Source organism: Sagittula marina, from assembly GCF_014196795.1.
GTDB lineage: Bacteria > Pseudomonadota > Alphaproteobacteria > Rhodobacterales > Rhodobacteraceae > Sagittula > Sagittula marina.
This window is the reverse complement of sequence record NZ_JACIEJ010000005.1, coordinates 1-382,749: the sequence shown is the minus strand read 5'-3', so window position 1 is coordinate 382,749 and position 382,749 is coordinate 1. Positions and strand designations below refer to the sequence as shown.

At 61.7% G+C, this 382,749-nt stretch carries 392 protein-coding genes, 1 tRNA gene and 5 pseudogenes; 169 read left to right on the top strand and 229 right to left on the bottom strand.

What is annotated here, in order from left to right:
* Positions 1-769 precede the first annotated feature (769 nt).
* From GGQ68_RS12440 to ectA, 4 genes are read right to left on the bottom strand one after another with little or no spacing between them, the layout of a single operon-like run.
* Positions 770-2,188: an aspartate kinase gene (locus GGQ68_RS12440; RefSeq protein ID WP_183966422.1), complete on the bottom strand. Its 1,419-nt coding sequence runs from the start codon at positions 2,186-2,188 to the stop codon at positions 770-772.
* Positions 2,189-2,191: 3 nt separating this feature from the next.
* Positions 2,192-2,593 (bottom strand): ectoine synthase, encoded by a 402-nt coding sequence (locus GGQ68_RS12435; RefSeq protein ID WP_183966420.1) that lies wholly within the window; start codon positions 2,591-2,593, stop codon positions 2,192-2,194.
* A gap of 5 nt (positions 2,594-2,598) precedes the next feature.
* Complete coding sequence (gene ectB / locus GGQ68_RS12430) at positions 2,599-3,888, bottom strand: diaminobutyrate--2-oxoglutarate transaminase (protein WP_183966419.1); 1,290 nt, start codon at positions 3,886-3,888, stop codon at positions 2,599-2,601.
* A 57-nt stretch (positions 3,889-3,945) separates the two neighbouring features.
* On the bottom strand, positions 3,946-4,479 hold the full coding sequence (ectA, locus tag GGQ68_RS12425) for a diaminobutyrate acetyltransferase (RefSeq protein WP_183966418.1): 534 nt from the start codon (positions 4,477-4,479) through the stop codon (positions 3,946-3,948).
* Positions 4,480-4,700: 221 nt separating this feature from the next.
* On the opposite strand from ectA, the gene GGQ68_RS12420 reads away from it, so the two are divergent.
* From GGQ68_RS12420 to GGQ68_RS12405, 4 genes are all read left to right on the top strand, one after another.
* Positions 4,701-5,171, top strand: a complete 471-nt coding sequence (locus GGQ68_RS12420) for a MarR family winged helix-turn-helix transcriptional regulator (protein WP_183966417.1) — start codon at positions 4,701-4,703, stop codon at positions 5,169-5,171.
* Positions 5,172-5,444: 273 nt separating this feature from the next.
* Positions 5,445-5,858 carry a universal stress protein gene (locus GGQ68_RS12415; RefSeq protein WP_183966416.1) on the top strand — a complete coding sequence of 138 codons (414 nt, stop codon included), beginning with the start codon at positions 5,445-5,447 and terminating at the stop codon, positions 5,856-5,858.
* A gap of 74 nt (positions 5,859-5,932) precedes the next feature.
* Entirely contained in the window at positions 5,933-7,585 is a 1,653-nt protein-coding gene (locus tag GGQ68_RS12410) for a BCCT family transporter (protein WP_183966415.1), read from the top strand.
* Positions 7,586-8,068: 483 nt separating this feature from the next.
* Positions 8,069-8,374 (top strand): DUF2218 domain-containing protein, encoded by a 306-nt coding sequence (locus tag GGQ68_RS12405; RefSeq protein WP_183966414.1) that lies wholly within the window; start codon positions 8,069-8,071, stop codon positions 8,372-8,374.
* Between the two features lie 382 nt (positions 8,375-8,756).
* Here GGQ68_RS12405 and GGQ68_RS12400 read toward each other — a convergent pair whose 3' ends face one another.
* Positions 8,757-9,308: a YaeQ family protein gene (locus GGQ68_RS12400; RefSeq protein WP_183966412.1), complete on the bottom strand. Its 552-nt coding sequence runs from the start codon at positions 9,306-9,308 to the stop codon at positions 8,757-8,759.
* An 81-nt stretch (positions 9,309-9,389) separates the two neighbouring features.
* Positions 9,390-10,679 (bottom strand): PQQ-dependent sugar dehydrogenase, encoded by a 1,290-nt coding sequence (locus GGQ68_RS12395; protein WP_183966410.1) that lies wholly within the window; start codon positions 10,677-10,679, stop codon positions 9,390-9,392.
* 152 nt (positions 10,680-10,831) lie between these two features.
* Between GGQ68_RS12395 and GGQ68_RS12390 the strand changes: the two genes are divergently transcribed.
* Together GGQ68_RS12390 and doeA are read left to right on the top strand one after the other, a co-directional pair.
* Positions 10,832-11,305 carry a hypothetical protein gene (locus GGQ68_RS12390; RefSeq protein ID WP_183966408.1) on the top strand — a complete coding sequence of 158 codons (474 nt, stop codon included), beginning with the start codon at positions 10,832-10,834 and terminating at the stop codon, positions 11,303-11,305.
* Positions 11,306-11,469: 164 nt separating this feature from the next.
* A complete protein-coding gene (gene doeA / locus GGQ68_RS12385; protein WP_183966406.1) occupies positions 11,470-12,666 on the top strand; it encodes an ectoine hydrolase DoeA in 1,197 nt (398 codons plus the stop codon).
* 99 nt (positions 12,667-12,765) lie between these two features.
* Here the strand turns inward: doeA and acuI are convergent, their stop codons facing one another.
* The 3 genes from acuI to GGQ68_RS12370 are packed head-to-tail and all read right to left on the bottom strand — an operon-like array spanning position 12,766 to position 15,065.
* Positions 12,766-13,758, bottom strand: coding sequence for an acrylyl-CoA reductase (NADPH) (acuI, locus tag GGQ68_RS12380; RefSeq protein WP_183966404.1), 993 nt, complete (start codon positions 13,756-13,758; stop codon positions 12,766-12,768).
* Between the two features lie 18 nt (positions 13,759-13,776).
* A complete protein-coding gene (acuR, locus tag GGQ68_RS12375) occupies positions 13,777-14,409 on the bottom strand; it encodes an acrylate utilization transcriptional regulator AcuR (protein WP_183966402.1) in 633 nt (210 codons plus the stop codon).
* Between the two features lie 32 nt (positions 14,410-14,441).
* Positions 14,442-15,065, bottom strand: a complete 624-nt coding sequence (locus tag GGQ68_RS12370) for an alpha/beta family hydrolase (protein ID WP_183966400.1) — start codon at positions 15,063-15,065, stop codon at positions 14,442-14,444.
* Positions 15,066-15,550: 485 nt separating this feature from the next.
* Here GGQ68_RS12370 and GGQ68_RS12365 point away from each other — a divergent pair, with 485 nt between their 5' ends.
* From GGQ68_RS12365 to ggpS, 8 genes are all read left to right on the top strand, one after another.
* Positions 15,551-16,564, top strand: a complete 1,014-nt coding sequence (locus GGQ68_RS12365; protein WP_183966398.1) for an amino acid ABC transporter substrate-binding protein — start codon at positions 15,551-15,553, stop codon at positions 16,562-16,564.
* A gap of 83 nt (positions 16,565-16,647) precedes the next feature.
* Positions 16,648-17,910, top strand: coding sequence for an amino acid ABC transporter permease (locus GGQ68_RS12360; protein ID WP_183966396.1), 1,263 nt, complete (start codon positions 16,648-16,650; stop codon positions 17,908-17,910).
* A gap of 9 nt (positions 17,911-17,919) precedes the next feature.
* Positions 17,920-19,329 carry an amino acid ABC transporter permease gene (locus tag GGQ68_RS12355; RefSeq protein WP_183966394.1) on the top strand — a complete coding sequence of 470 codons (1,410 nt, stop codon included), beginning with the start codon at positions 17,920-17,922 and terminating at the stop codon, positions 19,327-19,329.
* A gap of 15 nt (positions 19,330-19,344) precedes the next feature.
* Positions 19,345-20,127, top strand: a complete 783-nt coding sequence (locus GGQ68_RS12350; RefSeq protein WP_183966392.1) for an amino acid ABC transporter ATP-binding protein — start codon at positions 19,345-19,347, stop codon at positions 20,125-20,127.
* A 144-nt stretch (positions 20,128-20,271) separates the two neighbouring features.
* Positions 20,272-21,009 (top strand): hypothetical protein, encoded by a 738-nt coding sequence (locus GGQ68_RS12345; RefSeq protein WP_183966390.1) that lies wholly within the window; start codon positions 20,272-20,274, stop codon positions 21,007-21,009.
* 219 nt (positions 21,010-21,228) lie between these two features.
* On the top strand, positions 21,229-22,398 hold the full coding sequence (locus GGQ68_RS12340) for an NAD(P)H-dependent glycerol-3-phosphate dehydrogenase (protein WP_183966388.1): 1,170 nt from the start codon (positions 21,229-21,231) through the stop codon (positions 22,396-22,398).
* Positions 22,395-23,171, top strand: a complete 777-nt coding sequence (locus GGQ68_RS12335; protein ID WP_183966386.1) for an HAD-IIB family hydrolase — start codon at positions 22,395-22,397, stop codon at positions 23,169-23,171. Before GGQ68_RS12340 ends, GGQ68_RS12335 begins: the two co-directional genes overlap by 4 nt.
* A 3-nt stretch (positions 23,172-23,174) precedes the next feature.
* Positions 23,175-24,698, top strand: a complete 1,524-nt coding sequence (gene ggpS / locus GGQ68_RS12330; RefSeq protein WP_183966384.1) for a glucosylglycerol-phosphate synthase — start codon at positions 23,175-23,177, stop codon at positions 24,696-24,698.
* A gap of 238 nt (positions 24,699-24,936) precedes the next feature.
* On the opposite strand, the gene GGQ68_RS12325 is transcribed toward ggpS, so the two are convergent.
* The 7 genes and pseudogenes from GGQ68_RS12325 to GGQ68_RS12295 form a co-directional block, all read right to left on the bottom strand.
* Positions 24,937-26,172, bottom strand: coding sequence for a Tm-1-like ATP-binding domain-containing protein (locus GGQ68_RS12325; RefSeq protein ID WP_183966382.1), 1,236 nt, complete (start codon positions 26,170-26,172; stop codon positions 24,937-24,939).
* 257 nt (positions 26,173-26,429) lie between these two features.
* Positions 26,430-26,585, bottom strand: a pseudogene (locus GGQ68_RS12320) (IS5/IS1182 family transposase); the annotation flags it as partial.
* A 109-nt stretch (positions 26,586-26,694) separates the two neighbouring features.
* Positions 26,695-26,904, bottom strand: coding sequence for a hypothetical protein (locus GGQ68_RS12315; protein WP_183966380.1), 210 nt, complete (start codon positions 26,902-26,904; stop codon positions 26,695-26,697).
* Positions 26,905-28,267: 1,363 nt separating this feature from the next.
* Positions 28,268-28,603, bottom strand: a complete 336-nt coding sequence (locus tag GGQ68_RS12310; RefSeq protein WP_183966378.1) for a hypothetical protein — start codon at positions 28,601-28,603, stop codon at positions 28,268-28,270.
* A gap of 13 nt (positions 28,604-28,616) precedes the next feature.
* The gene (locus tag GGQ68_RS12305; protein WP_183966376.1) at positions 28,617-28,787 is read right to left on the bottom strand and encodes a hypothetical protein; all 171 of its coding nucleotides are present in this window, start codon (positions 28,785-28,787) and stop codon (positions 28,617-28,619) included.
* A 15-nt stretch (positions 28,788-28,802) separates the two neighbouring features.
* Positions 28,803-29,018 (bottom strand): hypothetical protein, encoded by a 216-nt coding sequence (locus GGQ68_RS12300; protein WP_183966374.1) that lies wholly within the window; start codon positions 29,016-29,018, stop codon positions 28,803-28,805.
* A gap of 342 nt (positions 29,019-29,360) precedes the next feature.
* A complete protein-coding gene (locus GGQ68_RS12295; RefSeq protein ID WP_183966373.1) occupies positions 29,361-29,840 on the bottom strand; it encodes a hypothetical protein in 480 nt (159 codons plus the stop codon).
* A gap of 107 nt (positions 29,841-29,947) precedes the next feature.
* On the opposite strand from GGQ68_RS12295, the gene GGQ68_RS12290 reads away from it, so the two are divergent.
* Genes GGQ68_RS12290 through GGQ68_RS12255 form a run of 8 tightly spaced genes read left to right on the top strand, consistent with a single transcriptional unit; the run spans position 29,948 to position 32,657 of the window.
* Positions 29,948-30,112 (top strand): hypothetical protein, encoded by a 165-nt coding sequence (locus GGQ68_RS12290; protein WP_183966372.1) that lies wholly within the window; start codon positions 29,948-29,950, stop codon positions 30,110-30,112.
* Positions 30,113-30,125: 13 nt separating this feature from the next.
* Positions 30,126-30,575 carry a DUF7694 domain-containing protein gene (locus GGQ68_RS12285; RefSeq protein ID WP_183966371.1) on the top strand — a complete coding sequence of 150 codons (450 nt, stop codon included), beginning with the start codon at positions 30,126-30,128 and terminating at the stop codon, positions 30,573-30,575.
* A 14-nt stretch (positions 30,576-30,589) separates the two neighbouring features.
* The gene (locus GGQ68_RS12280; protein WP_183966367.1) at positions 30,590-30,928 is read left to right on the top strand and encodes a DUF3307 domain-containing protein; all 339 of its coding nucleotides are present in this window, start codon (positions 30,590-30,592) and stop codon (positions 30,926-30,928) included.
* 15 nt (positions 30,929-30,943) lie between these two features.
* A complete protein-coding gene (locus GGQ68_RS12275; RefSeq protein WP_183966365.1) occupies positions 30,944-31,708 on the top strand; it encodes a DUF5131 family protein in 765 nt (254 codons plus the stop codon).
* A 14-nt stretch (positions 31,709-31,722) separates the two neighbouring features.
* Complete coding sequence (locus tag GGQ68_RS12270; protein ID WP_183966363.1) at positions 31,723-31,926, top strand: hypothetical protein; 204 nt, start codon at positions 31,723-31,725, stop codon at positions 31,924-31,926.
* Positions 31,916-32,176: a hypothetical protein gene (locus GGQ68_RS12265; protein ID WP_183966361.1), complete on the top strand. Its 261-nt coding sequence runs from the start codon at positions 31,916-31,918 to the stop codon at positions 32,174-32,176. Before GGQ68_RS12270 ends, GGQ68_RS12265 begins: the two co-directional genes overlap by 11 nt.
* Positions 32,177-32,189: 13 nt before the next feature.
* On the top strand, positions 32,190-32,333 hold the full coding sequence (locus tag GGQ68_RS12260; protein ID WP_183966359.1) for a hypothetical protein: 144 nt from the start codon (positions 32,190-32,192) through the stop codon (positions 32,331-32,333).
* A gap of 21 nt (positions 32,334-32,354) precedes the next feature.
* The gene (locus tag GGQ68_RS12255) at positions 32,355-32,657 is read left to right on the top strand and encodes a BrxR family helix-turn-helix transcriptional regulator (RefSeq protein WP_183966357.1); all 303 of its coding nucleotides are present in this window, start codon (positions 32,355-32,357) and stop codon (positions 32,655-32,657) included.
* A gap of 28 nt (positions 32,658-32,685) precedes the next feature.
* Here GGQ68_RS12255 and GGQ68_RS12250 read toward each other — a convergent pair whose 3' ends face one another.
* From GGQ68_RS12250 to GGQ68_RS12175, 16 genes are all read right to left on the bottom strand, one after another.
* Complete coding sequence (locus GGQ68_RS12250; protein WP_246429348.1) at positions 32,686-32,904, bottom strand: hypothetical protein; 219 nt, start codon at positions 32,902-32,904, stop codon at positions 32,686-32,688.
* Positions 32,837-33,052, bottom strand: coding sequence for a hypothetical protein (locus GGQ68_RS12245; RefSeq protein ID WP_183966355.1), 216 nt, complete (start codon positions 33,050-33,052; stop codon positions 32,837-32,839). Before GGQ68_RS12245 ends, GGQ68_RS12250 begins: the two co-directional genes overlap by 68 nt.
* The gene (locus GGQ68_RS12240) at positions 33,049-33,942 is read right to left on the bottom strand and encodes a lysozyme family protein (RefSeq protein ID WP_183966353.1); all 894 of its coding nucleotides are present in this window, start codon (positions 33,940-33,942) and stop codon (positions 33,049-33,051) included. Before GGQ68_RS12240 ends, GGQ68_RS12245 begins: the two co-directional genes overlap by 4 nt.
* A 426-nt stretch (positions 33,943-34,368) precedes the next feature.
* Complete coding sequence (locus GGQ68_RS12235; protein ID WP_183966351.1) at positions 34,369-34,794, bottom strand: hypothetical protein; 426 nt, start codon at positions 34,792-34,794, stop codon at positions 34,369-34,371.
* On the bottom strand, positions 34,781-34,927 hold the full coding sequence (locus GGQ68_RS12230; protein WP_183966349.1) for a hypothetical protein: 147 nt from the start codon (positions 34,925-34,927) through the stop codon (positions 34,781-34,783). Before GGQ68_RS12230 ends, GGQ68_RS12235 begins: the two co-directional genes overlap by 14 nt.
* Positions 34,927-35,118 carry a hypothetical protein gene (locus GGQ68_RS12225; RefSeq protein ID WP_183966347.1) on the bottom strand — a complete coding sequence of 64 codons (192 nt, stop codon included), beginning with the start codon at positions 35,116-35,118 and terminating at the stop codon, positions 34,927-34,929. The genes GGQ68_RS12230 and GGQ68_RS12225 overlap by 1 nt, the downstream gene beginning before the upstream one ends.
* Positions 35,119-35,199: 81 nt before the next feature.
* Entirely contained in the window at positions 35,200-37,218 is a 2,019-nt protein-coding gene (locus tag GGQ68_RS12220) for a GDSL-type esterase/lipase family protein (protein WP_183966346.1), read from the bottom strand.
* A gap of 106 nt (positions 37,219-37,324) precedes the next feature.
* Complete coding sequence (gpJ, locus tag GGQ68_RS12215) at positions 37,325-40,579, bottom strand: TipJ family phage tail tip protein (protein ID WP_183966344.1); 3,255 nt, start codon at positions 40,577-40,579, stop codon at positions 37,325-37,327.
* Positions 40,576-40,974, bottom strand: coding sequence for a C40 family peptidase (locus tag GGQ68_RS12210; protein WP_183966343.1), 399 nt, complete (start codon positions 40,972-40,974; stop codon positions 40,576-40,578). The genes gpJ and GGQ68_RS12210 overlap by 4 nt, the downstream gene beginning before the upstream one ends.
* Positions 40,974-41,489, bottom strand: coding sequence for a hypothetical protein (locus GGQ68_RS12205; protein WP_183966342.1), 516 nt, complete (start codon positions 41,487-41,489; stop codon positions 40,974-40,976). The genes GGQ68_RS12210 and GGQ68_RS12205 overlap by 1 nt, the downstream gene beginning before the upstream one ends.
* Entirely contained in the window at positions 41,486-41,857 is a 372-nt protein-coding gene (locus tag GGQ68_RS12200; RefSeq protein ID WP_221235574.1) for a hypothetical protein, read from the bottom strand. The genes GGQ68_RS12205 and GGQ68_RS12200 overlap by 4 nt, the downstream gene beginning before the upstream one ends.
* Positions 41,858-41,913: 56 nt before the next feature.
* Positions 41,914-43,962 carry a hypothetical protein gene (locus GGQ68_RS12195; protein WP_183966340.1) on the bottom strand — a complete coding sequence of 683 codons (2,049 nt, stop codon included), beginning with the start codon at positions 43,960-43,962 and terminating at the stop codon, positions 41,914-41,916.
* The gene (locus GGQ68_RS12190) at positions 43,962-44,120 is read right to left on the bottom strand and encodes a hypothetical protein (protein WP_183966339.1); all 159 of its coding nucleotides are present in this window, start codon (positions 44,118-44,120) and stop codon (positions 43,962-43,964) included. Before GGQ68_RS12190 ends, GGQ68_RS12195 begins: the two co-directional genes overlap by 1 nt.
* Positions 44,117-44,506 (bottom strand): gene transfer agent family protein, encoded by a 390-nt coding sequence (locus GGQ68_RS24860; RefSeq protein WP_183966337.1) that lies wholly within the window; start codon positions 44,504-44,506, stop codon positions 44,117-44,119. Before GGQ68_RS24860 ends, GGQ68_RS12190 begins: the two co-directional genes overlap by 4 nt.
* Positions 44,506-44,973: a phage tail tube protein gene (locus GGQ68_RS12180; RefSeq protein WP_183966335.1), complete on the bottom strand. Its 468-nt coding sequence runs from the start codon at positions 44,971-44,973 to the stop codon at positions 44,506-44,508. The genes GGQ68_RS24860 and GGQ68_RS12180 overlap by 1 nt, the downstream gene beginning before the upstream one ends.
* 12 nt (positions 44,974-44,985) lie before the next feature.
* Entirely contained in the window at positions 44,986-45,444 is a 459-nt protein-coding gene (locus GGQ68_RS12175; protein ID WP_183966333.1) for a hypothetical protein, read from the bottom strand.
* 12 nt (positions 45,445-45,456) lie between these two features.
* Between GGQ68_RS12175 and GGQ68_RS12170 the strand changes: the two genes are divergently transcribed.
* Positions 45,457-45,750: a hypothetical protein gene (locus tag GGQ68_RS12170; protein ID WP_183966331.1), complete on the top strand. Its 294-nt coding sequence runs from the start codon at positions 45,457-45,459 to the stop codon at positions 45,748-45,750.
* Here the strand turns inward: GGQ68_RS12170 and GGQ68_RS12165 are convergent.
* From GGQ68_RS12165 to GGQ68_RS12080, 18 genes are all read right to left on the bottom strand, one after another.
* The gene (locus tag GGQ68_RS12165; RefSeq protein ID WP_183966329.1) at positions 45,740-46,144 is read right to left on the bottom strand and encodes a DUF3168 domain-containing protein; all 405 of its coding nucleotides are present in this window, start codon (positions 46,142-46,144) and stop codon (positions 45,740-45,742) included. The genes GGQ68_RS12170 and GGQ68_RS12165 overlap by 11 nt on opposite strands.
* Entirely contained in the window at positions 46,141-46,518 is a 378-nt protein-coding gene (locus GGQ68_RS24855) for a head-tail adaptor protein (RefSeq protein WP_183966327.1), read from the bottom strand. The genes GGQ68_RS12165 and GGQ68_RS24855 overlap by 4 nt, the downstream gene beginning before the upstream one ends.
* Positions 46,515-47,099 carry a head-tail connector protein gene (locus GGQ68_RS12155; RefSeq protein WP_183966325.1) on the bottom strand — a complete coding sequence of 195 codons (585 nt, stop codon included), beginning with the start codon at positions 47,097-47,099 and terminating at the stop codon, positions 46,515-46,517. Before GGQ68_RS12155 ends, GGQ68_RS24855 begins: the two co-directional genes overlap by 4 nt.
* Positions 47,096-47,440, bottom strand: coding sequence for a hypothetical protein (locus GGQ68_RS12150; RefSeq protein ID WP_183966323.1), 345 nt, complete (start codon positions 47,438-47,440; stop codon positions 47,096-47,098). Before GGQ68_RS12150 ends, GGQ68_RS12155 begins: the two co-directional genes overlap by 4 nt.
* Positions 47,437-47,895 (bottom strand): hypothetical protein, encoded by a 459-nt coding sequence (locus GGQ68_RS12145; RefSeq protein WP_183966321.1) that lies wholly within the window; start codon positions 47,893-47,895, stop codon positions 47,437-47,439. Before GGQ68_RS12145 ends, GGQ68_RS12150 begins: the two co-directional genes overlap by 4 nt.
* Positions 47,896-47,965: 70 nt before the next feature.
* Positions 47,966-49,291 (bottom strand): phage major capsid protein, encoded by a 1,326-nt coding sequence (locus GGQ68_RS12140; protein ID WP_183966319.1) that lies wholly within the window; start codon positions 49,289-49,291, stop codon positions 47,966-47,968.
* Positions 49,292-49,293: 2 nt separating this feature from the next.
* Complete coding sequence (locus GGQ68_RS12135) at positions 49,294-50,259, bottom strand: S49 family peptidase (RefSeq protein ID WP_183966317.1); 966 nt, start codon at positions 50,257-50,259, stop codon at positions 49,294-49,296.
* The gene (locus tag GGQ68_RS12130) at positions 50,246-51,517 is read right to left on the bottom strand and encodes a phage portal protein (protein WP_183966463.1); all 1,272 of its coding nucleotides are present in this window, start codon (positions 51,515-51,517) and stop codon (positions 50,246-50,248) included. The genes GGQ68_RS12135 and GGQ68_RS12130 overlap by 14 nt, the downstream gene beginning before the upstream one ends.
* Before the next feature lie 11 nt (positions 51,518-51,528).
* On the bottom strand, positions 51,529-53,226 hold the full coding sequence (locus GGQ68_RS12125) for a terminase large subunit domain-containing protein (protein WP_246429347.1): 1,698 nt from the start codon (positions 53,224-53,226) through the stop codon (positions 51,529-51,531).
* Entirely contained in the window at positions 53,213-53,692 is a 480-nt protein-coding gene (locus GGQ68_RS12120) for a hypothetical protein (protein WP_183966315.1), read from the bottom strand. The genes GGQ68_RS12125 and GGQ68_RS12120 overlap by 14 nt, the downstream gene beginning before the upstream one ends.
* A 139-nt stretch (positions 53,693-53,831) precedes the next feature.
* Positions 53,832-54,191, bottom strand: coding sequence for an HNH endonuclease (locus GGQ68_RS12115; protein WP_246429346.1), 360 nt, complete (start codon positions 54,189-54,191; stop codon positions 53,832-53,834).
* A gap of 96 nt (positions 54,192-54,287) precedes the next feature.
* Complete coding sequence (locus tag GGQ68_RS12110) at positions 54,288-55,175, bottom strand: hypothetical protein (RefSeq protein WP_183966313.1); 888 nt, start codon at positions 55,173-55,175, stop codon at positions 54,288-54,290.
* The gene (locus GGQ68_RS12105) at positions 55,172-55,777 is read right to left on the bottom strand and encodes a hypothetical protein (protein WP_246429345.1); all 606 of its coding nucleotides are present in this window, start codon (positions 55,775-55,777) and stop codon (positions 55,172-55,174) included. The genes GGQ68_RS12110 and GGQ68_RS12105 overlap by 4 nt, the downstream gene beginning before the upstream one ends.
* A 158-nt stretch (positions 55,778-55,935) precedes the next feature.
* The gene (locus GGQ68_RS12100) at positions 55,936-56,556 is read right to left on the bottom strand and encodes a hypothetical protein (protein ID WP_183966311.1); all 621 of its coding nucleotides are present in this window, start codon (positions 56,554-56,556) and stop codon (positions 55,936-55,938) included.
* Positions 56,553-57,104 (bottom strand): hypothetical protein, encoded by a 552-nt coding sequence (locus tag GGQ68_RS12095; RefSeq protein WP_183966309.1) that lies wholly within the window; start codon positions 57,102-57,104, stop codon positions 56,553-56,555. Before GGQ68_RS12095 ends, GGQ68_RS12100 begins: the two co-directional genes overlap by 4 nt.
* Positions 57,101-57,463 (bottom strand): helix-turn-helix domain-containing protein, encoded by a 363-nt coding sequence (locus GGQ68_RS12090; protein WP_183966307.1) that lies wholly within the window; start codon positions 57,461-57,463, stop codon positions 57,101-57,103. Before GGQ68_RS12090 ends, GGQ68_RS12095 begins: the two co-directional genes overlap by 4 nt.
* Positions 57,464-57,495: 32 nt before the next feature.
* Positions 57,496-58,236, bottom strand: coding sequence for a hypothetical protein (locus GGQ68_RS12085; RefSeq protein ID WP_183966306.1), 741 nt, complete (start codon positions 58,234-58,236; stop codon positions 57,496-57,498).
* 165 nt (positions 58,237-58,401) lie between these two features.
* On the bottom strand, positions 58,402-58,698 hold the full coding sequence (locus GGQ68_RS12080; protein ID WP_183966305.1) for a hypothetical protein: 297 nt from the start codon (positions 58,696-58,698) through the stop codon (positions 58,402-58,404).
* Between the two features lie 88 nt (positions 58,699-58,786).
* Here GGQ68_RS12080 and GGQ68_RS24850 point away from each other — a divergent pair, with 88 nt between their 5' ends.
* The 15 genes and pseudogenes from GGQ68_RS24850 to GGQ68_RS12010 all read left to right on the top strand — a co-directional run bounded on the left by GGQ68_RS24850 (position 58,787) and on the right by GGQ68_RS12010 (position 66,323).
* On the top strand, positions 58,787-59,089 hold the full coding sequence (locus GGQ68_RS24850) for a helix-turn-helix domain-containing protein (protein ID WP_425502974.1): 303 nt from the start codon (positions 58,787-58,789) through the stop codon (positions 59,087-59,089).
* A 215-nt stretch (positions 59,090-59,304) separates the two neighbouring features.
* Positions 59,305-59,991 (top strand): hypothetical protein, encoded by a 687-nt coding sequence (locus GGQ68_RS12075; RefSeq protein ID WP_183966304.1) that lies wholly within the window; start codon positions 59,305-59,307, stop codon positions 59,989-59,991.
* Positions 59,992-60,773: 782 nt separating this feature from the next.
* Positions 60,774-61,094: a hypothetical protein gene (locus GGQ68_RS12070; protein WP_183966303.1), complete on the top strand. Its 321-nt coding sequence runs from the start codon at positions 60,774-60,776 to the stop codon at positions 61,092-61,094.
* Entirely contained in the window at positions 61,091-61,423 is a 333-nt protein-coding gene (locus GGQ68_RS12065; RefSeq protein WP_183966302.1) for a hypothetical protein, read from the top strand. Before GGQ68_RS12070 ends, GGQ68_RS12065 begins: the two co-directional genes overlap by 4 nt.
* Entirely contained in the window at positions 61,420-61,641 is a 222-nt protein-coding gene (locus GGQ68_RS12060) for a hypothetical protein (protein WP_183966301.1), read from the top strand. Before GGQ68_RS12065 ends, GGQ68_RS12060 begins: the two co-directional genes overlap by 4 nt.
* Positions 61,638-61,844, top strand: a complete 207-nt coding sequence (locus GGQ68_RS12055) for a hypothetical protein (RefSeq protein ID WP_183966299.1) — start codon at positions 61,638-61,640, stop codon at positions 61,842-61,844. The genes GGQ68_RS12060 and GGQ68_RS12055 overlap by 4 nt, the downstream gene beginning before the upstream one ends.
* Positions 61,845-61,861: 17 nt before the next feature.
* A complete protein-coding gene (locus tag GGQ68_RS12050; RefSeq protein ID WP_183966297.1) occupies positions 61,862-62,125 on the top strand; it encodes a hypothetical protein in 264 nt (87 codons plus the stop codon).
* A gap of 12 nt (positions 62,126-62,137) precedes the next feature.
* Complete coding sequence (locus tag GGQ68_RS12045) at positions 62,138-62,500, top strand: hypothetical protein (RefSeq protein ID WP_183966295.1); 363 nt, start codon at positions 62,138-62,140, stop codon at positions 62,498-62,500.
* A gap of 33 nt (positions 62,501-62,533) precedes the next feature.
* Positions 62,534-62,722 carry a hypothetical protein gene (locus GGQ68_RS12040; protein WP_183966294.1) on the top strand — a complete coding sequence of 63 codons (189 nt, stop codon included), beginning with the start codon at positions 62,534-62,536 and terminating at the stop codon, positions 62,720-62,722.
* Positions 62,723-62,734: 12 nt separating this feature from the next.
* Positions 62,735-63,508 (top strand): annotated as a pseudogene (locus GGQ68_RS12035) (DUF2303 family protein); the annotation flags it as partial.
* 67 nt (positions 63,509-63,575) lie between these two features.
* On the top strand, positions 63,576-63,758 hold the full coding sequence (locus GGQ68_RS12030) for a hypothetical protein (RefSeq protein ID WP_183966293.1): 183 nt from the start codon (positions 63,576-63,578) through the stop codon (positions 63,756-63,758).
* 227 nt (positions 63,759-63,985) lie between these two features.
* Positions 63,986-64,447, top strand: a complete 462-nt coding sequence (locus tag GGQ68_RS12025; protein WP_425502973.1) for a hypothetical protein — start codon at positions 63,986-63,988, stop codon at positions 64,445-64,447.
* Complete coding sequence (locus GGQ68_RS12020; protein ID WP_221235573.1) at positions 64,444-65,001, top strand: class I SAM-dependent methyltransferase; 558 nt, start codon at positions 64,444-64,446, stop codon at positions 64,999-65,001. The genes GGQ68_RS12025 and GGQ68_RS12020 overlap by 4 nt, the downstream gene beginning before the upstream one ends.
* A gap of 48 nt (positions 65,002-65,049) precedes the next feature.
* Positions 65,050-65,238 (top strand): hypothetical protein, encoded by a 189-nt coding sequence (locus GGQ68_RS12015; RefSeq protein ID WP_183966291.1) that lies wholly within the window; start codon positions 65,050-65,052, stop codon positions 65,236-65,238.
* Entirely contained in the window at positions 65,235-66,323 is a 1,089-nt protein-coding gene (locus GGQ68_RS12010) for a tyrosine-type recombinase/integrase (protein WP_183966290.1), read from the top strand. Before GGQ68_RS12015 ends, GGQ68_RS12010 begins: the two co-directional genes overlap by 4 nt.
* Before the next feature lie 77 nt (positions 66,324-66,400).
* Here GGQ68_RS12010 and GGQ68_RS12005 read toward each other — a convergent pair.
* Together GGQ68_RS12005 and GGQ68_RS12000 are read right to left on the bottom strand one after the other, a co-directional pair.
* A tRNA-Thr gene (locus GGQ68_RS12005) sits at positions 66,401-66,476 on the bottom strand.
* Between the two features lie 47 nt (positions 66,477-66,523).
* Positions 66,524-68,170 (bottom strand): ABC transporter permease, encoded by a 1,647-nt coding sequence (locus GGQ68_RS12000; RefSeq protein ID WP_183966288.1) that lies wholly within the window; start codon positions 68,168-68,170, stop codon positions 66,524-66,526.
* Positions 68,171-68,257: 87 nt separating this feature from the next.
* Between GGQ68_RS12000 and GGQ68_RS11995 the strand changes: the two genes are divergently transcribed.
* A complete protein-coding gene (locus tag GGQ68_RS11995; RefSeq protein ID WP_183966286.1) occupies positions 68,258-69,139 on the top strand; it encodes a hypothetical protein in 882 nt (293 codons plus the stop codon).
* A gap of 235 nt (positions 69,140-69,374) precedes the next feature.
* Entirely contained in the window at positions 69,375-70,265 is an 891-nt protein-coding gene (locus GGQ68_RS11990) for a cation diffusion facilitator family transporter (RefSeq protein WP_281374794.1), read from the top strand.
* A 56-nt stretch (positions 70,266-70,321) separates the two neighbouring features.
* On the opposite strand, the gene GGQ68_RS11985 is transcribed toward GGQ68_RS11990, so the two are convergent.
* The 5 genes from GGQ68_RS11985 to GGQ68_RS11965 form a co-directional block, all read right to left on the bottom strand.
* The gene (locus tag GGQ68_RS11985; RefSeq protein WP_183966282.1) at positions 70,322-71,059 is read right to left on the bottom strand and encodes a proteasome-type protease; all 738 of its coding nucleotides are present in this window, start codon (positions 71,057-71,059) and stop codon (positions 70,322-70,324) included.
* A 152-nt stretch (positions 71,060-71,211) separates the two neighbouring features.
* Positions 71,212-72,033: a transglutaminase family protein gene (locus GGQ68_RS11980; protein ID WP_183966280.1), complete on the bottom strand. Its 822-nt coding sequence runs from the start codon at positions 72,031-72,033 to the stop codon at positions 71,212-71,214.
* A 4-nt stretch (positions 72,034-72,037) separates the two neighbouring features.
* A complete protein-coding gene (locus GGQ68_RS11975; RefSeq protein WP_183966278.1) occupies positions 72,038-72,979 on the bottom strand; it encodes an alpha-E domain-containing protein in 942 nt (313 codons plus the stop codon).
* A complete protein-coding gene (locus GGQ68_RS11970; RefSeq protein ID WP_183966276.1) occupies positions 72,979-74,403 on the bottom strand; it encodes a circularly permuted type 2 ATP-grasp protein in 1,425 nt (474 codons plus the stop codon). The genes GGQ68_RS11975 and GGQ68_RS11970 overlap by 1 nt, the downstream gene beginning before the upstream one ends.
* 224 nt (positions 74,404-74,627) lie before the next feature.
* Positions 74,628-74,885 (bottom strand): DUF2312 domain-containing protein, encoded by a 258-nt coding sequence (locus GGQ68_RS11965; protein ID WP_183966274.1) that lies wholly within the window; start codon positions 74,883-74,885, stop codon positions 74,628-74,630.
* Between the two features lie 129 nt (positions 74,886-75,014).
* On the opposite strand from GGQ68_RS11965, the gene GGQ68_RS11960 reads away from it, so the two are divergent.
* Positions 75,015-75,230 (top strand): hypothetical protein, encoded by a 216-nt coding sequence (locus tag GGQ68_RS11960; RefSeq protein ID WP_183966272.1) that lies wholly within the window; start codon positions 75,015-75,017, stop codon positions 75,228-75,230.
* A gap of 26 nt (positions 75,231-75,256) precedes the next feature.
* Here GGQ68_RS11960 and GGQ68_RS11955 read toward each other — a convergent pair whose 3' ends face one another.
* Entirely contained in the window at positions 75,257-77,230 is a 1,974-nt protein-coding gene (locus tag GGQ68_RS11955; protein ID WP_183966270.1) for an enoyl-CoA hydratase-related protein, read from the bottom strand.
* 163 nt (positions 77,231-77,393) lie between these two features.
* On the bottom strand, positions 77,394-77,606 hold the full coding sequence (locus GGQ68_RS11950; RefSeq protein ID WP_183966268.1) for a hypothetical protein: 213 nt from the start codon (positions 77,604-77,606) through the stop codon (positions 77,394-77,396).
* Between the two features lie 375 nt (positions 77,607-77,981).
* Here GGQ68_RS11950 and GGQ68_RS11945 point away from each other — a divergent pair, with 375 nt between their 5' ends.
* The 4 genes from GGQ68_RS11945 to GGQ68_RS11930 all read left to right on the top strand — a co-directional run bounded on the left by GGQ68_RS11945 (position 77,982) and on the right by GGQ68_RS11930 (position 80,227).
* Positions 77,982-78,845: an MBL fold metallo-hydrolase gene (locus tag GGQ68_RS11945; protein ID WP_183966266.1), complete on the top strand. Its 864-nt coding sequence runs from the start codon at positions 77,982-77,984 to the stop codon at positions 78,843-78,845.
* 82 nt (positions 78,846-78,927) lie between these two features.
* Positions 78,928-79,353 (top strand): YeeE/YedE family protein, encoded by a 426-nt coding sequence (locus GGQ68_RS11940; RefSeq protein WP_183966264.1) that lies wholly within the window; start codon positions 78,928-78,930, stop codon positions 79,351-79,353.
* Position 79,354: 1 nt separating this feature from the next.
* On the top strand, positions 79,355-79,792 hold the full coding sequence (locus tag GGQ68_RS11935; RefSeq protein ID WP_183966262.1) for a DUF6691 family protein: 438 nt from the start codon (positions 79,355-79,357) through the stop codon (positions 79,790-79,792).
* Positions 79,793-79,801: 9 nt separating this feature from the next.
* Positions 79,802-80,227: a protein tyrosine phosphatase family protein gene (locus GGQ68_RS11930; protein WP_183966260.1), complete on the top strand. Its 426-nt coding sequence runs from the start codon at positions 79,802-79,804 to the stop codon at positions 80,225-80,227.
* A gap of 57 nt (positions 80,228-80,284) precedes the next feature.
* Here the strand turns inward: GGQ68_RS11930 and GGQ68_RS11925 are convergent, their stop codons facing one another.
* The 5 genes from GGQ68_RS11925 to GGQ68_RS11905 all read right to left on the bottom strand — a co-directional run bounded on the left by GGQ68_RS11925 (position 80,285) and on the right by GGQ68_RS11905 (position 86,376).
* A complete protein-coding gene (locus tag GGQ68_RS11925) occupies positions 80,285-81,436 on the bottom strand; it encodes a FliM/FliN family flagellar motor C-terminal domain-containing protein (protein ID WP_246429344.1) in 1,152 nt (383 codons plus the stop codon).
* A gap of 146 nt (positions 81,437-81,582) precedes the next feature.
* Positions 81,583-84,261 (bottom strand): ATP-binding protein, encoded by a 2,679-nt coding sequence (locus GGQ68_RS11920; RefSeq protein WP_183966258.1) that lies wholly within the window; start codon positions 84,259-84,261, stop codon positions 81,583-81,585.
* Positions 84,258-84,548 carry a hypothetical protein gene (locus GGQ68_RS11915; protein ID WP_183966256.1) on the bottom strand — a complete coding sequence of 97 codons (291 nt, stop codon included), beginning with the start codon at positions 84,546-84,548 and terminating at the stop codon, positions 84,258-84,260. Before GGQ68_RS11915 ends, GGQ68_RS11920 begins: the two co-directional genes overlap by 4 nt.
* Entirely contained in the window at positions 84,545-84,913 is a 369-nt protein-coding gene (locus GGQ68_RS11910; RefSeq protein ID WP_183966253.1) for a response regulator transcription factor, read from the bottom strand. The genes GGQ68_RS11915 and GGQ68_RS11910 overlap by 4 nt, the downstream gene beginning before the upstream one ends.
* Positions 84,914-85,074: 161 nt before the next feature.
* A complete protein-coding gene (locus GGQ68_RS11905; protein ID WP_183966252.1) occupies positions 85,075-86,376 on the bottom strand; it encodes a helix-turn-helix domain-containing protein in 1,302 nt (433 codons plus the stop codon).
* Positions 86,377-86,601: 225 nt separating this feature from the next.
* On the opposite strand from GGQ68_RS11905, the gene GGQ68_RS11900 reads away from it, so the two are divergent.
* From GGQ68_RS11900 to GGQ68_RS11870, 7 genes are all read left to right on the top strand, one after another.
* Positions 86,602-87,948, top strand: a complete 1,347-nt coding sequence (locus GGQ68_RS11900) for a substrate-binding protein (protein WP_183966250.1) — start codon at positions 86,602-86,604, stop codon at positions 87,946-87,948.
* Between the two features lie 141 nt (positions 87,949-88,089).
* The gene (locus GGQ68_RS11895; RefSeq protein ID WP_183966248.1) at positions 88,090-89,097 is read left to right on the top strand and encodes a branched-chain amino acid ABC transporter permease; all 1,008 of its coding nucleotides are present in this window, start codon (positions 88,090-88,092) and stop codon (positions 89,095-89,097) included.
* Positions 89,098-89,103: 6 nt separating this feature from the next.
* Positions 89,104-90,303, top strand: a complete 1,200-nt coding sequence (locus GGQ68_RS11890) for a branched-chain amino acid ABC transporter permease (RefSeq protein WP_183966246.1) — start codon at positions 89,104-89,106, stop codon at positions 90,301-90,303.
* A 12-nt stretch (positions 90,304-90,315) separates the two neighbouring features.
* Positions 90,316-91,077 (top strand): ABC transporter ATP-binding protein, encoded by a 762-nt coding sequence (locus GGQ68_RS11885; RefSeq protein ID WP_183966244.1) that lies wholly within the window; start codon positions 90,316-90,318, stop codon positions 91,075-91,077.
* Positions 91,078-91,154: 77 nt separating this feature from the next.
* Positions 91,155-91,910, top strand: a complete 756-nt coding sequence (locus GGQ68_RS11880; protein WP_183966242.1) for an ABC transporter ATP-binding protein — start codon at positions 91,155-91,157, stop codon at positions 91,908-91,910.
* Positions 91,911-91,992: 82 nt separating this feature from the next.
* Complete coding sequence (acs, locus tag GGQ68_RS11875) at positions 91,993-93,942, top strand: acetate--CoA ligase (protein WP_183966240.1); 1,950 nt, start codon at positions 91,993-91,995, stop codon at positions 93,940-93,942.
* Between the two features lie 646 nt (positions 93,943-94,588).
* Positions 94,589-95,338, top strand: coding sequence for a hypothetical protein (locus GGQ68_RS11870; RefSeq protein ID WP_183966238.1), 750 nt, complete (start codon positions 94,589-94,591; stop codon positions 95,336-95,338).
* 37 nt (positions 95,339-95,375) lie between these two features.
* On the opposite strand, the gene GGQ68_RS11865 is transcribed toward GGQ68_RS11870, so the two are convergent.
* Entirely contained in the window at positions 95,376-95,672 is a 297-nt protein-coding gene (locus tag GGQ68_RS11865; protein ID WP_246429357.1) for an AMP-binding enzyme, read from the bottom strand.
* Between the two features lie 455 nt (positions 95,673-96,127).
* On the opposite strand from GGQ68_RS11865, the gene accB reads away from it, so the two are divergent.
* From accB to aat, 4 genes are all read left to right on the top strand, one after another.
* Complete coding sequence (gene accB / locus GGQ68_RS11860) at positions 96,128-96,619, top strand: acetyl-CoA carboxylase biotin carboxyl carrier protein (RefSeq protein ID WP_183966237.1); 492 nt, start codon at positions 96,128-96,130, stop codon at positions 96,617-96,619.
* 10 nt (positions 96,620-96,629) lie between these two features.
* The gene (gene accC / locus GGQ68_RS11855) at positions 96,630-97,979 is read left to right on the top strand and encodes an acetyl-CoA carboxylase biotin carboxylase subunit (RefSeq protein WP_183966236.1); all 1,350 of its coding nucleotides are present in this window, start codon (positions 96,630-96,632) and stop codon (positions 97,977-97,979) included.
* A gap of 278 nt (positions 97,980-98,257) precedes the next feature.
* Complete coding sequence (locus GGQ68_RS11850; RefSeq protein ID WP_183966235.1) at positions 98,258-98,455, top strand: hypothetical protein; 198 nt, start codon at positions 98,258-98,260, stop codon at positions 98,453-98,455.
* Between the two features lie 161 nt (positions 98,456-98,616).
* Positions 98,617-99,258, top strand: coding sequence for a leucyl/phenylalanyl-tRNA--protein transferase (aat, locus tag GGQ68_RS11845; RefSeq protein ID WP_183966234.1), 642 nt, complete (start codon positions 98,617-98,619; stop codon positions 99,256-99,258).
* Positions 99,259-99,265: 7 nt separating this feature from the next.
* Here the strand turns inward: aat and GGQ68_RS11840 are convergent, their stop codons facing one another.
* Genes GGQ68_RS11840 through GGQ68_RS11830 form a run of 3 tightly spaced genes read right to left on the bottom strand, consistent with a single transcriptional unit; the run spans position 99,266 to position 100,442 of the window.
* Complete coding sequence (locus tag GGQ68_RS11840; RefSeq protein WP_183966233.1) at positions 99,266-99,622, bottom strand: DUF2155 domain-containing protein; 357 nt, start codon at positions 99,620-99,622, stop codon at positions 99,266-99,268.
* Complete coding sequence (mlaD, locus tag GGQ68_RS11835; protein ID WP_183966232.1) at positions 99,619-100,065, bottom strand: outer membrane lipid asymmetry maintenance protein MlaD; 447 nt, start codon at positions 100,063-100,065, stop codon at positions 99,619-99,621. Before mlaD ends, GGQ68_RS11840 begins: the two co-directional genes overlap by 4 nt.
* Positions 100,062-100,442, bottom strand: a complete 381-nt coding sequence (locus GGQ68_RS11830; protein ID WP_183966231.1) for an NADH:ubiquinone oxidoreductase subunit NDUFA12 — start codon at positions 100,440-100,442, stop codon at positions 100,062-100,064. Before GGQ68_RS11830 ends, mlaD begins: the two co-directional genes overlap by 4 nt.
* 336 nt (positions 100,443-100,778) lie before the next feature.
* Between GGQ68_RS11830 and GGQ68_RS11825 the strand changes: the two genes are divergently transcribed.
* Positions 100,779-102,575, top strand: a complete 1,797-nt coding sequence (locus tag GGQ68_RS11825; RefSeq protein ID WP_246429343.1) for an FkbM family methyltransferase — start codon at positions 100,779-100,781, stop codon at positions 102,573-102,575.
* A 2-nt stretch (positions 102,576-102,577) separates the two neighbouring features.
* Here GGQ68_RS11825 and GGQ68_RS11820 read toward each other — a convergent pair whose 3' ends face one another.
* From GGQ68_RS11820 to GGQ68_RS11810, 3 genes are all read right to left on the bottom strand, one after another.
* Positions 102,578-102,934 carry a RidA family protein gene (locus GGQ68_RS11820; RefSeq protein WP_183966229.1) on the bottom strand — a complete coding sequence of 119 codons (357 nt, stop codon included), beginning with the start codon at positions 102,932-102,934 and terminating at the stop codon, positions 102,578-102,580.
* Positions 102,935-103,024: 90 nt separating this feature from the next.
* Positions 103,025-104,287 (bottom strand): ATP-dependent Clp protease ATP-binding subunit ClpX, encoded by a 1,263-nt coding sequence (gene clpX / locus GGQ68_RS11815; protein ID WP_183966228.1) that lies wholly within the window; start codon positions 104,285-104,287, stop codon positions 103,025-103,027.
* A gap of 175 nt (positions 104,288-104,462) precedes the next feature.
* Positions 104,463-105,092, bottom strand: a complete 630-nt coding sequence (locus tag GGQ68_RS11810) for an ATP-dependent Clp protease proteolytic subunit (protein WP_183966226.1) — start codon at positions 105,090-105,092, stop codon at positions 104,463-104,465.
* A gap of 159 nt (positions 105,093-105,251) precedes the next feature.
* On the opposite strand from GGQ68_RS11810, the gene GGQ68_RS11805 reads away from it, so the two are divergent.
* Positions 105,252-106,457 (top strand): FAD-binding domain-containing protein, encoded by a 1,206-nt coding sequence (locus GGQ68_RS11805; RefSeq protein WP_183966224.1) that lies wholly within the window; start codon positions 105,252-105,254, stop codon positions 106,455-106,457.
* Here GGQ68_RS11805 and GGQ68_RS11800 read toward each other — a convergent pair.
* The 10 genes from GGQ68_RS11800 to GGQ68_RS11755 all read right to left on the bottom strand — a co-directional run bounded on the left by GGQ68_RS11800 (position 106,454) and on the right by GGQ68_RS11755 (position 116,102).
* A complete protein-coding gene (locus GGQ68_RS11800; protein WP_183966222.1) occupies positions 106,454-107,368 on the bottom strand; it encodes a cation diffusion facilitator family transporter in 915 nt (304 codons plus the stop codon). The two genes, GGQ68_RS11805 and GGQ68_RS11800, sit on opposite strands and share 4 nt — an antisense overlap.
* 329 nt (positions 107,369-107,697) lie before the next feature.
* Entirely contained in the window at positions 107,698-108,945 is a 1,248-nt protein-coding gene (locus GGQ68_RS11795; RefSeq protein ID WP_183966220.1) for a c-type cytochrome, read from the bottom strand.
* Positions 108,929-110,221 carry a sulfite dehydrogenase gene (soxC, locus tag GGQ68_RS11790; RefSeq protein WP_183966218.1) on the bottom strand — a complete coding sequence of 431 codons (1,293 nt, stop codon included), beginning with the start codon at positions 110,219-110,221 and terminating at the stop codon, positions 108,929-108,931. Before soxC ends, GGQ68_RS11795 begins: the two co-directional genes overlap by 17 nt.
* A 95-nt stretch (positions 110,222-110,316) precedes the next feature.
* Positions 110,317-112,017: a thiosulfohydrolase SoxB gene (soxB, locus tag GGQ68_RS11785; protein WP_183966216.1), complete on the bottom strand. Its 1,701-nt coding sequence runs from the start codon at positions 112,015-112,017 to the stop codon at positions 110,317-110,319.
* Positions 112,018-112,113: 96 nt separating this feature from the next.
* A complete protein-coding gene (soxA, locus tag GGQ68_RS11780; protein ID WP_183966214.1) occupies positions 112,114-112,965 on the bottom strand; it encodes a sulfur oxidation c-type cytochrome SoxA in 852 nt (283 codons plus the stop codon).
* 62 nt (positions 112,966-113,027) lie between these two features.
* Complete coding sequence (gene soxZ, locus GGQ68_RS11775) at positions 113,028-113,357, bottom strand: thiosulfate oxidation carrier complex protein SoxZ (protein WP_183966212.1); 330 nt, start codon at positions 113,355-113,357, stop codon at positions 113,028-113,030.
* A 23-nt stretch (positions 113,358-113,380) separates the two neighbouring features.
* Entirely contained in the window at positions 113,381-113,800 is a 420-nt protein-coding gene (gene soxY / locus GGQ68_RS11770; protein ID WP_183966210.1) for a thiosulfate oxidation carrier protein SoxY, read from the bottom strand.
* A 63-nt stretch (positions 113,801-113,863) separates the two neighbouring features.
* On the bottom strand, positions 113,864-114,352 hold the full coding sequence (gene soxX, locus GGQ68_RS11765; protein WP_183966208.1) for a sulfur oxidation c-type cytochrome SoxX: 489 nt from the start codon (positions 114,350-114,352) through the stop codon (positions 113,864-113,866).
* Positions 114,353-114,761: 409 nt separating this feature from the next.
* Positions 114,762-115,346 (bottom strand): thioredoxin family protein, encoded by a 585-nt coding sequence (locus GGQ68_RS11760; RefSeq protein ID WP_183966206.1) that lies wholly within the window; start codon positions 115,344-115,346, stop codon positions 114,762-114,764.
* A gap of 21 nt (positions 115,347-115,367) precedes the next feature.
* Positions 115,368-116,102, bottom strand: a complete 735-nt coding sequence (locus GGQ68_RS11755) for a cytochrome c biogenesis protein CcdA (RefSeq protein ID WP_183966204.1) — start codon at positions 116,100-116,102, stop codon at positions 115,368-115,370.
* A 126-nt stretch (positions 116,103-116,228) separates the two neighbouring features.
* Between GGQ68_RS11755 and GGQ68_RS11750 the strand changes: the two genes are divergently transcribed.
* The 3 genes from GGQ68_RS11750 (at position 116,229) to GGQ68_RS11740 (ending at position 118,100) form a co-directional block, all read left to right on the top strand.
* Entirely contained in the window at positions 116,229-116,564 is a 336-nt protein-coding gene (locus tag GGQ68_RS11750) for a thioredoxin fold domain-containing protein (protein WP_183966202.1), read from the top strand.
* 15 nt (positions 116,565-116,579) lie between these two features.
* Complete coding sequence (locus GGQ68_RS11745; RefSeq protein ID WP_183966200.1) at positions 116,580-116,924, top strand: ArsR/SmtB family transcription factor; 345 nt, start codon at positions 116,580-116,582, stop codon at positions 116,922-116,924.
* Positions 116,925-117,035: 111 nt separating this feature from the next.
* Positions 117,036-118,100: a YeeE/YedE family protein gene (locus tag GGQ68_RS11740; protein ID WP_183966198.1), complete on the top strand. Its 1,065-nt coding sequence runs from the start codon at positions 117,036-117,038 to the stop codon at positions 118,098-118,100.
* Here GGQ68_RS11740 and GGQ68_RS11735 read toward each other — a convergent pair.
* Positions 118,097-118,684, bottom strand: a complete 588-nt coding sequence (locus GGQ68_RS11735; RefSeq protein ID WP_183966196.1) for a riboflavin synthase — start codon at positions 118,682-118,684, stop codon at positions 118,097-118,099. The genes GGQ68_RS11740 and GGQ68_RS11735 overlap by 4 nt on opposite strands.
* Positions 118,685-118,853: 169 nt before the next feature.
* On the opposite strand from GGQ68_RS11735, the gene GGQ68_RS11730 reads away from it, so the two are divergent.
* The 3 genes from GGQ68_RS11730 to GGQ68_RS11720 all read left to right on the top strand — a co-directional run bounded on the left by GGQ68_RS11730 (position 118,854) and on the right by GGQ68_RS11720 (position 123,427).
* Positions 118,854-120,146 carry a capsule biosynthesis protein gene (locus GGQ68_RS11730; protein WP_183966194.1) on the top strand — a complete coding sequence of 431 codons (1,293 nt, stop codon included), beginning with the start codon at positions 118,854-118,856 and terminating at the stop codon, positions 120,144-120,146.
* A 144-nt stretch (positions 120,147-120,290) separates the two neighbouring features.
* Positions 120,291-121,388, top strand: coding sequence for a polysaccharide biosynthesis/export family protein (locus tag GGQ68_RS11725; RefSeq protein ID WP_183966445.1), 1,098 nt, complete (start codon positions 120,291-120,293; stop codon positions 121,386-121,388).
* A gap of 5 nt (positions 121,389-121,393) precedes the next feature.
* Positions 121,394-123,427 (top strand): capsular polysaccharide biosynthesis protein, encoded by a 2,034-nt coding sequence (locus tag GGQ68_RS11720; protein WP_246429342.1) that lies wholly within the window; start codon positions 121,394-121,396, stop codon positions 123,425-123,427.
* 118 nt (positions 123,428-123,545) lie between these two features.
* Here GGQ68_RS11720 and ribD read toward each other — a convergent pair whose 3' ends face one another.
* The 4 genes from ribD to GGQ68_RS11700 all read right to left on the bottom strand — a co-directional run bounded on the left by ribD (position 123,546) and on the right by GGQ68_RS11700 (position 125,988).
* On the bottom strand, positions 123,546-124,646 hold the full coding sequence (gene ribD / locus GGQ68_RS11715) for a bifunctional diaminohydroxyphosphoribosylaminopyrimidine deaminase/5-amino-6-(5-phosphoribosylamino)uracil reductase RibD (protein WP_343055932.1): 1,101 nt from the start codon (positions 124,644-124,646) through the stop codon (positions 123,546-123,548).
* Positions 124,643-125,113: a transcriptional regulator NrdR gene (gene nrdR, locus GGQ68_RS11710; RefSeq protein WP_183966192.1), complete on the bottom strand. Its 471-nt coding sequence runs from the start codon at positions 125,111-125,113 to the stop codon at positions 124,643-124,645. Before nrdR ends, ribD begins: the two co-directional genes overlap by 4 nt.
* A 141-nt stretch (positions 125,114-125,254) precedes the next feature.
* Positions 125,255-125,668: a secondary thiamine-phosphate synthase enzyme YjbQ gene (locus GGQ68_RS11705; protein WP_183966190.1), complete on the bottom strand. Its 414-nt coding sequence runs from the start codon at positions 125,666-125,668 to the stop codon at positions 125,255-125,257.
* Between the two features lie 68 nt (positions 125,669-125,736).
* Positions 125,737-125,988, bottom strand: coding sequence for a hypothetical protein (locus GGQ68_RS11700; RefSeq protein ID WP_183966188.1), 252 nt, complete (start codon positions 125,986-125,988; stop codon positions 125,737-125,739).
* A gap of 195 nt (positions 125,989-126,183) precedes the next feature.
* On the opposite strand from GGQ68_RS11700, the gene GGQ68_RS11695 reads away from it, so the two are divergent.
* From GGQ68_RS11695 to GGQ68_RS11680, 4 genes are all read left to right on the top strand, one after another.
* Positions 126,184-126,387 carry a hypothetical protein gene (locus GGQ68_RS11695; RefSeq protein WP_183966186.1) on the top strand — a complete coding sequence of 68 codons (204 nt, stop codon included), beginning with the start codon at positions 126,184-126,186 and terminating at the stop codon, positions 126,385-126,387.
* A gap of 40 nt (positions 126,388-126,427) precedes the next feature.
* Positions 126,428-127,429 (top strand): DUF6976 family protein, encoded by a 1,002-nt coding sequence (locus GGQ68_RS11690; RefSeq protein ID WP_183966184.1) that lies wholly within the window; start codon positions 126,428-126,430, stop codon positions 127,427-127,429.
* Between the two features lie 173 nt (positions 127,430-127,602).
* Positions 127,603-128,361, top strand: coding sequence for a meso-2,3-butanediol dehydrogenase (gene budC, locus GGQ68_RS11685; protein WP_183966183.1), 759 nt, complete (start codon positions 127,603-127,605; stop codon positions 128,359-128,361).
* 22 nt (positions 128,362-128,383) lie between these two features.
* Positions 128,384-129,055 carry an SDR family oxidoreductase gene (locus GGQ68_RS11680; RefSeq protein WP_183966180.1) on the top strand — a complete coding sequence of 224 codons (672 nt, stop codon included), beginning with the start codon at positions 128,384-128,386 and terminating at the stop codon, positions 129,053-129,055.
* A 76-nt stretch (positions 129,056-129,131) separates the two neighbouring features.
* On the opposite strand, the gene GGQ68_RS11675 is transcribed toward GGQ68_RS11680, so the two are convergent.
* From GGQ68_RS11675 to GGQ68_RS11645, 7 genes are all read right to left on the bottom strand, one after another.
* Complete coding sequence (locus tag GGQ68_RS11675; protein ID WP_183966178.1) at positions 129,132-129,413, bottom strand: HlyU family transcriptional regulator; 282 nt, start codon at positions 129,411-129,413, stop codon at positions 129,132-129,134.
* Positions 129,413-131,413, bottom strand: a complete 2,001-nt coding sequence (rpoD, locus tag GGQ68_RS11670; protein WP_183966176.1) for an RNA polymerase sigma factor RpoD — start codon at positions 131,411-131,413, stop codon at positions 129,413-129,415. Before rpoD ends, GGQ68_RS11675 begins: the two co-directional genes overlap by 1 nt.
* Positions 131,414-131,534: 121 nt before the next feature.
* Complete coding sequence (dnaG, locus tag GGQ68_RS11665; protein WP_183966174.1) at positions 131,535-133,754, bottom strand: DNA primase; 2,220 nt, start codon at positions 133,752-133,754, stop codon at positions 131,535-131,537.
* A 100-nt stretch (positions 133,755-133,854) separates the two neighbouring features.
* Complete coding sequence (locus GGQ68_RS11660; protein WP_183966172.1) at positions 133,855-134,136, bottom strand: hypothetical protein; 282 nt, start codon at positions 134,134-134,136, stop codon at positions 133,855-133,857.
* 244 nt (positions 134,137-134,380) lie between these two features.
* Positions 134,381-134,998 carry a TadE/TadG family type IV pilus assembly protein gene (locus GGQ68_RS11655; protein ID WP_183966170.1) on the bottom strand — a complete coding sequence of 206 codons (618 nt, stop codon included), beginning with the start codon at positions 134,996-134,998 and terminating at the stop codon, positions 134,381-134,383.
* Between the two features lie 5 nt (positions 134,999-135,003).
* On the bottom strand, positions 135,004-135,543 hold the full coding sequence (locus GGQ68_RS11650) for a TadE/TadG family type IV pilus assembly protein (protein ID WP_183966168.1): 540 nt from the start codon (positions 135,541-135,543) through the stop codon (positions 135,004-135,006).
* The gene (locus GGQ68_RS11645) at positions 135,540-137,420 is read right to left on the bottom strand and encodes a Tad domain-containing protein (protein WP_183966166.1); all 1,881 of its coding nucleotides are present in this window, start codon (positions 137,418-137,420) and stop codon (positions 135,540-135,542) included. The genes GGQ68_RS11650 and GGQ68_RS11645 overlap by 4 nt, the downstream gene beginning before the upstream one ends.
* 636 nt (positions 137,421-138,056) lie before the next feature.
* Between GGQ68_RS11645 and GGQ68_RS11640 the strand changes: the two genes are divergently transcribed.
* The 3 genes from GGQ68_RS11640 (at position 138,057) to GGQ68_RS11630 (ending at position 141,223) form a co-directional block, all read left to right on the top strand.
* A complete protein-coding gene (locus GGQ68_RS11640) occupies positions 138,057-139,883 on the top strand; it encodes a VWA domain-containing protein (protein ID WP_183966164.1) in 1,827 nt (608 codons plus the stop codon).
* Positions 139,884-139,984: 101 nt separating this feature from the next.
* Complete coding sequence (locus tag GGQ68_RS11635; RefSeq protein ID WP_246429341.1) at positions 139,985-140,521, top strand: TadE/TadG family type IV pilus assembly protein; 537 nt, start codon at positions 139,985-139,987, stop codon at positions 140,519-140,521.
* A 12-nt stretch (positions 140,522-140,533) separates the two neighbouring features.
* Complete coding sequence (locus GGQ68_RS11630) at positions 140,534-141,223, top strand: TadE/TadG family type IV pilus assembly protein (protein WP_183966162.1); 690 nt, start codon at positions 140,534-140,536, stop codon at positions 141,221-141,223.
* Positions 141,224-141,256: 33 nt separating this feature from the next.
* Here the strand turns inward: GGQ68_RS11630 and GGQ68_RS11625 are convergent, their stop codons facing one another.
* Positions 141,257-141,730 carry a hypothetical protein gene (locus tag GGQ68_RS11625; protein ID WP_183966160.1) on the bottom strand — a complete coding sequence of 158 codons (474 nt, stop codon included), beginning with the start codon at positions 141,728-141,730 and terminating at the stop codon, positions 141,257-141,259.
* Between the two features lie 114 nt (positions 141,731-141,844).
* Here GGQ68_RS11625 and GGQ68_RS11620 point away from each other — a divergent pair, with 114 nt between their 5' ends.
* The gene (locus tag GGQ68_RS11620; RefSeq protein ID WP_183966158.1) at positions 141,845-142,315 is read left to right on the top strand and encodes a methylated-DNA--[protein]-cysteine S-methyltransferase; all 471 of its coding nucleotides are present in this window, start codon (positions 141,845-141,847) and stop codon (positions 142,313-142,315) included.
* 74 nt (positions 142,316-142,389) lie between these two features.
* On the opposite strand, the gene GGQ68_RS11615 is transcribed toward GGQ68_RS11620, so the two are convergent.
* Positions 142,390-143,223: a prephenate dehydratase gene (locus GGQ68_RS11615; RefSeq protein ID WP_183966156.1), complete on the bottom strand. Its 834-nt coding sequence runs from the start codon at positions 143,221-143,223 to the stop codon at positions 142,390-142,392.
* Positions 143,224-143,358: 135 nt separating this feature from the next.
* Here GGQ68_RS11615 and GGQ68_RS11610 point away from each other — a divergent pair, with 135 nt between their 5' ends.
* From GGQ68_RS11610 to GGQ68_RS11590, 5 genes are all read left to right on the top strand, one after another.
* A complete protein-coding gene (locus GGQ68_RS11610; protein WP_183966154.1) occupies positions 143,359-143,871 on the top strand; it encodes a c-type cytochrome in 513 nt (170 codons plus the stop codon).
* Positions 143,872-144,107: 236 nt separating this feature from the next.
* Positions 144,108-146,033, top strand: coding sequence for an extracellular solute-binding protein (locus tag GGQ68_RS11605; protein WP_183966152.1), 1,926 nt, complete (start codon positions 144,108-144,110; stop codon positions 146,031-146,033).
* Between the two features lie 53 nt (positions 146,034-146,086).
* Positions 146,087-147,172 carry a microcin C ABC transporter permease YejB gene (locus GGQ68_RS11600; protein WP_183966150.1) on the top strand — a complete coding sequence of 362 codons (1,086 nt, stop codon included), beginning with the start codon at positions 146,087-146,089 and terminating at the stop codon, positions 147,170-147,172.
* 3 nt (positions 147,173-147,175) lie between these two features.
* Entirely contained in the window at positions 147,176-148,390 is a 1,215-nt protein-coding gene (locus GGQ68_RS11595) for an ABC transporter permease (protein ID WP_183966148.1), read from the top strand.
* Positions 148,387-149,976: an ABC transporter ATP-binding protein gene (locus GGQ68_RS11590; RefSeq protein WP_183966146.1), complete on the top strand. Its 1,590-nt coding sequence runs from the start codon at positions 148,387-148,389 to the stop codon at positions 149,974-149,976. The genes GGQ68_RS11595 and GGQ68_RS11590 overlap by 4 nt, the downstream gene beginning before the upstream one ends.
* Positions 149,977-150,012: 36 nt before the next feature.
* Here the strand turns inward: GGQ68_RS11590 and hemN are convergent, their stop codons facing one another.
* On the bottom strand, positions 150,013-151,368 hold the full coding sequence (gene hemN, locus GGQ68_RS11585; protein ID WP_183966144.1) for an oxygen-independent coproporphyrinogen III oxidase: 1,356 nt from the start codon (positions 151,366-151,368) through the stop codon (positions 150,013-150,015).
* Between the two features lie 82 nt (positions 151,369-151,450).
* Here hemN and fnrL point away from each other — a divergent pair, with 82 nt between their 5' ends.
* Together fnrL and GGQ68_RS11575 are read left to right on the top strand one after the other, a co-directional pair.
* Entirely contained in the window at positions 151,451-152,206 is a 756-nt protein-coding gene (gene fnrL / locus GGQ68_RS11580) for a transcriptional regulator FnrL (RefSeq protein ID WP_183966142.1), read from the top strand.
* Entirely contained in the window at positions 152,190-153,122 is a 933-nt protein-coding gene (locus GGQ68_RS11575; protein WP_343055934.1) for a PhzF family phenazine biosynthesis protein, read from the top strand. The genes fnrL and GGQ68_RS11575 overlap by 17 nt, the downstream gene beginning before the upstream one ends.
* Before the next feature lie 102 nt (positions 153,123-153,224).
* Here the strand turns inward: GGQ68_RS11575 and GGQ68_RS11570 are convergent, their stop codons facing one another.
* Positions 153,225-154,067: a universal stress protein gene (locus GGQ68_RS11570; protein WP_183966138.1), complete on the bottom strand. Its 843-nt coding sequence runs from the start codon at positions 154,065-154,067 to the stop codon at positions 153,225-153,227.
* Between the two features lie 211 nt (positions 154,068-154,278).
* Here GGQ68_RS11570 and ccoN point away from each other — a divergent pair, with 211 nt between their 5' ends.
* From ccoN to GGQ68_RS11545, 5 genes are all read left to right on the top strand, one after another.
* Positions 154,279-155,892: a cytochrome-c oxidase, cbb3-type subunit I gene (gene ccoN / locus GGQ68_RS11565; protein WP_183966136.1), complete on the top strand. Its 1,614-nt coding sequence runs from the start codon at positions 154,279-154,281 to the stop codon at positions 155,890-155,892.
* Between the two features lie 12 nt (positions 155,893-155,904).
* On the top strand, positions 155,905-156,684 hold the full coding sequence (gene ccoO / locus GGQ68_RS11560; protein ID WP_183966134.1) for a cytochrome-c oxidase, cbb3-type subunit II: 780 nt from the start codon (positions 155,905-155,907) through the stop codon (positions 156,682-156,684).
* A gap of 10 nt (positions 156,685-156,694) precedes the next feature.
* A complete protein-coding gene (locus GGQ68_RS11555; protein WP_183966132.1) occupies positions 156,695-156,907 on the top strand; it encodes a cbb3-type cytochrome c oxidase subunit 3 in 213 nt (70 codons plus the stop codon).
* A 13-nt stretch (positions 156,908-156,920) separates the two neighbouring features.
* A complete protein-coding gene (gene ccoP, locus GGQ68_RS11550) occupies positions 156,921-157,820 on the top strand; it encodes a cytochrome-c oxidase, cbb3-type subunit III (RefSeq protein ID WP_183966130.1) in 900 nt (299 codons plus the stop codon).
* 143 nt (positions 157,821-157,963) lie between these two features.
* Positions 157,964-159,430 (top strand): sensor domain-containing diguanylate cyclase, encoded by a 1,467-nt coding sequence (locus GGQ68_RS11545; protein ID WP_183966128.1) that lies wholly within the window; start codon positions 157,964-157,966, stop codon positions 159,428-159,430.
* Between the two features lie 252 nt (positions 159,431-159,682).
* On the opposite strand, the gene GGQ68_RS11540 is transcribed toward GGQ68_RS11545, so the two are convergent.
* Positions 159,683-159,850, bottom strand: a complete 168-nt coding sequence (locus GGQ68_RS11540; RefSeq protein WP_183966126.1) for a hypothetical protein — start codon at positions 159,848-159,850, stop codon at positions 159,683-159,685.
* Positions 159,851-159,961: 111 nt separating this feature from the next.
* Here GGQ68_RS11540 and GGQ68_RS11535 point away from each other — a divergent pair, with 111 nt between their 5' ends.
* From GGQ68_RS11535 to ccoS, 5 genes are all read left to right on the top strand, one after another.
* Positions 159,962-160,837: a LysR substrate-binding domain-containing protein gene (locus tag GGQ68_RS11535; protein WP_183966124.1), complete on the top strand. Its 876-nt coding sequence runs from the start codon at positions 159,962-159,964 to the stop codon at positions 160,835-160,837.
* A 95-nt stretch (positions 160,838-160,932) separates the two neighbouring features.
* A complete protein-coding gene (ccoG, locus tag GGQ68_RS11530; protein WP_183966123.1) occupies positions 160,933-162,357 on the top strand; it encodes a cytochrome c oxidase accessory protein CcoG in 1,425 nt (474 codons plus the stop codon).
* A complete protein-coding gene (locus GGQ68_RS11525; RefSeq protein ID WP_246429339.1) occupies positions 162,357-162,836 on the top strand; it encodes a FixH family protein in 480 nt (159 codons plus the stop codon). The genes ccoG and GGQ68_RS11525 overlap by 1 nt, the downstream gene beginning before the upstream one ends.
* A gap of 59 nt (positions 162,837-162,895) precedes the next feature.
* Positions 162,896-165,076: a heavy metal translocating P-type ATPase gene (locus GGQ68_RS11520; RefSeq protein ID WP_183966121.1), complete on the top strand. Its 2,181-nt coding sequence runs from the start codon at positions 162,896-162,898 to the stop codon at positions 165,074-165,076.
* 11 nt (positions 165,077-165,087) lie between these two features.
* Positions 165,088-165,255 (top strand): cbb3-type cytochrome oxidase assembly protein CcoS, encoded by a 168-nt coding sequence (gene ccoS, locus GGQ68_RS11515; RefSeq protein ID WP_183966119.1) that lies wholly within the window; start codon positions 165,088-165,090, stop codon positions 165,253-165,255.
* Between the two features lie 93 nt (positions 165,256-165,348).
* On the opposite strand, the gene ald is transcribed toward ccoS, so the two are convergent.
* Positions 165,349-166,470 (bottom strand): alanine dehydrogenase, encoded by a 1,122-nt coding sequence (gene ald / locus GGQ68_RS11510; RefSeq protein ID WP_183966117.1) that lies wholly within the window; start codon positions 166,468-166,470, stop codon positions 165,349-165,351.
* Between the two features lie 165 nt (positions 166,471-166,635).
* Between ald and GGQ68_RS11505 the strand changes: the two genes are divergently transcribed.
* Complete coding sequence (locus GGQ68_RS11505) at positions 166,636-167,094, top strand: Lrp/AsnC family transcriptional regulator (protein WP_183966115.1); 459 nt, start codon at positions 166,636-166,638, stop codon at positions 167,092-167,094.
* Positions 167,095-167,181: 87 nt separating this feature from the next.
* Here the strand turns inward: GGQ68_RS11505 and mscL are convergent, their stop codons facing one another.
* From mscL to GGQ68_RS11485, 4 genes are all read right to left on the bottom strand, one after another.
* Positions 167,182-167,604: a large conductance mechanosensitive channel protein MscL gene (gene mscL / locus GGQ68_RS11500; protein ID WP_183966113.1), complete on the bottom strand. Its 423-nt coding sequence runs from the start codon at positions 167,602-167,604 to the stop codon at positions 167,182-167,184.
* A 126-nt stretch (positions 167,605-167,730) separates the two neighbouring features.
* Positions 167,731-168,180, bottom strand: a complete 450-nt coding sequence (locus GGQ68_RS11495; protein WP_183966111.1) for a YtoQ family protein — start codon at positions 168,178-168,180, stop codon at positions 167,731-167,733.
* 72 nt (positions 168,181-168,252) lie between these two features.
* The gene (locus GGQ68_RS11490) at positions 168,253-169,038 is read right to left on the bottom strand and encodes a hypothetical protein (protein WP_183966109.1); all 786 of its coding nucleotides are present in this window, start codon (positions 169,036-169,038) and stop codon (positions 168,253-168,255) included.
* Between the two features lie 8 nt (positions 169,039-169,046).
* Positions 169,047-171,554 (bottom strand): GcvT family protein, encoded by a 2,508-nt coding sequence (locus tag GGQ68_RS11485; protein ID WP_183966107.1) that lies wholly within the window; start codon positions 171,552-171,554, stop codon positions 169,047-169,049.
* Positions 171,555-171,974: 420 nt separating this feature from the next.
* Between GGQ68_RS11485 and GGQ68_RS11480 the strand changes: the two genes are divergently transcribed.
* From GGQ68_RS11480 to gph, 8 genes are all read left to right on the top strand, one after another.
* Positions 171,975-173,021 (top strand): rod shape-determining protein, encoded by a 1,047-nt coding sequence (locus GGQ68_RS11480; RefSeq protein ID WP_183966105.1) that lies wholly within the window; start codon positions 171,975-171,977, stop codon positions 173,019-173,021.
* Positions 173,022-173,104: 83 nt separating this feature from the next.
* Entirely contained in the window at positions 173,105-174,025 is a 921-nt protein-coding gene (gene mreC / locus GGQ68_RS11475; RefSeq protein ID WP_183966103.1) for a rod shape-determining protein MreC, read from the top strand.
* Positions 174,018-174,557 carry a rod shape-determining protein MreD gene (locus GGQ68_RS11470; RefSeq protein WP_183966101.1) on the top strand — a complete coding sequence of 180 codons (540 nt, stop codon included), beginning with the start codon at positions 174,018-174,020 and terminating at the stop codon, positions 174,555-174,557. The genes mreC and GGQ68_RS11470 overlap by 8 nt, the downstream gene beginning before the upstream one ends.
* 24 nt (positions 174,558-174,581) lie before the next feature.
* Positions 174,582-176,498, top strand: coding sequence for a penicillin-binding protein 2 (gene mrdA, locus GGQ68_RS11465; protein WP_183966099.1), 1,917 nt, complete (start codon positions 174,582-174,584; stop codon positions 176,496-176,498).
* Positions 176,499-176,700: 202 nt separating this feature from the next.
* Positions 176,701-177,840, top strand: coding sequence for a rod shape-determining protein RodA (gene rodA, locus GGQ68_RS11460; RefSeq protein ID WP_183966097.1), 1,140 nt, complete (start codon positions 176,701-176,703; stop codon positions 177,838-177,840).
* A 115-nt stretch (positions 177,841-177,955) separates the two neighbouring features.
* Positions 177,956-178,882 carry an NAD(P)-dependent oxidoreductase gene (locus tag GGQ68_RS11455; RefSeq protein ID WP_183966095.1) on the top strand — a complete coding sequence of 309 codons (927 nt, stop codon included), beginning with the start codon at positions 177,956-177,958 and terminating at the stop codon, positions 178,880-178,882.
* A 30-nt stretch (positions 178,883-178,912) separates the two neighbouring features.
* Entirely contained in the window at positions 178,913-179,590 is a 678-nt protein-coding gene (gene rpe, locus GGQ68_RS11450; protein ID WP_183966093.1) for a ribulose-phosphate 3-epimerase, read from the top strand.
* Positions 179,587-180,240: a phosphoglycolate phosphatase gene (gene gph / locus GGQ68_RS11445; protein WP_183966091.1), complete on the top strand. Its 654-nt coding sequence runs from the start codon at positions 179,587-179,589 to the stop codon at positions 180,238-180,240. The genes rpe and gph overlap by 4 nt, the downstream gene beginning before the upstream one ends.
* Positions 180,241-180,319: 79 nt before the next feature.
* Here the strand turns inward: gph and GGQ68_RS11440 are convergent, their stop codons facing one another.
* From GGQ68_RS11440 to chvE, 8 genes are all read right to left on the bottom strand, one after another.
* A complete protein-coding gene (locus GGQ68_RS11440; RefSeq protein WP_183966089.1) occupies positions 180,320-181,834 on the bottom strand; it encodes an aldehyde dehydrogenase (NADP(+)) in 1,515 nt (504 codons plus the stop codon).
* Between the two features lie 11 nt (positions 181,835-181,845).
* Positions 181,846-182,763 carry a dihydrodipicolinate synthase family protein gene (locus GGQ68_RS11435; protein ID WP_183966087.1) on the bottom strand — a complete coding sequence of 306 codons (918 nt, stop codon included), beginning with the start codon at positions 182,761-182,763 and terminating at the stop codon, positions 181,846-181,848.
* Positions 182,760-183,734, bottom strand: coding sequence for an aldose epimerase family protein (locus GGQ68_RS11430; RefSeq protein ID WP_183966085.1), 975 nt, complete (start codon positions 183,732-183,734; stop codon positions 182,760-182,762). Before GGQ68_RS11430 ends, GGQ68_RS11435 begins: the two co-directional genes overlap by 4 nt.
* Positions 183,734-184,663, bottom strand: a complete 930-nt coding sequence (locus GGQ68_RS11425; protein WP_183966083.1) for a Gfo/Idh/MocA family protein — start codon at positions 184,661-184,663, stop codon at positions 183,734-183,736. Before GGQ68_RS11425 ends, GGQ68_RS11430 begins: the two co-directional genes overlap by 1 nt.
* Positions 184,663-186,405 carry an L-arabinonate dehydratase gene (gene araD / locus GGQ68_RS11420; RefSeq protein ID WP_183966081.1) on the bottom strand — a complete coding sequence of 581 codons (1,743 nt, stop codon included), beginning with the start codon at positions 186,403-186,405 and terminating at the stop codon, positions 184,663-184,665. The genes GGQ68_RS11425 and araD overlap by 1 nt, the downstream gene beginning before the upstream one ends.
* A gap of 4 nt (positions 186,406-186,409) precedes the next feature.
* On the bottom strand, positions 186,410-187,627 hold the full coding sequence (gene mmsB, locus GGQ68_RS11415; protein WP_183966079.1) for a multiple monosaccharide ABC transporter permease: 1,218 nt from the start codon (positions 187,625-187,627) through the stop codon (positions 186,410-186,412).
* 17 nt (positions 187,628-187,644) lie between these two features.
* On the bottom strand, positions 187,645-189,198 hold the full coding sequence (mmsA, locus tag GGQ68_RS11410) for a multiple monosaccharide ABC transporter ATP-binding protein (RefSeq protein ID WP_281374790.1): 1,554 nt from the start codon (positions 189,196-189,198) through the stop codon (positions 187,645-187,647).
* Between the two features lie 75 nt (positions 189,199-189,273).
* Positions 189,274-190,329, bottom strand: coding sequence for a multiple monosaccharide ABC transporter substrate-binding protein (gene chvE, locus GGQ68_RS11405; protein ID WP_183966078.1), 1,056 nt, complete (start codon positions 190,327-190,329; stop codon positions 189,274-189,276).
* A gap of 128 nt (positions 190,330-190,457) precedes the next feature.
* On the opposite strand from chvE, the gene GGQ68_RS11400 reads away from it, so the two are divergent.
* Positions 190,458-191,372, top strand: a complete 915-nt coding sequence (locus GGQ68_RS11400) for a LysR family transcriptional regulator (RefSeq protein WP_183966076.1) — start codon at positions 190,458-190,460, stop codon at positions 191,370-191,372.
* A 3-nt stretch (positions 191,373-191,375) separates the two neighbouring features.
* Here GGQ68_RS11400 and GGQ68_RS11395 read toward each other — a convergent pair whose 3' ends face one another.
* The 11 genes from GGQ68_RS11395 to GGQ68_RS11345 all read right to left on the bottom strand — a co-directional run bounded on the left by GGQ68_RS11395 (position 191,376) and on the right by GGQ68_RS11345 (position 203,227).
* Positions 191,376-192,203 carry a carbohydrate ABC transporter permease gene (locus GGQ68_RS11395; protein WP_183966074.1) on the bottom strand — a complete coding sequence of 276 codons (828 nt, stop codon included), beginning with the start codon at positions 192,201-192,203 and terminating at the stop codon, positions 191,376-191,378.
* Positions 192,200-193,084, bottom strand: a complete 885-nt coding sequence (locus GGQ68_RS11390; protein WP_183966071.1) for a carbohydrate ABC transporter permease — start codon at positions 193,082-193,084, stop codon at positions 192,200-192,202. The genes GGQ68_RS11395 and GGQ68_RS11390 overlap by 4 nt, the downstream gene beginning before the upstream one ends.
* A 70-nt stretch (positions 193,085-193,154) precedes the next feature.
* A complete protein-coding gene (locus tag GGQ68_RS11385; protein WP_183966069.1) occupies positions 193,155-194,429 on the bottom strand; it encodes an extracellular solute-binding protein in 1,275 nt (424 codons plus the stop codon).
* Positions 194,430-194,470: 41 nt separating this feature from the next.
* Positions 194,471-195,556 carry an ABC transporter ATP-binding protein gene (locus GGQ68_RS11380; RefSeq protein ID WP_183966068.1) on the bottom strand — a complete coding sequence of 362 codons (1,086 nt, stop codon included), beginning with the start codon at positions 195,554-195,556 and terminating at the stop codon, positions 194,471-194,473.
* A gap of 47 nt (positions 195,557-195,603) precedes the next feature.
* The gene (arfA, locus tag GGQ68_RS11375) at positions 195,604-197,121 is read right to left on the bottom strand and encodes an arabinosylfuranosidase ArfA (protein ID WP_183966066.1); all 1,518 of its coding nucleotides are present in this window, start codon (positions 197,119-197,121) and stop codon (positions 195,604-195,606) included.
* A 66-nt stretch (positions 197,122-197,187) separates the two neighbouring features.
* On the bottom strand, positions 197,188-198,153 hold the full coding sequence (locus GGQ68_RS11370; protein WP_183966064.1) for a LysR substrate-binding domain-containing protein: 966 nt from the start codon (positions 198,151-198,153) through the stop codon (positions 197,188-197,190).
* A gap of 303 nt (positions 198,154-198,456) precedes the next feature.
* Entirely contained in the window at positions 198,457-198,858 is a 402-nt protein-coding gene (locus GGQ68_RS11365; protein WP_183966062.1) for a PaaI family thioesterase, read from the bottom strand.
* The gene (locus GGQ68_RS11360) at positions 198,851-199,873 is read right to left on the bottom strand and encodes a phosphotransferase family protein (protein WP_183966060.1); all 1,023 of its coding nucleotides are present in this window, start codon (positions 199,871-199,873) and stop codon (positions 198,851-198,853) included. Before GGQ68_RS11360 ends, GGQ68_RS11365 begins: the two co-directional genes overlap by 8 nt.
* A complete protein-coding gene (locus GGQ68_RS11355) occupies positions 199,866-201,092 on the bottom strand; it encodes an acyl-CoA dehydrogenase family protein (protein WP_183966058.1) in 1,227 nt (408 codons plus the stop codon). The genes GGQ68_RS11360 and GGQ68_RS11355 overlap by 8 nt, the downstream gene beginning before the upstream one ends.
* Positions 201,093-201,159: 67 nt before the next feature.
* Positions 201,160-201,612, bottom strand: coding sequence for a MaoC/PaaZ C-terminal domain-containing protein (locus GGQ68_RS11350; protein WP_183966056.1), 453 nt, complete (start codon positions 201,610-201,612; stop codon positions 201,160-201,162).
* Positions 201,602-203,227: a long-chain-fatty-acid--CoA ligase gene (locus GGQ68_RS11345; RefSeq protein ID WP_183966054.1), complete on the bottom strand. Its 1,626-nt coding sequence runs from the start codon at positions 203,225-203,227 to the stop codon at positions 201,602-201,604. Before GGQ68_RS11345 ends, GGQ68_RS11350 begins: the two co-directional genes overlap by 11 nt.
* Positions 203,228-203,338: 111 nt before the next feature.
* Between GGQ68_RS11345 and GGQ68_RS11340 the strand changes: the two genes are divergently transcribed.
* Positions 203,339-204,358, top strand: coding sequence for an NADP-dependent oxidoreductase (locus tag GGQ68_RS11340; protein WP_183966052.1), 1,020 nt, complete (start codon positions 203,339-203,341; stop codon positions 204,356-204,358).
* A gap of 25 nt (positions 204,359-204,383) precedes the next feature.
* Here the strand turns inward: GGQ68_RS11340 and GGQ68_RS11335 are convergent, their stop codons facing one another.
* The 5 genes from GGQ68_RS11335 to ccrA form a co-directional block, all read right to left on the bottom strand.
* Complete coding sequence (locus GGQ68_RS11335; protein WP_183966050.1) at positions 204,384-205,919, bottom strand: ATP-dependent DNA helicase; 1,536 nt, start codon at positions 205,917-205,919, stop codon at positions 204,384-204,386.
* 94 nt (positions 205,920-206,013) lie between these two features.
* The gene (locus GGQ68_RS11330) at positions 206,014-206,652 is read right to left on the bottom strand and encodes an acyl-homoserine-lactone synthase (RefSeq protein WP_183966048.1); all 639 of its coding nucleotides are present in this window, start codon (positions 206,650-206,652) and stop codon (positions 206,014-206,016) included.
* A 139-nt stretch (positions 206,653-206,791) separates the two neighbouring features.
* Positions 206,792-207,511 (bottom strand): helix-turn-helix transcriptional regulator, encoded by a 720-nt coding sequence (locus GGQ68_RS11325; RefSeq protein WP_425502976.1) that lies wholly within the window; start codon positions 207,509-207,511, stop codon positions 206,792-206,794.
* Complete coding sequence (locus GGQ68_RS11320; protein ID WP_183966046.1) at positions 207,459-207,665, bottom strand: hypothetical protein; 207 nt, start codon at positions 207,663-207,665, stop codon at positions 207,459-207,461. The genes GGQ68_RS11325 and GGQ68_RS11320 overlap by 53 nt, the downstream gene beginning before the upstream one ends.
* A gap of 239 nt (positions 207,666-207,904) precedes the next feature.
* Positions 207,905-209,191: a crotonyl-CoA carboxylase/reductase gene (gene ccrA / locus GGQ68_RS11315; protein ID WP_183966044.1), complete on the bottom strand. Its 1,287-nt coding sequence runs from the start codon at positions 209,189-209,191 to the stop codon at positions 207,905-207,907.
* A 569-nt stretch (positions 209,192-209,760) separates the two neighbouring features.
* Here ccrA and GGQ68_RS11310 point away from each other — a divergent pair.
* From GGQ68_RS11310 to deoD, 3 genes are all read left to right on the top strand, one after another.
* Entirely contained in the window at positions 209,761-211,725 is a 1,965-nt protein-coding gene (locus tag GGQ68_RS11310) for a protein meaA (protein WP_183966042.1), read from the top strand.
* Between the two features lie 325 nt (positions 211,726-212,050).
* A complete protein-coding gene (locus GGQ68_RS11305; protein ID WP_183966041.1) occupies positions 212,051-212,359 on the top strand; it encodes an H-NS histone family protein in 309 nt (102 codons plus the stop codon).
* A gap of 4 nt (positions 212,360-212,363) precedes the next feature.
* Positions 212,364-213,068: a purine-nucleoside phosphorylase gene (gene deoD, locus GGQ68_RS11300; RefSeq protein WP_183966040.1), complete on the top strand. Its 705-nt coding sequence runs from the start codon at positions 212,364-212,366 to the stop codon at positions 213,066-213,068.
* Positions 213,069-213,070: 2 nt separating this feature from the next.
* On the opposite strand, the gene GGQ68_RS11295 is transcribed toward deoD, so the two are convergent.
* The 6 genes from GGQ68_RS11295 to sdhC form a co-directional block, all read right to left on the bottom strand.
* Positions 213,071-213,913 carry an urea carboxylase-associated family protein gene (locus GGQ68_RS11295; RefSeq protein WP_183966039.1) on the bottom strand — a complete coding sequence of 281 codons (843 nt, stop codon included), beginning with the start codon at positions 213,911-213,913 and terminating at the stop codon, positions 213,071-213,073.
* A gap of 632 nt (positions 213,914-214,545) precedes the next feature.
* Positions 214,546-215,325, bottom strand: a complete 780-nt coding sequence (locus GGQ68_RS11290; RefSeq protein WP_183966038.1) for a succinate dehydrogenase iron-sulfur subunit — start codon at positions 215,323-215,325, stop codon at positions 214,546-214,548.
* 318 nt (positions 215,326-215,643) lie between these two features.
* Positions 215,644-215,949, bottom strand: a complete 306-nt coding sequence (locus GGQ68_RS11285; protein ID WP_183966037.1) for a hypothetical protein — start codon at positions 215,947-215,949, stop codon at positions 215,644-215,646.
* Positions 215,949-217,751 (bottom strand): succinate dehydrogenase flavoprotein subunit, encoded by a 1,803-nt coding sequence (sdhA, locus tag GGQ68_RS11280; RefSeq protein WP_183966036.1) that lies wholly within the window; start codon positions 217,749-217,751, stop codon positions 215,949-215,951. The genes GGQ68_RS11285 and sdhA overlap by 1 nt, the downstream gene beginning before the upstream one ends.
* Positions 217,752-217,814: 63 nt before the next feature.
* Complete coding sequence (locus tag GGQ68_RS11275; RefSeq protein ID WP_183966035.1) at positions 217,815-218,186, bottom strand: succinate dehydrogenase, hydrophobic membrane anchor protein; 372 nt, start codon at positions 218,184-218,186, stop codon at positions 217,815-217,817.
* Positions 218,187-218,200: 14 nt separating this feature from the next.
* Positions 218,201-218,590: a succinate dehydrogenase, cytochrome b556 subunit gene (gene sdhC, locus GGQ68_RS11270; RefSeq protein WP_183966033.1), complete on the bottom strand. Its 390-nt coding sequence runs from the start codon at positions 218,588-218,590 to the stop codon at positions 218,201-218,203.
* Between the two features lie 152 nt (positions 218,591-218,742).
* Here sdhC and GGQ68_RS11265 point away from each other — a divergent pair, with 152 nt between their 5' ends.
* A complete protein-coding gene (locus tag GGQ68_RS11265) occupies positions 218,743-218,976 on the top strand; it encodes a hypothetical protein (protein ID WP_183966031.1) in 234 nt (77 codons plus the stop codon).
* A gap of 277 nt (positions 218,977-219,253) precedes the next feature.
* Here GGQ68_RS11265 and GGQ68_RS11260 read toward each other — a convergent pair whose 3' ends face one another.
* The 4 genes from GGQ68_RS11260 to GGQ68_RS11245 all read right to left on the bottom strand — a co-directional run bounded on the left by GGQ68_RS11260 (position 219,254) and on the right by GGQ68_RS11245 (position 221,978).
* Positions 219,254-220,282, bottom strand: coding sequence for a MaoC family dehydratase (locus tag GGQ68_RS11260; protein WP_183966029.1), 1,029 nt, complete (start codon positions 220,280-220,282; stop codon positions 219,254-219,256).
* Positions 220,282-220,485 carry a DUF1737 domain-containing protein gene (locus GGQ68_RS11255; protein WP_183966027.1) on the bottom strand — a complete coding sequence of 68 codons (204 nt, stop codon included), beginning with the start codon at positions 220,483-220,485 and terminating at the stop codon, positions 220,282-220,284. Before GGQ68_RS11255 ends, GGQ68_RS11260 begins: the two co-directional genes overlap by 1 nt.
* A 4-nt stretch (positions 220,486-220,489) precedes the next feature.
* Positions 220,490-221,035 (bottom strand): NnrU family protein, encoded by a 546-nt coding sequence (locus tag GGQ68_RS11250; protein WP_183966025.1) that lies wholly within the window; start codon positions 221,033-221,035, stop codon positions 220,490-220,492.
* A gap of 94 nt (positions 221,036-221,129) precedes the next feature.
* The gene (locus GGQ68_RS11245; protein ID WP_183966023.1) at positions 221,130-221,978 is read right to left on the bottom strand and encodes an HpcH/HpaI aldolase/citrate lyase family protein; all 849 of its coding nucleotides are present in this window, start codon (positions 221,976-221,978) and stop codon (positions 221,130-221,132) included.
* 325 nt (positions 221,979-222,303) lie between these two features.
* Here GGQ68_RS11245 and GGQ68_RS11240 point away from each other — a divergent pair, with 325 nt between their 5' ends.
* A complete protein-coding gene (locus GGQ68_RS11240) occupies positions 222,304-222,621 on the top strand; it encodes a hypothetical protein (protein WP_344716383.1) in 318 nt (105 codons plus the stop codon).
* A 54-nt stretch (positions 222,622-222,675) separates the two neighbouring features.
* On the opposite strand, the gene GGQ68_RS11235 is transcribed toward GGQ68_RS11240, so the two are convergent.
* On the bottom strand, positions 222,676-223,428 hold the full coding sequence (locus tag GGQ68_RS11235) for a sulfite exporter TauE/SafE family protein (RefSeq protein ID WP_183966021.1): 753 nt from the start codon (positions 223,426-223,428) through the stop codon (positions 222,676-222,678).
* Between the two features lie 157 nt (positions 223,429-223,585).
* Here GGQ68_RS11235 and mdh point away from each other — a divergent pair, with 157 nt between their 5' ends.
* The 12 genes from mdh (at position 223,586) to lpdA (ending at position 236,535) form a co-directional block, all read left to right on the top strand.
* Positions 223,586-224,548: a malate dehydrogenase gene (mdh, locus tag GGQ68_RS11230; RefSeq protein WP_183966019.1), complete on the top strand. Its 963-nt coding sequence runs from the start codon at positions 223,586-223,588 to the stop codon at positions 224,546-224,548.
* Positions 224,549-225,274: 726 nt separating this feature from the next.
* Positions 225,275-226,468 (top strand): ADP-forming succinate--CoA ligase subunit beta, encoded by a 1,194-nt coding sequence (gene sucC / locus GGQ68_RS11225; protein WP_183966017.1) that lies wholly within the window; start codon positions 225,275-225,277, stop codon positions 226,466-226,468.
* 151 nt (positions 226,469-226,619) lie between these two features.
* Positions 226,620-226,973, top strand: a complete 354-nt coding sequence (locus tag GGQ68_RS11220; protein WP_425502972.1) for a hypothetical protein — start codon at positions 226,620-226,622, stop codon at positions 226,971-226,973.
* Positions 226,974-227,117: 144 nt separating this feature from the next.
* The gene (gene sucD / locus GGQ68_RS11215) at positions 227,118-227,999 is read left to right on the top strand and encodes a succinate--CoA ligase subunit alpha (protein ID WP_183966012.1); all 882 of its coding nucleotides are present in this window, start codon (positions 227,118-227,120) and stop codon (positions 227,997-227,999) included.
* Between the two features lie 195 nt (positions 228,000-228,194).
* Positions 228,195-231,164, top strand: a complete 2,970-nt coding sequence (locus GGQ68_RS11210) for a 2-oxoglutarate dehydrogenase E1 component (RefSeq protein WP_183966010.1) — start codon at positions 228,195-228,197, stop codon at positions 231,162-231,164.
* Positions 231,165-231,170: 6 nt separating this feature from the next.
* The gene (gene odhB / locus GGQ68_RS11205; protein ID WP_183966008.1) at positions 231,171-232,706 is read left to right on the top strand and encodes a 2-oxoglutarate dehydrogenase complex dihydrolipoyllysine-residue succinyltransferase; all 1,536 of its coding nucleotides are present in this window, start codon (positions 231,171-231,173) and stop codon (positions 232,704-232,706) included.
* An 86-nt stretch (positions 232,707-232,792) separates the two neighbouring features.
* A complete protein-coding gene (locus GGQ68_RS11200; protein ID WP_183966006.1) occupies positions 232,793-233,281 on the top strand; it encodes a hypothetical protein in 489 nt (162 codons plus the stop codon).
* A 188-nt stretch (positions 233,282-233,469) separates the two neighbouring features.
* Positions 233,470-234,027, top strand: a complete 558-nt coding sequence (locus tag GGQ68_RS11195) for a hypothetical protein (protein ID WP_183966004.1) — start codon at positions 233,470-233,472, stop codon at positions 234,025-234,027.
* Entirely contained in the window at positions 234,024-234,254 is a 231-nt protein-coding gene (locus GGQ68_RS11190; RefSeq protein WP_183966002.1) for a hypothetical protein, read from the top strand. Before GGQ68_RS11195 ends, GGQ68_RS11190 begins: the two co-directional genes overlap by 4 nt.
* Positions 234,254-234,646 carry an MAPEG family protein gene (locus GGQ68_RS11185; RefSeq protein WP_183966000.1) on the top strand — a complete coding sequence of 131 codons (393 nt, stop codon included), beginning with the start codon at positions 234,254-234,256 and terminating at the stop codon, positions 234,644-234,646. The genes GGQ68_RS11190 and GGQ68_RS11185 overlap by 1 nt, the downstream gene beginning before the upstream one ends.
* Entirely contained in the window at positions 234,643-235,032 is a 390-nt protein-coding gene (locus GGQ68_RS11180; RefSeq protein ID WP_183965998.1) for an MAPEG family protein, read from the top strand. Before GGQ68_RS11185 ends, GGQ68_RS11180 begins: the two co-directional genes overlap by 4 nt.
* Before the next feature lie 102 nt (positions 235,033-235,134).
* The gene (gene lpdA, locus GGQ68_RS11175; RefSeq protein WP_183965996.1) at positions 235,135-236,535 is read left to right on the top strand and encodes a dihydrolipoyl dehydrogenase; all 1,401 of its coding nucleotides are present in this window, start codon (positions 235,135-235,137) and stop codon (positions 236,533-236,535) included.
* Between the two features lie 78 nt (positions 236,536-236,613).
* On the opposite strand, the gene GGQ68_RS11170 is transcribed toward lpdA, so the two are convergent.
* From GGQ68_RS11170 to GGQ68_RS11150, 5 genes are all read right to left on the bottom strand, one after another.
* Entirely contained in the window at positions 236,614-237,285 is a 672-nt protein-coding gene (locus GGQ68_RS11170; protein WP_183965994.1) for an intradiol ring-cleavage dioxygenase, read from the bottom strand.
* Positions 237,286-237,423: 138 nt separating this feature from the next.
* Positions 237,424-238,023, bottom strand: a complete 600-nt coding sequence (locus tag GGQ68_RS11165; protein WP_183965992.1) for an MSMEG_1061 family FMN-dependent PPOX-type flavoprotein — start codon at positions 238,021-238,023, stop codon at positions 237,424-237,426.
* On the bottom strand, positions 237,992-238,768 hold the full coding sequence (locus tag GGQ68_RS11160; protein WP_246429336.1) for a lysophospholipid acyltransferase family protein: 777 nt from the start codon (positions 238,766-238,768) through the stop codon (positions 237,992-237,994). Before GGQ68_RS11160 ends, GGQ68_RS11165 begins: the two co-directional genes overlap by 32 nt.
* Positions 238,765-239,670 carry an FtsX-like permease family protein gene (locus tag GGQ68_RS11155; RefSeq protein ID WP_183965990.1) on the bottom strand — a complete coding sequence of 302 codons (906 nt, stop codon included), beginning with the start codon at positions 239,668-239,670 and terminating at the stop codon, positions 238,765-238,767. Before GGQ68_RS11155 ends, GGQ68_RS11160 begins: the two co-directional genes overlap by 4 nt.
* Positions 239,667-240,344 carry an ATP-binding cassette domain-containing protein gene (locus GGQ68_RS11150; protein ID WP_183965988.1) on the bottom strand — a complete coding sequence of 226 codons (678 nt, stop codon included), beginning with the start codon at positions 240,342-240,344 and terminating at the stop codon, positions 239,667-239,669. Before GGQ68_RS11150 ends, GGQ68_RS11155 begins: the two co-directional genes overlap by 4 nt.
* A gap of 162 nt (positions 240,345-240,506) precedes the next feature.
* Between GGQ68_RS11150 and GGQ68_RS11145 the strand changes: the two genes are divergently transcribed.
* Positions 240,507-241,607 carry a zinc-ribbon domain-containing protein gene (locus tag GGQ68_RS11145; RefSeq protein ID WP_183965986.1) on the top strand — a complete coding sequence of 367 codons (1,101 nt, stop codon included), beginning with the start codon at positions 240,507-240,509 and terminating at the stop codon, positions 241,605-241,607.
* Positions 241,608-241,649: 42 nt separating this feature from the next.
* Here GGQ68_RS11145 and GGQ68_RS11140 read toward each other — a convergent pair whose 3' ends face one another.
* The 3 genes and pseudogenes from GGQ68_RS11140 to GGQ68_RS11130 all read right to left on the bottom strand — a co-directional run.
* Complete coding sequence (locus GGQ68_RS11140) at positions 241,650-243,200, bottom strand: alkaline phosphatase D family protein (protein WP_183965984.1); 1,551 nt, start codon at positions 243,198-243,200, stop codon at positions 241,650-241,652.
* 219 nt (positions 243,201-243,419) lie between these two features.
* Positions 243,420-243,551: pseudogene (locus GGQ68_RS24845) on the bottom strand (ABC transporter ATP-binding protein); the annotation flags it as partial.
* A pseudogene (locus GGQ68_RS11130) lies at positions 243,547-244,506 on the bottom strand (taurine ABC transporter substrate-binding protein); the annotation flags it as partial. The pseudogenes GGQ68_RS24845 and GGQ68_RS11130, both read right to left, overlap by 5 nt.
* A gap of 291 nt (positions 244,507-244,797) precedes the next feature.
* On the opposite strand from GGQ68_RS11130, the gene GGQ68_RS11125 reads away from it, so the two are divergent.
* The 3 genes from GGQ68_RS11125 (at position 244,798) to GGQ68_RS11115 (ending at position 247,636) form a co-directional block, all read left to right on the top strand.
* Positions 244,798-246,189, top strand: a complete 1,392-nt coding sequence (locus tag GGQ68_RS11125) for an aminotransferase family protein (RefSeq protein WP_183965982.1) — start codon at positions 244,798-244,800, stop codon at positions 246,187-246,189.
* A 23-nt stretch (positions 246,190-246,212) separates the two neighbouring features.
* Positions 246,213-246,905: a GNAT family N-acetyltransferase gene (locus GGQ68_RS11120; RefSeq protein ID WP_183965980.1), complete on the top strand. Its 693-nt coding sequence runs from the start codon at positions 246,213-246,215 to the stop codon at positions 246,903-246,905.
* A 140-nt stretch (positions 246,906-247,045) separates the two neighbouring features.
* Positions 247,046-247,636 carry an ImmA/IrrE family metallo-endopeptidase gene (locus GGQ68_RS11115; protein ID WP_183965978.1) on the top strand — a complete coding sequence of 197 codons (591 nt, stop codon included), beginning with the start codon at positions 247,046-247,048 and terminating at the stop codon, positions 247,634-247,636.
* 92 nt (positions 247,637-247,728) lie between these two features.
* On the opposite strand, the gene GGQ68_RS11110 is transcribed toward GGQ68_RS11115, so the two are convergent.
* Entirely contained in the window at positions 247,729-248,016 is a 288-nt protein-coding gene (locus tag GGQ68_RS11110; RefSeq protein WP_183965976.1) for an HU family DNA-binding protein, read from the bottom strand.
* 165 nt (positions 248,017-248,181) lie between these two features.
* Positions 248,182-249,666: an AMP nucleosidase gene (locus GGQ68_RS11105; protein ID WP_183965974.1), complete on the bottom strand. Its 1,485-nt coding sequence runs from the start codon at positions 249,664-249,666 to the stop codon at positions 248,182-248,184.
* Positions 249,667-249,808: 142 nt separating this feature from the next.
* Here GGQ68_RS11105 and GGQ68_RS11100 point away from each other — a divergent pair, with 142 nt between their 5' ends.
* Both GGQ68_RS11100 and GGQ68_RS11095 read left to right on the top strand, forming a co-directional pair.
* Entirely contained in the window at positions 249,809-250,765 is a 957-nt protein-coding gene (locus tag GGQ68_RS11100; RefSeq protein ID WP_183965972.1) for a DNA topoisomerase IB, read from the top strand.
* A 48-nt stretch (positions 250,766-250,813) separates the two neighbouring features.
* Entirely contained in the window at positions 250,814-251,569 is a 756-nt protein-coding gene (locus tag GGQ68_RS11095) for a class II aldolase and adducin N-terminal domain-containing protein (protein WP_183965970.1), read from the top strand.
* A 102-nt stretch (positions 251,570-251,671) separates the two neighbouring features.
* Here the strand turns inward: GGQ68_RS11095 and GGQ68_RS11090 are convergent, their stop codons facing one another.
* On the bottom strand, positions 251,672-252,136 hold the full coding sequence (locus GGQ68_RS11090) for a transglycosylase SLT domain-containing protein (RefSeq protein WP_183965968.1): 465 nt from the start codon (positions 252,134-252,136) through the stop codon (positions 251,672-251,674).
* Positions 252,137-252,319: 183 nt separating this feature from the next.
* On the opposite strand from GGQ68_RS11090, the gene GGQ68_RS11085 reads away from it, so the two are divergent.
* Both GGQ68_RS11085 and GGQ68_RS11080 read left to right on the top strand, forming a co-directional pair.
* On the top strand, positions 252,320-253,177 hold the full coding sequence (locus GGQ68_RS11085) for an SDR family oxidoreductase (RefSeq protein ID WP_183965966.1): 858 nt from the start codon (positions 252,320-252,322) through the stop codon (positions 253,175-253,177).
* Between the two features lie 3 nt (positions 253,178-253,180).
* Positions 253,181-253,792 carry an exopolysaccharide biosynthesis protein gene (locus tag GGQ68_RS11080; RefSeq protein WP_183965964.1) on the top strand — a complete coding sequence of 204 codons (612 nt, stop codon included), beginning with the start codon at positions 253,181-253,183 and terminating at the stop codon, positions 253,790-253,792.
* Between the two features lie 39 nt (positions 253,793-253,831).
* Here the strand turns inward: GGQ68_RS11080 and dxs are convergent, their stop codons facing one another.
* From dxs to GGQ68_RS11050, 6 genes are all read right to left on the bottom strand, one after another.
* Positions 253,832-255,757 (bottom strand): 1-deoxy-D-xylulose-5-phosphate synthase, encoded by a 1,926-nt coding sequence (dxs, locus tag GGQ68_RS11075; RefSeq protein WP_183965962.1) that lies wholly within the window; start codon positions 255,755-255,757, stop codon positions 253,832-253,834.
* Positions 255,758-255,838: 81 nt separating this feature from the next.
* Complete coding sequence (locus GGQ68_RS11070; protein ID WP_183965960.1) at positions 255,839-256,744, bottom strand: polyprenyl synthetase family protein; 906 nt, start codon at positions 256,742-256,744, stop codon at positions 255,839-255,841.
* Positions 256,745-256,749: 5 nt separating this feature from the next.
* Entirely contained in the window at positions 256,750-256,998 is a 249-nt protein-coding gene (locus GGQ68_RS11065) for an exodeoxyribonuclease VII small subunit (RefSeq protein WP_183965958.1), read from the bottom strand.
* The gene (locus GGQ68_RS11060; protein ID WP_183965956.1) at positions 256,995-257,924 is read right to left on the bottom strand and encodes a histone deacetylase family protein; all 930 of its coding nucleotides are present in this window, start codon (positions 257,922-257,924) and stop codon (positions 256,995-256,997) included. The genes GGQ68_RS11065 and GGQ68_RS11060 overlap by 4 nt, the downstream gene beginning before the upstream one ends.
* A 54-nt stretch (positions 257,925-257,978) precedes the next feature.
* Positions 257,979-258,680: a response regulator gene (locus GGQ68_RS11055; RefSeq protein WP_183965954.1), complete on the bottom strand. Its 702-nt coding sequence runs from the start codon at positions 258,678-258,680 to the stop codon at positions 257,979-257,981.
* The gene (locus tag GGQ68_RS11050) at positions 258,677-259,180 is read right to left on the bottom strand and encodes a MarR family winged helix-turn-helix transcriptional regulator (protein ID WP_183965952.1); all 504 of its coding nucleotides are present in this window, start codon (positions 259,178-259,180) and stop codon (positions 258,677-258,679) included. Before GGQ68_RS11050 ends, GGQ68_RS11055 begins: the two co-directional genes overlap by 4 nt.
* Before the next feature lie 159 nt (positions 259,181-259,339).
* Here GGQ68_RS11050 and GGQ68_RS11045 point away from each other — a divergent pair, with 159 nt between their 5' ends.
* The 8 genes from GGQ68_RS11045 (at position 259,340) to GGQ68_RS11010 (ending at position 268,686) form a co-directional block, all read left to right on the top strand.
* Positions 259,340-260,212, top strand: coding sequence for a branched-chain amino acid aminotransferase (locus GGQ68_RS11045; RefSeq protein WP_183965950.1), 873 nt, complete (start codon positions 259,340-259,342; stop codon positions 260,210-260,212).
* 429 nt (positions 260,213-260,641) lie between these two features.
* Positions 260,642-261,769 carry an MHYT domain-containing protein gene (locus GGQ68_RS11040; RefSeq protein WP_246429334.1) on the top strand — a complete coding sequence of 376 codons (1,128 nt, stop codon included), beginning with the start codon at positions 260,642-260,644 and terminating at the stop codon, positions 261,767-261,769.
* 243 nt (positions 261,770-262,012) lie between these two features.
* Positions 262,013-262,849 (top strand): FAD binding domain-containing protein, encoded by an 837-nt coding sequence (locus GGQ68_RS11035; protein WP_183965948.1) that lies wholly within the window; start codon positions 262,013-262,015, stop codon positions 262,847-262,849.
* Between the two features lie 4 nt (positions 262,850-262,853).
* Positions 262,854-263,348 carry a (2Fe-2S)-binding protein gene (locus tag GGQ68_RS11030; RefSeq protein WP_183965946.1) on the top strand — a complete coding sequence of 165 codons (495 nt, stop codon included), beginning with the start codon at positions 262,854-262,856 and terminating at the stop codon, positions 263,346-263,348.
* Positions 263,345-265,765, top strand: coding sequence for an aerobic carbon-monoxide dehydrogenase large subunit (locus GGQ68_RS11025; protein WP_183965944.1), 2,421 nt, complete (start codon positions 263,345-263,347; stop codon positions 265,763-265,765). Before GGQ68_RS11030 ends, GGQ68_RS11025 begins: the two co-directional genes overlap by 4 nt.
* 97 nt (positions 265,766-265,862) lie before the next feature.
* Positions 265,863-266,717, top strand: coding sequence for an AAA family ATPase (locus GGQ68_RS11020; RefSeq protein ID WP_183965942.1), 855 nt, complete (start codon positions 265,863-265,865; stop codon positions 266,715-266,717).
* Positions 266,717-267,886, top strand: a complete 1,170-nt coding sequence (locus tag GGQ68_RS11015; protein ID WP_183965940.1) for a vWA domain-containing protein — start codon at positions 266,717-266,719, stop codon at positions 267,884-267,886. The genes GGQ68_RS11020 and GGQ68_RS11015 overlap by 1 nt, the downstream gene beginning before the upstream one ends.
* A gap of 11 nt (positions 267,887-267,897) precedes the next feature.
* The gene (locus tag GGQ68_RS11010) at positions 267,898-268,686 is read left to right on the top strand and encodes an XdhC family protein (protein WP_183965938.1); all 789 of its coding nucleotides are present in this window, start codon (positions 267,898-267,900) and stop codon (positions 268,684-268,686) included.
* Positions 268,687-269,428: 742 nt separating this feature from the next.
* Here the strand turns inward: GGQ68_RS11010 and GGQ68_RS24295 are convergent.
* The 3 genes from GGQ68_RS24295 to GGQ68_RS10995 all read right to left on the bottom strand — a co-directional run bounded on the left by GGQ68_RS24295 (position 269,429) and on the right by GGQ68_RS10995 (position 271,238).
* Positions 269,429-269,623, bottom strand: a complete 195-nt coding sequence (locus tag GGQ68_RS24295; RefSeq protein WP_246429333.1) for a hypothetical protein — start codon at positions 269,621-269,623, stop codon at positions 269,429-269,431.
* Between the two features lie 536 nt (positions 269,624-270,159).
* On the bottom strand, positions 270,160-270,879 hold the full coding sequence (gene cobA, locus GGQ68_RS11000) for a uroporphyrinogen-III C-methyltransferase (RefSeq protein ID WP_183965936.1): 720 nt from the start codon (positions 270,877-270,879) through the stop codon (positions 270,160-270,162).
* Entirely contained in the window at positions 270,876-271,238 is a 363-nt protein-coding gene (locus tag GGQ68_RS10995; protein ID WP_183965934.1) for a cobalamin biosynthesis protein, read from the bottom strand. Before GGQ68_RS10995 ends, cobA begins: the two co-directional genes overlap by 4 nt.
* Before the next feature lie 267 nt (positions 271,239-271,505).
* Between GGQ68_RS10995 and cobO the strand changes: the two genes are divergently transcribed.
* Positions 271,506-272,123, top strand: coding sequence for a cob(I)yrinic acid a,c-diamide adenosyltransferase (cobO, locus tag GGQ68_RS10990; protein ID WP_183965932.1), 618 nt, complete (start codon positions 271,506-271,508; stop codon positions 272,121-272,123).
* A 66-nt stretch (positions 272,124-272,189) separates the two neighbouring features.
* Here cobO and katG read toward each other — a convergent pair whose 3' ends face one another.
* Positions 272,190-274,385: a catalase/peroxidase HPI gene (katG, locus tag GGQ68_RS10985; protein ID WP_183965930.1), complete on the bottom strand. Its 2,196-nt coding sequence runs from the start codon at positions 274,383-274,385 to the stop codon at positions 272,190-272,192.
* Between the two features lie 228 nt (positions 274,386-274,613).
* Here katG and GGQ68_RS10980 point away from each other — a divergent pair, with 228 nt between their 5' ends.
* The gene (locus tag GGQ68_RS10980; RefSeq protein ID WP_183965928.1) at positions 274,614-275,507 is read left to right on the top strand and encodes a hydrogen peroxide-inducible genes activator; all 894 of its coding nucleotides are present in this window, start codon (positions 274,614-274,616) and stop codon (positions 275,505-275,507) included.
* 216 nt (positions 275,508-275,723) lie between these two features.
* On the opposite strand, the gene GGQ68_RS10975 is transcribed toward GGQ68_RS10980, so the two are convergent.
* From GGQ68_RS10975 to GGQ68_RS10950, 6 genes are all read right to left on the bottom strand, one after another.
* Entirely contained in the window at positions 275,724-276,959 is a 1,236-nt protein-coding gene (locus GGQ68_RS10975) for a CoA transferase (RefSeq protein WP_183965925.1), read from the bottom strand.
* Positions 276,956-277,855: an HTD2 family dehydratase gene (locus tag GGQ68_RS10970; RefSeq protein WP_246429332.1), complete on the bottom strand. Its 900-nt coding sequence runs from the start codon at positions 277,853-277,855 to the stop codon at positions 276,956-276,958. The genes GGQ68_RS10975 and GGQ68_RS10970 overlap by 4 nt, the downstream gene beginning before the upstream one ends.
* The gene (gene sucD, locus GGQ68_RS10965) at positions 277,852-278,748 is read right to left on the bottom strand and encodes a succinate--CoA ligase subunit alpha (protein WP_183965923.1); all 897 of its coding nucleotides are present in this window, start codon (positions 278,746-278,748) and stop codon (positions 277,852-277,854) included. The genes GGQ68_RS10970 and sucD (GGQ68_RS10965) overlap by 4 nt, the downstream gene beginning before the upstream one ends.
* 12 nt (positions 278,749-278,760) lie before the next feature.
* On the bottom strand, positions 278,761-279,942 hold the full coding sequence (locus GGQ68_RS10960; RefSeq protein ID WP_183965921.1) for a malate--CoA ligase subunit beta: 1,182 nt from the start codon (positions 279,940-279,942) through the stop codon (positions 278,761-278,763).
* Between the two features lie 114 nt (positions 279,943-280,056).
* A complete protein-coding gene (locus GGQ68_RS10955) occupies positions 280,057-281,016 on the bottom strand; it encodes an HpcH/HpaI aldolase/citrate lyase family protein (RefSeq protein ID WP_183965919.1) in 960 nt (319 codons plus the stop codon).
* Between the two features lie 96 nt (positions 281,017-281,112).
* Entirely contained in the window at positions 281,113-282,315 is a 1,203-nt protein-coding gene (locus GGQ68_RS10950) for a pyridoxal-phosphate-dependent aminotransferase family protein (RefSeq protein WP_183965917.1), read from the bottom strand.
* A 141-nt stretch (positions 282,316-282,456) separates the two neighbouring features.
* On the opposite strand from GGQ68_RS10950, the gene GGQ68_RS10945 reads away from it, so the two are divergent.
* From GGQ68_RS10945 to GGQ68_RS10910, 8 genes are all read left to right on the top strand, one after another.
* Complete coding sequence (locus tag GGQ68_RS10945) at positions 282,457-283,860, top strand: helix-turn-helix domain-containing protein (protein WP_183965915.1); 1,404 nt, start codon at positions 282,457-282,459, stop codon at positions 283,858-283,860.
* 105 nt (positions 283,861-283,965) lie between these two features.
* Positions 283,966-284,307 (top strand): Lin0512 family protein, encoded by a 342-nt coding sequence (locus GGQ68_RS10940; protein ID WP_183965913.1) that lies wholly within the window; start codon positions 283,966-283,968, stop codon positions 284,305-284,307.
* The gene (locus GGQ68_RS10935) at positions 284,307-284,645 is read left to right on the top strand and encodes a Lin0512 family protein (RefSeq protein WP_183965911.1); all 339 of its coding nucleotides are present in this window, start codon (positions 284,307-284,309) and stop codon (positions 284,643-284,645) included. Before GGQ68_RS10940 ends, GGQ68_RS10935 begins: the two co-directional genes overlap by 1 nt.
* Complete coding sequence (locus GGQ68_RS10930) at positions 284,642-285,259, top strand: HAD family hydrolase (protein WP_183965909.1); 618 nt, start codon at positions 284,642-284,644, stop codon at positions 285,257-285,259. The genes GGQ68_RS10935 and GGQ68_RS10930 overlap by 4 nt, the downstream gene beginning before the upstream one ends.
* A 2-nt stretch (positions 285,260-285,261) precedes the next feature.
* On the top strand, positions 285,262-285,531 hold the full coding sequence (locus GGQ68_RS10925; protein WP_183965907.1) for a YrhK family protein: 270 nt from the start codon (positions 285,262-285,264) through the stop codon (positions 285,529-285,531).
* A 58-nt stretch (positions 285,532-285,589) separates the two neighbouring features.
* Complete coding sequence (locus GGQ68_RS10920) at positions 285,590-287,035, top strand: cobyric acid synthase (protein ID WP_183965905.1); 1,446 nt, start codon at positions 285,590-285,592, stop codon at positions 287,033-287,035.
* Between the two features lie 96 nt (positions 287,036-287,131).
* Positions 287,132-288,223 (top strand): carboxynorspermidine decarboxylase, encoded by a 1,092-nt coding sequence (locus GGQ68_RS10915; protein WP_183965903.1) that lies wholly within the window; start codon positions 287,132-287,134, stop codon positions 288,221-288,223.
* A gap of 43 nt (positions 288,224-288,266) precedes the next feature.
* The gene (locus GGQ68_RS10910) at positions 288,267-289,520 is read left to right on the top strand and encodes a saccharopine dehydrogenase family protein (protein WP_183965901.1); all 1,254 of its coding nucleotides are present in this window, start codon (positions 288,267-288,269) and stop codon (positions 289,518-289,520) included.
* A 200-nt stretch (positions 289,521-289,720) separates the two neighbouring features.
* Here the strand turns inward: GGQ68_RS10910 and cobD are convergent, their stop codons facing one another.
* The 4 genes from cobD to GGQ68_RS10890 are packed head-to-tail and all read right to left on the bottom strand — an operon-like array spanning position 289,721 to position 292,961.
* Positions 289,721-290,686 carry a threonine-phosphate decarboxylase CobD gene (gene cobD, locus GGQ68_RS10905; protein ID WP_183965899.1) on the bottom strand — a complete coding sequence of 322 codons (966 nt, stop codon included), beginning with the start codon at positions 290,684-290,686 and terminating at the stop codon, positions 289,721-289,723.
* A gap of 9 nt (positions 290,687-290,695) precedes the next feature.
* Entirely contained in the window at positions 290,696-291,622 is a 927-nt protein-coding gene (gene cbiB / locus GGQ68_RS10900; protein ID WP_183965897.1) for an adenosylcobinamide-phosphate synthase CbiB, read from the bottom strand.
* The gene (locus GGQ68_RS10895) at positions 291,619-292,383 is read right to left on the bottom strand and encodes a hypothetical protein (protein WP_183965895.1); all 765 of its coding nucleotides are present in this window, start codon (positions 292,381-292,383) and stop codon (positions 291,619-291,621) included. The genes cbiB and GGQ68_RS10895 overlap by 4 nt, the downstream gene beginning before the upstream one ends.
* Positions 292,380-292,961, bottom strand: a complete 582-nt coding sequence (locus GGQ68_RS10890) for a histidine phosphatase family protein (protein ID WP_183965893.1) — start codon at positions 292,959-292,961, stop codon at positions 292,380-292,382. Before GGQ68_RS10890 ends, GGQ68_RS10895 begins: the two co-directional genes overlap by 4 nt.
* Positions 292,962-293,034: 73 nt before the next feature.
* Here GGQ68_RS10890 and cobU point away from each other — a divergent pair, with 73 nt between their 5' ends.
* Genes cobU through cobS form a run of 3 tightly spaced genes read left to right on the top strand, consistent with a single transcriptional unit; the run spans position 293,035 to position 295,283 of the window.
* A complete protein-coding gene (cobU, locus tag GGQ68_RS10885; RefSeq protein ID WP_183966431.1) occupies positions 293,035-293,559 on the top strand; it encodes a bifunctional adenosylcobinamide kinase/adenosylcobinamide-phosphate guanylyltransferase in 525 nt (174 codons plus the stop codon).
* Positions 293,543-294,559 carry a nicotinate-nucleotide--dimethylbenzimidazole phosphoribosyltransferase gene (gene cobT / locus GGQ68_RS10880; protein WP_183965891.1) on the top strand — a complete coding sequence of 339 codons (1,017 nt, stop codon included), beginning with the start codon at positions 293,543-293,545 and terminating at the stop codon, positions 294,557-294,559. The genes cobU and cobT overlap by 17 nt, the downstream gene beginning before the upstream one ends.
* Positions 294,552-295,283, top strand: a complete 732-nt coding sequence (cobS, locus tag GGQ68_RS10875; protein WP_343055928.1) for an adenosylcobinamide-GDP ribazoletransferase — start codon at positions 294,552-294,554, stop codon at positions 295,281-295,283. The genes cobT and cobS overlap by 8 nt, the downstream gene beginning before the upstream one ends.
* Before the next feature lie 89 nt (positions 295,284-295,372).
* Here cobS and GGQ68_RS10870 read toward each other — a convergent pair whose 3' ends face one another.
* The gene (locus GGQ68_RS10870; RefSeq protein ID WP_183965887.1) at positions 295,373-296,251 is read right to left on the bottom strand and encodes an amidohydrolase family protein; all 879 of its coding nucleotides are present in this window, start codon (positions 296,249-296,251) and stop codon (positions 295,373-295,375) included.
* Positions 296,252-296,436: 185 nt separating this feature from the next.
* Here GGQ68_RS10870 and GGQ68_RS10865 point away from each other — a divergent pair, with 185 nt between their 5' ends.
* Together GGQ68_RS10865 and GGQ68_RS10860 are read left to right on the top strand one after the other, a co-directional pair.
* Positions 296,437-298,272: a feruloyl-CoA synthase gene (locus GGQ68_RS10865; protein WP_183965885.1), complete on the top strand. Its 1,836-nt coding sequence runs from the start codon at positions 296,437-296,439 to the stop codon at positions 298,270-298,272.
* Positions 298,269-299,831, top strand: a complete 1,563-nt coding sequence (locus GGQ68_RS10860) for an acyl-CoA dehydrogenase family protein (RefSeq protein ID WP_183965883.1) — start codon at positions 298,269-298,271, stop codon at positions 299,829-299,831. Before GGQ68_RS10865 ends, GGQ68_RS10860 begins: the two co-directional genes overlap by 4 nt.
* 68 nt (positions 299,832-299,899) lie before the next feature.
* Here the strand turns inward: GGQ68_RS10860 and GGQ68_RS10855 are convergent, their stop codons facing one another.
* The 8 genes from GGQ68_RS10855 to GGQ68_RS10820 all read right to left on the bottom strand — a co-directional run bounded on the left by GGQ68_RS10855 (position 299,900) and on the right by GGQ68_RS10820 (position 312,027).
* Positions 299,900-300,895, bottom strand: a complete 996-nt coding sequence (locus GGQ68_RS10855; RefSeq protein WP_183965881.1) for an aldo/keto reductase — start codon at positions 300,893-300,895, stop codon at positions 299,900-299,902.
* 174 nt (positions 300,896-301,069) lie between these two features.
* On the bottom strand, positions 301,070-305,752 hold the full coding sequence (locus GGQ68_RS10850; protein ID WP_183965879.1) for an ExeM/NucH family extracellular endonuclease: 4,683 nt from the start codon (positions 305,750-305,752) through the stop codon (positions 301,070-301,072).
* A 514-nt stretch (positions 305,753-306,266) separates the two neighbouring features.
* The gene (locus GGQ68_RS10845; protein WP_183965877.1) at positions 306,267-306,725 is read right to left on the bottom strand and encodes a MarR family winged helix-turn-helix transcriptional regulator; all 459 of its coding nucleotides are present in this window, start codon (positions 306,723-306,725) and stop codon (positions 306,267-306,269) included.
* Positions 306,718-307,503: a crotonase/enoyl-CoA hydratase family protein gene (locus tag GGQ68_RS10840; RefSeq protein WP_183965875.1), complete on the bottom strand. Its 786-nt coding sequence runs from the start codon at positions 307,501-307,503 to the stop codon at positions 306,718-306,720. The genes GGQ68_RS10845 and GGQ68_RS10840 overlap by 8 nt, the downstream gene beginning before the upstream one ends.
* Positions 307,504-307,744: 241 nt before the next feature.
* Complete coding sequence (locus GGQ68_RS10835; RefSeq protein ID WP_183965873.1) at positions 307,745-308,506, bottom strand: ABC transporter permease; 762 nt, start codon at positions 308,504-308,506, stop codon at positions 307,745-307,747.
* Positions 308,507-308,585: 79 nt separating this feature from the next.
* A complete protein-coding gene (locus GGQ68_RS10830) occupies positions 308,586-309,368 on the bottom strand; it encodes an ABC transporter ATP-binding protein (RefSeq protein ID WP_183965871.1) in 783 nt (260 codons plus the stop codon).
* Between the two features lie 68 nt (positions 309,369-309,436).
* Positions 309,437-310,438 (bottom strand): ABC transporter substrate-binding protein, encoded by a 1,002-nt coding sequence (locus tag GGQ68_RS10825; protein ID WP_183965869.1) that lies wholly within the window; start codon positions 310,436-310,438, stop codon positions 309,437-309,439.
* Positions 310,439-311,343: 905 nt separating this feature from the next.
* Positions 311,344-312,027 (bottom strand): response regulator, encoded by a 684-nt coding sequence (locus GGQ68_RS10820; protein ID WP_183965867.1) that lies wholly within the window; start codon positions 312,025-312,027, stop codon positions 311,344-311,346.
* A 188-nt stretch (positions 312,028-312,215) separates the two neighbouring features.
* On the opposite strand from GGQ68_RS10820, the gene GGQ68_RS10815 reads away from it, so the two are divergent.
* Together GGQ68_RS10815 and GGQ68_RS10810 are read left to right on the top strand one after the other, a co-directional pair.
* Complete coding sequence (locus tag GGQ68_RS10815; protein WP_183965865.1) at positions 312,216-312,917, top strand: sensor histidine kinase; 702 nt, start codon at positions 312,216-312,218, stop codon at positions 312,915-312,917.
* A gap of 54 nt (positions 312,918-312,971) precedes the next feature.
* Positions 312,972-313,982 (top strand): Ldh family oxidoreductase, encoded by a 1,011-nt coding sequence (locus GGQ68_RS10810; RefSeq protein ID WP_183965863.1) that lies wholly within the window; start codon positions 312,972-312,974, stop codon positions 313,980-313,982.
* 108 nt (positions 313,983-314,090) lie between these two features.
* On the opposite strand, the gene glpK is transcribed toward GGQ68_RS10810, so the two are convergent.
* From glpK to glpD, 8 genes are all read right to left on the bottom strand, one after another.
* On the bottom strand, positions 314,091-315,593 hold the full coding sequence (gene glpK / locus GGQ68_RS10805; protein WP_183965861.1) for a glycerol kinase GlpK: 1,503 nt from the start codon (positions 315,591-315,593) through the stop codon (positions 314,091-314,093).
* Positions 315,594-315,724: 131 nt separating this feature from the next.
* Complete coding sequence (locus GGQ68_RS10800; protein ID WP_183965859.1) at positions 315,725-317,446, bottom strand: ABC transporter substrate-binding protein; 1,722 nt, start codon at positions 317,444-317,446, stop codon at positions 315,725-315,727.
* A gap of 73 nt (positions 317,447-317,519) precedes the next feature.
* Positions 317,520-317,795, bottom strand: a complete 276-nt coding sequence (locus GGQ68_RS10795; RefSeq protein WP_183965857.1) for a DUF2160 domain-containing protein — start codon at positions 317,793-317,795, stop codon at positions 317,520-317,522.
* A 102-nt stretch (positions 317,796-317,897) separates the two neighbouring features.
* The gene (locus GGQ68_RS10790; protein WP_183965855.1) at positions 317,898-318,761 is read right to left on the bottom strand and encodes a carbohydrate ABC transporter permease; all 864 of its coding nucleotides are present in this window, start codon (positions 318,759-318,761) and stop codon (positions 317,898-317,900) included.
* On the bottom strand, positions 318,761-319,633 hold the full coding sequence (locus GGQ68_RS10785) for a carbohydrate ABC transporter permease (protein WP_183965853.1): 873 nt from the start codon (positions 319,631-319,633) through the stop codon (positions 318,761-318,763). The genes GGQ68_RS10790 and GGQ68_RS10785 overlap by 1 nt, the downstream gene beginning before the upstream one ends.
* Positions 319,634-319,724: 91 nt before the next feature.
* Complete coding sequence (locus GGQ68_RS10780) at positions 319,725-320,822, bottom strand: ABC transporter ATP-binding protein (protein ID WP_183965851.1); 1,098 nt, start codon at positions 320,820-320,822, stop codon at positions 319,725-319,727.
* A 12-nt stretch (positions 320,823-320,834) separates the two neighbouring features.
* Positions 320,835-321,923: an ATP-binding cassette domain-containing protein gene (locus GGQ68_RS10775; protein ID WP_183965849.1), complete on the bottom strand. Its 1,089-nt coding sequence runs from the start codon at positions 321,921-321,923 to the stop codon at positions 320,835-320,837.
* A 47-nt stretch (positions 321,924-321,970) separates the two neighbouring features.
* Positions 321,971-323,560: a glycerol-3-phosphate dehydrogenase gene (gene glpD / locus GGQ68_RS10770; RefSeq protein WP_183965847.1), complete on the bottom strand. Its 1,590-nt coding sequence runs from the start codon at positions 323,558-323,560 to the stop codon at positions 321,971-321,973.
* 235 nt (positions 323,561-323,795) lie between these two features.
* Between glpD and GGQ68_RS10765 the strand changes: the two genes are divergently transcribed.
* On the top strand, positions 323,796-324,560 hold the full coding sequence (locus tag GGQ68_RS10765; RefSeq protein ID WP_183965845.1) for a DeoR/GlpR family DNA-binding transcription regulator: 765 nt from the start codon (positions 323,796-323,798) through the stop codon (positions 324,558-324,560).
* A 375-nt stretch (positions 324,561-324,935) separates the two neighbouring features.
* Here the strand turns inward: GGQ68_RS10765 and GGQ68_RS10760 are convergent, their stop codons facing one another.
* The 3 genes from GGQ68_RS10760 to GGQ68_RS10750 all read right to left on the bottom strand — a co-directional run bounded on the left by GGQ68_RS10760 (position 324,936) and on the right by GGQ68_RS10750 (position 327,982).
* Positions 324,936-325,589 (bottom strand): cupin domain-containing protein, encoded by a 654-nt coding sequence (locus tag GGQ68_RS10760; protein ID WP_183965843.1) that lies wholly within the window; start codon positions 325,587-325,589, stop codon positions 324,936-324,938.
* A gap of 355 nt (positions 325,590-325,944) precedes the next feature.
* Positions 325,945-327,318, bottom strand: a complete 1,374-nt coding sequence (locus GGQ68_RS10755; RefSeq protein WP_183965841.1) for a HAMP domain-containing sensor histidine kinase — start codon at positions 327,316-327,318, stop codon at positions 325,945-325,947.
* Positions 327,305-327,982: a response regulator gene (locus tag GGQ68_RS10750; protein ID WP_183965840.1), complete on the bottom strand. Its 678-nt coding sequence runs from the start codon at positions 327,980-327,982 to the stop codon at positions 327,305-327,307. The genes GGQ68_RS10755 and GGQ68_RS10750 overlap by 14 nt, the downstream gene beginning before the upstream one ends.
* A 163-nt stretch (positions 327,983-328,145) precedes the next feature.
* Here GGQ68_RS10750 and GGQ68_RS10745 point away from each other — a divergent pair, with 163 nt between their 5' ends.
* From GGQ68_RS10745 to cyoD, 9 genes are read left to right on the top strand one after another with little or no spacing between them, the layout of a single operon-like run.
* On the top strand, positions 328,146-328,715 hold the full coding sequence (locus GGQ68_RS10745) for a DUF308 domain-containing protein (RefSeq protein WP_183965839.1): 570 nt from the start codon (positions 328,146-328,148) through the stop codon (positions 328,713-328,715).
* 1 nt (position 328,716) lies between these two features.
* Complete coding sequence (locus tag GGQ68_RS10740; protein ID WP_183965838.1) at positions 328,717-329,433, top strand: DUF1003 domain-containing protein; 717 nt, start codon at positions 328,717-328,719, stop codon at positions 329,431-329,433.
* Positions 329,420-332,008 (top strand): bifunctional lysylphosphatidylglycerol flippase/synthetase MprF, encoded by a 2,589-nt coding sequence (mprF, locus tag GGQ68_RS10735; RefSeq protein ID WP_183965837.1) that lies wholly within the window; start codon positions 329,420-329,422, stop codon positions 332,006-332,008. Before GGQ68_RS10740 ends, mprF begins: the two co-directional genes overlap by 14 nt.
* A 9-nt stretch (positions 332,009-332,017) precedes the next feature.
* Positions 332,018-332,341, top strand: a complete 324-nt coding sequence (locus tag GGQ68_RS10730; RefSeq protein WP_183965836.1) for a YidH family protein — start codon at positions 332,018-332,020, stop codon at positions 332,339-332,341.
* Positions 332,328-333,053: a rhomboid-like protein gene (locus GGQ68_RS10725; RefSeq protein ID WP_183965835.1), complete on the top strand. Its 726-nt coding sequence runs from the start codon at positions 332,328-332,330 to the stop codon at positions 333,051-333,053. The genes GGQ68_RS10730 and GGQ68_RS10725 overlap by 14 nt, the downstream gene beginning before the upstream one ends.
* The gene (locus tag GGQ68_RS10720; RefSeq protein WP_183965834.1) at positions 333,050-334,009 is read left to right on the top strand and encodes a cytochrome ubiquinol oxidase subunit II; all 960 of its coding nucleotides are present in this window, start codon (positions 333,050-333,052) and stop codon (positions 334,007-334,009) included. Before GGQ68_RS10725 ends, GGQ68_RS10720 begins: the two co-directional genes overlap by 4 nt.
* Positions 334,006-336,099 (top strand): cbb3-type cytochrome c oxidase subunit I, encoded by a 2,094-nt coding sequence (locus tag GGQ68_RS10715; RefSeq protein ID WP_183965832.1) that lies wholly within the window; start codon positions 334,006-334,008, stop codon positions 336,097-336,099. The genes GGQ68_RS10720 and GGQ68_RS10715 overlap by 4 nt, the downstream gene beginning before the upstream one ends.
* A complete protein-coding gene (locus tag GGQ68_RS10710; protein ID WP_183965830.1) occupies positions 336,096-336,725 on the top strand; it encodes a cytochrome c oxidase subunit 3 in 630 nt (209 codons plus the stop codon). Before GGQ68_RS10715 ends, GGQ68_RS10710 begins: the two co-directional genes overlap by 4 nt.
* On the top strand, positions 336,722-337,027 hold the full coding sequence (gene cyoD / locus GGQ68_RS10705; RefSeq protein WP_183965828.1) for a cytochrome o ubiquinol oxidase subunit IV: 306 nt from the start codon (positions 336,722-336,724) through the stop codon (positions 337,025-337,027). The genes GGQ68_RS10710 and cyoD overlap by 4 nt, the downstream gene beginning before the upstream one ends.
* Before the next feature lie 4 nt (positions 337,028-337,031).
* On the opposite strand, the gene GGQ68_RS10700 is transcribed toward cyoD, so the two are convergent.
* From GGQ68_RS10700 to GGQ68_RS10630, 15 genes are all read right to left on the bottom strand, one after another.
* Complete coding sequence (locus GGQ68_RS10700; protein WP_183965826.1) at positions 337,032-338,573, bottom strand: DHA2 family efflux MFS transporter permease subunit; 1,542 nt, start codon at positions 338,571-338,573, stop codon at positions 337,032-337,034.
* On the bottom strand, positions 338,570-339,574 hold the full coding sequence (locus GGQ68_RS10695; RefSeq protein ID WP_183965824.1) for an HlyD family secretion protein: 1,005 nt from the start codon (positions 339,572-339,574) through the stop codon (positions 338,570-338,572). The genes GGQ68_RS10700 and GGQ68_RS10695 overlap by 4 nt, the downstream gene beginning before the upstream one ends.
* Before the next feature lie 63 nt (positions 339,575-339,637).
* Entirely contained in the window at positions 339,638-339,787 is a 150-nt protein-coding gene (locus GGQ68_RS10690) for a DUF3096 domain-containing protein (RefSeq protein ID WP_183965822.1), read from the bottom strand.
* Positions 339,784-340,308: a DUF1269 domain-containing protein gene (locus GGQ68_RS10685; protein WP_183965821.1), complete on the bottom strand. Its 525-nt coding sequence runs from the start codon at positions 340,306-340,308 to the stop codon at positions 339,784-339,786. The genes GGQ68_RS10690 and GGQ68_RS10685 overlap by 4 nt, the downstream gene beginning before the upstream one ends.
* A gap of 31 nt (positions 340,309-340,339) precedes the next feature.
* Positions 340,340-340,609, bottom strand: a complete 270-nt coding sequence (locus tag GGQ68_RS10680; RefSeq protein WP_183965820.1) for a 3-ketoacyl-ACP reductase — start codon at positions 340,607-340,609, stop codon at positions 340,340-340,342.
* Between the two features lie 25 nt (positions 340,610-340,634).
* Positions 340,635-341,417, bottom strand: a complete 783-nt coding sequence (locus tag GGQ68_RS10675) for a 3-hydroxybutyrate dehydrogenase (RefSeq protein ID WP_183965819.1) — start codon at positions 341,415-341,417, stop codon at positions 340,635-340,637.
* Positions 341,414-342,052 carry a cytochrome b/b6 domain-containing protein gene (locus tag GGQ68_RS10670; RefSeq protein ID WP_183965818.1) on the bottom strand — a complete coding sequence of 213 codons (639 nt, stop codon included), beginning with the start codon at positions 342,050-342,052 and terminating at the stop codon, positions 341,414-341,416. Before GGQ68_RS10670 ends, GGQ68_RS10675 begins: the two co-directional genes overlap by 4 nt.
* A gap of 6 nt (positions 342,053-342,058) precedes the next feature.
* Positions 342,059-342,805 (bottom strand): acetoacetate decarboxylase, encoded by a 747-nt coding sequence (locus GGQ68_RS10665; protein WP_183965817.1) that lies wholly within the window; start codon positions 342,803-342,805, stop codon positions 342,059-342,061.
* Entirely contained in the window at positions 342,792-343,925 is a 1,134-nt protein-coding gene (locus GGQ68_RS10660; RefSeq protein WP_183965815.1) for a DUF3734 domain-containing protein, read from the bottom strand. The genes GGQ68_RS10665 and GGQ68_RS10660 overlap by 14 nt, the downstream gene beginning before the upstream one ends.
* A 176-nt stretch (positions 343,926-344,101) precedes the next feature.
* A complete protein-coding gene (locus tag GGQ68_RS10655) occupies positions 344,102-344,509 on the bottom strand; it encodes a hypothetical protein (RefSeq protein WP_183965813.1) in 408 nt (135 codons plus the stop codon).
* 402 nt (positions 344,510-344,911) lie between these two features.
* Positions 344,912-345,796: a mechanosensitive ion channel family protein gene (locus tag GGQ68_RS10650; RefSeq protein ID WP_183965811.1), complete on the bottom strand. Its 885-nt coding sequence runs from the start codon at positions 345,794-345,796 to the stop codon at positions 344,912-344,914.
* A gap of 110 nt (positions 345,797-345,906) precedes the next feature.
* A complete protein-coding gene (locus GGQ68_RS10645; RefSeq protein ID WP_183965809.1) occupies positions 345,907-346,290 on the bottom strand; it encodes a nuclear transport factor 2 family protein in 384 nt (127 codons plus the stop codon).
* A gap of 395 nt (positions 346,291-346,685) precedes the next feature.
* The gene (gene ilvD / locus GGQ68_RS10640; protein WP_183965807.1) at positions 346,686-348,536 is read right to left on the bottom strand and encodes a dihydroxy-acid dehydratase; all 1,851 of its coding nucleotides are present in this window, start codon (positions 348,534-348,536) and stop codon (positions 346,686-346,688) included.
* A 272-nt stretch (positions 348,537-348,808) separates the two neighbouring features.
* Positions 348,809-349,873, bottom strand: coding sequence for an FAD-binding oxidoreductase (locus GGQ68_RS10635; protein WP_183965804.1), 1,065 nt, complete (start codon positions 349,871-349,873; stop codon positions 348,809-348,811).
* 4 nt (positions 349,874-349,877) lie between these two features.
* Positions 349,878-351,110: an aromatic ring-hydroxylating oxygenase subunit alpha gene (locus GGQ68_RS10630; protein ID WP_183965802.1), complete on the bottom strand. Its 1,233-nt coding sequence runs from the start codon at positions 351,108-351,110 to the stop codon at positions 349,878-349,880.
* Positions 351,111-351,255: 145 nt separating this feature from the next.
* Between GGQ68_RS10630 and GGQ68_RS10625 the strand changes: the two genes are divergently transcribed.
* Complete coding sequence (locus GGQ68_RS10625; RefSeq protein ID WP_183965801.1) at positions 351,256-352,137, top strand: LysR family transcriptional regulator; 882 nt, start codon at positions 351,256-351,258, stop codon at positions 352,135-352,137.
* A gap of 8 nt (positions 352,138-352,145) precedes the next feature.
* Here the strand turns inward: GGQ68_RS10625 and GGQ68_RS10620 are convergent, their stop codons facing one another.
* Positions 352,146-352,769, bottom strand: coding sequence for a TetR/AcrR family transcriptional regulator (locus GGQ68_RS10620; RefSeq protein ID WP_183965799.1), 624 nt, complete (start codon positions 352,767-352,769; stop codon positions 352,146-352,148).
* 116 nt (positions 352,770-352,885) lie between these two features.
* Here GGQ68_RS10620 and GGQ68_RS10615 point away from each other — a divergent pair, with 116 nt between their 5' ends.
* Positions 352,886-354,922, top strand: coding sequence for an NADH:flavin oxidoreductase (locus GGQ68_RS10615; protein WP_183965797.1), 2,037 nt, complete (start codon positions 352,886-352,888; stop codon positions 354,920-354,922).
* A gap of 12 nt (positions 354,923-354,934) precedes the next feature.
* On the opposite strand, the gene GGQ68_RS10610 is transcribed toward GGQ68_RS10615, so the two are convergent.
* The 7 genes from GGQ68_RS10610 to GGQ68_RS10580 form a co-directional block, all read right to left on the bottom strand.
* On the bottom strand, positions 354,935-356,170 hold the full coding sequence (locus tag GGQ68_RS10610; RefSeq protein ID WP_183965795.1) for a cytosine deaminase: 1,236 nt from the start codon (positions 356,168-356,170) through the stop codon (positions 354,935-354,937).
* A gap of 578 nt (positions 356,171-356,748) precedes the next feature.
* Positions 356,749-358,074 (bottom strand): amidase, encoded by a 1,326-nt coding sequence (locus GGQ68_RS10605; protein WP_183965793.1) that lies wholly within the window; start codon positions 358,072-358,074, stop codon positions 356,749-356,751.
* On the bottom strand, positions 358,071-359,372 hold the full coding sequence (locus tag GGQ68_RS10600) for a TRAP transporter large permease (protein ID WP_183965790.1): 1,302 nt from the start codon (positions 359,370-359,372) through the stop codon (positions 358,071-358,073). The genes GGQ68_RS10605 and GGQ68_RS10600 overlap by 4 nt, the downstream gene beginning before the upstream one ends.
* Before the next feature lie 12 nt (positions 359,373-359,384).
* Positions 359,385-359,939 (bottom strand): TRAP transporter small permease subunit, encoded by a 555-nt coding sequence (locus GGQ68_RS10595; RefSeq protein ID WP_183965789.1) that lies wholly within the window; start codon positions 359,937-359,939, stop codon positions 359,385-359,387.
* 86 nt (positions 359,940-360,025) lie between these two features.
* Positions 360,026-361,048 carry a TRAP transporter substrate-binding protein gene (locus GGQ68_RS10590; protein ID WP_183965787.1) on the bottom strand — a complete coding sequence of 341 codons (1,023 nt, stop codon included), beginning with the start codon at positions 361,046-361,048 and terminating at the stop codon, positions 360,026-360,028.
* A 35-nt stretch (positions 361,049-361,083) separates the two neighbouring features.
* Complete coding sequence (locus GGQ68_RS10585) at positions 361,084-361,836, bottom strand: maleate cis-trans isomerase family protein (RefSeq protein WP_183965785.1); 753 nt, start codon at positions 361,834-361,836, stop codon at positions 361,084-361,086.
* Complete coding sequence (locus tag GGQ68_RS10580) at positions 361,833-362,012, bottom strand: hypothetical protein (protein WP_183965783.1); 180 nt, start codon at positions 362,010-362,012, stop codon at positions 361,833-361,835. Before GGQ68_RS10580 ends, GGQ68_RS10585 begins: the two co-directional genes overlap by 4 nt.
* 126 nt (positions 362,013-362,138) lie before the next feature.
* Between GGQ68_RS10580 and GGQ68_RS10575 the strand changes: the two genes are divergently transcribed.
* Entirely contained in the window at positions 362,139-363,068 is a 930-nt protein-coding gene (locus GGQ68_RS10575; RefSeq protein ID WP_183965781.1) for a LysR family transcriptional regulator, read from the top strand.
* Here the strand turns inward: GGQ68_RS10575 and GGQ68_RS10570 are convergent.
* Positions 363,059-363,787, bottom strand: coding sequence for a hydratase (locus GGQ68_RS10570; RefSeq protein WP_183965779.1), 729 nt, complete (start codon positions 363,785-363,787; stop codon positions 363,059-363,061). The two genes, GGQ68_RS10575 and GGQ68_RS10570, sit on opposite strands and share 10 nt — an antisense overlap.
* 231 nt (positions 363,788-364,018) lie before the next feature.
* Between GGQ68_RS10570 and GGQ68_RS10565 the strand changes: the two genes are divergently transcribed.
* The gene (locus GGQ68_RS10565) at positions 364,019-364,495 is read left to right on the top strand and encodes a MarR family winged helix-turn-helix transcriptional regulator (protein WP_183965778.1); all 477 of its coding nucleotides are present in this window, start codon (positions 364,019-364,021) and stop codon (positions 364,493-364,495) included.
* Between the two features lie 33 nt (positions 364,496-364,528).
* On the opposite strand, the gene GGQ68_RS10560 is transcribed toward GGQ68_RS10565, so the two are convergent.
* From GGQ68_RS10560 to GGQ68_RS10495, 14 genes are all read right to left on the bottom strand, one after another.
* Complete coding sequence (locus tag GGQ68_RS10560; protein ID WP_221235571.1) at positions 364,529-365,293, bottom strand: class II aldolase/adducin family protein; 765 nt, start codon at positions 365,291-365,293, stop codon at positions 364,529-364,531.
* The gene (locus GGQ68_RS10555; RefSeq protein WP_183965776.1) at positions 365,290-366,297 is read right to left on the bottom strand and encodes a ketopantoate reductase family protein; all 1,008 of its coding nucleotides are present in this window, start codon (positions 366,295-366,297) and stop codon (positions 365,290-365,292) included. Before GGQ68_RS10555 ends, GGQ68_RS10560 begins: the two co-directional genes overlap by 4 nt.
* A gap of 10 nt (positions 366,298-366,307) precedes the next feature.
* Positions 366,308-367,597, bottom strand: coding sequence for a TRAP transporter large permease (locus GGQ68_RS10550; protein WP_183965774.1), 1,290 nt, complete (start codon positions 367,595-367,597; stop codon positions 366,308-366,310).
* A gap of 4 nt (positions 367,598-367,601) precedes the next feature.
* Positions 367,602-368,105: a TRAP transporter small permease gene (locus GGQ68_RS10545; protein ID WP_183965772.1), complete on the bottom strand. Its 504-nt coding sequence runs from the start codon at positions 368,103-368,105 to the stop codon at positions 367,602-367,604.
* 32 nt (positions 368,106-368,137) lie between these two features.
* A complete protein-coding gene (locus GGQ68_RS10540; RefSeq protein WP_183965771.1) occupies positions 368,138-369,157 on the bottom strand; it encodes a TRAP transporter substrate-binding protein in 1,020 nt (339 codons plus the stop codon).
* A gap of 78 nt (positions 369,158-369,235) precedes the next feature.
* Entirely contained in the window at positions 369,236-369,721 is a 486-nt protein-coding gene (locus GGQ68_RS10535; protein ID WP_183965770.1) for a flavin reductase, read from the bottom strand.
* 11 nt (positions 369,722-369,732) lie between these two features.
* A complete protein-coding gene (locus tag GGQ68_RS10530; protein ID WP_183965769.1) occupies positions 369,733-370,695 on the bottom strand; it encodes a PDR/VanB family oxidoreductase in 963 nt (320 codons plus the stop codon).
* Positions 370,696-370,697: 2 nt separating this feature from the next.
* Positions 370,698-371,444 (bottom strand): SDR family NAD(P)-dependent oxidoreductase, encoded by a 747-nt coding sequence (locus tag GGQ68_RS10525; RefSeq protein ID WP_246429331.1) that lies wholly within the window; start codon positions 371,442-371,444, stop codon positions 370,698-370,700.
* A gap of 11 nt (positions 371,445-371,455) precedes the next feature.
* The gene (locus GGQ68_RS10520) at positions 371,456-371,947 is read right to left on the bottom strand and encodes an aromatic-ring-hydroxylating dioxygenase subunit beta (protein WP_183965767.1); all 492 of its coding nucleotides are present in this window, start codon (positions 371,945-371,947) and stop codon (positions 371,456-371,458) included.
* Positions 371,944-373,218: an aromatic ring-hydroxylating oxygenase subunit alpha gene (locus tag GGQ68_RS10515; protein WP_183965766.1), complete on the bottom strand. Its 1,275-nt coding sequence runs from the start codon at positions 373,216-373,218 to the stop codon at positions 371,944-371,946. The genes GGQ68_RS10520 and GGQ68_RS10515 overlap by 4 nt, the downstream gene beginning before the upstream one ends.
* A gap of 12 nt (positions 373,219-373,230) precedes the next feature.
* Positions 373,231-373,749, bottom strand: coding sequence for a nuclear transport factor 2 family protein (locus GGQ68_RS10510; RefSeq protein WP_183965764.1), 519 nt, complete (start codon positions 373,747-373,749; stop codon positions 373,231-373,233).
* On the bottom strand, positions 373,746-374,105 hold the full coding sequence (locus GGQ68_RS10505; protein ID WP_183965762.1) for a hypothetical protein: 360 nt from the start codon (positions 374,103-374,105) through the stop codon (positions 373,746-373,748). The genes GGQ68_RS10510 and GGQ68_RS10505 overlap by 4 nt, the downstream gene beginning before the upstream one ends.
* A gap of 45 nt (positions 374,106-374,150) precedes the next feature.
* A complete protein-coding gene (locus tag GGQ68_RS10500) occupies positions 374,151-375,293 on the bottom strand; it encodes an acyl-CoA dehydrogenase family protein (protein ID WP_183965760.1) in 1,143 nt (380 codons plus the stop codon).
* Entirely contained in the window at positions 375,290-376,453 is a 1,164-nt protein-coding gene (locus tag GGQ68_RS10495) for an amidase (RefSeq protein WP_343055923.1), read from the bottom strand. The genes GGQ68_RS10500 and GGQ68_RS10495 overlap by 4 nt, the downstream gene beginning before the upstream one ends.
* 31 nt (positions 376,454-376,484) lie before the next feature.
* Here GGQ68_RS10495 and GGQ68_RS10490 point away from each other — a divergent pair, with 31 nt between their 5' ends.
* The 5 genes from GGQ68_RS10490 to GGQ68_RS10470 all read left to right on the top strand — a co-directional run bounded on the left by GGQ68_RS10490 (position 376,485) and on the right by GGQ68_RS10470 (position 382,134).
* A complete protein-coding gene (locus GGQ68_RS10490) occupies positions 376,485-376,790 on the top strand; it encodes a hypothetical protein (RefSeq protein WP_183965759.1) in 306 nt (101 codons plus the stop codon).
* A 1,436-nt stretch (positions 376,791-378,226) separates the two neighbouring features.
* Positions 378,227-378,481 carry a hypothetical protein gene (locus GGQ68_RS10485; RefSeq protein WP_183965758.1) on the top strand — a complete coding sequence of 85 codons (255 nt, stop codon included), beginning with the start codon at positions 378,227-378,229 and terminating at the stop codon, positions 378,479-378,481.
* 5 nt (positions 378,482-378,486) lie between these two features.
* Positions 378,487-379,344 carry a CheR family methyltransferase gene (locus tag GGQ68_RS10480; protein WP_183966424.1) on the top strand — a complete coding sequence of 286 codons (858 nt, stop codon included), beginning with the start codon at positions 378,487-378,489 and terminating at the stop codon, positions 379,342-379,344.
* Positions 379,345-379,348: 4 nt separating this feature from the next.
* Positions 379,349-380,455, top strand: coding sequence for a protein-glutamate methylesterase/protein-glutamine glutaminase (locus tag GGQ68_RS10475; protein WP_183965757.1), 1,107 nt, complete (start codon positions 379,349-379,351; stop codon positions 380,453-380,455).
* Positions 380,452-382,134: a methyl-accepting chemotaxis protein gene (locus tag GGQ68_RS10470; protein ID WP_183965756.1), complete on the top strand. Its 1,683-nt coding sequence runs from the start codon at positions 380,452-380,454 to the stop codon at positions 382,132-382,134. The genes GGQ68_RS10475 and GGQ68_RS10470 overlap by 4 nt, the downstream gene beginning before the upstream one ends.
* A 173-nt stretch (positions 382,135-382,307) precedes the next feature.
* Here GGQ68_RS10470 and GGQ68_RS24290 read toward each other — a convergent pair.
* A pseudogene (locus GGQ68_RS24290) lies at positions 382,308-382,430 on the bottom strand (transposase); the annotation flags it as partial.
* 164 nt (positions 382,431-382,594) lie between these two features.
* A partial coding sequence (locus GGQ68_RS10460; RefSeq protein WP_183965754.1) for a transposase occupies positions 382,595-382,749 on the bottom strand: 155 nt, incomplete at its 5' end.

Here is a 382,749-nt window from a genome sequence, read left to right as displayed (position 1 = left end):
ACTCTCAAGTTGAAATGCGTTACCGCATATCCTTGACGTTCGAACCTCTGCACATCTCCAATACTCAGGACCACCTCGGGGGCAGATCCCTATGTCCACCCGGCTAAGGATTGAACACGCATTGGAAGTCATCTGTTTGATAACGTGCTTCTGGTTTTCATCAGAAAACCGAAAGCCGCTCCAAACAGTGAAGCTGACACTTCATCATCGGACCGAAGCCCTAGAAGCGTTGATATGAGAGGGTTGATCCATCGATCGGACCAGGGCCGCCCACATATCTCTTCAGATATTAGCGATTTCAAATAACGTTGAGGGCAAAAACCAGACCGCCGCGCTAATCTCTCAGCGCGCCCGCCTGACAATATCCTCGGTATGCTTCAACCTCGCTTCGCTTCGGTGTCGCCTCTCAGCGCCTCGTCCGCTCCGTCCGGTCCGTCCCGCAGCGCCTCAGCGCCGCCGGTGAAGGGGCTTTTACGGTTACACCAAACGACTCGCAACCCCTTTTTTCAACTTTCTCACCAAAAATCCAAATTCACACGGAACCAAACCGCAGTTTGAAAAATGCGCCCCTCGATAAAAGCGACCTTTGCAGCCAAATCCCCAACAAAACAGGGCCAAACACCTCGCACACAACCCACGCCCAGTTTCGCAGCACTTCTGCGAAAAGCCTACAAAGCCCCCTCCCCTGCCCCAAAACAAAAGCGGCGCGACCCGAAGGCAGCGCCGCTTCAACCGATCAGTAAAAGTAAGGTCACGGCCATCCGGCCTTTCAGGCGGCGAGCGGAAAGGCTTGCCCGTCTTGAGTGACCAACTTGTCGTGCAGTGCCTTGATCGCCGCGCCCATGTCGCCACGAGGCATGATATACTGGACATCCACGTTGCGCGGTCCTTGGGACGCCCCCAGCGAGGCTAAGCCAGCTTCGTCGAGTGCCAGCAAACCGCGGGTCAGGACAGAGAGACCCAGCAAGTCGCGACCAACAGCAGACACGATAGACACTTCACGGATGCTGATTTCCGACTGCGGATAGATGCGCATCAGGTCTTTTTCGACACGGCGCACATCCGGCATGGAAGCATCCACATAGTGCGTGATCGTATTTGCATTCGACACCTTGGACACGATGCGCACACCATGGCGCGTCAGTGCATCGAGGATCGCGGCATCATAGCCTTTCACCCCAACCATATCCTGTTCAAACACTTCCAGCGCAAGAACCTCCAGACCGGTCACAATCTCTACCGCCGCGGTGTCCGCAGGTTGGTCGTCGATCAATGTACCCGGATCTTCCGGCTCGAAGGCGTTGGCCACACGCAACGGCACGCCAGCCTGGCGAAGGGTTTTCGCCGCCGAGGGGTGGATGGCCTCCATCCCAAGGTTCGCCATCTGGTCGGCAACGTCGTAGTTTGTCCGGCCAAGCTTGCGCACCTTGTCGGCACCAACCAGTTTCGGGTCGGCGGACGACAGGTGGAATTCCTTGTGGATGACCGCCTCGCGTGCGCCCGTCAAAGCTGCCAGCTTGGAAAACGTCACTTCGGAGTAGCCGCGGTCGAATTCACGCATCAGCCCCTCAGAGCATTGCGCATACCCTGTCACGATGGCCAGCTCGTTGGACATGTCCACATCTTCAAGAGCGGACATGATCCGCTGCTCCAGGGTGACTTCGTCTTCGTCACGCCAGCCGGTCAGGTCAACAAGACGGGCGCTGACCCCAGCCCGCCGCAACAGCAGCACGGTCACCAGCGCCGAGTGCGCCTCGCCCAAACCGGACAGCAACTCACGGATTTGCAGCAGATGGGTGTTCAGCCTGAAATGCCCGTAGGAGCACAGACGCTGCAAGTCGACCAGGCAATTGCGGGCGCCTTCAATTCTCTCGTTCACGAAATCTGTCGCATCGGCGACGTCCTGGGCATCCTCAAGTATCTCGCTGTGCGCCTCGATCATCGTGGCGCGTGTCTGGTCCAGCGCATCGTTCCAGCTGTCCTCGCCATTGCCGTCGGCAAAGTTGGCGTAGATACCGGGTTTGCCCGTCTTCTTGTGTTCGAGCAGCGCGTTGGTAATGCCGGCAAAGGCTGACACAACAAAAACACGCCCATACTGCGGCTCACCATCCTTGATGAAAAGCGTGTCACGCAGTTCGTTCAGGCGGGACATGGATGTCCCGCCGATTTTCTCGACCGTATGGGTCATGGCTTACGCATCCTCCAGGTCGGGAGCGGCGTAGGAGCCGTCGGCCTGGTGCACTTCTTTGCCAGTCACAGGTGGGTTGAAGCAGCAGGCCATCACCAGCTCTTCATCTGCGCGCAGGATGTGCTTGTCATGCTCATTCAAAGCATACATCACACCCGGCTTGATCTCATGCGTTTCATTGGTGGCAAGATCCGTGATCGAGCCGCTGCCCTGCATGCAGTAAACGCTCTCGAAGTGGTTCTTGTAATGGAACGTGTGCTCCGACCCGGCCTCAAGGAAGGTGATGTGGAAGGAGAAGCCCATCTTGTCATCGGCCAGCAACATGCGGACAGATGTCCACTTGGCGTCCGAGACGACACGGGTGGGTTCGGATTTGGCAATTTCGTTAAAGTCACGAACAATCATGGGGATTACTCCGCTGCAATTTTGGTTGTTTCAAGGGTTTCGGCGGCTGCGGACGTCAGGATGTCGATGCCCTTTTGCAGCACATCGTCAGGTGTCGTCAGCGGGGCCAAGATCTTGACGACCTCGTCCTCTGCGCCGGAGGTCTCGATGATAAGACCTTTTTCGAAAGCGCGCGCACAGATCGCACCGGCCACATCGCCCGACCCCACATCCACGCCGCGCATCATGCCGCGACCCTTCAGCGTGGCGCCTGGCACCATGTCGGCGATCTGTTGCAGACCGGCTTTCACAATCTCACCACGGCGAGCGATGTCTTTCTGGAATTGATCGTCTGACCAGAATTTTTCGATGGCAACGCGCGCCGTAACAAAGGCGTGGTTGTTGCCACGGAAGGTGCCATTGTGCTCCGCAGGCTTCCAGATGTCGTACTGCGGACGGATCAGCAGCGCGGCGAAGGGCAGCCCCATTCCGGACAGCGACTTGGCCAGCGGGATAAGATCAGGCTGAACGTCCATTTCCTCGAATGAGAAGAACGTGCCGCAGCGACCGATGCCAGCTTGGATATCGTCCAGAATCAGCAGCGCACCGTGCTTCTTTGCCAGACGACCAATGCCCTCGAGCCACTCCTTGGACGCGGCGTTCAGACCGCCCTCGCCCTGCACAGGCTCCAGAAGGAAAGCAGCAGGCGCATCGACACCGGAACTCGGATTGTCGAGCATCTGCTCGATCAAGGACAGCGTGTCGATGTTGTCACCGAACGCGCCTTCGAATGGCATCCGGGTCACGCCATGCAAATCCATGCCAGCGCCGCCACGTTTGCCCGCATTACCGGTCGCTGCCAACGCGCCCATGGTCATACCGTGGAAGCCGTTGGTGAAGGCGATCACATTTGACCGTCCGGTCACTTTGCGCGCGAGCTTCATTGCGGCCTCAACCGCATTTGTACCGGTCGGGCCTACCATCATGACCTTGTGGTCCATGCCGCGCGGCTTGAGGATCTTTTCCTCAAAAGTTTCGAGGAACGCCGCCTTGGTATCGGTGTACATGTCCAGGCCATGCGCAATGCCGTCGTTCGATATATGCTCGATCAACGCCGTCTTCATGTCAGGGTCGTTGTGACCGTAGTTCAACGACGAACAGCCTGCCAGAAAATCGATATAGGTTTTGCCAGTGCTGTCAGTCATTTCCGACCCGGAGGCCGAGGTGAATGTCGTGTCAAAGCTGCGGCAGTAGCTGCGCGCCTCGGATTCACGGCGTTCAAAAACAGGATGCACAGAAGAATTGGAAGCAGTCATGGACAGCTCCTTTCTATGAATAAATAAGGATTGAGACAGAAGAAAGCGGGGCGCCAATCAGGCGGCGCGCTCCATTTTTTCTTCGTCGAATTCGATGGTCACCATGTTCTCGGTGCTAGCCTGACCGTCGAAGTGCTCTGCCTTCTTGAAGTGCGGCTTGTAGCTCAGATCACCGCCCATGGTGCGGGCGAACTTTCGGAACAGACCCCATGACGCAGCATTATCGCTGGTGATGGTTGTCTGGAGAGTATCGACGCCATCGCAGACGTCACGTCCAAGGATCTCACGCATCATAAGGACGCCAAGGCCAAGGCCCCGCGCCTTTTCACTGACAGCCACCTGCCAGACAAAAAGCGTGTGCGGTTCGCTCGGCTTTACATAGCCGGAAACCCAGCCCACCACTTCGCCATCCAATTCAGCAACGACACATGTGTCGGCGAAGTGGTCGCATTGCAGCAGGTTACAGTAGATCGAGTTCTCGTCCAGCGGCTTGCAGGCGCTGACAAGATCCCAGATGGCAGTCCCATCCTCTGCGTTCGGGATGCGCAGTGTCGGGATTTTGGCTCGCGCCAGATCGCGTGGATGTTGCATGAGGCTCTCTCGTATTGTTTCCTTCGATAGACAAAGTATCTGATCGGACGGTTATTTCAAGTGTCTAAGTAAAAAAATGGACTTTTGCGTAAAAACACCCATATTTGTTTAGATAAATCAATCGAAACGGGAGATAGCCCACTTTGTCACTCAAAGTAAAACCACCTTGCAGCCAGCTTGAGGCCCCGGTAGTGCTTCACCATCGTGTTAAAGAGGTCACTATGGATCGGGTCGACAACAGCCTCATTGCCCTACGCCGCATCATCCGTGCGACTGAGCTTTACGGTCGCGACCTGAAACAGATCGCCGGTATCACGGCCGTACAGTTCCGCGCCCTGCAGATCATCGGCGAAAAAGGATATGCCACGGCCAAGGAAGTCAGCACACGGATGCGGGTCAGCCAGGCGACCGTGACTTCGCTGGTCGACAAGCTGGTGCGCGAAAACATGGTCACGCGCGAAAAATCGGAGACGGATCGCCGTCAGACCGACATTTGCATAACCGAACAAGGACGCGACACGCTCGAAAATGCGCCGGATCCTTTGCAACAGCGCTTCGTACGCAAGTTCGCTGCGATGGAAGATTGGGAACAGACAATGCTGCAGGCCATGCTCGAACGTGTGGCCAGCATGATGGACGCCGAGGATCTTGACGCCTCCCCAGTGCTGGACACAGGGGACATCAAACATTAGCTGCACCTTGCCGCGATGCTCGCGGAGTAGCGGATGTGTGACGCGCACGACATGCGGCGCTGTCCATCCGCTGTTAACCTTGCTTAACAAGGTTTAAAGGTTCACGTTGCCCCGAAAGGGTCGATCACGTCAGATCGCCGCCCCGAAAGGGGCGAGACTGACCCCCAAAGCGGCGCTTGCGTACAAGCGAGCATGGATCCGACCCTACGTAATAGCCATGCAGGGGTGGGGAAGCCTCCTTGCGTCAACGAACAACTTACAACAGGAGGGAATATGTTCCAAAAGATCGTCGTACCCGTCGACCTGACCCACGCGGACAAACTCAACAATACGCTGCAGATCGTCGCTGATCTGGCGATGAGCCACGGGGCCGAAGTCTGCTACGTCGGGGTGACCGCCACAACGCCGACCGCGGCCGCCCACAGCCCCGAAGAATACGCAGCCAAGCTGACCGAATTCGCCACGGCGCAGGGACAAAAAGGCTTTGCCACGTCGGCGAAAGCTCTGACCGCACCGGATCCCGCCGTGGATACGGACAAAAAACTGCTCACAGCGCTGAAGGACATCGGCGCCGACCTTGTGGTCATGCAGACACATGCGCCCAATGCTGCCGACTACATCTGGTCGGGCCACGGCGCATCGATTGCGGCTCATGCAGACGCATCCGTCTTCCTCGTGCGCGACTGAGGAGCACGGACCGGGGCGCACCGCCCCGCAACAGAAATCCTGCGAACAGGACAATAAAAGGAAAGAGAGGACATATGACGGACGAGAACTCCGAGATAGCCGACGGGATACCGACCCCGGACGGCGCGTCTCATATCATCGACACGGAATACGAAATCGGTCAGGACAACTTCGAAGGGTCTGTAGGCCCGTTCGGCTTTGACATTCACAACCCGGTCTTTGGCATCTCCGGCCTGGCGATCGTGGCCTTTGTGTTCTACACGCTGGCTTTGCCGGAACAGGCTGGCTCGGTCTTCACCTGGCTGTTCAGCTCGGTAACGCAGGGCTTTGACTGGTTCTTTATCGGTGCGGCAAACATCTTTGTTTTGTTTTGCCTAGCACTGATCGTGACGCCGTTGGGCAACGTCCGGCTCGGCGGTACATCTGCCACCCCGGACTACACCTACGTCGGTTGGTTTGCGATGTTGTTCGCAGCTGGCATGGGCATCGGCTTGATGTTCTACGGCGTTTCGGAACCCATGAGCCACTTTTCCTCGTCATTGGGCGGTGTCACCATGGGCGAAGATGGCGTGCGCACCGACTGGGCTCCGCTTGGCGGGGCCGCCGGAAATGAAGCAGAGGCCGCGCGCCTTGGTATGGCGGCAACAATCTTCCACTGGGGCCTGCACCCTTGGGCGATCTATGCTGTGGTTGCGCTGTCGCTGTCGCTGTTTTCCTACAACAAAGGCCTTCCGCTGACGTTCCGTTCTGCCTTTTATCCGCTTTTGGGTGAACGGGTCTGGGGCTGGCCTGGCCACGTCATCGACATCCTTGCGGTGTTCGCGACGCTCTTCGGTCTGGCGACATCGCTTGGTCTTGGCGCGACACAGGCCAACGCAGGTCTCAACGAGTTGTTCGGTATTCCGGTGAATGCAACGACCGAGGTCATCCTGATCTCTGCCATCACGGCCATCGCCTTGGTATCGGTCCTGCGCGGTCTCGACGGCGGTGTAAAGATCCTGTCCGAGATCAACATGGGCCTTGCTTTTGTCCTGCTGCTCTTTGTCCTGCTGGTCGGCCCCACGGTCTACCTGCTGACATTCTTCGCCGACAGCCTGTTGGCGTATCTGCAATACCTGCCGGCACTTGCGAACCCGATTGGCCGCGAAGACACCAACTTCGTTCAAGGCTGGACATCGTTCTACTGGGCGTGGTGGATTTCCTGGTCCCCTTTCGTGGGCATGTTCATCGCACGGGTCTCCCGTGGCCGCACCGTCCGCGAGTTCATCGTCTGCGTGCTGCTGATCCCGTCGATGGTTTGCGTGTTGTGGATGTCTGTCTTTGGCGGCACCGCTCTGCATCAGGTTATCAACGACGGCTACACCGCTGCACAGGAAGCATCGCTTGAACTGAAACTGTTCAAGATGCTCGATGTTCTGCCGTTGACCTCCATCACGTCGTTGATCGGCATCGTGCTCGTGATCGTGTTCTTCGTGACCTCCTCGGACTCCGGGTCTCTGGTCATCGACACCATCACGGCGGGTGGCAAGGTCGACGCCCCTGTGCCCCAGCGTGCGTTCTGGTGCATCTTCGAAGGCGCGGTGGCCATCGTGCTGCTGTTGTCTGCGGGCGGCTTGCAGTCGTTGCAGTCCATGGTGATTTCCACCGGCCTGCCATTCACGGTTGTCTTGCTCGTCATGTGTGTCGCGGTCTGGCGCGGCCTCGTGAACGAGCGCAAACACACCTGATTGCGCAAGCATCCCATTGAACACAAAAAGCCCGGGCTCGCGTCCGGGCTTTTTTTGCGACACCAACCAGCTGCGCCTCAGTTCTCTCCCGATCGAGATCACCTGTAAAAAGGTCCGCCGCGCCAAGCAGGCCCCCTCCCCCGCTCCACCCGGGCAGCGGTACAGTTGTGGCCACTGCCGTTTATGTCACAAATTGTCCGCAGCGCGGCTCAAGGCTTCGGTCAGTGCCCGTCAACGACCAGGCCCTGCCGCACAGCTTCATTACCTCGACGTAGACCATTTGCGCGGATTAACCTGCCGTCGTCCTGGGTATTGATCCCCATCTCATCGTTGGAAGACTTATTGACCGTAGTGCCCGTATCAATGACGCGCACCTACGCACCCCTCCACAAAGAGCGCCCTCGGCGCGAGGACCCTTTGGCCTAGACAATCCCGACTAATTACATCAACTTTACCCATGTAAAAAGATCAGGAACACGCGTGATGCATTCTCAATTACACGACACCGGCACGTTTTCGACAACACATGCCAGCCGCTACCTGCAGCAGCTGTGCAAGCACTTCGGCCACAAGACAGAGGTACAATACGATGAAACGGCTGGCACAATTTCACTTTTGATGGGTCCGGCGCAGCTGCGTGCGACCGATGATCAACTGGAAGCCGTGATCTCTGCCGCCGACGCCGAAGGTCTTTCAAAAGCACGCCACATCATCGACAAGCACCTCGAACGCTTCGCCTTCCGCGAAGGTTTCAAGGCGATGGATTGGCAAGGCCCGCTTCCTGAGTGACGCCATGCCAGCGCATCGGGACCAAAACGCCAGATGGTGCGGCTCCTGAAACCGGTCGTCCACATCTCAATGTCCGGCGACTTGGCAGACGACTGGAACGCTCGTCTCTGCCGCCAACCCCGCCCGGCAGCCGTCTGAGGTCAAGCGACAGGATCCGCCGGCCGGATCGGCTGCGCGCACCATGTTCTGCTCAGGCGAACCCTGCCGAACAGCAAAGGGGCGACACCTCGGCAACATGGCGCAGCGATCATATCGGAGAGGTGCTTGGCCTAGCGGCACGGCAACATTCAGATCGTGAACATCAAACCTAATGGAAAAGCGACGCAGCACCTGCCCCGCGCGTGGCAGCGCACCCTCTGAACAGGACGTTTCAAGAGAACTATTATCCCGAGACGGCTGCCTTCCACATCACCGGGCTGACGTAGACAACGCTGTCATCGACGCTGACCATCACATCGCCGTCCTGAATGTTGACTTGCAACTTCATGGTGCGGCCTGCCATCTTTGCCAGTGCGTCGGTTTCCACCTCTGAAAGATTGACCACCTGCAGGTTGTCGAACCGGGTGGTACTGTTCTTGATCTTGTCCCACCAGATGTCAGCCGTCTTGCCGCCATAAGCGTAGACGACCACCTTGCCTGCCTTGGCACTGGACTGACGCACGACCTTTTCGCTGGGCAGTCCCAAGGCAATCCAGACATCCAGCTGGCCACTCAGGCTTTTCTGCCAGATGTCAGGTTCGTCATCAGTGGACAGGCCCTTGGCCATCTCCAAATGTTCATGAGCATTCAAAGCAAAAGCCACGAGGCGCACCATCAGCCGCTCATCCGTCTCCGACGGGTGCTTGGCCACGGTCAGCTTGTGCGTCTCGTAGTAGTGACGATCCATGTCGGAGACCGACAGTTCGACCTTATATATGGTGGCTTTTTGCGCCATGATCTGTCCTGAGCTCCAAAAGACGGGGACTGGCCCCGTCTGTCGGTGATGATCGCCCGGATAGCAAGGGCGCAGGCTCAATCAGGCGGCGGTGACGCGCCAGATGATATCGCCCACATCGTCGGCCATCAGCAGTGATTTCCCATCCGGGCCCAGCGTCACGCCAACCGGCCGCCCATAAGCCAGCTTCTCATCCTCAGACAGGAAACCAGACAGGATATCCCGCGACGGGCCGCTGGGTTTGCCGTTCTCGAACGGCACGAAGATCAGCTTGTAGCCACTGAGTTTCGATCGGTTCCACGACCCATGCTGGCCAATGACCATGCCCGCGCCGAAACCGGGCAACGTGCCGTCGGGCATCCAGCACAGACCAAGCGACGCGGTGTGACCACCAAGCGCGAAATCCGGCGTGACAGCGTGGGAGACCATGGCAGCATCCTGCGGCACGCGGTCATCAACCGTTTGCCCCCAATAGCAATACGGCCAGCCGTAGAAACCATCCTCCTCAACCGAGGTCAGATAATCCGGCGGGGTCTCGTCCCCCAGCCCGTCGCGTTCGTTCACCACGGTCCACAGCTTGCCGGTCACGGGTTCCCACGCCATGCCCACCGCATTGCGCAGACCGGAGGCAAAGATGCGTGCCGCACCGCTTGCGACGTCCAGTTCCCAAATGGCGGCGCGGCCTTCTTCAACCTCCATCCCCTGATCGGCGATGTTGGTCAGCGACCCGACGCCGGCATAGATCTTGCTGCCATCCGGAGAGACCAGCAGGCTGCGCGTCCAATGGCCGTGCGGTTTGAAATCGACCAGTTTTTCGCCCTCGCCCGCCAGCGCCGTGTCGCCAGAAGCATAGTCAAACACGCGCACGCCGTCCGTGTTGCCAAGGTAGAACCGGTCGCCCACCAACGCCATGCCAAAGGGCTGGTTCTGGTTTTCCACGAACACCTTGCGGACCTCGGCGACACCGTCGCCATCCGCATCACGCCATAGGGTCACGCGGTTGGCGCTTTTGCCAATGGCTTTGACACGCCGCATGGTCGCCTGTGCGGCGTGGTCCATCAGGGTTTTCGGCGGGCCTGCCTGTTCCTTTGATTCCGCCACCAGCACGTCGCCGTTGGGCAGGACTTCGATCCAGCGGGGATGGTCGAGACCGGAGGCAAAGGCGTTCACTTTCAGACCCGGCGCGCAGGTCGGCACATGGCCGTCCTTCCAGCCCTCGGCGGCGGGCATTTTCAGCGTCATGATGCCTTGCTTGCGGGCCGCGGGGATATCGGGCGTCGTGCCGAATGCCTGATGCGACGGCGCGCCCATACGCCGGACAAAGGCGATCGAGCCGCCAACCATGGCTGTTGCTTTGGCGATGAGGTCCATATCTGCTCCCTGAGATGTTTGGCCTCAAGCTAAAGGAAGTTACAGCGGTCCGACAGAGCATTCGGAGCATACAGCCACGCCAAGGCATGGCTTCCCTGACGTTCTGCAAACGGGGATGCGGGATTTATGCTTCAAATTGAGCGGACAGTTAATTGTCGACCGCACAATTGAAACCGGATTTGAGATTCAATCCGAAAAAGGTCGCCACCTACCGAAAGCGTGCAACGTCAGGGCAGCTGAAGACCAATCCCACCGAGCCAAACTCACCGGTTCTGACCGAGGCCGAAGCAGCGAGAGTGTTTGCCTTTGGGGCCGACTGCTGCTGGACCATCCTCTGCACGCCCTTCATGTGCAGTGCTGGCCGAATACGCCAACGAATTCCCTCTGCGGATCCAAAAGGGTTACAACAGTGTATGAGCCGGTGCTTCCTTGCGAAGTACAAGATCCGTAACGGGCGCTCGCACACTGATCGTTCATGCAGCATCGCTCAGACACGCCACGCACCGGATCACATGTTCCGCACCGCAATCAAAAACGCCTTTCATCAATCGGGCATCTGCCCTCAGCGTCTGAAACCCGATCAGACAGCATTCCTCTTTGGCGGAAAAATCGCCCGCGGCTGTTGAAAAAACCACGCCATAAAATGGGCAAACCGCCGGACTGAGCGTGGCGCCTGTGCACTTTACGCATCTGACCCCTTGCCCAGCCGTGGCGCCCCGGCCAGAGTGTTGCTTGATGTGTCAGGCATACATTGCCCGCATCGGATTTTCACTCCGACCGAAAGCCCTTCATGAACAAGCTCCAGAGAACGCCAGAGCGCTACACGACCGAGGAATACCGCAAACGCCTGTCCAAACTCCGACTGAAGATGGAAAAGCAGGGGTTGGACATGCTCATCCTCTCCGACCCGTCGAACATGTCCTGGGTGTCGGGATACGGCGGCTGGTCCTTTTATGTGCATCAATGCGTCGTAGTGGGCCCGACCGGCGACCCAATCTGGTTCGGGCGATCACAGGACGCGCAGGGTGCCTATCGCACCGTCTGGATCTCGCGCGACAACGTCATCGGCTACCCCGATCACTATGTGCAGTCCACCGAATGCCACCCGATGGAATTTCTCTGCGAAAAGCTCACCGATATGGGCTGGGACAAGGGAACCATCGGCGTCGAGATGGACAATTACTGGTTCTCCGCCCGCGCCTATGAGCGGCTGCAGCACGGGTTGCCGAATGCGAAATTTCAGGACGCCACCGGCTTCATCAACTGGGAACGTGCAGTAAAGTCCGACAAGGAACTGGAATACATGCGGCAGGCGGCGCGCATCGTCGAGCGGATGCACCACCGTATTGCCGACAAGGTCGACGTTGGGGTCCGCAAATGCGATCTGGTGGCCGAGATTTACGACGCCGGTCTGCGCTATGACGAATGGTATGGTCATGGCGGGGATTACCCTGCCATCGTGCCGCTGCTGCCATCGGGCCCGGACGCCGCTGCGCCACATCTGACGTGGGACGATCTGCCGATGAAGAACAACGAAGGCACGTTCTTCGAAATCGCGGGCTGTTACCAGCGCTATCACGTCCCGCTCTCAAGAACGATCTTTCTAGGAAAGCCTCCGCAGGAAATTCTGGATGCGGAAAAGGCTGTGATCGAAGGGATGGAAGCCGGACTGGAGGCCGCGCGCGCCGGGAACACCTGTCACCATATCGCGGATGCGTTCTTCAACTCGTTGGAAAAACGCGGCATCGTCAAGGACAACCGCTGTGGCTATTCAATCGGCCTGAGCTACCCGCCGGACTGGGGCGAACGCACCATGTCCTTGCGCCGCGGCGATATGACGGAGCTGGAGCCGGGCATGACGTTCCACTTCATGACCGGTTTGTGGATGGAAAGCTGGGGATACGAGACCACGGAATCCATTGCGATTACCGATGGCGACCCGGAGGTATTCTGCGACCTGCCACGCAAGATGCTTGTGAAATCGTAGGATGAGAGTGCCGCGAGGGGCCAGCCCCTCGCGGCACCCCGGTGTACTTTGAAGTTTAGAAACAGGGGCGCAGCGGGTTTCGCCGCGCCCCCTATCATGTCAGCCAAGCTCGGGCGCGACGGGCACAACCACGCGACCACGGATCTGGCCGTCGAGGAATTTCGGCGCCGTGGCAATGACCTCGGAGAGCGGCACTTCAACAGCGAGACCGCCAAGTTTGGAAAGGTCGAGCTCTTTGGCCAGTGCATCCCAAGCGGCACGGCGTTTTTTGGCGGGGCACATGACGCTGTCCACACCCGCAAGCGTCACGCCGCGCAGGATGAAGGGCGCAACGGAGCTCGGAAGGTCCATGCCTGCCGCCAGACCGCAAGCCGCCACAGTGCCGCCGTACTGCATCATGGACAACAGGTTGGCCAAAACGGTGCTGCCCGCCACGTCCACGCCACCCGCGAAGCGCTCCTTGTTCAGCGGGCGTACCTTGCCTGACAATTCTTCGCGGTCGATGATCTCGCTGGCGCCAAGGCCCTTGAGGTAGTCCGCCTCGGAGGCGCGGCCCGTGACAGCTGCCACTTTATATCCGCGATTGGCCAGAAGAACCGTTGCCACGGACCCGACACCGCCCGCCGCACCTGTGACAGCGATCGGACCACTGTCCGGCGTGACGCCGTTGGCTTCGAGCGCCTGCACGCAGAGCATCGCGGTATAGCCCGCAGTGCCGATTTCCATCGCCTGACGCATGGAAATGCCATCGGGCAGCGGCACCAGCCAGTCGCCCTTGACCCGCGCCTGTTTCGCCAGGCCACCCCAATGGGTTTCACCGACGCCCCAGCCGTTGAGGATGACCTTGTCCCCGGGCGTGTAGTCGGGATGCTGGCTGTCGGTGACGATGCCGGCAAAGTCGATCCCCGGAACCATCGGGAATTTACGCACAACGGGGGCGCTGCCGGTGATGGCGAGCGCGTCCTTGTAGTTCAGCGTGGACCACGCGACGTCAACGGTCACATCGCCCTCTGGCAACTGGTCAGCGCCGGCCTGGGTCAGGCTGACGGTTTGCTTGTCGTCGGATTTGTCGATCACGATTGCGTCGAACATGTCATTCTCCCACTTGGTTTATGTCTTTGAAATCAGGCTGAAGTAACTTTGGGTGAAGGCGTGCAGAGGCTCTGGCCCCTGCACCATCCTGGCGCGCAGCACGGCACCCTCCCACCCGGTCCAGAAAAGCTGCGCCAGCGCCTTCGGGTCGCCGTTCACCTCGGCTTTGGCAAGGCAGGCTTCGGTCCGATCCTGCCACCCGTCGAGGACCGCGCTCAACCGCGCGCGGAAGCTGTCCGGCAGGTTTGGCATCTCCTGGCCGAGGTTCCCGATCAGGCATCCGCGACGGAAACCATGTCGTGCCATGCCCGCTTCGGCATCCTTGGCGAAGGCGCGCAGACGGTCGATGGGCGCGCGCCTCGTATCGTCAAGGTTCCGGTCGAGCACCGTCAGGAAGTACGCGTCATACGCGGCGATCAGTTCAGATCCAAAAGCCTCCTTGGACCCGAAATGATGGTAAAAGCTGCCCTTGGGCACCCCGGCTGTACTGAGGATCTCATCCACGCCCGACGCCCCGTAGCCCCGTTCGGTGAGATGAGCCAATCCGGCGCGGATCAGCTTGGCCCGCGTCTCGGACTGGTCCGGCGCGGTGCGCGGACGTCCCCTGCGACGGGGGGAGACAGGCTGATCTGGGGCGGCCTCTTCGGTCATGCCCTAATATTTAGACCGATCCGTCTAATAAATCAACCCGGGTGGAGTTCGGCGGACCATGAGGCCACGGCGCGCGCCGCCTGCGCGATCAGATCAGCCTGCGTATGGCCGCTCACACGCTTGCGCGGCTTGAAGTCATGTTCCCCACCCTCCAGCCATTCCAATAAGATACGGTCCGAAAGCGGATAGGACGCCACCTCATCTCGCGTCCCAAAGGGATCTCGGGTGCCTTGGCAGATCAGGGTCGGCGTCTGCAAAGTTGCCAGATGAGCCACGCGCAGTTTTTCGGGTTTGCCAATGGGATGAAAAGGATAGCCAAGGCACAAGAGCCCGGCCACGCCGAGGTCGTCCGCCACCATGCTTGCCACGCGCCCGCCCATGGATTTCCCCCCGATCACCAGCGGCCCCTCCGCCGCCAACAAGCGCACCGCCGCGCGATATTCTGCGCAGAGAAGGTCCACCTTCGGCGGCGGGCGCTTGGTGCCACCAACGCGACGCTGCGCCATGTAGGCGAACTCAAACCGCGCCACGCGCAGCCCCTGCCCGGCCAAAGCCGCTGCCATGTCCTGCATGAAGCCGCTGTCCATTGCGGCCCCCGCTCCGTGTGCCAGAACAACGGTCAGCTGTGCCGCCTGTGGCCCGTCAAACAAAAACATCCCGACGCCTCTCCTCCTCGTATTTCCGGTCACTGTGCGCGGTGCGCAGGTCGGTTCGCAAGCCCATGAAGAATCATTGGAATCGCGCTTCGCAGTCGCTGCGATTTCAGCCGATTTGCGCAAAATTCATGTCAAAACCCGCTTTCATTACTGCAGGCAGGTCAGCCTCATTGACCCGTTAGTCAATGGCCTCGTCGATTTCGCACAAAAATTTGGCACCCTCGATGTCACGGCGATATGCAAGTAACCGCTTGATCCCGTTCATACATTCTCCAAACCCGGCATCTGACCACCGCAACGTAACCTCGATCAGCGCGACGCAAGAATTTACACGCGGTACTTTTTAGCCAAGTATTTGATCAGATGCTCTGGGACGAACGCAAACAAAGACGACAATCGCCAAGGCCCTGCACAATGCAGGGTCCTGTGACGTGGAATACGTCCGGCGTTCTGAGCATCAAAATTGCATCAATAGGGAGCAAACCATGAAATCCACCCTTCTGCCGATCGCAGCAGCCGTCACACTGGCGGCCGGAGCCGCAGGCGCCGCCACGCTGGACGACGTCAAAGCGAATGGACAACTTAAATGTGGTGTGAGCCAGGGCCTGCCCGGTTTTTCCACACCCGATGACAACGGCAACTGGACCGGACTGGACGTAGACTACTGCAAGGCGCTCGCCGCCGCGGTTCTGGGCGATGCCGACGCTGTCGAATATGTATCCTTGTCGGCCAAGGACCGCTTCACCGCGCTGTCCTCCGGCGAGATCGACGTGCTGTCGCGCAACACCACATGGACAATCACCCGCGACACCGATCTGGGCATCTCCTTCACTGGTGTGTCTTACTATGACGGTCAGGGCATGATGGTCCCGCGGGATCTGGGCGTGACATCCGCGCTCGAGCTGGATGGCGCAACGATCTGCACCAACACCGGCACCACCACAGAGCTGAACATCACCGACTATTTCAAGCAGCACGACATGGAATTCGAACTGGTCGCGCTGGAAAACTCTGACGAGGTTGTCGCAGCTTACGGCGCAGGCCGTTGCGACGTCTTCACCACAGACCGGTCGGGCGTGGCCGCTGAGCGTCTGAAGCTGGCGGATTCCGACGCGCACATGGTGCTGCCGGAAACCATCTCCAAGGAACCGCTTGGCCCGTCCGTGCGTGCCGATGACGAACAGTGGGAAAAGATCTCCCGCTGGGTGCTGAACGCACTCGTCGAAGCCGAAGAGCTCGGCATCACCTCCGAGAACACCGAAGAGATGATGTCCTCCGAGAACCCCTCCGTTCAGCGTCTGCTGGGTGCGGGTGAAAACGACTATGGCTCGCCCATGGGTCTCGACGCTTCCTGGGCGAAAAACGCCATCGAAGCCGTGGGCAACTACGGTGAAATCTACGAGCGCAACGTGGGTCCGGACACTCCGCTCGGTCTCGACCGCGGCGTGAACGCGCTGTGGACCGACGGTGGCCTGATGTACGCTCCGCCGATCCGCTAATCAGTTTGGCCTTGGAAGGGGACGGGTTCGCCCGTCCCTTTCTACATAATAAAAACAAACGATACGACAGTGGGGAAACATCCATGAGCTCGATGAGCGAAGGCGGCACACCCGCCGGAGGCAAGTCGTCGAAAGAGCGCACCGGTCTGGCAGCGCTGGTTTTCGACGCAAAAGCCCGATCCCTCTTTTTTCAGGCGCTTCTCGCGCTGGCCATTCTGGCGCTGATCTGGGTGGCCATCGGAAACGCCGCCGACAACCTTGCATCGCAGAACAAGCAATTTGGCTTCGACTTCTTTGACAGGCCCTCCGATATTCAGATCCTGACGACCTTCGGGACATGGATCACGGGCTACGAGGCAGGGGAACACACTGTCTTTGACGTCTTTCTAGTGGGCATTGCCAATACGCTGATCGTGTCCATTGTCGGCGTGATCATTGCGACGCTCTGGGGGTTTCTGCTTGGCATCTTCCGTCTGTCTCCGAACTTTGTTCTGCGCAGCTTTGCCACCATCTATGTCGAGTTGTTGCGCAACGTCCCGCTGCTGTTGCAGATCTTTTTCTGGACCGCCGTCTTGCGTCTGGTTGCCCCGTCAGAACGCGGCACCTATTCGACGCTGATCCCCGGTCTGTTCCAATTCGACGCCAAGGGCATCTACGGCCCCTACCCCATCCTCGAGGACGGCTTCGGCCTTGTGCTGATTACGTTCCTGATCGCTGTCGCCGCGTCCATCGGTTACGCGAAATGGGCCAAGAAACGTCAGGACGCCACCGGGCAGCCCTCCCCTGTTGCTCTGGTGTCTGCCGGGTTGATCATTGGCCTGACCGTTGTCGTCTATCTGATCATGGGGCGTCCGATGACGATCGAATGGCCGAACTTCGTGTCTGACGGTCCGATGCTGCGCCGTGGGTTCGAGCGGGGCATCGGCAGCTACATCGCGCCGGAATTCATGGCCTTGCTGCTGGCGCTGGCCAGCTACACCGCCGCCTTCATCGCAGAGATCGTGCGCGCCGGCATTCAGGCCGTGCCCAAGGGACAATCCGAAGCCGCCGCAGCACTTGGCCTGCCTGCAGGCATCGCCATGCGCAAGGTCATCCTGCCGCAGGCGTTCCGCGTGATCGTGCCCCCTCTGACCTCGCAATACCTGAACCTGACCAAGAACTCATCGCTGGCCGCAGCCATCGGCTACCCGGAACTCGTGGCGGTCTTTGCCGGCACGACGCTGAATCAGGTCGGCGCGGCGATCGAGATCATTGCCGTCGTGATCCTTGTGTATCTGGTGATTTCGCTGGTGACATCGTTTTTCATGAACTGGTTCAACAACCGCGTTGCGCTGGTCGAACGGTAAGGAAAAGACATGGTAGACAGACCTGTAGAATATCCCGCCGTCGATCACGAAGTCGCCTATGTGCGCACTGACGACGCGCCAACCCTGCCGGCACCGACGTCCGAGATTGGCGTGAAAGCGTGGCTATGGAAGAACATCTTCGCCTCCATGGCGGACTATTCCTCCGGCCCCAGGGCCGTGGCGTCGATCCTGATGACCATCATCACGGTTTTCACCGCCTATGCCCTGATCTGGATGATCTGGACGATGCTGGACTTCGCCGTGTTCTCGGCCACCTTCGGGGATCCCGAGGGCCTGAAGCGTGAAGCCTGCCTGCCCAACCCGAACGGCGCCTGCTGGCCCTATGTTCAGGCGAAGTGGTATCAGTTCATGTACGGCTTTTATCCCGACGACCAGGTCTGGCGCATCAACGTGCTGTTTGCGCTGCTGGCCGCCGGCATCGGGTGGCTGGTCTTCGGCCCGTCGCACAAGGGCAAGGTCGCGGCCTTCATGCTGTTCGGCTATCCTCTCCTGGCCTACGTCATGCTCAACGGCATGCCTGTCGAAGACGACGGCGACCTTGGCCACATCTTTGCGGGCATCTGGTTCCCGGCCCTCGTGGCAGCGGTGCTTTTTGCGGGCTGGTGGCTGGCCAGTTCCGGCAAATTCGGTGACGTCGGTCAGGCCTTTGCCCCCGCCTTGCTGATGGGCGTGATCGTGGTCGGCATCTTTGCGGTGCTTCCGCTGGTGACCATGACCCTCGACCTCGCGCTTGGCACCGAAGTGGTGGAGACCAACAAATGGGGCGGGCTGACCATCACGCTGGTGGTCGCGATTGCCGGCATCGTCGTGTCCCTGCCCGCTGGCATGTTGCTGGCGCTGGGGCGACGCTCGAACGCACCGATCATCCGCTACTCCTCCGTGATCTTCATCGAAGTCGTCCGGGGCATCCCGCTGATCTCGGTACTGTTCTTCGCCTCCGCGATGCTGCCCTACTTCCTCGCGCCCGGCGTGGACTTCAACAAGCTGCTGCGCGCCATGATCGGCGTGATGCTGTTTGCCTCCGCCTATATGGCAGAGGTCATCCGCGGTGGCCTGCAAGCGATCCCGAAGGGCCAGTACGAAGGCGGCATGTCGCTGGGCCTGTCCTTTTGGCAGCAGATGCGGCTGATCATCATGCCGCAGGCTCTGACGACGGTCATTCCGGGCATCGTGAACACCTTCATCGGCCTGTTCAAAGACACCACGCTTGTCCTGATCATCTCGATCTTCGACTTGCTGGGCATCCTTCTGGCGACCCTGAAAGACCCGGAATGGGCAACCGCCTCAACCGCCTACACAGGCTATCTCGTGATCGCGCTGATCTACTGGATCTTCTGCTTCGGCATGTCCCGCTACTCCGTCCACATGGAACGCAAACTCGACCGGTCGCACCGGTAAGAGGAGATTATTGCAATGACCGACACGGCAACCGCCCCCCGCACCGCGCTGAATGTCTCTGACGAGATAGCCATCGAAATCTCCGGCCTGAACAAATGGTTCGGCTCCTTCCACGTTTTGCGTAACATCAACCTGACCGTCTACAGCGGCGAGCGTATCGTCATCTGCGGTCCGTCCGGATCGGGCAAATCCACGATGATCCGCTGCATCAACGCGCTGGAGGAACATCAGGAAGGGATCATCGAAGTTGACGGCACGCGCCTGACCAACGACCTCAAGAACATCGACAAGGTGCGCTCCGAAGTTGGCATGTGCTTCCAGCATTTCAACCTGTTCCCGCATCTCACGATCCTGGAAAACTGCACGCTGGCACCGATCTGGGTCCGCAAGACGCCCAAGAAGGAAGCCGTCGAAACCGCGATGCATTACCTCGAAAAGGTGAAGATCCCCGATCAGGCCAGCAAGTACCCCGGCCAGTTGTCCGGCGGTCAGCAGCAACGTGTGGCCATCGCGCGCTCGCTATGCATGAAACCGCGTGTCATGCTGTTCGACGAACCGACATCGGCCCTCGACCCGGAGATGATCAAGGAGGTGCTCGACACCATGATCGAACTGGCCGAGGAAGGCATGACAATGCTCTGCGTCACGCACGAAATGGGCTTTGCCCGTCAAGTGGCGAACCGCGTCATCTTCATGGACCAGGGCCAGATCGTCGAACAAAACGAGCCGGAGGCCTTCTTCAACAATCCACAGTCCGAGCGTACAAAGCTCTTCCTGAGCCAGATCCTCGGCCACTGATCCGACCAACGACGCAAAAGCGCCTCCGCCGATTACGGCGGGGGCATTTTCATGCCGTAAGCATGCATATGCGGACGTCATAAATTTGTGAATTACGTTAGGTGACATTTTGCTTTGGCGAAAAGCCTCGCTAAGTCACCGAAAATGAAAACACATCCCCGCATCAATGCCGCCCTGATGGCACTTGTGGCCGCCTTGATGGTCGCCACCATTGCAATCGCCGTGACGGATCCTGTCATGTTCAAAGACTCTTTCGCGGCAGAGGACGGCATTGTCGAATACGGCACGGCCATCTTCCTGGTCTTTGGCGCTCTCACCCTGTTCAGGCGCGCCTTTGCCGGTCATGAACTGGTTGGCCTCCGCTTTTCCATTTTGTCTGTGATGTACGGAGCCCTGTTCATCTTTGCCGCGGGCGAGGAAGTGTCCTGGGGCCAGCGGATCCTTGGCATTGATACGACCGGCATCTTCCTGGAGCATAACGACCAACAGGAATTGACCCTGCACAACATGGTCATCGGCGGTGTCAAACTGGACGAGGTCGTTTTCGGCAACCTTCTGTCTGTGGTTCTCCTGAGCTATCTGATCCTGCTGCCGCTCCTCTGGTCGCGCGCTGCGTGGGTTCGCAATCTGGGCACATGGCTTGCGGTGCCAGTGCCGCGTCTGCAACATGCCTTGGCGACCTTCATCGTGACCGTCATAATTGGCGTGATCCCGGTTGATCGCAAATGGGAGGTCTACGAACTGGCCTTCGCGCTCATTTCCCTGGGCATCTTCCTGTTTCCGCAGAATGCAATGGCCAGTTCCACGCAGGGGGGCCAGGCTGGCGTCGGACAGCGTTCTGCCTCCGCCGAGCGTGCGGAGATTGAAATTGCGAATGCGTGACCGTCACCGGCGATCGTCTGACGCCGCGTGCCCGCCAGTTTTCATTCCGCCGCATATTTAGGCAAAAACCATAGAAATCCGCTCCTGCTTCGGATCTTACGCCGCATTGCAGAAAAATAGGGTCGTTTTCGGAACCCCTCCGCCAATTTGACGTTAGTGTCCCGTGTGAGCGCAAACGCTCACGCGCTGAAATTTTGAGCGCGAAAGCCAAGTGGACCAATGGAGCACCCGATCAAGGATATCCCCACCAACCCCGCCTCTACCCCCAGTGACGGCCCCGAAGACAAGGCATCGTCAGCCCCCTACACGCGCGTGACCGTTCTCGGTGCAGGCAGTTGGGGCACGGCTCTCGCTGCGGTGATTGCCCGAAACGGACACGAGGTCCGCCTTTGGTCTCGCCGCCCCGATCAAGCCGATGCGATCAACAAGACCGGGCAGAACAAGGATTACCTCGACGGCATCGACCTGCCCAAGGGCATCACCGCGACCAGCGATCTGGCAGAAGCGCTTGATGGCACAGAGGCCGTTCTTCTCGTCACCCCTTCCTCCACCCTGCGCGCCATGTGCCAGGCCATCGCGCCGCACTTGCCCACAGGCATCCCGATCGCACTGGCCTGCAAGGGCGTCGAGCGTCGCACGGGCCTGCTGCTGAGCGAAGTGGTCATTGATGAGCTTCCGGGCCACGCGGTCGGAGCCGTCTCCGGTCCGACATTCGCTCGTGAAACCGCGCTGGACCACCCGACAGCCGCGACCGTGGCGTTCAATTTCTCCTACACGGATCGCCTGTCGCCCTATGCCAGCCCCGCCGCGCGACTGGCGCTGACGCTGTCCGGCAACGGCTTTCGCCCTTATGTCTCCGACGATCTCGTTGGGGTCGAACTGGGCGGCGCAGTGAAGAATGTTATCGCCATAGCCTGCGGGATGATGTCCGGCGCAGGCTTTGCCGAGAACACGCGCGCGGCCCTGATCACACGCGGCATTGACGAGATGAAGCTGCTCGCCACCGCGTTGGGCGGACGTCGCGAGACCGTGACCGGCTTGTCCGGCGCGGGCGATCTGACACTGACCTGCTCGTCCACCACCTCGCGGAACATGTCGCTCGGCCATCAACTGGGACAAGGTATTCCGCGTCCGTCCTGCTTTGAAGGCCGCAATGTCGTCGTGGAGGGCGAAGTCAACGCAGTCTCCGTGACGGACCTCGCCAAACGGGTTGGTGTGCCCATGCCGATCTGCGACACGGTGCATTCCGTGCTGCACGAAGGCGCCGACCTCCAGGAGGCATTTTCCGCGCTTTGGGCCCGCCCGATCGAGGCGGAGCCCTTTGGCATGGACCTCTTGCTGGCCCACCCCGCCCCCAAACAATCCCTGCAATTCGGAGAACCGTCGTGAACGTCCACGCCACCCCTCGCCCCGCCATTGCCGACCGCCGCTTTACTCTGGCCACCGACCTTGACGGAACCTTTCTAGGTGGCACCGATGCCGAGCGTGACCAACTGTACCGCTGGATCGAAGAGAACCGCGACAGCGTTGGCCTGATCTTCGTCACCGGACGCGATCCGGAATTCATCATGGAAATGTGCCGTGATCGCCACCTCCCGTGGCCTGAATACGTCGTTGGCGACGTCGGAACGACCATCGCAGAGGTCACGGCAGACGGTCATGTCACCCCCATTCCCGCCTTGGAAGAGGACATCGCCGACCGCTGGAAAGACAGCGGCGACGTGGTCCGCACCACGCTGGACGGGCACCCCGGTCTCACGCTGCAGCCGACACCCTTCCGATACCGCGTGAGCTATGACCTCGACCCTGCGAGCTTCGACGACAGCGCCAAGCATCGCGTCGAAGAGATGGGCCTCGACTGGCTGATCTCCGACAACAAGTATTTCGACGTGCTGCCCAAGGGGGTCTCCAAGGGCCCTTCCATCCGCCGTCTCGTCGAACATCTGGGCATCCCCGAGGCGCGCGTGCTGTGCGCCGGGGACACCCTCAACGATCTGTCCATGCTGGTCTGCGGCCTGCCCGCCGTCGCCGTGGGCAATTCCGAACCCGATCTGGTCGCCCGGCTTGATGGCCACGACACCTATCGCGCCAAGGCCCACGGCGCCGCAGGTATCCTCGAAGCCATCGCCGCGCTCGACCTTCACGACACGCCGAAAGGATAAATCATGCCGTCCGATTCGAGAGAACGCTCCAATCTGGTCATCGTCTATCACCGTCAGCCTTACGAAGAGGTCGAGGTAGACGGCAAGATCGAATACCATGAGAACAAGTCACCCAATGGCATCGTGCCCACGCTGAAGTCCTTCTTTGGCAGGTTCGACAAAGGCGCGTGGGTGGCATGGAAAAACTCCGACGACCCGGCACATCCCGACTTTGAACGCGTCGTGGAGATCTCGGACGCCTATGGCACCTATAACGTCTCCCGCCTGCCGCTGACGCCGGAACAGGTCACGTCGTTCTATCACGTCACGTCCAAGGAAGCGTTTTGGCCAATCCTCCACGGCTTCAAGGAACGCTATAACTACGACCCCGTCGATTGGTCCACGTTCCGTGAAGTGAACTGGGCTTTCGCCGAGGCCGCCGCTGCCGAAGCCGCCGAGGGTGCCGTGGTCTGGGTGCATGACTACAATCTATGGCTGGTGCCGGGCTACCTGCGCACCCTGCGGCCTGACGTGAAAATCAGCTTCTTCCACCACACGCCCTTCCCCGGCGCGGACATTTTCAACGTCCTGCCGTGGCGCAAGGAAATCCTTGAATCACTGCTGGCCTGCGACGTGGTGGGTTTCCACATTCCGCGCTATGTGAACAACTTCGTGTCCGCCGCGCGGTCCTTGCTCGAAGTCGACACACAGAAGCGTGAGAAGGTGAAGCCGGAGCTGAACAACCAGACCTCTGCCCTCTCCGAGCAGTCTGTCGTCACTGAACTGGCGTATGAAGGACGCACCGTGCGCTTGGCCGCCAGCCCGGTTGGGGTCGATGTGGAATACATTGAAAACCTTGCCAAAAGCGAAGAAACAGCCACAAAGCTCGCAGAGATCCGCGAAAATCAGGGCGACCGCCGCCTGATCCTCTCCGTGGGCCGCACCGACTACACAAAGGGCGGCATTGAACAGCTCGAAAGCTATGAGCGCCTCCTGGAAAACCATCCGGAGCTGCGCGACAAAATCCAGTTGATGCACGTCTCCGTCGCGGCCAACGCGAACATGACCGCCTATCAGCAAATTCAGGAAGATCTCGAAAGCATGGCAGGCCGGATCAACGGCCGCTTTGGCAGCTTTGAATGGCAGCCGCTGGTCCTGATCTCGCGCCCCGTGCCGTTCAAGGAGCTGGTCGCCTATTATCGCGCCGCCGACGTGGCGTGGATCACGCCGCTCGCTGATGGCATGAACCTTGTGTGCAAGGAATACTGCGCCTCCCGGACGGATGGAGACGGCGTTCTGGTACTGTCCGAATTTGCCGGTGCCGCGGTGGAGATTGCCACCGCCGTTCCGACGAATCCATTCAGCTACAAGAGCATGGACAGCGCTTTGCTACATGCGCTTGCCATGGATGAGGACGAACGCCGGGGCCGTATGAAAGTCGCCCGCGATTTGGTGAAAAAGCAGGATGTCCGCTTCTGGGCGGAGGACCAGATGCGCGCATTGGATCTGGGCTCGGACGAAATGGCGAACGCCTCCGAACCCGCCTGATTTTTTTGTAGTTAATGACAAAAAGCGCCGCGCAACGGGTTTGCGCGGCGCTTTTCGATTCGAAAGTAAACAACCGACCGGAAAACCCCGGCGAACCGGTCGGTTCACACCCTACACGATGTTAGGTTTGGTAAAGGTTGCGTTTTTTCGATGTGGACGAGCCCTTGCCCGGACACCAAATGTGGACCGTACGCGGGGTTAACTGCGGCGTACGATCCCCCTATTGCAGCGCAAAAAGTTAACGTGCCGAAATGACTCCGGCGGCGCACCACTGGTCAAATTGACCGAGCACTGCGTCAACGAAAGCCGCATCATTGATGTGTGCGTCCACCTCTTTCAGCACAACATTCGCCGGGCAGGCCTCGCGAACCGCACCAACGAAAGCGGCCAGCCCGTCAGGGTCGCTGAGCGGCCCGCCCGCTCGATCCCACTCATTTCCGCCGTGCATCGGGAGCAGAAAGACCGTTTGACCCTGGGCGTTTGCGAGCTTGGCGCAAAGCTCCCGCGCCATCGCGCACCGCTGCTCAGTCGTCATCAAGACGGAGGACAGCAAGCGATTGTGCGTCTGCACCTCCTGCCCGCGCAGCGCCTCCGGCACGTTGTGCCAGCCAATGAAATCGACCAGATCATAACACCCGATGGACACCATCTGAGGCGTTCCATTGGCTCCGGCGTTGGTCATGCGATCCGCCCCGGCAGAGAGCGCGGACCCCATCAAATGATTGCCAACCTCCTGCGGAGCGAAATCCATCACGCAGGCGAAAACCCCTTCAGCCGCAAGCGTCTCGAACGCGCGTCCTCCCATGCCTGTGGCGTGGAAAATGGCGACCTCGAACCCGCGCGCTTCCAAGGCAGGTTTCAACGCAACCATATAACGCAAAACGGTTTTCCCGAAGGACGTCATGCCAATCAGCGGTTTTTCAGTCTGCGGTTTCTCCACCGCGCGGGCAGCCCCGAGCACAGCGCCGGCGGCCTGAGACAAGGAAGACTTGCACACCGAGTTCAGCCCATAAAGTCCGCCGGACCAGAGCATCATCTGGATGTCGGAGGCCAGCCTTTCTGCGGGGATCAAGGGCGAAAAACTGACCGTTGAGACAATATATTTCGGCACTCCGAGCGGCAAAGCGGCGCAGACGTCCAGCGCGAGGTCAGTGCCCATGGTCCCACCCAGAACAATCACCCCGTCAAAAAGCCCTTCGTGGTAAAGCCGCAAAGCCAAACGGGCCGCGCCGCATGCCATGATCTCCATGGCGCGGCTCTCATCCGCGAAAGAAATGGCCTCCGCGATGGAGCTGCCCGCCTCTTCCGCCACCGCGTCCTTCGGATAATCGCATGGCCTTGCGGGCTCCCCCAACACACCAACATCCATCGTGCGCACGCCGCCGCCCTGCCCCCGGATCACATCCGCAATGTAGTCGAGTTCCGCATTTTTCGTGTCGAAGGTGCCCACGATGAGGATAGTCCTGTCGGCCATGCTATTCCTTTTCCGACTCCCTTGAGGTTCTCAAATTAACTATCTGACGAAGCCATGAAGCGATCTGCCCTGAGCATTGCCGGATTGCTCCACGCCGCCAAGCGGCAAATCCACCTCTGCACCGCCGTCGAGTTTCACACGCACTAAACACCTCTATCTTTCTAACAAGTTATAGTGACCACGACAGATCTGCCGACGAAAAACGGCGTTGTTGCATAAAGCGGGTAGAGGGCGAATTAGCCCCTTTCCAAATTTGATCATTTGACACAGGTGATCTCGGCCGTTTCTAGGGTCGCGAAGCGGCTCATAAGCGCGATGCGGATCTCAGCAGTCTGCCAAACTGGATCCCGCAACATGATACGCCGCCCGAACGCCTTGAGGCATCGCATTCTGGCTTCGATACGACTTGTTGTAGCTGGACCAGTTTGCGGTTCGATAGCGGGGGAGGACGCCTTCGGCATGCCACCGATCTAACCTACCGGATTCGTGATGTGATTCCCGGGCAGCCTTTACGCATCAACGCTATGCGGCAGGCTCTTTCGGTTTTTTAATGGTCGACATCGGGTTTGTCGGCATGAACCCCCATTCATTAGTGACCGCTGTACTGAAACCAGTACCAATCAGGATCATTTCGCGCTTGACCGATCCGGGGGCAACCTCACGCAACCAGCGATCACACCATTCTGAAAAATTGCTCGCCTCAAGATCAAAAAGCCGAATCGCCGCGATCATGTTACTCTGCAGCCGGTCAAGGCGCACGATATCCCAGCGGTGCCCGCGCTTGCTCGGTGAGACTTCTCTACGGTATCATCGAACAGAGGTGAAAGGCTCTGCTCCGTCGCCACCTTTTCCCCGTTGACGATCAAATATTCCTGCCGCGCGGCCCAATCTTGCGCCTGGCGTCTCGTCGGCCACACTTTAGACCGCCGCACGCCGTGCTTTTGCACCTGTGCGCGCCAGCCACTGTTCTGCTTTGAGAAGGTCGCCGTCCCCCACTCTGTCCCGAAGTGCGTCATTTATGGGGAATTGTAAGCGCGAAATTGCTCGCCAATGGAAGCAACGGCGCGGACCCAAGGGACAAAGCCTTTGTATTGCTGTCAAATTCGCGCAGGAAGACGCAAGATGGTTTGGTAAATGGTGCCCCCACACGGAGCGCCTTATTAAAGGTTTTTCCCTTAAAATTCATACGCTAGGTGCCCCACGGGGGTAAATAGAGCGCCCGTTAAAGATCAATAGGTTATATAGGGGGTGCCCCACGATATCTGGGCATCTTCGTTCAGAAGCGGCAACGGGTGCCCAAGGCTCAAAACGCTGGTTTCGCTCTACTGAACTGGCACAGAAACCAGTCCCGCCGAAATCGTCAGCTCCGCACTTAGAACAGGTCGCACCCATCATTCCCTCAACTACTGGGCATCCAGCCGACGTTTCGCGCGTTTTGTAAAACAAAGATCGCCCCTATTTCTCACGTGCCCCATCCAGGGCATTAACCATGGGGTCGAAGTACCGGCGCATATCATCCGCGCCCACGCACCCACACCAGCGGCACTGGCATCGGGGCAGGATCTTATCGCGGGTCATGCCAAGCGATTCCGCCGGGGCCTGAATATTGTTGTCTGCGCCGCAGGATGCGCAGGAGAACCAGAGCGCGTTCACCGGGGGCCAAAGTTCAAAACGCACGCGCGAGGTGCGATGCCTTCACGTATGCACATCATGTGCTGAGAGTAGTAGACCTGCACCCCCGCAGAGATCAGAATTGCACCGGCGATTATAAGCGCGGCTTTGGTCATGGGGCATCCTCCCTTAAAAGACCACCCGAAAGAGTACGGGTACAGCTTGGAGTAGGGTTCCGACTCCCACCGTGACCAAGCCCCATTTTGCAGCTTTCGATGACCAAAGCAGGTTCTGCACCATGGGCAACTTCAAGTTCCCCTCTTTCGTACCTCCAGAATACCTCGAAAGACCGATCTTAATTGCGTCATCTTCTCTAAGTATCACGGCTTTTGCCGTCACTCCGGCACCAACCAAAGTCAGTAATAGCCCTGCGAGCGTGATCAGGTCTGCAATATACGAATTCAAAATTATAACCCCTCCTGTTTCAGACCAGCACCTCGCCACGATCCGCGTGGCAGAGATAGAACTTGATGCGCGGCGGCAGGCCGCTGATCCGGCTCCGCTTCGACCAGATCGGGCGATGCCGCCGCCCCGCGCGTGTCCACGCATTGAGGGCTTCCCAGAACGGGTGGCGCGGGTCATTCGGTTGAGTTGCGCGAGGCTCGAAATCAACCTTCCGCAGCAGCAGCGGCCCGAACATATCCGAGAACTCGAACCACCACTCCCTCCCGCCGTAGCGCAACAGCAGCGGGCCACGGCCCCAGCAATCGAGGTGAGCATTTCCCATGTTGACCGGGTGATGACCGAACGCCATGTGCATCGCTTCGCTCTCCTTACTTGGGCTTTGGCTTGCCCGCATCGGTCACGCCGCGCAGGAAACCGTCCGCATATTTCGGTCCACCGACGTTGCTCGCATGAACCGCGTCAAAGTGGTCCGGGTCACGGGGCACGCGCTGGCCGCTCACCAATCCGGCGCGGTATCCTTCTTCCTCTGTGTTGTTCATGAATGTCGCTCCTGTTTAGACTTCTATCGCCAGCACTTCCGGCGTCACATTGCGCGCCAATTCAGCGCGGCAATCGTCCGAACAAGCGGCCTTGCCCGTCACGACCGATGCAGACCACCCTTGCGCCATCATCATCCCGCCTATCTGCGTCAGGCCAAAACTGCCGCGCATTGAGGATTGGAACACACCGCGCTTGCCGCAGGCGTCACACTTTATGTCGATGCAAGGCATGTCGCGCTCCTTTCTAGGACTAGGGTTTTGGTTGGACGTGCTTTGCGAATGCGGCATCGAATACACGCCTCACTCGGCCAATCGGCCAGCCGGTGCCGTGGCAATGGCCGCACTTCGCCCAAGCGCCGGTGCGGTCGTAGGTGGTGTCCTCGAACCACCCCGCACCATTGCACTTAAGGCAGTGCGATGCCGCAGCATCAGCTTCGCGCTTCTTTGCGGCGGCCAGTCGCCGCTCAAGGTCAGCCACGCTATCGTGCCTACGACCCCATCTAGCCCGTTCTTCCGGCGTCATCGCGTTATAGACATCTTCGACCTGCTTGCTCGGCATCGTCGGTCTCCCTTCTAGGACTTGTTGCGCGACTTGCGCACGTTCGCAGCGTTCTGTTCTGCGGCCACCATTTCCAGCAGGTCCGTGATATCGTCCCCCTCGGCGTAGAGGGCCGATCCATTGCCCCGCACCGTGTGAACGTAGACCATCATACCGCACGACCAAAGCCGCTCTATGGTCTGCCGCGCGTGGGATGGCGAGAACCCGACGCATAGCGGCGTGGCGAAGAAAACCTGATCCCCGGCGGGCAGGATGGCGCCCATAGTGTCGAGGAACGACGCCCGCGCCGCCAGCAGGCCCGGCCAGTTGGTCGTGCGCTTTCCGGTCACGTCATCAATGATCAGCGCGGAAATGTCCCGCCGTCCCAGCATGGATTCAGTCACGCCCCAGGCGCGGGCGCGGGCGATCTGCTCACCCCTCGACGGCAGGCGCTCGTTCACCGTGATGACGCCCCATTTCCCGTTGAAGCGATCCGCTTCCTTACTGTCTTTCATGCCGCCCGCTTTCTGTCTGCTTTCTTTATTCGATAAGGAAGCGGCTTGTCTTCGTCAAGATAATCTGCTTTCTGTAATTGATATGAAAGTGCGGAACGGAGGCCGAAATGGAAGACAGACCGATCATCGTGATTGCCGACAGCGCGCTTTTTGACCTTGGCGTGTCGGTCGGATTTGGGGCCGTTATCGGCGGCCTGCTGGCCGTCGCGCTCTATCAGACGGCAGGATACTTCGTCGACAAGCTGGCGGGCCTTTTCCGCCGGGCCAACTGACCCCGGAGAGACCATGAATAGAGCGATGCAGGGCGTATCGAAGAAGGACCAAGCGGCCCTTCTGGCCCGCGAGAGGAAACGCCGGCGCAGCGGAGATTGGGGCGATTGGGAAACGCTCACCTTCATGCCCGGACAGGCCGGTAGCGGATGGGCGGCATTCATCACGACCGCGCACCGCAACAAGGTTTTCAGCGTCCTTGATCGGCAGGCCGAGGCTGGCGTGAGGCACCTCGCCGTCAGCAGCCTGTCAGGCCAGCGCCCGACATGGCCCGAGATGCAGCGCATCAAGGATGAACTGGCCGGTCATGAAGCCACGGCAATCGAGGTCTACCCGCCGTGCGATCAGGTGGTCGATGAAGCCGACATGTTCCACATCTGGGTGCTGCGCGGGCGGCTTCCGTTCGGCCTGCACCTCGACACCATACCGCCTGCGGCAACAGCGCTGCGGGCGCAATCCAACTGACCCCCGGAGGCACCATGTTCGAGACACTCGCCCTACTGATCTTCGCTCACGCGCTGGCCGACTATCCGGTGCAGGCGACATGGATCGCGACAACCAAAAGCCACCGTGCGCCGCACCCCAGCGGATACCCTTGGTATCAGTCGCTCGCCGCGCATTCTGTAATCCATGGCGGGTTCGTCGGGATCATCACCGGGTCGCTATGGCTCGGGATCGCGGAGACCGCGCTGCACTTCCTGATAGACTACCTCAAGAGCGACGGCGCATTCGGAACCGGCCCGAGGTCGGTCAACATAGACCAGGCGCTCCACATTAGCTGCAAGCTGATCTGGGTCGCCATTCTCGCAATCCAGTAATCCCCGGAGGCCGACATGGCAGAAAACAGCGGCATCGAATGGACGACCCACACCTTCAACCCTTGGATCGGCTGCACCCGCGTCAGCGCGGCGTGTGACAATTGCTATGCCGAGGCTTGGGATAACCGCTTCGGCGGTGAGCGTTGGGGGCCACATGCGCCGAGAACGCGCACCAGTGATGCAAACTGGAAGAGGGTTATGACTTGGCACCGCAAGGCACCTGGAGGTGGCAGGCGGCATCGAGTTTTCTGCGCATCTCTTGCCGATGTGTTCGACAACCACCGCAGCATTCAGCCGGAGTGGCGGGCAGACCTATGGCGGCTCATTCGCCGCACGCCATACCTTGACTGGCTTCTGCTGACAAAGCGCCCGCAGAACATCGCGCGCTATCTGCCCGAGGATTGGGGAAACGGTTATCCGAACGTCTGGCTAGGGGCGACCGTCGAAAGCCAGAAAGAAGCAGACCGGCTGGCCCACCTGACTGCCGTGCCTGCCGTGGTTCACTTCTTGAGCATGGAGCCGCTGCTTGGACCGGTCGATCTGTCGCAGCATATCAACGGGCTGGAATGGGTCATTACCGGGGGCGAAAACGGCAGCGCCTATCGTCCTGCTGACCCTGACTGGTTCCGCAGCCTACGCGACCAGTGCGCCACCGCTGATGTACCCTTCCTGTTCAAGCAATGGGAAGGCCGCAATCAACGTGAAATCAAGGCCAAGGGCCGGGAACTGGATGGCGTCGTGCATGACGGCTATCCGGCACCGCTCGCGGCTGTCCAGTAACCCCCGGAGGCCCTATGGCAGAGAACCCGACCGCCACAGAGCGCGATGCCGCCCGCTACAGGTGGCTCAAATCTCGCGATCTCGAGACCATTCACAAAGGAGGCGTTTTCGCCGGCCTGACGCCGGAAAATGTTGTCCTGAACGGGGAAGATCTGGACCGGCACATAGACGCCGAAATGTCCCAATCCAAACATCCCGGAGGCACAAATGGCACATGACGGAAAGGTTTGCTGCCCGGATTGCGGAAGCCACCAGGCAGTCGCGAAATGGGAAGCATGGGACGCGGCCGCAGAGATCCCACCCAAAGCGGCGAAAGAACTTGACCGGCTGCATCAGGTCGAATTGGCGGCAAATGCTCTGATCGCCGCCAGCCCGCACCCCGGCAACGAAGCGACAGTCGTCGTGACGGTGCCTGTCGAAATGCTCAAGCGGCTGGCCATCGCGGCAGGCCGCGAGCTGTCCATTTAACCCCGGAGGCACCATGCCAGGAAAACCGATGACCGCCGCAGGCTTTCAAAGCTCGATTGAGGGGCTGATAACCGAAGCCATCTGGGACGGCGTGAGCCGTGAAGCCATCGCGGCAATCCTCGCCGCACAGGCCGAAGTCCAGAAGCACAAACGCTGATCCAAATAGCCCGGGGGCACCATGACCGACGCTTTCGCCACTGTAGTCCGCCTCATGTGGATTGATGACTTGATCGAGGAAGAAGGGCAGATTCAGCGCAGCGACATCGCGCGTGCGTTTCGCATGTCGGTTCAGCAGGCCAGCCATGACCTGCGCAGATACATGCAACTGAACCCTCGCCGGATCGCCTACGACCCGTCGCCGCGCTGCTACGTACAGGTCGATGGCTCGAAGCCTCTGTTTACACGCGGCCACCGATGCGCAGCGGCTGACATCGTTTCGGCTGTGGCAGAGCATTACCCCACCCAAGAACAATCCACCTGACCCCCCTTAAACACAAAAGGCCCGCCGGTCAGGGCGGGCCTTTTTCATGGCAGTTGGCTGCACCATAATCGTTCTCGACCTTGATCCCCTCGGCATCGGGGCGGTCCGTCTTCACGATCTGCTTGGCGGTGTCCGGGTGAAACGACTTCGGACCCTGCCACACGTCGCAGAAATCCCCGTCACCACAGCCCGCCAGAACTAGGCACAGGGTCAGACAAACTGTCAGCGAGATCGTCGTCCGTTGCATTGCGCGCGTCCTTTTCAAGTTGGTCAACGGTTTCGAGTGTCCGTATCCTGTCACGGTCGGCCTGTCCGGCGTTCCATCGCAGACCGGCCCAGAATGTCGCGGCAATGACAAGCGCCAACGCCCCGCAGATGATTGCGGCGCGGGTCATCGAGCCAACGCCTGTAACGCCGCCAAGACGCGCGGGTCAGAGAGGATCGCCGCAGCGTCCGGGGTCGGGTCCACAGCGCGCGCGGCCTTCTCAGCAGCATGAGCCTTGCGCCGCCGCTCGCTGATAACCCGCCAAGCGCCCCAGAGGATCGCCGCAGCGCCCGCAGAGAGAGCCACAGCGGCACCGATCTGGACGTGACCGGGCTGCGCGGCGAACCACGCCCCGACAGCCAGCAGCGGCCCGCCGATGGCCTGTTTCAGCGCGTTTCGGATGGTGGCGGACTGCGCCCACCCTTTCCGGCCATCCTCGATCATCTCTTTGACCTCTGCCGGGATTACTGCAGGTTCTGGCGCCGGCGGCATGGGGTGCGAGAAGATCGGTCGGGATTTGAGCGCGCGAACGTGCCTTAACAGATCCTCGCGGCTCACATGCGCCTTGTTTAGGCCGTCACCCGCGTAGTAGGATTGCCCTGACGCTGCGCGCCCATTTCGGTCCACAGTGATGCACGGCAGTGAAGCCCACTCTTTGGACAGGTTCTGCGCGAACGCCTCCGCTGTGATATGGCCCTCAAGGTAGTCATCCAGCCCACGGCGGCGCAGCAGCGCATAGGCCAGCCGGTATTGCGTTGCCTCATCGAAGGTATCTCGCAGGGACACCCCGGCCTCACGGTACAGCCCTCGCAGCGTATCCTCCATGAATTGCCACTCCCCAGCGGCTTCGGACATGTAGAGCGGGTCAATGCTGTCTTGCCAGTCCAGCACCTCTTGCACAGTCATGGTGGTGAGGGGGCGCGGCGGGCGGTGCTTGGCTTTGATCCCGGCCCAAACGATGTTGGGGTCATTGCCGCTTTCCGGCTTTGCGATGAAATCAAGCAGTGCTTCTACGGTCATGGCCTTCGCCTTTCATGTGTGGAGAGCGCGCACGCGGCGCGGTTGTGTCGTGGGGGTCGATGTGGTAGGGAGAGGGGCGCGGGCGATGTGCGACCGCTGGTAAGATCTGCCTTGGTCGGCGGTATCGCCGGGGGCGACGGCATCAAGCGACAATAGCGGGCCTAACCAGCCTGCAACGATAGCGGCCCGCGCTACCTCCCACACCTCTCAGCACTGGCGCGGCAATGGTCCGGCTCATAACCAAGCAACAGGGTGTCAAAAACAGCCACCCACGCCCGCCAGAACAAATGCTCTCTGTATACCCAAGCCCGCGCGCATAGGCTCATGGAGCGGTCACGGTATATCAGCCAGTGGATCTCAACGGAGGTCCATTCGATCGCGGGGGCAGCGTAGCGGCGCAGAAGCGTAACCACCGCGCGTCGCATGTCACTTCCGCCTGTCGGAAGGCCAGCGCCATAGAGGCCACAAAGACAGCCGGCGTGGATAAAATGCGGCCAGCAGCAAAGGATAATCCCCCCTGTTCTCAAGAGGTATCATCAACCAAAAGCCGCGCAGTTTCCGAAATCCGCCGTAAACTGCGGCAGCGTTGAACATCACGTTGATGCCTACGCCCAGCATATTAAGCGCTTCCCATAATCCCGGGTTCAGGGCGATGGACCAAGCCCTTAAGATGTCCCACCACAGAAGCCGGATCGCCCCAGCAGCGCTCATCCAGAACATGCCGCCGCCAAGGTTATTCAGCGGATCATCGTCCCAGCTGAAAGCGTAGCGACGGAACGCCACGGCATTGAGCAGCAGAAACACAAGGGCGATACACGCTACCGCCGGATAAAAGAAGTCAGTCACGGTCATCGCGCTCCTCAAAGTGCCGAGACAGCTCGCGCAGAACAGCCCGGTGCAATTCGTCATTTTTCTGGCGCTGCGCTTCCAGCGCCTCAATGCGCGCGGCTGTCTTTTTAGGCAGGAACCAATCGATGAAGCACATCACAAGCCACCCCGCCCCCGGCGTAGCTCTTCAAGCGTCCGATTTAGAACATCCGTCATCGTGGCTTCACGTTCGAAAGATCTGTCAGATAGGGTCACGACACGCTCCCAGAGCTTCCAGACTGCAAAAAGCAAGACGAAGACCGTGAGGCCAAGCACGCCATATTCTGTATAGCCCAGTGCCGGCTCCATCAGTTGCCTCCTGTATTTTTAAGGTTTTTCGGGCCGCGCAGGACGCTGCTCACAGATCAGATGGCAGGTGGCAGGCGCACCTCAGGTCAGGCGACGAAAGCAGGCGTCCCAAAGGTGCCCTGCAATCATTTGACCGCCGAATTGATTGGGGTGGACGAAATCGTTTTGGTACACGCCTGCGGAAACCGGAAGGACAGGATTTGGACCGAACACTCCGAACAGGTCCACGAAGCCAAAGCCTTGGTCGCGCGCCAAATCAAACAGTGCGTCGGCATAGTCCTGCATCCGGTATACCCTGTCCGTCAATCCGTTCTGAGCAGGTGCCACCAAGATTATATCGCAGAGATTTTTCGCCGCCCGAATGCGGTCACAGATCAGCGCGATTTGCTCCCGAAACTCACGTGGCGGGACACTGCCTGACATGTCATTCGTGCCGAGCGTCAGGAAAACACAATCTGGCGCGATAGCCGTCATAGCCGCGCCGAAATAGTCCTCCGGGATAGTCAGAAAATCGGCCGCAGTTGCGCCGCCATTACCTATTTTGTGTACAGCGACCTCACCTGCCGCAATGTTGAGGATCTCTGCGCCCATAATCGTCACACCAGAACCCGCCGTGGCGACTTGGAACGTCATTGCGTAGCCTGAAGTATGAGGGATAGTGACAGTCTGATAGGACAGCGCCCCATCGGTATCGACGGTCTGAACTGTCTGTACCGCTTCCGAGCCGCTATCGTAGGCCCTGCAATCGATGGTTCCACCGCCGGGTTGTTGGAGGTAGTGCAGGCGAATTGCGTTGTTAACTGCACCACTGTCCGGGTCCACCGTGAACGACGCGCCAACCTCATCCGTGGTTGCGTGCGCGCCGTCGGGGCCAAAGCCTGGGCCAAAGTCGCTCTCAACCCACACCCCACTGCGCGACCGAGCACACAGCGGGGGTTTGAATATCGCAGATGTCGCGGTACTGATGTAGCCAGCTGATGTAACGCTCCACTGTTCCGCAATACGCGATTGAACTGGCTGCATGATACGAACGGGGTCATTCGTCCAGCTATCGCCCAAGAAAGCCACACTGGCCCACTGGCCCTGCACCAGTTTGGAGGCAAGGCGGGGCATCTGCGGGCGATAGGTGTCCGGACGCGGCTCCCGCAGGGGATCAAGGGCGCGATCTTGCACAGGCCACGCGGGTCCATCCTGACCGAGATACGCCCACATCGCGAGAATTCGGAACGTCCCTGTGCCGCTTTTGACATACGGATAGAGCCTGAGACCGTCCACACCTTCGGGGGCGGCGAGACATGTCACTGTCACCATTTGCGGAATGGAGGTCGCCGTGACCTCATTTGCGGATATTCCATCGCCGCCAAGATTAGAGCCTCCATCGTACCAGCGCGCGCCGGTGGAAACTGTTACCCCAACGTCCCCCACGACCAGCATTCGGACGGTCAGATCCGAACCCGCAGGAAACCTGGACGCAGGGAGAGGTATGATAGGGCCGGTAAGGCCGGTTGCGGTATCATCGGACTGCAAAGCTCGCCCGTTTGGAAATACTGCATTGTCAACAAATTCCCAATTCGCAGCCACGTCTCCAAGCCAAACGTCCCGACCGTCAAAATCTTCACCCAATCTTACCCTCTTGAAAAACGGGTCAGGCCAAAGCCAATCTGCCCCGGCAGCGGACTTGACCGTCGGTGCGACCGGTAGCCCATCGACGACAAGAGAATCCGCCGTGGTCTCGCCGGTCAACGTCAGGTTCTCGGCGTCAAACTGCGGTGCTGGGTCACGCAGCCAGTTGCCTACGAATGTCGTAGTGGAGGCATCCTCCACGGTCGCGATGACCTTATCACCAACAGCAAACGAAACACCGTCCACGGTCCCGGCGGTTTCAGTGATCCAGTATTCGCCCGCCGTGGTGGATGTCGGGAATACGCCGTCAGAGGCGTCCCAGCCACCAATAAAGGTCAGGTCTGACTGGATCGCCACCAGCCCGTCCACTTCCGCCTGCAACGCGGTCAGCGCGGTTCCGGTGGCGTAGTCGCCAGAAATAGAATCGACGGAAGCTGAGAGTGCTGCGACCGATGCGCTGGATGCCAGGCTGTCCACAGGGTAGCGCCCGACACTCCCAAGGCCATCAACGCCCAAGAGTGTCACGGCATCAGAAATCAGCCCGAGCGTCGGGACTTTGATAGGTGGCTTCATTGCACGCCTCTTAAATGATTGTGGTTGTTAAAGGAGCCGTGATGGCGGAGGACAGGTCGCCGCCGTCGTGTGCCGCAAAACGGTATTCCTGCTCACCCTGCGGTGCGCTGGCGGCGCTCTCTTCTATCAGAACGACCGTGACAGTGCCGTCGAAGTCTGCTGATCTGGTCAAAGAAACGTCCGTCAGGTCCGGGCCTGCCACGAGGCTGACAAGGTGCAGCGCATTCCCGGATAGCGCGGCGGTTTCCACATCGTCTCCGGTGCCGGTTAGGGCCAATGTGACGTTGCCCGCTGTGCTGCCGGTGATCGTGACCGCCCCGCGATACGTGCGGCCATCCGTGATGGCGACAGCGTTCGAGACCGTCGAACCAGCCGCGCCGGAGAAATCCAGAGAGTCCAGAAGATCCACGCGCGATGTATCGCCGTCGATGACCGCGATGGTCATACCCGGAGCCAGATCGTAAATGCCGAGGCTGTCCGCGTCGGTGTCGAGCGTGTTGCCAACCGCCGTGCGGAAGACCTCAAGCGCCGTGGTGTTCGGGTCTGAGTGTCGAAGTTCGATGACAGCACGCCCAAGCCCGCCCTCTGCCGAGAGCGTGGCAAGGTCAGGTTGCGCCGGAAGGTCGCCAAGATCGGAGCCGACCACATATTCAACAACTGCAGTTGGATCGCCCGATACCCCATCAGCGCGCAACGCTGTCGCGCGCAGGTCAATCTCATCCTCGTCATCGTAAAGGATAGAGGCAGTGCCAGAGGCCCCGTTGATCGTGGTCTGATCCCATTCAGTTTCGCCGGTCAGGCGATGCTCAACAAGAATGTTTGCAATGAGAGCCGTATCAGCCGATGCGGCCCGCGCCGAAACCCTGACTTCCCGGGCCGTGGGGCCATACTCACCCTCTGGAACCTCCGTAGAAACGCCGGTGAACACAGGCACCAGCGGTACAGCGTCGGAACCGACCACTTCTCCTACGATCCCCGAGAACTCGGCAGGCTCATAGGCCGCTGTCAGGGCATCAAGCTCCGGCACAGCGTTGGTCATGTGAACCACCCGCGCGCCCTCAGAACCCGCCTCGACGTACAGGACGACTGCATCCTCGGTGATCATTTCACCGGGGCCGAACGACACCAGAGCGCCCACAGGCGGCAGGGTCTGGCCAACAACGCCCAAAGCAGACGTTTCGCCGGGAACCGTGACAACCTCGGCGGTGCGTTTGGTTCCGGTGGTGTCGTCCGCGTCATAGTGCTGCCACGAAATGCCGTAGCTTTCGCCCTCGACCATGGTCACCCGCTCATCGAGGACAACCTGATTGCCCGAAACGTGCAACACACGGCCAGTCGTCATTCTGTCGCTCAGTTCATAGTGAGAAAGCGCCACGTTATCACCGCGCTCGACATGCTCCGACACGTCGAACATGACAACAGACCATCGGTCGCGGCGGCGCTCTGCTTCGATCATCGACCGATAGAGCGCGCGCTGCATTTTGTCCGCAGATGTGACGCCCTTGATTGTCCGCTGAATTGCCTCTTCTACGTCGCCAGCGGCCACACCCGGCCACGGCACCACGATTTCCCGCTCCTCATAGCTCTCGGCTTCGTCTCGAAAACGCGCCCGGTATCCGTGAGGGTGGCGGAAATAAGACCGCTCGGCCTGAAAGTCGCGGCTATTGCGGGGGCTGATATGGCGGGAAACGAACGACCGCTTCCAGTCAATGATCCCGCCCCACTTGCCGCCATCGTGTCGCGGCGAAGCGCGCCCGGCTGCAGCGATATGCACCAGCATTTCACGCAGCGGCGTCCGGTCGATGTGGTTGTGCGAATATTCGAGACCGTTGGCGGCGCAGTATTCATGCCAGTCTTGCAGGAAATCCCAATCAATTTCGCTGTCGGAAGCTGGCCTGCGGTTGTGGTTGGCGGTCAGTGCATACGCGTAGACGCTGGCAGGGTTGGCGCTGGTGGCTTCTACCCAATCGCTGCCATTCCAGTCCCGCACATAGCGCTCTGTCAGGGCCGTGAGATTGTCGAGCGTGCCGTTGAGCTGGAAGCTTGCGCGGATTCGCACGCTCAACAGTGCCAGGGGCTTTCCAAAATTGATCGGGTATTCCGGCTTGATACTCTGCACCGACCAAAGGTTCACCGTTTCCGAATGCACCGGGTCTGTGCTTTTCACACCCACGCGGTCAATCCGCACATCCCAACGGCCACGCGATGGCAGATCGAACGTATAGCTTCGGAAAAACGCCTGAGTGGTTTGACCGGCATAGCCGACTTCCTCGACCTCCTGCCAAACTTCAGTGCCCGCCTGCCGGATGCTGTAAAGAACCTCGACACCGCGCGGGCGCACGTCACCGTCACTGGTGGAGATCCGATGCAGACCGCCGGGGAATTGCAAGATCACGCGCACGCGGGTGCTATTCTCCGCAGTGGTCATGATGTACGGGCGATCCTCTAGAGGGCCTGCGATGGGGTTTCCCGCGGCGTCTGTAGGCGGCTGAGGCCCCTCCAATTCGAGCGAAACGCCTTGCTCCTGGACGATCTCGCGCACCAGCGAAATCGGCGCGTCGTCGGGACGGCCTTCGCGAACCTCGTACTGCACGCCGGTCATGTCATCGATCGGCACGTCGCCAATACGAATGTCGGAGATTTTCAGCGGCCCATACCCAAAGCAGAACAAAGCCCGAAGATACTGATCGTCGCCCACGACCTCAGTGTAAGGCGGTGCGATGAATACGGGGGCGGCGCGGATACGCCCAAGCGGGAGCGGGATTGGCTCACCGGGCCTAGCTTGGTTGCGCCAGCCGGAAATGCTGTAGGCATCCTCCTGTGAGCGCCCGTTTTTCATTTCAGGCAACGTCGGCACCAGAGCATTGAGGCCCGCCACCGCCAGAGCGCCAAGGCCGACAACGGTGCCGACAAATATCGCGTTGGTTCCGGCGACCCCAAGTCCAGTGAACCCAGCGTAATATAGAGACCCCGTGATGTAGTTCGCGACAACCCCGGCAATGCCCAAAACCGCGTTGACCTCCGGCGGCAGAGCAACCACGACGCGCGTGCCATCATGCGGGCGGGTGCGCGCCCACGCTGAGCGCGGCACAAGAGCCTCTTTTCCGTCATGGTGGATCGTCACACGCGCAGCGTCGAGAACATGCTCAGCAGCCCCCGGAATGAGCGCCGCGACCACGTCCGCAACGGTCTGCTCGCCCAGCAGGTCAACCGTTTTCCGGCCAACGTCAGGTAGCGCCGCGTTGATCGCGATACCGTGGATCATAAAAGCGCCTCGTGTCGGTAAATGCCGCGCAACCGGCGTTTCCATGCATCATCCATGCGGACGATCACGGATGCGCCGTTGCGCTCTGTGTGGAGCATGTGGAGCCGGTCAACGCAGGCCCCGATATGGGAGGCGTGGCCGTGCATTCTGAAAAGCAAAAGATCGAAGGGCTGCGGGGTTTCCACCTCGTGCCACGGGGTTTGTGCCAACTCACCACGCGCCACAGCCGCCGCCTGCGCCCGCTCGCGCGAACAGAGGTAATCCCCGGCATATGACGGCAATTCAATGCCGTGCGCCTCGGCCATGACCAGCCTGTACAGCCCCCAGCAATCGACGCCCGACCGATCCCGGCCAAGGTCGCGCTCGGGAATGCCCACGTACCGTGACCAGTCCATCAGTTCAGCGCCGGGAACCGCTGGGGGGTCATGCTGTCCATGGGCACGTTATCGTTTTCGATAGGGTCGCGGGACAGGCTCAGGGACAGCGCGCCGTTGCCGTAGCTGATCCCCATGAGCTGAAGATCCCGCCACTCATATTCGATCAGGTCCGGCGTGCTGGCGAGAACGATGGCAAGGTGCGCGGTGGCAAAATCTGAGAATTGACGTAGGGCCGTGACGCTGGCCGCGTCGAAGTTGTCCAAAACGATCCTTGATGATGCAGGCTCATCCTCTTGGTCGCTCGGGCGCTCGATTCCAGCCGCGACGAATAGATATTCCTCCGGCGTTCCATCTATCCACGTTGAGCGCGTGCCGTACATCAGCGGCTCATAGGACAGCGCTACAGTCGGGTCTGTCGAAACGCGCACCGGTCCATCAAACGAAGGGTGGTTCAGGTACAGCAACAGCACCTCAACCTCTGCCGAAGATTGGGCGTCCAGCTGATCCCGCGCGGTCAGGCTGATCCGGCTCACGTTGGCAGATCCCACAACGTGAAAGACACCGTGAAGTCACAAGCCAGTGAAAAGCGGTTGGCGGAATATGGCTCGCCAAAAACGCAAAGACGATTGCGCACTACAGCTATGGGGAAGTCGTCTTCTGTCAGAAGTATTGCGCCGCCTTCTGTCGCCACAGGGGCACCGGTCTGCACTCTGTCTGGCATGATGAACGGCAATGAACCTTGCTGCAATGTTTCAGTGTAAAAGTACTTGAAGGTGTGAAACTGCGTCAGGTTCATGATGCACTGCATCGAGAGCCCCTCAGAGACCGCCGAAAACTTGCGCCGGAAGCGCGGCGGGCCGGTGTCTCCCGTGCGCTCTTTTCGGGCGTTCTGAGGTGACATGGAAATGCCTGACAGGGTCGGCCCGGGAACATCAGAGGGCCAATTTGCGAGCGGCATTATGTGACCTCCCCAGGCATACGCGCGCCCATGCTGTTCAGCGCTCGGCGGGCTGGGTTGCCCGGTGCTGTCATGGCTGACGCCATTTGCTGCCCGATTATGATTTCCTCGCGCCTGCCGCCGCCCGGCATCGTGGTGGTGCGGGTCTGCACGTTCGCCCCGCTGTAATTGTTCACAACGACAGAGGTCGATCCGCTGCCTTGCATCATTGCCGCCGTGGCCTTCGTGCTTGTGACGCTGGCAGGCCCCCGGATAATCTCGGGGCCATTTTCGCCCGCGATCCCAAATTGGCCGGTCGGAATGTTGCCGCCGCCGTCGAAGAAGCCCGCGAACAGCTTCCCAATTCCGCCGCCCCCGCCACCGACTCCTGCTGTAAATAGGTTGGTGAGCATCTTTTGAATGCCAGATGCAAGAAGATCAGCAGCGATCTGACGGAACACCCCTTTCAGGGCCTCACCCATGTCCTCCCCATTGACGATTGCATTCGCCATTGCGTCGGAAACGCTGTCTATTCCTTCGTATATCTTTTCGAATTGAACCCGATCAAATTCTTCGTGTACATCCTGCACCGCGCGCGAGTACGCCTCTGCATTGCCGGTCTGCTCAAAGAAAGGTTTCAACTTTTCCAGTTCATCAAGTTCATGATGGTAAGCTTCAACCGCAGTACGCGTCCGCTCAACGTGGCGCTCCACCTCGCGCAGCGCTGCCGTACGCTCCTTTTCAGCATTAGACTTAGCGCCCTTCTTTCGCCCTGATTTCTTGCCACCAGATGCGCGAGCGGCCTTTTCCCTAGCGTCGGCGATGATCTCATCAATGGGTGTGTAATCCACGTTTGCTGAGTAGTTTTCGGCGGACCCAGAGCCACCTTCCATGAATTGACGCGGATCTCCACCCCGACCGCTGTAGACCTTGGAATCCTGAAGACTCAGCCTGTTGAACAGCGCCACCGCAGCGGACAGCTTTGATACCAAACCGTCAGCAGCGTTAGAAGCTGAGGCGATTGGCGCAGTCATGTCCACTGCCGCCAAGTCAAGCGCCGCTACAGCGGCTTGCAGTAGGCGATCATATAGGTCCTGCCCTTCCTCCTCGGCCTCCGTCAAATTGCCCGACGCCTCTGAGATATACCCCGCCAGATCAATCATGGCATCGGCCTGCTTTTGCCCTGCATCCAATCTGCCAATCTCAGCGAAGCGGGCTGCAATTTCTTGCGCTTGCTCCTCCGTGACGCCAAGCATATCGGCCAAATCATCGAAGTTATCGGTTACACTGCGAAGCGCGCCGATCTCACCTTGGATACCCCGCAATCGCTCAATGGCCGACCGCATCTGAGCATCAGTCATTTGAGATGCGTTAGACAGTGAATCCATTTCGGCGCGGAGAGCGGCAAAGGCAGTTTCCGCGTCACGGATTTGAGAAGGATCAAGATCGAACACCTGACCTGCCCCCAAACCTTGCGCTACAGAACGTGTAGCTGCCTTGAACGCATCACCCGCGCGGATCTCAGCAATCCGCTGCTCAATCTCAAAAAGACGCTGAGCGCGCTCCGCAAGCGCCCCATATTCACCGATCAGGTCACTTTGACCACGACCTGAACCCGCCCTCGCAGCTTCAAGCCTGGACATTGCATCTGCAAGCATTTTGACATTTTCTTCGGCTTCTTTAGCGGCGTCTCCAAACCCCGCCATATTGATCGCAATCGGCCCAAGCACAGAAATAAGAGCGCCTATAGCTATCCCTGCCGTGCCAAACGCCAGACCTATATCTGCTGCCTGAATCGACATGGCTTGCAGGTAATTGCCAGTCACAGCACCCTGTTGGGCCACTTGCGAAAGCTGCATGCCGATGTTTTTCAACCCGCCATTTGCGAATGCGTTGGCGGATTGGTTCGCCTTCTCAGCACCGCGCACAAAGGACCGGTTTTGGCGGGTGAATTTGTTCTCAATCCCCTTAGCTGCCTTGTTGCTGGACTGCTCTAACCGCGCGAGAGCCTGCGCATATTTGCGCTCAGAAAGACCGATTTCGACAAGGAGGTCGTCACCTTCAGCCATCACATACCCTCAATGCCTAGATCCCGCATGCGCTCATCGCTCATGCCTTCGCCCCCCGACTTTTTCCCGCCGCCGTGCGCCTTGGCGTAGCCAGACGTAGCCGCCACAAATTCCCAAAGACCCATCTGGTTCACCTGTTCAGGCGTCCAGCCGATCACGGCTCCTGCGGCATAGAACTCAGAGAACTTCCATTTTCCGGGGGCGTCTCCGCTACCCCCACCGTCTCCCCCACCGGGTCATCATCCACCCCAACCAATGCGGCCAAGAGGACCGCCGAGGCGGCAATTCGAAACTCTGAAAGCGGATGCAGGTCCAAGAGAGGCGTCACGACTGTTGCGGCATCAGCCGCGCTCATTTCATCTGCCCCGACTAGACCCCAGCGGAGAACCTGGATCAGATCATCGACCCGCCACTTTCCAACTCGGATTCGGTTCAGCAACTCTTCCGGCCCTGCGTTGGTGGCATTTTGGAGTGCTCGCAGTTCACCGATACGAAGCCGGAAAGCGTTGTAGCCTCCCGGCCAAGTCAAGTGCACCGACTGCATCAAGCAGCCTTCTCGGTCAGAGAAACCGCGCCGTCGCGGCCAATCTCGATTTCAGCAGTGACCGTCGCGCCCTTGGTGCGGGAGTTTGACAGGTTCAGAAGCTTCATCGGAACCACTTCGGTCTCATAGTCACCGGTCGCGCCGTCCGCCTCTACCTTGGCATTGCGCAGACGTACATTGAGCGTGGTGTCGTTGTAGAACCAATCCCGCATACGCTTGTCGAAAGACAGCGCCCACTTGCCGGTGCCGGAGGCCGTAACGTCAATGGACGTGGTAAAGCGCCGGATATGGTGCGGTAGGCTTTCGTCCGCACAATCCGGCACTTCATCGGTGCTGGCCTGCTTTGATCGGTTCCATGTGATGTCAGTCATGCCGCAAACGCGCGCCCATGTGCCTGCATCACCCACCGGGTCGAACTCAACCTCAAGGACCATTTCATCATAGTCCATTGTATCTGCAATCGCCATGGTCAGAACTCCTTAGCTGGCGTTGATCTTCTTCACCGCGCGACGAAGTGTGGCGCGAAGGCTTGCTTGAACCCGCTGCCGATTGGCGCGGAAAACCGTGTAAAAAAATGGGCCTGCGGTAATTCGGCCTCTGCGTGCGCCGCTCTTCGTGACGCGCTCTGCCGTGCCGAACTCAAACCATGCAGCGCTGAGGCCGCTGCCCTGCTTGCCGCGTGCGTAGATCGCAACTGAGAGGGCAGTCGTTTCGGCCCCGTTGCTGGCTCTCGCTATGGTGAAAGAGCCTGTAGGTGCGTCGCCCCAAGTCCAGCCGATTTCCACCTTTGCAGCGACGGCTGGGTATTGGACCGCGAGCATGAGGCGCATTTCATCGCAGACTTTTTCGGCGTTGCGCTCGACGCCTCGGACCAGCGCCTCTTTGACTTCCGACCGCATGGCGCGCATCTTCTTTGTGAATTTTGCGTTTTGCACCATGAGGTTGATTCCATGCGGTTGATTTTTGCCATGCTCCTTCTAGCCACGCCGTTGAAAGCGGACCCCGAATTGGAACTCTTGGAAGCTTGCGCCGGATGGTCTCATGCGAACTTCATGCTGCGCGTAGCAGACCGATACTTGGAGAACCTTGAAGCTGATATTTCGGGGCTTAAATCCGAGTTTTCAGGGCCTGAAACGCGTGAACTTGCCAATCGCATCATTGATTCGATTGCGGATCAAAAGGAAAATCTGGGAATTGATGGTTTCGCCACGGATTACTCAGAAGGCATCTGCGCTAATAAGTAACCTCCGCCTCAAACTGCATAACACCATGTGTTGTGATGCCGTCTGGATCATCCAAAACTCTACTTAGGCGAAGCTCAAAGCGCCCAAGCCCATACGGATCTTCGAGGGACAGATCCGCCATATCGAGCGCAGCCTCCACAGCATCGCATATCGCCTTGCATGGCTGGCGGCGCTCATTGTTCCGCGCCCAGACATCAAGCTGAACAGTCTCCACGCGCGCTGTCATGCAATCGCGCCGCTCCGGAAAAAACGATGAAGGCCCGAGGCTCACATAGGGATAACGAACCCCTTTCGGCGCGCGGTCAAATACACGATTACCGACAGCCTGGGCCACCCCGGAATCGGCAAGAAGTGCGGCAATGATCACCTTCTGCAGCGCGCTCGACGCACTCATACTGCAACCCCACTTTCAGCCAACAGCCAGACATTGCTCGGATCGGTCCTCATATCTATTGAGCGCACATTGAAACGATCACCCGGCAGAGCATCCCCCTCTACTCCAACTGGCAACCCATGCCTCAAAGTACGCATCCGGCAATCAGGTGTCAGAGAACGCGCAGCCTCACAAATCGGCACTCGCACACGGAAAGTCGCTTGTTCCGCTAACCTCCCACCTTCGACGCCTTCTGAACCGCGTCGATAGATAAACTCTGCCCAAGCGCGAAATGACTCTTGCCACGTTTGGACCTGACCACCATAGCCGTCCGGCTCAAAGGTCGGCGCATCGAACGCAACCAGGTGGCGACGGTTAGATATTGCTTGGCTCACAGCTTCACCCGATAGCGCGCCAACAGCGCCTCAATTGCCATGGGCCAGTCCTTCGCCGCACCACCATCACCATCGCGCTTGTACCATTCGCCCGCGATCATAGTCACAAGCGTGGCCAGCCCCGCATCAAGAGCGCCTGCATCGGCAGCTCCACCGGTCAATTCTAGCCGAACCGGATAAAGGCCATCGCCAAGCTCAGGACGCGCAAAGGCACCAACCCACCGCAACACGGGACGCGCAGCCCCGACGGCTGCCTCGGTTAGAGGGTCGATACTGTAGGAATCCGGCGGAAGCGTTTGAACCACTCCGCTGGAGTCATAATAGTCGACGGTGGCAGAAGTGACCGAGGCCACCGGCAGACGCAGCTCCGATGCCGGCCAACTGTCGAGGGCGACCTCCCATGTCTGCAACATGATTGGACGCCCAAGAATGCCCATCGGACCATCGAGATAGGTCACCGCGGCATCAATCAAGCTCTGGATCAGCGCATCCTCATCGTCGTGCAGCACGCGCAGGTATGCTTTCACCGCGCCCAGAGTGACGGGCGAGGTGGCAGATGCGCTAATCCGAGTGAGCCTCATGCGTTCAACGCCTGCCAGATCAAGTCGCGCTCTTCCGCCGTGACCGGATCGGTATCGGCCGGAAGCAGATCATTTATCGCACCAACCTCAGGCTTGCCCGATTGTGTGAAGTCCGTTTCCGGGTCGAGCTGGTGGATCAGGCCCTCGATCAAGTCTTTTCGCTCTGGAACCTCCGCCGACGTTTGGCCGGTTGGATTTTCCGTTTCGACTTCTTCCTCCTCGGCCTTGGCCGGGTGCGCTTTTCCACTGGCAATGAGCACATCGGCCTGTTCCTTGGGAAAACCTGCGGTTTCACCTGGCTGATAGCTCAGCCAGGTGGCGATGAACGTGACCGCCTTCATTGCGGCACCCGATCCGCGCCGGCGGTAATCAGGATGCCTGAAAGCGCGGCTGTATCGGTGTCACCCGCACTCAGGTCAGGCGTGATGCTCACGCGGACGTAGCGGGCCGCTGCTGACAAGGTCACGTCCACCTCGACACAACCTGTTTCAGTCGAACCGCCGGCGCCGCCCGTGGCCGCCACAACGGTCGAGGAGGTCAGCTCGGTAGCATCGGAGAGATCAGAGGAGGACCCGGAAGAGACCGTTACGGTCAGCCCCAACGTCTCATCCTCAGCCAGGGCTGCCGAGAACGGAATGGCGACGACGCCCGAGGAGGGCGTACCGATGGCCAGCAGGTCAATGGTGTAGCCATTGGCTTGCACGCCATCTCCGGCGTCGCCTGCCGTTGCGGCAGTGTTCGCGACAGCCGCAAGCGCAGCAATCAGTGCGCCGATGTTTCGGTTTAGCACGGTCATTTTTGGTTTCTCCATGATGGAAAGGTCATGGACGGGCCGATCCGGCCCGCCCGTCAATCAGCGCGGATCGTCAGTCGGTGCCCCATCTCACGCCCGTGCCCCACGCCACGGCGGCGAGGTGGCGAAGGCCGATATCATGCTGCATGATCATCCGCATCAGGGTCTCATCGCGCGAGAACGCCGCCTGCATTTTGCCGGAGGCGTCCTTGTAGGCCGCCTCGGTTGACATAGCGACTTCGATGCCCATGTGCTCCCCGATCATCACATGGCTTGGATGGATCAGGCCGATCTCGGACTCGTTCCCGCCCGCACCGAGGTTGTCCGGGATCTCGGTGGTGACGTGATACCGCTTCTTGCGCAGCATCCCGTCGCCCATCTCCGGATAGACCTTGTTTCCGTTGCCATCGCGCAGATTCATCAGGAAGTTCTCGATGCGCGGTGACATCACCCACTGCGCGCCGGTGACGACGATGTTGCGATTGCGCAGCGACAGCTCCAGTGAGCCAAGTTCATTATCGACTTGCTGAATGCTCGGTGTCGCGGTGGCGCCAAACACCAAGATATTGCTTGCTGCCATCGGTGTGCCCACCAGCTGGTAGCGCAGCCCCTTCGGGGTCGATTCCGTGCCAACACCGCGCAGGAAATAGCGGTCCTGAATTTGCGCAGCATCCTCGACGGCGTCATCCCGGATCAACCGATCGACTGCGGTCGATGTCTGACGCAGCAGATCATTTGAGATCGGAATGATGCCGCGCAGCTTCTTGGCAGACAGCCGGACCTGACCAAAGGTGACACCGGTTGCCGGTGCATCGGTCTGCTCTTCGCCATAGGCAAAGTTGGCACCCGTTGCGCGGCGGTTTTGGGTCAGGTTGCCATTTGGCATCGGGATGAAGCGTGGCCCCATGGCCGTGACCACGGATGCAGGACGCAGCAATTCGATCACCTCAGAGGAGACATCCTCCGGCACGAGGAACCCGCCCTGCGTGGCAATGCCAGCAGATTGGTTGGCAAAAAGCGCCGAGTCACCATTGGCCTCGGCGATCTGCTGCGCGACGTAGGCGTTGCCCCCAGCGGCAGCGATGGTGCGGGTCATACGCGCGAATCGCAGCCCAGGCTCTGCGGCTTGCGCAGGTGCCGGAGCGTCGGACAGGTTCGCCAAAATCGCAGCAGGCATAGCCGCCACCGGAACGGCAGCAGCAGCCTTGCGACGCTCGACGTCTTCGAAGCGCGCGATCTGCGCGGCCACTTTGTCATCCTCTGCTTTCAAAGCATCGAACTTTGCTTCGTCTTCAGCGGACCAATCAGCATCGCCGTCATCGCCCTGCGCGTTCACAATTGCGTCCATATCGGCCAGAAGCGCCTCGCGGCGGGCCTTCAGTTCAAGGATCTTGTGCATCCTCAGTTCCTTTCTTCAGCGGCCCGACGCCGCGTCTCTATCTGGGCTGCGGCACGCGCACGCCGTCCTGCCCCTGATCCCCGGGTGCGCCCGGAACTCTGTGTGGTTTTGCCTGCTAGCTCGGCCTCCAGCGTGCCGATCCGGTCGGCCATGCCAGCGGCAACGGCACCGGCACCGGTCAACATGCCGCCACGTCCAAACTCGGAACGCACCGTGGCTGCATTGACGCCCCGGCCCGCCGCGACATCGCCGATGAATACGCTCTCGGCAGCATCAACCATTCGCTGGATGGCGGCGCGGCCTTCCTCGGTCGCAGGGTCCGGGCGCTTTTCTGGTGCGCCGCTGCTCGTGATTTCATAGGTCCGATTGCCGCTGGCATCCGGTCCCTCCTGTCGCGATAGGGTCGCCAGCACACCGATGGACCCGACCATGGCGCTGCGATCCAAAACGATCTCCTGCGCTTGGCTCGCCAGCCAATAGGCGGCGCTGGCACCGGTGCCTGTGACAAAGGCAGTGATCGGCTTCGGAGATGCGCGCAGCGTCTCCGCCGCTTCCCCCAAGCCAGAGACGACACCCCCGGGGCTGTCCACCAGCATCACAATGCGGTCCACGCTCTCGGAGGCCCAGGCAACCCGCATATCCGACATGAAGGTTGCCAATGCTGTGCCACCGGTGGAGGCCCCCATAAGCGAGGCACGCGGAAAGATCGTGCCAATCAGCGGGACCACGGCGACATTGCCGCGGATCATCGACATCTGCGTCCCGTCCAATCTCTGGCCCATGGCTGCAACGGCTGTGCGGCTGGCCTCGACCATCGGGACATGGCCATCCTTTGCCACACGCTCCAGCACCTCAGCATCCATGGCACGCAGCGCGATAGCCTCGATTGCTTCCAGGTATTCAGGCACTATTGCCCAAGGCTGCGACCGGATGGCGGCAAGTACGCAAGCCAGATCATTCTTCGACATTGTCGGTCTCCTGCTCTGCCGGCCTCTGACCGGCGATTGCCATGTTGCTGGGGCGCCAATATTCCTGACCGGCGCCATCAGGGATCTCCGACAGGTTCTCGCGGCGGCGCAGTTCATCGCCGTTGACCATCCCCATCTGACGCTGCTGCCAGTACGCCTCCATGCGGCTCTTGAGATCGCCACGTGTCAGCGCATCAGTCAGGTGCTCGAAGTAGTGACCATGCGGCGCAAAAGCCTTCGTGATCGCCTGGGCGAACCGCGTGTAGTGAGGGCCGAGGTGGTAGATCACGAACTCAAGCGACTGCTGTTCGATGTTTGAAAAGGTCGCCCGCGACAGTTCAAAGATCAGGTGCGGCGGTACTCCCCAAAGGCGGGCCAGATCGACAACCTGAAACTGCCGGGTTTCCAGCATCTGGTTGTCTTTCATGTTGTGCGTCAGGAACTCGGCTTTCAGATCCTGATCGAGAACGGCCACGGACTCGCCCGACAACCCGGAATAGAGAGACTGCCAATCATACCGAATGGCTTTCTTGTCCTCTGGGCTGATCTTGCCAGAGGTCTGTAGGACGGTGGACGGCTTGCCACCGCGCCCCCAGAAGTCGGCGGTGTGCTGGTTGGTCGCGATAGTCGATCCAAGCGCATCACGCGCATAGCGGATCGGGTTAAGTCCGTTGATGCCGTCGCGCGAAAACCCGGCGACATGCAAAATGTCCCGAGACGGGAACCGCTCGCGGGTGCCATCCGGCAGCGTGGCGTCATAAAACACAGTAATGCCGTCGGCTCGATCAAAGTGCTGAACCGGCAAAACTGACCCAGGCAAAAGACGCGTAAGCGCACTGGGGCTAAAACCATTGCCCCGGCTGACGTAGGCGTAAAAGTCTCCAGACAGCATCAGATCGGCCATCGCCAACTCCATGAAGCTGAAGGGCGTCTGATGGCTATTCGGGCTTTCACGAAACAGTTTGGCCGATGGCAGATGGTCCGCCGATGCGCGTCCGCGTTCTCCCTTGGTGTAGGCATGCAGCGGCGTCATCGCGAAGACGCCGGTCAGGATGCGCAGCGCCTGAAGCGTCGCCGGGATTGATAGGGCGGAGTTTTCACTGACTGCCACGCCGGCACGAGACGCCCCCGCCGTTACATAGCCATTGGACCACTGGGTTGCGCTTTGGACGTTCGATGCGCCAGACGCAGTGACCGGCGGCTCAGAGCGCAGGTTCGCGGCGGGTGCCGCGCTCTCGCGGCCCCGAAACAGGTCCATAAGTCCCAAATTCACATCCCCGTATAGGTGAAAGTCTTCTTGGTTGCCGCGACCGGATTCCAGCTCATGAGCTGCACCGCGTTGAAGAAAGCCATTAGCGGGTCGATCTTGGCCGACCCGGCTTTGGCCTTCGTCACGATCACGGCGTTGCCGCGTGTTTCCGCCTTGGCGTTGCCAACACACCATCGCATCATTGGTTGATCGCAATGCACGAGCGATCCATTCTTTAGCTTCACCGGCGCGCCCTTGATGGCACCATTCAGCTTGTAGCCCTGGCTGATCGCCCGGATATCCTCGATCTCGAACTCTTCATCGATCAGCGCGTCGATGATTGAGGCCACCCCCTCCGGGTCCATACCGATGCCGTCCTCTTCGGGCAGCTTTTCCGCCTCCCTCAGCTTCTGACAGATCTCGACAATTTCCGGATGTGCTTCCAGGTCGAGGTTGTCGACCAATATCAGGTCACCGGCCGCCTCAAGGTCCAGCAATTCCGGCGCAATGCTTTTACGCAGCTCCAGCACGCCGCGATCAGCCCAGGCTTTCCCCCAATGTTGCCAAACCTTCGTTTCGGCATGGCGCCCCAGAACGGCAACACCCAAAAGGTCATCGAGACCTCCGCCATCGAGCCCCACGACACAAACCTCCGATGTCTCGATGATTTCTTCCAGCGTCAAATCCGGCCGCGCGGCGGCCGTCCAATGATCGGCCCCGTTCCACCGCTCTGAATGCAGGCCGAGGCCGATCTCGATGTTGAGATGCTGTGATACCCAGATCTGCTCTGTTTCGGGTGAGATCCGCCCGTTGTTCTGATAGTCGTCTTCCAGCCTCTCGCGGCTAATCGACAAATTCAGGTTTGGCAGCACCAGCGGCCAGTTCTCGCGGTCGCGCCAGAACTCCTCTTTCTTCTGCAACTCTTCCGGAAACTCGTAGAGCACCGGCAACATGATCGGGCGGGGCCCGGACAGACCGTCGCGAATCGCGCGCGCTTTCATGATCTCCGACTTCCAGATCCCTGCCGGCTCTTTGTCGGACTGCGTCGTTATCATCAGCAGCTGACCACCCGTCATGGTGATCCCACCACCGCGAATCTGCTGCATCACCTGTTGCGCGCCGTTTTTCTTTCCCAGCTCGTGCAGCTCGTCGATGATCGTGACCAGTGGAATCTCGCCGGTAACAATCGACGTGTCGAAAGTCTTCACCTCAATCGCTGTGCCGGTCTTGTACCGCGTGATGGTCTTCAAGTGATCCTGCACCTTGAACACCTGGCGCAAGCTTTCATCCAGTCGGATCATCCCCTGCGCCTGGTCGAACAAGCGCGCGCTGATGTTCTGCGACGGGCCGATCAGAAGCATCTGACCATTAGGCACGTCGCACATGTACAAAACTGTCAGGGCCAGACCAGCGGTGTAGGTTGTCTTGCTCGACTTCTTGGGAACCATGCAAAGCAGTTCCCAGACCAGCCGTTGCTGCGTCTCAGGGTCTTCGCTGGCAACAAATGCAACCAGAATGTCGCGGAACCAATCGCCGCACGCCTCGGCCAGTCGAGGGTTGCCGGGCACATCCGGCAGGCGCAGGCGATTGAAGAAGGCCAGCGCCTTCTTTGCCTTCGCCTTGTTGACGGGCACCTCGGCCATCGGCGTCTCGCCGCGCTGCAATTTCTCCCACCAATCAGGGCAAGAGAACAGCGGCGCGCGATCAATGAAGCCCATGGACCTCTCGGCTCAGTTCGGCCTCAAGCGCATCGTCTGCATCGCGGCCAATCAGTTCGCGATGCCGCTTCACACCTTGTGATTTTTCCTTGGGCTGCTCTTGTCCAAGCTTCTCCTCCAGTATCGCAAGCTCAGCCTTGTCGAAGATGGCATAAAGCGCCTTCATCGCCGAGACGCTGCCCTTGTCTGCCTGCCCCTGAAGCTGGAGCATCAACTTGGCCTTGGATTCGCTTACCGCCATCTCCCGGGCCAGCTTTGGCTTCACCCGGCCAGAATGAAAATAATGCTTCCTCAACGTGGGCACCGTAATGCCCAGCTGCTGCGCGATCTGCGCATTGGTCATTCCGGCAACCAGTAGGGTTCTGATTTTACTGGCATTTTCCGAGGTCGGCACGTGACCAGTCCGCCCAGCCTTTCCGCGCCCTTCCGGGATGGGGTCACCAAGCAGGTCGAATTCCACAGCCACAGAAAAAAATCTCCGAATGATGGTGTGTCCGGTTTCGGGGATAGGCCCGAATCAGGCTTTTCACCCCCCCCTACCGCACCCCCGAAACACAACTCCGCGTCAATACTTTTTTTCGCATTTCGCGCTTTTTTTTTGCGGGTCAGAGCCAGCGCGCCGCTGCCTCCTCGCGTTGCTTCGCGCCGCTGTGGCACGACTGGCAAAGGCACTTCAGGTTCTTGCGATCCCAGAACAGCGCGGCATCACCACGATGCGGCTTGACGTGGTCCGCAACAAGTTTCGAGGTATCCGCTTCGATCCGACCACAGCCGAGACGCTGGCACGTGAAGTTCGCCGCTTCGATCACGCTCCAACGCAGTTTGCGCCAGCGCGTGGTGTTGTACCATTTGTGCCAAGCATTGCGCTGGCCTTCTGGCTTGGCTGCTTCGGGCCGCTTTGAAACCAGACGGGAGACCGGACGCCCCAAGCGCGAGGGCATTCCTCGACCTGCCAGCTTGCCCATCTCGGCCCCCTTAAACGACAAAGCGCCCGGCAGCTTCTCTGCTGCGGGCGCTAGTGTAGATGATGACAGAATGCATCGTACGGGCCGGGATAGAAGTCAAACGTTATTTTTCGGCTGAGCCAAGCTGTAGCCCCTCATACGGTCCAAGGCGCCCCTCAGATGCCCCCGAAGCACCGCCTTGACCCGCGTGTCGTCCGCCCACCCATGCCGTCTCAGCACCTGCGCCAGCGTTCTATCCCCCAAGCACACATCATCCACCAAGGTCCGAACCGTTATCGTTGAACGCATACCACCACGAGACGGGCGAACCACATCCTTGGCAAGACCGGCACCGATGCGCACATGCAGCGCGGCCAGCCTTTGCATGTCCCGCGCGACCGCCTCCGACACACCGCCCGACCCACCGCCACCACCAGAGCGAAGCGCCTCCAGCGAAGCACACTTCACGCCAGATGAGGCAACACGCTCGGTCAGCGCTGCATAGTCCCGGCCCGCCTGCACCTGCCCACCATCGAAGGGCGGCTCAAACATGGGCGCGACGAAAGCAGGCGGACGGAAGCGCCTTATGCGACCGCCGCCCGCTCTGACTTTCTCCATAGCCTCATCATGCCGTGCCCGCTCCTTTGGCCAACCCTCAGCCTCTCGCCGCTCATAGTCAGCCAGCGCACGCCGTATCATCTCCGGATGAGCCCGCCGCGCCTGCTCCTCCATAAGATCAAAAGCATCGCCACGACGCACACGATCAAAGCCTGACGGACCAGATCGAACGACGCGAGGGCCGCTGGAGGAATGCACCACCTCACGAGGGACCTCGGCAATCATCGCCCCTCGCGCCGGTGCCACGCCAATCTCAGGTGATACACGATCCGGAGGCGTGGCCCGACGGATGACCGCTGCACAGGCCGCGTCCATTTGCTCCAACTGAACACGGGCCACGGCGTGACTATCGACCACGATCACATCGGCCTTCACTGCGCTCCTCATACGTCACCACCCTGCCCGATTTCCGCAATCTCTCGGCACTGCTGCTCCCTGGTCTCGCGCCGCTTCAGCCAATCGCCATCATCCTCTTGCAACGCCTCTCCCCGGTCGCGCCGTCGCTTCAAGCGATTGGCGCGGTCCACGTTATCGCGCGCCTTTTGCTGAACGTAGTTGCACTGGTCTTGGGTCGGAAATCGACGCACCTTCTTGACGTGGTCCAGCAGCTCCGGCGCCCAGCCACCCTCCAGCGCCTGCTGACCGAAAGCGTGGCCGAAAAGCGCGCGCATCAGAGGCGATGCCGATGGCGACGGCGGGCTGATTTCCTTGGCCCGGTCAAGGATCCACGTCGCAGCCGGCCACCGATCCCGGCTCTTGCCGGCCGGGTTGTCCTCGACCGTCTCGCGCAGCGCCTCGATATGCGTCTCCGGCATGTAGGCGAGCCTCTGGCACAGCTCTCGCTGCATCGCCTCAAACGCGTCCACCTTCATACCCGAGGGCCGCAACAGCCCCAGCCGCGACAGCGGATCGATCAGGTTCTGCCTCACGCGGGTCTCACCCGCCTTCTGCGCTGCACTGTCCATCGCCTTCACCCCTTTCTCAGCCATATTCCGATTTATCCACAGCCCGGAGTTTCCGGTTTGTCGCGTTTCGGCCCGTATTCTCTTTTATATTCTGTTCTGTTCTATTCTGTGCGGGACTGTCGCAGGACTGACCAAACTGTCCGCGACAGTTCCAAACTGTCGCAATCTGTCGCAACGACAGATTAGGACTTGCCGAACAGGCCCGCCCGATGTGCCGCTTCCAGACCTCTCTGAATCGAGCTTTCAATGGCCGGCCGCCGCCGCTGGCCCGGATGGTTTTCGACCAACCAGCCGTCCAGCCAAGCCACCAGATGCGCGTCCTGGCACACCTTGGCAGAACAGCCGATCTCGCCCATGCTCTCCGCCAAGCGCTCGCGCCGCTTGTTGACCGAACGCCCTTGGTTGCTCAGCTTGCGCTCTTCCCGCTTCGCCGCAGCATTGCATGCAACCTCGATAACCACCGGGTGGCCTAAGAGGATTTCGTTGCCATAAATATACTGCTGCCAGCCGTGCAGAGGCGTCACAGCCTCGGCCATTAGTCCGTTCCACTCGTGATCTGTAATCCGCAGGAGCCGTGCCAGCAGCACGTGGTCAGAAGGAAGCGATCCAATCGGGTTCTGTTCCTGCGACAACCAGAACAGGTTCTGTGCAGCGCCTTGAACCGCCAGCGAAGCAGTCAAACACAGGCGCGACGACAACCACCGCCGATGATGCCACATCACGAAATAGTTGCGAGCCAGTTCAGGATCACACAACTCCTCGGGATATTGCTCCGGTGACGTATTAGCGTCCACGACGCTCAATTTTCCTCTTTGCATGAGGCCTCCCCTTTAACCTTCAACCAAGGCAGCGCCTCGGTCAGCCCGCCGCGCACCGCCGCGCAGCGCATCACCTCGACCCGCAGAACATGCAGGGACGTATCGAGCGCGGGCTGATCCCCGCGCAACGCATCGTGCTCAACCATCGACAGGGCGTTGCGAATACCGCTTCGTGCATCGCCCTCCGGCAGAGGCGGCTTGATGGCCGCATCGACCACCGGCAACAGCGGCAGCACCTCGGCGCCGCCCAATGTCGCCAGCGCCAGAACCGTGGCCACGGCGACCAGGTCAGGCCGTGGATTGTCAGCGATCCCCGCGATCCGCTCGAAGGCGTCCACGTTCCACGCGACGGAAAGCATCATGCTCGACGTCATACCGTCAGGGCCAAGGTCACCATGTGCCAACATCTTGTCCGCATGCGAACCGTCGCGCGGCTCAACAAGCGTCCACCTGGGCACGCCGCCCGGAACTGCGCCAAGATCGAGGCGCAGCAGCCCCATAGGCACTGACGCGGTCAAAGCACCGACGCTCATGACAAAACCTCACCGCTGGAAGACCGCAAAAACAAAGGCGCCTTCACTCGACTCGGCGAGCGGACGAAGACCACCGGCCCGGTCGAGAACCTTAACAACCGCTCCGCTTGGCGCATGCGCGCGGCATACTTGATCGAGGTCGCCTCAAAGTGCTCGGCGCGCTTCTTCCCGTTGACGCCGGACGTGTGGTCGCGCTTGAGAAACCGCGCCGTCTCGGCCAGCGAAAACTCGGTCAGTCGCTGCGCCAACAGGATCACGGCGAAACGGGGCCGCACGAGCATTGGGAATTTTTTTGGGCCGAGAATGTCGGCGACCGGAACGCCCCAGACATCGGCCACCACGCGCACGATCAAATCCAATGTCGGCTCATCAATCTTTGAGGAACAGCGCATCACGCGACCCTCGCGAACGCTGCAGCGCCGCCGACACATTGCACGTCGAACCGCGCGACCTCGGGCGGCACGTCCAGCGCCTCCGCGATCTCCTCCAAACTAACATCACCCGCCAGCATCGCCGCGACTTGCTCACGCCGCGCCAACACCTTCGACCGATCTGCGGGGATGTGGCACGTCCGACCGACCTGTCTTGGATCAATGCCCAGCACGGCCAGATCTTCCAAAACAACCCGCCGGCAGAGACTTTGAACCCTCGCCACGTCCGGAACCGTCCGCACAAATTGGCACATGTCCAAAAGCGCATCGCGCCGCGCTTTGACGTGATCCGGAGCCGGTCGCGTGGGCTTTCCGCGAATGGACAAACCTTGACGCGCCGCATCCTTGCGCACAATGTCCTGGCTAATGTTCAGTCGGTCGGCAATCTGCGCTGTCGAGAAACCGCGCGCCACCAAACCGGCCACCCGGCCCCGGCGCGCGCGAACGGCAGCCGCTTCAGGAGACGACGCCCACTTGTTCGCAGAAGCGACCCGCGCCCGAGCCATTGCCGCGTTGCGCGCGTTTCCCGAATTGAACTGCGCCTTTGCAAAACCTTGATCCTGATATCGCAGCTGGCCCGCCTTGGCGTCCCAATACGGAAGATTGAGTCCAGACGCGCCGCGCGGAATCCGCGTCACGCGGCCAGATCGCAGCGCAGCTTCGATCAACGCGCGCTCTTGTCCTGTCAGGGCATCCGCCATCGATTCACCTCATGAAAAAATCCGCCGTCGCGGGGCACAGCGCACAAGGGCGGGAGGAGGATACCCTTTGCGATGAGCCGCGCGACGACGGTGAAGGTGCCACGGGCGCAGATGCCCGCAGCGCAGGTTTCCCCTTGCGGGGAATGTGGCGACCCAAAGCAACCATCATTGATCTACCTTTGAGCCGCATGTTGGGCAGAAGTACGAAGTAGCGGGAACAGCATCGCGGGCTTTACGCTGGGCGGACATAAACTGCCGAGCTTTGAGCATTGTTGCAGGACGGCAACCAAAGCCATCCCTCAGTCGCTCAACGAGCTTAGGGTTTCGAACCGCCTTCATCCCGAAGTAACTGCTTGAAATTCCAAACTCTGTCAGAAAGTCCTCGACCTCCTGAACAAAGCCCTCCCGCGTGCCGACGAAGCCATCATCTGGCGAAACTGCATGTGATTCATTGACGCTCATAAGCATTGCTTAAACCATTATAAGCATCGACGGCAATGGAAATTATTTATTACGTGCGACGTTTATAAGCGCAGTGTAAGCAATAGGCATGGGACAGCAGTTTGACATAGAGAAAATGCGCGAGCGTCTAGACGTTGAGATCAGACGTCAGCGCCGGAGCCGTACAGAGGTGTCGCTGGCAAGCGGCCAATCAAAGGGATATCTGACCAATGTTCTAACCCGAGGCCAAATCCCGACGGTTGATCGCCTTGACGCTATTTGTCGCGAGCTAGGTCTCTCACTTCCTTACGTGATGTATGGAACACAGATCCCGGCAGACGCAGAGGAGATCTTCGAGCTGATGCAGGAGAATCCGGAACGATTTCGCGCTCTTTTAACGCTTCTGAAGTAGCCTCAGCCAGAAGGCGTGAGAGCTCACCACTCTCAATGGCAAACGCCAATCGAGTTATCTTCATCACGTCCCTCACAACCATATACAACTCGACCAACTTATTCATGCAACCTAAGTGCGCAACCCTTATTAGCGCCACAAAGCCAAAACCGCTTTACAATGGAATTTATAAATTCCATCCTCACCGGAGATACAGACGAACGGAGGGGTAGACCTTGCTTTCTGTTGCATTCCGCGAACATCTACAAACCGCCTATGAAAAAAGCAGTTTTGAGAGCAAACGAAGGGCATCCATAGCCGCAGAAATGTCGGCACCTCAGCTCGGCGAAATCCTAAGAGGCAAATTTGACAACAGCGCTGCCGGGCCAGGACTCTTTAACATGGTGCGCCTCGCTGATGCTTTAGGAACCCCGCTTCACCAGATCCTAAAAGAGATCGACTGCGATCCGGCTGGGCCTGAAGACTTCAATCAACCTCAATCAGATGGCCCATCGGTCAATGATTTCATGGAAGCGTGGTGGCGCGGTGATCGTCAATTGGCGGCCTTCGACCAACTTCAGGACTTCTTCGACCTATACGAACCACCCACAGGAACCGACGAGGCGCCACGCATAAGGCGCCTCGGCAGAAAGACCCTTTTTTGCCTGAGGTTAGGCACCACTGACCGTAAAAAAGCGCAAACTGAATTAGACGCGATGGACCTACGGAACATCGCAATGGTGCGAAAATTTCACGACAAGACTGTGCTCGACGGGGTCGCTATGGACACCGTGTTCCTCGATCAACGCCTAACTACGCGTCCACTTCGAGTTCGGGCGAGCTATCTTCGCTTGGGGCTTCACGTTGTGGATCAATTCGGCAATGCCGCTGTGCTACTTCACTGCGCCCCAATTCCCGTATGAGACCATTAAAATAGACAGCATCATCTGACCGATGACGATAGACGATCTGCTCTGTCTCGCTACGAGCCTCTGGCATTTGCCCCCAAGTCACGGGGTCCAGGACGCGCCGCGTAAACCCATTAACATCCGCACTACCTCGCAAAATATCGGCGTTGCGCATAAAGCTGTAGGTCGCATCTACCGAGAATGACATTGCAGCGAAGGCATGTGCGACTCCAACGAACGCCCGCACGCGCTCACGCCCCAAGCCGCGAGTGCTTCGGCTATAGAGATCACCCAGATAGCAAACACGGCCTTGCAGCGCATCATCGCACCTTTCTGATACTCCCGTGACCGTCCCAACGCCGTAAGTCCGATCAAATAGTCGCTTGATCAATCCGCTAGGACGTTCGCCGAGGTCATCAATCCGACCACCACCTACCATCTCAACGCCATCTTTAGAGCGACCAATCACCCAAAAGAAATTACGCTCCCCAAAGTCGTTGCTCAAAGGGTCAAGCCAAGGCGTCAGATACGGCTTTCCGACCGCTGCAACTGACGCGGCAACCTCTAACGGATCTTGGGACAAAGAAACCTCCAAACCTCTTTGCGCGAGGTAGGTGGTGCATTGATTCGCAGCAGCGAACGCCAAGGAAAGTCTCATTTTCAGCCTCCAGTTTACCAACGGCTACCGAAATTAACGGAAGGTTGCTGCCAGAGTGTGGACTTTTTAGTTTACACGACGCTTATTAGCATCTAACCAATGCTTATAGTGTGAACGGTTATGCTTATAGGAGTCGATCATGCGCCACGCTTCTGGCCGAGTTACCACAGTCCTAGCCGGTGTAGGAACATCGGACCTCATTGTTTCAAAGCGGCCTCCAGACGCGCTCAAGAGCTTCGAAAGCTGGAGGGCTGCCAAAGAGGCGCAGACCTTGGAAGACGGCACCAGCGCACGGATCACGCCTGACCGCGCCGCACGCCTGCACAGGATGCGCGCTCAGCACTGCGCATGGCCCATCGTGCCGGTAAACGACGATACGCTCGCAGCCTACATCGACGCCGCGCGCCCGCGCATCACCGCCGCGGTGCAAGCACGGCTGGGCCAGGGGGGCGCAGCATGAAACCCACTGACCTCGACCTGATCGGCAACACAATAGCGCGCGACCCCGCAACGCAAATAGGCGCGCGCGACCGTCTTCTACTGGACCTGCGCCGCGCCGGTTTCACCGTCACGCCGGCCCGATTTGCCCGCTCGATGACATCAAGCACGCCCGACGTCTTCACATACGAGATCGGCGACGCCAGCACAGGCCGCGCCGTCACGTCGATGATCGTCGAGGTCGCGCCAAGTGGCCACATCCGGATCTTCCTCGGCGTCGCGGATGCCAAAATCGGCGCGATCATTGCCACGCTCTACGACCGGGCAATCGGCTCCGAGGTGGCGGCATGATGCTGATGCTCGCCTTAACCATTGATCAGATCGCCGCATGGGTCACTGCCTTCATCCTTGCGCTGGCCGCGGCGGCTATCGGCGGCTTTTTAAATCCGCGCAGTGACTTGGAAGGGTTCGATTACCTCTTGTGCCTAGGCTTAACCGCCGTGGTGGCCAGTTCGGCTTATGGCTTTGCCGAATTGGCCCAAAGCATCGGATCGGGGGCAGCACAATGAGCGTGCCATCCTTCTACATGGTCGCGCACGTAGGTGCGGCCCGCGCTGGCAAAAGCAACGCCCGCCGCGCCTACGACAGCTACGACGAAGCCTGCGCCGCCGCCACAAGCTTGGCCGCCACCAGCGGCGCCGACTACGCCGTCCTGAAATCAGTCCACATCGCCACCCCGCGCGATGCCGATCAAGCCGCTCTCAATCTGTAATCGCGAAAGGTCCGGACATGCCAGCAGCAGGCCACCCCAACCGCATCGCCCGACGCGCGGCCATGCTTTGCCAGGACACCCGGTTTCGACGCTTTGCAGCGCAACGGTCCGGACTCCCCACCGCCGAAGCCACGACCGAAGCCGCCGCTGAATACCTGCGCCGCTTTTGCCACGTCACAAGCCGCCGCGATCTGGACACCGACAACGACGCGGCCACCCGCTTCGCCACGCTGCGCACCGAGTTCGACGCCTGGACCGGTCGCATCGCCAGCCAACGCTGAAAGGAATGCATCATGAGCAACAGTTACGACATCAGAACGCTTGAGCAGGAACTGAACCTGCTGGACCAAGGCGAGTTCCTTGGCCTCATACAGACCGAACTGGCCGCACTACGCCAAACGCTGCGCGACCACCAGTTGGCCTTTGGCGGCAAGCCCAAAGGCAAGCTGACCCTCAGCATCGAATACGAGATGCACAAAAACGGCGATGTCGCGATTTCCGGCGACTACAAGATCACCCCGCCGAAGACGCCCAAAGCCATGGGCGCCGCCTACGTAAACGAAGGAGGCCAGCTGTCCCTTCACTCCCCAATGCTGCGCCGCGCGCATGAAGGCATCCGAGACGTCACCGGCGAGCGCGACATTCGCGACGCCTGATCCCTCAAACAAGTCGACCCCACGGAGAAACCAATGACCGATTTTCCCACCACCGAAAACGTCGCGCAAACCATGCGGGACACTCTGCGCGAATTTGGCGATGTCGAGTATATCGATCCGCCCACGCATGACCTTCAGACCCCGTTTCTGGTCAGCGTGCCTGTAGGCCGAACCGTGCAAGACCTGTCTCAGCATCTGCGCGACGCAACCTTGCGCATGTAACCAGAGCGGCGCTCCGGCATTTGCCACCACGTCACGCTCGACAGCCTCATAACCTGGTCGAACCGCTTCAAGGGCGACGAAAGCGTCATGTTTGCCACCTACACACCGGAATTGAAGCTGACGACCGTTGCCAACTACCACGAGCACGGCCCCCGTAGCTGGGACGCCGTAACCGGAGAGGCGGGCGCAGGTTTCGCAGATCACCGCGGCGTCTACACGTTTCCGCTTTCCGAAGAATGGAAGCGATGGATGGCGGTCAGCGGTAAGGAATTGACCCGCGAAGAGCTGGCGGAGTTCATCGACAACAACATCCTCGATGTGATCGAGCCCACGCCATACTTGCTTAACGCCAGCAGCAGCGACCCCGCCCCTTGGGAGGAACGGTGCGCAACCATCGCGGAAAAGATCGATGGCCGCTTTGGCCAGCCACACGAGCTGGTCAACCTGTCACGGCAATTCACCATCAACGAGACCTCCGACCTCAAAGTCACGGCCAACCGCAATGATGGCACCACAAGCCTCCAGTTCGTCAACGAACACAAAGACGACGAAGGGCGGCCACTGAAGCTGCCCAGCCTGTTCCTCATCGCAATTCCTGTTTTTGACGGGATGGACCTCTATCGACTGACTGCTCGCTTTTCCTACCGGAAATCCAGCTCGACGGTGAAGTTCCGCCTTCAGGTGTTTCAACCGGACATCGCTTTGCGCGACGCCATGGAAGGCGAATGCGCCCGCGCACAGGCCGCAACGCAGTTGCCGTTGATGTGGGGAACTCCCGAACGCTGACGCCTCTTTCTGCGGCCCGAGAGCGGGCCGCATCGACGGACGCCAGACCAAGAACCGGATAACAAGCATGACCCTCGACAAAGCCCGCGCTATCCTCGCCTCCCCCTCCACCCACGACGACGCCGAGATCCGCGACGCCGCGCGCCTGGTGATGGAACAGGGCACTCCTGAGGAAATCCGCCACGCGCGCCATTTTCGTTCTTTCGGCCAGCGCCATGGCGTTTCTGACAGCAGGGATGGGGCAGCATGATGCGGACCTTACGTGTCCTTATCGGTTGCGAAACCTCCGGCATCGCAAGGCGTGCCTTTGATGCGCTTGGACATGATGTCTGGTCGTGTGACATCGAACCAGCCGAAGACGGTAGCAATCGCCACATTCGCTGCGACATCCGCGACGGCATACTGAACGACGGCTGGGACCTCCTGTGCGTCATGCACCCGCCATGCACTCGGCTTTGCAGATCCGGACGTCGATGGATGTCAGGCCCCGGCAAATGGACGCACCCCAAGAAACTTCCGCAAGGACGAACGCTCGCCGACATGCGCGAAGAGTTCGAACTTGGAGTGAGCATTTTCACCACATGCTGGGCCGCCCCGATCCCTCGGCGCGCCATAGAGAACCCGGAGATGAATGACTTGGCGAAAGATCGGATGCCTCCAGACCTACCCGCACCTCAGATCGTACAGCCCTTCTGGTTTGGCGAACCGGCCTACAAAGCAACAGGATGGTTTCTGCACGGGCTTCCCGAGCTGAACGCGACAAACCTACTGGCCGAGCCAGATCGCGGCAGCGACGAATGGAAAAAGTGGAATCGAATACACCGGATGCCAAACACTCCGGAACGCGCTCGCCTGCGAAGCCGATCCTTTCCCGGCATGATGGCCGCCGCTGCGACGCAGTGGGGCGGCGCGGCACTGGCACAGGTGAGCGTGGCATGAGCAAACGGACCCGCACCAGCGGCATGAAGCCCCGCGCCCGCATCCCTCAGGACCGCTACTTGACCTTCGATCAGCGCGCCACGCCACCTCTGAGACACTTCATCAGTCCGGCCATTGTGTTCTGGGAACCATGCGCCGGTGCCTATGACCTCGCCGCGCAGATCGAGGCCATGGGCCCACGCTGCGTAGTAGCATCAGACATCACGCCGGGCGACGAGCGAGTCTTTCGCGTCGACGCCTTGACCGTGACCCGCGAAGACCTGGACAGCACCGGCGCCACGCACATCATCAGCAACACGCCTTGGTCCAGATCGATCCTTCATCGGATGATCACCCACTTCGCCTCCATGCGGCCGACTTGGCTTCTGTTCGATGCGGATTGGTGGATGACCAAACAGGCGGCACCGTTCCTGCCGATGTGCCAGCACATTGTGGCCGTGGGCAGGCTCCGCTGGATACCTGACACCACCCAAGACGGCACCACAGATTGCGCTTGGTATCTCTTCGACGCTCGCCACAGCGACGGGCCCCGAGCACATGGGAGACTGACATGACGGCAACAAGCGCACTTCTCGCCACGCCAGCACCGAAAGAGGTTTGAGATGGCCAGGCCCTCCGCTCCATCGATGCCAACGCCCACGCAAATCAAAGACGCATGGGAAGCGGTCAAGCAGATCAACCCGGCTGCACGTATTGTTTCCGTGGGCCCCGATGGCGTCCGGTTCGATTACGGCATAGACGAAGCTGGCAACAAACGCCAAGCTGGCCCGAAGCGCTATGGTGAAAAATGACTCCTCACAACCCTTTTCCCGGCTGGTATAGTGAGACTCTGCCTTCCGGCAGCGTGCGCCATGTCGTGCGCAAGCAGGGGGACAAGCGTAAGAAAACAACGGTCCCGGTGGGTCCGGATCATCCCGACTTCCTAGAACATTACCGTGCCGCCCGCGCTGGCGAGAAATGGCACGGAGAAGCCTCGAAGCCGAAAGCGCCGCGCCATTCCCTCGACTGGCTACGCGAGAAGTACCTCGACCACCTTGCCAGAATGGTGAAGGGCGGCAACGCCAGCCCATCGACACTCAAGCAGCGGCGCAGCCTGTTGACCCGGCTATGCGACCACCTCGACGGCGACGGAGACCGATACGGCGATCTGCACCTCGACCTGCCCCAGCCCGCCCTGATCCGCGTGCGCAACGCGCGCGCAGACACGCCCGCAGAGGCTGACAACATGATGAAGGCCGCAAAGGCCATGTATCGCTTCGCAGTGGAGGCGGGAGACCTCGACGCAAACCCGGCTGACGGTATCCGCAAGATCCACAAGAGCAAGGGCGGCGCGACACCATGGAGCGCGGCAGACATGCGACAGTTTGCCAAAACGCATCAGCCAGGGACCATGCCTTTCCTCTGGCTGACGCTGGCGATGTTCACCGGCGCCCGCATCGGAGACCTGTGCTTGCTTGGCCGTCAGCATGAGGTTTCGCACAACGGCGCGGTTTGGCTGGAATGGCAACCGGGTAAAAAGGGAAGCGCGCCGGTATCTATGCCCGTTCTCCCCCCACTCCTGCGCGCGATCAAGACCATGCCTGTCGTCGGCTCGACCTACCTTCTTTCGGAGCGTGGCCAGCCGTTCAAAAACGTTGAGACACTGCGAACAAGAGTTCGTCGGTGGTGCGATGCCGCCGGACTGAAAGATCGCTCCTCGCACGGCGTCCGAAAGGGAATGGCGACGCTGTTGGCCGAGGCCGGTATCAACGACCAGCAGATCGGCGCGGTCCTCTCGCACACCGAGGTGCAAACGACGCGAATCTACACGCAATCCGCCCAACGTCGACTGCTGGCTGAGCAGGCTTTGACGGCACTTTCTGAGTTCGATTGGTAAGCGAGTGCCCCACGGCAGTTATTTCGTGGGGCACTTGGCCCGAAATACTCAATAATATCAGCGCATTATTGGATTAATGGTGCCCCCACACGGACTCGAACCGCGGACCTACTGATTACAAATCAGTTGCTCTACCAGCTGAGCTATAGGGGCACGCCGCACCGTTTAGCCAAGTTTATCTCTCTTGAAAAGGGTGAATTTCAACGATTTGCGCGGGCCAGAAAACCGACCGCCAAAAGACCGAAGAGGATCACCAAAATGGCCGCCGGAGCCGCGCCGCCAAGGTTTTCCAAAGACGCCTGTTCGTGAACGCGCGTTGCCAGTGTTTCATAGTTGAACGGGCGCAGCAAAAGGGTGGCCGGCAGCTCCTTGACGCAATCGACAAAGACCAGCAGCAGAGCCGACGCCACGGAGGCGCGCATCAACGGATAGTAAACCGACGTCAGGACTTGGCTCTGATTTCGCCCCAGAGACCGCGCGGCCAGCGGCAAATTCGGCGAAACGCGCCCCATGGCCGCGTCCGCAGCCCCCTGAGCTATCGCAAAGAATCGGACGCAATAAGCCAGAATCAAGGCGAAAGCCGTGCCCGTCATGACCAAGCCCGGGTCCCAACCCGTCGTGCTCCAGATCGCATCGGCGACGGTGTTGTCGATAGCCGCCAGCGGGATCAGGATTCCAACGCCAAGAACCGCGCCCGGAGCCGCGTAACCGATCGTAGTAACCGGCAAAAGCAGACGGGGCAGCTTTTGCCCCGACAGCCGAACTCCGTAAACGAGGAAGACCCCAGCCGCCACGGTGATGACGGCCGCCGTCCCACAAACGACCAGTGTGTTGAGCCCAGCCCGCCACAATTCCGAATCAAGCCAATTCTCGGCGTTATCGATCGCGTGGGACAGGATCACGCCGCAGGGCAGAAAGAACCCGAGCAAAAGCGGCAAAGTGCAGGCCACTGTGGCCAGCCAGCCAAAACCACCGCGCAACGGACGACGCGCCACCGGTCGATAACGTGTCGAGAGGTTGAAGAACCGCATCCGTCGTCGCGAGAGCTTTTCCAAAGTGACCAGCAAGACAACCAAGAGCAAGACAACCGAGGCAATCTGCGCCGCCCCTCCGGCATTATTGGCCTCCAACCAGACCGAGAAAATGCCCGTGGTCAGCGTTTGCACAGCGAAGTAGTCAACTGTCCCGAAATCATTAATGCTTTCCATCATCACGATGGCGACGCCGGCCGCGATGGCAGGCCGCGCGAGGGGCAAACCCACACGCCAAAACCGGGCAAAGGGACCTGCGCCCAGCGAGCGCGCGACCTCATCGGAACTGGCTGATTGCTCTCGAAACGCATTCCGTGCCAGCAGATAGACATAGGGGAACAATGCCGCCGCGAGCACGAGGATCGCAGCCCCCAGGGACCGAATCTCCGGGAACCAGTAATCCTGCGCATTGGTCCACCCGAACATCCTCCGCAACGTGGTTTGCACCGGCCCGGCATATTCGAGAAAATCCACAAGCGCGTAGGCCCCGACATAGGCCGGAATGCCCAAAGGAAGCAGCAAGAGCCACTCCAGCCAGCGCCGTCCGGGGAAATCATAGCGGGCCACAAGCCACGCGGCACCGGTTCCCACAATCGCCGCCAGAATACCGACCCCTAACATCAGCTTGGCCGTCGTCATCAGATAGCGCGGCAATGTGGTGGAAATCAGATGCGGCCAGATGTTTTCTTTCGGGAAGAGAGCGATGCCAAACACGGCGATGATCGGCGCCACAACCACCAGCGCGATCAACGCGGCCCCCACGGACCAGCGACTGGGTAGACGAAAGTTGCGTCGGCCTGTTTCAATCATTGCCATGCGCGGTCCCTTTCTGCGGTTTCGCTTTCGCAGAAAAAGCCTATAGTGGTGCCTCTGTCCAACTAAAACCCTAAGAAATCAGTTCAGATGCAGGTAATCCTTCATACAGGCGTGCATTGCACCGATGAGGATCAGATTCTCAAGTGCTTGCTGCGCAACGCCGAAGCATGGCGCCACGAGGGTGTGGCAATTCCGGGACCATCCAACTATCGGAACTTGCTGGCAGACTCGATTTCCAAGCTCAAGGGATCCGTACCGGCAGACGACGTCCGCGAGGTTCTGCTGGATGCCATCCTGAGCGAAGACCCGAGCAAAATTGATCGTCTTGTTCTGTCCAACGAGAATTTCTTTTCGGTGCCGAAACTGGCGTTCCAAAATCAGGTTCTTTATCGCTGGGCTGAGCAGAGGCTGGAAACCTTTTCGCACATTTTCGCCCGTGACGAGTTGGAGATTTACATGGGTTTGCGGGATCCCGCGACCTTTTTGCCGGCGACCTTTGCGGCCACGCCCCACGCAACGTTCGAGAGCTTCATGAACGGCGTGGACCCGATGCAGATGCGGTGGTCCAGCCTTGTGCACCGGATACGTGATCGGTTGCCGCATGTGCCCATCACTCTCTGGTGCAACGAGGACACGCCGCTGATCTGGGGCCAGATCATCCGCGAAATGGCCGGAATCGATATCACGCGACGCATCGCTGGGGCCTTTGACGTGTTCAGCAAGATTATCGACCGAGAAGGGATGCGACGCTTCCGCGCCTTCATAGCTGAGAACCCGGACATCAACGAGCGACAGAAGCGCAAGGTTATGGCTGCATTCCTCGACAAATATGCCAAGGACGAGGAGATCGAAGAGTCCGTGGACCTGCCCGGTTGGGATGCTGTCTATGTGGATATGCTGACCGAACTGTACGAGGAAGATCTCGAGAAAATCGGGCGGATGCCGGGCGTTACCCTGATCACGCCTTGACGACACGGGGCCATACGCACGGGTGCGAAGGTCAGGACCGCAATGCCGGAGGATCGACCGTATCCGCGTCTCAAGCATTTCAAAGGCTCATTGCGCGCGAACCGTTTTGATTAAACCTTTAGAGGCGGCCAGCCTTTGAGATGCTCGCCGCAACAAAGTACACCCAATCGGACAGACCGGGTTGAGCCCCTTGATCACCGACTGTATCGGGAAGCCACGGATGAATGAGGGCAGCATGAACACCAAATTGCAACTTGCGGTGGGCAGCCTGATCATTGGGGCTGTGGTGCTCGCGCTAAAGACGCTGGCGTGGTGGCTGACCGGGTCCGTGGCGCTGTTGTCTGACGCGCTGGAAAGCACCGTCAATCTCGGCACGGCTTTTGCCGCTTTGGTTGCTGTGCAGGTGGCTGCGATCCCGGCGGATTCGCAGCATCCCTTCGGCCATCACAAGGCGGAATATTTCAGCGCCGTGCTGGAAGGCGTGATGATCTGCGTCGCTGCGCTGTTCATTCTGAACGAGGCTTGGGAGGGCCTGCAGGCCCCGACCGTATTGGAGGCCCCTCTTGAGGGGCTGGCGGTCAACGGCTTTGCCACCGCGCTGAACGGGCTGTGGGCCTTTGTGCTGGTGCGTCGCGGGCGCGCGCTGAAGTCGCCTGCGCTGGTGGCGGATGGCAAACACCTTTGGACCGATGTCGTGACCTCTGCCGGGGTGGCAGTGGGGGTTCTTCTGGCACTGATGACCGGCTGGTGGCTGCTCGATCCGCTGATGGCGATGCTGGTTGCCGCGAACATCCTGTGGTCCGGCTGGCGGGTGATGAGCTCATCGCTGAGTGGCTTGCTGGACGAGTCGGTGCCGGAGAACGAGCTGGTCCGCATCCGTGAGGTCATCGCCGAAAATGCCGACGGCGCGGTGGAGGCACATGATCTGCGAACCCGCCACGCGGGCTCAGCGACCTTCGTCGAATTTCACCTTGTCGTTCCGGGAGAGATGACGGTGTTCGACGCCCACGAAATTTGCGACCGCGTCGAACAAGCGATGCACGACGCCGTGCCCGAAAGCCGCGTTACGATCCATGTTGAGCCAGAGCACAAGTCAAAGCACCAAGGAATTGTCGTGCTCGATTAAGCAGCCCGCTTGGGGTGTCGCGGTACTGACCGCACATCCCAAGCCCGAAACGCCGCTTAGTCGTCGAAGCTGAACGGGGCCAAGCTGTCGAGCGTGTCTTTAAGCGCCTGACCCCAGCCCTGTGAAATCGATTGAAAGTAAGGCGCATCGCCCTCCACGCGGCCGACCACGCCGGTTTTCAGGCTGTCAGTCGTGTAGCAATGGTAATCCACAGGCATACCCACGGTCAGGTTTGCCTTGATCGTGGAGTCAAAGCTGACAAGAAGCAACTTCATTGCCTCCTCGAAAGACATGTCCGGGTCATAGGCCCGCACCAGGATCGGGCGGCCGTACTTGATCTCGCCCGTCTGAAAGAACGGCGTATCTTCAGAGGCTTCGATAAAGTTGCCCTCGGGGTATATCAGGAAAAGGCGCGGCGGATTATCCCCGATCTGACCACCCAGCAGAAGCGTCGCGTTGAAGGCAGTGTCGGCCCGCTGACCAGAGTTCGCCTGGCGGTCGATCACGTCGCGCAGGGTTTCCCCCACAAGACGCGCGGCCTGAAACATCGACGGCACCGCCAGCAAAGACGGAGCCCGCTCCGAAGGCGCCTTCAGCCTTTCATCCAATTCGGACACGACGGCCTGTGTGGTGGCGAGGTTACCAGCGCTCATCAACGTGATGCAGCGCTCCCCCTCCTCTTCCCAAATCGACATCTTGCGAAAGGTCGAGATGTTGTCGAGGCCCGCGTTCGTCCGGGTGTCTGACATGAACACCAGTCCGCGGTTCAGCATCATTCCGACGCAATAGGTCATTTTGCTCCACTCCTGCTCAGCAGAAAGGGTTTAGGACCATGTCGAGCCAGCAATCAAGTGCGATATCGTCGCAATTCAACACAGGCATGGTGCATTCTTATAAAATGGTGGCACCGTGGCTGGACGGCGCATGACGCGCGCCCTCCCCCGGTCTATTGGGATTGGCTTTGCGATTGTGACTGGCGGGCGACCTCTATGGCGACGGACAGGGTCTCCGTATCGCCGCCGGACCGCAGACCGTTGACAGGCGCGGCCTCGGCATAATCCAGACCCACAGCCACGCGCACATAGCGTTCATCCGGACACATTTCGTTGGCAGGATCAAAGCCGACCCAGCCAAGATCGGGCACATGAACCTCGGCCCAGGCGTGCATGGCCTGCTGCTGTGTGCGGTCATCCATCATCAGGTAGCCGGAAACGTAGCGTGCGGCCAGACCGGCCTCGCGGGCGCAGGCGATCATCACATGCGCATGATCCTGGCACACCCCTCGCCCGGCAGCCAGCGCCTCCTCGGCGGACCAATCGCTCTCGGAGCTGCCGGTCTCATAGACGACCGATTTGGCGATAGCTGGCATCAACGCATGGCATCTGCCCAGTTCGTTGCCCGCATCGACGGATTTCAGCAACGCCTTGATCGCGGGCCCGGCCTTGGTGCGCTCGGTCACGCGCTTGTACAGCCACAAGGGCACCGGCCCCGTGTGACGCCCGATCACGCCGTTGGATTCGCTCAACTCCACCTCGCCCTCGCAATGCACGGCCAGTTCGGTGCAGTCGCGCTCAAAGGTGATGAGATCCACGCAGTTGCCGTGCTGATCCTCGTAAGACACCTCGTGCACCGCCCCTTCGAGCGTCATTTTCCACTCCGTGACCTCCTGCGCGCGACGCGACCGAGGCCGCAGACGCAGCTGCTGCATTCCAGACGAAACCGGCGCATCAAAGCTGTAGCGCGTGGTGTGAGATATTTTGAGGCGCATGGGATCACTCATAGAATCGATAGTCGATTTCAATTTGATGCCCGATGGCGGCGATATCGCCGAGCACCTTCTGGATGTATTCATGCAGACCGTAGTCGAACACATCGTCGATGGACATGCGCATAAAACGCTGTTGCAGGTCTTCGGCCATCTGGGTGCTTTGCAGCCGAACTCCGTAGTCGGATTCGAGATAGTTCATATTGCCGAGGATCTTGGACGTGCAGAACGCGAGGCTGCGCGGCATCCGGCGGTCCAGCGTCAGGAATGTCGCAATCCCCCTCGGCTCCAACTGCGCGCCATAGGCCATGCGAAACCCGCCCCGGCCAGACACAGACCGCAGCAGGATTTCCCATTGCACGTTGTCGATGGACGACCCGACAGAGGCCACAGTCGGCAAAAGCACGTAGTACTTCACATCAATGATCCGCGCCGTGTTGTCGGCCCGCTCAAGGAATGTCCCGATCCGGGCGAAGTCATACACATCGTTGCGCAACATGGTGCCGTGCGTGGCCCCGCGCACCATACCCGCCCGCTGCCGCAGCATGCGCAGCACCTTTGGCATGTCGCGGTCCGGCACCTTGCGCGCCAGCGAATCCTTGGCGACCATGTAGGCGGCGTTGGTGGCTTCCCAGACTTCTGTGGTCAGTCCGGTCCGCACCATCCGCGCATTCTGCCGCGCCTGGCTGATGCAGGACATGACCGATCCGGGGTTGTCCTTTGATCGCAGCAACCAATCGACCGCATGGTCACGGTTCACTTCGTCATAAAACGTTTCGTAAGCGTCGAGAGAGCCGGAGGTCTGGAGCACAGAGCGCCATTCATCCTCTGATGATCCAAGCCGTGTGAGTGCGATACGCTGACCGGTTTCGATCAGTCGCGCGATGTTCTCTGCCCGCTCAAGTGCGCGGTACATCCAGAACAGTCCGTTTGCAGTTTTTCCGAGCATCAGTCTTCCAGCACCCAGGTGTCCTTGGTCCCCCCGCCCTGCGAGGAGTTCACCACCAGCGAGCCCTTCTTGAGCGCCACGCGCGTCAGGCCTCCGGGGGTGATGTTGATGCCCTGCGGGCTGCACAGCACATAAGGCCGCAAGTCCACGTGACGTGGGCTTAGCCCTGCCTTGGTAAAGATCGGCACCGTAGACAGCGCAAGCGTCGGCTGGGCGATGTAGTTGGACGGACGGGCTTTCAACTTCCTGCGGAAAAGCGCGAGATCCTTCTTGGTCGCCGTGGGACCGATCAACATGCCGTAGCCGCCGGATCCGTGCACCTCTTTGACCACCAGCTCTTCGAGGTTGTCGAGCACATAGGCCAGCGCCTCAGGCTCGGCACAGCGCCAGGTCGGCACGTTTTCCAGGAGAGGCTTCTCTCCGGTGTAGAATTCAACGATCTCAGGCATATAGCTGTAGATCGCCTTGTCATCACAGATCCCCGTTCCTGGCGCATTGGCGATGGTGAGCCGTCCGGAGCGATAGACATCCATGATGCCGGGCACGCCCAGACCGCTTTCGGGGTTGAAGTTCAGCGGATCGAGGAAATCGTCGTCGATCCGGCGGTACACCACATCGATGGCCTTGTAGCCTTGGGTGGTTCGCATGCACAGCTTGCCATCCATGACCCGCAGATCGTTGCCCTCGACCAGTTCCACACCCATCTGATCGGCCAGAAACGAGTGTTCAAAATAGGCGGAGTTGAAAATGCCCGGCGTCATCACAGCGACGGTCGGGCGATCCCCGGCAGAAGCAGGGGCGCAGGCCGCCAGCGATTTCAGCAGATCCGTGGGGTAGGTCTGCACCGGCTGCACGCGGTTGGTGCTGAAGAGTTCGGGGAACATCTGCAGCATCGTCTCGCGGTTTTCGAGCATATAGCTGACGCCGGACGGTGTGCGACCGTTGTCTTCGAGCACGTAGAATTCGTCAGGCCCGGTGCGCACAAGGTCAATGCCGACGATATGGGTGTAGATGCGCCCCGGTGGGGTCACCCCGATCATCTTCGGTTCAAAGGCTTCGTTGCGCGATATCATTTCTTCGGGGATGCGCCCGGCTTTGACGATTTCCTGGCCGTGGTAAATGTCGTGCAAAAAGGCGTTGATCGCCCGCACCCGCTGTTCAATCCCCTTGGACAGACGCTGCCATTCACGCCCCGAGATAATCCGTGGAATAAGATCGAACGGGATCAATCGCTCCTCCGCCTCGGCGCGGCCGTAGACGTTGAAGGTGATGCCGGTCAGGCGAAACAGCTCTTCCGCCTCTCGTTGTTTTGCACGCAGTTCCTTGGGGTTTTCCCCCTCGAACCAGTTGTTGAACGTTTCATAGGGACGGCGAATACCATCGCCCATTCCGTTCATTTCATCGAAGATTGGCGTATCGCCCATCAAGCCCCCGCTCTGCCGACCCGTCACTTTGGAGTGTCGCTTTTACTCGTATGCTTTGACGCTAGTTGGCAGCTGCTCTCGGATCAATGCGAGACATTGCAAATTCATAACAAAGAGGTAAAATGCTTAAAAAAAAGGCACCCGATACGGGTGCCCTGCTCGCAAGTGCTTGGCTTTGACGGGCAATAAAAAAGCACGCCCCCAAGTGATCGAAATAAGTGCCGTCAGGCCATGCCCAGCGCGGCCTTGTACATTTCCAACACCGCTTCTTCTTCGGCGATGTCGTCAGCGTCGCGCTTGCGAAGAGAGATCACCTTGCGCATGACCTTGGTGTCGTAGCCGCGGCCTTTGGCCTCTGCCATGACTTCCTTGATCTGCTCTGCGACCTCTTTCTTCTCTTCTTCCAGCCGTTCGACGCGTTCGATGAACTGGGTCAGCTCGCCTGCGGCGACACCATAGCTGTCACTGGGGGTATCCTGCATATCTTGCCTCCTGCGGGTTTCCGGATCGGATACAGCCGTGCGGGGCGCGCATCAAGGGGTTGCGCGCCTGCATAGGCTGCTTTACGCGAAGCCTCGTTTCAAACGCATCACGGACGGGAGGGTGGCACCATGGAATGGATTGTCTGGATCGGGGCGGCGCTGTCCCTAATCGGCCTCATCGGTCTGCTGATGAGCATCGTAAAGGTCTGGCGCGCCCGCAGTGGGCAGCTTAGCGATGACGAAATCCGCGAAACCGTGCGCCGCGCCATGCCGCTCAACCTCGGGTCGCTGTTCTTGTCGACCATCGGCCTGATGATGGTGATCGTGGGCATCTTCCTGATCTGAAGCGCGGTCAGGTCGGCGTTCCTGGTCTACTTGCTCAAGAACGTCCGACCGTATTTGATCCGCTCTGCCCAGGATGGGTCAGGCCTCCAGAACTCATGATCCGGGTGGTCCAGCCGCTCAAGCAGCTTCATCACCTTCAACATGCCCCATTGACCCGCGGCCATCATCGGCCCGCCTCTCACCCGCGGGAAATCCAGCGCCAGGATCGCCACCGCGTCAATATCCGACGCTTTATGTACCATCCCCTCGCTGACCATGCGCGCGCCGGCGTTGGCCATGGCCCCCACCAGCAGCATGACCAGGGTCTCCGGCGCGATCTTCTGCGCCCTGCGCTGGCCGTTCAACAAGCGTCTCATGCCACCGGCAGGCTGCGCGCCGTCATCGGTCCAGTCATAGAACCCCTGCCCTGAGACCCAGCCAAAGCGATCGATCTCCACCAGCAACGCAGACCAGTTCTCCGCCCCTTCTGCGCGAGGCGCCCTGGCCCATTCCTCAAGCCCGCTCATATCGCGAGAACGGAACGGCGCCCGCGTCCAGCCCCAGGCCTCAACGGCGGTATCGACCTCATAGGGGTCCGCGCCAAGGTCCAGCAGCGCATCCGCTGCGCGATGCATCGCCGCCGCAAGCGTTCCGGCGACACTCTCCCCGGCGGAGCGTACATGCACAGGCACCTTGTGCATCCGTTCCGCCAGCGCCAATCCATAGGCCACCTGCTCGTCCGTACCGCTCGGGCCCTGAACGATCTCGACCAACCGCGTGGAAAACACCGGTGGCGCAAAGCGCAGGCCAAGCTCGTCCACCTGCGCCGATGTGGCAGAGGCGCGCACAACACCGCGCGGTGCCGGCATATCGAATGGGTCACGCGCTGCGTCAATAATCACGTCTGTGCCGCCCATCATCTCGGCAGCGTCGCCCCAATGCAGCAGCTTCAACCGCGCCTGGCTTTGCTCTGGTGACAGACCGCCGCCCTTCACCCCGGCAGCAAGGACGTCGCGCAATTGCTCGACCCCGTCTTGCAGCATGTCCGGCGACCGCGCCCCCCAGTTCACGCCGATCCCGGCGTTCAACGCAGACACCGCGATCTGCATCGCCAGTGTCCCCTGCCCCAGAACAGCGATCCGATTGACCGCCGGCTGCACCGTCCCCTTGGGCAAGGCAAAGCGGCGGGCAAGCCGTTCGGCGGTAAAGGCATGGCGCAATGCCCGCGCCGCGTCAGAGGCAAGGCACAGCACAAAGGCGTCCTCCTCCATCGCGATGCCGGTCTCGAAAGGCAGAAGCGGCGCGGCCTCGACCAGATGCAGGACCTGCGCCGCTGCGCTCTCCTCGTCGGTCAGTTTCGCACGGCGCGTGGCAATGGCGTTGCCGTGGGCGCGATAATCGGCGAAGCCGTCGCGCAGATCGCGGGTACGCCGCGGCCCGTGCCCGGTCGCCTGCAGCCTTTGGGCATACGTCAGCGCACCAGCCCGCAGATCGCCCGTACAGGTCTCATCCACCAACGCCAGCCCCGGTCCGCGCGTCATGGGCCAGGTCGCCCCCGAGATCATCATGTCCAAGGCCAGCGCCGTCCCAGCCAGGCGCGGCAGGCGCTGCGTCGCCCCGGCAGAGGGCGTCAGCCCCATGCGCACCTCAGGCAGACTGGCCCGCGCGCCGTCCAGCGCCAGCCGGTAGTGCGCCGCCAAAGCCAGTTCCAGACCCCCCCCGTAAACCGTGCCATGCAGCGCCGCGACCACGGGTTTAGGGCAGTCTTCGACCTTGGCGCATACATCCCGAAGGAAAGGCGCACGCAGCCCGCTTTCGTATTCTGTCAGATTTGCACCCGCGGGAAACGTCGGCCCCGTTCCCATCAGCACAATGGTCTGCACCTGCTCATCCGCCTCGGCCCGCGCAAGAGCCTCCACCAGACTGACCCGCACCGCATGAGACAGCGCATTCACCGGCGGATTATCAACGCTGAGGATGGCCACACCCTCATGCACCGAATAATGGAGACCTTCTTCCATATGCCTATCGCGCACCGCCTAAGCTGACGCACCCTTTATGCCCGAGTGACGCAGTTTTGCGCCATTTTATAGGTCAGTAGTATCCCAACCAGACAGGGAGGCAATTTTTTTGCCAGCTATTATGCTGATTTAACCCGAATATCTGGCTTCCGGGCCACGTTTTTCAGATCGGCATATTGTCGAAACGGTCTTCGACAAGGTCTTCTTCCGCAGCAGAAAGCCTGTGTCGCGCCCAAGCTGGCACCGGCGCACGTTTCATATCAAGCTGGCGCACCGTCTGCGCCAGATGGTCCAGCGCTTCGATCCGCTGCGCCCCTTGGGCGTCGCGCAGTTCCAAGTTCAAAGCCGCGAGCCGTTCATTCAAGGCCTCGGTCATATCGCATGCTCCTCGTTTTCGTCGGTACGCGAGAAACTTCACGTCGAACCCGCTGGCCGATAAGCGTTAGCGCTCCAAAATGGCTCACCCGTGCCAGCACGGCCTCACTGTCGCGCTCGATCTGCACGTCGTCCAAACTGGAGGGGCAGCCAAGGCCAGCATCGCTCCGGGCCCGTCACTCTGCCGTCAAAGTAGGGCGATCTGCCGAGACGTTTTGTTTTCCCGAATGCTATGGCATGGGGTGCGGCCTCTCCATGTGTCCACAATCAACACAGGACCGAACAAATCGCACCTTGACGCACGTCAACGACACCCCAAGACTTGAAACATATTCTGTTTTGTATATATGAATGACCGAAACGAGGAGTTATCGCCATGACACCTGAAGTCACAGCCTTTTTTGACGACGCCACCAACACCATTTCCTATGTCGTGCGCGATCCGAACGGGACCGCCTGCGCCGTGATCGACAGCGTTCTGGATTTCGACTATCCGTCCGGCCGCACGGACACGCGGTCTGCCGACCAGATCGTCGCCTTCATCAAGGACAAGGGCTTCGAATGCCAATGGCTGCTTGAAAGCCATGTGCACGCCGACCACCTGTCCGCCGCGCCCTACATCCAGCAACAAGTGGGCGGCAAAATCGGCATCGGCGACAACATCAAGATCGTGCAGGACACCTTTGGCAAGGTCTTCAACGAAGGCACGGAGTTTCAGCGCGACGGCTCTCAATTCGATGAGCTGTTCGTCGAAGGCGACAGCGTTCACATCGGCCAGATGCGGGTCGACGTGCTGCATACGCCGGGCCACACGCCCGCCTGCCTGACCTATATCATTGGCGACGCGGCCTTTGTTGGCGACACGCTCTTCATGCCGGACTTTGGCACGGCGCGCTGTGACTTCCCCGGCGGATCTTCGGAGACCTTGTATGACTCCGTGCAAAAGATCCTCGCCCTGCCGGATGACACCCGGATCTTCGTTGGTCACGACTACAAGGCCCCGGGCCGCGACGTCTACGCCTGGGAAACCACCGTCGGTGAGCAAAAGGCGGCGAACATTCACGTTGGCCATGGCGCCTCGAAGGACGACTTCGTTGCCATGCGCGACACCCGCGATGCCACGCTCGCCATGCCAAGGCTGATCATCCCTTCGCTGCAGGTGAACATGCGCGCAGGTCAGATGCCGGAACCGGACGACAAGGGCGACGTGTTCCTGAAGGTGCCGGTGAACAAACTGTGACGGACGTGTACCCGTTTTAAAACAGGCGCACGAGCCTCCCCCAATGCGAACCGCGTTTCGCAAAAATCAGGAAAATTGAAACATGCCAATGGATTGGATCTGGGGCTTGATCGGCGGCTTGCTGATCGGAACAGGTGGTGCGGTTTACCTGCTCGGCAATGGCAAGATCATGGGTGCAAGCGGCATCATCGGCGGGCTGGTTGACGGCTCTGGCCGCGCCACAGCGCTCGAACGCACGCTGTTCCTGCTGGGCGTCGCCCTCATGCCCGCTGTGCTCATGCCGTTTTTCCAAGGCGTGACAACCAACATCACTGACGATTACCTCGTGCTGGTGGCCGCCGGCCTGCTGGTGGGCGTGGGCACGCGGCTTGCCAATGGATGCACCTCCGGCCACGGGGTCTGCGGCATGTCGCGCCTGTCGATCCGGGGCTTCGTTGCCACCGGGATCTATATCGTTGCAGGCGGTCTGGGTGTCGTCATCTTCCGCCATATCCTTGGAGTGATCTGATATGCTGCGCCACATCATCGCATTGATCGCAGGCGGGTTATTTGGATCCGGCCTCTTCCTCTCAGGCATGACAAACACCGCGAAAGTTCAGGGCTGGCTGGATGTTTTCGGCGACTGGGACCCGACGCTGGCCTTTGTCATGGGGGGCGCAATGATCCCGATGGCTCTGGCGTGGCTGGTGCGCAACCGACGCGTCACGGCACTGACCGGCGCCCCGCTGCCGCCGCCCGCCTCGTCCGAAATTGACCGCAAACTTGTCGTCGGTTCCGTTCTGTTCGGAATGGGCTGGGGGCTGGCCGGCCTGTGCCCCGGGCCGACCATCGCCGCGCTGTCTTACGGCGGGCCGGGTCTGTATGTCTTTCTGGCAGCAATGCTGACCGGGATGCTTGTGGCCCCCTCCTTGCGCGCGCGGCTGGACAGAGCCGTTCCAGCGGAATAAGCCAGTGCCATGACCCCGAGAAAACTCACCGATACCTATAGCGTGTCGCCGCAAATCTCTCCTGAGGATGCGGCGGCCATTCGCGAGGCAGGTTTCGTCATGGTGCTGTGCAACCGCCCGGACGAAGAAAACCCCGCCCCGCTTCAGGCCGAGGCGATGCGCCAGGCCATAGAAGCCGAGGGGCTGCGCTTTGACGTGCTGCCCCTGACCCACCAGACCATGAACGCCGAGAACATCCTGCGCCAGCAAGAGATCGTTGCCAATGCAGGCGGGCCGGTTCTGGCCTATTGTGCCTCTGGAACGCGGTGCACCGTGATCTGGGCTTTGGGCAATGCCAAGTCGCAAGGCCCAGACCAAGTGATCGAAACGGCCCGCGAGGCCGGTTACGACATCGCCGGTCTGCGTCCAACGCTTGAGGCTCTTGCGCAAGCGTGATGGCCTTCGATCCAAAGTAAAAGCCCGCGACGCAGCCGTTGCGGGCTTTTGCGCATCCTAGTCGTTGATATCTATGTCAAGCGGCGCAGAGCCGAAGTCCATGTCGAAGTCCTCGACAGATGAGTCGCCGCCAAGATCGCCAAAGTCGAAATCCCCTGCCTCGGATTCGAAATCCATCGCAGGCAGTTCCGGCAGGTCCTCTGCCCCATCGTCGTCGCCCAGCGCTGGCAGATCGGGGAAGTCCTCTTCTTGCGGCGCAATTTCGGGCAACCCGCCGCTCACTTTCCCGTTGCCTTCGCCGAAGCCGTCGCCAGCCTCAGACGGGCCTGACAAAGCCATCGGTCCGAGCACCGGCCACGTCAGACGCACGGCACGATTGCCATTCATCTGCCCCATACGCCCCTTGGCGACCAGCTGACCGTGGGCCGCGTAGACCTCTACCCGGTCAAGCGCATCTGGCGACAGCCGAAGCATATCGCCGGGCTTGAGCGCCTGCGCTTTGGACAAGGGCAACGTCACACGTGACAATACGGCGTCCAGGCGCGCCGGCACACGAGAGAAGATATCCGCATGCGGACCAGGCCCCTGCCCGGCACCACCGCTGTGCCGCTTCGGCTTGCGTTCGGGCAAAATGAAAGACAACCGCCCCTTGCGGCGCCCGAGCGCCAGATCCACATCGGCGCGAAACGCCTTGTAGCCGGACGCATCCAGCAACAGCCCGGCTGCCCGCGCATCCTCCAGCATGGCGCCGAAGCAGAACCCTTCCAGCATCTCGGTCAAAGGACTGTCTTCCAGAACCGCGACCATTCGCATCAACGCCCCGTCGAGCAGCGGCGATATCATCGCGGCATCGGTCTGAGTCAGAGGCCGATCCTCTTCGATCGGCATCTGGGTGACCTGCTGGATGGTCTGCACCTCGATCACACCGGTCAGAACCTGCCGATCAACCGTGGCGAGGCCGATCGCTCCGTCCGGCCCATCCAGAAGCAACACAAGGTCAGACGGAGAAAGCGACTCGACAACCCCGTCCTGATCTAGATTTTCGACAGTGACGGATTGCGTAACCAGCGCGAGGTCCCAAAGGACATCCGCCGTCTTGGACAATGCACGTCTGAGCGCCTTGGCAGGCGACATCCCCCGCGCTTCGAACGCGCGCAGGGCCGCCTGTGCCTTCTGGCCCAATACGTCATCTCGTGCACCGTCAGCCATGCAATGTCACGCCCGTCATAGAAACTGCCTCCGGGGACGGTTATGCGCGGATTTGGTTACCAACCGCTTTAACGATCTGCCTTATAAATAAATCTTGCACATAATTTTGGAAGAAACTGAACGCATCCGCCCAAAAGTGCCCTTTATCATGCAGTGGAGTCCTGCCGTATGGGCAACTTCACGCGAAAAGCCGCGCCGCCCAATTCGGGAATGTAGCTGATCTCGCCCCCAAGCCGCGCAACGATCTGGCGGCAGATGGCCAGCCCCAACCCGGCGCCGCCGGCCTTTTGGTCCGACACGCGGGCGAATTTCTCAAAGATCAGGTCGCGCGCCTCTGGACCGACGCCAGAACCGTTGTCGATGAAGTCCAACTTCAGCCAGCCGTCCTGAGTATTGGCCGCAATGGTCAACTCAGGTTGCGCTGCATCGCAGTATTTACGGGCGTTTGCGATCAGATTGATGAACACCTGGCTCAAACGTTCCAGATCCGTAAACAAGCGGATCTGCTCGTCCTTATGGCGTCGGTGAACACGCATGTGTCCCCCTTCATCCGCCAGCGCTGCGGCGACCGCGCGGTCAAGAACATCCGTCAGCCGCCCTTCGGACAGGTTCAGGTTCACCTGCCCATTCTCCAGCACGGACAGATCCAGCAAGTCATCCAAAAGGCGAGTAAGGCGAATCGCTTCATCATGTATGATTGAGGCGTAGCGGTTGCGGTCGGCCCGGCTCAGCCCATCGGCATCTCGCAAAATCTCGGAAAAGGCCCGGATGGAGGTCATCGGCGTCCGCAACTCATGGCTGATCTGGCTGAGGAACGCATCTTTTTGAACCGACAGGCGGGTGAGCTTTTCATTCGCCGCGCGCAGTTCAGCGGCGGTGCGGCTGATTTCACGCGATTGGGTTTCCAGCCGCGCCGAATACTCCATCAGCTGTGCCGATTCGTCGGCCACGGCCATCAGATCCTCCACCGACACAGACATGCCGCCGGTGATCTGCCCCACCATGGCGTGTGCCGTCGCCGCCCCGACCGAGCCCGCCAACTCACGCTCCAGCCGTTGCAGGAAATCCGGTGTCGGCGCGGGCAGATCACCTTCGACGCCCTGTCGAGATGCCTCGCGCGCGAAAACCGCCTGCGCGTCCCGCGCGCCAAGGATCCGCTGCGCCATGATCATCAGGTCTTCGGTCTGGGCACTTCCGGCCAGCCACGACCGCGCACCGCCGGGGGCCGCATCGACGGCCAGGAATTGTGCGGCTTGCAGACGCTCCACCGGGGACGGAAAGCTCGCCATCGACACCGCGAGGAACGCGATGGTGTTCAGCGTCAGAGACCAGAACACCGCGTGCAACAGCGGATCCAGGCCCGCGATGCCAAACAGCGCTTCGGGCCGCAGCCAGCCGAGGCCCAGCGGACCGTCGATGAACCAATTGTCAGGGATCAGAACGCCGCCGCTGAGGCTCGGGATATACAGGGTATAGAGCCATGTGACGAAACCGAACGTCAGCCCCGCAAAGGCCCCCGCCCGCGTCGCGCCCCGCCAGAAAATGCCCCCCAGCATCACCGGGAGCACCTGCGCCACGCCGGTAAAGCTCACCAGGCCAATCGTCGCCAGCGCCGCGCCGCCGCCCGACAGCGCATAGTAAAGGTAGCCCAACAGCAGCACGCCCGCGATCGACAGCCGCCGCGACAGCAGCACCACCTGCCGCACATCGCCGGAAACAGAGGCGGTGCCGCGCCGCAGTTCCAGCCAGATCGGCATGACAATGTGGTTCGAAACCATGGTCGACAGCGCGATGGCGGCCACAATCACCATGGACGTCGCGGAGGAGAACCCGCCAAGAAACACCAGCAAGGCCAACCCATCGGCATTTTGGCTCAACGGCAGGGTCAGAACGAACAGATCGGGATTCGCGCCCTCGGGCAACAGGTCCATGCCCACCACAGCGATGGGCACCACAAACAGGCTCATCAGCATCAAATACAACGGAAAGGCCCAAGCGGCGGTCCGCAGCTGCGTATCGGAGTCGTTCTCGACCACCAGCACCTGAAACATGCGCGGCAGGCACAGGAACGCGGCCGCCGACAGCAACATCAGCCCAGCCCAGCGCCCGCCATTGATCTGCCACTCCCCCATCGGGGAGGCATCGATGCGCTCCAGAACCTCGGGCACGCCGCCCGCCAATCCCCAAACCACAAAGCTGCCCACCGCCAGAAGCGCGGTCAGCTTCACCACCGCTTCCACGGCGATGGCCATGACCACCCCATGATGCCGTTCGCTGGAATCCAGCGTCCGGGTGCCAAAGATCACGGTAAACACCGCAAGACCCGCAGCCACCCAGAAGGCCGTGTTGGGCGGCGTGTGCGTGCCCGTGTCGTCAAAATGGGCAAACACATCCACCGACAGGGTCACGGATTGCAATTGCAGCGCGATATAAGGTGTCGTGCCCACCACGGCCAGGATCGTGACCGCGACGCCCAGCAGGTTGGATTTCCCGTAACGAGACGAGATCAAGTCAGCGACCGACGTGATCCGTTGGCTGCGCCCGATCCGTACAAGGCGACGCAGGATCCACCACCATCCCACCATCACAAGGCTCGGGCCAAGGTAGATGGTCAGGTACTCCACCCCTGATCGGGCGGCACTGCCCACCGCGCCGTAAAACGTCCAGCCCGTGCAATAGATCGACAGTGAAAGGGTATATATGACGGGCGCGCGCAGCCAGTTGACCTGCCCCCGCGCTGCGGCGCGTTCCGCGAAAAACGCAACTCCGAACAGCAACGCCACATAGGTCAGCGAAATCGCCGCAAGCCCGTTGAGTGTAGTCACAGTCGCGCCTCGGGTCGGTCCGGTGCGCTGGAACGTCTGATCGCCCAGATCAGCAAACCTGTTGCGATGGGCAGGGCAAGCCAGACGGCGAAGATGTAGATCAGCGCTTCCGCCATCGTGATGTCGGTTTCACCGGTCTGCCAAAGCAACGGCACCCACCACAGAAAAAGCCCCAGCAGGGGCAGTGCGCAGGCGGCATCCACCATACGTCTGCGGCGAAAACTGCGCCTTTCCAGCTCATAGGCACTATGACGTTGCGCATCATCGCGCGGGGCCGGGTCGCTCACGCGCCTGACAGCGCCTTTACGGCGTCCAGCACCTCGGAGTTGGAAAAGGGCTTCGTCATGAACCGGCTCGCACCCGCACGCTCCGCCATTTCACGATCCTTAGTCTGACCGCGGGCGGTCAGCATCAAGATGGGCAGCGACTGTGTGCTGATGTCCTCGCGCAACTCGCGCAATATGTCATAGCCCGACCGCCCCGGCAGCATCGCATCCAGGATCAACACGTCCGGTGTCCGATCCCGCACAGTCTGCACCGCTGTTTCACCATTCGAATGCGCGTGCACCTGCCACCCCTCACGTGACAGGATAAACTTGATCGCTTCGATGATGTTCGGTTCATCTTCGATCAGAAGAACCTTTCCACTCATACGCTGCCCCTCACCCGGCGGTCCCCGTTTACAGGGTCTCCTCCCCCCGCAAGTTCGCAGAGTGTAGGCCTTTTTCAAAAGCGGAGTCAAAACGCCAATGCGGGTCGAGCAATATTCTTTCGCCACGGCACGCCAGAGAGTCGCTTAGAGTGTACGCAGCCTTACAGCGCCGACAGAATGGATGGCTCCCGTCGGCCAATGCATTTGACACGCGGACAGATGCGGCAGGTGATGCCCACATCTGCGGACGGGCTGGCCGGTTCGCGGCTGACCGGCAGCGGGCGCACCAGCATATGCGCCTCGAACAGGGGATCGGAATTGGCTTGGGGCGGTCCCACTGGCGTGGCTTGCGCCTCCACCCGGACAGTGGCGCCAGAGCGGCCCAGCTGAACAAGATCTGCCGAAAGCACCGCATATGGTCTGTTCAGCGCCTTATAAAGCGGCCAAAGCGGGCAAGCCGCGCCAAAGCGTGGCATCGGGAAATCGGGCAGCGGCTTGCGGTAGGACAGCACGCCTGAGGCATCACAGATCGCAAGCCCCACCGGATCGCCCAGCACCTCTGCCGGCATAGCGGCGAGACGGCGCATGACACGCGTCGGCGGCTGGTCCAGCGCCACGGACAGCGCCAAGGCATCCGTGCCATGGGCGGTGAGCGCTTTGGCCAGATCATTCATCGGCAAAGCCTTCGCGTCGGCTGCATACCGCTCCAACCAAGCTCGAAGCAAACTTTGCGCGGCGCTGGACAAACCACGACCCAAGCGCGTCATGACCTGCGCCACATCGGCCTGCTGCTCCAGCTCAGGGATGTGATGCTCCGCCTTCTCCAGCGCGCCATCCAGCTCCTCCTGCGGGGTGCCGGTTTCCGTCGCCTGCTCATTGTCGGCCTCAAGGTAGGTCACCAATCCGCGCGACGTCTCTGCCAGTCGTGCCGAATCCTCGTAGATGTTGCGGTGAAAGCGGCTTTGCCAGTCCGGGTCGATATCCCCCGGTTCCGCAAGGATCGACGCGGCGGAGCGGATCGCCGTCACGGTGGACAGCATCTCGTGCAGGGACGCTGCCAACTGAGGGTCATGCGTCATTCGGTCCGTCAGCACCTCGACTGACCGTTCCAACTGCGCCACCCTGGCCCGTGTGGCCACCAACGCCGCCGCCCATCCCGGAAACCGTCCGGCAAACTCATCGGTTCTGTCCAGTTCTGCACCGGCGTCGGGCAGATCGCTCGCCGCTTCGCGCAGCCCGGCGATCAGCGCAGCGCCCGCCCCTTCGGTCAGATGCGTCGGCTCCACCCCAAGCGCCTCTGCGATGTCGAGCAACAGCTTGCCGCCGATTCTGCGCCGGTTGTGTTCGATCAGGTTGAGGTAGGAAGCAGAAATACCGGCAATCCGCGCCAGTTCGGCCTGCCGCACCCCCTGCGCAATCCGTCGCTCCCGGATGCGTGACCCCGTTAACGTATCCTTAGGCATTGCCATTCCCCAACGTAATCAAGCACTTTCTGCACTGCGACATAAATGACTTTACAGTATATCACGGTCTACTTTTCAATCGTTGACAAAAAAACTGTTACTTGAAAGCGACTTGTTGCGCAATTTTCCGACCATGCCCCATAGTGTCTTTGCACGAAAGTGCACGTGTCCCGTTCGTTGAGGAGCTTGCGGGACGCTCTTCAAAAAAATTCTGGGAGGATTTTAATGTCCATAACCAACCTGACCCGCCGTGGCGTTCTGCGCACAGGCGCCGTCGCTGGTGCAGGCCTCGCGCTGCCCACCTATCTGTCTGCCGCCAGCCATTCCGGCTTCACCAACGCACCGGGTGACAGCACCGTCACCCTGGGTTTCAACGTTCCGCAATCGGGGCCGTACGCTGACGAGGGCGCCGACGAATTGCGCGCCTACGAACTGGCCGTCGAGCACCTGAACGGGGGCGGCGATGGCGGCATGATGGGCACCTTCTCGTCGAAAGTGCTCGACGGTACCGGCATACTGGGCCGCAAGGTGGAATATGTCACCGGCGACACGCAGACGAAATCGGACGCCGCTCGCGCCTCCGCCAAGTCGATGATCGAAAAAGACGGCGCCATCATGATCACCGGCGGCTCTTCGTCGGGTGTGGCGGTTGCCGTGCAGGGCCTGTGCCAGGAGGCCGGCGTGATCTTCATGGCCGGTTTGACACACTCCAACGACACCACCGGCAAGGACAAGAAGGCAAACGGTTTCCGTCACTTCTTTAACGGGTACATGTCCGCGGCCGCGTTGGCACCGGTTCTCGAAGGTCTGTATGGCAACGACCGCAAGGCGTACCACCTGACCGCAGACTACACCTGGGGCTGGACCCAGCAGGAATCCATCGCCGCCGCCACAGAGGCGCTCGGCTGGGAAACCGTCAACAACGTGCTGACCCCGCTGGCGGCGACGGACTTCTCGTCGTACATCGCCCCGGTTCTGGACTCCGGCGCAGACGTGCTGGTTCTGAACCACTACGGCGGAAACATGGTCAACTCGCTGACCAACGCCGTGCAGTTCGGCCTGCGCAACAAGCAGGTGAACGGCAAGAACTTCGAAATCGTGGTTCCGCTCTTCTCCCGTCTCATGGCACGCGGCGCGGGCGAGAACATCAAGGGCATCGTCGGCTCCACCAACTGGCATTGGTCGCTTCAGGACGAAGGCTCCAAGGCTTTCGTCAAATCCTTCGGCACCAAATATGGCTTCCCGCCGAGCCAGGCCGCGCACACCTGTTATGTGCAGACCCTGCTGTATGCGGATGCCGTGACCCGCGCCGGATCGTTCAACCCCTGCGCCGTGGTCGAAGCTCTCGAAGGCTTTGAATTCGACGGCATGGGCAACGGCCCGACCCTCTACCGCGCCGAGGATCACCAGTGCTTCAAGGACGTTCTGGTCGTGCGCGGCAAGGAGAACCCGACCTCCGAGTTCGACCTTCTGGAAGTCGTCGAAGTGACCCCGGCCGCGCAGGTGACCTATTCGCCCGACAACCCGATGTTCGCAGGCGGCCAGCTCGGCTCCTGCAACCCGGGCGCGTAAGGCAACCGGCAGGGTGGGCGCGCCCCTCCCTGCCAACACCTTGCACACCGTCAACTTCGTCAGCCTGACACGACCTCTGGCCACCCACGCCAGGGGCTTCGGCACACTCAATCCGCGCGACGCAACCCAAAGGTGGGGTCAATGGACGCAATTCTGCTTCAAATTCTAAACGGGCTCGACAAGGGCTCGGCCTATGCGCTGATCGCGCTGGGGCTTACACTCATTTTCGGCACACTGGGTGTGGTGAACTTTGCCCACGGCGCGCTGTTCATGATCGGCGCCTTTTGTTCGGTCACGCTGCAGCGGATCCTGAACCTGTCCTTCGAGACGGTCGATCCGACGCGCACCGACTTCCTCGGCAATCCCGCCGTGATAAAGACGCCCTACGTCATCGACTGGTTTGGCGAAAGCACCGGGGCCGCCATCATCGACTGGTCCGTGCCGCTGGCGATCCTGTTCGCCATACCGATCATGCTGGTCATCGGCTACGTCATGGAACGCGGCCTGATCAAACACTTCTACAAGCGGCCCCACGCGGACCAGATCCTCGTGACCTTTGGCCTCGCCATCGTATTGCAGGAGATCATCAAGGCCTTCTACGGCGCGAACCCGATCCAGACCCCCGCCCCCGAGGCGCTGTCCGGTGTGGTCGAGGTCCTGCCCGGCATCCTCTACCCGGCATGGCGCGTGGTCTATTTCTGCTTTTCGCTGGTGGTCATCGGCGCGGTCTTTGCCTTTTTGCAGTTCACAACCTTCGGCATGGTGGTCCGCGCAGGCATGGCGGATCGGGAAACCGTCGGCCTGCTGGGCATCGACATCGACAAACGCTTCACCCTGATGTTCGGCATTGCCGCAGGCGTCGCCGGTCTGGCGGGCGTGATGTACGGCCCGATCAACGCGCCCAACTATCACATGGGCATGGATTTTCTGGTGCTGAGCTTCGTCGTGGTTGTGGTCGGCGGAATGGGCTCCCTGCCCGGCGCGGTGGCTGCGGGCTTCCTGCTCGGCATCCTCGAGAGCTTTGCCTCCATGACCTGGGTGATCGACCTGATCCCCGGTATCAACCAGATCATCATCTACCTCGTGGCAATCATCATCCTTCTGGTCCGTCCGCGCGGCCTGTTGGGACGCAAAGGTGTGATGGAGTAAAACGCTATGTTCGGACTACAGAAAAAAGACACCAACCTGCTGCTGATCGTCATTGCCTTGACGATGCTGGCCCCCTTCATCCTCAACCCCTTCCCCACCGACAGCGGGCTGGCCCAGTTCAACGCGGGCTACCCGGACCTGATGCAACGCTTCGTGATCTTCGGGATCTTTGCCATCGGGTTCAACATCCTGTTCGGCCTGACCGGCTACCTGTCCTTCGGCCACGCGGCCTTTCTCGGGGTCGGCTCCTACTCGGCGGTCTGGATGTTCAAACTGTTGAGCATGAACATCCTTCCGGCGATCATCCTGTCGGTGGTCATCGCTGGCCTGTTCTCGCTGCTCATCGGCTGGATCTCCCTGCGGCGGACCGGGATCTACTTCTCGATCCTGACGTTGGCCTTTGCCCAGATGTCCTTTGCGCTGGCCTATTCGGTGCTGACGCCGATCACCAATGGCGAAACCGGCCTGCAAATCACGCTGGACGACCCGCGCATCCTCGGCATCTCCCAGACGGCGGACGGCTCGATCCCGGTCACCAACCTCTTCGGTATGGAGATGCGCGCCACCACGGATCTTGCACTCGGGGCGTGGTCCTTCACGTTCTCCATGGGCTACTACGTCTGCGCGGTGCTGATGATCCTCGCCTTCTACATGTCGATCCGGATCTTCCGCTCGCCCTTTGGCATGATGCTCCGCGCGATCAAGTCGAACCAGACACGGATGAACTACACTGGCCTGAACCCAAAGCCCTACACGCTGGCAGCCTTCGTGATCTCGGGCATGTACGCGGGTCTGGCCGGTGGCTTGATGGCGTCGATGGACCCTCTTGCGGGGGCCGAGCGGATGCAATGGACTGCCTCTGGCGAAGTCGTTCTGATGACCATCCTTGGCGGCGCCGGCACCTTGATCGGCCCGGTGCTGGGCGCGGGTATGATCAAATACTTCGAGAACATCTTCTCCAAGATCAACGACAACGTCCTGCACACATGGTTCAGCTTCATGCCCGACGGGCTGGAGAACCTGATGGTCGGCATTCTGCACCCCTTCGTGGGCAAGGGATGGCACCTGACACTTGGTATCATCTTCATGCTGGTGGTCGCCTTTCTGCCCGGCGGTCTGGTCGAAGGTGGGCAGCGCATTGGGCGGATGTTTGGTCGAAAGAAACCGACGGACGACACGTCCGCCAAAACCGAGCCCGCGGAATAAGGAGCGCCTGACATGGGAATTCTCGAAGTCAAAGACGTGGGCAAGCGCTTCGGCGGTCTCAAAGCCCTCTCCGACGTCAACCTCAGCGTGGCGGAGAACACCTGCCACGCGATCATCGGGCCGAACGGTGCAGGCAAATCCACCCTGCTGAACTGTCTTGTGGGCAAGCTGATCCCCGACACCGGGTCCGTGATGTTTGACGGCCAATCCGTGCTGGGCCGCTCCCCGCATGAGATCAACCAGATGGGCATCTCCCGCGTGTTTCAGACGCCGGAAATCTTCAGCGATCTGTCGGTGATGGAAAACATGATGATCCCGCTGTTTGCACGTCGCGACGGCGCCTATCGCCTGCACGCCTACCACAGCGTTCTCTCCGAGGCGGAGCTCGTTACCAAAGCCGAACAAATGCTTGCCGACGTGAACATGCTCGACAAACGCAACATGCACACGGCCTCCATGTCGCGCGGTGACAAGCGGCGGCTGGAAATGGCCATGTGCCTGATCCAGGAACCGAAACTGCTGCTGCTGGATGAACCCACCGCCGGCATGGCGCGGGCGGACACCAACAACACCATCGACCTGCTCAAGCAGATCAAGGACAGCCGCAACATCACCATCGCCATCATCGAACACGACATGCATGTGGTGTTCAGCCTCGCTGACCGGATCACGGTTCTGGCCCAGGGCACCCCGCTGGTGGAAGACGTGCCCGAGAAGATCAAAGGCCATCCCAAGGTGAAAGAAGCCTACCTGGGCGAGACGGCGCACGCCTGACCCTTTGACCGCGGGCGGGCCACCCCCGCCCCACGGCACCTCGCGACTAGATCACGCCTTTTCGAAAGGACCCCAAGATGAACGTTCGTCCGGATTTTTCCAAGAACGCCAACCACGCCGAAACCGCGCCCGCCTTCCTTTCCGTCTGGGACATGCATTCCTATTACGGCGAGAGCTACATCGTGCAGGGCATTTCCTTCAACGTGCACGAGGGCGAGATCCTCGCCCTGCTCGGCCGAAATGGCGCGGGCAAGACGACCACGCTGCGTTCAATCGCGCGGCTTGACGATCCCCAGGTGAACAAAGGGGAAATCTGGCTTGACCACCAGCCGCTTCACCGGATGAAATCGCATCAGGCCTCTGTCGCCGGTCTGGGCCTTGTGCCCGAGGACCGTCGCATCATCCCCGGCCTCACGGTGGAGGAAAACCTGCAGCTGGCACAGATCACCCCGCCCATCGGCTGGTCGCTGGAACGGCTCTACGATCTATTTCCCCGCTTGGGCGAACGCCGCAAGCAAGAGGGCGTAACCCTGTCCGGCGGCGAACAGCAGATGCTGGCCATTGCGCGCGCTTTGGCCCGCGATATCAAAGTCTTGCTGCTCGACGAACCCTACGAGGGCCTTGCCCCTGTCATCGTGGACGAGATCGAAAAGACGCTGCGCCTGATCAAGGAGCAAGGCATGACAACGATCCTCGTAGAGCAGAACGCCGTGCGCGCCTTGCAACTGGCGGATCGGGCCGTCATCCTCGACACTGGCAGCATCGTGTTCGATGGCTCCGCCGCCGAGGTGCTTGAAAACGAAGGCCTGCGCGCGGAGTATCTGGCCATCTGACCGCGCCCCGGCACCAAAGAACGACTTGTTTTCGGGGCCAAGGGATATTCCTTTGGCCCCAAGCGTTTCAGGAGGAGACCCCATGACCAAGACATACGCCCCGTCCGAAGAGTTGACAAAAAGCGCCCACGTTGACGCCGCGCGGTACGACGCGCTGTATGCGAGCTCGGTGGCGGATCCGGAGGCCTTCTGGGGCGAGCAGGCGAAGCGGCTCGACTGGATGACGCAGCCGACCGAGATCAAGAACACTGATTTCACCCTCGGCCAGGTCAGCATCGAATGGTTCCGCGATGGCACGCTCAACGTCGCCGCCAACTGCATCGACCGCCATCTTGAAACCCGCGGCAACCAGACCGCCATCATCTTTGAACCCGACGACCCCAACGAGGCCGCCCAGTCGATCACCTACAACGACCTGCACCGCCGCGTCTGCCGCATGGCCAACGTGCTGGAAACCATGGGCGTGCGCAAAGGTGACCGGGTCATCATCTACCTGCCGATGATCCCCGAGGCCGCCTATGCCATGCTGGCCTGCGCCCGCATCGGCGCGATCCATTCCATCGTTTTCGCCGGTTTCTCCCCCGACGCGCTGTCCGCCCGTGTGAACGGCTGTGACGCCAAGGTCGTGATCACCGCGGACGAAGCCCCGCGCGGCGGCCGCAAGACCCCGCTGAAAACCAATGCCGACAAGGCGCTGCTGCACTGCAAGGACAGCGTCAAATGCCTCGTGGTGAAACGCACCGGCGGCCAGACCACCTGGGTCGACGGCCGCGACTACGACTACAACGAAATGGCGATCGAAGCCTCCGACCACTGCCAGCCGGCGGAAATGAAGGCCGAGGACCCGCTGTTCATTCTCTATACCTCCGGCTCCACGGGTCAGCCCAAGGGCGTTGTACACACCACTGGTGGATATTTGCTTTACGCCAGCCTGACGCATGAGGTCGTGTTCGATTACCACGACGGCGACGTCTTCTGGTGCAGCGCCGATGTGGGCTGGGTCACGGGCCATTCCTATATTGTTTACGGGCCCTTGGCCAATGGCGCGACCACGCTGATGTTCGAAGGCGTGCCGACCTATCCGGACGCCAGCCGCTTTTGGCAGGTCTGTGAAAAGCACAAGGTGAACCAGTTCTACACCGCGCCCACGGCGATTCGCGCGCTGATGGGCCAGGGCAACGAATTCGTAACGAAATGCGATCTATCCTCGCTGCGACTCCTCGGGACGGTGGGCGAACCGATCAACCCGGAGGCTTGGAACTGGTACAACGACCTGGTCGGCGGTGGCCGCTGCCCCATCGTGGACACATGGTGGCAGACGGAAACCGGCGGGCACCTGCTGACCCCCCTGCCCGGCGCCCATGCCACCAAACCGGGCGCCGCGATGAAGCCATTCTTCGGCATTCAGCCGGTGGTGCTGGACCCGCAGAGCGGGCAGGAAATCGACGCCTCCCCGACGGAGGGCGTTCTGGCCATCGCCGACAGCTGGCCGGGCCAGATGCGCACCGTCTGGGGTGACCACGAACGGTTCGAGAAGACGTATTTCTCGGACTACAAAGGCTACTATTTCTCCGGCGACGGCTGCCGCCGGGACGCGGATGGCGATTACTGGATCACCGGCCGCGTCGATGACGTGATCAACGTGTCCGGCCACCGCATGGGCACGGCAGAGGTGGAATCCGCCCTCGTCGCCCACGAAAAGGTCGCCGAGGCTGCGGTCGTCGGTTACCCGCATGAGATCAAGGGCCAGGGCATTTACTGCTACGTGACCCTGATGAACGGCGTCGAGCCGACCGAAGACCTGCGCAAGGAGCTGCGCACCTGGGTCCGCTCGGAAATCGGCCCCATCGCCTCGCCGGATCTGATCCAGTGGGCGCCGGGCCTGCCGAAAACCCGCTCCGGCAAGATCATGCGCCGCATCCTGCGCAAGATCGCCGAAAACGACTACGGCGCGCTCGGCGACACATCCACCCTAGCAGAACCACAGGTGGTCGATGACCTCATCGAAAACCGCATGAACCGGGGCGAATGAGTCGAAATAAACGTTGGTAAACAAGCAATGGTGCCTCTCTTCCACTGAGTTGGGCGCCATTGCACAAACCCCCATGCGGGTGTCAGCTTTTTAGCTGGTAAGGCTGAGCGGTCAGCTCGCCGATTATATGATTCCATAAACTGGCCGGCCAATGACCACGCCCTCCGGTCCCCGGTCCCGCTGACAATCCGGTTTGACCCTGAGATGATCCGGCGACCTCGGCAATACGTCGGCGCGGCAATCCAGACATGCCTTGCGATAAAGGTTCCGCTCCGCAAGACGTTGAGGAAATTGACAGGTTTCCTCTAAAGCCTCCCGCGCCCTTCGTTCTGTTTCGCAGGCACTTAAACGCTGACCGGACAAGGCCCCCTCTCCCGCTGTCGTAACAGAGATCACACCGGGCACCCGGCGACCCGAAACATTTGGCAACTCCTTGTGACTATCATCTCACGATGTCCGTTAACGACCGCAGGGTATCCCCGCGCATTGTTTCCAAGAACAAGACGATCTTAGGTGATGTTAATCAAGCGATGTGAAAGTCCTTCCATTTTGACCGGTCCCGCTGCGAAGATGTTCTCTATATGTTAGGGTAGTCCGGTGGGGCTAACTGGACGCAGCGGTGGGGCAAGCTGGACGGAGCACTGAAATGCAACTTGAAGGCCTCTCTTATCAGAGTGCGCCACTGGCCACGGGGCATCCCCTCAGCCTGCCGGGCGCACCGGACACCACCCGCTCGGTGACAAAGGTTCAACCCATTCTCGACGCCCGCAGGCCCGAGACTCAGTTGGGAAACGCCACATCCCCCTCTGGCTTTTGGCGTGCGGCGCAGAACAAGCCCGACCCGACGACGCACAACCCACCGCCATCAATCATGCAAATCAAGATCTCGCAGATGTTGCAGGATCAGATCGTCGGTGAGGCCAAATCCCCCGAGAAAGAAGACAGCACCCAGTCATTGGTTGACAGCAACGCAATTTCAGATGCGATCCCTGCCACGGGCATGGCCTTGGCAGAAAACCGGGGCACAAACACCCTCGCCAACAACAGCGATCAGGCCGAAAGCGCGGAGGACGCCATGGCCTCCACCAACGCGGCGGAGGGCGTGACCGCAGCTGGCCCCAATCCGATGGCTGGGCCGACCGCAACACCCGTCAACCGCACGACCAAAACCAACCAGAACCAGACGAACCCGCTGGCTGCCACCCGTGCCGCGCCCACACCGGATCGCGCGCCCATGAACATGCCCGTGCGCGCGGCCCCCGCGCAGCAAACGCAGCCCTCCCCGACCATGTCGCAGGCGCCCGCCGCTTATCAGGAAGCCGCCAGCATCTCGCGCAACGATGTCTTGAGCACCTTGCCGTTGCTGTTTTTCGGCAGCGATTCAACCATCAGGTAGGCCTCTGGACGCTTGAACCGTCCGGTCCGCTCAAGACCTACACGCGTTCCAGCCTTCCGCACACCGGCCGCTGCACCACGAAGGCTACCGCATCTTCGCCCCATTCAGGGTCGGGGCGTCCGATCACCGAGACCTCCAGCACGTCGAGATGAAATTGCAGTAAACCCTCGACCTCACGCGGATGAATTGTGCTGCCGTCTGAACTGATAGGGTTTCTGACCGATCCTTCTGCGTCAGGGAACCGTCCGCGGCCAGCGCCCCCATGTCCCCTGTCCCAAGCAAGCCGCCCCCAAGGTCTTGGCTGCCGCCTCCGGATTTTGCCAATACCCGGCATACCCAGATCACCGCGCATAAGCCCCCACATCGCCAAAAGGCACCGCCACCGCGCCGACCGCCCAGATCCCGAACAAGGCGACAAGACAATCCGGCCGGTTCAAAAGGACCACAACGACGCGATCGCCTTGCTTGATGCAGATGCAATCAGCACGACCGCCAATCGCACGGCGCGCCCCCGAAAACCGGCCTAATCCCAGAAAAGCGCCGTTCCATCCTAGAGGGCGCCGCCCTGCGGCGAGGCTTCTGCGACCCGCAACAAGCAGTTCAAAAGGTTCATGCCATCCTCGCTTTTTCCGACCACCAGCCAGATTTTGCCGAAATTAGCCGGATCAGACTGCCATTTGCCCCCGTTATCACGGCATGCGGTCGCTTTTCACCGCCCGAAACCTGACCTATAAGCACCACAAGCCGCGCGTTGGCGCTAGCGGCAAGGCTATTTGGCACGAGGACGTTATGAGCAAAAACACCCACGAAGCGGACGTGGCCTTTATCAAGGCTCTGGCAGAGCTTCTGCAAGAGAACGAACTGACCGAGTTGGAGGTCAACCGCGAATACGGCGAAGACGACAGTCTGACCGTCAGGGTGGCACGCACGGCAGCGGCCCAAGTGACCTACGCCGCGCCGGCGCCCGCCCCCGCGGCAGCCCCCCCGGCCCAGGCACCGGTCGCGGCCCCCGCCGCAGCTGAAATGCCCGAGGATCCCGCCTCGCACCCCGGCGCGGTCACCTCCCCCATGGTCGGCACGGTTTACATGCAGGCGGAACCGGGCGCTCCGGCGTTCATCTCCGTGGGCGCACAAATCACGGAAGGCGACACACTGCTGATCGTCGAGGCCATGAAGACCATGAATCACATTCCGGCGCCCCGCTCCGGTACAATCAAGCGCATCCTCGTCGAGGACGGCGCCCCCGTCGAATACGGCGCGCCTCTTGTCATCCTTGAATAAAGGGCCCGGCATGTTTGACAAAATCCTTATCGCCAACCGGGGCGAGATTGCCCTGCGGGTGATCCGTGCCTGCCGCGAGATGGGCATCCCCTCCGTCGCGGTGCACTCCACCGCTGACAGCGATGCCATGCATGTGCGCATGGCGGACGAAACCATCTGCATCGGACCGGCGTCCGGCGCGGAAAGCTATCTGTCCATCCCGGCGATCATCTCTGCCTGCGAAGTCACGGGGGCCACGGCAATTCACCCCGGTTACGGTTTCCTGTCCGAGAATCAGCGGTTTGTTCAGATCGTCGAAGACCACGACATCACATTCATCGGCCCGTCGGCGGAACATATTTCGATGATGGGGGATAAGATCACCGCCAAGGAGACCGCCAAGGAGCTTGGTATTCCGTGCGTGCCCGGCTCTGCTGGCGGTGTCGCCACGCTTGAAGAGGCCAAACAGATCGGCGCGGACTTCGGCTACCCCGTGATCATCAAGGCCACCGCCGGTGGCGGCGGGCGCGGCATGAAGGTCGCCACCTCCGAGGCCGAGATGGAGCGTGCCTTCCTGACTGCGCGGTCCGAGGCCAAAGCGGCCTTTGGCAACGACGAAGTCTACATCGAGAAGTACCTGCAAAAACCGCGCCACATCGAAATTCAGGTGTTTGGTGACGGTCAGGGCGGCGGCGTGCACTTGGGTGAACGCGATTGTTCCCTCCAGCGGCGCCACCAGAAGGTATTCGAGGAAGCCCCCGGCCCCTCCATCACCGCGTCAGAGCGCGCGCGCATCGGCAAGATCTGCGCCGATGCCATTGCCCAAATGGGCTACCGTGGCGCGGGCACCGTCGAATTCCTGTACGAGGACGGGGAATTCTACTTCATCGAAATGAACACCCGTCTTCAGGTCGAACACCCGGTCACCGAGGCGATTTTCGGCGTGGACCTTGTCCGTGAGCAAATTCGCGTCGCTGCGGGCGAAAAGCTGTCCTTCACCCAGGATGACCTCAAGATCAACGGTCACGCCATCGAGGTCCGGATCAACGCCGAAAAGCTCCCGGAATTTCGCCCCTCTCCGGGCACGATTTCGCACTTCCACGCGCCCGGCGGCCTTGGCGTCCGCATGGACTCCGCGCTTTACGACGGCTACCGGATCCCGCCCTACTACGACAGCTTGATCGCCAAGCTGATCGTCCACGGCCGCGACCGACCAGAGGCACTGGCGCGCCTGAATCGTGCCTTGGGAGAGCTGATCGTGGATGGCGTCGACACCACTGTGCCGCTTTTCCATGCGCTCTTGCAGGAAAAAGACATCCACACCGGCGAATACAATATTCACTGGCTGGAGAAATGGCTCGAATCAGGTCCTTTGTCTTGAGAATCAATTTGATCGGAGCGAGATGCGCTCCGATCAAATGACGCAACGGCAATTCAATCAGTTTCCAATATTTCTAAAATTCGAAATTGAAAAGTTCCTCGTATTTGACTGATGAATCCGCCCCATTACGCGGTAATGCGCCTAACGACTGTGCTGGATCAACAGCAACAAGGCGCTATTATAAGTCACAGGCGCGAATTGCTGTCATTCGTATTGACAGACACCGCGCCTAGACTGTTATACGACCCTTAGGACCACTTAAACAAAGGTGCATTGAAATGAAATTCGCAAAGATCGCAGCCGTTGCTCTGCTGGCAGCAGCCCCCTTCGCCGCATCTGCTCAGGAAGCAGATCCGTTCGTCTCCACACAGCTGTCCGCCATCCCGGCGCTGGCTATCATCGGTGGCGTTGCCGTCGTCGTCGCAGTTGCAGCGGCTGAGTCCAAGTCGGACTCCTCGACTGGCACAAACGACTGATTACGTGCATGATTGGCTCACGCCAATTGGTATTAAAGGCGACGAGGCGAAAGCCTCGTCGTTTTTTTTGTCTGATCTGACATGAACACAAGCGTTTGCGGATCCACCGTTGAGCTAGTAGGTCTTGCGCGAACAGCTAAGCTGGCACAAGACTGCGGATCATGACCGTCACGCCTGAACTTCTTCTCCACGCTTATCGGTCTGGTATCTTTCCGATGGCGGAACGCCGCGATGATCCGGAAATCTTCTGGGTCGATCCGCGCCGCCGGGGGATCATTCCGCTGGACGGTTTCCATCTCTCCCGCAGCTTGGCCAAACGCCTGCGCCGCGCAGACTACAGCGTCACCCTGAACCGCGCCTTCACCGAGGTGATCGAAGGCTGCGCAGATCGGCCGGAAACATGGATCAACGCCGAAATCCTGTCTCTGTACGCTGAACTGCACGCCTTGGGCTACGCGCATTCGCTCGAAGTCTGGCAGGAGGATCGCCTCGTGGGCGGTATCTATGGTGTCTCTGTTGGCAGCGCATTCTGCGGAGAAAGCATGTTCTCACGCATCACAGATGGCTCGAAAATCGCCCTGTCGTGGCTTGTCGCGCACCTGTGGTCCTGCGGCTTCACGTTGTTCGACACGCAGTTCCTGACGCCGCATCTGGCCTCTTTGGGCGGTCGAGAAATCACGAGAGCCGACTACCGCGCTAAATTGTCCGAAGCCATAGACACGGACCCGCAGCCGATCACACGCCCCCTGCCCGGCGACGCCGATGATGTGGTGCATCTGCTCCGAGGTACGAGACGCGCTTAAGCCGCGCTCATGTTGTGCAGCGCAGAACCCAAACGTCGTAACGCGCGTGGTCCAGCGGGTTCAGGGCCGGCGACCCCGCGATCATCCACCCGTCAAAGACCGGCTGAGCGACGCCAGCTTCACGAATTGTCAGGTAGGCATAGGCGTTCCCCGTAGGATCACCTGCCGGATAACGGCATTCGCGAAGGTTGACCTCCATCAGACCAATCACTTCCATTCCGCCATTTGGAAGGGTGAAATCCGCGACCTTGGCGTTGAGCTTATCCAGACCACGCAGCACAGCACCGGTGCCCGGATTGACCGCCTCCTGGGCGGACACTGCGACAGGCAGGCAAAGCGCCAGAATACTGAGAAACCGCTTCATTCGTTGCTGCCTCCGACATATTTCAAAAGAAGGGAAAGAAGGCTGACGGACCCTTGGGTGTCCAGAATCTCATCCCCTTCGGCAAAGAAGAACGGAGAGCCACCGGGTGAAATCTCGACATAGTTGCCACCCAACAGCCCCTCTGACGCGATCACGATGGCGCTGTCGTCAGGGATCTGCACAGTGTCCGACACCGTCACCACGGTATCCGCCCGATATGTCTGCGGGTTGAGTTGAATATCCGTGACGGTTCCAACCTTGACCCCGCCAAGACGCACATCGGTGCCGACGCTCACGCCCTCAATCGACCGAAAGGACGCGGTCAGATCGTAGCCATCGCGCGCCAGCGAGAATCCGGTGCTCTGCACAGTATAGATGCCGAAGGCCAGCGCACCTGCCAGGACAACGCCACCCAGCGCCACCTCGCCAGCGGATTGGGTCATTCGGGCGACCATGCCTCGTAATCGGACCGCTCGACGGGCAGCGGGCTTCGGATCGATCCGGGCGGCGCATAGGCCAACGCGGTGCCGGTCAGGTTTTCCTGATGCGGTTTTTCCCACGCCTTATGGGTCAAAGGCCGATCGCCCGGCTTTTCGTCAAAGGTGTGGTGCAGCCAGCCGTGCCAGTCAGGGGACACGCGCGAAGCTTCGGATTCACCGTTGAAGATGACCCAACGCCGGCCGTCGCTGCTTTGGTAAAAGGCATTGCCCTGCTCATCTTCACCAACTTTGGTGCCGTGACGCTTCGTCCAGAGAAGCGTGTTGAGCGTGGCGCCATTCCACCAAGTGACGGCGCGCAGAAGGGTTTTGACAATGCCCATGGACGACTCCTTCAGGTTTCCCTGCCTGTATGGCGAATCTCGCCCGGCCCGTCCAGTGGTCGGAACGCCGCAAATCACCCTCATCACGCGATTTTTCGCCAAAGTCGCTGCAGTCCGTCAACCCTGTCTGGATTGCAACCGCCCCTTGCCAAGCTTCCCGGACAAGTTGGCTCCCGGTCATCATCGCCTCAACCTTTTTCCCGAGCAAAACGAGGTAAAACCGACACCCGCCCCGTCAAACCGGACACGGACGCTTTGAAAACATAGCGGGATAGGGAAATATCTCCCGCAAAACACCCAAGCCGTGTATGCAATAGACAAAAGAAGCCATGCCCCATGACCGATAGGCCAGCAAAGATGAAAGATCAGGCTGTCGCAGCTCTGTGCAAGGGCGTGCGGGTTCCCTTTTCCCCGTTTTTGAACGACATGCGCATCAAACGCATGAAAGAAGCCCGCTACGAAGGCACGGAGATCGCCGGCGCCCTGTCCATCGTCCGAGAAGGGGACCGCGTGCTCGAAATGGGCACAGGGCTGGGCGTGGTGGGTGCAGTGATCGCACACAACGCGAAACCAGAGGCCGTCTTGTCCTTTGAGGCCAATCCGAACCTCATCCCGCATATCAAAGAGCTCTACGCGCTCAATGATCTCACCGACCGTATGGAAGTGCGTAACCAAATCGTTCTGACCGGGCCGGACCAGCCCAGCACCGTGACCTTCCATTTGCGCAGCACTTACCTCGCATCCTCGCTGATCAAGAGTGACAACCGCAAAACCACCCCCGTCGATGTTCCGACAGTGAATTTCGCCAAGCTGGTCCGCGACTTCAGGCCGGATGTGCTGGTGATAGACATCGAAGGCGGCGAGCTCGATTTTCTGAGGCACGCAGATCTCAGCACCATACGCGCCATGGTGATCGAGTTTCATCCCGACCACTACGGGCGCGAGGGGGCCGTGCAGTGCAAGGACATCCTGCGAGCGGCAGGCTTTCAAAAGAACAGCGACGTCTCGACACGCTTCGTCTGGACCTGTGAGCGGCGCGACTTCGGCGCGGTGCCGCCAGATCCCGACAGTGGCTGGTCCCGCGAAATTGTCGCTCTCAAGGATGCCTTCGTCGTCCCCCCGACCGAGAGGAAGCATGTCCAGACCACGGGCGTTTTGACCGCGGATGGAACGTCTGTGGCGCATGCCAATTTGTGGCGTAGCAAACGGCTTCTCACCGTAGCCCCCTTCCGGCCTGCGGAAAAAGAGACCAAAATCCTGCCGGGGAAATGGCTGTGGGGCGGCACCTTATGGCGCTACTTCCCTCACTTCGTGACAGAAAGCATCACGCGGCTTTGGGCCCTCGCACAACTCGATCAAAGCGACTTCAGCGGGATCATTTTCGTTCCCAAGAACCCCAATGTCGAGGGGCCGCCTCCCTCCTTTCAACGCGCCTTCCTTGATCTGCTCGACTGCACGCTGGACATCCACGAGGCCCGCAGTCCCCTGATTGTAGAAAACCTTGTCGTGCCGGGCCAGGGGTTTGGATTGGGCGAGATTAGCCAAGGCACACCGGAATACCGTGCTGTCATGGCCGAAAAATTCGCCTCGACCGTCAAACCGGATGGGCCTGAAAAGCTATACATCAGCCGCTCGCAACTTGGCCCTGCACGGGGCGCGCTGCTCGGTGAGGACCGTTTGGAAATCGCTTTGCAGGCGGAGGGCTATGAGGTTTTCCACCCTCAACAGCATTCTCTGGAGGTTCAGATCGCCCGCTATCGCGCCGCGAAAAAGGTGATCGCGGCCGAAGGATCCGCGCTGCACCTCTACGCCTTCGTCGGCAAAGCCGAAACCGACGTGGCCGTCCTGTTGCGCCGCGAATCTGCCGCCACCGGTCATATCGCGACCCATATCGAAAGCTTCACCGGAGCAAAGCCGCTTTTGGTCAACCGGCTGCTGCGTATGTGGCAACGTCTGGACACCCCTCGCAAACGCCTCTGGATCGGAGAGCCGGACTTTGCCGCCACGCAGCGCGACCTGATCGCTGGCGGTTTCATTTCAGATGGCCCCGCATGGGAGCAACCAGCGCAGGCGGACCTGCAATCGGCGCTCGGCGCGCAATACAAATTGGTCACCGATACGCCGCAGGACTGACCTTACGCGAGGCAGGTCAGTTCGATTTCGATCCGGTATTTAGGGTCGATCAAGTTGCATTCCACCATGGTGGCGGCGGGCGGGTTGTCACCGAACGTCTCGGTGAGGAGCGGCCAGCACGCCTCGAACTCCGCCGCGTCCGGCAGGTAATAATTGACGCGCACCGCTTTATCAAAGCTGCTCCCGGCCTCTTCGAGGGCCTTGCGGATCACGTCCAGCGCGGCCCGACATTGGTCCTGCACCGTATCCCCCTGCCCGACAGTCCCAGCCACGTGGACAAATCCCCCGGCCACGACAGCGCGGCAATAGCCGATCTTGGACTCAAACGGGCTACCAGTGTGAATGCGCTTGATGGTCATCTATTGTCTCCTTGACCTGATATGCTTGAGCCTTACCCACGAAAAAGGGCGGGGAAAACCCCGCCCTGTTGTCCGGTCAGAAAAGCTCCGTCAGGCGGACGCTTCTTCCTTCTTTTGGTCGCCATAGATCATCAGCGGTTTGGCGTCGGTGCCGACAGCCTCCTCGTTAACAACAATCTCCGTCACTTCATCCATGCCGGGCAGTTCGAACATCGTGTCCAACAGGATGCCTTCAAGGATGGAGCGCAGACCACGTGCACCGGTCTTCCGTTCGATCGCTTTCTTGGCGATGGACGACAAGGCGTCATCGGTGAAGGTCAGGTCGGTATCTTCCATCTCGAACAGGCGCTGGTACTGCTTGACCAAAGCGTTCTTCGGCTGGGTCAAAATGGTGATCAGAGCGTCCTCATCCAGATCTTCCAGCGTCGCCACCACAGGCAGACGGCCGACGAATTCCGGGATCAGACCAAATTTCAGCAGGTCTTCTGGCTCGAGCTCCTGGAATGTCTCGCCAATGCCCTGCTCGCTGTCATCGCGCACATCGGCACCAAAGCCCATGGCCGACCCTTTGCCGCGTTGCTTGATGATCCGATCCAGACCGGCAAATGCACCGCCACAGATGAACAGAATGTTGGTGGTGTCCACTTGCAGGAATTCCTGCTGCGGATGTTTGCGCCCGCCCTGCGGCGGAACCGAGGCCACGGTCCCCTCCATCAGCTTGAGCAGAGCCTGCTGAACACCCTCGCCTGACACGTCGCGGGTAATGGACGGGTTCTCCGACTTACGGGTGATCTTGTCCACTTCGTCGATGTAGACGATGCCGCGCTGCGCACGTTCAACGTTGTATTCGGACGACTGAAGCAGCTTCAGGATGATGTTCTCCACGTCCTCGCCCACGTAACCGGCTTCGGTCAGTGTGGTCGCGTCGGCCATGGTGAAGGGCACGTCAAGGATGCGCGCCAGAGTCTGGGCCAGCAGCGTCTTACCGCAGCCAGTCGGACCGATCAAAAGGATGTTCGATTTTGCCAGCTCAATGTCCGAAGACTTCGCCGCGTGGTTCAAACGTTTGTAGTGATTGTGGACCGCGACAGACAGAACGCGCTTGGCCTTGGCCTGCCCGATCACATAATCGTCAAGGACTTCACAGATCTCGCGCGGCGTCGGCACACCGTCAGCTGATTTCAGCCCGGCGCCTTTCGTTTCCTCGCGGATAATGTCCATGCACAGCTCAACACACTCGTCGCAAATGAACACGGTCGGCCCCGCGATCAGCTTGCGCACCTCGTGCTGACTCTTGCCGCAGAAACTGCAGTAGAGCGTGTTCTTGCTGTCACCACCTGAATTCGTCGCCATGCTCAGCACCTTTCCCGGGTCGCCCGGTTTTCGTCGTCTGCGTGTGCCGCTGCGCGACCGCGTCGGGCGGTCGCAACACACGCTGTGCGCCAGTATTCGGACAGCTTAGGGCACCCACCGGAGCGCCACAATCCGAAAATTGGCCCCATCCCTAACGCGGAGGGGGCCAGACAGATTAACTTTGTTTTTCTTCATCCGGCACACGGTTGGTCACGATCTCGTCAATAAGACCCCAATCCTTGGCCTTCTGGGCATCCATGAAGTTGTCACGCTCCAGCGCGGATTCCACTGCCTCGTAGGTCTGGCCGGTGTGCTTCACGTAAATCTCGTTCAAACGCTTCTTCAGCTTCAGCGTCTCTTCGGCGTGGATCATGATGTCCGTCGCCTGACCCTGATACCCGCCGGAGGGCTGGTGCACCATGATGCGCGAGTTCGGCAGCGAGTAGCGCATGCCCGGCGCGCCGGCGGTCAGCAGCAGCGACCCCATGGACGCCGCCTGACCGATGACCAGCGTGGACACCTTCGGCTTGATGTACTGCATCGTGTCGTAGATCGACAGGCCAGAGGTCACCACACCACCCGGCGAGTTGATGTACATGGAGATTTCCTTGGACGGGTTCTCCGCCTCAAGGTGCAGCAGCTGCGCCACGATGAGGGACGACATGCCATCATGCACAGGCCCGTTAAGGAAGATGATGCGTTCCTTCAGCAGGCGGGAGAAAATGTCATAGGCGCGTTCCCCGCGGGAGGTCTGTTCGACCACCATTGGAACGAGGTTCATGTAGGTTTCGATGGGATCTTGCATTCGGTATCTCGCCTGCTGCTGCTTCAAGAAGCGTTACTATATCTTCAGTGTTAATTGAGTCTTAGTATCCGGCCGGAGGGGCTGCAAGGGGCGGCGACGCATCACGATTCCGGCAAAGATCCGCTTGAACTTGTGCCTGCCGGGTCTAGCATACTGTTTATGAACGATCATCCCATTGAACCGACTCGCTCCGCCGGCCTTGAAGCTTTGCGGCGTTTTGTACCCCTCGCCGGGAAAACTTATGCAGAGCAGAGGGGATTTGATCGGGGCGCGGGAAACCACGGCGCTGTGTCGGGCCTGTCGCCCTATATCAGCCAAAGGTTGATAACCGAAGAAGAGGTGCTGCGCGCCGTCATGGCCGCGCATTCTCCCGATGCCGCCAGCCGCTTCATCTCCGAAGTGTTCTGGCGCACCTACTGGAAAGGCTGGCTGGAACGGCGTCCGGCCGTCTGGACCGCCTATCAGGCAGACCTGCTGCGCGCCTGGGACGACCTGCAATCCCAGGACGGGCTGCGCCAGCGGTGGGAGGATGCCTGCAAGGGCGATACCGGCATCGCCTGCTTCGATCATTGGGCGCAGGAACTGGCCCAAACTGGCTACCTGCACAATCACGCCCGCATGTGGTTCGCCTCGATCTGGATTTTCACCCTCGGCCTGCCGTGGCAGTTGGGCGCGGACTTCTTCTTGCGGCATCTGCTCGACGGCGACCCCGCCTCCAACACCTTGTCATGGCGCTGGGTCGCGGGGTTGCAAACGCGCGGCAAGACCTACCTTGCGGAGCCGGACAATATCGCCAGATACACCGAAGGCCGCTTCACCCCGAAAGAGGGCGAACTTGCGACAGAAGCCCCGGCTGTCGAGGGCTTTGAAAACCCGTCTCCAACGGACGCGCCAATACCGGAAGACATTGATTTCGCGCGCCCTTCTGCTCTGCTTTTGCACAAGGATGATCTGTCTCCAGACTGGCTTTTGCAGGCGGGGTTGCGACCTGTGGTGACGGTGATGCTGCCCCCTTCCGAACGCATGACCCCGTTGGCCATGTCCGAGAAGGTTCAGAGCTTTCGCAGCGGCGCCCTGCTGGACGCAACCACGCGGTTGGGCGACCAGTTGGGCGAGGTGATCCCCTGCGCGCCGGGACAGGCGGTCTCTGCCGCGCTGGCCGCGGGGGCGGAGCAGATCGTAACGCCCTACGCTACAGTCGGTCCAGTGGCGGAGAACCTGGCATTGATGGAGGGGTTGCCGGTGCGCCGCGCGTTGCGCGCCTACGACGCCCGCGCATGGCCGCACGCCACCAAGGGGTTCTTCAAGTTCAAGGATCACATCCCGTCTCTGCTGGGTGCAATTCGCGGTCTCGAAGCCGTCTAAGCGCCGATTCGCGCCGGATGCGCACAGCTATGAGCCGCGCACTCCACCTCCAGTGTGACGTGGCTCAGCCCGTGCGCGGCATCGAGCCGGGCCTTGATCTCCGTCTTGATGGCGTCGGCCCTGGTCCATTCCCCGGCTGAGATCACCACATGGGCCTGCAAGGCGCTGCGGTGTTCATCAATCTGAAACAGATGTGCGTTATGGATGTTGTCCACGCCTGCAACGCCCTCCGCCGTGCGCAACACCTGCTCCGACGGCAGGCGCGGCGGTGCGCCCAACATCAGAATACGGACCACCTCGCCGATTTCACCAAATGCCATCCAAAGGATATAGCCAGAGATCCCAAGCGTCACCGCAGGGTCCACCCATGTCCACCCAAAGATGAGGATCAAGGTCCCCGCCAGCATCACGGCCACCGATCCAAGCGCGTCGGCCACATTGTGCAAGAACGCCGCGCGCATATTCACGCTGTCCTTTGCCATGGCCCATGTCAGCGCCGCTGTCACGAGGTCCACGGCAAGGGCGAAGCCGGCGATGATAACAACCATCCAGCCCGCCACGGGTTGCGGCTCGAAAAAGCGCACCACCGCTTCGTAGGCGAGATACAGGCCAATCACGATCAGCGTCGTCAGATTGACAAGCGCGGCCACGATCTCTGCCCGGCCATACCCGAAGGTCATACTGTCGTCGGCAGGTTTGCGCGCGATTCGCCGCGCCCAGACCGCGATCAGAAGGCTCACAGCGTCCGAAAGGTTGTGTAGCGCGTCGGCAATCATAGAGAGACTGCCCGACAGCAGGCCGCCAACGACCTGCACGACCGTCAGGCCGACGTTGACCGCGACCGCCCAAGCGACGCGTGTGTCTCCGTCTTTGGCGCTGACGTGGTGGTGATGATGGTGTCCATGTGGCATGCCGACAAAAAGCGCCCCCTCTGACAAAAGGTCAAGCCACCCGTGGACTTGCCGCCAGCCAAAGCGCGGCTGACGTTTCTGTCTTCACGATAAGTTCAACAAGACCCACCCGATCTCGCGCCCGTATCAGCCGGGCCCTGCCTCTTTGATGACAGTGTACCAGGTACGCTCTGGGCAGGTTGACTCATGGCGAAGCTGATACCCGTAAATTGTCAGCTGACAATTTTCTGTAGCGGGTTGCGCAGGCCCCTCTCTGCCGGCTCACCAACGCTACTCCGGCAGGCGAGATAAGCGGGGGCCTGCATGCACAAGCCCCCGCTTCGATACTATCAATCCTGCGCCTGAAGATAGGCGATGACAGCGGCGATGTCTTCGTCCTTGCGCAGTCCGGCAAAGGCCATCTTGGTGCCCTTCACATAGTCGCGCGGCTTGGCAAGGAAGGCCGAGAGCGCCTCCACTGTCCAGTTGCCCTCCATCGACGACATGGCGCCGGAGTAGTTGAAGTCCTCGACCCCCGCGATGTCGGCACCCACGACACCGTTGAGCACGGGTCCGGTCCTGTTCGCCGCGCCCTCGCCCACCTGATGGCAGGCCTTGCATTTGCGAAAGACTTTCTCACCGGCAGCAACAAGCTCCGGGTCCGGCGCGGCAGGGGCTTCGGCCGCCACCTCCTGGACCTCGGCGTCGGCCTTCTCTGGCTCTTCCTCGGGCTGCACCGTGGCCGCGTCGTTGGAGTGGTTCATCTCCGTCGCGGCCTCTGTCGGGCTGGTGTCTTCCTCTGGGGTGACGTCCAGCACGGTGGCGCGCATTGTGATTTCCACCGTGTCCTTGCAGTCTTCCATGCAAGGCTCCGTACGCCATGCGGCATACTCGGCCTCCGCCCGGTCGTCGACGATGAAGCCGTCGGCGTTTTCCATCTCGACCTGATCCCAGGTCTCGCGCGAGAGCTCGAAGTCGTCTTCGATCATGTCGTTGGAATACAGGATGTAGGCCACGATGGCGTAAACCTCATCGTCAGACAGGCTTTGCGCATTGCCGAAGGGCATTGAGCGGTGCACGTAGTCCCAGACGGTCGACAGGTAGGGCCAGTAGGAACCAACCGTCTTCAGCGGGTCGGCATCGGCGAGCGTGCCGTCACCGCCTGCGAGCTTCGGCCAATTGCCAACACCCTCGGCAAAGGACCCGTGACAGGCCGCGCAGGTCTCCTCGAACAGAGGCTCGCCTTCCATGGCTGTGCCGGATCCATCGGGCAGCCCCGTGCCATCGGGCGAGACGTCGACGTTCCAGGCGGCAACCTCCTCGGGGAGGGCCTCGCGACCCAGACCAAAGCGCGCACCATCCGTCATAGTGTCCGCATGGGCCGCCCCGATGAACAGGCCGACGGCCTGATCGGTCGAGGCAGTGGCAGCTGCCTGGGCTGGCGCGTGTGCGCTCGGGAGCTGCGCAGGCGCGGCTGCGAGCACCGGCGGATTGGCAGGGGCGTCCGCCACGTTGCGATCCGCGAACGTGTAGGCCGCCATCAAGGTCAGACCAACGCCGAGCGCCGAGCCTGCGTAGAGATTAAGAGACTTCGACATTTTCTGCCTCCCCGTTGGCTTTTACATGCCAAGTCTGAATGCAGTTATTGTGGTAGATCGAGTTAAGGCCCCGCACGGCGCGCAGCTGCGCCTTCGTCGGTTGCACATATCCCGTCTCGTCGATGGCGCGCGATTGCAGCAGCCAGTCTTCGCCCTCCCACGTGGTGTCGAGGTAGAAGCGGGCCAGCGCCTTGTTCGCGCCGTCCTGCGCCAGACGTGCGGTTTCCCAGGTCTTGCCGCCGTCCTTGGACACGTCCACGCGGGTGATCTTGCCGTGACCGGACCACGCCATGCCGGTGATGACCATCGGGCCGGGGCCGTGGGTGATGGGGGCCTGCGGGCTGGGCGAGGTCACAACGGATTTCGCATCCATGACCCAGGTCCATTTGCGCGAGGTGCCGTCGGCCAGCGTATCGGTGTATTTGGAGGTCTCTTCGCGCGATTCGACAGGCCGGTCGGTCACTTCGATCCGACGCAGCCATTTGACCCACATGTTGCCTTCCCAGCCCGGCACGACGAGGCGCACGGGGTAACCATGTTCCTTGCGCAGCGCCTCGCCATTGGCTTTGAACGCGACCAGCACATCGTCGAGCGCCTTGTCCATCGGGATCGAGCGGCCGTTCGACGACGCATCCGCGCCTTCGACGTAGACCCATTTCTCAGAGAGATCGCCCGCGAGGTCCAACCCCGCCTCGGCCAGCAGGGTGCGCAGGGGCACGCCGGTGTATTCCATGTTGTGGATCATGCCGTGGGTGAACTGCACGCCGTTCAGCTGCGCCCCCGCCCATTCCATGCCGGTGTTGGCGGCGCATTCACAGAAGTAGACCTGCTGTTCGCGTGGGAACCGCTCCAGATCGGCGTAGGTAAAGACCAGCGGCCTATCGACCAAGCCGTTGATCATCAGACGATAATCGTCCTTCGCCAGTTCGATCGCGCCGGAGTGGTGACGCTCGAACGCGCAGCCCGCCGGGGTGATGGTGCCGTCGAGCGCGTGGATCGGCGTGAAGTTGATCGAGGAGATCGTATCGGCGGTCAGCCAGTCCACGTTGCGGCGGATGACATCATCCTCGAACCGGATCGGCAGGCCATAAGGCGTGGCGTCCACGCCATCGCCAAGCCCGGTGGCCCAATCCTGCACCTCGGTTATCAGCGGGTCAGGACCGGCGGCGCGCGCGCCTGTCGCGGCCACGGCCCCTGCCCCGAGGGCCGCTGCCCCGGACAGGAACTGCCGACGCGAGGCCAGCCCCGGGGATTTTTCGGATGGAGTGTCTGACATAAGTCTATCTCCTCATCAGATCATTTCATTCATCTATGTGAATAAATGGTTGAGAAAATTGGCCCGGACGCGCGAGGACGCCGGGCCATGTTGGTTCAGCCGTTGACGACCTCAACGGAGGTGTTCGGATCGAGCTTGACGGTGCCCTGCTTGCGAATGTGATCTTCGACCACATCCCAGATCATCGGGCCTTCTGTGCCCTCGTTTACGGACGCCCAGCCCGCGACGACATAGGTCTTGGCCGGGTCGATGGCCTCGCCGGTCTTGAGCAACGTCATCTCGGAGATCCGTTCGCCCTGCGGCTTGGTCACGTCGATGCGGTAGCCCATGCCCCCGATGCGCACCATGTCGCCGCCCTGCTGGTAGTAGGGGTCGGGGTTGAAGATGTTGTCGGCCACGTCCTCGAGGATCACCTTGATGAATTCACCCGTCATTTCAGAGCGATAGGCTTCGCCGTAGCTCATGGAGGTGACGTTCCAGATGTCTTCGCGCGTGATGTCGTCACCGGGGATCAGCGACGGCCCCCAACGCACACCGGGCGACATGGCGATGTCGGCGTCCCGCTCGGAGATCAGCGCATTGCAGATCAGATCGTCCCACGTGCCGTTGAAATTGCCGCGTCGATAGAGCAGCTCGTCCGTGGTGCCGATGACCTCCTTGAGCTGCGTCTCGAAGGGCGCGCGCTGTTCGTCGATCAACTTTGTCATGGCCGCATCGGGTTCGATCACATCGGAGAAGATCGGGATCAGCTTGTGCCGGAAGCCCATCATGCGACCATCGCGCACGTCCAGATCCACGCGGGAGACGAATTTACCGTTGCTGCCGGAGGCGACGATGATGGTTTCACCCACCAGAACCGGTTCAGGCAGCGCGTCATGGGTGTGGCCGGAGAGGATGACGTCGATGCCGGTAACGACGGAGGCCATCTTCTTGTCCACGTCAAAGCCATTGTGCGACAGGGCAACGACGAGCTCGGCCCCCTGGGCGCGGACCTCGTCCACCATGGCCTGCATGTTCTCGTCGCGGATGCCGAAGGAGAATTCCGGGAACATCCAGCGCGGGTTGGCGATCGGCAGATAGGGGAAGGCCTGACCGATCACGGCAATCTTTACCCCGCCACGTTCAAAGAACTTGTACGGCGGGAAGAGATCCGGCAGCGGTTCATCCCATTCAGCGTCAAAGATGTTCTGACCCAGCGCGGCGAAGGGCAGCCCCTCGACCAGCTCGGTCACGCGGTCGGCGCCAAGGGTGAATTCCCAGTGAAAGGTCATGGCGTCAGGCTTCAGCCCGTTCATGACGTTCACCATGTCCTGCCCTTGGGTGTGGTGGCAGGTGTAGGAGCCGTGCCATGTGTCGCCACCGTCGAGAAGCAGCGCGTCCGGCCTGTCGGCGCGGATGGAGTTGATCACGGTCGAGACGCGGTCCAGCCCGCCGACCTTGCCGTAGGCCTGCGCCAGAGAGGAGAAATCCCCCGACGACAGCGCGTAATGCGACGGCGAGCCGTCCTCGATGCCGTAGAGCCTGCGGAAGTCGGCGCCGGTCACATGCGGCACCTCCCCCCGGTTGCGACCGACACCGATATTCACCGATGGCTCGCGGAAGTAGATGGGTTTCAGCTGCGCGTGGATGTCTGTGACGTGGATCAGGCTGACATTGCCGAAGGTGTCGAAGTTCAGCAGTTGATCCTGCGTCAGGCGTTGCTGCGCGGCCAGCCGGGACCAGTTGCCGAAGCCGGAGGCCCCGATCAGCGCGGAGGCCGCCATGGACACTTGCAGGAAATCGCGTCTTGAGATCATGGGGAGGGTCTTTCTCTCATGACACACATGCGCATGTGTGAATGAATTGTAAGCACGAAACCCCGCGCGTCCTTGGACACGCGGGGCGACGGGATCTTAGTTGCGGACAGAGGGGCCTTCGACCGAAAGGCCGTTGCCGCGCGATTTCACATACAGCTCCAGAGCGACGAATTCGTCGGACCCGGGCGAGAAGGTTTCCGCACGGGTGTCACGAATGCAGCCCTTGAACCGCGACTGCACACCGTTGAGCTTGGCGTTCTTCAGGCGGTAGGTCGGGAAGCCGTTGATCTGGCCCTGGCTGAGATGGTCGGCACGGATGTAATTGCCGAAGTTTTCCTCGTGGCAGTTCGCGCAGGACAGTTCGAGTTGGCCGTAACGGGTGTAGTACATCTCCTTGCCCTGCTCGTAGTAGGGCGCGGCGTCACCGTCGATGGCCACCTGAACCGGCGTACCACGACCGACGGAGGCGATGAGCGCTTCCATGTTCACGGCGGCGCCGGAGTCGTATTTCCATGGGTCGGCGCCCATACGCTCGGTGCGGCACTCGTTCATCTGCATCTGAACGGTTTGCAGCTCACCTGCGTCGCTGTCGTACTTGGGGTAGGTCGCGGTGACCATCGCCATGTTGTCCTCGGGCGCGCCATGACAATCGGCACAGGATTTGCCCTCGGAGCCCGCGGCGGTGTTCCACTGGTCGATGGCCTGATCGACAAAGATCATGCCCTGGTTTTCAAAATCGTCGGTTTCGAGCTGCTGCGTCTCGTCCGCACGAAAATGCCAGCCAGAGATCACCTGATCCAACGCGCCGTCGAGGTGCGCCGGGGCGTCTGCCTTGGTGGTCATTTCGATCTCGCCATTGATGACGAGGACATCGTCATCAGCCCCACCGGCAAACGCGGCGGGGGCGAGCAGCAGTGCGGCTATGGCCGTCATTGCCTTGAATTTCATTGTCATTTCCCTCCCTGAAGGCGCGCCCTGCCCCGCTCGCGCAGCGGGGCAGGGAGAACCGATTAGCCGATGGCGACCGACTTGGTCTCTTCGTAGACAGAGCCATCGTCGTCGTACCAGGTGAACTTCAGATCACCGGCTTCGGGGATCTTGGCTTCGAATTCGAAGTAGGGGTTGGTCGAGATAGCCGGCTCCATCTTCACGTCGATGATGTTCTCGCCGTTAAAGTCGCAGGTGAAGCGATTGATGATCGACCGGGGGATCGTATTGCCGTCGCTGTCCTTGCGCTGGCCTGATTCCATCGGGTGAGAAATCAGGGTCTTCAGCGTGACAACTTCGCCAGCTGCGGCCGTTTTCGGGGCCTTGACGCGGGGCTTAACACCGTCTGCCATGTTCTATTCTCCTGATAAACTGTTTAGCCGCCACAGCCGCCGATGGTGACCTTTACGGTCTTGGACGCGCGGGCGAAGGATCCGTCCGCAAGCTTTGCAATGGCGATCACGTCCTGCGTTCCGGCGAGCCGGATGCGGGTCGATGCCGAGTGCGAGCCTGCGAGCGGGCCGAAGTTGAAGGTTGCGACCGGCGGGGTCGGGTTTCCGGACGCCAGTACCATGATGGCCGAGGCGCCCTCGGCCGAGACGGAAATCGGAACGGTGTTGCCGTTCTCGGCGATTTCCGGGGCCGTGAAGTCGATGCCGGTGTCGGCAATATCTGCCCCACCGGTGAATTCTGCGATCAGTTCGTCCGTTGTGGCCGCATAGGCCCGCAGCGGCAGCACTGTCATCAGCGCGGCGCCAGCACCCAGTGCCAGCGTTTCACGACGCGTGAAATCCATGCTCAGTTCTCCTTAATCAGTAGATCGCTGGACGCGATCAGGGTCGTTTGATCGCGCGGGCGATCATTGCTCTTTGAGGGTCAGCAGGAAGGCGACAACGTCCTCGACCTGCTGTGCCGTCAGGATCGGTGGCAGATCGCCTTCCGCGGCCTTTCCGGTGTAGCCATTGCCCGGACGGATGTAGCCGTTCGTCTTGTAGAACGCCGGCATGACCGTGCCGTCGAAGGACATCTTTGCGTTGGCGACAATGCCGCGAAGTTCCTCTTCGGAGCGGGACTCGCCGCTCCAGGTCAGTTCCGGCCCGACTTCGCCCTGAAAGGGCACATCGGTCAGTTGCGCGACCGCGTGACACGACACGCAGTTGCCCATGGATTTTGTCGAGAACACGACCTGACCATTGGCGGCATCGCCCGGCATCCCACTGAGGGACGTGGCAACCGCACCGGTTTCGCCGTATTGAACGTCTTCGGGGGCTACCGCGCCGCTATGGCTTTCGGCATGTGCCACTCCCGCCACCAGCGTCACCGCTGCTGCAATTGCTGTAAGCCTCATGTTCCCTCCCTAGGCTTGCGCGCCCATGCAAAGGCTGACCTCTGCACTGGCTTGTCTCTACCGTAGGCCACCACCGCCGCTTCACGCAACAACAAATTCACGGATATGAATTTTTGGAGCTTTCAGACAAAAGTCGTAACCGTCAATCGTTCCTTATCGGACCATGCCGTACGCGCAAGGCTGCGCGCCAGACATTAACAATATCATAATGTTCACACGGGCGGACAGGCTTTGGTTCAGGTTTGTCAGGGCCCGGGAACGCACAAACCCGATGTTTCGGCTTTTGATGCACCGGTCGGCGGGACGGTGGGCAACCAAAGGCTGAACCGCCTACCCCGCCCGCGACCGATGGTGGAAATCGAGCGGCGCGTTTTCGGCGCCGCCCCGTCGGTCACGATTCGGGAGAATGTCAGTCGGTGGCCCCGTCCGACCGTTCCTGGATGCGCCGCGCGTGATAGCGCTGGAAATCCTCGCCGGTTTCGTCGACCGTGTCGTAGCGCTTTTCGGCGACCCAGGTGAACATATCCAGCGTCGTACCCTTGCCAAAGGCGCCGGGCATGACGGCCACGGCGGCCTCTGCCGCGCTGGTGTCTTCGGGCGCCTCTTCCGGCAGGAAGATGATGCTGGGCGTGAACAGCACCCGCCATTTGCGCGCGGCCTGCTTCTCTGTCAGCGCCTCGCCGTCAAGGTCGGTCACCTCGGTCGAACCATGCAGGTTCATCTGCACGACGAAGTAGTTGCCCGCGATGTAGTCAGAGACCTCCGGGTCAGAGAAGACCTCCTCGTGCATCTGAGTGCAGTAGATACAGCCGCGTTGCTCAAAGAAGATCACCAGCCGCTTGCCCTCAGCATTGGCTTCTTCGAGGTCTTCGCGCAGATCCTTGAAGGTGTCGCGCATCCACGGCGTTTTGTGCAGGCCATCATCGCCGATGTCCTGCGCCCAGACGGGCAGCGCCATCAAGATCGCTGCGGCCGTTCCGATCCATGCCTTCATGTCATCCTCCCTCTGCTTTCGTTAACCGATCCGGCCCCAGCTGGGCACCAGACGCAGCATCAGTTCCGCGATATAGTTCACTGTATTCGTCGCGATGAGAACCGCAAAGAGCAACAGCATGACGCCCATGATCTTTTCGACGTAGGCGAGTTTGTCCCGGTGCCGCGCAGACCAGCGCAGGAACGCGCCGGAGAACAGCGCCGCCACCACAAACGGCGCCGTCATGCCAATGCCATAGACCAGCAACAGCGCGCCGCCCTTGGTCACGCTGCCCATCATGGCGATGGCCAGAATGGCAGAGATCGCAGGCCCCGCGCAGGGCGTCCAGCCAAAGCCAAAGGCAAGCCCCATGGCGTAGGCGCCAAAGACGGTCTTGGGGTCCGCTTGGCTTTCCATCCGCGCCTCTCGATAGAGGAACGGCACCCGGATAACGCCAAGGAAATGCAGACCGAAGATCGCCAGAACTGCCGCAGCCACGTAGCGCAGGATGTCCATGCTGTCGGCAAAAAGCGCCCCCACCCCTGCGGCGGCCATGCCGATCAACACAAAGATCGTCGTGACACCGAGCGAAAAGAAGATCGCCGAGACGATCAACCGTTTCTGCGCGCCGGGGGCAATCCCCTCATCCGCGCGCAGCTCGGACATGGACAGCCCGGCCATGTAACATAGGTAAAACGGCACCATCGGCAGGATGCAGGGCGAGAAAAAACTGAGAAAGCCCATAAAAAGGGCATAGCCGAAAGAGGCATCAACCACGCTGCGCGCCTTTCCTTGAATAATTCATATATTCAGATTATGTTGTCGGTTAAAGCAGAGGTCAATCGGGGCAGGACCGGAGTGGCAAGTTTCTTTTCAACGATCCGGTGTGCGGCGGCGGGGCTTATGGTGTGGGCGCTGCCCGTGGCTGCGTCCGATCTGTCACTGATCATGGTCGAACAGCCGGGCTGCGCCTATTGCGCCGCTTGGGATGACGAGATCGCGCCCGCCTACGAGAAGACGCAAGAAGGCCAGTTTGCCCCATTGCAGCGTGCCGATCTGCGTGCCGGCGCGCCCGAGGGCGTCACATACGACCGTCGTGTCATGTTTACACCGACCTTCATACTTGTGGAGGATGGACAGGAAATCGCCCGCATGGAAGGTTATGTGGGCCAGGATTTCTTTTGGCCGCTGCTTTCCAAACTTCTTGAAACGAACACCGATTTTGTGCCGCAAGAGTGACAAAGAAGAAAAGACATGAACGTGTCCCTACCTGTATTTCATGACGACCTGTCCGAAGAAGAACTGGACAAGATCGCGGATAAGGCGACTGCGGCCTCCGCATTTCTGAAGGCGATCAGCCACGAGGGACGCTTGATGATCCTCTGCCACCTCGTCAGCGGTGAGAAATCCGTGACGGAGCTGGAGGACTTGCTCTCTGCCCGTCAGGCGGCGGTCAGTCAGCAATTGTCACGCCTGCGGCTTGAGGGGCTGGTGGTGCCGCGTCGCGATGGCAAGGCGATCTACTACCGCCTCGCCGACGATCGTCCGCGCAAGATGCTGGAAACCGTATACGAACTGTTCTGCGGCGACGACGCCTGAAGGCCGCCGGCAGGGTGCGCGCAAACATATAATCATAATCAAAAACTTGAATTTCAAGACCATCCTCCTCATACTCGCTCAGCCACGGCTGGTCTGGAGGAGGGCTTTGTCTTGCTGGACACACTCGGAGAACACAACCTGATGGCGCTGATCGGCCTTGGGAGCGGTCTGCTTCTTGGGCTTGCGGCGCGGCTGGGACGGTTCTGCACGCTCGGCGCGATTGAAGATGCGCTGTACGGCGGATCGACGGTGCGGCTGCGCATGTGGGGGATTGCCATCGGCCTTGCGGTGATTGGCAGCTTCGCCTTGATGGCCAGCGGCGCGCTTGTGGCGACGCAGACCTATTATCTATCGATTCGCTGGCTTCCGATGGCCTCTATCGTGGGTGGGCTGATGTTCGGCTATGGCATGGCGCTGTCGGGAAACTGCGGCTACGGCGCGATCGCGCGGCTGGGTGGCGGCGATTTGCGCAGCTTTGTCATTGTTCTGGTCATGGGCGTGGCGACGTTCGTGGTGCTTTCCGGCCCCCTTGCGCCGCTGCGCGATTACCTGTTCCCGCAGCGCCCTGTCACCACAGATATCGCCCCTGGCATCGCGCACCAGTTGGCCGCGATCTCTAGCATACCGGTGACGTGGATCGGCATGTCTGTGGGTGCGTTGATTTTGTTCGGATCCGCCGCCTCGCGCGCGGTCTGGCAGAAGCCGTCGCATGTGGCCTGGGCGGCGGCGGTGGGAATGTCCGTGGTGCTTGCTTGGGCGGGAACGTCCTGGGTGGCGCAGACCGGATTCGAGGCGCTGCCCGTTGTGTCTCACAGCTTTGCCGCGCCACTGGGCGACACAATCCTGTGGTGGATGACCGGCTCCGCGCGGCCCCTGTCCTTTGCCGTGGGCTCGGTGACGGGCGTCTGGACGGGAGCCTTTGTCGGATCGCTGATAAAGGGGCATTTCCGCTGGGAAGCCTGCGAAGACCCGCGCGAGTTGCGCCGCCAGATCTTTGGCGCGGCGCTGATGGGCACTGGCGCGGTGATCGCGCTGGGGTGCTCCATTGGTCAGGGGTTGTCGGCTTTTTCCCTGCTGGCGCTGTCCGGACCCGTGACCTTTGCGGCGATCTTTGCCGGCGCGGCTTTGGGCCTGCGCCAGCTTATCGTGGGGTTCAGCCTGCGAAGCAGGGTCTAGTCGAATTCACGCAGCCGGGCGACGTAGCGCGCCAGCGTGTCGATTTCGAGATTGATGCGGTCGCCTTCGGTTGTGTCGCCCCAGACGGTGACCTCCTTGGTGTGCGGAATGAAGTTGACGCCGAACCGGCATCCGTCCACCTCGTTCACCGTCAACGACGTGCCGTTCAGCGCAACCGACCCCTTGGGCGCGATGTATTTGGCCAGATCCCCGGGCACCTCGAAGGTGACGCGCGTGCTTTCGCCCTCATCCACCATGGACACGACCGTCGCCACGCCGTCCACATGGCCAGAGACAATATGCCCACCCAGCTCATCGCCGACCTTCAACGCGCGTTCCAGGTTCACCCGCGTCGCTTGCGCCCAGCTTTGCAGGTTGCTTTTGGACAGGGTCTCCGCACTGATGACAACATCGAACCAATCGGGGCCAAGGTCGACCACGGTGAGGCAGACGCCGTTGCAGGCGATGGACGCCCCCATGTCGATACCTGAGGTGTCATAGGAGGTGCCGATCCGTGCGTGCAGATCCCCCCGGTTTTCCAAGGACTTGACCTCACCTATGTCTGTGATGATTCCCGTGAACATGCGCGCTCCTGACCGGTCTGGCGGCGGGCCTTATTTTCGCCGCCATCTATTGCTAGTTTGTCAACAAAGCATTCACACACTGCGCCGAAATGGGCAAGACGACCCCGGCGACCATTGCCATAGACACGGACTTGATTTCACTGTGAGCAACCCACCGACGAGACCAGACATGACGCGATCTACCGGCGATCAACGGGTGTTTCTGTTCCTTCAGGGACCGCACGGGCCGTTTTTTCACCGGCTTGGCACCATGCTGCGCCGGACGGGGGCAGAGGTCTGGCGCGTGGGGTTCAACGCGGGCGACCGGGCATTCTGGTTCAAGCCGTCGAGCTACCTGCCCTATCGCGGCACACAGGACGCCTGGCGCGGATGGTTCATTGATCTCGTACATGAAAAACGCGTCACGGATCTTGTGCTCTACGGCGACGTACGCCGCATCCACGCAGAAGCCATCGAAGAAGCACGCCGCCGCGGACTGACCGTGCATGTCTTCGAAGAAGGCTACATGCGCCCCTATTGGGTGACCTACGAGCGCGACGGATCAAACGGCAATTCAAAGCTGATGGAGATGTCGGTCACCGATATGCAAAAGGCGCTGGCCCTGTCGGATATGGAGGCCCCGCTGCCCCCGGCGCATTGGGGCGACATGCGCCATCACATCTTTTACGGCGCGCTGTACCATTGGTTCGTAATGTTTCGGAACGGGCAGTATCGCAATTTCCAACCGCATCGCTCGCTGTCTGTGGTGCAGGAATTCATGTTGTACCTCAAACGCTTGACCCTGATGCCGATCAGCTGGATCGACCGGGTGATCGCCACCACGCGCATCCGCATGGGGGGCTTCCCGTATCATCTGTGCCTGATGCAGCTTGAACATGATTCGAGTTTTCAAAAGCACAGCCCCTTCGACACGATGCCAGATTTCGTCGAGCAGGTGATCGCCGGGTTCCGCGACGGCGCACCCGGCCATCATCACCTCGTGTTCAAGGCCCATCCGCTGGAGGATGACCGCGCCGGCATTCGTCACGCCATCCGACAGGCCGCGCGCCGTCACGGTGTATCCGACCGGGTGCACTACGTGCGTGGCGGCAAGCTGGCGCAGCTGTTGAACGACGCGCGCACGGCGGTCACCGTGAATTCCACCGCCGCCCAGCAGGTGCTGTGGCGCGGAATTCCACTCAAGGTTTTCGGTGATGCCGTCTATGCAAAGCCGGAATTCGTATCGACCCAGCCGCTCGCGGATTTCTTCGGCACGCCCTTCCGCCCCGACAACAAAGCCTACAAGGATTACCGTCGTTACCTGCTGGAAACCTCGCAACTTCCCGGTGGCTTCTACTCCGCCCGAGGTCGTCGGCAATTGCTACGACAGGTTGTGGATCTGATGCTGGCGCCGGAGGACCCCTACGACAGCTTCGCCTCCGGAACCGCGGCTCCTCGGCAACAGTTGCGCGTGGTGCACTGACGCTGATTCGCACGAGTGCTGGATTTTTCTGACATCTGTGGATAGCCTGCAAGAAAAAGACTGAGGCAGAACACAGGTCGAGGAGACCGAGCAGTGAAAAGAACACCAACCCGCCTCGTGCGGAGCGTCGCCGTTTTGGTCGCGATGTCTCTTGTGGCATCCTGCGGCCTGCCGCGCGTGGGCCCGAACAAACGCGAAATCTATGCCGGATCCGTGCAACGTGAAGGCGACGCATTTGTCGTTGCCGTCAATGATCGAGTCACCCGGTCCACCGCTGTCGTCCCGGCTTTGGGCTTTTCCGAAGCCTTCCTGAATGCCGCCATTGTCGGTTCAGACACTATTCAGCCCGGTGATACGCTGGGCCTGACCATCTGGGAAAACGTGGACGACGGGCTTCTGGCCCCGGAAGCCAGCAATTCCACCACCCTCGAAGAGGTACAGGTGGACGGTGCCGGCTTCATCTTTGTTCCCTACGCCGGACGTATTCGCGCAGCCGGCAACACCCCGGAACGCGTGCGTCAGATCATCACCGAAAAGCTCGAAGACCAGACGCCGGACCCCCAGGTGCAGGTGCGCCGTCTCGCAGGGGATGGGTCAACCGTGAGCTTGGTGGGCGCAGTTGGCGGTCAGGGCGTGTTCGCCATCGAACGCCCCACCCGCACCCTGTCGGCCATGATCGCACGCGCCGGCGGCGTGACGATCGAGCCGGAGATTGCGCAGATCAAGATCATTCGCGGCAACCAGACAGAGACCGTCTGGTTCCAGGATCTGTACAAGAACCCGGAGTTCGACATCGCCCTGCGCGCAGGCGACCGCATTCTGGTCGAGGAAGATACCCGCGCATTTACCGCATTGGGCGCCACAGGCGCGCAGGCGCGCGTGCCGTTCGAAGCGCAGAGCATTTCTGCCGTGGAGGCCATCGCCACCGTGGGCGGCCTGCTGTCAGCCACAGCTGATCCGACGGGCGTGTTTGTGTTCCGCAACGAACCGGCGGAGATCGCCAATTCGGTTCTGGGCCGCAACGACCTGATCGGCGCACAGCGCATGGTCTACGTTTTGGACCTGACGAAGCCCAACGGCATGTTCATGGCGCGGGATTTCGTCATCCGCGATCAGGACACGCTTTATGTGACCGAGGCGCCTTACGTGCAGTGGGACAAGACCATCGCCTCGCTGACCGGCTCGCTGGGCTCTATTGCCACCGTGACCTCCATCGCGGACACGCTGAGAGCGTCGGAATAATCTCGTTGAAACACGACGAGGGACATGAGCGCGCCGGGGGGGAAACCTCCCGGCGTTTGTACGTCTACAGCGGCGGCTTCCTGGCGCAAAAACGACTGCGGCGCATTTTGGGGCTGGCTGGCTATCGGCTGTCGCTTGGCGTGCCTGCGCCCGATGATCTGGTCGGCGTGTGGGGGCAATCCCCCTACGCCCACCGCGGAGAACGCATTGCGGCACAACGCGGGGCACGCGTGGTTCGGATCGAGGATGCCTTTTTGCGGTCGCTTCATCCCGGTCGCAGCGGTGATCCGCCGCTTGGCTTGATGATTGACCATACGGGTGTGCATTTCGACGGGCGTCACCCGTCAGATCTTGAGCATCTGCTGGCGACCGACCCGCTGGACGACAGCGCGATCCTTGACCGCGCCCGTGGGGTCATCGCCCGGATGCGAGAGGGACATCTGTCCAAATACAGCGCCACCCTGCCTGACGCAGACGCGCCGCCCCCCGGCTATGTCCTGGTGGTCGACCAGACGCGCGGCGATGCATCGGTGCGCGCCTCAGATGGAGATCGGTCGCGCTTTCTGGAGATGCTGTTTGTCGCGCGGGAGGAAAACCCCGGCGCAAACATACTGATAAAAACGCACCCTGAAACCACCGCTGGTCTGCGCGAAGGGCATTTCACCGAAGCCGACGCTGTTGGCCCGGTGAGATTGTATGACGGCAGCGCATCCCCCTGGACGCTTCTCGAAGGGGCGACACGGGTCTATACGCTCTCTTCTCAGATGGGGTTCGAGGCGATCCTCGCCGGGCATAAACCGCGTGTCTTTGGCAGGCCGTTCTATGCAGGCTGGGGCCTGACCGAGGATGAGGAGACCTTTCCCCGCCGCACCCGTGTTTTGACACGTGCGCAACTGGTGGCCGGGGCGCTGGTCCTGTTTCCGACGTGGTATGACCCCTACAGCGACTGCCTGTGTGACGTGGAAACCGTACTGGGCGCACTGGATGCGCAAGCGCGCGCGTGGCGGGAGGATCGAAACGGTTGGGTCATGATAGGCGCGAGGTTGTGGAAAAGACGCACCTTGCAGGATTTTCTTGGTCAATACAGGCGCTTGCGGTTCGAAGATGATGTGGAAAAAGCCAGGGAGGTCGCGGCCAGGGACGGGCGGCGCCTGCTGTCTTGGGCCAGCAAAGGCATCGCTGACGGCGTTCGTATGGAGGACGGCTTTCTGCGGTCACGCGGCTTGGGGGCAGAATTGGTGCCTCCCCTGTCGCTGGCGCTGGATGAAGTGGGGATTCACTTCGATCCCGGAGCCCCATCGACGCTGGAACAGTGGATTCAGCGACGTGCTGCGGGACTCAGACCTGACCAATTCGAACGTATCCACAGGCTAAAGAGGTCATTACTGGACGCTGGCTTGACCAAATACAACCTTACCGGACCATTGCCGGAATTGCCTGAAGGTCGCCGCATCCTAGTGCCCGGACAGGTGGAAGATGATGCCTCGATCCTGCGTGGCTCCCCTGATTTACGGTCGAACGCAGAGCTTCTGCGGCTGGCACGCGAGGCAAATCCAGATGCGGTCCTGATCTGGAAGCCGCATCCAGATGTGGAGGCTGGCCTGCGCAAGGGGGTGGTGACGGATCCAGAACGCTGGGCCGACACAACCCTGCGCGACGTCGACATGGCGGCGGTATTGAACGCCGTGGATGAGGTCTGGACGCTGACCTCTGGCACCGGGTTTGAGGCTCTGATGCGCGGCTGTCGCGTGACAACGCTGGGCGTACCATTCTATGCAGGTTGGGGCCTGACCACGGATCTTGAGCCTGTGCCGGAGCGCCGTCTTGCTGGTCCGCGTCCGACGATCGAGGCCTTGATGCACGCCGCGCTGGTGGATTATCCAAGGTACTTCGACCCGGTCACCAAGGCCCCCTGCCCCGTGGAAACCGTGGTTCTGCGCTTGTCCAACGGCCGAAATATCCGGCAGTCGCTGGCCAATCGGAGCCTGTCGAAAGCGCAGGGTGCGTTGGCGAGTTATGCGCATTTGTGGCGACGCTAGACCGTGCAGAAACAGATAAAGCCATCTTATTGATAATACTTAATTTCCTGAGTTACACACAGGAAGACAGTCACGCAGCGCTGCCAAAAGACCCGCACAAGACCCTGAGAACACTTGGTTATGCTGAGGATGGTCGGCGCCAGATATGCTGAATGTCTCCGCCGCGTGCACGGACATCCACAAGCTCGAAACGCGGCGCTTCTGCCAGGCGATCAACGCCAAGCGCCCCTATGCCGGGATGCCCCTCTGCCCCGAGCGCCATGCCCGCAGTGAAGACATGCAGCTCGTCCACGAGGTCTTGCGCCAGCAACGACGCGGCCAGTTGACCACCCCCTTCGCAGAAAACACGTGTAAGCCCCTGTTGTCCCAAAGCCGAGAGGATCGCGGCAGCGTCCAGACGGCCGCCGGACAGCGGGGTCGGCAACAAAGTCGCGCCGATCTGCTTCCACGCGGTCACCAGATCAGAGCGGGCGTCTGTTCCATGGCACAGCCACAGCGGCACCTCCGTCGCGGTGCGTGCGAGGTCGCTCAGCAATGGCAGATCCAGGTGACGGCTGGCGACGACGCGCACGGGCTGTTTGGCCACAGACAGGCCGCGTACAGTCAATCTTGGATTATCTGCGCGGGCCGTACCGCCCCCGACCAAGACCGCGTCATGGGTGGCGCGAAGGGCGTGGACTGCGTGACGCGCAGAGGCCCCGGTGATCCATTGGCTTTCGCCCGTGGCGGTCGCAATGCGTCCATCCAGCGTCATGGCGAGCTTCAACGTCAGAAAAGGGCGCCCCTGCTCCACCCGAAGAAAGAAGCCTGCGTGATCTTGCATCGCCTCGGAGGCCAGGATCCCGGTGATGACTTCGACACCATTTTCCCTAAGCCGATCAAAGCCTTTGCCGGAAACTCTGGGATCGCTGTCTGCCAAGGGCGCAACCACACGCGCCACACCGGCGTTGATCAAGGCATCGCTGCATGGCGGCGTCTTGCCGTGGTGTGCGCAAGGTTCCAACGTCACATAGGCCGTGGCACCGCGCGCGGCGTCGCCAGCCATTGCCAAGGCTTGCGATTCGGCATGGGGACGACCGCCGGGCTGGGTCCAGCCCCGCCCGACCACACGACCGTCGGCGACGACGATGCAACCAACCGCCGGGTTGGGCCAAGTCTGCCCCATGCCACGACGGCCCAAGGCCAAGGCCTGGGTCATCCAGCGTGCGTGGTCTGTCACTTGGGCGGCTGCATGTTATCGGGGCTCAGTTCGGAAACGAACTTGTCAAAGTCATCGGCCGCCTGGAAGTTCTTGTAAACGCTCGCAAACCGCACGTAGGCAACGGTGTCGATCCGTGCCAACGTCTCCATCACGATCTCACCGATCTGTTTGGACGGAATGTCGGTTTCGCCCATACTTTCAAGCCGCCGGACAATGCCGGAGATCATCTGATCGATGCGTTCGGGATCTATGGGGCGTTTTTGCAAAGCAGTCCGGATGGAGCGCTCTAGCTTGTCGCGGTCAAAATCCTCGCGACGGCCGTTGGTCTTTATCACCACCAGATCACGCAGTTGCACGCGTTCGTAGGTTGTGAACCTCCCGCCACATGCCGGACAGAACCGACGGCGCCGGATCGAAACATGATCCTCCGCTGGGCGCGAGTCTTTTACCTGTGTGTCAATATTTCCGCAAAACGGGCAGCGCATTGCCTGTCCCCTCGTCTTATAATTCCCGCCTCGATTGGGGGTTGCTCCCCCTTATCCACAGCCACTGTAGGCCATCGCCTAGGTTTTGGGTAGGGAAATATTTCATCCTCTAGATGAAGCATGCAGCGCGGCGCGGGACGTCTAAGACAAATGCGCCACAACCTGACGGCTATGAGGGGCAGAGCGGTGTTCCACCACATAGATACCCTGCCAGCGACCAAGCAGCATAGCGCCCGCCCTTACCGGCACAGACAAGGATACAGGCAGCAAAGCCGCCTTGATATGACCCGGCATGTCATCCGGGCTTTCGTAAACATGCGTGAGGTAGTGCATTGACGGGTCGGTCGTCGGCGGGACGAGACGATGCAGAAATTCAGCAATGTCAGTCTGAACTTCCGGGTCACAGTTCTCTTGGATCAGAAGAGATGCGGAAGTGTGCTGAATGAAAAGCGTGAGCAGCCCGTCTTGAGCCGCTTCCGAAAGCCACAGGTTCACCTCGCGGGTGAAATCGTACAATCCCGGACCGTTCGTCATGATCGTGAATGAAGTCTGCACGCGATTGCCTTTCAAGACGTTTGTGAGAACGCCTTAACATATCGCGCGCAGCAGCGTGTCTCAAAGCGTCAAGCGTCGCGGGAGACGCATGCCACGGTCGGGAGCCCCTCGGACGCGGAAACGGGAAGAGCATATCCTTCGTCGGAGACAACCGGCATGGAGGCGACCTGAGCCAAGGTTTCACGGCATTGTGCCAACTCGTGCGGCGCGACCTCGATCTCGATGACTTCGGGCTGTGAAGGCGCCATCATGTCCGTCGCGGCAAATGCAGCTGTGGCTGTTGCGGCCATGAGAATTGCGAGTGCGGAAAGCTTGGTCATGTCTATCTCCTTCAGGGGCTTAACCATCTGACGGACAAAAGGTTCCCGAACCGCAAAAGACCTTGTTCCCGATTGGGAAAATTGCGTCGACGATCCAAAGGATCAGGAAACATTTGCGCGCTATGAGAGCCAGCATCCTGTCAGAGACCGCGATCCCGCACGGACCGAAATTCCGTCATGTAAGGAGCTGATGCTTTGTCGATTGACGATACGACCCTTCAGAATGTGCTTACCAGCGGTTCTGACCTGAGCCAGGCCTCGCTGGCGACAAAGATCCTTGTCAGCCGACTGCGTGTGGACGTGGCCAGCCAGCCCGCCGACCTCGCCACTGCGCTCTCTGAATTGAAGTCCTTCATTGCCAAATATCCATTCGCACAGCAGGACCTGCGGGCGCTCTGAGCCTGCCGCTTTCAGCTACATTTCAGCAAGGAGCCCAAAGATGAAAAATGCGATGATGACGGTGGCGGACGCGACAGCACGTATTGAACAGGGCGCGACCCTCGTGATCGCCGGCGATGAAAAGGCCCTTGCCCGCCTGCCGAAAGGCCAGTGGATCGGTGGCACAGCGGTTTATTTTGTCACCGAGACGGGCGCTCGGCAGGATCACGAGATGGTTTTTGTCACCGAGGTCGCCGAGGGCAGTGCCTCCAGGACGCGTTTCGTCCCCACCGAAGACCTGTCGTCCCTGGCCGATCAGCAGTTCGAGAATGGCGCAACGATGATTCTGATCCCCGCCTTCTCCGACGCTCACCAGCGCTTTGCACTTGATGGGGCGGGATATCCCGACATCTTTGCTCAGCCGTTGATCGGCTGGATTTCCGGCGTGGCGCTGGAGGACATAGGCGAGGTCGCTCCGAAGGTGTTTGACGGCGCGACCGGCCATGTCCACGAGGACGGAGCGGTTCTGCTGCATGTGGAGATGCCTGCTGGCCGCGTGGCGGAGATCGACATCCTGAACCTGTTCGAGCAGGACCGCGAGAGCCCAACCATTCTGTTCAGGGCTGACGGATTTTCTGCCACGACGGCGATCATCAATGGCGAAGAGGTCAATCTCGCCAAATGGGTTTTGGACAACAACATCAATACGCAACGCCCGCTTGTGGCGAACTATGCGGGCGCGATGATCAATGTGTCTTTTCAGAACGTCGATGCCAGCGCCGGAAAATGCTCTTTCTTTGCGCCAGTCGTCGAAGGCGTCGAATACCGAATAGCCCGCAACCCGGGAGATTACGCGAAGGTCTTTGCCTCACGGGCAAACGGAGATGGCGCAAATGAGATGAGCTGCAACTGCATATTGAACTACATTTTCGGTGAGCTGGAGGGCAAAACCACCGGCACCTTCACTGGCCCGGCGACGTTTGGCGAAATCGCTTATATTCTGCTGAACCAAACCATGGTGCGCTTGCGGGACGTGGCCATGAAACAGTCAAACGTGGCTTGACGGGTCTCCGGGTTCGTTAGGGGACGTAGCGGACCCGTGCCTTCGCCCGCCTTGGCGTGATGATGCGGCGGGTCCGGTTGTTTCAGTCGCATAGCCAGGTTGCAGTATGCTCCGGAACGGCTGCCCCTGCTTCGCGTTGACCCTTCAGCAAATTGAAGGCGAAGGAGAACCTTATGTCCCGCTTTGAAAACAAGACCGTCATTGTCACCGGCGCGTCCTCAGGCATTGGCGCCGCGACCGCCAAACGTTTTGGCCGCGAAGGTGCCAATGTTGTTCTGGTTTCCCGTTCCGAGGACAAACTGAAACGCGTGGCTTCAAACATTCCCAACGCAAAAGTGGTAGCCGCCGACGTCGGCAACAAGGAAGATGCCAAGCGGGTCATCGACGAGGCGCAAAGTGCCTTTGGCAGTGTAGATGTGCTGGTGAACAATGCAGGCGTCGTAACCACGGGCACCATTGATGAGGTGGACGAGGACGGCTGGGACACGGTGATCAACACCGATCTGACCGGCGTCTTTCATATGACAAAGGCCGCCTGGCCTGCGCTGAAGGCGAGCAAGGGCAATGTGGTCAACACCTCGTCGGTGTCAGGCACCGGCGGTGACTGGGGCATGTTCGCCTACAACGCAGCCAAAGGCGGCGTGACAAACATGACGCGAGCGCTGGCATTGGATGCCGCGACGTCTGGCGTTCGGGTGAATGCAGTGAACCCGTCCCTGACGCGGTCTGAGCTGACGGACGGCATGTTCGACAACGATGATCTGATGAAGAAATTCACTGACCGAATACCGCTTGGCCGCGCTGCAGAGCCCGAGGATATCGCAGATGTGATTGCCTTCCTCGCCTCCGACGACGCGCGCTTCGTCAATGGTGTGAACCTGCCGGTGGATGGCGGGTTGTCGGCCTCCAACGGGCAGCCGAACCAAGCATAACCTAAGCAGGAAGGAATAGTTTATGAGCAAGACACTTTTCATTACAGGGGCGTCCTCGGGCATTGGCGCTGCCACGGCGCGCACGGCTGTCGAATCCGGGTGGAACGTCGGACTATTCGCCCGATCCGAGGATAAACTCGGCGCGCTGGTCGAGGAATTGGGGGATCAGGCGCTTGCCCTGCCAGGTGATGCGACCTCCCTCAACGAGCAGCGCGCGGCGATTGGCACCTTGGTAGAGCGCTATGGCAAGCTGGACGCGGCCTTTGCAAATGCAGGCATGGGGCTTTCCGCTGCGGGCACGGAGAAAGGCGACCCCGACGAATGGGAAACGCTGGTAAAGCTCAACGTGCTGGGCCTTCTCTGGACGGTGAAGGCCGCCATGCCGCAGCTTAAGGCCAACACCGGCCACATGCTGCTCACCGGCTCCGCCGCTGGACGCACACATATCAAAGGGTCGGTTTACGGTGCCTCAAAATGGTTCGTGCATGGTTACGGCGGCAACCTTGCGCAGGAAATGCGCGAATGGGGCGGCCGTTGCACGGTGATTGCACCTGGCATGGTGGATACGCCGTTCTTTGACGAAGCGAAGCCGGACAAGCTGAAGCCGGAGGATATCGCGCGTGCGGCCGTCTACGCGCTGGAGCAACCTGCGCATGCTTGCGTTCAGGAAATGTTCGTCATGCCCACGGGCTGATCAAAAAAAACCGGAGCAAGGCTAACGCTTGCTCCGGTTCGAAATCGGTCTGGATCCGTGGCGGTGGCGCTCAGGTTCAGGCGCGAAACACCCCGGCCCCAACTTGATCAATCATCTGCTTAGCCTTGGCGACAGATGCGGCCGCACATTCTTCGGCGTCGCGAATGACATCGGCCCTGATCAATTGATGGGTCTTTGTCTCGCCGTCGACCTCGCCTTCTATCAAGGCACAGATGCGGTAGCCGCCATCGTCGGACATGGGCTGTGGCGTGATGCGAAAGCCCTTGTATTCGATGGGTTCGGCGGCGGGCTTTTCAGCCGCACCGCCGGTCCCGAAGAGTTTCTTCCAAAACGACATTACTGATCCAGGAACGAACGCAGTTTGCGCGAACGGCTGGGATGCTTGAGCTTGCGCAGCGCCTTGGCCTCGATCTGACGGATGCGTTCCCGTGTGACCGAGAACTGCTGCCCCACTTCTTCGAGCGTATGGTCGGTGTTCATGCCGATGCCAAAGCGCATGCGCAGAACGCGTTCCTCGCGCGGCGTCAGGGACGACAACACGCGGGTCGTGGTTTCCTTCAGGTTTTCCTGAATGGCGGAATCCAACGGCAGAACCGCGTTCTTGTCCTCGATGAAGTCGCCAAGCTGCGAATCTTCCTCGTCGCCAATCGGCGTTTCGAGCGAGATAGGCTCCTTGGCGATTTTCATCACCTTGCGAACTTTCTCCAGCGGCATCTGCAGCTTTTCGGCCAGCTCTTCCGGCGTCGGCTCGCGCCCGATCTCGTGCAGCATCTGGCGACCGGTGCGGACCAGCTTGTTGATCGTCTCGATCATGTGGACAGGGATACGGATCGTGCGCGCCTGATCGGCAATCGAGCGCGTGATCGCCTGACGAATCCACCATGTCGCGTACGTCGAGAATTTGTAACCGCGGCGATATTCGAATTTATCCACCGCCTTCATCAGGCCAATGTTGCCTTCCTGAATGAGGTCAAGAAACTGCAAACCACGGTTGGTGTACTTCTTCGCGATGGAGATCACGAGACGCAGGTTCGCCTCGACCATTTCCTTCTTGGCCTGACGGGCTTCTTTCTCACCCTTCTGAACCTGCTGCACGATGCGGCGGAATTCAGAGATATCCAGACCAACGTACTGACCGACCTGCGCCATGTCAGAGCGCAGCTCTTCGACCTTGTCGGTGGAGCGTTCGATGAACATCTGCCAGCCGCGCCCGGACTTTTCGCCCATGCGTTCCAGCCAGTTCGGATCCAGCTCGTGATTGCGGTATTCTTCGACGAATTCACGACGGTTGATGCGCGCCTGGTCGGCCAGCTTCACCATGGCGGAGTCGATCGACATGATGCGCTTGTTGATGCCGTAGAGCTGGTCGATCAGCGCTTCGATGCGGTTATTGTGCAGGTGCAGGCCATTAACCAACTCAACGATTTCAGAGCGCAGCTTTTGATACATCTGCTCGTCGGTCGAATCGAAGGAGCCGTCTTCGTTCAGCGTTGCCGAAATCCGGCTGTCCTGCATCTCCGCCAAGGCTTCGTAGTCTTGCGCGATGCGGTCGAGGGTTTCCAGAACACTTGGCTTCAGAGCGGCTTCCATGGCGGCAAGCGACATGTTCGCCTGCTCGTCATCGTCCTCGTCGTCGTCATCCTTCGAGATGGGGTTGCCATCGGCATCGTATTCCGGCTCGTCGGATTTTTGCGACTGAGGCGCCTCTGCCCCGACAGCTGCGTTGGGATCGACGACAGGCGCACCGAGTTCGCCGTCCTCGCCCACCTGGTCGCCAAATGTGGTTTCAAGGTCGATCACGTCGCGCAACAGGATGTCTTCGGACAGAAGTTCCTCGCGCCAGATGGTGATCGCCTGGAAGGTCAGCGGGCTTTCACAAAGCCCGAGGATCATCGTATTGCGGCCCGCCTCAATCCGCTTGGCGATGGCGATTTCGCCTTCGCGCGACAGAAGTTCGACAGAGCCCATCTCGCGCAAGTACATGCGGACGGGGTCGTCGGTGCGGTCCAGCTTTTCGGAGGTCCCGGAGCCAAGCGTGACGTCACCGCCCCGCTTTTGTTCCACCAGCTGAGTGGAGCCCTTGGCGTCTTCGTCTTCGCCTTCTTCGTCGTCCTCGGTTATCTGGATGCCCATCTCGGAGAGCATCGACATGACGTCCTCGATCTGGTCAGAGGACACCTGGTCCGGCGGAAGAACCTGGTTGAGTTGATCATAGGTAATGTACCCACGCTCGCGCGCTTCGGCGATCATTTTCTTGACCGCAGTCTGCGACATGTCGAGGCTGATCTCTTCGTCTTGGTCCTGGGACTTAGTGTCTTCGTTGTCCTTGGCTGCCATGCGGCTCTCCTGATCGGGGCGACGGACTGGGTGATTCGTTAATCCGACTACTTATCGTGATTCGGCGATTCGGACACCCGTCTAGCCTTATATGTTTACCTTTTTCTCACCGAGGTGAGGATTATTTACGCCCTTTGTCGAATCGAATCGTCGAAAGCAGCGAATCAAAAGCACTTCGCTCGTCCTTGTCGATCAGCGCGCCGTTCTTGCCGACCGCAAAGTCCATTTCGCTTTCGTCTGTGCGTCGACCGATATCGGAACGCGCGCGGGCCGCCTGGCCCAGTCGCCATGTCATCGCTTCGTCGGCCTCCTCCTGAAGATCCTCCTCGGCCTCCTTTAGCTCCGCATGCCAACCCCGCATAGCTTCGAGCTTCGCCAGTTCTTCGGACACCGTGGTGCGGGCAATGTCGAGCGCGCCGGGCGAGCGGATACAAGGAACGACTGCGATATGGCGCGAGGCCATCAGGGATTCAAGGCGTGCCGAGCCGATTCTGCGCGCGGCCTCGTCCTTTACGTCGGCGGGACGGTCACGACAGGCCAGCAAAATGTCCCTCAGAGCGGTCAAATTGGCGTCTGTGAAGGTCATGTCCTCGATCTGACTGTCGAAATCCTCGGTCAATTCGGGGTGACAGAAGAGCGTGGCGAGGATGACCTCTGCGCGCAGGCGCACTTCAGGCGCCTCTCCACCGGACGCCAAAAGCGATGCCTTCGCCGTCGGGCTGGGTGGTTCGGGCGGATCCCACGGACGTCGTGGACCTTTGTAACGTCGGCCCTTGCCCTTGAAACTGCCTGTAAATCCGCCTGAGCCGCCATTTTGATTGCCCGACTGGCCGACAGGGCGTTGTTGCGGTGCCGGTTCTGGCACCGGTGCGTAGCTGTTGAAGCCGGCGGGCTCATATCCATGATCGTAATCTGGTGCAGAGGGTGGCGGCGCATCGTATCCGGGATCAAAGGCTGGCGCATAGCTTGGGCCGGGATCATCAAATTGCGGATCCGGCCCCGCGCCGTAGCCCGTGTTGGAAAATGTCATGTCAAAGCTGGAAGTACCGCCAGACGTGCGCCCGTAAAGCGTGTCCAGCCTGTCACGCACGGCAAGCGCGTAGTGGTGGCGAAGACTGCGATCCCGCACCAGCTTCACACGTTCGCGCAAGGATTTGTCCAATGCGGCCCGGCGTTCCGGGCTGTCGAAGGTCTTGTCCTCTGTCTCCTGCCGCCAGAGCAGATCGACCATGGGCATGGCATCGTCCAGGACCTTTTGCACCGCTTTCGGCCCCTCGGCCCGCAGAAGATCGTCGGGGTCCTTGCCCTCCGGCATGATGGCGAAGCGCAGCGATTTCCCGGCTTCCAGCAGTGGCAACGCAAGGTCGATGACACGATAGGCGGCCCGCAAGCCGGCCTTGTCGCCGTCGAGCGCGATGATCGGCTCTTCGGAGACGCGCCACATCAGATTGAGCTGGCTCTCCGTCACGGCGGTGCCAAGCGGTGCGACAGAAGCATGAAACCCAGCCTCGGACAGGGCGATCACGTCCATGTATCCTTCGGCCACGATCAGCGGTTTGCCCTTGCCGGTCGCCTCACGCGCGGGGCGCAAGTTATAGAGGTTGCGCGATTTGTCGAACAGTTCCGTTTCCGGTGAGTTCAGATATTTCGCGTTGTCATTGGGGTCCATCGCCCGACCACCGAACGCAATGGCGCGGCCACGTCCGTCACGGATCGGAAACATGATGCGGTTGCGGAAGACGTCGTAGGGTTCGCGCCCCTTGTCCGACGTCCGGGACAGGCCGCAGGCCAGCAAATGATCCAGCGGCACGCCTTTACCGGTCAGCGCGTTGCGAATGTTGTCCCAGCCCTGAGGCGCAAAGCCGATCTCGAAACGGTCCAGCGCGGCCTCGTCCAGCCCGCGTTTCGCCAGGTAGGCACGCGCTTCGCGGCCCGCGTTGGTTTTAAGCTGCAACCGAAAGAAGCGCACGGCCTCATCCATCACCTTGGTCAGCTGCGTGCGGCGGTCGATCTTTTCCTGCGCCTTCGGGTCCTTGGCGGGCATTTCCATCCCGGCCTCCCCGGCAAGGATCTCCACCGCCTCCATGAAGCCCACATTGTCGAGCTTTTGCACAAAGCTCAGCGCGTCGCCTTTTTCATGACAGCCAAAGCAGTAGTAGAATCCCTTTCGGTCATCCACGTGGAACGAGGCGGTTTTTTCGTGGTGAAAGGGGCACGGCGCCCACAGGTCGCCTTTGCCCGGCTGGGACTTGCGCTTGTCCCACATGACTTTCTTGCCCACCACATCGGAGAGGGTGAGGCGATTGCGCAATTCGTCCAGGAAACCGGGGGGGAGACTCATAGCGCGCAGTATCCTCCGTGTCCGAGGCGATTCTCAAGGGGGCGCGGCACATTGCACCGCGCTTCTTTATCGTTGAGATTTGGAAACGTGCGGTTTTGCGTCAAAGCCCTTCGCACTGCTGACGCGCCATGGCACCTACAGCATGTGTCAGCTGGCCTTCGGGTAACGCATAGACGAACTCCACCAGTTGATCGGCCGCGGCACGGTCCATCTCGTCGCGCATCGTGGTCTGCACAGTACGCTTGGGTTCCCCCATCTTGCGGCTGTCAACGGCAAGGTTGAACCACGCCTCGGTCTGGGCACAGGTCTCAAGCGCGTCATCTTGGGCTACGGCCACAGCAGGCAGGCCAGCAAGGATCAGGGCAAGCACGGCATTGCGCATCATTCGTCTCCGACATTGGGGTCTGGACTGGTTTTAGTGCACAGCCCCCTGCCCGGCAACGGCTGGAACGGGATCGGCGGCTTATTGCAGATCGCGGGCCAGCATTGCGCAAACGTTTGAAGTCATATCGAATTTCTACAGGGTGCCGCAGCGTCACCTCATGTCCACTCCGGGATCAGCCTGTGCGGATTGACGCATTCGTGAAGACGACTGACCGCGCTCAAGGCGGAGATTGCCTCGCCCACTACCCTTCGGCCCATGTGATCTTGGGCGCAAAACGGGGGCGCGTGAAACCGAAGGTATAGAACATACGCGCCTCGTTCAGTGCGGGAACCGCAAAGGGGGGAATATAATCGGTTTCCGTCTCGACCACGATGACGTGTTCATTGTCCAGCAGGACCGGCAGTTGGTCGGTCATGTCCGCCAGATCCATGGTCTGAAGCTCCCCGAACTCTCCACGGGTTTGAGACCACTCCACCAGATACTCGCCGGTGGCCGCGGGTGTCGTGCCATCAGTTGTGTCTTCGCCGGCGTCAAAGCGCACCAGCGTGACCCGCAGGCTGTACGGCCCATCCGATCGGGTCAGGAAGGCCATCAGATCAACCATGCCATCCAGGTAAGGGCCGTCGATCGCAGTCGTTTCCCGCGAGATCGCGTCAGAAATCGTGTATGCGGCCTTCGTGTTCAACGTCTTGTAGCGAAAGGCGTCGTGCAGCGAAAATGTGCCCGCAATGACCGTCAAAATCAGCGGAAGCCATAGCATCATCTCGATCGTCATCGAGCCTTCCGTGTCGCGCAGAAACGCGCGGACAGATAGTCGTCGCTTGATCCGTTGAAATCGCGTGAAATACGTCGCGGTCATTTTGATTACCTCGGCTCTTGGACGAATGCAGAATTGACGATCAGCTTGGCATATCCCTGCGCATCCTGATCCAGCCCCGCGCCAACCGCAGTGGTCGGAAAGATCGGCTTATACTTCAGGCAAGCCCGCACCAGCATCAGTGCATTGTCCTGACCCTCGACGAAGTTGCGCACCGGGCGCGGCGGCTGTTCTGCGTTCTTGCAATCGGGAAAATCTGAAATCGTCCAGAAGTCGCGCGGATCAACCTGCACCATTTCCAGGCGAAGGTTGTCCGAGCAGCTTTCGATCACACCTGCGTCTTCGCAGATTTGCCTGTGCAGGTCGCTGTAGCTGGGAATATCACCGGTCGACAGACGGATATCGCGTACAGACATATCCACGGCGCGTTCAAGCATCGCATGGCGAATGTTGATTGCGGAAATTTCAAAGGCCGTCATCAAGATCACGAAGAACGCAAGGAAATAGAAAATGAACTCGATGGTGGCAGATGCTCCCTCTTCGTCGTTGCAGAAACGGGCGGCAAAGCTCTGGATGCGGGACATCATTGGATCAGCCTCAAATTGTTGATCTGACGAGCAATGATGTCGAATGTTTCAATCACATCACTGCCTTGGACGTGGAAGAAGTGGCTGTCCGATGAGGCGCAGTGGCTCAGTTCCGCTGCGGCGGCATCCGTCGTCTCGTAGGCAACCATGAAAACGGTGACACCTTGGCTTTTCGCGAGCGCGCATTGGGTGTGCATGTTGTCGAGGTTATTGCCTTGGGAAGAGGCCTCCACATAGCTGTGCCGCCCTTGCGATTGCAGCTCAAGCTCGCCATTCAGCGGACTGTCCGGATCTGCGGGGCGAAATTGCTCCGTCACGATGCCATCGGTCATCACCACGATGAACTTCTCGGTCTCCTGATCGCCCCATGCGATGGGGCGGCCGATGTACTGGCTGTCCACCATACCTTCGTCAATCAGGTACGAGACGGCCGCCCGGGTGGCCGGATCCAGCAAGGCCAGCGCATATTTCAGGCCGTATTGCAGACCAGTGCCGTCGTGCAGGCGCATGTTGTTGATAAAATCGACCAGCTGAGTGGCATTCGACGAGTAATACTGGATCGCCGTGTCCTCCCCCGGGCACCAGCCCCAATCCATCGTTTCCGCCTCACGCGGCCAGAACTGGAAGTGCGGAACATAGTCGCTGGATGTCGGCAGCGCTGAATTGGAGAATTCGCTGTCGTAGATCTCCACACAGGAGCCGGGCATATTCACGTTGACGTCGTCAGCCGCTTCCAATGCGTCGGGATAGAGGCTCTCCCAACCGGCAAAGTCGATGTCACTGTATCTGTAAGTTCTGCCGGGAAGCTTGCCATTGTTCTTGGTGGGGCCAAGGTCGCTGCCGGGCCCATTCAGGTTGCCCTTCACCTGAAAATAGCGCGTTTTTTCCCGGCCACCCTTGATCGACACACCCAGGAAATCCCAAGCGTCGATCCGGTTGTCGCGCGCAGCGACCCATGCCACCGCACCTTTATACAGGTCGTCCATGTCGCGCGGAGCGTTCTCGGGGAAACCTTCGATCTTGTGCGCGCGATCAAAGACCTGATCGCCGTCGGTGTCGAAGTACAGCACCACGTTGGAAATCGCTTGCGTCCATTCCGCGAAATGACCGGTCTGGGCCGTGGCCGTGCCGTCGGAGCATTCATCTGCCTCCGCCCCCTCCTCGGCGTTTTCGGCATTGTTGTTGCACAGCGACCCACCCGGCGCGTCCTGATCGCCGTTGCCCCACCCGTTGTTGCCCTTCAGCTTGGGGCGCTCGCCGCGCAGATAGGCAAAGATATCGGTGCCGGGGTTCACGTGGCCCGCAAAGGGCACCACGTTCAGCGTGGTAATGCCTTCGCTTTCCTCGGTCAGCACTTTCCTGATGAAATTGGCCGCCCCTTCGCGGGTGTTTTCGATCCGGTTGTTCCAGCGCATGGAGCCGGAGATGTCCAGCACGAGGCTGATTTCGACATTGGCAATGCGCTCCTCTGCCATCGAAACGGCGCGCACATCGAGCGTGTCTATCCCGGCCAGCCTCAGGAACAGCGTGTCCATCGTCATGCCGGCGTCGGCACCGACCGTGCGTTCGTTGAAGAAGGGCGTGGACGTGACGGAGGTCAGATAGTTGCCCAAGCCCGCTTTGGCCACATAGTCAGCGACCACATCCACCGGCTGCTGGCGCTGATCAAGGTCCGCCGCCGCGATCACCGCACGGTCCAGCGTGGTTTGCAGCCGCACACGTTCGCTTTCTTGTTGCGCGAGGTCTACGGCTGCGCCGCACATCAGCATCACGCACATCAGAATGAAGATCGAGAAAACGGTCAAATTGCCGTCCTCTTCGTGCACGAAGCGGGCGACTGTCCGGGAAAGCGGGCTGCGGGTGCCGGTCTGTCGCATGGGTGTCTCCTCGTCGTGCCATCATCGGTCGTGTTGGGACGGCAGACGCTCTCTGCCGCAGTCTCAGACGTTTTTCGGGTAAGATTCGGTCAACGATCCGGATGCGAATGCGGCAGCGAAGCGGACTTCCCATAGGATTTTAAGAGAAGCCAAAATATCCGTCCGGGCTTGAGCCGCCGTTTGGGGCGAGACGACACGCGAAACACTGCCCCGAACTGCGGCTTTCCGGCGGGAGGCTCGTCGCGCACTTCCCCTGCCCCGCGCCAAGCCCGACCACAGGGGCACTGCCCTGCCCTACGGCTCAATTTTCTCGATGCTTTCGTACGAGATGCGCGGGACGCCTGAGTGTCCACATCATAAAACCAGCATCGGGAGGCAGGCAGGGTTGAACCGAAATCGGATCCATGGTGCTTTGTCTTTCGGGCCTCGATCAGCGCGGTATAGCGCATCTGTCCAGAGCCTGGAAACAAAGCCGCAGTCTAAAGCGGTTTTGTGCGCTAAACTGCTTAAAATTCTATGAAAAGGCATGTCAAACTGCCCAAGTTTAGCCACGTTAACAGGGCAAAAAACGGGCATCCCGAATGGCGTAGGTTGAGTCGCAAGCCTGACTGACGTCGCGTTTGACAAGGTGCCTTTATGATGACCCTTTTGACCCGGAAAACGACAAACGACTGTTCCGCCACCGGCGGCTTTCTGGGCCGTTTCTGGACAGCGCAGGATGGCGCCATGTCCTATGTGGCGCTCGTGGGGTCCTTGATCATGATGATCTTCGGCGGCGTCGGCATCGACATGATGCATGCGGAACTCAAGCGTAACAAAGTGCAGCAGACACTGGATCGCGCGGTTCTGTCCGCGGCCAACCTGAACAACACCCTTGATCCGGAATCTGTGGTGCAGGACTTTTTCCGCGCGATGAACATGGAAGACGAACTCTCCGGCGTTGCGGTGGACAATGGCCTTGGCGCGAAAAGGGTCACGGCCGACGGTCATGCCAGTATCAGCTCGGATTTCCTCAGTCTCATTGGCGTATCCGAATTGGATGTCTACGGCAGGGCCACCGCCGAGAATGCCATTGCCCCCACAGAGATCAGCCTTGTTCTGGACATCTCCGGCTCCATGCGAGGCGCCAAGATCGCCCAGCTGAAGGACGCCGCAAAGGAGTTCGTTGATACCGTTCTTGGCTCCGGTGGCGACAACAGCCGTGTGACCGTGTCCATTGTGCCCTACAACGCAACAGTGAATCTGGGGCCGGAGCTGTCTCAGCTCTACACGCTTGACCTGGACCACACGATGTCCACCTGTGCGGCCTTTGACAGCAGTGATTTCAACAGTGTGTCCCTGGATCCCGATCAGCCCCTTGAACAAATCGCGCATTTTGATCCGATCTCAAACGGCAGGATGACCGTGGACACGCCATGGTGTTCGACCGGAACCACCGGCAACATCATCGCCCACAGTGCAGACCCCGACGCGCTGAAGGACTTCATCGACAGCCTGGAGGCACAGGGCAACACGGCCATCGACCTTGGCATGAAATGGGGAACGGCGCTGCTTGACCCTTCGGCGCAGCCTGTTGTGGAGGAGCTTGCCAACCGCGGCCTCGCCCCGGAAACAGCACGCTACCGCCCTGCCCCTTACGAGGCTGCCGCGCAGAAATTCGTCGTTGTCATGACCGACGGCCAGAACACGCAGCAATACGACCTTCCGAACTGGATGAAAAATCCGGCCGCCATGTCCGATGTATGGGTAGACGATCATGGCACACCGGGGACAGGCGATGACCGCTGGTCAATCCGCGTCATAGACAGGCCAGGTGACAGAAACGATGTTTTCTACTGGCCGCACCGGGCGGGCCGGTGGAACGCCTATCAGAATGGACCGTATAGCTGGGTCGTTCGGGGTGCAGCGACCATGGTGGGCGACGTTGCAACGATCGGCCAGGACACAGCCAACACGGCGCATTGTTCCAGCTACAAGGGCGCAGGCGCAAATTCGGCCCAGAGCACGCTGGTCGAAGGGATATTGTCGACCGACTACGCTGATATGGACGTCGATGGGTTGACGGGCTCCGACGGTGATTGCTCCAATTACGCGCCGGTGCGCCTGAACTGGCAAGAGCTGTTCGGCACAATCAAGACCACTGAATACGCCAACACGTGGTATTGGCAGGCGTATCAAGACGGGCAAGCCTTCTACCAGCAGTATCATAACGCCTATTATACCTGGGAGGTTCGTGTCGACGGTTCGGCCGCCGATAACCGTCTGCACCGCATTTGCGACGCAGCCAAAGATGCCGGCATTGTCGTCTATGCCATTGGTGTCGAAGCCCCGAGAGCCGGACTGTCGGCAATGAATGACTGCGCCTCTTCCACCGCGCATTTCTACGATGTTGAGGGCGATGAGCTTTTGGAAACCTTCGGCTCCATCTCCGACATGCTGGTCGAGCTGCGCCTGACCGAATGATCCTCCGGCCCCGTATCTGTTTGATGCGGGCCCCGAGGCGACCCGCAGGTACGCCCTGTTTGAATTCCGTGACCGTAACCCCTGACCGAGGCCAAACCAAGATGATGACCCGTACTCTTTTGCCCCTCCTTCGCCGGTTTGGCCGCCGTGAAGATGGCACGGTCGCCCCTGAAGTGGCGCTGTGGATGCCGATTTTCCTACTGCTCATCATATCGTCGATGGAGCTTGGCATCGTCACGATCCGACACACCGTTCTGGAACGTGCGCTGGATCAGACTGTGCGTGACGTTAAGCTCGGCATCGGCCCCACGACCCACGCCCAGATGAAAGCCGCCATCTGCGCCAGGGCCCGCATCCTGCCCGAATGCGCTCAGACGCTGCATCTGGAAATGATCCCGCTCGACATCAACAATTGGGCGCAACCAGCGGCGGCCGCGGATTGTGTCGACCTGTCAGAGCCGGTCACCCCCCAGCGTCATTTCGTAAACGGTCAGGGCGGACAGATCATGTTCCTGCGCGCCTGCTACAAGTTCAGACCGGTCACGCCCATCGGCTCGCTGAACGCCAGCCTGAACAAGGATGGCGAAGGCTACACCGGGCTGGTCTCGACCAGTGCATTCGTCAACGAGCCGAGCTGAGGAGACATCAACATGCTAACCTCCTTTTTGAAACGCCGCCTAGGGCGCTTTGCCGCCAATGACCGCGGGTACATCTCGACCGAGGCCGTGATCGTGCTGCCGGTGATGCTTTGGCTGTTTGGCGCGGGTTGGGTCTATTTCGACGCGTTTCACCAGCAGAGCGTGAACCAGAAAGCGAACTATGTGATCGGCGACATGATTTCGCGTGAGACCGATGGCGTGTCGTCCACTTACATTGACAACGCATTCAACCTTCTGACGACGCTGACAAAGTCCGACAGTGCCATCACAGACATGCGGACGGCCGTTGTCGAATATTCCTCGAGGAGAGACCGTTGGTCGGTCGTATGGTCCGAACAACGGGGCGACGCGATGTCCGGCGTGGCCAGCGCCCTGACCGACGCCGACCTCGTCAGTTTTGGTGATCGGCTGCCGCCCGCCATGGACAACCAGCAGCTCGTTCTGGTCGAAACCTGGGAAGACTGGGAGCCTGCCTTTGACATTGGCATCGGCGCCTTCCAGATCCGCACCTACAGCTTTACCGCGCCGCGCTATGCGCCCCAGATCCCCTTTGCCGGAAATGATACCGGGGGCGGAGGGTCGTCATCCTCGGATGACGATGACACCGGCAACGGCAATGGCTGGGGAAATCCCTGGTACGGAAACTGGCCGGGCAGAGGCAATGGCTGGGGCAGAAGCTGAACGAGACGATAGGCTGAAAAGCCCGTGCAGGTATCAGACGTCCGGGTCGGCGACCTTAACGGCGATGATATCTGCCATCGGCTTTGTCGCCGCGCCAGAGGTCACACCGCCAACGGCAATCCGACGCCCCATCCGCCACCACAGGCCAGGTCGCCACGCGCGTGGCATCGGCTCTTTGAGAAGAATGATAAAACCGTTCGACGGCTTCATCGCAAAAACCGACCGATCCACCTTGGCGATCTGATCGAGGCGCGCAAGTTCCGTGCCGTCGCTGTCGGTCAACGCCTCGTCGGTCAGGATCAACTCGTGACCGGTCGCCTCCCACATACGGGCCGAAAACCACAGCGCAATGAGGCCGAGCGCCACGAGAAAGACCTGCCACAGCCAGTTGGCTGGCGGTTCGGCAAACGCCACGTACAGCAGCATGGCACCCAGAGCCGTCATCGCGCTCACACCTAGCACACGACGCGGGGCCGATGTGCCAATCCGTGTCAATTCTTCCGCCATTGGTTCGTCCCCTTGTCTGGTCCCGCCCCTCCTATCGACTTGGGTGCGGCTCGGAAAGCGTGTTGCGCTACGTCCTTTGCATGTTGATGCTGCGCCGACCGCAGGAGCGAGCCGATGACCACCCGCCACCACAGCTTTGCCAGTCCACTTGGCCACATTTCAGTGACCGAGGACGACGGCGCCATCACCACTTTGCGCTGGGCGAGCAGCGCGGACACGACGACAATCGCCGGTTCAAAGCTGCTGCAAGAGGCCGAAGCGCAGTTGACCGGCTATTTCGCGGGCGCGCGGACGCGCTTTGATCTGCCGCTGCGTGTCATGGGCAGCGAATTTCAGCGCGCGATCTGCGACGCCATAACCGCGATTCCCTTTGGAGAGACGCGGACCTACGGCGACATTGCCCGCGATCTGGGTGTGCCCGCGCAGGCCGTCGGCCAAGGTTGCGGCGGCAATCCTGTTCCGCTGCTCATCCCCTGCCATCGCGTCCTGGGGCGAAATGGGCTTGGCGGCTTCTCTGGCAGCGGCGGCGTTGAGGCAAAGGTTTGGCTGCTGCGCCACGAAGGCGCTGCCGGCCTGTTGATCTAGTCGCGCCCGGCGGCGCGCTCATCCAGTCGCGCCCGGCGGCGCGCTCATCCAGTCGCGCCCGGAGGCGCGCGGAGCTAGTCTCGCCGGGGGTCGCGCGGATAGACGCCCAGAATATCCAGGGTCGAGGTAAAGTAGCCCAGTTCCTCCAGCGCGCGCGCCACTGCAGGATCCTCCGGATGCCCTTCGATGTCGGCATAAAACTGCGACGCCTCAAAGGAGCCACCGACCATGTAGCTTTCAAGCTTGGTCATGTTGACACCATTGGTCGCGAATCCACCCAACGCTTTATAAAGCGCGGCCGGAATGTTGCGCACCTGAAAGACAAAAGTGGTCATCATGCCATGCGCACCACGCCGCGTATTGTCCGGCTCCGGCGACATCAGCAGGAACCGGGTTGTATTGTGCGAATGGTCTTCGAGATGCCGGGCAAGGATGTGCATGCCGTTGATCTCTGCAGCAAGGTCAGAGGCCAAGGCCCCCACGGTGCGCAGGCCTCCGGCCGCGATTTCGGCGGCGGCCCCGGCGCTGTCGGCCCAAGCCTCGCCCTTGATGCCGTATTTACGCAGAAAGCTTCCCGCTTGCGGCAACAGAACCGGATGTGCGCGCACTTCGGTCAGGTCTTCGATCGGCACGCCCGGCAGCGCCATCAGCGAGATATGCACGCGGACAAAGGCCTCGGCCACGATCCTCAGTCCCGATTCCGGCAGTAGCCGATGGATGTCCGCCACGCGCCCGTAGGTGGTGTTTTCCACCGGCAGCATCGCCAAGTCCGCGTTGCCAACCCGCACCGCCTCGATCACGTCCTCAAAGGTCTGACAGGGCAGCACCTCCGCCTCTGGGCGGGCGTCGACACAGGCTTGATGCGAATAAGCCCCCAATTCGCCCTGAAAGGCGATGCGCTGCGTCATTTTTGGGGACCTCCGGCAAATTCTCTGCATTCTCACCCGGGGCGGGCGTTTGGTCGCGGCTTCTACCGCTTGCCACGGGCAAAGGGAAGTCGTAGTTACCCGCGCGATGGATACTCAAGATGAACAGGGCACCTCATGTTTGACACGATGACAATGACCAAAGTTGTGGGCGGCGTCTGCGGCGCTCTGCTGATCTACCTGATGGGCAAATGGGCCGCAGAGACCGTGTACCACGTCGGCGCCGAAGGCCACGGCGAAGAGCACGCCGCCGCCTACGTCATTGAAACCGACAGCGGCGAGCCGGCCGAGCCGGAACCCGAAGTCGATTTCGCCGAGCTGATGGCCTCCGCCGATGCGGGTGCTGGCGCGCGCGTCTTCAACAAGTGCAAGGCATGCCACAAGCTTGACGGCACTGATGGTGTCGGTCCGCATCTGAACGGTGTGGTCAACCGCGATATCGCGTCGGTTGCAGGGTTCAACTACTCTGGCGCGCTGGCGCCGATCGGGGATGTCTGGGATTACGATCACCTCAGCGCATTTTTGACCAACCCGCAGGCCGCAGCGCCCGGCACCGCGATGGGCTTCAACGGTCTGTCCAGCGCCGAAGACCGCGCAAACGTCATTGCCTATATCGAATCCGAAAGCTGATCGCAAAAAGCGGATCGCAATCGGTTGCCACAGGGGCCGCATTCTTCGGGATGCGGCCTTTTTCGCAGGCCAAGGGTCTGCCCTCTGCGCGCGTTCACGCAAACGCTTGCGTGAGATGAAACATTCGCACCTTGAATGTGGCCCCGCTGTGCACTTAGCTTAATTTTAACCAATATTGCCGAGACATGGACAGGACGCGTTGCCTGCGCGCGACCGCCCCCAAAGGGAGAGCACCGATGACCAGATCCAAGCCGTTCCAGATCGACCGCCGTCAGGCCCTCGGGCTTTTGGGGGCATCGGCCGTGTCCAGCGTCCTGCCCCGCACCGGTTGGGCCGACTCTCATGAAGCGGCGCAGATGATCCGGGCGCATGGCTACTCCTTCTATGGCGATTTGAAGTACCCAGCGGACTACCCCCACTGGGGTTACGTTAACCCGGATGCTCCGCGCGGCGGCGAAATCACCATCGGGGCACGCGGTACATTCGACGGCTTCAATCGTTGGGCATGGCGCGGCAACCCCGAGAGCAACTCAAGCGTTGTCGCGGAAAGCCTGTTCGGTGAGATGCCATGGGGCGGCGGTTTGCCCGCCGATACGATCACCGACAGCTACTGCCTTGTGGCGCGTGAGGTCGAGTATCCCGAGGACCAGGCCTGGGTCGTGTTTCACCTGCGCGATGATGTCAAATTTCGCAACGGCCAGCAGGTCACTGCGAAAGACGTGATCTTTACCCACAATCTCTTTCTCGAACAGGGCATCCGGTCGTTCGCACGTAGTGTCGGCGAACGCGTGATCGGGGCCGAAGTCATCGATGACCTCACCTGCCGGTTTGAATTTGCCCCGGACATTTCCCGCCGCTCATTGATTTCTCAGGTCGGGGGCGCGCCGATCTTCTCGAAAGACTGGTACGAGGAAACCGGCGAACGGCTGGATGAACCCTCTGTGCTGTCACCGATGGCGTCGGGCCCCTACCAGGTCGCGGATTACGAGTTCAATCGCTACGTCGTGTATGAGCGCAATCCAGACTATTGGGGGTGGAATCATCCTGCGAACAAGGGGCGCTTCAACTTCGACCGCGTCCGGTTCGAATACTTCGCCGACGACACCGCAGAATTCGAAGCGTTCAAGGCCGGCGTCACAACCTTCCGCACCGAAGGCTCTACCAAACGCTGGTCCACGGGATATGATTTTCCGGCTGTGCAGCGCGGCGACGTGATCCTGGAAACCATCCCCGACCAGACCGCGCCAAACAACTCCGGTATCATCTTCAACACGACCCGCGCGCCCTTGGACAACCGGAACATTCGCCACGCCCTGAGTCTGGCGTTCAACTTTGAGTGGGTGCGTGAGTCGCTTCAGTTCAGCCTGACTACGCAGCGCAACTCTTTCGTGGAAGGGCAGGAATGGGAGGCCAAGGGCGTGCCCACAGGGGCCGAACTGGAGCTGTTGAAATCACTGGGCGAGGTGGTTCCGCCAGAGGTGCTGACCGAAGAAGCGGTAATGCCGCACACATCTGATCCGCGCAATCCAATCGACCGCCGCAACAAGCGCAAAGGCCTCGCGCTGCTGAAACAGGAAGGCTGGACGCTGAACCAAACTGGCCAGCTTGTGAATGCCGATGGCGAGCAGATGTCGCTGAACTTCCTAGTGATTTCCGCGTGGGATGACGTTCGAAAAGCCTCTATCGAGACCTATGTGCGCACGCTCACGGACTGGGGCATCGCGGTTGATGCGACCACCGTGGACAGCGCGCAAGGCCAGCAGCGCTTTCTGGACAAAGATTACGACCTGATCCAGACGCGCATCCTGACCTTTGCCGCTGCCGGAACCGGGTTGCAGCAGCTTTTCGGCTCGGAAACGGCGGTGGTGTCGTCCTATAACCCCTCTGCTCTGCAAAGCCCGATGGTCGACGCCATCATCGAAGCGGCGCTGGCCACCACCACCCGCGAAGACGAGGTCGTGGCGCTTACCGCGCTGGACCGTGCGCTGCGCTGGGAACGCGTGCAGGTGCCCGATGGCTTTGTCGCCGAATATTGGACCGCGCAATACGATATGTTCGAACACCCCGAAGACCTGCCGCCCTATGCGCTGGGGGTTCTGGACTTCTGGTGGATGAACGAAGACAAGCAACAGGCCCTGCAGGAGCGCGGCGTTCTGAAATGAGCGCCCGCTTTTTGCCCTTTGCGCCCCACAAGAATCAGGTGAACTGACACGACATGGCCGCCTATATCTTCAGACGTCTTCTGCTCATCATCCCCACGCTTCTGGGGATCATGATCTTCAACTTCGTACTGGTACAATTTGTACCCGGCGGTCCCGTCGAACAGGTTCTGGCCCAGATGCAGGGTCAGGGCGACGTCACAGCCGGGTTCAGTGGCGGCGGAAACGACGTGGGGGAGGAAACTTTCGGCTCCAGCAGTGAGTATGTCGGCGCCCGTGGCCTGCCCAAGGAGTTCATCGAGGAGCTGGAGCGTGAATTCGGCTTCGACAAGCCGCCGCTGGAACGCTTCCTCAACATGATGTGGAACTACATGCGCCTCGATTTCGGGGAGAGCTACTTCCGCTCGATTTCCGTGATCGATCTGGTGTTGGAAAAGATGCCCGTGTCGATCACGCTGGGCCTGTGGTCGACGGTGATTGCCTATCTCATTTCAATCCCGTTGGGCATTCGCAAGGCGGTCAACGATGGCACCTCCTTCGATACATGGACCTCTGCGATCATCATCGTGGCCTATGCGATCCCCGGGTTCCTCTTTGCGATCCTGCTGCTGGTGCTGTTCGCGGGGGGCAGTTACTGGCAGATTTTCCCGCTCCGAGGGCTGACGTCCGACAACTGGGAGAACCTCAGTCTGCTGGGCAAGATCGGCGACTACTTCTGGCACATCGCGCTGCCGGTCGGGGCCTCGACCATCTCGGCCTTTGCCACGCTGACGCTGCTGACCAAGAACAGCTTTCTTGACGAGATCAAAAAACAATACGTCATGACCGCCCGTGCCAAGGGTTTGTCGGAGAAGAAAGTTCTTTATGGCCACGTCTTCCGCAATGCCATGCTGATTGTCATTGCCGGTCTGCCGGGGGTCTTTATCGGCGTGTTCTTCGGCGGCTCGATCATTATTGAAACGATCTTCAGCCTCGACGGGCTTGGGCGGCTCGGGTTCGAGGCGGCCGTGCAGCGCGATTACCCGGTCATCTTCGGGACGCTGTTCCTCAGTTCGATCATCGGCATGGTGATGCAGATCGTGTCGGACCTGATGTATGTCTTTGTCGATCCACGTATCGACTTTGAAAAGCGGGAGGGCTGAGCGATGACCGACATCACCCAGATCCCCGAGGACAAGCGCGGCGTCTTCACACTGTCGCCGCTGAACAAACGCCGCTGGGTCAACTTCACCAAGAACCGACGCGCCTTCTGGTCGTTGTGGCTTTTCCTGATCCTGTTTGGACTGTCGCTGGTGGCCGAGTTCATCGCAAACGACAAACCGATCCTCGTCACCTATCGCGGCGAGACCTTTGTTCCGGTGTTCAACTTCTATCCGGAAACGGCGTTCGGCGGGGATTTCCGCACGGAGGCCGACTACCGCGCGCCCGAAGTCGCCTGTCTGATCCGCTCCGGCGGCCTGGAAAGCTGTTTTGACGATCCGGAAGGCATCATCGAGCAGATCAACGCGGGCACATTTGCCGAAGAAGGCTTTGACGAGGGATCGCTGATCTGGCCCGCGATCCGCTACAGCTATGATACACCGGTGGACCGGATGGGCGCGGCCCCCCTGCCCCCGGATGTCATCGGCTTTTATGAAGGCGAGGACGGCGAGCGTCATTTCGGCCTGCTGCCTGCGGACATTCGCGGCGACAACTGGCTGGGCACAGACGATACCAAGCGGGACGTGCTGGCCCGCATCATCTACGGCTTCCGCCTCTCCATCGTCTTTACCCTCGTTGTCACCTTCTTCGCGTCGATCATCGGCGTGGTGGCTGGCGCGGTTCAGGGCTTCTTTGGTGGCTGGCTTGACCTGATCTTTCAGCGTGTAATCGAAATCTGGGGCGCAATCCCCTCGCTTTACGTCATCATCATCATGTTCGCGATTTTCGGGCGAAGTTTCTGGCTGCTGTTGGTGCTGACAATCCTGTTCAGCTGGACGATGCTGGTGGGCGTGGTGCGCGCGGAATTCCTGCGGGCGCGGAACCTCGAATATGTGCGCGCGGCAAAGGCGCTCGGCGTGTCGAACCGGACAATCATGTTCCGCCACATGCTGCCCAATGCCATGGTTGCCACGCTGACCTTCCTGCCCTTCATCGTCACTGGCACAATCGCCACGCTGGCCGGACTGGATTTCCTCGGCTTTGGTCTGCCGTCCTCGGCCCCCTCGCTGGGTGAGCTGACCTTGCAAGCGAAACAGAACCTGCAAGCGCCCTGGCTGGCCTTCACCGGCTTCACCGTGTTTGCAGTCATGCTGTCGCTGCTGGTGTTCATTTTTGAAGGGGTGCGTGACGCCTTCGACCCGAGAAAGACCTTCTCATGACCAAGATCCTCGATGTCAAAGACCTGAAGGTCGCCTTTCGCCAGGACGGCAAGACCAGCCTCGCGGTGAAAGGTGTGTCCTTTCACATCGACCGGGGCGAAACCGTCGCACTGGTGGGGGAAAGCGGCTCTGGCAAGTCGGTGACCGCCCTGTCCACTGTCTCGCTGCTGGGTGACAATGCCGAGGTGTCAGGCTCCGTCACCTATGAGGGCGACGAGATGATCGGCGCCTCCCCCAAGCGGCTGCAACGGGTGCGCGGCAACGATATCTCGTTCATCTTCCAAGAGCCGATGACCTCTCTCAACCCGTTGCACACGCTGGAAAAGCAATTGGCCGAGTCCATCGCATTGCATCAGGGCAAGACCGGCACCGACGCGCGCGCGCACATCATAGAACTGCTGCACCGGGTCGGCATCCGCGACCCCGAAAGCCGTCTGAACGCTTATCCGCACCAACTGTCCGGCGGCCAGCGGCAGCGCGTTATGATCGCCATGGCACTGGCCAACGGGCCCGAACTTCTGATTGCCGATGAGCCCACCACTGCGCTCGACGTGACCATTCAGGCGCAGATCCTCGACCTGCTGGAAGACATCAAACAGAAGGAAGGCATGGGGATGCTGTTCATCACCCATGACCTGAACATCGTGCGCAAGATCGCCGACCGTGTCTGCGTGATGAAAGACGGTGAAATTGTCGAACAGGGCAACACGCGCGAAATCTTTGACGCGCCCCAGCACCCCTACACGCAAAAGCTGCTCTCTGCCGAAAGTGTCGGTGTTCCCGATCCCGTGGCCGACGGGGCGGAGGAAATCGCCCGCACCGAGCATCTGAAAATCTGGTTCCCGATCCAGAAGGGTTTGCTGAAGCGCACCGTAGGCTACGTCAAGGCCGTCAACGATGCCTCCATCGCTGTGCGCGCGGGCGAAACCGTCGGGATCGTGGGCGAAAGCGGATCAGGCAAGACGACGCTGGCACTGGCCATCATGCGGCTGATCCAATCCGAGGGCGACATCCGCTATCGCGGCCAGAACGTGCGCGACTGGTCCACCAAGGAACTGCGCCGCCTGCGGTCCGAAATCCAGATCGTGTTTCAGGATCCCTTCGGGTCGCTCAGCCCGCGCATGACCTGTGAACAGATCATCGCCGAAGGGCTGCACGTGCACGGTTCGGCGGACAAGCGAACATACCGCCAGCAGGTGGCCGAGGTCATGGTGGAGGTCGGCCTGGACCCCGCCGCCATGCACCGCTATCCGCATGAGTTTTCCGGGGGCCAGCGTCAGCGTATCGCCATCGCGCGGGCCATGGTGCTGCGTCCCAAGCTGGTGGTGCTGGACGAACCGACCTCGGCGCTCGACATGACCGTGCAGGTGCAGATCGTCGACCTGCTGCGCAATCTGCAACGCAAATACGACCTCGCCTACCTGTTCATCAGTCACGACCTGAAGGTCGTGCGCGCCATGTCGCACAAGGTCATGGTGATGAAACAGGGCGACGTGATCGAGGCCGGCACCGCGCAAGAGATCTTTGATGCGCCCAAGAACGAGTATACGCGAACCCTGCTGAACGCTGCCTTCGAAGTGGTCTGACAAATGCGCCCGGCCTCCTCTGCCGGGCGCCCCACGTCAAATGGCAGAGGAATGCCCCGCCTTGCTCAGATCATAAGCGTCAAAGCTGCGGGCGATAATGCGGGTCAAAGGACGCGCATCGGCGGGCACGTATAGCCCATCCTCCGTGATCTCCAGAATGTTCTCGAACTGCGCGTTGGTCGCGCGGAACATCTCGAACAGGCGCACGCGGGAGATGTCGAAATCGCGCGTGATCTCTGCCGCGTTGATACGGAAATCGCACATCAACGCCTCGATCAAGCGACCGCGCAGTCGGTCCTCCCCCTTGAAAGTGTGGCCGCGCGCTGTGGAAAAACGCCCGTCCCGGACCGCGCTCGTATACTCGGACGTGGCAGAGGCGTTTTGGGCAAACCCTTGGGGAAACTTGGAAATCGACGAAGCACCCAGGCCAATCAAGACATCGGACGTGTCATCCGTGTAGCCCTGAAAATTGCGCCGCAGCTTTCCTGTCTTCTGCGCAATGGCCAAACCGTCGCTCGGGGCGGCGAAGTGATCGATGCCGATCTCTGAATAGCCATCCCAGCGGAACAACTTGCGCGCGGTTTCGAACAACTCCAGCCGTTCCTCTGGCGTGGGCAACTTGTCAGATGGAATCATCTGCTGTCGTTTCGCCATCCAGGGCACATGCGCATAGCCATAAAGCGCCACGCGATCAGGCGCGAAAGACAGGAGCTTTTGCACCGTCTCGGTGATCCGGATGGTGTTCTGATGCGGCAGGCCAAACAGGATATCGGTGTTCAGGCTGGCAACGCCCCGCTCGCGGATCATGTCCACGGCCGCCCGCGTCACGTCGTAGCTTTGCTCGCGGCCGATCGCTTCCTGGATAAGCGGATCGAAGTCCTGCACCCCGATGGACGCACGGTTCATCCCGCCCTCGGCCAAGACATCCAGCCGCGCGGCATCGATCTCGTTCGGGTCGATCTCAACAGAGAACTCTGCGCTCTCGCCGAAATCAGCCGTCTCACGCACCGCGGCAATCAGCCGCTTCATCAGGTCGGGCTCCAGCAGCGTTGGCGTGCCCCCGCCCCAATGCAGGCGCGACAGCTTTACCCCACGTGGCAAATGTTGACGCAACAGGGCCAGTTCGGCCTCCAGCGTTTCAACGTATGCACGAACAGGACTGGCCGTCGCCGTGCCCTGCGTCCGACAGGCGCAGAACCAGCACAGCCTGCGACAAAAGGGGACATGTAAGTAAAGAGAAATCTCCCCGTATTCAGGAACGGCTTGAACCCATTCACTAAATCGAGATGGACCGACGTCCCCAGCAAAGTGTGGTGCCGTCGGATATGAGGTGTAACGCGGCACTTTGGCATCAAAGAGGCCTAGCCGCCCGAGTTGTGTTCGCTTCGCCATAAGCGTAGCATTAGCCAGCAAGACGATCCGGGGCTTTGACCCAGATCAAAACGCCAGATCAAACTGTAAAGGCGGTGACGTCATGTTTAACGAGCGAAGCCTTACTATAAGTCAGGAATGCGAGGAGTGCCCCATTCGGCACCGCGCCGTCTGTGCACGGTGTGAAACCGACGAGCTCGAGCGTCTCGAACAGATCAAGTATTATCGCAAGTTCGAAGCCGGTCAGATGGTGATCTGGTCCGGTGACAAGATGGATTTCGTCGGCTCCGTCGTCTCTGGGATCGCGTCGCTGACCCAGACGATGGAAGATGGGCGCACCCAGATGGTGGGCCTGTTGCTGCCATCGGATTTTGTCGGCCGTCCGGGCCGTGCCACTGCCGCTTACGATGTTGTGGCGACCACGGACCTGGTGATGTGCTGCTTCCGCAAAACCCCGTTCGAGGAGATGATGGCAAACACGCCGCACATCGCGCAGCGCCTGTTGGAAATGACGCTGGATGAACTGGACGCGGCCCGCGAATGGATGCTGGTGCTGGGGCGCAAGACCGCGCGGGAAAAGATCGCGTCGCTGCTGACAATCATCGCGCGCCGTGACGCTACGCTGCATCTCAAGGCGGGTTCCGGCATCGAGGGGCCGATCGTGTTCGATCTGCCGCTGACGCGCGAGGCTATGGCAGATTACCTTGGCTTGACGCTTGAAACCGTGTCCCGGCAGATTACGGCATTGCGCAAGGACGGTGTGATCTCGCTCGAAGGCAAGCGGCATGTGACCGTGCCCGACATGGAACGCCTGATGGAAGAAGCAGGCGACGATTCCGATGGTGGGTTGCTTGTCTGACCTGCCCGCCGCCACCTGCGATGTGTTCACGGATCAGCCATACGCGGGCAACCCATTGGCCATCGTCGAGCAAGCCGACGCCCTGAGCGTTGCGCAGATGCAGACCATCGCGCGCGAGTTCAATCTCTCCGAGACGATTTTCGTGATGTCGCCCGACGATCCCGGCCACACCGCTAAGGTCCGGATCTTCTTTCCCAACGACGAGATTCCCTTCGCTGGTCACCCGACCATCGGTTGCGCGATTTTCCTGGCGTTGAAAAGCGCCCCTGATGGCGATTTCGATACGGTGATCACCCTTGAGGAACAGGCCGGTCTGGTGCCGGTCGACGTGTCTCGCCGCGCCGGTAAGATGAGAGCGCAGTTCACAGCGCCAGTTTTGCCCTACTGGCCCGAAACCGGAACGCTGCCTGGCGATGCGCTGCTGGCAGAGGCCGTGGGTCTGACGGCCGACAAAATCGGCTTCGGCGCGCATCGTGCAGGGATATGGCGGGGCGGACCCGGGTATCTGTACATCCCGGTCGCCGACACCACGGCGCTGGCCGCATCGCAGCCAAACAGACACGCCTGGGACGACGCCATGGCGATGTCGGGGATGGAGGGCGCCTATCTGTATACGCCAGCCGAGGACTGCGATTTCCGCGCCCGCATGTTCGCTCCTGATGGCGGTGTTCCAGAGGACCCCGCCACGGGTTCGGCCTCCGCTATTCTGGCCGCCCAATTGCATGCCAGCACCCCCTTGGGGGACGGCGACACGCGGCTTTCCTTGCGCCAAGGCATCGAGATGGGTCGTCCGTCCGAGATCGGCCTGACCATCCGCGTCGAAGCTGGCATAATCTCGAAAATCCGTGTCTCCGGAACCGCCGTTCCCATCAGCGAAGGCCGGATCGCCCTGCCCCCTGTCCACGCGCCAACGTGAACCGGCCTCCAATCCCAAGCCTGCCGCGGGACCGCACAAACACCTGCCGTGGCAAGCATTTGCGCGGCCCCGTCTGAACGGGAGGCTGATTGACCGGTGCCCTCAGTGGGCCATCATCACCGGCAAGGTCGCTTTTTCCAGCATGTGCCGGGTTGCCCCGCCAAGGATCGACTCACGGAAGCGCGAGTGCCCGTAGGCCCCCATCACCACCATATCGGCATCCACGTCGGCGGCGTGGCGCGTCAGCACATCCGAGATACGCGGCATGGTTTTGGACAGCACGTCGATCTCGGTCTTTACCCCGTGCCGTGCCAGATATTGCGACAGCATCCCGCCGGGATCGGAACGGTTCGGCCCATGCTGCGGAGGGTCGATGACCACCACATGCACGACATCCGCCGTCTTCAGCATCGGCAGGGCACAGCGCGCGGCCCGCAACGCCTCGCTGCTTTCGTTCCAGCCCAGAACGATACGTTTGGGTGCGGTCGTGGCAGAGACGGGCGCCGCCGGACTGACGATGACAGGCACCCCGCCCTCAAACAGCGCACCCTCCAACGTCGGTTCCAGCTCAACTCCGCGCCCATCGCCGTAAGGCTGCGGAAGGATGCAAAGATCCGCAAACCGCGCCCGCGCCGCCACGTGGCGGCCTACGTCGGCCAGTTGTGCCACACCGTGATCGACCGCCCAGCGCACGTCCGAGCGGCCAAGAATCTGGCGCGCATCAGCGACCAGCTCTTCAGCCTCCGTGGTGGCGCGGGACAGGGATTCCTGTAGCACCATCGCATCGGCCCCGGCGTAGTAATAGCCGGTCTGTGTGCGGTCCACGCCAAGGCACATCACATCCAGATGGGCGTCAAATGCTTCGGCCATCGCGATGGCGGCGTTCAGAGTGGGTGCGATCAATTCCTGATCCGTGACGACGGTCAGCAGCGTCTTGTAAGCCATGTCCGGTGATCTCCTGTTCGAACTCAGCCACATCGTAACGCCGCCTGCTTCGGCACACATTGACCCGCGTCAAACAACTCGTCCGCTTCGATTGATGCAGATCAAAGATCACTTTGGCCAAAACGCGGCAAGAGGGGCGCAGTCTAAAAAACCGCCCGAGCGGTCTCTCGAATCGCAGGGATCTGGAACGGGTCAGACAAAGGGACGAAACATGCAGAACTACCTCAAGCTCATCGTGCTTGGCGTGATCGCGATCTTTGCCGCGGTTGCAGCCAATTTTGCACAGGATGTGGCTTACCTGGTGAACGCGCTGACAGTCATGCTGGCCGCCGCAATCGCCTTCGTCATCATTCTTCGGAATACCGACGAACCGGTCAAGCCTGTCGATCAAACACAATATATGGACGGCGTCATCCGCTTTGGCGTCGTTGCAACCGCGCTGTGGGGCGTGGTCGGCTTTCTTGCCGGCACGTTCATCGCCACCCAACTTGCCTTTCCGGTGCTGAATTTCGATTGGGCCGAGGGCTACATGAACTTTGGCCGTTTGCGGCCGCTGCACACCTCCGCCGTGATTTTCGCCTTTGGTGGCAACGCGCTGATCGCCACGTCGTTTTACGTGGTGCAACGCACCTCGGCGGCGCGGCTTTGGGGCGGCAACCTCGCCTGGTTCGTCTTCTGGGGCTACCAGCTGGTGATCGTGCTGGCCGCGACCGGCTACATCCTCGGCGCGACGCACGGCAAGGAATACGCGGAACCCGAATGGTACGTCGACTGGCTGCTGACCATCGTCTGGGTCGCCTACTTCCTCGTCTTCGTCGGCACCATCGTGAAGCGCAAGGAGCCGCACATCTACGTGGCGAACTGGTTCTACCTGTCCTTCATCATCACCGTTGCCATGCTGCACATCTTTAACAACCTCGCCATCCCGGTCTCCATCTGGGGGTCAAAGTCGGTGCAGGTGTTCTCTGGCGTCCAAGACGCGATGGTGCAGTGGTGGTACGGTCACAACGCCGTGGGCTTCTTCCTCACCGCGGGCTTCCTCGGCATGATGTACTACTTCATTCCGAAGCAGGCCGAACGTCCGGTGTTCAGCTACAAGCTGTCGATCATCCACTTCTGGGCGCTGATCTTTCTCTACATCTGGGCCGGCCCGCACCACCTGCACTACACCGCGCTGCCAGACTGGGCCGCGACCCTTGGGATGGTGTTCTCGATCGTGCTGTGGATGCCCAGCTGGGGCGGCATGATCAACGGCCTGATGACGCTGTCCGGCGCATGGGACAAGCTGCGCACCGACCCGGTGATCCGCATGATGGTGATCTCTGTCGGCTTTTACGGCATGTCCACATTCGAAGGGCCGATGATGTCGATCCGCGCGGTCAACTCGCTGTCGCACTACACTGACTGGACCATCGGTCACGTCCACTCCGGCGCGCTTGGCTGGAACGGCATGATCACCTTCGGCGCGCTGTATTATCTGGTGCCCAAGCTTTGGAACCGTGAGCGCCTGTACTCGCTGTCGCTGGTCTCCTGGCACTTCTGGCTCGCCACCATCGGCATCGTTTTCTACGCCGCCGCCATGTGGGTGACCGGCATCATGGAAGGTCTGATGTGGCGTGAAGTGGATGCAAATGGCTTCCTCGTGAACTCCTTTGCCGACACCGTCAGCGCCAAGCTTCCGATGTACATCGTACGTGCGGTGGGCGGCCTGCTCTATGTCTCCGGCGCTCTCATCATGTGCTACAACCTCTACATGACCGCGCGTCGCTCGCCTGCTGTGGAGGCAAGCACTGCCGCCGCACATGCCGCGACTCCGGCTGAATAAGGAGCAGCGATCATGGGTATTCTCAACAAACACGCGATCCTGGAAAAAAACGTCACCCTGCTGGCCGTCTTTGCCTTTCTTGTGGTGACCATTGGCGGGCTGGTACAGATCGTGCCGCTCTTCTACCTCGAAAACACCATCGAGGATGTGGAGGGCATGCGCCCCTACACCCCGCTGGAACTGGCGGGCAAGGAAATCTACCTGCGCGAAGGGTGCTACAACTGTCACAGCCAGATGATCCGTCCGATGCGCGACGAGGTCGAACGCTACGGCCACTACTCGCTGGCAGTTGAAAGCAAGTACGACCACCCCTTCCAGTGGGGGTCGAAACGCACCGGGCCGGACCTGGCCCGTCTGGGCGGCCGCTACTCCGATGAGTGGCACGTCGATCACCTGACCGACCCGCAATCCGTGGTGCCGGAATCGGTGATGCCGAAATATGGCTTCCTGTCGGACCGGATGCTGGACGATGGCGTCAGCCTTGCAAGCGGCATGATCCATGCGGAGGCCATCGGTGACATCATGGCCACCAACGCCATGGTCGGCGTGCCCTATACCGAGGAAATGCTGGAAAGCTCCCGCGCGGACTTCCTGGCACAGGGCGATCCCGACAGTGCAGGATACGACGACCTTCAGGCGCGGTACTCCGAAGGTTTCGGGTCGCCCGAGATCAACATCCGTAACTTCGATGGGGAGCCGGGCGTCTCCGAGATGGATGCGCTGATTGCCTATCTTCAGATGCTGGGCACGTTGGTCGACTTCTCGACCTTCACACCCGACGCAAGCCGCTAAGGAGGGCGATATGGGCACTTATGATTTCCTGCGCCACTTCGCCGACAGCTGGGGTTTGCTCGCGATGTTCGTCTTCTTCTCTGCCGCTGTGATCTGGGCTTTGCTGCCCGGATCACGCACCGGCCAGAGCGACGCGGCAAATATCCCCTTCCGGCACGATGACAGGCCCGCTGCGGAGGACGGGGCAGATCGCCCCGCCGCAGCCGACCCGTCCGACACTTAAGGAGGCTCATTCGATGAGCGACGACAAGAAAAACATCAAGCCGGGCCACGATTACGAAACCACCGGCCATAGCTGGGACGGCATCGAGGAATACAACAAGCCGCTTCCCAAATGGTGGCTGTACACCTTCTACGCCTGCATCGTCTGGGCCATCGGGTACACCATCGCCTATCCGGCATGGCCGGGAATCAGCTCCGCGACCGCCGGGTTGCTGGGTTATTCCACCCGAGGACAGGTGGCCGAAGAGATCGCCCGCGCCGACGAGGCCAACGCGTCGATCAACGCGGAGCTGGCCAATGCCGATCTCGTGGCGCTGGCCTCTGACAGTGGGTCCGATCTGCACCGCTATGCCAACAATGCGGGCGGCGCGATCTTCAAGTCATGGTGCTCGCAGTGCCATGGTTCCGGTGCGGCGGGGGCAAAAGGCTATCCGAACCTGCAAGACGACGCATGGCTCTGGGGCGGCTCGATCGAGGACATCTACACCACGATCCACACTGGCATCCGCCAGCCCACGGACGAGGATTGGCTGCGCCAGTCGCAAATGCCGGCCTTTGGACGTGACGGCCTGCTGGAACGGCCCGAGATCGCCTCTGTGGTCAACTACGTGATGTCCCTGTCCGGGATGGATGTGCCTGAGCCCGATCTGGTTGCTGACGGTCAAGTGGTCTTTGAGAACAACTGCTCCGCCTGCCACGCCGAAGATGGCACCGGCGACCGGATGCAAGGCGCGCCGAACCTGACCGACCAGATCTGGCTGTATGGCGGTGACTACGACACCATCTACGAGACAGTCATGAACGCGCGCTACGGCCAAATGCCCCCGATGGGCGGGGCCGACCTGTCCGAAGCTGAGGTCCGCGCCGTTGCGCTTTATGTACACGGCTTGGGTGGCGGGGAAGCCTCGGAATAACCCACCGATAGACATCGCTGACCAAAACCAGGCCGTCCCCGCTCCGTCGGGGGCGGCTTTTCGATAAAATTATCCCGATGTCGTTTACGAAATCTCAAATAATGTCGACAAAAAATCGTCAATGTATTGAGTGAGATGATGCGATGCATGGAAACCCTTCAATTACACAAATCGAATGCGATCTGACGTGCGATCATGTGGAGGCGGCTTTCAAGGATTTTCCCGACGCCGTGCTGATCACGGATGCCAATCAAAAAGTGCTTTGGTGCAACGTGGCCCTCGAGGCGATGAGCGGCTTCACCTCCGGTGACTTGCACGGCAGAAGCGCAGCGCAACTGTACAAAAGCCGCCCCGCCCTTGGGCGCAGCGTCGCCCCTTACGAAAGCATGATCGGCGTTCCAGCTGCCAGCGGCATCCAGACCGCTTTGGTCCACAAAACTGGCTTGCTGATAGAGGTCGAAGTCATGACATGGCCGGTGCTCAGCACCGACCACACCGTGTTGTGTTACGTCAAACTGCTGCGGGATCAGACGCTTCCGAACAAGATCGAAACCGCACGTCAGCGTATGTTCGACATTCTCAGCGATCAGGAAAAGACCCCGTCGGGCAAGATCGACGATCTGCTTGGCCTCGCCTGCGAATTGCTCTGTATGCCCATCGGTCTCGTGGCGCTGAGGGAGCAGGATGTCCTGAAAGTGTTTCAGTCCCGCTCCACCCTCACGCCATCGCTCAAGGGAATTGCTTACCCTGCTGTCGACAACGACTGTTCTGCCGCGATCCACGCCCCCGGGTTGATGGAGACCAATGAAGCAGGGATGGTCAGACCCCATCCACTGTTGCCCGGAATCGGCGTGCGCGGTTCAATCGCCACGCGTTTGGTGGTTGGCGGAGAGATTGCCGGCGTGCTGAGCTTCCTGACGCCCCTGCCTCGCCCCCCTCACACGCCCGGCGAAAAAGACCTCGTCAGCTCCATCGGCACTGCCGTCTCGCACCTTCTGGCCCAAGAGGCTCAGATTCACGCGCTGGAACGTGCCGCGACCGAGGACTGGCTCACCGGAGCGGCCTCAAGCCGTCAATTCCATCTCGATCTCGACGCCGTGTTTCAATTGGTGCGCCGGAATGGGTCCACCGCGACCTTGATCCTTTTGGATGTGGACCACTTCAAATCCGTGAACGACTCTTACGGTCACGATGTCGGGGACAAGGTACTCACAGAAATCGCGGGATTGGTACAATCCACCATCGGCGCGCAGGCCCGGCTTTACCGTGTCGGCGGCGAGGAGTTTGCCATCATCCTGCCAGGCTCCCGCGCCGACACAGGTGCAATTCAGGCCGAGCGTCTGCGCGAATGTGTCGCCACGGGCAGCGCCGCCTGGACCGATCTTCCGGCGGTCACTGCCAGCTTCGGTGTGGCAGAGCTCGATCCCGACCTGCCCGGCCCGGAAGCCTGGATGAAATGCGCCGACCTCTCGCTCTATGCGTCAAAGAACGCCGGTCGCAACTGCGTCACCAGCAACGGCTTCATTTCCGGGATGAACCTGCCGACTGTGACATCCCCGCAGACCAAAGCGATTTTGCCGAAAAAACTTCACAGCGCGACAGCAACTTGATTTACGTCAAGGCCCATCCAGACAGACCTGACGTATTCAACGCCTAGGGCACGGGATCCTCCCCCGCCCAAACAGACACCCGATGGCAAGATCGGGGTGTATGCGCCGGTGTCCTGTCCTGTTCGCGCGTTTCCTGGGACACCGGCGTTTTTTATTAGCTAGATTCAACGCAGCCTGGACCGGCGCACCAGCCGAAGCCAAAGCCGCTGCGTTTCCGGGTCCTTCAACTGAAGGGCGCGAAGCAGCACAGGATCAATCATCACCACCATCCGAGTTTTCGACCGCTCGACGACCCGGACGCGTCTGTTCCCGTAGCCCGAGCTTCGGCAGGTCCGCCCGCAGACGATGCGGGGCGACCGGCTCTTCAAGACCGGTCATCCGTGTTGCGATCAGCGCAGTCTTTGCAAGAATTCCGAACATCATTGCCTCCTGTCCGTGGCGATCCGATGGCTCCAGACTTGACGCAGAACGGCTTTTCATGCCAGCCAACAAGACATCCGCTTTGTAAGCTTGAATTACATAAGGCATCTCATGGACTGGCACCGCCTGCCCCCGCTTTCCGCCCTCCGCGCCTTTGCGGCCTATGCCCGCAGCGGCTCTGTCAGCACCGCCGGGGCTGCGTTGAATGTCAGCCATGCCGCGATCAGCCAGCAGTTGCGCGTGCTCGAAAAGCACATGGGGATCGCCTTGCTGGAACGCCGTGGGCGACGCATGTCCCTGACACCGGATGGCGAGATCCTCGCCCGTGCCCTCGACGAAGGCTTCGGCCAGATTTCTGCCGCCGTCGAGGCCCTGACCGGGGCAGACGCAGAACGCGCGTTGCAACTGTCGACCACCCCAACCTTCGCCTCTGCCTGGTTGCTGCCCCGCATGGCCAGCTTTCGCGCCGCCCACCCGGCGATCAGCCTGATGATCGACCCGTCCGCTGATTTGCGCCCGCTTTCACCCGGCGGCATCGACATGGCGCTGCGCTACGGCAATGGCGACTGGCCGGGGCTGGAGGCAGAGCTGTTCGTCCGCTCCCCCATTGCGATCGTCGCCGCCCCTGGCCTGATCGACGACCGCCGCATCGACACGCCTGCGGATCTTCAGGGGTTTCACTGGCTGCAAGAGTTCGGCACCAACGAAGCCACCTCCTGGTTCGCACAATACGGTATCGAGCGGGACAGCGGCCTTGGGTACACCAGCTTGCCCGGAAACCTGATGCTGGAAGCCGCCCGTCAGGGCCAGGGCATCGCCATCCTCGCTCGCGTGTTTGCGGAACCCGATATCGCCGCTGGACGCCTGCGCGTTCTGTTCGAGGACACACGGTCCAAAGGCTACTGGATCGTCACCCGCCCCGGTGTCGCACGCCCTCCGCTGAAAGCCTTTCTGACATGGCTCCGACGCGAAGCGGCAAAAACCTAGATCACAGAGTCAGTTATTGATTCAGGTCAAAGCCGGGCAAGCGCAGCTCTGTGAGAACGGGCCTGAAAATACGTCCTTACGGAGCGATTCCCCCCGTGTCAGACAACAACTCTCCTGCGCCTTCGCTTTACGCCTCGCGTGAACCTATATTCCCGCGTCGCGTTTCGGGGAACTTCCGCAATCTCAAGTGGATCTTGATGATCTTCACCTTGGGTATCTATTACTTGACGCCGTGGATCCGCTGGGACCGTGGTCCGCAACTGCCGGACCAGGCGGTGCTGATCGACCTGGCCAACCGCCGCTTCTTCTTCTTCTGGATCGAGATCTGGCCGCACGAGTTCTACTTCGTCGCGGGGCTGCTGATCATGGCCGGGCTTGGGCTGTTTCTTTTCACGTCCGCTCTTGGCCGCGTCTGGTGCGGCTATGCCTGCCCGCAGACCGTATGGACCGACCTCTACATTCTGGTGGAACGCTGGATCGAGGGCGACCGCAACGCGCGCCTGCGCCTTCATCGCCAAAAGAAACTGGATTTTCGCAAGGTCCGCCTGCGGCTCACCAAATGGGTCACCTGGTTTCTGATCGGCCTCGCCACCGGCGGCGCATGGGTGTTCTACTTCGCCGACGCGCCCACCCTGCTGCGCGATCTGGTGACGCTCAACGCGCATCCCGTCGCTTACACGACGATGCTGTTCCTGACACTGACCACCTTCTTCTTTGGCGGCTTTGCGCGTGAACAGATCTGCATCTATGCCTGCCCGTGGCCCCGCATTCAGGCGGCCATGATGGATGAGGACACGCTGACCGTGGGCTACCGCGAATGGCGGGGCGAACCGCGGGGCAAAGGCAAATCCCGAGAAGGCCTCGGCGATTGCATTGACTGCAATGCCTGCGTGAACGTCTGCCCAGTGGGGATCGACATCCGTGACGGGCAGCAGATGGAATGCATCACCTGCGCGCTGTGCATTGATGCGTGCGACGACGTTATGGAAAAGCTGGGCAAGCCGCGCGGCCTGATCGACTATCTTGCGTTTTCGGACGAACCTCGTGAGCGTGCGGGCCATGCGCCTCGCCCCATCTGGCAACACGTCTTCCGCCCCCGTACCATCCTGTACACCACGCTCTGGAGCCTGGTGGGCATCGGCCTTGTCTTTGCGCTGTTCATTCGGCCAGAGATCGAGATGACGGTCGCTCCGGTGCGCAATCCGACCTTTGTCACGCTGTCCGACGGCACGATCCGCAACACCTATGATGTGCGCTTGTTGAACAAGCACGGCGAGGATCGCCCATTCCGCATCACCCTGACCGGCGACAGCGCGTTGCGTGTTCAGGTCGAGGGGACACCTTACGAGACAGTGGACGTTCCGGCGAACGAAACTTACCTTACCCGGGTCTATGTGCTGGCGCCCAGCGGCTCCGACGCGGCAGAGGCCGAGCGCACGGAATTCCGCTTCTGGGTCGAAGATCTGACCAACGGCGACCGGGCGCACACCGACACCATTTTCAACGGACGGACAAATTGATGATGACCACTGACCCGAAAGACACCGGATTTCGTATCAAGGGCTGGCATGTCCTGGCGGGCTTCGTCGGTGCCTTTGGCATCATCATCAGCGTGAACATCGCCTTGGCCGTGAACGCCGTGCGCACGTTTCCGGGGCTGGAGAGCGACAATTCCTATCTCGCCTCCCAGACCTTTGACACCCGCCGCGACGCGCAGCTGGCCCTGGGCTGGGAGGTTGCCGCGCGTCTGCAAGACGGTCGCGTTGTTCTCACCATCAACGACGCCAAGGGCTATCCCGTCCGTGTGACCAGCCTGGAGACCACCCTGGGCCGCCCGACCAACGTGGTCGATGACATAAGCCCCGCCTTCGATTGGGACGGCACCGCCTATGTGGCCGATGCGGACCTTGCACCGGGCAACTGGGATCTGTGGATCAAGGCGCGGGCCGAAAATGGCACCGTCTTTGAACAGCGCCTCGAGATGACAATGGGTCGCTGACAGGCCCCCACGGGTCGGGGATATTCCCCGGCCAACCCACACTTTCGCGGACGACACCTATGACCGCCATGATGCGCCCCCCCGCCTCTGCCTGCCCCGCCTGCGCCGCCGCGCCTGCGGCCGAAAAGCTTGCCGAATATCAGGCCCCGACAGAGACGCACATCATCCTTTCGCTGCCGACGATCCACTGCGCCGCCTGCATGTCCTCTGTGGAACGCGCGCTGAAGGCCGATGCACGCGTCCGCTCTGCGCGGGTGAATCTGACGCTGAAACGCGTCAATATCGAGGCCACCCCAGATCTGACCGCCGCGGACCTCGTCCCGGTGGTCGAAGCCGCAGGCTTTGAGGCGCATGAACTCGACACCACCGCGCTGGCTGCGACGGCAACGGACCGCGCCGGGCGCGACCTGCTGATGCGTCTTGCCGTGGCCGGATTCGCCGCCATGAACGTCATGTTGCTGTCCATCGCTGTCTGGTCCGGCGCAGCGGGCGAAACGCGCGATATGTTTCACTGGATCTCCGCCGCCATCGTGCTGCCTGCGATCGCCTTCTCTGGCCAGCCGTTTTTTCGCAACGCCTGGACCGCGCTGAAGGCCGGGCACCTCAACATGGACGTGCCAATCAGCCTCGCCATTGCGCTGGCGATTGTCACCTCGCTGTACGAAACCTCGCTGTCGGGCGAACACGCCTACTTCGACGCCGCCATCACGTTGACGTTTTTCCTGCTCACCGGGCGGTATCTGGACCACCGGACCCGCTCCGTTGCGCGCTCCGCGGCCGAGGAACTGGCCGCCCTCGAAGTGCCCCGCGCCACCCGCCTGACTGACACGGGTGAGGAAACCGTCGCCGTTGCCGACCTCAAACGCGGCGACCTGATCCTCGTCCGCCCGGGCGGTCGGATGCCCGTGGACGGCGAAATCACCGAGGGCACGAGCGAACTTGATCGGGCGCTGCTGACTGGGGAAACGCTGCCCGTGCTCGCCCAACCGGGACGAAACGTCAGCGCGGGAGAGGTCAACCTGACCAGCCCGCTCACCGTGCGCGCCACTGCCGTGGGCCGCGACACCTCCCTGCACCGCATGGCTGATCTGGTGGCCATCGCGGAATCCGGCCGGTCCCGCTACACCTCTCTGGCCGACCGCGCGGCCAAGCTTTACGCGCCGGGCGTACACATCCTGTCTGCCCTCGCCTTTCTCGGCTGGCTTGCCTACAGCGGCGACCTGCGCGTCGCGCTCAACATCGCCGCCGCCGTTCTCATCATCACTTGCCCTTGCGCTCTGGGTCTGGCGGTTCCGGCGGTCACCACGGCTGCGTCTGGCCGCCTTTTCCGCAAAGGCCTGCTCATCAAGGACGCTACCGCGCTGGAACGACTGGCCGAGGTCGACACCGTCGTCTTCGACAAGACCGGCACGCTGACCTCGGGCACGCCCGAACTGACCAACCGTAATGACTTTACCAGCGCCGATCTCGCGATCGGACAGGCCCTGTCTCAAGGCTCCAACCACCCGCTCTCGCGCGCCATCGCGCAAGCCACGCAGGATATCGCCCCGGCCGAGGTCACCGACCTGCGCGAAGTCCCCGGTTTCGGCACAGAAGGCCAATGGCGCGGTCAGACCATGCGCCTTGGCCGGGCATCGTGGGTCGGCGGCACAGCGACCGACCAAACCGCCGCGTGGCTCCAGATCGGCAGCGCCAAGCCACAGCCATTCCTCTTCACCGACCGCCTGCGCGACGGCGCGGCAGAGGCCGTCGCGGCCCTGCAAGCCCAAGGCAAGTCCGTGATCCTCATGTCGGGCGACACCACCAGCCCGGTCGAAACCCTCGCAAAACGGCTGAACATCACGCAATGGGTGGCCGAAGCCCTTCCACAGGACAAAGCCCAACGCATTCAGGCCTTGACCGACAAAGGCGCCAAGGTGCTGATGATCGGCGACGGCCTCAACGACACCGCAGCACTGACCGCGGCCCATGCCTCGATTTCCCCCGCCTCGGCGCTGGACGCTGCGCGCGTCGCGTCTGATATCGTCCTGCTGGGCCAAAGCCTCGCCCCGATCCCTGATGCGTTGACCACGGCGGCCAAAGCCACGCAACGCATCCGCGAAAACTTCACCATTGCCACATGGTACAACATCATCGCCGTGCCGCTGGCGGTGGCCGGTCTATGCTCCCCGCTCATCGCCGCACTGGCCATGTCGTCCAGTTCGATTACCGTCTCGCTCAACGCGCTGCGCCTGCGCTGAAAGGAGCCCGCATGAACATCCTCACCTACCTCATCCCGATCTCACTGATCCTCGGCGGCATGGGCCTGCTGTTCTTTATCTTCACGATCCGGTCGAACCAGTACGACGACCCCGAAGGCGATGCGCGGCGCATCCTGTCCGGCGAATACGACGACAAACCGAAACCTCCTGACGCCTGACAGCAAAAAGGCGCACCCACCAGTGCGCCCTTGCTTCATCACTTGCGTAGAACCCCAGAAGGTCACGAGGCGCAGCAAGCGCCCCACATTCAATCAAGCATGGCTCAGCGCCATCGCCGGCGTGATGGCTTCGATGCCCAGCGCCTCGCCGACCGGCGCATTGGTCAACTGGCCTGCGTGCACGTTCAAACCTGCTGCCAGATGCGCGTCCGCCTTGCAGGCAGTGCGCCACCCCTTGTCCGCCAAAGCCAGCATGTAGGGCATCGTCGCATTGCCCAACGCAATGGTCGACGTGCGCGCAACGGCGCCCGGCATGTTCGCCACGCAGTAATGCACCACACCATCCACCTCGTAGATCGGATCCTGGTGCGTCGTGGCCTTGGAGGTCTCGAAACAACCGCCCTGGTCAATGGCCACATCGACGATCACCGCGCCGGGCTTCATCGTCGCCAATTGCGCGCGCGACACCAGCTTGGGCGCGGCGGCACCGGGCACCAGAACCGCACCAATCACCATGTCGGCCTCGGCCACCATCTCGGCGGTATTCTCGCCAGAGGCGTAGCGCGTGCGGAAGACGTTCCCGAACGTATCGTCAAGGTAGCGCATCCGCGGCAAGGAGCGGTCCAGCACCGTGACATCCGCGCCCATTCCAGCGGCCACACGTGCGGCAAAGGTGCCCACCACGCCGCCACCGATCACCGCGACCTTTGCCGGTGTGACGCCCGGCACGCCCCCCATCAGCACACCGCGCCCACCGTTGGCCTTTTGCAGTGACCAAGCGCCCATCTGCGGCGCCAAACGGCCTGCGACTTCGGACATGGGCGCCAGCAGCGGCAAGCCGCCACGGGCATCGGTCACGGTCTCGTAGGCAATGCATGTCGCGCCGGATGCCAGCAGATCGCGCGTCTGGTCGGGATCGGGGGCCAGATGCAGATAGGTGAACAACAGCTGGCCCTTGCGCAGCATGGCGCGCTCCGCCGCCTGCGGTTCCTTTACCTTCACGACCATTTCCGCCTCGGCAAAAACCTCCGCCGCCGTCGTGGCAATCCGGGCACCGACCGCGCTGTAATCCTCGTCAGAGAAACCCGCCCCGACACCTGCACCAGACTGGATCAGAACGTCATGACCATGGGTCACGGCCTCTCGTGCGGCAGCGGGTGTGACGCCTACGCGAAATTCCTGCGGTTTGATCTCTGTCGGGCATCCGATCAGCATGATAAGCTCCTGTTGGTGCGAAATGATGGCCTTGTGGCCTTGGTTGTATTGCGGCAAAGCGTGACACAGCCCCCTTGCAAATAGCTTCGAAACACGGTCAATACCGCGCCACAGGGCGCACGATCCTTCGACGTGAAACCGCTTTGGCCGGAGGATTCTTCGCAAATGACGCTAGACGAGACAGATCGGCGCATCCTCAAGGTGCTTCAGCGCAAAGGGCGCATGTCCAACGCCGAGCTGTCGGAGCATGTCAATCTGTCCGCCTCCGCCTGTCATCGCCGGGTGCAGCGGCTCGAAACCGACGGCTACATTCGCGACTATGTGGCCCTCGTCGATGCGCGAAAGATGGGCCTGCCGACCACGGTCTTTGTAGAGATCACGCTCTCGACGCAGGCGGACGACGTTCTTGATGCCTTTGAAACCGCCGTGCAGCGCGTTCCCGCCGTTCTGGAATGCCACCTGATGGCGGGCACCGCCGACTACATCCTGAAGGTGATCGCCCAGGACACGGAGGATTTCGCACGCATCCATCGCCAATACCTGACGCGCCTGCCCGGCGTCGCCCAGATGCAATCATCCTTTGCGCTGCGCACGGTGTTCAAGACCACAGCCCTGCCAGTCTGACGCAGACGCAACAAAAAGGCCGGGGACCTCTCCCCGACCTTTCCGTAACAGCGCATCACTGGTGTTCACGAATGCGTCCCGATGCCGTCACTTTTTCAAAGCGTCTCGGATCTCCAGCAACACGTCCAGTTGCGACGGGCCGCTGTGTACGTCAGGTGCAACCTCGTCCGGCTTCTCGGCCGCCGCCTTGATCCGGTTCACCATCTTCACCAACATGAACACCACAAAGGCGATGATGAAGAAGTTGATCACCGCCATTGTAAACTTACCCACCGCAAAGACCGGCGCCCCGGACTCCATCGCCGTCTCCAGCGAGGCATAGGTCTCACCGTCGAGCGCATAGAACCAGCCCGAGAAATCAATCCCACCGGTGAACAGCGCAATGATCGGGTTGATGATATCCCCCACCAAAGACTGCACGATCCCCGTAAAGGCCGCGCCCACGATGATCCCCACGGCCATGTCCATGACATTTCCCTTGGCGATGAAATCCTTGAATTCGTTAATCATGTATCAATCCCCACATGTCCCGGCCGACGTCTTCGCGCCGGATTACGTCACGCTTTTAGCGTGATCAAAGGCCGGCCCCCAGATGAAAACCGGCTTTTGCGACACCTCTTTGTTGACGGGCAACGCTCAGGAGGGCAGCGTGCCGTTGATCACATAGGTCAGGATCTGCACCACTTGCTGTGGTGTGCGGGCCACGGCGAGCGCCGCGGCATCCACCTCCTTCAGCGCATGGTCGTGCTCTTCGGGCTGCAAGATGATCAACGACTTGCCCAGCGCCGCCGCCATTCCGGCATCAAAAGCCGCGTTCCACTGTTTGTACTTGTCGCCAAAGCGTACCACGACCACGTCCGCCGTCTCGATCCCGCGCCGGGTGCGAATGGCGTTCATCTGCGCGCCCTTGCGGTCATGCCAGAACTTGTCGTCCTCGGCCCCAAGGATCGCGACTCCGCAATCGTCGCTGGCCGCATGGTCGGTCACGGGCGCGTCAAACTCGATGCCAAGGCTCGCCGCGCCGTTCATGATCTGGTCGCGCCAATCGGTGTGAATCTCGCCCGACAGATAAACCTTCAACGTCATTTCATCATCTCCTTCGCTATCGCGCGGACATTAGCCCGTCCTGCAATGGCATCCAATCGGTTCATCCAGTCCTCACGGCCGGAGACAGGCGCGCAATACGCCCCACCCTGCCCCCAGCAACAGCGCAGGCAAAACAAACAGCTTGAACACAAAGACAGAGACCAGCGCCAACAAACTGCTGACCAACTCGTCCGACCGCTCATAAATCGCCACAGCCATCGTGCGATAGCGGTCCAAATCGCTGCCCGCCCGTTGCAGCGCGGCCATCATGCCGCCCGCCTCTTCGCTGGCCAGCGCGGGCCCTACGTCCGCCGAGATCTCGGCGATGACCGCCGAATGGTCTTCCCACACCTGCGCAGTCATCCGATCGGCCAGCGCCGACGACAGGATCAGTGCAATCGGCAGCATCGCGCCAAAGAGCACGCCGTACAGTCCCAGCGCTCTGGCAATACGCCCGGCAACCGCGTGCCTTCTGGCGAACAGCGCCACGGCAGCCGCCCCCGCCAGCATCGCCCAGCCAAGCCCGGTCACCGGCACCAGCGCCACCGACAGGACCCCGGTCGCGACCATCACCACGAACACCACCTGCGCCACGCGCTCCACGGTGTCATCGACAGGTTCCAGCCATTTCAAAGGTTGCGCCGTGCCCTGGACCACAAGGCTGCCGCCGACCTCCACCTCCTGGGCGGTGGACAGAAACGCATTCAGCGTGCGCAGCGTCAGGTAGGTGCCCGCACTTGTGGCGGCGATCTGGCGGGCATAGCCCTGCGCCGCACGCGTGGCCGGGTTCACAGACGCGAAGGCCGCCGCCACAAGGGCGACGGCCAGCACAAGACTGAGGATCAGACGCGTTGGCACGCCGCCCTTCAGCCGTCCTTGCGGATGGTTTCGTTCTTCGGATCGTAGGGGCTGTCGCATGTGACCGTTGCATCCCAAAGCTTGTCAAACATCTTGACCTTAAGCTTCGTCCCTTCGACCGCAAGCTCGGGCTTGATGTAGCCCATGCCGATGCTTTGCTCGAACGCCACCGAATAGCCGCCCGACGTCAGACGCCCGACGCGCTCGCCCTCTGGCGTGTACAGCACTTCGCGGCCCCACGGATCAGCATCCTCCGGCCCTTCGATCAGCAGGGTGCAGCACTTGGAACGCACGCCTTTGGCTTCCATCTCGGCCTTGCCGTAGAACTCTTTCGAGTTGTCGATGAAGCGCGGCAGGTCGGCCTCCGCCGGTGTCGCATCACGACCCAACTCGTTGCCAAACGCTCGGTAGCTTTTCTCCTGACGCAACCAGTTCTGAGCGCGCGCGCCAACCGGCTTCAGACCGTGCTTTTCGCCCGCCTTCATCAGCAGATCCCACAGGTAAGCCTGCATTTCGATCGGGTGGTGCAATTCCCAGCCGAGCTCACCGGTGTAGGCCACGCGGATCGCGTTGACCGGGCACATGCCCAGTTCGATCTGACGCGCCGACAGCCAGGGGAAGCGCTTGTTGGACAGCGCGGTCGCCGGATCGGCGTCGCGGATGACCTCGTTGAGCACATCACGGGTTTTCGGCCCGGCGATGGCAAAGACACCCCACTGAGTCGTCACGTCCTGGATGATGACCAGCTTGCCGGTCTGCTCCATGAAGTCCTCGGCCGCCTTCACCAGGTAATCGTGGTCATAGGCCTGCCAAGCACCCGCAGACACCAGATAGTAGTCATTCTCGCCATTGCGGACGATGGTGTATTCGGTCCGCGTGGTCCCTGCGGACGTCAGCGCGTACGTCAGGTTGATACGGCCGATTTTCGGCAGCTTGTTGCAGGTGAACTGATCGAGGAACTCGGTCGCCCCGTTGCCGCGCACGGTGTGCTTGGCAAAGGCTGTGGCGTCGATCAGGCCCACGCCTTCACGGATCGCCTTGGCCTCTTCCATGGCGTATTTCCACCAGCCGCCGCGACGGAAGGACCGCGCGTCGTGGTCAAAGCTCTCCGGCGCGTCGAGCGGACCGTAATAGTTCGGACGCTCCCAGCCGTTGACACAGCCGAACTGCGCCCCAAGCGCCTTCTGACGCTCATAGGCCGGAGCCGTGCGCAGCGGGCGGGCCGCCGGGCGTTCCTCATCGGGGTGGTGCAGGATGTAGACGTGCTCGTAGGATTCTTCGTTCTTCTCCACGGCCCAGTCGATGGTCTGCCAGTCGCCAAAGCGCTTGGGGTCGAGCGATGCCATGTCGATGTCGGCCTCACCCTCGACCATCATCTGCGCAAGGTAGTAGCCCGCGCCACCGGCGGCGGTGATGCCAAAGGAGAAGCCCTCTGCCAGCCACATGTTGCGCAGACCCGGCGCGGGGCCGATCAGCGGGTTGCCATCCGGCGTGTAGCAGATCGGACCGTTGAAATCGTCCTTCAGGCCGACAGTCTCGGTCGAGGGGATACGCTCGATCATCGACATGTATTCCTCCTCGATCCGCTCCAGATCGAGCGGGAAGAGGTCCGCGCGGAAGCTGTCCGGCACACCATATTGGAAGCAGGCAGGCGCGTTCAGCTCATAGGGGCCAAGGATCCAGCCGCCGCGCTCTTCGCGCACGTACCACTTGGCGTCCGCATCCCGCAGAACAGGATGCTGCTCGTTGCCGGCTTCGCGGTATTTCACCAGCTCGGGGTCTGGCTCGGTGACGATGAACTGGTGCTCCACCGGGATGGCGGGGATCTTGATGCCCAGCAGCTTCGCCGTGCGCTGCGCGTGGTTGCCGGTGGCGGTCACGACGTGTTCAGCAGTGATGACCTGGGTCTCTTCGGTCGGCACGAGGTTGCCGCCCTTCTCCCCCATCTTGGTCAGCGTGACCTTCCACTCGGAGCCAGTCCACTCGTAGCCGTCCACCTGCCACTTGCGCTCGATCACGACACCGCGCTGACGGGCGCCCTTGGCCATCGCCATGGTGACGTCAGCGGGGTTAATGTAGCCGTCGGTCGGGTGATAGATCGCGCCTTCGAGGCCCTCGACATTGACCAGCGGCCACCGCTCCTTGATCTGCGCGGGGGTCATCCATTCGTAAGGCACACCGCAGGTTTCCGCCGTGGTGGCATAGACCATGTATTCGTCCATGCGCTCTTTGGTCTGTGCCATGCGCAGGTTGCCGACGATGAAAAAGCCCGCATCCAACCCGGTTTCTTCCTCAAGCGTCTTATAGAACTTGATCGAATAATCGTGGATGTGGGTCGTGGCAAAGGACATGTTGAAATACGGCAGCAGACCTGCCGCGTGCCAGGTGGAGCCGGACGTCAGCTCGTCACGCTCCAGGAGCATGACGTCGTCCCAGCCCGCCTTGGCGAGATGGTACGCGATGGAGGTGCCAACGGCACCACCACCAACGACGAGGGCTTTGACATGTGTTTTCATCGGGCGAGGCTCCGGCTGCGATTCACTTTTACCCGTTATGACCCTAACGGCGTCTGAACGAAGATCGTGCCCGACTTCTGGATGCTCAAAACCGACAGCGGGACAGAAGGACGACGGCGGAGAACAGCCCACCGCGGGCCGGTGCCGCGAAATGCAGCGTTACAAAAAGTCGGCAACGATCCCGGATCGCACCCAGCCCGTGAAACGACTGGCGATGGTGCTGTAAACGGTAGTCCCGCAGCCAGTACGCGCATTATGCGGCAATTCCCCGCTGATTTAGCCGGAACCGCCCCTTTCGCCTGCCGTGGCCCACGCCTATAAGGGCAGCGGTTGCACCCCAAACGGGGTGGCGGCCCTTCAGGCAATAGGCGACCGGAAGATCCGCTTACCGGCGCACTCGGCGCAATGAGGCAGTAGACAATGTTTGGCATGGATGGACTCCTGGGCATGTTCTCTTCGGACATGGCCATCGACCTCGGGACCGCGAACACGCTGGTCTACGTCAAGGGAAAGGGCGTCGTCCTGTCGGAGCCCTCCGTCGTCGCATATCATATCAAGGACGGTCAGAAAAAGGTGCTCGCCGTGGGCGAGGACGCCAAGCTGATGCTGGGCCGCACGCCCGGCTCCATCGAGGCGATCCGCCCGATGCGCGAAGGTGTCATTGCCGATTTCGACACCGCCGAGGCGATGATCAAGGAATTCATCCGCAAGGTGCATCGCCGCTCCACCTTCTCGAAGCCTAAGATCATCGTTTGCGTGCCGCACGGCGCGACCCCCGTTGAAAAGCGCGCCATCCGCCAGTCTGTCCTCAGCGCGGGTGCGCGCAAGGCAGGGCTGATCGCGGAACCCATCGCGGCCGCCATCGGTGCGGGCATGCCCATCACCGATCCCACGGGCAACATGGTGGTCGATATAGGTGGCGGCACGACCGAAGTGGCCGTTCTGTCGCTCGGTGACATCGTTTATGCGCGTTCCGTGCGTGTCGGCGGCGACCGCATGGACGAGGCGATCATCAACTACCTGCGCCGTCAGCAAAACCTGCTGGTGGGCGAATCCACGGCCGAGCGGATCAAGACCTCCATCGGCACGGCACGTATGCCCGACGACGGGCGCGGCTCCTCGATGCAGATACGCGGTCGCGACCTGCTCAACGGCGTGCCCAAGGAAACCGAAATCAGCCAGGCGCAAATCGCCGAAGCCCTCGCAGAGCCGGTTCAGTCGATCTGCGACGCGGTCATGCAGGCGCTCGAAGCGACCCCGCCTGACCTCGCCGCCGACATTGTCGACCGTGGCGTCATGCTTACCGGAGGCGGCGCGCTGCTCGGCGATCTCGACCTTGCCCTGCGCGAACAGACCGGCCTTGCCGTGTCCATCGCGGACGAGTCGCTCAACTGCGTGGCACTCGGCACTGGAAAAGCTCTGGAGTACGAAAAGCTCCTGCGTCACGCCATCGACTACGACAGCTGATCACAGGGGGCGTTCCTCATCTTTGACCCTGCGCCCCTTCCGCCCGCCTTGCGACATGCCCTCCGGTTTCGGTAACCTGCCCCATGGCCAGCGACCGCTCAAACTCCGATGATTTCACCACACCGCTGAAGCGTTTGCTTCTCGCGGTGCTGGTCATTGTGCTGCTGGGCATCTTCCTGCTCTGGCGTATCGACAGCCCGCGCATGGAACGGTTTCGTGCGCAGGTCATCGACCGCGTTGTGCCCAACATGGATTGGGCCATGGCCCCGGTCACCGGCACGATCAAGCTGGTGCGGGATGTGCAAAGCTACAAGCGGCTGGGTCAGCAAAACGACGAGCTGCGCCGCGAGCTGCGCCAGATGACCGCGTGGAAAGAGGCCGCCCTGCAATTGGAGCAGGAAAATGCCCGCCTGCGCGATCTGAACAACGTGCGCCTCGATCCGCGACTGACCTATATCACCGCCGTGGTTCTGGCCGATTCCGGCTCCCCCTTTCGGCAATCGGCGTTGATCAACGTCGGCTCCCGCGATGGCATCGTGGATGGCTGGGCAACGATGGATGGCATCGGCCTTGTGGGCCGCGTGTCGGGCGTCGGCCGCAACACCAGCCGGGTGATTCTGCTCACCGATGCCACCAGCCGCATTCCGGCCGAAATCCAGCCCTCCGGCCAGCGCGCGCTGATCGCGGGTGACAACACCGCCGCGCCTCCCATCGACTTTCTGGAAAACCCCGACCTCGTCCGCCCCGGTGACCGCATCGTCACCACCGGCGACGGCGAGGTCTTCCCCCCCGGTCTGCTGATCGGCCAGGTCGCGGAAGACCCCGGAGGCCGCCTGCGCGTGCGCCTTGCTGCCGACTACGAGCGGCTCGAATTCCTGCGCGTCCTGCGCGATCATGGTGCGCGTCGCGTCTCCAACCCGTCCGGGCTGATTCTGCCCGAGGACCTGCCGGATTCCGCCCCGCCCGAGCCAGCCCCCGTCGAAGCGCCCGCCTCCGATGGCTGAGAACAGTCCCGCCCGCCTCTGGACCTTGCGCGCGCTGTATCCGGCGCTGGCGCTGCTGATCATCTTTGTGCACCTGCTGCCCCTGCGCATGTTGCCTGCGGGCCTGGCCGGGCCGGATATTCTGACCGCTCTGACGCTGGCCTGGGCGCTCAGACGTCCCGATTACGTCCCTGCCCTGTCCATCGCCGGCGTGATGTTGCTGTGCGATCTGCTGTTGCAGCGTCCGCCTGGCCTTTGGTCGCTACTGGTGCTGCTGGCGGCAGAGTTCCTGAAATCACGGGCCCGGGATCTGCGCAAAAATACCTTTGTCGCGGAATGGCTGGCCTTTGCCACGGCCTTGCTGACGATCACCGTGCTCTATCGGCTGACTCTCGCAATCTTGATGATATCTGAGGGAATGCTGTCCCTAAGCGTGATTCAATATGGTATGACCGTGATGGCTTATCCGCTCGTGACCGCCGTGTCCTATATCGCCTTTGGCGTCAGACGCTCTGCGCCGGGGGAATACGATCACGCCGGACGCAGCCTTTGACCCACTAAACCGCCGGACATCACCATGAGACGCAGCCCCAAGGAAACCGCCGACAGCGCCCGCCGCATTTCGCGCCGCGGGCTGATTCTAGGCGGCCTTCAAATGAGCCTCGCCTCTGTGCTGGGCTTTCGCATGCACCACCTTCAGGTGGATCAGGCCGACGAATTCCGCCTGCTCGCCGAAGAAAACCGCATCCGTTTCGATCTGCTGCCCCCTGCACGCGGGCGCATCTTTGACCGCAACGGCGTGGTGGTCGCGGACAATGAACCGACCTACCGCATCACGATGAAACGTGAGGACGCCGGCGACGTTGCCGATGTCATCGGGCGGCTCAGCCAATTGATCGAACTGGACGAAAACGACCTCAACCGCGCCTTTGCAGAGATGGAGCGCACGCCGCCCTTCTTCCCGGTCACCATCGCAGAACGTGTCTCGTGGGAAGATATCTCTCGCGTCGCAGTCAACGCACCCGCCCTGCCCGGCATCACCACGGAGGTCGGTCTGTCGCGCCTCTATCCTCATGGCGATCTCTTCGCCCATGTTGCGGGCTACGTGGGCCCGGTGTCTGAACGCGATCTGAGCCGTTACGAAGACCCGCCCGCCGTTTTGAAAATCCCGCGCTTCCAGGTGGGCAAGGTCGGCGTTGAATCAAAGCACGAGGAAATGCTGCGCGGTGAGGCTGGCACCAAACAGGTGGAGGTCAACGCCGTGGGCCGCGTGATGCGAGAGCTGGGCCGCCGCGAGGGCACCTCCGGCTCCGACATCCAGCTGACCATCGACACGGAGCTGCAGGATTATGTGCAGGCACGTCTGGGCGAAGAAAGCGCCTCTGTCGTGGTGATCGACCTGACCAAAGGCGACATTCTTGCCTGTGCCTCTGCCCCCTCCTACGATCCGAACCTGTTTGTACGGGGGATTTCCCACACCGCCTTTGATGCGCTGAACCAGAACGACCACCGTCCGCTGGCCTCCAAGACGGTACAGGACGCCTACCCGCCCGGTTCGACGTTCAAGATGGTGACCGCGCTGGCGGCGCTGGATGCCGGTCTGATAGGCCCCGATGAAACCGTCTATTGTTCTGGCAGCTACGAGGTCGGCAGCCGCGCCTTCCGCTGCTGGAAACGCTCCGGCCATGGGCATGTCAACCTCGAAGGGTCGCTGAAGCATTCCTGCGACGTCTATTACTACGACCTCGCGCTGAAGGTCGGGATCGAGCGCATCGCCGACATGGCCCGCCGCCTGGGTCTGGGCGAAGCACCGCCGCTTCCCATGTCCGCCGTCACCTCCGGTCTTGTGCCGGACAAGGCCTGGAAAGAACGCGAGCGTGGCGCAAATTGGGTCATCGGTGACAGCGTCAACGCGGCCATCGGCCAAGGTTTTGTACTCGCCTCCCCCGTGCAGCTGGCGGTGATGACGGCGCGTGTCGCCACCGGGCGCTCGGTCAGCCCCCGGCTTGTGCGTTCCATCGACGGCATCGAGACGCCGCATATGGGCGGCGAGGATCTGGGGCTGAACCCAAACCATCTGAAGATGGTACAAGGCGGTATGTACGCCGTGTCCAACGACCGGCGCGGCACGGCCTACCGCACGCGAATCATCGCCGACGGTATGCGGCTGGCGGGCAAGACCGGCACCGCGCAGGTGGTCTCCCGCATCACCTCGGAGGCCGACCCCTGGGAAGACCGCGACCACGCGTTGTTCGTGAACTTCGCCCCCTACGACAACCCGCGCATCGCGGTGTCCGTCGTGGTGGAACACGGCGTCGGCGGGTCAAAGACCGCAGCGCCCATCGCACGCGATGTGACGCTTCAGGCACTGTACAATGGCGACCCGCCGCTGGACGCCTACCCGTCAAAGGACCGCAGCCAGATCAAGGCGCAGCAGGAACGGCTCGCCCGAGAACGCCAGCAACGCCGCGACCAAAGCGCGAGCCGTGCATGACGCGCCGGATTTGTGGGGTGCCCCCTGCCACGAGGACACGCGTCTGTCATGGCTTGGCGGCAGAGCCGTCTGCCGCTCGGCACATGCATCATGCCATGGCGTCACCCATCCGGGCTGTGCGCGCAGCCGCGAAAGCGGTTTCCATCGGAACATCTGCGCGCCCTGACCACACAGGCATCCGCACAGACAAGGCACAAGCAACATGACGTATCTTGAATATAACGTCAAAACGGTCCCCTCCGGCTGGCGCAAGGTCCTGGCTTTGAACTGGCCCCTCGTGCTTTTGCTGTCGTCCGTGGCCTGTATCGGCTTTCTCATGCTCTACTCGGTGGCGGGCGGGTCGTGGACCCCATGGGCCGAACCGCAGGCAAAGCGGTATGTGCTGGGATTGGCCGTGATGATCCTCGCCGGCATGGTGCCGATCTGGTTCTGGCGAAACATGGCGCTGGTCTTCTACGCACTGGCGTTTCTTCTGCTGGTGCTGGTAGAGCTTTTCGGGTCCGTCGGCATGGGCGCACAACGCTGGATCGACCTTGGCTTCATGCGGCTGCAACCCTCTGAACTGATGAAGATTTCCTTGGTCGTGTTTCTGGCCGCCTATTATGACTGGCTGCCGCTGTCGCGCACGTCGCGCCCGCTATGGGTGGCCCTTCCCATCATCATCATCCTTGCGCCCACCGCCCTGACGCTCATGCAGCCGGACCTTGGCACCGCCCTTCTGCTGATGATCGCAGGCGGCCTGATGATGTTCTTGGCCGGCGTTCACTGGGCCTATTTCGCCACGGTCATCAGCGCCGGCATCGGCGGGATCTACGCGGTGTTTCAATCGCGCGGCACCGATTGGCAACTGCTCAAGGACTACCAGTTCCGCCGCATCGACACGTTCCTTGACCCCTCCTCCGATCCGCTTGGCGCGGGCTACCACATCACGCAGGCCAAGATCGCCATGGGCTCTGGCGGCTGGACCGGGCGCGGCTTCATGCAAGGAACGCAAAGCCGTCTCAACTTCCTGCCCGAAAAGCACACCGACTTCATCTTCAACACACTTGCAGAGGAATTCGGCTTCGTCGGCGGCATTTCCCTGCTCGCGCTGTATGTCCTGATCCTGTTTTTCTGCATCACCGCGGCACTGCAAAACCGGGACCGCTTTTCGTCGCTGTTGATCCTTGGCATCGGGCTGACCTTCTTTCTGTTCTACGCCGTCAACATGTCCATGGTCATGGGCCTTGCCCCCGTCGTGGGCGTGCCTCTGCCGCTGGTGTCCTACGGCGGCTCCGCGATGCTGGTGCTCATGCTGGCCTTCGGACTGGTCCAAAGCGCTCACGTCCACAGACCGCGCTAACCGCTTGCGATTTCCCCGGCCCGCTGCTTCTCTGGGCCGGAGAACATGCCCGGGGCGACACGGCCGCAAGCCTGACGGGGCAGCGCCTCACAGCGCCCCCAGACAGGAGCCCCCCGTGACCAATATCCTCTTCGCCGCCAGCCAAAGCGCCTGGACCAAATACGAGACACATCTGACCACCGCGCTCGACGCCACCGGCCTTGACTACACGCTCGCGACCGACCTGCCCGCAGACCAGGTCGACTACATCATATATGCGCCCAACGCGACGGTGCAGGATTTTACCCCCTACACCCGGCTGAAGGCCGTGATGAACCTCTGGGCCGGGGTGGAGCAGGTGGTGAACAACCCCACCCTGACAGCCCCCCTGACCCGCATGGTCGATGCCGAGGGGCTGACACAGGGCATGGTCGAATGGGTCACCGGTCATGTGCTGCGCCATCACCTCGGGATGGATGCGCACATCGTGAACCCCGATCAGACATGGGATGACACGCCCCCCCCGGTGGCCAAGGACCGCCCCGTCACGATCCTTGGTCTTGGGGTGCTTGGACAAGCCTGTGCCAGCCAACTTTCCCGGATCGGCTTTTCCGTCACCGGGTGGAGCCGCTCGCAAAAGGACATCCCCGGCATCACATGTCTGTCCGGTCCCGAGGGTTTGCGCCATGCGCTCCTCGGTGCGCAGATCGTCGTGCTGCTGCTGCCCGACACCCCCGCGACGGAAAACACGCTGGATGCCGACGCCCTCGCGGCCTTGCCCGACGGCGCGGTGATCGTGAACCCCGGACGCGGCACGCTGATCGACGACGACGCGCTGCTGGCCGCCCTGCCCCGTCTGGGCCACGCCACGCTGGACACCTTCCGAACCGAACCGCTGCCCAAAGACCACCCCTACTGGTCACACCCCAAGGTCACCGTCACGCCGCATATCGCCTCTGCCACCCGGCCCGACAGCGCCGCGCGCGTCATTGCCGACAACATCGCCCGCGCAGAACGGGGTGAGACCCTGCACCATCTTGTCGATCGCGCCGCAGGCTACTAAACGCGAGGCGACCCAGCCAGGAGCGCCCAAATGCCTTTTGACCGCAAAGTAAAGATCGCCCCCTCCATCCTCTCCGCCGATTTCGCCGACTTTGGGCGCGAGATCCAGGCGATCGAAAAGGAAGGCGCGGATTGGATCCACGTCGATGTCATGGACGGGCATTTCGTGCCGAACCTGACCTTCGGTCCCCCTGCGGTCAAAGCTTTCCGTCCGCATGTGAAAACCTTCATGGACGTCCACCTGATGATTTCCCCGGTGGACGCCTATATCGACGCCTACGCCGACGCCGGGGCCGACATGCTCACCGCCCATGTCGAGGCCGGGCCGCATCCTCACCGCACCCTGCAGGCGATCAAGGCCGCCGGGATGCAGGCGGGCATCGCGCTCAACCCCGGCACCCCGGCAGAGGCCGTGCGCGACCTGCTTCCGCTCGCCGACATGGTGCTGGTGATGACCGTAAACCCCGGCTTTGGCGGGCAAAAGTTCATCGACATGACCGCCAAGGTCCGACAGATCCGCGACTGGATCGGTGACCGCGAGATCCACATCCAGATCGACGGTGGTGTCACGCCCGAGACCGCGCCGCTGGTGGTGGATGCCGGTGCCGACGTGCTTGTCGCCGGATCGGCCGTGTTCAAGGGCGGCTCCGTCAGCAACTCCTCGGTCTACGGCGACAACATGCGGGCGATCCGGGCGTCGCTCTCGTGACCACGATTGCCTTTGACCTCGACGGCACGCTGCTCGACAGCGTGCCGCATATCCATCACGCAGTGGCGCAGGCGCTCTCGGATATGGGCTTGCCGACAATCACCGTGGCAGAGACCCCCGGTTTCGTCGGGCGCGGCCTGCCGGTCCTGTGTGAAAACGTGCTCGCCCATCTGGGCGCAGATCCGGCGTTGCAGGACGACCTCTATACCCGCACGATGCGCTACTACGTGGACACGCCCTCCGATCCGTCACAGCTCTATCCGGATGTGATTGCGGCGCTCGACACGCTGAAGGCCGCCGGACATCGGCTGACGCTGTGCACCAACAAACCCTTCGCCGCGACCCGGACGGCGCTCGACGGCACCGGCCTCGCCCCCTATTTCGACGTGGTGATCGGCGGCGACAGCCTCGCCACGCGCAAGCCGGAGCCAGAGATGCTGCATGCCGCGCTCGACGGCGCCGACCCGGCGCAAGCGCTCTATATCGGCGATTCGGAAACCGACTGCGAAACGGCGCAGGCCGCCAATGTGCGCTTCCTGCTCTTTACCGAAGGCTACCGCAAAAGCCCGCCTGAGGCTCTCCCCCACATCCGCCAGTTTTCCAGGTGGCGTGATCTGCCTGCCCTGATCTCCGACCTCTCGGGGCGCTGAAACCGGCAACTCCAAAAAAGAACGCCCTGCCACCTTTATGGCGGCAGGGCGCGGACAGCGATTAAATCGCTGTGTGGTCTCAGGCCAGATCAGCGGGCAGCAGCGCGTCCGGCATGTTCTGATAGCTCACCGGGCGCGTGAACCGGCGGATCGCCAGCGTCCCCACAGAGGTCGCGCCAAAGTTGGTCGAGGCAGGATAAGGACCGCCGTGAACCATGGCGTCCGCCACTTCGACGCCGGTGGGGAAACCGTTGACCAGCAGGCGGCCTGCCTTGCGTTCCAGCACCGGAACGAAGGGTTTCGCCGTGTCGGTGTCGGCATCGTCCATTTGCAGCGTCACGGTCAGCTGCCCCTTCAGGCTGCGCGCCACGTCGAGCATTTCGTCCACGCCAGAGGTGGTGACCACGATGCCGAGCGGGCCAAAGACCTCTTCGGACAAGGTTTCATTGGCCAGCCAGTCCTTTGCGCTGACTTTGTAAACGGCCGGTGCCGCGTTGCGGTTCTCGCAAGAGGCAGCGACCAGCTCCTGCACACCTGCAGCGGCGGAGACCTCGGACACGCCCTTGCGGTAGCTTTCGGCGATGCCTTCGGTCAGCATGACGGATTGACCCGCATCCGCCAGCGCGGTTTGTGCCGCTTCGGTAAAGGCGTCGAGCGCCGCGCCTTCCGGGGCGACGACGATGCCGGGGTTGGTGCAGAACTGACCCACGCCCATGGTCAGCGAACCGGCCCATGCCGCGCCAAGGTCCGCGCCGCGTGCGCCAAGCGCCTCGGGCATGACAAAGACCGGGTTGATGGAGCCGAGCTCGCCAAAGAAGGGGATCGGTTCGGGACGCGACGCGGCAATGTCATACAGCGCACGGCCCGCGCCCAGCGAGCCGGTGAAACCGACAGCCTTGATCAGCGGATGTTTGACCAAGGCGCCGCCCAGTTCGTGGCTGGTGCCCTGGATCAGGGAGAAGGTGCCCTTTGGCATGCCGCATTTCTCGATGGCCGCCGCGATGGCGTCGGCAACGATTTCGCCGGTGGCCGGGTGAGCCGGGTGGCCCTTGACCACGACCGGACAGCCCGCAGCCAGCGCGGAGGCGGTGTCACCGCCTGCGGTGGAAAACGCCAGCGGGAAGTTCGACGCACCGAACACGCCGACGGGACCGATGGGGCGCTGCACCATCTTCAGGTCGGGACGCGGCAGCGGCGCGCGGTCGGGCAGCGCCACGTCATGGCGCCGGTCGAGGTATTCGCCCTTGCGGATGTGCTCGGCGAACATGCGCAACTGGCCACAGGTGCGGCCGCGTTCACCCTGCAGACGCGCCTCGGGCAGGCCGGTTTCCGACGTGCCGAGTCGGGTGATGTCCTCGCCACGGGCGTCGATCTCGTCGGCGATGGTGTCGAGGAATTTCGCGCGGTCCTCGCGGCTGGTGTAGCCATAAACGGCAAAGGCCTCTTCGGCGGCCTTGACGGCGCGATCGACCTCCGCCGCGCCCCCGGCGGAGACAGTCATCGCCTCGCCTGTCACGGGCTGCGAGGTGAAGGTGTCATCGGAGGCGACCCATTCGCCAGCGATCAGGTGTTTGCCATGTGGAGTGTATGTCATTGGAATGCCTTTCATTTGCCCCAGCGCAGCGCGATCACGTCGCGATCAGCAGCCATTTGAAGCAGCCGGTCGCGCGTGCGCGCCGACATGGGTTTGAGCGGGTGGCGCACATGATCGGAGGTGATCACGCCGCCCTCTTTCATCACCACCTTGGCTGCCCGCAGGCCGCACTGGCGGTTCTCGTGATTGATCAGCGGCAGGCAGTCGCGCCAATGGGTCAGCGCCACATCGACATTGCCTGCGCGGTACTCTGTAAGGATGGGTTTGATAAGCTCCGGCTGCAAGGCCGAAGTCATGGTTCCGGTGCAGCCAGCATCCAGATCGGCCAGCAGCGTCACGGCTTCTTCGCCGTCGAACGGACCGACGATGTCGTCGCCACCGGCCTCGATCAATGCGGCCAGCTTGTCGGCGGCAAAGGGGGTTTCCATCTTGAAATAGCTGACGTTTTCAATCTCACGCGCCATGCGCACCAACAGCGGCACGGACAGGGTGACGCCGGACAGCGGCGCGTCCTGCACCATGATCGGAATGCTGATCGCATCAGAAACGGCAGCGAAGTGTTCGAAGATGCCGGCCTCTGCCGGGGCGAGGCCAACCCCGTGATAGGGCGGCATCATCATCAGCATCGACGCGCCCTGCGCCTCGGCGGATTTCGCGCGGTCGATGACGACCTGCGTGCTGAAATGGCTGACCGTCACAATCACCGGCACGCGGCCGGCAACATGTTCCAACGATACTTTCGTCAGAATGGCGCGCTCTTCGTCGGACAGCACGAACTGTTCGGAATAGTTGGCGAGGATACAGATCGCGTCGACACCCTGGTCGATCATGCAATCGAGGACACGCTTCATGCCTTCGGTGTCGATGCTGCCATCATCAAAGAACGGCGTCGGGGCGACGGGGAGGATACCTGTCAGCGGATGTTTCATGGTGTCTCCTTGCGGATGAAACGAAAGCGGGAGGACTGCGTGAAAGCTGCGCCGGGGCGCAGCGTGATCGGCGGGAAGTCCGGGTGATTGGGGGCATCGGGCCAGAGCTGCGGCTCCATCGCGATGCCTGCGTGGGCGCCATAGGGCGCACCGTGATGGCCGTCGAAGGGCGCCGTGTCGAGCCGCGCGGCGTCATAGACCTGAAGGCCCGGCGCGTCGGTTTCGATCACGAGGGCAAGCTGGTCTGTCTCCAACCGGGCGACGGGGCGCAACCCGGTGCCATTGAGGCAGAAGTTGTGGTCCAGATCGGTGCCCGTCGGCAGCGGTGTGGGCGCGCGCAGGTCAAAAGGCGTGTCGGCGACAGGCGCGATATGCCCCGTGGGGAGCATGGCGTCGTCCACCGGCAGGACATGATCTGCGTCAATGGACAAACGGTGATCGGACAGGCCGTTGGGCGACAGGCACCAGTAGCCGTGGAACGCAGGGTTACACAGTGTCAGGGCCTTTGTCGTGGCGGATATGTCGATGGTCAGCGCCCCATCCACCTTGATGGCGTAGGTCACCAAAACGCCCAGCGGCCCGGGCAGCCCGTCCTTGCCGTCAGGCAGGGTCAGGGCAAAGGTGACGCTGTGCGCGCTGTGATCGGTGACAGACCAGATCCGCTGCGACACCCCATCCGGGCCGCCGTGCAGCGCATTGCCATTCTCGTTTGTGGGCAGATCCAGAACCGTTTCGCCCAGGGGCGCTCGGCCCCCGGCGATGCGGTTGGCAACCGGACCGACGATCGCGCCGAAGTACTGCATCGGCCCAAGGTACGCCGCCCGATCCGCACTCCCGAGCACCAGCGAATGCTCCACTCCGTCCATATGCAGGGACACCAGAGTTGCGCCATAGCACATCAGCTCGGCCCGGACCGGACCATTGGCGATCTGGATCGCGTCGATTGACTTGATGTTGGTATCCGCGGGCATCAGCCATCCTCGTGAAAGGCAGCAACGGTGTCGCGTCGGCCCAGCGTGTAGGCGTCGGCCACAAGCGTCATCGGCCGCAGATCCACATCCGATCCGCCCTTCTGCACCAACGCCGACATGCGGTCATAGAGGCGCGGATATTCACCGTCGAGCGCCGCCGCTTCGCCGCTGGGCTGGCCGTCGATCTCCATCTGTGCGCCGCCCCCCGACAGGCGCAGGGTGCCACCGTCGGTGATAGCTTCGATCTCCCAGATCTGGTCGCCGTCCTGACGCCAGTCGAAGGTGGCCGAAACATCCGCCCCTTGCGGGTGGTGAAAACCGATCTGCGCCGCGATGGGCGTCTGGCGGTTTTCCGGCACCTCCAGAACAGCATCGGTGACGTGGATGTCGTGGGGCAGGATTTCGGTCACGATGGACAGCGCATTGATGCCGGGATCAAAGACACCCAAACCGCCCGGCTCCCAGATCCAGTCCTGGCCGGGATGCCAGCGGCGCACGTCTTCTTTCCACGTCACGGTGAGCTTTTTCAGAACCTTGTCCGCCAGCCAGGCCTTGGCCGCCGGGACCATGTCGGCCTCACGCGAATGCCAGGTGGCATAAAGCGTCAGGCCCGCCGCCTTGGCCGCGGCCTCCAGCGCGTGACATTCCGCCAGCGTGGCACCGGGGGGCTTTTCCAGCATGACGTGACGGCCCGCCTGCAAGGCCTGCATGGCGTAGGCAAAGCGCGGCACGGGTGGCAAACACAGAGAGATCACGCGGATTTCGGGCCGGGTCTCCAAAAGTTCGCCCAGATCGGTGAAGGCCTCGACCCCATCGACCGAGCCATGGCGGCTGACCGTGGCGGCCAGCTCCCAATCGGGGCTGTTGGTGATCGCGGGGACGTGCTGATCCACCGCGATCTTGCCAATACCTACAAGCGCGACCTTCATCAGTGGCTGTCCTTTCCGACCGGAGCGCCCCGGTTTCCCTTGAGAAAGTCCAGATCCGCGCCGGTGTCCGCGCCTTGCACGTGCTGCTGGTGCAGCCAGGCATAGCCGCTGTCGGCGCGATCATGGATCGGCTGCCAGTGCGACAGACGTTCCGCCAGTTCCGCATCAGAGATATCGAGATGGATGCGACGTCCTTCCACATCGACCTCGATCATGTCACCGTTCTGAACGACCGCCAGCGGCCCGCCGGCAGCGGCCTCCGGCGAGGTGTGCAGGATCACGGTGCCATAAGCGGTTCCGGACATGCGCGCGTCCGAAATGCGGATCATGTCCTTGATCCCCTTCTTCAGCACCTTCGGCGGCAAGCCCATGTTCCCGACCTCGGCCATGCCGGGGTAGCCCTTGGGCCCGCAGTTCTTCAGCACCATGATGCAGGTCTCGTCGATGTCGAGCGCGTCATCGTTGATCTTGGCCTTGTAGTCGTCGATGTCCTCGAAAACCACGGCACGGCCCTTGTGCTGCATCAGCGCGGGCGTCGCGGCGGAGGGTTTCAGGATCGCGCCGTTCGGGGCAAGGTTGCCCTTGAGCACTGCGATGCCGCCCTTCTCCGTCAGCGGGTTGTCCACCGGGCGGATCACATCCTCGTTCCAGTTTCTGGCGTCCTTGACCTCGTCCCAGACGGTTTCGCCCGACACGGTAAGCGCGTCCTTGTGCAGCTTGTCCGCCTCGGCAAGGCGTTTGAGCACAACCGGCAGACCGCCCGCGTAAAAGAACTCCTCCATCAGGTATTTGCCTGACGGTTGCAGGTTCAGGATGGTCGAGATGCCGCGCCCGCAGCGGTCCCAGTCGTCCAGCGTGATATCCACGCCGACACGGCCTGCGATGGCCAGCATATGCACCACCGTGTTGGTGGACCCACCCACGGCGCCGTTGCAGCGAATGGCGTTCTCGAACGCCTTGCGGGTCAGCACGTCGGAGGGCTTCAGGTCGTCCTTGACCATCTGCACGATGCGGCGCCCCGACAGCTGCGCCATCACGCTGCGCCGGCTGTCCACCGCCGGGATGGCCGCGTTGCCGGACAGCGCCATGCCCAAAGCCTCTGCCATGGCGGCCATCGAGGAGGCGGTGCCCATGGTGTTGCAGGTGCCCGACGACCGGGTGACGGCGCTTTCGGCCGACAGGAATTCGTCCTGGGTCATCTCGCCCGCCTTGACCGCCTCGGAAAAGCGCCACAGGTGCGTGCCCGCGCCGACCCGTTCGCCCTGGAACCAGCCGTTCAGCATCGGCCCGCCGGTCACGACGATGGAGGGCAGATCGCAAGACGCGGCCGCCATCAAAAGGCTTGGCGTGGTCTTGTCGCAGCCGACCATCAGGACGCAGCCGTCCATAGGTTGTCCGCGGATCTGCTCCTCGATCGACATGGCGGCGAGGTTGCGGAACATCATCGCCGTGGGGCGGAACGTATTTTCAGACGCTGAGAAGACAGGCACCTCCATCGGGAAGCCACCGGCCTCCCAGATGCCGGCCTTTACCTTTTCAGCCAGTTCGCGCAGGTGGCCGTTGCAGGGCGTCATGTCGGACCATGTGTTCAGGATGCCGATGATCGGGCGTCCGTCGAACAGGTCGTCGGGATAGCCCTGGTTCTTCATCCAGCCACGGTGGTAGATGACGTCCTTGGTGCTGCCAGAATACCATTCGGCAGAGCGCAGCTTGCGGGGCCAGGGGGCGGGTGTGAATGCCATTGGGTCAGCCCTTCTTCTTGTTGTAGACGTCGAAGATGACAGCGGCGAGCAGAACAAGCCCCTTGATCATCTGTTGGTAGTCGATGCCGATGCCCATGATGGACATGCCGTTGTTGAGAACCCCCATCAGGAAGGCCCCGACCACGGCGCCGACGATCTTGCCCACGCCGCCGGACATTGACGCACCGCCGATGAACACGGCTGCGATCACGTCCAGCTCCAGCGCAAACCCGGCCTTGGGCGTCGCGGTGTTCAGGCGGGCAGCAAAGACCAGACCGGCGATGGCGGCGAGGATGCCCATGTTCACGAAGGCGAGGAAGGTCAGGCGCTCGGTCTTGATACCGGACAGCTTGGCCGCCTTTTCATTGCCGCCAAGCGCGTAGATGCGGCGGCCAAGGATCGTGCGTTCGGTGATGAAAGCGTAGACGATGGTCAATACGCCCATGGTCAGCAGCACGTTGGGCAGACCACGGAACGTGGCAAGCTTGTAGAGGATGAACACCAGCGCCAGGGCAATGATCGCTGTGCGGCCATAAAAGAAGCTGCTCGGCTCATCCTCGATCCCGTAGGCCTTGTTCTGGGCACGCTGTCGCAGGCCGGACCAGACCACCCAGGCGGCTGCAATGATGCCGCAGGCAAAGGCCAGCACGTTGAAGTTGCGGGTGCCGAACAGCCCCTTGAACGCGTCGCTGCCCGGCAGGATGTCGGGGACAAAGCCGGTGGCGATGACCTGGAACTCACGCGGGAACGGGCCCACGGATTGCCCTTCGAGCAGCCAGAGCGACAGGCCCCGGAACACCAGCATCCCCGCCAGCGTCACGATGAACGAGGGGATGTTCCAATAGGCGACCCAGTAACCCTGCGCCCCGCCGATGATGCCGCCGACCACGATACAGGTCAGCATGGTCATCCCGATGGAGACGTCCCAGTTCACCACCATGACGGCAGCCAGCGCGCCGATGAACCCCATGACAGAGCCGACCGAAAGGTCGATATGGCCCGCCACGATAACGATCAGCATCCCCAGCGCCATGATGACGATGTAGCTGTTCTGCAGCAAAAGGTTGGTCAGGTTGATCGGTTTCAGCAGCGTGCCGCCGGTGACGATCTGGAAAAATGCCATGATGGCGATGAGGGCGAACAGCAAACCGTATTCGCGCAGGTGCGCTTTCAGGTAGCTGCCGACGCCTTTGGTCGTGGTGGTGGTGTCAGACGCAGACATTGGCGCGGTCCCTCTTCTTATTCGTTGACGATGAGCGACATGATGCGCTCCTGGCTGGCCTCGGCGGCGGGCATTTCCCCCACGAAGGCCCCTTCGTTCATCACGTAGATGCGGTCACACATGCCCAGCAGTTCGGGCATCTCCGAGGAGATCATGACCACGCCTTTTCCGGCGGCGGCCAGATCGTTGATCAGGCCGTAGATTTCATATTTCGCGCCCACGTCGATGCCGCGGGTCGGCTCATCGAGGATCAGCACCTCCGGCCCGGCAAAGAGCCACTTGGACAGCACGACCTTTTGCTGGTTGCCGCCCGACAGGTTCACCACCTTCTGAAAGACACCCGGCGTGCGGATACCCAGATCGCGGCGGTATTTCTCGGCCACCTGGGTTTCGCGGTGCTGGCTGAGCACGGCGCCGGTCGCGACCTCCGGCAGGTTGGACAGGGTGATGTTGCGGGTGATCGTGTCGTCCAGGATCAGGCCAAGGCCCTTGCGATCCTCGGTCACGTAGGCCAGCCCCGTGTTGATGGCGCGCGGCACGTCCGATACATCAACAGGCGTGCCATGCATCTCGACCGTGCCGGAGATATTCTGCCCCCAGGATCGGCCAAAGATCGACATGGCCAGTTCGGTCCGGCCCGAGCCCATCAGCCCGGCGATGCCCACGACCTCTCCGGCGCGCACGTCAAAACCGACGTTGCGGATCACCTGACGGTCATCGTGCTCGGGGTGGTAGACGGACCAGTCGGCGACGCGCATCAGCATCTCACCCGTGGTCACGTTGCGCGACGGGTAGCGGTTTTCCATCGACCGGCCCACCATGTCGCGCACGATGCGGTCCTCGGTGATGCCCTCGGCCGCGTCGAAGCTGCTGACCGACTGGCCATCGCGGATCACGGTCACGGTGTCGGCGACGCGGCGAACTTCGTTCAGCTTGTGGCTGATGATGATCTGGGTCATGCCTTGCGCCTTCAGCTCCAGCATCAGATCCAGCAGCGCCTGACTGTCGGATTCCGACAGGGCGGCTGTGGGCTCATCAAGGATCAGCAGACGCACGTCCTTGGCCAGTGCCTTGGCGATTTCCACAAGCTGCTGTTTGCCAACACCCAGCTTGTCCACCAGCGTGGTGGGGGCATCGCGCAGGCCGACCTTGCGCAGCAGGCCTTCGGTCCGCTGGTTGGTCTCACGCCAGTCGATGACGCCGCCCTTTGCATTCTCGTTGCCCAGAAACAGGTTCTCGGCAATGGACAGCAGCGGCACCAACGCCAATTCCTGGTGGATGATGATGATGCCCTTGGCTTCACTGTCCGAGATATTGCGGAACTGCGCCAACTGGCCATCGTAGTGAATTTCGCCGTCATAACTGCCTGCCGGATAGACGCCGGACAGGACCTTCATCAAGGTCGACTTGCCTGCACCGTTCTCGCCGCAGATCGCGTGGATCTCGCCGGTCCGGACCTTGAGAGAGACGTCGTCCAGCGCCTTGACGCCGGGAAACGTCTTGGTAATGGAGCGCATTTCCAGCAGCGTATCCTGCATGGTGGCGACCTCGTGGAATAGGAGTGAAATCATGGGGTTGTCTGGTCGCTGCCGTAAAGGCGCAGCGACCAGACGGACCAGAGACAGGGAGGAGTTCCGTCCCCGGTCTTACTTGATCTGGTCTTCGGTATAGTAACCGGTGTCGATCAGACGTTCTTCCCAGTTGTCAGCCGTCACCTTGAGCGGCTCCAACAGGTAAGCGGGCACGATTTTCACACCGTTGTTGTAGGTTTCGGTGTCGTTGATTTCCGGCTCGGAATCTTCGAGCAGCGCCTCGACCATGCCCACGGTCACGCGCGCCAGTTCACGGGTGTCCTTGAAGATGGTGGAATACTGCTCGCCCGCGAGGATGGATTTCACCGAAGGCACTTCTGCGTCCTGCCCCGTGACGATGGGCATCAGCATGTCGCCGGAGCCGTAGCCGACACCCTTGAGCGACGACAGGATGCCGATGGACAGACCGTCGTAAGGAGACAGCACGCCGTGCACCTTTTCATCGGTGTAATGCGCCGACAGCAGGTTATCCATGCGCGCCTGAGCAACCGCACCATCCCAGCGCAGCGTGCCCACGGTGTCCATGCCCATCTGGCCGGACACGACGTTGACCTTGCCGTCGTCGATCAGCGGCTGCAGAATCGACATGGCACCATCGTAGAAGAAGTAGGCGTTGTTGTCGTCGGGCGAGCCGCCGAACAGCTCGACGTTCCAGACGTCCGCATCGGGGAAACGTTCCTCGAGCCCCGCCACGAGTGTTTCGGCCTGTTGCACGCCAACCTGGAAGTTGTCGAAGGTGGCGTAGTAGCTGACGTGTTCGCTGTCGCGGATCAGACGGTCGTAGGCGACAACATCAATGCCCGCGTAGCTGGCGTTTTCCAGCGCGTTGGACAGGGTCGTGCCGTCGATGGCCGCGATCACCAGCGCGTCGACGCCGTTGGTGATCATGTTTTCGATCTGCGCCAGCTGGTTGGGAATGTCGTCTTCGGCGTATTGCAGGATGGTGTCGTAACCCGCTTCCTCGAACTGCTTCACCATGGATTCGCCGTCCGAGATCCAGCGCGCCGAGGATTTCGTCGGCATCGCGATCCCGACAAGGCCGTCTGCAAATGCGCCGGTCGCAAGTGTGGTGGCCAGCGCGGTGCTGACCAGAATGGACTTCAGGGTCATAATTTCCTCCTCATGCGGCGGCGTCTTCTCCTCCGACTCCGCCTTGCCCCCACTGGCTATTTCACTTTTATATATCAAGCCAATGCTATTTCCGCCCACCTGATTAACAAAAATGGTATGTCTTCACCATGAGTGCTCCCCTGATCCAGCGGTTGCGACCGCCGCAACTGAAACTGATCCGCGCCATTCACGACGTGGGAAAGCTGCAACTCGCCGCAGAAGCGGTGGGCATGTCGCAGCCTGCCGCCTCGCGCATGTTGGCAGAGATCGAAACACATGTGGGCGCCCCCCTGTTCGAACGGCTGCCGCGCGGCATGGTCTCCACCGAGATCGGCGCCGCCTTTGTGCGCCACGCGCGGGTGATCCTGACGGAAATCGACGCCCTCGCCGCGGAAGTGGGCAAGCTGCACGGCGGCAAGGCCGGCGTTGTTCGGGTGGGCACGGTGACCGGCCCTGCGGTCTCGGCGCTCGTCCCCGCGCTGACGGCGATACGGGCGGAGGTGCCAGATATTCAACCCACGATAGAAGTCGCCCCCTCCGTCACTCTGATCCGAGGGCTGGATGAGGGGAGATTCGACTTCGTTCTGGCGCGGCTGGTGGGCGACAATCAGGTAAGGTCCTTCGAAGCGCATCCCGGCCGAACGGAGGTGATCTCCTTTCTGGTGCGCGCGTCGCACCCTTTGGCGGGTAAAACGGTGTCTCTGGCCGAAACGCAGCCCTATGATTTCGTCATCCAGGAGGCGGGTTCCCCAATCCGGAACGCACTGGAGAACGCCTTTCTTTCCAGTCACCTGCACACGCCAGACAAGGTCACGAACAGCTCGTCTCTCCTGGTGGCGCTCAGCCTGATCACCGGGTCGAACGCCATTGCGCCGCTGACGCGGGAGGTGGCGCAGATGCTGGCTCGGACCGGCATGGATCTGGATGTCATCACCACCACCGAAAGCATCGTGGTCTCGCCTTTTCTGGTGCTGCAATCGCGGCACCATGCGCTGTCACCGATGGCACAACGCCTGCGCGATGAGGTGTTGCGCCGTCTATGACCCCTACCCTTTTACGCCTGCGGAAATCATCACCGCTTCGGTCACGCGCTTTTGGAAAATCAGGTAGCCGATGATCACGGGGGCTGCCGCCAGAAGGGCCAGCGCCATCATCCGTGCATAGGCCACGCCAAAGCTGTCGTTGACCTGCGTGATGCCGACGGGAATGGTCATCATGCCCTCGCTCGTGGAGACAAGAAATGGCCAGAAGAAGTTGTTCCACGCCGAGATAAAGGTGATGATCCCAAGCGCCGCCGTAATGCCCCAGTTCAGCGGCACATACAGTTTGAACAGCAACGTGAACTCACCGCCACCGTCCAGCAAAACGGCCTCGCGCATCTCCCTCGGGATGGCGTCGAAGAACTGTTTGTAGACGATCACCACCACCGGAACGATCAGCTGCGGCAGGATGATGCCCCACCACGTGTTAACCAGTCCAAGGTCATTCATCAGCACGAACTGCGCCACATAAAGCGCCGGCACCGGCACCATGAAGCTGGCAACCACCAACAGATACAATGTCTGACGACCGGGAAATCTGAGCTGTGACAACGCGTAGGCGCACATCATGCCGGTGACCAGAACGATCACCGTGATGATGAGCGAGGTGCCGACGGAGTTGAGGTACCAGACGGGAAGTTTGGAGTTCGACAACACCTGCGCGTAGGCGGAGAAGTTCAGCTCGTCGATCAGCCACCCGGCACCGTCGGAGACGATCCTGTTCTCGCTGCGCAACGACGTGGTCAGTGCCCAGTAAAGCGGGAAGATCCAGATGCACGCGGCGATCAGGACGATGCCGGAGAAGGCGAAATTGCGGGCACGTTTGGCGGTCATTTGCGCCCTCCGATACGCAGAAGTTGGAATTGCAGGACCGAGACAATGACGATCACGAGGAACAGAACCATAGCGATTGCAGAGGCATAGCCGCCGTGGTTCAGCTGGAACGCCTCGCGGTACATCTGCATCAACACCACATAAGACTGGTTGAACGGGCCGCCATTCGACAACAGATAGACCTGATCGAACAGCTTGAGTTGCAAGATCAATTGCAGCGTCAGCACCAGCGAGATGATGGGCCAGAGCAGCGGCCACGTCACCCGCCAGAACCGCTGCCACGGGGTCGCGCCGTCCAGCGCGGCGGCCTCGTACAGATCTTCGGGAATGTTGCGCAGCCCTGCGATCAGCAGCAGCACGTTGAAACCATTGGTCCACCACACCGTCACGACGGCGATCATCGGCATCACCCAATGCGGGTTCTTGAACACGGGCACCGCCTTGCCGGTCACTGCGGCGATCAACGGTTGCAGTATGCCGAACTGGAAATCCAGCATCCACGCCCAGATCATCGTGACGACCGAAACGGGCAGCACGTAGGGCAGAAAGAAAAGTGTCAGCACCAGCGCCTGCATCCGGCCTTTGAGCTTGCTCACGGACAGCGCGATCATCAAAGCAATGACGGTGGTGGGAATGACGGTCAGCAGCACGAAGTAGAAGTTGTTCCACAGCGAGGTATAAAACAGCCGATCCCCCAGCAGCTTGGCGTAGTTTTCCAGGCCGACCCAGGTGCCCTCGCCGATCAGCGGCGCATCGGTAAAGCTAAGCGCCACGACCTTGTATGTCGGGTATAAAAAGAAGACCGCGAAGACAAAGACAAAGGGTGCCACCAGCAGCGCAGCGGCCCGCAGTTCGCGGTTGCGTCGATTGGAGTGCGACATCTCGGCCTCCCTCTCCGGTCTGTCCAAAGGGTGGACCGGGGGCAACGCGCCCCCGCTCCTGTGGCGTAGCTCAGTTCATCAGACCTTGAAGCTGGTCTTTCATCTGGGCGGCCGCGTCTTCGGCGCTGAGGAACCCGTGAATCGCCGGTGCGATCAGGTTGTCCACCGCGTCATAAACGGGCGAGGCGACGCCAGCGATTTTCGACCGCGGATCAAAGGCCGCGTTTTCCGCCAGTGACGCGTAGGTCGCGTTGGGTTCCAGCGCGGCATATTCGTCGCTGTCGACCGTGGGTTTGTAGGCCGGGATATGGCCCGCGTCGGCCCATGCCATCGAATGTTGCTGCATCCAGCCGATCACGGTCAGGGCGGCTTCGCGCTCTTCCTCGGTCATGTTGGGATTGTTCGGAATGGCAAAGGCATGGGAATCCGCCCAGGTGGCGGGCTGGTCCAGCATCTGAGGCACCTCGTTGGCGAACCAGTCAAAGCCCAGCGACCCATCGGCGGCGGAGTCCTTGAAGGTCGGCACTTCCCAGACACCATTGATATGCATCACGGCTTTCTGGCCAGAGAACAGCGCAACGGAGGCCTCGTAAGCGGCCTGTTCGGGGATCAGACCTTCGGCGCGCCAGTCAGCCAAGATCTGAATGGCCTTGACCGCTTTGTCCATGTTGTCACCTGCCAGCACTTCGCCATCGGTGATCATTTCGCCGCCCTGCTGACGCAGCAGCGTGTAGAACATCCGCCACGTGCCGCCGCCACCTTCGGACTGGAAGCTAAGCGGATCAGAGAAGCCCTCCGCCTTGGCCCATTGCAGCAGCGCGGTCATGTCCTCGATCGAATCGATGCCCGTCAGATTGCCGTCTTCGCCCAGCCACTCGGTGCCTTCCAGCGCGGTCTTGTTGTAATATGCGACCACCGCGTGGATGTCGAAGGGCACCGCCATAAGCTGCCCGTCGTCGGTCGACGCAGCCGTGATCGAGGCCTCGAAAAAGTCGCTCTTGGACAGGCCAGCGGCGCCCATCTCGGCATCGGTGATTGGGGTCAGCACATCCTCTTCGAGCGCCAGCGGCAGGCGCGACAAATGGTATGTCATGATATCGGGGCCCTGGCCCACAGCGGTGGCCGTGCGCACCTTGGTGTAGAAAGGCAGCCCCCATTCCAGCGTGGTGCCGCTGATCTGGATGTCGGGGTGTTCGGCGTTGAACTCGTCGATCAGCGCCTTCATCCGGACACCGTCGCCGCCGGCGAGAAAATCCCACCATTCAAGCTCGACCTGCGCCATGGCCGAGGTCGAAAGCCCCATGGTCAGCGCCGTGGCTGTCGCCAGTTTCGTGAACAGTTTCATTATAAGTCCTCCTCCTTGTTATGTGTCGTGCCGCGCGGTGCCTATCGAATGCGGTCTCCCTCCGCATCGAAGACAAATATCCGTTGGGCGTCTGGCAGAACGGTCTGAACCGTGCCGTGCATCCCGTGGCGTGCGCCGGTCTGCTGAAAAATCATCGGCTCGCCACTGGCCAGCGTGCCGTGCTGGTAGGAAACGCCGCCAAGCTCCTCGGCCACATCCACGGTGACGCGCAGCCCCGTCCCCTCCGTTATGGTCAGATGCTCCGGGCGCATCCCCAGCGTGATCGGCGTGCCCGTCGCGGGGGGCGTGGTCAGCGCGATATCAAACCGCGCATCAGGCTGGCCGGTCAACTGCGCGGTGATGCCGGTCGGGGTGACGGCCTCCACCGTGGCCTCGACAAAGTTCATCGACGGCGACCCGATAAAGCCTGCCACGAAACGGTTGGACGGATCGTCATACAGATCGAGCGGCGCGCCCGATTGCTGCACATGGCCCCCCTGAAGCACAAATATCGTGTCGGCCAGTGTCATGGCCTCCACCTGATCGTGCGTGACGTAGATCATCGTCGCGCCAAGTTTCTGGTGCAGCCGCGCCAGCTCCAGACGCATCTGCACACGCAATTCGGCGTCCAGGTTGGACAGCGGCTCGTCGAACAAAAACACCTCTGGCGCGCGCACGATGGCGCGCCCGATGGCAACCCGCTGTCGTTGCCCGCCCGACAGATGCGAGGGTTTCTTGTCCAGGTGGTCGGTCAGTTGCAGGATGGCCGCGGCCTCCTGCACCTTCTGTTTCACCTCGGCCTTGGGGCGTTTCGCAAGCCGCAGGCTGAAGGCCATGTTCTCGAACACCGTCAGGTGCGGGTAAAGCGCGTAGGACTGGAACACCATCGCCACGCCGCGATCGGCGGGGTCCGCATCTGTCACGTCGCGGTCGCCGATGTGGATGCTGCCGCCGGAGGTCTCCTCCAGCCCGGCAATCATCCGCAGCAGCGTGGACTTGCCACAGCCGGAGGGGCCGACGAACACCGCGAACTTGCCGCGCTGCACGTCCATGTCAACGCCCTTGATGACCTTCACTGCGCCAAAATTTTTCTCCACCGATCTCAATTGAACGCCGGTGCTGTTCATCTCGCTCCCCCCTGTCAAATCTGCGCTCCCTGCCTCCTCACGCTGTTTCACCCGACTGACAGCCGAATGACACTGTATGAAAAGGCGGGCAGTTGACCCGTCAGACCGCCGTCCTCCACCGACAGCTTGTCGCCTTTGCGCGGTTTCACCAGATCGGGTTGCGCACAGGTGTTGGCGACCCGGGCCTGCGATGCGTCACCGCCCATCACCTGATGGTCGATCAGGGTCACATTGGTGAAGCCGTGCAGCGCCATGTTCAGGTCCATCTCGGTTTCCAGATGACGGTTGATGGCAAAGACGGTGATCTCCTTGCCACCCGGTGCCAGCACCGCCGCCACGTCGAGGTAGTTCACATCCTGCGCCACCTCTGCATCGTAGCGCGGCCCGTCCACAGCCACGTTCAGCGCCGTGCCGCGCCCATACAGGCTGGCGAACTGGTAGGGATAGTAGATCGACGTCGCCCAGGCCGGGCCGCCGGTCTGCGTGCGGATCGGGGCGATCACATTCACCAACTGCGCGATGCAGGCGATCTTGACCCGGTCCGAACGGCGGATGAATTCGTTCAGCAAGCCACCGACAAAAAGCGCATCTTCGAGGTTGTAATCCTCCTCAAGCAACGCGGGCGCCTCCGGCCAGTCCCAGCTATGCCAGTTTTTTGAATCTTCTTCGCGGTTGTGATACCAGACGTTCCATTCATCAAAGCAGATGAAGACGTCGTTCTTCGCGCGCTTCTTGGCCTTCACATAGTCGATGACCCCGGCGATGGACTGGATGTAGCGCCCGGTCTCTTCGATCTTGGCAAAGTAATTCAGGGAGTTGCGGCTGGAATTGCCGAAATATTTGTGCAGCGAGATATAGTCGACGTTCTCGTAGCATTCCTCCAACACCTGCCGTTCCCAATCCGGGTAGGTCGGCATTTCGTCGTTTGACGAGCCGCAAACCACGGTTTCGATGCCACCGCCAAAGGCCTTCACCGCCTTGGACGTCTCATCGGCGAGGCGACCGTATTCCTTGGCCTCCATGTGGCCGATCTGCCAGGGGCCGTCCATCTCGTTGCCGAGGCACCACATCTTGACACCGTAAGGGTCCGCGACGCCGTGCGACCGGCGCAGATCGCTCCACGCGGTGCCGGACGGATGGTTGCAGTATTCGACAAAGTTGCGGGCGTCTTCGATGCCGCGGGTGCCGAGATTGACCGCCAGCATCATCTCGATGCCCGCCTCATCGGCCCAGCGGGCGAATTCGTTGATCCCGACCTGATTGGTCTCCTTCGAGCGCCACGCAAGATCCAGCCGCACGGGCCGGTCCGCCTGCGGGCCGATGCCGTCCTCCCACTTATAGGCAGAGACGAAGTTGCCACCCGGGTAACGGATCGCCGGAATGTCGAGCGCCTTCACCAGGTCAAGCACATCCTGGCGAAACCCGTGGGCATTGGCGGTGGGGTGATCGGGCTCGTAGATCCCGGTGTAAATCGCGCGGCCCATATGTTCGATGAACGCAGAGTAAAGTCGGTTGTCGATCTGCGCGAGCGCGAAATCCCGGTGGATCGTGGCACGAACCTTCATGTCCCCTCCCAAGGTATCAGTCCTGAAGTAAAAGCACCTTAGGCGGGAGTCGCGTTAACAAACAATTTACTTCTTGGCGTCTCGCCTTGACAGCATTGGTAACACCTCGCCCCTCATCTGCTGTTTGACCAAGGATAGCAGGCGTTCCGCCGCCGGCGACATCAGCCGGTCGGTGGGGCAGAGAATGTGATACGGCTCGATCGAGATCGGCTGCGTCGTTTTCAACAGGACCAGATCGGCGCTGTAGGGCGGGGACAGCAGCAGGTCCGCAACCTCCTGTGTCACCACCGCGATCACGTCCGAGTCGCGCAACAGCGACATGATCGCCACGACCGATGCGGTCTCGATGATGTTTCCCGGCAGGTCGGTGCCTTCCTCATGAAAGGCGATCTCCAGCGCGTGCCGGATCGGTGCGCCCTTGTCCTGCATGGTCCACATGTGGTTGCGCAGATCCCGCAGGGCCACCCCGTTGCGCCCCGCCACCGGATGCCCCTGCCGCACCATCAAAAACACGGATTCGTTGTTGGCCGGGTGAATGTCAAAATCCCGCGCATAGTCATACGGGCCGACCCGGCTGAGCGTGAAATCATAGGCCTGCCGTTCCAGCCCGCGCATCAACTGGGAGGACGTCGAGACATCCATCTGCACATCCACCAAGGGGGTATCGCGCTTCAGCGCAAGGATCGCGGGGATCACCGCAGCGAGCGCGGCGCCAGTGACCGCCCCGACCCGCACGGTGCCCGCCGTGCCGCCTTGATGAGACATGAAATCCTGCGCCATCTGGTCGATGTCATGCACCAGTTTGCGCGCGTGTCTGGACAGCACAATGCCCGCGGGGGTCGGCAACATGCCCTTGGGCCGTCGTTCAAACAGCTCCGTCCCGATCTGCGTTTCCAATTCGGCCAACATACGAGAGGCCGCAGGCGTCGTCATGTTACAGGCGCTGGCCGCAAGGCCCAGCTTTCCGTGCAAGGCGACGGCGGCCACCAATCGCAACTGCACCGGGCGGAGTGAATTCAGGTAAGTTTCCACGACGCTTCCCCCTTCTTGATGCCATCGGCACGCCGCGCCGCCGGTCCTGCCTCTGCGGTCGGCGATCTGGTACTCGGCTGCGACAAAATCGCCCGTTAACCAGCTTTTCGCCACGTCGGACGCCCCTGCCCCGCAAAGCTTAACATCCGACCGGTTTTTCGGCGCGAACCGGTCGGTTCGTCCTCTAACAATTCATGAACAGTCGGTCGTTCTGGTTAACGCCGTTAAGAATTGCGGCCAGGCGGGTCGATATGTTGTGTGCGGTCGCAGTGTTCATCACACCGCACGGCGCGTTAACCGGCCTCAGGACGGCTTGCGATACTTGAAGACGCCCGTGCCCTTGGCCACCAGTTCGCCGGTCTCGTCATGAACCTCGCCCTCGGCGAAAAATGTCGCCCGCCCGCCGCCGGTGCGCGTGCCCACGCCGGTCAAAAGCACGCCTTTGGGTCGGGAAATAAACTGCACATTCAGGGACAGGGTCAGGCACAGCTGCACCCGGTCCGGATCGCCGGTCCAGCATCCGGCGTAGCCCATGCAAGTGTCCAGGAGCGAGGCATAGACCCCGCCGTGCACGTTCATGTGACGGTTCATCAGATGGTGCTCGATGGGCAGCGCAATGCGGCACATATCGTGGCCCCAATCGGCGACAGTCATGCCCACATGTGCCTGAAAAGGATAGGGTTCTTCCTTGAAACGCTCATCCATATTGCTTGCGTGCCTCCCATCCAAGTTCCGCGAATTGGGGGACGTAGGCACCCAGCTTCATCGCCTTGTCAGGGTTCGCCGCGTTGCCGTCAAGCGCCCGCTTTTTCACCCCCTGCAAGATCGCCGCCATGCGAAAGAACGCAAAGGCCACATAGAATCCGAAATTGGACGGGGGCTCTATCCGCCTGTTCTTGCAATACATTTCAATAAAGCCCTCGTCAGACGGCAGGCCCAGCGCCGCCCGGTCCAATCCTGCCAGCCCGCGCCCGTCGACACCTGTCGGCAACTGCCACTGCATAATCACGCCCGCCAGATCCGCAAAGGGATGCCCCACGGTCGACAGCTCCCAATCCAGCACCGCGAGGCAATCCGGCCCGTTCTCGGAAAACAGCATGTTATCAATGCGGTAATCGCCATGCACCAATGTGCGCGGCCCGTCCTCCTGCGGCAGGTTCTCTTCCAGCCAACTCATCAGACGATCCATGCCCGGCTGCGCTTCGGTGGCGCTGGCACGGTACTGCTTGCTCCAGCGGCCAAGCTGCCGCGCGTAATAGTCGCCGGGCGCACCAAAGTCCGCCAGCCCCACGGCCTCCAGATCCACGTCGTGGATCGCCGCCAGAACCCGCGCCATTTCCGCCATCAATGCCGCGCGTGTTTCCGGCACCTCTCCCGGCAGGCTCGGGTCCACCAGATTGCGGCCCGACACATGGCTCATGACATAGAACGTCACGCCCAGCACCGCCTCGTCCTCGCAAAGCGCCAGCATCTTCGGCACCGGCACGTCGGTCTGCGCCAGCGCGGCTTGCACCCGAAACTCTCGATCCACGGCGTGCGCGGACTTCAAAAGCACCCCAGCCGGTTTGCGCCGCAACACATAAGTCCCTGACGCCGCGCGCAAAAGGTAGGTCGGATTGGACTGGCCCACCGCGAATTTCTCCGCCACCAGCGGCCCCTCGAAGTCCGCCACATGCGCCTGCATCCACCCGGACACGCGGGCCAGCTCGTCCTCAGTCATTGCTGTACTTCTTCAGCTCAGCCCGCGCCACTTGCCGACGATGCACGGCGTCCGGCCCGTCGGCAAACCGCAAGGTCCGCACATGGGTCCACATATGCGCGAGGTCGAAGTCCTGCGAAATCCCCGCCGCACCGTGCATCTGCATGGCCTCGTCGATGACCTTCCCCGCCATGAGCGGGGCCACGACCTTGATCTTCGAAATCCAGGGCTGCGCGGCACGGACGCCCGCAGTGTCCATCATCCACGCTGCCTTCAGGCACAACAGCCGCGCCATCTCGATCTCCATCCGGGCATTGGCGATGATATCGTAATTCGCCCCCAACTCGATGATCTTCTTGCCAAAGGCCTCACGCGTTTGACCCCGGCGGCACATCATTTCCAGCGCCTTTTCCGCCTGACCAATGGCCCGCATGCAGTGATGGATACGCCCGGGTCCAAGCCGCCCCTGCGCCACCTCGAAGCCCCGTCCCTCGCCCAAAACGATGTTGGCCGCAGGCACCCGCACATCGGTAAAGCGGAGGTGCATATGGCCATGCGGCGCGTCATCAGCGCCGAACACCTTCATCGGGCGCAACACCTCTATCCCAGGTAGATCCGGGTCCATGACAAACATGGTATGCCGGGCGTGCTTTGGCGCCTCGGGATCGGTGCAGGCCATCAGGATATACAGGCCACAGCGTGGATCCCCGGCCCCGCTGATCCACCATTTCTCGCCGTTCAGCACGTAGTCGTCGCCGTCCCTCACGGCAGAAAACTCAAGCTGTGCGGCATCAGAGGACGCCAGATCCGGCTCCGTCATCACGTAGGCCGACCGGATGTCGCCGGACAGCAAAGGTGCCAGCCAGCGGGCCTTCATCCAATCCGCGCCGTAGCGTTCCAGCACTTCCATGTTGCCGGTGTCGGGCGCATTGCAGTTGAACACTTCCGCCGCGATGCCGACCTTGCCCATCTCCTCGGCGAGGTAGGCGTATTCCACCGTCGTCAGCCCCAGCCCACGATCCGAATCCGTCAGCCAGAAGTTCCACAACCCGCGTTCCTTTGCCCGCTCTTTCAGGCCATCAAGGATCTCCAACTGGCGGGCGGTGTGATGAAAACGTCCGTCTGGATGCTGACCCACCTCGTCGTGGAACTCCGCATCCAAAGGTGCGATTTCGTCGCTGATCATGCGGCGCACCGCCTCCACCAGCGGTTTGACCCGCGTGGTCATGCCTAAATCCATATCACTCTCCCTCACCACAGCCCCGCGTCGGCTGCGGCGCGACCCGCGCGCCGCTAGCCCATCACGATTATGCCACGTAGACCCGCGTTATCCAGTTCGCCACAAGCGCCGGGCGTGTCTCGCCTTCGATTTCGACCTCCACGTCCCAATGCACGTCAAGCCAACCGCCTTCTTCCCCCTCCTCCGGTTCATCGACACCGGCGATGGAAAAGCGCCCTCTTACACGTCGGCCGACGCGTACGGGCGAAACAAAGCGAATGCGATCAAAGCCATAATTCACCGAGGACGCCACGCCAGCTATCCCCTTCATCACCTGATAAGACATGGCTGACAGCATCGACAGCGTCAGGAACCCATGTGAAATGGTGCCACCAAACGCTGATCTGGACGCAAACTCCGCGTCCAGATGGATGTCCTGCCAATCCTCGGTCGCATCGGCAAACGCCTTGACCCGCGCCGTGTCCAGCTTGAACCACTCGCTTTCTGCGGGGGCCATTGACCGCAGTTCATCAGCCAGCATCGGGCAACTCGTAGCCGTCAAAGCGCTGGCGAAGGGTCAGTTTTGACACTTTTCCCGTCGCTGTCAGAGGCAGATCGTCGACGAATTCCATCGCATCGGGCAACTGCCATTTGGCGACATGCTCCAACATCAAGGCGTGCACCTCCTCCAGCGTCGGGCCGCCGTCCTTGGGCACCACGACCAGCAGCGGGCGCTCCTCCCATTTGGGGTGCGACACGGCGATGACGGCGCAATTGGCGACCTTGGGGTGCGCCATGGCGATGTTTTCCAAGTCGATCGAAGAGATCCACTCGCCACCAGATTTGATCAGGTCCTTGCTGCGATCCTGGATGGTCAGAAAGCCATCCGCCGAGATGCTGGCCACGTCGCCCGTGCCGAACCACCCTTCTGAGGCGAACGCCTTTTCCGAAGCTTCCGGATTGTTGAAATAGCCCGAAATGATCGCATTGCCGCGCACGAAAAGCTCGCCCATGGCCGTGCCGTCCTGTGGCAACGCATTGCCGTCTTCGTCATTGATCTTCATTTCGACGCCAAAGACACGCCGCCCTTGCGTGGCCTTCAGCGACACACGCTCGTCAAAAGACAAGTCCATCCCGGCGGGCACCTGCGCATGCGTCCCGACAGGCGACATTTCCGTCATGCCCCAAGCGTGGCAAACGTCGACCCCCTGGCGCTCGAAGAAGTCGATCATCGCACGAGGGGCAGCGGAGCCGCCGATCACCAGCTGCGACAGCGCCTCCGGTGGTTTGCCCTGCGCCTCGACTTCGGCGCGCAAGCCCAGCCAGACCGTCGGCACGCCCCAGGATGCGGTGACCTGTTCCGCCTCCATCAGTTGGTACAGCGATGGCCCGTCCAGCTTTGGCCCCGGCATGACAAGCGACGCCCCCACCAGCGGCGCCGCATAAGGCAGCCCCCAGGAATTGACATGAAACATCGGAACAACCGGCAATATGCGCCCGCCTTCGTTCAGCGATTTTGGCAGCGTCACAGAGATAAACAATGCGTGCAAAACGGTGGAGCGATGGGAATACAAGGCACCCTTCGGATGGCCCGTGGTGCCCGAGGTATAACACAGCGAGGCGGCGGTATTTTCATCAACCAGCGGCCAGTCGTAGCTGTCCGCTTGCCCGTCGAGCAGATCCTCGTAGCACAGCAGGTCCAACGCGCTGTCGGGCATGTGGGCCCGGTCCGTCATCACAACCAGTTGCAGGTCTTCGGGCAGGTGTTCGGCCAGTGCTTCGATGATCGGAACAAAGGTCAGGTCAACACACAGCACCTTATCCTGCGCATGGCCGATGATATACAGCATCTGCTCGGCAGACAGCCGTGGGTTGATCGTGTGACAGACCGCCCCCATGCCGCTGATGGCATAATACAGCTCGAAGTGGCGATAGCCGTTCCACGCCAAAGTGGCGACACGGGTGCCCATGCCAACGCCGAGGCTTTCCAATCCATGCGCAAGTTGCGCGGTGCGCTTGTAGGTGTCCTTGTAGGTTTGCCGGTGAATGTCGCCTTCTGTGCGCTGGGAAACGATCTCTCCCTTCGGGTGCGCGGTGGCAGCATAGTCAAGAATCTCGATGATCCTCAACGGCATCTGCATCATCATGCCCTGCATCTGGCCCTCCCTTGCCGTCGTCAGTCGTTGACCTAGACTGCGCAAGATGCGCGGCCCTGCGCAACCGGTTTTCATACCCGTCCCACCAGGACGTGACGTAGAGGAGGTCCCATGACCGATCAAATGACCCGCATCACCCTTGCGCGCCGCCCCGAAGGCACCCCCGTGCCAGAGGATTTCGGGCTGAAAAAAGGCCCCCTGCCCGAGGTTTCCAAAGGCGAAATGCTGGTGGAGGTGCAGACCCTGTCGCTCGACCCCTACATGCGCGGTCGGATGAATGCGGTCAAAAGCTACGCCGCCGCGACGGAGATCGGCGATACCATGCCCGGCCAAGGCGTGGGGCGCGTGATCGCGTCGCAGGTCGACGGGTTTGCCGAGGGCGACATCGTGGTTGGCGCCACCGGCTGGGCGAGCCACGCGGTGCTGCCCGGCGATGGCGCGTTCAAGTGGGACAAGGCTGCGCCGCCATCCACGGCGCTTGGCGTTCTGGGGATGCCGGGCTTCACCGCCTGGACGGGATTGCGCGAATACGGGCGGCCCAAGGCCGGCGAAACGCTGGTCATCGCCGCGGCCACCGGCCCCGTAGGTGCAATGGTTGGACAACTGGCCAAATCCGCCGGTCTGCGCACCGTGGCCGTCGCGGGCGGGGCCGAAAAATGCCGCCTTGCCGTGGAAAAGTTCGGGTTCGATGCGGCGGTGGACCACCGCGCCCATGCGGACGAAAGCGCCATGCGCAGTGCTTTGGCGGAGGCGTGTCCGGATGGCGTAGACATCTACTGGGAAAACGTTGGTGGAAAGGTGCTTGCGGCCGTCATGCCGCTCATGAATGACCATGGGCGCATCCCGATTTGCGGCACAATCGCGTGGTACTCCGGCGTCAATTCGACAGAGGACCGACTGCCGATGGCGTGGCGCAACATTCTGACCAAACGTCTGTCCGTGAACGGATTCATCATCTTCGATCATTGGGATGACTACCCTGATTTCGTCGAGAAACTCGCGCCCAAGGTGGCCGCAGGCGACATTGCCTACCTTGAAGACGTGACCGAGGGACTGGAAAACGCCCCGCAAGCCTTTATCGCCATGCTCAGCGGCGGGAACACCGGCAAGACACTGATCAAAGTGTCCTGACGGGCGCAGATCCTCGGCGCGCCGGTCACAGATCCGGCGTGCCTTCCATCTCCAACGCCAGCGGCGCGGGCGTGCCGCCAAGGTCATCTATGCGCAGCTCGCCCGTCGGCTTGGACAGGCGGTTGCGCACCACCCAATAAAGCCGCGATTGCGCGCGGGTGATCGCCACGTAGGCCAGACGTTTCCACAAAGGTTGGCCCGCCTCGATCCGCCCCATGCGAGCAGCGGTGTACAGGTCCGGCGCAAAGACCTGAACGTTTTCCCATTGCGAGCCTTGCGCCTTGTGGATCGTCACAGCCGCGCCGTGCAGGAACGTCGCGCCCATGCGCGCGGCAAAGGGGATGAAGGGTTCTTCCTCATCGGGCTTCTCGATCTTGACGATGGAGGCGGCAGACACTTGCGGCTCCACGGCCCCCACAACATGCAGCTTGGAAAATCCCGGCTTTCGGCCCGGTCCGAGGTATATCACCTGCGCGCCCTTGATCAGGCCCCGCGCTTCCAGATCAAGCCGCTTTTTACGGTGTTTCAACGGCAGCTCAAGGCCGTCGCAGATCAACGGCTCCCCGGGCAGCAAGCTGTCGAGCGGCGCGTTATGGACGTTGCGGAATGCGTTGAGCAACCGAATGCGCGTGGCATTTCGCCAGACCAGAACCGGCGAGCGCGCCATCAGATCGACCTCCACCCGCTGCGCGTAAACCACACGATCATCGCGGCGAGAGATGTCTTCGACCATGTTCTCGAAATCTTCGAAGCCCATCTGCGGATCGGCGAGCGCATGGGCAAGATCGAGGATCGGGTTGTCCGCCTCCTGCCGGTGCACGCGCTTAAGCTCCAGCTTGTGCTTTTCCGGGATGCCGTCGAACACCATCTGTCCCGACTGGCCCACCGGAGCAAGCTGCGCGGGATCACCGAACAGGATCAGGTTGGGAAAGATCTCTTGCAGATCTTCGAATTGCTTTGCATCCAGCATGGAGGATTCATCGACAAAACCGATGTCGAGCGGTTCATCCCGACGTTTCCATCCGGTGATGAAATCCGACCCCCGCAGACCGGCCGCAGCCAGAGCGGCGGGAATGGATTTGTGGATCTCGTAAGAGGCCAGCGCGCGGGCCAGTGCCTCCTCGGTGAGATCTTCCAGCTCTGGCGCGTCGCCCTCGCCTGTCAGCCAGTCCGCGACCTTCTCGTATTCCGGATCGTAAACCGGTTTGTAGATGATGCGGTGAATGGTGGTGGCTGGCACGCCGCGCATCCGCAGGACAGAGGCTGCCTTGTTCGTGGGGGCGAGCACGGCCAGCGTGCGCGAGTCGGAGGCCTTGCGACTTTCGTAATCGCCGGAGACGATCTCGATTCCGACGCCCTCCAGTGCCTTCACCAGTTCCGACAAAAGCAAGGTCTTGCCGGAGCCCGCTTTGCCCATCAGGGCCATGACGCGGGCGTCGCTGTCCTTGGCAGGCAGGCAGACGCCGCTGTCCAGATCGACCCCTGCCTTGCGCAGCATGTCCGTCACGCGGTCATGGGCTTCGGCCTGATCTTCGGAGAAGGTGATTGCTGTGCTCGACATGGCGCGCACCCTATCTGCACGGCCCGGCGGCGACCAGATGCGAAAAAGCGCGCGACGGCAGCATCGCGCGCTTTTGTTCAGGTTGCGGGTCGGATCAGGCGGCGACCAGACCGGCCTCGTCGATGATATCTCCGAAGGAGCGTTCAAACCAGCGCTTGGAAAGTTCCGGGGAAATCCCGGCCGCTTTGGACACTTTCGCCTGCGCTTCGGCAGTGAACTCCCAAAGGCCCACGGCGATCATGGACCGCCCCTCGCCCTCTTGGCCCAGAATCTCCGGGGAGGACCCGATCCGCTTGTAGATGCGGACCATGCGCGCATCGAAGACGCCAACATAATGCTCGACGCCGAATTCCTGCATGACCTCGCCCCCGGCCAGCATCAGCGCCGCTGCAACGCCCGGCGTGGCCGAGCGGGACAGACAGAAGCGCGTGCATTCCCAGATCAGCGGGCTTTCGATGCGCACGCCATCCGTCAGGTGGATGAAGTGATCGTTCACCATGGTGCGCCCGATGGTGGGCAGCAGGCGCATGGACCCGCCATGGCTGCCGTCGGCATTTTCCCAGATGACATAAAGCGGGTTTTCGGTGTCGTATTCGTCGCGCTCGAACCCCTTGTCGTCGACGGTGACCGCCCAACCGAGGCGCGTCTTGAATTGGTCGGCCCGGTCAAGAAACATTGTGCGGGCAAGTTTGGGGAAGGTGTGCAGGTCGTTGCCGTAGATGTAGCGGATCATGGGTCTTTCCTTCGCGGTGATGCGTTGATGAAAGAACCCTGCAAGTTTGGTGGTTAAACGATTCCACGAGCCACGCACGGGTGGGTAAGGATTGGTTTACCATCCCTCGCCCAAGGTGTTCGATTGCTTGGCAAATGTGTCAAATGACAATGACCCCACGGCTGAGCGCGCGGGCCACGGCATGGGTGGTGTTGAGCGCCCCCAGCTTGTGGCGTGCACTTTCAACGTACACCCGCAAAGTATGCTCGGAAATCGACAGAGTGTCTGCTGCCTGCGCCCTGTTGTAGCCAATGGCCAGAAGCGTCATCGCCTCGACTTCCCTGGGAGACAGTGACTGCGCGGGATCGGGCGCGCGGCCCGGTTCGAACTCCAGCGCTCTGGAGTTGAAATAGTGCGCCATGAGGATCAAGTCACGGCGGTTTTCCGTGGTGAATTGCTCCCAATCGTCGTCGTTGCCGTTGTGAGAGAGCGTGAAAAGTGCAAATTGCCCGTTCGGTCCCCGGATCGGAATGGAATAGCCTTGGTTGCCGATGCCGTGGGCGATGGCGTCTTCCAGAAATGCGCGGGCCGATTTGCTGGACCAATCCAGTCGCTTCCAATTCACGGGGTGGAAGCGCTGGTAGCAGCCCTGGATCACCGGATCGATCCGAAGATATCCTTTCTCGATATAGCGGTTGACCCATTCCAGATCATACGTGCCACAGCCATACTGCTCCCCCGCGCCGTTCACCCAATGATAGATGATGTGGTCGACACCATATTCGTCGCGCAGTTCCTCGATCAGACCCTGTAGATCATCCAGCCCGTCAGCGGATTCCAACCGTTCGATCAGCGTGTCCAGACGCGGCGCGTTTCGCAAAAACCCCAATACCGTTTTCCTTGGCAACGGACGTCAGTTCGGCCTGTGCGACGAAGGACGCGTCGTCAAGCTGTGCCGCCAAAGCAGGCATACCGTTGGCGCGCGCAAAGGTCTTCAGGTCAGTCAGTACGTCCAAGATCCAGTCATTTCCCATGGCAAGCCTCATACCCAAGTAGTTAACGATCCATTAACTTCACTTTAGCATGTGGAAAACAGCGCTCATATTCACTTAATTTCCCTCCCCAGAAATAGCGAGGGCGCTGTCAGCAAGTGTTTGAAATCTCATTGGCGCGGTCCAAAACGAGAACACGCCCGCGAACGCTGGGGCGATTCGCGGGCGTGTCATGAGGTCCGATGCGCGAGTCTTGCGACCCCACGGCACCGGGTCGCAGTTTACTTGCGTGCCTCCAGGCAATCCTCAAGCGTGCGCAGGCCGGTCTTTGGTGCCTGCACCAGAACGGACATATTGCCCGGCTTGTGCTCGTTTCGCAGCATCATCATGTGCGCATCCGGGATCTCGTTCCACGGGAACACTTGAGACATGCAGGGATCAAGGCGCCGCTCGCACATCAGACGGTTGGCAGAGCCGGCCTGCTTCAGGTTTGCGAAGTGCGACCCCTGCAAGCGTTTCTGGTGCATCCACATGTATCGCACGTCAAAGGTGCAGTTGAAGCCAGAGGTGCCAGCGCAGATCACGACAATGCCACCCTTCTTCACCACCAGTGTCGACACAGGGAACGTCGCCTCGCCCGGGTGTTCGAACACCATGTCGACGCTGACGCCCTTGCCGGTGATCTCCCAGATCGCCTTGCCAAACTTGCGGGCCTCTTTCAGCCAGTCGTTGTATTCCGGCGAGTTGACCGTCGGCAGCTGACCCCAGCAGTTGAAATCCTTGCGGTTGATGACGCCTTTTGCCCCCTGATCCAGCACGAACTGGCGCTTGGATTCATCGGAAATCACCCCAATCGCATTGGCACCGGCGGTGTTCGCCAGCTGGATCGCGTAGGAGCCGAGGCCGCCGGACGCCCCCCAGACCAGCACGTTCTGGCCCGGCTTGAGCTCGTGCGGGTGGTGACCGAACAGCATCCGATAAGCCGTGGCCAGCGTCAGCGTATAGCAGGCGCTTTCTTCCCACGTCAGGTGCTTGGGGCGCGGCATCAGCTGCTGGGCCTGCACCTTGGTGAACTGCGCAAAGGAACCGTCGCCGGTCTCGTAGCCCCAGATCCGCTGGGACGGCGAGAACATCGGATCACCGCCGTTACATTCCTCGTCGTCGCCGTCGTCCTGGTTACAGTGAATGACAACTTCGTCGCCCACTTTCCAGGTCTTCACCTTGTCGCCCACTTTCCAGACGATGCCGGACGCGTCAGACCCAGCAACGTGAAAGTCCTGACCGTGCACGTCGAAGGGTGAAATCGGCTGACCCAAGCCAGCCCAGACGCCGTTATAGTTCACACCGGCGGCCATCACGAGCACCAGAACCTCATGGGAGTCGATCTCCCATGTGTCGACCACTTCCTGCTGGAAAGACGTGTTGGGCTCGCCGTGCCGCTCGCGGCGGATCGCCCAAGCATACATTTTCTTTGGCACATAGCCCATCGGAGGCATTTCGCCGATTTCGTAGAGGTCTTTCTCCGGCGCCTCGTACTGCGCGATGCCCGTTTGCTGATCCAGTGCCATGTCGGCCTCCTGAGGGTCTGAGGTCGTTAACGTCTGCCGCGTTGTGCAGGTGCAGAATCGCAGCGCTGCTCCGAGAAATACGGACGCTTGCGCAACTTTGCAACATCAATCATAGCATTTTTGAAACTTTATAACCGAGCAGTCGCAGAAATTTCGGTGCGGCTGCAGCACAGATTCAGTTCTTGTCGTCGCTGGACGGTCGCGATTTTCGCCGTTGCGGCGGCTCTGCAACCACAAACCGCCTCACCGCCATCGCCCGATGCAGCGCGAAACCGTTCCAGATCGACCAATTGAGACAAACATGGGGTATGCCCCACTCGAAGTGCTTTGATGCCTGTTTGCGCCAAAGCTCAGGGGGCAAAGGCGCCTACCGGAATAAGACCTTCAAACCACTTGCGCGGGTCACCGGTGTCCGGACATGCTGCGATAGCAACGCCGCATCGCGGCGAATTGACAGGGACATAATGTTTCGCGTATTCCGTCATTAACGCAACAAGATTGCCCACACGTGATTCACGCCAACGGTCACCACAGACCCGCCCGCGCAAGTCCAGCCTGAGGAGGCCCTGATGACCGAGACCCAAAAAGACCGGCCCTGGTTGATCCGTACCTACGCGGGACACTCAACCGCGGAAAAATCCAACGAGCTTTATCGCAACAACCTTGCCAAAGGTCAGACCGGCTTGTCCGTGGCCTTCGATCTTCCGACGCAGACGGGCTATGACAGCGACCATATCCTCGCACGCGGCGAAGTGGGCAAAGTCGGCGTGCCCGTTTGCCATCTGGGCGACATGCGGATGCTGTTCCGGGATATCCCGCTGGAGCAGATGAACACCTCGATGACGATCAACGCAACCGCGCCATGGCTGCTTGCACTCTATATTGCAGTCGCCGAGGAACAGGGCGCGGACGTGTCCAATCTGCAAGGCACCGTTCAGAACGATCTCATCAAGGAATACCTGTCGCGTGGCACGTATATCTGCCCGCCAAAACCCTCGCTGAAGATGATCGGCGACGTGGCCGAGTACTGCTATAAGAACGTGCCCAAATGGAACCCGATGAACGTGTGTTCCTATCACCTGCAAGAGGCGGGCGCGACACCGGAGCAGGAGCTGGCTTTTGCGCTCGCCACCGCCATCGCCGTGCTGGACGAGCTGAAGCCACGCATCCCTGACGAGGATTTCGCCACCGTCTGCGGGCGGATTTCATTCTTTGTAAACGCCGGCATTCGGTTTGTGACGGAGATGTGCAAGATGCGCGCCTTCGTCGATCTCTGGGATGAGATCCTCGCAGAACGCTATGGAATCGACGACCCCAAGATGCGCCGCTTCCGCTATGGCGTTCAGGTCAACTCCCTCGGATTGACCGAACAGCAACCGGAAAACAACGTCTACCGCATCCTGATCGAGATGCTGGCCGTGACCCTGTCGAAAAAGGCGCGTGCCCGCGCCGTGCAGCTTCCCGCCTGGAACGAAGCACTCGGCCTGCCCCGCCCCTGGGATCAGCAGTGGTCCATGCGGATGCAGCAGATCCTCGCCTACGAAACCGACTTGCTGGAATTTGGCGACCTGTTCGACGGGAACCCGGCCGTGGATGCCAAGGTCGAAGCCCTGAAAGAAGGCGCGCGCGCCGAGCTGGCAAACATCGACTCCATGGGCGGCGCCATCGGGGCGATCGAATACATGAAGGCGCGCCTCGTGGATTCCAACGCCGAACGTCTCAACAAGATCGAGCGCGAAGAAACCATCGTCGTTGGCGTGAACAAATGGCAGCACGGCGAACCCTCGCCATTGATGGGCGAAGACGGCGGCATCATGACGGTCGACCCGGCTGTGGAAGAAGATCAGAAAGCGCGGCTCGATGCGTGGCGATCCGAGCGCGAGGCAGAAGCCGTCAAATCCGCCCTCACTGCCCTGCGCAAAGCCGCGCAAGCCGGCGAAAATGTGGTTCCCGCCTCTATCGACTGTGCCAAAGCGGGGGTCACCACAGGCGAATGGGCCGGGGAAATGCGTGCCGTGCACGGCGAATTCCGCGGCCCCACCGGTGTCTCACGTGCTGCGTCGAACAAGACCGAAGGTCTCGAAGACCTTCGCGCAGCCGTCGATGCCGTTTCTGACAAGCTGGGGAAACGCATGCGTTTTCTGGTCGGCAAACCGGGCCTCGACGGCCACTCCAACGGGGCAGAACAGATCGCTTTCCGCGCCCGCGATTGCGGCATGGAAATTGACTACGAGGGCATTCGCCTGACGCCGGAGCAGATCGTCACCGCTGCGCAACAAGGCGCCCATGTGGTGGGCCTTTCGATCCTGTCAGGCTCGCACATCCCACTGGTCGAAGACCTGATGAACAAGATGCGCGACGCCGGACTTGGCAATATCCCTGTGATTGTCGGCGGCATCATTCCCGACGAAGACGCCGCGCGTCTGACCGCAATGGGCGTTGCCCGCGTCTATACGCCAAAAGATTTCGAACTGAATACAATCATGAAAGACATCGTGACTTTGGTTGATCCAAAATCGGTCGCTGCAGAATGAAGTAGCTTTTCAGCCGCAGGTTGCCAATTGTCGCAAAATGACCGGGCCGGAGCGGACGCTTCGGCCTTTTCACTTTTCGAAGCCTCAAAATTGAATTGACCAATACAAAAGCACACAATAAAGAAATTCGGACGCTGGAAAACGCTTGGACCATGGCAAAACGGCAGATTAAATAGTTTCGAATGACTTTCGGAAGACTGTGCAAGTAGGCGGTTCTTTCAAAGTCATTTATCTGTGTTCCTTCGCTCTTCAATAAGTTTCGAACTTTCTTCCGGCCGTGGTTTCTCGTATCTGGCTTCTGGCCCAACATGAAAAGGAACGCACCATGACGGATAACCTCGAAACAATGTCCCGGGAAGAACTGCAAAAGCTGATTTCAGACGCGCAAAAAGCTCTGAAAACTGTGGATGCACGTCGCATGGCAGAAGCAAAGCGCGCCGCCGAACTGGCTGCAAAGGAATATGGCTTCTCGCTTGATGAGGTCCTTCAGTCTGGAACGAAAGCTTCCAAGGGCGCCCCGAAATACGTCAACCCCGAAGATCCCACTCAGACATGGACCGGCCGTGGTCGCAAACCCAATTGGTTGATCGAAGCCATGGACGCAGGAAAGTCCCTGGACGACATGGCGATCTGATAAAATGACCATACACATTGGCGCCGCCCCCGGCGAAATCGCGGAAACCGTGCTGATGCCCGGCGATCCTCTGCGCGCAGAATGGGCCGCTCAGACCTTTCTCGACGATGCCAAATGCGTAAACCGTGTCCGCGGCATGTTGGGGTATACGGGCACCTGGAAAGGCAACCGGGTTACCATTCAAGGGTCCGGCATGGGCATGCCCAGCCTCTCCATTTATGCCAATGAGTTGATCCGCGATTATGGCGCGCGCACGTTGATCCGCATCGGATCCTGCGGCGCCATGCAACACAGCATCAATATCCGCGACGTTGTCATCGCAATGACCGCTTCGACTCTATCGACCCCCTCGCGTGGCATTTTCAAGGAACTGAATTACGCACCTTGCGCGGATTATGCTTTGCTCGAAGCAGCCGTCGCCAGCGCGCGTAAAAAAGACAGCGCAGTTCATGTGGGCGGGATTTATTCAGCGGATGTGTTCTACGACGAGCGTCCCGATCTGAATGAGCAAATGATCCGGCACGGTATTCTTGGCGTGGAAATGGAAGCTGCGGAATTGTACACAGTTGCGGCGCGACATGGCGTGCGCGCATTGGCGATCATGACCGTTTCCGACCACCTGCTCACCCAGGACGCCCTGCCCGCCGAAGATCGTGAACGTTCCTTTGGCGACATGGTAGAAATCGCGCTCGAGGCGGCCTTCGCCTGAGCCTATCGCCCGTGGCTGCGGTCATATCCATTGATCACGGGCGATTTCCATCCGGCCAATGCACCGGACGCCGGGGCCATCACCTCGACAAGAAGCGGCCCGCATATGGCGGTGTCAGAGCTGTGCTCCGCGCTGCAATCGCCTCCGGGACAAGCACTGAGCGCCCCGAGAAGATCAATTTCCGCGAAAAATGTCAGATGATCGTCCTTGCGAACCGGACTGGCCTTCATGAAATATTGCCCGGTGTCATGCGTAAATCCGGTGCACATGAAAACATTCAAAACGTCATGCACGTGTTTCTCCGCCTCCGCCAAGGGCAGGTCCCGCGCATCGGCCAAGGCACGCGTCAAATTCGAATGACAACAGTGGTGGTAATCGTTCCCCGCCAAAAGCTGATGGGTGTAAGGGTCGCAACGCGTTCCGATCACATCATGCACCGCCCCGCCAAACGCGTCGCGTCCATACCAGCCCAGCGTGTCGGCAACGATCGTCGCCATAGGCCTGAGATAGGGAAAGCCGGACCACAGGCGGTCACCGGTGGTGACGTGACTGCCATGCAGCGCGCGGGTCTTGCCAGAATAGAACCGCTCGGTCAGATCGTGCGCATTCCACAGGTTCAGATCGCCCACTTGCGGCGTCTCGGCACAGGTGATGCGAAAGAAATGCCCGGCAGGGACCTCAAACGCGCAGGCCTCGCGCGGTGCGGCAGTGTGGCGCGAGATCACATCAGCGCCCTCTAGCGCCTCGGCATAAAGCGACATATTTGCCAGTGGCAGCGTGTCGTTCGGGTAGCAAATCACCGGCGGAACGGCGCGGCGGATGTCGGCATCTTCGGGCGGGGTCATTGTGCGGCGTCCTCACGATGGCAACGGGTCGGGCTTTGGCCCTTTGGATAATCTATGGTGGCCCCGCAATGCACACATGTCCAGCGGGTCGCCTCAGACATCCGATATTCCCGCCAACGGCATAGGCGCGTTTCCGGCTTGTTGTAGATCAGCAATAGCACGAAGGCTACTATCAGAAGGACAGGGATCAACATGGTGACTGACCTAGTGCGTTTGACCGGGATGCAAAAGCACTTAGCCTCATAGGCCCGGGCGGATCACCCGCCCGGTCAGGCCTGTCCGCGGGACAGGATCAGGCCGCGAAGGGCATATCGTCATAAACCGGCGCAGTGCTGGCCGGCCGCGGTGTTGGTGTGTAGTAGGCGAAAGCCTCATTCAGAGCGTCGAGGGCGCGCTGAGCCGGGGATTTAGTCTGCTCTTGCATTGGGTATGACCTTTATGTCGTTTTCATCCCCTCCCCGACCCATGAGATAGTCCCGGCTCGCCTGCTTCACATCTGCCGATATCGCAAGAACGACATGCATTTAGGACATAGGGAACGCTGCGGAAACCGCGTCAGCGCCTATGACGCAAAGAAAACCCCGGGAAACGAACGTCTCCCGGGGCCAATGATGACAAAATTTGCAGCCGTGTCAGGCCGCGCGCTCCAACATCAACTTCTTGATTTCGGCAATCGCGCCAGCCGGGTTCAAACCTTTCGGGCAGGTTTTGGTGCAGTTCATGATGGTGTGGCAGCGGTACAGCTTGAACGGGTCTTCGAGCTGGTCCAAACGCTCACCCGTCGCCTCATCACGCGAGTCGATGATCCAGCGGTAGGCATGCAGCAGCGCTGCCGGTCCAAGGTATTTGTCGCCGTTCCACCAGTAGGACGGGCAAGATGTGGAGCAGGACGCACACATCACGCATTCATACAGGCCGTCGAGCTTTTTGCGGTCCTCAATGGACTGCTTCCACTCTTTCGCGGGGCGGTTGGTCTTGGTCTCCAACCACGGCATGATCGAGGCGTGTTGCGCGTAGAAGTGCGTCAGGTCCGGGATCAAATCCTTCACCACCGGCATGTGAGGCAGCGGGTAGATGGTGACGTCGCCATCAATCTCGTCCAGACCGTAGATACAGGCCAAGGTGTTGATGCCGTCGATCATCATCGCGCAGGAACCACAGATGCCTTCGCGGCAGGAGCGGCGGAACGTCAGGGTGGGATCGATCTCGTTCTTGATCTTGATCAGCGCATCCAGAACCATGGGACCACATTCGTCCATGTCCAGATGATAGGTGTCGACCCGCGGGTTTTCCCCATCATCAGGGCTCCAGCGGTAGATCTTGAACGCACGGACGTTCTTGGCGCCCGACGGCTTTGGCCAAGTCTTGCCAGTCCGGATCTTGGAGTTCTTGGGGAGGGTAAACTGTACCATTTCTCTCTCCTTATCGAAGCAGAGCCGGCAGCCCTTGGGTCGCCAGACAAGTTGTTGTTTCGGGCTTCGAGACCACTTGTGCAACGATCTCGACGGAACTTTGTGTCGGGCCACCGAGCGTATCGGAAGCCAGAGCGTAAATCTGCGGCGCGGAGGCGTTGTTTATCACGCAGTCGATGCTGGGCTGTAGCGGGATCCCCGCTGGCAGACGCTCAAGAAGCACCCGATTGACGGTCGAGCGCGCCGCGCTGCGGGCGATCTGGTCCTGTGCCTGTGTTGAACACCCGGCGAGCATAAGCCCGGCGAGGCTAAGAGCAATCAATCCACGCAATAGAGCGTCCCCCGATAAAATGGCGCTGCCCCGGGTGGGCAGTTGCCCACGACCGAGGGCGTGTTGCGCGGTTGGCGGAACCGGGACTGATCCATGACAACGGTATAGGAAGCGCGACCATTCATGCACGCGTCAACGGCGGCATTGTATTGCGCTGCGTAACCAGTCTTGGCGCCGCCCGAATAGGCGATCCCATTCGCCTGGTCCTGGCAATATGCCAAGGCCCCCTTCTCTGCCGAAGCGGAGCTGGCGGCACAGGCCGCCAGAATAACGGAGATCGCCAGAGCGCGCATCAGAACGTCCGCGCCTTGGGTGCGATGGTCTCCAGGCTGATGCCGCCTTCCCCTTCGGTGGTAAGCGGATCGGTGATGACCGGACGATAGGTCAGGTCCACCTTGTTGCCGTGCACCCGCGCGACAGTGTGTACACGCCAGTTTTCGTCATCGCGGTCGGTGAAATCCTCATGCGCATGCGCACCACGGGATTCCTTGCGCGCCTCGGCACCTGTGATCGTCGCCAGCGCGTTCGGCATCAGGTTGGTCAGTTCCAGCGTCTCCATGAGGTCGGAGTTCCAGACCAGCGACGTATCCGTGACTTTCAGGTCGTTCAGCTTGCCCGCAATGGCGGTCATGGCTTCGACCCCCTCGGACATCGTCTTGGCGGTGCGGAAAACGGCAGCATCGCGCTGCATGGTCTTCTGCATTTCCAGACGCAGTTCCGCAGTGGGGGTGCCACCTTTAGCATAGCGCAGCCCGTCAAAGCGGTCGAACGCCTTGTCGATTTCAGCCTTCGGCGCCGTGGGGATGGCGGCGTCGCGGTCAACAACCTTGCCGGCGCGGATCGCGGCGGCACGGCCAAAGACCACGAGGTCGATCAGCGAGTTCGAACCCAGACGGTTCGCACCGTGCACAGACGCACAGCCCGCCTCGCCCACGGCCATCAGACCCGGCACGATAGCGGTCGGATTTTCAGCCGTCGGGTTCAGCACCTCGCCCCAGTAGTTCGTGGGAATGCCGCCCATGTTGTAGTGCACAGTGGGCAAGACCGGAATCGGCTCCTTGGTCACGTCGACACCGGCGAAAATCTTGGCCGACTCAGAAATCCCCGGCAGGCGCTCCGCCAGTGCTTCGGCAGGCAGGTGCGACAGGTTCAGGTGGATGTGATCCCCTTCCTTACCAACGCCACGTCCTTCGCGGATCTCCATGGTCATGGAGCGCGAAACGTAGTCACGCGGCGCGAGATCCTTGTAGGTCGGGGCGTAACGTTCCATGAACCGCTCGCCTTCGGAGTTGGTCAGATAACCGCCCTCGCCGCGCGCGCCCTCAGTGATCAGACAGCCGGAGCCGTAGATGCCGGTGGGGTGGAACTGCACAAACTCCATGTCCTGAAGCGCAAGGCCAGCGCGGGCCACCATGCCGCCGCCATCGCCGGTGCAGGTGTGCGCCGAGGTCGCGGAGAAATAGGCACGGCCATAGCCGCCGGTCGCCAGCACCACCATCTTCGCGTTGAAAACGTGCATGGTGCCGTCGTCGAGCTTCCAGCACAGGACGCCCTTGCAGACGCCGTCTTCCATCAACAGGTCGATGGCGAAGTATTCGACGTAGAACTCAGCGTTCTCTTTAAGCGACTGACCATACAGCGTGTGCAGGATCGCGTGGCCCGTCCGGTCCGCGGCGGCACAGGTGCGCTGCACGGGCGGGCCTTCGCCGAACTCGGTGGTGTGACCACCAAAGGGGCGCTGGTAGATCTTGCCCTCTTCGGTGCGCGAAAACGGCACGCCGTAATGCTCAAGCTCGTAGACCGCCTTTGGGGCTTCCCGCGCGAGGTATTCCATCGCGTCCGTGTCGCCCAGCCAGTCAGAGCCCTTCACCGTGTCGTACATGTGCCACTGCCAGTTGTCGGGGCCCATGTTGGACAGCGACGCAGCGATCCCGCCTTGCGCGGCAACCGTGTGCGAGCGGGTCGGGAAAACCTTTGTCACGCAGGCTGTGCGCAGACCTTGTTCGGCCATGCCCAGCGTCGCGCGCAAACCTGCACCACCGGCGCCCACAACCACAACGTCATAGTCATGCGTCTCGTAAGTATATTCAGCCATATCTCAGCCTCGTATCTGTGGGGCGCTCGCAAGGCTCTTGCCCGCCGCGCCACCGAAATTCGTTCAGAGCGCCAGCTTAACCAGGGCGAACAGCCCGGCAGCGATCAGGACGTAGGACAGGGCCGTCACGGCCATGCTCAGCAGTTTGCCTTTCGTGCCATGCACGTAGTCCTCGATCGCTTCCTGTGTTTCGCCGTTGAAGTGCGTCACACCCACCACAAGCATCAGAGCGGTGATGATCGCCGGGAACGGACGTGCGAAATAGGCCTGCACCTCTTCGAAGGAGCCGCCCATGCCGGAGAAAAACGTAAAGACGAACAGGGGAACCAGCACGACCAAGGCCATGGAGGTGCCCAGCATCCGCTTGTGGAACTGTGTGCCAGTGCGGCCAGACCCCAGGCCTGTGGCGCGCTTGCGAGCAGTCAGATAATGCATCCTTAGATCCTCCCTTACACCACGATGGCGGTGAAGATGGCCATAACGGTGGCCCCGATGAACATGACGGTCCCCATCAGTTCCCCGAATTCAATGTCTACGCGGTAGCCAAGATCCCAGATCACATGGCGCAGACGGCCCAGCATGTGAAACCAGATGGCCCAGCTTCCCAGCAGCAGCAGGATATCCCCGACAAAGCCGGTCAGAAGACCGTCGATCACTGCGAATGCATCTGGCGATGTGGCGGCGCACAGCAGCCACAGCACAAGCAGCACTGCCATGCCCAATGATGCGATGCCGGTGATGCGCACCATGATCGAGGAGATAGAAGTCATTTGCGGGCGGTAGTACTGCCCGATCATGAAGGGTGAAAGCGGGCGGTTGCCCCGGTTCACGTCGGCCATGGCGTCGTCCTTCGGTTTTGGTCCGTTGTTGGTCGTTCTAGTGGGTTTTCACCTTCTGTCACCCATTGGAGGGGGAAAGACACGTGGTTTTTTAGCGCAGTTTGTTCAAAATAGCCTTTTGTGATCACGGCCACCAATGGTGTGATCACATTTTGAGCGACAACATCCGCCAATCAGAATCACTCTGCCAAAGCGCCTTGTTTCATGATTATTTTTATCAGGTACCTGCCGAATTGCCGCAACGCGGCATGCGCCGCACAGCTGATTGCGCCTCGAACGAGGGCCTCAAAACCGACACCAGTGGCCTGCCGAAACCTACGGTCCCGTCCAAGTCTGCCAAAAGGATTGCTTTCCTTGCCTTCCAAAGCGGTCATCCCACACATTGACGCGGAGGACCTGACTGCATCGCTGACAGCGGCCCAGTCGAACAATTCCCCAAGCAGCTGAAAAAGGCACCTTTTCGCATAGCGTCCTTGTCCACAGCGCGTCTCCATCCCGGAGGTCGACGGGAGGTCTCAAAGAAATCCCGCCGGTGTTGGCAGAGGCACTTAAAAGAGAAGCGCAACCACGATCTATCTCGCGCTTCAACTTTTTGCTGATTAAGCAGACTTGCCAACCAACGCCGGCGTTCGTCAGGTGCTCCAGTGCGGTGCCCCGTTTAGGTCAGACAGGCATCAACGCCCAGTAATCGAGATCCAAAAGAACGTCCGGAAGGTACTTGCCATCCGCGCCTTTCAGTTCGAAGGGGCTGCCGCCCTTGGTGGCGACCAGGCGCAAGCGGATCGCGCCGACACCGGGGGCATTCGTTTCTGCCTTGTCCAGAACTTCCGACCACGCCTTTACCGTGCTCCCGGCAAGACAGGGGTTCGCGTGCGCGCCCCCATTCAGACCAACGATCATCTGCGCATTCGCCAACCCGTTGAACGACAAGGCACGCGCCATGGAGATCACATGCCCACCGTAAATCAACCGCTGGTCAGGCCGCGCCGTGACATCGAAATGCACCTTCGACGTGTTCTGCCACAACCGTGTCGCCATCATATGCTCGGCTTCCTCGATCGTGACACCGTCCACATGGTCGATCTTTTCACCGATCTCATAATCGCCCAGGCGATGCGGCTCCCCTGCCAGCGTGAAATCGTAGCCAGAGAAATCCAACCCCTCGGGGATCACCAGATCCGAGGGGGCCAGCACGGGTTTGAGATCCGGCAGCACCGTCTCAGGTGCGGGGGCATCGTTGTCGCGTTTGCGCAGCATGACCCAGCGCTTGTATTCCATCACGCATTCGTCGTTCTGATTGAAGCCCTTGGAATGCACGTAGACAACGCCGGTGCGCCCGTTCGAGTTCTGCTTCAGTCCGATCACCTCAGACGACGCCCGCAGCGTATCCCCCGGCCACACCGGCTTCAGCCAGCGACCTTCGGCATAGCCAAGGTTCGCCACAGCGTTCAGCGACACATCCGGCACAGTCTTGCCAAAGACGATGTGGAAAGCCGCGAGATCGTCCAGCGGACCCGCCGGCAGCCCGCAGTCACGCGCGAACTCATCCGAGGAATACAGTGCGTGCCGCATGGGATAAAGCGCGTGATAAAGCGCACGTTCCCCGCCCGAAACCGTCCGAGGCACGGCGTGATCGATCACCATCCCGAGCTCGTAGTCCTCAAAGAAACGCCCCGGATTGGTCTTTTGCATCACTGCTCTCCCAATTTGATATCTGGTGTGTAGGTGCCCTCAACCTCCTTCACCACGGCCTGTCCACAGCGCATCACGCCGTTGGCCGCGTCAAAGGCATAGGTGGGATCGCCATGCAGCGCCCAGCCCTTGTTCAGGGCGCCTGTAACCTTGTGGCAGAACTCCGACGTGTCGTCAGAAGACAGAAATCTGTATAGTTTCATGGGATTATCCGAAAGGCATAGGGCCGACGAGGCCGTGGATGAAGCCGATGACAACCAGCAGGACCAGCGACGCAACCAGGAAAATCACGTCCTTTTTGATGCTGCCCTTGGCAGGTGGGGTCCACGCGGGCTCGGCGCGATTGATGAGGAGCATCTCGACCACGGCCCAGATCCCCAAACCACCGAACAGGACGAACGATTCCACGTCGCCGTTCACCAGCAGGTGCGCCAGCGCCCAGATCAGGAAACCGGTCAGCATCGGGTGGCGCATCTTGTAGAACAGTGCACCTTTCTTGGGTCCGGGAGAGAAGAAGTACAGCGCAGCAATCATCATCAGGTTGTTGATGCCAACCGTTGCGGGATGACGCCCCCAGAAGAATGCACCCTCAGCCGCACGATAGCCCAGTGTCATCAATACGATGGACACGACCAGCGCCAGCGCAACAGCGCCCTTGCCCTTGTTGCCCATCGTGGCGCGCGCATCGGGAGCGACCCGTTTGAACAAATGCGCCGCCCACCAAAGTGCGACACCGAGAATCAAGATAAGCATGGCTTTCTCCCTTGGCTATGCGGCGCGCAATGTCGCCCGGTTCGAGGGCAGGCACAATGCGCGCAACATCAGCTTTTCGTTGGTCTGAAGCGCTTCAGGAAGCCAGCGCCGCGATGGCCTCAGCCCTGGCCAGGGTCTTGCGTGCGGTGTCCACATGCAGGTTCTCGACGATCTTGCCGTCAACCACTGCAACGCCCTGCCCTGCGGCTTTCGCCTCTTCGAAGGCTTCTATCTGGCGGCGCGCCAGGTTGATCTCTGTCTCGTCAGGGGCAAAGGCCGCATTGGTGATTTCCACCTGCGCCGGATGGATAAGCGTCTTGCCGTCCATGCCCATGTCACGCCCCTGACTGCATTCGGTTTGCAGACCGTCGTCGTCCTTGAAGGCATTATAAACACCATCGACAATGACCTTGCCAAAGGCCTTCGCCGCGAGAACGCACAGACCCAGACCTGTCATCATGGGCAGACGATCCGCCCGAAAACGGGCGTTCAGCTCCTTGGCGAGGTCGTTGGTCCCCATGACCATGCCCTCGAGACGCGGGTGCGCGGCGATCTCCTTGGCGTTCAGCATTCCCATCGGGGTTTCCATCATCGCCCAAAGCGGCTTGTCGGTGATCTCAGCGAGCGCATCCAGATGCGCCGGGGAATCAACCTTCGGCAGAAGAATCGCGTCGCAGTCCATTTCGGAAACGGCTTTCGCGTCCTCTACCCCCCATTCGGATTCAAGCGCGTTGATCCGAACGATGCGCGCGCGTTGACCGTAGGATCGCTTCAACGCCTCGGCCAGCGTCGTCCGGGCGGCGACCTTTTCTTCAGGTGCCACAGCATCTTCAAGGTCAAAGATGATGGCATCAATGGTCAACCCACGCGCTTTTTCCAGCGCCCGCTCCTTGGACGCCGGAATGTAGAGAACGGACCGATAGGGGCGGGTTTCCAAGTCCATGGGAGTCTCCGTCGTGAAATAAAGTTGCGCATGAATGCACATATTTTTCCAAATCGTTCAAGCCGAAATGCGCTGCAACGCAGAAAATCGGCCGTTCTCTACGGTATACCGTGGCATATGGGTTGCATTCGAACCATCCAGACCAACGGGCGCACGCTGCGTTAACCGGATAGTAGCTGCAACGGACGAAGGATGTTCGCATGTCGTTCGAAAGCGGCACGGATGCCACGACAGGGCTCGCGTGGGTCGGCATTCCGGGAACCGAGAGGACCCAAAAGGCGTCAGCCGGATGAATCCGAGCGCCAGCAGCCGAAAGGTGAAAATGATGACGACAAAGATGAAGATGTGCCTGCTCTCCGCCGGATTTCTGCTCGGCGCCGCCTCGCTGGTCGAAGCACAGCAATTGGAACACTGTGCACCGCGCGACAAGGTGGTGGATCGCCTTGCCGCAAAATACGGCGAAACGCGCCAAAGCATGGGGCTCGGCTCCAACAATGCCGTGATGGAGGTTTTCGCGTCTGCCGAAAGCGGCTCGTGGACGATCACGGTGACCATGACCAATGGCATCACCTGTCTCGTCGCGTCCGGTCAAGCGTTCGAAGAGCTTGCCGAGGCCCTGCCTCCCAAAGGCGACGATGCGTGATTTCACCGTGGGCGCACCTGTCCCGTCAGGCCGTGCCCCGGTTCTGTTGCCCTGTCAGGTCAACGCATCCCAGATCAACTTCGCGCCCGTCAGGGTCAGCGCCACGTAAGTTATGCCAAAGAACCAGCGCTCCGGCAGCATGTGATGGGCCTTTACGCCCAGCCACGTGCCGAGCAATGCGAAAGGGATCAGTATCAGGTCCAGCATCAGCGTCTGAGCGGTGAAGATCCCCATGAAGCCGTAGAAAATCGCCTTGAACAGGTTGACGGCCCAGAACACCAGCACGGTGGTGGCCTGAAATTTGGTTTTCGACAGCCCCTGCCCCAACATGTAAACCGCTGCCGCCGGTCCGCCCGCATGGCTGATGAAGCTGGTAAACCCCAGCACGACACCGGATGTCACCCCCGCCCCGGACCCGAGCCGCGCCCCCAGACGGACCAGCCCCAGCGCCCTTACCGCCTGCCACGCGACAAACAGCAACGCCACGGCACCGATGAGCAGGCGGATCCTGTCAGGATCGGCCGAGGCCCAGAACACGGCGCCCAGGATCGTGCCGGGTATCGCCCCCAGCATCAGCACCTTGGCCACCCCCCAATCCCACTTCTGCCAGTAGGCCCAGAGGCTTGCCACATCCATCAGCATGAGCAACGGCAGCATCAACCCGACAGCCATCGCCGGCGGCAATACAAGCGCGAGAATCGAGCTTGATGCGAAGGCCACGCCAGAACCGAAGCCCCCCTTTGACACGCCCGCGAACACAACCGCAGGCACGACAAATGCCATGATCGACCAGCTTAACAATTCCATGCCGCCCCCTAAACGCGCTGTATTTTCAGCGCTATAACTTTGTACACCTCTTGGTGGTAGCCCTAACACCAACAATGCTGCACTGCCGCGCTCTTGCGTTGCGCGGCCAAGCGGCGTAGCAAATTGCCAAATTCAAGCAGGACCGGAGATACATTCCATGGCCAGACCCAAGATCGCCCTCATCGGCGCAGGTCAGATCGGTGGCACACTTGCCCACCTCGCTGCAATGAAAGAACTGGGCGACGTCGTCCTCTTCGACATCGCCGAAGGCGTACCCGAAGGCAAGTCGCTCGACATCGCCGAATCCGGCCCCTCCGAGGGCTTTGACGCAAAGTTGAAGGGCACTCAGGACTACGCCGACATCGCGGGTGCCGACGTTTGCATCGTCACTGCCGGTGTCGCGCGCAAGCCTGGCATGTCCCGCGACGACCTTTTGGGCATCAACCTGAAAGTCATGAAATCCGTCGGCGAAGGCATCCGCGACAACGCGCCGGACGCATTCGTCATCTGCATCACCAACCCTCTCGACGCGATGGTCTGGGCTTTGCAAAAGTTCTCCGGCCTGCCCACGGAAAAAGTCTGTGGCATGGCTGGCGTGCTTGACTCCGCACGGTTCCGTCACTTCCTCGCGGAAGAATTCAACGTTTCCATGAAAGATGTCACAGCCTTCGTTCTCGGCGGCCACGGCGACACCATGGTGCCTTCCCTGCGCTATTCGACCGTCGCGGGCATCCCCTTGCCCGACCTGATCTCGATGGGCTGGACCACCAAGGAAAAGATGGACGCGATCGTTCAGCGCACCCGTGACGGTGGCGCGGAAATCGTTGGTCTGCTCAAGACCGGTTCCGCCTTCTACGCGCCCGCGACCTCCGCGATCGAGATGGCCGAAGCTTACCTGAAGGACCAGAAACGCGTCCTGCCGTGTGCCGCCCATTGTGATGGCGACCTTGGCGTAAAGGACATGTACGTTGGCGTGCCGACCGTGATCGGCGCTGGCGGTATCGAGCGTGTGGTGAACATCAAGCTCACCAAGGAAGAGCAAGAGATGTTCGATGCCTCGGTGACAGCGGTCAAAGGTCTGGTCGAAGCCTGCAAAGCTATCGACAGCTCACTGGCGTAAATCCGTCATTCGATCCAATACGAAAGCCGCCGGTCTGTCCGGCGGCTTTTTTCGTTCAGGACCAGCCGGATGGGATCATTGGTCAGCGGCCAGATTTTGAAACTACGGATGGGTTTGAGACCAGTGCGCATCCAGACTGGTCAGGAACAGGTCGACATCATCTACAAGGGTGCAGGTGTGAAAACCTTCCCAAGCCGACGCGGAATCAAATCGAGCACCTCGAGCCTTTGCTTCCGTCCCCCAGGTCGAGACGGAATCATCTGGTGCAAATCCGCGCCAGCCTGTGCCGCACGTCCGCGAGTGGCCAAAACGCACCCCCCACATCCTCAAAACGACGGTCAGCAGTGCTCTCAGACGCAGGGCGTTTCCGCGCGGCCTCGTCCGGATTCATGGGCATCGCGACATGCTGAGCCCTGTAAATTGATAACATCACCAAGATCCCGCGGCGTCCCGTTCCGAGCGCACGACGCCCAGCTTGGCCGGCACGTTAAAGCGTTCGACAGTTGGCTCTTTCTTCTGCGGCTTACCACCCAAGATCCACGTAAAGTGATTCGTTGATGCAACGCATAGCTGCACTGGCCGCCTGTGATCACAGCGTTTCTGGCCGTGATCACAAACTGCAAAAACCACAGAGTTTTACGTACATGCGGCAATAATCACTTCGCCCTAACGGGTTTGGTTGCCTATACCGAGGACAAATCGCAGCAACCACGGGATCATGGACTCATGAATATCCACGAATACCAGGCTAAGGCCCTCCTGCGCAGCTACGGCGCGCCTGTTTCTGACGGCCGCGCCGTGCTCAGGGCCGAAGACGCCAAGACCGCAGCAGGCGAGCTCGACGGCCCGCTTTGGGTGGTCAAGGCTCAGATCCACGCAGGCGGTCGCGGAAAAGGCTCCTTCAAGGAAGCCGAAGCCGGTGAAAAAGGCGGCGTGCGTCTGACCAAGTCGGTCGAAGAGGCCGCAGAAGAAGCCAAGAAGATGCTGGGCAAGACCCTCGTCACGCACCAGACCGGCCCTGCGGGCAAGCAGGTCAACCGCATCTACATCGAAGACGGCTCCGACATTGATCGCGAACTGTACCTCGCGCTGCTTGTCGACCGCCAGACATCGCGCGTGTCCTTCGTCTGCTCCACCGAGGGCGGCATGGACATCGAAGAGGTCGCAGCATCGACCCCGGAAAAGATCCTGTCCTTCTCCGTCGACCCGGCCACCGGCTACCAGCCGTTCCACGGTCGCCGCGTCGGCTTTGCGCTCGGCCTCGAAGGCGCCGCAATGAAGCAGTGCGTCAAGCTGATGGGCATCCTCTACAAGGCCTTCATCGAGAAGGACATGGAGATGCTGGAGATCAACCCGCTGATCGTCATGCCCGGCGGTGACCTCAAAGTGCTCGACGCCAAAGTCGGCTTCGACGGCAACGCCATGTACCGCCAGTCGGACGTGGCAGAGCTGCGCGACACCACCGAGGAGGACTCCAAGGAACTGGAAGCTTCCAAGTACGACCTGAACTACATCGCGCTCGACGGTGAAATCGGCTGCATGGTGAACGGCGCAGGCCTCGCCATGGCGACCATGGACATCATCAAGCTCTACGGCGCAGAGCCTGCCAACTTCCTCGACGTGGGCGGCGGCGCGACCAAGGAGAAGGTGACAGAAGCCTTCAAGATCATCACCTCTGACAAGAACGTCAAAGGCATCCTGGTCAACATCTTTGGCGGCATCATGCGCTGCGACGTCATCGCGGAAGGTGTCATCGCCGCGGTCAAGGACGTCGGCCTTCAGGTTCCGCTGGTTGTCCGTCTCGAAGGCACCAACGTCGAAAAGGGCAAGGAGATCATCCAGAACTCCGGTCTGGACGTGATCGCCGCCGACGACCTCAAGGACGGTGCTGAAAAGATCGTCAAAGCGGTCAAGGGCTAAGCGTCCCTCGGGGCAGCGACAAGAGAGCATCAGATGCAACCGATTTCCCATCATATGTCCAACGAAGCGCGGCAGGCTTTCTGCCCCGTTTCCGCGGCTGTGCGGGAACCGGTTGCGGCTTTCACGGGTTACCTCTGCAACGGAGGTACACGTGATGTTGAAGAAACTGCGCAAAAGCAATCTGGACGAAGCCAAGGAAGCCGCCTTGCCGGTGCCCAGCAAAAGAGCGCGCATGTCGCCTCTGGTGTATGGTGCCGGGATGATTGCAGCAGGTCTTCTGCTCAAGAAGGTCAATCCACGCTTTGGGACGCTGCCCAATCCCCTTCAGTACGGCGCTTCGCGCAAGAAAAGCAGGGGGGTGAAGGCTGCGACCTTCGCACGGGACCGCGCAGCGAACTTTGCGCCGGGCAACGTCACCACCAAGCTTGGCAAGTCGCTGATACTCGGCGGCGCAGCCATGCTGACCGCGCGCATTCTGGACGAGGCCGTCGGCCGCAAGCTCTGACGCCTGCCCCCATTTCCATGAACAGACATGACGACCCCGCCATTTCGTGGCGCGGGTCGTCTTTGCATGCGCCATCGCATGTGCCTCATTTGGCTGGGCACACCCCGGCCTTTTCCCAATAATCTTACGAAGAAAGCGACAGACATGGCCGTTCTCATCGACGAAAACACCAAGGTCATCTGCCAGGGTCTCACCGGCTCGCAGGGCACCTTCCACACCGAGCAGGCGATTGCCTACGGCACCAAGATGGTCGGCGGCGTGACACCGGGCAAAGGCGGGCAGACCCACCTAAACCTGCCGGTCTTCAACTCCGTGCACGAAGCCAAACACGTGACCGAGGCAAACGCCTCCGTGATCTATGTTCCGCCGCCCTTCGCAGCGGATTCGATCCTCGAAGCCATCGACGCCGAGATGGAGCTGATCGTCTGCATCACCGAGGGCATTCCGGTGCTCGACATGATGAAGGTGAAGCGCGCGCTGGAGACGTCCAAATCCACGCTGATCGGCCCGAACTGCCCCGGTGTCATCACGCCCGGCGCCTGCAAGATCGGCATCATGCCCGGCCACATCCACAAACGTGGCAGCGTCGGTGTCGTGTCCCGCTCCGGCACCCTGACCTACGAGGCGGTCAAGCAGACCTCCGACAGCGGTCTGGGCCAGACCACAGCCGTCGGCATCGGCGGCGACCCGATCAAAGGCACCGAGCATATCGACGTCCTGGAAATGTTCCTCGCCGACCCGGAAACCCAGTCGATCATCATGATCGGTGAGATCGGTGGCTCCGCCGAGGAAGAAGCGGCGCAGTTCCTTGCCGATGAGCGGAAAAAAGGCCGCTGGAAGCCGACCGCTGGCTTCATCGCGGGCCGCACAGCGCCTCCGGGACGCCGCATGGGTCACGCCGGTGCGATCGTCGCAGGCGGCAAAGGTGGCGCCGAGGACAAGATCGAAGCCATGCAATCCGCAGGCATCGTGGTGGCAGACAGCCCCGCGACCCTCGGCGAAGCCGTGCTCAAGGCCATCGGCTGACGCAAAAGCGGGCCGTCCGGGCTTGTCCCGACGGCTCCGCGACCCAATGTTCAAGGTATTGGCCAGACACGCATTTTGGCCAATATCCACCCCGCCCCGGACCGTTTCCGGAGTGTCACGACGGAAACCCGCCAACGGAACAGCGGGTCTCCCTTTTGCCACTCCGCTGGTCGAACACAAAAGGACGCGCAACCCATGACCGACCAAAGCCCCAACGATCAATTCCATGCCTCCTCCTTCATGCAGGGGCACAATGCCGAGTACCTCGAACAGATGTACGCGCGCTATGCCAACGACCCCAATGCGGTGGACGATGCATGGAAGGCGTTCTTCGACCAGATGGGCGACGACGACAGCGCCGTCACGCAGGAGGCCGAAGGCCCCTCCTGGGCGCGCAAGGACTGGCCGCCGCAGCCCACGGACGATCTGACCGCCGCGCTGACCGGTGAATGGCCCATGCCCGCCGTCCCGGCAGAGGCCAAAGGCGCCGCCAAGAAGATCGCCGCCAAGGCGGATGAAAAGGGGGTTCAGGTCTCCAACGAGGCGATCCAACGCGCCGTGCTGGATTCGATCCGTGCGCTGATGATCATCCGCGCCTACCGGATCCGGGGCCACCTCGCCGCCGACCTCGACCCGCTGGGTCTGCGCGACACGTCGAACCATCCGGAGCTCGACCCCAAGTCCTACGGTTTTACCGAAGCGGACATGGATCGCCCGATCTTCATCGACAACGTGCTGGGTCTGCAAATCGCGTCGCTCCGCGAGATCGTCGCCATCGTCAAACGCACCTACTGCGGCACCTTCGCGCTGCAATACATGCACATCTCCGACCCTGAACAGGCGTCCTGGCTGAAGGAACGCATCGAGGGCTACGGCAAGGAAATCCAGTTCACCCGCGAGGGCCGCAAGGCCATCCTGAACAAGATGGTCGAGGCCGAGGGCTTCGAAAAATTCCTGCACGTCAAGTACATGGGCACCAAGCGATTTGGCCTCGACGGTGGCGAAAGCCTGATCCCAGCGATGGAGCAGATCATCAAGCGCGGCGGCAACCTCGGCCTGAAGGACATCGTCATCGGCATGCCGCACCGTGGCCGTCTGTCTGTCCTCGCCAACGTGATGCAGAAGCCGTACAAGGCGATCTTCAACGAATTCCAGGGCGGCTCGTTCAAGCCCGAGGATGTGGACGGCTCCGGCGACGTGAAATACCACCTCGGCGCGTCCTCCGACCGTGAGTTCGACGGCCACCCCGTGCACCTGTCTCTGACCGCCAACCCCTCCCACCTGGAGGCGGTGAACCCCGTTGTTCTGGGTAAGGTCCGCGCCAAGCAGGACCAGCTGAACGACACCAACCGCACGCAGGTCATGCCAGTCCTGCTGCATGGCGATGCGGCCTTTGCCGGTCAGGGTGTCGTGGCGGAATGCTTTGCCCTGTCAGGTCTGCGCGGGCACCGCACCGGCGGCACCATGCACATCATCGTCAACAACCAGATCGGCTTTACCACCGCGCCGCACTTCTCGCGGTCCTCGCCCTACCCCACCGACAACGCGCTGGTGGTCGAGGCGCCGATCTTCCACGTCAACGGTGACGATCCGGAGGCCGTGGTCCACGCCGCCAAGGTTGCGACCGAGTTCCGCCAGAAGTTCGGCAAGGACGTGGTGCTCGACATCTTCTGCTACCGCCGCTTTGGTCACAACGAGGGCGACGAGCCCATGTTCACCAACCCGGTCATGTACACCAAGATCAAGAAACAGAAGACCACGCTGACCCTGTACACGGAGCGTCTGGTCAAGGACGGCCTGATCCCCGAAGGCGAAATCGAGGATATGAAGGCCGCGTTCCAGGCGAAACTGAACGAGGAGTTCGAAGCCGGCAAGGTCTACAAGCCCAACAAGGCCGACTGGCTGGACGGGCGCTGGTCACACCTCGACAAGCAGAAAGAGGGCAAATACCAGCGCGGCAAGACCGCCATCAGCAAGGATACCCTCGCTGATGTGGGCAAGGCGCTCACCACCATTCCCGACGGCTACCCGATCCACAAAACCGTGGGCCGTCTCATCGATGCGCGCGCCAAGATGTTCGAAACCGGCAAGGGCTTTGACTGGGCCACCGCAGAATCCCTGGCCTTTGGTTCACTTCAGCTCGAAGGATACCCGGTGCGCCTGTCCGGTCAGGACAGCACGCGCGGCACCTTCTCGCAACGCCATTCGGCCTTCGTGAACCAGGAGACCGAGGAACGGTATTACCCGCTCAACAACATCCGCGAGGGTCAGGCCCGCTACGAAGTCATCGACTCGGCGCTGTCGGAATACGCGGTGCTTGGCTTTGAATATGGCTTCTCGCTGGCCGAACCCAACGCGCTGACCCTTTGGGAAGCCCAGTTCGGTGACTTTGCCAACGGCGCGCAGATCATGTTCGACCAGTTCATCTCGTCGGGCGAATCCAAATGGCTGCGGATGTCGGGCCTCGTCTGCCTGATGCCGCACGGGTTCGAGGGTCAGGGACCGGAGCACTCCTCCGCCCGTCTCGAACGCTTCCTGCAGATGTGTGGTCAGGACAACTGGATCGTGGCGAACTGCTCGACCCCGGCGAACTACTTCCACATCCTGCGCCGCCAGCTGCACCGCAGCTACCGCAAGCCGCTGATGTTGATGACGCCGAAGTCGCTGCTGCGCCACAAGCTCTGCGTCTCTGATGTCGACATGTTCACCACCGGGTCGTCCTTCCACCGTGTGCTGTGGGACGATGCCGAGGCGGGGATCTCCGACATCACGCTCAAGCCCGACAACGAGATCAAGCGCGTCGTCATGTGCTCCGGCAAGGTCTACTACGATCTGCTCGAAGAGCGTGACAGCCGTGGCCTTGATGATGTGTACCTGCTTCGTGTGGAACAGTTCTATCCCTTCCCGGCGATCAGCCTCGTCAAGGAGCTGGAGCGTTTCTCCCAGGCCGAAATGATCTGGTGCCAGGAAGAGCCCAAGAACCAGGGCGCGTGGCACTTCATCGAGCCGAACATCGAATGGGTTCTGGGCCGCATCAAGGCCGAGTATTCTCGTCCGCGGTACGTGGGCCGCGCCACATCCGCGTCGCCCGCCACCGGCCTCGCGTCCGCACACAAGGCACAACAACAGGCGCTCGTCGACGAAGCGCTGACGATCGAAGGATAACTGAAGATGACCGAAGTACGCGTCCCCACCCTGGGCGAATCCGTATCCGAGGCGACCGTCGCCACCTGGTTCAAGAAACCCGGTGACAGCGTCGCAGTAGACGAGATGCTCTGTGAGCTGGAAACCGACAAGGTGACGGTCGAAGTCCCCTCCCCCGTGGCGGGCACACTGTCCGATATCGTCGCGAACGAAGGCGACACCGTGGGTGTCGATGCTCTGCTGGCGAATGTCTCCGAGGAAGGCAACGCAGGCCCCGAGGAAACCAAGCCCCGCGAGGAGAAAGCCACCTCCGAAGACGGCCCTGCGTCCCCCTCCAAAGGCAGCGAAAGCGTCGACGTGATGGTGCCGACCTTGGGCGAGTCCGTGTCGGAGGCCACCGTCTCCACCTGGTTCAAGAAGGTCGGCGACAGTGTGGAGCAGGACGAAATGCTCTGCGAGCTGGAAACCGACAAGGTCTCCGTCGAAGTGCCCGCACCGACGTCCGGCACGCTGACAGAGATCCTCGCCGAGGAAGGCTCCACCGTCGAAGCAGGCGGCAAGCTGGCTGTGATGGGTGGCTCCGGCGGCGCATCGGCCTCCCCGTCCAAAGCGCCTGACGACAACCAGTATTCCACCCCGGACGCTGGCAACGCAGGCCCCGGCAAAGACATCAAGGACGGACCCGCCGCTGAAAAGGCCATGGCCGAAGCAGGCGTGAAGCGTGACGACGTCAAAGGCACCGGCAAGGACGGTCGCGCGACCAAGTCCGACGTGGCGGCTGCCGTTGCGGCTGCGAACTCCGCGCCGAAAGCCTCCTCCGCCCCGGCGAGCGCCCCGCGCGCCCCGTCCCCCGCAGAAGATGCCGACCGCGAAGAGCGCGTAAAGATGACGCGCCTGCGCCAGACCATCGCGCGCCGCCTGAAGGACGCGCAGAACGCCGCCGCGATCCTGACCACCTACAACGAGGTGGACATGACCGAGGTCATGGCCCTGCGGAACCAGTACAAGGACCAGTTCGAGAAGAAGCACGGCGTGCGTCTGGGCTTCATGTCCTTCTTCACCAAGGCGTGCTGCCACGCTCTGAAAGAGGTCCCCGAGGTCAACGCCGAAATCGACGGCACCGACATCGTCTACAAGAACTTCGTCCACATGGGCGTGGCCGCAGGCACGCCGCAGGGTCTGGTCGTGCCGGTCATCCGTGACGCGGACAGCATGTCTTTCGCCGAGATCGAAAAGGCCATCGGTGAAAAGGGCAAGCGCGCCCGCGACGGCAAGCTCTCCATGGCAGAGATGCAGGGCGGCACCTTCACCATCTCCAACGGTGGTGTCTACGGCTCGCTGATGTCCTCGCCGATCCTGAACCCTCCGCAGTCGGGCATCCTCGGCATGCACAAGATCCAAGACCGTCCGATGGTCGTCAACGGCGAGATCAAGATCCGCCCGATGATGTACCTCGCCCTGTCCTACGATCACCGCATCGTCGACGGCAAAGGCGCCGTGACCTTCCTCGTGCGCGTCAAGGAAGCGCTGGAAGATCCGCGTCGCCTGCTGATGGACCTGTAACATATCTTTTAAAAAAATAAGAGATCCCTATTGACCTTAACTGGCCCCTTATGAGAGTAAGGGGCCAGTTAGAAGAGGGATTTCAAATGACAGAGCTTAACATCGAAAAGTTTCGTGAGGAGTGGCAGGACGAGGAGTGGCAAGAGCTTCTGAAGCATCTGGCTTCGCAACCTGACGCGTCTGAGCACACTATCAACGAGCTACAAGGCATGTGGGATTGTGACCGAGGCTACGCCATTGAGTGCGCGCGTTCTCTCGAAGAGTATGGCTTCGGACAGTTCATCGTCGGCCGAAGGGGCGGAAAGACCCGTTTCCATTGGTGGTATTCGTCCACGATGGTTGCGAAAGCTGGAATGGGTGATGACGATGCTGCGGAGCAACTGCAACGTGGTGTTGATGAAAACTTCCGGAAAACAGTTTGGAAATGGTCCGAAATACGCGATCGGTTGGCGGAGGAAGCAAACCTTGATCCCTCAGAGATAATCTTGGACATCAATATCGGCGACGCGAAAGAAAACTTCGCTAAGTTGCATGGCCTGGATACTTCGGAAGTTTCGATCAGGGTTGGAGGCTAAAATGTCGCGATCAGCTGATATAATGAAGGGGCGTTGTGAAGGAATTAATCGGACCCTAGGACTTCTATCGAATGCAACTAAAATATGCGTCCCGCATGGAGCAACGCCAACTGAACGACGCGAAAAGATGATCGAGCTCATCGCCCAAGCGCTTGAAAAATAATAAGAAAGATGGATGGCTTCGGAAAATGGAACTTGCGACAGTTAAAAGTAGAGCTTCTGCCGACGCCATCCGCCGCCGTCGCGCCCTCTCGCTGCCCGGTTACAGAACTCTCGCAGAGGAAGGCTTTGACGGCGATTATGTCTCGCCCATCCAGATGACCTCCGGCAATCTCTCCGGGCCGATGATCATCTCGAAAGACTGGCTCGACGCGCCGTCGGCCAATGCCAATCGTGCGATCCTGACGCAGCAGGGCTACCTGCCGGGCAACCCCTACAACCGTGTGATCGACAAGGTGCTCGACCTCGTGGGCCTGACACGCGCCGACATCTACATCACGCCTGTCTTTGCACTGCTGACCGCCACACGCTCCTCCGTCATCCCGATGAAGGACAAGCGCGCCTCGTTCGAGGCGGTGGGCCAGTACGAATTGATGGGCCGGCGTCCCATTGCCTGCGGGACAGATGCCGCCAGCGTCCTACGTGGTTTCGGTATAGACCATATCGAAACCATACATCCCTCGGCGCGCGGCCTGACCTTTGATGACCGCGCCGCCCGGATCGCCAAAGCCCTGGAGGCCGCATGACCACTCAACTCCTTCTCAAGTACGATCATTTCGACCAGTCTGCCTTTGACGCCGATGCAGAGGCACGCGGACAGGCGGGCCTGACCCTTTTGCAGATGTGGAAAGAAGGCAGTGCACGCTGGGCCCTGTTCACCGTGAACGATGGGCAGAAGGCCCGCGACTGGCTGTCCAAGGAAAGCGCGCTGAGCCATCCGCCCGCCGCGTCGCACATGCTGGAGACCCTGTGATGACCTATGAGCTGGCCGCCCTCGCCGCCACGGTGTTGATCCACGTCTTTGCCGTGATGTGGTCGCAGAAGTCGCTTGAGGCCGACATTGGCCACGAAGGCAACCTGAAGCCCCGTGACGGAGACCTCGACCTTGGTCAGCGCACCCAGCGCCTGCGTCGGGCCCTGGGCAACCATACGGAGAACATCGGCCCGTTCATCATCGCCGTGGTGCTGGTACAGTTCACCGAGACCAACGGCTGGTTCACCGCGCTGTGCGCATGGATCTTTGTGGTTGCGCGGGCGCTGTACCTGCCAGCCTATGCCTTTGGCTGGGTGCCGTGGCGGTCGGTGATCTTCATGATCGGCTTTCTCGCAACCATCGCCATGATCGTCAGGAGCCTGTTTGGATGACGCCTGAATTGACAGCCCTCGTTCTGGTCGCGCTGCTGCAGGTGGCCACCTTCGTAGCCTATTCGATCACGGCGCAGATGCAGGTGGGGCGCGGCTATGCCCTGTCTCCCCGTGACACGCCGCGCACGCTGACCGGCAAGGCCGGGCGGCTGCAACGCACCATGGCCAACAGCTTTGAGGCGCTGATCCTGTTCGCCATCGCCGTGATGGCCGTGACCTACGCCGACAAATCCGGGGGTGCCACGGCCATCGCCTCCGCGCTCTTTCTCATCGCCCGTGTGCTTTACGTCCCGGCCTATGTCTGGGGCTGGACACCGTGGCGCTCGCTCATCTGGCTGGTGGGTCTGTTCGCAACCGTGTTCCTGCTGATCTGGAGCTTGTTGTGACGCAGCGCCCACCACGTATTCTTCATCCGAAAATCCCGGGGGAGATGGGTCAAAATCCCTGAGGGTCCGCGCCCTTCCCCCCGTTACTGAAAGGAACCGACAATGTCCCAATACGACGTCATCGTTATCGGCGGAGGCCCCGGTGGCTACGTTGCTGCCATTCGCGCCGCTCAGCTGGGTCTGAAAACCGCCTGCGTCGAAGGCCGTGAAACGCTCGGCGGCACCTGCCTGAACGTGGGCTGTATCCCGTCCAAGGCCCTGCTGCACGCCAGCCACCAGCTGCACGAAGCAGAGCACAACTTTGCCAAGATGGGCCTCAAGGGCAAGACGCCCTCCGTCGATTGGAAGCAGATGCTGTCCTACAAGGACGACGTGATCGGCCAGAACACCAAGGGCATCGAATTCCTGTTCAAGAAGAACAAGGTCGAATGGCTGAAGGGCTGGGGCTCGATCCCCGAGGCAGGCAAGGTCAAGGTCGGTGACGACGTCTACGAGGCCAAGAATATCCTGATCGCCTCCGGCTCCGAGGTGGCATCGGTTCCCGGTGCCGACGTGACCGTGGACAATGACAAGGGCGTTGTTGTCGACAGCACCGGCGCGCTGGCCCTGCCCAAGATCCCCAAGAAGATGATCGTCATCGGCGCGGGTGTGATCGGCCTTGAAATGGGGTCGGTCTACAAGCGTCTGGGCGCCGAGGTGCAGGTGATCGAGTTCCTCGACCATGTGACCCCCGGCATGGACGCCGAGGTTCAGAAGCAGTTCCAGAAGATCCTGACCAAGCAAGGGCTGGAGTTCACAATGGGCGCCGCCGTGTCCAAGGTCGAAGCGACGGCGAACAAGGCCACCGTCACTTACACGCTGCGCAAGGACGAGTCCGAGCACACCGCAGAGGCCGATGTCGTGCTGGTCGCCACCGGGCGCAAGCCATTCACCGACGGTCTTGGCCTCGACGCACTGGGGATCGAGATGACCAAGCGTGGCCAGATCGCCGTCAACGATGCGTGGAAGACCAACGTCGACGGCATATACGCCATCGGTGACGTGGTCGAAGGGCCGATGCTGGCGCACAAGGCCGAGGACGAAGGCATGGCCGCCGCAGAGGTCATCGCCGGCAAGCATGGCCATGTGAACTACAACGTGATCCCGTCGGTGATCTACACCACGCCTGAGGTCGCCGCCGTGGGCAAGACCGAGGCGCAGCTCAAGGAAGAGGGCAAGGCCTATAAGGTCGGCAAGTTTTCCTTCATGGGGAACGGCCGTGCGAAGGCCATGTTCCAGGGCGAAGGCTTTGTCAAACTGCTGGCCGACAAGGACACCGACCGCATCCTGGGCTGCCACATCATCGGTCCGATGGCGGGCGACCTGATCCACGAAATCTGCGTCGGCATGGAGTTTGGTGCATCGGCAGAGGACATCGCCCTGACCTGCCACGCGCACCCGACGTTTTCCGAGGCTGTGCGTGAGGCCGCGCTGGCCTGTGGCGACGGCGCGATCCACGCGTAACACTGTTGCAATCAACGAAAAAGGGCGGCCTGACAGGTCGCCCTTTGGTGTCTCAACGGTCTGTCGGCGACAAAATTGTCAGCTGACAATTCCGACAACGAGAGAGGCGTCATAGAACTCCCGTTGATCGACAATGGCAGCGTAGGCCCCCGCTCCGGCGCGCTCTGCGATGCTGTCGTCCCCATTCATCGTGTCCCGTGTCGCGCCACGGCTGTTGTAAGGGGGGACATTGCGAAAGAGGTATTCCGAGGTCGCGTCAGGGAAGAACAGCTGACTGGTTACCACCGTACGATCATTCAGGAAAATCTTGTAGTGAATGTGCGTGGTGCGCCCGCGATACCATCCGGGATAAATCGTCTGAAACGTCACGATCCCGCGCGCATCGCTGATCTGGGTGCCGCGCAGAAACGTCTTGTCCCGCGTATCGACACCGCCAAAATTCGACACGCCGGAGTAGGCCCCTTCGGCGTCGCAGTGCCAGACATCGACACGGGCGTCTTTGACGGGCGCGCAGTCTGCGGTGACCACCTGAAGCTGAAGGCGCATGGGGCGTCCCTGCCGATCCTCGGTGATGTCATTGCGGACAAGCTTTGGATCCAGATAGAACGGCCCTTCGGTCACCTCGGGCATGACCATGCAGACATTGGGCGTCACGAGCCCTGCAGAGGTTGCCTGAGCGCGCAAGCTGCCGGGAAACGTGCCAATGCCCGTAGCGACTACGGGCGACGCGGCGAAGGCAGCCATAAGCATACGGCGATCAATGACGTTGGCGTTGATATGGGGTCCTTTCGCATCGGATATTCGAACAACGCTTTTGCGAAAGGATTCAGTCAATGGGTTCGCGCACAGGTTCCGTGCACTGGCGCAGGGCAAATGTTCAGAATTTATTTACCACATTCTGGGTGCTGCATAGGCCGGATAATTCGAATCGTAGTCTGCTCCGCCATGCGCGCCATTGGTGACTTCGGCCAGCATGTCACCGGTGCGCGGGACGGTCGCGCTGTCGTCGCGGGTCCAAAGACCGGAGCGCAACATCGCCTTGGCGCATTGGGTGTAGACCTCGGCGATGTTCACCACGATAACCGTCGCCGGCTGGCGCGTGCCCTTGGCGAAGCTTGCCCGCAAGGTGGCATCGTCGGTCAGATACGCCCGCCCGTTCACCCGCAGTGTCGTGGTGCTGCCGGGCACCATGAACAACAGACCCACGCGCCCATCGGTGACAATGTCGCGCAACGCTTCCAGCCGGTTGTTGCCCATCCAGTCCGGCATCAGCAGGGTCTGGGCATCCTGCACCCGCACAACCGGACCATCGTCGCCGCGCGGGGTGCCATGCACCCCCTCGCCCACGGTCGACAGGATGCAAAAGCGCGAGCCTTCGACCCATTTGCGGTAAAGCGGGGTCAGCCCTGCCGTCTGCTTGGCAATGGACGCGGGAACCGGCGCCGGATAGAGCGCCTCAAGCGTCGCGATGTCCTTGATCCGGTTCATAGCCTGCCTCCTGCATCAACCGATCCGAGGCTGCTTCGACCTCGGTTTCGAGCCGGATCATGAAGGTCTCACGCGCCAGCCCCGGTTTAATCTGTGGGAGAAACTCCACCACCGCAAGGCCGGGCTTTCGCCATATGCCCTTGCGCGGCCAGAACAGGCCGACGTTGGTGGCCGCTGGCACGCAGGCCTGGCCGGTCTGCTCTGACAGCAGCGCCGCGCCGACCTTGTAGGGCTTCGTCACGCCGGGAGAGACACGCGTGCCCTGAGGGTAGATGATAAGCTGACCAGGTTCGACCAAACCGCTTTTGACGTCCTTCAACATGCGCGAGATGGCCTGCCCGCGCTTGCCCCGTTCCACCGGAACGCAGCCGATGCGCAGGGCGTATTGACCCAGGATCGGGGTCCAGAGCAGTTCCCGTTTCATGATGAATTTGCCCGCCGGTACAACGGAAAAGATCATGATGATGTCGAGAAAGGACTGGTGTTTGGAGGCGATCAGCACCTCGCCCGTCGGCACCTTGCCGCGGATTTCGGTTTTCAGGCCGACCATCCAGGACGCTGTCCAGCGCACCCATAGGCAGTAGTGCCGGCAGGCCGCGCGCGCGCCTCGCCGCGACAGCATGGCCCACGGGAAATACAGCACGCCCATCACCGCCATGGCGAGGTACATCTGGAACACGAACAGCGCGGAGCGCACCCATTGCAAAGGCCCGATGCGGTCGATCAGGTTTGCCGGAGCGGTCATGCCAGCCCCCCAAGGACGCGACGCGCCGCTGCGGATGTGGCGATATAGGCGACCAAAGCGGCGAGCGGCGGCACCACAAGCGGCAAGAGCCATTGCCATCCCTCAAACCGAAGTCCGGTCAGCAGACCTTCGACATCCCCGGCCGAGGGCATCAGCAGCAGCGCGGCCATTCCGGCGAGCGTGCCCGCCAGCGCGCCTGACAGGGTCCGCAGGGTGAACCGACGCACGAAGGCCTGCGCGATATAGCCGTCTGTGGCGCCCACCAGCCGCAGCACGGCGATGACCTGCGCGTTTGCCGCCAGCGCCGCATGGGCGGCCAGCGTGACCATTGCCCCCGTGGCCGCGCCGATCAGCAGGATCGAAACCCAGCCCAGCAGCCGCAACCGCGAGGCCGCCGCCACCAGCGGTCTGCGCCAGCGGGTGTGTTCATCCAGCACGGCGCCCGGTGCCTCGGCTTGCAGGCGCAGGCGCAGGCTGTCGGCGTCGTAGCCATCGGAGGTCTCGGACACGTCGATCAGTTGCGGCACGGGAAGCTGTTCCACCGGCAAGGCCGGGCCGAACCACGGCTCCAGCAGCTCTCGCTGTTCATCGGCGCTGAGCGCGCGGGCGGTTTCCACGCCGGGTGTTTGTTCCAGCAGGCGCAGCACGCTGGCCACCTGTTCCTGCATCTGCTCCGGCGGGGCGGAAATGCGGATGGTGGAGGCGCGCGCAAGCTCATCCCCCCAGCTTGTGCCAAGGCGTCCGGCTGCCAGCGACAAGGCCAGCGCAAAGATCGTCAGAAAGGCCATGGCTGCCGAGGTGAACAGCGTCAGGCGCACGGTAAAGCCCGAAGGCGGTACGATGCGGTCCGCGCCCTGGTCGCCTTTCAGCAGCGCGATCACCTGATCCAGACGCGCCCTCACAGGTCTGCCCCTGCCGTTTGCAGTGTGCGATTGGTGATCCGCAGGACGCGCGCCTGGACATGCGCCTTGGCCGCGCGGATCAGCCCGAGGTCGTGGGTCGCGATCATCACAGTCTTGCCCATGCGGTTGAGTTCAATCAGCAGACGCAACAGCCGCTGCGACATTTCCCAGTCGACGTTGCCGGTGGGTTCATCGGCGAGAATCACGTCCGGCGACAGGATCAGCGCCCGCGCCAGCGCCGCGCGCTGACGTTCGCCGCCTGACAGCTCTGGCGGCAGGCTGTCGAATTTGCCTTGCAATCCGACCCAGCCCATCAGCTCGTTGAGGTTCTCGGCCTGATCCGGCGTCGCCTGTCCGGAGACGGACAACGGCAACGCCACGTTTTCGGCCACGGACAAATGGTCGAGGAACTGGCAGTCCTGATGCACGACACCGACGCGCCGCCGCATGTAAGCCACTGCGTCGCGGTCCATTTCTGTCACATCGTCGCCAAAAATGTGCACGCTTCCGCCCGTCGGTTTCAGCGCGCCGTAACACAGCTTGAGAAAGGTCGTTTTGCCTGCACCGGACGGGCCGGTCAGGAAGTGAAACGTCCCCGGCGCAAGCTGCAACGATATATCGGTCAGCAGCGCATCCCCGCTGTAGGAATAGGCCACATTGTCCAGCTCGATCACGGGATGTTTGTCCTCGCCCTTTGGTGGCTCTGTTGTGCCAGTGCACGCCCCATAGCGCAACGCACCGCAAGTGTGAACATTGGACTTTTCCCTATGCGATAAGGCACCTATTGTGGCGTTAACGTTCCAGAGGGGACGAACCAGAGACAGGACAAGAGCAGTATGCGGCTGATTTGCCCGAATTGCGGAGCGCAATACGACGTCCCGACCGAGGTCATCCCAGAGGCTGGACGCGACGTCCAGTGTTCCAACTGTGGCCATACCTGGTATCAGACCCACCCGGATCAGGATGAGGCGCTGGCCGACGAGCTTGATCAGCCCTTGCCCGACGCGGAATGGTCCCCCGAGGACGACGACGACGCGCCGACCATTTTCGACTCCGAGCCCGCGGACGAGACGCCTGCGAGTGTTGCGGCCACCGAGGATGACGTCGAGGATGACACCCACCTGCCGGAAACCTACCTACCGGACGACACGATCCCGGACGAAGTCGCCCATGCGTCAGAGCAGGACCCGTCCATCGCGCCTGTGAAACCGCGCGGATTGGATCCCGAAGTTGCCGATATTTTCCGGGAAGAGCGCGAATACGAGGCACGGCTGCGTCAAACCGCGCCGCTTGAAAGCCAGCCGGATCTTGGGCTGACCGACCCGGATGACGACGAACTTGAGCGGCGTTCCCAACATTCACGGGAGCGCATTTCCCGCCTGCGGGGGGATGCGGTTGACGGTCCGGGACGTGCCGCTCCGAAACGCCCCGCGCGCCCGGCCATCCCGACCGAAGCCCATCCGCCGGCAGACCCTTATGCGGATGAGGATACAGAGCGCCACTCCATGTCCGAAAACGCGGCAGCAGCGGCGGCGGCGGCCGGCTCTCGTCGTGATCTTTTGCCGGATGTGGATGAAATCAACCAAACCCTGCGCGCCAACCCGGAGCCGCGCGTGATCGACACCGCAAATCGCCCCAGTGTGAAGTCCGAGGACAGACCGCAGGGCGGATTTGGCAAAGGCTTTGCCCTGATCATCGTGCTCGGTCTGATCGCGCTCAGCACCTACGCCATGGCACCGAAACTGTCCGAGGCCCTGCCGCAGGCCGCGCCGGCGCTGAACGCCTACACCGCCAAGATCGACGAGGGCCGCGACTGGCTGGACGATCAGGTCACGGCTTTGATGCAGATGCTGGATGGCATGAGCTCCGAGGCCACCGATCCGAATGAAGCCGCGCCCGAGACGCCGGTCACCCTGGACAAAGCGCAGGACGACTAAAGGACGCGGGCCGGAAGCGGCCCGCGCCGTTGCCGCGATGGGTCAGCCCTTGACCGGGTCCAGCGTCACGGACCAAAGCTCGCTGTCGGCACGGTCCATCAAACGCACGGTCATCTGTTCGGTGTCGCCGTCGATCTCCACCAGTCCGAAGAACTGCAATCCTTCGGCGGGCGAGAGGTTGGCCCCTTGTGCTTCGGTCGGCGCCTTGACGAACTTCACTTCGGGACCGAAGGTCATGTCGAGGGCATTCGGGCCGAAGGTTCCGGCGTGCAGCGGCCCGGAGACGAACTCCCAGAACGGCGCGAACTCCTGGAACGCGGCACGGTCGGGCGAGTAGTGATGCGCGGCGGTGTAGTGAACGTCGGCGGTGAACCAGACCGTGTTGCGAATGTCCTCGTCGCGGATAAAGCGCAACAGCTGGGCGATCTCCAGCTCGCGGCCCTTGGCGTCGCCATCGTCGGCATTGGCCACGGCCTCGAATGTCTCGCCGTCGCGGACCACGAGACCGATCGGCATGTCGCAGGCAATGACCTTCCACGTCGCTTTGGAGGCCTTCAGTTCGCGCCGGATCCAATCAAGCTGCGTTTGGCCAAGGATGCGCGTGGCCTCCGATCTTTCGGTTTGCAGGTTGTCGGAATTTGCGCCGCGATAGCTGCGCAGATCGAGGAAGAACAGATCCACCATCGGACCATAGGACATGCGGCGATAGACGCGGCCGGGCTCCGTCGGTGCGTAGGAAATCGGCGTCATCTCGTGGAATGCCTTGGAGGCGCGGGCCGCCAGAACATGCACGGATTTTTCGGTGTAACGATCGTCGGCGGTCAAGTCCTTGCTGTCGGACCAGTTGTTCACCACTTCATGGTCGTCCCACTGATAGAAGGTCGGCACGGAGGCATTCATTTCCAGAACGTGACGGTCCATCAGGTTGTATTTCCACTGCCCGCGGAATTCATCGAGCGTTTCTGCCACCTTGCGCTTTTCGTCGATCAGGGTGGTGTTCTTCCAGATGACCTCCCCGGCGTCGTTGGTGACCTCGTCCTGCATCGCACCGTCGGCATAGATGGTGTCGCCGGAGTGGATGAAGAAATCCGGGTTGTGACGCGCCATCACGGCGTAGGTCAGCATCCCGTCGTCGTCGATGCCCCACCCCTGCCCGGCGGTGTCACCGGACCATGCGAACTTGACCGATTGCCCGGCGGCCGGCGCGGTGCGGAAGGTGCCTGTCACCGGTTCGGACACCGCGTTCACATCCGTCAGGTCCTGCGCGGTGAAGCGGTAGAACACCTGCTGCCCGGGGGCGAGCCCGTCCACCAGACGTTTTACGGCGAAATCATTGGAAGGGTGGGCATGCAGAGGGGCCAGCGCCCGCGCATCCGCAAAGCTTTCTGTCGTTGCGACCTCCATCATGACCTTGGCGGGACGGTCCGTGCGCGTCCAGATCATGCCGCCTTGCGCAGAGACATCCCCCGACTGCACGCCGTGGGTGAATTGCGGGGCTTGGCCCGCGCGCAGGATACCCGGCATTGCGAGAGTGGTCAGGGCGGTTGTACCTGCGGCCAGAAAGCGGCGGCGGCTTAATGTCAGGCGAGACATATGGCGAACTCCGTCAGTGTTGCTCATGAGAATGAACAGACGGTGCATCGCGTATGTAACACTGGCTTACGAAATAGTTAACGACCGTATGAAGCTCTCGTGACGCGGCGGTCTTCTGTCCCCTTGCGTTGACGCGCTCCGTGGTATGTCCGCGCGCCGCAAGGCGTTAGGCGTCGCCTATGGCGTTTCGACGGCTTGCGCGCGGCCCGTGATTTCCTCTTACATGTTCCAGATCACGCCGAGGATCTCCTCCCGCTTTGCGCCAAAGCCTCGGTGCTTCTTGACCTCGCGCAGGTCGGCGTTGACGCCCATATCGGCAAAGGGCAGACGGTATTCCCGGTGAATGCGGCCCGATGTTCACGGTGCCGGCGTCGCTTTCTTGCGCCGCGTCGATGGAGCCTGCGTCGACAAAGACATCTGCCACGCCCAGCATGACGTCCTGCGCGACGCCGCCCAGCCACTTGTCTGAGGGTTGCTTTTCGACCGTGGGGAAGACGAAGATGGAGAGGGGTTCCATCGTGGCGTCCTCGTCCATGCCTGCGTCTGTGGCGATCACCGGCAGCATCTTGGCGTGGTCGGCCTCATCCGCCCACGTGGCGTTGGCCTCGGCTGTCACCTTGAGGCAGCGCGCAACGATGTCGGAGTTCTCGACCACCCGGGACGTCGGGCCGGAGGTTACGTCGAAGACCAAGATGCCCAGCTTTTCATTTTCTGCGCCGGTCAGCAGCACGTTGCCGTGTTCCTTCATGCGACGCAGTGAGCCGCCCGATCCGCAGGCCACGTCGATGGAGCCCTGGGCCAGTGCCGCCGCACCATCCGGCGGGGCCATGCCGACAAGATCAAGCGAGGCGAGGTCGACGCCAAAGTGGCGCATCTGCTTAAAGCCATAATGCGCGGCGCTGCCCAGCGGCACGGCGACCTTCTTGCCCGCCATTTCGTCAGCGGAGTCCTTGTCGATTTCCAGTGCCTCGGCCACAATACAGTTGTCGTTGTCCGAATACCTGACGGCGACATCCAGGGCTTGCAGGTCCTGCCCGGCAGAGGCCGCGACCACAAACGGCGGCACGCCCTGCGACACAGGCAGATGCACATCGCCAGAGGCCATCGCGGCGCTCATGGCGGTGCCGGTGTCGAAGCTGACCCAGTTGATGCCGACGCCCATGGCGTCCTCGTACAGGCCTTCGACCTTGGCGTATTCAAACGGCATCGGCCAATCGAGGAAATGCCCGGAGGTGATGGTCTCTGCCCGGGTCATACCAGCCATAACAGCCGTCCCGGCCACGGCGCTGAGACGCGTTTCCTTCATCCCGGGTCTCCCTTGTTGCCTGCGCCTCGTGCCGGGCGCTGAGAGTGATCCGACCAGCAAACAGGCAGTGGATCACTGTTTTTTTAGGACGCCACGTCCACAAGGCGCCTTGGGAGACACGGGTGAAATCACGCCGAATCCCCTTAAATTCATGCATTTTGTCGCAAAGCGTATCGACAACTGTCCGGCCTGTGAAAATCTGGACTTACAGCCTCATTCCATTTGGCCCTATAAGTCGCTCGAAAATCCGGCCAAGTGGTGGAAACATCGCCTCTAATGGAGTCATTCAAGATGGACGGCACCTACACCCAGAACGATCTCACCCGCATCGTGGAGGCCGACAAGGCCCACGTCTGGCATCACCTGGTTCAGCATAAACCCTTCGAGTCCAAAGACCCGAACATCATCATCGAGGGCAAAGGCATGCGCGTCTGGAACCAGGCGGGCAAGGAGCATCTCGATGCCGTGTCCGGCGGTGTCTGGACGGTCAACGTCGGCTACGGGCGCGAGCGGATCGCCAAGGCGGTCTATGACCAGTTGATGAAGTTGAACTATTTCGCAGGCTCCGCAGGATCTGTGCCCGGCGCGCTGTTTGCCGAAAAGCTGATCGAGAAGATGCCCGGCCTGACCCGTGTGTATTACACGAACTCCGGGTCCGAGGCGAACGAGAAAGCCTTCAAGATGATCCGTCAGATCGCGCACAAGCGCTATGGCGGCAAGAAGCACAAGATCCTGTTCCGCGACCGCGATTACCATGGCACGACCATCGGCTGCCTGTCCGCGGGCGGTCAGGACGAGCGTAACGCGCAGTATGGCCCCTTTGCTCCCGGGTTCGTGCGGGTGCCGCATTGCCTTGAGTATCGCAAGCATGAGCAGGACGGCGCACCGGAGGAGAACTACGGCCTTTGGGCCGCCGAGCAGATCGAGGCGGTCATCCTGCGCGAAGGCCCCGACACCGTGGGCGGCCTGTGCCTTGAACCCGTGACCGCAGGTGGCGGCGTGATCGCCCCGCCGGAAGGCTACTGGCAGAAGGTGCAGGAAATCTGCGACAAATACGATATTCTGCTGCACATCGACGAAGTGGTCTGCGGCGTCGGGCGTACCGGCGAATGGTTCGGATACCAGCACTACGGCATCAAGCCGGATTTCGTGACCATGGCGAAGGGCGTGGCGTCCGGCTACGCGGCCATCGCCTGCTGCGTCACCTCGGAGCGCGTCTTCGAGATGTTCAAGGATGACGCGACGGACCCGCTGAACTACTTCCGCGACATCTCCACCTTCGGGGGCTGCACCGCCGGTCCGGCGGCGGCAATCGAGAACATGGCGATCATCGAGGACGAGGATCTGCTGGGCAATACCGTCGCCATGGGCGACTACATGCTCGACCAGCTCCGCGCCCTGTCGGACCGGCATAAGGTCATCGGTGACGTGCGTGGCAAGGGGCTGTTCCTGGGCGCAGAACTGGTCACCGATCGTGACACCAAAGAGGTCGTGCCAGAGGCGCAGGTGCAAGCGGTTGTCGCCGACTGCATGGCGCAAGGGGTGATCATCGGCGCGACCAACCGCTCCGTCCCCGGGCGGAACAACACGTTGTGTTTCTCCCCTGCGCTGATTGCCGCGAAGGATGACATCGACCATATCATCTCTTCGGTTGATGGTGCCCTGACGCGGGTCTTTGGCTGACACGGTCCAATGATAAGCGATCCATGACCGTCTCCACAAACGACCACGGCCAGCCTGTCGGGCTGCCCGTGGAAACACCCCTGCCTCGTCCGTTTCCGCCACATACGGGTCTGGCGGGGCAGTATTGCACCTTGCGTGCCATGCGCGAAGAGGATGCTCCCGGCCTTTTTGACGCCTATGCCGAGGGGGACGGCAGCGACTGGACTTACATGCCCGATGCGCCCTGGACCAATTTGAAACAGGCCGCGGACAGGTGCCGCGCGGCTCAGGGCACGGTTGATCCACAACACTACACGATCCTCGACGCGCAGAATATCGTCTCCGGCAGATGTGCGCTGCTGCGGATTGCGCCCGATGTCGGGAGCATGGAGGTTGGCTGGATTCACTTCGCGCCCCGGCTGCAAGGCACCACCGCGGCGACAGAGGCGCTGGTTCTGCTGATGCGCTACGCGTTCGAGACGCTGGGCTATCGTCGATTTGAATGGAAATGCGATGCTCTGAACGCCCCGTCACGGCGCGCGGCGGCGCGATTGGGGTTTACCTACGAGGGCACCTTTCGGCAGGCGACCGTCTACAAGGGGCGCAATCGCGATACGGCATGGTTTTCGATCGTCGACAGCGAATGGCCTGCACTCGCCGCGCGATTCGAACGCTGGCTGGATCCGGCGAACTTTGACGATCAAGGCCGACAATTGTGCGCCTTGAACGCAATTTGAGCCAACTGCGCGACAGTCCCGGACGGTTTGAAGGGAACTTTAACAGCTTAGGACAGCGGCATTCAGGAACGGTCAACCTGTTGCATGGCATGACTTTGGGCACCCACCTGTTTTGATGCAACCTGTCCGGAGGTCCTCGTATGCCCGCGCCATACCCAAGCTACCCTTACGTGGAGCCAACCGCTGTAAATGCGACGCAAGATGAGATAGATGCCGTCGTTGCGGACCTGTTGGAGAACAATCCTAACGCCTGTTTACGGGAAGGGCCCCTGGATGCTCTGTGCCGTGCTCTGAATGTTGACATCGAATATTCGATCCCTCCGCATGACCTTATTCTGGATGTTCCGCTGAACAGTCGCGCTGTGATCTGGCTGCCGAAAAACGGTCGCCCGCGACACGACCGCATCGCTGCCGCCATCGGGGTTGGTCATTGGATCATGCATGTGCCGACCACGCGCGAAAAACACGCTGGCTGCGGTATCCAGGCACTCTACAGTCCCACCGACCCAGCTGCACGGAAAGAAGCGCGCCTTTTTGCATACGCGCTTTTGATGCCGGAAGAGGATTTCAAAAACCTCTGGTACGAAGGACGCTCGGCTGTCGTGGCGGATGTACTGAACGTGCCCACACAGATTGTTTACGAACGTGCTTCCATGCTCGACCTGACGCAGCCCGACAGCGAAGGCGACAAATACGAATGGAAAGAACGCCCCTCCGTCGCTGGCCTGTAAGACAAAAGGGCCGCCCGAGGACGACCCTTTCAAACTGATTGGATGTCATTGGAACACCGGCGCCGCATGCCACCTGCCCCAATGCGACCAGATTACGCGTTAACGCTGTCTTTCAAAGCCTTCGCAATGGTCACCTTGACCTGCTTGTCGGCTTCTTTCTTGAACTGCTCGCCCGTGGCGGGGTTGCGCACCATGCGCTCGGGGCGCTCGCGGCAGTAAATCTTCCCCACACCGGGAAGCGTCACGGCACCGCCGTCGGCCACTTCAGATGTGATGATGTCCACCAGCGAGTCCAGGGCTGCGCCCGCGGTCTTCTTGTCGGCTTCCATTTTCTCAGCCAGTGCTGCAACCAGCTGAGTTTTTGTCATCGGTTTCGCCATTTCATGGTCTCCTTTGCGTGCGCCGGTCGTTGGCCCGACGCGCCTTCACTGCCCTTGTTTCCTTGGGCCTCCGGCGCGCATTAAAACCGGATATGGTTGGGAAACACAATAATTCGTGGCAGAACATTCTGCGATATTGTGCATTTTGTAGTACTTTCCCCGGCGTCAAAGGAACGCAGTTTCCTCGAAGGATCGCAATTTGCGCGAATGTATACGCTCCAACGGCATGTCTCGCAGCGTTTCCATCGCCCTGATCCCGATTCTAAGATGCCGCGCCACCTGTGTCTTGTAGAAATCAGAGGCCATGCCCGGCAGCTTCAACTCGCCGTGCAAGGGTTTGTCCGACACGCAAAGCAATGTCCCATAGGGCACCCTGAACCGAAAGCCGTTGGCCGCGATGGTCGCCGATTCCATGTCCAAGGCAATGGCCCGCGATTGTGACAGGCGCTGAACCGGGCCGGACGTGTCGCGCAATTCCCAATTGCGGTTGTCCACGGTCGCCACGGTTCCTGTCCGCATGATCCGCTTGAGATCGTAGCCATCCAGCGCGGTTTCCTCGGCGACGGCCTTTTCCAAAGCAACCTGAATTTCGGCCAGCGCCGGGATCGGCACCCAGACCGGCAAATCATCGTCAAGCACCTTGTCTTCGCGCAGATAGGCATGGGCCAGCACGAAATCTCCAAGGCTTTGCGAATTGCGCAGGCCCGCGCAATGCCCGACCATCAGCCAGGCGTGGGGGCGCAGTACGGCGATATGGTCCGTCGCCGTCTTGGCGTTGGACGGCCCGACACCGATGTTCACCAGCGTGATACCCGACCCATCCGCACGTTTCAGGTGGTAGGTCGGCATCTGCGGCAGCCGCGCGGGGACGTCCAGCGGCGCATCAGGCGTCGTGATCTCTACATTCCCGGTGGAGACAAACCCGGTGTAGCCGCTTGCCTCATCCGCCAGCGCCGCGCGGGCGTAAGCCTCAAACTCCGAGACGTAAAACTGATAGTTGGTAAACAGAACGTGGTTCTGAAAATGAGCCGGGTCCGTCGCGGTGTAATGCGCCAGACGCGCCAGCGAATAATCCACGCGCTGCGCCGTGAAAGGCGCCAGCGGCATGGCATCCCCCGGCGTCGTCATCACCACACCGTTCACGATGTCATCATTGGTGGTGCTGAGGTCCGGAACATCGAACACATCGCGCAGCACAAAATCCGCAGCGCCCTCCTGCGGGACGGTGACCTCTGGAAAGTTCGCCACCGCGAAATGCACAGGCATGGGCGTGTCGGACAGACCGATCTGGATTTTCACACCGTGGTTCGCCAGCAGCAGGCTTATTTGCTGGCGCAGGTAATGACGAAACATCCCCGGTCGCGTCACGGTGGTGGCGTAGGTGCCAGGCGAGGTCACATGGCCAAAGGACAGGCGGCTGTCCACTTTGCCGAAACTGGAGGTGGTGAACCTGACCTCCGGGTAGAAGGCGCGCACACGCTTGCCGGGATGCCCCTCGGTCATCGCGGTCATGAACCGGTCGCGCAGGAACTCGGCCGACGTGTCGTAAAGTTCGCAGAGGCGATCCACCGCCGCGCGCGGATCGTCGAACAGCTCCGCCTCGGGCAGGTCAGGGATTTCGGTCAACATCGGGTCAGCTTGGTCCTGCATGGCGGTCTCATTCTCTTGTTTTGAATGACGTTGACAGCTTGTCGCGGGGGGCGCAACCGCAGGTGCAAATCACGTTGCGGCCTGCCGGGCGTTTTCCCACAAAGGACGGGAACCGCCTGACCCTGTCGCGGGTTTGCCCGGCATGAGCCATTCCCTGACCTACTACCCCGATTCGAAGCCCGGCATCCGCAGGCAACGGCGCGGGCGCGGGTTTTCCTATCTCGCCCCGGACGGGACCCGCATAGAGGCGACCAAGGAACGCCGCCGCATCGAGGCGCTCGCCGTGCCGCCAGCCTACGAAGACGTGTGGATCTGCCCCCTGCCTCAGGGCCATTTGCAAGCCACCGGCCGCGACGCACGGGAGCGCAAGCAATACCGCTATCACCCTGACTGGCGCGTTTGGCGGGATGCTCAGAAATACGATCAACTGGCGGCTTTTGGCGAGGCGCTCCCCGCCCTGCGCCGCCGCATTCGCAATTCCCTGCGAGAGGGCGAAGCCGGCGACCACGCATTCGCCATTGCCGCTATCCTTGCCCTGCTTGACCGGGCCTCGCTGCGCGTTGGTCATACCGATTACGCGCGGGACAACAAAACCTACGGGGCCACGACGCTGCGCCAAAAGCACCTGAAACTCGACGGCAACAAGATCAGGCTCGCCTACACCGCGAAGGGCGGCAAAAAGGTGGACAAGACGCTGAACGACCACACGCTGAACCGGATCCTGACGCGCCTTGGCGACATACCGGGGCCGGAGCTGGTGACGTGGCTGGACGGCGACACGCCCCGCGCCGTGACGTCAGAGGAGGTGAACGCCTACCTCTGTGATGCGATGGGCGAAGACGTCACCGCCAAGACCTTTCGCACCTGGAACGGCAGCACTGCCGCGTTGGAAGCCGCCGAAGCCAGCGAAACGCCGACCATCAAGGCGATGACCGAGGCCGCTGCCGCGCGACTGCACAACACTCCGGCCATTGCCCGCAAAAGCTACATCCATCCTGACGTGATTGCCTTGAGCGAGAGGCCTGTGGATTTGGCACAGGCGCCCGATATTCGCGGACTGCGCCGCAGCGAGGCCCGCCTGCTTTACCTGTTGCGTTGACATCCGCGGCCCGGACGCGTGCAATGTCCGCATCCAAAGGAGGCCCCGATGACCGCACCACAAAACCTCGCCAACCTCGATTTCTGGCAAGAGCGCGTCGATCTGGCCGCCGCCTTTCGCTGGACCGCCCGGCTGAACATGCACGAAGCGGTCGCGAACCATTTTTCGCTGGCGATCAACGACGACGGCACGAAATTCCTGATGAATCCCAATCAGATGCATTTTCAACGCATCAAGGCGTCTGATCTGATTGTGGTTGATGCCAACGATCCCGACACGCTGAACCGGCCGGGCGCGCCGGACCCGACCGCATGGGGGCTGCACGGTGGCCTGCACCGCCACTGCCCCCACGCGCGCTGTGCCATCCACGTGCATTCCCCCTATGCAACCGTCCTCGCCAGCCTCAAGGACAAGCGCCTGCCGCCCATCGACCAGAACTGCGCCACCTTCTACAACCGCATTGCCGTCGACGAAGAGTACGGCGGCTTGGCGTTCGAGGAAGAAGGGGCTCGCTGCGCCCAACTGCTGGTCGATCCGAAGGTGAAAACCCTTGTCATGGGCAATCACGGCGTCATGGTGATCGGTGACACCGTGGCCGAAACTTTCAACCGGATGTTCTACTTTGAACGTGCCGCGCAGACCTACATCATGGCGCTGCAAACCGGGCAGCCGCTGGACGTCTTGTCCGATGAGGTGGCCGAGAAAACCGCTCAGGAGCTGGAGGCTTACCCAGAACAGGATTTGCGCCATCTGGCCGAACTCAAAGCGATCCTGGACGAGGAAGGCGCCAATTACGCCAGCTAGGCAAACGACAGAACCACGCGCCCGGCCTCTGTGCCTTTGAAATACTCGGGGAAAGGCCGCAGGCCGGGGGGGCAGCGCCCCCGACACCGTTGCCAATCAGCGTTACCGCAGCCCGGTTTCGTGCAGCAGGCCCTTACGCTTGGCCTCGTAGTAATAGCCCCGGGCGTACCATTTGATCGAATCGTCCCAATCGCCGTCGGACACCAGATAGGCCCCTTTGAGGTACTTCAGCGCGTATCTCAGGTTCACGTCCGCATTCAGAAGGTCGGAGTTCGACCCTTGAAAGCCCATCCCACGGGCGGTCGCCGGGAGGATCTGGAACAGCCCCCAATACGGGCCGTTGCGTGCTTTCGGATTATGCGTGCTTTCGCGTATCGCCAGACGATGCACCAGACCGCGCGGCAGCTCGTAGTGATCTGACCATTTGTTGATCTTGGCACGCAGTTCGGGCGTTTCATTCGGGAAAAGCGGCATGGCCTCGACTTGCGGCAGGGCCTGTTCCGGCTCAGGTGCACTGGCGCAGCCAGCAAGGCCCATCAGGGCGGTGACGATCAGGATACGCAGCATGGACATCCTCTAAAGGCCGTTGATCCTGATTGGCTCTTACGCCGGGATCGCGGTTCTGGGGAGTCTTTAGGCGCGGCATAGGCGAACCCTTGCCAGATCGAAGGTCATGCCCGGTGCGTGGCGTGGTCATCGTGCGGCGCACAAACCCTTGCCAAACACCCTTCCGCGCGCCACCTATGCGCAATGACACAGACGCTTCTTTCCCTTGGCCATGGCTTCTCGGCCGGCTTTCTCGCTGATGACTTGCTGGCCGAAGGCGGCTGGCGGGTGCTTGGCACCACCCGTTCTCCTGACAAATGCGACAGGTTGCGCGCCAGCGGGGTCGAGCCTGTGCTCTGGACCCGCGACGCGGTGGCAGAGGCCTTGTCGCAGGCCTCTCATGTCCTCGTCAGCGCGGCGCCAGATGACGGCGGCGACCCGTCACTTGCCCTGATCGGGGAAGAGATCGCCCGTGCCGCAAACCGTCTGACATGGGTGGGCTACCTGTCCACCACCGGCGTTTATGGCGATGCGGACGGCGCCTGGGTGGATGAGACTGCTCCGCTGAACGGCCAGTCCCGGCGCGCCCGCGCCCGGATCGACGCCGAGGCGCAGTGGGCCGCGATCCCGGATCTGCCGGTGCATATCTTTCGCCTCGCGGGGATTTACGGCCCCGGGCGTGGCCCGTTTGAGAAAGTGCGCAATGGCACCGCCCGGCGCATCATAAAACCGGGTCAGGTCTTTTCTCGAATCCATGGCGAGGACATTTCCCGCACGCTGCGCGCGTCGATGGCCCGCCCCAATCCCGGCGCGGCCTACAATGTTTGCGACAATGACCCCGCCCCGCCACAAGATGTCCTGGCCTATGCCGCGGAACTGCTTGGCCTGCCGCTGCCGCCCGAGGTCGATTTCGAGGATGCGGATATGTCGCCCATGGCGCGCAGCTTTTACGCCGACAACAAGCGCGTCGATAACACACGCTTGCATGAGGATCTTGGCGTGACGCTGAAATACCCGGATTACAAGTTCGGCCTGCGCGCCCTGCTCGCGGCAGAGGGCTGAGCGATGCCCAAGCTTGGCAGCCATCAGCCGGCGCCCCCCGAAAGCCTCGGCGATCTGCTTGACGCCATGTGCCCCGACGAGGGGCAGGAGCGTGTCTCCGTTGAAAATGTGCTGTCAAAGGTCGGCGCACGGTCTTTTCCGACTGTGATCCTGGTTCCCTGCGTGGTGCTGGTGTCGCCACTGTCCGGCATTCCGCTGATGCCGACGCTTGGCGGACTTATCGTTCTGCTCATCACGCTTCAGGCGCTGATCGGGCGCAAACACTTGTGGCTGCCGGGGTTTCTCAGCCGTCGCTCGGTGCCGTCTTCCCGCATGTCGAAGGCCGTGAGCTGGCTGCGCAAACCGGCAGCCTTTATGGACAAGCACAGCCACAACCGGTTGCGGTTTCTGACAAGTGGTCCGGCGCGGCTGTTGGCATATCTGACCACGACGCTCATTGCCATTAGCTGGCCACCGCTGGAGCTGTTGCCCTTTGTCACCAGTTTCAGCGCCGGGGCTGTGGCGATGATCATGTACGGTCTGATGGTCCGCGACGGCATCTACATGGTGGCCGGCTATGTGCAGGCCACCGTGCTTTATCTGATCCTGCTGCTGCTCTGGATCGGCCTGGTGTGACGCCCGCGGGTCGGGGATGTCCCCGACCCTTTCGGATCATCACGCACGCTTGTCCAACACATCGACGCCCAAGGTGCCCAGGACTTTCGCCTCGATATCCTCGGCGTTCAGTTTGGCCACGGCGTACATGTCCCGTGGGCTGGCCTGATCGACAAAGATATCGGGGAGCACCATGCTGCGGTACTTCAGTCCACGGTCAAACACGGCGTTTTCCGCCAAAAGCTGCGCCACGTGAGAGCCAAACCCACCTACGGCGCCCTCTTCGACCGTGAGGAGCGCCTCATGTTCCCGAGCAAGACGCAAGATCAGCGCCTCGTCCAACGGCTTGGCAAAGCGGGCATCCACAACGGTGACAGAGACGCCGCGCGCCTCCAGCGCCTCGGACGCAGTCAGACATTCCGCAAGCCGCGTGCCAAAGGAAAGAAGCGCCACGCGCGTGCCCTCCTTCATCACCCGGCCCTTGCCGATCTCCAGGATCTGGCCGCGTTCCGGCATCTCGACGCCAACGCCTTCGCCACGGGGATAGCGGAAGGCAATCGGCCCGTCATCATGCGCGGCCGCGGTGCGCACCATATGTTTCAGCTCGGCCTCATCGGCGGCGGCCATCACGACAAAGCCCGGCAGGTTCGTCAAAAACGCTGTGTCGTAAGATCCCGCATGGGTTGCCCCGTCGGCCCCGACCAGACCGGCACGGTCGATGGCAAAGCGCACGGGCAGTCGCTGGATCGCAACGTCATGCACCACCTGATCGTAGCCGCGTTGGAGAAAGGTCGAATAGATTGCGCAGAACGGACGCATCCCGCCTGCGGCCAGACCGGCGCAGAAGGTCACGCCATGTTGCTCGGCAATGCCCACGTCGAAGGTGCGCGAGGGATACCGCTCCGCAAACAGATCAAGCCCCGTCCCATCGGGCATCGCTGCGGTGATGGCGCAGATGCGGCTGTCCTCGGCGGCCTCTTGCATCAGGGCCTCGGCAAAGACCTTGGTGTAACCCGGCGCGTTGGACGGGGCCTTTTTCTGCTCACCCGTCACGACATCGAACTTTGCGCGGGCATGGCCCTTGTCCGGGGCGTGCTCCGCGTGGCTGTAGCCCTTGCCCTTCTTGGTCAGCGCGTGGATCAGGATCGGCCCGGTCGCGCGCGACTTGACGGTGCGCAGGATCGGCAAAAGCTGGTCCAGATCATGACCGTCAACCGGCCCGAGATAGCTGAAGCCCAGTTCCTCGAACAATGTCCCGCCCATGGCCATGCCCTTGAGCATTTCCTTGGCGCGTTTGGCCCCTTCTTGAAACGGCGGTGGCAGGAACCCCATGGCTCCCTTGGCCACGGCCTTGAGGTCCTGGAACGGGGCCTCGGCATACAGCCGCGTCAAGTACGACGACAGGGCGCCGGTCGGGGGCGCGATGCTCATCTCGTTGTCATTGAGGATCACGATCAAACGTTTGCCAAGGTGGCCGGCGTTGTTCATCGCCTCGAAGGCCATGCCCGCGCTCATCGCGCCGTCCCCGATCACAGCGATGGCGTCGCCATGCCCGGTCTCGGACGCGCCGCCCAGATCACGGGCAACGGCAAAGCCCAGTGCCGCGGAAATCGAGGTCGACGAATGCGCCGCGCCGAAGGGATCGTACGGGGACTCGGATCGCTTGGTGAACCCGGAGAGACCGTCCTTCTGGCGAATGGTCCGAATGCGTTCGCGCCGCCCGGTCAGGATCTTGTGCGGGTAACACTGGTGCGACACGTCCCAGATGATCTTGTCCCGCGGCGCGTCGAACACGCTGTGCAGCGCCACGGTCAGCTCGACCACACCGAGACCCGCGCCAAGGTGTCCGCCGGTCTCGGAGACGGCGGAGATGGTCTCGGCCCGCAATTCGCGCGCCACCTCGTGCAACTCGGCATCGGAAAACTGCTTTAGATCCGAAGGCAGGTGCACTCGGTCGAGGTGGGGCGTGTCGGGTCGCTGGGACATGTGTCCTCCGGCTGATAAATATCCGTGCAATGGTAATGCGGCGGGGCGCGAAAACCACGGAGAGCGGCGTAAAAAAAGGCGTCAATTCCGGCGTGAAATAACGAAGCGGGCGGCTTCGCGCAAGCAGTCGGCCTGTGCCCCATAAGTGTCCAGGGATGTGCAGGCTTCGTGCACAAGCTCTGCAGCGCGCTGCTTTGCGCCCTCCAGCCCCATGAGGCTGACAAAGGTCGCCTTGCCGCGCCCCTCGTCCTTGCCCACGGCCTTGCCCACCGTATCGGCGTCGCCCTCGACGTCGAGCACATCGTCCCAGATCTGGAAGGCAAGCCCGAGGCAGTCGCCATAGCGGCGCAACGGGTCAGTCGGCTGGCCGGCCATGATCGCACCCGCCGTACAGGACCAGCGAATCAGCGCGCCGGTCTTGCCGGATTGCAAAGCGGTGATTTCATCGAGCCCCAAGGGCGTCTGGGTGCTTTCGGCGGCGATGTCCATCGCCTGCCCGCCGACCATGCCGCGCATTCCAGAGGCCGTGCTGAGGCTCAGAACCAGCTCCAGGCGCCGGTCAGGGGGGCACCCGGCCTGCGCGCATAACTCAAATGCCAGCGCTTGCAGCGCGTCGCCCGCCAGAACGGCTGTGGTTTCGTCCCACGCGCGGTGCACCGTAGGTTTGCCACGGCGCATGTCGTCATCATCCATGCAAGGAAGGTCGTCATGTACCAGGCTGTAGGCATGCAGCGCCTCGATGGCCCCTGCCGCCGGCGCGGACAGCGACCGGTCGATGCCAAAAAGACGGGCGCTTTCGATCACAAGGAATCCGCGCAGCGCCTTGCCGCCGTCGATGGCATAGCGCATCGCCTCCGGCACAGGCCCGGGCAAGCCCTGAAGCGCGTAGATCACCTGCCCGATGGCCAGCTCTGCCGCCCGGTTGCGCGCGACCTCAAAGCTCAGGGGCTTTGTATCGGCTGCGCTGTCTGCCGTGTCCTGCTGCATGGGCGTCAGAGCCCTTCGACCGGCTTCGCCCCCACGGGATTGCCCTCGCCGTCCAGTGTGATGGCGGCGACCTTTTCCTCGGCGTCCTTCAGCTTGCGGTCGCAGTGCGCCTTCAGCTTGGCACCGCGTTCATAAAGCGTGATGGAGTCTTCGAGCGCCACGTCGCCGCGCTCCAACGCGCCAACGACGCGCTCCAGCTCGGCCATGGCCTGCTCGAATGACATCTCTTCGACCGGTGTTTGCGCTTCGCTCATGCGCCCGCCTCCATCAACACTTCCACATGCGCCTTCGCCGACGCGCTCAGGCCCGCAAGATCATACCCGCCCTCCAAAGTCGAGACCACGCGCCCGCCTGCGGCGGAGGCCTGCGCGATCTGGCAAAGCTGTTCGGTGATCCAGCGGAAGTCTTCCACCGTCCAGTTGAGGTTGGCGAGCGGATCGTCCTGATGCGCGTCGAACCCGGCGGAAATGATCAGCAATTCGGGATCAAAGGCGCGTAGCCGGGGAAAGGCCTCCGCCTCGTACCGTGCCTTCATCTCTGCCCCGCCGGTTTCCGGTGGCAAAGGCAGGTTCATCACGTTGTCATGCGCGCCGCGCTGCTCAGGCGCACCACTGCCGGGCCAAAGCGGCATCTGCTGCGAGGTGATGAACAGCGCGCGGGCCTCATCCCAGAGCAGATCCTGCGTGCCGTTGCCGTGATGCACGTCGAAATCAACGACGGCCACCCGCGACAACCCGTGATGCTCCAAGGCGTGTTTGGCCGCGATGGCCGCCGTGCCGAACAGGCAAAAGCCCATTGGGGTCTCACGCTCCGCATGGTGACCCGGCGGTCGTGTGGCGCAAAAGACGTTGGCCACCTCGCCGCCCAGCACCATGTCCACCGCCTGGCAGGCACCGCCCGCCGCGCGCGATGCCGCCCGAAAGGACCCCGGCGACAGCCATGTGTCCGAATCGAGCTGGTGCTGCCCACGTTCCGGCACGGCGTTGCGCACCCGATCGATGTAGGTCTGCGGATGGCAGCGCAGCAGCTCTTCTTCGCTGGCCTCCCTTGCCGTCACACGCTGCAACTCCAGCGGCTGCAACGCATGCAGCACATGTTCCAACCGCGCCACCCGTTCCGGGTGGCCGCTCGGCGTGACGTGGTCCAAACCGTCCGCGTGGGTGATCAATGCCGTCGCCATATGCGCGCCTCCCCTTCATTTTTCGTTCTTGGCAAAACGTGAACTCCTGACACGTCAGTCAGGTGCCAGCATGTATCCCGATCCGCGTACCGTTTGCAGGTAGCGCGGCTGTTTCGGGTCGGTCTCCAACTTGCGCCGAAGGCGGGTGATCTGCACATCGACCGCGCGCTCCTGCGCCTGGCCTTTGTCACGCCCCAGCTCTTCGACGAGGGTCGAGCGACTCAGCGCCTCTCCCGGCTTGGCCGAGAAAATCCGCATCAACTGCGCCTCTGTCGCGGTGAGGCGCACCAGCTCCTCCCCCTGCCACATCTCGCCGCGTTCAATGTCGTACCGGATATCGCCGAGCGTCAACAGCTTGGGCGCGGTTTCCTGCGGGTTGACGTCGGGCATCCGCCGCAAAATGGCGTTGATCCGCAACAGCAATTCCTTTGGCTCAAAGGGCTTGGCGAGGTAATCGTCCGCCCCGGCCTCCAGCCCCTTGATGCGGTCCTCCGTTTCAGACCGGGCGGTCAGCAGCAGTATCGGCACCGTAGAGGTTTCCCGGACCCCGCGCGTCAGGCTGACGCCATCCTCGCCCGGCATCATCACATCCAGAACCAGCATATCGAAATCCAGACCGGCCAGAAGCCGCCGCGCATGGGCCGCGTCGCGCGCCGCGCTGACCAGAAACCCATTTCGCATCAGGAATTTCTGCAAAAGCCCTCGAATGCGCTCATCGTCATCGACGATCAACAGATGTGCATCACCGTCACTCATCCCCGGCCCTCCCTGAGCCTTTGATACTGATGACGCATCTCCGGGTCCATCATCGCTTCGAGAACGCGCCGGAACCCGGCCACGGCCTCTGGCCCGGCGTCGCGAAAGGCCGCCCGCATGCGCAGGCGTTGCGCGTCTGTCAGCTCACGCTCAAGGTCTTCGCCCTCGGCCGTCAGGTACAAATGACGTTCCCGTTTGTCCGTGCGCCCCACGCGGCTTTCCACCAGCCCATCCTCGATGAGGGACCGCAGCACCCGGTTCAGCGATTGTTTGGTCACGCCCAGAATGGCCAGCAGGTTGTTGACCGTTGTTCCCGGCGCGCCATGGATAAAGTGCAGGGCGCGGTGATGCGCCCGCCCGTAGCTCAGCCCGGCGAGGATTCTGTCCGGATCGGCGGTAAAGCCGCGGTAGGCGAAAAACATCGCCTCCGCACCCTGGCGCAATTGCTCGTCCGTCAGGTACAGAAGACTCTCGCCCTGCCCTGCTCGCCCTTCGGCCATAACTGCCTCCGTCTTTTCAGGCATTTTAAGTCAGCCTTGTTGACATTCCAAGCGCGAATTGGTAGCGATCGCCAGCTTAGGCGCAACTATGTGTCCAGACACGACCCTTTTTGCGCAACTTTCGACAATCGCTCGTGACGCAAGCTGAGGAGATACGTGATGGCAGAGGCCTCATACGATGACCGCGACGGTAAGATCTGGCTCGACGGCCAGATGGTAGACTGGCGCAACGCGCAGGTCCATGTCCTGACCCATGGCTTGCATTATGCCTCCTCTGTTTTCGAAGGCGAACGTGCCTATAATGGCAAGATCTTCTTGTCGCGCAAGCATTCGGAGCGGCTGCACTATTCCGCAAGCTGCCTGGATTTCGAAATTCCCTACACCGTGGACCAGATCGAAGCGGCCAAGGCCGAGGTGCTGAAGGCCAACGGCCTGACCGACGCCTACGTGCGTGCGGTGGCATGGCGCGGCGCGGGTCCTGACATGGGCGTCGCGTCGGCGCGCAACCCGGTGCGTCTGGCCATCGCTGCATGGTCCTGGGGCAACTACTACGGCGATGCGAAAACGGTCGGCGCGAAGCTGGATATCTCCAAGTGGAAGCGCCCCTCGCCCGAAACGATCCCCGTTCATGCCAAGGCCGCCGGCCTGTACATGATCTGCACCACATCGAAGCACGCGGCAGAAGCCAAGGGCTGCTCTGACGCGTTGTTCATGGACTATCGCGGCTACGTGGCCGAAGCGACCGGCGCGAACATCTTTTTCGTCAAGGATGGCGAAGTCCACACGCCGCTGCCCGATTGTTTCCTGAACGGTCTGACCCGTCAGACAGTCATCGAGCTGCTGAAGGAAAAGGGCCTGACCGTGCATGAGCGTCACATCATGCCCGAGGAGCTGGAAGGCTTTGAGCAATGCTGGCTGACCGGCACCGCAGCAGAGGTCACGCCCGTCGGTCAAATTGGCGATTATGTCTTTAAAGTGGGCAAGATCACCCGCGACATCGCAGAGACCTATGAGGCGCTCGTGCGCGCCTGAAGCACTGACCTTGAAAGTGTAAGCACTCGATCCTGTCTGGGTTTGGATCGGGTGCTTGCCGATGTCGTCTGTCGACCATCATGTCGACGTGATCGAGAGCCGTACTGATTGTTTCCCTAAGCCGAAACGATCTTGCAGGGGCATAGGCGGTCTGATCGCTCGATGCGCCCTACGCAAGCTGCCACTTCCCATCACCGGTGCACCGGGCGTTTGGCGCGGCCTTCTGACAATTTGCAGGCCGTGCCTTGACGCCAGCCACCGAGATCCTGAAGCTTTCGACCCACTCCAGCCAGTGCCAAGCGGGACCGGTTCTCGCGCATGGCGTCTGCCGCAATGCCGCATAACAACCCATGAGTGCATTATGACCCTGGATGCAACCATGATCGTTGCGCGACAGGCAGTGTTGCCCTACCCCTTGGTATAAAAGGGATGGACCAGACGCTGTTGGAGATATCGCATAACGCCTGGCTTGTTATGGCGTCTCTGGCCATCGCTTTGATGGCCGGGTTCAGCGGCCTGTCTTTGACGCGGGGGGCGTCGCGCCTTCCAAGTTTGCAGCGCAAGATGACCCTGGTGATCGCGGCCATCGTTCTGGGCGGCGGGATCTGGTCAATGCACTTCGTTGCCATGCTTGGCCTCGAACTGCCGATCCGGTTTTACTATGACGGTCTGATGACGCTGGTCTCGGCGCTCATTGCGATCCTGATGATGGGTCTCGCCCTGCTGATCCTGCATTTCCGCAACCGGACCGCTGTGACCCTGACGACTGCGGGCAGCATCATGGGCCTTGGCATTGCGGCCATGCATTACGTCGGGATGCTGGGGATGGAGCTGTGCGCGCCGGTTTTTGACCTCACCGGGGTGGCGGTGTCGGTGTTGAGCGCGCTGTTGCTGTCGAACCTGGCGATTTGGGTGGCCTATGGCGCGCGGACGCGGGGCAACACGCTGCTGGGCACGGTGTGTTTCGCGGTCTCTGTCGGCGCGGTGCATTACATTGCGATGGCGGGCACCGGGTTTGTTCCAAATGACGCCTTTGCGGTGGGGCCTGAAATCTCCAACGAGGTGATGGCCATGGGCGTCACTGTCACCGCCTTTGTCATCTCCGGCGCGTTCCTGCTGACCGGGGTGAGTTTTCTGGAGCCGGTCGCGGAGGCCGTCAGCACACCTGCCGTCCCGGAGCCACGCGCGCCAGCCGATCCGGGTCACGAGATTGAAGAGCCTTCGCTGCCACCCGTGCCGTTCGAGAAGGAAGGGCGGACGCAATTCCTTGACCGCAAGTCCATCGCGGCGGTGCGGGCGGAGGGGCATTATACCTTGTTGTATGCAGGGTCAGAGAAACTGTTCTGCCCCTGGTCGATCTCCGAGGCGGAGAGCCGTCTGGCTCCGTCGCACTTTATCCGCAGCCACCGCAGCTACCTGATAAATCCCAGTTTCGTCACCGGGTTCGAGCGCAAGAAAGACACCGGGGTCTGCCTGCTCGCCTCCACCGCGTCCCTGCAAAAGGTCCCGGTCAGCCGGTCGCGCCTTTCTGAGGTGCGCAACGCGCTCGGCATCTGAGGCGCGCCTCCAGTCCCAGGATTCCGCCCTCTGCGCTGCTGCACTGCGGCACGAGATGCCGCATCTGCGCACCCAAAACGAACCGGACAAAGCCGCCGCACCAGATCAGAAGGTACGCCGTTCGTGCAGCCCATTCGCATTTCGTGCAAGACCCCCTGTGTTTCATGGCCAAACCGTTTGTCCCCATCGGCGACCGGATAGCATTCCGGCACAGATCATGATGACCACAGGGAGGGACAGATCGTGATACCAGCCGCGTTCGAATACCATCGGCCGGCCGACCTTGCGTCGGCGCTTTCCATTCTCAACACGCATGGGGACGAGGCCAGGGTCGTCGCCGGTGGTCACAGCCTGATCCCGATGATGAAGCTGCGCATGACAGAGATCGGGCATCTGGTCGACCTTCAGGACATCGCGTCGCTCCGGGGCATCGAAGTCACATCGGACAGCGTTGTCATCGGCGCCATGACCACCCAGCACGAGCTGATCACCAGTGACGCGCTGGCGACGGCCTTGCCGATTATTCGCGAGGCCGCGTTGCTCATTGCCGATCCGCAGGTGCGCTACATGGGCACGCTGGGCGGCAACGTCGCCAACGGCGATCCCGGCAACGACATGCCCGGCTTGATGCAGTGCCTCGACGCGCGCTTTACCGTCGAAGGTGCGGATGGTCCGCGCGAGATCAAGGCGCGGGCGTACTACGAAAGCGCCTATTTCACCGCCCGCGAGGAGGAGGAGATCCTGACCAAGGTCACGATCCCCCTGCCCGCTGCCGGTCATGGCTTTGCCTATGAAAAGCAAAAGCGCAAGGTCGGGGATTACGCCACGGCCGCCTGCGGTGTGATCGTCAGCGGCGATGGTGCCTCTGTGGCGATGACCAACCTTGCCGATACGCCGATCTGGTCCGAGCAAGCCGGTACGGCGCTGGCCGCCGGGGATGTGGATGGTGCCGTGGCTGCGGCCCTCGCGGCCATCGACCCACAAGAAGACATGCGTGGCCCCATCGCCTTCAAACGCCACGTTGCCGGCGTTGTCATCCGTCGCGCCATGGAGCGCGCCCTCACCCGAGCGAAAGGATAAGAGCATGAGCAAGATGCACGTCAAGTTCACCCTGAACGGGGAAGAGGTCGAAGGGCTGGCGGAACCGCGCACGCTGCTGATCCACTTTCTGCGCGAAAACCTGCGCATCACCGGCCCCCATATCGGCTGCGAGACCTCGCACTGCGGGGCCTGCACCGTGGATATGGATGGCAAGTCGGTCAAATCCTGCACCGTCTTTGTGGCGCAGGCCAACGGGGCGGACGTCACCACGATCGAAGGGCTGACCAATCCCGATGGCACGCTGTCGGTGATCCAGGAAATGTTTCGAGAGCATCACGGTCTTCAGTGCGGATACTGCACGCCGGGTATGATCACCCGCGTTCACCGCCTGCTTCAGGAGCACCCCAGCCCGACCGAGGAAGATGTGCGCTTTGGCATCGCGGGCAACCTGTGCCGCTGCACCGGCTACCAGAACATCGTGAAGGCTGTGCTGGCCGCTGCTGACCAGCTTAACGCGCAGAAGGAGGCCGCGGAATGAAGGACGAGGTCACAAGCACCGAGGAACGCCGCGAGAACCTCAAGGGCATGGGCTGCGCGCGCAAACGCGTCGAGGATGTGCGCTTTACCCAAGGCAAGGGCAACTACGTCGACGACATCAAGATGGATGGCATGCTGTTCGGCGATTTCGTGCGCTCGCCGTATGCGCACGCCCGTGTCACAAGCATCAACAAGGAGGCCGCGCTGGCCATTCCGGGCGTGGTCGCCGTTCTGACCGCCGAGGATCTGGCGCCGCTTGGCCTGCACTGGATGCCCACGCTGGCAGGCGACAAGCAGATGGTCCTGGCCGATGGCAAGGTGCTGTTCCAGGGGCAGGAAGTGGCCTTTGTGGTGGCCAATGATCGCTATGCGGCCTCTGACGGGGTCGAAGCGGTGGAGGTCGATTACGAAGATCTGCCCGTGGTCACCGATCCGTTCAAGGCGCTGGAGCCGGACGCGCCGGTGCTGCGCGAAGACCTCGAAGGCCAGACCGAAGGCGCACATGGTCCGCGCAAGCATCACAACCATATTTTCACTTGGGAACAAGGCGACGAGGCGGCCACCGAACAGGTGATGAGCACCGCTGACGTGGTGGCCGAGGAGATGGTCTATTACCACCGCACGCACCCCAATCCGCTGGAAACCTGCGGCTGTGTGGCGTCGATGGACAAGGTGACCGGCAAGCTGACGCTGTACGGGACGTTTCAGGCGCCGCACGCGATCCGCACGATTGTCTCGCTGATCTCGTCAATTCCGGAGCACAAGATCCGCGTGGTGTCCCCGGACATTGGCGGCGGTTTCGGCAACAAGGTCGGGGCCTATTCCGGCTATGTCTGTTCGGTTGTCGCCTCCATCGTCACGGGCAAGCCGGTGAAGTGGGTGGAGGACAAGATGGACAACCTGATGTCCACCGCCTTTGCCCGCGATTACTGGATGAAAGGCAAGATCGCCGCCACCAAGGAAGGCAAGATCACCGGTCTGCACTGCCATGTGATCGGCGACCACGGCGGCTTTGACGCCTGTGCGGACCCGACCAAATTCCCGGCCGGGTTCTTCAACATCTGCACCGGGTCTTATGACATTCCCACGGCCTACCTGTCGGTGGATGGGGTCTATACCAACAAGGCACCGGGCGGCGTGGCCTATCGCTGTTCGTTCCGGGTGACGGAGGCTGCCTATTTCATCGAGCGCATGATCGAAGTGCTGGCAATCAAGCTGGACATGGATAGCGCCGAGCTGCGGCGCATCAACTTCATCAAGAAGGAGCAGTTCCCCTATCAGTCTGCGCTGGGTTGGGAATACGACAGCGGCGACTATCACACCGCCTGGGACAAGGCGCTGGAGGCTGTGGATTACAAGGCGCTGCGGGCTGAACAAGCACAGCGGATCGAGGATTTCAAAGCCGGCAAGACGCGCAAGCTGATGGGGGTCGGGCTGTCGTTTTTCACCGAGATCGTCGGCGCGGGGCCAGTGAAAAACTGTGATATCCTCGGGCTTGGGATGTTCGACAGTTGCGAAATCCGTATTCATCCCACGGGGTCTGCGATTGCGCGGCTTGGCACCATTTCCCAAGGTCAGGGGCACGCCACGGCCTTTGCCCAGATCATCGCCTCGGAGATCGGTATCCCGGCCGATGATATCACACTGGAGGAAGGCGACACCGATACCGCCCCATATGGTCTGGGGACCTATGGCTCGCGCTCGATGCCGGTTGCGGGGGCGGCCACGGCCATGGCCTCGCGCAAGATCAAGGCAAAGGCCCAGATGATCGCGGCCTATCTGCTCGAAGTGCACGACGATGACGTGGAATTCGACGTGGATCGGTTTGCGGTGAAGGGCAATCCGGAACGGTTCAAGACCATGAAGGAGATCGCCTTTGCCGCGTACAATCAGGCGATCCCCGGGGTCGAGCCGGGGTTGGAGGCGGTCAGCTATTACGATCCGCCAAACATGACCTACCCGTTTGGCGCGTATATCTGCGTCATGGAGCTGGACGTGGACACGGGCGAGCACGAAATCCGCAAGTTCTATGCGCTGGATGACTGCGGCACGCGGGTCAACCCGATGATCATCGAAGGCCAGGTGCATGGCGGCGCGACCGAAGGCTACGCCATCGCCATGGGTCAGGAAATTGCCTACGACGAAATGGGCAACCACAAGACCGCGACGCTGATGGACTTTTTTGTGCCCACAGCGATGGAGACGCCGACCTATCAGACGGACTTTACCGTGACGCCATCGCCGCACCATCCCATCGGGGCGAAGGGTGTGGGCGAAAGCCCGAACGTCGGCTCGGTTCCGGCGTTTTCCAATGCGGTGCACGATGCTTTTCGCGCGTTTGGTCTGGTACAGTCGCATATGCCACACGACCACTGGCGGGTGTGGCGCATTGCAGATGAGTTGGGGCTGCACGGATGATGGGCATCGCCTCGGCCATCGTGCCGAGGTGATCGACCGGGGGCGGCTTTGCCTCCCCCGGCCCCCTCCAGAGTATTTTGAAGCAAAGAAGCAGGCTATGGATCAGGCGAAGCTGAAGCACGCGCTGGCGGGCGTGGGGTACGTGGCAGACGAGACGCTGGTGATGGCGTTGCACCTGGCGATGATGCTGGGGCGACCGCTGCTGGTTGAGGGGCCTGCCGGTGTGGGCAAGACGGAGGTCGCGCGGGCCCTGTCCAGGGTGCTGGCCGCGCGGCTGATCCGGTTACAATGTTACGAGGGACTTGATGCCTCGCACGCGATTTACGAGTGGAATTATCAGCGACAGTTGTTGGCGATCCGCGCAGAGGAGGCGCAAGAGGACACGCTATTTTCCGACAAGTACTTGCTGAAGCGCCCCTTGCTGGAGGCGATTACGCAAGAGGAAGCGCCGGTGTTGTTGATCGATGAGATCGACCGCGCGGATATGGAGTTCGAGGCCTATTTGCTGGAGGTTTTGTCGGACTTCCAGGTGACGATCCCGGAGATGGGAACGATCACGGCGGTGACGAAGCCGGTGGTGATCCTGACGGCGAACGGCACGCGGGACCTGTCGGACGCGCTGCGGCGGCGCTGTTTGTACGCCTATCTGGATTTCCCTGATCGGGAAACGGAGCTGGCGATCCTGACCGCCCGCGCCCCTGATCTGGAGCATCGACTGGCGCAGCAGGTCGTGGCCGTGGTGCAGGCTTTGCGCCGCGAAGAGTTGGAAAAGACACCAGGCATCGCGGAGATGCTGGATTGGGCGGCGGCCCTGTCCGGGCTTGGTGTGAATGATTTGTCTGGCGACCCGAAATCCTTGCAGGCGACTTTGGTCTGCCTGTTGAAGACCGCGACGGACCGTGACGCCTGCCCGTCCGAAGTCATGGCGCGCATCGTGGGCAAGGTGGCGTGATGCAGACCACCCGCTTTCCCGCGCGCGCCACGCCGTCGGAGCGCATGGCTGATTTCATCGCGCATCTGCGGATGAACGGGATGCCGCTTGGCCCCACTGAGGGCGCGGCAGCACTGGAGGCGCTGACCCATGTGGATGCACTGTCCCCCGAGGAAGTGCGCCGCGCATTGAAGGTGTTGCTGGTGCCGGATGCGGACCGTTGGCGCGGCTTCGACGCGCTGTTTGATGCCTTTTGGTTCAACCTTGGCAAGACGCGTGAGGGCACCACACAGGCCAGTGTGCACAGCAGGTCTTCGCGCCCGACGCTGTGGCAACCGCACTTTGCGTCGTCCGGCGGCGACGACACAGAGGCCGACATGACCCCCAGCACGGAGGATGGCGAGGCCGAAGGCGTCGAGGGCAACCTGATTGCGACCCGGACGGAGGCGCTGTCGCAACGGGATCTGCGCAATCTGATGGATGAGGCATCGCTGCGAGAGGCCCAAGCTGCTGCCCGCAAAATCGCGCGCGCCATTCGGGACCGGCGTTCCCGGCGGCGCAGGCAGGCCAGACGGGGACGCGAGCTTGATATGCGGCGCACCCTGCGCGCTGCGATTTCCAAGGGCGACGCGTTTGATTTACACCATCGCACCCAGCCGCCGCGCCCGATGCGCATCGTGGCGCTGTGTGATGTTTCCGGCAGCATGACCGTCTATGCACGGGTGTTCCTGGCCTTCCTCAAGGGGCTGCTGGACGCCCAGACCGGCGCAGAGGCGTTTTTGTTTCACACCCGGTTGATGCGGGTGACACAGGCCCTGCAGGATCACGACAGCCTGCGCGCGGCGACCCGGCTTTCGCTCATGGCCGAGGGCTTTGGCGGGGGGACCGATATTGGCGCCGCCATCAACGCACTGACAGACCGCCATGGCTATGCGCTGACCGGACGCAGCATCGTGCTGATCCTGTCGGATGGATACTGCACCGGCGCGCCAGAGGCCTTGTCCCAAAGCCTCGCCCGTCTGCGACGCAAAACGCGGCGCATCGTCTGGCTGAATCCGCTGATGGGTTGGCGCGACTACGCGCCTGTCAACGCTGCGATGCAGGCCGCGCTGCCCCATCTGGACGCGCACCTGCCGGCCAATACGCTGGATGCCCTGGCCCGGCTGGAACCTGAATTCGCGAGGTTATGAGAGGTTTTGACATGAGCAAGCTCGACATCTTCGACACCATCGCCGCTCTGCGCCAGACCGGCGCGCCATTTTGTGTCGCCACCGTGGTACGCACCGCCGATGTGACCTCTGCCAAGGCAGGGGCGAAGGCCGCAATCACCAATGACGGCGAAATCATGGGCCATCTGGGCGGCGGTTGCGTCACACGCGCGGTGCGCGAGGCCGCCTTTGAGGCCATCGCGACCGGGGCCACCACCGTAATCCGGGTCAAACCCTCGGCCAAGGTTGTGGCATTGACCGACGAGGACGGCGCGCAGGTCTTTCGCTCTGGCTGCCCCTCTGGCGGGACAGTGGACCTGCTGATCGAACCGTACGAACTGCCACCGATGCTGGCGCTTTTCGGGACAACCCCCATCGCGCGGGCCATTGCACAGCACGCAGCGCTGGCCGGTCTGCGCGTGGCCTGCGATCCGGCCCTCGAGCTGAGCGAAACGCAGGCCGTGGATCGCGAGCTGACGCAGATGCGCCCACAGGATTTCGTGGTGATCGCGACCCAAGGCGCGGGCGACCTTGATGCGCTGAAGTCCGCCCTGTCCAGCCCCGTGCGTCGCGTATCAATGATCGCCTCGGCGCGGAAGGCGGCCGCCTTGGTCGCAAAACTCGACACGCCCCCTCTGGCCGGGCGGTTGAAGTCACCCGCCGGGCTCGATCTTGGCGGCATCGACCCACATGACATAGCCCTGTCGGTGCTGGCGGAGATCGTTCAATGGCGCAACTCAGACCCCCATACCCTGGAGGAAACCGATGAAACGACTGCTTGACTGGCTATGCCGCCCTGCTCAACCGCCGCTCACCTCAGAGGAGATGTCTCAGCTTGCCCTGAACGCTTTTCCGAAATGCTGCTGAGGCGATACCAATGCAACTGATCGCCTCTTCTTGAGCCGCGCGAACGGGCCCCCTGCGCAGTGGTCGGCGACCCGAAAATGGCAAACCTTGCGGTCCACACCGCGTTTGCCGGTACGGAGACGCTTGGCCCGCTTTCGGCAGAGAATTGGCACCTTGAGGGACCGTTTCAGTGGACAGATCACATTGGCGGAGGATGACAGCCGGACCCGCCCGATCTGCAATGCCATGACCGAAGGCGGCATCGAAAGCCCGCAACTGTTAATCTGCCACGGACCATTCCCTTACACCGTTGCTAAACCTCCTGGCAAAACAGGTTGGAGGAGCGTTGCAACGAATGGACGCCGTACGCGCCGACCCGCAATTGTTCTAACTGCACCAGAATGCGCGGACACACCCGTGCTCCCCCAGCGACAGGATGAAAAGGCCTGTGGCATATCGGTGGGCGGTCGCGTGGTCCAATGAACGGTCGGGGAACTGGCGGACAAGTCCGCCGACCGCGCCGCCAAGTACTTCAAAGAGCGCGAAAAATACCTGATCCGCCTATCCGAGACACCTGTTCGCCCACGAGACGATCGAAGATGCCGCTGACCCAAACAGAAGGCACCTCGTAACCCGGCCCTAGGTCCCGTTAATCGCCTTTCCAATGAGCACTGGCCCCTAGCCTTCGCGCAGGGTCACACTGTCGGGAAAGGCCCGTCGTTCGGCCATCACTGCGGCGGCCAGACCGATCTGGTCGACACTCTTCTCGGCGGCGATTTGGGTCTGGTCTGTCACGCGATCATAGAACGCCCCATGTTCCCAGAAACCATCCTCCGAGCAGCCAAAACAACCATGGCCGGATTGTGTAGGCAAGGACACGCCCTCGTTCCAACGCACTGTGGATCAGGCGTTGTACCTGATCGTCCCGTTGCGGCCCATCTTGTACAGGCTGTAGTCTTAGCGCGCGTTGGCGTCGTCCCATGTTGCCAGGCACTGACCGGCGCAAAAACGCGGGGTAGTGGTGGCATTTTTTGCGGATGCGAGGACCGTAGAACGTCGCGGGGCATCCCGAAAACGGGCTCCCTCTGGCTGTGGGATCAGATCCAGCCTGCCGCCGTGCCGCTCCACCACCTTGTTCAAAATCAGTCTCCAACCGATCCACGTATTTCGACAAGGCACTCGCACATGACCAACCGATGCACCGCCCGCAGGGGGCGGTCATGGGCAGTGCGCGCTTTGACCTGTTTCTGGTTTTCACAGGATCGGCATATGTCCGATCGACGGCGCGCCGCAGGTCGATCCATGCGGCCTCGCCCATATCTTCGAGGGGGGCGCAGATCACTCTGATTGGTTATGGAGCTGGCTCTGCACGCGCAGCGCGCGTTGACAAGGGCTACGGCGCGCGCCGCCTAACTCTCGGCAAGCGCCCCATAAAGGATCAGCGCAGGCTTCTGACCCGTAGAGGCAGCAAGCTGACGCGCCAGCTCGCCCACAGTGCCCTGCGTGATCTTTTGGTCAGGACCGGAGACATCCTCCGCCAGCAGCGCGGGCGTGTCGTCGGGCAATCCATTGGCCATCAGCAATTCCGCCAGTTGCGGGAAGGTGCCCTTGCCCATGAACACGACCGTCACGGCATTCGGGTCCGACAGTGCCGCAAGGTTCAGATCCTCGGGCAGCGCGCCCACAACATCATGGCCGGTGATGAACTGCACACGGCGCGCCGCGTGCTTTCGGGTCAGCGGAATGCCCGCCGCCGCCGCGGCTGCGATGGCAGAGGGCACACCGGGAATGATCTCGTACTTGATACCGGCGGATTTGAGGGCGTCCAACTCCTCCTCCAACCGACCGTAAATCCCGCTGTCGCCGCTTTTCAGCCGCACCACATGTTGGCCGGCCTGCGCATGTTCCACCAGCACGCGGCTCACCTCGGCTTGTTTCGGCGAGGGCCGCCCGGCCCGCTTCCCCACCCCGACCAGCGTCGCACCGTCGCGCGCATGGCCCAGGATCGGACCGGAGGACAAGTCGTCGAACAACACGGCATCAGCGCGCCCGAGCCGGTCGACCGCCTTTAGCGTCAGCAACTCCGGATCGCCGGGACCGGCGCCGACAAAGGACACGAAACCGGTCATTCCTCCTCGCCGATGGCAAAGGCACATGTGGCGCAGCCGTCTTCTGACATGACCCGCGTCGACAAAAGCCGTGCGCCCGGACCCGCCGCCGCCAGCGCTGCGGCCTCTGCCACGGAGCCGACACCACGGGCCATCAGCGCCGCTTCGGACTGGGTCTTTGTTTCCTGAAGCGACATGTATTTGTCAGACACACTCACAGCCGGAGTTTGCATCTCGTGTGAAAGTTGTTGCAGCAGGGTCAACCCCTCTTCGATTGTGGCGAGGACCACCGCGTCCTGACCCAGACGCGCGCGCCGGTAGGCATTGCCCAAACTGGCCACGCTCGCCCCGTCATGGCATCCGAATCCTGCTACGATCATACTCTGCTCTCACGTTTCCTGCATTGTGGACCTATTAGTGGCAATGTCGTCGCCTATTATCCACTTAAAACACTTAAAATCCCGCATCGCTTGCGGTCCGGGGTCTGAAATCGGGCCAAATCCGGCAGGTGACCGCGAAATACGCTGTGCTGACACCGCACGCGCGTCAGAGGCTTCCCTTTCTCGCACTGACTGTTACCAACAGACACAGCAACAACAGCAGGTTCGGCAAAACCCGCGCCGCTGACCCAACCAAAAGGAAACGACATGTCCGATGCAGAGGACGCGAACGCCCGCCACGCGGAAAAAATGAAGAAGATCAAAGCCGCCCGCGATCGCATGATGGCCACCAAGACCGAGCATAAGGGCCTGATCATGGTCCACACCGGCAATGGCAAGGGCAAATCCTCCTCCGGCTTTGGCATGATCATGCGCTGCATCGGGCACGGGATGCCCTGCGCCGTCGTGCAGTTCATCAAGGGCAATTGGGTCACGGGCGAAAAGACCATTCTGCGTGAACGCTTTGCCGATGAATGCCGGTTCTTTGTCTCCGGCGAAGGTTTCACTTGGGAAACGCAGGACCGCGAGCGCGACATTGCCGCCGCGCAGAACGGCTGGAAGATCGCCAAGGAGCAGATCCTCGATCCGGAGATCGAATTCGTGCTGCTCGACGAGATCAACATCGCCTTGCGCTACGATTACCTCGACATCGACGAGGTCGTCGATTTTCTGCTGACGCAAAAGCCGGAGATGACCCACGTCTGCCTGACCGGACGCAACGCCAAGCCGGAGCTGATCGAAGCCGCCGATCTGGTGACAGAGATGAAGCTGACCAAACATCCGTTCAAGGACGGGATCGTCGCGCAAAAGGGCACCGAGTACTAAGACCCTCGCCACAGTGCAAAAGGCCCCCGATCCTATCGGGGGCCTTTCCGGTTTATGGACGACACATCACAGGTCGGTGCGGTCCGCGTTCATCACCTTGGTCCAGGCGGCGACGAAATCGCTCACGAACTTCGCCTTGTTGTCGTTTTGCGCATAGACCTCTGAAAGCGCGCGCAATTGCGAGTTCGCGCCGAAGACCAGGTCGACACGGGTGCCGGTCCAACGCGCACCACCGTCGGAGCGGTTGGTTGCCTGGTAGATACCCGGCTCGCTGTCGATCTTCTTCCACTCCACGTCCATATCGGTGATGCCCTCAAAGAACTTGGTGTCCAGAACACCGTAGTCCCCGTCGAACATGCCATGCGTCGTGCCGCCGTGGTTTGCCCCCAGCGCCCGCATCCCGCCGACCAGCACCGTCATTTCCGGCGCGGACAAGCCCAGCAGTTGCGCCTTGTCCACCAGCATCTCCTCGGCAGAGATCGAGAATTGCTGGCTGGAGTAATTGCGGAACCCATCGGCCTCCGGCTCCAGAGGATCGAAGGAATCGGCGTCGGTCTGGGCATCGGTGGCGTCCGTGCGGCCCGGAACGAAAGGCACCGTGACGTCATGCCCGCCGGCCTTTGCCGCCTTTTCGACAGCGGCCACACCGCCCAGCACGATAAGATCGGCCAGCGAGATCTTGGTCGCGCCCTTGGCGTCGAAGTCCGCCTTGATGCCGTTGAGGGTGGACAGAACCTTGGCCAGTTGCTCCGGCTGGTTGACGGCCCAGTCTTTCATCGGGGCAAGGCGGATACGGGCACCATTGGCGCCGCCGCGTTTGTCCGAGCCACGGTAGGAGGCCGCAGAGGACCAGGCCGTGTAAACCAGTTCCTGCACGGTCAGGCCGCTGTCGAGCAGCGTAGACTTCAGGTCCGACACCTGCGCGTCATCCACCAGCGGGTGATCGACAGCGGGCAGCGGATCTTGCCAGATCAGGTCTTCTTCCGGCACTTCCGGCCCAAGGTATAGCGCCTTCGGCCCCATGTCGCGGTGGGTCAGTTTGAACCATGCGCGGGCAAACGCATCAGCGAATTCCGCGGGGTTTTCGTGGAACCGCTTGGAAATCGGTCCGTAGATCGGGTCCATCTTCATCGCCATGTCGGCGGTGGTCATGATCGGTTTGACCCGCTCGCCGGAGCCGTCGACCTGCGGGGCGAAGTTTTCGTCCTTCAGGTCTTTTGGCGTCCACTGGTGTGCGCCTGCGGGGGATTTGGTCAGCTCCCACTCGTAGCCCAGCAGCATGTCGAAATAGCCGTTGTCCCATGTGGTCGGGTTCGGGGTCCACGGCCCTTCGATGCCAGAGGTGATCGTGTATTTGCCCAGACCCGTTTCATGCTTGGACGCCCAGCCAAAGCCCATGGCCTCCAGTTCGCCGGCCTCCGGTTCCGCACCAACCAGCCCTGCATCGCCCGCGCCGTGACATTTGCCAAAGGTGTGTCCGCCGGCGGTCAGGGCGACGGTTTCCTCGTCGTTCATCGCCATGCGGGCAAAGGTCTCGCGGATGTCGCGGCCAGAGGCAAGCGGGTCCGGCACACCATCCGGGCCTTCGGGGTTCACATAGATCAGGCCCATCTGGACCGCGGCCAGTGTGTTTTCCAGTTCACGCTCACCCGTGTAGCGCGAGCCTTCCTTGTCGGAGGTCGCGAGCCATTCCGCCTCGGAGCCCCAATAGACGTCTTCCTCCGGCTGCCACGTGTCAACGCGACCGCCGCCGAAGCCAAAGGTCTTGCCGCCCATGGATTCGATGGCAACGTTACCGGCAAGGATCGCCAGATCGGCCCAAGACAGGCTGTTGCCGTATTTCTTCTTGATCGGCCACAGAAGGCGACGTGCCTTGTCGAGGTTGCCGTTGTCCGGCCAGGAGTTCAGCGGGGCAAAGCGCTGCTGCCCGGTCGAGGCCCCGCCACGACCGTCGGCGGTGCGATAGGTCCCCGCAGCATGCCAGGCCATGCGGATCATGAAGGGACCGTAATGGCCGTAATCGGCGGGCCACCAATCCTTTGAATCCGTCATCAGCGCGGTCAGATCGGATTTGACCTCTTTCAGATCCAGTTTCTTGAACGCTTCGGCATAGTCAAAGTTTTCGCCCATCGGGTTCGACGCCGGGCTGTGCTGGTGCAAAATGCCAAGGTTCAGTTGGTTCGGCCACCAGTCGCGGTTGCCTCGCACCTTGAAATTCGTCGCGCCGTGAATTGGGCATCCGCCCGCGTTGTTACCGTCCATGTCAGGTCTCCCTCAGGTCATAGGTCATTTCGCCCCGAAAGCACCCAAGCCACCGGGAAGATTTAAAAATATTGCTTTCAAGATCGGGTCTCGGCGGGCTCCACTCCCCCCGGACCGGGCGCACATGTGGTGCGCCAACTCCTCGTCCTGATCACTCTGGAATGTTTCTAACCCGGGCTTCCAATATAATTAAGTTGAAAGTTTTCATCACTCCGATAATCAGGGCTTATGAGAAACATCACATTGAAACAGATGCGCTACTTTCAGGCCTTGGCGCGTCACGGCCATTTCGGACATGCCGCCAGCGCCTGCGCCATCTCGCAGCCAGCGCTGTCGGTGCAGATCCGCGATCTGGAGGCGGAGTTGGGCCAGCCGCTGGTCGAACGCGGCCCGCGACAGGTGCGTCTGACCGCGTTTGGCGAAAGTTTCCTCGCCCGTGTGACAGACATCCTCAAGCAGGTGGATGATCTTGGCGACTTTGCCCGCAGCGCACGCGGTGCCATGATGCAGCGGCTGCGGCTGGGCATCATCCCGACCATCGCACCGTATCTGCTGCCCCGCCTGATCGGCCATATCACGGCGGAATTTCCCGGCCTTGACCTGCATGTTCGGGAAACGCTGACGCCCCGGCTGATCACGGAACTGATTGACGGGCGCATTGACGCGGCGCTTCTGGCGCTGCCGATTTCCGAGCCGTCCTTGACCGAAGTGCCGCTGTTCGAGGAGAGCTTTGTTCTGGTGCGCCCCGCAGATGAGGCAGACCGCCCCATCCCCGATGCGCAGGCGCTGGCCGAGATGCGGCTGTTGCTGCTGGAGGAGGGGCACTGCTTTCGCGATCAGGCGTTGTCGTTTTGCCAGACCGGGCGCAACATGCCGCGCGACGGGCTGGACGGGTCGTCGTTGACGACGCTGGTGCAAATGGTGGGCGTGGGCCTTGGTGTGACGCTGATCCCGGAGATGGCCGTGCGGGTGGAAACCGGTTCGGCCCCGGTTTCTGTGGCCCGCTTTGCCGAGCCGCAACCAAAGCGCATGATTGGCATGGTTTGGCGCAACTCTTCTCCCCTGGCGGACCAGTTCTATCGCATTTCAGAAGTGGCAAAGGACGTGGGTCTGACGGCCTGAGCGTAGTCATCGCGCGGGCAACCGTCTGGAGGGTTCACCGTCAGCACCCAGACCGCGTGAGGACCGAAAGGTCAGGTATGGAAACCGGCCGGATCGGGGGGGCCGTTCCGACCGGTTGTCCCACGCCGCAAAACAAAATGGCGCGGGAAATCTTGCGGCGCGATTGTTGCGCAATGAACGCCGCAGGATGCTGTCAGGCGCGCAACGCGCCCGGTTTCAGGAGGCAAGGCGCACGTCGCCCCGCATTTGCATGGCAACCCCGGCGTCGATCAAGCTGTTGATCTCCGTCTCCGGCAACCCCGCCACATCGGCCAGGACCGCCTCCGTATGTTGACCAAGGATCGGCGCGGGGCGCGGGTCATCGCGTCCATACCCAGCGAAGGTAAATGGAGACCCCGGCGTCAGGTACCGCCCGATGCCCGGTTGGTCCACGTCCTTGAACATCGGGTTCTGGGTGGAAAGATCAGCGTCCTCTGCCAGCGCCTCGGCAAAGCTGCGGAACACCGACCACGTGACCCCTGCACGGTCAAACGTCTCCGTAAAATCCGCCAGCCTGCGCGCCCTGAACCACGGGGTCAGCACCTTGGTGATCTCATGGCGACACTCCCAGCGCGTGCCTTCCTGCGACAGATCACGGTTCATGCGGCCCGACAGATAGTTCATGTCGGTTTCGGTGCCGGTCACCCGCATCAGGTTTTTCCATTGGCGCGCGGTCAGGGCAATGACCATGACGCGCCGACCATCAGCGGTCTCGAAGTCCTGCCCATAGGCCCCATAGAGCGCATTGCCGTGTTTCTCGCGGGACTGGCCGTTAACCGCGACCTCTCCGATGATGCCAAGATTGCCGAGCATGGCCGCCGCTGCGTCCTTCAGCGTGAGGTCGACAAACTGGCCTGCCCTCGTGCGCAGGCGGTGGCGTTCGGCGGCCAGCAGGCCCGAGACCACCATATTGCCCGCGATGCAGTCCCAGGCGGGCAGCACATGGCAGACCGGATCGTCAGAGCCTTTCGGCCCGGTCGCCATGGGAAAGCCCAGGCTGGGGTTCACGGTGTAGTCCACCGCCGGACGCCCATTGCGGTCGCCGCGCAGCTGCACCATGCACAGATCCTTGCGACGGTTTGTGAGCGTCTCGTAATCGGTCCAGCCTTTCACCGCGAGGTTGGTGATGAACAGCCCGGCATCCGGTCCGGGCGCGCAAATGATCTCTTGCGCGATTTCGCGGCCGCGCGGGGATTTCACGTCCAGCGCGACGGAGCGCTTGCCCTTGTTCATCCCCGCCCAGAACAGGCTTTCGCCCGTGGCGGTCACCGGCCAGCGTTTCGCGTCCATCCCGCCCTGAGGCAGGTCAAAACGGATCACATCCGCCCCCATCTGCGCCAGCGTCATCCCCGCCAAAGGCACAGCCACAAAGGCCGAGCTTTCGACCACACGCATTCCTGTCAGGATGCTCATGTCACCCGCTCCCCCGATGGTCGCGCGCCCGTGTCCCATTCCATGCGGGCTTTCAGACCGAAGTAGCCCTCAAACGTGGCCGTTCCGATGTCGATCGCCCCGCCTGCGGGGTCGAGGGCCCCCACCACACGCATGTCGCTGTCGTGAAACAACGGATGCACCACACGGTAGCTGAAGCGCACAGGTGTCTTGCCGGTGTGGCGTTCGGCGGCCTCTATGGCCATGGTCGCCTGCATCGGGCCATGCACAACGAGGGCGGGGTATTTTTCCACCTGCTGGGCGTAGGGCAGATCGTAGTGGATACGGTGGGCGTTGTAGGTCGCCGCCGAGTAGCGGAATAGGCGGACCTCGTTCATCGGCACGCGCTCGTCATAGGCCAGACGCTCCGGCACGGGGGTCTGCTTTGGCGGACGAAAGGACTTTGGCATGTCGAGATAGACAATGTTCTGCTCTTCCTCGACCACACCGCCCTGGGCGCCTGTTGTGACGTGATCGACGGTGACAAAAGCCATCTTGCCGGTCGAGCCTTCTTTCATGGTGACCGCGCGGATGGTGCTGAGTTTGGTCAGCTTTTCGCCCACGTGGAACTGTCCGTCAAAGCGGACATCACCGCCCGCCCACATGCGCCGCCGAAACGGCAACGGCGGGAGAAAGCCGCCCAGCGCCGGGTGACCGTCACGGCCAATATCGCTCATGGGAACAAATTCGTTGAAGGCGACCCAGTGCCAGAGAGAGGGCAGCACCATGCCCGGTGCAATATGATGCATCGGGGACAGATCATGCGACACGGCCGCGTTCAGCATCGCCGCAAGGTTGGGCGTGACGCCCCCCTCGCGGGTGTCCTGACGCCCGATCCAATCGGTGTAGTCAGGCTCCATCAGGGATTGCGCGCTCATGCCGTTTCCCTCGATCCCAGCATCCGCGCCACGGTGTCCCCCATCGACGACGGGTTCGGCGCGACGGTGATGCCGACTGAGGAGAGCAGATCGACCTTCTCCTGCGCGCTCTCGCCAAAGGCCGAGATGATCGCCCCCGCATGGCCCATCTGGCGCCCTTTCGGCGCGGCGAGACCGGCGATGTAGGCCGCGACGGGCTTTTTCATGTGATCGCGCACATAGGCGGCGGCCTCCGCCTCCTGCGGACCGCCGATTTCCCCGATCATCATGACCGCATCCGTGTCGGGATCGTTTTCGAACAGCTCAAGAATATCGCGGAACGAGGAGCCATTGATCGGATCGCCGCCGATCCCGATGGACGACGAGATGCCGACGCCCAGCGCCTTCATCTGGCTGGCCGCCTCATACCCCAGCGTGCCGGAGCGTCCGATGATGCCGACGCGGCCCGGCTCATAAATATGCGGCGGCATGATCCCCATGAAGCCCTGACCGGGGGAGATGATCCCCGCGCAGTTGGGACCGATCAGGCGCATCTTGCGCGCGCGCGGATACCGACGGAGGAACCGCTTCACCCGCATCATGTCCTGCGCGGGAATGCCATCGGTGACGCAGACGGCGGTTTCAATGCCGGCCTCTGCGGCCTCCATCATCGCATCGGCGGCAAAGGCAGGCGGCACGAACAGCAGCGACGCGGTGGCGCCGGTAGCCTCCACAGCCTCGCGCACCGTGTTGAAGACGGGGCGGTTCAGCACGGTGGAGCCGCCCTTGCCCGGCGTGACCCCGGCGACGACCTTGGTGCCGTATTCAATCATCTCTTGAGCGTGAAATTGGCCGATGCGCCCGGACAGGCCCTGAACGACGACCTTGGTATCTTCCTTGATTAGGATTGCCATCTGTCTGACCCCTTATTCCGCTGCGATTTTCTGGGCACCGGCGGCCACGGCTTTCTCTGCCGCTTCGGCCAGCGTGTCGGCGCTGATGATGGGAAGGCCGCTCTCGCGGATGATCTTTTGCCCCTCCTCGACGTTGGTGCCGGACAGGCGCACCACCACGGGCAGGTCGATGCCGACCTCGCGATAGGCCTGGATCACTCCGTTTGCGATCCAGTCGCAGCGGTTGATGCCCGCAAAGATGTTCACGAGGATCACGCTGACGTTGCGGTCAGACAGCACGGTGCGAAACGCCTGACAGACCCGTTCGGGCGAGGCGCCGCCGCCGATGTCGAGGAAGTTGGCCGGTTGCCCGCCGGCCAGCTGGATCATGTCCATCGACGCCATGGCAAGGCCCGCGCCGTTGATGATGCAGCCGATGTCACCGTCGAGACCGACATAGGCCAGACCGTTGTCGGCGGCGATCGCTTCGCGTGGGTCTTCCTGGCTGGCATCGCGCAAGGCTTCGACCTGCGGACGGCGGTACAGCGCATTGGTGTCAAAGGACATCTTTGCATCCAGCGCGATCAGATCACCCGCGCCGGTGATCACCAGCGGATTGATCTCCACCATCATCGCGTCAAGGTCGCGATAGGCGCGGTAGCACGCTTTCAGGAAGGTGGTGAACTGCATCACCTGCATGCCGGTCAGACCAAGGCGAAAGCCCACGTCCCGCGCCTGATACTCCGCCAGACCGACCGCAGGGTCGATGACCGAGCGCACAAGGCTGTCGGGGTCGCTCTCAGCCAGATCCTCGATCTCCATCCCGCCGTGGGCGGAAGCGACGATCATGATACGCTCGGAACTCCGATCCAGAACAAAGCCAAGGTACAGCTCCTGCGCAATGTCAGAGGCCTCCTCGACATACAGGCGGTACACCCCCTTGCCGTTGGCATCTGTCTGTTTGGTCACAAGCTGCTGGCCGAGGAGACTTGCGGCGTAATCCTTTATTTCCGCCTCAGTCTTGCACAGCTTGACACCACCCGCCTCGCCACGCCCCCCGGAATGGATCTGCGCCTTCACCACCCAGGGCCCCTGCCCGCCCAACTGGCGTGCGGCATAGGCGGCCTGTTCCGGCGAATAAGCCAGATGCCCGCGCGGCACCGGCACGCCAAAGCCCCTCAGGATGTCCTTTGCCTGATACTCATGAATGTCCATTGGTCGTCTCCTCCAAACCGTCGGACGGGCAAGCAGCCCGCTGTCGAAGCCGGGGCCCTGTGTCGGGCCCTCGGTGGATATCTCACGTCGGGGACGCGCCCCGATGGCCCGGTGTCACTCGGCGGCGATGGGGCGCTCCTTGGCCGCGATGGCATTGGCCACGTCGATCACGTTCTGCGCCATCTTCTCGGACGCGGCGTCGATCATCTTGCCGTCGAGGCTGGCCGCACCCTTGCCTGCGGCCTCTGCCGCCTTCAGCTCCTCGATGATGCGCTGGGCCTTCGTCACCTCGGCCTGAGGCGGGGAAAACACTTCGTTCGCCATGTCGATCTGGCTGGGATGGATCGCCCATTTGCCCTCGCAGCCCAGCGCGGCGGCGCGTCTGGCCCCGGCGATGTAGCCCTCAGGGTCAGAGAAATCACCAAACGGGCCATCGACCGCACGCAGGCCATAAGCACGGCAGGCGATGACCATGCGGGTGATGGACGCGTGCCACTGATCGCCCGGATAGTCGGGGTTCAGGCCGCCAATGTTGGTGGTCCGGGCGCGCATCGACGCTGCATAATCCGCTACGCCGAAGTGCAGACATTCCAGGCGCCCGCCGAACTGCGCGATGGCCTCGACATTGGCCATGCCCAGCGCGGTTTCGATCAGCGCCTCTAGTCCGACACGGGTGGTCAGACCGCAGGCCTGTTCGATCTGGTTGACCATCGCCTCGACCATATAAAGGTCGGACGGCACGCCGACCTTGGGCACCAGCAGCGTGTCGATCCGGTCGCCGGCCTGCTCCATCAGGTCGACCACATCGCGGTACATGTAATGCGTGTCGAGCCCGTTGATCCGAACCGACACGGTCTTGCCCTTGCCGGCCCAGTCAATGTCGTTGAGCAGTTGCACCGCGTTCTTGCGGGCCTGATCTTTCTCAGGCGGCGCGACGGCGTCTTCGAGGTCAAGGAACACCACGTCGGCGGCGGAGTCGGCCGCCTTTTCGACCATGGATGGGTTCGACGCGGGCACAGCCAGTTCAGAACGGTGCAGGCGCTGTTTGCGCAAAGGATGAAGCGTATGAGACATTTGGTGTCCTTCCTGAAAGTCAGAGCCTCCCTGTCCGGTCGCGTCGCAGCGTCCGGCCTCCTTGGCTCCAGAAATCTTGATGTGCGGTGGGCCGCGTTATTCGGCGGCGAGGACCAGCTTGTCCGGGGTCTGCGCCCCATGAGCCAACCATCCAGATGCCGCCGCCACGCCTGCGCCCAGCGGCACCTTTGCGCCGGCCTTGACCAGCGCAAGCTCGGCCAGCGACAGCGCGGTCAGCGCCATCCCTTCGTTAAAGCTGCCCAGATGCCCGATACGGAACACCTTGCCCGCCAGACGGGCGAGACCTGATCCGAAGGAGCAGTTGAGATCCTCGTAGGCGATGCGCAGCACCTCGCGCGCATCCACCGTGTCGGGCACGCGCACGGCTGTCACCGTGTTGGACTGTAGCGAGCGATGCTCGGCCACGATGTCCAGCCCCCAGGCCGCCACCCCGCGTCGGATGCCCTCTGCCAGACGGGCGTGGCGGGCGATGACGTTGTCCAGCCCCTCCGCGTCGATCAGGCCCAGCGCCGCGCGCAGCCCGTGCAGCAAGGGCGTTGGCGGTGTGTAGGGAAAATAGCCGTCCTTGTTGAACTGCCGCATGTCGGCAAAATCATAATAGGCGCGGCGCATTGTGTTGGCTTTGGACGCCGCCAGCGCCTTTTGAGACACGCCGAGTATGCCCAGACCGGCGGGCATCATCAGCCCCTTCTGCGACCCTGTGACCGCCAGATCGACGCCCCATTGATCCATGCGAAAATCCAGTGATCCAATGGAGGAGACGCCATCCACAAACAGCAACGCCTCGTGAAAACACTCGTCCATCACGCGGCGGACCGCCTCGATGTCGCTCACCACACCGGTCGCGGTCTCGTTGTGGGTGACGAAGACCGCCTTGATCTCGTCATCCTTGTCGCGGCCCAGAATGCGGCCGATTTCCTTCCACGGCACGCCCGCGCCCCAGGGCACGTCGACCACGATCGGCTCCAGCCCCAGCATCTCTGCCATCTTCACCCAGAGGGTCGAAAATTGGCCGTAGCGCGCCATCAACACCTTATCGCCGGGGTTGAGCGTGTTGGTGATCGCGGCCTCCCAGGCGCTTGTGCCGGAACCGGGGAAGATCATGACCTCCCCCTCGGTCGTCTTGAACACACGCTTCAGCCCGTCGAACAATGGCAGGGTCAGGTCCCCGAAATCCGCTGCGCGCATGTCCTGCTGGGGGACGTTCATCGCCTGACGCACCGCTTCTGGCACATTGGTGGGTCCGGGAATAAACAGGTGGCTGTGTCCGCTGTGCATGGTCGTTCTCCTCCGCCAATACACAGGTCATGACACACGCCTGAGCCGTGTGGGAAATGGTTCCGGGTCGCGCTGTAAATGCGAAAGTTTACAAACATCCACAATTGTAAACTTGTCACAATCTGTATACTGTAAAATACCATGAAGACATTCATCGGACCCCGCCTGCGCCGCTTGCGCATTGAACATGGCCACACACAGGTCCAGATGTCGCGCGAACTCGGCATTTCAACGTCCTATGTCAACCTGCTGGAAAAGAACGAAAGATCGGTATCCGTGCCGGTGCTTTTGAAGCTGTTCGAGGCTTACGGCGTCGACTGGCGCGACATTGCAGAGGATGAAGATACGGCCGCGCTGGCAGATATTCGCGGTGCGCTCCAGGACCCGTTGTTCGAAGGATCGCGGCCGGATTTGACACAATTGCGGGCGGCGATGGCGCATAGCCCTGATCTGGCGGGCGCTTTTGTCAAACTGCACCGCGCCTATCTGGCGGCGACGGATCAACTTATGTCGGTGGCCGGAACCGGGGAGGACAGCGCGCACATGCTCGCCGCCAATCCAGAGGCCACAGTGCATCACTTCTTTCGCCGCAACCAGAATCACTTTCCACGCCTGGAGACCGCCGCCGAACAGTTCTGGGAGGGGGAAACCGTTGCCTCCGACGACATGTATTTCGCGCTGAAGACCCGCTTGCGGCAACAGTTGGGCCTGCGCGTGCGGCTGGTCCCCGTCTCCGAAATGCCGGATTCCTTGCGCGAATACGACGAGCCCCGAGGCGAGGTTCGCCTGTCCGAGGCGCTCGATCATCCCAACCGCCTCTTCCAGCTGGTGCATGTCGCAGCGTTGATCGAACAAAAGGATCTGCTGCAAGACATCCTTGGCGAGGCTGGTATGTCCGACCCCACCGGGCAGGCCCGGTGCCGCGTTGAACTGGCCAACTATTTCGCCGCCGCCGTGCTGATGCCCTACGACCACTACCTCAGGGAAGCGCGCGCCTCCAAATACGACTTTGACCACTTGGCCGTGCGGTTCGGCGTGTCGTTCGAACAGGCCTGCCACCGCGCCACCACCCTGCAACGCGCCGGGCATCGCGGCATCCCGTTCTTTTTCCTGCGCATCGACAAGGCAGGCAACGTGACCAAGCGGTTCAACGCCACCGACTTTCACCTCGCAGAGCACGGCGGCGCCTGCCCCCGGCTGGAGGTGCACGCCTCCTTCAGAACGCCGGGACGGATCGTGCCGCAGGTGGTGGAAATGCCGGACCGTACGTCGTTCTTTGTGCTGTCGCGCACGGTGGATCGCCCCAGCTTTGCCCGCCACACCCAGGATATGCGGCTGGCCGTGGCCATCGGCTGCGCCACCGAACACGCCCGGGACCTGGGCTATGCGGAGACGTTGAACCTGACAGAGGCGCGCGCCACCGAGATCGGCATCAATTGCCGGATCTGCCCGCGCGCCAACTGCGACCAGCGTGCGCATCAGGCCTTGGTGCTGTCGAAACCCGTGGACACCTCACGCCGGGGCGCAACCCGCTACGCGACATAGCGCCACACATTCCGATGGATCGGTCAGCGCTGGTCCAGACAAGCCTTGCAGAGCGCGGCCCAACAGCCTTTCATCGCGCCGCACCCAACCCGCAAAGGACGACCGATGGCAAAACGTCTACTGACCGAATTCGGCATGGGCACGAGCCTGCGCCGCCAGGATTATACCCAAGCCGCCTGCCGTGCCGTGGAAAACGCGCTCTGGCACAATTCGATCAATCTGGCGGAGCTGTTCGGCAGGGATAAGACCGACATGCGCATCACCGTCGATGTGGGCGTGCAGCAGCCGGACCGCGTGGATACCGACGCCGTGGCGCTGGTCTTTCCATATGGCACTGTCACGGTGACCGTCACAAAGGGCGGGCTGGACGTGCCGCGCCCGGATGGTGACGGGTTGCCCACGGTCATGGCAAACGTGGCGATTTCCGTCGCGCTGGAGGGGATCTGATGCAGCGGTTCATCATCGAAATGGGCATGGGCAACGACCTGCATGGACAGGACTACACCAAAGCCGCCGCGCGCGCGATCGAGGACGCCCTGCGGCATTCGTCGATCCCGATGCTGGCGAGCCTGGGCATCGACCACACACAGATGGAGGTCCGTGTGACCATCGGCGTGCAACAGCCCGACGCCGTGGATTGCGCCGCCTTGTCCGCCAGTCTGCCCCGTGGCCGCGCCACTGTCACGGCGACACACGGCGGGCTGGACATCACCAATCCGGACAGCGGAGAGGTCTCGGTCATTGCGCAAGCGGCGGTGGAGGCCTTCCTGCCCGCACAGTCATGACCCAGTCGCCACAGCTGATTGTCTGGGATTTCGACGGCGTTCTCAACGCCAACATGCGCGGCGGGCACCTCTCGTGGGCCGCAACATTGAAAGCGGATCTGGGATTGGACACCGCGAGCCTGTCGGCTCACCTCAACGCCTCGGGCCGCCTTCGCGACATCATGCGCGGACGGCGCGACCTGAACGACACAGTGGCGGCCTGGCTGGCGACCCAAGGGGGCTCCGTCACAGCAGAAGACCTGCTAAGCTATTGGTTCCAAAAGGCCGCCCTGCCCGACGCAGAAGTACTGGGCTGGCTGCAACGGCACCCGGCCCGCCATGTCATCGGGACCAACAACGAAACACGCCGCAGCGCCTATATCGAAACGCAGATGGGCTACGCCGCGCTTGTCGAACACGTCTTCAGCTCCGGGCGGATGGGCGTGGCGAAACCGGACCCCGGCTTCTTTGCCCGGATCGAACGCTGGGCCGCGCTGCCACCTTCGCAGATCCTGCTGGTGGACGACGCCCCGGAAAACATTGCCGCCGCGCGCAAACGGGGTTGGCAAGCTTTCCTGTTCAGCCCAGACACGCGCGCTAACTTGCCCGAACGACTGGGACTAACCAAGGAATGAGAATGTTCAAAAGTGAACTGCACGACGCCACACGCAAACATGAAAAAGTCTACGGGTTTTATGAAAAACTCTACACCACCATCGACATGCTGGCGGGGCTGGCCTTTCTGATCGGGTCGATCCTGTTTTTCTGGGAGTCCACCATGTACTCCGCCACCTGGCTGTTCGTCATCGGCTCAGCCCTGTTCGTGGCCAAGCCAGCCTCCCGCTTTGCCCGTGAATATCATCTGGCCCAATTGCCGCTGCCCGGTGACGACGAGGACGAGGACTGACTGGACCCAAGCGGGCGCGCGCTCTATCACCGCCGCAGCACGCAGGACCGGAGGCCAGATGCCCGCGCTCATGTTTCAGGGGACCGGCTCCAATGTCGGGAAATCCATGCTGGTGGCCGGGCTGTGCCGGGCTGCCTTGCGCCGCGGCCTGAAGGTCGCGCCGTTCAAACCGCAGAACATGTCCAACAACGCCGCCGTGACGGCGGATGGTGGCGAAATCGGACGCGCACAGGCGTTGCAGGCCCGCGCCTGCGGTCTGGAGCCGTCGGTGCACATGAACCCCGTCCTGCTCAAACCCGAGACCGAGCATGGCGCGCAGGTCGTGGTGCAGGGCCAGCGTGTGACCAGCACGCAGGCGCGCGATTATCCCGCGCTGAAACCCCGGCTGCGCGACGCCGTGAAGGACAGCTTTACCCGCCTTCGCGACGCCTATGATCTGGTCATCGTCGAGGGCGCGGGATCCCCGGCAGAGATCAATCTGCGTTCCAATGACATAGCCAACATGGGCTTCGCCGAGGCCTGCGGCGTGCCGGTTGTCCTGATCGGTGACATTGATCGTGGCGGCGTAATCGCCCAGATCGTCGGGACGCAGGCGGTCCTGTCAATGCCAGACAACGCACTGATCAAGGGCTTCATCGTCAACAAGTTTCGCGGCGACCCGCGCCTGTTCGACGATGGCTACGACTATATCGCCGAGCGCACCGGCTGGCCCGGTTTCGGCGTCGCCCCCTGGTTCAGCGAAGCGTGGAAACTGCCGGCGGAGGACGCGCTGGACATTCGCTCCGCCCCCAAGCCGGACGGGTTTCATATCGTCTGCCTGCACCTGTCGCGCATCGCCAATTTCGACGACCTCGATCCGCTGGCACAAGAGCCGGGCGTGCGGCTGACCATGCTGGAGCCGGGAGAGGCGATCCCCGGTGACGCTGACCTGGTGATCCTGCCCGGCACCAAAAGCACGCGTGGCGATCTGGCCTTTCTGCGGGCCCAAGGCTGGGACGTGGACCTGATGGCACATCACAGGCGCGGCGGACGAACTTTGGGCATCTGCGGCGGCTACCAGATGCTGGGGCAATCCGTCTCGGATCCCGATGGCATAGAGGGACCGGCAGGCGAGACCCCCGGCCTTGGCCTGCTCGACGTGGCCACCCGCATGACCGACGACAAACGCCTCACCCGCGTTACCGCCACCCATGCCGCCACCGGGCTGCCCTTTGACGGCTACGAAATCCACATCGGCCGCACCGATGGCGCCGACTGCGCACGCCCCTTTGCCACGCTGGACGGTGCACCCGAAGGGGCGGCCTCCCCCGACGGGCGGGTTCAGGGCAGCTACCTGCACGGCATGTTCACCGACGATGGTTTTCGCGCCGCCTGGTTGCGCGCGATGCAGGTCACGGCCTCCGGCGACAGCTACGACAGCACCGTGGATGCCACGCTGGATGCGCTGGCCGAACACCTCGAAACCCACCTGAATGTGCCCGGCCTTCTGGACCTCGCGCGCTGACGGCATATGTCCTACGGTCATTGCGACACGACAACAGGCAGGGTACACGCGGCGCGAACCGCCGTCGTTTCTCGCGTCAGAAAAGGCCCGACCCCCATGATGACCCCATATTACCTCGTCGACAAATCGCGCCTCCTTCCCAACATGGAGAAGATCGCTCACCTTCGGGAGCAGTCCGGCGCCAAGGCCCTGCTTGCACTCAAATGTTTTGCCACGTGGTCGGTCTTCGACTTCATGAGCGAGTACATGGATGGCACGACCTCCTCTTCGCTCTTCGAGATGAAGCTGGGACGCGAGAAATTTCCCGGCGAAACCCACGCCTATTCCGTGGCCTGGGCGCCAAATGAAATCGACGAAGTGCTGGCCAATTCGGACAAGGTGATCTTCAACACCGCGCAGCAGTTGCAGCGGTTCGAGGAAAAGTCGCGCAATCACACCCGTGGTCTGCGTGTGAACCCCGGCGTCTCGACCTCCGGCTTTGACCTTGCCGACCCGGCGCGCCCGTTCAGCCGTCTGGGCGAACACACGCCCGAAGACATCGAACCGGTCGCGGATCTGATCTCCGGATTCATGTTCCACAACAACTGTGAAAACGACAGCTTCGAGCGGTTCGACGAGATGCTCGGCCAGATCGAGGCGCGCTTTGGCCCGCTGATCAAACGCATGAAGTGGATCAGCCTCGGCGGCGGTATTCATTTCACCGGCGAAAACTACCCGCTGGACCGCTTTGCCGAGCGGCTCAAACGCTTTGCGGGCGAAAACGAGGTACAGGTCTACCTTGAACCCGGCGAGGCGGCGATCACCAACTCCACCACGCTGGAACTCACGGTGCTCGACACGCTGTACAACGGCAAGAACCTCGCCATCGTGGACAGCTCGATCGAGGCGCATATGCTCGACCTGCTGATCTATCGCGAAAGTGCCAAGATGCAGGAAGCCGGCGATCAGGAGTGGATGATCTGCGGCAAGTCCTGCCTGGCTGGCGATATCTTTGGCGAATTCAAATTCGACCATGCGCTGAAGCCCGGCGACCGCCTGTCGATACAGGATGCCGCCGGTTACACGATGGTTAAGAAAAACTGGTTCAACGGCCTGCAAATGCCCTCTATCGCGATTCGCGAGCTGGACGGCACGGAGCGGCTTGTCCGCTCTTTCACATATGACGATTTCGCGGCGGCCCTGTCGTGATTGACCGCCCCGTTCAGGGGCCTTCAACAAAGGGAGTTCTGGCTTGAAGAAGAACGTTCTCATCATCGGCGCCGGGGGCGTCGCGCAAGTGGTGGCGCATAAATGTGCCCAGAACAACGATGTGCTTGGGGACCTCCATATCGCCAGCCGGACAAAGTCCAAATGCGACGAGATCATCGCCTCCGTGCATGAAAAATCCGCCATGAAGGTGGACGGCCCTTTCACGGCACATGCCGTTGATGCGACGCAATCGGATCAGGTGGCCGAGCTGATCCGCAAAACCGGCGCCCAGATCGTCATCAATGTCGGCACCGCCTTCGTGAACATGCACGTGCTCGACGCCTGCATCGAAACCGGCGTCGCCTACATCGACACCGCGATCCACGAAGAACCCGACAAGATCTGCGAAACGCCGCCGTGGTATGCCAACTACGAATGGAAGCGCCGCGACGCATGTGCCGAAAAAGGCGTGACCGCGATCCTCGGCGCGGGCTTTGATCCCGGCGTCGTGAACGCATTCGCGCGCTTTGCCATCGATCAGATGGACGAGGTCAAATCCATCGACATCGTGGACATCAACGCGGGCTCGCACGGCAAGTTCTTCGCCACCAACTTCGACCCGGAGATCAACTTCCGCGAATTCACCGGCGTGGTGTATTACTGGGAAGATCAGCAGTGGAAGGAGACGACCATGTTCGCCTCCGGCCACGAGTGGGATCTGCCGGTGGTCGGCCCGTCGAAAGCCTACCAGTCGGGCCATGACGAAGTGCATTCGCTGGCAACCAACTACCCGCAGGCGGACGTGCGCTTCTGGATGGGCTTTGGCGACCACTACATCAATGTGTTCACCGTGTTGAAAAACATTGGCCTGCTGTCCGAACAGTCCGTGACACTGGCTGATGGCGGCGAAGTTGTGCCGCTCAAGGTGGTCAAAGCCTGCCTGCCCGATCCCGCCTCGCTCGCCCCCGATTACACCGGCAAGACCTGCATCGGCGATCTGGTTAAGGGCACCAAGGACGGTCAGGACGTAGAACTCTTCGTCTACAACGTGGCCGACCACAAGGAGGCCTACGAAGAGGTCGGCTCGCAAGGCATTTCCTACACCGCAGGCGTGCCCCCGGTGGCAGCCGCGATGCTGGTGGCCACCGGCGAATGGGACGCCAAGACCATGAAAAACGTCGAAGAACTGGACCCGAAGCCATTTTTCACCCTGCTTGATGGCATCGGCCTGCCGACGCGCGTCATGAAGGGCGGCCTGACCGGCGAAGACATGGCCTGGACCGACTACAAAGGCTGATCGGCCTTATCTTCCAGAAAACGAGGGCGGGGCCGATGGCCTCGCCCTTTTGCGTTTGACCATTAAGGCCCCTTCCCGGTTTCCGGAAAGCGACCAGACCCGAAAGGGGTCCGGCGCGGCTCGATTTCAATCCCGCCCGCCCTTGGGACAAGGGCACGCATCAGGCCATATCACGGAGCGTTCAGAAACCGGCCTTGACGTCACAGGCTCGCAAAGCCCGCCTCCACCTGCGCCCATTCTTCCGGCGCTGGCAGTCCCAGCCTGATCCACGTCGGGTCATAAGGGAACACCCGACTCCAGATGTGCGCCTCGGCCAGCTGCTCTTGTATCCGGACCGCATCCTGCGTGGCATATGTCCGGAACAGCTCGGTTCCCCCCACCAGTGTCCAGCCCGCGCGGGATGCCAAGCCATCCATACGCACGCAATCCTCCTGCAGGCGCGCTATGGTCTGTGCCTGCCATGCGCGGTTGGACAGGGCCGTGCAGGCGATCTCGATCCCCGGACCGGACACCGGCCAGGGCCCCGCCAACGCCCGCATCCGGTCCATCAACGCCCCCTGCCCCAAGGCAAACCCCAGCCGCACACCAGCCAGCCCGTAGAACTTTCCGAACGACCGCAGCACCACCACGTTCTCCGGCATCGCATCGCGCGACACTGAGGCACCGGGCCGGGCATCGCCAAAGCTTTCGTCCACCACCAACAGGCCGACCCTCCGCGCCAGATCGCGCAATGCACCCGGCGCAAAACTCCGGCCATCGGGGTTGTTCGGCGACACCACCACCGCCAGATCCGCACCCGCGAGGTCCGACATCACGCCGACCTGTGTCACGCGCCAGCCACCGGTGCGCAGGGCCGCTGCGTGCTCGTTGTAGGTGGGCGATAAAACCCGCGCCTCTCCGGGGGTGTGCAGAAACGGCACCGACTGGATCGCCGCTTGCGCACCGGTGAGCGGGACAACCTCTGCCGTGCTTCCATAGGCCTGCCGCGCCGCGTCCTCCAACCGGGTCATGTCGCTGCGCGTTGGCAAGGCCGTCCAGGCGCGCGCGGGAAGCGGCCCCACGGGATAGGGCACGCGGTTTATGCCTGTGGACAGGTCAACCCAATCGCTGTCCCCGCCTCCAAACCGCGCCATCGCCGCGTCGAGGTTGCCTCCGTGATCTCGCATATCCGCTCCTCAGATCAGCGCCAGACAGGCCAGCACAGCAGCCGCCAGCATCATCGCGCGTCGGTAAAGACGCAAGGCCCGCAGCATCGCTGCCCCGTCCGGATCAGCCGCGCCTGCGTTCAACCAAGGCTCCTGCGCGGTGTGGGTTTCGTAGACGCGCGGGCCGGACAGCCGCACGCCCAAGGCCCCGGCCATGGCCCCTTCTGGCCAGCCTGCGTTGGGCGAACGATGCCCCCTCGCATCCTGCCACATCACGGACCACGCCCGCATCCCCCCCACCAGCGCGAACAACGCGCCCGTCAGCCGCGCGGGGATCCAGTTGGCCACGTCATCCACCCGCGCCGCAACCTTGCCAAAGGCCTCGTACCGGTCAGAACGGTGGCCGATCATCGAATCCATCGTGTTGATCGCCTTGTAGGCCACGATACCGGGCAACCCCGCAAACACGCCCCAGAACAGCGGCGCGATCACCCCGTCAGAGGCATTCTCGGCCAGGCTTTCGATCCCGGCACGGGCGACGCCAGCGCGGTCCAAGCGGGACACATCGCGCCCCACGATCATGGACACCGCCTGACGCGCGCCTGCCAAGTCGCCCTGAGCCAAGGGTTTTGCCACAGCGTCGACATGATCATGCAGGGACCGCACCGCAAGAAAGGGCCATGCCAGACCCCCGGTCAGGACTGCGCCGATCCATCCTCCGGGCAAAACACCGGCGACAAGCGCCGCCCCACAGGCGCAAACCGCGACAATCACCACAACCGTCAGCGCGCCGAACGCGATCCGTCGGACGCGGCCCCCGGTGTTCCAGCGTTTCTCACAGGCCGAGATAAGCCGACCGATCCAGACCACCGGATGGCCAATCCGACGAAACAGCCCGTCAGGCCAGCCTACGGCCGCCTCTGCACCCAGCCCAAGCAACATCGCCAGCGCGCTCATGCGTCCCCCCCCGTGGTAAAGCGCAGCACACCCGTCAGACCCGCTTCGCGCAGCATATCACAGGCCCTCTCCGGCACCTCGCCGGGCGCAAAGATCAGCCCGCGTGCCGACCCCGTATGCGCCCGGACCCGGCCCAAGGCGCCCAAGTCACCGGCCAGAACAGCCATCGGATCCGCCGGGCCGCGCAGGGTATCACAGCGCTGCGCGGAGGCCGTCGCCACCGACGCTGCCGCCGGCAAATCGCTGCAAGTGACCGCCTCGCGCCACGCTTGCACCAGGTCCGTCACATCCGGGAAACCACAATCCTCGCCATTGGTCCGCAGCGGCGGCCCCCAGAAGCCTCCGACCACCTCCGCCCGTGGTGGTGCGGGCAACCGATCGACAATCTCCCCGGTGCGCGACGCCCAGACCAGTTGATCCGGCGCGTTAAACATCAGCGGATCACAGGCCCCTTCGGTCTTCAGGCAGGCGCGGGCCAGATCCTCGGGGCTTCCCTCGAACCCCATGGCGCGCGCAACGGCCACCAGTGCGGCGGTCGAGGCCCCGGCCCCGCCGCCCGCAGGCATGTCCAGCGTCACGCCCGGCACCGGCCCGGCCAGCCCAAGCAGCTCGCAAAACCGCACCATCGCGTCCGCAGGGAAAAGACGCAGCGCGCCGCCCGCATGCGCCTGCAACGCAGGGCACGCCATCGTCACCAGCACCACGCGTCCGCCCATAAGCCCTTGCAGCCATTCCCCGAAATGCCCGGCAACCGAGGTCACAGCCCGCCCCCATTCACCTGCCGGATCGACACCGGGCGGCCTTCCCAGACCCCCAAACGCGTCACCGACAAAGGAGCAATTTCAAAGGCCAGCGCCCCCGGCACATGCCCGAGAACCAGCGCCAAGGCCGCCCGGATCACGCCCGCATGGGCCACGACCGCCACAGCTCCTTCGGTTTGTGCCCGCATCGCCGCGTCAGACAACGCAGGGGCAACCCGCGAGGATACCGTGGAAAAGCTCTCTCCCTCCGGCCAGCGGTGCGCGGCCAGCGCCTCGGACGAGAGCGCGCCAAGATCTGGCAAATCCGCCAAAAGCGCACCGTCATACGTCCCGAAGTCCTGCTCCCACAGCCGTTCATCCGTTGCCACATCCGCGCCCGAAAACACCGCTGCGGCCGTCGTGACACAACGCTGCGCCGGGCTGGAGATCACCGCAGCCACGTCCGGCAGCAGCCCCTGCAGGCGCGCCACAGCCTCTGGATCAAGCCGCGCCGGGAAATCGGTCCGCCCTGCCAGCCGTCCGGGCACCGCCACAGGGGCGTGTCGTATCAGGACCAGTTCAGGTCGTCTGTCGGTCATGTCGCTCCCCAGCCGAACGCCCACGGATTTTGAGGCTTTTCAAACCGGAGCGAACCTGCTTTTTCACGACGCAATGGAAAAGTCGATACTCATCACCGGCGGCGTGCGCTCTGGCAAATCGGAACTGGCCGAACGCTTGGCCCTGCGTGCCACAGGTCGCGCGGTCTATATCGCCACGGCGGAGGCCTGGGATGACGAGATGCGCGACCGTATCGCCACCCATCAGGCCCGGCGCGGCCCGGAATGGTCCAACCATCACGTGCCGCTCCATCTGGTGGAGGCGCTGGGCCGCACCGACGGCGGCGACCCTCGGCTGGTGGATTGCCTGACACTGTGGCTGACAAATCTGATGCTCGGCGATCACGACTGGCGTGCGGCGGGGGAAACCCTCGCCGATGCGCTGACCCGCCAGACGGCCCCCGTGGTCCTGGTGACCAACGAGGTCGGCGCAGGGATCGTCCCCGAAAACAAGCTGGCGCGCGACTTTCGCGACGCCGCAGGATGGCTCAACCGCCGCGTGGCAGAGGTCTCGGACACCGTGATCCTCACCGTCGCAGGCTGCCCAATCAAGGTGAAACCCAATGACAACCCTCTCTGATCTGACCACGCTGGCCGAGGTTGCAGCCCTTGCCGAAACGCTGCCACAGGCGGACACGGACGCCATCGCGGCGGCCGAAACCCGTCAGGGCAACCTCACCAAACCGCCGAAATCTCTGGGCCGGCTCGAGGATCTGGCCAGCTTCATGGCAGGATGGCAAAAGAGCGCGCACCCTTCCATCGGTCAGGCACAGGCGCTGATTTTCGCGGGCAATCACGGCATCTGCGCCAAGGGGGTGAACCCCTTCCCCCAAGAGGTCACAGCCCAGATGGTCGCCAACTTCAAATCCGGGGGCGCCGCGATCAACCAACTGTGTCGCGCGTCTGGCGCGGACCTTGACGTGGTTGCGCTGGAGCTTGACGCCCCCACTGCCGATTTCTCGGAGACCGAGGCCATGACCGAGGCCGAAGTGCTCAGCGCCATGCAGGCCGGGGCAAAAGCCATTCCGCCCAGCGCGTCCATCCTGATCCTTGGCGAAATGGGCATCGGCAATTCCACCGTTGCCGCCGCCCTCGCCTGCGCCGCCTTTGGCGGGGACGCCGCCGACTGGGTCGGACGTGGCACCGGATCGGACGACGACGGCAAGGCGCTGAAGGCCCGCGTGATCGAACAAGGGCGCAGCTTGCACGCCAAGGCGCGCGGCCTCGACCTGCTGCGCGCCTACGGGGGCCGCGAACAGGCCGCCATCTGCGGCGCCGTGATCGAGGCCCGCGCCCGCCGCATTCCGGTGATCCTTGACGGCTACATCTGCACCGCCGCTGTGGTGCCGTTGTTCGCCGCCAATCCGGCCTTTCTGGACCATTGCATCGTCGGCCACCAAAGCGCCGAACCCGGCCACGCGCGCCTGCTCGACGCCATGGGCAAGCAGCCGGTCCTGACCCTTGACATGGCCTTGGGCGAAGGGTCCGGCGCGGCTCTGGCGCTTGGCGTGCTGCGCGCGGCTCTGGAGTGTCACAATGGCATGGCGACCTTTGCCGAGGCGCAGGTCTCCGGTGGTTAACCGCCACCTTGAAGAGCTCCGGCTGGCGGTGGTTTTCCTCACGCGCCTGCCGGTGGGACGCCTGTCCGATCCCGTCCCCGATCTGTCAGATGCGCGCTGGGCTTTCCCAGTTGTGGGCCTGCTGGTGGGCGGGATCACGGCGCTGGTCTGGATGGCACTTTCGGCGCTGGGGGCCTCGCCCCTTCTGGCAGCCACCCTGACCTTCGGTGCGCAAGCCATGGTGACAGGCGCGCTGCACCACGATGGGCTCGCAGACGTGGCCGACGGTCTCGGCGGCGGGCGGGACCGGGCCCATGCGCTCGACATCATGCGCGACAGCCGTCTGGGCAGCTACGGCGCGCTGGCTTTGGCTGTGGTCTCACTTGCTTGGGTGGTCGCGCTGGCGGACACCTCTCACGCCCCGCTCTCGCTGCTGGCCCTCGCCGTCGCCAGCCGCATGGCGATGCTGGTTGTGCTGACTGAACTGCCCTCCGCCCGCGAGGACGGTCTTGGCCAATCCGCCAGCACCTCCCGCCGCGCCTATGGGGCGGGCCTCGTTCTGACGGCGCTCCTGATGATACCGCTCGGGGTTCCGGCCATCGCCGCGCTGCTGGGCATGACGCTCACAACGGCCTTCCTGGCCCACCGCGCCCTCATGCGCATCGGCGGCCAGACCGGAGACGTCTGCGGCGCCACCCAGCTGCTGTCGGAAACCGGCGCACTGGTCGCTCTCTCCATGACCTGAGGCAGCGCCCCTTATTTTCGGAAAGTACTTTGGGGGGGGCTGGGGGGCAAAGCCCCCCAGCCGGTCGCCTCGCGCACGCGAGGCGAAACTCACATCTTCAGGATACGCCGCGCGTTTTCTTTCAGGATCAAAGGCTTCACCTCGTCCTTGATGCCGATCTCCTCGAAATCTTTCAACCAGCGGTCCGGTGTGATCGCCGGCCAGTCCGATCCAAACAGCATCTTGTGCTTCAGGATCGAGTTTGCGTATTTCACAAAGAGCGGCGGGAAATACTTCGGCGACCAGCCCGACATGTCGTGATAGACGTTGGGCTTATGCTGCGCGACGGCCAGCCCCTCTTCGGTCCAGGGGAATGACGGATGCGCCATGACAATCGGCGTGTCGGGAAAATCCACGGCCACATCGTCAATGTACATGGGGTTGGAATACTTCAGCCGCATCCCCATGCCACCGCGCATGCCTGACCCGACACCGGTCTGTCCGGTGTGAAACAGCATGATCGCACCTTCTTCGGCGATCGCCTCATAGATGGCGTATGCCGCTTCGCGGTCGTTGGGGAAAAAACCCTGCATGGTCGGATGGAACTTGAACCCTTTGACACCGAACTCGCGGACCAGTCGCCGCGCCTCACGTGCGCCGGCCTTGCCCTTATGCGGATCAATGCTGGCAAAGGGGATCAGGATGTCGTCGTTTTCCGCCGCGATCTGCGCCACTTCCTCGTTGGAGTAGCGGCGAAACCCGGTCTCGCGCTCCGCATCCACCGGAAAGATCACCGCGCCGATTTTGCGCTCGCGGAAATAATCGGCGGTTTGCTGTACGCTGGGCAGCATCCCGTCCGCCCCCGCGGGGTTGCGGAAATACTTGGCCATGGCAGCCTGAAAATCACCATAGCCGTCGTCGCGCGGACCACAGCAAGGCTCCTCGGCATGGGTGTGAAAGTCGATGGCGACAAGATCGTCGATGTTCATGGAACCTCCCGTTCAGCGACCCATAGGGTGGCACGGCCCAGCGCCGCCTCCAAGCCCCCTTGACCGGGTCTGTTCCGTTCCGTGCGGCAACACGGAACCGTATTGTTTCCTAGTAGACAAAAATTCCAATCTGAGTCAACGTGTCCCGAGGAGACCCGGCAGGAGGACGCCGGGACGGAGGAAACATGACAACATCTCAGCGTGAGGTGTCCTTTTGGACGCCGCATCTCACCGTGGACCGTCGCGCCGACGGCACCATCCTGCTGGCACAGAAAGACCCGCTGGCCGAATGGCCGCGCTGCCTGTCAGACCGGTTTGCCCATTGGGCCGAAACCACCCCTGACCAGACGTGGATGGCCCAAAAGGACGGCGCAGGGGGCTGGGACCGTCTGAGCTACGCCGAAGGCTGGGCGCAAATCCGCAGCGTCGGCCAATGGCTGTCCGCCCGCGGACTGACCGAAGACACCCCCGTTCTGATCCTGTCAGGCAATTCCACCGCACATGCCGTCATGGCGCTTGGGGCGCAGCATGTGGGCGTGCCCTCCGCCGCGCTGGCCCCAGCCTACGCGCTCTCCGGCGGCGACTATCTGAAACTGCGCGACATCGCGGCCCAGCTGTCTCCCGGCGTGATCTTTGCGGATGCGGCAGAGGATTTCGCGCCCGCCATCCGCGCGGTCTTCGGCGACGACATTCCGGTCGTCAGCCTCTCTGGCGCGGTCGAGGGGCACGAAACGATTGCGTTCGACACGCTGCTCGCCACCCCTCCCGGGCCCGAGGAAAAACATGCCGCCGCCGCCGTCACACCGGACACGGTCGCCAAGTTCCTCTTCACCTCCGGCACCACAGGATCGCCAAAGGCCGTCACCCAGACGCACGACATGCTCTGCTCCAATCAGCAGATCATCCAGCAGTGTTTCACCTTCATGGTGGACACACCGCCGGTCGTGGTCGATTGGGCGCCGTGGAACCACACGGCCTCCGGCAACAAGGTCTTCAACATGGTGATCTACAACGGCGGCACCTATTACATCGACGATGGTCGCCCCACACCCAAGGCCATCGGCAAGACCATCGAAACCCTGAGGCAGGTTTCGCCAACATGGTATTTCAACGTGCCGCTCGGCTATCAGATGCTGCTCGACGCGTTCGAAACGGACCATCAACTGCGCGAGACGTTCTTCAAAAGGTTGCAGATGCTGTTCTACGCCGGCGCAGGTATGGGACAGCACGTCTGGGATCGCATCACCCATGTGGCCAACGACATGGTGCCGGGCGGCCTGTTGCTGACCACAGGCTTTGGCTCAACCGAAACCGGCCCCTTTGCCACGATCAACACAACCCGCCAGCAGACCGCAGGCAACATCGGCCTGCCCGCCCACGGGGTGACGATCAAACTCGTGCCCCAGGGCGATAAGCTGGAGGCCCGCATAAAAAGCCCCTCCATCACGCCCGGCTATTGGGGGAATACAGAGCTCACCGCCGAAGCCTTTGACGAAGAAGGGTTCTATTGCTTTGGCGACGCGTTCAAATTTGCCGATCCCGATGATCCGGCCAAGGGACTGATGTTCGATGGACGGCTGGCGGAGAATTTCAAACTCTCCTCCGGCACATGGGTCGCGGTCGGGCCGCTGCGGGCCAAGCTGACCGATGCCATGGGCGGCCTCGCCTCCGACTGCGTGATTGCGGGGGAAGGCCACACAGAACTCGGCGCGCTTTTGGTGCCAAACCACTCCGCCCTGCGCAAGATCGCTGGCGACGACAGCCTCGACGGTGAGGCGCTGCTGGCCCACCCTGCCGTGCAAAAGGCCACCCAAGATCGGCTCACTGCGGCCGCCCAGACATCTGGCGGCTCCGCGTCGCGCGTGATGCGGGCGATGTACATGGCCGTACCGCTGGACTTCGACAAGGGCGAAGTGACCGACAAGGGCTCCATCAATCAGCGTGCCGTCCTGCGCCACCGCGCCGATCTGGTGGACGCGCTCTGGGCAGAAGACCCGCGCATCATCAAGGTGCATCCATGACGCCGGAAACGCTGCTGAGCATCCTCAACGCCACGCCGGGCTGGGCCGAACAAGCCGCCGCCAGCGATCTTGACGACACCGCGACATTGCACGTGCTGAGCGAGGCCGCCAAGTTTGCAAGGACCCAACTGGAACCGCTCGCGGCCCGCGCCGATGTCGAAGGCTGCCGGATCGAGGAGGGGCGCGTCAAAACCCCGGCAGGTTATGCCGAAACATTTCGCCGAATGGGCGAAGACGGCTGGATCGCCCCGGACCTAGCGCCGGATCTGGGCGGCATGGGGTTGCCTCTGGCACTGCACGTCACGGCCTCGTCGCAGATGGAGGGCGCGGCCCTGCCCTTCATGATGGCGCTGGGATCAACGCGCGCCGCCGCCCATTGCCTTGCCGCCACTGCCCCGGAGCTGGCGACGCAGTGGTGCCCGAAACTGGCCGACGGCACATGGGCGGCCACCATCTGTATCTCGGAACCCGACGCAGGCTCCGACGTGGGGCGCATCCGCACCAGGGCCACCGCCGACGGCGACGCCTACCTTATTTCAGGCACAAAATGCTGGATCAGCTTCGGCGATCACGACATGGCAGAGCGTATCGGCCACCTCTGCCTCGCCCGCACCGGCACGGTTGAGGACGGCACGCGGGGCCTGTCGCTGTTCCTGATCGAAGGCGGGCCGCAAAACGGCACCCACGTGGAGCGCATCGAAGAAAAGCTCGGCCTGCATGGCTCCCCCACCTGCGTTGTGCGTTTTGACGCCGCCAAAGGCACGCTGATCGGCACCGAGGGGCGCGGCCTGCCTGCGCTGTTCAACATGATCGAGCTGATGCGCCTGCAGGTCGGCACGCAAGGGGCCGGGATTGCCGCCACCACAGCCACTCTGGCGCGCAGCTACGCCGAGGACCGCAAACAAGGCGGCCACCCCGCCCAGCCCCCGGTCGCAATCATCGACCACCCGGACGTACAGCGCCAACTGATGATGATGGACGCCCGCGCCCACATTCTGGCGGCGCTGCTCGTGGAAACCGCCGTCACCCTGCAACAGGCGCAGGCAGGCGACCCGCAGGCCCGGACCCTTGCTCCGTTCCTTCTGCCCATGGCCAAGACCTTCGGCGGCGAATTGGGACAGGCCAATGCCGATGCCGCCATTCAGGTGCTGGGCGGCGCGGGATACACCCGCGAATGGCCCGCAGAGCGCCACTTTCGCGATGCGCGCATCATGACGATTTACGAAGGCACCACCGGGATGCAGGCGCAGGACATCCTCTTTCGCCGGTTGCTGAAATCCCCGGACACGATGAACGCCGTTGTTTCCCGGTATGGCACGTCGCCCCTGCTCGACCGGATACAGACGCTCATCGAACGGCTTGCGACCGCCGCACATTCACAACAGGCCCTCGCCGCCGACGCCATGCTGCGGGCGTGCTGGTGCGCGACGGCGGACCTGCTGTCCCAGCGCATCGCGGATCACTCCGGCGCGGCACAGGCGCTCACGCTCTGGCGCGCCCTTGCCCCCTCCGACATGGCGCAGGCAGAGGCCACGGTCGACTGGGCGCTCTCAACCTGAGGTCGCCCGTTCCCGAACCGCCGGGGGCAGTCCCGGCGGATCACCTGTAACGCGCAGGCGCGCCGCGCTCAGCAGTACCGCTCCGGTCCCACGTTCTGTGCATCCGCGTATCGGTCGCCATGACACCAGCCCACCGGCAGGCGCTTTTCGATCTCGATCAGCAGATCCGGGTCCAACAGCGACTCTGCCCCTGTGACCAGCTCGCCAAAGTGATCGACCGACCGTGTGCCCGGAATGGTCAGGATCGCCGGGGACTGGCCCAGCACCCATGCAATCGCCAGCGAGGCGGTGGGCACCCCGACATCCCGCGCCAGATCCCGCAGCCCTTCGGTCACTGTCAGATTGCGTTCCAGGTTACCGCCGGAAAACCGCGGGTTGGTCGCCATGAACGACCCTTCGGCAAACTGCCCCGGCTGCGGCGGGCGATCCGTCAGCAGCCCCCGCCCAACCGACGAAAACGCCACGAGCGAAGTGCCCACCGCCTCACACATCTGGATCAGCCCCAGTTCCGGCAGGCGCGTCTGGAGCGAATACTCCGACTGCACCGCCGCAACAGGCGCCACCGCCGCCGCGCGTTTCAACGAGGTCGGCGCGATCTCCGAAAACCCGAAGGCCTTGATTTTGCCGGTCTGTTGCAAGGCGACGAGGCTTTCAACCACCTCCTCGATCTCCAGCCTCGGGTCGCGCCGATGCACGTAGAACAGATCCACCTGCTCCAGCCCCAGCCGTGCCAGGCTGCCATCCAGTTCCGACGCGAGATGCTCGAACGTGTTGTCGTAGGCGCGCTGCCCATTGGCATCGGTGGTGATCCCGGCCTTGGTCGCAATGCGGAACGGGTTGTCGCCGCCGCGCTTGGCCAGCCATGACCCGATGACCTCCTCTGACCGGCCCATGCCGTAGATGTTCGACGTGTCCACATGGTTTACCCCGGCCTCCACCGCCGCGTCCAGCACCGCATGTGCCTCCGCCTCGCTCACCGGGCCGTAGAAATTCGAAAATGACATGCCGCCAAGTCCCAGCGCCGACACTTCTGGCCCATCGGCCCCCAGCTTGCGTTTCAGCATGATGCATCCTTTCGTCGTGTGTTGGCGTCACGCTTATCCGCGAGGCAGGCAAAGTAAAGTGTCCCGCTGCTTGCCACGCTGCAATCGTGTCGTCTTTGCTGACGGAATGTACGCACAGCATAAGAAAACCGGCCCCACGCGGGGACCGGTCCATATTTCTTACGCCAGACAGTCTCAGGCGACAGCCGCCTCCAGCTGCAAACCAACGATCACCGGATCGTGGTCGGAGGCGGCAAACACATCGTCGCTGTAAAAGCGCTCGTCGTTGAAGGCACTGCTGTAGCTCAGCAGGTCCGGCTCCGCGGCGTTGATGTGCCACTCGGCCGCACCGGTGATCGACAGCGCCAGATCATCCGTGGCGATGGCCTGATCCAGCGCGCCCGCCTGCCCGTCAAAGACATAGCTGTAGGCGTTTTCCGTGCCGACGTAGAACTCCAGCAGATCGACGTAATCCGCATCGTCAGAGAACACCTGCGTCGGATCTTCTTCGGCATAGGCGTTGAAATCCCCGAGGATCAGGAACTCACCGTTCTCGACACCGGTGCCAAGGAAATTGTCCGCCGGGTCCGCATTGGTGCCTTCGAGCCAGGCCATCAGCTCTTCGGCGGCATCGGTGCGCACCTGGTTCCAGTAGCCCTGACCATTGCCCTGATCGACGTTGGGATCGGACAGCAGCGCGATCTGATCCGCCGACGCGGTGCCTGCGGCAACAGCCGCGTCTGCCGCCGACACCGCCGAGGCCAGCCCGCTGTCACCCTTCGATTTGAAGTGCACGGACACCACGGTAAAGGTCTCTCCCGTGTCGAGATGGGTGAAGGTCGCGCCAATGGCAGGGCGGTTGAACTGATCCGCCGACAGCCCGGCAAGCTCTGCCGTCACCGCGCCTGACGGCTCATGAAAGACGTGGTAATCCGCGTCGTTCAAAGCCACCGCCGCCGCGTTGTAGATCACGCCCGTGGTGATGGCGTCGCCGCCATACGGGCCAGAGAACGTCCCCGCGTCCGTCGCCACGGCGCTCCAGTCGTATTGGTCCGTAACACCGCGTTCGAGGGCCTCGGCCTCCAATGCGCTGAGCAGGTAGGTCAGGGCCTCTGCGCCGTTGTTTTCAAGCTCCTGCAAGGCGACCACTTCGGCCCCGCTGTCGAGGATCGCATTGGCCAGCTTCTCTGCCTGACGCATCAGATCGGCTTCGCTTGCCGCACCGCGCGCCTGTCCCGCCGGGTTGTTGGCCTCCGCGTCCGACAAGGAGGTGAAGAAGTTCAACACGTTGAACGACGCCACCTGCACGTTGCCGCCGACATCCGGCGCATCGACCGGACGCGCGCCAGAATTCGTGCTCTCGTCGATCTGCACCATGTCATCAAGCTGCAAACGATATTCAGAGAACGCATAATCCATCACGCCGGTCAGCGGTGCTGTGAACTCGGTCCCGATCCGGAAGGTTGCGCCATCCGCCGTGAACGTGTCGCCCGCGTCCAGATAACCGTTGCCGTTGTCGCCATCGGTGGTGTTCGGAATGTACTGGAACTCCGTCGGGTTGGACGTGCTCGACCCGTCGTCGATCAACAGGCGCGCGTTCTCGTTCGCCTCCATCAGCGCCTGAACCTCGGCCAGCTCGGTCTGCGCATCAAAAAGCTGCGTCGGCTGCGTCTGGCCGCCCGCAGACACCCAGAATTCGCCAAAGCGGTCCAGATTGAAGTTGGTGATCAGCGTCAGCGGATCGGACGTGCCGCTGTCGACACTCACCAACATGCCTTCGAGGCTTTCGAAATTCGGGGCCGAGGCCGGATCCAGCGAGATCGACGTATAGTCCGGGATCGCATTGCCGCTGCTGACGGTCACGATATCCGTCGCCGTGATCTGCGTCCGTTCGAACCGCTCGCTGACGCCACCGGTGACCTGCACCAGATCGCCCAGGGCGACGCTGGGCAAGCTGTCGGTGAACACAAAGATCCCCTCGGAGGTGATCGGGTTGCCGTCGCTGTCCGTGACCTCTTCCTGGACAAAGAACCCATCCCGGAAGGTGTAGGTGACGACCGCCGACACCGTCACATCCTGCCCGACGAAACCGGACACGTCCCCCGCCCCCTGCACGGCAGAGATCAGCGTGATCGTATCGTTGTCCTGCACCGACACGCTGGCGCTGGCGGTCGTGATGGTGCCTTCCACCGGATTGGAAAGGGTCAGGCTCAGCGTCTCGAGCGCCTCGCTGAGGTCATCATCCAGCGTGTTCACAGTGACCGTCGCCGAGGTCTGACCCGCGGCAAAATCCACCGTCCCGGCCAGCGCGCCGCTGATATCGTCGGCATCCACATCGCCACCAATGGTGTACTCCACGCTGCCTGCAACCGACGTATCGCCGGAGCGCGTCACCGTGAAGGCAAAGCTGCCGCCCTCGAACCCCTGGGTGTCAGAGGTGGCAACGGCATAGGTCGGGGCAACTGGCGTGCCACCGCCCCCCGTCGTGCCCGTGATGAGCAGGTTTTGCAGCGCAAACGCTTCGGTGCCACCGTTGGTGTCCGCGGTGACAATGACCTCCAGCGTGCTGCCGGTGCCCGCAAGATCCGCTTCCAGCGTTTGAAAGACGTTTGTCAGGGACAGGCCCGTCGTCGTCTCAATCAAGGGATCATCCAGCGACACCACTGTCCCGCCCGCCAGCGTGTAGCTTTGCGCCGCCGCCTCGTCGGCGATGAAGTCGAACAGGGTCACGGCCTCTGCCCCGTCGATGCTGTACGCGATGGAAAACACGTCCGAGCTTTCAAAATCGCCCATCGCCCCTGCGTCGATGGCCAGCGACAGATCCGTCGCGCCGGACACGTCAAAGCTCCATGTGTAGGACACCGGATCGCTGTTGTCGCTGTTCACCGTATCGGTCGCACCGAAGAACGTGCCGAAGTTCGTTGCGCTGTCCACAATGCCCAGCGTGTCCGCGGCAAAGACCCCCGCACTGTCATCCAGCAGGCTGAAGGGCACGCTGCCCACCCCTACCTGAAAGATGCCAAACCCGTCGCCCGGACTGCTGAACGTCGGCGCCGTGGTCGCCGTGCCGGTCAGGTTCCGGCTCGTTCCGTCGACCATATCAAAGGCGATGACCCCTGTGACGGACTGCGCCACGCCATCGATGGTGACATTCTGCATGGCAAAGGCTTCGGTCCCGCCGTTGGTATCGGCCGTCACGGTCAGCGCAAGTTCGCTGCCACTGCCTTCGATTCTGGCAGACAGGGTCTGCAACATGTTCGACAGGGTCGTGCCGGTCAGCGTCTCGACCAGCGGATCGTCCAGCACCTCAACCGCGCCGCCCGCCAGCGTATAGGTCTGGCTATCGTCTTCGTCGGCGGTGAAATCAAAGGCCACCTGCGTCTCGCCACCGTCGATGGAATAGCTGACGGTAAAGGTATCGCTGCTTTCAAAGTCCCCCATCGCGCCGAAGTCGATGTTCAGCCCAAGATCGGCATAGCCGGAGATATCAAAAACCCAAGTTGCCGAAACCGGCCCCGTGGTGTCGCTGTTCACCGTATCCGTCGCGCCAAAGAACGCGTCCAGGTTCGCAGCCGAGTCGATGATCCCCAGGGAATCGCTCGCAAAGACGCCCGCGCTGTCGTCCAGCAGGCTGAACGGGATCGAGCCCGACACACCCACCTGATACACGCCGAACCCATCGCCCGCCGAGTTGAAGGTCGGCGCAAAATTTGTGTAGCTGGTCAGCCCCTGGCTGGCAGAGCCCACCAGATCGAAGGCGACAGTCTCGCGTTCTGGTCCCACGACCGGTGCTTCGGTCACGGTCACGGCCACGCTCTGGGTCACGGTCGGGTTCACCCCGTCCGACAGGCCAATCACCACGTCGTAAGTGTTGTCCTCACCCGCATCCGCCGGTGTGTCAAAATCCGGGGCCGCGATGAACGACAGCGCCCCGGTGTTGGCGTCGATGGTGAACAGCTCCGCATCCGCCCCGCCCGCAATGGAATAGGTCAGCGTGTCGCCTTCGGCGTCGGTGCCCGCGATCATGGCGGCCACCTCGGTGGTGCCTTCCTCGACGCTGACTGCCGCCTCGACCGACAGCTCCGGCGCCTCGTTGGTCACGGTCACAGTGACCGTTGCCGTGTCGGTGCCACCGTCACCATCGCTGACCGTGTAGGTAAAGCTGTCGGTGCCCGCCACACCGGCACTGGCGGTGTAGATCAACTGGTCGTCGCTGGTATCCGCCGTGCCGTTGTCGTCCAGCGTCACTGTCCCCAGCGCCCCTTGGGTAAAGCTGTCCACCGCCAGAACATCGCCGTTGCGGTCGATATCATTGGCCAGAACATCCACGGCAACCGCTGCACCGGATGCCGTGCTGGTCGCGTCATCTGCCGCATCCGGATCGATGTTGCGCAGACGCTGCTCCACCACGCGGCCATTGTCGAAGGTATAGGTAAACTGGGCCAGCCGCCCGTCATCATCGTAAATCTTCTCTTTGGTCTCCCATGACCGGTTGTCGGCCCCATCCGTCACAGTGACAGAGGTTCTGACCCCGGTCTCCCCATCATAGAGCGTTTCGATGATACGTCCGTCGCGCTTGGTCTCGGTGACGCTGGTTTTCACCCCGGTCTCCGCATCAAATGTGGTTGTCGTGGTCAACCCACGCTTGTCCACCTCCTCCACCCGGATCAGGTTGCCATCCGCATCAAACGTTTCGGTCACCGTCGTTTGACCATGGTGTTTGCCGCTGAAGATCTGCGCCAGCCCACGTTTGATCTGGCTGAAGAAATCATTCCAATCCGTCTGCTGGAAAAGCAGCAGGCTGTGCCCCCAATCAGAAATATCAGAGAAAAACCCCTTGGAGTGAGCGTTGGCGGTCTTCATCGTTTTCAGCGGCATGTTCAAGATCCATCAGCTTTTGGCGCTACAAACGGCGGAGGGCCATGACGGCAACCCTTGGCCGCGATCGGATCACCCGATGCACCCATGATGAAACCACCCCCACCTGTCGCCCCTTGCGGTAGCGACGATCTGTAACAGGCTAGATACAAATTTGACCTGCTGGCAAATATTCGTTCCCGCATGACGCGAAGTCACATGGAGCGAAAGCCGGAAAAAGGAGCGTTCAAGATGTGGTTTTCAGACCGGGGCGACAATCGACCCCGGTTTCAGCCGTTCAGCCGCTGACGGCTCACGCAGCCGCGCCTCTTGGGGAATCACGCGGGCCGCGCGGTGTTCAACGTGTCCCTGGCAAAGCCCGACGTCGCGTTGGGTTGAAGGTTGATACCAACGCCCAGCGGCTTCGACCTTCGCCTCTTCAAATGAGGCCGGGCCCGCCGATCTGGTGCAGAATTAGCGCCATCATCGGGCAACCAATGCCGCCGCCAGCGATCAGGACACGCCCCGTGATCGCCTATTTTTCCTCGGGGTCGATCCCGACATAACGCCGCAAGAGCCGCTTCAGCTCCGCCACCTCGGCGCTTTCCAATCCCGGCACATCGCGTGCCTCGTGCCGAACAAAAACCGGGCGCACCGTATCAATCCGCGCGCGCCCCAAGTCGGTCAACCACAGCTCCACCGAGCGTTTGTCGTCCTGGGGCACGGTGCGTTCCAACAGGCCCTCGGCCTCCATCCCGTGCACCATCTTGGTCATGTGAGCGCGCTTGATCTGCAAGGCCTTGGCCAGAACCCCTTGGCGCACGCCCGGATTTTCCGCCAGCACAAACAGCATGGTCATTTCTCCGGGACGGATGTCCTCCGGCCCCATGTCGGCGTAGAATTCGGCAAAGCTGCGCAACTGCGCCAGCCGCAGCAAAAAGCCAAAGCTGTCGCTCAGGACGCCGTACCCCAGAGCGCCCTTCCCCTCAGGCATTGGGGTCCTGCACCTTGGCCGCGCGCTTGTCGAGAAAGGCCCGCAGGCGGTCCTTGGCGTCGTCGGTCATGGTCGCCAGCGAGGCCACCATCGCTTCGGTGAACAACCCGTCCTCGGACGACATATCCGCGATACGCGGCAGTGCATTGATGACCGAGTAGTTGGTGAATTCCGCATTGGTCGCCATTTGCTGCGCCAGCGCGACCGCCTTGTCCAGCGCGCCGCCCTCCGGCACCACATAGGACACGCCACCCCAGGCCTCAGCTTCCGAAGCCTTCAGCACGCGCCCCGTCAACATCATGTCACCCATCCGCGCCGGTCCGATCAGGCGCGAAATCCGCACCGAGCCGCCGCCGCCGACAAAAATGCCGCGCTGCCCTTCTGGCAGAGCAAAAAACGCGGTTTCCTCTGCGACACGGACCTGCACAGAGGCCGCCAGTTCAAACCCGCCCCCCACGGCCGCGCCAGAGATCGCCGCCACAAAGGGGATCAGGCCACGTTCGATGCCGTCAAAAACCGCATGCCACCGGCGCGACCCTTTGACCGCCTCGAACAGCGGCTTTTCGGAATGTTCGGCGAGATCGAGACCGGCGCAGAAATGCTTGCCATGGCCAAAGATCACCGCGGCACGGGCCTCCGACTGGGCGCGCTGCACGGCGTCATGGATCGCTTCGACGAAACGGTCCGAAATCGCATTGCGCTTTTCAGGGCGGTTCAGCCCGATCAGCGCAACGTCGCCTTGCAGCTCGTAGGTGACGAGCGTTTCTGTCGTGTCCATGATGTCCTCCCACAGGGCCTGTTGCGGCGCCCTTTTGTTCACACGTAAACAATATTGTCGAGTCGTGTCAACGCATCCAAGGTCGGACAGAAGGGTTTCGCCCTGCCTGCGGCAGGACGACCGGCGCGGGCTGCGCCCGCGAAAAAAAGCGGCTTCGCCAAAATTGCTTTGCGCAGTGGGGGCGCTGCCCCGGCCTACGGCCGCCCCCGAAGTATTTGGAAAGCAAAGAAGCGAGGGGCCTTTAGCCGGGCTGACGCTCTGCCCAGCCGGCAAAGATCTTCTCCAGCGCCACGACGACGTAATAAAGAACGATCCCAAGGAAGGCCAAGGCAATGAGAACCGCGAACATCAGCGGATAGTCGGAGTTGGTCTTGCCACTGTCGAACAGCGCGCCAAGGCCCCGCCCGTGGGGGGAGACGATCTCCATCAGGTTGGTGCCGATGAAGGCCAGCGTGACGGCCACCTTCAACGCTCCGAAGAACTCCGGCAAGGTTTTCGGCAGGGCGATTTTCCAGAAGATCGTGGTTTGTGACGCGCCGAGAGACCGCAGGATGTCACGGTATTCCGGTTCCAGCGTCGACAACCCGATGGAGATCGACACGGCAATGGGAAAGAAGGAGATCATGAAAGCGATCAGCACCGTGTTGAAGTCATGCATCCCCACGAACATCAGCGCCACGATGGGGACCACTGTCGCCTTGGGCACCGCGTTGAACCCCACCAACAGCGGATAGAGCGCGTCCCGCATCGTGCGCGAAAAGCCCATGACCATGCCAAACATGACCCCCACGACGATGGCCAACAGCAGCCCCACCACGGTGCGCCACAGCGTCTGCCAGCCCATCACGAGGAACAGCTCCCAGTAGCGGGTGTAGGCCGGACCGAGGTCAGAGGGAGAGGCCATCTTGTAATCTGGCCAGCCCATGACCCAGACAAGCGCCTCCCACAGGACAAGGAAAACGACCACGGCAATCAGGGGGGTCAGGAAGGATCTCAGGCGCATGGTCGGGGTCTCGTCATATCGGTCGCATCTGGTGCGGCAGGGAGTGAGTACTTGGGAAAGCAGAGAAGCAGGACGCCTGTCAGGCGGCGGCGCGGCCCTGCGCGATTTCGATCTGATGCCGCAGGGTGTGCAGCATTTCGGTCGCCTGAACCGTGTAAAGGTCGTCCAGCGTGCGACGCCCGGTGTTGGGCACATCGAGCAGGAACTGGGTGCGTGCGGGGCGACCCGACAGCACAATCACCTGATCGGCAAGAAAGATCGACTCGCGCAGGTCATGTGTGATGAGCACGCCGGTAAACGGCTCCTTTTCCTTCACCTGATGCATCGTCTGCCAGAGATCCTCGCGCGTGAAGGCATCCAGCGCGCCGAAGGGTTCATCGAGGATCAGCACGTCGGGCGAATGCACAAGCGCCCGGCACAGCGAGGCGCGCTGGCGCATCCCGCCAGAAAGCTCCGAGGGGCGCTTGTCCTCGAACCCGTCTAGGCCAACGAGCGATAGCAGATAGCGGGCGCGGTCTTCCTGTTGTTTGCGGTTCAGCTTGGTCGGCACGATTTCCAACGGCAGAACTACGTTCTGCAGGATCGTCCGCCATTCCAGCAGGACCGGGTTCTGAAAGGCCATCCCAACGGTGGAGCGCGGCCCCTTCACCCGTTCCCCGTGCAACCAGACTTCACCTTCGTCGGGCTTCATCAGCCCCGCGATCAGGCGCGTCAGCGTGGATTTCCCACAGCCAGAGGGGCCGACCACGGCGGCGAACCCGCCTTCGGGAACAGAAACGTTCAGCCCGTCCAGCACCGGCAGCGGCCCGTTCTGGGTCTGGTAGGTGTGGCGCACGTTCTTGATTTCGATGAGTTTGTTCATGCCTGCCTCTTAGCGGGACCGGGCGCGCAGATGCGCCCGGTCATATATTGGATTTACCTCACCGAACCTTAATCCAGCGAAAATCCACCCTCTGGCAGATAGGCATCCGTGAAGTACGCACTGGCGTCCGGTTCGTTCTGGAACTCGTATGTCAGCTTGATCTGCTCCAGCGCATTGGCGAAACGATCGTCGTCGATGCGCCCCATACCGTTGGCCTGCGTCCAATCCGTGACCACATTGGCGTCGATCGCCAGTTGCAGGCGGCGCTGCTCCAGCTCCGCATCGGCGGCGGGGTTGCGCTCCACCAGGCTGGCGGTGGCCGCTTCGGGATCGGCAATGGCGTCTTTCCACCCCATTGCGATGGCCTCCAGGAAGCCCGTCACGGCCTCGGGGTTTTCGTCGGCGAAGTTCGTGTTCACGATGATCGCGTTGCCGTAAAGGTCAACACCATGATCCGCCATCAGGATGGTGGAAATATCGTCCTCCGGCACACCAAGGCGCACGAGGTTCAGGAACGACGAGAAGGAGAACCCGGTGATCGAGGCGACCTTGCCCTCGGCCAGCATCGGCTCGCGCGTCGGAAAGCCCACCGGCTCAACCGTAATCGCGTCCATATCGAGGTCGTTCTCAGCGGCAAAAATCGGGAATTGCGCCCATGCGCCATCGGGCGGCGGTGCGCCCAGCACTTTGCCTTCGAGGTCCTTGGGCATTTCGACACCCAGCGACTTGCGGCCCACAATGGCGAAGGGCGGCTTGTCGTAGACCATCATAACAGCGATCACCGGGGCATCGGGGTTCTGGTCGAGGAACTTGATCAGCGAATTGATGTCCGCAAAGCCCACCGGGAACGCGCCCGTGGCGACCTTGGGAATTGCGTCGAGCGACCCCTGCCCTGCGGTAATCTCGACCGTCAGATCCTTGTCCGCGAAAAAGCCCTTGTCGATAGCCGTGAAATAAGGCGCGGCCGGCCCTTCGAACTTCCAGTCCAGCGCAAAAGGCATGTCGGTTTCAGCAAAGGCAGGTGCGGCCAGCGCGATGCCCATGAGGCCGATCAAACTACGATGCAGCATGGTGTCTCTCCCCGTGATTTATACGCGCCCATTTCTGTCAGCGCGCTGGGGCTGTGACAGATGAAGCCCGAGACACATGACCCAGCGCGGCACGCTTTGTTCATTTTACAGGCAGTCTGGGACGACTGCGCCGCATATTTGAACACTAGCGAGATAAGACCGTGACACAAGGCTCCTGTTGCGCGTCCCCCAAACCGGCAGAACAATTACCCAGCCGAAAAAAGAGGCGCCTTGCGCGTGATGGAATTTGACGGCGAATGTCGGCTTTGAATGCCCTGAAACGAAGAGGGTTTCGCGGCACCTGAAGGCATTTTGCCGACAGCGGGCCTGGGAGCCACGTGATGAATCCCGCGTGACAATTTTGATCCATAGACCGTCAGGGCCATACAAAGACCAAAGCACGTATGCCCCTTTCAGGCCATCGGTGATGCAAAGAAGAATATTGCAGAAGGCTTGGGCGTGACCGCGCGAACCGTCAAAAAGCGGCGCAAGCGCGACTTTGGGGGAAGTCGCAGCCAAGCGCCACATGAGCATGCGTTGCATAGTGCGCTGACGCCAGCGCAGTAGACCGTCGCGTTGCCAGAGTCGCTGCTCATGTCGCTTAACGACCTGCTTGCAGGCGGCGACTGAATTCCCCAGCCCGCAGGCGTCCTTTCAGTGACTGGATGGAATCATCACGCGCTCAGCGGCTCGCGCGGTTCCGATCAATGAGGTGCTGCAAAGCCCTCAATTCCGCTAGGAGCGCGACGATAGGCAGCTTCCGCAATCAGCCTTGGATGTTGGCACGTCATTGCGGACAATGAAAACGGTCAAAAAAGACAATCCTGAGTTGGTTCTGAAACGGCTGGCCACCGCTTTGAATATAACATACACGCGACAACCCCACTTCAAAACGCCATATAAATTTAACGGAACTTCAATGGTTCATCCGCATCAAAAAGATAAGAAACGTTCCAATTTTCCGGTTCTGTAAAACCTTTACTCGCCAGCATATCGATAATTCTCTTATCTATTGTATCCACAAATCGTCCGAACTCCATTTCGTCCCGCACGACCTTCGCCACGTCTTGTGCGATTTGTACGCGCTGCTGCGCCAGCAATTCCCCGATCCAATGACGCGAGGCCTCGGAAAAAATCTTCGCAGAGGCCATCATGATTTCACGCAGCTTTTCCGGATCCAGTGCATCCTTGTTGAGGCAGTCCATCGAGCCCTTTTTCATTGACGCCACCGCAACATCGGTTCGCATCTCGGACGAGATCATGACAACGGCAGCGCCAAAATTCATGGCGTGATTGTTCACCAGACGTTGCGCAGCCAAGCCATTGCCCTTGGGCAGCATGTAGTCGATCAGGATGACGTCATACGCTTTTTCATCAAGAGCTTGACTGAACTCGTCCATGTCGGAGGTCAGCCGCGTCGTCACTGGCAAGCCAGTTTTGCCGCAGGCCCGTTTGATCTGGTTTTGATCAAACCGGCTATCATCTAGCACCAGAACCTCGAAGGATGCGCGCTGTCGGTCCTGCAAGCCGTCTTTGCGGTACGCTGCGCGTATCGCGGCCAGCTCTGCATCCTTGGTTTTATCTGCCATGACCACTATCTCCATTGCCCAAACCCACTCCGCATGAGCTTACGCTACGTGCACCCTTCAATTCAAACAGTGCATTCCTTGCTATTTCATCGAAATTTATGAAAATTCACTGGCCATGGCATTTGCCCGGCCGCAATTGGGCTGATATCACTTTGATAACAAGAGCTGCTTTGATCGGATCAAGCAAAATGAAGGATGTGGAGACAGATCAACAGGATTTTGAATCCTATCTTTATATTATCACGCATGATTTGAAGACATATTCCCGCGCGATGCGCGTTATTCCCGAATGGATCGAAGAAGATCTCCATGGCGCCGGCATGACACTTCCCGAGGAGGTCGTCACTCATATGTCGATGCTCAAATCCTATGCTCAGGGCATGGACCGCATGTTGGACGGGCTGACAGATTTGTCTCGCGTCGGAAGACTGTCCGATCCGCATAGCGCGATCAGCCTGTGCAGTGCGATCGGCGCAGCTTGGGCCCGCATGTCTGACAACGTGGGGTTCGATCTGGATCTATCTGGCGTCGTGGGCACGGTGCAGGCCCCGCAGAACGATCTGGATCGCCTGATCGAGGCCCTGCTGTCCAACGCCATCATCCACCACGGCACGCGCAGCGGCAAGATCCGCGTTTCCGGACGAGAGGACGGGCATCGTGTCATGCTGCGCGTGTTGGACGACGGACCGGGCATTGACGAGGGCTACGAGGAAAAGATTTTTCAGCCGCTCTACACGCTGCGCCCAAAGGACGAGGTCGGCACGGCAGGCATGGGCCTCGCCATCGCGCGGAAAGTGGTGACTTTGCTCGGTGGGCACATTGGCGTTTTGGAATCGCCCGCCGGTTGGGGATGCTGCATAGAATGCGACCTCCCCCGCGCAGGGGTTTGAGAAGCCGCGCAGAATCGGGTAGCTCTGGGGCAGATCACCGCCGGGAGAATGTCCATGACCATGCGCCGCCTATCCCGAGACGAGGTTCACGGACTCGCCACCCGCACCTTGCAGGCTGTAGGCTACGGCCCGCGTCATGTTCAGGCCATCGCGGACATGTTGACCACCTGCCAGATGGACGATTGCCAGAGCCACGGGCTTTTTCGCCTGTTCATGTGCGCCGAAACCACCCGCACCGGGCGCGTCGATCCGCAGGCGGACCCCGCTCTGACCTTGGACGACAGTGCCGTGGTGCGTGCTGATGCGGGCGGGGCGATCTCATTGCTCGCCGTTCAGGCCGCCATGCCCCACCTTGTGGACCGCGCAAAACGGTTTGGTGTCGCGGCTTTGGCGGTGACCCGGTGCTACCATTTTTCCGCTCTCTGGCCCGAGGTCGAACAGCTGACAGGCCACGGATTGTCGGCCCTCTCCATGACGCCTAGCCACGCATGGGTTGCTCCCGCGGGCGGCACGCGCGGGGCGCTTGGAACCAACCCGATTTCCTTCGGCTGGCCGCGCAACGGCGATCCCTTTGTCTTTGACTTCGCGACTTCTGCCTTTGCCCGTGGAGAAATCGAACTCTATCGCCGTGAAAACAAGCCCCTTCCCGAGGGCGTGGCGCTCGATGCGAACGGTCAGCCCACCACGGACCCAGAGGCTGCGATGGACGGGGCCATGTGCACCTTTGGCAGCTACAAGGGGTCGGCGCTGTCCCTCATGGTCGAACTCATGGCCGGGCCGTTGATTGGCGATCTCACCAGCCTCGACAGCATGGCCTATGCCGAAGGCCGCCCCGAAGCCCCCTATCACGGACAAATCCTGCTGGCCTTCGACCCGGACCGGCTGTCAGGCGGCGCGGTGGCAGACAGCGACGCCCGCGCCGAACGGCTCTTTGCCGAGATCGGGGGACAGGGTGCGCGCCTGCCATCCGAGCGGCGCTACGCGGCGCGTGCGCGCAATGCCGCGCGGGGCTATGTGGAAATATCGGAAACGCTCTATCAGGACCTCTTGGCGCTGAGCAGCTAACCCCCGAGCGCGGGCCAAAATAACCTCGTGCGGTTCCACCCCGCCCCCGGCTCACATCATGGATTGCGCGCCAGCCGCCGGGTCACGGGCCCGTGGGCACCGCAACGCTCAGGAGGCGTAGCCGATCGTTGCATCCACCGCCTTGCGCCATGACTGGTGGCGCGCATCGCGGGTGGCATCATCCATCGCCGGTTCAAACCGCACCTCGGCGGACCAGCCCTTGGCAAAGGCTTCCATGTCCGGCAACAGCCCCGAATGCGCGCCCGCCAGCCATGCGACCCCCGTCGCCGTGGTTTCCAGCACGGCAGGCCGCTCCACCGGCGCGTCGATGATGTCCGACAGGAACTGCATCGCGTATTCAGAGGCGCTCATCCCGCCGTCGACCCGCAGGGGGGCGTTTGACACCGCGTCGCCGGACGCGGACCAGTCGGCTCTCATCGCGTCCAACAGGTCGCGCGTCTGAAACCCGACGGATTCAAGCGCCGCGCGGGCAAACTCCGCCGGGCCGGAGCCGCGTGTCAGGCCAAAGATCGCGCCACGGCACTCCGCATTCCAATAGGGCGCGCCAAGGCCGGTGAAGGCAGGCACCAGCACGACCTCCTGCGAGGGATCCGCGCGTTCGGCCAAGGGTTGCGTCTCCGCAGCGTTGCGGATGATCTGCAAGCCGTCACGCATCCATTGCACCACCGCCCCGGCAATGAAGATCGACCCTTCCAACGCATAGGTCGGCTTGCCGTCCAACTGGTAGGCGATGGTGGTCAGCAATCGGTTTTGCGAGCGGACGGGCTCTGACCCGGTGTTGAGCAGCGCAAAACATCCCGTGCCATAAGTGGATTTCAGCATCCCCGGCTGGAAACACGCCTGGCCGATGGTGGCCGCCTGCTGATCACCTGCGATGCCCCGGATGGGGATCGGCTTGCCAAACAGATCGGCGCGCGTCTCGCCAAAGTCGGCCGCGCAATCGCGCACCTCCGGCAGCATCGACATCGGGATACCCAGGCGGTCGCAGATCGTCTGCGACCAGCGCCCCTTGCGAATGTCATACAGCATTGTGCGCGCCGCGTTGGTCGCATCTGTCAGGTGGTGCTTGCCCCCGGTGAGATGCCAGACGAGCCAGCTGTCCACCGTGCCAAAGCACAGCTCCCCCGCTTCGGCCCGCGCCCGAGCGCCGTCGACATTGTTCAACAGCCACGCCAGCTTGGTGCCCGAGAAATAGGGATCGAGCAGCAGGCCCGTGCGGTCGGTGACCGTGTCCTCGAACCCCTCGGACTTCAGCCCCTTGCAGAATTCTGAGGTGCGGCGGTCCTGCCAGACGATGGCGTTGTGGATCGGCTTGCCGGTCTTGCGGTCCCAGACCAGCGTGGTTTCGCGCTGGTTGGTGATGCCGATGGCGGCGATCTCTTCGGCTTTCACCCCGGCCTTTTCCATCACACCGCGACAGGTCGCGGCGGTGGTCGTCCAAAGATCGGAACAGTCGTGCTCCACCCAGCCCGACGCCGGATAGTGCTGCTCGAACTCTTCCTGCGCGCTGGCCGTCACCTGCAGCTCTTCGTTGAACAGCATCGCGCGGGTAGACGTGGTGCCTTGGTCGATGGCGAGGATCAGCGTCATGTGGGGAAACTCCGTGTCGGGGGCGGTGTCGCGTTGTGGCCTGCAATCCGCAGAGAGGCCAGAAAACAATCACACCGCCGAAATGTCAAAACGCCGGGGCCTCGCGACTGGAGGCCCCGGCAAAGTCAGGCTTACTGCCAGGACTTGATCAGCTCATCATAAGAGATGGTCTCGGGCTCTTCTTCCTCGTTCTCCAGCTTCGCCTTGGGCGAACCTTCCTGAGAAAGCCAGTATTCCGGATCACGCTCTTCGTTCAGCTTCGGGCCGATTTCGCCCTGAATGCCAGCACGTTCGAGGCGCGCCATGACATCTTCCTGGTCCTCGCACAGGGCGTCGAGCGCCTCCTGCGGGGTCTTGGCGCCGGACATGGCGTCACCGATGTTCTGCCACCACAGCTGTGCCAGCTTGGGGTAGTCAGGCACGTTGGTGCCGGTCGGCGACCAGGCCACGCGTGCGGGCGAACGGTAGAATTCCACCAGGCCACCCAGCTTGTCGGCACGCTCGGTAAAGGACTCGTGGTTGATCGAGCTGTCGCGGATGAAGGTCAGACCCACATGCGACTTCTTGGTGTCCACCGTCTTGGAGGTCACGAACTGCGCATAGAGCCACGCGGCCTTTGCACGGTCCACCGGGGTGGATTTCATCAGCGTCCAGGAGCCCACGTCCTGATAGCCGATCTTGGTGCCCTCTTCCCAATATGCGCCGTGCGGGCTGGGGGCCATGCGCCACTTGGGCGTGCCGTCCTCGTTCATCACCGGCAGACCCGGCTTGACCGTGTCCGCGGTAAAGGCGGTGTACCAGAACATCTGCTGGGCCACGTTGCCCTGCGCCGGGATCGGGCCTGCCTCGGAGAAGGTCATGCCAGCCGCCGCCGGGGGCGTGTACTTTTCCAGCCATTCGATGGCTTTGGTCACAGCGTAGACCGCTGCGGGGCCGTTGGTGGCACCACCACGGGCGACACAGGAGCCCACGGGCTGGGACTGCTCGTTCACACGGATGCCCCATTCGTCGACTGGCAGGCCGTTCGGCTCACCCTTGGACCCTGCACCCGCCATGGACAGCCACGCATCGGTGTAGCGCCAGCCAAGGCTCGGGTCTTTCTTGCCGTAGTCCATGTTGCCATAGATCTCGTCGTCGATGCCCATGTGGGACAGATCACGACCGGTAAAGAATTCGGCGATGTCCTCATAGGCGGACCAGTTCACCGGAACACCCAGCTCGTAGCCATATTTCTCCTGGAAATCGGCCTTGTTCTTTTCGTCGTTGAACCAATCGTAGCGGAACCAGTAGAGGTTCGCGAACTGCTGCGTCGGCAACTGGTACAGCTTGCCATCGGGCGCAGAGGTAAAGGCCGTGCCGATGAAGTCGTCGAGGTCGAGACCGGGGTTGGTCACGTCCGCGCCTTCGTTCGCCATCCAGTCGGTCAGGTTACGCACCTGCTGGTAGCGCCAGTGCGTGCCGATCAGGTCGGAGTCATTGACGTAGGCGTCATAGATGTTCTCGCCGGACTGCATCTGGGTTTGCAGCTTTTCGACCACGTCACCTTCGCCGATCAGGTCGTGTGTGATCTTGATGCCGGTGATGGCCTCGAACGCCGGTGCGAGCACCTGGGATTCGTATTCGTGGGTGGTGATGGTCTCGGAGACGACCTTGATCTCCATCCCTTCCATCGGCGCGGCTGCGTCGATGAACCACTGCATCTCCTGCTCCTGCTCTTCGCGGGTCAGGGCCGACTGGTCGCCGATTTCCTCGTCGAGGAACTTCTTCGCGGCTTCCATGTCCGCAAATGCCGCTCCGCCCGTCAGGCTAAGCGCCACCGCCAGTGCGGTGGTGGATTTCAACGTAAAGTTCATATTGGTTTCCTCCCTTATGTGAACTTTTGTTTAGGCCGCGCGCCCCAAGGCTGGGACCACGCGCAAGTCTGTCTTACACCCAGCGGAACACCGCCGCGGCGTAGACCCCGCAGACGACAAGCGCCCACGGCTGCGTGTCGGCGCCAACCAGCCCCAGCCACGCAAGATTGATAAAGGCGCTTCCCAGAAGCGTGATGAACAGGCGGTCGCCTCGTGTCGTTTCGATCCGAAGGATGCCGGTGCGCGGCGTCTCCGGGAATTTGATCGCGAGGATCGTGAAGAGGATCAGCAGGCTTGCGATCACCATGAAGAAGATCGCGGTCGGCCAGGTCCATGCCATCCATTCCATGTCAGGCGCTCCTCGTTTCAAATTGCGTCGTGGTGTCCGTGCCCAGAATTGTCAGCTGACAATTCTGGATGGGACGTTCGTTGCGCGGATGTCCCTGCATCATCACACCCTCCCCAGAGCAAAGCCCTTGGCGATGTAGTTGCGCACGAAGTAGATCACGAGCGCGCCCGGCACGATGGTCAGGATGCCCGCTGCGGCCAGTACGCCCCAGTCGATGCCGGACGCCCCTTGGGTCCGGGTCATGATCGCGGCGATGGGCTTGGCATCCACCGTGGTCAGCGTCCGCGACAGCAGCAGCTCCACCCACGAGAACATGAAGCAGAAGAACGCCGCCACACCGATGCCACTGGCGATCAGGGGCATGAAGATCTTCACAAAGAAGCCGCCGAAGGAGTAGCCGTCAATGTAGGCGGTCTCGTCGATTTCCTTCGGGACGCCCCGCATGAAGCCCTCCAGGATCCAGACCGCCAGCGGCACGTTGAACAGGCAGTGCGCCAAAGCCACGGCGATGTGCGTGTCGAACAGGCCGACCGACGAATACAGCTGAAAGAACGGCAGCGCAAAGACGGCAGGCGGGGCCATGCGGTTGGTCAGCAGCCAGAAAAACAGATGCTTGTCCCCCATGAAGCTGTAGCGCGAGAACGCATAGGCCGCCGGCAGCGCCACCGAAAGCGAGATCACCATGTTCATCACCACGTAGATCAGCGAATTCACATAGCCCATGTACCACGACGGATCGGTCAGGATCGTGCGGTAGTTGTCCAGCGTCAGATTGCGCGGGAACAGGGTGAAATCGTTCAGGATCTCGGTGTTGGTCTTCAGGCTCATGTTCAGCAGCCAGTAGAGCGGCAGCATCAGGAACAGCAGGTACAAGCCCATGACAATGGCCGATGTATTCACCTTGAACCGCTTGCGGGTGTTGGACCCCTGGGCGGTCAGGTTTTCGGGAATCGTGGTGTCCGTCATCACATGCCCTTTTTGTCGAGGTTGGTCATCACGGTGTAAAACACCCACGAAATCAACAAGATAACCAAGAAGTACATCAAGCTGAAGGCCGCCGCAGGACCAAGGTCAAACTGTCCCAGCGCCATTTTCACAAGGTCGATGGACAGCAGCGTCGTGGCGTTGCCGGGGCCACCGCCGGTGACGACGAACGGCTCGGTATAGATCATGAAGCTGTCCATGAAACGCAGCAGGATCGCGATCATCAAGACACCCATCATCTTGGGCAGCTCGATAAAGCGGAACACTTTCCAACGGTTGGCCTGGTCGATCTTGGCCGCCTGGTAATAGGCGTCGGGGATGGACTTCAGCCCGGCAAAGGCCAGCAGCGCCACAAGCGAGGTCCAGTGCCAGACGTCCATGACAATGATCGTCACCCATGCGTCAAACGTGTTCTGCGTGTAGTTGTAATCGATGCCGATCTTGTCCAGCACATAACCCAGCAGGCCGATATCCACCCTGCCGAAGATCTGCCAGATCGTGCCCACCACGTTCCAGGGGATCAAAAGCGGCAGCGACATCACCACAAGGCAGAAGCTGGACCAGAAGCCGGACTTGGGCATGTTCAGCGCCACGAAGATGCCCAGCGGGATCTCGATGGCCAGGATGATGCCGGAGAACATGAGCTGGCGCTGAAGCGCGCCCCACATGCGTTCGTCCTCAAGCAGATCGCTGAACCACATGAGCTTGTCGTCGAGCGGGTAAAACTGGCCACCGAAGGTGTCCTGAATGGAATAATTCACCACGGTCATCAGCGGGATGACGGCGGAAAAGGCGACCAGCAAAAGCACTGGCAAAACCAGAAACCATGCCTTTTGATTGACTGTCTTTTGCATCAGTCGGTTCCTCCCAGACGCTCGGTCGTCGTCGTGACCTCATTGAAAGGGCGGGCTTGGCACTGCTGCGCCTTGTACGTTGCGTTGCCCATCATGCGGCCCCCACGGTTTCGGTTCGGACCTTTGGGGTGACGCGCCAGTCGTTGGCATAGACGTTCACATGCGAAGGGTCGAAGTGGACGCGGTTCATGTCTGCGCTCACCCGGTCGTCTTCGCCTGCGATGATATTGATATCGTGGCCAAAAAAATCGGCACGGATGATCTTGTGGCGGCCGACATCCTCGACACGACGCACGGTGACGGGCAGGCCTTCGGTCTGCGACAGGCGCGCAAATTCGGGACGCACGCCAAGCTCCACCTTACCGTTGAGCGGGCCGTAGCCGTTTGCCAGCGCCATCTCCGTGCCATCGATATAGGCGCGGTTGCCCTCGACCTTTGCCGGGATCACGTTCATGCCGGGCGAGCCGATGAAGTAGCCGACGAAGGTGTGTTCGGGCCGCTCGAAAAGCTCTTCGGGCGTGCCGATCTGGACCACGCGACCGTCGTACATGACGACGACCTTGTCCGCGAAGGTCAGCGCCTCTGTCTGGTCGTGCGTCACGTAGATCATCGTGTGCCCGAAATCATGGTGCAGCTTCTTCAACTGCGTGCGCAGCTCCCACTTCATATGCGGGTCGATCACCGTCAAAGGTTCGTCAAACAGCAGCGCGTTCACGTCCTTGCGCACCATACCACGGCCCAGCGAGATCTTTTGCTTCTGGTCCGCGCCGAGGCCTTGGGCCTTGCGTTTCAGCATGTCTTCCATGCCGATCATGCGGGCAATTTCCTGAACGCGTTCCGCCACATAGCTCTCGGGTTGGCCCCGGTTGCGCAGCGGGAACGCCAGGTTATCGCGCACGGTCATCGTGTCGTAGACCACCGGGAACTGGAACACCTGCGCGATATTGCGTTCGGCTGTGGGGGCGTGGGTCACATCCTTGCCATCAAACAGAATGCGCCCCTGAGACGGATGCAGCAGGCCGGAAATGATGTTCAAAAGCGTGGACTTGCCGCAGCCCGACGACCCCAGCAGCGCGTAGGCTTCGCCATCGACCCAGTCGTGGTTCAGTTCCTTGAGCGCGAAGTCGTCTTCGGACTGCGGCGATTTCAGGTAGGAATGCGCGAGGTTATCGAGCGTGATCTTGGCCATCTCGTCTCTCCCTCAAGCTGCCAGCGCGTAGGACGCGGGCGCAACCAGCGCGCCGTCCTCGGCAAAAATGTAGACGTGGCGCGGATCGAGATAGACCTTCAACGCCTCTCCGATCCGCAGATTGTGCACGCCGTGGATCAGCCCGACCCAGCGTTCGCCGTGGTGGTCGAGGTGCACAAAGGTTTCCGAGCCGGTCAGCTCTGTCACGTTGAGCGTGGTGGTGAATTCCACCGCATCCGCCGCGTGTTTGCCGATCTCCAGGTGGTTGGGGCGGAAGCCCGCAAGATAGCTGCCGTCCGCCAGATCCAAGAGCGGCCCCGTGGCCGGCGCAGCCTGACCGTCACCGAACGTGATGCGGTTGCCGGTCTTGGAAATCGGCAGAAAGTTCATCGGCGGGTCGGAGAACACCCGCGCCGTGGTCGCATCCACCGGCTTGCGGTAGACCTCCGGCGTGGGTCCGAACTGCGTCACACGGCCCTCCCAAAGGGTGGCCACATTGCCGCCAAGCAGCAGCGCCTCTTCGGGTTCGGTGGTGGCGTAGACGAAGATGGCGCCGGATTTCTCGAAGATCTTCGGGATTTCGACGCGCATCTCTTCGCGCAGCTTGTAATCGAGGTTGGCCAGCGGTTCATCCAGCAGCACCAGCCCGGCGTTTTTCACCAGGGCCCGCGCCAGGGCGCAGCGCTGTTGTTGCCCGCCGGACAGTTCCAGCGGCTTGCGGTCCAGCATCGGCGTCAGCTTCATCAGCTCTGCGGTTTCGCGCACGCGGGTGTCGATCTCTGTCTTGGAGACGCCCATCAGCTTCATCGGCGAGGCGATGTTGTCGTACACGCTCATCGAGGGGTAGTTGATGAATTGCTGGTACACCATGGCGACCTTGCGGTCCTGCACGCGCTGCCCGGTGACATCCTCACCTTGCCAGATGATCTGCCCCTTGGCCGGTGCGTCCAGCCCCGCCATGAGCCGCATCAGGGAGGTTTTCCCCGACGTGGTCGGCCCGAGCAGGACATTCATTGTGCCTTTTTCCAACGTCAGATCGGTGGGATAGACGTGCGTCTGCCCCTCCACGACCTTGGAAACGCCCTTGAGTTCAAGCGTCACCGTGTTCCTCCCTTACTGGCGGCAACCGTTCGGTCGCCTGCCCTGCGTTATTCGGCAACCTGTGCGGACTGTCGCCGCTGTGCCATCCAATCATTCAACGCCGTGATTTGCGTCTCCTCCAGACGCAAGCCCAGCTTGTTGCGCCGCCACACCACGTCTTCTGCGGTGCGCGCGTATTCCTTTTGCATCAGCCAGACGACCTCCGACTCGGTGAGCGTAGCACCGAAGTCGCGGCCAAGGTCCTGCAACGTGACGGCACGGCCCAGAATCTTGCGGGCATCGGTGCCATAGGCGCGGGCCAGGCGACGGGCGTGGAACGCCGTCAGAAAGTCGAAGTCGCGCTGCAAATCACGGACAAGGTTTTCAAAACCGTCCACCGGGAAATCCCCGCCGGGCAAGGACACCCCTGCCGTCCACGGGCCGGAGACGGAGAGATGTTCACCGATCTTTTCCAGCGCGCTTTCGGCCAGACGACGATAGGTGGTGATCTTGCCACCGAAGATGTTGAGCAGCGGCGCGCCACCGTTCGCGTCGACCTTCAGCGTGTAATCCCGCGTCGCCGCCGTGGCGCTGCTGGCCCCGTCATCGTACAGCGGCCGCACGCCGGAGTAGGTCCAGACGATGTCGGCATCCGTGATCTCGGCCTTGAAATAGGCGTTGGCGAAGTTCACCAGATATGCGCGCTCCTCCGGGGTGCATACGGGCTTCTTTTCGGGATCCGTTTGCTCGGCGTCCGTGGTGCCGATCAGGGTAAAGTCGTTCTCGTATGGGATCGCAAAGATGATGCGCCCGTCCGTGCCCTGGAAAAAGTAGCATTTGTCGTGATCGAACAGCCGCTTGGTCACGATGTGAGAGCCGCGCACAAGCCGCACGCCTTCGCGCGAGTTGATCCGCACCTTGGTCTGGATGATGTCGCCGACCCAAGGCCCACCGGCATTCACCAGCATCCTTGCGTGGTGAACCGTGGTCGCGCCGGTTTCGACGTCTTGCGTTTCGACGCGCCAAAGGTCGTTTTCGCGTTCGGCGCTGATCACCTTTGTGCGGGTCATGATCGTGGCGCCACGCGCCTCGGCGTCGCGGGCATTCAGCATTACCAGACGCGAATCCTCGACCCAGCAATCGGAATATTCGTAGGCGGTCTCGAAACGATCCTGAAGCGGCGCGCCCTCGGGGCCGCTGGTCAGATCGACAGATGTGGTGCCCGGCAGGATCTTGCGACCGCCAAGGTGGTCATACATGAAAAGCCCCAGCCGGATCAGCCACGCCGGGCGGCGGCCCTTCATCCACGGCATGAACAAGCTGAGCAAGCGGGATGTGGGCGTGTCGTTCTCGAACCTCATATCCTTATGATATGGAAGCACAAAACGCATCGGCCAAGAGATGTGCGGCATGGCGCGCAGCAGGGTTTCCCGCTCGATCAGCGCCTCGCGCACCAGTCGGAATTCAAAATACTCGAGGTAGCGCAGACCGCCGTGAAACAGCTTGGTCGAGGACGAAGAGGTCGCCCAGGCGAGGTCGTTCATCTCGGCCAGCGTTACCGTCAACCCACGGCCCGATGCATCGCGGGCGATGCCGCAGCCATTGATGCCGCCGCCGATCACGAAAAGGTCGACTGTCTGTGTTTGCGCTTGCGCCACGCCGCTTCTCCCCAGTGCTTATGGCTCTGCCGAACGTGACAAATATCAGGCAGTTTGGCAATGGTTTATTTTCGTTTATGTTCGCTTTTGACGCCCATCCGCACAAACCGCCGCAAAACGCAGGGCTTGATGTTCGCTTTTCGTCTCTCGGACAGAAACTGGCGCGCAGCATTGATTGCCATCCCTCCCCCGCCGTATGATAAGTTCCATGAACGGTCGAGGGAGGGCCGCCCCATTGTCAGTGACCTTTCGCCATCCTGAAATCCTTGAAATCGCGCGCCGCAACGGAAAGGTGACGGTGGACGGGCTGGCCGAACATTTCGGTGTCACCCTGCAAACCATCCGCCGCGACCTTGCCGATCTGGCGGAAACCGGGCGGCTGGAACGTGTGCACGGCGGCGCAGTCCTGCCCTCTGGCACGACAAATATCGGCTACGAGGAACGCCGCGCCATCAACCCGGACGGCAAGAACGCCATTGCCCGGGCATGTGCCGCACGCATTCCCAGCGACATTTCCCTGTTTCTCAACATTGGCACCAGCACGGAAGCCGTCGCCCGTGAGCTGATCCACCACACCAACCTGATGGTGATCACCAACAATATGAACGTGGCGAATATCCTTGCGGACAATCACGAATGCGAGGTCATCGTCACCGGCGGCCAGCTGCGCCGTGCCGATGGCGGGCTGGTGGGCACCCTCGCCGCCGAAACCATCGCCAAGTTCAAATTCGATGTGGCCGTGATCGGCTGCTCCGCGCTGGATCGCGACGGCGACCTGCTGGATTACGACATTCAGGAAATCAGCGTCAGCCAGGCGATTCTGCGCCAATCCCGGCAGACCTACCTGGTGGCGGACCATTCAAAGTTCAAACGCTCTGCCCCGGCCAAGATCGCCTCGCTGGCGGAGGTCGACACCTTCTTTACCGACCGCCCTCTGTCCGCCGATCTGTCGCGCGCCTGCGCCAACTGGGGCACCGAGGTCGCCTTGTCCGACGTCTGACCGTCCGAAGCGGTCACCATGGCGTTGGCTTGGTCCGCGCGACCCGGTCTCTGTCGATGACATGACGCGAACCGGTCGTCACGGCACTGCATCTTATCCCGCAGGCGAGGTCTGGTCCCTCGCAGCCATCGACCAGCGCCGCGACGGGACGCCATCGGATCTGAGGTGGGATGTGGCCCCTGTCCAGGGCTATCAAGATGCAACGCAGCGTGCGGCCAGCGCGACGGCTCGCCCCGTTCCACCCGGCCCCCAAGGTAGGCCATTCTCGGCGATCTGGAGCGGCACGCGCAGGCGGGCTATCCCGCCATTGGGTGGCTCAAACGCCTGGCGTACTTGCGCGATGTTGTCCCCGCCCTGTTCCACACCGGCCCTTGATCACTCTGGAATCGTCAGAACGTCGTCATGCTGCAAGGGCGCGTCCTTGAGCCAGAAGGTCACACCATCCGCACCGCTGCGCGCTGTGATCCCCTGCCCCGCCGGACGGCGCAGCCATGCCTGAGGACCAAGGGTCTGTCCCTCCAGCCGCAGGGCACCGGACAGCACCATGAGCTCCAGGCCGCGGGCGTTGTCGAGAATGATCGGAATATGCGGATCGCGCCGTTCCAGCGTCACCCGCTCCGCCCCATCGTCGAACAGGACACGCGGCCCCAGCACATTCTCGGGCGGGCGAACGATCTGCTGAGTGTCGCCTGCGCGAAACTGCCAGAGCCGCACAAGGAGGGCACAGCCATCCTTCGATGCCGGACTATGCGCCGTGCCGGGAGGGTTGCGAAAATAGCAGCCCGCCGGATAGTCGCCGTGTTCGTCCTGAAAGGTGCCGCCGAGCACGAGGATCTCTTCGCCGCCGGCATGTGTATGCTCGGGAAAGGCGCTGCCCGGCGCATACCGCACGAGCGAGGTGGCGCGCGCCACTTCCTCCCCCTCGCGATAAAGCATCTTCCGATCCACGCCGGGCGCGGGGCTCGGCACCCAGTCCAGCGTCTCGGTGTCGATGGTCACTGGCAGGGCAAGATTGGCATTGATGCGCATGGCCCGGTCTCCTTTCCAACCTTTGAAGCAGAGTAGCACGGAAATGCCTGAGGGCGAGGGGACAGGCCCGCCTGACAGCAGATTGCCCCACCGGGCTGCGCCTCCGGTATGGGTAGCCGGCCCCCACCGATCCCGCCGTTGAAAGATCGTATGCGCCGATCATCGCATGAAACGGCTTCACAAGCCGCGCGTATCGCGCCTCAGACGCGGTGGGCCACGACGATGGCTGTGATCGGCGCACGCACGATTGGTCCGCCTGAGGACGGTGTCTGGTCCGGCGAGGAGACGCCCCCGCGCGCACGTCGGAAGGCGCTGAAAACCTGTCCCGAGCAGCGCCCGACATGCACGGCGTTCCCTAGGCGCCGCTGGCTGGCAGCGTCACCTCGACGATCAAACCCGGGTGGTTGTCGGCGAGCGCGACATGGCCGTTGTGCTTTTCGGCAATTGCCCGCACCAGTGCCAGCCCCAGGCCGTTTCCCGGCTTGGACCGGCTGGGGTCGAGCCGGTGGAAGGGCTCGAAAACCCGCGTCTTTGACGCTTCGGGAATGCCCGGACCCTTGTCCGCGACCGTGAACAGGACGCTGCCGCCCGCTCGCCTCATCCGAACCGTGATGAGGTTGCCCTCGCTGCCGTGGGTCACGGCGTTCTGCAGCAGGTTCACCACCATCTGCTGAAGCATCTGCGCATCGCCCATGATCGCGTGGTCCTGTCCGGCATCCTCCTCGAACGTCATGGTTTGGCCCTCGTCCTCCGCGATCAGGGCGAAGGTCTCGACAAGGTCCGCTGTGAGCGCCGCCAGATCAACCCGGTCGCTCATGCGCTCTTCTCCGGCGGCCTCGATGCGGGAGAGTTGCAGGTAGGAATCGAAGATGACACGCATGGTCTCAAGCTCGTCCTGCGTATCGCCCAGCGCCTCGGTCGGGTCCGCGCCCTGATCGACGCGCTCCATCGCCTTGCCCAGCGAGAGATAGGCGCGGCCAAGCGGCGACTTCAGATCATGGGCGGCCGCGGCGGCGGTGTTGCGGGTGGTGGCGACCATCCGCGACAAGCGTTCGAGATGCTGGTTCAACTGCCGCGCGATCCGATCAATCTGCGTCGTGCCACCGTTCTCGGGGATGCGGACCGTCATGTCCCCCTCGGAGGTTTTCGACAGCGCGGTTTCGATCTCCTTCAGGCGGCGCAGGCTCTTGGCGCTCAAAAGATAGCCCACGGACAGCATGGTGAGCAGGATCAGGAACCCGCTCAGCGTCAGGGCGCGAAAGACAAGGATCTTCGTATGGTACAGCAGGTCCAGCCGCAGACCGACGACCAGCGTATTTTCGTCCACCGGGCCGGCAAAATAGACGTATTCACGGGTGATGTCGTCCGGCGTTACGCTGGCATGATCAAGGGGGCCGACCTGCAGGCCCGAACCCTCGGGACGGGTCAGGATATTGCCGACGACAAGAGTATCCGCCGCCTCGAACAACGCCACGGCGTGATGTCCGCCGGTCGTCGTCCGCGACACGGTGGCAATCGCCGCCTCAAGATGGCCTTCCTCCTCGTCCTCGTGTTCGGAGGCAATGATGTTCCAGCGCTGCTGAACGTCGTCGCCCAGCTCGGCGATCAGGCTGTGCTCGATGTAGGCGAGCGCGGCCCAGCCGAACACCACAAGAACGACGACAAAGGCGATGGCCGAGCGCAGAACCGCCGAGAACGCGGCGCCCGAAAGGATGTCACCGCGGTCCATGCATCGAATACCCGGTGTTGCGGATCGTGTGGATCAGGGGCACGTCGAAGGGTTTGTCGACCTTTGCGCGCAACCGGCTCATATGGGTTTCGACCACGGTGGTGTTGGGTTCGAAATTGAAATTCCAGACCCGCTCCAGCAGCAGGGTACGGGTCACGACCCGGCCTGCGTTGCGCATCAGGATCTCGAGAATGGCAAATTCCTTGCTGTGCAGCTCCATCACGGTGCCCTGACGCGTGGCGGTGCGCGACAAGAGGTCGAGCTGAAGGTCGTGCACGGTCAGAACAGGCTCGGCGCGTGTCTGTGTCTTGCGGCGGACGATGGCGTCGATGCGGGCGATCAGTTCGGAGAAATGAAAAGGCTTGGTCAGGTAGTCGTCGCCGCCAGCGGCAAGCCCTTCGACGCGGTCGTCGACCTGTCCCATGGCGGTCAGGAACAGCACCGGCAAGGGTTTCCCCGAAGCCCGCAGCGCCTTGAGCACCGACAGGCCATCCATCCCCGGCAACATGCGGTCCAGAATCGCCAGGTCACACTCGTTATAAAGGCAGTAGCTGAGCGCGTCCCGGCCATCGGCGACATGATCGACCGAATGGCCATGTTCCGAGAGGCCGGCAACAATGTAGTCGGCAACCTTGGCGTCGTCTTCGGCGAGCAGGATCTTCATGGGCGTCATCTCCTTGCCGTCATCTAGGGGAATTCGCGCCCGATGCGCCAGCGAAACAAACTTCTTTGCATGAAAGTAAGGTTCGCGCGAAATCCGGGCGATGGCGCGCACCTAGTGATGTTTCGTGCCGGTCGAGCCAACCGGAATCCTGGGAGCAAAACACGTGCAGACTTATCTGAGCCATCTGAAATCGTCGGAGCGTCCGGACAGTGACCGGGCGGCGTTCAAACATCTGAGACTGGTGGGCGTCATCCTTGCGGGGCTTGGTGTGCTTGCCATTCTTCTGCCCAACATCGCAACCTTTGGCGCGGAATTGCTGGTGGCGTGGATGCTGACCCTGTGGGGCGCCGTCGGGCTGGCGTTTTCCTGGGCGATCCGGCCCGCGCCGGAATGGCGCTACGGGGTCGCGGCCTTCGGACTTCTTTTTGTCGTCGGTGCCGCGCTCGCCCTGTTTCCCGTCGCGGGTGTCGCAGCGTTGACCCTGCTGATGATGCTGTCTTTCCTGATGGAGGGATTGCTTTCAATCCTCTTTGGCCTGCGCAGCAGCGCACATGTCTCGAACTGGGGATGGCTGGTGTTCAGCGGACTGTGTTCCTTCGCGGCGGGTGTGGTGATCCTGTTTGGCTGGCCCTGGACCGCAAGCTGGACGCTGGGCCTGATGCTGGGCCTGAACTTTCTCTCGACCGGCCTGTCGGTCGTCATGCTGGCAAACTCGGCACGTGTCGAGGCCTGACATGAAGACAAAAAACGACGGCCGTGGATCCCACGCCACCTGCCATGTCTGCAACAAGTCATTCCCTGCATCCGCGCTGCAACCCTGGATCGGCGTCCGGCCGGGGGTCTCTGCCCTGATCGTGCAGGAGGCGCCCGGCTGGGCCGATGGCAAGCGCATCTGCAAGGCCGATCTGGCACGGTTCCGCAGGCTGTATGTCGAGCGGTTGCTCGAAGGCGAACGCGGGGAGCTCGATGCGCTCGACCGACAGGTTCTGGCCAGCCTCGAAGCGGGGCAGCCGATCTCTCGCAGGCCCGAGGACGACGTGGAAGAACGCGCCACCTTCGGCGATCGCCTGTCGGACCGGGTGTCGGAATTCGGCGGCAGCTGGACCTTCATCACCGGGTTCTGCGCGGTGCTGGTTGTCTGGATGATCGCGAACGAGCTTTTGCTCGGCCCGAAACCCTTCGATCCCTATCCGTTCATCCTGCTCAACCTGGTGCTGTCCTGCGTGGCCGCCCTTCAGGCACCGATCATCATGATGAGCCAGCACCGGCAGGACGCCAAGGACCGGCTGCGCGCCGAAAACGACTACCGGGTGAACCTGAAATCCGAACTTGAAATCCGCCTGCTGCACGAGAAGATCGACCACCAGCTTGCGCATCAATGGGAAAGACTTGCCGAATTGCAGCAGATACAGATCGACCTTCTGGAGGACGGCGTGAATGGCCGACGCTAAGACCCCGACCGTCGTGGCACGCGTGCTGCGCGTGATCGAACACCCAGCCGTCAAGATCGTGATCCCGGTCATCATCGGCATCATCGCCGTGGTCGTGCTGCACAAGCTGGCGAGCCATGTCAGTTGGGCAGACGTGCGCGGCGACCTCGCTGCGCAACGTCCTTGGGTGCTTCTGGCGGCGCTGGGCTGCACCGCCCTGAGCTTTGCGGGAATCGCGGCCTACGATTTCCTTGCCATGCGGGCCGTCGCGCCAAAGGCCATGCCGGCCCGCGTGCCGATGGTTTCCGGGGCGGCGGGCTATGCCATCTCCGGCCTGCTCGGCGTGTCATACCTGACCGGCACAGCGGTCCGCTACCGCGTCTATTCGGCCTTTGGTCTGGATCTGGTCAAGGTCTCGGCGGTGGTTGCGATCTCCTGGTCGGGCTTTGTCTCCGCGCTGCTTTTGCTCTTCGGCGCGCTGCTGACGCTGCACCCCACCGGGTTAAGCGCGATCCTGCCGATCCCGGAGCTGGTGGAAACCACGCTCGGATCTCTGCTTCTGGCTGGATATGCCGGCTACCTGATCTGGTTGGCCACCGGCCAGAGGCGTCTGCGCTCACATGCCTACAGCCTTGATCTGCCCCGCCCCACGCAGGCCCTCGGCCTCACTCTGGCGGGCCTGCTCGATGTCTCCGGTGCGGCCCTGACGCTGTATGTGCTGTTGCCTGCGGACCTCGGACCAAGCTTGCCGGTCTTTGCAACCGTCTTCGTTGCGGCCGTCATGCTCGGCATCCTCAGCCACGCGCCGGGGGGCCTCGGCGCTTTCGAGGCGACCATCATCGCCGGGCTCGGCGCCGCTGGCCGCTCCGATGTTCTGGCGTCGCTTGTACTGTACCGCCTGATCTACACCGTGCTGCCCTTCGCAATTGCGGCCTTTGGGCTGGCCATTGCCGCGACCCTGGCAAACCGGGGCCGGTTTCATGTCGCGTCGAGCACGCTCTGGCGGGCGCTCAAGCCCGTGGTTCCGATCCTGGCGGCGGCTCTGGCGATGCTCGCCGGGATCGTGCTGCTCATCTCGGGCACCCTGCCCGCCGAAGGCACCCGGCTGGAGCTGTTGCGCGACGTGGTCCCGTTGGGCGTCATCGAAGCGTCCCACCTTGTCGGCAGCCTCGTGGGTGCGCTTCTGATCGTCGTGGCGGCGGGGCTGTACCGCAAGCTCTACCGGGCGTGGCTTTTCGCCATGGCCCTGATCGGCATCGGGCTGGTCGCGTCGCTGGTCAAGGGGCTCGACTGGGTCGAGGCGCTGTCGATGGCGGCGACCTTCGTGACGCTGGGGCTGCTGCGACCTGCCTTTTACCGCGCCGAAGGGATCGCGCTGTTCCGACTGGACCGGCGGTGGATTCTCAGCATCCTCGTCCTGGCCGCGGCGATCTTCTGGATCGGCCTGTTTGCCTATGACCATGTCGACTACCGCAACGCCCTGTGGTGGCAGTTCAGCTGGAACGGCGACGCGTCGCGGTTCCTGCGCGCCAGCCTGATCGTGGCAATCGTCCTTGCGGCCGTCGTCCTCAACTCGATCATCAGCCACCGCCCCGCGATCCGGGAACTGCGCGAGATCCCCGACGTCGTGCGCAGACTGGTTGCAAACAGCGAGGATACAGAGGCCAACATCGCCCTCACAGGGGACAAGCTGTTCCTCGTCTCGCCGGACGAGACCGCATTCATCGCCTACGCCGATACCGGCAAGTCACTGATCGCCAAGGGGGATCCCGTGGGCGAGGTGAAGGCGGGACAGGCGCTGATCTGGGCACTTCGGGAGCGGGCCTACCGGGCCGGCAAACGGGTGGCCTTCTACGCGGTGTCCCCGACCTACCTGCCGACCTACCTCGATCTGGGGCTGTCGATCCTGAAGATCGGCGAGGTCGCGCGCGTCGACCTGCGCGGCTTCACGCTGGACGGATCAAAGCGCAAGGACCTGCGGCAGGCCCGCAACCGCGCCGCCCGCGACGGCTTTGTCTTTGCGGTGATTCCCTGCGCCGAGACGGGGCCGATCCTGCCCGAGTTGCGGCACATCTCGGACGCCTGGCTGGCCCGCAAACAGGGAGAGGAAAAGGGGTTTTCCCTCGGGGCTTTTACCGAAGGATACATGCGCAATTTCGACGTGGCCGTGCTGCGCGACCCCGACGGCCGGATCGTGGCCTTTGCAAACCTCTTTCAGGGCGCCAACCGGCACGAGCTGTCGCTGGACCTCATGCGCTATCTGCCTGAGGCCCCGCATTTCGCCATGGACGCGCTGTTTGCCGAGATGCTGCTCTGGGGCGCCGAGACGGGCTATCGCTGGACCTCGCTGGGCGCCGCGCCCTTCGCCGGGGTCGAGAACCGGGAGCTTGCACCGCTGTGGAACCGCATCGGCGGCTTCATCTACGAGCACGGCGAGCATTTCTACCGCTTCGAGGGGCTGCGCGCCTACAAGGAGAAGTTCGACCCGGTCTGGTCGCCCAACTACCTCGCCTGCCCCGGCGGACTGGCCGCGCCGCAGATCCTCTACGAGGTCAACGTGCTGGTCTCGGGCGGGCTGCGTGGATTGATGAAATAAGGGGGGCTTATGATCGTCAACTTTGAAACCCATGCCTCGAACGAACGGACCTTCCTGTCATGGGTGCGCACCGCCGTTGCCATTGTCGGCTTTGGTCTTGCGGCGGCGCGGCTGAGTGCGCGTGCGGAACCGCTTTGGTCGACCTATCTGCTCTTTGCCGCAGGCGGTGCCGTGGTGATGATCGCCTGGCTGCGGATGCGTCACAAGCGCAGGCGGATCGACCTGAAAGAGCAGCTGCCCGACGATGACGGCCCGGCCGAGACCTTCCTGCTGTTGCTCGTCATGGCCCTGTTCGTATTGCTCGGGAGCTTTGCCGTCCATGTCGCGCCCTGATCTGCCGATGCTGTCGTCCTGCACGGCCCTCCTGCGGCGGGTGCCGTTCACCTGTGCCTTTCTCGCAGTCATGCTGGCCGCCAATGGCCTGGCCGGGACGTTCTCGGGGCACATCGATCAAAGCGTGCTGGCCGCGCGGGGGATCGGCGTGGAGGCGTTGCGCGACGGGGATCTGTCGCGCTTTGTCTCGGCTATCGTCTTGTCGCATGACCTGCCGATGCTGCTGCGCCAGCTCCCCTTCGCAGCCCTGGTGATCGGCCGGGCGGAATGGCTCTGGGGCACATGGCGCGCCGCCGGGCTGTTCTTTGCGGTCGATGTCATGGCGACCCTGGTCCTCCTGGCCGCCGTCGCACAGGTCCCTGCCCTTGCAACGCTGGCGGAGACGACGGACGTGGGCATGTCGCTGGGCGGCTTTGGCGTGATCGGTGTCCTGATCGCCACCTGGCGCCATCGCGTCCCCGCCGTGATCGCGATCCTCGCCCTCGTGGCCGTCAAATATGCACTTGCGCCCGAGCCACTTGCAGACGCGGGGCACGTCATCGCCCTGACCCTCGGCTTTTGCCTCGGTCTTGGCAGAGCGTACATCCCCGGTCTTGAAAAGGCAGCGGATATCGCTCACCAAGACCCATCACACCGGTGGGCAGGAAGACAGGCCGCTGAAAGGCGCGCCCGGCGACCTGCCGCCCCTTGCCAGCAGGATGGACAGCAATGAGTTTTCGGCAAGCTTCCATAATCACCTCCCTGTTGGGCTGCCTTGCCCTTGCGGCGTGCAGTGGATCGGGGGACACGTTCCTGATGCCCGGCGGTCCAATCGCGGCCGCGCAACGGCTGGAGCTGTTAAAGATCCTCGGGTGGACCATGATCGCGATCTTGCCGGTCTTCCTGCTTGTTCCGATTCTGCTCTGGCACTTTCGCTATCGCAACTCCGCGGCACGCTACACGCCGGATTGGGACAGGTCATCCGTGCTCGAGGTGCTGATGTGGGGCGTCCCGCTTGTCATCGTGGCGGTGCTGTCGGTGCAGCTTTTCCGGACAACCCACGCGCTCGACCCTTACAAGCCCATCGCCTCTGACAATCCGCCGCTCAGGGTCGAGGTCGTGGGCCTCGACTGGAAATGGCTGTTCATCTACCCCGAACTCGGCATCGCCACCGTCAACGAGCTGGCCTTTCCCGAGCAGACCTCTGTCGCGCTGGACCTGACAAGCGACACCGTGATGCAATCGTTTCTGGTCTCGGCGCTGGCGGGGCAAATCTACATCATGCCCGGGATGCGCACGAAGCTGCATTTCCTGGCCGACGCCCCGGGCCGCTTCGAGGGCGAGAACACGCAGTTCAACGGCACCGGCTTTGCACAGCAGAAATTCCGTGCCGTCGCGATGGAGCGGGCCGATTTCGACGCCTGGGTCGCGCAGGTCAAATCGGACGGCGTGCCGCTGACGGCCGAGCGCTACGCCGTGCTTGCCGACGCCTCCACCGGGGCCGAGGCGCAAAAGCGGATGGCCGCAGAGGGCCTGCCCGAAGGCGTCATCCACTTCTCGTCGGTCGAGGGCGATCTGTTCGACACCGTCCTGCACCGCTACATGCACGGAACGCCCGTGCCCCCCTCGGCCCAGCCCGGTGCCCAGGAGTATGATCCGCAGACAGAGGCAGGAGAGCCCACCCAATGACCGACGCACTCTTCGGCCGGCTCGACCTGTCGTCCCTGTCCATCTGGCACGCCCTCCAGGACCCCACCCCCAGCGAGCTGGTCGCGGCGGGGGCCGCCATGGCCGTGATCCTCGGCGGGCTTGGCGTACTGGTCCTGCTGACCTGGTTCCGGCTATGGGGGCCGCTCTGGCGCGACTGGCTGACCAGCGTCGACCACAAGCGGATCGGCATCATGTATTGCGCGCTGGCGCTCATCATGCTGGCGCGCGGGGTCATCGAGGGCGTGCTGATGCGGACCCAGCAGGCCTTTGGTCTGGACGGAGGGTTCCTGACACCGGACCATTTTTCCCAGCTGTTCAGCACCCACGGCACGATCATGATCTTCTTCGTGGCGATGCCCTTCATCGCCGGGGTCATCAACTACGTCATGCCGTTGCAGATCGGCGCGCGCGACATGGCGTTTCCGGTGATGAACCAGATCAGCCTTGGCCTGACGGCGACGGGGGCTGCGCTGGTGATGATCTCCCTCGTGCTGGGCAAGTTCTCGACCGGGGGCTGGGCCAATTACCCGCCCTACACGGGGGCCGATTTCCAGCCCGGACCGGGGCCGGATTACTGGATCTGGGCCATCACGCTGGCGGGGATCGGCACGACGCTGTCGGGCATCAACTTTGCCGTCACGATCTACAAGGAACGCGCGCCGGGGATGCACTTCCTGCGGATGCCGATCTTCTGCTGGACCGTGATCTGCACCTCGATCATCATGATCTTCGCCCTGCCCCCGCTGACCGTGGCGGCGCTGATGCTGGCCGCCGACCGCTACCTGGAGTTCCACTTCTTCACCAACGATCTCGGCGGCAACATGATGAACTACGTCAACCTCTTCTGGCTGTTCGGCCACCCGGAGGTCTACCTGCTGGTCATCCCCTGCTACGGCATGTTCTCCGAGGTGATCACGACGTATTCCGGCAAGCGCATCTACGGCTACATGTCGATGGTCTATGCCACCATGTCGATCGCCGTGCTCAGCTTCTGCGTCTGGCTGCACCACTTCTTCACCATGGGGCAAAGCGCCAACGTCAACGCCGCCTTCGGCATCGCATCCATGGCCATCGCCGTGCCGACGGGCGTGAAGATCTACAACTGGATCGCCACGCTCTTTCGCGGTCGGGTGCGCATGACGGTGCCCATGATCTATGCGGTCGGGTTCTTCTACCTCTTCACCATCGGAGGTCTGACGGGCGTGATGCTGGCCAATCCGGTGATCAGCTACCAGGTGCACAACACGCTGTTCCTCGTGGCGCACTTCCACAACGTGATCATTCCGGGCGTGCTGTTCGGATTGCTGGCAGGCTATCACTACTGGTTCCCCAAGGCCTTCGGCTTTCGCCTGCACGAGGGCTGGGGCCGCGCGGCGGCTGTCTTGTGGATCGTCGGCTTCTCCTTCACCTTCCTGCCGCTCTACTGGCTGGGTCTGCATGGCATGCCGCGCCGCTCGCCCACGTTCGCCGAGCCGTCCTTCCAGCCGATGATGTGGCTTGCACTCTTTGGCGCGGCACTGATCCTGTCGGCGCTCACCTGCCTGGCGATCCAGCTCTGGATCAGCATCCGCCGCCGTGACCAACTGGCCGTGCCGCTGGGCGACCCCTGGGACGGGCGCGCGCTGGAATGGTCGATCCCCTCGCCGCCGCCGCCCTACAACTTTGCCGTGGTGCCACACGTCACCGCCCGCGACGATTTCGCAGAGGCCAAGGCCGCGGGCCGCGCCTATGCCGAGCCTGAAGCATACGAAGACATCGAGATGCCGAACAACACGGCCATCGGCCTGATCGTCTGTGTCTGCTCGACGCTGATGGGGGTTGCGCTGGTGTTCTGGATCTGGTGGCTCGCCGTGCTGTCACTGGCGGTGATGCTGCTGGCCTTGGTCGGCCGCACGTTCCACACCCGGAACCACCACGTCATCCCGGCCGCCCGGGTCGCGGCAGAGCATCGCGCGTGGCTGGCCAAGGTTCAGGCGGCCACGGCAGTGGACCGGCTTCAGGAAACCCACACCCGCAACATGGGCCGCGCCATGCCGGAGCGCCCAAATCGGACCGAGGCCGCAGAATGAGCACATCCAACCTCCACCCCGGCCTCAACCTCGGGGACCATCACGGCGAAGCCCATGAGGGCGCCGAGACCATCGTTTTCGGCTTCTGGATCTTTTTGATGAGCGATCTGGTGATCTTCGGACTGGTCTTTGCGTCCTATCTGACGGTCGCCAACCCGATGGGCATGGCAGGTGGCCCCGGGCCGGAGGATGCCTTTGACCTGGCCAGCATCTTTGCCCAGACAATGATCCTGCTCACCAGCAGCCTGACCTTCGGCTTTGCCACGCTGGCGATGCGGCACGAACGCGGGCGGGCGGCGATTGCCCGCTGGCTGGGGGTGTCGTTGCTGCTTGGGCTGGTGTTCCTCTCGCTGGAGCTGCGGGACTTCGCCCACATGATCGAGGCCGGCGCGGTGCCCCAGCACAGCGGCTACTGGTCGGCCTTCTGGGGCCTTGTGCCGCTGCACGGGCTGCACGTCGCCGTGGGTTGCCTGTGGCTCATGGTGATGCTGGCGCAGATGGCGACACTCGGTCTGATCCCGGTGGTCAAGACGCGGCTCTTGCGGCTCGGCCTCTTCTGGCACTTCCTCGACCTGATCTGGGTCGCGATCTTTTCCATCGTCTATCTCGGAGGGCTGATGCCATGACCGATCCTGACCACAGCAAAGAGGCCCGGTTCTATCTGGCGGGCTTCGGTCTTGCCCTGACGCTGACGCTGGTGCCCTTCGCACTGGTACATTGGGCACTGATGGAAGGGCGCGCGCTGGCGATCACGATTGCGGTGCTGGCCGTGGCGCAGATTGTCGTGCACCTGCGCTTTTTCCTGCACATCGACCTGTCCCGCCAAAAGCGCGAGGACCTGCAACTGATCCTGTTCACCGTTCTGCTGCTGGCCATCATGGCGATCGGCACGCTCTGGATCATGGGAAACCTCGCGACCCGGATGTAACGCCTCAGTGCGCCGCCACCGGCGCTGCCTGCGGATTGGGGCGTTGCAGGATCAACACCACCGGCAGCATCGCAAAGGCCGCCACCCCGGTCAGCCAGAAGGCATCCTGAAACGCCAGCAGGCTGGCCTGCTGCTGGATCTGCGCGGCGATCTGCGCGGCCCCTTCGGACGAGGCAGGGTCGAGGTTCAGCGGTGCCAGCCAGGCCCGCGCCGCGGCATCGAAAGGCGTGATGCCTGACGCCAGCGTGGCATAGTGGAACTGCAACCGGCTGGCGACCTGCCAGCCCACCAGCGCGATCCCCACCGACGAGCCGAGCGAACGTGTCACGCCGTAGATGCCCGAGGCTTCGTCCTGCCGGTCCGGGCCGATGTTCTGAAAGGCCAGCGTCGACATCGGCACAAAGAACAACCCCATGCCAAGTCCCGACACCACGCCGGGCCACGCCAGGTTCCAGAAACCCGCATCGAGGTTGAGCAGACCCAAAAGGATGTTGCCCGATCCCGTCAGGATCAGCCCCACAACCAACAGCTTTCGCGGATCGAAACGCGTGACCAGCACCGATCCCGTCAGCACCATCGAAAAGCCCGCCGCGATCCCGCGCGGAATAAACAGCCTCCCCGCATCCAGCACCGGATAGCCCAGCAGGCCCTGCACAAACAGCGGCAGGATCGCGATGGAGCCGAACATCGCCACGCCAAAGCCCAGAATGGCCACGTTCGCCCCGGCAAAACTGCGGTCGCGGAACAGCGAGAAGTCGATGATGTTGTCGCGCTTGCCACGCCCGCGCAGGACGAAGCTCACCGCACAGGCGACGAGGGTGATCGCGGCGACCTGTATCAGCTTCGAGGCGAACCAGTCACGGCTTTCCCCGAGGTCAAGCATCAGCTGCAGCGACGCGATGGCCCCCACCATCAGCGACAGCCCGACCCAGTCCACGGTGATCCGCTTGGTGTCCTCGGACTTCAGCTCCCCGGTCATCATCGTCAGCGCGAAGGCCGCGATGGGCAGGTTGACGTAAAACACCGCACGCCACGAGAAATACTCGGTTAGCAACGCGCCCAGCGTCGGGCCGAGCACCGGCGCCACCACGACGCCAAGACCGAAGAAAGCCATGGCCTGGCCGCGCTTTTCCTTGGGAAAGCTGTCGAACAGGATGGATTGCGAAAGCGGGATGAGGAAGGCGCCGAAGATGCCCTGACCCAGACGGCAGGCGACCATGATCTCGACGCTCCAGGACAGCCCGCAAAGCGCCGAGAAGGTTGCAAACCCCACGATGGCCGTGATGATCAGCCGCCGCCGCCCGAACCTGCGGACGAAAAAGCCGGTCAGCGGCATGACCACGACCGAGGCGACGATGTAGCTTGTCAGAATCCAGACCGTCTGGTCGTTTGTGATGCCGAAGGCCGCCTGGATCTGCGGCAACGCGACGTTGACGATGGTGCTGTCGAGCACCTCCAGCACAGCCGTCAGCACCACGGCCAGAACGATGGTCCAGCGCACCGCGCCCGCGCCGGAGGCCCCTTCCGAAACAGCTGCGGCACTCATTTCGCGGTGTCCAGACCGGAGGTATCGACAGTCACGCTGGTGCTCGCGCCGACGCGCAGCTGCAGGGCGGGATCGTCAGGCCGGGTGTCGAGGGCGATCCGCACGGGAAAGCGCTGTGTGACCTTGACCCAGTTGCCGCTGGCGTTCTGCGGCGGCAGCAGGGAAAACACCGCGCCGGACCCGGCACCGAGGCTCTGAACCGTGCCGTCCAGCGTCAGGCCCGGATACATGTCGATGTCGACCGCCACAGGCTGGCCGGGACGCAGGCGCGCCAGGTCGGTTTCCTTGAAATTCGCGTCGATCCACCAATCCCCGTCCTCGACCAGCGAGAAAAGCGGCATGTTCGGTGCGACCAGCGCGCCGGGCCTCAGATCGAGGTTCGACACCCAGCCCGAGACCGGGGCCGTCACTTCGGCCCGCGCGAGGTTGGTCTGCGCCAGGGTCAACTGCGCCTTGGCCGCGCGCACCGCCGGGTTGTCATCGCCTGCCTGTCCGGCGCGTTCACGGGCCGACGCCAGCGCGGATTGCGCGCTGTCGAGCGCGGCCTTGGCCTGATCGCGCGCGGAGGTGGCCTGATCCAGCGCCGCCTGCGCCACATCGCCCTTCTGGAACAGCGTCGCCGTCCGGTCAAAGCTGTCCTGCGCATCCTTGAGCGCCGCCTGCGCGCTGTCGACCTGGGCCGAAACCGAAGACAGGTCGGTGATCGCCGCGCTGGTTTGCTGCATCGCAGCCTCATAACTGGCCTGAGCGGCCTGAACCTGCTGCTCCAGATCGGTCGTGTCGATCCCGAACAGCACATCACCGGCCGCGACATGCTGGTTCTCGATGACCGCAACGGTTTCGATCGCGCCACCGACCTGCGGGGCGATGGTCAGCACATTGGCCTTGAGGTAGGCGTCATCGGTCGAGGGGTGGATGCGCTCATGCTGCCACCAAAGCCAAAGCCCGCCCCCGACGGCGACGACGGCAACAGCAAGAATGATCAGTTTCAGGTGTTTCATGGTGGCCCCTGCCAGATCGCGACGGACCCCGATGGTGGTGTCCGTCGCCGAGTATGTTGGCGCTCAGGCGCCGAAGAGATGCGGGAACAATCCGGCCAATCCGAACAGGATCAGGTAGCCGGCGATCACGTAGTTGAGGAGCCGCGGAACGATCAGGATCAGAACCCCCGCGATCAGTGCCAGCAGCGGCTGGACGAACACAACGGACGTCATGCCTGCTCCGGCGCGGTTGCGCCGACCTCAGCCTTGTGTGCTTCGTCAAAGGCGCGCCGCAGATGGTTTTCGGCATCGGTGTCGAGGTTGGTGCGCAACACGCGCCCGCCGTGTTCGCCCAGCCGCTCGATCACCCTGTCGGAGGCATTGGTCCGCACCATCATGAACAGCGCAGCCTGCCCCGGTTGCAGAACGCCGCCAACCTCTTTCATGAAGTCGTCGTTGATGCCGTAATCGGTCAGCGCGCCCGACAAAGCCCCTGCCCCGGCGCCGACGGCGACACCAAGAAGCGGGTTGAAGAAGATCATCCCCACCAGCAGGCCCCAGAACGCTCCGCCGGTCGCCCCGGCCGTCCACATGTTGACCATCTGGTTGAGCTTGACGTTCCCTTCTGCGTCCGCGACGGCGACAACCGCGTCGGCCACATCGACCAGGTATTCCCCGGCCATCTTCATGAGGTCGGCGCGGGCCTCTTCTGCCTTGTCGGGCGTTTCGTACCCGATGACGATCAGTTCGGACATGACGGTCTCCTTTTCAAAACTTGTGGGGTTGTCAGTTGGATGCGGTGTGCGAGGTGTCGAAGCTGTCGAGCCACTGCCGCACCGAGCGTTCGAGGTCGGTCACGTGATGGCCGTGGGCCTCGTCATCGGCGGCCTCGTCGTCCAGACGGGCCTGCAACCGCGCGTACCGCTCCTTGAGCTCTTTTGACGTCAGATGCGCTTGGTCATGGTACAGATGCGCGTGGTCGCGAAGCTTCTGCTCCGCCGCGTGGATCTTGCGTCCGAGCGCTGCAAGGCGGTCGTGAAGGGGATCTTTTTCCATTGTCGGTCTCCTGTTCCCGAGGGTCTCAGTTCATGTACCAGCCGTGGCTGACCACCAGCGACTGGCCGGTCAGCGCGTTGGTCGGGAAGGCAGCGAAGACATGCGCCACTTCGGCCACGTCCTCGATGGTGGTGAATTCCTGGTCGACGGTCTCGCCCAGCATGACCTTGTTCACGACCTCCTCTTCGGAGATGCCAAGGTCACGCGCCTGTTCCGGGATCTGCTTTTCCACCAGCGGGGTCTTCACGAAGCCGGGGCAGATCACGTTGGCGCGGATGCCGTGCTTTGCGCCTTCCTTGGAAATGACGCGGGCCAGCCCCAGCAGACCGTGCTTTGCCGTCACGTAGGCGGACTTCAGGGCGCTCGCTTCCTTGGAGTGGACGGAGCCCATGAAGATGATCGACCCGGACCCGGCCTTTTGCATATGCGGCATCACCGCCTTGGAGGTCAGGAAGGCCCCGTCGAGATGGATCGACAGCAGCTTTTTCCATTGGTCGAAGGGAAAATCCTCGATCGGGTGCACGATCTGCACACCGGCGTTCGACACCAGCACGTCGATCTGGCCCCATGTATCGATGACCTTGGCCACACCGGCGTTGACCATATCCTCGTCGGTGACGTCCATCTCGACGGCCATCGCCTCGCCCGGGCCGTCGGCGGTCAGCGCGTCGGCGGTCTTTTGCGCCGCGTCGAGTTTCAGGTCGGCGATGACGACCTTGGCGCCGTCGGCGACGTAGCGTTTCGCGATGCCAAGGCCGATGCCACTTGCCGCGCCGGTGATGATGCAGACTTTATCCTTGAGGTTCATTTGCTGGTTTCCTTCTTGGTCGCGGTGTGGAGGGACCACATCTCGCGCAGGTTGAAATCGGTGAAGATGTGCTGGAGGACGGCGAGGCCCGCGTGGCCGATCAGGTAGGCCCAGGCGAGGTTCGCCAGCGCTTTGTGGATCTCCAGCATGACGCCTGCCAGACCGCCGGTGTGCGCGTCGCCGCCGCCGAAAAAGTAGAAGACCGTGCCGGTGGCGGCCATCGCGCTGATCAGCAGGATGCCCAGCCCATGCACGGCGCTGGCCAGCGGGCTGGCGTCGTCATGGGGCGGCAGGCGCATCTGGCGCAGTGTCGCGGCATGGTGCTTGATGTCGGACCAGAGCGCCGCGCGCCTTGGACCCGAAAACCACGGGAACAAGAGGCCGCCCGGCGTGCCACGCTTGCGGGCCGTCAGGACGATCCAGAACAGCACGATCAGGGCAAAGGCGGCGAGGCCGCCGTATTCGTGGATCTCGTACCAGAGGTTCCCGGCATGGCCGTCCTCTGCAGGTTCCATCACGAGGCTGACCAGAAGTTGCGTCACGACGGCAAGCGCCAACCCGGCATGGACCAGTCGCGTGGTCCGCGTGTGGCGGGACGTGCGGGGCGTCGCGGTGGAAGGGGCTGCGGCAGGCATGGTCGCTTATCCTTTCGCTGGCAGGTAGTCGTGGACGACCTCGCCCAGACCAAGCGTCAGGTCGGTCATCAGGTGCACGGCCGACACGACCTCCCGCACAGGCAGCTCGGCCACCGGGGCCAGCGCGTGCTGGTGAAGTTCAAGACCCGCGGGACCTTCCCAGGCGCCCTTGAGGGTCACGTCCTTGGTGTAGTAGCGGACCAGTTCGCAAATCCGTGGTGTGCAATCGACGTGCGGGATGACCTTCAGCATGAAGTTCGGCGCCTCGAAGCCCTTGAGCACCGCGTCGTGGTCGAGCGCGCGATGCTTGTAGCCCATCGTCCCCGTCGCAACCCGGACGGAGCCCACGTCCAGCGTGCCCACCAGCGTGTCTTTCTCGACCCGAAGCGCCGGATCGGCGAGCTTCTTCGGGAAACCCCAGATCTCGCGCCCCCCGGCGATGGGCGCATCGTCGTTCAGGAACATCGAATGCACATAGCCGCCCGCGACGCCGTCCAGCGTCACCGGGATGACCTGGCCGCTTTCGGTGTAATCCCCGAAACCGGTGCTGTCGGGCATCCGGATGAATTCGTATTTCACCAGCGGCTCCGGGATCTCCAGCGGCTCGGGCACCACGCGGCGCAGGGCCTCCATGTCGGTGCGGTAGGTGATGGTCAGGAACTCGCGATTGACGAAGCGGTACGGCCCCTTGGGATAGGACGGGCTGGTGACAGGCATGGCAAAGGCGTTTGCGAGAAGATCAGAGGCGTTCATGGTCAGGGTCCTTCAGGTTTTCCGATGTGCCAAGGTCAAAGACGTGCAGGCCGTCAGCGCCCACGCAGCGGGATGTCCAGGTTTCGTGTGTCAGCGTGCGGGTGACGTCGCCGCGCCCCGCCGCCCAGTGGTCCGTCATCGACTGGCGCGAGAATTCGTAATCTTTGGTGCCCCCCTCAAAGCCCTGCTTGCGGTGGATCAGATGCACCAGCGTCACGGGACATGACGGCCCGGCCTCGCGCAGAAGCGCCAGATCAGGATCGTCCTTGAGCGTGTCGGGCAATTTCGCCGCCAGCCGCTCTGCCGCCGCCTGCAACGCGTGCAGCTGGCGGTAACGGTCCGTGGTCAGGCGCGTGCGGCTGGAATACTGGATGTCCTTCTGGCGCTGCTGCACGTCGATCACATCGACCGGAAGCCCGCCGCGCGCATTGAACAGATCGACCTGGAAAATGCACAGCGGCGCGTCGCCCTCGGCCCGCTCCATGACGTATTGCAGAGGCGTGTTCGACACGAGACCACCGTCCCAGTAGAAACGACCGTCGATCTCCACCGGAGGAAAGCCCGGCGGCAAGGCACCGCTGGCCATGATGTGGCGCGCGTCGATCCGCGTGTCGCGGCTGTCGAAATATGTGAAGTTCCCGGTCTCCACGTCCGTCGCCCCGACGCAAAGCCGTGGGCCGGTCGCGTTCAGCAGGTCGAAGTCCACCAAGTCGTTCAGCGTCGCCTCAAGCGGGGTGGTGTCATACAGGCTCAGCGCCGGCGCGGGAGCGAAGGGCCAGAACGCGACGGGCATCCGCGGCCTGAAAAAGCCCGGAGCGCCGATCATCGACACCTCGGCGGCGGCGAATTCCGAAAAGGCGCGGCGCGCGGAAGCGGTCCAGAAACCAAACGATTGTGGCGTGTTCGAGGTGATCCTGTCCCAGAACGCTTCAAGCGCGGCAACGCGGTCTTCCTTGCGGTTGCCGCAGATGAGCGCGGCGTTGATCGCCCCGATCGAAATGCCGGCGATCCAGTCAAAGTCGAAACCGGCCTCGTCCAAGGCCGAGAAGGTGCCGGCCTGATAGGCGCCAAGCGCTCCGCCCCCCTGCAAGACCAGTGCGTTGAGTTCGGTTGAGGCCATGTCCGTCGTCCCTTTCGCGCAGCGGGTGCTGCCGTTGAACAACATCTAGGGAGCCACTTCGTCACCAGACTTTCGGCAACCTTACATCCACGACATATTCTCCAAACCGTTATGAATAATACGAAAAAACCCGCCACCAAGGGTGACGGGCTCTCGCATTCGGGGCTGGGGACCGGTCAGTTTCCGTAAAGCCACCCCTGCTTTTCATAGGACTGGTCCGGCGCACCACCAAAGACCGCGTCATACACCTCGCTCTCGAAGGCGCGCACATTCGACTCGCTGCGGTGATCCTTCGGCGCATCGGTGTTGAGATAGGTGCAAAAGGCCGTGATCATGATATCGGCGACATCTGCATCCTTGGCCTCGGGATAGTCCGCGCGGATATCTTCGGCGACCTTGCGCAGTGATGTGCCGTCCAGCTCGGCTTGTCCCACCGTTTGCGCAAGCTGTGACAGGTCAAAAGGCTCCGCGTCAGCCGCGGTGAACACGGGCGCAGGCGCGGGGCAGTCCAGCGGTTGCGCCGAGGCGAGCATCGGGGCCGACAGGCACAGGGCCGTCAACAGCGGAAGCAGGGGATGTTTCATGAGGGTGTCCTTTCAGATGTCTTGCAGGGCCGTCCGTGAAGGGCCGCTTTGGGGCCAAGCCGCGCGGCGGGCGACCGAACCGGCACCCTGATTGCTTCGTGACGCGGGGCGATCAGCGCAGGGACGATCCTCTCGGTCAGATATTTCAGGCAGAGTGTCAGCATGTGGGGCCTTTGGCGCGGGTTGCTTCGATAGAACCTTTCTGCCTGACCCGTTTGCAGTGGTCTTGTCCGCGACCTTACATTGATGAAAGGTTCAGCCGCGGACCTGCACACCCTCCGGCAACCACGCAGACCGCCGTTCCCGAGCCAATTCCAGCGATGCCGATGCCGCTCGTCGCACTGCTCGCGGCCTGATCCAGACGCTGCAGGGGCCTTTGCACCGTCATAGGAAATCCGCCGATCAATCCCCGTCGGCGCGGTCGTCCCGGTGCAGCGCCTCTGGCACCTCCTTGATCAGGACGTTCTGATAGGCGTAGGGGATCTCGATCCCCGCCGCGTCGAAGCGCTTTTTCACAGCTTCGAGCACCTCGTTCTTCACACCCGCCGCAACGCCGGAATCGGCGCACCAGACGCGCAGGCTGAAATCCACGCTCGACGCGCCCAGATTGGTCACCGGACAGCCGACGACCTCTTCGACCTGCGGCAGGCCGGACGCGACCTCGAGGATCAGCGCCCGCGCCCTGTCGATGTCAGACTCGTAGCCCACCGAGATCGGAACGACCGCCATCGTCCGCGGTTCACGCGCCGACAGGTTGATCATCGTCATGCTTGAAATCGAGGAGTTCGAGATGATGACCCGGCGGTTGTCGTAGGTCTTCAGCATCGTGTAGCCCAGCGACACGTCCTCGACGATGCCGGTTTCGACGCCGGTCGGCGCGTTGATCTGCAACTTGTCGCCAAGGCGGAACGGCCGGTAGAAGATCAGGCTGAAGCCCGCCACGAAGTTTGACAAGGTCGATTGCGCGGCAAGGCCAAAGACCACCGACGCGACCGAAACGCTTGCCAGAAGCGCGGTGGCGACCTTGTCCAGCGCCGGAATCATGTGCGCGTAGAGCATCAGGATCATGATCCAGACAAAGGCGCTCGCCACCTTCGAGAGAAACGCGATGGACATGCGGTCAAGGCGATTGTCGTGATCGCGCGCCACGACCAGACGGATCGTCCGCTTGAGAAGATGCGACAGCACCAGCCCGGCAAGAATGAAAAGCGCAAGGAGGATGAGCGCCCCCGACCATTTGTCAGGATGCAAATGCGTCGCCCAGGTCTGCACGGTTTGCCAGGTCATCGGTTCCTCAATCAACACTCGGGGCGCAGTTCAGCCCAGGCGACCGAAGCACAAGCGGCCAGGACCGTCCAGTGCCGTCGGCGCCCACGCAGGGCGCGACCCCGGATGCGTCAGAACATGCCGTTGTTGTTGGCAGAAACCTTCGGCAGCACTTGCAGCACATCCCAATGTTCCACCACGCGGCCCTCGGCATCGAGCCGGAAGATGTCCATCCCGGCGTAGTCGTCCGATCCCGGCCAGCGCTGTTCGCAATGCAAGACCACCAGGTCGCCCTCGGCAATCACCCGGTGAAAGGTCACGGACTTGCCCGGATATTCCTGCGCCATCCGCTCGAAATAGGTGATGAAGGCGTCCTTGCCGTTCCCCACATGCGGGTTGTGCTGGATGTACTCCGCCCCGGCGTAGCGCGCGATGGCTTCGCGCGGGCGGCACTGGTTGAACATCATGTCGTAAAAGGCCGTGACTGTGGCCTTGTTGGCCGATGGTGTTGGCATGATGCTGCCCTCCCGCTGAAAGCCGAAAGTCTCCGCTGCGCAGGGGCCAGATGCAAGCCTTCGCAGCCCGGCCTCCCCGTATGCGAATGCCTTGTGCAACACGTGTTGGAACGGCCAAACCCGGTCATAAGGACACCGAGGCGCATCGGAACAAAGTCGTCGCAGGGTCACGCCGCATGACCCAGTTACGGCCACCCGTGGTCGCGATGGGGAGCAGCCCTGCGGACGCCAGCGAAAGGCGCTCAATGGCAACCCGACGAAGCGACAGCAGCACCACGCAATACAGTCACCCGCGAGGACCCGCCTTGCGCCTTGACCGGTTGTTCATGCAGGCGGTCCGCTGGTGCAGGCGCAGAAATCGCCCGCGCACCTTAACGATACGCGGGCTGATACACTTACTTCTTCGTCAGCTGGTCCACGTCGCGCACGGCACCCTTGGCCGCCGAAGTGGCCAGCGCCGCATAGGCTTTCAACGCCGAGGACACCTTGCGGGTACGCTTTTCTTCCGGCTTCCAACCTGCCTCGTCACGGGCGGCACGGCGCGCGGCCAGCGTCGCGTCGTCCACGGCAAGGTGGATGGTGCGGTTGGGGATGTCGATCTCGATCGTGTCGCCCTTCTCCACCAGACCGATGGTGCCGCCTTCCGCCGCCTCGGGGGACACGTGGCCGATGGACAGGCCTGACGTCCCGCCAGAGAAACGACCGTCCGTCAGCAGGGCGCAGGCTTTGCCCAGACCCTTCGACTTCAGATAAGACGTCGGATACAGCATCTCCTGCATCCCCGGCCCGCCCTTGGGGCCTTCGTAGCGGATGACCACGACGTCGCCTTCTTTCACCTTGTTGGTGAGGATGTCGCTGACGGCGGTGTCTTGGGATTCACACACATGCGCTTTGCCGGTGAACTTCAGGATCGACGCGTCGACGCCTGCCGTCTTCACGATGCAGCCTTCCTGCGCGATGTTGCCGAACAGAACCGCCAAGCCGCCATCCTGCGAGAAGGCATGTTCCTTGGACCGGATCACGCCGCCTTCGCGGTCGGTGTCCAGCTCCTTGAACCGGTTCTCGGTGGAGAAGGCGACCGTGGTGCGCACGCCACCGGGCGCGGCCTTGAACAGCTGCTCTGCCTCGGGGTTGTTGGCGACCTTGATGTCCCACTTGCCGATGGCCTCGGCCATGGTGGACGAATGCACCGTGGAACAGTCGGTGTGCAGCAGCCCCGCGCGCGACAGCTCCCCGAGGATGGAGAAGATCCCACCGGCACGGTGCACATCTTCCATGTGCACATTCTCGGTGTTCGGCGCGACCTTGCACAGGCACGGGACCTTGCGCGACAGCCGGTCGATGTCGTCCATTGTGAAATTCACCTCGCCTTCGGCGGCGATGGCCAGCAGGTGCAGAACGGTGTTCGTCGAGCCCCCCATGGCAATGTCGAGCGACATGGCGTTCTCGAACGCCTCGAACCGGGCGATTTCGCGCGGCAGCAGACCTTTTTCCTCGCCCTCGTAGTGCCGCTTGGTGATCTCGACGATCTTCCGACCGGCTTCGAGGAACAGTTGCTTGCGGTCGGCGTGGGTCGCCAGCGTGGAACCGTTGCCCGGCAGCGCCAGACCCAGCGCCTCCGCCAGACAGTTCATGGAGTTGGCGGTAAACATGCCCGAGCACGACCCACAGGTCGGGCAGGCGTTTTCCTCGATGTGCTGCACCTGTTCGTCGGTGTAGGTATCGGAGGCAGCGGCGACCATCGCATCCACCAGATCGACCTTCTTGACATCCAGCCCTTCGAGGTCGATCTTGCCGGCCTCCATCGGGCCACCGGACACAAAGATCGCCGGGACGTTCAGGCGCATGGCGGCCATCAACATGCCGGGCGTGATCTTGTCACAGTTGGAAATGCACACGATGGCATCGGCACAGTGGGCATTGACCATGTATTCCACACTGTCGGCGATGACCTCGCGCGAGGGCAGCGAGTACAGCATCCCGTCGTGGCCCATGGCGATGCCGTCATCCACGGCGATGGTGTTGAATTCCTTGGCAACGCCCCCCGCGGCTTCGACCTCGCGGGCGACCATCTGGCCGAGATCCTTCAGGTGGACGTGGCCCGGCACGAACTGGGTAAAGCTGTTGACGATGGCAATGATCGGCTTGCCGAAATCGTCGTCGCCCATGCCCGTCGCCCGCCAAAGGCCACGGGCCCCGGCCATGTTGCGTCCATGGGTGCTGGTTCTGGAACGATAGCGCGGCATGTGATCCTCCGGTATTTGACTCGTGCCCTCATAAACGCCAACGCACCAAAGGTGAAATCAAATTGCACCCTGCCCCGTCATCGCGTGATCGAGACCGGGGCGCGCGTCTTCCTTGACATCGGCTACATCGCGCCCTGCCGGGCAGAAGCGCCCTCACCGACCGTGCGGCGCAGATCATTCAAGGCCGGGCGTCCGATAGGCTTGGCCCGATACAGAACGCAAAAACGGCCGGCACCCCTGCGGGAACCGGCCGTTGCGGGGAACTGATACCGTCAGGCTTCGACAACCACCTTGCCGATAGGGTTGGAACAACACGCGAGGATGTAGCCGTCCTCGATGTCCTCGTCGGTGATGCCACCGTTGTGGACCATGTGCACCGTGCCTTCGGTTTTCTTGATCTTGCAAGTGCCGCAGACACCGAACGTACAGCCGGACGGGATTGCCAGACCAGCGGTGCGCGCCGCACCCAGCAGGGTTTCCGTCTCGGCGCATTCGACGGTCTTGCCAGACAGCGTGAACTCGATCTGAGCCTTGGTTTCTTCGTCCAGCGTGACGTCTTCGGGGAAGTCCTCGGTCGCGCCCACAGGTGCGTGAAAGCTTTCCTGATGGTAGCGGTCCATGTCGAAGCCGAGGCCCACCAGCGCCTCACGCACGGCGGTCATGAAGGACTCCGGCCCGCAGCAGAACACTTCGCGCTCAAGATAGTCCGGCGCCGTGAGACCCAGCAGAAGCTGGTTGAAGTGGCCGCGATACCCGGTCCAGGGCTGGTAGCGGTCCGTCTTGTCCACCACCCATGCCAGCTCGATCCCGGTGATGCGGGCGGCCATATGCTCCAGCCGCTGGCGGAAGATGATTTCCGACGGGCGGCGCGCGCAATTGATGAACACGATGTCCGGGTCCCGGCCCGCGTCATACATCGCCGTGGTCATCGACATCATCGGCGTGATGCCCGACCCTGCGGAGATGAACAGATACTTGGACGCCGGGTGGTTGACGTTCGAGAACGTGCCGCCCGGCCCCTTGGCATTCAGGCGCATGCCCGCGCGCAGATGGTCGAGCATCCAGCGCGTGCCAAGCGAGCCGTCCTGCGCCTTGACCGTGATGGTCAGCGACGTCGGGCGCGAGGGCGAAGAGCTGATCGTGTAGGTCCGGAACAGAGGCCCGCCCGGCACCGGAAGCTCCAGCGTGACGAACTGTCCCGGCTTGTAGCGGAACAGCGCACCGGACGGCGACTGAAAGGTGAAGGTCACGACGTTATGTGCTTCCGGCAGGAAGGACACGCATTCCAGCGGTTCGTCATCGGACCAGAAGGCCAGCGTCGGAGAAATCGCGTTCATTATGTCACTCCGCTGCTACGGCGCGCGGACCCAGCCCGCGCAGCATGGTCTGTTTGTACCAGTCGACGAATTGCACCACGCCGTCTTCCATGACCGGGCTGTAGGGGCCGGACTGGTAGGCGGGCGAGTTGATGCCGAGCTGGTTGTCCTCGACGATCTGGCGGTCTTCGTCATTGGTGGCGAGCCAGACCTCGGTCAGGCGCTTCATATCGTAATCGACGCCTTCGACGGCATCCTTGTCCACCAGCCAGCAGGTGGTGACCTCGGTTTCCTGCGGGCTGATCGGGGTCACGCGGAACGTCAAGGAGATGTCGGGCAGGAAGTGGTTCCAGGTCGACGGGTAGTGGAACTTCAGCAGCGTGCCGGCATCCGGCACCGACACCCGGCCAAGCGGACGCTTGGAGGCGGGCAGCAGGTCCATGGTGTAGGACAGCGCCTTGGCTTCCAGCGGCATCCGCGCCAGACGGTATTGGCCCGCCTCGCCCGCCATCACGAACTTGGACGGTGCTCCGGCGACTTCGCATTTGTCAAAGTGCGCCTGAAGATACGCCGGGATCGAACCATCCGCCGACACGCCCGCGACAGCCGGGTCCAGCGGGAAGGAACGCGACAGCGCCGGATGGGTGCCCGCGCAGTGATAGCATTCGCGATTGTTTTCCCAGACCAGCTTCCAGTTGCCTTTTTCGATGATCGACGACTGATAGGCGACCTTGGCGCGGCTCAGGTCGTGCACCTCCAGATAGGGCTGCGCGAGGTCGGCAAAGGCGTCGAAATCGGGTGCATCATCCGCGAGGCAGATGTAGATCAACCCGGCCAGATTGCGCAGGTGCACCGACTTCAGGTTGTGCTGCGAAGGATCGAAATCCGGGCCCATGTCCCGCGCCCAGATCAGGCGACCGTCCAGATCGTAGGTCCACTGGTGGTAGGGGCAGGTCAACTTGGCGACCGCGCCCTCACGGTTCTTGCACAACACCGATCCCCGGTGGCGGCAGGAGTTGTGGAAGGCACGGATCTCGCCGTCGGCACCGCGCACGATCACCACGTTGTAGGCGCCCACCTGCACCCGCGCATAGGCGCCGGTCTTGGTCAACTGGCACGCGGGAATGGCATACAGCCACTCGCGGTACCAGATATGCTCAAGGTCCTGAGCATAGACATCGGGGGAGGTGTAGAACGCCTGGTCCAGCGAATAGCCGGAGGTCTGTTGCGCCAAAAGCTCGGATAGATCGTGTGACATGGGGGCGGCCTCATTCGAGGAAAGATGATTTCACCTCTTGCGATGCCGATCAATCTGCCGCTCATCAATGGTAAAAAAAATCACCTTGAGTTAGATTAATTCACCTGACACCATTCCCGACACCCAGCCACTCAAAAGCGACACCATGCCACGTCACTATGACCTTCCTTCGCTCAATGCGCTGCTTTGCTTCGAGGCGGCCGCTCGAAATTTAAGCTTCAAAACTGCCGCGACAGAGCTCAACGTCACGCCCGCGGCGGTCAGTCACCAGATCCGGCGACTCGAATCCGACCTCGGCAGCGAGATGTTTCGCCGCCAGCATCGCGGCGTCGAACTGACCGAAGCGGGCGCCTATCTTTTCGTCGCGTTGCAGCGCGGGTTCGAGGGAATCGCCGAAGCCGTGCGCGACGTCCGCGCCGGTCCCGACACGGAGGACGTGGTGGTGCAGACCACCACGGCGGTCAGCGCCTTTTGGTTGACGCCGCAGTTGACCGATTTTTGGAAAGCGCGGCCCGACATCATTGTCTCTCAACTTGTGAGCGATGCGGCCTCGGCCCCCGGACGCGCAGACCTGAGCATCCATTACGGCAGCATGGCCGAGGATGACCCTGCCTGCCTGCCGCTGTTTCGTGACGACATCATCGCCGTCGGCACGTCCGAGTTCGCAGCCACAAGGGGCATCACCTCGATCCATGATCTGCATGGCGCGCCGCTGATTCACGTCGTGGCAGAGGGCATGGAATGGACCGGCTGGTCCGAATGGTTCGCGAAGTTCGGGTTGTCCCCGCCCCCCGGTCGCGGGATCGTGGTGAACAACCACATGATCGCGTTGCAACTGGCGCGGGATGGCGTGGGCGCGGTGCTGGGCTGGACCGGGCTGATTGATGATCTGCTGGACAGCGGCGCGCTGGTCCCGCTGGTGGCAGAGCGCATGACCTCGCCGCAGACCTTCTACCTGCAAACACACACAAAGGCCTCGCGCCAGGCGCTCGTCTTTCGCGACTGGCTGGCCGCGACCAAGGGGTGACGTGTCGGTCATGTGAACCGCGCGCGGAAACGCATCAGCTCCGCCTCGGTCGCAGGCTGCCCGGCGTATGTCTTGACATAGGCCGGAATGCGGGCCAGCCGATCCGCCAGAGCCTCATTGGTCTGCAAGGCAATGTAGCCGATCTGCACAAGGTAGACGGTGCGCGCACGGACGTCTGCCTCCCCTGCCTCGAACCCGAAACGCCGGAACATGCGCCGGATCGCGGCCAGGCGTTGATCGTCTGCCGCACTGACCCGCGCGGCCACGGCGTCGGACTGATGCGCCCAGCCGCGCACCGCCATATCGTAGCGTGGCATGAAACGGTTTTCGTCCAGAAACACGGCAAGCAAGTTCAGCACGGCCTCTGAAATGGTCTCTGCCGGGGCCTCGCAGCCCGCGACCAGCGCAGCCGTGTTGGTGGATTCCCAGTCGTCTTGCAGCGCGTCGAGGATCGCCGCCCGGTCCTTGAAAAACCAATAGAAACTGGTGCGCGACAGGCCAAGCCGCGCGGCCAGCGGCTGCACCTTCACCGCGTCCAGTCCACTGTCGAGAAACGCCGCCCGCGCGGCCTCCAGCCAGACCTCCCGCGAACCACGCCACCCCTTCTGTTCGTCTGAAATCACCTCTGTCATGGCGGCACGATAAGCGCATCGAAATACCCCGGCAATGCAAAATGTACATCGATGCACATTTAAATTGACACCTCTGTACATTTTATGGAATCGCTTGAGCAGCAAGGGAGCCCGCCATGACCAACGATCCGCTTCTCCAGCCCTATCAACTGAAGCATCTGACCCTGAAAAACCGGCTGATGATCACCAGCCACGAACCCGCCTACCCCGAGGACGGGATGCCCAAGGACCGCTACCGCGCCTACCATGTGGAGCGCGCGCGGGCCGGTGTGGCGCTGACCATGACCGCCGGGTCGGCCAGCGTCTCGCGGGACAGCCCGCCGGTGTTCAACAACATTCTGGCGTGGAAGGACGAGGTCGTCGGCTGGATGAAACAACTCACCGACGAATGCCACGACCACGGCTGTGCGGTGATGATCCAGCTCACCCACCTTGGCCGCCGCACCCGGTGGGACAAGGCCGACTGGCTGCCGGTTGTCTCGCCGGGACATGAACGCGAGCCCTCGCACAAGGCGTTCCCGAAGAAGGCCGAGGACTGGGACATCGCGCGCATCATCAGCGATTACGCCGACGCGGCAGAGCGGATGCAGGCCGCAGGCCTGGACGGGATCGAGCTGCAAGCCTACGGCCACCTGATGGACCAGTTCTGGTCGCCGCTGACCAACGATCTGCACGGCCCCTACGGCGGCTCGCTGGACAACCGACTGCGGTTCACCTTCGACATCCTGTCCGAAATCCGCAAACGCTGCGGTGACGATTTCCTCGTTGGCGTGCGCTACACCGGGGATGAGGATCTGCCCGGCGGCCTGACCAGGACTGACGGGATCGAGATCTCGCGGCGGCTGAAGGACTCCGGCATGGTCGACTTCCTCAACGTGGTGAAGGGGCACATCGACACCGACGCCGGACTGACCGACGTGATCCCCGTGCAGGGGATGCGCTCTGCCCCGCATCTGGATTTCGCCGGGGAAGTGCGCGCCGCAACCCAGTTCCCCACCTTCCACGCCGCCAAGATCCAGGACGTGGCCACCGCGCGCCACGCCATTGCCAGCGGCAAGCTGGATATGGTCGGCATGACCCGCGCCCACATGGCCGACCCCCATATCGTGGCCAAGATCCTGCGCGGCGAAGAGGACCGCATCCGCCCGTGCGTCGGCGCGAACTATTGCCTCGACCGCATCTATCAGGGCGGCATGGCGCTCTGCCTGCACAACCCGGCGACGGGCCGCGAGCTGGAGCAGCCCCACGACGTCCCCGCCGCAGATGCAAAACACCGCGTGGTGATCGTCGGCGCCGGGCCGGCGGGGCTGGAGGCCGCGCGCGTGGCCGCGGCCCGTGGGCATGAGGTCATCGTTCACGAGGCTGCCAACGATCCCGGTGGTCAGGTCCGCCTGACCGCGCAGACCCCGCGCCGCGCCGAGATGATCCAGCTGATCCAATGGCGCTTCGACGAATGCGAACGCATGGGCGTCACCTTTCGCTTCAACAGCTTTGCCGATGCCGACACGGTACAGGCGGACGCCCCGGACGTGGTCATCGTCGCCACCGGCGGCCTGCCCCACACCGAGGTTCTGACCGAAGGCGATGAGCTTGTCGTCTCCGCCTGGGACATCCTGTCGGGCGACGCGGTGCCGGGCAGCAACGTGTTGATCTACGATGACGCGGGCGATTACGCGGCGCTTCAGGCGGCGGAAAAGATCGCGGCAACCGGGGCCAGGGTCGAACTGATGACCCGCGACCGCAACATCTCGTCCGAGGTGATGGCCATGTCCCTCACCCCGGCGATGCGCGAACTGCAACAGCGCGACGTGACCTTTACCGTGACGTGGAAGCTGGACTCGGTGGCGCGTGACGGCAACCACCTGCGGGCCACCATCGGCAGCGACTACGGCGGCGTGACCCGCACCCGCGAAGTGGACCAGGTGGTGGTCAACCACGGCACCCGGCCGCTCGACGATCTGTACTTCGATCTGCTGGCCGGGTCGTCGAACCTTGGCGAGGTGGATTACGACGCGTTCATCAGCGGCGCACCACAAATTGTCAGCCGCAATTCTGCAGGACTGTATAAACTTTTCCGCATTGGCGACGCCGTCGCCGCGCGCAACACGCACGCGGCGATCTACGATGCGCTCCGTCTGGTAAAGGCGATCTAGGTCAACCGGATGTCAGAACGTCACGGACAGATCACTGCGCGCAGGCTCTGTCCGTGAGACCACCTTCCCGTTGGAGATCACCGCCAGACGCGCGGGCCGCAGGCGCAGCGCCTCGATCGGATCCGGGGCGTCCAGCACCACGAGGCTGGCGCGCTTGCCCTTGGTCAGACCAAAGTCCAGCCCGAGGATCTCTGCCGGGGTTCTGGTGACCATCTCGAACGCCGTGCGCATCTGGTCCGGCGCGGTCATCAGGCCGACGTGCAGACCCATATGGGCCACGTCCAGCATGTCGCCCGAGCCCAGCGGATACCACGGGTCGCGCACGCAATCCTGACCAAAGGCCACCGTCACCCCTGCCGCGCGCAGCTCTGGCACGCGGGTCTGGCCGCGCCGCTTGGGATAACTGTCCATACGTCCCTGCAGCGTGATGTTGATCAGCGGGTTGGGGATCGCGGCCACCTGTGCCTCGGCGATCAGCGGCAGCAGCTTGGCGACGTAGTAGTTGTCCATCGAATGCATGGAGGTCAGGTGCGACCCGGCAACGCGACCTTGCAGACCACAGCGCAGGGTCTCGGCGGCCAGTGTTTCGATGTGCCGCGACAGGGGGTCGTCGCTTTCGTCGCAATGCAGATCTACCCGCAGGCCACGCGCGGCGGCCAGTTCACAGGCGGCCCGGACAGAGGCCGCGCCATCCGCCATGGTGCGCTCGAAATGAGGAATGCCACCGACCACATCGACACCGGCGTCCAGCGCGCGGACGACCTGCTCCGCGCCGCCGGGCGCCCGGAACCAGCCATCCTGCGGGAAGGCGACCAGTTGCAGGTCCAGCACGCCGCGCACACGGTCGCGGACCTCCAGCAGAGCCTCGACCGTGTTGAAGCTTTCGTCCGTCACATCCACATGGCTTCGGATCGCAAGGATGCCCTTGGCCACTGCCTGCCGACAATAATCAAGCGCGCGGGCGATGATGTCCTCGCGCGTCTGCTGCTGCTTCAGCTCCCCCCACAGCGCGATACCTTCGAGCAATGTGCCAGAGGCGTTCACCCGTGGCCGCCCGTAGGACAGTGTCGCATCCATGTGAAAATGTGCATCAACGAAGGGCTGCGTGACCAGCTTTCCCCGCGCGTCGATCACCTCGCCCGCCTCGGCGGAGATACCCGGCGCGACCTCTGTGATGGTGTCGCCTGTGATGGCGATGTCGGCCTGCGTGCCGTCGGCCAGCAGACCACCCTTTACCAGAATATCCATGCTCACGCTCCCTGTGGCAATATGTGTTCGGTGCCCGGCCAAGGCAAACCCGCGCGCCCGGCAGCAGGTCGAGCGCAGCACGCTGATCCTCGCCTTCGGCGCCTGCCCTTCCGGCTTTTGGAATAGCAGATGATGGCCGTGCCTGCGAATGTTTCGGTAAGGTGCTGTGCCCGGATTGCGTCTTGCGACGGCACGCCGGCTGAGCGGCATGCCGATCACCATAGACGTGTCCGGCGCCGAGGGCCGCTCATCCGGCAGCAGCCTCATCCGTTTCATCACGTGACAGCGCGGCCCGGTGCCACCGCCCGCCAGTCAATCGGTCGATGGCGCAAGCAGGGATCCGTACCTGATCGCGGCCTTCAGGAAGGCCGCAGCGCTCTGCCTCTGTGGCGATGTTGGTGGTGACGCCCGACAGGCCCTCCCCTTTCCTGGGATCGAGACCACACGGACACGCGGGCCATACGTCTTCCCGTGCGGAATGGCCGGGGCCCTTTCCGTGATGCCGTCGGCGTCAGGGGTCTCTTGCACGGCCTCCGCAGTCGACAGGATCGGAGCATGGGTGCCCGTCGGACTGGCAATCAACGGTCCAGCGCGCGCGCCATCTGCAGCAGCATCGCCTCTGCCCCATGATCACCGATCAACTGCATCCCGATCGGAAGCCCGTTCATTGGCTCGCCGGGAAAGGCGAGCGCAGGCAGCCCGGCGGCATTGACCCACCCCGTGTAGACCGCGTGGCCTCTTGGCCCGACCGGCTGCCCGCCGATGGTGTCCGGGTAGGCCTGTGTCGCGGACCACGGCGGCGCGGCGGCGGTCGGCATCAGGACCGCATCAAACCCCCAGAGCCCGCGCACCGCCTCGCGCAGCGTGAACACACGCGACAGCGCCTCGTAGAGGTCGACCGCAGACCGCGCCGCGCCGCGTGCGGCCATGGCCTGATACTTGTCTGCGGCGGTCTTCATGACCACTGGATCGATGCGGGCGAGATGGGCCAGACCGATCTCTGCCATGCCGGTCCAGACTTCTCCCAGCGGCTCAAGGTCCAGCGGCAAAGGCTGCTTCACCACGCTATGGCCCAGGGCTCGCAGCCGCGCCACTGTGCTTGCGAACGACGACAGGATGCCCGGATCGCAGGGCGCGTCCTTGATCCGGGACACGGCCAGAATGCGCAAGGGCCGGTCTGTCACGTCCGGGATCGGGGCCAGAACGGATTGGAACAGCGCAAGGTCCCGCGCGGATCGCGTGATCGGGCCGACCGTCTCGAAATCAAGCAGCACCTGTGGCAGCCCCTTGCCCCGCTGCACCGTGCCGATGCCGGGCTTCAGCCCCCACAGGCCGGTGTAGCCCGCAGGCCGCCGGATCGAGCCGCCGCCATCTGTGCCCAGCCCGGCCACCGCCATTCCACAAGCGACGGCAGCCACCACGCCACCGGACGAGCCGCCGGGCGTCAACGCCGGGTCAAAGGGGTTGCGCGTGGTCCCGAAGGTCGTGTTGCCGGTGTAGCCCTCCACAGCAAATTCCGGGGTGTTGCCCTTTCCCACGACAATCGCGCCCGCCGCCCGCAGGGCTGCCACGGGAAGCTCATCCAGCGTCGGCGTTCGGGACGCCAGCTCCGCATTGCCCCAGGCCGCGGGCAGCCCGGCAGAGACAAGGTTGTCCTTGATGATGATGGGCAGACCATCGAGCGGACCTTTCGGCGTGTCGTTGGCCCAGCGCGCCCGCGCGTCCTCGGCGCAGTCCATCGCATCCGAGGCGCGCGCCGAGAACGCGTTCAGCACAGGGTCCAGCCGCGCGATGGTGGCGAGGTGATCGCGCATCACCTGAACAGGGTCTGCCGTCCCGTCGCGGAAGCCCTGGATCAGGGCGCAGGCGTCAGGCAGCCTGCCGACCTCCATCCGGGCGGTCATCGGCCCACCGCCTGCGGCAGCCACATGGCAATAGCGGGCCAGAAGATCAGCGCCGAAGTGAAGAGCACCATCAACAGGGCGTAGGGCACCGCGCCATAGATGACATCGGTAAACGCGCCCTTGTCGCCGCGCACACCCTGGACCACGTAGAGGTTCATGCCGACCGGCGGCGTGATCATCCCCAGCTCACACATCAGGACCACGAAGATGCCGAACCACACCGGGTCGATCCCGGCCACGGTGATGATCGGCACGACGATGGGAATGGTCAGCACCTGCATCGACAGAACATCCATGAACATGCCAAGCACGAGGTAGAAGACCATCAGAGCGAACAGCAATTCGACCGCAGACAGGCCCAGCCCCTGAACCCATGCGGACATGACGCCGGTGATGCCGCCCAGCGCCAGCGTCACATTCAGCGTAAAGGCCGCGACGATGATGAGAAGGATCATGCCCGTCGTCTTGGCCGTCTTGCGAAAGCAGATGTCGAGAAAGCCCAGGGTCAGCTTGCCCTCCGCCGCGACGAAGCCCAAGGCGACGATCACCGCGAGCGCGGCACTTTCGGTCGGTGTGGCAATGCCAAGGTAGATCGACCCCATGACGATGGAAAACACCGTCGCCGCAGGGATCAGATGCTTGAGCGCCTTCAGTTTTGCCTCCCAGGACACATTGGCATCCTCGAAGGCGCCGCCGGGGGACAGGATGTCCTGCGCGGCGATGAAGGTCATGAACAACAGCGTCAGCAGGATGCCGGGTATCACGCCCGCGATGAACAATTGCCCGACCGACACGCTGGCCAGCGACCCGTAGACCAACAGGTTCACCGAGGGTGGAATGAGTATGCCCAGAGTGCCGCCTGCCGCCAGAGATCCCAACGCGCGGGACGGCTTGTAGCGCCGCTCGGTCAGGGCCGGAAGCGCGACAGTCCCCACGGTGGCCGCCGTGGCGACAGAAGATCCGGAGGTCGCCGCGAACAACGAACAGCAGCCGATGTTGGTGTGCAGCAAGCCACCCGGCAGCCGTCCGAGCCACAGCGCCAGCGCGCCATACATGCGATCCGCCAGCCCCGAGCGCAGCAACAGCTCCCCCAGCAGGATGAACAGCGGAATGGCCGTCAGCACAGGTTCGTTCGAGGTGCCCCAAAGCACAGGCCCCATGCTTTTGAGCAGCACCGGGCCGTAGAGGATCATGCCACCCGCGACCCCCATGACGACCATGACCGTGGCCACGGGCAAGCCTGCGAGAAGCAGGCCCATCATCGTGATGAAGCCAACGAGAACGTCGAGAATATCCATGACAGTTTACCTTCAGCGGGATTTGAGCTGGTCGAGTTCTTCGGCCAATTCATCCTCGGCAGAGGACGGGTTGAATTCAGAGGCGAGCCGACGGTGGTTGCCGGACAAAAACAGACGGGTCGCGCGCCAGGCCATGGCAAAAGCGCAAAACGCAAAGATCACCAGCCCCGCGTACCATGCAGACTGTGGCCAGATCAGCGGCGTGCGCCACGGCGTTGCGGCGGTGGAGCCGTAGTCGAGCGTATCGCCGATCACGAACCAGCCCACGTAAAGAAAGAACAGCCCCAGCGCGCCCAGCGACACCACGGACACCCAGTCCAGCGCGGCCTGCACACGCAATGGAAAGCGCGCGTGCAGGACGTCTATGCGGATATGCGCCCGGTCGATCATGGCCACGACGAAGGACAGCGCCGCCCCCGCAGCCAGGATATAGCCACCCAGCTCGTCTGCGCCCTGAAGCGAGGTGTTGAACAGTTTGCGCAAGACGGTCTCCAACGCGACGAAGGCGGAGAGGAACAGCAGCGCCCATCCGAACAGGCGGCTGATCCATGTGGCAAGGCGGTCCATGTCGGGCCTCCGGTTTGGGGAAGAGAGCGCGCGCCCCATGTCGAGGCGCGCCACAGTGTCAGATGAACAGACCGAAGGTCAGTCGATCACATGGAAGCGCCGGTGGCGGCGAGCCATGCCTCGGAGCAGCCCGGATTGGTCGCGTCACAAACCTCTTTCCACGCCGGGAAGGAGACATTGGGAACGGCGGTGCCGACCAGTTCCTTGTCTGCGGCGGAAGGCTCGACCAGTTTGAGGTCATAGGCGGTGCCCGTTTCGCAGGGTTCCGCGCCGGTGTTGCAGTTGACCGCGTCGTCAAAGAGCTCTTCGGAGTAGGTCCAGATCTCGTCGGTCAGCGCATCGAAGCCCGCCTGGAGTTTATCCTGCTGCTCGGGCGTCAGGCTGTTCCACGTGTCGAGGTTGATGCCATAGCCGTTCATGGCGAGCTGGAACGCGATGGGCAGCGTGTAGGCGGTCACTTCGGGCCAGCCTGCGGAATTGGCCGAGGACGGACCCGTGATCGCACAATCCACGACCCCGCGCGCCAGGGACTGCTGCACCTCCGGGAAGGACAACGGCACCGGTGTCCCGCCGAGCAGGGAGACGAATTCCGCAAGGTTCTGATCGTAGACGCGGACCTTCATCCCCTTGAGATCGGCCAGCGAGGCTATTTCCGGCTCACAGAACAGGACCTGCGGGCCAAAGGGCCAGACCCCCAGAAGCTTGGTGTTGAATTTGGCCTGAAGGCGCTCATCCACCACGGGGGCGAAGGCCTCGACCGTCTTGCGGCCCGTGTCGTAGTCCGGGTTGAGGCCCACCAGATCAAGGCCAAGGATCGTCGGTTCATCGCGGCTGACCTGAGACAGGCGCAGGGACACGATGTCGAACAGCCCATCCTTGAGGATGCGCAGCTGCTCTGTGTCCTTGATACCGGTGACGTCGACCGGCTGGTAGTCGGCGGTGAAGCCTTCGAGGCCGGTATTTTCGGCGAAGTTCTCGAAGAACGGCTGTTCGACGTTTTTCTGGATCAGACCGGTGGCAACCGGCTGGCCCATCACGCGAAGGGTTTCGGCCTGCGCCGGGAGGGCAAGCATCAGTGCGGCAACGCACGTCGTCAAGGGGCGGATCATGGTGTGTCTCCTCTGTTCATGGTGTTTCGTGTCGTTCAGGAAATGTCGGTAAAGCTGTCGAAGACACCGCCCCAGCCGGTGACCCGCGCCGGGTCGAGGCCCGTCAGCCGAAGGCAATGGGCGGCAGTGATGGAAACGCTGTCGAGGACCGGCACGCCGGTGGCCTGTTCGGTCCCGGCGGCCACGGGGGCGCCGCGAAAGTTCGTGCAGACGACGGCAATGGCGTCCGGTTTGCCTTGGGCGACGTCAGCCACGAGGTCTGCCACCTGCTCCGGCGGATATGTAGCAAAGCTGTAATTGCCCTTGTCGTTCAGCCTGCGGGCGGCGGTGACGGCGATGCCCTGGGCCGCGTAATTGGCAATCATGCGGGTTTCGATATCCTCGATATAGGGTGTCACGAGGCCGAGCGTTTTCACCGCACGGGCGCGAAAATAGGCATCGTAGGCCAGGATCGTGGAGGTCGCGGGCACGCCGGTGCGCTCGGTGATGGCGGCGCACAGGGCGCGGTCCTTGTCCAGACCCAGCCAGGAGGCCGACGTGCCATTCCAGCAGATCAGCGCGGGCTTGGCCTCTGCCAGCCGTTCGGCGGCCTCAAGGATCGGCTCCAGCGTGAACTGCGCCTGCGACGCCTCGGACATGGAGATTTCCACCACGCGGAAGCGACCGAAATGCGCGCTGGCCTGTGGGCCAAAGGGGGCGAGCATGGCCGAGGTGTAGGGTTCCAGAACCGTGTTGGAGGACGGCGTCAGCATCCCGATCCGGGTTCCGTTGACGGGGGGATAGCTCATGCCGTGACGCCCGCTTGAGGGTGTCTCATCCGGACATCGACTGTTGCGCCGATGAGCGCCAGATTTGACGGGACGATTGACCCGGAGGCGTTCATGCGGGCCTGCGCTGTCGCGTTGCCGATGAAGGCATCCGGACAGGCGGACAAGACGCCGGGGACTGTTGTGTCGGGCTGCATGAGATGCGGTCCTTTCAGGCGGAACGGTAATGTTTCAACAGACGGTACGCAGTCCGACGATTGCCATCCATGACAAATTAGATGATTTTGCGTTCTCAAATTGAGTATGCAAAATTCGGGGTATTGATGAAACTTCACCTCTTTCCGCGCCAACTGCTGTATGTTGAGGCAGTGGCGGAACACGGCTCGGTGCAGGCCGCGTCGCGCGCCCTGGGAATCGCGGCGTCGGCCATCGACCGCCACATAAAAACGCTCGAAGAGGCGAATCGCGCGCCCTTGTTCGAACGGTTGCCCCGCGGCATGCGCCCGACCGCCGCAGGCGAAGCGGTGGTCGTCATGGCGCGCCGTTGGCGGTCGGACGCGGAGCGGCTGGAAGCGGAGCTGCAGGAGATGCGCGGCCAGGAGCGCGGCAACGTGCGGCTCGTCGCGATGGACAGCCTCGCCAATGGCGTGCTCGAAGACCTGCATTGCTGGCTGCGTGCAGAGCACCCGCAAATTCGCCTGACACTGGACATCGCCACCCCGGCCGCCGCCGCACGTGAACTGGACGAAGGGACGGTAGAGGTGGCCATGGCCTTCAATCTGCCGCGGCTGCGTCACCAGCATGTGCTATGGAGCGAAAAGCTGCGCTTTGGCTGCATCGTGGCGCCGGAGCATCCGCTTGCCGCCGAGGCAGAGACGACGCTGGCCAAGGTCAACGGCCATGCCCTTGTGTCGCAAAGCGCCCTGCTGCCCATGCGCCAATACATGGAGGCGCGGCACGCGTGGTTCTTTGCCGAAAACACCCCGGTGCTGGCGTCGAATTCGCTTCAGGTACTCAAGCGCGCCCTGCTGCAAGGCGACGTGGCGATGATCACCTCGGAACTGGACGCCCTGCCGGAATTGCGGGATGGGCGGCTGGTGTTTCTGCCCTTGCGGGACAAGGGGTTGGTGCCGCCCACGATTGCCGTCGCGATTGACGCGCGGCGGCCACTCTCACGCGCGGCACGTCTGGTGGCAGAGTACCTCTCGGACCGAACGCAGGCGCTGTTGTCCGAGGCGCAGGATCATGCCTGAACAAGGCGGCAGGTGAGGTCACCGAAGCCTTCGATCCGGGCTTGGACGTCCGTGCCCGGCGGAAACCATTCCAGGCCGGAGACAGACCCCGTGATGATCGTCTGCCCCACCTGAAGCCCGCCACAGTGATCGCCCAGATGGTCCATCAGCACCCACAGAGCGCGCAGCGCGGACCCGCCCGGCACGCTGACCGGGCCATCCACCACCAAGTCCGCTCCACATTGCAGCCGTGCGGTAAGGTGTCCGAAGTCGCCCCCGTCCCAATCCGTCAGAACAGGACCGAGGACCAGACCGTGGTTAAGCTGCATGTCCGCGAGCTTTACCGCCGGGTCCAGCGCTTCGCCGGACAACCGCTGATCACACAGCTCCAGCACAAGACGCGGCACAACGTAGTCCTGCGGCCTGTCCCGCATCGCCGGGTCGGGCGCGCGCAGAAGGTCGAAACCGATTTCCAATTCAAGACCAAGCCGGTCGCGTGCGGGCACATCGGCCCCATTATCAAAGGTATGCGCGCGCGGGATCGGCGCCATCGCCGGCTGCCCGTCGCGAAATGCGCCAACCTTGAAGCCGCTGATCGGACCAAGGTGACGGAGCAGCCGGCTCTGGATGTCGAGCGCTTCGGCATAGTCTGGCACCGGCAGCCGGGTGGCATCGCCGCGCTGCCCCGTCTCGCGCGCCGTCAGCAATATGTCAGCGACGCGTTCCGCCATGTTGGTCATTCTGCCCGTCTCCTCGCATGGGGCGCACCCCTGTCCTGCAAATCCTGATAAAGGCGCGTCTGCGCCTTGGCGAGACCTGCGTCTGGCGGTAGATACCTTTGTCACGAGCGACGCAGATTTTCGCCTGCCTGGACCCATGCGCCACATTGCGCGTAGATTTCAGGCCAAGCCGTTGCAGTTGCCCCAGAGCTTGCCTACCCCTGACGAACGCATTCCATCCAAGGCCCGCGCATGCAACAGACCGACGATCAAAACACGGGCCGCCCAGAGACAGAGCCCTATTTTTCCAAAACCGATTGGCCGTTCTACTGGATCACCCAGACGTCGAACCAATACAACATGGTCATGGAACAACGGCTGAAGGCCGAAGGGCTCGACATCACCTATTGGCGGGTGCTCATGTCGGTTTACGAGGAGCCGGCGCTGTCGGTCTCTGAGATCGCGCGCCTGTGTATCATCAAGCTCACCACCGCCACCAAGATCGTACAGCGCATGGCCGCGCAGGGTCTGGTCACCACGGCCCCGCGCCAGACCGATGGCCGCGTGACAGAGGTCACGCTGACGTCCGAGGGCCATCAGTTGCGCCGCAAGGCCCGCGCCGTGGCCGATGAGATCTTCCGCGCTGTCTTTGACGATATGTCGCGAGAGGAAAAAATGGTGATGAACCTGCTGCTGGAGAAGGTGTTTCACAAGCTCGGGGACCTTTAAGGCGGGGCCGTCTGGCCCCACCTGTGCGCGTCGTCAGGCGAATTCCGGGCGGTCACGCTTCATCTTGCGGACCATGGCGTCGAACAGCAGCGTGGCGAAAGACGCGCTTTCCTTGAGCCGCTGTGCATCGGCTGCGCATTTTTCCTTGATGGTTTCGGGAAGCTGGCTGTCCGGCCCCGGCAGCGCAGCGGAGGCGCATTGGATTTCTGCCGCGCGCTGAAACGTCCAGAGCAGGAAAAAGGTCAGCGGGATGTCCGTCTCCATGCAGGCGACGCCGTGGTTTTTCAAAACCAGAACATGCTTGTCGCCAAGCGACTGGAGCATGCGGTCGCGCTCCTCGTCGTAGATCGTGATGCCTTCGAAGGTATGATACGCCACGCGCCCATACAGCTGCGCGCCGTAGAAGGAATTGTGATCTATGTCATAGCCCTTCATCGTGATGGCAGAGACAGGCGTGGTGTGGGTGTGCACCACGCAGCCCACATCCGGGCGGTGTTCGTGGATCGCGCCATGCAGCGCGAACCCCGCAGGATTGGGCTTGTATTCGCTTTCGCGCTTCAGCTTGCCATCGACACCGACCACCAGAAGATTGTCCGGCGTGACCTCGTCGTAGTGCAGCCCCATCGGGTTGACCAGATAGGCGTGCTCATCACCGGGCAGGCGCACCGAAATATGGTTGAAGATCAGCTCGGTCCAGCCGAGGTAGCTGACGAGGTGATAGAAATCCGTCAGTTGCACGCGCAGTTCGGCCTCGGTCATCTGGTCGATGGGTTTCTGGACCGTGGACATATCGTTCATTGGATTAACTCCTTTTCCAGGTTGGCCAGCAGGCGAGGCGGAAGGCCCCCCGCTTTGGCCGGGGAGAGCGGCAGGCTATCGGCTTCATCAATGGCTTCGAGGATCGCCTTCAGCGCGGGAATGGGGTGGCCGGACTGCGCCGCCAAAGCCAACGGCGCGCGGGCGATGGCGTCCAGTTCAAGCGTGCGACCAGCGCGCGCGTCCTGCAACATGGAGGTGGGAAAATCCCCGGCGTCGATCAGCAGGTCCAGAAGCCATTGGTTGTCAGGCAATGCCACGCCCTGCCCCGCCGCCCACTGGCGAAACGGATCGGCGACGGCGCACACCAGTTGCCCCAGCTCGGGCGTTTCGCCGATCGTCTTGAGCGTGCAGCCAAGCAGCGCCGACAGAGGGTTCGTGGTGATGTTGCCCAGCAATTTGCCCAACACCTTTTCGCGGATGTCGCTGGCGAGGTCGACGCGCACGCCGGCCTGTTCCAGAGTGTCCTGCAAAGGCACCAGTCCCGGCGGATGAACCGCCGCAGGCCCCAGCGAGAGCGTCGGCGTATTGGTGGACAGGGCCAGATCCCCCTCCATCCGCACGGTCATCAGCAACACCGCACCAAGGACCTGCTCGGGCCGCAGATGGCGCGCAAGAGTTCCCTCCGGGTCCACAAAGGGCACCTCGCCCTTTCCGGCGAAGAACCAGAACGGCAGCCCGTTCACCATCGGAATGATCAATGTGTCCGGGCCGATCCCGCCTGCGTTGAGGGCAACCGCCTGCGGCAGCTGATGCGATTTCACGCAAAGGAAAACGGCATCCTGTGGCGTCTCCAGCCGTTCAACCACCGGCGGATGGGCCTCATGCAGGGTTCCACGATCATCGAGGCGCAGGCCGTTCGCCGCGACCTGGGCGGCGCGGGCGCCACGTGCCACCACCGTCAGGTCACAGTCGGTGCCTCCCAGCAGGGCGGCCATGGCGGTGCCGATATTGCCCGCCCCGACGACAGCAATCTTGAGGGTCATGTTGGCCTCCTCAGGTCAAGAACAAAACGATGCCGGGGAAGATGGTCAGCAAGGCCACCCGCACCACGTCCAGCACCACAAAGGGCGCAAGCCCGGAGAAGATGGTGCCCAGCCGCACGTCCGGCACAACAGACCGCAGCACGAAGGCATTCATCCCCACCGGCGGCGTGATGTAGCTGATTTCCGTTACCATCACGACAAAGATGCCGAACCAGATCAGGTCAAAGCCCTGCGCCGCAACGATGGGGTAGAACACCGGCACGGTCAGCATGATCATCGACAGGCTTTCAAGCACGCAGCCCAGCAAAAGATAGATGCCCAGAATGATCAGAATGGTCATCGTCGGGGTCGAGCCAAAGCTGGCAAGGAACCCCTGGATGTCAGCGGTCATGCCGCTCATGTTGACGTAGTTGGTAAAGGTCAGCGCACCGAACAGGATGAAGAACATCATGGCTGTCGTCTTCATCGTGTCATAGAGGACATCGCCCAAAGCGCGCAGCGAGAAGCGGCCCGACAGAAGCACCAGCAGCAACGCGCCACCCGCGCCCATCCCGGCGCTTTCGGTCGGGGTGAAGACCCCAAGATAGATGCCACCCATCACGAAAGCGAACAGCAGCAGCGCCCCGGCCGTGCCCTTCAGCGCGCGGATGCGATCCATCAGCGGCAGCTTTTCCTCCACCGGCAGGTCCATACCGCGCCAGGTCACGGTGATGCGCACCGCGATGGCATAGCCGATGACGCCAAGGACGCCGGGGATCAGCCCCGCCAGGAACAGCTTGCCAATGTCCTGCTGGGTCATGATGCCGTAGAACACCAGAATGACGGAGGGCGGGATCAGAATGCCAAGCGTCCCACCCGCTGCGATGGCTGCAGTGGAGAGTTGATCCGGGTAGCCGAACTTGCGCATCGACGGCAGCGCGATCCGCGTCATCGTGGCGGCCGTGGCCATCGAGGATCCACACACGGACGAGAACGCGCCGCAGGCAATCACGGTCGCCGTGGCAAGGCCGCCTTTGCGATGGCGCAACCACGCGTAGGCCGATGCGTAGAGCTCTTGCGCGATGCCCGATTGCACCACGAAATTGCCCATCAACAGGAACAGCGGCAGCACCGACAGGGAATAGTCGCGCCCGTTGTCAAAGAAGGTCGAGCCCAGCAACGAGAGCGCCGGGCTCCATCCGATGATCGCCGCAACACCGGCGACGCCGACACCGGCCAGGGCAAAGGAGATCGGGACACCCGCCAGCAGGAGGGCAAAGATCACCACCATGCCCACGGGCCAAGATGCGAGAAATTCCATGGGGTTACCCTTTCAGATAGCGGATCAGGCGGTGCACGGGAACGACCGTGCTCAGCACGGCGCCAACGCCGGTGCACAGCGCGCAGAAGTAGCCCAGCGGCGCGATGGGCAGCTTCAGGGTTGAGGTCTGGCCGCCGTAGCTGCCGATCTGCCCGGCGTAGACGGCAAGCCGCCACGTGACCAAGCCCAGGATCACGGAGCCGAAGACGCCGCAAGCCACGCGCCGCCAGGGCTGCACCCAGTCCGGCAACAGATCGGTGATCAGGTCGACGGTCACATGCTCATCACGCAAGGCCACGGCACACAGCCCGAGGAAAATCGTCGCGCACAGCAGGATCTCGGTCAGCTCCCCCGCCCCGGCCACCGGTGCGTTCAGCAGGTAGCGCCCGAGCACATCCAGAACGGTCAGCGCCATCATCGCCAGCAGGAACAGACCGCCAAGCACCGACAACACCCCCCGCAGCGTGATGCCGGGGACCGACAGCCGATGGGCTGCCGGGGTTTGCATTGAGCGATCCGTAAGGCTCATCTCGCTGGGTTTCATTGCAGCTCGGCTTCGGCTGTGGCGATCTCTGCCTTGAACGCATCATAAAGCGCGGCGCTGTCGAGACCGGCCTCGTCCATCTCTCCCAGCTTGCTTTCGATCACCGGCTGCAAGGCGGCTGTCCATGCCTCCAGCTGCGTATCGGTCGCGGGCGACACGGCAATCTGCCCGTCCATGGCGTCGACGCCCTTTTCATCGGCGCGATCCCACATCTTGCCTGCCATGCGGGCCAGAGCCTCGCCGGTGACGCTGTCGATCTGCTCTTGTTGTTCGGCGCTCAGGCTGTCCCACTTGGCCTTGTTCATCACCACGTAGAAGGAGGTATTGTACAGACCGCCGGGCACAGAGATGCCGATGTCGAGCTGCGGGATCAGTTTGAAGAAGTTGACCGACTCGTAGGGGAACAGGATGCCGTCCGCGACGCCCTGGCTGAGCAGCTCGTAGGCCTTGGAGGACGGTCCTTCGACGGGGACGGCGCCGAGCGTGGTGGCGACCTCATGCACGATGCCGCCGCCGACGCGCAGCTTGGCCCCTTTCAGCACATCCGCGGAGCTGGCGTCCGCCTCCTTCATGAAGATCTCGCCGGGACCGTGGGTGAAAACGCCAAGCACTTTCACCTGATCGTATTCGCCGGCATCGATCAGCTGATCCTCGAAGACCCGCCAGTAGGCGACCGACGTGGCCTCTGCACTGTCGCTGAGGAAGGGAAGCTCGGCCAGGTTGGTGGTGGTGAAGCGGCCCGGATTGTAGCCCTGCACGCCAAAGGTGATATCGGCCACACCGTTGACGGCAAAGTCAAAATGCGCAGCGGGCGGTCCCAGGGGGGCGGGCAGGATGGTGGTCTGCACCGTGCCGCCGGTGGCCTCGGTGATCTGTTCGGTCATGGGCACGATGACTTCGGACACCAGCGGATGCGCGGGCGGCAGCCAGTTCGCCACCGTCAGCGTGGTCTGGGTTTGCGCCATGGCGGTGGAGGCCATCATCAGAGCGGTGGCCGAGGCAAGAATGAGTTTCATAAGCGTTTCGTTTCCTGTTGGTTGAGTATGACGCGCAGCCGTTCGTAGTGCAGCCGTCGCGGAAGTGGCGAAGGGCCCTTAGGAGGCCGCCCGCAAATCGTGGAACGTCCGGTTGCACCAGACCAAGCTTTCCGGCGCACCTTGGGCAAGTGCAATCTCTTGCACCTCGCAAAAGAAGACTGAATGCGTTCCGATCTCCGTCCGATCAACGATTGTGCAGTCGAAAGACACGGTCGCGTCGTCAAGCACCGGAGCACCTGTGACATGCGTTGTCCACCCGGCCTGTTCAAACCGATCCGGGGCCTTGCTGTTGGCGAAGACGCCAGACAGATCGCGGTGGTGGCCTGCGAGCACGTTGACGCATAACACGCCGTTTTGCAGGAACAAATCATGGCTGCGGTTGGCGCGATTGACGCAGACCAACAGCGTGGGGGGCGTGTCCGTCACGGAACAGACCGCCGAGGCCGTCATACCATGCTGGCCCGCGCTTCCATCCGTTGTCAGCACGGTGACAGAGGCACCGAGCCGCGACATGCCTTCTCGGAAAAGGGGTTGTAACTCCATCATCTCGCTCCTCAGATATCCAGGACCAGCTTGCCGCGCCCACGAGAGCAGCAGGCGCAAATCTGGTCATTGTCCTCGCGCTCGTCCTCGGTGAGGAACTGGTCGCGGTGGTCGATTTCGCCCTCCAGCACATCGGTCACACAGGTGCCGCAGATGCCTTCTTCGCATTTCACCTCGATCTTCAGCCCTTCGCGGGCCAGGGCCTTGGCGATGGTGTCGTCGGGGCCGACGGTGACGGTCAGGCCGGATTGCGCGCATTCGACGTCAAAGCTGTCGCCGGAGGCGTCCACGTCGGCGCTGAAATACTCCCGATGCACATGGTCGGTGGCATGGCCGCTGGCTTCTGCGTGCGCGATCACCCAATCCATGAACCCTTGCGGCCCACAGACGTAGACATGCGTGGTCGGGTTCGGGGCGGGCATCACCGCATCAAGGTCGAGCTTTTGCGCGTCATCGTGGTAAAGCACGACATTGTCCGCAAACGGCAGGCCCGGGAGCACATCTGCGAAGGCACAGCGCTCTGCCGAGCGGGTGGCGTAATGCAGCGTGAAATCAGCGCCCTTCGCGTGCAGCTCCCAAGCCATCGCCAGCATGGGTGTCACGCCGATCCCGCCGCCGAACAAGACGGTATGATCCGCCTGCGCCAGCGGAAAGTGGTTGCGGGGCCCTTCGACGTGGACGGTTTCCCCCGCCTTCACAAGCTGGTGGAGCGCCACGGAGCCGCCACGGCTGTCCGGGTCTTTCAGGATGCCCAGCTGCCATTGCGTGCGGTCTGCGGGATCCCCCGCCAACGAATATTGCCGCCAGATCGGTCCCTCTGGCGTCTCCACCAGCAGGTCGATATGAGCGCCTGCCGCGACCTCTGGCAGCGGCCCCTCCCCGGTGAGGGTGAGGCGCATGATGTCACCCTTGTCGTCGATCCGTTCGGCAACGGTGAGCACCAGGGCTGAACTGTTCTGCATGTCCTTCATCATCCTTACCTCATGTACAGGCCGCCGTTGACGTCCCAGCACGCGCCGGTGACGAAGGCAGCATCCGGGCCGGCAAGCATGGTGACCATCCGGGCCACAAAGGCCGTGTCCCCAAGCTGCCCGACGGGGACGTTCTTCAGAAATCCGTCGAGGTTATCGCCCACGATGTTGTGCACCATCGGGCTGTCCATCGGTCCGGGCGAGATCGCATTGCATGTCACGCCAAACGCGGCGAGATCACGGGCAAAAACCTTGGTCAGCGTCAGGATCGCCCCTTTGGAGGCGGCGTAATGGGCGCCTGTCGCGGTGCCGCCGTTCTGCCCGGCCAGCGAGGCCATGTTGATGATGCGGCCGTAGCCGCGTTCCTTGAAATGCCTGCCAAAGGTCTGGCACCCGGCGAACACCCCACCGGCATTCGTCGCCATGATGGCGTTGAACTCATGCGGGTCGATCTCCAGCACGGGCTTGGCTTCGGTGCGGGCCGCGTTGTTCACCAGCACTTCGGCGGAGCCCCAGCGGGCCACGATCTTGTCCAGCGCCAGTTGAAAGTCCTCGGGGCGGGACACATCCAACGTCGCCGTCACGGCGGTTTCGCCCGACAGGTCAAGCTCGGAGGCCAGTTTGCCCGCGGCCTCCTGGTCGATGTCGGCGATCACCACCCGATAGCCTGCGGCATGCAAGGCGCGGGTGGCGGTGGCGCCGAACCCGTTTGCCCCACCTGTGACCAAAGCGGTCTGGATCTTATCCGGCAAAGGCGCCCCCATCAGAACAAGTAGCTGATCGAGGTCAGCGTCCCGTCGGAGTTCAACAGCCGCACGACCTTGTCGCGGATCATCAGGCCGTTCTCTGTGACCACCAGCGCCCATTCCACATTGGCGGCAAAGGCGCGTTGGCGGCCGAACTTGTCCTCGATGACATGTTGCGCGGCGCGCACGGTGATAACCTCGCCTTCGACCTTGTCGATGACGATCCGCGACACGGTGCGCACGCTGTCCGCAGGCGGCGCCGACGAGATGGAAAACCCCGCCTGAAACCGCTCCACCCGCATCTTGCGCATGGCCTTGTCATCGTAGGCAATGTTGAGCGTGTTGGCGAAATCCGTGGCGTTCTTTTCGATCGGGATCACGTAGTGGCCATCGTCTGTCCACAAGGCGAGCCAGGCGTCGTAATCCCGCGCGTCGAGCAGATCCGCTTCTGCCCACAGGAATGCGGTGACCTCTTCGAGGGTCACCTCCGTTGCGACCATATCCTTCATTGGTCCATCACCTTTTTCCACATCTTGTAGGCCGAGCGCATGCCGGTTTCGGCGGAGACATCGCCAATCGGCAGACCGTTCTCGCCCTCTTTTTCAAGGCCGAGGCCCCGGTTCACCATCACGTCCAGTTCCCCTGCCCCGGCAGAGCCGCGCTGCACGCGTTCCCAGACCTCGGCATCGTCCGGAGAGCCGAAGCCCATCGGACCCTGGAAATGCTCGTGCAGACGCATCCGCATCTGGTTGGCCGCTTCCGGGCCGCCCTCCATACCAAGCGCGATGTGGCGAATTTCGGTTTCATTCACCGACACGGGGCGCAGGATGCGGAAGAACGACAGCGAACAGGCCGCGTTGGGAAAAAGGTTCAGGTTGAAGCCGCAACCGCCCACGGCGCGCACGATGCGCTTGACCTGCGCTTCGTCGTAATCCTTGCGCAGCGTCTCGGCCAGCTCTGCAAACCGCTCGGGGATCGGCGCGTCCGGGTCATCGTCGAGGTCGATCAGTTCCGGCATCATGACCATGACGGAGTGGCCGTTGCCGAGGTCTTCGACATAGCCGTCGTCGTCTTCCATGAAGGAGAACGTATCGAGCGCCTCACCGTCCAGCGATTGCAGGAAGGATTTGTGCACGATGGGAAAGTGGTAGGCGTCGGTGGTGTTTTCCAGCTGAACCTTCCAGTTCATCGGCACCTTGAACTGATGTTCCCCCAGTGCCTTGATCGGAAAGCCACCGCCCTGCTTCATGAACAGGCGGATCCACGGCTTGGCGTTGCCAAGGAAGTCCTCCAGCGGCTCTGCATCCCAGTCGAAGGTGGCAAAGATCATGCCCTCGAAGGTTTCGACGCGCAGCTTCTTCAGCCCGTAGTTGGCCTTGTCGAAGTCGGCACTGTAGCCTTCGGTGTAGGGGATCGCCCGCAGGTCACCGTTCAGCGCATAGCCCCAGCCGTGATAGGGACACTGAAAGGACGAGGTCTTGCCCTTCTTGATCTCGCAGACGCTGGCGGCGCGGTGACGACAGCGGTTCACCAGAACGTGCAGCTCGCCTTTGCGGTCGCGGGAAATGATGATCGGCTGCTGACCGACCCACGACAGCTTGAAGTTGCCTTTGCCGGGCACTTCGCTTTCGTGGCCAACCCAGTTCCAGCATTTGCCGAAAATCTTGTCCATCTCGGCATCGAAGATGGCCGGATCTTCGTACATGGCGGTGGCGACGCGGTCGCCTTTCATCAGTTGATCCGTATCGACCGGACCGGAGGGGAATTCATCAAGGGACATGGGTGGTCCTTTCTACTTGCCCGCAGCGGGTGCGGGGATCTGAATGGGCGCATTCCAGTCGCCGACCGGGCGCGCGTAAAGATTGCGTGTCGAGAAGCGGTCCATGCGCCACGCGCCGTCCTCGTGGGCAAAGTCGATCTCCAGCCGGGCGGCCATCAGAAACGATTGCCCGTCGTGGAATGTCGGTGTTTGCAGCATCAACCAGCGCCCCGTGAGACCGGTGTTCGTGTGGGTGATGGCCTCGGACGACAGGAAATGTGCGTTCATGGCGAAATGCGGCGGCGTCGTGCAAAAGGCCCCGAGCCATGCAACGATGGCGTCACGCCCCTTGTGGCTGCCGAAGTCCTTGGCGTAGCGGTCGCCCGCCCCGCCCCAGACGGCATCGGTGGTGAACAGCGCGCCCAGCGCGCCGAGGTCCGTGTCACCATCCAAACGGTCGCAGATGTCCATGTAGTCGGACAGGCAGCGACGGCAGGCGCTTTCGGCCTCCAGACGGTCGAGCCGCGCAAGGATCGGGGCCAGATCGCTCACAGCTTGGGGATCTCCAGCGCGCGGCCCATGCGGGCCTCGACGGTCATGTATTTCCACAGCCGGTCATTGCCCTCGCCCACGACGATGGTGCGCAGCAAATTGCAGGCCGCCTGCACCGCCTCGCGGTTGGGGAAATCAGCCATGATGTACCATGTGAATGGAAAGCCCTGGCTGGCGCCGACCATGGTCTGGTCGTCATCAAAGGTGCCAACGATGGTGACGCCGTCCATCTGGTCGATGCCCGCCATCAGTTCCTGCGTGGCCTTCCAGACCGGTCCGATCTGATCGAACGGCAAGGAGAAAAACGTCGGGTGGTTGTTGAAGCACAAGAGCGTGCGCAGCGGTGTATCGGTCATGAGATTGTCCTTCGTCGGTAGATGTCTGTCTCTGTGTCGGTGAAATCAGGGGAAACCCGGCGGTGTCTGTTCGCCGAACATGGCCGCCCCGGCAGAGGTCCATGTGCCCTCCCCCATGAAGGCGTGTTGCGCGACGCAGGCCGCGTCGACCATCAGCCGTCCCAGAGGATGCCCGGCCATCATCGCGCCCGCGCCGCCCATCAAGAACGCCTGCCGGGCGGCCTCGGCGCCGTCATGGGCGGCCGTTGTCGCGGCAAGCCGCAAGCGGACATGGGTGTCGGTCGACACACGGTCGTTGTCGGCCAGCTCCTCCCACGCCTTGGCGGTGGCGTCGTAGAACTGCGCGCGGGCGCCGGCGAGCGTCGCCTCGGCGCGGGCCAGATGCGCCTGGACATAAGGCCGCGCGCCGGGGTTCGGGGCGCCGGTGATCGATGCACGCTGCGCCGCATCCGAGCGAATGAAATCAAGCGCCTCGCGCGCCGCACCAAGAGCCACGACCGCCAGAACCTGCGCCGCCAGTGCCATGGCGGGGTAACGGAAAATCCGGTCCTCCATCGCGGACGGGTTTCCACGGACAAACGTCCAGTCGTCAGGCACGACCACCTTGTCGACAACAAGGTCATGGCTGCCGGTGCCGCGCAGACCGATGGTGTTCCATGTCTCGTCGATCGTGACCTTGTCGCGGGGCATCACCGCGGTGCGGGGCAGCGGCGTCTCGTCGCCGTCGATCTTTATGCCACCCCCAAGCAGATCCGCGCACATGGAGCCGGAGCACCACGCCCACCGGCCCGACACCTCGACCCCGCCTTCGACGCGCTGCGCGGACTGGGGCGGAAACAGCCCCCCGGCAAAAACCGTGTCAGGGTTTGCGCCGTAAATGGCATCAAAGGTCTCCACCGGAAGCGCCGCAAGATAGGTCGACGACACACCAAAGGACGCCACCCAGCCTGCCGAAGGGTCGGCGGCGGCAATGGTCTCGATCAGCTCCAGAAATTGCATGGGCGTGACCGCATCGCCACCCAGACGGGTCGGCACGAACGCGCGGTAAACGCCCACCTTGCGAAAGCCGTCGACAATATCCTGGGGGATATGGCGCAGCTGGTCAAACTCGGCGCGGCGGCCACGGATCGTATCACAAAGCGCCATCAGCGCGGCGGTGCGCGACAAGTCGGGTTCAGGGCGGGTCATGCTTGGGTCTCCACTATCGGTTTCGCTGGGAACAGGCTGCGGGCGATGGCGCAGAGGGTGGCATCGGCCCCCTTGCGTCCCACCAGTTGCAGCCCTGCGGGCAAGCCGCTGTCGGTCAGGATCGGGATGGTCAGCGCCGGATGGCCACTGAGGTTGAAGGGGCGCACCAGCCGCGTCAGAGGGATCAGCGCGCGGGGGTCTTGCGCATCGCTCAAGGTTGGCGGCACGCAGGGCATCGTGGGCAGGACCAGCGCATCGACCGTGGCGAGCGCTGCATCCACCTCGGCGGTGAACCGGGCGCGGACCTCTTCCGCCTCGGCGCGCTGTGCGTCTGTGACCTCGAGCGCGGCAAGGATGCGTGATCTCACGTCCTCCCCCATGACAGCGTTGGAGCGAGCAAGCTGCCCAAATTCCTGCGCGATTTCGTGGTTGATCACCACCAGACCCGCCTCATAAGCCGCCTTGAAGGACGGCAAATCCAGCGCGGGGATCTGCCCCTGGCCGGCCAACGATTTAGCCAAGGCGTCATTGATGTCGGCATCGGCCTCGACCGTGATACGGGCCAGTCGCGGCGCTTGAACCTGTTCGCAGTTGAATTTCAGAAGGATCGACGCCGCGCGTTCCAGCATCGCGGCATCGCGCGCCATTGGCCCGATCACATCCAGGGATGAGACGCGCGGCACGGCGCCACGCCGATCAATGGCCCCGAAGGTCGGCTTCAGCCCGTAGACGCCACAACAGCAGGCGGGCTGACGGACCGAACCGCCGGTGTCCGTGCCGATGGCAAAGTCACACAGCCCTGCAGCCACGGCACTGGCGGTTCCAGACGACGAACCGCCGGGAATGCGATCAGGCCAATTTGGGTTCGGCGCGGTCCCCGCAAAGGCGTTTACGCCGCTCACACCAAAGGCCATCTCATGCATCGTCACCAGGCCGGTGATCCGCACCTCCGCTGCCAACAGATTTTCGACCACGGCGGAGTGCACGGTCTCCGCCGGGGCATCTGCAAATGCAGCGCTGCCACATCGCGTCGGCACGCCAGAGACGCCAAGGCACTCCTTCACCAGAACGCGCAACCCATCAGAGCCGAGCATAAGCGGCCGCGTCACTACGCCGGAGATATCAGGAGCTACGGATGGCGCTTCGAACTCTTGGGGCACGTAATCGTCCTGTCTTAAAGATGTGATTTACGTGAATGTTACCGCTTTTATCCATTCTGGGAAGAAAAAAGCGCGCCAGCAGCCCTCCTTAAGCGACGAATTCAACAGCACCCAATGTTACACTGTTGATTTTAATAAACAAAAATTGCGTCTAAATTTTAATCGCCAACGCATTGCGGTGGATAAACGACCTCCGCTAGCGCTCACATCGCAGCTTAGCCTGACCCTGAAAATGCTGGAAAAGACGCTTATTCGCCAATTTTCCGCAATTATTGGCAGGGTCCGAGGGGCGCATCCGGGTAAAAGATTCGCTCAAAGCAACGCATATATCGTATAATTACCGTTTCGGATGGGATGCGATGCTAAATGCCCCTGCGACGCACGCGACACGTCTGCCATTGTTACGGCTTTCTGAAGTCGTTCTTGCCATCAGTCGCAAAACAGCACACGCCTCAGGCGTGATGGCGAGGGACAGTCTGCTTTACACGTTTCCCCCTACCCGCCCTACAACGGAAGCTGTCCAAATTATGAGACAGGAGGGGGGGTGGTCACGCCACCGATCCCGTCACCTGTGTGAAACTGGTCGGGGCACTCTGGCATCACGGTACGGTCACCGTTACCACTGCGGCCCACCGACACCAAACGGTGTCCGTTGAGAGCGTTACGTTGAGCGCCGCCCTGACAGAAGTTCCCCTCGCATGTCGGGCACTGAGTGACGTCGGCCCGGACCGCCAAACTTGCGGGAAGGTTTCGGCTTGCCCAAGGCCGCCCGTCAGACCGAAGCGATCTGGAATGTGACCCTTCGTCCGTCAGAGCTGTGCAACAATGAAGTTAGAATAATCGGGATATCATCCAAGGAGGCTGTATCGGCACAACGATCTTGAAAGTGCTTTTCAGCAGATTGGAAACCATCGCAAAGGAATGATTTCCATTTGTGGGCACGCGCACGCGCCGCCTGCGGCGAGGCGGATGATTTCATTTCAACGGCATCGACGTGGCAAGCGTCTTACGCATTGCACGTGGCCTCTGGATCGTCGCTTCGCGTGGATACGAAGCGCACCGTGCTGCCTCTCGTATCGCCCAAGTCTCACCGGCCAATACGTCCAGCCGTTGGGTGCGATTGACAACGGTGCGTGGCATGGCCCTCGCCACCACGAAGGCTGAAGGTGCGACATTTTCAAGTGTCCGGCCATGCCCCCCCCCCTGTTCTGTCGATGGGCGCGCATAATTCATCTCTGGTTGGGGACCACTCGCCAACGCGTGGTCTGTTGAGGTGATCCCAACCCGTTTTGTCTACTTGGTCAGGCAAAATGGCCCGGTCCATCGGTCTCGGGATGAACACGCTTGGCGGACTTCGCCACCTGCCAGAATCAGGTCCGGATCCAACCGGAGCAAAAGCGAAACACGACACATATAACCGCGCCAATTGGCTGTGCGGTATCGAGTAGCAAAGGGATTTGGCATGCCCTCAGCCAACACTCAGGATTTCTAATATGAATTGTCTCGACCGATATGTGCAACCACGCCGATTAGTACCGTCTTAATTTCTATGCCGCATACGTTTGTTGAATGCGGTTTTAGGGGTGTGAGAAATGGGTGGGTATTTGTGGCCTTCGCCTTCGACCACTCCGCACGTATCGAAGCTGCAGCCAAGCCGCGCCTGAAACCGGTGATCATGATCGACCTTTGCAGAGAGGATAATCAAATTCGGAGGGCCTGTGGTGTCTCAACCCGATTAAAAACGATTTCCTTGCAGTCGAACATGCGAGGTTCATGGACAGGTTCGGTAGAATTGGCAACGTCATGGAACATGCGACCCAGCTTAAACTGATCAAATGGTATCTTTCCGCCGCTTCAAAGATCGCCGCAATCGTGGTCATGATTGAACGGCGGGGCGACGACGGGGCCTTGGTGAAAATGCGAACAAATCCGGGCAATGGAGCCAATCCGGACGTCTATACGTCCGGCGCCCCCCTGCTCTTTCGCTACCGCAAGGCCACATCAGAAATCTGGAAGGAAGCTGCGTGAACGAAATGGCCACCAGCGTCGCAACGGCAGAGACATCCTCGGACAAGCGCTTCGAGCGTTTTTCGCAGATCGTGAAGGATGAGATCGGGGTGCGCCTGCCGCAAAACAAGCGTGTGATGGTGGAAAGCCGTCTGCGGCGGCGCATGACCGAGCTGCGGCTTGCATCGGTGGACCAGTATTTCACCTACCTCTTTGACGAGGGGGCGCTGGAAGGCGAGCTGGACGTGATCTTCGATGCGGTGACGACCAACAAGACCGATTTCTTTCGTGAAGCTGAGCATTTCCGGCTGCTGGCAGGGACGATCCTGCCCGATCGGTTGAAGCGGCGTCCGGCAACGGGCCGCGCCTCAATGTTCAAGATCTGGAGCGCGGCAGCATCCTCAGGCATGGAGGCCTATACCGCGGCGATGGTGTTGGCCGACTATGCGACCCGCCATGGCGCTTTCGAGTGGGGCATCCTTGGAACCGACATAAATCTCAAGGTTCTCGATCGTGCGCGCGCAGCTGTCTACAATCAGGCCGAGATCGCGCCGGTGCCGGCCGCCAATCAAGCGCATCACCTGATGGAAGGCATCGGCCGCCGAAAGGGCGAATGGCGCGTGGTGCCGGAACTGCGCCGTCGGGTGCAGTTCCAGCAGATCAACCTGCTGAGCCATGACTGCCCGATCGACCGGAATATCGACGTCATCTTTCTGCGAAATGTGCTGATCTACTTCGACGCCCGCGACCAGGCCAAGGTGATCAGCCGCATGGTGGATCACCTGGCCCCGCGCGGCCATCTGTTTGTCGGCCATTCCGAAAGTATGATTGTGAGCCAGCCATCGCTGACACAGATCGCGCCCGCCGTCTTCTGCAAGGACTAAGCTGATGCCGAACCGCCAAATCAACGTCCTTGTCGTCGACGACAGCGCCACCGTTCGCAGCGCCTTTTCGGCGATCATCCGCGCCGATGCCGGGCTGTCACTTTTCGCGACCGCCTCGGACCCTTTCATCGCGGTCGAGCGGATGAAGAAAGGCCTGCCGGACGTGATACTTCTGGATCTGGAATTGCCCAACATGGATGGGCTGACCTTCCTGAAAAAGATCATGTCCCAGCGTCCCATGCCTGTGGTCGTGTGTTCCAGCTACACTGAAGCGGGCTCGCAGGGCGCGCTAAAGGCGCTGGATCTCGGCGCGGCAGAGGTGTTGGCGAAACCGAGGCTCGATACGCAGGTGGCTCGGGCCGAGGCAGCAGTGCAGATCGGCGACGCGTTGCGCGCCGCGGTGTCCAGCCGGCATGGTGATGCGACACGCCGTCCCGCTCCGGCCTTTGTTCCTGGAGAGAAGTACAGCGCTGACGTCGTACTGCCACATCGACCACCCAAGCCTGTTCCCGAAACCATGCCCATTGTCGCCATCGGCGCCTCCACCGGGGGGACCGAAGCCCTGCGCGATGTGCTGACCGCCCTGCCTGCCGAGGCTCCTGCCATCGCAGTTGTGCAGCATATGCCCGAGAAATTCACCCATGCTTTCGCCAATCGACTGAATACGCTCTGCCGGATCGAGGTTCGCGAGGCCGAGAACGGCGATGTCATGACCCGCGGAACGGCGCTGATCGCGCCGGGCAACCATCACATGATATTGCGCCGCAGTGGCACCAGCTATCGGGTGGATGTTGTCAATGGGCCCTATGTCAGCCGACACCGGCCTTCGGTCGATGTGCTCTTTCGTTCCGTTGCGCAAGCGGCGGGCGCGAACGCGTTGGGGATCATCATGACCGGAATGGGCGACGACGGTGCGGCTGGCATGGCAGAAATGCATGCCTCGGGCGCGCGCACCGTGGCGCAGGACGAAGCGTCCAGCGTCGTCTGGGGCATGCCGCGCGAAGCGATCGATGCCGGCGGCGTCGACAAGGTCGTGGCACTGCAGCGTATCGCCAAGGAGATCGACAGCCACGCACAGCTTGCGGTCAAACCGGGTCGCGTGGCGCGATGACTGCCGCACATCCAAAACAGCAGGAACACCACCTCGGCGGAGCGCACGCCGCCCTGTCGGACGATGTGTTGCGGCTGCGCGACGCAACCGAGGACGTTTTTCTGTCCACAGGCGAACAGTTGCTTGAGGTGTCGGACCTGCTGAGTGCCGCGCTGGCAGCGGTGGATTCGCTGGCAGCCCTTGGGCGCGAGGACGTCATGGACCGGCTGCGCGAACAGGCTTGCACCCAACCCGAGACGTTTGCCGACCTCAGCACTGGATTTCACGAAATTTTCGGGCGGATCAAGGGATTGAATGACATGATCCTCACGCTCGACAAGGAGGTCAGCTCTGTCCGCCGCTCGGTCATGACCACGCGGTTCGTGATGGTCAACGCGCGTGTGGTGCTGTCGTCGATGCTGATACAGGAACAGCGCCTGAGCAGTCTGACCGACGATGGGTCGCGCATCGTGGGCCAGATGCAACAGTTGCTGCACCAGTTCGAGGGTGCAATTCGCGGCATTCGCGCGTCCGTCACGCAGGTCGAGCACATGATCGGCGAGGTCGGCGCCACGGTGAACGGCGTCGTCTGCACAGCCTTTGGTGCGTTGATCGCCGATGTGAGCGAATTCGAGCGCAACGTGCGCGCAATCGCGGGAGCGAGCGATGAGATGGCGCGCCAGGTGCAGGCCATTCAATCCGCCACAGCTCAGGCGGTCGAGGGCCTGCAGGTCGGCGACGCAACGCGCCAGCGGTTGGAACATGTGGCCAACATCCTGGAAACCATGACCGGCGACGGCGGGCTGCTGCCACCCATGGCAGCAACGCTGCTTACAGATGCCGCGCGCGAACAGTCGGGCAGCCTCGCCCGGCTGGAATCCAACATCGCGGTCCTGACGGACAGTCTGCAAACCCTTGTTGACAAGCATCTTGCAGATTTCGCTGGGACGACGGACCATGCGCTGGACGCGGACACTCTGTTGGATGGGTCTGCTCGGATCGCGCAGACACTCGAAACCGTGCGGCCGATGCAGGAGCGAACGCGCGAGCTCGACCGGATGCTGCACGAAGAGCTGGATCAATTCAATGCGTTGACGCACGAGGGTGAGGAAGTGCAGTTCAACATCAAGCAGATTGGCATGAACGCGGTGCTTGCCTGCGCCCGGCTCGGTGACGACGGCACGCCTCTGAAGGTGGTCGCGGAACAGATCCAGTTTGTGGCACAGGACACCAGCGACAGCTTCGCCCGCATACGCGAGACGATGCTGAGGATAGGGACGCTAGGGCGGCAGATCACGACCGAATCCGAAGAGATTATCACCCGATCGATCCAGGTGCCCACCACCCTGTCGATGCGAATTAATCCGTTGATCGAGCGAGTGGTCCACGACCTGAGCCCCCTGCAGACCGTCATCGGTAAAATCAGAGGCCGGGTCGCGCGACTTGAATTCGACTTTGCGCCTGCGCGGGCGCACACCGAGCGGCTCGGTGATCTCGCAGCTCGGCTGCCAAGGGGCACGGGATCGGGCGACCCTCAGTCGCATGATGTGCTTGCCCAAATTTATGCGTGCTTCACCATCGAGGCCGAGCGCGAAATATTCAGCCACTTTTATCCCGACGATGCAGCGAATTTTCGAGCTGGCCAGCACCAAGCTGAAGAAACCGCAGGAGATGTTCCGGACGACGATTTCTTTTTCTAACTTCATGTCGCACGCCAAAATATCACTGAACTGGAGCAATATTCTGACATGATCCCCAGAGGCTCGATCATGCTGCGAAGGCTTCACCACCAGTCTTTGGAAACCCTATCTAAACCTTGATGCGGGCTCTTTTCACATAAATTCCAGGAGGGGTTCATCTCGGGAATGCTGCAATACGGGACACCGCGAAGTGCCTTCCGACGGTGGGAGAGCGTTCTGAAGTCAGCCACCTGCCAGTTCAGACCGAGCAGAAGCCCCAGACCCTCGACGAAACCGGTTAGTTGCCGCAAGGCCATGTCGGATATACCCGGCACGCCGCTCTTTCAAAGCTGAAAAGATCCACTGGATCAATTCCGCAACGCCTGCCTCCCTTCATCCTCTCTCGCGACATTCCTTTGAAACACCCTGCCGTCCGACGGATCGGTAGAAAGGTCGTGAAACGGCGCGCTAGGGTCAGGACTCATAGCCAATAAATGACAGTTGCAGCGAGGGCGATTGCCGACAGGAAGACCTTCGGACAGCGGTCGTATCGGGTAGCCACTCGCCGCCAATCCTTGAGCCTGCCGAACATGATCTCGATCCGGTTGCGCCGTTTGTATCGGCGCTTGTCGTACT

Bases quoted from the DNA above. Each gene is read 5' to 3' on its own strand.
- GGQ68_RS12440 (WP_183966422.1), bottom strand. From the start codon at position 2,188: ATGACCCATACGGTCGAGAAAATCGGCGGGACATCCATGTCCCGCCTG.
- GGQ68_RS12435 (WP_183966420.1), bottom strand. From the start codon at position 2,593: ATGATTGTTCGTGACTTTAACGAAATTGCCAAATCCGAACCCACCCGT.
- ectB (WP_183966419.1), bottom strand. From the start codon at position 3,888: ATGACTGCTTCCAATTCTTCTGTGCATCCTGTTTTTGAACGCCGTGAA.
- ectA (WP_183966418.1), bottom strand. From the start codon at position 4,479: ATGCAACATCCACGCGATCTGGCGCGAGCCAAAATCCCGACACTGCGC.
- GGQ68_RS12420 (WP_183966417.1), top strand. From the start codon at position 4,701: ATGGATCGGGTCGACAACAGCCTCATTGCCCTACGCCGCATCATCCGT.
- GGQ68_RS12415 (WP_183966416.1), top strand. From the start codon at position 5,445: ATGTTCCAAAAGATCGTCGTACCCGTCGACCTGACCCACGCGGACAAA.
- GGQ68_RS12410 (WP_183966415.1), top strand. From the start codon at position 5,933: ATGACGGACGAGAACTCCGAGATAGCCGACGGGATACCGACCCCGGAC.
- GGQ68_RS12405 (WP_183966414.1), top strand. From the start codon at position 8,069: ATGCATTCTCAATTACACGACACCGGCACGTTTTCGACAACACATGCC.
- GGQ68_RS12400 (WP_183966412.1), bottom strand. From the start codon at position 9,308: ATGGCGCAAAAAGCCACCATATATAAGGTCGAACTGTCGGTCTCCGAC.
- GGQ68_RS12395 (WP_183966410.1), bottom strand. From the start codon at position 10,679: ATGGACCTCATCGCCAAAGCAACAGCCATGGTTGGCGGCTCGATCGCC.
- doeA (WP_183966406.1), top strand. From the start codon at position 11,470: ATGAACAAGCTCCAGAGAACGCCAGAGCGCTACACGACCGAGGAATAC.
- acuI (WP_183966404.1), bottom strand. From the start codon at position 13,758: ATGTTCGACGCAATCGTGATCGACAAATCCGACGACAAGCAAACCGTC.
- acuR (WP_183966402.1), bottom strand. From the start codon at position 14,409: ATGACCGAAGAGGCCGCCCCAGATCAGCCTGTCTCCCCCCGTCGCAGG.
- GGQ68_RS12370 (WP_183966400.1), bottom strand. From the start codon at position 15,065: ATGTTTTTGTTTGACGGGCCACAGGCGGCACAGCTGACCGTTGTTCTG.
- GGQ68_RS12365 (WP_183966398.1), top strand. From the start codon at position 15,551: ATGAAATCCACCCTTCTGCCGATCGCAGCAGCCGTCACACTGGCGGCC.
- GGQ68_RS12360 (WP_183966396.1), top strand. From the start codon at position 16,648: ATGAGCTCGATGAGCGAAGGCGGCACACCCGCCGGAGGCAAGTCGTCG.
- GGQ68_RS12355 (WP_183966394.1), top strand. From the start codon at position 17,920: ATGGTAGACAGACCTGTAGAATATCCCGCCGTCGATCACGAAGTCGCC.
- GGQ68_RS12350 (WP_183966392.1), top strand. From the start codon at position 19,345: ATGACCGACACGGCAACCGCCCCCCGCACCGCGCTGAATGTCTCTGAC.
- GGQ68_RS12345 (WP_183966390.1), top strand. From the start codon at position 20,272: ATGAAAACACATCCCCGCATCAATGCCGCCCTGATGGCACTTGTGGCC.
- GGQ68_RS12340 (WP_183966388.1), top strand. From the start codon at position 21,229: ATGGAGCACCCGATCAAGGATATCCCCACCAACCCCGCCTCTACCCCC.
- ggpS (WP_183966384.1), top strand. From the start codon at position 23,175: ATGCCGTCCGATTCGAGAGAACGCTCCAATCTGGTCATCGTCTATCAC.
- GGQ68_RS12325 (WP_183966382.1), bottom strand. From the start codon at position 26,172: ATGGCCGACAGGACTATCCTCATCGTGGGCACCTTCGACACGAAAAAT.
- GGQ68_RS12315 (WP_183966380.1), bottom strand. From the start codon at position 26,904: ATGATCGCGGCGATTCGGCTTTTTGATCTTGAGGCGAGCAATTTTTCA.
- GGQ68_RS12310 (WP_183966378.1), bottom strand. From the start codon at position 28,603: ATGCACATGGCGTTCGGTCATCACCCGGTCAACATGGGAAATGCTCAC.
- GGQ68_RS12305 (WP_183966376.1), bottom strand. From the start codon at position 28,787: ATGAACAACACAGAGGAAGAAGGATACCGCGCCGGATTGGTGAGCGGC.
- GGQ68_RS12300 (WP_183966374.1), bottom strand. From the start codon at position 29,018: ATGCCTTGCATCGACATAAAGTGTGACGCCTGCGGCAAGCGCGGTGTG.
- GGQ68_RS12295 (WP_183966373.1), bottom strand. From the start codon at position 29,840: ATGAAAGACAGTAAGGAAGCGGATCGCTTCAACGGGAAATGGGGCGTC.
- GGQ68_RS12290 (WP_183966372.1), top strand. From the start codon at position 29,948: ATGGAAGACAGACCGATCATCGTGATTGCCGACAGCGCGCTTTTTGAC.
- GGQ68_RS12285 (WP_183966371.1), top strand. From the start codon at position 30,126: ATGAATAGAGCGATGCAGGGCGTATCGAAGAAGGACCAAGCGGCCCTT.
- GGQ68_RS12280 (WP_183966367.1), top strand. From the start codon at position 30,590: ATGTTCGAGACACTCGCCCTACTGATCTTCGCTCACGCGCTGGCCGAC.
- GGQ68_RS12275 (WP_183966365.1), top strand. From the start codon at position 30,944: ATGGCAGAAAACAGCGGCATCGAATGGACGACCCACACCTTCAACCCT.
- GGQ68_RS12270 (WP_183966363.1), top strand. From the start codon at position 31,723: ATGGCAGAGAACCCGACCGCCACAGAGCGCGATGCCGCCCGCTACAGG.
- GGQ68_RS12265 (WP_183966361.1), top strand. From the start codon at position 31,916: ATGGCACATGACGGAAAGGTTTGCTGCCCGGATTGCGGAAGCCACCAG.
- GGQ68_RS12260 (WP_183966359.1), top strand. From the start codon at position 32,190: ATGCCAGGAAAACCGATGACCGCCGCAGGCTTTCAAAGCTCGATTGAG.
- GGQ68_RS12255 (WP_183966357.1), top strand. From the start codon at position 32,355: ATGACCGACGCTTTCGCCACTGTAGTCCGCCTCATGTGGATTGATGAC.
- GGQ68_RS12250 (WP_246429348.1), bottom strand. From the start codon at position 32,904: ATGCAACGGACGACGATCTCGCTGACAGTTTGTCTGACCCTGTGCCTA.
- GGQ68_RS12245 (WP_183966355.1), bottom strand. From the start codon at position 33,052: ATGACCCGCGCCGCAATCATCTGCGGGGCGTTGGCGCTTGTCATTGCC.
- GGQ68_RS12240 (WP_183966353.1), bottom strand. From the start codon at position 33,942: ATGACCGTAGAAGCACTGCTTGATTTCATCGCAAAGCCGGAAAGCGGC.
- GGQ68_RS12235 (WP_183966351.1), bottom strand. From the start codon at position 34,794: ATGACCGTGACTGACTTCTTTTATCCGGCGGTAGCGTGTATCGCCCTT.
- GGQ68_RS12230 (WP_183966349.1), bottom strand. From the start codon at position 34,927: ATGTGCTTCATCGATTGGTTCCTGCCTAAAAAGACAGCCGCGCGCATT.
- GGQ68_RS12225 (WP_183966347.1), bottom strand. From the start codon at position 35,118: ATGGAGCCGGCACTGGGCTATACAGAATATGGCGTGCTTGGCCTCACG.
- gpJ (WP_183966344.1), bottom strand. From the start codon at position 40,579: ATGATCCACGGTATCGCGATCAACGCGGCGCTACCTGACGTTGGCCGG.
- GGQ68_RS12210 (WP_183966343.1), bottom strand. From the start codon at position 40,974: ATGGACTGGTCACGGTACGTGGGCATTCCCGAGCGCGACCTTGGCCGG.
- GGQ68_RS12200 (WP_221235574.1), bottom strand. From the start codon at position 41,857: ATGTCACCTCAGAACGCCCGAAAAGAGCGCACGGGAGACACCGGCCCG.
- GGQ68_RS12195 (WP_183966340.1), bottom strand. From the start codon at position 43,962: ATGGCTGAAGGTGACGACCTCCTTGTCGAAATCGGTCTTTCTGAGCGC.
- GGQ68_RS24860 (WP_183966337.1), bottom strand. From the start codon at position 44,506: ATGCAGTCGGTGCACTTGACTTGGCCGGGAGGCTACAACGCTTTCCGG.
- GGQ68_RS12180 (WP_183966335.1), bottom strand. From the start codon at position 44,973: ATGGCGATTGCAGATACAATGGACTATGATGAAATGGTCCTTGAGGTT.
- GGQ68_RS12175 (WP_183966333.1), bottom strand. From the start codon at position 45,444: ATGGTGCAAAACGCAAAATTCACAAAGAAGATGCGCGCCATGCGGTCG.
- GGQ68_RS12170 (WP_183966331.1), top strand. From the start codon at position 45,457: ATGCGGTTGATTTTTGCCATGCTCCTTCTAGCCACGCCGTTGAAAGCG.
- GGQ68_RS12165 (WP_183966329.1), bottom strand. From the start codon at position 46,144: ATGAGTGCGTCGAGCGCGCTGCAGAAGGTGATCATTGCCGCACTTCTT.
- GGQ68_RS12155 (WP_183966325.1), bottom strand. From the start codon at position 47,099: ATGAGGCTCACTCGGATTAGCGCATCTGCCACCTCGCCCGTCACTCTG.
- GGQ68_RS12150 (WP_183966323.1), bottom strand. From the start codon at position 47,440: ATGAAGGCGGTCACGTTCATCGCCACCTGGCTGAGCTATCAGCCAGGT.
- GGQ68_RS12145 (WP_183966321.1), bottom strand. From the start codon at position 47,895: ATGACCGTGCTAAACCGAAACATCGGCGCACTGATTGCTGCGCTTGCG.
- GGQ68_RS12140 (WP_183966319.1), bottom strand. From the start codon at position 49,291: ATGCACAAGATCCTTGAACTGAAGGCCCGCCGCGAGGCGCTTCTGGCC.
- GGQ68_RS12135 (WP_183966317.1), bottom strand. From the start codon at position 50,259: ATGTCGAAGAATGATCTGGCTTGCGTACTTGCCGCCATCCGGTCGCAG.
- GGQ68_RS12130 (WP_183966463.1), bottom strand. From the start codon at position 51,517: ATGGACCTGTTTCGGGGCCGCGAGAGCGCGGCACCCGCCGCGAACCTG.
- GGQ68_RS12125 (WP_246429347.1), bottom strand. From the start codon at position 53,226: ATGGGCTTCATTGATCGCGCGCCGCTGTTCTCTTGCCCTGATTGGTGG.
- GGQ68_RS12115 (WP_246429346.1), bottom strand. From the start codon at position 54,191: ATGGGCAAGCTGGCAGGTCGAGGAATGCCCTCGCGCTTGGGGCGTCCG.
- GGQ68_RS12110 (WP_183966313.1), bottom strand. From the start codon at position 55,175: ATGAGGAGCGCAGTGAAGGCCGATGTGATCGTGGTCGATAGTCACGCC.
- GGQ68_RS12105 (WP_246429345.1), bottom strand. From the start codon at position 55,777: ATGGCTGAGAAAGGGGTGAAGGCGATGGACAGTGCAGCGCAGAAGGCG.
- GGQ68_RS12095 (WP_183966309.1), bottom strand. From the start codon at position 57,104: ATGAGCGTCGGTGCTTTGACCGCGTCAGTGCCTATGGGGCTGCTGCGC.
- GGQ68_RS12085 (WP_183966306.1), bottom strand. From the start codon at position 58,236: ATGGCGGATGCCCTGACAGGACAAGAGCGCGCGTTGATCGAAGCTGCG.
- GGQ68_RS12080 (WP_183966305.1), bottom strand. From the start codon at position 58,698: ATGAGCGTCAATGAATCACATGCAGTTTCGCCAGATGATGGCTTCGTC.
- GGQ68_RS24850 (WP_425502974.1), top strand. From the start codon at position 58,787: ATGGGACAGCAGTTTGACATAGAGAAAATGCGCGAGCGTCTAGACGTT.
- GGQ68_RS12070 (WP_183966303.1), top strand. From the start codon at position 60,774: ATGCGCCACGCTTCTGGCCGAGTTACCACAGTCCTAGCCGGTGTAGGA.
- GGQ68_RS12065 (WP_183966302.1), top strand. From the start codon at position 61,091: ATGAAACCCACTGACCTCGACCTGATCGGCAACACAATAGCGCGCGAC.
- GGQ68_RS12060 (WP_183966301.1), top strand. From the start codon at position 61,420: ATGATGCTGATGCTCGCCTTAACCATTGATCAGATCGCCGCATGGGTC.
- GGQ68_RS12055 (WP_183966299.1), top strand. From the start codon at position 61,638: ATGAGCGTGCCATCCTTCTACATGGTCGCGCACGTAGGTGCGGCCCGC.
- GGQ68_RS12050 (WP_183966297.1), top strand. From the start codon at position 61,862: ATGCCAGCAGCAGGCCACCCCAACCGCATCGCCCGACGCGCGGCCATG.
- GGQ68_RS12045 (WP_183966295.1), top strand. From the start codon at position 62,138: ATGAGCAACAGTTACGACATCAGAACGCTTGAGCAGGAACTGAACCTG.
- GGQ68_RS12040 (WP_183966294.1), top strand. From the start codon at position 62,534: ATGACCGATTTTCCCACCACCGAAAACGTCGCGCAAACCATGCGGGAC.
- GGQ68_RS12030 (WP_183966293.1), top strand. From the start codon at position 63,576: ATGACCCTCGACAAAGCCCGCGCTATCCTCGCCTCCCCCTCCACCCAC.
- GGQ68_RS12025 (WP_425502973.1), top strand. From the start codon at position 63,986: ATGTCAGGCCCCGGCAAATGGACGCACCCCAAGAAACTTCCGCAAGGA.
- GGQ68_RS12020 (WP_221235573.1), top strand. From the start codon at position 64,444: ATGAGCAAACGGACCCGCACCAGCGGCATGAAGCCCCGCGCCCGCATC.
- GGQ68_RS12015 (WP_183966291.1), top strand. From the start codon at position 65,050: ATGGCCAGGCCCTCCGCTCCATCGATGCCAACGCCCACGCAAATCAAA.
- GGQ68_RS12010 (WP_183966290.1), top strand. From the start codon at position 65,235: ATGACTCCTCACAACCCTTTTCCCGGCTGGTATAGTGAGACTCTGCCT.
- GGQ68_RS12000 (WP_183966288.1), bottom strand. From the start codon at position 68,170: ATGGCAATGATTGAAACAGGCCGACGCAACTTTCGTCTACCCAGTCGC.
- GGQ68_RS11995 (WP_183966286.1), top strand. From the start codon at position 68,258: ATGCAGGTAATCCTTCATACAGGCGTGCATTGCACCGATGAGGATCAG.
- GGQ68_RS11990 (WP_281374794.1), top strand. From the start codon at position 69,375: ATGAACACCAAATTGCAACTTGCGGTGGGCAGCCTGATCATTGGGGCT.
- GGQ68_RS11985 (WP_183966282.1), bottom strand. From the start codon at position 71,059: ATGACCTATTGCGTCGGAATGATGCTGAACCGCGGACTGGTGTTCATG.
- GGQ68_RS11980 (WP_183966280.1), bottom strand. From the start codon at position 72,033: ATGCGCCTCAAAATATCTCACACCACGCGCTACAGCTTTGATGCGCCG.
- GGQ68_RS11975 (WP_183966278.1), bottom strand. From the start codon at position 72,979: ATGCTCGGAAAAACTGCAAACGGACTGTTCTGGATGTACCGCGCACTT.
- GGQ68_RS11970 (WP_183966276.1), bottom strand. From the start codon at position 74,403: ATGGGCGATACGCCAATCTTCGATGAAATGAACGGAATGGGCGATGGT.
- GGQ68_RS11965 (WP_183966274.1), bottom strand. From the start codon at position 74,885: ATGCAGGATACCCCCAGTGACAGCTATGGTGTCGCCGCAGGCGAGCTG.
- GGQ68_RS11960 (WP_183966272.1), top strand. From the start codon at position 75,015: ATGGAATGGATTGTCTGGATCGGGGCGGCGCTGTCCCTAATCGGCCTC.
- GGQ68_RS11955 (WP_183966270.1), bottom strand. From the start codon at position 77,230: ATGGAAGAAGGTCTCCATTATTCGGTGCATGAGGGTGTGGCCATCCTC.
- GGQ68_RS11950 (WP_183966268.1), bottom strand. From the start codon at position 77,606: ATGACCGAGGCCTTGAATGAACGGCTCGCGGCTTTGAACTTGGAACTG.
- GGQ68_RS11945 (WP_183966266.1), top strand. From the start codon at position 77,982: ATGACACCTGAAGTCACAGCCTTTTTTGACGACGCCACCAACACCATT.
- GGQ68_RS11940 (WP_183966264.1), top strand. From the start codon at position 78,928: ATGCCAATGGATTGGATCTGGGGCTTGATCGGCGGCTTGCTGATCGGA.
- GGQ68_RS11935 (WP_183966262.1), top strand. From the start codon at position 79,355: ATGCTGCGCCACATCATCGCATTGATCGCAGGCGGGTTATTTGGATCC.
- GGQ68_RS11930 (WP_183966260.1), top strand. From the start codon at position 79,802: ATGACCCCGAGAAAACTCACCGATACCTATAGCGTGTCGCCGCAAATC.
- GGQ68_RS11925 (WP_246429344.1), bottom strand. From the start codon at position 81,436: ATGGCTGACGGTGCACGAGATGACGTATTGGGCCAGAAGGCACAGGCG.
- GGQ68_RS11910 (WP_183966253.1), bottom strand. From the start codon at position 84,913: ATGAGTGGAAAGGTTCTTCTGATCGAAGATGAACCGAACATCATCGAA.
- GGQ68_RS11905 (WP_183966252.1), bottom strand. From the start codon at position 86,376: ATGCCTAAGGATACGTTAACGGGGTCACGCATCCGGGAGCGACGGATT.
- GGQ68_RS11900 (WP_183966250.1), top strand. From the start codon at position 86,602: ATGTCCATAACCAACCTGACCCGCCGTGGCGTTCTGCGCACAGGCGCC.
- GGQ68_RS11895 (WP_183966248.1), top strand. From the start codon at position 88,090: ATGGACGCAATTCTGCTTCAAATTCTAAACGGGCTCGACAAGGGCTCG.
- GGQ68_RS11890 (WP_183966246.1), top strand. From the start codon at position 89,104: ATGTTCGGACTACAGAAAAAAGACACCAACCTGCTGCTGATCGTCATT.
- GGQ68_RS11885 (WP_183966244.1), top strand. From the start codon at position 90,316: ATGGGAATTCTCGAAGTCAAAGACGTGGGCAAGCGCTTCGGCGGTCTC.
- GGQ68_RS11880 (WP_183966242.1), top strand. From the start codon at position 91,155: ATGAACGTTCGTCCGGATTTTTCCAAGAACGCCAACCACGCCGAAACC.
- acs (WP_183966240.1), top strand. From the start codon at position 91,993: ATGACCAAGACATACGCCCCGTCCGAAGAGTTGACAAAAAGCGCCCAC.
- GGQ68_RS11870 (WP_183966238.1), top strand. From the start codon at position 94,589: ATGCAACTTGAAGGCCTCTCTTATCAGAGTGCGCCACTGGCCACGGGG.
- GGQ68_RS11865 (WP_246429357.1), bottom strand. From the start codon at position 95,672: ATGCCGGGTATTGGCAAAATCCGGAGGCGGCAGCCAAGACCTTGGGGG.
- accB (WP_183966237.1), top strand. From the start codon at position 96,128: ATGAGCAAAAACACCCACGAAGCGGACGTGGCCTTTATCAAGGCTCTG.
- accC (WP_183966236.1), top strand. From the start codon at position 96,630: ATGTTTGACAAAATCCTTATCGCCAACCGGGGCGAGATTGCCCTGCGG.
- GGQ68_RS11850 (WP_183966235.1), top strand. From the start codon at position 98,258: ATGAAATTCGCAAAGATCGCAGCCGTTGCTCTGCTGGCAGCAGCCCCC.
- aat (WP_183966234.1), top strand. From the start codon at position 98,617: ATGACCGTCACGCCTGAACTTCTTCTCCACGCTTATCGGTCTGGTATC.
- GGQ68_RS11840 (WP_183966233.1), bottom strand. From the start codon at position 99,622: ATGAAGCGGTTTCTCAGTATTCTGGCGCTTTGCCTGCCTGTCGCAGTG.
- mlaD (WP_183966232.1), bottom strand. From the start codon at position 100,065: ATGACCCAATCCGCTGGCGAGGTGGCGCTGGGTGGCGTTGTCCTGGCA.
- GGQ68_RS11830 (WP_183966231.1), bottom strand. From the start codon at position 100,442: ATGGGCATTGTCAAAACCCTTCTGCGCGCCGTCACTTGGTGGAATGGC.
- GGQ68_RS11825 (WP_246429343.1), top strand. From the start codon at position 100,779: ATGACCGATAGGCCAGCAAAGATGAAAGATCAGGCTGTCGCAGCTCTG.
- GGQ68_RS11820 (WP_183966229.1), bottom strand. From the start codon at position 102,934: ATGACCATCAAGCGCATTCACACTGGTAGCCCGTTTGAGTCCAAGATC.
- clpX (WP_183966228.1), bottom strand. From the start codon at position 104,287: ATGGCGACGAATTCAGGTGGTGACAGCAAGAACACGCTCTACTGCAGT.
- GGQ68_RS11810 (WP_183966226.1), bottom strand. From the start codon at position 105,092: ATGCAAGATCCCATCGAAACCTACATGAACCTCGTTCCAATGGTGGTC.
- GGQ68_RS11805 (WP_183966224.1), top strand. From the start codon at position 105,252: ATGAACGATCATCCCATTGAACCGACTCGCTCCGCCGGCCTTGAAGCT.
- GGQ68_RS11800 (WP_183966222.1), bottom strand. From the start codon at position 107,368: ATGCCACATGGACACCATCATCACCACCACGTCAGCGCCAAAGACGGA.
- GGQ68_RS11795 (WP_183966220.1), bottom strand. From the start codon at position 108,945: ATGTCGAAGTCTCTTAATCTCTACGCAGGCTCGGCGCTCGGCGTTGGT.
- soxC (WP_183966218.1), bottom strand. From the start codon at position 110,221: ATGTCAGACACTCCATCCGAAAAATCCCCGGGGCTGGCCTCGCGTCGG.
- soxB (WP_183966216.1), bottom strand. From the start codon at position 112,017: ATGATCTCAAGACGCGATTTCCTGCAAGTGTCCATGGCGGCCTCCGCG.
- soxA (WP_183966214.1), bottom strand. From the start codon at position 112,965: ATGAAATTCAAGGCAATGACGGCCATAGCCGCACTGCTGCTCGCCCCC.
- soxZ (WP_183966212.1), bottom strand. From the start codon at position 113,357: ATGGCAGACGGTGTTAAGCCCCGCGTCAAGGCCCCGAAAACGGCCGCA.
- soxY (WP_183966210.1), bottom strand. From the start codon at position 113,800: ATGGATTTCACGCGTCGTGAAACGCTGGCACTGGGTGCTGGCGCCGCG.
- soxX (WP_183966208.1), bottom strand. From the start codon at position 114,352: ATGAGGCTTACAGCAATTGCAGCAGCGGTGACGCTGGTGGCGGGAGTG.
- GGQ68_RS11760 (WP_183966206.1), bottom strand. From the start codon at position 115,346: ATGAAGGCATGGATCGGAACGGCCGCAGCGATCTTGATGGCGCTGCCC.
- GGQ68_RS11750 (WP_183966202.1), top strand. From the start codon at position 116,229: ATGGTGTGGGCGCTGCCCGTGGCTGCGTCCGATCTGTCACTGATCATG.
- GGQ68_RS11745 (WP_183966200.1), top strand. From the start codon at position 116,580: ATGAACGTGTCCCTACCTGTATTTCATGACGACCTGTCCGAAGAAGAA.
- GGQ68_RS11735 (WP_183966196.1), bottom strand. From the start codon at position 118,684: ATGTTCACGGGAATCATCACAGACATAGGTGAGGTCAAGTCCTTGGAA.
- GGQ68_RS11730 (WP_183966194.1), top strand. From the start codon at position 118,854: ATGACGCGATCTACCGGCGATCAACGGGTGTTTCTGTTCCTTCAGGGA.
- GGQ68_RS11725 (WP_183966445.1), top strand. From the start codon at position 120,291: ATGTCTCTTGTGGCATCCTGCGGCCTGCCGCGCGTGGGCCCGAACAAA.
- nrdR (WP_183966192.1), bottom strand. From the start codon at position 125,113: ATGCGCTGCCCGTTTTGCGGAAATATTGACACACAGGTAAAAGACTCG.
- GGQ68_RS11700 (WP_183966188.1), bottom strand. From the start codon at position 125,988: ATGACCAAGCTTTCCGCACTCGCAATTCTCATGGCCGCAACAGCCACA.
- GGQ68_RS11690 (WP_183966184.1), top strand. From the start codon at position 126,428: ATGAAAAATGCGATGATGACGGTGGCGGACGCGACAGCACGTATTGAA.
- budC (WP_183966183.1), top strand. From the start codon at position 127,603: ATGTCCCGCTTTGAAAACAAGACCGTCATTGTCACCGGCGCGTCCTCA.
- GGQ68_RS11680 (WP_183966180.1), top strand. From the start codon at position 128,384: ATGAGCAAGACACTTTTCATTACAGGGGCGTCCTCGGGCATTGGCGCT.
- GGQ68_RS11675 (WP_183966178.1), bottom strand. From the start codon at position 129,413: ATGTCGTTTTGGAAGAAACTCTTCGGGACCGGCGGTGCGGCTGAAAAG.
- rpoD (WP_183966176.1), bottom strand. From the start codon at position 131,413: ATGGCAGCCAAGGACAACGAAGACACTAAGTCCCAGGACCAAGACGAA.
- dnaG (WP_183966174.1), bottom strand. From the start codon at position 133,754: ATGAGTCTCCCCCCCGGTTTCCTGGACGAATTGCGCAATCGCCTCACC.
- GGQ68_RS11660 (WP_183966172.1), bottom strand. From the start codon at position 134,136: ATGCGCAATGCCGTGCTTGCCCTGATCCTTGCTGGCCTGCCTGCTGTG.
- GGQ68_RS11655 (WP_183966170.1), bottom strand. From the start codon at position 134,998: ATGACCGCGACGTATTTCACGCGATTTCAACGGATCAAGCGACGACTA.
- GGQ68_RS11650 (WP_183966168.1), bottom strand. From the start codon at position 135,543: ATGATGTCCCGCATCCAGAGCTTTGCCGCCCGTTTCTGCAACGACGAA.
- GGQ68_RS11645 (WP_183966166.1), bottom strand. From the start codon at position 137,420: ATGCGACAGACCGGCACCCGCAGCCCGCTTTCCCGGACAGTCGCCCGC.
- GGQ68_RS11640 (WP_183966164.1), top strand. From the start codon at position 138,057: ATGATGACCCTTTTGACCCGGAAAACGACAAACGACTGTTCCGCCACC.
- GGQ68_RS11635 (WP_246429341.1), top strand. From the start codon at position 139,985: ATGATGACCCGTACTCTTTTGCCCCTCCTTCGCCGGTTTGGCCGCCGT.
- GGQ68_RS11630 (WP_183966162.1), top strand. From the start codon at position 140,534: ATGCTAACCTCCTTTTTGAAACGCCGCCTAGGGCGCTTTGCCGCCAAT.
- GGQ68_RS11625 (WP_183966160.1), bottom strand. From the start codon at position 141,730: ATGGCGGAAGAATTGACACGGATTGGCACATCGGCCCCGCGTCGTGTG.
- GGQ68_RS11620 (WP_183966158.1), top strand. From the start codon at position 141,845: ATGACCACCCGCCACCACAGCTTTGCCAGTCCACTTGGCCACATTTCA.
- GGQ68_RS11615 (WP_183966156.1), bottom strand. From the start codon at position 143,223: ATGACGCAGCGCATCGCCTTTCAGGGCGAATTGGGGGCTTATTCGCAT.
- GGQ68_RS11610 (WP_183966154.1), top strand. From the start codon at position 143,359: ATGTTTGACACGATGACAATGACCAAAGTTGTGGGCGGCGTCTGCGGC.
- GGQ68_RS11605 (WP_183966152.1), top strand. From the start codon at position 144,108: ATGACCAGATCCAAGCCGTTCCAGATCGACCGCCGTCAGGCCCTCGGG.
- GGQ68_RS11600 (WP_183966150.1), top strand. From the start codon at position 146,087: ATGGCCGCCTATATCTTCAGACGTCTTCTGCTCATCATCCCCACGCTT.
- GGQ68_RS11595 (WP_183966148.1), top strand. From the start codon at position 147,176: ATGACCGACATCACCCAGATCCCCGAGGACAAGCGCGGCGTCTTCACA.
- GGQ68_RS11590 (WP_183966146.1), top strand. From the start codon at position 148,387: ATGACCAAGATCCTCGATGTCAAAGACCTGAAGGTCGCCTTTCGCCAG.
- hemN (WP_183966144.1), bottom strand. From the start codon at position 151,368: ATGGCGAAGCGAACACAACTCGGGCGGCTAGGCCTCTTTGATGCCAAA.
- fnrL (WP_183966142.1), top strand. From the start codon at position 151,451: ATGTTTAACGAGCGAAGCCTTACTATAAGTCAGGAATGCGAGGAGTGC.
- GGQ68_RS11570 (WP_183966138.1), bottom strand. From the start codon at position 154,067: ATGGCTTACAAGACGCTGCTGACCGTCGTCACGGATCAGGAATTGATC.
- ccoN (WP_183966136.1), top strand. From the start codon at position 154,279: ATGCAGAACTACCTCAAGCTCATCGTGCTTGGCGTGATCGCGATCTTT.
- ccoO (WP_183966134.1), top strand. From the start codon at position 155,905: ATGGGTATTCTCAACAAACACGCGATCCTGGAAAAAAACGTCACCCTG.
- GGQ68_RS11555 (WP_183966132.1), top strand. From the start codon at position 156,695: ATGGGCACTTATGATTTCCTGCGCCACTTCGCCGACAGCTGGGGTTTG.
- ccoP (WP_183966130.1), top strand. From the start codon at position 156,921: ATGAGCGACGACAAGAAAAACATCAAGCCGGGCCACGATTACGAAACC.
- GGQ68_RS11545 (WP_183966128.1), top strand. From the start codon at position 157,964: ATGCATGGAAACCCTTCAATTACACAAATCGAATGCGATCTGACGTGC.
- GGQ68_RS11540 (WP_183966126.1), bottom strand. From the start codon at position 159,850: ATGTTCGGAATTCTTGCAAAGACTGCGCTGATCGCAACACGGATGACC.
- GGQ68_RS11535 (WP_183966124.1), top strand. From the start codon at position 159,962: ATGGACTGGCACCGCCTGCCCCCGCTTTCCGCCCTCCGCGCCTTTGCG.
- GGQ68_RS11525 (WP_246429339.1), top strand. From the start codon at position 162,357: ATGATGACCACTGACCCGAAAGACACCGGATTTCGTATCAAGGGCTGG.
- GGQ68_RS11520 (WP_183966121.1), top strand. From the start codon at position 162,896: ATGACCGCCATGATGCGCCCCCCCGCCTCTGCCTGCCCCGCCTGCGCC.
- ccoS (WP_183966119.1), top strand. From the start codon at position 165,088: ATGAACATCCTCACCTACCTCATCCCGATCTCACTGATCCTCGGCGGC.
- ald (WP_183966117.1), bottom strand. From the start codon at position 166,470: ATGCTGATCGGATGCCCGACAGAGATCAAACCGCAGGAATTTCGCGTA.
- GGQ68_RS11505 (WP_183966115.1), top strand. From the start codon at position 166,636: ATGACGCTAGACGAGACAGATCGGCGCATCCTCAAGGTGCTTCAGCGC.
- mscL (WP_183966113.1), bottom strand. From the start codon at position 167,604: ATGATTAACGAATTCAAGGATTTCATCGCCAAGGGAAATGTCATGGAC.
- GGQ68_RS11495 (WP_183966111.1), bottom strand. From the start codon at position 168,180: ATGACGTTGAAGGTTTATCTGTCGGGCGAGATTCACACCGATTGGCGC.
- GGQ68_RS11485 (WP_183966107.1), bottom strand. From the start codon at position 171,554: ATGAAAACACATGTCAAAGCCCTCGTCGTTGGTGGTGGTGCCGTTGGC.
- GGQ68_RS11480 (WP_183966105.1), top strand. From the start codon at position 171,975: ATGTTTGGCATGGATGGACTCCTGGGCATGTTCTCTTCGGACATGGCC.
- mreC (WP_183966103.1), top strand. From the start codon at position 173,105: ATGGCCAGCGACCGCTCAAACTCCGATGATTTCACCACACCGCTGAAG.
- GGQ68_RS11470 (WP_183966101.1), top strand. From the start codon at position 174,018: ATGGCTGAGAACAGTCCCGCCCGCCTCTGGACCTTGCGCGCGCTGTAT.
- mrdA (WP_183966099.1), top strand. From the start codon at position 174,582: ATGAGACGCAGCCCCAAGGAAACCGCCGACAGCGCCCGCCGCATTTCG.
- rodA (WP_183966097.1), top strand. From the start codon at position 176,701: ATGACGTATCTTGAATATAACGTCAAAACGGTCCCCTCCGGCTGGCGC.
- rpe (WP_183966093.1), top strand. From the start codon at position 178,913: ATGCCTTTTGACCGCAAAGTAAAGATCGCCCCCTCCATCCTCTCCGCC.
- GGQ68_RS11440 (WP_183966089.1), bottom strand. From the start codon at position 181,834: ATGACATACACTCCACATGGCAAACACCTGATCGCTGGCGAATGGGTC.
- GGQ68_RS11435 (WP_183966087.1), bottom strand. From the start codon at position 182,763: ATGAAACATCCGCTGACAGGTATCCTCCCCGTCGCCCCGACGCCGTTC.
- GGQ68_RS11430 (WP_183966085.1), bottom strand. From the start codon at position 183,734: ATGCCCGCGGATACCAACATCAAGTCAATCGACGCGATCCAGATCGCC.
- GGQ68_RS11425 (WP_183966083.1), bottom strand. From the start codon at position 184,663: ATGAAGGTCGCGCTTGTAGGTATTGGCAAGATCGCGGTGGATCAGCAC.
- araD (WP_183966081.1), bottom strand. From the start codon at position 186,405: ATGGCATTCACACCCGCCCCCTGGCCCCGCAAGCTGCGCTCTGCCGAA.
- mmsB (WP_183966079.1), bottom strand. From the start codon at position 187,627: ATGTCTGCGTCTGACACCACCACCACGACCAAAGGCGTCGGCAGCTAC.
- mmsA (WP_281374790.1), bottom strand. From the start codon at position 189,198: ATGATTTCACTCCTATTCCACGAGGTCGCCACCATGCAGGATACGCTG.
- chvE (WP_183966078.1), bottom strand. From the start codon at position 190,329: ATGACCCTGAAGTCCATTCTGGTCAGCACCGCGCTGGCCACCACACTT.
- GGQ68_RS11400 (WP_183966076.1), top strand. From the start codon at position 190,458: ATGAGTGCTCCCCTGATCCAGCGGTTGCGACCGCCGCAACTGAAACTG.
- GGQ68_RS11395 (WP_183966074.1), bottom strand. From the start codon at position 192,203: ATGACCGCCAAACGTGCCCGCAATTTCGCCTTCTCCGGCATCGTCCTG.
- GGQ68_RS11390 (WP_183966071.1), bottom strand. From the start codon at position 193,084: ATGTCGCACTCCAATCGACGCAACCGCGAACTGCGGGCCGCTGCGCTG.
- GGQ68_RS11385 (WP_183966069.1), bottom strand. From the start codon at position 194,429: ATGAAACTGTTCACGAAACTGGCGACAGCCACGGCGCTGACCATGGGG.
- GGQ68_RS11380 (WP_183966068.1), bottom strand. From the start codon at position 195,556: ATGAACAGCACCGGCGTTCAATTGAGATCGGTGGAGAAAAATTTTGGC.
- arfA (WP_183966066.1), bottom strand. From the start codon at position 197,121: ATGAAGGTTCGTGCCACGATCCACCGGGATTTCGCGCTCGCGCAGATC.
- GGQ68_RS11365 (WP_183966062.1), bottom strand. From the start codon at position 198,858: ATGGATGAGCGTTTCAAGGAAGAACCCTATCCTTTTCAGGCACATGTG.
- GGQ68_RS11360 (WP_183966060.1), bottom strand. From the start codon at position 199,873: ATGACTGAGGACGAGCTGGCCCGCGTGTCCGGGTGGATGCAGGCGCAT.
- GGQ68_RS11355 (WP_183966058.1), bottom strand. From the start codon at position 201,092: ATGGATTTAGGCATGACCACGCGGGTCAAACCGCTGGTGGAGGCGGTG.
- GGQ68_RS11350 (WP_183966056.1), bottom strand. From the start codon at position 201,612: ATGCTGGCTGATGAACTGCGGTCAATGGCCCCCGCAGAAAGCGAGTGG.
- GGQ68_RS11345 (WP_183966054.1), bottom strand. From the start codon at position 203,227: ATGCAGGGCATGATGATGCAGATGCCGTTGAGGATCATCGAGATTCTT.
- GGQ68_RS11340 (WP_183966052.1), top strand. From the start codon at position 203,339: ATGACCGATCAAATGACCCGCATCACCCTTGCGCGCCGCCCCGAAGGC.
- GGQ68_RS11335 (WP_183966050.1), bottom strand. From the start codon at position 205,919: ATGTCGAGCACAGCAATCACCTTCTCCGAAGATCAGGCCGAAGCCCAT.
- GGQ68_RS11330 (WP_183966048.1), bottom strand. From the start codon at position 206,652: ATGATCCGCTACATCTACGGCAACGACCTGCACACCTTCCCCAAACTT.
- GGQ68_RS11320 (WP_183966046.1), bottom strand. From the start codon at position 207,665: ATGGGAAATGACTGGATCTTGGACGTACTGACTGACCTGAAGACCTTT.
- ccrA (WP_183966044.1), bottom strand. From the start codon at position 209,191: ATGGCACTGGATCAGCAAACGGGCATCGCGCAGTACGAGGCGCCGGAG.
- GGQ68_RS11310 (WP_183966042.1), top strand. From the start codon at position 209,761: ATGACCGAGACCCAAAAAGACCGGCCCTGGTTGATCCGTACCTACGCG.
- GGQ68_RS11305 (WP_183966041.1), top strand. From the start codon at position 212,051: ATGACGGATAACCTCGAAACAATGTCCCGGGAAGAACTGCAAAAGCTG.
- deoD (WP_183966040.1), top strand. From the start codon at position 212,364: ATGACCATACACATTGGCGCCGCCCCCGGCGAAATCGCGGAAACCGTG.
- GGQ68_RS11295 (WP_183966039.1), bottom strand. From the start codon at position 213,913: ATGACCCCGCCCGAAGATGCCGACATCCGCCGCGCCGTTCCGCCGGTG.
- GGQ68_RS11290 (WP_183966038.1), bottom strand. From the start codon at position 215,325: ATGGTACAGTTTACCCTCCCCAAGAACTCCAAGATCCGGACTGGCAAG.
- GGQ68_RS11285 (WP_183966037.1), bottom strand. From the start codon at position 215,949: ATGCGCGCTCTGGCGATCTCCGTTATTCTGGCGGCCTGTGCCGCCAGC.
- sdhA (WP_183966036.1), bottom strand. From the start codon at position 217,751: ATGGCTGAATATACTTACGAGACGCATGACTATGACGTTGTGGTTGTG.
- GGQ68_RS11275 (WP_183966035.1), bottom strand. From the start codon at position 218,186: ATGCATTATCTGACTGCTCGCAAGCGCGCCACAGGCCTGGGGTCTGGC.
- sdhC (WP_183966033.1), bottom strand. From the start codon at position 218,590: ATGGCCGACGTGAACCGGGGCAACCGCCCGCTTTCACCCTTCATGATC.
- GGQ68_RS11260 (WP_183966029.1), bottom strand. From the start codon at position 220,282: ATGCAAAAGACCAATCCGGGGCGTTTCTTTGAGGACTACGAGCTCGGG.
- GGQ68_RS11255 (WP_183966027.1), bottom strand. From the start codon at position 220,485: ATGAAACTATACAGATTTCTGTCTTCTGACGACACGTCGGAGTTCTGC.
- GGQ68_RS11250 (WP_183966025.1), bottom strand. From the start codon at position 221,035: ATGCTTATCTTGATTCTCGGTGTCGCACTTTGGTGGGCGGCGCATTTG.
- GGQ68_RS11245 (WP_183966023.1), bottom strand. From the start codon at position 221,978: ATGGACTTGGAAACCCGCCCCTATCGGTCCGTTCTCTACATTCCGGCG.
- GGQ68_RS11240 (WP_344716383.1), top strand. From the start codon at position 222,304: ATGACGACAAAGATGAAGATGTGCCTGCTCTCCGCCGGATTTCTGCTC.
- GGQ68_RS11235 (WP_183966021.1), bottom strand. From the start codon at position 223,428: ATGGAATTGTTAAGCTGGTCGATCATGGCATTTGTCGTGCCTGCGGTT.
- mdh (WP_183966019.1), top strand. From the start codon at position 223,586: ATGGCCAGACCCAAGATCGCCCTCATCGGCGCAGGTCAGATCGGTGGC.
- sucC (WP_183966017.1), top strand. From the start codon at position 225,275: ATGAATATCCACGAATACCAGGCTAAGGCCCTCCTGCGCAGCTACGGC.
- sucD (WP_183966012.1), top strand. From the start codon at position 227,118: ATGGCCGTTCTCATCGACGAAAACACCAAGGTCATCTGCCAGGGTCTC.
- GGQ68_RS11210 (WP_183966010.1), top strand. From the start codon at position 228,195: ATGACCGACCAAAGCCCCAACGATCAATTCCATGCCTCCTCCTTCATG.
- odhB (WP_183966008.1), top strand. From the start codon at position 231,171: ATGACCGAAGTACGCGTCCCCACCCTGGGCGAATCCGTATCCGAGGCG.
- GGQ68_RS11200 (WP_183966006.1), top strand. From the start codon at position 232,793: ATGACAGAGCTTAACATCGAAAAGTTTCGTGAGGAGTGGCAGGACGAG.
- GGQ68_RS11195 (WP_183966004.1), top strand. From the start codon at position 233,470: ATGGAACTTGCGACAGTTAAAAGTAGAGCTTCTGCCGACGCCATCCGC.
- GGQ68_RS11190 (WP_183966002.1), top strand. From the start codon at position 234,024: ATGACCACTCAACTCCTTCTCAAGTACGATCATTTCGACCAGTCTGCC.
- GGQ68_RS11185 (WP_183966000.1), top strand. From the start codon at position 234,254: ATGACCTATGAGCTGGCCGCCCTCGCCGCCACGGTGTTGATCCACGTC.
- GGQ68_RS11180 (WP_183965998.1), top strand. From the start codon at position 234,643: ATGACGCCTGAATTGACAGCCCTCGTTCTGGTCGCGCTGCTGCAGGTG.
- lpdA (WP_183965996.1), top strand. From the start codon at position 235,135: ATGTCCCAATACGACGTCATCGTTATCGGCGGAGGCCCCGGTGGCTAC.
- GGQ68_RS11170 (WP_183965994.1), bottom strand. From the start codon at position 237,285: ATGCTTATGGCTGCCTTCGCCGCGTCGCCCGTAGTCGCTACGGGCATT.
- GGQ68_RS11165 (WP_183965992.1), bottom strand. From the start codon at position 238,023: ATGAACCGGATCAAGGACATCGCGACGCTTGAGGCGCTCTATCCGGCG.
- GGQ68_RS11160 (WP_246429336.1), bottom strand. From the start codon at position 238,768: ATGACCGCTCCGGCAAACCTGATCGACCGCATCGGGCCTTTGCAATGG.
- GGQ68_RS11145 (WP_183965986.1), top strand. From the start codon at position 240,507: ATGCGGCTGATTTGCCCGAATTGCGGAGCGCAATACGACGTCCCGACC.
- GGQ68_RS11140 (WP_183965984.1), bottom strand. From the start codon at position 243,200: ATGTCTCGCCTGACATTAAGCCGCCGCCGCTTTCTGGCCGCAGGTACA.
- GGQ68_RS11125 (WP_183965982.1), top strand. From the start codon at position 244,798: ATGGACGGCACCTACACCCAGAACGATCTCACCCGCATCGTGGAGGCC.
- GGQ68_RS11120 (WP_183965980.1), top strand. From the start codon at position 246,213: ATGACCGTCTCCACAAACGACCACGGCCAGCCTGTCGGGCTGCCCGTG.
- GGQ68_RS11115 (WP_183965978.1), top strand. From the start codon at position 247,046: ATGCCCGCGCCATACCCAAGCTACCCTTACGTGGAGCCAACCGCTGTA.
- GGQ68_RS11110 (WP_183965976.1), bottom strand. From the start codon at position 248,016: ATGGCGAAACCGATGACAAAAACTCAGCTGGTTGCAGCACTGGCTGAG.
- GGQ68_RS11105 (WP_183965974.1), bottom strand. From the start codon at position 249,666: ATGCAGGACCAAGCTGACCCGATGTTGACCGAAATCCCTGACCTGCCC.
- GGQ68_RS11100 (WP_183965972.1), top strand. From the start codon at position 249,809: ATGAGCCATTCCCTGACCTACTACCCCGATTCGAAGCCCGGCATCCGC.
- GGQ68_RS11095 (WP_183965970.1), top strand. From the start codon at position 250,814: ATGACCGCACCACAAAACCTCGCCAACCTCGATTTCTGGCAAGAGCGC.
- GGQ68_RS11090 (WP_183965968.1), bottom strand. From the start codon at position 252,136: ATGCTGCGTATCCTGATCGTCACCGCCCTGATGGGCCTTGCTGGCTGC.
- GGQ68_RS11085 (WP_183965966.1), top strand. From the start codon at position 252,320: ATGACACAGACGCTTCTTTCCCTTGGCCATGGCTTCTCGGCCGGCTTT.
- GGQ68_RS11080 (WP_183965964.1), top strand. From the start codon at position 253,181: ATGCCCAAGCTTGGCAGCCATCAGCCGGCGCCCCCCGAAAGCCTCGGC.
- dxs (WP_183965962.1), bottom strand. From the start codon at position 255,757: ATGTCCCAGCGACCCGACACGCCCCACCTCGACCGAGTGCACCTGCCT.
- GGQ68_RS11070 (WP_183965960.1), bottom strand. From the start codon at position 256,744: ATGCAGCAGGACACGGCAGACAGCGCAGCCGATACAAAGCCCCTGAGC.
- GGQ68_RS11065 (WP_183965958.1), bottom strand. From the start codon at position 256,998: ATGAGCGAAGCGCAAACACCGGTCGAAGAGATGTCATTCGAGCAGGCC.
- GGQ68_RS11060 (WP_183965956.1), bottom strand. From the start codon at position 257,924: ATGGCGACGGCATTGATCACCCACGCGGACGGTTTGGACCACGTCACG.
- GGQ68_RS11055 (WP_183965954.1), bottom strand. From the start codon at position 258,680: ATGAGTGACGGTGATGCACATCTGTTGATCGTCGATGACGATGAGCGC.
- GGQ68_RS11050 (WP_183965952.1), bottom strand. From the start codon at position 259,180: ATGGCCGAAGGGCGAGCAGGGCAGGGCGAGAGTCTTCTGTACCTGACG.
- GGQ68_RS11045 (WP_183965950.1), top strand. From the start codon at position 259,340: ATGGCAGAGGCCTCATACGATGACCGCGACGGTAAGATCTGGCTCGAC.
- GGQ68_RS11040 (WP_246429334.1), top strand. From the start codon at position 260,642: ATGGACCAGACGCTGTTGGAGATATCGCATAACGCCTGGCTTGTTATG.
- GGQ68_RS11030 (WP_183965946.1), top strand. From the start codon at position 262,854: ATGAGCAAGATGCACGTCAAGTTCACCCTGAACGGGGAAGAGGTCGAA.
- GGQ68_RS11025 (WP_183965944.1), top strand. From the start codon at position 263,345: ATGAAGGACGAGGTCACAAGCACCGAGGAACGCCGCGAGAACCTCAAG.
- GGQ68_RS11020 (WP_183965942.1), top strand. From the start codon at position 265,863: ATGGATCAGGCGAAGCTGAAGCACGCGCTGGCGGGCGTGGGGTACGTG.
- GGQ68_RS11015 (WP_183965940.1), top strand. From the start codon at position 266,717: ATGCAGACCACCCGCTTTCCCGCGCGCGCCACGCCGTCGGAGCGCATG.
- GGQ68_RS11010 (WP_183965938.1), top strand. From the start codon at position 267,898: ATGAGCAAGCTCGACATCTTCGACACCATCGCCGCTCTGCGCCAGACC.
- cobA (WP_183965936.1), bottom strand. From the start codon at position 270,879: ATGACCGGTTTCGTGTCCTTTGTCGGCGCCGGTCCCGGCGATCCGGAG.
- GGQ68_RS10995 (WP_183965934.1), bottom strand. From the start codon at position 271,238: ATGATCGTAGCAGGATTCGGATGCCATGACGGGGCGAGCGTGGCCAGT.
- cobO (WP_183965932.1), top strand. From the start codon at position 271,506: ATGTCCGATGCAGAGGACGCGAACGCCCGCCACGCGGAAAAAATGAAG.
- katG (WP_183965930.1), bottom strand. From the start codon at position 274,385: ATGGACGGTAACAACGCGGGCGGATGCCCAATTCACGGCGCGACGAAT.
- GGQ68_RS10980 (WP_183965928.1), top strand. From the start codon at position 274,614: ATGAGAAACATCACATTGAAACAGATGCGCTACTTTCAGGCCTTGGCG.
- GGQ68_RS10975 (WP_183965925.1), bottom strand. From the start codon at position 276,959: ATGAGCATCCTGACAGGAATGCGTGTGGTCGAAAGCTCGGCCTTTGTG.
- GGQ68_RS10970 (WP_246429332.1), bottom strand. From the start codon at position 277,855: ATGAGCGCGCAATCCCTGATGGAGCCTGACTACACCGATTGGATCGGG.
- sucD (WP_183965923.1), bottom strand. From the start codon at position 278,748: ATGGCAATCCTAATCAAGGAAGATACCAAGGTCGTCGTTCAGGGCCTG.
- GGQ68_RS10960 (WP_183965921.1), bottom strand. From the start codon at position 279,942: ATGGACATTCATGAGTATCAGGCAAAGGACATCCTGAGGGGCTTTGGC.
- GGQ68_RS10955 (WP_183965919.1), bottom strand. From the start codon at position 281,016: ATGTCTCATACGCTTCATCCTTTGCGCAAACAGCGCCTGCACCGTTCT.
- GGQ68_RS10950 (WP_183965917.1), bottom strand. From the start codon at position 282,315: ATGCACAGCGGACACAGCCACCTGTTTATTCCCGGACCCACCAATGTG.
- GGQ68_RS10945 (WP_183965915.1), top strand. From the start codon at position 282,457: ATGAAGACATTCATCGGACCCCGCCTGCGCCGCTTGCGCATTGAACAT.
- GGQ68_RS10940 (WP_183965913.1), top strand. From the start codon at position 283,966: ATGGCAAAACGTCTACTGACCGAATTCGGCATGGGCACGAGCCTGCGC.
- GGQ68_RS10935 (WP_183965911.1), top strand. From the start codon at position 284,307: ATGCAGCGGTTCATCATCGAAATGGGCATGGGCAACGACCTGCATGGA.
- GGQ68_RS10930 (WP_183965909.1), top strand. From the start codon at position 284,642: ATGACCCAGTCGCCACAGCTGATTGTCTGGGATTTCGACGGCGTTCTC.
- GGQ68_RS10925 (WP_183965907.1), top strand. From the start codon at position 285,262: ATGTTCAAAAGTGAACTGCACGACGCCACACGCAAACATGAAAAAGTC.
- GGQ68_RS10920 (WP_183965905.1), top strand. From the start codon at position 285,590: ATGCCCGCGCTCATGTTTCAGGGGACCGGCTCCAATGTCGGGAAATCC.
- GGQ68_RS10915 (WP_183965903.1), top strand. From the start codon at position 287,132: ATGATGACCCCATATTACCTCGTCGACAAATCGCGCCTCCTTCCCAAC.
- cobD (WP_183965899.1), bottom strand. From the start codon at position 290,686: ATGCGAGATCACGGAGGCAACCTCGACGCGGCGATGGCGCGGTTTGGA.
- cbiB (WP_183965897.1), bottom strand. From the start codon at position 291,622: ATGAGCGCGCTGGCGATGTTGCTTGGGCTGGGTGCAGAGGCGGCCGTA.
- GGQ68_RS10890 (WP_183965893.1), bottom strand. From the start codon at position 292,961: ATGACCGACAGACGACCTGAACTGGTCCTGATACGACACGCCCCTGTG.
- cobU (WP_183966431.1), top strand. From the start codon at position 293,035: ATGGAAAAGTCGATACTCATCACCGGCGGCGTGCGCTCTGGCAAATCG.
- cobT (WP_183965891.1), top strand. From the start codon at position 293,543: ATGACAACCCTCTCTGATCTGACCACGCTGGCCGAGGTTGCAGCCCTT.
- GGQ68_RS10870 (WP_183965887.1), bottom strand. From the start codon at position 296,251: ATGAACATCGACGATCTTGTCGCCATCGACTTTCACACCCATGCCGAG.
- GGQ68_RS10865 (WP_183965885.1), top strand. From the start codon at position 296,437: ATGACAACATCTCAGCGTGAGGTGTCCTTTTGGACGCCGCATCTCACC.
- GGQ68_RS10860 (WP_183965883.1), top strand. From the start codon at position 298,269: ATGACGCCGGAAACGCTGCTGAGCATCCTCAACGCCACGCCGGGCTGG.
- GGQ68_RS10855 (WP_183965881.1), bottom strand. From the start codon at position 300,895: ATGCTGAAACGCAAGCTGGGGGCCGATGGGCCAGAAGTGTCGGCGCTG.
- GGQ68_RS10850 (WP_183965879.1), bottom strand. From the start codon at position 305,752: ATGCCGCTGAAAACGATGAAGACCGCCAACGCTCACTCCAAGGGGTTT.
- GGQ68_RS10845 (WP_183965877.1), bottom strand. From the start codon at position 306,725: ATGCCTGAGGGGAAGGGCGCTCTGGGGTACGGCGTCCTGAGCGACAGC.
- GGQ68_RS10840 (WP_183965875.1), bottom strand. From the start codon at position 307,503: ATGGACACGACAGAAACGCTCGTCACCTACGAGCTGCAAGGCGACGTT.
- GGQ68_RS10835 (WP_183965873.1), bottom strand. From the start codon at position 308,506: ATGCGCCTGAGATCCTTCCTGACCCCCCTGATTGCCGTGGTCGTTTTC.
- GGQ68_RS10830 (WP_183965871.1), bottom strand. From the start codon at position 309,368: ATGAACAAACTCATCGAAATCAAGAACGTGCGCCACACCTACCAGACC.
- GGQ68_RS10825 (WP_183965869.1), bottom strand. From the start codon at position 310,438: ATGCTGCATCGTAGTTTGATCGGCCTCATGGGCATCGCGCTGGCCGCA.
- GGQ68_RS10820 (WP_183965867.1), bottom strand. From the start codon at position 312,027: ATGGCAGATAAAACCAAGGATGCAGAGCTGGCCGCGATACGCGCAGCG.
- GGQ68_RS10815 (WP_183965865.1), top strand. From the start codon at position 312,216: ATGAAGGATGTGGAGACAGATCAACAGGATTTTGAATCCTATCTTTAT.
- GGQ68_RS10810 (WP_183965863.1), top strand. From the start codon at position 312,972: ATGACCATGCGCCGCCTATCCCGAGACGAGGTTCACGGACTCGCCACC.
- glpK (WP_183965861.1), bottom strand. From the start codon at position 315,593: ATGACGCTGATCCTCGCCATCGACCAAGGCACCACGTCTACCCGCGCG.
- GGQ68_RS10800 (WP_183965859.1), bottom strand. From the start codon at position 317,446: ATGAACTTTACGTTGAAATCCACCACCGCACTGGCGGTGGCGCTTAGC.
- GGQ68_RS10795 (WP_183965857.1), bottom strand. From the start codon at position 317,795: ATGGAATGGATGGCATGGACCTGGCCGACCGCGATCTTCTTCATGGTG.
- GGQ68_RS10790 (WP_183965855.1), bottom strand. From the start codon at position 318,761: ATGACGGACACCACGATTCCCGAAAACCTGACCGCCCAGGGGTCCAAC.
- GGQ68_RS10785 (WP_183965853.1), bottom strand. From the start codon at position 319,633: ATGCAAAAGACAGTCAATCAAAAGGCATGGTTTCTGGTTTTGCCAGTG.
- GGQ68_RS10780 (WP_183965851.1), bottom strand. From the start codon at position 320,822: ATGGCCAAGATCACGCTCGATAACCTCGCGCATTCCTACCTGAAATCG.
- GGQ68_RS10760 (WP_183965843.1), bottom strand. From the start codon at position 325,589: ATGCGCATCAATGCCAATCTTGCCCTGCCAGTGACCATCGACACCGAG.
- GGQ68_RS10755 (WP_183965841.1), bottom strand. From the start codon at position 327,318: ATGGACCGCGGTGACATCCTTTCGGGCGCCGCGTTCTCGGCGGTTCTG.
- GGQ68_RS10750 (WP_183965840.1), bottom strand. From the start codon at position 327,982: ATGAAGATCCTGCTCGCCGAAGACGACGCCAAGGTTGCCGACTACATT.
- GGQ68_RS10740 (WP_183965838.1), top strand. From the start codon at position 328,717: ATGAAGACAAAAAACGACGGCCGTGGATCCCACGCCACCTGCCATGTC.
- mprF (WP_183965837.1), top strand. From the start codon at position 329,420: ATGGCCGACGCTAAGACCCCGACCGTCGTGGCACGCGTGCTGCGCGTG.
- GGQ68_RS10730 (WP_183965836.1), top strand. From the start codon at position 332,018: ATGATCGTCAACTTTGAAACCCATGCCTCGAACGAACGGACCTTCCTG.
- GGQ68_RS10725 (WP_183965835.1), top strand. From the start codon at position 332,328: ATGTCGCGCCCTGATCTGCCGATGCTGTCGTCCTGCACGGCCCTCCTG.
- GGQ68_RS10720 (WP_183965834.1), top strand. From the start codon at position 333,050: ATGAGTTTTCGGCAAGCTTCCATAATCACCTCCCTGTTGGGCTGCCTT.
- GGQ68_RS10715 (WP_183965832.1), top strand. From the start codon at position 334,006: ATGACCGACGCACTCTTCGGCCGGCTCGACCTGTCGTCCCTGTCCATC.
- GGQ68_RS10710 (WP_183965830.1), top strand. From the start codon at position 336,096: ATGAGCACATCCAACCTCCACCCCGGCCTCAACCTCGGGGACCATCAC.
- cyoD (WP_183965828.1), top strand. From the start codon at position 336,722: ATGACCGATCCTGACCACAGCAAAGAGGCCCGGTTCTATCTGGCGGGC.
- GGQ68_RS10700 (WP_183965826.1), bottom strand. From the start codon at position 338,573: ATGAGTGCCGCAGCTGTTTCGGAAGGGGCCTCCGGCGCGGGCGCGGTG.
- GGQ68_RS10695 (WP_183965824.1), bottom strand. From the start codon at position 339,574: ATGAAACACCTGAAACTGATCATTCTTGCTGTTGCCGTCGTCGCCGTC.
- GGQ68_RS10690 (WP_183965822.1), bottom strand. From the start codon at position 339,787: ATGACGTCCGTTGTGTTCGTCCAGCCGCTGCTGGCACTGATCGCGGGG.
- GGQ68_RS10685 (WP_183965821.1), bottom strand. From the start codon at position 340,308: ATGTCCGAACTGATCGTCATCGGGTACGAAACGCCCGACAAGGCAGAA.
- GGQ68_RS10680 (WP_183965820.1), bottom strand. From the start codon at position 340,609: ATGGAAAAAGATCCCCTTCACGACCGCCTTGCAGCGCTCGGACGCAAG.
- GGQ68_RS10675 (WP_183965819.1), bottom strand. From the start codon at position 341,417: ATGAACCTCAAGGATAAAGTCTGCATCATCACCGGCGCGGCAAGTGGC.
- GGQ68_RS10670 (WP_183965818.1), bottom strand. From the start codon at position 342,052: ATGCCTGCCGCAGCCCCTTCCACCGCGACGCCCCGCACGTCCCGCCAC.
- GGQ68_RS10665 (WP_183965817.1), bottom strand. From the start codon at position 342,805: ATGAACGCCTCTGATCTTCTCGCAAACGCCTTTGCCATGCCTGTCACC.
- GGQ68_RS10660 (WP_183965815.1), bottom strand. From the start codon at position 343,925: ATGGCCTCAACCGAACTCAACGCACTGGTCTTGCAGGGGGGCGGAGCG.
- GGQ68_RS10655 (WP_183965813.1), bottom strand. From the start codon at position 344,509: ATGAAACATCCCCTGCTTCCGCTGTTGACGGCCCTGTGCCTGTCGGCC.
- GGQ68_RS10650 (WP_183965811.1), bottom strand. From the start codon at position 345,796: ATGACCTGGCAAACCGTGCAGACCTGGGCGACGCATTTGCATCCTGAC.
- GGQ68_RS10645 (WP_183965809.1), bottom strand. From the start codon at position 346,290: ATGCCAACACCATCGGCCAACAAGGCCACAGTCACGGCCTTTTACGAC.
- ilvD (WP_183965807.1), bottom strand. From the start codon at position 348,536: ATGCCGCGCTATCGTTCCAGAACCAGCACCCATGGACGCAACATGGCC.
- GGQ68_RS10635 (WP_183965804.1), bottom strand. From the start codon at position 349,873: ATGAACGCGATTTCTCCGACGCTGGCCTTCTGGTCCGATGACGAACCG.
- GGQ68_RS10630 (WP_183965802.1), bottom strand. From the start codon at position 351,110: ATGTCACACGATCTATCCGAGCTTTTGGCGCAACAGACCTCCGGCTAT.
- GGQ68_RS10625 (WP_183965801.1), top strand. From the start codon at position 351,256: ATGCCACGTCACTATGACCTTCCTTCGCTCAATGCGCTGCTTTGCTTC.
- GGQ68_RS10620 (WP_183965799.1), bottom strand. From the start codon at position 352,769: ATGACAGAGGTGATTTCAGACGAACAGAAGGGGTGGCGTGGTTCGCGG.
- GGQ68_RS10615 (WP_183965797.1), top strand. From the start codon at position 352,886: ATGACCAACGATCCGCTTCTCCAGCCCTATCAACTGAAGCATCTGACC.
- GGQ68_RS10610 (WP_183965795.1), bottom strand. From the start codon at position 356,170: ATGGATATTCTGGTAAAGGGTGGTCTGCTGGCCGACGGCACGCAGGCC.
- GGQ68_RS10605 (WP_183965793.1), bottom strand. From the start codon at position 358,074: ATGACCGCCCGGATGGAGGTCGGCAGGCTGCCTGACGCCTGCGCCCTG.
- GGQ68_RS10600 (WP_183965790.1), bottom strand. From the start codon at position 359,372: ATGGATATTCTCGACGTTCTCGTTGGCTTCATCACGATGATGGGCCTG.
- GGQ68_RS10595 (WP_183965789.1), bottom strand. From the start codon at position 359,939: ATGGACCGCCTTGCCACATGGATCAGCCGCCTGTTCGGATGGGCGCTG.
- GGQ68_RS10590 (WP_183965787.1), bottom strand. From the start codon at position 361,048: ATGATCCGCCCCTTGACGACGTGCGTTGCCGCACTGATGCTTGCCCTC.
- GGQ68_RS10585 (WP_183965785.1), bottom strand. From the start codon at position 361,836: ATGAGCTATCCCCCCGTCAACGGAACCCGGATCGGGATGCTGACGCCG.
- GGQ68_RS10580 (WP_183965783.1), bottom strand. From the start codon at position 362,012: ATGCAGCCCGACACAACAGTCCCCGGCGTCTTGTCCGCCTGTCCGGAT.
- GGQ68_RS10575 (WP_183965781.1), top strand. From the start codon at position 362,139: ATGAAACTTCACCTCTTTCCGCGCCAACTGCTGTATGTTGAGGCAGTG.
- GGQ68_RS10570 (WP_183965779.1), bottom strand. From the start codon at position 363,787: ATGACCAACATGGCGGAACGCGTCGCTGACATATTGCTGACGGCGCGC.
- GGQ68_RS10565 (WP_183965778.1), top strand. From the start codon at position 364,019: ATGCAACAGACCGACGATCAAAACACGGGCCGCCCAGAGACAGAGCCC.
- GGQ68_RS10560 (WP_221235571.1), bottom strand. From the start codon at position 365,293: ATGAACGATATGTCCACGGTCCAGAAACCCATCGACCAGATGACCGAG.
- GGQ68_RS10555 (WP_183965776.1), bottom strand. From the start codon at position 366,297: ATGACCCTCAAGATTGCTGTCGTCGGGGCGGGCAATATCGGCACCGCC.
- GGQ68_RS10550 (WP_183965774.1), bottom strand. From the start codon at position 367,597: ATGGAATTTCTCGCATCTTGGCCCGTGGGCATGGTGGTGATCTTTGCC.
- GGQ68_RS10545 (WP_183965772.1), bottom strand. From the start codon at position 368,105: ATGCAAACCCCGGCAGCCCATCGGCTGTCGGTCCCCGGCATCACGCTG.
- GGQ68_RS10540 (WP_183965771.1), bottom strand. From the start codon at position 369,157: ATGAAACTCATTCTTGCCTCGGCCACCGCTCTGATGATGGCCTCCACC.
- GGQ68_RS10535 (WP_183965770.1), bottom strand. From the start codon at position 369,721: ATGGAGTTACAACCCCTTTTCCGAGAAGGCATGTCGCGGCTCGGTGCC.
- GGQ68_RS10530 (WP_183965769.1), bottom strand. From the start codon at position 370,695: ATGATGAAGGACATGCAGAACAGTTCAGCCCTGGTGCTCACCGTTGCC.
- GGQ68_RS10520 (WP_183965767.1), bottom strand. From the start codon at position 371,947: ATGAAGGATATGGTCGCAACGGAGGTGACCCTCGAAGAGGTCACCGCA.
- GGQ68_RS10515 (WP_183965766.1), bottom strand. From the start codon at position 373,218: ATGTCCCTTGATGAATTCCCCTCCGGTCCGGTCGATACGGATCAACTG.
- GGQ68_RS10505 (WP_183965762.1), bottom strand. From the start codon at position 374,105: ATGACCGATACACCGCTGCGCACGCTCTTGTGCTTCAACAACCACCCG.
- GGQ68_RS10500 (WP_183965760.1), bottom strand. From the start codon at position 375,293: ATGACCCGCCCTGAACCCGACTTGTCGCGCACCGCCGCGCTGATGGCG.
- GGQ68_RS10485 (WP_183965758.1), top strand. From the start codon at position 378,227: ATGGACAGGTTCGGTAGAATTGGCAACGTCATGGAACATGCGACCCAG.
- GGQ68_RS10480 (WP_183966424.1), top strand. From the start codon at position 378,487: ATGGCCACCAGCGTCGCAACGGCAGAGACATCCTCGGACAAGCGCTTC.
- GGQ68_RS10475 (WP_183965757.1), top strand. From the start codon at position 379,349: ATGCCGAACCGCCAAATCAACGTCCTTGTCGTCGACGACAGCGCCACC.
- GGQ68_RS10470 (WP_183965756.1), top strand. From the start codon at position 380,452: ATGACTGCCGCACATCCAAAACAGCAGGAACACCACCTCGGCGGAGCG.